The organism is Alcaligenes faecalis (assembly GCF_002443155.1).
Lineage (GTDB): Bacteria > Pseudomonadota > Gammaproteobacteria > Burkholderiales > Burkholderiaceae_B > Alcaligenes > Alcaligenes faecalis.
This window is the reverse complement of record NZ_CP023667.1, coordinates 342,407-803,779: the sequence shown is the minus strand read 5'-3', so window position 1 is coordinate 803,779 and position 461,373 is coordinate 342,407. Positions and strand designations below refer to the sequence as shown.

General features: G+C 57.3%; 410 protein-coding genes, 16 tRNA genes, 2 other RNA genes and 2 pseudogenes (1 of these 430 running past the window's edge). 189 read left to right on the top strand and 241 right to left on the bottom strand.

Annotation, left to right across the window (positions count from 1 at the left end; genetic code table 11):
• From CPY64_RS03720 to CPY64_RS03700, 5 genes are all read left to right on the top strand, one after another.
• Window positions 1-158, top strand: partial view of a DNA-3-methyladenine glycosylase gene (locus CPY64_RS03720; RefSeq protein WP_042484065.1) — the 3' portion only. The gene continues 460 nt to the left of window position 1, outside the view; the window shows 158 of its 618 coding nt (coding positions 461-618); the start codon falls outside the window, past its left edge; its stop codon occupies window positions 156-158.
• 58 nt (window positions 159-216) lie between these two features.
• Complete coding sequence (locus tag CPY64_RS03715) at window positions 217-531, top strand: I78 family peptidase inhibitor (RefSeq protein ID WP_042484061.1); 315 nt, start codon at window positions 217-219, stop codon at window positions 529-531.
• A gap of 6 nt (window positions 532-537) precedes the next feature.
• Window positions 538-945: a PaaI family thioesterase gene (locus CPY64_RS03710; protein ID WP_026484264.1), complete on the top strand. Its 408-nt coding sequence runs from the start codon at window positions 538-540 to the stop codon at window positions 943-945.
• A 179-nt stretch (window positions 946-1,124) separates the two neighbouring features.
• On the top strand, window positions 1,125-1,724 hold the full coding sequence (gene wrbA / locus CPY64_RS03705) for an NAD(P)H:quinone oxidoreductase (RefSeq protein WP_009457766.1): 600 nt from the start codon (window positions 1,125-1,127) through the stop codon (window positions 1,722-1,724).
• Between the two features lie 14 nt (window positions 1,725-1,738).
• A complete protein-coding gene (locus tag CPY64_RS03700) occupies window positions 1,739-2,752 on the top strand; it encodes a glutathione S-transferase family protein (protein WP_042484056.1) in 1,014 nt (337 codons plus the stop codon).
• Here the strand turns inward: CPY64_RS03700 and CPY64_RS03695 are convergent.
• Window positions 2,746-3,915 (bottom strand): alpha-hydroxy acid oxidase, encoded by a 1,170-nt coding sequence (locus CPY64_RS03695; protein ID WP_009457768.1) that lies wholly within the window; start codon window positions 3,913-3,915, stop codon window positions 2,746-2,748. The genes CPY64_RS03700 and CPY64_RS03695 overlap by 7 nt on opposite strands.
• 292 nt (window positions 3,916-4,207) lie before the next feature.
• Between CPY64_RS03695 and CPY64_RS03690 the strand changes: the two genes are divergently transcribed.
• Window positions 4,208-4,284 (top strand) — tRNA-Arg (locus tag CPY64_RS03690).
• Between the two features lie 186 nt (window positions 4,285-4,470).
• On the opposite strand, the gene CPY64_RS03685 is transcribed toward CPY64_RS03690, so the two are convergent.
• Entirely contained in the window at window positions 4,471-4,944 is a 474-nt protein-coding gene (locus CPY64_RS03685) for a hypothetical protein (RefSeq protein ID WP_042484052.1), read from the bottom strand.
• A 321-nt stretch (window positions 4,945-5,265) separates the two neighbouring features.
• Between CPY64_RS03685 and CPY64_RS03680 the strand changes: the two genes are divergently transcribed.
• Both CPY64_RS03680 and CPY64_RS03675 read left to right on the top strand, forming a co-directional pair.
• Window positions 5,266-5,342 (top strand) — tRNA-Arg (locus tag CPY64_RS03680).
• Between the two features lie 341 nt (window positions 5,343-5,683).
• Window positions 5,684-6,019, top strand: coding sequence for a hypothetical protein (locus tag CPY64_RS03675; protein WP_052362925.1), 336 nt, complete (start codon window positions 5,684-5,686; stop codon window positions 6,017-6,019).
• A gap of 82 nt (window positions 6,020-6,101) precedes the next feature.
• On the opposite strand, the gene CPY64_RS03670 is transcribed toward CPY64_RS03675, so the two are convergent.
• Genes CPY64_RS03670 through CPY64_RS03660 form a run of 3 tightly spaced genes read right to left on the bottom strand, consistent with a single transcriptional unit; the run spans window position 6,102 to window position 8,978 of the window.
• Window positions 6,102-7,538 (bottom strand): NAD(P)(+) transhydrogenase (Re/Si-specific) subunit beta, encoded by a 1,437-nt coding sequence (locus CPY64_RS03670; protein WP_096917373.1) that lies wholly within the window; start codon window positions 7,536-7,538, stop codon window positions 6,102-6,104.
• Window positions 7,535-7,855, bottom strand: a complete 321-nt coding sequence (locus tag CPY64_RS03665; protein WP_009457776.1) for an NAD(P) transhydrogenase subunit alpha part 2 — start codon at window positions 7,853-7,855, stop codon at window positions 7,535-7,537. The genes CPY64_RS03670 and CPY64_RS03665 overlap by 4 nt, the downstream gene beginning before the upstream one ends.
• Window positions 7,856-7,859: 4 nt before the next feature.
• Window positions 7,860-8,978 (bottom strand): NAD(P) transhydrogenase subunit alpha, encoded by a 1,119-nt coding sequence (locus CPY64_RS03660; RefSeq protein WP_042484046.1) that lies wholly within the window; start codon window positions 8,976-8,978, stop codon window positions 7,860-7,862.
• 656 nt (window positions 8,979-9,634) lie between these two features.
• Here CPY64_RS03660 and CPY64_RS03655 point away from each other — a divergent pair.
• The 3 genes from CPY64_RS03655 to CPY64_RS03645 are packed head-to-tail and all read left to right on the top strand — an operon-like array spanning window position 9,635 to window position 13,378.
• Entirely contained in the window at window positions 9,635-10,684 is a 1,050-nt protein-coding gene (locus CPY64_RS03655; RefSeq protein ID WP_042484043.1) for an ABC transporter ATP-binding protein, read from the top strand.
• 5 nt (window positions 10,685-10,689) lie between these two features.
• A complete protein-coding gene (locus CPY64_RS03650) occupies window positions 10,690-12,357 on the top strand; it encodes an ABC transporter permease (protein WP_080723738.1) in 1,668 nt (555 codons plus the stop codon).
• A gap of 16 nt (window positions 12,358-12,373) precedes the next feature.
• Entirely contained in the window at window positions 12,374-13,378 is a 1,005-nt protein-coding gene (locus tag CPY64_RS03645; protein WP_042484039.1) for an extracellular solute-binding protein, read from the top strand.
• Window positions 13,379-13,620: 242 nt separating this feature from the next.
• On the opposite strand, the gene CPY64_RS03640 is transcribed toward CPY64_RS03645, so the two are convergent.
• On the bottom strand, window positions 13,621-14,214 hold the full coding sequence (locus CPY64_RS03640) for a phenylacetic acid degradation protein PaaY (protein ID WP_035271432.1): 594 nt from the start codon (window positions 14,212-14,214) through the stop codon (window positions 13,621-13,623).
• 113 nt (window positions 14,215-14,327) lie between these two features.
• Here CPY64_RS03640 and CPY64_RS03635 point away from each other — a divergent pair, with 113 nt between their 5' ends.
• The 3 genes from CPY64_RS03635 to CPY64_RS03625 all read left to right on the top strand — a co-directional run bounded on the left by CPY64_RS03635 (window position 14,328) and on the right by CPY64_RS03625 (window position 17,072).
• Complete coding sequence (locus tag CPY64_RS03635; protein ID WP_042484033.1) at window positions 14,328-14,585, top strand: hypothetical protein; 258 nt, start codon at window positions 14,328-14,330, stop codon at window positions 14,583-14,585.
• Window positions 14,586-14,805: 220 nt separating this feature from the next.
• Window positions 14,806-15,876, top strand: coding sequence for a nitrilase (locus CPY64_RS03630; protein ID WP_042484030.1), 1,071 nt, complete (start codon window positions 14,806-14,808; stop codon window positions 15,874-15,876).
• Window positions 15,877-16,088: 212 nt separating this feature from the next.
• On the top strand, window positions 16,089-17,072 hold the full coding sequence (locus tag CPY64_RS03625; RefSeq protein ID WP_042483984.1) for an AraC-like ligand-binding domain-containing protein: 984 nt from the start codon (window positions 16,089-16,091) through the stop codon (window positions 17,070-17,072).
• On the opposite strand, the gene CPY64_RS03620 is transcribed toward CPY64_RS03625, so the two are convergent.
• From CPY64_RS03620 to cysS, 10 genes are all read right to left on the bottom strand, one after another.
• Window positions 17,073-17,432 (bottom strand): DUF4870 family protein, encoded by a 360-nt coding sequence (locus tag CPY64_RS03620; protein ID WP_042483981.1) that lies wholly within the window; start codon window positions 17,430-17,432, stop codon window positions 17,073-17,075.
• Window positions 17,433-17,521: 89 nt separating this feature from the next.
• A complete protein-coding gene (locus CPY64_RS03615; RefSeq protein ID WP_080723737.1) occupies window positions 17,522-18,445 on the bottom strand; it encodes a prohibitin family protein in 924 nt (307 codons plus the stop codon).
• Window positions 18,435-18,575: a hypothetical protein gene (locus tag CPY64_RS19090; protein ID WP_022983530.1), complete on the bottom strand. Its 141-nt coding sequence runs from the start codon at window positions 18,573-18,575 to the stop codon at window positions 18,435-18,437. The genes CPY64_RS03615 and CPY64_RS19090 overlap by 11 nt, the downstream gene beginning before the upstream one ends.
• Before the next feature lie 171 nt (window positions 18,576-18,746).
• Window positions 18,747-19,307 (bottom strand): hypothetical protein, encoded by a 561-nt coding sequence (locus CPY64_RS03610; RefSeq protein WP_226791327.1) that lies wholly within the window; start codon window positions 19,305-19,307, stop codon window positions 18,747-18,749.
• Between the two features lie 418 nt (window positions 19,308-19,725).
• A tRNA-Ser gene (locus CPY64_RS03605) sits at window positions 19,726-19,818 on the bottom strand.
• A gap of 60 nt (window positions 19,819-19,878) precedes the next feature.
• Window positions 19,879-21,132, bottom strand: coding sequence for an aspartate kinase (locus CPY64_RS03600; protein ID WP_042483973.1), 1,254 nt, complete (start codon window positions 21,130-21,132; stop codon window positions 19,879-19,881).
• 171 nt (window positions 21,133-21,303) lie between these two features.
• Complete coding sequence (tilS, locus tag CPY64_RS03595) at window positions 21,304-22,251, bottom strand: tRNA lysidine(34) synthetase TilS (RefSeq protein ID WP_042484443.1); 948 nt, start codon at window positions 22,249-22,251, stop codon at window positions 21,304-21,306.
• Window positions 22,252-22,381: 130 nt separating this feature from the next.
• Window positions 22,382-23,347 carry an acetyl-CoA carboxylase carboxyltransferase subunit alpha gene (locus tag CPY64_RS03590; protein ID WP_042483971.1) on the bottom strand — a complete coding sequence of 322 codons (966 nt, stop codon included), beginning with the start codon at window positions 23,345-23,347 and terminating at the stop codon, window positions 22,382-22,384.
• 26 nt (window positions 23,348-23,373) lie between these two features.
• Window positions 23,374-24,045, bottom strand: coding sequence for a DNA-3-methyladenine glycosylase family protein (locus tag CPY64_RS03585; protein WP_042483969.1), 672 nt, complete (start codon window positions 24,043-24,045; stop codon window positions 23,374-23,376).
• A complete protein-coding gene (gene cysS / locus CPY64_RS03580; protein WP_042483967.1) occupies window positions 24,030-25,481 on the bottom strand; it encodes a cysteine--tRNA ligase in 1,452 nt (483 codons plus the stop codon). The genes CPY64_RS03585 and cysS overlap by 16 nt, the downstream gene beginning before the upstream one ends.
• Window positions 25,482-25,745: 264 nt before the next feature.
• Here cysS and CPY64_RS03575 point away from each other — a divergent pair, with 264 nt between their 5' ends.
• The 3 genes from CPY64_RS03575 (at window position 25,746) to CPY64_RS03565 (ending at window position 27,832) form a co-directional block, all read left to right on the top strand.
• Window positions 25,746-26,357, top strand: a complete 612-nt coding sequence (locus CPY64_RS03575; protein WP_223254082.1) for a tetratricopeptide repeat protein — start codon at window positions 25,746-25,748, stop codon at window positions 26,355-26,357.
• Window positions 26,358-26,526: 169 nt separating this feature from the next.
• Window positions 26,527-27,036: a peptidylprolyl isomerase gene (locus tag CPY64_RS03570; protein WP_045931048.1), complete on the top strand. Its 510-nt coding sequence runs from the start codon at window positions 26,527-26,529 to the stop codon at window positions 27,034-27,036.
• Window positions 27,026-27,832: a UDP-2,3-diacylglucosamine diphosphatase gene (locus CPY64_RS03565; protein WP_042483965.1), complete on the top strand. Its 807-nt coding sequence runs from the start codon at window positions 27,026-27,028 to the stop codon at window positions 27,830-27,832. Before CPY64_RS03570 ends, CPY64_RS03565 begins: the two co-directional genes overlap by 11 nt.
• A gap of 925 nt (window positions 27,833-28,757) precedes the next feature.
• Here the strand turns inward: CPY64_RS03565 and CPY64_RS03560 are convergent.
• Genes CPY64_RS03560 through CPY64_RS03550 form a run of 3 tightly spaced genes read right to left on the bottom strand, consistent with a single transcriptional unit; the run spans window position 28,758 to window position 32,078 of the window.
• On the bottom strand, window positions 28,758-29,618 hold the full coding sequence (locus tag CPY64_RS03560) for an undecaprenyl-diphosphate phosphatase (RefSeq protein WP_042483962.1): 861 nt from the start codon (window positions 29,616-29,618) through the stop codon (window positions 28,758-28,760).
• 26 nt (window positions 29,619-29,644) lie between these two features.
• On the bottom strand, window positions 29,645-31,228 hold the full coding sequence (locus tag CPY64_RS03555) for a TerC family protein (protein WP_042483959.1): 1,584 nt from the start codon (window positions 31,226-31,228) through the stop codon (window positions 29,645-29,647).
• Between the two features lie 58 nt (window positions 31,229-31,286).
• Window positions 31,287-32,078 (bottom strand): inositol monophosphatase family protein, encoded by a 792-nt coding sequence (locus CPY64_RS03550; protein WP_042483955.1) that lies wholly within the window; start codon window positions 32,076-32,078, stop codon window positions 31,287-31,289.
• 108 nt (window positions 32,079-32,186) lie between these two features.
• On the opposite strand from CPY64_RS03550, the gene CPY64_RS03545 reads away from it, so the two are divergent.
• The 11 genes from CPY64_RS03545 (at window position 32,187) to CPY64_RS03495 (ending at window position 43,531) form a co-directional block, all read left to right on the top strand.
• Entirely contained in the window at window positions 32,187-33,035 is an 849-nt protein-coding gene (locus tag CPY64_RS03545; RefSeq protein WP_086060130.1) for an RNA methyltransferase, read from the top strand.
• A 145-nt stretch (window positions 33,036-33,180) separates the two neighbouring features.
• Complete coding sequence (locus CPY64_RS03540) at window positions 33,181-33,951, top strand: IclR family transcriptional regulator (protein ID WP_042483953.1); 771 nt, start codon at window positions 33,181-33,183, stop codon at window positions 33,949-33,951.
• 558 nt (window positions 33,952-34,509) lie between these two features.
• Window positions 34,510-35,919, top strand: coding sequence for a short-chain fatty acid transporter (locus tag CPY64_RS03535; protein WP_042483948.1), 1,410 nt, complete (start codon window positions 34,510-34,512; stop codon window positions 35,917-35,919).
• A 9-nt stretch (window positions 35,920-35,928) separates the two neighbouring features.
• On the top strand, window positions 35,929-37,209 hold the full coding sequence (locus CPY64_RS03530; protein WP_052362924.1) for an amidase: 1,281 nt from the start codon (window positions 35,929-35,931) through the stop codon (window positions 37,207-37,209).
• A 57-nt stretch (window positions 37,210-37,266) separates the two neighbouring features.
• Window positions 37,267-38,949, top strand: a complete 1,683-nt coding sequence (gene mdcA / locus CPY64_RS03525; RefSeq protein WP_042483944.1) for a malonate decarboxylase subunit alpha — start codon at window positions 37,267-37,269, stop codon at window positions 38,947-38,949.
• A gap of 34 nt (window positions 38,950-38,983) precedes the next feature.
• A complete protein-coding gene (gene mdcC / locus CPY64_RS03520) occupies window positions 38,984-39,334 on the top strand; it encodes a malonate decarboxylase acyl carrier protein (RefSeq protein ID WP_042483942.1) in 351 nt (116 codons plus the stop codon).
• Window positions 39,331-40,233 (top strand): biotin-independent malonate decarboxylase subunit beta, encoded by a 903-nt coding sequence (locus CPY64_RS03515; RefSeq protein ID WP_042483939.1) that lies wholly within the window; start codon window positions 39,331-39,333, stop codon window positions 40,231-40,233. The genes mdcC and CPY64_RS03515 overlap by 4 nt, the downstream gene beginning before the upstream one ends.
• A complete protein-coding gene (gene mdcE, locus CPY64_RS03510) occupies window positions 40,230-40,943 on the top strand; it encodes a biotin-independent malonate decarboxylase subunit gamma (RefSeq protein WP_042483936.1) in 714 nt (237 codons plus the stop codon). The genes CPY64_RS03515 and mdcE overlap by 4 nt, the downstream gene beginning before the upstream one ends.
• A complete protein-coding gene (gene mdcG / locus CPY64_RS03505) occupies window positions 40,943-41,647 on the top strand; it encodes a malonate decarboxylase holo-[acyl-carrier-protein] synthase (protein ID WP_042483934.1) in 705 nt (234 codons plus the stop codon). The genes mdcE and mdcG overlap by 1 nt, the downstream gene beginning before the upstream one ends.
• On the top strand, window positions 41,637-42,599 hold the full coding sequence (locus tag CPY64_RS03500; RefSeq protein WP_080723736.1) for a triphosphoribosyl-dephospho-CoA synthase: 963 nt from the start codon (window positions 41,637-41,639) through the stop codon (window positions 42,597-42,599). Before mdcG ends, CPY64_RS03500 begins: the two co-directional genes overlap by 11 nt.
• Before the next feature lie 2 nt (window positions 42,600-42,601).
• The gene (locus CPY64_RS03495; RefSeq protein ID WP_042483931.1) at window positions 42,602-43,531 is read left to right on the top strand and encodes an acyltransferase domain-containing protein; all 930 of its coding nucleotides are present in this window, start codon (window positions 42,602-42,604) and stop codon (window positions 43,529-43,531) included.
• A 25-nt stretch (window positions 43,532-43,556) separates the two neighbouring features.
• On the opposite strand, the gene CPY64_RS03490 is transcribed toward CPY64_RS03495, so the two are convergent.
• The 3 genes from CPY64_RS03490 to CPY64_RS03480 form a co-directional block, all read right to left on the bottom strand.
• The gene (locus CPY64_RS03490; RefSeq protein WP_042483929.1) at window positions 43,557-44,492 is read right to left on the bottom strand and encodes a LysR family transcriptional regulator; all 936 of its coding nucleotides are present in this window, start codon (window positions 44,490-44,492) and stop codon (window positions 43,557-43,559) included.
• 208 nt (window positions 44,493-44,700) lie between these two features.
• Entirely contained in the window at window positions 44,701-45,513 is an 813-nt protein-coding gene (locus CPY64_RS03485; RefSeq protein ID WP_035271438.1) for a mechanosensitive ion channel family protein, read from the bottom strand.
• 529 nt (window positions 45,514-46,042) lie between these two features.
• Complete coding sequence (locus CPY64_RS03480) at window positions 46,043-46,651, bottom strand: class I SAM-dependent DNA methyltransferase (RefSeq protein ID WP_042483925.1); 609 nt, start codon at window positions 46,649-46,651, stop codon at window positions 46,043-46,045.
• An 88-nt stretch (window positions 46,652-46,739) separates the two neighbouring features.
• Here CPY64_RS03480 and CPY64_RS03475 point away from each other — a divergent pair, with 88 nt between their 5' ends.
• The 6 genes from CPY64_RS03475 to CPY64_RS03450 all read left to right on the top strand — a co-directional run bounded on the left by CPY64_RS03475 (window position 46,740) and on the right by CPY64_RS03450 (window position 54,497).
• Window positions 46,740-47,738 carry an LLM class flavin-dependent oxidoreductase gene (locus CPY64_RS03475; protein WP_026484230.1) on the top strand — a complete coding sequence of 333 codons (999 nt, stop codon included), beginning with the start codon at window positions 46,740-46,742 and terminating at the stop codon, window positions 47,736-47,738.
• Window positions 47,735-48,661, top strand: coding sequence for a LysR substrate-binding domain-containing protein (locus CPY64_RS03470; RefSeq protein WP_042483917.1), 927 nt, complete (start codon window positions 47,735-47,737; stop codon window positions 48,659-48,661). Before CPY64_RS03475 ends, CPY64_RS03470 begins: the two co-directional genes overlap by 4 nt.
• Window positions 48,662-48,736: 75 nt before the next feature.
• The gene (locus tag CPY64_RS03465) at window positions 48,737-49,765 is read left to right on the top strand and encodes a Bug family tripartite tricarboxylate transporter substrate binding protein (RefSeq protein WP_042483915.1); all 1,029 of its coding nucleotides are present in this window, start codon (window positions 48,737-48,739) and stop codon (window positions 49,763-49,765) included.
• Window positions 49,762-51,369 (top strand): gamma-glutamyltransferase family protein, encoded by a 1,608-nt coding sequence (locus tag CPY64_RS03460; protein WP_042483911.1) that lies wholly within the window; start codon window positions 49,762-49,764, stop codon window positions 51,367-51,369. The genes CPY64_RS03465 and CPY64_RS03460 overlap by 4 nt, the downstream gene beginning before the upstream one ends.
• Window positions 51,370-51,755: 386 nt before the next feature.
• Complete coding sequence (locus CPY64_RS03455) at window positions 51,756-53,600, top strand: ABC transporter ATP-binding protein (RefSeq protein WP_042483908.1); 1,845 nt, start codon at window positions 51,756-51,758, stop codon at window positions 53,598-53,600.
• A gap of 132 nt (window positions 53,601-53,732) precedes the next feature.
• On the top strand, window positions 53,733-54,497 hold the full coding sequence (locus tag CPY64_RS03450; protein ID WP_042483905.1) for a glucosamine-6-phosphate deaminase: 765 nt from the start codon (window positions 53,733-53,735) through the stop codon (window positions 54,495-54,497).
• Here CPY64_RS03450 and CPY64_RS03445 read toward each other — a convergent pair.
• The 5 genes from CPY64_RS03445 to CPY64_RS03425 form a co-directional block, all read right to left on the bottom strand.
• Window positions 54,450-55,880 (bottom strand): efflux transporter outer membrane subunit, encoded by a 1,431-nt coding sequence (locus tag CPY64_RS03445; RefSeq protein ID WP_042483901.1) that lies wholly within the window; start codon window positions 55,878-55,880, stop codon window positions 54,450-54,452. The two genes, CPY64_RS03450 and CPY64_RS03445, sit on opposite strands and share 48 nt — an antisense overlap.
• Window positions 55,881-55,882: 2 nt before the next feature.
• The gene (locus CPY64_RS03440; protein WP_042483898.1) at window positions 55,883-57,841 is read right to left on the bottom strand and encodes a MacB family efflux pump subunit; all 1,959 of its coding nucleotides are present in this window, start codon (window positions 57,839-57,841) and stop codon (window positions 55,883-55,885) included.
• Entirely contained in the window at window positions 57,835-59,013 is a 1,179-nt protein-coding gene (locus CPY64_RS03435) for an efflux RND transporter periplasmic adaptor subunit (RefSeq protein WP_042483894.1), read from the bottom strand. The genes CPY64_RS03440 and CPY64_RS03435 overlap by 7 nt, the downstream gene beginning before the upstream one ends.
• Before the next feature lie 274 nt (window positions 59,014-59,287).
• Entirely contained in the window at window positions 59,288-61,483 is a 2,196-nt protein-coding gene (locus CPY64_RS03430; RefSeq protein ID WP_042483891.1) for a TonB-dependent receptor, read from the bottom strand.
• Between the two features lie 12 nt (window positions 61,484-61,495).
• Window positions 61,496-62,608: a YncE family protein gene (locus CPY64_RS03425; RefSeq protein ID WP_042483888.1), complete on the bottom strand. Its 1,113-nt coding sequence runs from the start codon at window positions 62,606-62,608 to the stop codon at window positions 61,496-61,498.
• A 217-nt stretch (window positions 62,609-62,825) separates the two neighbouring features.
• Between CPY64_RS03425 and mutS the strand changes: the two genes are divergently transcribed.
• From mutS to bioD, 8 genes are all read left to right on the top strand, one after another.
• Window positions 62,826-65,462, top strand: a complete 2,637-nt coding sequence (gene mutS / locus CPY64_RS03420) for a DNA mismatch repair protein MutS (RefSeq protein ID WP_042483887.1) — start codon at window positions 62,826-62,828, stop codon at window positions 65,460-65,462.
• 236 nt (window positions 65,463-65,698) lie between these two features.
• Window positions 65,699-66,889: a JmjC domain-containing protein gene (locus CPY64_RS03415; RefSeq protein WP_042483884.1), complete on the top strand. Its 1,191-nt coding sequence runs from the start codon at window positions 65,699-65,701 to the stop codon at window positions 66,887-66,889.
• A gap of 111 nt (window positions 66,890-67,000) precedes the next feature.
• Window positions 67,001-67,228, top strand: a complete 228-nt coding sequence (locus tag CPY64_RS18920) for a hypothetical protein (protein ID WP_109442041.1) — start codon at window positions 67,001-67,003, stop codon at window positions 67,226-67,228.
• 143 nt (window positions 67,229-67,371) lie between these two features.
• Window positions 67,372-68,616, top strand: coding sequence for a benzoate/H(+) symporter BenE family transporter (locus CPY64_RS03405; RefSeq protein WP_042483881.1), 1,245 nt, complete (start codon window positions 67,372-67,374; stop codon window positions 68,614-68,616).
• Window positions 68,617-68,883: 267 nt separating this feature from the next.
• A complete protein-coding gene (locus tag CPY64_RS03400; RefSeq protein ID WP_042483878.1) occupies window positions 68,884-70,080 on the top strand; it encodes a cytochrome P450 in 1,197 nt (398 codons plus the stop codon).
• On the top strand, window positions 70,077-71,243 hold the full coding sequence (locus CPY64_RS03395) for an aminotransferase class I/II-fold pyridoxal phosphate-dependent enzyme (RefSeq protein ID WP_042483876.1): 1,167 nt from the start codon (window positions 70,077-70,079) through the stop codon (window positions 71,241-71,243). Before CPY64_RS03400 ends, CPY64_RS03395 begins: the two co-directional genes overlap by 4 nt.
• Before the next feature lie 6 nt (window positions 71,244-71,249).
• The gene (bioA, locus tag CPY64_RS03390) at window positions 71,250-72,590 is read left to right on the top strand and encodes an adenosylmethionine--8-amino-7-oxononanoate transaminase (RefSeq protein ID WP_042483873.1); all 1,341 of its coding nucleotides are present in this window, start codon (window positions 71,250-71,252) and stop codon (window positions 72,588-72,590) included.
• Window positions 72,587-73,279, top strand: coding sequence for a dethiobiotin synthase (bioD, locus tag CPY64_RS03385; protein WP_042483871.1), 693 nt, complete (start codon window positions 72,587-72,589; stop codon window positions 73,277-73,279). Before bioA ends, bioD begins: the two co-directional genes overlap by 4 nt.
• 16 nt (window positions 73,280-73,295) lie before the next feature.
• Here the strand turns inward: bioD and CPY64_RS03380 are convergent, their stop codons facing one another.
• The 6 genes from CPY64_RS03380 to CPY64_RS03355 all read right to left on the bottom strand — a co-directional run bounded on the left by CPY64_RS03380 (window position 73,296) and on the right by CPY64_RS03355 (window position 77,986).
• On the bottom strand, window positions 73,296-73,670 hold the full coding sequence (locus tag CPY64_RS03380; protein WP_042483868.1) for a FecR/PupR family sigma factor regulator: 375 nt from the start codon (window positions 73,668-73,670) through the stop codon (window positions 73,296-73,298).
• A gap of 10 nt (window positions 73,671-73,680) precedes the next feature.
• Window positions 73,681-74,001, bottom strand: coding sequence for a sigma factor-like helix-turn-helix DNA-binding protein (locus tag CPY64_RS03375; protein WP_042483865.1), 321 nt, complete (start codon window positions 73,999-74,001; stop codon window positions 73,681-73,683).
• A 431-nt stretch (window positions 74,002-74,432) separates the two neighbouring features.
• The gene (gene bamC, locus CPY64_RS03370) at window positions 74,433-75,566 is read right to left on the bottom strand and encodes an outer membrane protein assembly factor BamC (RefSeq protein ID WP_042483861.1); all 1,134 of its coding nucleotides are present in this window, start codon (window positions 75,564-75,566) and stop codon (window positions 74,433-74,435) included.
• Window positions 75,563-76,468 (bottom strand): 4-hydroxy-tetrahydrodipicolinate synthase, encoded by a 906-nt coding sequence (dapA, locus tag CPY64_RS03365; RefSeq protein WP_009457899.1) that lies wholly within the window; start codon window positions 76,466-76,468, stop codon window positions 75,563-75,565. Before dapA (CPY64_RS03365) ends, bamC begins: the two co-directional genes overlap by 4 nt.
• 79 nt (window positions 76,469-76,547) lie before the next feature.
• Window positions 76,548-77,198, bottom strand: coding sequence for a site-2 protease family protein (locus CPY64_RS03360; RefSeq protein ID WP_042483858.1), 651 nt, complete (start codon window positions 77,196-77,198; stop codon window positions 76,548-76,550).
• A gap of 161 nt (window positions 77,199-77,359) precedes the next feature.
• Window positions 77,360-77,986, bottom strand: coding sequence for an L-threonylcarbamoyladenylate synthase (locus CPY64_RS03355; RefSeq protein ID WP_042483855.1), 627 nt, complete (start codon window positions 77,984-77,986; stop codon window positions 77,360-77,362).
• Window positions 77,987-78,182: 196 nt separating this feature from the next.
• Here CPY64_RS03355 and CPY64_RS03350 point away from each other — a divergent pair.
• The 4 genes from CPY64_RS03350 (at window position 78,183) to paaX (ending at window position 81,455) form a co-directional block, all read left to right on the top strand.
• Window positions 78,183-78,258: transfer RNA gene (locus CPY64_RS03350), tRNA-His, on the top strand.
• A gap of 367 nt (window positions 78,259-78,625) precedes the next feature.
• Entirely contained in the window at window positions 78,626-78,862 is a 237-nt protein-coding gene (locus tag CPY64_RS03345; RefSeq protein ID WP_042483850.1) for a hypothetical protein, read from the top strand.
• A gap of 4 nt (window positions 78,863-78,866) precedes the next feature.
• Window positions 78,867-80,336 (top strand): phospholipase D-like domain-containing protein, encoded by a 1,470-nt coding sequence (locus tag CPY64_RS03340; RefSeq protein WP_042483848.1) that lies wholly within the window; start codon window positions 78,867-78,869, stop codon window positions 80,334-80,336.
• A 159-nt stretch (window positions 80,337-80,495) separates the two neighbouring features.
• Window positions 80,496-81,455, top strand: a complete 960-nt coding sequence (paaX, locus tag CPY64_RS03335; RefSeq protein WP_042483845.1) for a phenylacetic acid degradation operon negative regulatory protein PaaX — start codon at window positions 80,496-80,498, stop codon at window positions 81,453-81,455.
• A gap of 202 nt (window positions 81,456-81,657) precedes the next feature.
• Here the strand turns inward: paaX and CPY64_RS03325 are convergent, their stop codons facing one another.
• The 3 genes from CPY64_RS03325 to CPY64_RS03315 all read right to left on the bottom strand — a co-directional run bounded on the left by CPY64_RS03325 (window position 81,658) and on the right by CPY64_RS03315 (window position 83,972).
• Window positions 81,658-83,376 (bottom strand): cation acetate symporter, encoded by a 1,719-nt coding sequence (locus CPY64_RS03325; RefSeq protein WP_042483842.1) that lies wholly within the window; start codon window positions 83,374-83,376, stop codon window positions 81,658-81,660.
• Window positions 83,373-83,681, bottom strand: a complete 309-nt coding sequence (locus CPY64_RS03320) for a DUF485 domain-containing protein (RefSeq protein WP_042483839.1) — start codon at window positions 83,679-83,681, stop codon at window positions 83,373-83,375. Before CPY64_RS03320 ends, CPY64_RS03325 begins: the two co-directional genes overlap by 4 nt.
• Before the next feature lie 214 nt (window positions 83,682-83,895).
• Window positions 83,896-83,972 (bottom strand) — tRNA-Arg (locus CPY64_RS03315).
• A 329-nt stretch (window positions 83,973-84,301) separates the two neighbouring features.
• Between CPY64_RS03315 and CPY64_RS03310 the strand changes: the two genes are divergently transcribed.
• Complete coding sequence (locus CPY64_RS03310; RefSeq protein ID WP_226791477.1) at window positions 84,302-85,543, top strand: phospholipase A; 1,242 nt, start codon at window positions 84,302-84,304, stop codon at window positions 85,541-85,543.
• 6 nt (window positions 85,544-85,549) lie between these two features.
• On the opposite strand, the gene CPY64_RS03305 is transcribed toward CPY64_RS03310, so the two are convergent.
• Window positions 85,550-86,503 carry a LysR family transcriptional regulator gene (locus tag CPY64_RS03305; RefSeq protein WP_042483833.1) on the bottom strand — a complete coding sequence of 318 codons (954 nt, stop codon included), beginning with the start codon at window positions 86,501-86,503 and terminating at the stop codon, window positions 85,550-85,552.
• A gap of 127 nt (window positions 86,504-86,630) precedes the next feature.
• Here CPY64_RS03305 and CPY64_RS03300 point away from each other — a divergent pair, with 127 nt between their 5' ends.
• The 3 genes from CPY64_RS03300 (at window position 86,631) to CPY64_RS03290 (ending at window position 92,456) form a co-directional block, all read left to right on the top strand.
• Window positions 86,631-90,188, top strand: coding sequence for an indolepyruvate ferredoxin oxidoreductase family protein (locus tag CPY64_RS03300; RefSeq protein ID WP_042483830.1), 3,558 nt, complete (start codon window positions 86,631-86,633; stop codon window positions 90,186-90,188).
• Window positions 90,189-90,430: 242 nt separating this feature from the next.
• On the top strand, window positions 90,431-92,320 hold the full coding sequence (locus CPY64_RS03295) for an LTA synthase family protein (RefSeq protein WP_042483827.1): 1,890 nt from the start codon (window positions 90,431-90,433) through the stop codon (window positions 92,318-92,320).
• Window positions 92,321-92,379: 59 nt separating this feature from the next.
• Window positions 92,380-92,456, top strand: a tRNA-Pro gene (locus CPY64_RS03290).
• 86 nt (window positions 92,457-92,542) lie between these two features.
• On the opposite strand, the gene CPY64_RS03285 is transcribed toward CPY64_RS03290, so the two are convergent.
• From CPY64_RS03285 to CPY64_RS03275, 3 genes are read right to left on the bottom strand one after another with little or no spacing between them, the layout of a single operon-like run.
• Window positions 92,543-93,037, bottom strand: coding sequence for a DUF421 domain-containing protein (locus CPY64_RS03285; protein ID WP_080723731.1), 495 nt, complete (start codon window positions 93,035-93,037; stop codon window positions 92,543-92,545).
• A gap of 18 nt (window positions 93,038-93,055) precedes the next feature.
• Complete coding sequence (locus CPY64_RS03280) at window positions 93,056-93,472, bottom strand: c-type cytochrome (RefSeq protein WP_026485261.1); 417 nt, start codon at window positions 93,470-93,472, stop codon at window positions 93,056-93,058.
• 2 nt (window positions 93,473-93,474) lie between these two features.
• Entirely contained in the window at window positions 93,475-95,097 is a 1,623-nt protein-coding gene (locus CPY64_RS03275) for a flavin monoamine oxidase family protein (RefSeq protein ID WP_042483824.1), read from the bottom strand.
• A 286-nt stretch (window positions 95,098-95,383) separates the two neighbouring features.
• Here CPY64_RS03275 and CPY64_RS03270 point away from each other — a divergent pair.
• Window positions 95,384-95,460 (top strand) — tRNA-Pro (locus tag CPY64_RS03270).
• A gap of 95 nt (window positions 95,461-95,555) precedes the next feature.
• Here the strand turns inward: CPY64_RS03270 and CPY64_RS03265 are convergent.
• A complete protein-coding gene (locus tag CPY64_RS03265) occupies window positions 95,556-95,993 on the bottom strand; it encodes a PACE efflux transporter (protein WP_042483821.1) in 438 nt (145 codons plus the stop codon).
• Window positions 95,994-96,091: 98 nt separating this feature from the next.
• Between CPY64_RS03265 and CPY64_RS03260 the strand changes: the two genes are divergently transcribed.
• Window positions 96,092-96,997 (top strand): LysR family transcriptional regulator, encoded by a 906-nt coding sequence (locus CPY64_RS03260; protein WP_042483818.1) that lies wholly within the window; start codon window positions 96,092-96,094, stop codon window positions 96,995-96,997.
• On the opposite strand, the gene CPY64_RS03255 is transcribed toward CPY64_RS03260, so the two are convergent.
• A complete protein-coding gene (locus CPY64_RS03255) occupies window positions 96,981-97,706 on the bottom strand; it encodes a transporter substrate-binding domain-containing protein (RefSeq protein ID WP_042483815.1) in 726 nt (241 codons plus the stop codon). The two genes, CPY64_RS03260 and CPY64_RS03255, sit on opposite strands and share 17 nt — an antisense overlap.
• 82 nt (window positions 97,707-97,788) lie before the next feature.
• Between CPY64_RS03255 and CPY64_RS03250 the strand changes: the two genes are divergently transcribed.
• On the top strand, window positions 97,789-98,190 hold the full coding sequence (locus tag CPY64_RS03250; RefSeq protein WP_009457944.1) for a DoxX family protein: 402 nt from the start codon (window positions 97,789-97,791) through the stop codon (window positions 98,188-98,190).
• A 234-nt stretch (window positions 98,191-98,424) separates the two neighbouring features.
• Here the strand turns inward: CPY64_RS03250 and CPY64_RS03245 are convergent, their stop codons facing one another.
• The 3 genes from CPY64_RS03245 to CPY64_RS03235 are packed head-to-tail and all read right to left on the bottom strand — an operon-like array spanning window position 98,425 to window position 100,998.
• Window positions 98,425-99,786: a sensor histidine kinase gene (locus CPY64_RS03245; protein WP_042483812.1), complete on the bottom strand. Its 1,362-nt coding sequence runs from the start codon at window positions 99,784-99,786 to the stop codon at window positions 98,425-98,427.
• A complete protein-coding gene (locus CPY64_RS03240) occupies window positions 99,783-100,448 on the bottom strand; it encodes a response regulator transcription factor (RefSeq protein ID WP_042483809.1) in 666 nt (221 codons plus the stop codon). The genes CPY64_RS03245 and CPY64_RS03240 overlap by 4 nt, the downstream gene beginning before the upstream one ends.
• 1 nt (window position 100,449) lies before the next feature.
• Window positions 100,450-100,998 (bottom strand): PepSY domain-containing protein, encoded by a 549-nt coding sequence (locus tag CPY64_RS03235; RefSeq protein WP_123794707.1) that lies wholly within the window; start codon window positions 100,996-100,998, stop codon window positions 100,450-100,452.
• 224 nt (window positions 100,999-101,222) lie between these two features.
• Between CPY64_RS03235 and CPY64_RS03230 the strand changes: the two genes are divergently transcribed.
• Complete coding sequence (locus tag CPY64_RS03230; RefSeq protein ID WP_042483807.1) at window positions 101,223-101,639, top strand: hypothetical protein; 417 nt, start codon at window positions 101,223-101,225, stop codon at window positions 101,637-101,639.
• 253 nt (window positions 101,640-101,892) lie between these two features.
• Entirely contained in the window at window positions 101,893-103,518 is a 1,626-nt protein-coding gene (locus CPY64_RS03225) for an acyl-CoA synthetase (RefSeq protein ID WP_042483804.1), read from the top strand.
• 217 nt (window positions 103,519-103,735) lie between these two features.
• Here CPY64_RS03225 and pstB read toward each other — a convergent pair whose 3' ends face one another.
• The 5 genes from pstB to ppk1 all read right to left on the bottom strand — a co-directional run bounded on the left by pstB (window position 103,736) and on the right by ppk1 (window position 109,796).
• The gene (pstB, locus tag CPY64_RS03220) at window positions 103,736-104,515 is read right to left on the bottom strand and encodes a phosphate ABC transporter ATP-binding protein PstB (RefSeq protein ID WP_009463840.1); all 780 of its coding nucleotides are present in this window, start codon (window positions 104,513-104,515) and stop codon (window positions 103,736-103,738) included.
• 33 nt (window positions 104,516-104,548) lie between these two features.
• Window positions 104,549-105,412 carry a phosphate ABC transporter permease PstA gene (gene pstA / locus CPY64_RS03215; protein ID WP_042483801.1) on the bottom strand — a complete coding sequence of 288 codons (864 nt, stop codon included), beginning with the start codon at window positions 105,410-105,412 and terminating at the stop codon, window positions 104,549-104,551.
• A 12-nt stretch (window positions 105,413-105,424) separates the two neighbouring features.
• Window positions 105,425-106,363 (bottom strand): phosphate ABC transporter permease subunit PstC, encoded by a 939-nt coding sequence (pstC, locus tag CPY64_RS03210; RefSeq protein WP_094195842.1) that lies wholly within the window; start codon window positions 106,361-106,363, stop codon window positions 105,425-105,427.
• Between the two features lie 220 nt (window positions 106,364-106,583).
• Window positions 106,584-107,627 (bottom strand): phosphate ABC transporter substrate-binding protein PstS, encoded by a 1,044-nt coding sequence (gene pstS, locus CPY64_RS03205; RefSeq protein WP_042483796.1) that lies wholly within the window; start codon window positions 107,625-107,627, stop codon window positions 106,584-106,586.
• A 96-nt stretch (window positions 107,628-107,723) separates the two neighbouring features.
• Window positions 107,724-109,796: a polyphosphate kinase 1 gene (ppk1, locus tag CPY64_RS03200; protein ID WP_054513277.1), complete on the bottom strand. Its 2,073-nt coding sequence runs from the start codon at window positions 109,794-109,796 to the stop codon at window positions 107,724-107,726.
• Between the two features lie 240 nt (window positions 109,797-110,036).
• On the opposite strand from ppk1, the gene CPY64_RS03195 reads away from it, so the two are divergent.
• Window positions 110,037-111,527, top strand: coding sequence for a Ppx/GppA phosphatase family protein (locus CPY64_RS03195; RefSeq protein WP_042483793.1), 1,491 nt, complete (start codon window positions 110,037-110,039; stop codon window positions 111,525-111,527).
• A gap of 283 nt (window positions 111,528-111,810) precedes the next feature.
• Here the strand turns inward: CPY64_RS03195 and CPY64_RS03190 are convergent, their stop codons facing one another.
• From CPY64_RS03190 to CPY64_RS03170, 5 genes are all read right to left on the bottom strand, one after another.
• Complete coding sequence (locus tag CPY64_RS03190) at window positions 111,811-112,593, bottom strand: GNAT family N-acetyltransferase (protein WP_042483791.1); 783 nt, start codon at window positions 112,591-112,593, stop codon at window positions 111,811-111,813.
• A gap of 68 nt (window positions 112,594-112,661) precedes the next feature.
• Window positions 112,662-114,005 carry a phosphoglucosamine mutase gene (gene glmM, locus CPY64_RS03185; protein ID WP_042483788.1) on the bottom strand — a complete coding sequence of 448 codons (1,344 nt, stop codon included), beginning with the start codon at window positions 114,003-114,005 and terminating at the stop codon, window positions 112,662-112,664.
• The gene (folP, locus tag CPY64_RS03180; protein WP_042483785.1) at window positions 114,002-114,844 is read right to left on the bottom strand and encodes a dihydropteroate synthase; all 843 of its coding nucleotides are present in this window, start codon (window positions 114,842-114,844) and stop codon (window positions 114,002-114,004) included. Before folP ends, glmM begins: the two co-directional genes overlap by 4 nt.
• A 23-nt stretch (window positions 114,845-114,867) precedes the next feature.
• Complete coding sequence (gene ftsH, locus CPY64_RS03175; RefSeq protein WP_042483782.1) at window positions 114,868-116,781, bottom strand: ATP-dependent zinc metalloprotease FtsH; 1,914 nt, start codon at window positions 116,779-116,781, stop codon at window positions 114,868-114,870.
• 107 nt (window positions 116,782-116,888) lie between these two features.
• Window positions 116,889-117,527, bottom strand: a complete 639-nt coding sequence (locus CPY64_RS03170; RefSeq protein ID WP_042483780.1) for an RlmE family RNA methyltransferase — start codon at window positions 117,525-117,527, stop codon at window positions 116,889-116,891.
• Window positions 117,528-117,544: 17 nt separating this feature from the next.
• Between CPY64_RS03170 and CPY64_RS03165 the strand changes: the two genes are divergently transcribed.
• The gene (locus tag CPY64_RS03165; RefSeq protein WP_026485246.1) at window positions 117,545-118,141 is read left to right on the top strand and encodes a YhbY family RNA-binding protein; all 597 of its coding nucleotides are present in this window, start codon (window positions 117,545-117,547) and stop codon (window positions 118,139-118,141) included.
• A gap of 97 nt (window positions 118,142-118,238) precedes the next feature.
• On the opposite strand, the gene greA is transcribed toward CPY64_RS03165, so the two are convergent.
• Window positions 118,239-118,715 (bottom strand): transcription elongation factor GreA, encoded by a 477-nt coding sequence (greA, locus tag CPY64_RS03160; RefSeq protein ID WP_042483775.1) that lies wholly within the window; start codon window positions 118,713-118,715, stop codon window positions 118,239-118,241.
• Between the two features lie 408 nt (window positions 118,716-119,123).
• Window positions 119,124-120,449 carry a solute carrier family 23 protein gene (locus CPY64_RS03155; RefSeq protein WP_042483771.1) on the bottom strand — a complete coding sequence of 442 codons (1,326 nt, stop codon included), beginning with the start codon at window positions 120,447-120,449 and terminating at the stop codon, window positions 119,124-119,126.
• Between the two features lie 322 nt (window positions 120,450-120,771).
• Between CPY64_RS03155 and CPY64_RS03150 the strand changes: the two genes are divergently transcribed.
• A complete protein-coding gene (locus CPY64_RS03150; protein WP_042483768.1) occupies window positions 120,772-121,410 on the top strand; it encodes a histidine phosphatase family protein in 639 nt (212 codons plus the stop codon).
• A 44-nt stretch (window positions 121,411-121,454) separates the two neighbouring features.
• On the opposite strand, the gene CPY64_RS03145 is transcribed toward CPY64_RS03150, so the two are convergent.
• The 4 genes from CPY64_RS03145 to carA form a co-directional block, all read right to left on the bottom strand.
• On the bottom strand, window positions 121,455-122,243 hold the full coding sequence (locus CPY64_RS03145; protein ID WP_042483764.1) for an SDR family oxidoreductase: 789 nt from the start codon (window positions 122,241-122,243) through the stop codon (window positions 121,455-121,457).
• A 13-nt stretch (window positions 122,244-122,256) separates the two neighbouring features.
• Window positions 122,257-123,153, bottom strand: coding sequence for a lipid A hydroxylase LpxO (gene lpxO, locus CPY64_RS03140; protein WP_042484415.1), 897 nt, complete (start codon window positions 123,151-123,153; stop codon window positions 122,257-122,259).
• Window positions 123,154-123,292: 139 nt separating this feature from the next.
• Window positions 123,293-126,535 carry a carbamoyl-phosphate synthase large subunit gene (gene carB, locus CPY64_RS03135; protein ID WP_042483757.1) on the bottom strand — a complete coding sequence of 1,081 codons (3,243 nt, stop codon included), beginning with the start codon at window positions 126,533-126,535 and terminating at the stop codon, window positions 123,293-123,295.
• Window positions 126,536-126,543: 8 nt separating this feature from the next.
• Window positions 126,544-127,707, bottom strand: coding sequence for a glutamine-hydrolyzing carbamoyl-phosphate synthase small subunit (gene carA, locus CPY64_RS03130; protein ID WP_042483754.1), 1,164 nt, complete (start codon window positions 127,705-127,707; stop codon window positions 126,544-126,546).
• A gap of 169 nt (window positions 127,708-127,876) precedes the next feature.
• On the opposite strand from carA, the gene tal reads away from it, so the two are divergent.
• Window positions 127,877-128,839 carry a transaldolase gene (gene tal, locus CPY64_RS03125; protein WP_042483751.1) on the top strand — a complete coding sequence of 321 codons (963 nt, stop codon included), beginning with the start codon at window positions 127,877-127,879 and terminating at the stop codon, window positions 128,837-128,839.
• Window positions 128,840-128,983: 144 nt separating this feature from the next.
• Here tal and CPY64_RS03120 read toward each other — a convergent pair whose 3' ends face one another.
• The 13 genes from CPY64_RS03120 to CPY64_RS03060 all read right to left on the bottom strand — a co-directional run bounded on the left by CPY64_RS03120 (window position 128,984) and on the right by CPY64_RS03060 (window position 146,897).
• Window positions 128,984-130,075, bottom strand: coding sequence for a YncE family protein (locus tag CPY64_RS03120; protein ID WP_052362921.1), 1,092 nt, complete (start codon window positions 130,073-130,075; stop codon window positions 128,984-128,986).
• Window positions 130,076-130,160: 85 nt separating this feature from the next.
• A complete protein-coding gene (locus CPY64_RS03115; protein WP_226791474.1) occupies window positions 130,161-132,584 on the bottom strand; it encodes a TonB-dependent receptor in 2,424 nt (807 codons plus the stop codon).
• A 194-nt stretch (window positions 132,585-132,778) separates the two neighbouring features.
• Window positions 132,779-133,765, bottom strand: a complete 987-nt coding sequence (locus CPY64_RS03110) for a FecR family protein (protein ID WP_042483748.1) — start codon at window positions 133,763-133,765, stop codon at window positions 132,779-132,781.
• Window positions 133,755-134,258, bottom strand: coding sequence for a sigma-70 family RNA polymerase sigma factor (locus CPY64_RS03105; protein WP_042483745.1), 504 nt, complete (start codon window positions 134,256-134,258; stop codon window positions 133,755-133,757). Before CPY64_RS03105 ends, CPY64_RS03110 begins: the two co-directional genes overlap by 11 nt.
• Window positions 134,259-134,528: 270 nt before the next feature.
• The gene (locus tag CPY64_RS03100) at window positions 134,529-135,323 is read right to left on the bottom strand and encodes an ABC transporter permease (RefSeq protein ID WP_042484406.1); all 795 of its coding nucleotides are present in this window, start codon (window positions 135,321-135,323) and stop codon (window positions 134,529-134,531) included.
• Window position 135,324: 1 nt separating this feature from the next.
• The gene (locus tag CPY64_RS03095) at window positions 135,325-136,131 is read right to left on the bottom strand and encodes an ABC transporter ATP-binding protein (RefSeq protein ID WP_009463065.1); all 807 of its coding nucleotides are present in this window, start codon (window positions 136,129-136,131) and stop codon (window positions 135,325-135,327) included.
• A complete protein-coding gene (locus tag CPY64_RS03090) occupies window positions 136,124-137,164 on the bottom strand; it encodes an ABC transporter substrate-binding protein (protein ID WP_042484403.1) in 1,041 nt (346 codons plus the stop codon). Before CPY64_RS03090 ends, CPY64_RS03095 begins: the two co-directional genes overlap by 8 nt.
• Before the next feature lie 105 nt (window positions 137,165-137,269).
• Window positions 137,270-137,881 (bottom strand): recombination mediator RecR, encoded by a 612-nt coding sequence (recR, locus tag CPY64_RS03085; protein ID WP_003803396.1) that lies wholly within the window; start codon window positions 137,879-137,881, stop codon window positions 137,270-137,272.
• Entirely contained in the window at window positions 137,881-138,207 is a 327-nt protein-coding gene (locus tag CPY64_RS03080; RefSeq protein ID WP_009463063.1) for a YbaB/EbfC family nucleoid-associated protein, read from the bottom strand. The genes recR and CPY64_RS03080 overlap by 1 nt, the downstream gene beginning before the upstream one ends.
• 41 nt (window positions 138,208-138,248) lie before the next feature.
• Window positions 138,249-140,717, bottom strand: coding sequence for a DNA polymerase III subunit gamma/tau (gene dnaX / locus CPY64_RS03075; protein ID WP_042483741.1), 2,469 nt, complete (start codon window positions 140,715-140,717; stop codon window positions 138,249-138,251).
• 115 nt (window positions 140,718-140,832) lie between these two features.
• Window positions 140,833-140,930, bottom strand: an RNA gene (gene ffs, locus CPY64_RS03070) — signal recognition particle sRNA small type.
• A gap of 16 nt (window positions 140,931-140,946) precedes the next feature.
• Window positions 140,947-144,249 (bottom strand): UvrD-helicase domain-containing protein, encoded by a 3,303-nt coding sequence (locus tag CPY64_RS03065; protein WP_042483738.1) that lies wholly within the window; start codon window positions 144,247-144,249, stop codon window positions 140,947-140,949.
• A complete protein-coding gene (locus CPY64_RS03060) occupies window positions 144,249-146,897 on the bottom strand; it encodes a PD-(D/E)XK nuclease family protein (RefSeq protein WP_042483737.1) in 2,649 nt (882 codons plus the stop codon). Before CPY64_RS03060 ends, CPY64_RS03065 begins: the two co-directional genes overlap by 1 nt.
• A 108-nt stretch (window positions 146,898-147,005) precedes the next feature.
• Between CPY64_RS03060 and CPY64_RS03055 the strand changes: the two genes are divergently transcribed.
• Window positions 147,006-147,818, top strand: coding sequence for a TOBE domain-containing protein (locus CPY64_RS03055; protein ID WP_042483735.1), 813 nt, complete (start codon window positions 147,006-147,008; stop codon window positions 147,816-147,818).
• Here the strand turns inward: CPY64_RS03055 and CPY64_RS03050 are convergent.
• The 3 genes from CPY64_RS03050 to modA are packed head-to-tail and all read right to left on the bottom strand — an operon-like array spanning window position 147,808 to window position 149,954.
• Window positions 147,808-148,509 carry a sulfate/molybdate ABC transporter ATP-binding protein gene (locus CPY64_RS03050; RefSeq protein ID WP_042483732.1) on the bottom strand — a complete coding sequence of 234 codons (702 nt, stop codon included), beginning with the start codon at window positions 148,507-148,509 and terminating at the stop codon, window positions 147,808-147,810. The genes CPY64_RS03055 and CPY64_RS03050 overlap by 11 nt on opposite strands.
• Window positions 148,506-149,186, bottom strand: a complete 681-nt coding sequence (gene modB, locus CPY64_RS03045) for a molybdate ABC transporter permease subunit (RefSeq protein WP_042483729.1) — start codon at window positions 149,184-149,186, stop codon at window positions 148,506-148,508. The genes CPY64_RS03050 and modB overlap by 4 nt, the downstream gene beginning before the upstream one ends.
• 18 nt (window positions 149,187-149,204) lie before the next feature.
• The gene (gene modA, locus CPY64_RS03040; protein ID WP_042483726.1) at window positions 149,205-149,954 is read right to left on the bottom strand and encodes a molybdate ABC transporter substrate-binding protein; all 750 of its coding nucleotides are present in this window, start codon (window positions 149,952-149,954) and stop codon (window positions 149,205-149,207) included.
• A gap of 187 nt (window positions 149,955-150,141) precedes the next feature.
• Here modA and xerD point away from each other — a divergent pair, with 187 nt between their 5' ends.
• From xerD to CPY64_RS03025, 3 genes are all read left to right on the top strand, one after another.
• The gene (xerD, locus tag CPY64_RS03035; protein WP_042483724.1) at window positions 150,142-151,038 is read left to right on the top strand and encodes a site-specific tyrosine recombinase XerD; all 897 of its coding nucleotides are present in this window, start codon (window positions 150,142-150,144) and stop codon (window positions 151,036-151,038) included.
• Window positions 151,039-151,053: 15 nt separating this feature from the next.
• Window positions 151,054-151,548 carry a Cys-tRNA(Pro) deacylase gene (gene ybaK / locus CPY64_RS03030; protein WP_009461319.1) on the top strand — a complete coding sequence of 165 codons (495 nt, stop codon included), beginning with the start codon at window positions 151,054-151,056 and terminating at the stop codon, window positions 151,546-151,548.
• Between the two features lie 292 nt (window positions 151,549-151,840).
• Entirely contained in the window at window positions 151,841-153,070 is a 1,230-nt protein-coding gene (locus CPY64_RS03025; protein ID WP_042483721.1) for an MFS transporter, read from the top strand.
• A 173-nt stretch (window positions 153,071-153,243) separates the two neighbouring features.
• On the opposite strand, the gene CPY64_RS03020 is transcribed toward CPY64_RS03025, so the two are convergent.
• Together CPY64_RS03020 and CPY64_RS03015 are read right to left on the bottom strand one after the other, a co-directional pair.
• Window positions 153,244-153,723 carry a nuclear transport factor 2 family protein gene (locus CPY64_RS03020; protein ID WP_042483719.1) on the bottom strand — a complete coding sequence of 160 codons (480 nt, stop codon included), beginning with the start codon at window positions 153,721-153,723 and terminating at the stop codon, window positions 153,244-153,246.
• A 16-nt stretch (window positions 153,724-153,739) separates the two neighbouring features.
• Entirely contained in the window at window positions 153,740-154,351 is a 612-nt protein-coding gene (locus CPY64_RS03015; RefSeq protein WP_042483717.1) for an NAD(P)-dependent oxidoreductase, read from the bottom strand.
• Between the two features lie 151 nt (window positions 154,352-154,502).
• Between CPY64_RS03015 and CPY64_RS03010 the strand changes: the two genes are divergently transcribed.
• On the top strand, window positions 154,503-154,892 hold the full coding sequence (locus CPY64_RS03010; protein WP_042483714.1) for a winged helix-turn-helix transcriptional regulator: 390 nt from the start codon (window positions 154,503-154,505) through the stop codon (window positions 154,890-154,892).
• 63 nt (window positions 154,893-154,955) lie between these two features.
• Here the strand turns inward: CPY64_RS03010 and CPY64_RS03005 are convergent, their stop codons facing one another.
• On the bottom strand, window positions 154,956-155,381 hold the full coding sequence (locus CPY64_RS03005) for a PACE efflux transporter (RefSeq protein ID WP_009461311.1): 426 nt from the start codon (window positions 155,379-155,381) through the stop codon (window positions 154,956-154,958).
• Window positions 155,382-155,707: 326 nt separating this feature from the next.
• On the opposite strand from CPY64_RS03005, the gene CPY64_RS03000 reads away from it, so the two are divergent.
• Window positions 155,708-156,319 (top strand): hypothetical protein, encoded by a 612-nt coding sequence (locus CPY64_RS03000; protein ID WP_042483711.1) that lies wholly within the window; start codon window positions 155,708-155,710, stop codon window positions 156,317-156,319.
• A gap of 25 nt (window positions 156,320-156,344) precedes the next feature.
• Here CPY64_RS03000 and CPY64_RS19295 read toward each other — a convergent pair whose 3' ends face one another.
• A complete protein-coding gene (locus CPY64_RS19295; RefSeq protein ID WP_372407468.1) occupies window positions 156,345-157,094 on the bottom strand; it encodes a low affinity iron permease family protein in 750 nt (249 codons plus the stop codon).
• Between the two features lie 129 nt (window positions 157,095-157,223).
• On the opposite strand from CPY64_RS19295, the gene CPY64_RS18915 reads away from it, so the two are divergent.
• Window positions 157,224-157,553, top strand: coding sequence for a hypothetical protein (locus CPY64_RS18915; protein WP_123794705.1), 330 nt, complete (start codon window positions 157,224-157,226; stop codon window positions 157,551-157,553).
• 241 nt (window positions 157,554-157,794) lie between these two features.
• Here the strand turns inward: CPY64_RS18915 and CPY64_RS02990 are convergent.
• A tRNA-Arg gene (locus CPY64_RS02990) sits at window positions 157,795-157,869 on the bottom strand.
• A 552-nt stretch (window positions 157,870-158,421) separates the two neighbouring features.
• Here CPY64_RS02990 and dctP point away from each other — a divergent pair.
• From dctP to CPY64_RS02960, 6 genes are read left to right on the top strand one after another with little or no spacing between them, the layout of a single operon-like run.
• On the top strand, window positions 158,422-159,480 hold the full coding sequence (dctP, locus tag CPY64_RS02985; protein ID WP_042483708.1) for a TRAP transporter substrate-binding protein DctP: 1,059 nt from the start codon (window positions 158,422-158,424) through the stop codon (window positions 159,478-159,480).
• A 26-nt stretch (window positions 159,481-159,506) separates the two neighbouring features.
• Window positions 159,507-160,028, top strand: a complete 522-nt coding sequence (locus tag CPY64_RS02980; protein ID WP_042483704.1) for a TRAP transporter small permease subunit — start codon at window positions 159,507-159,509, stop codon at window positions 160,026-160,028.
• Window positions 160,025-161,344 carry a TRAP transporter large permease gene (locus CPY64_RS02975; protein WP_042483702.1) on the top strand — a complete coding sequence of 440 codons (1,320 nt, stop codon included), beginning with the start codon at window positions 160,025-160,027 and terminating at the stop codon, window positions 161,342-161,344. The genes CPY64_RS02980 and CPY64_RS02975 overlap by 4 nt, the downstream gene beginning before the upstream one ends.
• 24 nt (window positions 161,345-161,368) lie before the next feature.
• Window positions 161,369-162,019, top strand: a complete 651-nt coding sequence (locus CPY64_RS02970) for a GntR family transcriptional regulator (RefSeq protein WP_042483700.1) — start codon at window positions 161,369-161,371, stop codon at window positions 162,017-162,019.
• A gap of 34 nt (window positions 162,020-162,053) precedes the next feature.
• Window positions 162,054-162,941, top strand: a complete 888-nt coding sequence (gene dapA, locus CPY64_RS02965) for a 4-hydroxy-tetrahydrodipicolinate synthase (protein WP_042483696.1) — start codon at window positions 162,054-162,056, stop codon at window positions 162,939-162,941.
• A complete protein-coding gene (locus CPY64_RS02960) occupies window positions 162,942-164,426 on the top strand; it encodes an aldehyde dehydrogenase (protein ID WP_042483693.1) in 1,485 nt (494 codons plus the stop codon).
• 215 nt (window positions 164,427-164,641) lie between these two features.
• Here CPY64_RS02960 and CPY64_RS02955 read toward each other — a convergent pair whose 3' ends face one another.
• Window positions 164,642-165,643, bottom strand: coding sequence for a LysR substrate-binding domain-containing protein (locus CPY64_RS02955; RefSeq protein ID WP_042483689.1), 1,002 nt, complete (start codon window positions 165,641-165,643; stop codon window positions 164,642-164,644).
• A gap of 142 nt (window positions 165,644-165,785) precedes the next feature.
• Between CPY64_RS02955 and CPY64_RS02950 the strand changes: the two genes are divergently transcribed.
• Complete coding sequence (locus CPY64_RS02950) at window positions 165,786-168,074, top strand: NADP-dependent malic enzyme (RefSeq protein WP_042483687.1); 2,289 nt, start codon at window positions 165,786-165,788, stop codon at window positions 168,072-168,074.
• A 75-nt stretch (window positions 168,075-168,149) separates the two neighbouring features.
• Here CPY64_RS02950 and CPY64_RS02945 read toward each other — a convergent pair whose 3' ends face one another.
• The gene (locus tag CPY64_RS02945) at window positions 168,150-169,088 is read right to left on the bottom strand and encodes a tripartite tricarboxylate transporter substrate binding protein BugE (RefSeq protein ID WP_022983479.1); all 939 of its coding nucleotides are present in this window, start codon (window positions 169,086-169,088) and stop codon (window positions 168,150-168,152) included.
• Window positions 169,089-169,296: 208 nt separating this feature from the next.
• Here CPY64_RS02945 and CPY64_RS02940 point away from each other — a divergent pair, with 208 nt between their 5' ends.
• The 3 genes from CPY64_RS02940 to CPY64_RS02930 are packed head-to-tail and all read left to right on the top strand — an operon-like array spanning window position 169,297 to window position 172,034.
• Window positions 169,297-170,193, top strand: coding sequence for an AEC family transporter (locus tag CPY64_RS02940; protein ID WP_042483685.1), 897 nt, complete (start codon window positions 169,297-169,299; stop codon window positions 170,191-170,193).
• 9 nt (window positions 170,194-170,202) lie between these two features.
• Window positions 170,203-170,703, top strand: a complete 501-nt coding sequence (tsaE, locus tag CPY64_RS02935) for a tRNA (adenosine(37)-N6)-threonylcarbamoyltransferase complex ATPase subunit type 1 TsaE (protein ID WP_042483682.1) — start codon at window positions 170,203-170,205, stop codon at window positions 170,701-170,703.
• The gene (locus CPY64_RS02930) at window positions 170,667-172,034 is read left to right on the top strand and encodes an N-acetylmuramoyl-L-alanine amidase (RefSeq protein WP_042483679.1); all 1,368 of its coding nucleotides are present in this window, start codon (window positions 170,667-170,669) and stop codon (window positions 172,032-172,034) included. Before tsaE ends, CPY64_RS02930 begins: the two co-directional genes overlap by 37 nt.
• 620 nt (window positions 172,035-172,654) lie before the next feature.
• On the opposite strand, the gene CPY64_RS02925 is transcribed toward CPY64_RS02930, so the two are convergent.
• The gene (locus tag CPY64_RS02925; RefSeq protein WP_042483676.1) at window positions 172,655-173,305 is read right to left on the bottom strand and encodes a VTT domain-containing protein; all 651 of its coding nucleotides are present in this window, start codon (window positions 173,303-173,305) and stop codon (window positions 172,655-172,657) included.
• A gap of 145 nt (window positions 173,306-173,450) precedes the next feature.
• On the opposite strand from CPY64_RS02925, the gene mutL reads away from it, so the two are divergent.
• Both mutL and miaA read left to right on the top strand, forming a co-directional pair.
• Window positions 173,451-175,322 (top strand): DNA mismatch repair endonuclease MutL, encoded by a 1,872-nt coding sequence (mutL, locus tag CPY64_RS02920; RefSeq protein ID WP_042483673.1) that lies wholly within the window; start codon window positions 173,451-173,453, stop codon window positions 175,320-175,322.
• Complete coding sequence (miaA, locus tag CPY64_RS02915) at window positions 175,319-176,257, top strand: tRNA (adenosine(37)-N6)-dimethylallyltransferase MiaA (protein ID WP_042483670.1); 939 nt, start codon at window positions 175,319-175,321, stop codon at window positions 176,255-176,257. The genes mutL and miaA overlap by 4 nt, the downstream gene beginning before the upstream one ends.
• Before the next feature lie 107 nt (window positions 176,258-176,364).
• Here miaA and CPY64_RS02910 read toward each other — a convergent pair whose 3' ends face one another.
• Together CPY64_RS02910 and purM are read right to left on the bottom strand one after the other, a co-directional pair.
• The gene (locus CPY64_RS02910; protein WP_042483668.1) at window positions 176,365-177,825 is read right to left on the bottom strand and encodes an NCS1 family nucleobase:cation symporter-1; all 1,461 of its coding nucleotides are present in this window, start codon (window positions 177,823-177,825) and stop codon (window positions 176,365-176,367) included.
• Window positions 177,826-178,110: 285 nt separating this feature from the next.
• Window positions 178,111-179,160 carry a phosphoribosylformylglycinamidine cyclo-ligase gene (purM, locus tag CPY64_RS02905; protein WP_022983476.1) on the bottom strand — a complete coding sequence of 350 codons (1,050 nt, stop codon included), beginning with the start codon at window positions 179,158-179,160 and terminating at the stop codon, window positions 178,111-178,113.
• Window positions 179,161-179,214: 54 nt separating this feature from the next.
• Between purM and hda the strand changes: the two genes are divergently transcribed.
• Genes hda through folK form a run of 4 tightly spaced genes read left to right on the top strand, consistent with a single transcriptional unit; the run spans window position 179,215 to window position 182,490 of the window.
• Window positions 179,215-179,913: a DnaA regulatory inactivator Hda gene (gene hda / locus CPY64_RS02900; protein WP_022983475.1), complete on the top strand. Its 699-nt coding sequence runs from the start codon at window positions 179,215-179,217 to the stop codon at window positions 179,911-179,913.
• Between the two features lie 3 nt (window positions 179,914-179,916).
• Complete coding sequence (locus CPY64_RS02895) at window positions 179,917-180,618, top strand: HAD family hydrolase (RefSeq protein ID WP_009461280.1); 702 nt, start codon at window positions 179,917-179,919, stop codon at window positions 180,616-180,618.
• Window positions 180,619-180,628: 10 nt separating this feature from the next.
• On the top strand, window positions 180,629-182,008 hold the full coding sequence (gene pcnB, locus CPY64_RS02890; RefSeq protein ID WP_042483664.1) for a polynucleotide adenylyltransferase PcnB: 1,380 nt from the start codon (window positions 180,629-180,631) through the stop codon (window positions 182,006-182,008).
• A 29-nt stretch (window positions 182,009-182,037) separates the two neighbouring features.
• On the top strand, window positions 182,038-182,490 hold the full coding sequence (folK, locus tag CPY64_RS02885; RefSeq protein ID WP_042484399.1) for a 2-amino-4-hydroxy-6-hydroxymethyldihydropteridine diphosphokinase: 453 nt from the start codon (window positions 182,038-182,040) through the stop codon (window positions 182,488-182,490).
• Between the two features lie 9 nt (window positions 182,491-182,499).
• Here folK and CPY64_RS02880 read toward each other — a convergent pair whose 3' ends face one another.
• The 5 genes from CPY64_RS02880 to CPY64_RS02860 form a co-directional block, all read right to left on the bottom strand.
• Window positions 182,500-183,987, bottom strand: a complete 1,488-nt coding sequence (locus CPY64_RS02880) for a UdgX family uracil-DNA binding protein (protein WP_042483661.1) — start codon at window positions 183,985-183,987, stop codon at window positions 182,500-182,502.
• 49 nt (window positions 183,988-184,036) lie between these two features.
• Window positions 184,037-185,242 carry a putative DNA modification/repair radical SAM protein gene (locus CPY64_RS02875; RefSeq protein ID WP_042483658.1) on the bottom strand — a complete coding sequence of 402 codons (1,206 nt, stop codon included), beginning with the start codon at window positions 185,240-185,242 and terminating at the stop codon, window positions 184,037-184,039.
• A gap of 139 nt (window positions 185,243-185,381) precedes the next feature.
• Complete coding sequence (locus CPY64_RS02870) at window positions 185,382-185,660, bottom strand: hypothetical protein (RefSeq protein WP_022983473.1); 279 nt, start codon at window positions 185,658-185,660, stop codon at window positions 185,382-185,384.
• Window positions 185,661-185,880: 220 nt separating this feature from the next.
• Entirely contained in the window at window positions 185,881-187,068 is a 1,188-nt protein-coding gene (locus tag CPY64_RS02865) for an MFS transporter (protein WP_042483656.1), read from the bottom strand.
• 24 nt (window positions 187,069-187,092) lie between these two features.
• On the bottom strand, window positions 187,093-188,295 hold the full coding sequence (locus CPY64_RS02860; protein WP_042483653.1) for an MFS transporter: 1,203 nt from the start codon (window positions 188,293-188,295) through the stop codon (window positions 187,093-187,095).
• Between the two features lie 133 nt (window positions 188,296-188,428).
• Between CPY64_RS02860 and CPY64_RS02855 the strand changes: the two genes are divergently transcribed.
• Entirely contained in the window at window positions 188,429-189,016 is a 588-nt protein-coding gene (locus CPY64_RS02855) for a TetR/AcrR family transcriptional regulator (protein WP_042483650.1), read from the top strand.
• Between the two features lie 170 nt (window positions 189,017-189,186).
• On the opposite strand, the gene CPY64_RS02850 is transcribed toward CPY64_RS02855, so the two are convergent.
• Genes CPY64_RS02850 through CPY64_RS19085 form a run of 3 tightly spaced genes read right to left on the bottom strand, consistent with a single transcriptional unit; the run spans window position 189,187 to window position 191,810 of the window.
• Window positions 189,187-190,707, bottom strand: a complete 1,521-nt coding sequence (locus CPY64_RS02850) for a fumarate hydratase (RefSeq protein ID WP_042483647.1) — start codon at window positions 190,705-190,707, stop codon at window positions 189,187-189,189.
• Between the two features lie 39 nt (window positions 190,708-190,746).
• Window positions 190,747-191,514: a crotonase/enoyl-CoA hydratase family protein gene (locus tag CPY64_RS02845; protein WP_042483645.1), complete on the bottom strand. Its 768-nt coding sequence runs from the start codon at window positions 191,512-191,514 to the stop codon at window positions 190,747-190,749.
• A gap of 50 nt (window positions 191,515-191,564) precedes the next feature.
• Window positions 191,565-191,810, bottom strand: coding sequence for a hypothetical protein (locus tag CPY64_RS19085; protein ID WP_162089543.1), 246 nt, complete (start codon window positions 191,808-191,810; stop codon window positions 191,565-191,567).
• Between CPY64_RS19085 and glyQ the strand changes: the two genes are divergently transcribed.
• The 7 genes from glyQ to CPY64_RS02810 all read left to right on the top strand — a co-directional run bounded on the left by glyQ (window position 191,757) and on the right by CPY64_RS02810 (window position 198,775).
• The gene (gene glyQ / locus CPY64_RS02840; protein WP_026485201.1) at window positions 191,757-192,662 is read left to right on the top strand and encodes a glycine--tRNA ligase subunit alpha; all 906 of its coding nucleotides are present in this window, start codon (window positions 191,757-191,759) and stop codon (window positions 192,660-192,662) included. The genes CPY64_RS19085 and glyQ overlap by 54 nt on opposite strands.
• On the top strand, window positions 192,662-194,794 hold the full coding sequence (gene glyS / locus CPY64_RS02835; protein ID WP_042483640.1) for a glycine--tRNA ligase subunit beta: 2,133 nt from the start codon (window positions 192,662-192,664) through the stop codon (window positions 194,792-194,794). Before glyQ ends, glyS begins: the two co-directional genes overlap by 1 nt.
• Entirely contained in the window at window positions 194,794-195,333 is a 540-nt protein-coding gene (gene gmhB, locus CPY64_RS02830) for a D-glycero-beta-D-manno-heptose 1,7-bisphosphate 7-phosphatase (RefSeq protein WP_045930968.1), read from the top strand. The genes glyS and gmhB overlap by 1 nt, the downstream gene beginning before the upstream one ends.
• A gap of 1 nt (window position 195,334) precedes the next feature.
• The gene (locus CPY64_RS02825; RefSeq protein WP_042483513.1) at window positions 195,335-196,084 is read left to right on the top strand and encodes a lysophospholipid acyltransferase family protein; all 750 of its coding nucleotides are present in this window, start codon (window positions 195,335-195,337) and stop codon (window positions 196,082-196,084) included.
• Window positions 196,050-196,931 (top strand): M48 family metallopeptidase, encoded by an 882-nt coding sequence (locus CPY64_RS02820; RefSeq protein ID WP_042483510.1) that lies wholly within the window; start codon window positions 196,050-196,052, stop codon window positions 196,929-196,931. The genes CPY64_RS02825 and CPY64_RS02820 overlap by 35 nt, the downstream gene beginning before the upstream one ends.
• Window positions 196,932-196,960: 29 nt before the next feature.
• Window positions 196,961-197,356, top strand: coding sequence for a lactoylglutathione lyase (gloA, locus tag CPY64_RS02815; RefSeq protein WP_035271035.1), 396 nt, complete (start codon window positions 196,961-196,963; stop codon window positions 197,354-197,356).
• Between the two features lie 189 nt (window positions 197,357-197,545).
• A complete protein-coding gene (locus CPY64_RS02810) occupies window positions 197,546-198,775 on the top strand; it encodes a nucleoside recognition domain-containing protein (protein ID WP_042483507.1) in 1,230 nt (409 codons plus the stop codon).
• A gap of 169 nt (window positions 198,776-198,944) precedes the next feature.
• Here the strand turns inward: CPY64_RS02810 and rsmA are convergent, their stop codons facing one another.
• From rsmA to CPY64_RS02795, 3 genes are read right to left on the bottom strand one after another with little or no spacing between them, the layout of a single operon-like run.
• The gene (rsmA, locus tag CPY64_RS02805; protein ID WP_042483504.1) at window positions 198,945-199,736 is read right to left on the bottom strand and encodes a 16S rRNA (adenine(1518)-N(6)/adenine(1519)-N(6))-dimethyltransferase RsmA; all 792 of its coding nucleotides are present in this window, start codon (window positions 199,734-199,736) and stop codon (window positions 198,945-198,947) included.
• 8 nt (window positions 199,737-199,744) lie between these two features.
• Window positions 199,745-201,196, bottom strand: coding sequence for a peptidylprolyl isomerase (locus tag CPY64_RS02800; protein ID WP_042483501.1), 1,452 nt, complete (start codon window positions 201,194-201,196; stop codon window positions 199,745-199,747).
• Window positions 201,189-203,576 carry an LPS-assembly protein LptD gene (locus tag CPY64_RS02795; RefSeq protein ID WP_226791469.1) on the bottom strand — a complete coding sequence of 796 codons (2,388 nt, stop codon included), beginning with the start codon at window positions 203,574-203,576 and terminating at the stop codon, window positions 201,189-201,191. The genes CPY64_RS02800 and CPY64_RS02795 overlap by 8 nt, the downstream gene beginning before the upstream one ends.
• Before the next feature lie 123 nt (window positions 203,577-203,699).
• Between CPY64_RS02795 and CPY64_RS02790 the strand changes: the two genes are divergently transcribed.
• From CPY64_RS02790 to CPY64_RS02780, 3 genes are all read left to right on the top strand, one after another.
• A complete protein-coding gene (locus tag CPY64_RS02790; protein WP_042483499.1) occupies window positions 203,700-204,746 on the top strand; it encodes an aminoglycoside phosphotransferase family protein in 1,047 nt (348 codons plus the stop codon).
• A complete protein-coding gene (murU, locus tag CPY64_RS02785; protein ID WP_042483497.1) occupies window positions 204,746-205,456 on the top strand; it encodes an N-acetylmuramate alpha-1-phosphate uridylyltransferase MurU in 711 nt (236 codons plus the stop codon). Before CPY64_RS02790 ends, murU begins: the two co-directional genes overlap by 1 nt.
• A 163-nt stretch (window positions 205,457-205,619) precedes the next feature.
• A complete protein-coding gene (locus CPY64_RS02780; RefSeq protein WP_042483494.1) occupies window positions 205,620-206,327 on the top strand; it encodes a membrane protein in 708 nt (235 codons plus the stop codon).
• Between the two features lie 117 nt (window positions 206,328-206,444).
• On the opposite strand, the gene glnQ is transcribed toward CPY64_RS02780, so the two are convergent.
• The 9 genes from glnQ to mnmC form a co-directional block, all read right to left on the bottom strand.
• A complete protein-coding gene (gene glnQ / locus CPY64_RS02775) occupies window positions 206,445-207,173 on the bottom strand; it encodes a glutamine ABC transporter ATP-binding protein GlnQ (protein ID WP_042483491.1) in 729 nt (242 codons plus the stop codon).
• The gene (locus tag CPY64_RS02770; RefSeq protein WP_096917372.1) at window positions 207,170-207,949 is read right to left on the bottom strand and encodes an ABC transporter permease subunit; all 780 of its coding nucleotides are present in this window, start codon (window positions 207,947-207,949) and stop codon (window positions 207,170-207,172) included. The genes glnQ and CPY64_RS02770 overlap by 4 nt, the downstream gene beginning before the upstream one ends.
• A gap of 173 nt (window positions 207,950-208,122) precedes the next feature.
• Complete coding sequence (gene glnH, locus CPY64_RS02765; protein WP_371317319.1) at window positions 208,123-208,854, bottom strand: glutamine ABC transporter substrate-binding protein GlnH; 732 nt, start codon at window positions 208,852-208,854, stop codon at window positions 208,123-208,125.
• 227 nt (window positions 208,855-209,081) lie between these two features.
• Window positions 209,082-209,873 (bottom strand): MetQ/NlpA family ABC transporter substrate-binding protein, encoded by a 792-nt coding sequence (locus CPY64_RS02760; RefSeq protein WP_009455007.1) that lies wholly within the window; start codon window positions 209,871-209,873, stop codon window positions 209,082-209,084.
• Window positions 209,874-209,923: 50 nt separating this feature from the next.
• Complete coding sequence (locus CPY64_RS02755) at window positions 209,924-210,583, bottom strand: methionine ABC transporter permease (RefSeq protein WP_042483486.1); 660 nt, start codon at window positions 210,581-210,583, stop codon at window positions 209,924-209,926.
• Entirely contained in the window at window positions 210,580-211,590 is a 1,011-nt protein-coding gene (locus CPY64_RS02750; protein ID WP_042483482.1) for a methionine ABC transporter ATP-binding protein, read from the bottom strand. Before CPY64_RS02750 ends, CPY64_RS02755 begins: the two co-directional genes overlap by 4 nt.
• A gap of 246 nt (window positions 211,591-211,836) precedes the next feature.
• Window positions 211,837-211,912: transfer RNA gene (locus CPY64_RS02745), tRNA-Lys, on the bottom strand.
• A gap of 265 nt (window positions 211,913-212,177) precedes the next feature.
• Entirely contained in the window at window positions 212,178-214,346 is a 2,169-nt protein-coding gene (locus CPY64_RS02740; RefSeq protein ID WP_042483603.1) for a glycoside hydrolase family 31 protein, read from the bottom strand.
• Between the two features lie 151 nt (window positions 214,347-214,497).
• A complete protein-coding gene (gene mnmC / locus CPY64_RS02735; protein ID WP_042483478.1) occupies window positions 214,498-216,363 on the bottom strand; it encodes a bifunctional tRNA (5-methylaminomethyl-2-thiouridine)(34)-methyltransferase MnmC2/FAD-dependent 5-carboxymethylaminomethyl-2-thiouridine(34) oxidoreductase MnmC1 in 1,866 nt (621 codons plus the stop codon).
• Between the two features lie 133 nt (window positions 216,364-216,496).
• Between mnmC and CPY64_RS02730 the strand changes: the two genes are divergently transcribed.
• On the top strand, window positions 216,497-217,360 hold the full coding sequence (locus CPY64_RS02730; protein WP_042483475.1) for an inositol monophosphatase family protein: 864 nt from the start codon (window positions 216,497-216,499) through the stop codon (window positions 217,358-217,360).
• Window positions 217,361-217,519: 159 nt separating this feature from the next.
• Here CPY64_RS02730 and CPY64_RS02725 read toward each other — a convergent pair whose 3' ends face one another.
• The gene (locus CPY64_RS02725) at window positions 217,520-219,217 is read right to left on the bottom strand and encodes an AMP-binding protein (RefSeq protein ID WP_042483474.1); all 1,698 of its coding nucleotides are present in this window, start codon (window positions 219,215-219,217) and stop codon (window positions 217,520-217,522) included.
• Between the two features lie 80 nt (window positions 219,218-219,297).
• Here CPY64_RS02725 and CPY64_RS02720 point away from each other — a divergent pair, with 80 nt between their 5' ends.
• From CPY64_RS02720 to mgtE, 3 genes are all read left to right on the top strand, one after another.
• Window positions 219,298-220,497, top strand: a complete 1,200-nt coding sequence (locus CPY64_RS02720; RefSeq protein WP_042483472.1) for a M20 aminoacylase family protein — start codon at window positions 219,298-219,300, stop codon at window positions 220,495-220,497.
• A 185-nt stretch (window positions 220,498-220,682) separates the two neighbouring features.
• Window positions 220,683-221,027 carry an acyl-CoA thioesterase gene (locus tag CPY64_RS02715; protein ID WP_003803527.1) on the top strand — a complete coding sequence of 115 codons (345 nt, stop codon included), beginning with the start codon at window positions 220,683-220,685 and terminating at the stop codon, window positions 221,025-221,027.
• A gap of 21 nt (window positions 221,028-221,048) precedes the next feature.
• Window positions 221,049-222,530 (top strand): magnesium transporter, encoded by a 1,482-nt coding sequence (gene mgtE, locus CPY64_RS02710; RefSeq protein WP_042483470.1) that lies wholly within the window; start codon window positions 221,049-221,051, stop codon window positions 222,528-222,530.
• Window positions 222,531-222,641: 111 nt separating this feature from the next.
• Here mgtE and CPY64_RS02705 read toward each other — a convergent pair whose 3' ends face one another.
• The 3 genes from CPY64_RS02705 to CPY64_RS02695 form a co-directional block, all read right to left on the bottom strand.
• A complete protein-coding gene (locus tag CPY64_RS02705) occupies window positions 222,642-223,535 on the bottom strand; it encodes an NAD(P)-binding domain-containing protein (protein ID WP_052362915.1) in 894 nt (297 codons plus the stop codon).
• A 216-nt stretch (window positions 223,536-223,751) separates the two neighbouring features.
• Window positions 223,752-226,478, bottom strand: a complete 2,727-nt coding sequence (gene secA, locus CPY64_RS02700) for a preprotein translocase subunit SecA (protein WP_042483468.1) — start codon at window positions 226,476-226,478, stop codon at window positions 223,752-223,754.
• A 119-nt stretch (window positions 226,479-226,597) separates the two neighbouring features.
• Window positions 226,598-227,530, bottom strand: a complete 933-nt coding sequence (locus CPY64_RS02695; RefSeq protein WP_042483466.1) for a M23 family metallopeptidase — start codon at window positions 227,528-227,530, stop codon at window positions 226,598-226,600.
• 18 nt (window positions 227,531-227,548) lie between these two features.
• Between CPY64_RS02695 and CPY64_RS02690 the strand changes: the two genes are divergently transcribed.
• Window positions 227,549-228,031, top strand: a complete 483-nt coding sequence (locus CPY64_RS02690) for a DciA family protein (RefSeq protein ID WP_042483463.1) — start codon at window positions 227,549-227,551, stop codon at window positions 228,029-228,031.
• Window positions 228,032-228,064: 33 nt separating this feature from the next.
• On the opposite strand, the gene lpxC is transcribed toward CPY64_RS02690, so the two are convergent.
• From lpxC to rnpB, 16 genes are all read right to left on the bottom strand, one after another.
• Window positions 228,065-228,988, bottom strand: a complete 924-nt coding sequence (lpxC, locus tag CPY64_RS02685) for a UDP-3-O-acyl-N-acetylglucosamine deacetylase (protein ID WP_026485180.1) — start codon at window positions 228,986-228,988, stop codon at window positions 228,065-228,067.
• Between the two features lie 210 nt (window positions 228,989-229,198).
• Window positions 229,199-230,365 carry a cell division protein FtsZ gene (gene ftsZ, locus CPY64_RS02680; RefSeq protein ID WP_042483457.1) on the bottom strand — a complete coding sequence of 389 codons (1,167 nt, stop codon included), beginning with the start codon at window positions 230,363-230,365 and terminating at the stop codon, window positions 229,199-229,201.
• Window positions 230,366-230,537: 172 nt separating this feature from the next.
• Window positions 230,538-231,764 (bottom strand): cell division protein FtsA, encoded by a 1,227-nt coding sequence (gene ftsA, locus CPY64_RS02675; RefSeq protein ID WP_009455039.1) that lies wholly within the window; start codon window positions 231,762-231,764, stop codon window positions 230,538-230,540.
• A 7-nt stretch (window positions 231,765-231,771) separates the two neighbouring features.
• Window positions 231,772-232,563: a cell division protein FtsQ/DivIB gene (locus CPY64_RS02670; protein ID WP_042483453.1), complete on the bottom strand. Its 792-nt coding sequence runs from the start codon at window positions 232,561-232,563 to the stop codon at window positions 231,772-231,774.
• A 17-nt stretch (window positions 232,564-232,580) separates the two neighbouring features.
• The gene (locus CPY64_RS02665; RefSeq protein ID WP_042483450.1) at window positions 232,581-233,531 is read right to left on the bottom strand and encodes a D-alanine--D-alanine ligase; all 951 of its coding nucleotides are present in this window, start codon (window positions 233,529-233,531) and stop codon (window positions 232,581-232,583) included.
• Window positions 233,528-234,934 (bottom strand): UDP-N-acetylmuramate--L-alanine ligase, encoded by a 1,407-nt coding sequence (gene murC, locus CPY64_RS02660; RefSeq protein WP_042483446.1) that lies wholly within the window; start codon window positions 234,932-234,934, stop codon window positions 233,528-233,530. Before murC ends, CPY64_RS02665 begins: the two co-directional genes overlap by 4 nt.
• Complete coding sequence (gene murG / locus CPY64_RS02655; protein ID WP_042483443.1) at window positions 234,931-236,004, bottom strand: undecaprenyldiphospho-muramoylpentapeptide beta-N-acetylglucosaminyltransferase; 1,074 nt, start codon at window positions 236,002-236,004, stop codon at window positions 234,931-234,933. The genes murC and murG overlap by 4 nt, the downstream gene beginning before the upstream one ends.
• Window positions 236,001-237,194, bottom strand: a complete 1,194-nt coding sequence (ftsW, locus tag CPY64_RS02650) for a putative lipid II flippase FtsW (protein ID WP_042483439.1) — start codon at window positions 237,192-237,194, stop codon at window positions 236,001-236,003. Before ftsW ends, murG begins: the two co-directional genes overlap by 4 nt.
• Window positions 237,191-238,720, bottom strand: a complete 1,530-nt coding sequence (gene murD / locus CPY64_RS02645; protein WP_042483434.1) for a UDP-N-acetylmuramoyl-L-alanine--D-glutamate ligase — start codon at window positions 238,718-238,720, stop codon at window positions 237,191-237,193. The genes ftsW and murD overlap by 4 nt, the downstream gene beginning before the upstream one ends.
• Window positions 238,717-239,889 (bottom strand): phospho-N-acetylmuramoyl-pentapeptide-transferase, encoded by a 1,173-nt coding sequence (gene mraY, locus CPY64_RS02640; protein ID WP_035271084.1) that lies wholly within the window; start codon window positions 239,887-239,889, stop codon window positions 238,717-238,719. The genes murD and mraY overlap by 4 nt, the downstream gene beginning before the upstream one ends.
• On the bottom strand, window positions 239,879-242,656 hold the full coding sequence (gene murF, locus CPY64_RS02635) for a bifunctional UDP-N-acetylmuramoyl-L-alanyl-D-glutamate--2,6-diaminopimelate ligase MurE/UDP-N-acetylmuramoyl-tripeptide--D-alanyl-D-alanine ligase MurF (protein WP_042483428.1): 2,778 nt from the start codon (window positions 242,654-242,656) through the stop codon (window positions 239,879-239,881). Before murF ends, mraY begins: the two co-directional genes overlap by 11 nt.
• A complete protein-coding gene (locus tag CPY64_RS02630) occupies window positions 242,653-244,392 on the bottom strand; it encodes a peptidoglycan D,D-transpeptidase FtsI family protein (protein WP_042483425.1) in 1,740 nt (579 codons plus the stop codon). Before CPY64_RS02630 ends, murF begins: the two co-directional genes overlap by 4 nt.
• On the bottom strand, window positions 244,389-244,691 hold the full coding sequence (gene ftsL, locus CPY64_RS02625) for a cell division protein FtsL (RefSeq protein WP_042483421.1): 303 nt from the start codon (window positions 244,689-244,691) through the stop codon (window positions 244,389-244,391). Before ftsL ends, CPY64_RS02630 begins: the two co-directional genes overlap by 4 nt.
• Window positions 244,688-245,758: a 16S rRNA (cytosine(1402)-N(4))-methyltransferase RsmH gene (rsmH, locus tag CPY64_RS02620; RefSeq protein ID WP_042483417.1), complete on the bottom strand. Its 1,071-nt coding sequence runs from the start codon at window positions 245,756-245,758 to the stop codon at window positions 244,688-244,690. The genes ftsL and rsmH overlap by 4 nt, the downstream gene beginning before the upstream one ends.
• 7 nt (window positions 245,759-245,765) lie before the next feature.
• Window positions 245,766-246,194: a division/cell wall cluster transcriptional repressor MraZ gene (gene mraZ / locus CPY64_RS02615; RefSeq protein WP_003803565.1), complete on the bottom strand. Its 429-nt coding sequence runs from the start codon at window positions 246,192-246,194 to the stop codon at window positions 245,766-245,768.
• 289 nt (window positions 246,195-246,483) lie between these two features.
• Window positions 246,484-246,891, bottom strand: an RNA gene (rnpB, locus tag CPY64_RS02610) — RNase P RNA component class A.
• A 65-nt stretch (window positions 246,892-246,956) separates the two neighbouring features.
• Here rnpB and CPY64_RS02605 point away from each other — a divergent pair.
• Entirely contained in the window at window positions 246,957-248,771 is a 1,815-nt protein-coding gene (locus CPY64_RS02605; protein ID WP_042483410.1) for an ATP-binding cassette domain-containing protein, read from the top strand.
• 15 nt (window positions 248,772-248,786) lie between these two features.
• On the opposite strand, the gene yfaE is transcribed toward CPY64_RS02605, so the two are convergent.
• The 8 genes from yfaE to CPY64_RS02565 all read right to left on the bottom strand — a co-directional run bounded on the left by yfaE (window position 248,787) and on the right by CPY64_RS02565 (window position 259,886).
• A complete protein-coding gene (gene yfaE / locus CPY64_RS02600; protein WP_080723726.1) occupies window positions 248,787-249,095 on the bottom strand; it encodes a class I ribonucleotide reductase maintenance protein YfaE in 309 nt (102 codons plus the stop codon).
• Window positions 249,092-250,228 carry a class Ia ribonucleoside-diphosphate reductase subunit beta gene (nrdB, locus tag CPY64_RS02595; protein WP_026485169.1) on the bottom strand — a complete coding sequence of 379 codons (1,137 nt, stop codon included), beginning with the start codon at window positions 250,226-250,228 and terminating at the stop codon, window positions 249,092-249,094. Before nrdB ends, yfaE begins: the two co-directional genes overlap by 4 nt.
• An 18-nt stretch (window positions 250,229-250,246) precedes the next feature.
• Window positions 250,247-252,526, bottom strand: coding sequence for a class 1a ribonucleoside-diphosphate reductase subunit alpha (gene nrdA / locus CPY64_RS02590; RefSeq protein WP_042483407.1), 2,280 nt, complete (start codon window positions 252,524-252,526; stop codon window positions 250,247-250,249).
• Window positions 252,527-252,724: 198 nt separating this feature from the next.
• Window positions 252,725-254,551: a DNA helicase RecQ gene (gene recQ / locus CPY64_RS02585; protein WP_042483404.1), complete on the bottom strand. Its 1,827-nt coding sequence runs from the start codon at window positions 254,549-254,551 to the stop codon at window positions 252,725-252,727.
• 9 nt (window positions 254,552-254,560) lie between these two features.
• Window positions 254,561-255,697: a fimbria/pilus outer membrane usher protein gene (locus CPY64_RS02580; protein ID WP_042483401.1), complete on the bottom strand. Its 1,137-nt coding sequence runs from the start codon at window positions 255,695-255,697 to the stop codon at window positions 254,561-254,563.
• Window positions 255,698-255,718: 21 nt separating this feature from the next.
• Entirely contained in the window at window positions 255,719-257,491 is a 1,773-nt protein-coding gene (locus CPY64_RS02575) for a ClcB-like voltage-gated chloride channel protein (protein ID WP_042483398.1), read from the bottom strand.
• Between the two features lie 8 nt (window positions 257,492-257,499).
• Window positions 257,500-258,549, bottom strand: coding sequence for a cytochrome d ubiquinol oxidase subunit II (locus CPY64_RS02570; RefSeq protein WP_042483395.1), 1,050 nt, complete (start codon window positions 258,547-258,549; stop codon window positions 257,500-257,502).
• Window positions 258,546-259,886 (bottom strand): cytochrome ubiquinol oxidase subunit I, encoded by a 1,341-nt coding sequence (locus tag CPY64_RS02565; RefSeq protein WP_042483392.1) that lies wholly within the window; start codon window positions 259,884-259,886, stop codon window positions 258,546-258,548. Before CPY64_RS02565 ends, CPY64_RS02570 begins: the two co-directional genes overlap by 4 nt.
• Before the next feature lie 161 nt (window positions 259,887-260,047).
• Between CPY64_RS02565 and CPY64_RS02560 the strand changes: the two genes are divergently transcribed.
• The 5 genes from CPY64_RS02560 (at window position 260,048) to CPY64_RS02540 (ending at window position 265,312) form a co-directional block, all read left to right on the top strand.
• A complete protein-coding gene (locus CPY64_RS02560; RefSeq protein ID WP_042483388.1) occupies window positions 260,048-261,805 on the top strand; it encodes a glutamine--tRNA ligase/YqeY domain fusion protein in 1,758 nt (585 codons plus the stop codon).
• Window positions 261,806-261,815: 10 nt separating this feature from the next.
• Window positions 261,816-262,586: a septum site-determining protein MinC gene (minC, locus tag CPY64_RS02555; protein ID WP_042483384.1), complete on the top strand. Its 771-nt coding sequence runs from the start codon at window positions 261,816-261,818 to the stop codon at window positions 262,584-262,586.
• A 223-nt stretch (window positions 262,587-262,809) separates the two neighbouring features.
• Complete coding sequence (minD, locus tag CPY64_RS02550) at window positions 262,810-263,625, top strand: septum site-determining protein MinD (protein WP_009455077.1); 816 nt, start codon at window positions 262,810-262,812, stop codon at window positions 263,623-263,625.
• A gap of 1 nt (window position 263,626) precedes the next feature.
• Window positions 263,627-263,905 (top strand): cell division topological specificity factor MinE, encoded by a 279-nt coding sequence (gene minE / locus CPY64_RS02545; protein WP_042483380.1) that lies wholly within the window; start codon window positions 263,627-263,629, stop codon window positions 263,903-263,905.
• Window positions 263,906-264,163: 258 nt separating this feature from the next.
• Window positions 264,164-265,312 carry an aromatic ring-hydroxylating oxygenase subunit alpha gene (locus CPY64_RS02540; protein WP_042483378.1) on the top strand — a complete coding sequence of 383 codons (1,149 nt, stop codon included), beginning with the start codon at window positions 264,164-264,166 and terminating at the stop codon, window positions 265,310-265,312.
• Between the two features lie 115 nt (window positions 265,313-265,427).
• Here the strand turns inward: CPY64_RS02540 and CPY64_RS02535 are convergent, their stop codons facing one another.
• The 3 genes from CPY64_RS02535 to ettA form a co-directional block, all read right to left on the bottom strand.
• A complete protein-coding gene (locus tag CPY64_RS02535) occupies window positions 265,428-265,655 on the bottom strand; it encodes a glycine zipper 2TM domain-containing protein (RefSeq protein ID WP_042483375.1) in 228 nt (75 codons plus the stop codon).
• A 125-nt stretch (window positions 265,656-265,780) separates the two neighbouring features.
• Complete coding sequence (locus CPY64_RS02530; protein WP_042483372.1) at window positions 265,781-266,317, bottom strand: isochorismatase family protein; 537 nt, start codon at window positions 266,315-266,317, stop codon at window positions 265,781-265,783.
• A 10-nt stretch (window positions 266,318-266,327) separates the two neighbouring features.
• Window positions 266,328-268,001, bottom strand: coding sequence for an energy-dependent translational throttle protein EttA (gene ettA, locus CPY64_RS02525; protein WP_009455087.1), 1,674 nt, complete (start codon window positions 267,999-268,001; stop codon window positions 266,328-266,330).
• 162 nt (window positions 268,002-268,163) lie between these two features.
• Here ettA and CPY64_RS02520 point away from each other — a divergent pair, with 162 nt between their 5' ends.
• The gene (locus CPY64_RS02520; protein ID WP_042483369.1) at window positions 268,164-268,664 is read left to right on the top strand and encodes a hypothetical protein; all 501 of its coding nucleotides are present in this window, start codon (window positions 268,164-268,166) and stop codon (window positions 268,662-268,664) included.
• Between the two features lie 6 nt (window positions 268,665-268,670).
• On the opposite strand, the gene CPY64_RS02515 is transcribed toward CPY64_RS02520, so the two are convergent.
• Together CPY64_RS02515 and CPY64_RS19240 are read right to left on the bottom strand one after the other, a co-directional pair.
• Complete coding sequence (locus CPY64_RS02515; protein ID WP_042483366.1) at window positions 268,671-269,594, bottom strand: glycosyltransferase family 2 protein; 924 nt, start codon at window positions 269,592-269,594, stop codon at window positions 268,671-268,673.
• 257 nt (window positions 269,595-269,851) lie between these two features.
• A complete protein-coding gene (locus CPY64_RS19240) occupies window positions 269,852-269,980 on the bottom strand; it encodes a hypothetical protein (protein ID WP_003803595.1) in 129 nt (42 codons plus the stop codon).
• Window positions 269,981-270,205: 225 nt separating this feature from the next.
• Between CPY64_RS19240 and uvrA the strand changes: the two genes are divergently transcribed.
• From uvrA to CPY64_RS02500, 3 genes are read left to right on the top strand one after another with little or no spacing between them, the layout of a single operon-like run.
• Window positions 270,206-275,905 carry an excinuclease ABC subunit UvrA gene (gene uvrA / locus CPY64_RS02510; protein ID WP_042483363.1) on the top strand — a complete coding sequence of 1,900 codons (5,700 nt, stop codon included), beginning with the start codon at window positions 270,206-270,208 and terminating at the stop codon, window positions 275,903-275,905.
• On the top strand, window positions 275,878-276,990 hold the full coding sequence (gene pabB / locus CPY64_RS02505) for an aminodeoxychorismate synthase component I (RefSeq protein ID WP_042483360.1): 1,113 nt from the start codon (window positions 275,878-275,880) through the stop codon (window positions 276,988-276,990). The genes uvrA and pabB overlap by 28 nt, the downstream gene beginning before the upstream one ends.
• A gap of 10 nt (window positions 276,991-277,000) precedes the next feature.
• Window positions 277,001-277,651, top strand: a complete 651-nt coding sequence (locus tag CPY64_RS02500) for an aminotransferase class IV (protein WP_042483357.1) — start codon at window positions 277,001-277,003, stop codon at window positions 277,649-277,651.
• On the opposite strand, the gene CPY64_RS02495 is transcribed toward CPY64_RS02500, so the two are convergent.
• Complete coding sequence (locus tag CPY64_RS02495) at window positions 277,628-278,428, bottom strand: tRNA threonylcarbamoyladenosine dehydratase (protein WP_042483353.1); 801 nt, start codon at window positions 278,426-278,428, stop codon at window positions 277,628-277,630. The genes CPY64_RS02500 and CPY64_RS02495 overlap by 24 nt on opposite strands.
• Before the next feature lie 252 nt (window positions 278,429-278,680).
• On the opposite strand from CPY64_RS02495, the gene CPY64_RS02490 reads away from it, so the two are divergent.
• The 5 genes from CPY64_RS02490 (at window position 278,681) to purU (ending at window position 282,630) form a co-directional block, all read left to right on the top strand.
• Entirely contained in the window at window positions 278,681-279,352 is a 672-nt protein-coding gene (locus CPY64_RS02490) for a gamma-glutamylcyclotransferase (RefSeq protein WP_042483350.1), read from the top strand.
• Between the two features lie 9 nt (window positions 279,353-279,361).
• Window positions 279,362-279,994 carry a pyridoxamine 5'-phosphate oxidase gene (pdxH, locus tag CPY64_RS02485; RefSeq protein ID WP_042483349.1) on the top strand — a complete coding sequence of 211 codons (633 nt, stop codon included), beginning with the start codon at window positions 279,362-279,364 and terminating at the stop codon, window positions 279,992-279,994.
• Window positions 279,995-280,033: 39 nt separating this feature from the next.
• Window positions 280,034-280,546: a flavin reductase family protein gene (locus tag CPY64_RS02480; RefSeq protein ID WP_042483346.1), complete on the top strand. Its 513-nt coding sequence runs from the start codon at window positions 280,034-280,036 to the stop codon at window positions 280,544-280,546.
• Window positions 280,547-280,634: 88 nt separating this feature from the next.
• Window positions 280,635-281,750 carry an NAD(P)/FAD-dependent oxidoreductase gene (locus CPY64_RS02475; RefSeq protein ID WP_042483343.1) on the top strand — a complete coding sequence of 372 codons (1,116 nt, stop codon included), beginning with the start codon at window positions 280,635-280,637 and terminating at the stop codon, window positions 281,748-281,750.
• Between the two features lie 25 nt (window positions 281,751-281,775).
• Entirely contained in the window at window positions 281,776-282,630 is an 855-nt protein-coding gene (gene purU, locus CPY64_RS02470; RefSeq protein WP_198501052.1) for a formyltetrahydrofolate deformylase, read from the top strand.
• Window positions 282,631-282,958: 328 nt separating this feature from the next.
• Here the strand turns inward: purU and ggt are convergent, their stop codons facing one another.
• Together ggt and CPY64_RS02460 are read right to left on the bottom strand one after the other, a co-directional pair.
• Window positions 282,959-284,704, bottom strand: coding sequence for a gamma-glutamyltransferase (ggt, locus tag CPY64_RS02465; RefSeq protein ID WP_042483336.1), 1,746 nt, complete (start codon window positions 284,702-284,704; stop codon window positions 282,959-282,961).
• Entirely contained in the window at window positions 284,701-285,582 is an 882-nt protein-coding gene (locus CPY64_RS02460; protein ID WP_042483334.1) for a LysR substrate-binding domain-containing protein, read from the bottom strand. The genes ggt and CPY64_RS02460 overlap by 4 nt, the downstream gene beginning before the upstream one ends.
• Window positions 285,583-285,854: 272 nt before the next feature.
• Here CPY64_RS02460 and CPY64_RS02455 point away from each other — a divergent pair, with 272 nt between their 5' ends.
• Window positions 285,855-287,048, top strand: a complete 1,194-nt coding sequence (locus CPY64_RS02455; RefSeq protein WP_042483331.1) for an acyl-CoA dehydrogenase — start codon at window positions 285,855-285,857, stop codon at window positions 287,046-287,048.
• Between the two features lie 239 nt (window positions 287,049-287,287).
• Here CPY64_RS02455 and CPY64_RS02450 read toward each other — a convergent pair whose 3' ends face one another.
• Window positions 287,288-287,734 (bottom strand): MaoC family dehydratase, encoded by a 447-nt coding sequence (locus CPY64_RS02450; protein ID WP_042483327.1) that lies wholly within the window; start codon window positions 287,732-287,734, stop codon window positions 287,288-287,290.
• A gap of 373 nt (window positions 287,735-288,107) precedes the next feature.
• On the opposite strand from CPY64_RS02450, the gene CPY64_RS02445 reads away from it, so the two are divergent.
• Window positions 288,108-288,923: an alpha/beta fold hydrolase gene (locus CPY64_RS02445; RefSeq protein ID WP_080723729.1), complete on the top strand. Its 816-nt coding sequence runs from the start codon at window positions 288,108-288,110 to the stop codon at window positions 288,921-288,923.
• Between the two features lie 64 nt (window positions 288,924-288,987).
• Here CPY64_RS02445 and CPY64_RS02440 read toward each other — a convergent pair whose 3' ends face one another.
• The 8 genes from CPY64_RS02440 to CPY64_RS02405 form a co-directional block, all read right to left on the bottom strand.
• Entirely contained in the window at window positions 288,988-290,013 is a 1,026-nt protein-coding gene (locus CPY64_RS02440) for an L-threonylcarbamoyladenylate synthase (protein ID WP_042483322.1), read from the bottom strand.
• A complete protein-coding gene (locus tag CPY64_RS02435) occupies window positions 290,006-291,187 on the bottom strand; it encodes a 5-(carboxyamino)imidazole ribonucleotide synthase (RefSeq protein WP_042483599.1) in 1,182 nt (393 codons plus the stop codon). Before CPY64_RS02435 ends, CPY64_RS02440 begins: the two co-directional genes overlap by 8 nt.
• 15 nt (window positions 291,188-291,202) lie before the next feature.
• Window positions 291,203-291,715 carry a 5-(carboxyamino)imidazole ribonucleotide mutase gene (gene purE / locus CPY64_RS02430; RefSeq protein WP_009455126.1) on the bottom strand — a complete coding sequence of 171 codons (513 nt, stop codon included), beginning with the start codon at window positions 291,713-291,715 and terminating at the stop codon, window positions 291,203-291,205.
• Between the two features lie 146 nt (window positions 291,716-291,861).
• Window positions 291,862-292,743, bottom strand: a complete 882-nt coding sequence (locus CPY64_RS02425; RefSeq protein ID WP_009455127.1) for a phosphoribosylaminoimidazolesuccinocarboxamide synthase — start codon at window positions 292,741-292,743, stop codon at window positions 291,862-291,864.
• Window positions 292,744-292,882: 139 nt separating this feature from the next.
• Window positions 292,883-293,947, bottom strand: a complete 1,065-nt coding sequence (gene fba / locus CPY64_RS02420) for a class II fructose-bisphosphate aldolase (protein ID WP_009455128.1) — start codon at window positions 293,945-293,947, stop codon at window positions 292,883-292,885.
• Window positions 293,948-294,028: 81 nt separating this feature from the next.
• A complete protein-coding gene (gene mog, locus CPY64_RS02415; protein ID WP_042483318.1) occupies window positions 294,029-294,658 on the bottom strand; it encodes a molybdopterin adenylyltransferase in 630 nt (209 codons plus the stop codon).
• Between the two features lie 80 nt (window positions 294,659-294,738).
• Window positions 294,739-295,497 carry an SDR family oxidoreductase gene (locus CPY64_RS02410; RefSeq protein WP_042483315.1) on the bottom strand — a complete coding sequence of 253 codons (759 nt, stop codon included), beginning with the start codon at window positions 295,495-295,497 and terminating at the stop codon, window positions 294,739-294,741.
• A gap of 136 nt (window positions 295,498-295,633) precedes the next feature.
• Window positions 295,634-297,076 (bottom strand): aldehyde dehydrogenase family protein, encoded by a 1,443-nt coding sequence (locus CPY64_RS02405; protein WP_042483312.1) that lies wholly within the window; start codon window positions 297,074-297,076, stop codon window positions 295,634-295,636.
• 75 nt (window positions 297,077-297,151) lie between these two features.
• Here CPY64_RS02405 and CPY64_RS02400 point away from each other — a divergent pair, with 75 nt between their 5' ends.
• Together CPY64_RS02400 and CPY64_RS02395 are read left to right on the top strand one after the other, a co-directional pair.
• A complete protein-coding gene (locus CPY64_RS02400; RefSeq protein WP_080723725.1) occupies window positions 297,152-297,994 on the top strand; it encodes an NAD-dependent epimerase/dehydratase family protein in 843 nt (280 codons plus the stop codon).
• Entirely contained in the window at window positions 297,984-298,256 is a 273-nt protein-coding gene (locus CPY64_RS02395; protein WP_307188524.1) for a type II toxin-antitoxin system HicB family antitoxin, read from the top strand. Before CPY64_RS02400 ends, CPY64_RS02395 begins: the two co-directional genes overlap by 11 nt.
• A gap of 64 nt (window positions 298,257-298,320) precedes the next feature.
• On the opposite strand, the gene CPY64_RS02390 is transcribed toward CPY64_RS02395, so the two are convergent.
• The 3 genes from CPY64_RS02390 to tkt form a co-directional block, all read right to left on the bottom strand.
• A complete protein-coding gene (locus tag CPY64_RS02390; RefSeq protein WP_042483304.1) occupies window positions 298,321-299,511 on the bottom strand; it encodes a phosphoglycerate kinase in 1,191 nt (396 codons plus the stop codon).
• A gap of 62 nt (window positions 299,512-299,573) precedes the next feature.
• A complete protein-coding gene (gene gap, locus CPY64_RS02385) occupies window positions 299,574-300,587 on the bottom strand; it encodes a type I glyceraldehyde-3-phosphate dehydrogenase (protein ID WP_009455139.1) in 1,014 nt (337 codons plus the stop codon).
• Window positions 300,588-300,599: 12 nt separating this feature from the next.
• Complete coding sequence (tkt, locus tag CPY64_RS02380) at window positions 300,600-302,645, bottom strand: transketolase (protein WP_042483300.1); 2,046 nt, start codon at window positions 302,643-302,645, stop codon at window positions 300,600-300,602.
• Between the two features lie 194 nt (window positions 302,646-302,839).
• On the opposite strand from tkt, the gene CPY64_RS02375 reads away from it, so the two are divergent.
• Window positions 302,840-303,568, top strand: coding sequence for a 16S rRNA (uracil(1498)-N(3))-methyltransferase (locus CPY64_RS02375; protein ID WP_042483299.1), 729 nt, complete (start codon window positions 302,840-302,842; stop codon window positions 303,566-303,568).
• 10 nt (window positions 303,569-303,578) lie between these two features.
• Here CPY64_RS02375 and CPY64_RS02370 read toward each other — a convergent pair whose 3' ends face one another.
• The 4 genes from CPY64_RS02370 to CPY64_RS02355 form a co-directional block, all read right to left on the bottom strand.
• The gene (locus tag CPY64_RS02370) at window positions 303,579-304,046 is read right to left on the bottom strand and encodes a barstar family protein (protein WP_042483296.1); all 468 of its coding nucleotides are present in this window, start codon (window positions 304,044-304,046) and stop codon (window positions 303,579-303,581) included.
• Window positions 304,046-305,242, bottom strand: a complete 1,197-nt coding sequence (locus CPY64_RS02365) for a patatin-like phospholipase family protein (protein WP_042483293.1) — start codon at window positions 305,240-305,242, stop codon at window positions 304,046-304,048. Before CPY64_RS02365 ends, CPY64_RS02370 begins: the two co-directional genes overlap by 1 nt.
• An 8-nt stretch (window positions 305,243-305,250) precedes the next feature.
• A complete protein-coding gene (locus CPY64_RS02360) occupies window positions 305,251-307,545 on the bottom strand; it encodes an NADP-dependent malic enzyme (protein ID WP_042483593.1) in 2,295 nt (764 codons plus the stop codon).
• Between the two features lie 216 nt (window positions 307,546-307,761).
• Entirely contained in the window at window positions 307,762-308,661 is a 900-nt protein-coding gene (locus CPY64_RS02355; protein ID WP_042483290.1) for a hypothetical protein, read from the bottom strand.
• A 142-nt stretch (window positions 308,662-308,803) separates the two neighbouring features.
• On the opposite strand from CPY64_RS02355, the gene CPY64_RS02350 reads away from it, so the two are divergent.
• Window positions 308,804-309,964 (top strand): pyridoxal phosphate-dependent aminotransferase, encoded by a 1,161-nt coding sequence (locus CPY64_RS02350; protein ID WP_042483289.1) that lies wholly within the window; start codon window positions 308,804-308,806, stop codon window positions 309,962-309,964.
• Between the two features lie 94 nt (window positions 309,965-310,058).
• On the opposite strand, the gene CPY64_RS02345 is transcribed toward CPY64_RS02350, so the two are convergent.
• On the bottom strand, window positions 310,059-310,898 hold the full coding sequence (locus CPY64_RS02345; RefSeq protein ID WP_042483286.1) for a lytic transglycosylase domain-containing protein: 840 nt from the start codon (window positions 310,896-310,898) through the stop codon (window positions 310,059-310,061).
• Window positions 310,899-310,994: 96 nt separating this feature from the next.
• Here CPY64_RS02345 and CPY64_RS02340 point away from each other — a divergent pair, with 96 nt between their 5' ends.
• The gene (locus CPY64_RS02340) at window positions 310,995-312,539 is read left to right on the top strand and encodes a UbiD family decarboxylase (RefSeq protein WP_042483590.1); all 1,545 of its coding nucleotides are present in this window, start codon (window positions 310,995-310,997) and stop codon (window positions 312,537-312,539) included.
• A gap of 124 nt (window positions 312,540-312,663) precedes the next feature.
• Here CPY64_RS02340 and gloA (CPY64_RS02335) read toward each other — a convergent pair whose 3' ends face one another.
• A complete protein-coding gene (gloA, locus tag CPY64_RS02335; protein ID WP_042483283.1) occupies window positions 312,664-313,080 on the bottom strand; it encodes a lactoylglutathione lyase in 417 nt (138 codons plus the stop codon).
• Between the two features lie 94 nt (window positions 313,081-313,174).
• Window positions 313,175-314,098 (bottom strand): LysR family transcriptional regulator, encoded by a 924-nt coding sequence (locus CPY64_RS02330; protein WP_223254088.1) that lies wholly within the window; start codon window positions 314,096-314,098, stop codon window positions 313,175-313,177.
• A 305-nt stretch (window positions 314,099-314,403) separates the two neighbouring features.
• On the opposite strand from CPY64_RS02330, the gene CPY64_RS02325 reads away from it, so the two are divergent.
• Window positions 314,404-315,783 carry an MFS transporter gene (locus tag CPY64_RS02325; protein WP_042483277.1) on the top strand — a complete coding sequence of 460 codons (1,380 nt, stop codon included), beginning with the start codon at window positions 314,404-314,406 and terminating at the stop codon, window positions 315,781-315,783.
• A gap of 247 nt (window positions 315,784-316,030) precedes the next feature.
• Window positions 316,031-316,465: a hypothetical protein gene (locus tag CPY64_RS02320; RefSeq protein ID WP_042483274.1), complete on the top strand. Its 435-nt coding sequence runs from the start codon at window positions 316,031-316,033 to the stop codon at window positions 316,463-316,465.
• Between the two features lie 57 nt (window positions 316,466-316,522).
• Here the strand turns inward: CPY64_RS02320 and CPY64_RS02315 are convergent, their stop codons facing one another.
• From CPY64_RS02315 to dacB, 13 genes are all read right to left on the bottom strand, one after another.
• Window positions 316,523-317,833, bottom strand: coding sequence for an amidase (locus tag CPY64_RS02315; RefSeq protein ID WP_052362914.1), 1,311 nt, complete (start codon window positions 317,831-317,833; stop codon window positions 316,523-316,525).
• On the bottom strand, window positions 317,814-318,980 hold the full coding sequence (locus CPY64_RS02310; RefSeq protein ID WP_042483272.1) for an oxamate carbamoyltransferase subunit AllG family protein: 1,167 nt from the start codon (window positions 318,978-318,980) through the stop codon (window positions 317,814-317,816). The genes CPY64_RS02315 and CPY64_RS02310 overlap by 20 nt, the downstream gene beginning before the upstream one ends.
• A 9-nt stretch (window positions 318,981-318,989) precedes the next feature.
• Window positions 318,990-319,604: a hypothetical protein gene (locus CPY64_RS02305; RefSeq protein ID WP_042483584.1), complete on the bottom strand. Its 615-nt coding sequence runs from the start codon at window positions 319,602-319,604 to the stop codon at window positions 318,990-318,992.
• A gap of 47 nt (window positions 319,605-319,651) precedes the next feature.
• Window positions 319,652-320,524, bottom strand: coding sequence for an NAD-dependent epimerase/dehydratase family protein (locus CPY64_RS02300; RefSeq protein ID WP_042483269.1), 873 nt, complete (start codon window positions 320,522-320,524; stop codon window positions 319,652-319,654).
• A gap of 20 nt (window positions 320,525-320,544) precedes the next feature.
• The gene (locus tag CPY64_RS02295) at window positions 320,545-321,510 is read right to left on the bottom strand and encodes a PDR/VanB family oxidoreductase (RefSeq protein ID WP_042483266.1); all 966 of its coding nucleotides are present in this window, start codon (window positions 321,508-321,510) and stop codon (window positions 320,545-320,547) included.
• 18 nt (window positions 321,511-321,528) lie between these two features.
• On the bottom strand, window positions 321,529-322,752 hold the full coding sequence (locus CPY64_RS02290) for an aromatic ring-hydroxylating oxygenase subunit alpha (protein ID WP_042483263.1): 1,224 nt from the start codon (window positions 322,750-322,752) through the stop codon (window positions 321,529-321,531).
• A 512-nt stretch (window positions 322,753-323,264) separates the two neighbouring features.
• Window positions 323,265-324,143, bottom strand: a complete 879-nt coding sequence (locus CPY64_RS02285; protein ID WP_042483259.1) for a LysR substrate-binding domain-containing protein — start codon at window positions 324,141-324,143, stop codon at window positions 323,265-323,267.
• A gap of 158 nt (window positions 324,144-324,301) precedes the next feature.
• Window positions 324,302-324,691 (bottom strand): hypothetical protein, encoded by a 390-nt coding sequence (locus CPY64_RS02280; protein ID WP_042483255.1) that lies wholly within the window; start codon window positions 324,689-324,691, stop codon window positions 324,302-324,304.
• The gene (locus CPY64_RS02275) at window positions 324,688-325,077 is read right to left on the bottom strand and encodes a phage holin family protein (protein ID WP_009455164.1); all 390 of its coding nucleotides are present in this window, start codon (window positions 325,075-325,077) and stop codon (window positions 324,688-324,690) included. Before CPY64_RS02275 ends, CPY64_RS02280 begins: the two co-directional genes overlap by 4 nt.
• Before the next feature lie 158 nt (window positions 325,078-325,235).
• On the bottom strand, window positions 325,236-325,553 hold the full coding sequence (locus tag CPY64_RS02270) for an ElaB/YgaM/YqjD family protein (protein ID WP_042483249.1): 318 nt from the start codon (window positions 325,551-325,553) through the stop codon (window positions 325,236-325,238).
• A gap of 145 nt (window positions 325,554-325,698) precedes the next feature.
• Entirely contained in the window at window positions 325,699-326,415 is a 717-nt protein-coding gene (locus CPY64_RS02265; protein WP_042483581.1) for a hypothetical protein, read from the bottom strand.
• Between the two features lie 101 nt (window positions 326,416-326,516).
• Window positions 326,517-327,167, bottom strand: coding sequence for a uracil phosphoribosyltransferase (upp, locus tag CPY64_RS02260; protein ID WP_042483245.1), 651 nt, complete (start codon window positions 327,165-327,167; stop codon window positions 326,517-326,519).
• 70 nt (window positions 327,168-327,237) lie between these two features.
• Entirely contained in the window at window positions 327,238-328,686 is a 1,449-nt protein-coding gene (gene dacB, locus CPY64_RS02255; RefSeq protein ID WP_042483242.1) for a D-alanyl-D-alanine carboxypeptidase/D-alanyl-D-alanine endopeptidase, read from the bottom strand.
• Between the two features lie 158 nt (window positions 328,687-328,844).
• Between dacB and queA the strand changes: the two genes are divergently transcribed.
• The 5 genes from queA to secF all read left to right on the top strand — a co-directional run bounded on the left by queA (window position 328,845) and on the right by secF (window position 334,396).
• Window positions 328,845-329,909: a tRNA preQ1(34) S-adenosylmethionine ribosyltransferase-isomerase QueA gene (queA, locus tag CPY64_RS02250; protein WP_042483239.1), complete on the top strand. Its 1,065-nt coding sequence runs from the start codon at window positions 328,845-328,847 to the stop codon at window positions 329,907-329,909.
• The gene (gene tgt, locus CPY64_RS02245; protein WP_042483236.1) at window positions 329,906-331,042 is read left to right on the top strand and encodes a tRNA guanosine(34) transglycosylase Tgt; all 1,137 of its coding nucleotides are present in this window, start codon (window positions 329,906-329,908) and stop codon (window positions 331,040-331,042) included. Before queA ends, tgt begins: the two co-directional genes overlap by 4 nt.
• 89 nt (window positions 331,043-331,131) lie before the next feature.
• Entirely contained in the window at window positions 331,132-331,473 is a 342-nt protein-coding gene (yajC, locus tag CPY64_RS02240; protein WP_042483233.1) for a preprotein translocase subunit YajC, read from the top strand.
• Between the two features lie 60 nt (window positions 331,474-331,533).
• Window positions 331,534-333,405, top strand: coding sequence for a protein translocase subunit SecD (gene secD, locus CPY64_RS02235; protein WP_042483230.1), 1,872 nt, complete (start codon window positions 331,534-331,536; stop codon window positions 333,403-333,405).
• A 52-nt stretch (window positions 333,406-333,457) separates the two neighbouring features.
• A complete protein-coding gene (secF, locus tag CPY64_RS02230; protein ID WP_009463846.1) occupies window positions 333,458-334,396 on the top strand; it encodes a protein translocase subunit SecF in 939 nt (312 codons plus the stop codon).
• Window positions 334,397-334,991: 595 nt separating this feature from the next.
• Here the strand turns inward: secF and map are convergent.
• Window positions 334,992-335,759, bottom strand: a complete 768-nt coding sequence (gene map, locus CPY64_RS02225) for a type I methionyl aminopeptidase (protein WP_042483224.1) — start codon at window positions 335,757-335,759, stop codon at window positions 334,992-334,994.
• A complete protein-coding gene (locus tag CPY64_RS02220) occupies window positions 335,756-335,977 on the bottom strand; it encodes a ParD-like family protein (protein WP_042483219.1) in 222 nt (73 codons plus the stop codon). The genes map and CPY64_RS02220 overlap by 4 nt, the downstream gene beginning before the upstream one ends.
• A gap of 264 nt (window positions 335,978-336,241) precedes the next feature.
• On the opposite strand from CPY64_RS02220, the gene miaB reads away from it, so the two are divergent.
• The 5 genes from miaB to lnt all read left to right on the top strand — a co-directional run bounded on the left by miaB (window position 336,242) and on the right by lnt (window position 341,745).
• Window positions 336,242-337,642: a tRNA (N6-isopentenyl adenosine(37)-C2)-methylthiotransferase MiaB gene (gene miaB / locus CPY64_RS02215; protein ID WP_042483216.1), complete on the top strand. Its 1,401-nt coding sequence runs from the start codon at window positions 336,242-336,244 to the stop codon at window positions 337,640-337,642.
• Between the two features lie 3 nt (window positions 337,643-337,645).
• On the top strand, window positions 337,646-338,641 hold the full coding sequence (locus CPY64_RS02210) for a PhoH family protein (protein ID WP_042483213.1): 996 nt from the start codon (window positions 337,646-337,648) through the stop codon (window positions 338,639-338,641).
• Complete coding sequence (gene ybeY / locus CPY64_RS02205; RefSeq protein WP_080723724.1) at window positions 338,634-339,110, top strand: rRNA maturation RNase YbeY; 477 nt, start codon at window positions 338,634-338,636, stop codon at window positions 339,108-339,110. Before CPY64_RS02210 ends, ybeY begins: the two co-directional genes overlap by 8 nt.
• A gap of 147 nt (window positions 339,111-339,257) precedes the next feature.
• Window positions 339,258-340,139 (top strand): HlyC/CorC family transporter, encoded by an 882-nt coding sequence (locus CPY64_RS02200; protein ID WP_042483210.1) that lies wholly within the window; start codon window positions 339,258-339,260, stop codon window positions 340,137-340,139.
• Window positions 340,126-341,745, top strand: coding sequence for an apolipoprotein N-acyltransferase (gene lnt, locus CPY64_RS02195; RefSeq protein ID WP_042483207.1), 1,620 nt, complete (start codon window positions 340,126-340,128; stop codon window positions 341,743-341,745). The genes CPY64_RS02200 and lnt overlap by 14 nt, the downstream gene beginning before the upstream one ends.
• Before the next feature lie 65 nt (window positions 341,746-341,810).
• On the opposite strand, the gene CPY64_RS02190 is transcribed toward lnt, so the two are convergent.
• Entirely contained in the window at window positions 341,811-344,633 is a 2,823-nt protein-coding gene (locus CPY64_RS02190) for a bifunctional diguanylate cyclase/phosphodiesterase (RefSeq protein ID WP_042483202.1), read from the bottom strand.
• Window positions 344,634-345,190: 557 nt separating this feature from the next.
• Between CPY64_RS02190 and CPY64_RS02185 the strand changes: the two genes are divergently transcribed.
• The 6 genes from CPY64_RS02185 to CPY64_RS02160 all read left to right on the top strand — a co-directional run bounded on the left by CPY64_RS02185 (window position 345,191) and on the right by CPY64_RS02160 (window position 345,868).
• Window positions 345,191-345,266: transfer RNA gene (locus CPY64_RS02185), tRNA-Ala, on the top strand.
• Between the two features lie 27 nt (window positions 345,267-345,293).
• Window positions 345,294-345,369: transfer RNA gene (locus CPY64_RS02180), tRNA-Glu, on the top strand.
• Between the two features lie 20 nt (window positions 345,370-345,389).
• Window positions 345,390-345,466 (top strand) — tRNA-Asp (locus tag CPY64_RS02175).
• Between the two features lie 125 nt (window positions 345,467-345,591).
• Window positions 345,592-345,667 (top strand) — tRNA-Ala (locus tag CPY64_RS02170).
• Between the two features lie 25 nt (window positions 345,668-345,692).
• A tRNA-Glu gene (locus tag CPY64_RS02165) sits at window positions 345,693-345,768 on the top strand.
• Window positions 345,769-345,791: 23 nt separating this feature from the next.
• Window positions 345,792-345,868, top strand: a tRNA-Asp gene (locus tag CPY64_RS02160).
• Window positions 345,869-346,047: 179 nt separating this feature from the next.
• Here CPY64_RS02160 and hxsA read toward each other — a convergent pair.
• The 3 genes from hxsA to hxsB are packed head-to-tail and all read right to left on the bottom strand — an operon-like array spanning window position 346,048 to window position 349,255.
• Window positions 346,048-346,671, bottom strand: a complete 624-nt coding sequence (gene hxsA / locus CPY64_RS02155) for a His-Xaa-Ser repeat protein HxsA (RefSeq protein WP_080723723.1) — start codon at window positions 346,669-346,671, stop codon at window positions 346,048-346,050.
• A complete protein-coding gene (gene hxsC / locus CPY64_RS02150) occupies window positions 346,668-347,798 on the bottom strand; it encodes a His-Xaa-Ser system radical SAM maturase HxsC (RefSeq protein ID WP_042483199.1) in 1,131 nt (376 codons plus the stop codon). Before hxsC ends, hxsA begins: the two co-directional genes overlap by 4 nt.
• Window positions 347,798-349,255 (bottom strand): His-Xaa-Ser system radical SAM maturase HxsB, encoded by a 1,458-nt coding sequence (gene hxsB, locus CPY64_RS02145; RefSeq protein ID WP_042483196.1) that lies wholly within the window; start codon window positions 349,253-349,255, stop codon window positions 347,798-347,800. Before hxsB ends, hxsC begins: the two co-directional genes overlap by 1 nt.
• A 211-nt stretch (window positions 349,256-349,466) precedes the next feature.
• On the opposite strand from hxsB, the gene CPY64_RS02140 reads away from it, so the two are divergent.
• The 4 genes from CPY64_RS02140 (at window position 349,467) to CPY64_RS02125 (ending at window position 354,875) form a co-directional block, all read left to right on the top strand.
• On the top strand, window positions 349,467-350,078 hold the full coding sequence (locus CPY64_RS02140) for a TetR/AcrR family transcriptional regulator (RefSeq protein WP_042483193.1): 612 nt from the start codon (window positions 349,467-349,469) through the stop codon (window positions 350,076-350,078).
• Window positions 350,079-350,132: 54 nt separating this feature from the next.
• Complete coding sequence (locus CPY64_RS02135) at window positions 350,133-351,218, top strand: efflux RND transporter periplasmic adaptor subunit (protein ID WP_042483190.1); 1,086 nt, start codon at window positions 350,133-350,135, stop codon at window positions 351,216-351,218.
• Complete coding sequence (locus tag CPY64_RS02130) at window positions 351,215-354,277, top strand: efflux RND transporter permease subunit (protein WP_042483187.1); 3,063 nt, start codon at window positions 351,215-351,217, stop codon at window positions 354,275-354,277. The genes CPY64_RS02135 and CPY64_RS02130 overlap by 4 nt, the downstream gene beginning before the upstream one ends.
• 115 nt (window positions 354,278-354,392) lie before the next feature.
• Window positions 354,393-354,875 (top strand): DUF3293 domain-containing protein, encoded by a 483-nt coding sequence (locus CPY64_RS02125; protein WP_042483185.1) that lies wholly within the window; start codon window positions 354,393-354,395, stop codon window positions 354,873-354,875.
• Here CPY64_RS02125 and CPY64_RS02120 read toward each other — a convergent pair.
• A complete protein-coding gene (locus tag CPY64_RS02120; protein ID WP_042483181.1) occupies window positions 354,852-355,274 on the bottom strand; it encodes an acyl-CoA thioesterase in 423 nt (140 codons plus the stop codon). The two genes, CPY64_RS02125 and CPY64_RS02120, sit on opposite strands and share 24 nt — an antisense overlap.
• Window positions 355,275-355,562: 288 nt before the next feature.
• Between CPY64_RS02120 and bioB the strand changes: the two genes are divergently transcribed.
• The 3 genes from bioB to CPY64_RS02105 all read left to right on the top strand — a co-directional run bounded on the left by bioB (window position 355,563) and on the right by CPY64_RS02105 (window position 358,616).
• Window positions 355,563-356,579 (top strand): biotin synthase BioB, encoded by a 1,017-nt coding sequence (gene bioB / locus CPY64_RS02115; protein ID WP_042483178.1) that lies wholly within the window; start codon window positions 355,563-355,565, stop codon window positions 356,577-356,579.
• A gap of 1 nt (window position 356,580) precedes the next feature.
• Window positions 356,581-357,432 (top strand): EamA family transporter, encoded by an 852-nt coding sequence (locus tag CPY64_RS02110; protein ID WP_042483175.1) that lies wholly within the window; start codon window positions 356,581-356,583, stop codon window positions 357,430-357,432.
• A gap of 164 nt (window positions 357,433-357,596) precedes the next feature.
• A complete protein-coding gene (locus CPY64_RS02105; protein ID WP_052362917.1) occupies window positions 357,597-358,616 on the top strand; it encodes a BMP family protein in 1,020 nt (339 codons plus the stop codon).
• A gap of 101 nt (window positions 358,617-358,717) precedes the next feature.
• Here the strand turns inward: CPY64_RS02105 and CPY64_RS02100 are convergent, their stop codons facing one another.
• From CPY64_RS02100 to CPY64_RS02080, 5 genes are all read right to left on the bottom strand, one after another.
• Entirely contained in the window at window positions 358,718-360,226 is a 1,509-nt protein-coding gene (locus CPY64_RS02100; protein ID WP_042483172.1) for an MFS transporter, read from the bottom strand.
• Between the two features lie 166 nt (window positions 360,227-360,392).
• Window positions 360,393-360,902, bottom strand: coding sequence for a peroxiredoxin (locus tag CPY64_RS02095; protein WP_009463866.1), 510 nt, complete (start codon window positions 360,900-360,902; stop codon window positions 360,393-360,395).
• Between the two features lie 368 nt (window positions 360,903-361,270).
• On the bottom strand, window positions 361,271-362,596 hold the full coding sequence (locus CPY64_RS02090) for a TRAP transporter large permease (protein WP_042483167.1): 1,326 nt from the start codon (window positions 362,594-362,596) through the stop codon (window positions 361,271-361,273).
• Window positions 362,593-363,228 carry a TRAP transporter small permease gene (locus tag CPY64_RS02085; RefSeq protein WP_042483164.1) on the bottom strand — a complete coding sequence of 212 codons (636 nt, stop codon included), beginning with the start codon at window positions 363,226-363,228 and terminating at the stop codon, window positions 362,593-362,595. The genes CPY64_RS02090 and CPY64_RS02085 overlap by 4 nt, the downstream gene beginning before the upstream one ends.
• Window positions 363,229-363,347: 119 nt before the next feature.
• The gene (locus tag CPY64_RS02080) at window positions 363,348-364,331 is read right to left on the bottom strand and encodes a TRAP transporter substrate-binding protein (RefSeq protein ID WP_042483160.1); all 984 of its coding nucleotides are present in this window, start codon (window positions 364,329-364,331) and stop codon (window positions 363,348-363,350) included.
• 115 nt (window positions 364,332-364,446) lie between these two features.
• Between CPY64_RS02080 and CPY64_RS02075 the strand changes: the two genes are divergently transcribed.
• From CPY64_RS02075 to CPY64_RS02045, 7 genes are all read left to right on the top strand, one after another.
• Window positions 364,447-366,417, top strand: coding sequence for a PAS domain S-box protein (locus CPY64_RS02075; protein WP_052362913.1), 1,971 nt, complete (start codon window positions 364,447-364,449; stop codon window positions 366,415-366,417).
• Window positions 366,410-367,048: a response regulator transcription factor gene (locus tag CPY64_RS02070; protein WP_042483157.1), complete on the top strand. Its 639-nt coding sequence runs from the start codon at window positions 366,410-366,412 to the stop codon at window positions 367,046-367,048. Before CPY64_RS02075 ends, CPY64_RS02070 begins: the two co-directional genes overlap by 8 nt.
• A gap of 80 nt (window positions 367,049-367,128) precedes the next feature.
• Window positions 367,129-367,632 carry a cyclic pyranopterin monophosphate synthase MoaC gene (gene moaC / locus CPY64_RS02065; protein ID WP_042483154.1) on the top strand — a complete coding sequence of 168 codons (504 nt, stop codon included), beginning with the start codon at window positions 367,129-367,131 and terminating at the stop codon, window positions 367,630-367,632.
• A gap of 19 nt (window positions 367,633-367,651) precedes the next feature.
• Complete coding sequence (gene moaD, locus CPY64_RS02060; protein WP_042483151.1) at window positions 367,652-367,909, top strand: molybdopterin converting factor subunit 1; 258 nt, start codon at window positions 367,652-367,654, stop codon at window positions 367,907-367,909.
• A gap of 1 nt (window position 367,910) precedes the next feature.
• Window positions 367,911-368,390 carry a molybdenum cofactor biosynthesis protein MoaE gene (locus CPY64_RS02055; RefSeq protein WP_042483149.1) on the top strand — a complete coding sequence of 160 codons (480 nt, stop codon included), beginning with the start codon at window positions 367,911-367,913 and terminating at the stop codon, window positions 368,388-368,390.
• Window positions 368,383-368,913, top strand: coding sequence for a molybdenum cofactor biosynthesis protein B (gene moaB / locus CPY64_RS02050; protein WP_042483147.1), 531 nt, complete (start codon window positions 368,383-368,385; stop codon window positions 368,911-368,913). The genes CPY64_RS02055 and moaB overlap by 8 nt, the downstream gene beginning before the upstream one ends.
• A 100-nt stretch (window positions 368,914-369,013) precedes the next feature.
• Entirely contained in the window at window positions 369,014-370,219 is a 1,206-nt protein-coding gene (locus CPY64_RS02045; RefSeq protein ID WP_042483145.1) for a molybdopterin molybdotransferase MoeA, read from the top strand.
• Window positions 370,220-370,298: 79 nt separating this feature from the next.
• Here CPY64_RS02045 and mobA read toward each other — a convergent pair whose 3' ends face one another.
• The 3 genes from mobA to CPY64_RS02030 all read right to left on the bottom strand — a co-directional run bounded on the left by mobA (window position 370,299) and on the right by CPY64_RS02030 (window position 373,332).
• Complete coding sequence (gene mobA, locus CPY64_RS02040; protein ID WP_042483141.1) at window positions 370,299-370,910, bottom strand: molybdenum cofactor guanylyltransferase MobA; 612 nt, start codon at window positions 370,908-370,910, stop codon at window positions 370,299-370,301.
• Complete coding sequence (gene moaA, locus CPY64_RS02035) at window positions 370,907-372,151, bottom strand: GTP 3',8-cyclase MoaA (protein WP_226791466.1); 1,245 nt, start codon at window positions 372,149-372,151, stop codon at window positions 370,907-370,909. The genes mobA and moaA overlap by 4 nt, the downstream gene beginning before the upstream one ends.
• A 74-nt stretch (window positions 372,152-372,225) precedes the next feature.
• Window positions 372,226-373,332, bottom strand: a complete 1,107-nt coding sequence (locus CPY64_RS02030; protein WP_042483138.1) for a substrate-binding domain-containing protein — start codon at window positions 373,330-373,332, stop codon at window positions 372,226-372,228.
• 202 nt (window positions 373,333-373,534) lie between these two features.
• Between CPY64_RS02030 and CPY64_RS02025 the strand changes: the two genes are divergently transcribed.
• The 5 genes from CPY64_RS02025 to CPY64_RS02005 are packed head-to-tail and all read left to right on the top strand — an operon-like array spanning window position 373,535 to window position 379,688.
• The gene (locus CPY64_RS02025) at window positions 373,535-374,041 is read left to right on the top strand and encodes a formate dehydrogenase subunit gamma (protein WP_042483136.1); all 507 of its coding nucleotides are present in this window, start codon (window positions 373,535-373,537) and stop codon (window positions 374,039-374,041) included.
• Entirely contained in the window at window positions 374,038-375,606 is a 1,569-nt protein-coding gene (locus tag CPY64_RS02020; RefSeq protein WP_042483132.1) for a formate dehydrogenase beta subunit, read from the top strand. Before CPY64_RS02025 ends, CPY64_RS02020 begins: the two co-directional genes overlap by 4 nt.
• 13 nt (window positions 375,607-375,619) lie before the next feature.
• The gene (fdhF, locus tag CPY64_RS02015; protein WP_042483129.1) at window positions 375,620-378,541 is read left to right on the top strand and encodes a formate dehydrogenase subunit alpha; all 2,922 of its coding nucleotides are present in this window, start codon (window positions 375,620-375,622) and stop codon (window positions 378,539-378,541) included.
• Window positions 378,542-378,573: 32 nt separating this feature from the next.
• A complete protein-coding gene (gene fdhD / locus CPY64_RS02010) occupies window positions 378,574-379,440 on the top strand; it encodes a formate dehydrogenase accessory sulfurtransferase FdhD (RefSeq protein WP_042483127.1) in 867 nt (288 codons plus the stop codon).
• Window positions 379,437-379,688 carry a formate dehydrogenase subunit delta gene (locus CPY64_RS02005; protein WP_042483124.1) on the top strand — a complete coding sequence of 84 codons (252 nt, stop codon included), beginning with the start codon at window positions 379,437-379,439 and terminating at the stop codon, window positions 379,686-379,688. Before fdhD ends, CPY64_RS02005 begins: the two co-directional genes overlap by 4 nt.
• A 61-nt stretch (window positions 379,689-379,749) precedes the next feature.
• On the opposite strand, the gene CPY64_RS02000 is transcribed toward CPY64_RS02005, so the two are convergent.
• Both CPY64_RS02000 and CPY64_RS01995 read right to left on the bottom strand, forming a co-directional pair.
• Window positions 379,750-380,211, bottom strand: coding sequence for a universal stress protein (locus tag CPY64_RS02000; protein ID WP_042483121.1), 462 nt, complete (start codon window positions 380,209-380,211; stop codon window positions 379,750-379,752).
• 87 nt (window positions 380,212-380,298) lie between these two features.
• The gene (locus tag CPY64_RS01995) at window positions 380,299-380,640 is read right to left on the bottom strand and encodes a protein tyrosine phosphatase family protein (protein WP_042483118.1); all 342 of its coding nucleotides are present in this window, start codon (window positions 380,638-380,640) and stop codon (window positions 380,299-380,301) included.
• Between the two features lie 50 nt (window positions 380,641-380,690).
• On the opposite strand from CPY64_RS01995, the gene CPY64_RS01990 reads away from it, so the two are divergent.
• Window positions 380,691-381,287, top strand: a complete 597-nt coding sequence (locus tag CPY64_RS01990) for a GNAT family N-acetyltransferase (protein WP_080723722.1) — start codon at window positions 380,691-380,693, stop codon at window positions 381,285-381,287.
• Window positions 381,288-381,296: 9 nt separating this feature from the next.
• Here the strand turns inward: CPY64_RS01990 and CPY64_RS01985 are convergent, their stop codons facing one another.
• Window positions 381,297-382,055: a ChbG/HpnK family deacetylase gene (locus CPY64_RS01985; protein ID WP_042483561.1), complete on the bottom strand. Its 759-nt coding sequence runs from the start codon at window positions 382,053-382,055 to the stop codon at window positions 381,297-381,299.
• Window positions 382,056-382,115: 60 nt separating this feature from the next.
• Between CPY64_RS01985 and CPY64_RS01980 the strand changes: the two genes are divergently transcribed.
• Window positions 382,116-382,493, top strand: a complete 378-nt coding sequence (locus CPY64_RS01980; protein ID WP_080723720.1) for a GtrA family protein — start codon at window positions 382,116-382,118, stop codon at window positions 382,491-382,493.
• Here the strand turns inward: CPY64_RS01980 and CPY64_RS01975 are convergent.
• Both CPY64_RS01975 and CPY64_RS01970 read right to left on the bottom strand, forming a co-directional pair.
• Window positions 382,432-384,102, bottom strand: a complete 1,671-nt coding sequence (locus tag CPY64_RS01975) for an ArnT family glycosyltransferase (protein ID WP_226791463.1) — start codon at window positions 384,100-384,102, stop codon at window positions 382,432-382,434. The genes CPY64_RS01980 and CPY64_RS01975 overlap by 62 nt on opposite strands.
• Before the next feature lie 124 nt (window positions 384,103-384,226).
• Entirely contained in the window at window positions 384,227-385,246 is a 1,020-nt protein-coding gene (locus CPY64_RS01970) for a glycosyltransferase family 2 protein (RefSeq protein WP_042483115.1), read from the bottom strand.
• A gap of 344 nt (window positions 385,247-385,590) precedes the next feature.
• On the opposite strand from CPY64_RS01970, the gene CPY64_RS01965 reads away from it, so the two are divergent.
• A complete protein-coding gene (locus tag CPY64_RS01965) occupies window positions 385,591-385,995 on the top strand; it encodes a group III truncated hemoglobin (protein ID WP_042483113.1) in 405 nt (134 codons plus the stop codon).
• A gap of 2 nt (window positions 385,996-385,997) precedes the next feature.
• Window positions 385,998-386,450: an RrF2 family transcriptional regulator gene (locus tag CPY64_RS01960; protein ID WP_042483112.1), complete on the top strand. Its 453-nt coding sequence runs from the start codon at window positions 385,998-386,000 to the stop codon at window positions 386,448-386,450.
• A gap of 167 nt (window positions 386,451-386,617) precedes the next feature.
• Here the strand turns inward: CPY64_RS01960 and serA are convergent, their stop codons facing one another.
• The 7 genes from serA to CPY64_RS01925 all read right to left on the bottom strand — a co-directional run bounded on the left by serA (window position 386,618) and on the right by CPY64_RS01925 (window position 393,916).
• Entirely contained in the window at window positions 386,618-387,826 is a 1,209-nt protein-coding gene (serA, locus tag CPY64_RS01955; RefSeq protein WP_042483108.1) for a phosphoglycerate dehydrogenase, read from the bottom strand.
• Between the two features lie 224 nt (window positions 387,827-388,050).
• Window positions 388,051-389,052, bottom strand: coding sequence for a cytochrome-c peroxidase (locus CPY64_RS01950; protein WP_042483105.1), 1,002 nt, complete (start codon window positions 389,050-389,052; stop codon window positions 388,051-388,053).
• 272 nt (window positions 389,053-389,324) lie between these two features.
• Window positions 389,325-390,029, bottom strand: a complete 705-nt coding sequence (locus CPY64_RS01945) for an ABC transporter ATP-binding protein (RefSeq protein WP_042483103.1) — start codon at window positions 390,027-390,029, stop codon at window positions 389,325-389,327.
• Window positions 390,022-390,843, bottom strand: a complete 822-nt coding sequence (locus tag CPY64_RS01940; protein WP_042483100.1) for an ABC transporter ATP-binding protein — start codon at window positions 390,841-390,843, stop codon at window positions 390,022-390,024. Before CPY64_RS01940 ends, CPY64_RS01945 begins: the two co-directional genes overlap by 8 nt.
• Window positions 390,840-391,802 (bottom strand): branched-chain amino acid ABC transporter permease, encoded by a 963-nt coding sequence (locus CPY64_RS01935; RefSeq protein ID WP_042483097.1) that lies wholly within the window; start codon window positions 391,800-391,802, stop codon window positions 390,840-390,842. Before CPY64_RS01935 ends, CPY64_RS01940 begins: the two co-directional genes overlap by 4 nt.
• A gap of 3 nt (window positions 391,803-391,805) precedes the next feature.
• Window positions 391,806-392,726, bottom strand: coding sequence for a branched-chain amino acid ABC transporter permease (locus tag CPY64_RS01930; protein WP_022983237.1), 921 nt, complete (start codon window positions 392,724-392,726; stop codon window positions 391,806-391,808).
• Between the two features lie 20 nt (window positions 392,727-392,746).
• Entirely contained in the window at window positions 392,747-393,916 is a 1,170-nt protein-coding gene (locus tag CPY64_RS01925; RefSeq protein WP_042483093.1) for an ABC transporter substrate-binding protein, read from the bottom strand.
• A 326-nt stretch (window positions 393,917-394,242) separates the two neighbouring features.
• On the opposite strand from CPY64_RS01925, the gene CPY64_RS01920 reads away from it, so the two are divergent.
• The 4 genes from CPY64_RS01920 (at window position 394,243) to CPY64_RS01905 (ending at window position 397,106) form a co-directional block, all read left to right on the top strand.
• Window positions 394,243-394,680, top strand: coding sequence for an Ivy family c-type lysozyme inhibitor (locus tag CPY64_RS01920; RefSeq protein WP_042483090.1), 438 nt, complete (start codon window positions 394,243-394,245; stop codon window positions 394,678-394,680).
• Window positions 394,681-394,754: 74 nt separating this feature from the next.
• Complete coding sequence (locus tag CPY64_RS01915; protein WP_022983238.1) at window positions 394,755-394,949, top strand: heavy-metal-associated domain-containing protein; 195 nt, start codon at window positions 394,755-394,757, stop codon at window positions 394,947-394,949.
• 227 nt (window positions 394,950-395,176) lie between these two features.
• Complete coding sequence (gene ada, locus CPY64_RS01910) at window positions 395,177-396,241, top strand: bifunctional DNA-binding transcriptional regulator/O6-methylguanine-DNA methyltransferase Ada (protein WP_042483087.1); 1,065 nt, start codon at window positions 395,177-395,179, stop codon at window positions 396,239-396,241.
• A 115-nt stretch (window positions 396,242-396,356) separates the two neighbouring features.
• On the top strand, window positions 396,357-397,106 hold the full coding sequence (locus CPY64_RS01905; protein WP_042483086.1) for an SDR family oxidoreductase: 750 nt from the start codon (window positions 396,357-396,359) through the stop codon (window positions 397,104-397,106).
• Window positions 397,107-397,170: 64 nt separating this feature from the next.
• Here CPY64_RS01905 and CPY64_RS01900 read toward each other — a convergent pair whose 3' ends face one another.
• Genes CPY64_RS01900 through ccmA form a run of 10 tightly spaced genes read right to left on the bottom strand, consistent with a single transcriptional unit; the run spans window position 397,171 to window position 404,389 of the window.
• The gene (locus CPY64_RS01900; protein ID WP_171902904.1) at window positions 397,171-397,908 is read right to left on the bottom strand and encodes a cytochrome c biogenesis CcdA family protein; all 738 of its coding nucleotides are present in this window, start codon (window positions 397,906-397,908) and stop codon (window positions 397,171-397,173) included.
• Between the two features lies 1 nt (window position 397,909).
• Complete coding sequence (gene ccmI, locus CPY64_RS01895; protein ID WP_042483085.1) at window positions 397,910-398,785, bottom strand: c-type cytochrome biogenesis protein CcmI; 876 nt, start codon at window positions 398,783-398,785, stop codon at window positions 397,910-397,912.
• Entirely contained in the window at window positions 398,782-399,255 is a 474-nt protein-coding gene (locus CPY64_RS01890; protein ID WP_042483082.1) for a cytochrome c-type biogenesis protein, read from the bottom strand. The genes ccmI and CPY64_RS01890 overlap by 4 nt, the downstream gene beginning before the upstream one ends.
• A complete protein-coding gene (locus tag CPY64_RS01885) occupies window positions 399,252-399,782 on the bottom strand; it encodes a DsbE family thiol:disulfide interchange protein (protein ID WP_042483080.1) in 531 nt (176 codons plus the stop codon). Before CPY64_RS01885 ends, CPY64_RS01890 begins: the two co-directional genes overlap by 4 nt.
• Window positions 399,779-401,746 (bottom strand): heme lyase CcmF/NrfE family subunit, encoded by a 1,968-nt coding sequence (locus CPY64_RS01880; RefSeq protein WP_042483077.1) that lies wholly within the window; start codon window positions 401,744-401,746, stop codon window positions 399,779-399,781. The genes CPY64_RS01885 and CPY64_RS01880 overlap by 4 nt, the downstream gene beginning before the upstream one ends.
• Window positions 401,743-402,192 carry a cytochrome c maturation protein CcmE gene (gene ccmE / locus CPY64_RS01875; RefSeq protein WP_022983242.1) on the bottom strand — a complete coding sequence of 150 codons (450 nt, stop codon included), beginning with the start codon at window positions 402,190-402,192 and terminating at the stop codon, window positions 401,743-401,745. Before ccmE ends, CPY64_RS01880 begins: the two co-directional genes overlap by 4 nt.
• Window positions 402,185-402,370, bottom strand: a complete 186-nt coding sequence (gene ccmD / locus CPY64_RS01870) for a heme exporter protein CcmD (protein ID WP_080655600.1) — start codon at window positions 402,368-402,370, stop codon at window positions 402,185-402,187. The genes ccmE and ccmD overlap by 8 nt, the downstream gene beginning before the upstream one ends.
• Entirely contained in the window at window positions 402,370-403,101 is a 732-nt protein-coding gene (gene ccmC, locus CPY64_RS01865; protein ID WP_042483075.1) for a heme ABC transporter permease CcmC, read from the bottom strand. The genes ccmD and ccmC overlap by 1 nt, the downstream gene beginning before the upstream one ends.
• Before the next feature lie 5 nt (window positions 403,102-403,106).
• Window positions 403,107-403,775, bottom strand: coding sequence for a heme exporter protein CcmB (gene ccmB / locus CPY64_RS01860; protein ID WP_042483072.1), 669 nt, complete (start codon window positions 403,773-403,775; stop codon window positions 403,107-403,109).
• Window positions 403,769-404,389 (bottom strand): cytochrome c biogenesis heme-transporting ATPase CcmA, encoded by a 621-nt coding sequence (gene ccmA, locus CPY64_RS01855; RefSeq protein WP_042483069.1) that lies wholly within the window; start codon window positions 404,387-404,389, stop codon window positions 403,769-403,771. The genes ccmB and ccmA overlap by 7 nt, the downstream gene beginning before the upstream one ends.
• A gap of 222 nt (window positions 404,390-404,611) precedes the next feature.
• Here ccmA and CPY64_RS01850 point away from each other — a divergent pair, with 222 nt between their 5' ends.
• Entirely contained in the window at window positions 404,612-405,148 is a 537-nt protein-coding gene (locus CPY64_RS01850) for an ureidoglycolate lyase (protein WP_042483068.1), read from the top strand.
• Window positions 405,149-405,193: 45 nt separating this feature from the next.
• Here the strand turns inward: CPY64_RS01850 and cynR are convergent, their stop codons facing one another.
• Window positions 405,194-406,081, bottom strand: a complete 888-nt coding sequence (gene cynR / locus CPY64_RS01845; RefSeq protein ID WP_042483066.1) for a transcriptional regulator CynR — start codon at window positions 406,079-406,081, stop codon at window positions 405,194-405,196.
• Window positions 406,082-406,189: 108 nt separating this feature from the next.
• Between cynR and CPY64_RS01840 the strand changes: the two genes are divergently transcribed.
• Window positions 406,190-406,840, top strand: a complete 651-nt coding sequence (locus CPY64_RS01840) for a carbonic anhydrase (protein ID WP_042483063.1) — start codon at window positions 406,190-406,192, stop codon at window positions 406,838-406,840.
• A 262-nt stretch (window positions 406,841-407,102) separates the two neighbouring features.
• Window positions 407,103-408,902, top strand: coding sequence for an autotransporter domain-containing protein (locus tag CPY64_RS01835; protein WP_042483061.1), 1,800 nt, complete (start codon window positions 407,103-407,105; stop codon window positions 408,900-408,902).
• Between the two features lie 85 nt (window positions 408,903-408,987).
• Here CPY64_RS01835 and CPY64_RS01830 read toward each other — a convergent pair whose 3' ends face one another.
• Entirely contained in the window at window positions 408,988-409,629 is a 642-nt protein-coding gene (locus CPY64_RS01830) for a DsbA family protein (protein ID WP_042483056.1), read from the bottom strand.
• 489 nt (window positions 409,630-410,118) lie between these two features.
• Between CPY64_RS01830 and CPY64_RS01825 the strand changes: the two genes are divergently transcribed.
• A complete protein-coding gene (locus CPY64_RS01825; protein ID WP_042483053.1) occupies window positions 410,119-411,732 on the top strand; it encodes an ABC-F family ATP-binding cassette domain-containing protein in 1,614 nt (537 codons plus the stop codon).
• Window positions 411,733-411,820: 88 nt separating this feature from the next.
• Here the strand turns inward: CPY64_RS01825 and CPY64_RS01820 are convergent, their stop codons facing one another.
• The 4 genes from CPY64_RS01820 to CPY64_RS01805 all read right to left on the bottom strand — a co-directional run bounded on the left by CPY64_RS01820 (window position 411,821) and on the right by CPY64_RS01805 (window position 416,420).
• Window positions 411,821-412,597, bottom strand: a complete 777-nt coding sequence (locus CPY64_RS01820; RefSeq protein ID WP_042483050.1) for an aminoglycoside adenylyltransferase domain-containing protein — start codon at window positions 412,595-412,597, stop codon at window positions 411,821-411,823.
• Between the two features lie 107 nt (window positions 412,598-412,704).
• A complete protein-coding gene (locus tag CPY64_RS01815) occupies window positions 412,705-413,589 on the bottom strand; it encodes an EamA family transporter (RefSeq protein ID WP_042483045.1) in 885 nt (294 codons plus the stop codon).
• 51 nt (window positions 413,590-413,640) lie between these two features.
• Entirely contained in the window at window positions 413,641-415,548 is a 1,908-nt protein-coding gene (asnB, locus tag CPY64_RS01810; RefSeq protein ID WP_042483042.1) for an asparagine synthase (glutamine-hydrolyzing), read from the bottom strand.
• 101 nt (window positions 415,549-415,649) lie between these two features.
• Window positions 415,650-416,420, bottom strand: coding sequence for a crotonase/enoyl-CoA hydratase family protein (locus tag CPY64_RS01805; protein WP_042483039.1), 771 nt, complete (start codon window positions 416,418-416,420; stop codon window positions 415,650-415,652).
• A gap of 96 nt (window positions 416,421-416,516) precedes the next feature.
• Between CPY64_RS01805 and CPY64_RS01800 the strand changes: the two genes are divergently transcribed.
• Window positions 416,517-417,314, top strand: a complete 798-nt coding sequence (locus tag CPY64_RS01800; protein ID WP_042483036.1) for an AraC family transcriptional regulator — start codon at window positions 416,517-416,519, stop codon at window positions 417,312-417,314.
• A 36-nt stretch (window positions 417,315-417,350) separates the two neighbouring features.
• Here CPY64_RS01800 and CPY64_RS01795 read toward each other — a convergent pair whose 3' ends face one another.
• From CPY64_RS01795 to CPY64_RS01745, 11 genes are all read right to left on the bottom strand, one after another.
• The gene (locus tag CPY64_RS01795) at window positions 417,351-417,668 is read right to left on the bottom strand and encodes a helix-turn-helix domain-containing protein (RefSeq protein ID WP_042483033.1); all 318 of its coding nucleotides are present in this window, start codon (window positions 417,666-417,668) and stop codon (window positions 417,351-417,353) included.
• The gene (locus tag CPY64_RS01790; protein WP_042483031.1) at window positions 417,646-418,035 is read right to left on the bottom strand and encodes a type II toxin-antitoxin system RelE/ParE family toxin; all 390 of its coding nucleotides are present in this window, start codon (window positions 418,033-418,035) and stop codon (window positions 417,646-417,648) included. The genes CPY64_RS01795 and CPY64_RS01790 overlap by 23 nt, the downstream gene beginning before the upstream one ends.
• A gap of 107 nt (window positions 418,036-418,142) precedes the next feature.
• On the bottom strand, window positions 418,143-419,234 hold the full coding sequence (gene ychF, locus CPY64_RS01785) for a redox-regulated ATPase YchF (protein WP_009461081.1): 1,092 nt from the start codon (window positions 419,232-419,234) through the stop codon (window positions 418,143-418,145).
• Between the two features lie 131 nt (window positions 419,235-419,365).
• Window positions 419,366-420,187 (bottom strand): CPBP family glutamic-type intramembrane protease, encoded by an 822-nt coding sequence (locus tag CPY64_RS01780; RefSeq protein WP_042483028.1) that lies wholly within the window; start codon window positions 420,185-420,187, stop codon window positions 419,366-419,368.
• A 3-nt stretch (window positions 420,188-420,190) separates the two neighbouring features.
• Window positions 420,191-420,787, bottom strand: coding sequence for an aminoacyl-tRNA hydrolase (pth, locus tag CPY64_RS01775; RefSeq protein WP_009461083.1), 597 nt, complete (start codon window positions 420,785-420,787; stop codon window positions 420,191-420,193).
• Window positions 420,788-420,915: 128 nt separating this feature from the next.
• Complete coding sequence (locus CPY64_RS01770; protein ID WP_042483025.1) at window positions 420,916-421,515, bottom strand: 50S ribosomal protein L25/general stress protein Ctc; 600 nt, start codon at window positions 421,513-421,515, stop codon at window positions 420,916-420,918.
• A 95-nt stretch (window positions 421,516-421,610) separates the two neighbouring features.
• Complete coding sequence (locus CPY64_RS01765; protein ID WP_042483022.1) at window positions 421,611-422,561, bottom strand: ribose-phosphate pyrophosphokinase; 951 nt, start codon at window positions 422,559-422,561, stop codon at window positions 421,611-421,613.
• 104 nt (window positions 422,562-422,665) lie between these two features.
• A tRNA-Gln gene (locus CPY64_RS01760) sits at window positions 422,666-422,742 on the bottom strand.
• 5 nt (window positions 422,743-422,747) lie between these two features.
• Window positions 422,748-423,686, bottom strand: a complete 939-nt coding sequence (ispE, locus tag CPY64_RS01755) for a 4-(cytidine 5'-diphospho)-2-C-methyl-D-erythritol kinase (protein ID WP_042483020.1) — start codon at window positions 423,684-423,686, stop codon at window positions 422,748-422,750.
• Window positions 423,687-423,706: 20 nt separating this feature from the next.
• Window positions 423,707-424,303, bottom strand: coding sequence for an outer membrane lipoprotein LolB (locus tag CPY64_RS01750; protein ID WP_042483017.1), 597 nt, complete (start codon window positions 424,301-424,303; stop codon window positions 423,707-423,709).
• Complete coding sequence (locus tag CPY64_RS01745) at window positions 424,300-426,045, bottom strand: tetratricopeptide repeat protein (protein ID WP_223254095.1); 1,746 nt, start codon at window positions 426,043-426,045, stop codon at window positions 424,300-424,302. Before CPY64_RS01745 ends, CPY64_RS01750 begins: the two co-directional genes overlap by 4 nt.
• Window positions 426,046-426,167: 122 nt before the next feature.
• Here CPY64_RS01745 and mutM point away from each other — a divergent pair, with 122 nt between their 5' ends.
• From mutM to fahA, 6 genes are all read left to right on the top strand, one after another.
• Window positions 426,168-426,995 (top strand): bifunctional DNA-formamidopyrimidine glycosylase/DNA-(apurinic or apyrimidinic site) lyase, encoded by an 828-nt coding sequence (gene mutM, locus CPY64_RS01740; protein WP_042483013.1) that lies wholly within the window; start codon window positions 426,168-426,170, stop codon window positions 426,993-426,995.
• Between the two features lie 165 nt (window positions 426,996-427,160).
• Complete coding sequence (locus tag CPY64_RS01735; protein ID WP_042483010.1) at window positions 427,161-428,117, top strand: MBL fold metallo-hydrolase; 957 nt, start codon at window positions 427,161-427,163, stop codon at window positions 428,115-428,117.
• A 24-nt stretch (window positions 428,118-428,141) separates the two neighbouring features.
• Window positions 428,142-429,815 carry an FAD-dependent oxidoreductase gene (locus CPY64_RS01730; protein ID WP_042483007.1) on the top strand — a complete coding sequence of 558 codons (1,674 nt, stop codon included), beginning with the start codon at window positions 428,142-428,144 and terminating at the stop codon, window positions 429,813-429,815.
• The gene (locus tag CPY64_RS01725) at window positions 429,803-430,012 is read left to right on the top strand and encodes a DUF2783 domain-containing protein (protein WP_009461092.1); all 210 of its coding nucleotides are present in this window, start codon (window positions 429,803-429,805) and stop codon (window positions 430,010-430,012) included. The genes CPY64_RS01730 and CPY64_RS01725 overlap by 13 nt, the downstream gene beginning before the upstream one ends.
• A gap of 15 nt (window positions 430,013-430,027) precedes the next feature.
• The gene (gene hmgA, locus CPY64_RS01720) at window positions 430,028-431,332 is read left to right on the top strand and encodes a homogentisate 1,2-dioxygenase (protein ID WP_042483003.1); all 1,305 of its coding nucleotides are present in this window, start codon (window positions 430,028-430,030) and stop codon (window positions 431,330-431,332) included.
• Window positions 431,329-432,654, top strand: a complete 1,326-nt coding sequence (gene fahA / locus CPY64_RS01715; RefSeq protein WP_042482998.1) for a fumarylacetoacetase — start codon at window positions 431,329-431,331, stop codon at window positions 432,652-432,654. The genes hmgA and fahA overlap by 4 nt, the downstream gene beginning before the upstream one ends.
• Window positions 432,655-432,825: 171 nt before the next feature.
• Here the strand turns inward: fahA and CPY64_RS01710 are convergent, their stop codons facing one another.
• Window positions 432,826-433,512 carry a phosphatase PAP2 family protein gene (locus tag CPY64_RS01710; RefSeq protein WP_042482994.1) on the bottom strand — a complete coding sequence of 229 codons (687 nt, stop codon included), beginning with the start codon at window positions 433,510-433,512 and terminating at the stop codon, window positions 432,826-432,828.
• A gap of 21 nt (window positions 433,513-433,533) precedes the next feature.
• Window positions 433,534-434,949, bottom strand: a complete 1,416-nt coding sequence (locus CPY64_RS01705; protein ID WP_042482991.1) for an FAD-binding oxidoreductase — start codon at window positions 434,947-434,949, stop codon at window positions 433,534-433,536.
• Window positions 434,950-435,078: 129 nt separating this feature from the next.
• On the opposite strand from CPY64_RS01705, the gene CPY64_RS01700 reads away from it, so the two are divergent.
• On the top strand, window positions 435,079-436,467 hold the full coding sequence (locus tag CPY64_RS01700) for a phosphomannomutase/phosphoglucomutase (RefSeq protein WP_042482988.1): 1,389 nt from the start codon (window positions 435,079-435,081) through the stop codon (window positions 436,465-436,467).
• 273 nt (window positions 436,468-436,740) lie between these two features.
• On the opposite strand, the gene CPY64_RS19275 is transcribed toward CPY64_RS01700, so the two are convergent.
• From CPY64_RS19275 to CPY64_RS01660, 9 genes and pseudogenes are all read right to left on the bottom strand, one after another.
• Window positions 436,741-437,856, bottom strand: a complete 1,116-nt coding sequence (locus tag CPY64_RS19275; protein ID WP_042483550.1) for a glycosyltransferase family 4 protein — start codon at window positions 437,854-437,856, stop codon at window positions 436,741-436,743.
• A gap of 207 nt (window positions 437,857-438,063) precedes the next feature.
• Window positions 438,064-439,134 (bottom strand): annotated as a pseudogene (locus tag CPY64_RS19270) (glycosyltransferase family 4 protein); the annotation flags it as partial.
• A pseudogene (locus CPY64_RS01690) lies at window positions 439,131-440,259 on the bottom strand (glycosyltransferase family 4 protein). The pseudogenes CPY64_RS19270 and CPY64_RS01690, both read right to left, overlap by 4 nt.
• A gap of 63 nt (window positions 440,260-440,322) precedes the next feature.
• Entirely contained in the window at window positions 440,323-441,432 is a 1,110-nt protein-coding gene (locus CPY64_RS01685; protein WP_042483547.1) for a glycosyltransferase family 4 protein, read from the bottom strand.
• Window positions 441,433-441,471: 39 nt separating this feature from the next.
• Window positions 441,472-442,833: a murein biosynthesis integral membrane protein MurJ gene (gene murJ, locus CPY64_RS01680; RefSeq protein WP_042482982.1), complete on the bottom strand. Its 1,362-nt coding sequence runs from the start codon at window positions 442,831-442,833 to the stop codon at window positions 441,472-441,474.
• Window positions 442,830-443,855 (bottom strand): SDR family oxidoreductase, encoded by a 1,026-nt coding sequence (locus CPY64_RS01675; RefSeq protein ID WP_042482979.1) that lies wholly within the window; start codon window positions 443,853-443,855, stop codon window positions 442,830-442,832. The genes murJ and CPY64_RS01675 overlap by 4 nt, the downstream gene beginning before the upstream one ends.
• Before the next feature lie 14 nt (window positions 443,856-443,869).
• Window positions 443,870-445,150: a Vi polysaccharide biosynthesis UDP-N-acetylglucosamine C-6 dehydrogenase TviB gene (gene tviB / locus CPY64_RS01670; protein ID WP_086046069.1), complete on the bottom strand. Its 1,281-nt coding sequence runs from the start codon at window positions 445,148-445,150 to the stop codon at window positions 443,870-443,872.
• A 49-nt stretch (window positions 445,151-445,199) separates the two neighbouring features.
• A complete protein-coding gene (locus tag CPY64_RS01665) occupies window positions 445,200-446,324 on the bottom strand; it encodes an MraY family glycosyltransferase (protein WP_042482977.1) in 1,125 nt (374 codons plus the stop codon).
• Window positions 446,325-446,524: 200 nt separating this feature from the next.
• The gene (locus CPY64_RS01660; RefSeq protein ID WP_042482974.1) at window positions 446,525-447,481 is read right to left on the bottom strand and encodes a LysR family transcriptional regulator; all 957 of its coding nucleotides are present in this window, start codon (window positions 447,479-447,481) and stop codon (window positions 446,525-446,527) included.
• Between the two features lie 289 nt (window positions 447,482-447,770).
• Here CPY64_RS01660 and uraD point away from each other — a divergent pair, with 289 nt between their 5' ends.
• The 6 genes from uraD (at window position 447,771) to CPY64_RS01630 (ending at window position 452,895) form a co-directional block, all read left to right on the top strand.
• The gene (gene uraD / locus CPY64_RS01655) at window positions 447,771-448,301 is read left to right on the top strand and encodes a 2-oxo-4-hydroxy-4-carboxy-5-ureidoimidazoline decarboxylase (protein WP_042482971.1); all 531 of its coding nucleotides are present in this window, start codon (window positions 447,771-447,773) and stop codon (window positions 448,299-448,301) included.
• A gap of 148 nt (window positions 448,302-448,449) precedes the next feature.
• Window positions 448,450-448,962 carry an ureidoglycolate lyase gene (locus CPY64_RS01650; RefSeq protein WP_042482968.1) on the top strand — a complete coding sequence of 171 codons (513 nt, stop codon included), beginning with the start codon at window positions 448,450-448,452 and terminating at the stop codon, window positions 448,960-448,962.
• Window positions 448,959-449,750, top strand: coding sequence for a class II aldolase/adducin family protein (locus CPY64_RS01645; protein WP_080723718.1), 792 nt, complete (start codon window positions 448,959-448,961; stop codon window positions 449,748-449,750). Before CPY64_RS01650 ends, CPY64_RS01645 begins: the two co-directional genes overlap by 4 nt.
• 27 nt (window positions 449,751-449,777) lie before the next feature.
• A complete protein-coding gene (locus CPY64_RS01640; protein ID WP_026485035.1) occupies window positions 449,778-449,963 on the top strand; it encodes a 4-oxalocrotonate tautomerase in 186 nt (61 codons plus the stop codon).
• A 373-nt stretch (window positions 449,964-450,336) separates the two neighbouring features.
• The gene (locus tag CPY64_RS01635; protein WP_042482965.1) at window positions 450,337-451,821 is read left to right on the top strand and encodes a nucleobase:cation symporter-2 family protein; all 1,485 of its coding nucleotides are present in this window, start codon (window positions 450,337-450,339) and stop codon (window positions 451,819-451,821) included.
• 198 nt (window positions 451,822-452,019) lie between these two features.
• The gene (locus CPY64_RS01630; protein WP_042482963.1) at window positions 452,020-452,895 is read left to right on the top strand and encodes an outer membrane protein OmpK; all 876 of its coding nucleotides are present in this window, start codon (window positions 452,020-452,022) and stop codon (window positions 452,893-452,895) included.
• A gap of 64 nt (window positions 452,896-452,959) precedes the next feature.
• Here the strand turns inward: CPY64_RS01630 and CPY64_RS01625 are convergent, their stop codons facing one another.
• On the bottom strand, window positions 452,960-453,877 hold the full coding sequence (locus tag CPY64_RS01625; protein ID WP_026485032.1) for a LysR family transcriptional regulator: 918 nt from the start codon (window positions 453,875-453,877) through the stop codon (window positions 452,960-452,962).
• 110 nt (window positions 453,878-453,987) lie between these two features.
• Here CPY64_RS01625 and gcl point away from each other — a divergent pair, with 110 nt between their 5' ends.
• From gcl to pyk, 6 genes are all read left to right on the top strand, one after another.
• On the top strand, window positions 453,988-455,763 hold the full coding sequence (gene gcl, locus CPY64_RS01620) for a glyoxylate carboligase (protein ID WP_042482959.1): 1,776 nt from the start codon (window positions 453,988-453,990) through the stop codon (window positions 455,761-455,763).
• Window positions 455,764-455,791: 28 nt separating this feature from the next.
• Window positions 455,792-456,580: a hydroxypyruvate isomerase gene (gene hyi, locus CPY64_RS01615; RefSeq protein WP_042482956.1), complete on the top strand. Its 789-nt coding sequence runs from the start codon at window positions 455,792-455,794 to the stop codon at window positions 456,578-456,580.
• Window positions 456,581-456,619: 39 nt separating this feature from the next.
• Entirely contained in the window at window positions 456,620-457,504 is an 885-nt protein-coding gene (locus CPY64_RS01610; RefSeq protein ID WP_042482953.1) for a 2-hydroxy-3-oxopropionate reductase, read from the top strand.
• A gap of 197 nt (window positions 457,505-457,701) precedes the next feature.
• Window positions 457,702-458,979 carry a glycerate kinase type-2 family protein gene (locus CPY64_RS01605; protein ID WP_042482951.1) on the top strand — a complete coding sequence of 426 codons (1,278 nt, stop codon included), beginning with the start codon at window positions 457,702-457,704 and terminating at the stop codon, window positions 458,977-458,979.
• Between the two features lie 22 nt (window positions 458,980-459,001).
• Window positions 459,002-459,400 carry a GlcG/HbpS family heme-binding protein gene (locus CPY64_RS01600; RefSeq protein WP_009461115.1) on the top strand — a complete coding sequence of 133 codons (399 nt, stop codon included), beginning with the start codon at window positions 459,002-459,004 and terminating at the stop codon, window positions 459,398-459,400.
• Between the two features lie 29 nt (window positions 459,401-459,429).
• A complete protein-coding gene (gene pyk / locus CPY64_RS01595; RefSeq protein WP_042482949.1) occupies window positions 459,430-460,851 on the top strand; it encodes a pyruvate kinase in 1,422 nt (473 codons plus the stop codon).
• The last annotated feature ends 522 nt before the right edge of the window (window positions 460,852-461,373 follow it).

Genomic DNA, 461,373 nt, shown 5'->3' with positions numbered 1-461,373 from the left:
AGCAAATCCTGGTCGGCCCGCGCATCGGTGTGGACTATGCCGGCCTCTGGGCCCAGGCCCCCTTGCGCTACTCGATTGCCCAGCATCCGGAGGTATCGGTCAAGCCGGGCAAAACCACCACAAAACGCAGTGCCAAAGGCCTTAAACGCCCCGCCTAGAACAGGTATTATTAATCCTTCAAGCTGAATGCTTCCCAGCTGTTTTTAAGGATTTCCCATGCGACTCTCCGTACTACTTAGCGTACTTCCCGCCGTTTTGCTCGCTGCTTGCACGGCCACGGGTAATAGCGCACAAACAGGCTCGACCTCTTCGTTCAGCGACTCCTCTGGTGGTCTGTGCAATGCGGACGCCTTGAATCCAGCCGGTCAAACCGCCAGCCAAAGCCAGGTTGAGCGTCTGGTCAAACAGGCCGGTGCAGCCAAAGCTCGCGTCCTGGCTCCGGACCGCATGTACACCACCGACTATGACCCCACCCGTTTGAACATTCGCGTGGACGAGCAGAACAAAATCACCTCCGTTTACTGCGGCTGATCCCTGATGACTCACGAACAAAGCCAACACTTGCTGGACACGCTGTTCGCCCCCTGGGTCCAAGCGTTGAAGCTGCGCGTAGAAAATCTGAACGAAGACGGCGTGGTTCTCCGCCTGCCTTTTTCGGATCAATTGACACACGTGGCCGGTGTGGTCTGCGGTCAGGTGTATATGGCGGCAGCCGATACCGCCATGGTGCTGGCCGTCAGTCAAAGCCTGGGGGAATTTCGCCCCATGACCACGGTTTCGCTGAACACCAGCTTTGTCCGCCCGGTCAGCCAGGGAGATGTGCTGGTGCACGCCCAGGTGCTGAAACGTGGCAAAAGCATGGTCTTTGGCGACATCAAGCTGCTGGACGAGCAAGGTCGACTGGCGGCCCACGCCACCACCACCTACGCGCTCCTGCCGGGCTGATTCCGCCCAAAACCCCCGCCCGCTTTGCAAGACAGACTCTGACACAAAACAATCCGTCCAAGGGTTTGGCATAGCGGGCTTGGCACGACTATCATCGTCATAGCAGGTGAGCCCCGGTATGGTCCTGGGGCCGCTGCCCCGTCCGATTCCTTGTTGATCGCTTTTCTGGAGAAGTTCAAATGGCAAAAGTCCTGGTTCTCTATTACTCCGCCTATGGCCACGTAGAAAAAATGGCCCAAGCGGTTGCCGAAGGTGCACAAAGCGCTGGCGCGACGGTGGACATCAAGCGTGTCCCCGAACTGGTCCCGGAAGCCGTGGCCCAGAAAGCGAATTTCAAGCTGGATCAGGCCGCCCCGGTCGCCACTATTGGCGACCTGGAAAACTACGACGCCATCATTGTCGGCACCGGCACCCGTTTCGGGCGCATCAGCTCGCAAATGGCCAGTTTTCTGGATCAGGCCGGTGGCCTGTGGGCGCGCGGCGCACTCAATGGCAAGGTAGGCGGTGCCTTTACCTCTACCGCCACCCAACACGGCGGGCAGGAGCTGACGCTGCTGTCCATTATTCATAACCTGATGCACTTTGGCATGATCGTGGTGGGCCTGCCCTACAGCTTTGCGGGCCAGACCCTGCTGAACGAAGTCACTGGCGGCAGCCCCTACGGCGCATCCACCATTGCCGGTGGCGACGGTTCACGTCAGCCCAGCCAGAACGAGCTGGACGGCGCCCGCTACCAGGGCCGTCACATCGCTGAAATTGCAATCAAGCTGAAAGGCTAAAACGGAGTACACAGATGGGCATGATGATAGATGGACAATGGCATAGCAAAGAGCCTGTCAGCAGCACTCAGTCCGATACATTTCAACGTGCCCAGTCTGCCTTCCGGGACTGGATTACCGCCGACGGCGGCCCCGGCCCGGACGGACAGGCGGCGCAGCCTGCCCAGGCCAATCGCTATCACCTATATGTCTCGCTGGCCTGCCCCTGGGCGCACCGCACCCTGATCATGCGCGAATTAAAGGGGCTGCAAAAGCTGATTTCAGTGTCGGTGGTGAACCCCATCATGGGCGATCAGGGCTGGACCTTTGAACCGGCGGAGGGCGTGGTGCCAGACCCGGTCATGGATGCTCAATTCCTGCATCAGCTCTATGCCAAGGCAGACCCGCAATTCACAGGGCGCATTACCGTGCCCGTACTATGGGACAAGCAGCGCGGCACGATCATCAATAACGAGTCGGCCGAGATCATGCGCATTTTCAATAGCGCCTTTGATACTTTGGGCGCGCGCAGCCTGGATATGGCACCTGCCGAGCTGCTGGGCGAAATCGACAAGATCAATGCCCATGTGTATGACACCGTCAATAACGGGGTCTACAAAGCAGGTTTTGCCCGCTCACAAGCCGCCTACGACACGGCAGTTCATGCGCTGTTCGACAGTCTGGACGGGCTGGAAGCTCGCCTGAGCCAGCAGCGCTACCTGACTGGCACGCAACTGACCGAGGCCGACTGGCGCTTGTTCACTACCCTGATTCGCTTTGATCCGGTCTATGTCGGCCATTTCAAATGCAATCTGCGCCGTCTGATTGATTATCCGAATCTGTGGAACTACATGCTGGAGCTGTACCAAATGCCTGGCGTGGCCAGCACGGTCAGCCTGGATCACATCAAGACCCATTACTACAGCAGTCACCGCCATCTGAACCCGACGGGTATTGTGCCGGCTGGCCCGGTGCTGGATCTGAACGGGCCCCACGGACGAGGTCATTTACCCGTCCAGCCAGGGCCCTTGCATATCGGTCTTCAGTAACCGGGGCGATCAAAAATATCGGGATTGAGCAAGATGGAGCGGTCTACCTGATTGATATCGGTACGACCGCAAAAGGCCATGGACACGTCCAGTTCATTCGCCATCAGTTTCAGCAAACGGGCCACACCGGCCTGACCTGCTGCACCCAAGGCATACAGGAAAGCACGGCCTATCATGGCCCCCTGGGCTCCCAGGGCTCGGGCACGCAGTACATCCTGACCGCTGCGAATACCACCGTCGACCAGTACTTCAATCTTGTCACCCACCGCCTTGCTGATCGCAGGCAGGCAGGAAATTGAGGATGGTGCGCCATCCAGCTGACGGCCACCGTGATTGGACACGATCAAGGCATCAGCCCCGCTATCCACGGCATAACGCGCATCGTCCGCATCCATAATGCCTTTAACAATCAGCTTCCCGCCCCAGGCATTCTTGATCCACTCGATGTCTTTCCAGTTCAGGCTCGGGTCGAACTGTTCGGCAGTCCAGGTCGACAAGGAGCGCAGATCCGACACTCCCTTGGCGTGGCCGACGATATTGCCAAAGCTGCGACGATGCGTGCGCAGCATATTGCGGCACCAGTACGGCTTGGTCGCCAGATTCAGCAAATTAGGAATCGTCAGGCGTGGAGGCGTGGTCAGGCCATTCTTGATGTCCTTGTGACGCTGGCCCAAGACCTGCAAGTCCAAGGTCAACACCAGGGCCGAGCAATTAGCCGCTTTGGCACGCGCAATCAGGTTTTCAATAAAGCTGCGATCACGCATCACATAAAGCTGAAACCAGAACGGGGCACGGGTAGCCTGGGCCACGTCCTCCAGCGAGCACACACTCATGGTGGACAGGGTGAAAGGAATACCAAAGTCCCGTGCGGCCAAAGCCGCCAGCATTTCACCATCGGCGTGCTGCATGCCGGTCAGACCGGTAGGGGCAATAGCCACGGGCATGGCAACATCCTGGCCCAGAAGCTTGGTCTTCAGACTGCGATGGTCAATGTCCACAGCCACGCGCTGTTTGAATTTCAGTTTGTGAAAATCCTGCTCGTTCGCATGATACGTGCCCTGCGTCCAGGAGCCGGAGTCGGCGTAGTCATAAAACATCTTGGGCACGCGGCGTTTGGCCGCCAGGCGGAAATCTTCAGTGCAGGTAATTTTCGACAGATCCATTACATTGGGCTCCAAAACAATGGCGTAATAATGCGACTTTGTGCCCTGTGGGGCAAGTCATCCGGGGCAGACTGTTCGAAGTTTCTGTCTGGCGCGCCCAAAAGACCACCAAGATGCCCCCCCAAAGACCAAAAATAAAGAGATTCACTGTTTTCCCGCTGCACGCCTTGCCGTCTCTGGCTTTACAGCCTGCCCGCCGCCCCCGAAAACCATAAAAAAAGGCGATTTCAGTAAAATTTGTTGATATTTTGGTGACAAGTAAAAATAGCCGTGCTATATTTCTACTTCTTTAGCGGCTGTAGCTCAGTTGGATAGAGTACTTGGCTACGAACCAAGGGGTCGTGGGTTCGAATCCTGCCAGCCGCGCCATATTCAGCAAAAAAGCCATTTCTTCGGAAATGGCTTTTTTGCTTTCTGCTCTCGGACAACAGGCAGGAAAAAGACCCACTACCCTGCCGGGCACCACCCACAACAGCAATACGAGCAGGCTGGAACGCAGAAATAGAACGAGCAATAGTGGCTCTTTATGTAGACAGGAACTGCTCCTGCACAGCCTTATCGCCTTTCTGACAACTCAATACCCTCACCGTCCCCAAAACCATCGTGTACCCATACCGTCACGGGAACGGCATAGCTCCATCCACCCGCTTTCCACCAGCATTCTGCAAACCAGGCTTTTGTGGCGTTAGCCGCGATGCTCAGCCCATCAAAGTCTTCGTCCAGGAAATAGTCTTCGTGGAAGGCATCCATCTTGTCCAAACCCAGAGACAGTTCCAGGGCTCTACCGGGAAAAATGGAAGGGTCGCTGCTATCTACTTTATTATTCTCGCCGCGGTAGTAAATCCATGCCGACGGGGTTTCCAGGCCATCCTCACCAAAGAAGATTTGCACCTCGGCATCCACCACGCTGTCCGGCACAGGCAAAGTAAACAAGTTGCGTAGCTCGGTGATGAAGTGCTTGGAAGCACGTTCCAGACAACGCTTATAACGTAGCTGAAACTGTGCTGGACTTAAACCGAATGGAACCATGCCTGTCACTCCCAGTGCTATTAAATTCTGACTAATTGATGAGCAGCGGCATCAGCACGTTTGAGTTTGGCGCAGCCGCCACGAAGATTAATGCTTCTATGCCCGAACCGGCAAGTCATCACTCTTGCTTCAATGCGATCGTAAACACCGTGGCTTAAAGACACTACAAAATGTCGGGTTAAATATGCCTCACGCTGCTTCACAAGCCCCTTCAAAGCCTCGTTTTCCGGGTTTTTCAGAAAAATTTCACATTAATTTCAAGAAAAATGCTTTTTAGGCTTGTCATGCGTATAAATAGTCTGCTATAGTTTCACTTCTTTAGCGGCTGTAGCTCAGTTGGATAGAGTACTTGGCTACGAACCAAGGGGTCGTGAGTTCGAATCTTGCCAGCCGCGCCATATTCAAGTTGCTTTCTTTATTGAAATCAACAACCAGAGTTAGAACTCGTGGGGTCAAACCCAATGGATGAGACTCTGAAAAGATCAGCCCTGATGACATCGTCATCAGGGCTTTTTCTTTCCCTGCTGCTTTTGTCTCGCCTACCGCGGCTTGCCCACAAGCAGATCAAACCTCCATCACCCAGAACCGGGCACAATCTCTGTTGCACTTTCCTGCCCCTGCGGCCTCAACCGCAAGGAGACAAGCAGTGTAAAGTAGCGACTTCCGCCAGACAGGCCCTGCCTGCTCCGAATAGCCCGCAAGGTCTGCGCGGACCTCTTCTTAATCGACAGGATTGACCATGTTTGAGCGCACAAAACTTCTTTTGCCTTTAGCGGCCCTCCTTCTGGCCAGTGCCAATAGCTACGCCCAGGATAGCGGCCCTGCCATTCAGCTGGCACAAATGGGCGGAGCCATGCACGCTGCCGCCGAAGTTTGCGGTGACTACAGCCAAGATCAACTGCAAGAGATGAAAAAACAGCAGAAGTCTTCCATTCAAAGCATGGGCCTGAATGACGAGGACTTTGACAAGGCCTTTGAACAAGGTCTGGACCGTGGCCGTCAGGATCTGCAAAAAGCCACTGCCGAGCAGCGCCTGCAGATGTGCGAGCAATTGCGTTCCGGCCCCAAGTTCTAAATTCGCTTTGCCCAACAAGAAAGCGCTCTGGCCCGCAAGGAACCAGAGCGCTTTTTACTGCCGGCGCAAAAACCCGAAGGTCTTACAGCGCCTTGACCATATCTTCAATGGTCTTTTTGGCATCACCAAACACCATCATGGTCTTGTCCATATAGAACAGTTCGTTATCCAGACCAGCATAACCGGCAGCCATGGAACGCTTGTTCACGATCACGGTTCTGGCTTTGTAGGCTTCCAAAATCGGCATGCCTGCAATCGGCGAAGCCGGATCATTTTTAGCGGCCGGGTTGACCACGTCGTTAGCGCCTAGAACCAGCACCACATCGGTCTGCGCAAACTCGCTATTGATGTCGTCCATTTCAAAGACTTGCTCATAAGGCATTTCTGCCTCGGCCAGCAAGACGTTCATATGGCCGGGCATACGGCCAGCGACCGGGTGAATGGCGTAGCGCACATTCACACCCTGGCTGGTCAGCTTGTCCGACAGCTCTTTCAAGGCGTGTTGAGCACGGGCCACGGCCAGACCATAACCGGGCACAATCACCACGGACTCGGCATTGCTCATCATGAAAGCGGCATCTTCTGCACTGCCGGATTTCACCGAACGACTGCCCTGGTCCGCGCCACCGGAAGCGGCTTCCGGATTGGCGCCAAAACCGCCCAGAATCACGTTGAAGAAGGCACGGTTCATGGCCTTGCACATGATGTAGGACAGAATCGCACCGGAGGAGCCCACCAGCGAACCGGCAATGATCAGCATGGAGTTGTTCAGGGAGAAACCAATCCCTGCTGCCGCCCAGCCCGAATAGCTGTTCAGCATGGACACCACCACGGGCATGTCTGCCCCGCCAATCGGGATGATCAGCATCACGCCCAGCAGGAAGGACAAGGCCAGCAGCACACCAAAGGCCCACCATGCCTGAGTCATCACAAAGATCACGCCGCAAGCCAGGGCCAGCAGACCCAGCAGCAGGTTCAGTATGTGCTGACCTTTGAAGGTGACAGGTGCGCCCTGGAACAGTCGGAACTTGTACTTGCCCGACAGCTTGCCAAACGCGATCACCGAACCAGAGAAAGTAATGGCACCGACCAGCGCGCCCAAAGCCAGCTCCACACGGTTACCCATGGGCAGCGCCACCTCGGCCGAACCAATCCCGAAGGCCACCGGCTCCAGCACCACGGCAATCGCAATGGCTACCGCAGCCAGACCAATCATGCTGTGCATGAAGGCCACCAGTTCCGGCATCTTGGTCATCTCGACACGGCGTGCCATGACGGTGCCCAGCACGCCACCAATCACCAGACCGATCAAAACCCGCAGCAGGCCAGAGAGCTCTTTGCCTTCAGGGGCCAGGCTATAGATCAGCACGGCCGTGGTGGCAATGGCCAGGGCCATCCCCACCATGCCGAACAGATTGCCACGACGCGAACTGGCCGGATGCGACAAGCCTTTCAGGGCCTGAATGAAACACACCGAGGCCAGCAAATAGCACAAGGTAACGGTATTCATGGAAATCATGACTGCCCTTCCTTGGGCGTATTTTTAGCGCCCTTCTTTTTAAACATTTCCAACATGCGGCGGGTTACCAGGAAACCACCAAACACGTTTACCGAGGCCAGCGCGGTGGCAATAATGCCCATCGCCTGGGCCCAAGGGCTTTCGGTCAGCGCCGCGGCCAGCATCCCGCCCACAATAATGATGGCCGAGATCGCATTGGTCACCGCCATCAAGGGCGTGTGCAAAGCGGGGGTTACTGTCCAGACCACGTGATAACCCACGTAAATGGCCAGCACAAAGATGATCAGGTTAATGACCAGGGGAGAAATAATATCCATGGCGTCAGGCTCCCTGCTGTGGAAAGAGTCGTTTGCCACCCTGTACAACACGGCTGGCATTCACAATGTCGTCGTCCGCAGGGATATGCAGCTCGTCAGACTGGTCCTTGAGCATCAAGCCCAGGAACTGTTGAATATTGCGTGCATACAAGGCAGACGCATCCGCCGCCACACGGGCCGGGAAGTTGGTCTCGCCCACCAGGGTCACGCCATGTTTCTCCACAATCTGGTCGGCTTCGGTCAGGGCGCAGTTACCGCCACGTGCCGCAGCCAAGTCAACAATGACCGAACCTGCCCGCATGGACTGCACCACTTCTTCGGCAATCAGACGCGGGGCGGGGCGCCCCGGAATCAAGGCCGTGGTAATGATGACGTCGGCCTGGGCGCAACGTGCCGCCACCACCGCCGCCTGCCGTTGCAACCAGGAAGCGGGCATGGGACGGGCATAGCCGCCTACCCCTTGCGCCGCTTCGCGCTCTTCGTCGGTCTCGTAGGGCACATCAATAAACTTGCCGCCCAGGGACTCGATCTGCTCACGCGCGGCAGGACGCACGTCGGAGGCTTCTACCACGGCCCCTAGACGACGTGCCGTCGCAATCGCCTGCAAACCGGCCACCCCCGCGCCCAGCACCACAACACGAGCCGCTTTGACGGTACCCGCCGCGGTCATCATCATGGGAAAGAATCGGGGATATAAGGTGGCTGCTTTCAGCACTGCGGCATAACCCGCGATATTGGCCTGCGAGGACAGAACGTCCATACTTTGCGCCCGCGTGGTACGCGGGATCAGCTCCAGGGCGAATGCCTGGCAGCCCGAAGAAGCCAGCCTGTCCAGACCCTCACTCTCGTAAGGGTCCAACATACCGACGACCACATGCTCGGCACGTAAACGCGCCGAATCCACATCAGCCGGGCCCACTACCAGCAGCACGGTGGCTTGATAGGGATCCCCTATCGTTGCCCCTGCTGCCTCGTAATCAGCATCCGAGCTGGCAATACCCTGTCCGGCACCCGCCTCGATAATCACATCATGGCCCGCCTTGCGGTAAGCCTTGATGGTATCGGGCGTGGCCGCTACCCTCTTTTCCCCGGTCCCCCGGGGGCTTAGTACACCCAGTCGCATCTTCAATCTCCAGTTAATTAACTAACTTCTACGATCTCTGACGACGTGCAGTACCCGGACGGGTGAGTCTGCCCCCAGCGGGAAACGACCCAACAACCTTTCCGGCCCGGTATGTGTTTTCCCACAACACCGGAACACCATCTATAAATTCGGATGTGCATGAACAGGCCCGTGGCAGGCCTGCCTAAACAGGATAGAAATCCGCCCTGTTGTTTCCCTCTCCCACTCCTGCCCCTCGCAGGAACCGGTCATTCTTTTTTGAACTCACTATAAGGGCCTTTATTTGACACAAGAAACCCCAAGCCGCACTAGACCGCTTTAGACGAAAAAGCAAGACACATTACTACCACCTGATTATCGCAATATGATGCTTGTTCTATGGAATTTTTTTTGCTTGCCTGTCGGGTAACACTGAGCAGATCAGCCTTGGCCAGGGACTTAGACGCCTGATAATTAAAACTACAAGCATTGGCCTGCTGCTAAGATAGCAACTTCTTATAAAACTTGTCATTAACTTGTAATTAATGTTCGTGTTCACGCCAGGGTGATGTTTGCGTCGCCAATGGCCGCTGAGCCACCTCTTTTAAAAGCCTAGGCAACCGCCCCCTTGATACGCGGTTTACCTGCACTATTCAGTCCCAGGCTGATCTATCCCCATGGCAGAAATCCACATCGATCACGTAGTGAAACGCTACGGCAGCAATACCATCATCAATGAACTGAGCCTGCAAATCCGGCATGGCGAGTTCTTCACTTTATTAGGGCCCAGTGGCTGCGGAAAAACCACGCTGCTGCGCATGATTGCCGGTTTCATCATTCCCGATGAAGGCCGCCTGTTTCTGGACAAGGAAGACATTACCTACCTGCCCGCGCACAAGCGCGAAACCGGCATGGTGTTCCAGGACTACGCCCTGTTCCCCGATAAAACCGTGTTTGACAATGTGGCTTACGGCTTGCGGGTACGCAAGGTCAGCAGTAGCGAAATCAAGAAAAAAGTCGCCTATATTCTGGACCGCGTGGAACTCGGTGGCATGGCCCAACGCTACCCGGCCGAGCTGTCCGGCGGCCAGCGCCAGCGCGTAGCCCTGGCCCGCGCCCTGGTGATCGAGCCCCGTGTCCTGCTGATGGACGAGCCCCTGTCCAACCTGGATGCCAAGCTGCGTATTCAAATGCGTCAGGTCATCCGCGAATTGCAGCAGGAGTCCAACATTACGGCTATTTTCGTGACGCATGACCAGGAAGAAGCCCTGTCCATGTCGGATCGCATTGCCTTGTTGCGCCAGGGCCGTATCGACCAGCTCGATACCCCCGAAGCCATGTATTCCGCACCACGCACGGCCTATGCCGCCGACTTTATTGGCGCAGCCAATCTGATCGACACCCTGGGCGTGCATGTAGAGGACGGTCACACCACCGTCAGCATTGCGGGTGGACACATTCTGGTGAACAATCCGCCCCCCGTCGGCCAAGTGCTGCTGGCAGTGCGCCCCGAAAACATCACCCTGCATACTGAAGCCCAGGCCGGCAGCATTCCTGCCCAGGTTGTGGCGCGCCAGTATCTGGGAACCAAAACGGCCTACAGCCTGAAGCTAAGCGACGGCAAACAAATTATTGCTGACGTTGCCGCTGCCCAGGACCCGCATCTGTCGGCAGGCGGCTCGGTAAACCTGAGCTTCAGCCCTGAATGTCGTTTGGTCGAGGCGTAAGACCCATGGCTATTGCTGCAAGACCCCTGGCCCTTCGTTCTCCCTGGTTCCTGCCCGCCTTGGTCTGTCTGGTGGTGCTGGTGTTCTGGGTTGTCTGGCCTCTCGCCTCTCTGTTCTATCAAAGCATTATCGACCCGGCAACGGGCATGCCCAGCCTGCATGGCTTTGAAACTTTCTTTAGCGAACCGCGCTATGTTGAAGCCTTTTTCAACACCATCAAGCTGGGCCTGATCTCCACTATCGGCACCTTGCTGCTGGGCGCCCCGCTGGCCTATGTGGTGGCCCGCTACGACTTTCCCGGCAAGGCCATTGTGGCGATCCTGCCTTTGACCACCATCGTGCTACCGGACATCATCGTCTCGCAGGCCTGGCTGATGCTACTGGGCAATAACGGCGTAGTGCGTCTGGCGCTGGAAAGCATCGGTATTGATCTGCCTAGTTTCTATGGCTGGTTCGGCATGTCCTACGTGCTGATCCTGAACGATTACACCTATGTGTATATCGGCATGCTGGCTGCCCTCAAGGCCATTGATGGCACGCTGGAAGAAGCGGCCGTGAACCTGGGTGCCAGCAACTTCAAGCGTGCGCTTAGTGTGACCTTCCCGGTGCTGATGCCTGCCCTGCTGGTCAATGCCATGATTGTGTTCACGCTGGCCGTGGACAACTTCTCCATCCCCATGATTCTGGGTGGTCAGGTGGATGTGCTGTCCTCCCTGACCTACACCACCTTCCTGTCCGAGATGAGCGGCAACCCCACCATGCAAGGTGTGCTGGCCGTGGTGTCCGTGATTCTGGTCGGCGCGGTGCTGTTCATTCAAAAACGGGTACTGGAGCGCAAGACCTTCCAGATGCAGCAAGGCCGCGCCCCGCGCCCGGTTCGTGCCCAAGGCTTGGCCGGTATCCTGCTGACCGTGGGTGCGGTGCTGTTTGTGACCTTCTCACTGATCCCCGCCTTTATCGTGCTGATTGGCGCCTTCACCAAAGCCAGCGGCCCGGTCATGCAATACGGCACCTTCACCCTGGACAATATGGAGCGTGCCCTGCGCTACGCCCCCGAGCCCATCTTGAACTCGCTGATGCTGGCCAGTGTGGCGACCATCGCAGGCACCTGCTTTGCGACTGTGTGCAGTTACCTGATCGTGAAAAAGCGCCTGTTCGTGGTGACAGCCCTGGACTATATGGTGATGCTGCCTTTGGCCATTTCCGGCACCGTGCTGGGTATTGCCCTGATCCAGACCTACAACAGCGGCATGCTGGTGCTGACCGGCACCTGGGTCATCATGGCCGGTGCGTACTTTGTACGTAAAGTGCCCTTCTCCATTCGCTCGGCCTCGGCCTCGCTCTACAACATTCCCGACTCTATCGAAGAGGCCTCCATCAACCTGGGTGTCAGCCCCTTCCAGAGTTTCTTCAAAGTGGTTCTGCCCTTGATGAAACCCGCCATTCTGGGCGCGGCCATCCTGATGTGGGTCACTTCGCTGGCTGAAATTTCCGCCACTATCGTGCTGTATTACGGTGGTATGGAGACCATGCCCATCCAGATGTTCCGTCAGATCGACGCCGGCTTTCTGGCCCGCGCTTCGGCTTACGGGGTGATCCTGATGGTCGTGATTCTGGTGCCGATTTATCTGGCTATCCGTTTTCTCAAGCTGGATCTGTTTTCCAGCCGCTAATCTAAAAAGGCTCACTATGCTGACTACACGTTTTCTGAAAACTGGTCTGGCACTCTCCCTCAGTGTCGGCGCCCTGTCCCTGTCCGGTGCCGCCATGGCCGCCAATGCCGTGATGTACACGCCCAACAATGTGCAAACCATTGACACGGCGCTGGAAATCGCTCGCAAGACCGCTTCTGACCTGTCCATTCAACAAGTGACCTCGGGCGCTGGTGCCTTGATGAAGCGTATCGAAGCCGAAGCACAAAACCCGCTGGGCGATGTGGTATGGGGCACTGGCTACGGCACCATGGCCGCTTTCCAGCAAAACTTCGAAGCCTACGAATCGCCCGAGAACAAGGCCATTCCTGAAGCCTTCCACGGCAAGGACAGCCTGTGGACCAGCTCCAACGCCCACGTCATGGTCATCATGGCCAATGAGCGCCAACTGAAAGGCCAGGCCGCCCCCAAGACCTGGGCTGACCTGTTCGATCCTCAGTGGAAAGGCAAGGTCATCATTGGTGATCCGGCATCCTCGGGCAGTGCGTACGACCAGGTTTACGGCATCTACCAACTGTACGGTGCTGAAGGCCTGCAAAAGCTGGCAGCCAACGTCATCGTGTCCAAGAGCTCGGGCCAGGTCTACAAGAGCGTGGCCAACGGCGAGTACCCCTTGGGCGTGACCATGGAATACGCAGCTTACGCCTACGTGGCCGGTGGTCAGAAAGGCATTGAGCTGATCTACCCTGAAGACGGTACCTTCATCGCCCCTGAGGGCGTGGCCGTGATCAAGAACCCCAAGAACGGCCAGGAAGCGGCTCGCAAACTGGTCGACGTTCTGCTGTCCAAAGAAGTCCAGGAAGCCGAACTGGTAGAGAACTTCCGCCGTCCTACCCGCAATGACATCAATGTGGCCGAGCTGACCAAACTGCCTAACCTGGATCAAATCAAGATTGCCAACATCGATCCTTTGAAGGCGGCTGCCGAGTACGAAACAGTGATCGACGCCTGGAAACAGGCTTTGGCTGCGGCTGGCAAATAAGCTGAAGTAATTCAGAGCTAAATAGCGATGCGTGGTGAGCCTGCCCCACCCGCCCGCTATTAGGCACTGAATGGAAAAACCCCTTGATGCCGGATTCTCATCCGGCCTTCAAGGGGTTTTTTATTACCTGAAATACGTGGGCAAAAACTGCTGCCTGGTGACGTATCCCAAGCACTTTCAGACCGGCTCCAAAACTGCTTTGCGCTCGGGAAGCAACAAGCCTGGAGAAAGACTGTGCTGCCTTATTTATCCACTGGATAAATCTGGTCTTCACGCAAACGCGGACGGTCTGCTTCCACTTCCGTCAACGGCTCCACGCGCTGCATCGTTGCCAGGGAACGCTGGGCCAGACGCTGGTACATGCGCGTACCGAAGAACTTGCCATCAATGGCTTTCTGATCCAGTTCCTTGACCACCGTAGCCGGGGAACCCGCCACCAGACTGCGAGGAGGCACCTGCATGCCTTTTTTCACAAAGGCCATGGCACCAATAATGCTGTCTGCACCGATGTCCGCCGCGTCCATGACGACCGCATTCATGCCCACCAGCACATTGCGGCCAATGACGCAGCCGTGCAGCACTGCGCCGTGCCCAACGTGGCCATCCTCATGCACCACCGTGTCCTGATAAGGCGTGCCGTGAATAACACAGGTGTCCTGAATATTGGAGCCGGCCTTCATGATGATGCGCCCGAAGTCCCCTCGCAAACTGGCCAGAGGGCCGATATACACGCCCTCACCAATAATGACGTCACCAATCAGTACAGCGGTAGGATGAACATAGGCCGTGGGATGAACCACGGGCACCAGCCCATCAATAGAATAAATATTTTGCATACCTGCCTCGTACAAAAAGCCTGCACCCGCAGCCGGCCCCAGGTCCGGCCAAAAATACGATCATAGCTGCTACAGACCGATATAATGCGCCGTACTCTTTCTTTTTGCATCCTATGAGCATGTTGTATTACTGGCTGGCTTTTTCCTTGGGCATGGTGTTTTACGCCGCCTACTTGTCGCAGTCCTTTTTGCTGTCGCAAGGCATCCTCTACATGAAGGAAAAAGATCAATCGCCGCCCCTGCTCTGGCTGTTCACCCGCCTGATCGGCTTTATTCTGCGCACCATTCCCGGCTTGCTGATGCGCCCCATCCCCCTGATTCTGTGGGTCGTGGGCATGGGGCTGACGGTGCAATACAGCTTCGCGCTTTAAGCCAGGCAGCCCCCAACCCTCTTGTTCACTGCACGGACGGCCAGGCCAGGATGGGGGACTCCCGCTCCCCCTGCTTGCGACTCCCAGTCAAGCATCCTGCGCCTGTCAGTCAATTCATCGCCACCTTCCCCTCCTACACTGACGCAAACCAAGACGACCGGGCTCGGTAAGCAGCGCGGTCTGGCGATCAGGATCGCGGATACCGCGACAAGGAGGATGTATGCAGACAAGAAAAATCGTCCGGGCAGCCGCCGTACAGGCCGCCTCTCCCAACTACGATCTGGCAACGGGTGTTGATAAAACCATTGAGCTGGCTCGTCAGGCCCGCGATGAGGGCTGTGACCTGATCGTGTTTGGTGAAACCTGGCTGCCCGGCTATCCCTTCCACGTCTGGCTGGGCGCACCGGCCTGGTCGCTGAAATACAGTGCCCGCTACTATGCCAACTCGCTCTCGCTGGACAGTGCAGAGTTTCAACGCATTGCCCAGGCCGCACGGACCTTGGGTATTTTCATCGCACTGGGTTATAGCGAGCGCAGCGGCGGCAGCCTTTACCTGGGCCAATGCCTGATCGACGACAAGGGCCAGATGCTGTGGTCGCGTCGCAAACTCAAACCTACACATGTTGAGCGCACCGTGTTTGGTGAAGGTTATGCCCGAGATCTGATTGTGTCCGACACCGAGCTGGGCCGCGTCGGTGCCCTGTGCTGCTGGGAGCACCTGTCCCCCTTGAGCAAGTACGCGCTGTACTCCCAGCACGAAGCCATTCACATTGCCGCCTGGCCGTCCTTTTCGCTGTACAGCGAACAGGCCCATGCGCTCAGCGCCAAGGTGAACATGGCTGCCTCGCAAATCTATTCGGTTGAAGGCCAGTGCTTTACCATCGCCGCCAGCAGTGTCGTCACCCAGGAGACACTGGACATGCTGGAAGTAGGTGAACACAACGCCTCCCTGCTGAAAGTGGGCGGCGGCAGTTCCATGATTTTTGCGCCGGACGGACGCACATTGGCTCCCTACCTGCCACACGATGCCGAAGGCCTGATCATTGCCGATCTGAACATGGAAGAAATTGCCTTCGCCAAGGCGATCAACGACCCTGTGGGCCACTACTCCAAACCCGAGGCCACCCGTCTGGTACTGGACCTGGGGCACCGTGAGCCCATGACTCGGGTGCATTCCAAAAGCGTGATCCAGGAAGAAGCTCCCGAGCCGCACGTGCAAAGTACGGCTGCGCCCGTCGCCGTCAGCCAGACTCAGGACTCGGATACGCTACTGGTGCAAGAACCGTCCTGACCCCAAAAGATGACAAGGCCCGGGCAAACTGTCCGGGTCTTGATTCCTTCTGCGTCCCCGATCCCGCATCCGCTTCGTCCTGGTCGGAAATTATCGTCGCCTGTCACCCTTTCTGGTCTGGCTCAAACCAGAGATCTTGCCTGATACTTAGTCAGTCCAGTTGATCGCAGTCCCTGCCGTCAGCCTTTGGAACCAAGACGGAGAGGTCATCAATGGAGCAATGGTCCACCACGGCAATTCCCGCTACCCGGCGCGCACCCTATTGGATGGAGGCCGTCAACAAGGCCTATGTGCAACTGGAATGCGCCGTTCCCTCCCGCTCCAGCGCCCCTTTCTTCGGAGCCATTACGCGTCGTGAGCTGGCGGCCGTCAGCCTCTCCCATATCACCTCGACCACACAGACGGTACTGCGCACGCCTTTGCAAATTTCCAGAGCATCCGAGGATATTTTTCTGCTCAGCATTCAGGTGGCCGGAGCGGGAAAACTGGTTCAGGACGAAAAAACCGCTCACCTGAAACCTGGTGACCTGGCCCTGTACGACTCCACCCGCCCCTATCAGCTCTTGTTTGACCATGACTTCGAGCAGTATGTGCTTTCTTTGCCCGGCTCCATCTTGCGCAAGCGTTTACACAATGCCGAGGACATGACGGCCTGCAAAATCACCAGCGCCCAATCCGGCACGGCACGTTTGCTCTCCCATATGGTCAGCGAACTGATGGACTGCCCACCCTCCGGTGGCCCAATTGTAGATTTGTCGCTTGCCGACAGCCTGGTCGGTATTCTGGTCGCTGCGCTGGCAGAAAATCTGGGCAGCCTGCCTTTAAGCGACGATACGGGGTCTGTCCGACGCGACCGCATCAAAGCCTATGTGCTGGAAAATCTGCGCGACCCGGAGCTGAATATAGGCAAGATTGCCAAACGTTTGAGCCTGACGGCCAGCACCGTGCATCGCGCCTGGGAGGGCGAAGCCGATTCACTGACAAACTGGATTTGGTCCATGCGCCTGAAAGGCGCTGAACAGGATTTGCGCCGGCTGGCCCACCACAACAAGACCATCACGGAAATTGCTTACCACTGGGGGTTCAGCAGCTCTGCCCATTTCAGCCGGGCATTTCGGCAGCACTTTGGTGTGCCGCCCAAAGAGGCCCGCGAAAGTATGCGGGCCCTGGTTCAATCAGACTCGATGCCTGTCTGATCAGGCAATGGCCTTGCCGTCATTCAAGGCCAGCAGGCCTTTGATCAGGCGGTACAGAATCCATACGCCCACAATTACGATGGTCACAAAACCCACCAGAATTGCCATCAGCAAGAACGAGAGCGCCACGCCCACAAAGCCCCACCAGAAGGTACGGATTTGCCAATCAAAGTGCGACTCCAGGTAGGTGCCGCGAACCTCATCACGCTTGATGTAATTGATGATGATGGCGACCAGCGCAGTAATGCCACCAAACATGGACAGGATGTACAGGGCGTAATTGATTAGCGTCAGATTACGCAGGCTGACCAGCTGGTTTGTACCCCCACCTTGTGGGACCGGGTTCATTTCATCATTCATCCGTCACTCCTTGGAAAAACAAACGGTAGCGTTACGTATGCCGTAACGCTACCGAAGAAAACCTGTTCAGGCCAGCTACTGCTACTAAATTAACGCAGTCCAATAAATGGCATGGCGGAACCGGGAACCAGACTTTCTGGCAGTTTACCGTCCCATTTCTCCACAGCATTCAAGTTGACCAGATTGGTGTTCTGAGCCAATGCCTGAGCCTTGGCAGAAATTGCCTTGGCTTCGGCTTCACCACGCAGGCGAATACCGTCAGCTTCGGCCATGTAGCGTTCGCGCTGAGCGCGGGCTTCGGCTTCAGCCTGAACCACCTGGATTTCAGCCTGAATGGAAGCGGTTTCTTTTTGCTGGCGGGTGGTTTCAATCTGAACCTGGGCCAGCATGCGGTTTTCAATCGACTGCTCGTAGGCCTTGGAGAAAGACACTTCCTCGACCTGCACGCCCATCATCTGCAAAGGAGCCGATTCCAGAGTCACGCGCATGGCTTCATTAATGTCAGCACCCAGTTTTTCACGATTCTGGATGGACTGAGCGGCGGTGTATTTACCGAACACGTTCTTGATCACGTCCAGGGCCTTGCGCTCCAGCAAACGGGCCTCCAGCGCTTCCAGCGAACCGTATTCGGAGTACAGCTGGGCCACATCGGTTTCAGGTACGCGGTACGTTACCGAGGCCACCATGGAGGCAGACTGCTGGTCAAAACTGTACGCCTCAAGCTGCATGCGAACCGTGTGATCGCGTACCGAAATCTTTCGTACCGTATCAAAGAACGGGACCTTAAAGTCCAGACCTGGGTCAGCCACGCGGACCAGTTTACCGTTACGCAGCACCACGCCACGTTCACCCTGGTCTACCTGCAGGAACGAGCCCATGGAGGCTACGATCAGGATCAGGAAAATAACCACAGCAGCCCCAAGGAAACCCAGTCCCTTGGAGTAGCTGGTAGTGCCACCTTCTGGCTTTGTTTTAGCAGCCAGTTTCGTAAATGGATTTTTATCAGTGCTCATCACGGCTTCCTTTATGTGGCTGACGCGTCTGGTCTTTTAATTGACGACGTTCCACCATCAGTTGCCGTATGCCTTTGGCAATCAGGTAGGCCAGCACAGCGGCCCCCAACAAAATCAAGATGATACGCATGACGCTTCAATCTTCCCACTAGATTTCAATCAGAGCGCAATTATCCCCGATTCCTTCTGTCACGCTCAGAAAAGAAGCGTCAAAATATGACAAATGGACAGTATTGCTGGTAACAAAACTTAAACGGACGCCATTGTGAGGTCTTGGGAAATAAAAAAGCGGCTTGCCTGACTATTCCAAGGAAGCCAGCGCAGCGTCCAGCTCCGCCAGATGAGCCTGCACGGGGGGCACATCGTTGCGAGTCGCAATCAAGCGCAGAATATGATTTTTGCTGGTCTGAAAAGTACGCATCAACTGCTCCAGCTCGGCCGTGGAGTATTGGCGAGCGTTATCACGCAAGGCGGCTTCCAGAGCATCCAGCTGCTCGTAAACCGAGTCCAGATCTTCACGCTCCTGAATATAGAGACGGGTCAGCCAAATACGGCGCCCTACAGCGTCCCATTGCCCCAGCCCAGCAAAGCCGTGCTTTTGCGCCAGATTGTTCAAGTGACGGTAAATCTCCGAACCACGCTCGACCTGGTCCACCTCCAGCATGGGAGGAAAACCATCAGGCAGACCACCATCCCATACCGGCTCGCTACGCTCTACGGTTTGCAGCACCGGCAAGATCTCGCCCAGGCTTTGCACATAACGAGTCACGACCTGGTCATCCAATGCCAGCTCAGTTGACGATGCCAAGAAAGGCAGGCCCATCAAGGCCATGCTACAGATACAGAGGACTCGTTTAATCATCGCTCGCCCTAAAAAACAAGACTACCCGTCTTGAACGACGTAAAACACATTCGTCGATTGTAAGCATGGGAGAGACTGCTTTTCTTTGCCTGTGCCAAAAACGACACAGCCTTTTCAATCCTCAACAATCTTGTATTGAAAAGCCTTGCGCTTTGAAAATACATGCCGTTTGAAACAGGCCTGCCGACAACGGTCAGAGGTTTACTTCGTCTGAACCGGCTGAGATGAAAAAGTAACAATTATTTTTTTGTTCTTGTCACTGAAAAGGCGCAAGACCTGTCTGCTTGACGCTGGCAACGCCCAAATCAGGGGCTTGCCTGAACCAGGATGGAATTGAAAACGCACCCGATCACTGTCCACGCCAAGCGTCAGACAATAAAAAAAGCCCTTGAAAACAAGGGCTTAATTTAATTCCAGCTGGCGGAGACGGAGGGATTCGAACCCTCGATACGGGTATAAGCCGTATGCTCCCTTAGCAGGGGAGTACCTTCAACCTCTCGGCCACGTCTCCAGCTCTAGGAAAGAAGCTACTATAGCATTTATAAAAAACCAATGCAAATAGCAAAAGGGATTATTTTTCCTGATCCAGCTCGAACGTCTTGTGCAGAGCACGTACCGCCAATTCCATGTACTTGTCAGCGATGATGACCGAGGTCTTGATCTCACTGGTGCTGATCATCTGGATGTTGATGCCCTCTTCGGACAAGGCGCGGAACATGGAGCTGGCGATGCCAGCGTGGTTACGCATGCCGATACCGACGATGGACACTTTGCAAACGGCTTCGTCAAACACGATTTCGCCAGCGCCCACAGCAGGACCGACCTGGTTCATCAACAATTCCTTGGTACGCAGCGCGTCGTTGCGGCTAACGGTAAAGGAGAAGTCTGTGGTGCCCTGAACCGACAGGTTCTGCAAAATCATGTCGACTTCGATGTTGGCCGCTGCGATGGGGCCCAGAATGGAATAGGCCACGCCTGGGGTGTCAGGAACGGCACGCAGGGTGAACTTGGCTTCATCACGGCTGAAGGCGATGCCAGAGACAACGGCAGCTTCCATTTTTTGGTCTTCCTCGAAAGTAATCAGCGTGCCCGAAGACATTTCTTCTTCGAGCGGAATCATGGGGTCGGTCATGGAGGACAAGACGCGCACAGGCACCTTGTACTTGCCCGCAAATTCCACGGACCGGATTTGAAGAACCTTGGAGCCCAAAGAGGCCATTTCCAGCATTTCTTCAAAGGACAGCACTTTCATGCGACGGGCTTCTGGCACCACGCGCGGGTCAGTTGTGTAGACACCATCCACATCGGTATAAATCAGGCATTCGCTGGCCTTCATGGCAGCGGCAACAGCCACCGCAGAAGTGTCCGAACCACCACGACCCAGGGTCGTGATATTGCCTTCTTCATCCACACCTTGGAAACCAGTCACAACGACCACACGGCCTGCGTCCAGATCCTGGCGAATACGGGTGTCATCAATAGAGCTAATGCGGGCACGCGTGTAGGCATTGTCGGTCTTGACTGGAACTTGCCAACCGGCATAGCTGCGGGCGGGAACGCCCTGGGCAGCCAAAGCCATGGCCAACAAAGCGCTACTGGCTTGTTCGCCCGTGGCAGCCAGCATATCCAGCTCACGCGGATCAGGCTGAATGCTCAGTTCTTTGGCCAGGCCTAGCAAACGGTTGGTTTCACCGGACATGGCCGAAGGAACCACCACCACTTGGTGCCCGGCGGCATGCCATTTGGCAACCCGACGCGCCACATTCTGGATGCGCTCGATCGAGCCCATCGACGTGCCGCCATATTTATGTACGATCAGGGACATCTTTTACTCTGCATCAAAGGGCTAAGGTCTGGGATAGACACAAAACCCAACTATTCTAACGACTTTCTGTGCCCCAAGCGCAGGCTCTACCACATGCGCACGCAAAAAAACACATACTTTGTCGACTCAACACCATAGCCCACGCTCCTGCCACAGGCCACCCCAAACTACTTACTTACTTGCTTGATCGGCCTTCAGGCCGGCTTGCTGCTCGCCTGAACCGGCAGATTCGATCTGCACCCGACCGCGCACACAGCGGATCAGGTTTGGTCCATGCTTCCACATCAAATTTCTGTCATGGCCCTGGGCATGCACGCCACGCAGCTGGCGCAGCAGCTCTGCCAGACGGGCATGCGTGGGCAAACCGGCGCCCTGCTCCTGCAACCAATAACGGATCACCATGCTTTGCCGGGCCGGTTCCAGACCGCGCCAGGCGCTCAGACTGAAGCTGCGGCCGGTTTCATCCGGCTCCAGGCCCAGCCAGTCCTGACGGGCCACACTGTCCAGGACCTCCTGCGTTTCACGGCTCAGGTGAGCCTGTCTTTGCAAACGGCTCTGCCAACCCGGCCAGCGCGCATCCAGCACAGGCGTGAGCAAGTCACGCACCGCGCCACGGGTGTAATCAGGATTGGTATTGGTGGGGTCTTGTACTGCGTGCCAGCCTGTGGCCGCCGCAAAATGTTCACTGGCTTGAAGAATAAGTGCCCTGGGCTGCTCCAGCCAGGGTCGCCAGTAACTCAGATCATCGCGCTGCATATGGGGGGCCATCGCACCCAGGCCGGTTGTGCCCGTGCCTCGCAGCAAACGCATCAAAACGGTTTCAGCCTGATCGTCCTGATGATGGGCCAGCAGCACATGCTGCAAGCCAATAAAATGCGCCAGTTCAGCCAGACCTTGATAGCGGGCATCACGTGCGGCAGATTCCATGCCATCCGCGCTGAGACGGCGGGATTGCACCTGGACCCGCAAGCTGTGACAGGGTCGCTGCAAACGCGCAGCCAAGTCATGCACGTGCGCCTGCCACTGATCGGCAATGGCTTGCAGGCCGTGATGGATATGAAAAAAATGAAGTGTGACTTTGCGGCGGCTGGCCCAAAGATGGGCATGTACCGCCAGCATTGCCGAGTCCGCACCACCACTTAAGGCGACAGCGACGCTATCGCCGCTTTTGAAACTTAGGTGATGGTTAAGCGCCTCCAGCAGCGGGGGTGAGGGGCTAAAGCCCCCCAGCTGACTGGAAGGCAATGGATCAGGCACGAACTTCCTGATAACGACCGTAGGCCAGTAGACGTTCCATACGCTGCGCCAGCAGTTGTTCGGTGCTCAGGCCCGAGACCTGACGCAAGGCGTCGGCCAGGGCACGGCCCAATTGACGCGCCATCATGGTGGGGTCGCGATGCGCGCCACCGATAGGCTCGTTAATCACGCGATCGACCAGACCCAGTTCTTTCAAACGGGGTGCGGTAATGGCCAAGGCTTCAGCCGCCACAGGAGCCTTGTCCGCGCTGCGCCACAGAATCGAGGCACAACCTTCGGGCGAGATCACGGCGTAGGTGGAGTATTGCAGCATGGAGACCACGTCACCCACGGCAATTGCCAAAGCGCCGCCCGAACCGCCTTCACCAATAATGGTGGAGATGATAGGTACACGCAGCTTGGCCATGGCAAACAGGTTATGACCGATTGCCTCGGACTGGCCACGCTCTTCCGCACCAATACCGGGGTAGGCACCGGGGGTGTCCACAAAGGTGAAAACGGGGATACCGAATTTTTCAGCCAGATGCATCAGGCGCAGGGCCTTGCGATAGCCTTCAGGGCGCGGCATGCCGAAGTTGCGACGGGCGCGCTCTTTGGTGTCACGACCTTTCTGGTGACCAATGACCATGCAAGGCGTGCCGTTGAAACGAGCCAGACCACCCACAATTGCCAGGTCGTCCGCGTACATGCGATCGCCATGCAGCTCGTGGAAGTCCGAGAAGATCTGGTTTACATAGTCCAGCGTATATGGACGTTGTGGATGGCGAGCAACCAGGGCCGTTTGCCAAGGCGTGAGCTTGGCGTAAATGTTCTTGGCCAGCGTCTGGCTTTTTTGCTGCAGACGGCTGAGTTCCTCTGAAATATCCACAGCGGAATCAGATTGCACATAGCGGAGCTCTTCGATTTTGCCTTCGAGCTCGGCCAAAGGCTGCTCAAATTCCAGGAATGTATTTCGCATGTCGGTTCTTAAGGTTTAGGCCTAATTTAATATCGTACCGCAACTGTGTTCAGACTGCGCCACAGATGCCAGGTAGCCACCGTGCACCACGGCGCCCACGCTTGGGCAACTTCACGCGCCTCGAACCGAGATACCGGCTCGCCGCTGAAATAGTGCTGAGAGATTGCCTTGAGCAGGCCCGCATCATCCAAGGGGAGAACATCGGGTCTGTGCAAGTTGAAAATCAGAAACATATCTGCCGTCCAGCGACCTACGCCACGAATGGCGCACAGGTCCGCAATAACGGCTTCGTCAGACAGGGACTGCCATGCCTGGGGGTCGATTTTACGAGCATCAAAGTGAGTCGCCAAATCAACAATGTATTCGGCCTTGCGTTTGGGCAAGCCCAAACCATGCAAGGCCTCGTAACCCAGTTCCAGAATCAGTTCAGGCGAGAGAGCCTGACCGCAACCGTCCAGCAGCTTGCGCCACAGCTGGTCCGCCGTACGCGAGGCCAGTTGCTGGCCCACGATGGAACGCACCAGAGTGGTGAAAGCCGGAGCCTGATGTTGCAGCCAGTAGTCGCCATGCTGGGGGATGAGTTTGCGCAGGATACGATCGCGCTTCATCAGCTGGGCGCACGCGTCGTCCCAGTAATCAGGTTTGCCCACCAAACGAACTTGCGGGCCGGATTGAACGCCGCTTAGGCCCTGCGCCATTGTGTTGCTCCACCTGGCCGATCTTCCAGCTCAACGCCCTGCTCTTTAAGCTGCTCACGAATGGCGTCGGCGCGCGCAAAGTCACGGTTCTGTTTGGCCTGGCTGCGCTCAGCCAGCAGCTCATCAATCTGGGTATCGCTCAAGGAGTCGGCGCCGGCCACGCTGGCCGCCTGACCAAAACGTGTGCTGGCGCGCCAGTAGACGGCCGGGTCCACTTGCAACAGACCAATCACGCCACCCAGAGCGCGCATCAAACCGGCGGCCTGCGCATCCTTGTCGCGGTTGGCCTGGCCAGCCAGTTCAAACAGAACGGCAATAGCGCCAGCCGTATTGAAATCGTCATTCATGGCTTCGGCAAAAGCCAAGGCCGGGCCTTGCGTCCAGTCGATCTGAACGTCGGCGGCAGGAACGTGTTGCAGGGTCTGGTACAGACGGTCCAGAGCCTGCTGGGCATCGCGCAGATTGTCCGGCGCGTAGTTTTGCAGGCTGCGGTAATGATTGCGCACAATAAAGAAGCGCAGCATTTCAGCTTCACGCGGGTTGGCGATGTAGCTGCTTTCCTCGTCGGCCAGACCTTCGGGCGCCACGGTATCGCGGATGCGACGGAAGTTGCCCAGGGACTTGGACATTTTCTCCGAGTCCACCATCAGGGGACCGCAGTGCATCCAGACATTGGCCAGCTGGCCGCCAAAGGCACCTTCTGTTTGGGCAATTTCGTTTTCGTGGTGAGGGAACTTCAAGTCCGGGCCACCGCCGTGAATATCCAGGGGCAGACCCAGCAGTGCCTTGCTCATGGCCGAGCACTCGATGTGCCAGCCTGGACGACCCAGGCCGTACGAGGATTCCCACTTGGATTCAGCGGGCTCGTCTTCTTTAGCCGACTTCCACAGCACAAAATCCAGAGGGTCACGCTTGGCCGAGTTCAGGGCAACACGCTCACCGGCACGCAGATCATCCAGAGAGCGACCCGACAGCTTGCCGTAGCCGGGGAACTGACGCACCGCGTAGTTCACATCACCGTCTTCGGACTGATAAGCCAGGCCGTTTTCTTCCAGCTTGGCAATAATGCCCAGCATATCGGGCACGTGCTGCGTGGCGCGCGGCTCCGAATCGGGGCTTTGCACACCCAACGCCTTTTCGTCGGCATGCATGGCTGCAATATAGAAGTCCGTCACCTGAGACATCAACTGCTTGCGCTCGACGGCACGGCGAATGATCTTGTCATCAATATCGGTAATGTTGCGCACATAGGAGACGCGGTAGCCGCTTGCTCGCAACCAGCGCTGCACGATGTCAAAGCTGACCAGCATACGAGCGTGTCCCAGGTGACAGAAGTCGTACACCGTCATGCCACAGACGTACATACGTACGTGGCCCGGTTCAACCGGAGAAAACACCTCTTTAGAGCGTGACAACGAGTTATAAATGCGCAACATGGCCTGTAATCGTCATAAAATCGGAACCTTGTGCCAGAACAATTGCCCTTGGATCAGGTTCCGTATTTCCCGCCCGGCAAGAGGCAAGGTTAGAATGATGGTCAATAAGTATAGCAAGCAGACCTCGTTAAAGGCAGCAATCTACCAACCTTCCTGGTCTTCAAGCCAGATTTTATAGGCGCCCCCTCTGTGTTCAGTACACCTAGACGGACTCGGTTTCTCGCTCCTTGCACCCTGGCCCTTTTTCTGGCCCTGGGTCAAACCGTGAGCGCCCAATCCCTGCCCGATTCGCCCCCGTCCAGCGCGCGAGTGAACGATCCCCTGCTGGATATCGCCCCCGAACCTGAACGTGGCTGGAAAGGTCTGGCCCGTGCCCTGGACGTTCTCGCCCCCAGTGTTGATACGTCTTTGCCGCTTAGCGCCGCTGAGGTCAGCCAGCGCATCAGCACCCTGATTGCCCAGGGTCGTCATGCCGACGCCTTGCAGGCTATTGAAAAACAGCTGGCGCAGCGCGAGGACCGTGGCGAACCCGGTGCCAATGTGCAACTGCTGTTTTTGAAAGCACGCGCCCTGTCGGCCAGTGGTGACCACAATGGCGCCATCAGCCTCTACCAGAACATGACCACCTATTACCCGGAGCTGCCCGAGCCCTGGAATAATCTGGCGGCTGAATACATTGCGCAGGACAAGCTGGACCTGGCCCTGGAAGCCCTGAAAATGGCCCTGACCGCCGATCCATCCTATGCGCTGGCTCGCGCCAATATGGGTGAAGTCCAACTGATGCTGGCCAATGACACTTACCGTCAGGCCGCCGCCAGTGGTGTGTCCAAAGCAGCCCAGCGTGCGCAACAAACTGGCCAAATTCTGCAACAATAAGATTTTTCCTTGACTGGGTTATCCCTATCTTATGTTTGCAAGCACATTTCAATGGTGTGATCAGGCTCGCAGCTTGCGCACCCTGCTTATTGCTGCCTGTATGGCTATGCCTATGATGAGCAGTCCGGCCATGGCAGCAGATTCTTCCACTTCTTCTGAAGGCACTTCTATGAGCACCTCTCCACGCGTCCAACTGCAGACGAACCAGGGCACCATCCTGATCGAACTGAACGCAGAAAAAGCCCCCAACACCGTAGCCAACTTTGTGGACTACGTGTCCAGCGGTTTTTACGACGGCACCGTGTTTCACCGTGTGATCAACAACTTCATGATCCAGGGCGGCGGCTTTGAGGCCGACATGAAGCAAAAAGCGACCAACGCTCCTGTCAAGAACGAAGCCGACAACGGTTTGAAGAACGACAAGTACACCCTGGCCATGGCTCGCACGTCCGACCCGCACTCGGCTACCGCTCAGTTCTTCATCAACGTGGCTGACAACGACTTCCTGAACTTCACCGCTCCTACCGCCAATGGCTGGGGCTACGCCGTATTTGGCCGCGTGATCGAAGGCATGGACGTGGTCGACAAGATCAAGACCGTGCGCACCGGCAACAAGGGCTTCCACCAAGACGTGCCCGTTGAGGACGTCGTTCTGGAAAAAGCCACGCTTGTCGAATAAGCTCACGCTTACGGGCAACATCTGGATTGCCGCGGACCTGCATCTGGGTCCGGACAATCCAGACACCGTCCAGGATTTCCTGCAGTTTCTGCATTCCGCCCAGCATCAAGTTAATGCCTTGATTCTGGGCGGTGATATTTTCAATGCCTGGATTGGTGACGATCAAATTGCCCACCCTGCCCCCTGGCTTGCTCAAGTCAGTGAGGCGCTGCGCACGTTTGCGCAGCAGCATCCGCTTTATCTGATGCGCGGCAATCGCGACTTTCTGCTGGGCAACACCTACGCCCGCCATGTCCACGCCACGCTATTGCCGGATCAAGTCATCTTGGACACCTCGGCCGGTTTGATTCTGATGTCACACGGCGATGAGTATTGTCTGGACGATCTGGCCTATCAACGCTTTCGCTATTGGGTACGCAAACCCTGGCTGCAAAAGCTGTACCTGGCCTGTCCGTTAAGTCTTCGCCAGCGCATTGCCGACTCTGCCCGTGCGGGTAGCCAGCGCGGCAAGCAATACAAATCCAAAGAGATCATGGATGTGCAGCCTGCGGCCATTGTGGCGGCCTGCGAGGCACACGCTGTGCACGCCATGGTACATGGCCACACACATAGACCCGCCGTGCATGACATTCCCGGCTTCGAACCGGTACGCCGATGGGTACTACCGGATTGGGAGTCTGACTCCTCAGAAGGAGAACGGCGTGGCGGTTATATCAGTATTGAAGGTGTACAGCTCTGTCTGCACCAGTGGGGGCAAGAGGATCAGTGTCAGACACTGGGACCTCAGCAAGTTTGACTTCGTTGATTCCGGCTGTAGGTAGTTGGTTTTAAGCTGGGGGCTTGCCGTCGGTTCATGGGATGAAAAACTGCTGATTTCTTGTGGACGACAGCTAAAGGCTGCAGGAATCAAGGTGGCTGCATAAGCATTTTTAAGGGGGCAGCTGGGCTCGACTTGGCGGGTCTCCGGCCCGTGCTGCGCACGGGTTCCCTGGTCTCTTGCAGTATCCAGGCGCCCTGACTCGCCCGTCGAGCCCAGCTGCCCCCTTAAAAACGCAAAAGAGACCGTATTTCTTGCGGCCAAAATGTCTTTTCCTGCTCCCTATCACGTAACAGTCAACAACTGGAGCCCTGCTAAAAACTACCCCATGAGCAATGCAAGGCTGCTTGTCCCCACCTCACTGTGAGCCTCTCGGTTCGTCTGCCCCGGTATCCGGAGCGGTTCAGACTGCTTGCCGCAGGCGGTGTTCGGATACGGGATGCAAGTGCCCTTCTGTTTGAGCGGGGCGCTTGTGTCTTGTCCGGGGGACAAGACACCCCGCGAGTTAAGGGCACGCCCGTATCCGAACACCGACAAGGGTACCGGTGCGCAGCACCGGCAAGTAGTCAGCCCGGATACCGGGGCAGACGAACCGAGAGGCGTCTTGCTGAGAACAAGCTCCCTTCAATGAAGCGCAGCAACGCCTCAAAGCCAAACCAAATCAAATCAAATCAAATCAAATCAAATAACAGACTACACACCCGCTATTTGCTCATAACCCCCTGAACACAACAGCCACAAAAAAATGCCAAGCAAGTTAGTACATAGCTAAACAGATAGATGGGTGGAGAGAAAGAAAAAGCATGTGTGCATGGAAGCTATTTACCAAGCCCCACCACAAAGAAAAATCCCCGCTGGCAGATAAACCAAGCGGGGATCTCGAACCAGCCAAGGCGGCGAAGATCTAAGTCATCAACCACACAAACAGTACTCCACCCAAGGCAATCCGATACCAGGCAAAAGGACGATAGGTGCGGCTGGACACAAAGCGCAGCACGGCCTTCACCAGGAACAGTGCGCTAAAAAAGGCAGCGACAAAACCCACAATAATTGCGGTACTCTGATCAGAGCTTAAGGACGCACCGTTGCGATACAGGTCATAAACCGTGGCGGCCAGCATGGTGGGCATGGCCAGAAAGAAAGAAAACTCCGTGGCCGTCTTGCGCTGAATACCGGCCAGCATGCCGCCAATAATTGTCGCCCCTGAACGTGAGGTGCCGGGCACCATGGCCACGCACTGGGCAAAACCCACGACCAATGCCTGCTTCCAGGTAATCTCCTCCAAAGCAAAGGCCGTAGCCTTTTGCGAAGTGGCGGTTTCACCCTGGTCGCTATCTGCCGTGTGCTTCGCATACTGTGGCTTGCGCTCTACCCACAACATCAACAGCCCCCCCAACACCAGCGTGAACACAAACACAATCTGGTGATGAAACAAGGCTTTCACATACTGAATCGTCAAGGCACCAATGACAGCAGCGGGCAAAAAGGCGATCAGCAAATTGCGCGTGAACATCATCTCGGTACGGTCACCGCGCAAGGTTCCCATGATCAGCTGAATCAGACGGGCACGGAAAATCCAGACCACGGCCAGAATCGAACCGAACTGAATCACGACCTCGAACACCTTGGCATCGCCCGAGGAAAAATCGATCCACGACCCAAGAATCAGCAAATGTGCCGTACTGGAGACAGGAATAAACTCCGTAATACCTTCGACAATCCCCAGGAACAGGGCCTTCAACAAATAAATGGTTTGCTCGGTCATGTTGTGTGAATCAAAGCCAATAAAAATTAAGACGCCAGGAAGGGATCGATTTGTTCATCATCATAGGGCGCACGTTCCAGACTGACCTGGGAAATACGACGCCCTTCCAGTTCTTCCACCTTGAAGCGATATACCGCATCGCTCTGCTCAAGAACACACACATCCCCCACCTTGGGCAACTGTCCGAAACGCGTCAGAAGATAGCCCGCCAACGTTGCATATTCTTCGTCCTCATCGACCAAACCATCCACACCCAGCATCTGTTCAAGATGGTGCAAGTCCGTCGAACCATCCAACAGCCAATGGTCTTGAGATTCCTGAACAATATCGGGTGTCTCGTCCTCGCTGGGAAAGTCGCCCGCAATCGCCTCGAAAATATCCAAAGGCGTCACCAGCCCTTCAATGGTGCCGAACTCGTCCGTCACCATGACCAACTGACCGCGGCTTTGCTTGATGGTTTCCATCAGATCCAAAATCCCGATGGACTCATACACAAAGACCGGCTGACGCAATTGGTCCACACGGATATGACCATGAATCAGCAGGTCTGCCAGTAACTCTTTGCTTCGACCAATGCCAATAACCTCATCGAGCGAACCGCGACAGACCGGCACCATGCTATGAGGTTCCTGCGTCATTTTTTCGCGCAGCACTTCCGCAGAGTCCTGAATATTCACCCAGGTAATGGCATTGCGCGGCGTCATCACCGAATGCACGGTACGCTCGGACAAAGTCAGCACACCGCTGACCATATTGCGCTCTTCCTGACCAAACACCATTTGCGCCGATGCGCCGGGCAGATCCGGCCCGATGGCAGCCTCTCCCGAGGCAGGACGCTTGCCCAACATGCGCAGCACGGCCTCGGCCGTACGCTCACGCATGGGCCGGCCCGCCTGCAACATGCGCAACTTGCGACGCGCCAGCTGGTTGAACATCTCGATCAGGATGGAGAAAGAAATGGCCGCATACAGGTAACCCTTGGGTACATGTACACCAAAGCCTTCGACCAGCAAGGAGAAGCCAATCATCAACAAAAAGCCCAGGCACAGGATCACTACCGTAGGCCGGCTGTTGATATAGGCAGTCAACGGCTTGGAGGCCACCAGCATGATGCCAATGGCAATGACCACCGCCGCCATCATGATGGGCAGATGCTCGACCATGCCCACCGCGGTAATGACCGCATCGATGGAGAACACGGCATCCAGGACCACAATCTGCGCCACGATCACCCAGAAGCTGGCATACATGCGCGAGCCGGAGGCATGAGCACTGCGGTTCTCAATACGTTCGTGCAGCTCCAGTGTGCCCTTGAACAGCAGGAAAAAACCACCCACGATCATGATCAGATCACGGCCTGAAAAATCCAGACTAAATATGGAGATCAAGGGATCGGTCAACTGCACCAGATGGGACATGACCGTGAGCAAGCCAAGGCGCATCAGCAAGGCCAGTGACAGGCCCAGCACACGAGCCCGGTCGCGCTGCGCCGGAGGCAGCTTGTCGACCAAAATTGCAATGAACACCAGATTATCGATGCCCAGCACAATTTCCAGAACTACCAGTGTGAGTAACCCAACCCAGGCGGTCGGGTCCATCAACCACTCCATCTTTGCTCCTTGGCGCTGTGACTAAAAGAACACCCCGGCAATGCCGGGGTCCAGGTTCTTAATCTTGCAGGTGCGACAACATCTGAATAAAGATCTTCGGGCTGGCGGCAATCACGTTGCCGGTTTCTTTCCAGGTTTGCTCGCCTTCAAAGTCGCCCACCAGACCACCGGCTTCTGTCACCAGCAAAGTGCCGGCAGCCAGATCCCAGGGTTTCAGGTTGACGGCGCAGAAACCATCCAGACGACCAGCGGCCACGTAAGCCAAATCCAAAACCGTTGCACCCACGCGACGCACGGCCGCACATTCGGCCAGCATATCGGCAAATGGGGAGGTGGATTTCACGCCTGCACCCGAATCCGGCACGTGCGCACCGATCAAGGCATCGTGGTAACGAGTCTGGCCCGACACACGAATACGGCGGTCGTTCAGGAAGGCACCACCGCCACGGCTGGCCGTGAACATTTCATTGCGGTTGGTGTCGTAAATAACGGCATGGGCAGCCTGGCCACGGTGCATCAGGGCAATCGAAATCGCGTAGCACGGAAAGCCGTGGATAAAGTTGGTGGTGCCATCCAGCGGATCAATGACCCACTGGTATTCAGGAGTGCCTTCGCCTGCGGGTTCCAGCGGTGGACGCTCGCCCGTTTCCTCTCCGATAAAGCCGTGATCGGGGTAGGCTTCGCTCAACACTTCAATGATGGCTTCCTCTGCTGCGCGATCCACTTCCGTGACATAATCTTTAGGGCCTTTACGCGCAACCGACAGGTGCTGGAGGTCTAGACTGGCGCGAGAGATAATGGTGCCGGCACGGCGAGCCGCCTTGATGGCGGTATTGAGCATCGGGTGCATGGAAATTCCGTTTTTTTAACAATAATTGAGCCTGCCTGGCGTGCCCTGTTGCAGGGCAAAATCGCGTGAGCAGACACAGGAAGCGTAGCTTCAAAGTAGCTATTTTAAATGACTCAGACGCAAGCATCGGCATTTGATGATAATTTTCACCGGGTTCGCTTCATTATGGTGCAACCCAGCCACCCTGGAAACGTGGGCGCAGCAGCGCGAGCGATCAAAACCATGGGCTTTGGCGATTTATGTCTGGTCGACCCGCTAGACCCGGACGTTGCACAAAACCCTCAGGCAATCTCGCTGGCCAGCGGTGCCGTGGACGTTTTGGAGCAAGCAACAATTGTTCCCACCCTGGCGCATGCGCTGGAACCCGTCACCCTGGCTTTTGCTCTGACGGCCCGCCCTCGCTACCTGGGACCACCGGCTGCTGATATACGCCAGACAGCCGAACTGAGCCGTGAGCATCTGCGCCAGCACGCCGGAACCGTCGCCATTGTGCTGGGTACTGAGCGCGTCGGACTGACCAACGAGCACATCAGTCAGTGCCAGTACGTCTGCCATATTCCGGCCAATCCTGAATACAGCTCCCTGAATGTCGCCCAGGCTTTGCAACTGGCCGCCTGGGAATTGCGCTACGCCCTGCTGGCTGAAAGTGGTGCCAGCCTGCTGCCCAATACGGAGGGCAAGGCAGACCCCGGCAAGGAGCTGGCGCCTCAAGCCAAGGTGCAAGCCTTGCTGCAACACTGGGAACAGGCCATTGAAAGCGTCAAATTCCTGGACCCCAAGCACCCCAAAAAACTGGTGCCCCGCATGCAGCACCTGTTCGGGCGCGCCCAGCTGAGTCTGGACGAAGTGGATATGTTGCGCGGCCTGTGTACCGCCATGATCAAGACCGCGAAAACAGCGGGCCACCCCATCCCCGAACAGCGCAAAGACGAATCGGCTGGCCCGGAACAGCGCTAAAACCCGCATTCAAACGCTCTGCCCCGCTTGCCCGCTGCAGCCAGCGGGCATTGTCTTTTATGAGCGATCACACAGTGGACACTTTCTTGGCTGGCGTATATTCTTACTGAGTTACTTTTTCGGTAAGCAATAGCTGTTTTCAAGCATGAACACTCCCGAGACCGTAGAACCGCAGGATCAGGCCGGGCCGCGTACCTTGCAACGCGGCCTGCTGGTGCTCAAGACTTTGCAGAATCATCAAGGCAAAGGGCTGAGCGTCACTGACCTGTCGCGCGCCACGCAACTGCAACGCCCCACCATCTACCGGCTGCTGGCCGCCCTGATCGATCACGGTCTGGTCCAGAACAGCAGCCATAGCCGTCGCTACAGCGCCACGCGCCAGGATCAGGGCCTGTTTGGGCTGGACCCGCGCGTCACCATCATGCAGCCCATCATGCAGGAGCTGGCCCAGCTTACCGGCGATGCGGTCTTTCTGGTGGGCCGCGATGGCGACGACTCCGTCAGCCTGTGGCGCGAAATCGGCCCCTACCCAGTACAGATTCTGGCTACTTATGTGGGCAAGCGTCAGCCTTTAGGCGTGGGTTCCGGTGGCATGGCCTATCTGGCGACCTTGGGCGATGAGGCCATCGAACAGATTATCGAGCGCAATGCCAATCAGCTGGACCAGTACGGCGGCATGACCCAACGCGAGATGCGTCAGCTGGTCACCAATACCCGCATTCGTGGCTACTCGGTTGTAGGTAATTACGCTGTGCGCGGTGCCTTGGGTGTGGGCTGCGCTCTGTGTGACCACAAAGGCCGCCCCATTCTGGCCATGAGTGTCACAGCTATTACCGAACGCATGCCTGCGCCGCGTCAAAAAGAGATTGCCGGTCTACTGCGCGAGGCCCTGGATTCAGTGGCGGACAAGTTTTAGGTCCCCGCAAGCGTCCTATCTCTTCGGTCCAGCACCGTTAAAACTCCTTGAAAGCACACAGAGCATTCTGTGTGCTTTTTTTATGTCTCAACCAGTACTCCCACTCTTTCTCCTCTTCCTTTAATCACCCACTTCTGCCGTGCAACTGGAATCAAGCTCTTAGCTCTGACGGTCAGAACCTGAGTAAAAGCCTTGCCTATCCCCCTTCGCTCTTTGCCCTCACAGTCCCCCCGTTGGAAAACGTAGTCCCATTTCAAACAGCGCCCTATCCGCCATTCAAATTGATCCTCTAATCAGTTCGTTTTAGCTAAATATCTCCACACCAGAAAAAACAGCCGGCCTTATAGCCGCAGCAGCCTGTCCACACGCTCCCCCCCTCTTTCCCTAGGGTTAACGCCTCATCGTTTCGCCCCGCGTAAATAAAACGACATTTGCTTTATTGATCCACGCACTAGCCTGTCGCTATCTTGTGGGCACAACGATAAGCCCCCTAAGGGGGAACACCATAAGCCGACCCACTAGCCAGGTCGGGGAGACAAAAACAAGGATAAGTTCATCATGAACACCACTGCTACCATCGCGGCCAAACCCAGGCCAAACTTGCTGACCCGCTTTACCAATATCTGCGTGCGTTACGTAGAAAAGTGGATGCCGGACCCGTATCTGTTCGCCGTCATCCTGAGCTTGCTGGTTGTAGGACTGATTACCCTGTTTGTTGATGGCGCCACCCCCGGAGGAATGGTGGACGCCTGGTATCGCGGGGTATGGGGACCCAAAAGCATTTTCACCTTTGCCCTGCAAATGGTGTTGATTCTGGTGACGGGCTACACCCTGGCCGAAGCACCACCCTTGAAACGCGCCATCATCTGGTTGGCTTCCCGTGCCCGCACCCAGGTTGAAGGAGCCCTGCTGTGCTTTGCCGTGGGCTCGATCTTTTGCCTGTTGAACTGGGGCCTGGGTCTAGTGGCTGGTGCCCTGGTCGCGCGCCAGGTTGCCCGCCGTCTGCCCAATGTGCACTTTGGTTATCTGATTGCCTCGGGCTATATGGGCTACCTGCTCTGGACTCAAGGTCTGTCCAGCTCGATTGCCCTGGCCAATACCGACCCCAACAGCCCCATCAACGTCATCCATCAACTGACCAGCATGACGGTGCCTTTCAGCCTGACCATTTTTCAGCCCTATAGCTGGATTCCGGTTGTGGCTCTGATCATCCTGCTGTTTCTGACGATCTGGCGCATGGAGCCGGACTACGCCTTGCCGCCCGACCCGGCCGTCTTTGCGGACATTGAGAAAGACCTGCCCAAAACCAAGCCCAGCACTCCGGCCGAAAAGCTGGAAAACCTGTGGATTCTGAACGTGCTGTTCTTTGCCGCGGGTATGTACTACTTCGTGCGCAGCGGTTTTGCGCTGAACATCTCATCCATGATCATGCTGTTTACCGTCACCGGTGCCCTGCTGCACTGGACGCCTATCCGCTTTATCAAGTCCTTTGTCGAGTCCGCCAAAACGGCAGGCCCGCTGATTCTGCAGTACCCGCTGTACGGCGGCATCATGGGCTTGCTGGCCTATATCCCCATGGAAGGCGGCCACGCGCTGGAAGAAATTCTGTCCTCCGCGCTGGTGACCGGGGCCAATGAATACACCCTGCCCTTCCTGACCTTTATTGCCTCCATCATCATCTCGCTGTTTGTGCCTTCCGGTGGCGGACACTGGGGTGTGCAAGGCCCCATCGCCGTGCAGTCGGCCCTGGCCATTGGTCAGGACAGCCCCGCCTATCTGGGCCTGATGTCCATGGCCGTGGCTTTTGGTGAAGCGGTGGCCAATATGATCCAGCCCTTCTGGCTCCTGCCTGTTCTGGCCATTGCGCGCCTGAATGTACGACAGGTCATGGGCTTTACCGTCGTGGCCTTTCTGATTGGCACCGTCATTTTGACGATTGCTATTCTTATCGCACCCTTCACGCTCTAAGGACGAGCCATGTCTGTGAATGATTTCGCTACCCGAAACACGACATCCAGCCAGGAGGCGGCTGAAGCGGCGATTGCCCGCTACGAGCAAACCGAGGAGCTGATTCAGGCCTTTGCCCATCTGGACAAGGAGCAGGTACGGCGTGTCGCCCAGGAGCAGGAGAACAACACCGGCCCCTTGAAGGGGCTAGTCATCGGCATCAAGGATTTGATCAATACGGCGGACGCTCCGACCACCTATGGTTCGCCTATTTATCGTGATAACCGCCCCACTCAGGACGCCGCCATTGTGCAGGCCCTGTGTGCGGCCGGTGCCGTGCCATTTGGCAAAACCGTTACCACGGAATTTGCCTTATTCAGCCCGCCCAAGACCTGCAACCCTTGGAATCTGGAGCACACACCAGGCGGGTCCTCGTCCGGCTCGGCCGCCGCGGTGGCCGCCAATGTGGTGCCGGTGGCCTTGGGCACCCAGACAGCGGGGTCCGTGGTACGCCCTGCCACCTTCTGCGGGATTTATGGCTTCAAACCCAGCTTCGGCGCCCTGCCCAGCAGCGGCTTGAAAACCATCAGCCCCTCTTTGGATACCGTGGGAATTCTTGGCCAACGCCTGGACGATGTGCGCCGCGTTTTCAATGCACTGCGCAGCACGCCAGAAGTATCGCAAGTCCTGCTGCAAGCCCCTTTGCGCCTGAGCTTTTTGCACACGCCCTGGTGGGAGGATATTGCCAAGGATCTGCGTGACCGGCTGGAAGCGAGCATCAGCCTCCTGGAAACGGATGACGGCCAGTTTGAAGTTCAGCTTAGTGACAAGGACAGCCTGTTTGGCGAACTGACCCACGCGCAGCAAGCCGTCATGGGGGCTGAAGTGCTAATCCATTTAAGCCATGAACGCCAACAACACCTGGAGCTGCTCTCGCCTGCTTTGCAGACCTATCTGGACAAGTGCGCGCAGACCCAGCCCGCCGAACTGATCCAGGCCCAAGGTCTGATCAATCAGGTCAAGCGCCATCCCGAGCTGATCTTCGGCGACGCGGACCTGATCCTGAGCGCCGCCGCCTTGGGCGAGGCCCCCACACGCGACACCACCGGCGATCCGGTGCTGTGTCGTGCCTGGACGGCGCTGGGCATTCCATGCATCAACCTGCCCATCGGCTTTGGCAATCACGGGCTTCCTTTGGGACTGCAAGTGGCCGCCCGCCCCGGGCAGGACGATCTGCTGCTGGAAGCGGCCGCCCGTATTGCCCATCGCCTGGGCACATTAACTATCGCGTTGCCTGAACTCCGATCCTGAAGGGTCAGGCAGCTTGTTTAACGGATCACATCGACAGAGGTATCACAGAGAAACCCAATGACGGACAGCAACTGGAATCTTAAGAATCAAGCCCGCCAGCAAAGACTGCAACGTGCCAGCCGCGCACTGGGAGACTCTTTGCAAGGCAAAATATGCAGCACGGATAAAGCCAGCACCTTGCTGGAAGCCGTATTACAAGTAGGAGATCGAGTATGTCTGGAAGGCAACAACCAGAAGCAGGCCGACTTTCTGGCCGATGCACTGGTAGGAGTCGACCCAGCGCAGATTCATGACCTGCACATGGTGCAATCCGTGCTGGCTTTGCCCCAGCATCTGGATGTATTTGAAAAAGGCATTGCCAATCGCCTGGACTTCAGCTTTTCCGGCCCGCAAGGTGCGCGCCTGGCCAGGCTGGCCTCGGCAGGACGGCTGAACATCGGTGCCATTCATACCTATCTGGAGTTGTTTGCCCGTTACTTTGTAGACTTGACCCCGAATGTCGCGCTCATCGCGGCCCAGGCCGCCGATGAGCAGGGCAATCTGTACACCGGCCCCAATACCGAGGACACCCCGGCCATTGTGGAAGCCACCGCGTTTTCGGGCGGCATTGTCATCGCCCAGGTCAACGAGCTGGTCGATAGCCAGACCACCCGCCTGCCGCGCGTGGACATTCCCGCCGACTGGGTGAACTTCGTGGTGCCCGCTCCACGCCCGCACTTTATTGAACCGCTGTTTACCCGCGACCCCGCTCAGATCAGCGAAATACAGGTCCTGATGGCCATGATGGCCATCAAGGGTATCTACGCGGAATACGGCGTGCAACGCCTGAACCACGGCATCGGTTTTGACACCGCCGCCATCGAATTGCTGCTGCCCACTTACGGGGAGTCGCTGGGCCTGAAAGGCAAGATTTGCCAACACTGGGCCCTGAATCCTCACCCTGCCCTGATCCCGGCCATTGAAGCCGGTTGGGTGCAGTCGGTGCATTCCTTCGGCTCCGAGCTGGGCATGGAAAACTATCTGCGCGCTCGCTCCGATGTGTTCTTCACCGGGCCAGATGGCAGCATGCGCAGCAACCGCGCTTTCTGCCAGGCCGCGGGCCACTATGCCTGCGATCTGTTCATTGGCTCCACCTTGCAGATCGACCTGCATGGTAATAGCTCCACCGCCACGCTGGGCCGTATTGCCGGTTTTGGGGGCGCACCGAATATGGGCGCGGATGCACGCGGTCGTCGCCATGCCAGCCCCGCTTGGTTGAAAGCCGGGCAAGAGGCTCGTCAAGGACGCCAGGGCGCAGCCGGTACGCCGCGTGGCCAGAAGCTGGTGGTACAGATTGTGGAAACCTTTCGCGAGCACATGACCCCCGCTTTTGTGGACACCCTGGATGCCTGGACCCTGCAAGAACAGACCGGCATGGATCTGCCTCCCATCATGGTGTATGGCGACGATGTCACCCACATCCTGACTGAAGAAGGCATTGCCAATCTCTTGCTATGCCGTACCGACGAAGAACGCGAGCAGGCCATACGCGGCGTTGCCGGCTACACGCAAGTGGGCCTGGGCCGAGATGCGCGCATGGTCGAGAACCTGCGCGATCGCGGCATCATCCGTCGCCCCCAGGATCTGGGCATAGACCCTCGTCAGGCCACACGCAATCTATTGGCCGCACGCAGCATGCGGGATCTGGTTCAAGCCTCCGGTGGGCTGTATCAACCCCCGGCACGCTTCCGTAACTGGTAATGGCCCGTCACGCTATTTGCATTAGGAGATCACGATGACAAACATTCCTCACGGCCTGGAAACTCTGGCCTACAGTTTCAAGGGACAAGAGCCTATTGGCACCTTCCAGCCTGTGCTGGTGGGCGTCGTGGGTTCGGGCAATCTGGAAGTGCTGGCCGAGCCCAAGGACAGCCCCGAATGCACCATCCATATTCATACCTCGGCGCGCGGTTTCTCCACGATCTGGGATGCGGTGGTGCGGGACTTTCACCAGCGCCATCCGCTGGCCGGTATCCACTTTGACATCAACGATATGGGGGCCACCCCTGCCGTGGTCAGCCTGCGTCTGGACCAGGCCGCCAGCGAAGCACTGGCGCGTAGCCAAGCACAAGGAACCCAGTTATGAGCAGTTATCTGGAATGTTCTGCCCGCCAGCGCGTCCAGGCTTTGTTTGACGCCAACAGCTTTCACGAATGGCTGCCCCCTGCCCAACGCTTGAGCAGCCCCCATCTGGCCCAATTGGGTGTGCCCTCTTCCTTTGATGATGGTGTAGCTATCGGCCATGCCTTGCTGGAAGGGCAGACGGTTTATGTGGCCGCGCAAGAAGGCGAATTCATGGGCGGTGGTGTGGGCGAAGTTCACGGCGCCAAGCTGGTGGGACTGCTGCGCCGCGCCATGATCGACCGCCCTGCTGGGGTGGTGCTGCTGCTGGAGTCCGGTGGTGTGCGCTTGCACGAAGCCAATGCCGGTTTGATTGCTGTCTCCGAAGTGATGCGCGCCTTGCTGGATACGCGCAATGCCGGTGTGCCGGTGATTGCTTTGGTCGGCGGGCAAAACGGTTGCTTTGGTGGCATGGGTATTGTGGCCCGCTGCACCAACCACCTGATCATGAGTGACGTGGGCCGTCTGGCCATGTCCGGCCCGGAAGTGATTGAAGCCTCCCACGGAGTCGAAGAATACGACTCCAAAGATCGTGCTTTGGTCTGGCAAACCAGCGGTGGGAAACACCGCTGGCTGACCGCCGATTGCGATGACCTCGTACCTGACACCGTGGCCGCTTTCCGCGCCGCAGCCGTACAAGGTTTGAAGAATCCGGCGCGTGGCCCGGCGACCCTGGAAGAGCTGGAACAGGAGCATCAGTTGCTGGCACAACGCGCGGCCCTGCTGCCTGTAGAGCAATGGGATCACACCGAGAATCAGGCCCAGACCTTGTGGCAAGCGCTGGGGCTGGAACAAAGCGATCAAGTCGGGCAGATGGACGCTGCAGCCGTCAAAGCATTACGCAGCCAGGAGGCGCTGTCATGAAATGGGAAACTCTGGTGCAATCGCTGTTCGATACGCAGCACAGCATTAGCGAACAGGATTTGTTCTTGCAGGGCGATGCCGAATTTGATGGTCAGACCCTGACCGTTATCGGCACCACCGAACACGCCCCCATCGGCGTGGCCCTGGCCTTGACTCAGGCACAGGCCGTGCTGGACACCATCAAGAACCATCCTGGCCGCAGTCTGCTGCTTTTGGTCGATACTCAAGGTCAGCAACTGCGCCGCCGCGATGAGCTGCTGGGCATCAACCGCGCCATGGCTCACTTGGGCATGTGCCTGGATCTGGCCCGACGCAAAGGCCACAAGGTTATTGGGCTGGTGTACGACCAAGCCCTGTCCGGTGGTTTCATCACCTCCGGCCTGATTGCCGATGCCTGCTATGCCGTGCCCGAAGCCGAAATTCGCGTCATGCGCATTCCTGCCATGGCCCGCGTCACCAAGCTGCCCGAAGCCATGCTGGAAGAGCTGGCGCAGTCCAATCCGGTCTTTGCGCCCGGCGTAGGCAATTATGTGGCCATGGGAGGCATTCAGTCTGTCTGGGACAGCAGCTCGCCAGAGCAACTGCGTGCTTCCTTGCGGGCAGCACTGGCTCAATCCAATGATCAGGATCGCCGCGCCAGCGATGGTGCCGAACGTGGTGGCCGCCGCCTGGCTGCCCAGATCATTGAACAGGTCTTGCAGGCATCCTGATGAACGCCCAGCTGCCCGCTCGCCGTCACCACCTGATCACGCTGGACAACACAGCCTGGGATCAGGTGGTGACTGATCTGGAGCTGACCAGCCACGTCTGCCAGAGCCTGCGTCAATGGCAGGCTCGAGGCTGGCCGCTGGTCGTCAGCCGTCAGCCAGGCGAACTGCGTAGCGGACAGTTGCAAGTGGGCATTCCTTTACCGAGCGATTGGGGGCGGCAACGTCTGTCCCTGATCGTTTCCCAAAACCAGAGCCTGTCTTGGGGCAGTTTCCCCCCCGCCCATGAAGCCCAAACCTTATTGCCAGCCTCCTTGGCGCAAGACTGGCTGAGCTTATGTCAGCGTATGCAAGCACATGGCTGCACGGCTCAGGTCTATGGCAGTTATGGCTGGGAGCTGATCACAGGACAGGGCTATGTGCGTGAAGGTTCAGACCTGGATTTGCTGCTACCCGTGCAGAGCGCCACGCAAGCAGATCGTCTGGTGGAGCTATTAAGTGCAATCAGCGAATTGTCCGGTTTGCCCCGCCTGGATGGCGAGTTACTGTTCCCCGATGACGCCGCCATTGCCTGGCGTGAATGGCAGCAATGGCGCAGCGGTGCCAGCAGCAAAGTGATGATCAAACGCACTCATGGTGTACGTATTCAGGCGCACTCGGACTGGCCCGAGCACGCTCCTGCTCCGGAGTCCTCTCATGCTGCTTGATGCAATTGAAACCAGAACATTGGCGCCTCGCCCCACTGCCGCCGACTTCATGGATCCATCCCGTTCCTGGAGTTGTGCGGCCATAGGCCGTGCGGCGGTTCTGGCGCTGTATGACGAGCTGATTCTGGCTCCCAAACCGGGGCTGGTTTCCTTGCTCGACAGCGGCAGCCATGACGATATGGATGCCAGCACTTTTTATCGCAGTCTGTTTGCCCTGCGCCATTATTTTTCTGACATGGCGGCTCTGGGCCAACAGCGTGTTCCATTCAGCCAGCTGCAAACTCGCGGGATTGCAGCGGAGGCTCGCATGCAGGCGGCAACCGGGGGCATCAATACCCACCGTGGCGCCATCTTCATGCTGGGCCTGCTGTGCGCAGCCGCAGGCGCTTGCCTACCTTTTCGCACCCTGACTCCCGCCACGATTCGGGACCAACTTCAAACATTATGGGGGGCGGCTTTACAGGCCCGCAGCCTGCAAGCTTCGTCCGCACTGCCGGGCGGACGGGCGGTACGCCGCTACGGCTTGCAAGGCGCGAACCAGGAAGCAGCCCAGGGCTTTCCCACCTTGTTTGAAACGGCCTGGCCCGCCTGGCAAGTCGCTGTCAAAACTTTGTCTCCGCACAGCACACCAGTGGCAGAACAGCAGTTGCAGACCGTGGGTTTGCATACCTTGTTTTCTGTCATGGCGGTCCTTGACGATAGTAATCTGGCCCATCGTGGCGGACTGGAGGGGCTACACTACGCGCGCCGCTGCGCCGCGCAATACTTGCAGGCAGGCAGTGCGTTTACCCCGGATGCTGTGCAGCGCGCGCAAGCCATGCATCAAGCCTTCATGAAACGCCGCCTGTCCCCCGGAGGCGCTGCCGATACCCTGTCGGCCTGCTGCTGGCTGGACCGCTTGCAAGCCTATGCACCCGGTGGTGCCAGCCAGCGTCGCCCTACTGGAGCCTGACCATGAGAATCGCCCTGCTGTTTTCCGGGCAAGGCATGCAATACGCAGACATGCTGCCTTGGATGAACCCGGCCCATCCCCTGCTGCTGCAAATGCAGGAGCAATTGCATGTTCCCGACTGGCGCGCTGCCATGCGCGATAGCAGTTGGGCCAGCACCAATGCCCATGCCCAAGTCGTGCTGACGGCATGCGCACTGGCCGCCTGGCAGCAATTGCAGGAGCAAGTCCCTGCCCTGCAGTCCTCCAGTCAATCTTTGGCCGCCGTGGCGGGCTACAGCATTGGTGAACTGGCAGCCGCTTGTGTGGCGGGTGTCTTATCCACCAGCGATACCGTCAAACTGGCAGGACAAAGAGCCGCCTTGATGGATCAGGCGGGGGCCGGACAAGACAGCAGCATGCTGGCGGTAAGCGGTGTTTCAATTCGGACGATTGAGCAATGGTGTCAGGTACAGGGCGCTGCCCTGGCCATACGCAATGGCCCCGATAGTGCCGTGTGTGCGGGCCCGCGTGACAAGCTGGCTGCCTTGGAAAAGTTTGCTCAAGAGCAAGGGGCACGTTGCACACCCTTGGCTGTGAATATTGCGTCCCATACTCATTGGATGAGCAGCGCAGCTCAAGCCTTTCAGGAGCAACTGAATCAAAGCGAACTGGCTGTCCCGAACGTGCCGTGGCCGACCAATGCCGGTGTATGGGTGCATAACGCCGCCACCGCAGCGCAGGCTTTATCGGCACAGATCATGCAAACCATGCAATGGGATTCCTGCATGGAACAAATTGAAGAACGACAGCCTAATGTGGTGCTGGAGATTGGACCGAGACGCAGTCTGGCGACCATGTGGAATCAGCGCTATTCCGAAATTCCTGCGCGTAGTGTGGATGAGTTCCAAACCTTGGATGGTTTGCAGCGCTGGTTGTCACGCTGGGCGGGATAGGGAGACATCCGCAAGCCGTCCAACATCAGGCCGATTTCAGCCCTTCTTTTTCCAGCTGAGTGCGCACGATCCGGCAGGCCCGTAACAGGCTCAACACATTCGGGCTACGCTCGCGTGACTTCATGCAGACCAGACCGATACGCTGTGAGTGTCGATACTTGTGCTCCAGGCCAAGCCATTGAATCTTGTCAGAGAAAACCTCTTTGGCACGGGCCGGCAAAAGAGAACACCCCACCCCGCCACTGACCAGGCTCATCAAGGAAAAGATATCCCCGGTGCGCATCACAATATCGGCATCGAATCCGGCTTTGGCCAGCATGCGTTGCATGTCCCGGCCTGTCGCGAAGTCATCGGTCAGCGACACAAAGCGTTCCTTGGAGCAACGCTCCAGATCCACTACGGATGAATCCGAACCTTGCCAATCCATGGGGGCCGCAAACATCAGTTCATCATCAAAAATGGGGAGCATTTCCAGGTCATCCGGCTGCTCTTGCGGCAACTCGATCAAGGCCGCGTCGATATGACCGCCCCGCAGCTTTTGCAACAGCTTCTCGTTGGAGTCCAGCACCAGATCAATCTGCATTAACGGTTTGTGGACTTTCAGCTCCACCAACAGACGCGGCACCAGACGTATCGTCAGCGAATACATGGAGCCAATGCGCAACTGATCCGAGGAATACCCCCCTGCTGCGCGAGCATTATCAATACCATGCTGCAAGGTACGGATGGTTTCCTTGGCGGCTTCAGCCAGCTCGCGTGCCGATTCTTGCGGCACCAGGTTGCGCCCTTCCTGCAGGAACAAGGGGCAGCGCAAACCTTCTTCCAGACTTTTCAATGCTCGATGCACACTGACCGCACTGGTACCCAATTGTTCAGCGGCACGGGCAATCGTGCCGGCTTCCAGAAAAGCCAGCAAAACTTCCAGGCGTCGTACCGTGATTTTTTCGTCGATCAGAAACATCGTGGAGGCAGGTAGAAAAACAGCGCGAGAGCAAAGAGTACAGTATGGGAGAAGCCGAAAGTAAGTCCAATGCAGGCTAACCCGAAAAAAATGCCCCAAGCCGCTAAAAGCAAGGCTTGGGGCATTCATACTTTCTATCGGAACCGCATGGGCTTGAAGCCTGCAGGACACGGTTCAAAGCCGGAGTCAGGCCTTGAACCCATCATGTTCACGCAGCCTTTTTCTCGCCAACCGACTGCACGATTTCACGTACTGGAACGGGCGTCTGCAAACCAGCCTGATTCAGCACTTGGACCGCACGGCGGAACAGATCAAAACGGGCATCCCAGAAGTCAGCAGCATTGATCCACGCACGCAGATTGACGGTGATTACGCTGTCCTTGTACTCCATGACCATGACCAAAGGAGCCGGGTCTTTCAGCACCTGAGGATGTTCATTGAGCAAGTCCTGCAGCAGCTTGATGGCCAGGTCCAGATCATCGCCATAGCGTACGCCCACACCAAAGTCCAAACGACGAGTGGTGTTGCGGCTGTAGTTGATGATAGGGTTGCCCCAGATCAGGCTATTGGGCAACGTGAATTGAATGCCATCCACTTGCTCAAAGCGGGTCAGGAACAAACCCACTTCCTGCACGGTCCCGTCGCCTTTACCAACGACCGATACAAACTCGCCCGCACGCAAGGGACGCAGCATCAGCAACATGATGCCAGCCGCGATATTTTGCAGTGTGTTCTGCAAGGCCAGACCAACGGCCAAGCCGGCAGCACCCAATACCGCAATAATGCTGGCGGTCTGTACGCCAAAACGCGCCAGTACAGCGATCAGCACAAATATGCGAATCGTCCAGACCGTCACGGACTGGGCCATGGGTACAATCGTCGGATCCACTCGGGGGGAACGGGCCGCCATCCGCTTGATGGCACGACCAGCGACGGCCGATAGCCACCAGCCAATAATCAGAATCAACAAAGCGATCACGACGTTGAGCGCAATCGCGACAACGGCTGGAAACTCTGTCATCCAGGCTTGCAATTTTTCCACGTTTCAATCTCCTCAATTAAAAGGCAAAGCACCGAAGGGACTGGCCGCTAAGGGTAAACATTGCTAGTGCGCATCATAGCCTTGAGAGGGGCCTGAACCCAAGTTGAGCAAGCCCTCCATCTTATCCCCGAAAACTGTGGATAGCTCATAGGAAAAACTGGGCAAATCAGAAAAACCTTCCGTAGTATCAGCGACTTAAAAACCGCGAACAGAAAACAGCCAAATCCGGAAACAGACGCCAGCTTATCCCCATAAAATGTGGACAAGTCACAGGATAAACCGTGAATCACTGCACTTATCCCCGTGCAATCAAGCACTTAAGAATGGCGAGCAGAGAATCGACAATTCTTTACCATTTTTTTCCTCGGGCAAGCCTCTGCTTGTTGAAAACCGGCTTATCCACAAAAGATGTGCATAAAAATAGGGAAAACCCCTGTATTAGCAAAAAATAGGCTTATAAAACAATCGCCTAAGTAGCCAGGTCAGGGATTCACCATTTTGCTGCTGATCAGGCCGGTACACGCCACAAGGACGCCAGCCAATGTTGCTCCTGCGGTGGCCTGTCTGTGGGGCGATAAAAGTGCTCTATATATTCAAAGCCCGCTTGCTCCAGACGCTCTGACCACTGCTCCCAACTGTAGTAACAACCATAGCGCTGACCATTCCAGCCTTCTTGCCCCTGACCACGCGGATTGGAAGAAAACAGCACGCCTCCAGGTCGCAGGCTATGACGCAAGGCCGTCAACACAGCAGGTAACTCGGCACTGGGTATATGGAATAAAACCGCATTGGCAAACACGCCATCAAACGCGGCAGCGGGTAAATTCAAATCCAGAAAGTCCTGATGCAGCACCGGCAGGCCGGTTTGCTGACGAGCCATCTCCACAAAAGCCGCACAGCCATCCAGCCCCACCGGGCGATGGCCCATAGCCTGAAACGCGACCAGATCCCGCCCCGGCCCACAGCCCAGATCCAGAATATCCACAGGCCCCGGCAAGCCGATGGCCGCCAACAAAGCATCGCGATTCTGGCTGACATCATGGTCCCACGTGCCGTCCCGATAAGCCTGCGCATGGTCCTGGTAATGGTTGACGGTGCGACGACTGGTTTCTTTCATCTGAACATCCTTGCCTATGCTATGGGTTTACTTGACGCTGCCTAACGATGGATCGACTATATCCTGAGTCCAATTTGAATCTGATGCCATGAAGCCTAGCTATCCGCTCTCCGTCCTAGACCTGTCCCCTATTGTTCAGGGCTCCACACCGGCCCAGTCCTTTCGCTGTTCGGCGGACATTGCCCGTCATGCCGAGCAGTGGGGCTATCACCGTTACTGGCTGGCCGAACACCACGGCATGCCCGGTATTGCCAGTGCTGCCACTTCAGTTCTGATCGGCCACATTGCCGGTCAAACCAGCCGCATTCGTGTGGGCGCGGGCGGCATCATGTTGCCCAACCATTCCCCTTTGGTGATTGCCGAGCAGTTTGGAACGCTGGCCTCCCTGTACCCCGGCCGTATTGACTTGGGCCTGGGTCGTGCCCCTGGCTCCGACCCCGAAACCGCCCGCGCCTTGCGCCGCAATCTGAACAGCGACCCCGACCAGTTTCCGCGCGACGTGCTGGAACTGATGGACTATATGTCCGACGAGCCGCGCAACCGCATCATGGCCGTGCCCGGTCGCGGACTGAATGTGCCGGTCTGGATTCTGGGCTCCAGCCTGTTTGGTGCTCAACTGGCCGCCGCCTTGGGCTTGCCCTACGCCTTTGCTTCGCATTTTGCACCTGCTCAATTGATGGATGCTATTGAGGTTTACCGCCGTCAGTTCCAGCCTTCCGTGCATCTGGAAAAACCGTACGTCATGCTGGGCTACAACGTCTTTGCCGCCGACACGGAAGACGAAGCCAAACTACTGGCCTCCTCCTGGCAACAGTCTTTTGTGAACCTGCGCAGTGGTCGTCCCGGCCAGTTGCCACCGCCCGTACGCGACTACTACGAGCAATGCAGCCCACCCGCCCAGCATCTGCTGGACTCCCTGCTCAGCTGTACGGCCATTGGCAATCCGGAACAAGTGCTTGAGCAGATGAAAGGCTTCATTCAACTGACCGGCGCCAACGAACTGATGCTGAACGCCAATATCTTTGACCATAACAAGCGCTTGCGCTCCTACGAGATTGCCGCCGAACTGCGCGGCAGTCTGGTATGAACCCACGCCATCTTCAGGAGACCGCACTGCGCTACTTCCAGGAAGTAGCGCGTTGTGGCTCTATCTCGCAAGCGGCAAGCAATCTGCATGTGGCCACATCGGCCATCAGCCGCCAGATCAGCGGACTGGAAGAAAACCTGGGCATGGCCTTGTTCGAGCGCCATGCCCGTGGCATGAACCTGACCGCTGCGGGTGAACTGCTGCTGGCCCATGCGCGCCGCAGTGCCATGGATGCCGAGCGTACCTTGCACGATATTGCCGCCCTGCAAGGGCTGCAAACCGGCCTGATCCGCATTGCTTCTTCTGAAGGTTTGGCCGCCCAGCTCCTGCCGCAATGCATCGCGCAGTTTCGTGAAAAGCATCAGGGCATACGCTTTCAGCTGGATGTGCTGCCGCCACACCGCATCACCATGCTGCTGTTGAGCGGCCAGATTGATATAGGCATCAAATTCACGCAAACGGCTGAAAAAGACATCAAGACCTTGTTCCGCCGCGATGCGCCCGTCATGGCTCTGGCGGTTCCCGGGCACCCAGTAACCCGTACCGAACGCATCAGCCTGAAAAGCCTTCTGGCGCACCCCCTAGCCTTGCCTGGCCCCGACACCACGGTACGACAAATGATGGATGTGGCTTGCAGTGCGCAAAACCTGAGTCTGGACCCGGTTTTCAGCAGCAACCACATGCAGTCCCTGCATCAATTTGCCTTGTCCGGTGCTGGTGTGACCGTGTCAGCCTTGCTCTCGGCTCGTCATCTGATTGAGCAAGGTTTGCTGCAAGCCAGCTTCATCCACGAACGCGGCTTGCTGAACCGCCAGATTGAAGTGCAGGCCCTGGCTGGCCGCCGCTTGCCCTCTATTGTTCGCCGCTTTCTGGACGAGTTGTTACCGCAACTTGAAATCGATCCGCAGGCCTTGCCAAAATAGCAACGCTGATCTGCTTATTTGTTGCTGGTTCGGCATCATCGCCTTTCCTATCATCTCTTGATTGAGGAGAGAGCCATGACCAGACCCAGCAACGCCCCAAGCACCGCACAGACCCTATCGACCCGTCGCCCCTGGCGACGTCTTGCCCAAACCTTATTAGGTGCTGTTCTGGCCGTCAGCAGCATGGCGACCCATGCCAGCGATTGGCCTGATCGCCCCATTCGCCTGATCGTGCCTTTCCCCACTGGCGGAGCCACCGACGTCATCAGCCGGCTGATTGCCGAAAGCGCCGCCAAAGCGATGAACGCCAACATCATTGTGGACAACCGCACGGGCGCAGGCGGCACAATTGGTTCGGGCGAAGTCGCTCGCAGCAAGTCCGATGGCTACACCCTCCTGTTCACCACCAGCAGCACCCACGCGATTGCCCCGCACCTGTACAAATCCCTGCCCTACGATGCAGAAAAAGACTTCACCCCTATCGCTCACTTGGGCGATGCCGCCAGCGTCTTGCTGGTGAACCCGTCCGTACCCGCGCAAACTCTGCCGGAACTGATTGAATACGCGCGCGCCCATCCCGATGAGTTGAACTACGCCAGCAGTGGCAATGGCACCATCGTGCACCTGGGCACCGAAGCCTTTTTGAATCAGGCCAATATCGTCATGTCCCACGTTCCATACCGCGGAACCGGTCAGGCCATTAACGATATGCTGGGCGGCTCCATCCATGTTTTACTGGATGCCATCCCCACCGGGATGCCGTATGTGAACAGCGGCCAGTTGCGTGCCCTGGCGGTGACAGGCCAACAGCGCTCGCCACTGGCTCCCGATTTGCCCACCTTTCAGGAGTCCGGCCTGCCGGGCTATGAATCGGTGACCTGGTTTGGCCTGTACGCTCCCGCAGGCTTGCCCGACGAAATTCGTGACAAGGCTTATGAGGCTTTTACCCATGCCGTTCAGGACCCCAAAGTACGCTCACGCCTGCAAACCTTGGGCGTGGACCAACCCCGCAGCACCAGCCGAGAAGAGTTTATCTCCTTGGTCCGCGAGGACAGCGCACGTTGGCAAGGCCTGATCCAACTGACTGGAATACAGATTCAATGAACAAGACTGACACCTGTATGGACTGGAACAACCCCTACCCGTCCGCCCGTTCTGCGGTGCTTGGCCAAAACATGGTCAGCACCTCCCACCCCTTGGCCGCACAAGCGGGCCTGCGCATGTTGCAGGCAGGTGGCAATGCCGTCGATGCGGCGCTGGCTGCCGCCATCGCCTTGACGGTGCTTGAACCCACGGGTTGCGGCATAGGCAGTGATGCCTTTGCCATCGTCTGGGACGGCAAAGAGCTACATGGCTTGAACGCCTCCGGGCGCTCGCCTCGTGGCTGGTCGCCGGACCGATTCAAAGGTCACGACGCCGTCCCCGACAAAGGTTGGGAAAGTGTCTCCGTTCCTGGTGCGGTCTCTGCCTGGGCCGAGCTGTCCAGCAAGCTGGGCCGCCTGAGTCTGGAACAAGTCGCCGCCCCCGCGATTCATTACGCCCGAGAAGGTTTCCCGGTCTCACCCGTGATCGCACGTTTATGGGAACTGGGTCGTCAGCGCCTGGGCGATCAGCCCGGTTTTGCCGAAGCCTTTTTACGTGATGGCAAAGCGCCCGTAGCTGGTCAGTGGTACCAGAACCCGGACCAGGCCAATACGCTGGAACGCATTGCGGCGACCCAGGGTCAGGACTTTTATACCGGCGAGCTGGCCAAACGCATTGCCGACTTCTCCCGCCAGCATGGCGGCGCCATGGACGAGCAGGATCTGGCCGAGCATCGCGCGAACTGGTGCGGCACCATCAGCCATCCTTTTGCGCAATCGGTCATTCATGAAATCCCCCCGAATGGTCAGGGTCTGGCCGCCTTGATGGCACTGGGCATCATGGAGCAGGCGGGTGTAGGCCAACAGCCGCTGGACCATATCGATACAGTGCATTTGAGCATTGAAGCGATGAAGCTGGCCTTTGCCGATCTGTACGAACACCACGCAGATCTGGAGCACATGATTCATCATCCCGAGCATCTGCTGGACCCGGCCTATCTGCGCGAGCGCGCTGCCCTGATTCAAATGAACGAGGCAGGCGACCCCAAACATGGCCTGCCCGGCCCCTCCGGCACGGTCTATGTCACAGCCGCCGATTCCAGCGGCATGATGGTGTCCCTGATCCAGTCCAACTACATGGGTTTTGGTTCCGGCGTGGTCGTTCCCGGCACCGGCATCAGCATGCAGAACCGCGGTCATGGCTTTACCCTGCGGCCTGGTCATGTGAATGAAGTGGCCGGTGGCAAGCGCCCCTCGCACACCATCATTCCCGCCTTTGCCATGAATGCCAATGGCACGCCGCAAATGTCGTTTGGTGTGATGGGTGGCCCCTTCCAGTCCCAAGGCCATATGCAAATGGCGCTGCGTGTTCTGCTGTATGGTCAGAACCCGCAAGCCGCTGCCGATGCCCCACGCTGGCGCGTGACGGGTGGCCGTGGCGTGGCGGTAGAGCCTACTTTCGATCCCGCTCTGGTTCAGGCCCTGCGCGAGCGCGGTCATGAAGTCGTCGTTGAACCTGGCAGTGGTGTGTTCGCCTTTGGCGGTGCACAACTGATTCTGCGCCAGGGCAATCATTACGTGGGTGGCTCTGACCCGCGTAAAGATGGGCAGGTGGTGGCGTACTAAGCCTGTTTACCTTTAAGAGATCACTGCCGCTCTCTGATTGGGGTCTGGATATCCTTATCCAGACCCCAAATACCTTTGGGCCTCCCTATCTCTATGTAGACAAACCGCTCAACGGAACAAAGACACGCGTACCAAGGCCCTATCCCTTCAGCCTCCTTCAATGCTCTGCCAAAGCAGACGCCAACATTAGCTTGGCTCACTAAACGTACACCGTGGTCAATATCTGACACTTTCCATACACAAAGACTGTGTTTTTATCAGGTTTTCTTCAGCCAGACAGAATGACTGCTGTACCATCAAAAATTGCCGCTTCATACCCCGGAAGCGGTTTTCTATTTGTCTAAACGGCCCTGCCATCCTCGGGGCCGTCCGCTGGAGCCCATTCGGTGCTGTCATTCTTTGAACGTCGATTAGATCCCTATCCCGAACAACACGTCGCCACTCCTCCCAAAGGATTTTTCCCCTTCATCTGGGCCTGTACGAAAAATTCACGCGGCTGGATTGGCCTGATGACCGTGACCTCGATTGGCCTGTCGGCCTACGAGGCCATGCTGTTTGCCCTGCTCAGCTATATCGTGGACTGGCTGCCCTCGATTGAACCTGCTTTATTCTGGAGCCAGCAGGGTGGCACGCTCCTGACTATTGCCGCTGTTCTGCTGGGCAGCGTGGTCCTGATCAGCCTGCATACGCTGGTCATGCACCAGGTGCTGGCCATCAACTTCCCCATGCGCCTGCGCTGGCTGTTTCACAAGCTGATGCTGAACCAGAGCATGTCCTTTTACGCGGACGAGTTTGCCGGCCGCATCACCACCAAGATCATGCAAACCGCTCTGGCGGTGCGTGAAACCCTGTTCATGGCCGTGGAAGTGGTCGTGGGCATGAGCGCCTACCTGATCGGTATTCTGATTCTGGCCGGCAGCTTTGACCGCCTGCTGATCCTGCCCTTTCTGCTCTGGCTGGTGGGCTACGCCTTGGCCTGCGTGTACTTTGTGCCTCGTCTGGGCAAAGTCGGCGCTGAACAGGCCGATGCTCGTGCGCTGATGACGGGCCGCATTACCGACGCCTACACCAATATCAATACGGTCAAGCTGTTTGCCCACACACGCCGTGAGGCAGACCATGCCAAGAACGCCATGCGCCGCTTCCAGGAAACGGGCCATGCCCAGATGCGTCTGATCAGCATGTTTGAAGTGGCCAACCATGTGCTGGCCACCCTCTTGCTGATCAGCTCGGCGGGCCTGGCCTTGTACCTGTGGTCGATTGACCAATCCACCGCCGGTGTGGTGGCAGCTGTCATTGCGATGGCACTGCGCCTGTCCGGCCATTCCCATTGGCTGATGTGGGAGTTGACCAATCTGTTCGAGAACGTGGGCACGATTCAGGACGGCATCAACACCTTGACGCAAGAACCCACCGTGATGGATGCGCCCGATGCCAAGCCCCTGCAAATCGAACAAGGTCGCCTCGAATTCCAGGACGTGAGCTTTGCCTACCGCGATAAAAGCCGTCAGGTGATCGACAAGCTCAATCTGGTGATCAAACCGGGCGAGCGTGTTGGTCTGATTGGCCGTTCTGGCGCGGGCAAGTCCACGTTGGTCAACCTGCTGCTGCGTTTCCATGATGTGGATAGCGGCACCATCCGCATTGATGGCCAGGACATTGCCCATGTCACGCAGGATAGTTTGCGTGCCGCCATTGGCATGGTGACGCAGGATACCTCCTTGCTGCACCGTTCCATGCGCGACAACATTCTGTATGGCCGCCCGGATGCCAACGACGAGCTGCTGCATATGGCCGTTGAGCGTGCCGCCGCTGCCGACTTCATCCCGCAGCTGCATGACCGCCAGGGCCGTGAGGGCCTGGAGGCGCATGTGGGCGAGCGCGGTGTGAAACTGTCTGGCGGCCAGCGTCAGCGTGTGGCAATTGCCCGCGTCATGCTGAAAGACGCCCCCATCCTGTTACTGGATGAAGCCACCAGCGCGCTGGACTCTGAAGTGGAAGCCGCCATCCAGGAAAGCCTCAACACCCTGATGCACGGCAAGACGGTAATTGCCATTGCCCACCGCCTGTCCACCATTGCGGCACTGGACCGCTTGATTGTGCTGGATCAGGGCCGCATCATCGAGCAAGGCAGCCACCAGGAATTGCTGGAAAAAGGTGGTTTGTATGCTCGTTTGTGGGCACGTCAAAGTGGTGGCTTCCTGGGAGAGACTGGCAAACAAGATAGTTAAAACGTGTCACTTGCTTGCAAAAAAAAACTGACGTTACATCTTTGTCCCATTAGAATTTCGAAAGATCAAACTTCGCCGTGCTTGCGGCGAAGTTTTTTTTCAACTTATTCAGCCCATACATAGAACAAGATTATGTTTTTAGTCTTCCCCGATTCCGCCGCCATTGCGGCGCACCTGAGCGCCCGTCTTCAGGAAATTATTCGTCAGGATCCACAAGCGACTCTGGGTCTGGCAACCGGGGGGACCATGGAACCCGTCTACGCCCGTTTCGTACAGGACGTACGTGCCAATGGGCTGGATGTCTCCAAGATCAACAGCTTCAATCTGGATGAGTATGTGGGTCTGGCGGCAGCGCACGAGCAAAGTTACGCCTACTACATGCGCCAGCACCTGTTCGGCCAACTGCCTTTTGATGCCGCTCGTTTGCATCTGCCCAATGGCCTGACCCAAGAGCTGGAGCAGCACTGCCAGGACTACTCCGCCGCGATTGCGGCCAGTGGGGGTGTCGCCTTGCAATTGCTGGGCGTAGGCACCAACGGCCACATCGGCTTTAACGAACCGGGCACCCCTTTTGACAGCCGCACCCATGTGGTGGCCCTGTCCGAGCGCACCCGTATCGACAACAGCCGCTTTTTTGATTCCATGGACGAAGTGCCTGCATCGGCCATCACCATGGGGATTGCCGATATTCTGAGCGCCCGTGAAATTGCCCTGGTGGTCACCGGCGAGCACAAGGCTCGCACCATGCTCAATTACCAGGAAGGCGGTGTCACGCCCGAGCTGCCTTTCACAGCCTTGAAGCCGCACGCCAACACCCACATCCTGCTGGACGAGGCGGCTGCCAGCCTGCTAGACCCCAGCCTCTGCCACCGTCCCCTGATCAGCCAGGCTGCCTGAGCCAGCTTGCCAGCCCCCGCCCAGTGCTCGGAAGAGCGCCGCGCGGGATTGCAAACGCGCCTGCATCAAGCTGACGCGCACATCCTGAGCGGCGTACAAGGTACGCTGCGCATCCAGTAAAGACAGCAGGGTTTCCGAGCCGGAGCGATAACGTGCTTCGGCCAGTTGAAACGCCAGCCTGGCTTGCTCCCACTCCAGTTCCATGGTCTGCGCCTGGGCATCCAGGCTATGCAGTTGTGCCAGCACGCCTTCCACATCCATATAAGCCTGCACAATGGTCTGCCGATACTGCGCCAGCCATTCCTGCAAACGAGCGTCGCTCAAATCCTTGCCCGCCTCCAAACGACCGGCATTGAAGATAGGAGCCACCAGCCCGCTGATCAGGCTGTAGACCGGATGGCGCAGGCTTTCTTCCCAATGATTGCCCGATGCCCCTGCCCGCACCCCCAAAGTCAGGCTGGGATACATGGCAGCGCGCGCCACATGCACATCGGCATGAGCCGCTGACAACTGGGCCTCGATGTGCGCAATATCAGGGCGTTGCGATAGCAGTTGTGAAGGCAGACCTGCTTCCAGCACCGGCACCTGCAGGCTGGCAATATCTTCCTGCGGCTCGGGCATGATTTCAGTGCGGCCCAACAAGGTCGCCAGCTCCACCCGCGTGCGAATGGCCTGTTCTTCAATCACCAACAATTTGCGCTGTTGCGAAGCCAGCAATTGGCGTTGCTGTGCCAGCTCCAAAGGCGAAGCCGCCCCCGCCTGCAAGCGTGCTTCCAGCAGGCTCAACAAGCGTTGCGCAACGGCCAGGTTTTGACGAGCAATGGCGACACGCTGTTTATCGCCCAGAGCCTGCAGGCTTAAATGCACCACCTGCGCCTGCACGCTGACACGCAGCACATCCAGCTCGTAATTTGCCGCTTGGGCCAGGAACACGGCACTGTCGGCCTGAGCACGATTGCGTCCCCAAAGATCCAGCTCGTAGCTCATGAACGCACCGGCCACATATTGCGAGCGAGAGTCTCCATGCGAGGAAGAAAACGGCGCATCTCTTTGCGCAGACAGATTGCCCTGCAACTCCGGCAGCAAACTGGCTCCGGCAATGCGTGCCTGAGCCTGCGCTTGCAAGATCCGGGCCTGTGCCTGACGCAGCACCGCCACATCCTTCAAGGCCTCCTGCATCAGGCTGTTCAAGGCGGGGCTGTTATAGGGACGCCACCACTCCGGCTCTACCTGGGCCAGTACAGGACTGGGTGTCGCCTTGGCTTGCTGTTGATACGCCTGGGGCAGCGTCGGCGGGGTCTTGTCCAGATCAGAGGACAAGGAGCCGCAAGCTTGCAGCACCAGCGTGCTCATGGCCCCTGCTATCCATCGGTAATGAGCCATGCTTACTCCCCTGCCAAAGCCTGAACGGGGTCCAGTGCGGCCGCCGTACGTGCTGGCATATAGCCAAAAACCATGCCCGTCACCACGGCGCAGCCAAAGGCGCCCAAGGCCGCCCGCAAGGAAAACACCACATCTACCCCACCAAAAATCAGGCCGATACCCACAACTGCACCGGCCAGCACACCCAGACAACCGCCTGTAATCGTCAACAAAACCGCCTCGGTCAGGAACTGACGCATGATGTCGCTTTGTCGCGCACCCGTTGCCATGCGTATGCCAATTTCCCGCGTGCGTTCCCGCACTGTCATCAACATCACGTTCATGACACCAATGCCGCCCACCACCAAGGACACCGCGGCAATCAGGCCCAGCATCATGCTCATGGCCTGACGCGTGGAAGCCTCTGCCTGCAAGCGAGCCGCCGCATTCCCGATTGAAAAGTCCTCGCGCCCGCCGTGACGCTGTGTCAGCAACTGGCGCATGTCCTGTTCCGCTTCCAGAACGGTGGAGCTGTCCTGCGCATCAATCACCACATAGTCAGGCTGGGTCTGGGCCTGATACACACGGGCACGCGCCGCGTGATAGGGCACAAACACCATGTCGTCGTAGTCCTGTGCGCCCGAATCGGCACCCCGTTCCTGCATCACCCCGATCACTTCAAAAGGTGAATTACCGATCAGGAGCTGCTGCCCCAACGGCACATCCATATCGGGAAAAAAATGCTTGGCAGCACGATGTCCCAGCACGACCAGGGGAGCCAGATCCCGGTCCTCGGCATCGGTGTAATAACGGCCTTGTGCCAGCTTCCAGCGGTGAATATCCGGCATGGTTTCATTGGCGGCAAACACATACACCTGCCGGTCCACACTGCCGCGCCGCACGGTAATCGGGTCCCCAATCACGGGCATCACACGCCGTATCAGAGGCAGCTCTCCAATCGCTTCCAGATCCTCATCCGTCAGTTGGCCTTTGGGCAAGCCATTGGGTGGCGAGGAACTGCTCAAGTACATGATGGTGGTGCCCATCGTACCCATCTGATCCATCACGCGCTGGCGTGCGCCCTCGCCCACCGCCAGCATGACAATGACCGAGGCCACCCCAATAATCACGCCCAGCAAGGTCAATGCCGTGCGATGCCGATTAATGAACATGCTGCGCAAGGCACTGCGTGCGGCGTCCTTGATTTCCGAGAGCCAGGGCGAGCGGCGATGTTCCGACTCCATCAAAGGCGGCTTGGCCCTTGTTTCCTGGGCCGCATCCGGGCGGCTATCAGACAGGATGCAGCCGTCACGAATCTCGATCACCCGGTCTGCCATCGCGGCCACCTGGTGATCGTGGGTAATCAGAATGATCGTATGCCCCGAGTCCGACAGCTCGCGCAGCAAGGCCATGACCTCCGCACCGCTGCGCGAATCCAGTGCACCCGTAGGCTCGTCAGCCAGAATGACCCGGCCGCCATTCATCAGGGCACGGGCAATGGACACGCGCTGCTGCTGACCGCCAGACAGTTGATTGGGTCGATTGTCCAGCTTGTCCGCCAAGCCCAGACTGCCTAATAAATGCGCGGCACGGTCAGCCCGGCTGGCCTCGTCCATGCCCGCATAAATCGCGGGCATCTGCACGTTTTCACTGGCCGTTTCGGTTGGGATCAAGTGATAGCCCTGGAACACAAAACCAAACGTTTCCCGACGCAAGGCAGCCAGCTCATCCGCGCTTAACTGTGCAACATCCCGACCCTGGAACAGATAGGTGCCGCTGCTGGGCTTGTCCAGACAACCGAGCAAGTTCATCAAGGTAGACTTGCCCGAGCCCGATGCGCCCACAATGGCCACAAACTCGCCCGGCTCAATGCTCAGGCTGACATCGAACAAGACCTGCACAGCCGGTTTCGTGCTGGGCGGGCCACCATAAATACGGCAGATATCGCGCAGCTCAATCAAGGCAGGAGCGGACCCTACCATTGCAACCACCGCCAGCCACGCTCGGCCGCCACCACGGCCAGCACCACCTGCTCACCCTTGGCCAGCCCATCCAGAACCTGCACCTGGTGTCGATTACGCACCCCCAGACTGACCGGCTTTTCCTGCAGCTTGCCGTGCTCCAGCACGGGCACCTTGAAGGCATCGGGACCGCGCTGCGGGTCAGGACGCAAGGCCACCAGGGGCACCAGCAAAGCCTGATCGGCACGATCAATTTCAAACAGCACCTGCGCGGTCATTTGCGGCATCAATTCACCGTCTTCATTGTCCACATCAAACAGCACCGTATACATGATGGCCTGCGTGGCTGTTGGCGCCGTGGCAGTGGTCTCTTCCTGCGTGCTTCCTTCAGGTGCCGGCATGATCTGCCGCACCTTGGCCTGCCATTGACGCGCCTGTGTTTCGCCCTGTTCGCCCAAGGTTGTAAACGTCACCGTCATGCCGGGTTTGATGCGACGAATATCCGCCTCGGACACACTGGTCCACACCGTCATGGTGCTCAGGTCTGCAATGCGCAAAATATTGGGGGTTTGGTACGTGGCATTCAAGGTCTGGCCTTCACGGGCCTGCACACCAATCACGGTGCCACTCATGGGCGCGTAAATGCGCGTGTAGCCCAATCGCGCCTCGTCGGCTTTCAGCGTGGCCTGGGTCTGCTCCATCTGCGCTTGCACATGGGCGACACGCGCCTGAGCCGTCGCCAGATTCGCCTGGGCAATCTGTATATCTTCCTGACGACTGGCCTGCTGGCGCTCCAATTGGCGCTGACGTGTCAACTGCTGACGGGCCAACAAAAGCTGGGCCTGTTGCTCAGCCAACTGAGCGCGAAATGCCGCCAGCGAAGCGCGGCCTGCATCGACCGTGGCCTGCTGTACGCTGGGGTCAATTTCCACCAGCAACTGGCCCTGCTCGACCTGATCGCCCGGAGCAACCGGCAAAGCCGTAATCTGCCCCGACACCTGTGCCCCCACATCCACATAGCGACTGGGCTTCAAAGTCCCCACCGCAGCAACGGTAGCGCGTATATCGCTTTGCTCCACGGCCACCGTTTCAAACTGCTCTGAAGAACGCCCGGCCTGTGCGGCCAGCGCCCCCAGTACCAGCACCGCCACCAGGGCCAACGCCCAGCGGCGCTTCACTGCTTTGGACTTCATAAATAATTCCGTTAAAACCGTAGATCTGCACCCGCCGCATCATGCCTGGCAGGTGATCAAAAAAGTAATAGTGGTCAAGAAGGCAGAGGCTTGCTTACCCATCCAACGCAATCAAGCGGACAGGGCAAGAGGTTCTTTTTCAGGCCTTCCTTATAAAGACGTTTGAGAGCCCACTTTCCGGACATTTATTTTGTAAAAGTTATAGCGATGGGCTGGAAGTAGGGGTGGAGGGGTCGAATCAGGCAGGGTTTTGATCCCCTGCCTGCTCCCTTCCTTAAAACTCCGCCGAGACACTCAACATGAACGTGCGTGGCTGCGACAAGACCAGATAGCCATTATTGGGATAACCGCCAACTGAAGCCCAGTAAGTCGTATCGGCCACGTTCTCAACGCTGGCCCTGAATGTCATGGGTACACCGGAAACCTTGCGCTGATAGCTGGCTCCCAGATCCCAACGTACCCAACCAGGCACACGGATCGCATTGGCCGAATCCGCATAACGGGCGCCGGTAGCCAGCAACTGGGTATCCAGCGACAAGCCGGTCACCTGCGGCACATCCCAGGTCAAGCCCAGACTGCCCTGCCAGCGCGGCACACCAATCACGCGCTGACCTTCGCTCAACGGATCACCCGTGTTTTTCTGCTTGGTATCCAGGGCAGTCACACCACCCAGAATACGCAGGGAGTCCGTCAGCTGACCATAGAAGCTCAGCTCCAGCCCGTTATGCCTATCCTTGCCCGACTCCACAAAACGCAGATCGTCGTTCACGACACCCCGCGGTTTGGTCGTGGTGAAGAAAGTCAAACCACCGCCCATGGAGCCATTGTCGTACTTGATGCCCAGCTCTTTTTGCTTGGCCACAAAGGCCGACAAGCGCTGCCCCGCGTTCTGAACGGGCTGGTTATTAAAACGGGACGGTGCCAGATCACCTTGCGCCAGGCTTTCCGTGTAGTTGCCGTACAAGGCCCATTCATCAGTCAGCTTGAACACCACGCCCGCCGCAGGGCTGGTGTGTTGCTGACGGTCTTTACGCTGCAGGGCCTGGGTGCCATAGTCATAGCTGCGCGTTTCCATAATTTGATGGCGTAAACCCAGCATGACTTCCAGCCTGTCATCCCAGAGGTACATCAAGTCGCCCAGGGTGTAGCTGCTCAATTTGGTGCGACCCACCAAGGCTGGCGAGCCCAGATTCCCGCCCGAAAAGGCAATGGGCGGCAAGGCATGATTCACAGGGTCATAGAGATTGCTGTCCTGCACGCTGCCCATGGCCCAGGCGTTTTTCTCCTTGTGGTCATACAGAGAAGCCGCAGCAACCAGCTCATGCAGCACAGGGCCGGTTTCAAAACTGGCTCGCAAGCCCAGCTCGCCCGTTTTCACATCATCTCGTCGGGAGTTATCGAAACGCGAAAAGGTAGATTTACCCGAAACCGCATCGGTCACTGTCAGGCCCGCCAGCTGGTTTTCTTCCTTGCCATTTTTCATGCCAAAGGCCGCCCACAGCGTGATGGAATCATTCAGATCATATTCCCCACGCACGGTGCCAAAGACAGTTTTCTCATTGGAATAAGTCCAGGGCTGAGCAAAGTTACGCTTGTGAGAGGGCAGCTCCGGCAAGGCCGACAAGCCGGCCTGCAAGGTGACATTGGGCCGGACTTCGCGCAGCTTGTGCTCCTGATAGCCCAGGTCGGCGGACAGACGTACACGCTCACCGCGCCAATCCATCCCAACGGTATACAGGTCCAGACGGGTGTGTTCATTGTCGACCGCCGTATCACCGCTGCGCTTGATGGCATTGATGCGAATACCTGCCGCATCATCCGCAAAGCGGCGCGAAATATCCGCCTTGATCTGGCTTTGCCCGCCACTGCCATAACCCACACCGACCTTGGTCAGCGGGTTCTCGCCGGCCCGTTTGGGCAGCACATTAATCGTGCCCCCAATGCCACCGCCAGAAGGTGCGGCACCGTACAGAAAGCCGCCGGCTCCATGCAGCACTTCAATACGCTCGGCCAGTTCGGCCGCGGTCGCTTGCCGGGGCAGCAAACCAAACAAGCCGTTGTAGGCAATATCATCGGAAGCCGTCAAAAAGCCCCGAATGAAAAAGCTTTCCTGAAAGTTGCCAAAGCCACGCGCCACCCGCACGGAAGGATCATGGCGCACCATATCGGCTACCGTGGATGCCTGCAACTGCTCGATATAGCGGCTGGTATAGCTATTGACGCTAAAGGGCGAGTCCATATTATCCAGAGAACCCAATATCCCCACCCGACCACCACTGGCGACCTGGCCGCCTGCATACTCCGGCAGCAAACCCTGACGCGAAGCATCCGCGCTGGCATTGACGGTAATGATGGACAACTCCTGCGCCTGGGCAACATCCGCCTGGTCTTGCGCCTGAGCCTGTACATGGAGAGCAAACAGGGACAAGACAAGAGAGCGCCCCAGGCAAGGTTTAAATAGACGTGTCATCACGATTACCTATCAACCCTTGATGTTCTTCAGGTCAATACGCACCACGCTTTCGCGCTTGCTGGCTTTGTACTGAGGGGTGAACGGTGCTTTAACAGTGACGTACAACTGACTATCCGGGCCCAGCTCCAGGCTGTTGGGGTTATCGGGCAAGTTGTATTGCGCCTTGATCGCATAGCTGGCGCCATCCAGTACAGACACCTTGCCCTGCTCGCGATGAGTCAAATACAGCTCGTCACGATCGGCGTTGTACAACACGTCCAGGGCATCGCCCACCGGCAGTTCCTGCAGCAATTTACCGTCGCGGGCATCCAGCACATACACGGTCTTCTGGTCTTTGGTTTCCGTCACATACAGACGATTGCGGGCCGAATCCAGCGCGAAATTCAGGAGCAAGGCGGGTTTGACGCCAGCCGGTTTCCAGCGCTGTTCGATCTTGTTGGTTTGGGTGTTCACCACCATCACTTCGCCATCGCCATTGGCGGCATACAAACGATGCGAGGGCGAATCCACCAGCAGGCCGGTCACCCATTTGCCTGCGTTTTCAATGGTGTCGATCAGCTCCAGATTACGATCATCCAATACCCAGATCACGGCAGGCGCGCCTACGGCGCCCACATACACACGGCCTTGCTGGGGATCGTGACGAATCGTGCGCGGCCCCATTTTGGTGTCATCAAAGCTCTTGTTGCTGAAACGGACGCGCTCTATGCCCCCGTCCTCCTTCAACTCCACTTTGGAGGCGGCCGCAGCCAGACTATTGGTGACATACAGGGTGTCGCCCGACGCGTTCCTTGCCAGGCCGAAGTTGCTCTCGTCGGTATAAATCGTCCCCTTCACATCCAGGGTGATGGGGTCCAGCTTGTAGATCACACCACCACGAACCGAGGGTGCCCGCTCTGCCGAGGCTACATACAAGGAATTGTCAAAGGGGCTGTAAACCGTTTGGTAAATCCCGTAGGCCAGATCCTTGCGCAAGGCTCCTTCTGACGTAATCGAGGTCTTTTGTGCCAGCTCCGGCGTCAGGGGCAGCGGGACCGCTTCGGACGTTTGAGCGTGGGCAAGCGATCCTGCGCTGAGCAAAGCGGCAGACAAGACAGACAAGGCAAGGCGACGTGTGAACATGACGATATCCTGTTTTCGAAATGGAAGTAATTATCATTTGTATTATTACATCAAGTACTTCCATGCTCAAAATCGGGATATCCCTTCTTTTTAAGGGGAAATACGCGGGACTAAATCAGCCCGCTCCCTATCCTCCACTTGACTGCGCTCGCTACAATATCGACTCAGCCGCCTTCTGGGCGGCCTTGTTGTTGAATTCCCTGACCTGTACTGCGCTATGACTTCTGCTGCCGATCTGTCCGCCCACACGCCCATGATGCGTCAATACCTTCAGCTCAAAGCGGAGGCTGGCTCGCACCTGTTGTTCTATCGGATGGGGGACTTCTATGAGATGTTCTACGCCGATGCCGAACGTGGCGCACGCCTGCTGAACCTGACGTTGACCAAGCGTGGTTCCTCCAACGGCGAGCCCATCCCGATGGCCGGTGTGCCTTTTCATGCCATGGAAGGTTATCTGGCGCGTCTGGTTGCCTTGGGCGAGTCCGTCGCCATCTGTGAGCAAGTCGGTGACCCGGCGGCCAGCAAAGGCCCGGTGGAGCGCAAGATCATGCGTGTGGTCACCCCCGGCACACTGACGGATGACGCCTTGTTGCCTCCCAAGGCAGACCGCCTGATCGCCGCCTGCACTCTGATCAAGGTGCAACGTCAGGAAATGGTGGGACTGGCCTGGATGAACCTGGCCAGTGGCGAATTTCTGGTCAGCCAGTGCGAGCCGGACATGCTGGATACGGAACTGAACCGTATCGGCCCTGTGGAACTGGTCTACCCCGAATCGCTGCGCCCTGCCCCGGAACTGCCACAAGCCAGTTGCCACACCTTGCCGGACTGGCACTTTGCGCAGGATGGCTCGCGCGAAACCCTGCTGGATCATTTTGATCTGGATTCCTTGGCCAGCTTTGGTCTGGACGATCTGCCTGCGGCAACGGCGGCAGCCGGAGCCTTGCTGCGCTATGTAGGCAGCACGCAATCCCAGTCCCTGGTTCACATCACCGCTATCCGCGTTCAGCACAGCTCGGACTTTCTGGTGCTGGATGCTGTCACGCGCAAGAACCTGGAAATTACCGAAACCATTAGCGGTGAAACCAGCCCAACCCTGTTCTCCACGCTGGATCATTGCCAGACCCCCATGGGCAGTCGTTTGCTGCGCCGTTGGCTGCACCACCCCTTGCGTCTGAACCATGCCGTTCAGCAGCGCCAGGATGTGGTGTCCCTGTTCTTCCAAACCCAGCAAAGCGCCAGCCTGAATGCAGGCGATCCTTTGGGTGTGCTGCGCCATGCCCTGCGCCGCTTCCCGGACCTGGAGCGTATTGCCACGCGTATTTCCCTGCGCAGCGTACGTCCTCGGGAACTGGCCAGCTTGCGCGATGCGCTGGCAACACTACCCGAACTGCGTCAGGAACTGGAACAAAACTTTGGCCAGTCCGAGCATTTGCATGGACATTTGTTGAGCCTGGCTCTGGATCCGGCACTGGCCTGCTTGCTGCAGTCTGCCATCGCCTCCGAGCCTGCCTTGCTGATACGCGATGGCGGTGTCATTGCCGACGGCTACGACGCCGATCTGGACGAGCTGCGCAGCCTGGCCAGTGACAGCGGTGATGTGCTGGTCAAGATCGAAGCCCGCGAACGCGAGCGCACCGGCATTGCCACCCTGCGCGTCGAATACAACCGGGTGCACGGTTTCTTTATTGAAGTCAGCCGCGGTCAGGCCGACAAAGTTCCCGACGACTACCGCCGACGCCAGACACTGAAAAATGCCGAGCGCTTCATCACGCCTGAACTGAAAGAGTGGGAAGACAAAGTCCTGTCCGCCAAGGACCGCAGCCTGAGCCGCGAGAAGTTCCTGTTCGATGAACTGCTGGACAAGCTGCAAAGCTATGCAGGGCCCTTGGCCTTGTGCTCCAGTGCCCTGGCTGAACTGGATACCCTGTCCTCCCTGGCGCTGCATGCGCTGGACAATAACTGGGTCGCCCCCGAGCTGACCGAACAGGCCGGCATCTGGATTGAGGCAGGCCGTCACCCGGTGGTGGAACATAGCATCGAGCGCTTCACGCCCAACCACTGCGAAATGCACGCACAGCGTCGCATGTTGCTGATTACCGGCCCGAATATGGGCGGTAAGTCCACCTATATGCGTCAGGTTGCCCTGATTGCCTTGCTGGCCCGCATTGGCAGTTTTGTACCGGCAAGCACAGCCCGTATTGGCCAGATCGACCGCATCTTTACCCGTATCGGTGCGGCTGATGACCTGGCCGGTGGCCGCTCCACCTTCATGATGGAAATGACTGAAGCAGCAGCCATTCTGGCCGGCGCCACCCCTTACAGCCTGGTGCTGATGGACGAAATTGGCCGTGGCACCTCCACCTATGATGGTCTGGCCCTGGCCTGGTCCATCGCGCATCGCCTGCTCAGCCACAATCAGGCACTGACCCTGTTTGCCACGCACTATTTCGAGATCACACGCCTGCCCAACGAGCTGCCTGCCGCAGCCAACGTGCACTTGGCCGCCGCAGAATCGGCTTCAGGCATTGTGTTCCTGCACGAAGTTCAGGAAGGCCCGGCCAGCCGCAGTTACGGGATTCAGGTTGCACAGCGTGCCGGCATTCCCTCTGCGGTTATCCGCCAGGCCAGCCGCGAGCTAAGCCGCCTGGAAGCCCAGAATGATCCTAGCGCACAACTGGACTTGTTCAATGCAGGCAGCGCTCCGGAAACCACGGTCGCCGAGCCTGATCCGACCACAGAAAAAGCACTGGACTTGCTGGATCAGTTCAAGCAACTGGATGTAGATGACCTAAGCGCACGCGATGCTCTGGATCTGCTGTATCGCTGGAAAAAAGAGATGAAGGCGACGGGTTAAACAGTCCAGAAGGGAGCCCAAGAGGCTCCCTTTTTTATGCATTTTTCCGAGGGCCGTTGGCGAGCAGATCGACAATCAATCATTTTTAGCCCCCCATCGTGAATCAATCACTCGATTTCGTGAGTATTTCTCTGGATTCTTTGCGCTGGATACGCCTGATACGCAGGCTAGCCGTACACCGGGACAAGCCGGATCAGTTAAGCTACGGGCTAATTTAATTCTTGTTCGGGCAGTCCATGAATATCGACCAGCCATTGACCCTTTTGGGCGGCATCAGCGCGCATGAGTTCATGCAAACCTACTGGCAACGCAAACCTTTATTGATACGCGGCGCCATCCCTAATTTCAAGCACTCGCTGAGCATAGACAATATCCGCGAGCTGGTAACGCGTGAAGAGGTCGAGTCGCGCCTGATCATCCATGACGGCGAAGATTGGGAAATGGAAACTGGGCCTTTTGACGAGCTGCCGCCCGCCTCGCAGCCCAACTGGACCGCCCTGGCACAAAGCGTGGATCTGCACGACGACAACACCGCAGCCCTGATGCGTCAGTTCCGCTTCATTGGCGATGCCCGTCTGGACGACGCCATGATCAGCATTGCTTCTGACGGCGGTGGCGTAGGCCCGCACTTCGACAGCTACGACGTATTCCTGCTGCAAGCCCACGGCAAGCGTCACTGGCGCATCAGCCAGCAAAAAGACCTGAGCCTGGTGCCTGACCTGCCCTTGAAGATTTTGCGCGATTTCCAGGTAGAAGAAGAGTTCATCCTGGAACCCGGCGACATGCTATATCTGCCCCCGCACGTGGCACATGACGGGATTGCGATTGGCGACTGCATGACGATTTCCATCGGCTTTCGCTCGCCCACCCAGGCAACGCTGGCCCGTGGTTTGATGGATGCCGCATCGGATCAACTGGCTGCTGCCAGTGGTGAAGGTTTTGGCTTGTACGCCGACCCACCGATGTCCATGCCCGAGGCCATGCAGCAACGCTACACCGACCCGGACGCACAGGCCAGCACCACGCCTGCCGCCTTGCCGGAAAACCTGATTCAGAAGTCGCTGGATGCCTTGAACGCCATTCGTTTTGACGAAGCGCTGGCCTCACGTTTTCTGGGCGTCTGGCTGACCGAATTGCCCAGCAATAGCTGGTTCGACATTGCCGAAGACCCAGTTGATCTACACGACCCCGAGCTGCCTGAAGGCCGCTTGGCTTTGGACCGCTGCTCACGCATGATGTACCGCGGCGATGAGCTGTATATCAACGGTGAGGTCGCCCCCTGCCCTGCCAGCCCAACGCTGAAATTGTTGGCTGACCAGCGTGAACTCCTGATTCCCGGTGACAGTTTTGAAGCCCTGGATGAAGATGAACGCGAAATGCTGAATGCCTGGCTGGATGACGGCTGGTTGCAGTTCAAGGAAAACTGAGCACGAGCCATTAGCTCTGGCGAGCTCAGAAAAAAAACGGGGCAGCTTGCAGGCTGCCTCGCTTTTTTATTTCTAGCCCCCCAGGAATCGAAAGCCCGATGTATTTGCTGATTGCTGATTGCAGTTGCAGTTGCAGTTGCAGTTGCAGTTGCAGTTGCAGTTGCAGTTGCAGTTGCAGTTGCAGTTGCAGTTGCAGCAGTATTATTCACGCCGTACAGCAAGAAAAAGTACTATCATGCAAAACGCGATTCACAAGACGAGCAACTCGTCATAAAGCCACCATTATTGGCTTTGCAGCCCAGCTTCAATCCAGCTCGGGCCACACTCAAAATCACGTAGCCACCCCACTCAATCTAGTCAGGCACCTACCAACCCAAAAGTGGTCTGCCCTACATCCAGAAAGCGTCCTATCTGGTCAGTCCATTTAATCGCTATAAATAGTGCTCGTTCGTCATCTCTCCTTTTGGAAAGCGCAGAGCACTATGTCTACCTCTCGATCGTCCTCATCCTATTTAGTCAGCGACCTGATCCCGCCTATCGTGGCCGGTTTGATCTCGGTTATCGTCAACTACGGCGGCACCTTTATTCTGGTTTTCCAGGCCGCCAAAGTCGCCGGCCTCAGCCCCGAGCTGACAGCATCCTGGGTCTGGTCGATTTCCATTGGTGTGGGTGTTACGGGTCTGCTCTTGAGCTGGGTCTCGCGCGAACCCATCATCACCGCTTGGTCCACGCCCGCCGCTGCATTTCTGGTTACGGCTCTGGCTACCACGCCATATGAAGAAGCCGTCGGCGCCTACCTGATTTCGGCAGCGGCCTTTGTGGTCCTGGGCCTGTCCTCCTACTTCGAGCGCCTGATCCGCCTGATTCCCAACGGCATCGCCGCAGGTCTGCTGGCCGGGATTCTGCTGCAATTTGGCATTGGAGCCTTTGGCAGCATGACACTGGACCCGAAGCTGGCCGGCTTGCTGATTCTGGCCTACCTGATCATCAAACGCTTTTCCGCACGTTACGCTGTAGTGGGCATTCTGATCCTGGGCCTGAGCTTCCTGCTGCTGGAGCATCGCGTGGACCTGAGTGGCCTGAAACTGGAGCTGGCCGCGCCGGTGTTCACCATGCCGGTCTTCACCCTGAATGCCTTGCTAAGCGTGGCCTTGCCCTTGTTTTTGATCACGCTGACTGGCCAATACATGCCCGGTATGCTGGTCCTGCGTAACGACGGCTTCCGTACCAGCGCCAACCCGATTGTGTGGGTGACCGGCCTGGGTTCACTGGTCATGGCCCCATTCGGCTCCCACGCCATGAACGTGGCCGCCATCACCGCCGCCATCTGCACCGGGCCGGAGGCGCACCAGGATCCGTCCAAACGCTGGGTTGCCGGGATTGCCGCCGGTGTGTTCTACATTCTGGTGGGAGTCTTTGGGGTCACGCTGGCCGCTGTATTCATGGCCTTCCCCGCAACATTTATCACCACACTGGCGGGCTTGGCGCTGCTGGGCACCATTGGCGGCAGCCTGGCGGGGGCCATGGCAGACATCAAGTCACGGGAAGCAGCCTTGATTACCTTTTTGGCTTCAGCGGCCAATATCACACTGTTCGGGATTGGCGGGGCTTTCTGGGGACTGGTGATCGGTCTGCTGGCGTACTTCATTCTGAATGGGAAGCTGCCGCAGCGTAAAACGGAAAAACTGGGTAATGACGAACTTTCAGCCGCTTCTAACGCTCAATAACTGACGGAAATAATTCAGGTTGGGACTGTGCTTCCAACCTGAATACTGAAAACTCTATCTCGATATCCGAACCAAACACCGCTTCTATTCACTAATTTTATTGTAAAAAATAGTCACACAAAAATCATCAATATCCACCATAAGAGGTAAATAGTCCTCTAATTCGGCCAAAACACCCAGAAAGAATTAATAGACACAATCTCCTGACTGCCTCTTTCCGGCTCAAATGCTAGCCTGCGCTGGCTTTGCTCTTCAGGAAACGGTGTCATGTTTGGCGAATTCAATCTTGCGTCTCCCTATGCAGCTTATGCCCGCCTTCGGCAGGGGCCGCCTTTGGTGTGGGATGCGGATTTCTGCGGTGGGGCTTGGCTGGTTCATAGACATAGCGATGTACAAGCCGCCCTGCGTAATCCTGATTTAAGTGTGCGGCGTGTAGGCGGGTGGGTGGCTCAGGCGGGCGCTGCTCCCTCCCCACGTCTGCAAGCCTTCAAGGGCTTGATGGCCAGAACACTGGTTTTTCTGGATCGCCCCCGTCACACACGCGTCAGGCGGGTGGTCAATGCGGCGTTTAGTGCGAAGGCTTTGGAATCCCTGCACGGCACGATTGAAAAGCGCGTTACGCAAATCCATCTTGGTTTGGAAGACAAGCTGCGGCATGGTCCTGCAGATCTGGTTGATGAGGTCTGTCGCCCGCTCCCCGCCTTGGTCATGATGGATGTAATTGGTTTGCAGCAACTACCTTTGTCTGTTTTTCAGGCCTGGTCAGAGCAACTGGCACGCTTTATCGGGCAGGCGACGCCGGATCTGCCCTTGTTGATGGACACACAGGACGCCTTGCTGGATATGGCTGACTTTCTGGGGAACAGCGTCAATCTGCAAGAAGGTGGGCTGGCCTGGCGGCTTTTGCATGACGAGCAACTCTCTCTTCAAGGCAGGCGCGAGCGTTTGGCGCAGTCCTGTATGTTGCTCTTTGCAGGCTATGAAACCTCCCGGCATCTGCTCAGCTCCCTGTTTCAGACTCTGCTTGGCGACTCCGTAAAGCTGCAGCACTTGCTATCGAATCCGCAGAAGATTCCTGCTGCGATCAAAGAGGTGCTGCGCCACGACAGCCCGATTCAATACACAGCCAGACGTTTGATGCAGGACCAGCACTGGCACGGTCAGCATTTGCGTAAAGGGCAGTTGCTGCTCTTGCTATTGGGCGCTGCCAACCGGGATCCAGAGGTTTTTGCCAATCCCGATGAACTGGACTTCAGCCGTGACAATCAGGCTGAGCTGTCCATGGGCCACGGGATTCACCATTGTCTGGGTGCCGGTTTGGTTCAGTTGGAGGCAAAACTGGTGCTTGAGCAGTTCCTGCCTTTGCTACCTCGCCTGCAATTGGCTCAAGGTGAGCGTATTCAGCTCCCCGCCTATCGGGGCTGGAACCGCTTGCCGGTTCAATACCGGGCTACGCAGTCATGAGTGCTTTTCTCGCTCATCTGGATCAGCAACTGGGGGCTTTGAAGGCCCGGAAGCTGTGGAGGAAAAGAGCAATCAGCCGCCCCTTGCCGGACGCGCATATCGAACGCAATGGTCAGGTCTTGCTGAACTTCGCCGGCAATGACTATCTGGGCCTTAGTCAGCATCCACAACTCAAACTACTGGCAGCACAAGATGTAGCCGGAGCCACGGCCTCCCCGCTGATTTGCGGGCATCATGCGCTGGCTCATCAACTGGAGCAGGAGCTGGCTGACTGGAGTGGCTTTGAGGCCAGCCGTCTTTTTGTCAGTGGTTACCAAGCCAGCTTGGGTGTCATTCCCGCGCTGGTCGGCACTGGCGACACGATCTTCTGTGACAGGCTGAACCACGCCAGCCTGATTGATGCCAGCCGTCTATCCGGCGCCCGTTTACGTGTGTATCCCCATAGAGACATGGCGCGCCTGGATGATTTGGTCGGCAGGCCAACGACGGGATTCAAGCTGGTAATCTCGGACAGCCTGTTCAGTATGGACGGGACAGTTGCCCCGGTCGATGAGCTGATCACCTTATGCGAACGCCACGATGCCTTGTTGTATCTGGACGATGCACATGGCCTGGGGGTTTTGGGCGAAAACGGGCGAGGAGCGCCAGAGCATTTCCTGCTCAATACCACGCAACGTCAGCGCCTGGTTTATCTGGGGACTTTTGGCAAGGCAGCCGGGCAAGGCGGGGCTTTTATTGCCTGCTCCCACAGTCTGGCAGACTGGTTCACTCAATCCGCCCGCAGCTATGTGTACAGCACTGGGCTGGCTCCAGCGCATTGCGCTTCCTTGCTGGCCTGTCTGCAGCTGATCAAACAAGCCCAACCTCAGCGAGCCTTGCTGAAAAAACACATCCAAGCGCTGCAAACCTTCAGCCAGGATCTGCCCTGGCGTCTGGCGCCGTCCGACACGCCGGTGCAAAGCCTGCTGATGGGCGAGGTGGACCCTGCCTTGCAACTGTCCGACATTCTCCTGCAAAAAGGGATTTGGGCGCCGGCCATACGCCCGCCTACTGTTCCCCGCCACCAAGCCCGATTACGCATTTCCCTGTCTGCCGCCCATCGGCATCAGGATATTGAAAAACTGGTCCAGGCACTACATGAAGCCGCCCACTCTTTACGGTGATTTGCCATGAACTCAAACTCCTTTCCCCCTTTGGCCCAACGCAGCTTGCAAGCGGTCTGGCATCCCTGCACTCAAATGCAGCATCACGATCAAGGCGTGCCGCTGTTAGCGATCAAACGCGCCCAGGGCGCCTGGCTGTATGATGCCGACGGCAACGCCTATCTGGATGCCATCAGCTCCTGGTGGGTGAATCTGTTTGGACATAGCCATCCGCATCTGGTGCAGGCAATTAGCGATCAGGTTCAGCAACTGGATCACATCATGCTCTGCGGCCTGACCCATGAGCCAGTTGTGCAGCTTTCCGAACGATTGGCGGCCTTGAGCAGCCATCGTTTAGGCCATGCTTTTTATGCCAGCGACGGCGCTTCTGCCGTGGAAATTGCGCTGAAACTGAGCGTGCACTACTGGCGCAACCAGGGCCAGGAACACAAGCACCGTTTTGTAGGCATCGCGCAGGGATACCACGGCGAAACGCTGGGTGCTCTGGCCGTAACCGATGTGCCTTTGTTCCGGGAAAGCTACGGCTCGCAACTGGGCCAGCAATACACCGCAGCCAGTCCCGATCTGCGCCAGGCCCATAGCCCAGACGAATACAGCCAGGTCACCGCAAACGCACTGCAATCGCTGGAACAGATTCTGGAGAGCCATCAGGACATTGCCGCCGTGATTCTGGAGCCGCTGGTGCAATGTGCGGCAGGCATGCACATGCACTCCCCCGATTATCTGCGCGGTGCGCGCGAGCTGTGCGACCGCCATCAGGTGCATTTGATTCTGGACGAGATTGCCGTGGGTTGCGGGCGTACCGGCACCTTCTTCGCCTGCGAGCAGGCGGGTATCTGGCCTGATCTGCTGTGCCTGTCCAAGGGAATTACCGGCGGCACGCTGCCCTTGTCCGTGGTGCTCTCCGGCCCCACGATTTATCAAGGGTTTTATGATCAGGACTTGCGCCGGGGTTTTCTGCATTCCCATTCTTATACCGGCAATCCCCTGGCCTGCCGCGCAGCGCTGGCTACTCTGGACTTGTTCCAGCAATACCCCGTCTATGAGCTGCAAAAAACGCTGGGACAAGCGCTAGACGAGGGTTTGCACAAACTGAGGCAACACTATCCCAAGATGCAGCATCTGCGCCGCTGCGGGGTGATCTGGGCCTTCGAGCTGGATACAGGCCCGGCTCGCTACGACCACCAGGGCTTTGCTCGACGCTTTTACCGCTCTGCCCTGCAACAGGGGCTGATGCTGCGCCCTATCGGCAATACGGTGTACCTGATGCCCGGCTATCTATGGGGTACGAAAGAGGTGGAGCATTTCCTGCATGGCCTGGGTCGTCTGCTGAAGGAATACGCATGAGGGCCTGCTTTGTGACGGGCACTGATACGGAAATTGGCAAAACGCTGGTCAGCTCAGCCTTGCTTCATTTGCTAAGCCAAAGCGGCGCTCGCACGCTGGGGATCAAGCCTATTGCGTCGGGAGCCGAAGAAATAGAGGGCCGTCTGCATAACGAAGATGTGGACGCGCTGGCCCGGCACTCCAGACTGAAACCTGATCCGGAAACACTGACACCGTACTTGTTTAAGCCCGCTGCGGCACCCCACATTCTGGCTGAGCAAGCAGGAATCGAATTAGACCCGGCCCTGATCCAAAAGTCAGTTCAAGCAGCGGCAGAACAAGCCGACTATGCAATCGTTGAAGGAGTGGGAGGCTTCATGCTGCCTCTGGGTCAAGGACGGACAGGCGCAGATTTAGCGCAGGCTTTGCAGTTGCCCGTGGTGCTGGTCGTCGGCTTACGTCTGGGTGCATTGAATCATGCTTTGCTGACGGTTCAAGCCATACGCGCCAGTGGTTTGCCCTTGCTGGGCTGGGTCGCCAACCACATAGCGCCGGAGATGACTTATGCCCAGGAAAATCTGCAAACGCTGCATGACTATCTGCCCGGCCCTTGCCTGGGTGTCATTCCAAGACTAAATGCCACAACATTGGATGATCGTATCCAGCAGGCTGCGCACTATCTGCGCTCACCCTGGAAAGAGAAAGACTAAACGCTTTGTACCCGGCTTAAAGAAAGTAGCTGCCTACACTACCGAGAAACGCCACGCCCAGCAGCAGACACACCGCGCCGCCCAGGGCAAAGCGCAAGGCAGGGTTGGCAGACCAGGCGTCCACGCAGCTATTTAACAAACGCTGACGCCATGTTCCCTGCCCTGTCGCGTCTGCGGCTTGCCGGGAGTTTGCACGCAAACGGCTCAGATGCTCCTCGCTGATTCCGTCCATGGCTTCCCACTCCAGCTTCCAGCGCAAGAACGCAGCCTGGTGCTCGGGATCAATGGACAGCCAGGCCCGAAATGCAGACTGGCTGCGGGCATCGTTCTGATGTTTGGGATCGTGCTGTTTGAGCAGCCAGCTCAAGGCCTGCTCATCAATGTGCTGCATGTGCTCGTCCTTAGACATACGAACCAGCCGGACGCGGCACAGCCCCGTCCACCCGATTGAGCTGTGCTGGATTATGACGGCACGCCAGCATGGCCATGCGGATATAGTGCTCGACAACTCGGGGGCTAGTGCCCATGCGAGTCGCAATTTCTTTGTAATTCAGGCCCTCAAAGCGATGCAGCACAAAGGCGTCGCGACGACGGCGGGGCAAGGCCTCGATCATGGCCAGCATACGAGCCCCCGGTTCTGAAGGAGCGTGAGCAGAGGCTTGTGTGCCACGCAGCATACGCAGGCAAAAACTTAAACCGTTACGGTAAAACGATTTCAGCATGGGCCACTCCCTAAAACACATCAAATGATAATGGTTCCTATTATCTTTACTGTTTTGGAGAAAGTCCAGCCCTGTTCGATAAAGATTAACTCTGCTCACAGAATAAAAGGTGCTCTCTCTCAAGCCCCTGCCAGAAAAAGGCCTTGCGCCACTTTCAGGGACAACAGCAATACGGACACTACCAACAAAGCCCGGCGTAGCCTGAAAAAAGTACTGCGTCCTTTCAGGAAAAAGCCGTCAAGTGCCTCTTCTTCTGTAAAGGGAAAACAAGCGCTAATCACCTTGACCTCATAGTATTCCTTGCCCCTGTTAGCTCTTCTTCGATAAGAGAAAAAGCGCAAGGTCACGCAGTACGGGGCAAAGGCATAAAAAAAAGCCCTGGCATGAAACCAGGGCTTTTTCCAGAAGGCCCGCAGGCCGACTCAAAACAATCAGTTGCCGGGGCGCAGATTGGTAGACAGCACATTGATGATGCGCTTGGCTGTCGCCGTGGTCTGTTCCTGACCCTGCTGATCCAGCACCGTGACGCGCGTGCCAGCACCTTGGGCGCTCAGCTTGATGCGGAATGGTGTGGCTTCGGCGGTGTTACGGCTGCCGAAGATGCGGCCAATGATGTTTTGCTGTTCGATCTTCTCGCCAGTATCCGAATCCAGATAGCGGATGAAGAACTCACCAGCAGAACGGTCACGATCTTCAACTGAGAAACCGGCGGAGTCGATGGCTACGCCAACACGACGCCATGCACGGTCAAAGGACTCGTTCAGCATCAACTCGGCCTGATCGCCCTTGTCCGAAGCCTGGACTTGAACGCCAGCAGGATCTTTGGTGGCATTGGCCACTTGTTCACGTGCTGTTTCAATATCCGAGCCCAGGAAGACCATCATGCGAGCCAGCATGGCTGCGTTCAGACCTGGATCTTCTTTGGCGAACACCCATTTAAAGGCGGCTCCGTCTGCCGTCGGTGTTTCTTCCATGTGCTGGTGGGACACATAGATTTCGGTCTTGTCGCCGACGCGCTCAAAGCGGGTACGGAAGCGGTCACGTTCGCCGCTGTCAAAGACCTGGTCAATGATGGAACCCAGGGCGCTGCGTATCCAGCTTTCCGGAATCTTGGCACGGTTTTCAGCCCAGTCGGTCTGGATCAAACCCGCGCGAGGATCCTGCGACTGGATGGTAAACCCGTGATCACCCCAGAACTCGATAATGCGGGGGAACAGGTCTTCCACGGGGCGGTCTACGACCAACCAGCGCAAATCGCCGTCACGCATCACTTTGATGGCATCGGACTGAGGCAAGATATCGTCCGCCCCGCCTTTGACCTGCTGCGCATTTTGACCTTGCGAGTAGACCGAGTAGGACGTGGCACCTTCTGGCGCACGGTAATGCGCGTCGCGGTTGGCCTGGGTCAGATCCGGCGGAATGCTCAAGGGATCGCCTGCAACCGTACTCTTGTAATTCACCGACTCGCCCTGGCCCATAATCTGGTCCATTGTCGAGCAGCCCGACAGCACCAACAGGCTCAAAGACAGCCCGATCAGGCTTTTATTAACTGGCTTTGCAATCATGGAAGAAGATCCGCAAGTTTCAAAGATTGACGCAGCAACTCGTGATGCTGTGCATTTAACGGCGTCAATGGTAAACGATATCCCAGCTGAGTAAGGCCCATTTCTGCAACTGCCCATTTCACGGGGATGGGGTTAGCCTCAACAAACAGGTTCTTGTTCAGACCTGCCAGATAGGCATTCAAACGACGTACGGTAGGTACGTCCATATCCAGAGCGGCCTGACACAACTGGCTCATCAGGCGTGGGGCCACGTTGGCCGTCACGGAGATATTGCCTTTGGCGCCCAGCAAGATATACGAAGCAGCGGTAGGATCATCACCACTGACCACAATGAAGTCTTCCGGTGCATCACGCAGCAGCAGGCCACCACGAGCCAAGTCGCCCGTTGCATCCTTGATACCGATGATGTTGGGGATTTGAGCCAGACGCAGCACGGTGTCGTTCTGCAGATCAGCTACCGTGCGACCAGGCACGTTGTACAGGAACTGAGGCAGATCCACCGCTTCCGCAATGGCGCGAAAATGCTGGTACATGCCTTCCTGAGTAGGACGGTTGTAGTAAGGCACCACCGACAAACCGGCGTCTGCACCCACTTCCTGGGCGTGACGCGACAGTTCGATGGCCTCGCGAGTGGAGTTGCCACCCACACCGGCAATCACGGGCACACGGCCAGCCGCGTGCTCAACGGCTACCTTGATCAGTTCAGCGTGTTCATCCACCGACACCGTGGGCGATTCGCCCGAGGTTCCAACGACCACCAGCACACGCGTTCCTTCCTGAATGTGCCAGTCGATCAGCTTTCGGTAAGCGGCAAAATCCAGACCCCCATTGGGATCCATGGGTGTAACAAGGGCAACCATGCTGCCCTGAAAATTGGAAATAGCAGAGTCCGAACTTGCCATGATGAGATGAATCTCCGGGTTTAAGGCCCTATAGCCGAAAAAAAATATGACTCACAAGTTTAACGGATAAGCCGTTAAATCATAAGAACCATTTCAATATGCCTTCGCCCAGCGCAATCAGAGGACTCATCAGGGTCCACAGCACGCCGGTGAACATCAGCAGGATCAGAATGACCATGCCATAAGGCTCGATACGAGAATAATGATAGGCCAAACGATTAGGCAATAGACTAAATACAATGCGTCCACCGTCCAAAGGCGGCAAAGGCAGCAGATTCAGCGCCATCAGAACCAGGTTGACCTGTACACCTGCCACTGCCATTCCCATCCAGAAGCGGCTATCGCCCTGCCCGATCTTGACCATCAAATGGGCATACAGAACCCACAAAATAGCCATCACCATATTGGAGGCCGGTCCTGCCAAGGCCACCCAGAGCATGTCGCGCTTGGGGTTGCGCAAGCGGCCCCAATCCACAGGGACGGGCTTGGCCCAGCCAAACAGAATGCCGCCCATGCCCATCATGGCGCTGGACAGCAACAGAACCGCCGGCACCACAATCGTGCCAATAGGGTCGATATGACGCAGTGGATTCAGGCTGATGCGACCGGCCAGCATGGCCGTCGGGTCGCCAAACATGCGGGCGACGTAGCCGTGGGCGGCTTCATGCAGCGTAATACCGAAAATGACTGGCAAAGCATAGACCGTCAAGGTCTGTATAAAAGAGTCCATGGTGATCCTTGGTCCAGGCCGGGGACCTGTCCCCCTACTCTGTCAGGACGATAAGCCGCCTGCAATCAGCCTGTCTGATTGGGACAGCGAGTGCTGCCCCAAGGTTCAGAATTGAAACACGGATAGGCACCTGGACGCGAGTTTTGTGCAAGTCCGGGGGATCAGGACAGGCCCAGCGTGGCAGGATCACCCGAGCCACGACGCTGCACTTCCGGTGTGGGACCGGTCAGATCAATCACGGTAGTGGCCTGCAAGGGGCAAGGCCCACCATCGACAACCGCCGCCAACTGGTGGGCATAACGGTCCAGAATTTCCTGGGCGTCGTTCAAAGGTTCGTCTTCGCCATCAGGAATCAGAGTGGTGGAAATCAAGGGGCTGCCGACTTGCTCCATCAGGGCCAGGGCCACTTTCTGGTCGGGCACCCGAATACCAATGGTTTTGCGCGAAGGGTGCGACACGCGGCGCGGCACTTCCTTGGTAGCTTCCAGAATAAAGGTCCACGGGCCGGGGGTAGCCATTTTCAACAAGCGATACTGCGGATTGTCCACTTTGGCAAAGTGGCTGATCTCGGCCAGATCACGACACAGCAAGGTCAGATGATGACGATCATCCAAGCCACGCAAACGACGCAGATTGTCAGCGGCGGACTTGTCGTCCAGACGAGCGACAACGGCATAACTGGAATCGGTAGGAATGGCGAGCAGCCCTCCTTTAGCCAATAGTTCGGCTGCTTGAGCCAATGCGCGGGGTTGGGGGTTTTCGGGATGAACGACGAATAATTGAGACATTTCGCGCTTCCTTGCTATTACGAGGGGAAATCATTAAACCTGAGTCACGCCGTGACCGGCAAGACCGGAGCAAGACTCAGGGTCGAAGTATTCTTGCACGAGTGTTGCACTATTTGAAAAAAGCATGCTAGAATACATTTTTTACTTCGCAGCTCACCTTGATGTAGGCCAGAAGCAAAAAAAGCAGTACACAGTGGTGACCGTAGCTCAGTTGGTAGAGTCCCGGATTGTGATTCCGGTTGTCGTGGGTTCGAGCCCCATCGGTCACCCCAGAAATTTACCGCTTCCAAGGTTTTGCAGATCTCCTTAAATGGTGACAAGACCAGGAACTGGAAAAGAACATACTTGAAAGCCCGCCACGTAGCGGGCTTTTTTGCGTTTGTTCATCGTAGCAAGTTTGGCGCCTTCGCACACCCCCGCACAAGTTCGGACAGGACAATAAACTGTGTTCGATTGTGAAACCCAGGCCAATGCTCACCTCAGCCTTCGCCCCAGCCCGCAAAATTGCCGGGCCTGCCGCTCACAAGCCTCTCCCCCATCGTCCACCCTACTTTTCAGCCCGCGCGTTCTGTAATAGAAACTGGCACAAAACCACGCTTTCTTATACTCTAATCTGTCCCATTTTCTGGAAGTTTGCTGATGACACTCGGTTTCCCCTGCTGGGATCAGGCACCCGCCAATTGGGACTGGCTTGCACAAGACGAAGACGGCCAATGGTTTTGGTATGGCGTCCAGCCCTCCCCCGGCATCGGTGGTGGCGTATGGCGCTCCCCCTCCCGCCTGCAGCAATTTGCCGCCCGCGGTGAGCCGAATCCATCCTGGATGCACAGCCTCTACCAACGTCCGGACCTGCCCGACAAGCAACGTAACACCTGAACCCATGCAAGAGCATCTGATACACCTGCGCTCCCTGCTGCACGATTACTGGCCGCATCTGGCCCTGGCACTCAGCGTGATACTGGGTGCTTCGGCGGCGATTCATGCCGCCATGACCAAAAATGATGTCCGTGCAGCCATCAGCTGGGTGGGCGTCATCATCATGTCGCCCCTGCTGGGACCGTTTCTGTATTTGATTGCGGGGATCAATCGCGTACGCAGGCAAAGCCTTCTGGAACAAAGTGCGGACGTGTTCTATGAACAGGTCACGTATCTGCACCCCCCCGTCTCGGACATTGGCGCCCTGGTAGGCGCCCCCTTTCGCTCTTTGCAAATTCTGGGTGACCGCGTCAGCCGCAGCCAGCTGCGCAATGGCAATAATGTGCGCGTTCTGGTCGGCGGCGATCAAACCTACCCAGCCATGCTGGAAGCCATTGAGCAGGCCCACAGCACCATTGCCCTGCAAAGCTATATTTTCGACAGCGACCGCCTGGGACGTGAGTTTGTCAGCGCCCTGTCTCGTGCCCATCAACGTGGCGTGCAGATTCGTGTCCTGGTCGATGCCATCGGGGCGAAGTACTCGCGCACACCCATTGTGCGATTGCTGCGCCGGGAAGGCATACGCTGCGCTTTGTTCATGACCAATCCGCTGGGTTTTTTGCGCATGCCCTACGCCAATCTTCGCAGCCACCGCAAGCTGCTGATTGTAGACGGCACGATCGGCTTTACCGGCGGCATGAATCTGCGAGAGTCCTTTATGGCGGAGTACAGCGATGGCAAACCGTCCCAGGACACGCACTTTCGCCTGGAAGGCCCGGCTGTCATGCAATTGCTGGCCTCTTTCCGCCATGACTGGCAATTCACCACCCGCGAGGACTTGTCCCCGATCTATTGGCATGCCAGCCCCTCGCCAGCACCCAGACCCCACGTTCCTGCCCGATGCATCGCCTCCGGCCCGGATCGTTTCATGGCCAGCACGCATCACATGCTGCAAGGTGCATTTGCCATTGCCCAGCGCCATATCCGTATTCAATCGCCCTACTTTCTGCCTGACCAGATCTTGCTGGGAGCCTTGAATACCGCCGCCCGTCGCGGCATTCAGGTCGATATCGTGATTCCTGGACAAAACAATCTGCGCCTGGTCAATTACGCCATGACAGCCCAGCTGGATCAGGTGCTGCGCGCGGGTTGCCGTGTCTGGCGCGCTCGCGGCCCCTTTAACCACTCCAAGCTCATGACGATTGACGGCGTCTGGTCTTATATTGGCTCGTCCAATCTGGACCCGCGCAGCTTGCGTCTGAACTTCGAGCTGGATGTGGAAATCTACAGTCGCGACACGGCCCGCCAAATTCAGAACCTGATTGATCTGGAAATTGAAGAGGCCGAAGCCGTCAGCCTGGAATCCTTAAGTTCCATTGGCTTTGGCAAGCGCTTGCGCAACCGCCTGATCTGGCTGGCCAGCCCCTATCTGTAGTGTGTGCGCCCATAAAACTGCTGCAAGCTTCAAGAAAGCCCTTGGCTTGCACAATCTTTCAATCCGCTTGCGCACCCACCCTTTATAATCAAGCGCTTAAACGGTCTACACAGACAGGCGTGCCGTTCCCATACAGCCTTGAGCGCCTTTAAAAAAACAATGTCCGAGCTTCCTTATTCCGACCTGGCCCAATGGGCCGCCCACCATCTCGAAAACCGCCCTCCCCGTGCCAAGTCCCTGGTCATGACCTTGTTTGGCGACGTGATTCGCCCGCATGGCGGCAAACTCTGGCTGGGTAGTTTGATTCAGTTGCTGGCCCCCTTCGGGATCAGCGACCGGCTGGTGCGCACCAGCGTCTACAGGCTGGCCGAGGAGGGCTGGCTAAGCGCGCAACGCGAGGGGCGACGCAGCCAGTACACCTTGCGCCCCGAAGCCAGCCAGCGCTTCGAGCACGCGTATCAACGCATCTACACGCCTACCTACCTGGCCTGGGATGGTCAATGGACGCTGATCTTCAGCATGCCCAGCCTGATGATGAACTCCAAGCAACGGGCCGACCTGCGCAAGGAACTGCTGTGGGAAGGCTTTTGCGCCTTGTCACCCACCGCCTTCCTGCACCCGAACCCGGATCACACGATTCTGGATTACATCCTGCAGGCGACACAGGCGCAGTCGCAGGTATATGTGGGCAAGCTGGAGCCGTCTCAGCTGCCTCAGACCCGCCCCCTGTCTCAACTGATTCAGGACAGCTGGGATCTGGCCCAGGTGGCCAGCGGCTACGGACAGTTCATCCAGCGCTTTGCCCCTGCCCTGGCCATGCTGGATGCAGGCCACGACTACAACGACGAGCTGGCCTTCGTGATTCGCACCCTGCTGATTCACGAGTTCCGCCGGATTCAGCTGCATGACCCGCAACTGCCCATTGAACTGCTGCCCGCAGGCTGGGCAGGAAAACAGGCCTATGAGCTGTGCCGGGATGTGTACCGTCAGGTCTGCGGCAAGGCCGAGCGCTATATCCTGTCCACCCTGCGTGCCGAAGATGAACAGGCGCCAGAAGCCGCCGCTTACTTCTACGAGCGTTTTGACGGCCTGCCCGTTCCCTCCGAGAGCCAAGCCTGAGCCTGATTCCTGAACTTGCAACCTGACGAAGGGACTGACGAAGGGACTGACGAAGGGACTGACGAAGGGACTGACGAAGGGACTGACGAAGGGACTGACGAAGGGACAAATAAAAACCCCGGTGTGATTCGAATCACACCGGGGTTTTTTGTTCGCTGTCAGGATCAGGCACGGGCGCCAAAGCCCGGCCTGTCAGAGCAGATTAGTGCGCAGAGGCAGCTTCTGCACCCACACCCGTTTCAGAACGTACCGACTGAGCCTCGAAACCAGCACGGTCGATCTCGGCACGTGGGCTTTTATCGGTGATCGAGAAGAACCAGATCGCAATAAAAGCCAAAGGCATGGAGAACAAGGCAGCCGATGCATAAGGGAACGGAGCCGAACCAGCAGGATTACCCAGCGTCGCTTCCCACACCGATGGGGAGAGCAAGGTCAGCAGCAAAGCAACGATCAGACCCAGGAAACCGCCAATCGTGGCACCACGCGTCGTGCAACCTTTCCAAAGAATGGACAGGAACAGGACCGGGAAGTTGGCCGAAGCGGCAATCGCGAAGGCCAGGGACACCATGAAAGCGATGTTCTGCTTCTCGAAGATAATGCCCAGCAACACGGCAACCACACCCAGAATCAAGGTGGTGGTGCGCGATACACGCATCACTTCTTCGTTTGTGGCCTCGCCTTTCTTGATCAGCGTGGAGTACAGGTCATGCGACACGGCCGACGTACCGGACAGTGTCAAACCGGCCACCACAGCCAGAATCGTGGCAAACGCCACTGCCGACATGAAGCCCAGGAACACGTCGCCACCCACAGCATCAGCCAGGTGCACAGCCGCCATATTGGAACCGCCAATCAGGTCGCCGCCAATTTCCAGGAAGCGGGGATTGGTGGACACCAGCACGATAGCGCCAAAACCAATGATGAAGGTCAGGATGTAGAAGTAACCAATCCAGGTGGTCGCCCAGAACACGGATTTACGTGCTTCTTTTGCATCAGGCACCGTGAAGAAGCGCATCAGGATGTGTGGCAGACCAGCCGTACCGAACATCAGAGCCATACCGAAGGAAATCGCGCTGATCGGGTCCTTGATGAAGTTGCCGGGGCCCATGATGGCCTGACCGATCGAGGAAGCCTGAACCGCATCTTTACCGGCAGCAATAGCGGCATCGGTCTTGACCTGCACGGCAGCGGCAAACAGTTTTTCAGGGGAAAAACCGTACTGTGCCAATACCATGATGGCCATGAAAGAAGCACCGAACAGCAGCAAACCAGCCTTGATGATCTGCACCCAGGTCGTGGCTGTCATACCGCCAAACAGCACGTAGACCATCATCAACACGCCCACCAGCACCACGGCAACCCAGTACTCCAGACCAAACAGCAGCTTGATCAACTGGCCGGCACCGACCATCTGTGCGATCAGGTAGAACAGAACCACAACCAGCGTACCCGAAGCCGCAAAGGCGCGAATCGGACCTTGGCGGAAGCGGTAAGCCGCCACGTCGGCAAAGGTGAACTTGCCCAGGTTACGCAGCTTTTCTGCCAGCAGGAACGTAATGATGGGCCAGCCGACCAAAAAGCCGATGGAATAGATCAGGCCATCGTAGCCGTTGATCATCACCGCAGCCGAAATACCCAAAAAGGAAGCCGCAGACATATAGTCACCGGCAATGGCCAGGCCGTTTTGAAAGCCCGTAATACCGCCACCTGCCGTGTAGAAGTCAGAGACCGACTTGGTGCGGGCAGCCGCCCATTTGGTAATCCACAAGGTCGCCAGCACAAAGACCGCGAACATGCCAATCGCAGTCCAGTTGGTCGGCTGCTTTTGCAGCTCGCCCAGGTCGCCGCCAGCCGCCAGCAAGGCGGGGCTGGCCAGCATCAGGCCCAGAGCCAGGCCGGAACGAAGATAGGAATGCTTCATTTACGCACCTCCTCAAGGACTTCCTTGGCCATCTGGTCAAACTTGGTATTGGCGCGCCAGACATAAATGCCTGTAATCACGACGGCCAACACAATGACTCCAAAACCAATAGGAATACCCAAGGTCATGACGCCATCACCCAAGCGCTCTGCAAACAATTCCTTGTCGAAAGCAATAATGCCGATGTAACTGTAGTAAGCCACCAGCATGACGATGGTGAGCATCCAGCCCAGCCGCAACCGGGTCTTGACCAGATTCTGATAGCGAGGATTGGCCGTAATCCGACCTACAAGAGGGTCTTGCATAGTTTGTCTCCGCATTGTTCTGAACGCCTTGTTTTGCTGGCGTATCTTATTGAACCGGCCCAGCCCAAAAAAGGCTGAAAACGGCGCTATGAAGACGCCTGCCGACGTCTATGCGGTGAACATTAGAGCCCGACACTTACACCATACTTACTAAATGCATCGGCTCAGGGTAATGCCTAGGAGTAGGAAAACGTGCAGGAAATGGGAGCAAGATTGGCGCGGGTGGAGGGGTTCGAACCCCCGGCCCCAGGCTTAGAAGGCCTGTGCTCTATCCAACTGAGCTACACCCGCCAGGTGATGGTGGCATCGTCAAAACTGCCAAGCAATGCAAGGTCCGAGATAACGGCCCGTACGGAATAAGGACCGATTTCAAGGCCCATTTTTTGAAAAAAAACAGACCTGAAAAGGACAATCGAATATTCTAGCCTGAAAATCTGTTTTAGATAAGCAGCACTCTGGTCAGAGTGTCAATACTGTAAGAAAAATAATTATAGGTAGTATTTTTAGTCGCAAATGGTACAGTCGTGTACGGATTAACACGCTTTCCTGGACTTTTCTCCATGCCGACCAAAAAGAAACTAAGTAAGCACTCTTTAATACTATCGGCCCCCCTTCTTATCTTGAGCGCAATCCTGAATACCGCACAGGCAGGTATCAGCTACCAGTTGCGCCAAGTACAGGCCAGTTCTGGTGAAACCGTCGATATTGACGCCATCGTCTACAACGACACAGGCAGCTTGATGAGCTGGACCGCCCCGCAAAACCTGGTTTTGCAGTGGCGCGACAATAACGGCAACGTCATCCGCAGCCTGGCCGAACTGGTCAACCCGCGGCCCCGAGCATCCATCCCTACCAACAACTTCACCGCCTACAGCTGGCGAGCCGTGGTCCCCAATGGCTTGACCGGCTTGCAAGCCGTCAATATTGAAGGCGAGCGTGTGATGTTGGCACTGGACACCAATCCGGAAGCCCAAAGCCCGATTACTTCGCAAGCAGCAAACGCCGCCGTGGTGAACGCAGGTGCTGGCCATGACCCACGTGTCATTGACCCCGCCCTGCCCTATGCCCAGGCCGTCGCAGCCGGAGCACAACGCGAAGGGCCAGCCATCAATAATGGACAAGGCCTGAAACCCGCGAACTCCAGCTTCGAGAACTTCAGCAATGCGATTTCGGCTCACGACCCAACCTACTTTATTGTCGGCAATAAAGGCGGCACAAACGCCCGCTTCCAGCTGAGCTTCAAGTACCGTCTGCATTCGCCGGATGATCCTAGCAATCCGAGATTCTACGATCACTTCTACATTGGCTATACGCAAACAGCCCTGTGGGATCTGCATGCCGACTCCAAGCCTTTTGTAGACACCACCTACCGCCCCAGCTTCTTCTGGCGTAAGGACTCCATTTGGGAGTCCGAGCAGAAACGTTTGTTCATGGGCCTGGCCACCGGCTACGAACACGCCTCCAACGGCAAGGCCGGAGACGACTCCCGCTCCATGAACGAGGTCTTCATCCAGCCCGAGTTCAATTACCGCTTTGATCACGGCGCCACACTGACGTTTGCCCCACGCATCAAGCACTATGTATTCATGGGCGAGAACGCAGACTGGGCACACTACCGTGGCCGTTACGACTGGAAGGTCCGTTACGCGCAGGACAACGGACTAGTACTGTCTGGCATGTACAACAAGGGCGCGGGCAGCCGCAATACGCATGAGTTCACGATTGCCTGGCCGCTGAACCGCACGCCTTTGAACATGAATGGCTATCTCTACGGCCAGTACTTCTCGGGCTATGCGGAAACCATGCTGGGATATCGCGATCGCTCTTCTCAGTTCCGTATCGGTCTGGCGCTGGTGCCTTAAGCACTTCTACAACAGTCCCCCACCGCGTCGGCTTCCCATGCCGGCGCGGGCCATATCATGATCACAGGCCTGGATCAGAAAACGCTGGAACAAGGCCACCAATCCTCCTGGCTCACGTCCTTTGGGCCACAACAAGCCTACCTCTACCGACTCGACCGGGTCATGAATCCCGATGGCATGGATACGCTTGCCTTCCAGAGACCAGGGCCGGTAAACCATATCTGACAAGATCGTCACTCCAAAGCCATAAGCCACCAAACCGCGCACCGCCTCCAGGGAGCGCGTCCGCATAGCGATGCGCTCCGGAAAGCCGGGGCTGCCCCAATGACGCATGGCCGCCGTATCGGCATCGTCTACCGTCAGAAAGATGTAGGGATAGTTGTTGATCTGCTCCAGGGACACGCTGGACTCATTGGCCAGAGCGTGTTGATCGGACACCCATAAACGACGGCGGGAACTGCTCAGGCGATGGTGCCCGAACAAAGCCAAATCGGTGATATTCGACAAAATAGCAACACCCAGATCGATGCGCTCGTCCTGCAAGGCCGCTTCCATTTCGGGGCGCTCCATATCCACCAGCTCGATGTCGATATTGGGATAACTGTGCTTGAAACGGCTGATCAGATCAGGCAGAAAATAGCCCAGAACCGTATAGCCCGCGGCCACCCGAATTTGTCCTTCGATATTTTGGCGACGCAAATCTGCGTGATTCAGTGCATCACTGACCGCATCAATCACGTGATGGGCGTGGTGAAAAAACGCCTGCCCCTGTGGCGTCAACTCCACGCCGTGGGGCAAGCGTTCAAATAAAGCCACATTGAGCTGACGCTCCAGACTTTGCACCGCATTGCTGATGGCCGACTGCGAGACATTCTCCGCCTGGGCCGCCGCCGAGAACTGCCCGCTAACCGCCGCAGCAATGAAATATCGGAACTGTCTCAGGGTCACTTCGTGTTTCATAGCCATCCGTTTTTCAGATATCAGGTACACGTAAATTTGATTTTACGATAACAAAAAGCTGCCCTAGACTAAAGAACAAACTACAACAACTTGCACGAAAACAATCCTTCTTGCAGGAGACAAACTCATGAATGCCCCACTCAACAAACCTTACAAGGCCATGTTGGAATCGGTGTCCCTGGATGACAAATACACTGTCACCAAGGGCCGCGCCTATATGAGCGGCACCCAGGCCCTGGTGCGCTTGCCCATGCTGCAAAAAGAACGGGACCGGCGCGCCGGTCTGAATACAGCAGGCTTTATCTCTGGCTACCGGGGCTCCCCACTAGGGAGCGTAGACCAAGCGTTATGGCAGGCCAGCAAACACTTGCAAGAACACGACATCGTGTTCAAGCCCGGTCTGAACGAAGATCTGGCCGCTACCGCCGTCTGGGGTAGCCAGCAAACCAATCTGTACCCCAGTGCCCGCTTCGATGGCACCTTTGCCATGTGGTATGGCAAAGGCCCGGGTGTGGACCGTTCCATGGACGTGTTCAAGCATGCCAACTCGGCCGGCAGCGCCCGTCACGGCGGTGTGCTGGTACTGGCAGGCGATGACCACGGCGCCAAATCCTCCACGGTGGCCCACCAGTCCGATCACGTTTTCGCCGCCGCCGGTATCCCCGTGCTGTATCCGGCCAACGTGCAGGAATACCTGGACTTTGGCCAGCACGGCTGGGCCATGAGCCGTTTCTCCGGTCTATGGGTGGCCTTGAAGTGCGTCACCGAAGTGGTGGAATCGAACGCCTCGGTGGACCTGGACCCGGACAGCCTGAACATTGTCCTGCCCGAGATCGAGGACATGCCCGCCGATGGCCTGAACATCCGCTGGCCAGACCCGCCACTGGCGCAAGAAGCCCGCATGATGAACCACAAGTGGTACGCCGCTTTGGCTTATGTGCGCGCCAACAAATTGAACCGCGTCGAGATTGATTCGCCCGAAGCCCGCTTTGGCATCATGACGGCCGGTAAAGCCTATCTGGACACCCGCCAGGCATTGGCCGATCTGGGCCTTTCCGACGAGCTCTGTGCCGAGCTAGGCATCCGACTATTTAAAGTGGGCTGTATCTGGCCCCTGGACGGGCAGGACGCCCGCCAGTTCGCAACTGGCTTGTCCGAAATTCTGGTGGTAGAGGAAAAACGCCAGATTCTGGAATACGCACTTAAAGAAGAACTGTACAACTGGCGCGACGATGTACGCCCCAAGGTTTACGGCAAGTTTGACGAGACCGAGCACGGTGGCGGCGAGTGGTCGCTGTCGCGTTCCCCCTGGTTGCTGCCGCCTCAAGGTGAACTGTCCCCCGCGATTATTGCGCGCGCCATTGCCCGCCGCCTGGGCACCATGGATCTCCCAGAGGAACTGCATGCCCGCATCCAGGCCCGTCTGGCCATTCTGGACGCCAAGGACCGCGAAGCCCGCATGCCGCGCGTCAGCGTGGAGCGCAAACCCTGGTTCTGTTCGGGCTGTCCGCACAATACCTCTACTCGCGTGCCCGAGGGTTCACGTGCCATGGCCGGAATTGGCTGTCACTATATGACAGTCTGGATGGATCGCAGCACCTCTACCTTCAGTCATATGGGTGGCGAAGGCGTCGCCTGGATTGGTCAGCAGCCCTTTACCGATGAAAAACACGTCTTCGCCAACCTGGGCGATGGCACGTATTTCCACTCGGGGATTCTGGCGATTCGAGCCTCGATCGCGGCCAACTCCAATATCACCTACAAGATTCTGTACAACGATGCCGTCGCCATGACAGGCGGCCAACCTGTAGACGGGATCCTGAAAGTCACGGACGTGATTGCCCAGGTCCATGCCGAGGGTGCACGCAAGATTGTGGTGGTTACCGACGAGCCCGAGAAATTCAAGGGCGTTACCCTGGCTGGCAACCCGCCTGTGTATCACCGCGATGAGCTGGACCGCGTACAGCGCGAGCTGCGCGAAGTGCCCGGCACCACCATCCTGGTCTATGACCAGACCTGCGCTACAGAAAAACGCCGTCGCCGCAAGAAAGGGACTTATCCGGACCCCGCCCTGCGCGCCTTTATCAATGACACAGTCTGTGAAGGCTGCGGGGACTGCTCGGTCAAGTCCAACTGCCTGTCCGTTGAGCCGCTGGACACCCCCATGGGTTCCAAGCGCCGCATCAACCAGTCCTCCTGTAATAAGGATTTCTCCTGCGTTAACGGTTTCTGCCCCAGCTTTGTCACCCTGAAAGGGGCACAAGTACGCAAGCCGGAAGCCCAAGGTCGCTCGCTGGAATCCTTCAATCTGGCCGATCTGCCTCTGCCCAAACTGCCGGATCTGGACAAGACCTACGGCATTCTGATCGCCGGTATTGGCGGCACGGGTGTCGTGACGGTAGGAGGCCTGCTGGGCATGGCTGCTCATATCGAGCAAAAAGGTGTCAGCGTTCTGGATATGGCCGGTTTGGCCCAGAAAGGCGGTGCGGTGCTGAGCCACGTGCAAATTGCACGCCAGCCCGATTTGCTGCACGCTACCCGCGTTCCGACTGGCGAGGCCTCCTTGCTGATTGGTAGTGATGCCCTGGTCAGCGCCTCCACGGACGTACTGAGCCGTGTCAGCCGCGACCGCACACACACCATTATCAATACCGCTGCCAGCCCGACCTCGGATCTGATCGGCAACGCGCACTGGAAATTCCCGCTGCAAACGGCCTGCACGGATATCGAAAGCGCCGTGGGCAAAGAGATCCGCTATCTGGATGCCAATGCCCTGGCCGTACACGTCATGGGTGACGCCCTGTACGCCAACCCCATCTTGCTGGGCTATGCCTTCCAGCGTGGCTGGATACCTCTGCACATGGACAGCTTGCTGCGCGCCATCGAACTGAACGGGGTTGCCGTCAAAGCCAACCGCGAAGCCTTTCAATGGGGGCGTCTGGCCGCTGAAAAAGGTATCGAAGCCCTGATGGAAGGTGCGACGCCCAAAGCCCGCGAAGTCACGTTCCCTGAAAGCGTGCAGTCCCTGATCAAACGCATGGAAGAGCACCTGACTGCGTATCAGAACCCGGCATGGGCCAAGCGCTATCGCGACGCCATCAACAAGGTCATGGAACGCGAATCGCGCCTGAATCAGGACAAGGCTCTGCCCCTGACTCGCATCGCCGCCACGCAACTGGCCAAGCTGATGAGCTACAAGGACGAGTACGAAGTGGCCCGCCTGTACACCGACCCGGCCTTCCTGGACAAGCTGCGTGCCCAGTTTGCGGGTGAGCCTGGCAAGGACTACCAGATTGAATACCATCTGGCTCCGCCCTTGCTCGGTCGCAAGAACAGCCAGGGTCAGCCAATCAAGAGCAAGTTTGGCCCTTCGACCCGCAGCCTGTTCAAGATTCTGGCCCGTCTACGCGGCTTGCGCGGTGGTGCGCTGGATATCTTTGGCTACACCCAGGAACGCCGTCAGGAACGTCAGAATATTGAAGACTATCTGGCTGACCTGAATGAAGTCAGCGCCCACCTGGATGCGGACAATATGGAAGTGGCCCAGCGCTGGTTGAACTACCCGGATCTGATCCGTGGCTACGGCCATGTCAAGGATGCGGGCCATGTCAAAGCCTACGCTCAGCGTGAACAGCAACGCAGCCAGTTCCGTTCCCGTACCGAGCCCAGCCAACGCGTTGCCTGAACTTATAGCCAACCCTGGACACAGGGCTGGCTCCCCCTAGCTCCTCCTTAACAGCAGGCTGTCTTTCAAAGCGGCCTGCTTTTTTTTCGTCTTTACACTCTGAACCGCTAGCCCGCCGACTTTTCCTGGGCAAGCCCACGCGTTTAACAGGATAGTTTGCTCATTAAACTGACATACAATCGTGCAATTCGATGCCAGTGCCACCGCCTGTGGTAATCAGGTCGATCCAGGACCACTTTCTTATGCGCCATCTCGTTTACGTTTTCATTCCTTCAGCCCTGATTTTGCTGACCGCATTCAGGCTGGCTTTTGCCTTATGGCAATGGCCACGCGTGCGTCAGGCCGGAGGTCTGCTGCCCATTCTGATTGGCGGCCTGCGTATCGACGCACTGATGATTGCCGCCTTGAGCGCCCCCGTGATCTTGCTGGCTCCCTGGCTGGGACACTATCCCGCCATGACGACGGTAGCCGCCATCTGGTTTACCTTCGCCTGGTTCTTGCTGACCTTGCTGGAAGTCTCCACGCCCCAGTTCATTATTGAATACGACACACGCCCAAACCGACTGTACGTGGACTACCTGAAGCACCCCCAGGAAGTGATGGGCATGCTCTGGAAAGGCTACAAGCTGATGATAGGCATCGCCCTGATTGGTCTTGGGCTGATTGTGTACTCGGGCTGGTCTATTTTTGGTCATATCGGCCCCGATCCCATCATGAGCTGGTGGCTGCGTCCCATCTGGATGCTGGCAGGCGCGGCTCTGTGCGCGCTGGCGATACGTGGCACCCTGGCACACCGCCCCATCAACCCCTCTTCGGTGGCCTGGAGCAGCGACAGCATGCTCAACACGCTGCCCTTGAACTCGCTGTACAACGTGGCCTACGCCATCTACAGCATGAAAAACGAGCGCTCTGCCGAGGACATTTACGGTGGCATGGATGCCGCCGAAATGAACCAGATCGTGCGCGATGCGGCCGCGATGCCTGCCGGGCCTGACACATTGCCCACCCTGCACCGTCAAACCCCCGCGCAGAAACGCGAGCGCAAACCCAATCTGGTCCTGATCGTGGAAGAGAGCCTGGGTGCGCAATATGTCAGCAATCTGGGCGGCGCCAAGCTGACGCCCGAGCTGGACAAGCTGGCCCAGACAGGCTGGAACTTCCGCCGCGCCTACGCAACCGGCACTCGTTCGGTACGGGGTCTGGAAGCCGTGTCCGCCGGTTTCCCCCCAACCGTGGCCGACGCCGTACTGCGCCTGCCCGGCTCACAAACCCGCTTCTTTACCCTGGCCCAATTGCTCAAGGAACAAGGCTACCGCTCGCGCTTTATCTATGGCGGCGAGGCCCACTTTGACAATATGAAGAGCTTTTTCCTGGGCAACGGTTTTGACGAGCTATATGAACAATCCAGCTTTGAGTCCCCCGAATTTGTCGGCACCTGGGGCGCCAGCGACGAGGATATGTTCAACAAGTTGCACCAGTTGCTTGGCCAGGACAAGGAGCAGCCCACCCTGACGCTGGCCTTTTCCGTCAGCAATCACTCGCCCTGGGAGTACCCGGCTGGCCGTATCCAGGTAGAAGGCGATCCCGCCACCGTAGAGAACACCGTGCGTTATGCAGACTGGGCCATTGGCGACTTCTTCAAGAAAGCGCGCGAATCCGACTACTGGGACAACACGGTATTTTTGATTGTGGCTGACCACGACTCGCGCGTGGGCGGTGCCAACCTGGTGCCTTTGCGCCACTTCCATATTCCCGCCCTGATTCTGGGTGCAGGCGTTCCCAGCCGCCAGGACGAACGCATCATGAGCCAGATCGACCTGGCTCCCACCTTGCTGTCCCTGATGGGCATTGAAAGCGAGCACCCCATGATCGGGCGCGACCTGACCCAGCAAGACAGCGACCGAGCCATGATGCAATACTTCGAGAACTACGGTTATCTGAAAGGCGACATTCTGACCGTGCTGATGCCCCACCTGCCGCCTTGCCAGTATCGCTATACCGCACCGGACAAGTACGAGCCGCTGGAACAGATAGACGAAGCACTGGCCAAGGAAGCGCTGGCCCACGTCCTGTGGCCTAGCTGGGCATACCACGAACAGGCTTACACCCTGCCCCACCTGCAAAAACGCTAGAACCGGGGGCGCAGGGCTTGACGAAGCCCTGAATTCGTTCTATTATGCTTGTCTTTAGTCGGGGCGTAGCGCAGCCTGGTAGCGCATCTGGTTTGGGACCAGAGGGTCGCGAGTTCGAATCCCGCCGCCCCGACCATTAAAGAATTAAAGGCTTAGTTCATTGCACAGTGAACTAAGCCTTTTTCTTTGCCTGCGTCCCTGCCTGTTCCCGATCGGTTCCAATCACGGCGATGTCGCCTTCAAAAAGCTGAGTTTGCCATTAGGCTCGATATAAGCTGCCGCCACTTCATCCAGCGACTGAATCCCGGCCAGGCGCATTTCACTCAAGATCTCATCCCGAGTCACAAACTCTCGACGCATATTGCGCCACTGCAACTGCCCATCCCTGACCACACACACCTTGCGTGGCGTTGCCAATGCATTGAGCGCCGGAAATCGGTACATCAGCCAATCGACGATGTACCCCCACGCAACAATGGTTGCAGCCACCAGCAAACCGTCCGTCAAGGAATTGCTGCCCCCTGACATCGCATTGCCACTGGCGTCGGCAATCAGCAAAAGAATCAGCAAATCCGCAACGCCCAGCGAGCCCAGCTCCCGTCGTCCCGCCAGCCGCAGCAGGATGAACAGAACAAAGTACACCACGGTGCCTCGCAGCACGGACTCCAGCACCGGCATTTCCAGTGCGAAGACCGTGCTCCAATCCAGTGTCAGCATAGCGCCAGCAACCTGCGATCAGTTCAGATCGAAGTACTGATGGTCCTTGGGACGCTGGCCTGCCACATCCTTAGCCGTGATCTTGTCACTGAACTCATTGCCCAGATGAGAGCGCACATAGTTGACGACTTCGGCTATTTGCTCGTCATTTAGAACGCCACCAAAACCGGGCATGCCCTTATTGCCCTGGTTCACCATGAACACCACATAGGCAGGTGCCCCCAGTTTCGGATTCTTGGACAGGGACGGATACATGCCCGCCCCTTGAGCGCCCTTGCCATCGATCATGTGACAAGACGCACAGACCTGCTCATAAATTTCCTGACCGGTTTTCTGGGTAAAGACGACCGTATCACCCCCTACCACCGCCGTGTCCGCATGGCTGATGGTCAACAGTCCCGAGGCCAGAAAAACCGCTAGAGATCGCATCATCATGACTAGGCTCCTTTGGAATCGGCTTGTTGATTACCCACAATATGGCTATGCAAACGGGAAATCGCATTCAGGGAGGACAGGATCGCCCCTTCTTGCCAGGCGTTGACATAGGAAGCATGCTCGCCCGCCAGAACCAGCCGGCCATCAATCTGACACAAGTTCTCGTAATGCGCGGCCCGAGTCTGATCGGTCCACATGCCATAGCAGCCCAATGTCCAGGGAACACGATGCCAGGCCACTGCCACCCCGCTCTCGAACTCATCCTTGTACTGCGGGTGGATCTGCGCGCCATATTCCAATGCCTTCTTGACCCGGTCTTCGGGGCTAAGCGAGGACCATTCCACCGCGCTGGGGCCAAACATATAGCCCCCCAGCAAGACGCCTTTGCCACCGGCCATCATGCCGCCGCTGGGGTAAGAGATTTGGGTGATGGGCAGGTCCGTGTAACTGATACCGCCATAAATAGCGTCATCGTCTTCCCAGAAGCGCCGCTTGAACTGCAGCCCGATCTTGACCGAGGGAGCGTAGGGCACTGCGTCAATGGCAGCGTGCATTTCCTTGCTGGCATCCAGATCGATCTGACTGAGAATCGACAAAGGAATGGTACATACGCACCAGTCTGCCGTTTCAGTGTGCTCGCTGCCTTTGCTTTGATCCTTGTAGCTGACCGTCACCTTGCCATCGTTCTGCTTGATGGCAGTAACCTTGGCATTAAACGTAAACAGCCCCTCCAGCTCTTTACCGAACGCAGCGCCAATCTGGTCCATGCCGCCGACCGGCTGAAACATGGTCTGCTGAAACTCGTACAAATCATGAATGCCCATATTGTGCCAAACGCTGGAGCGCACAATATCAGCCAGCTTCAAGGGCTCGGAAAACTCGGGCTGGGCATTGAGGCCACCTCCCGGATCACGCTCGAAACCGCGGACCTCGGAACTGGCATGACCTTTCACATAGGCCATGTTTTTATCCAGCGCTCCCCAACTACGCAAAGCCTCCAGCAGCTTTTCCTGGTCCTCTTTGGACAAGGGAGCATCGAGCGATTGAGTATTGATGGCTTTGGACAAAAGCTCGGAGACCTGTCCTTGGAAATCCGCATGGATATGGCGAAAACGCTGGGGCTTGCCATCAAAATGCTCTTTGCTATGCAAGTACGCGTTGTAGTTGTACTGAATAAAGGGTTCCAGCTTGACCTTGAGCCGCTTGCAATAGTCCAGCAAGGCCCTGTGATGAAAGGGAATACGCCAAGGCCCCGGATTGATGTACTGATCCTTGTCGAACTTCACATCCTGCTTGGCCCCGCCCAGTTCGGTGTAGCTGTCACCGCCGTGCAAAGACCAGTTCCGTCCTCCCACTTTTTCGCGATATTCCAGGATTTTGACTTTGTAGCCTGCATTGCGCAGCTCCAAAGCGGCCACCATGCCAGCCAGCCCCGCTCCCAGGATCACCACAGAGGTCCCTGGCTTGGGCTTGCCCTCCAGGCGAATGGGGCCATCGTAGCTGCCCTCCGCCGCATGGCCCAGGCGCATCATGGCCTGATACATGGCCGCGCCACCTGCGGCATACCCGACCATGGTCAGAAAATGCCGCCGTGTCAGTACTCCACCCTGTGAAACTTGGCTCATCGTCCTTTCTCCTTTTGGAAAAATGATGAGCAGCATTCGCCCCCAACTTCTTTGCCTGCCCCCGGTGCATGAATGCTACTCGTGTGGAAAAAAACAAAGAACACAATGCCTTATGATCAGCTTGTCACTTAACTATAAGCACCTAAAATGTTTAAGCCCAAGACAAGAAACACATCTTTACAGCCCTGAAAATTAGCTGACTCCAGATAAATGCGTGCAAGCCCCTTTTTCATGTAGGCATATGCTTGCCAAGTTCCCCACGACGAGATATAATTTTTTTCTTAGTCGGGGCGTAGCGCAGCCTGGTAGCGCATCTGGTTTGGGACCAGAGGGTCGCGAGTTCGAATCCCGCCGCCCCGACCAAAAAATTCAAAGGCCTTGCAGAGCAATCTGCAAGGCCTTTTAGTTTTGCCGGTTCAATTCATTACCTGCATTTACTGCCGGCACCGCTACAGCATTTAACTTTGGCTTGCACTCACCCCTACCGAGTCGGGCAAACCAAAAATAGAATCAAATGCCCAGTTGTAGATAAAGGCAAAGATCGGAAAGAAAGCCAGCAGCACCGCTTCCATCATGAACGCCTTCCACAAGCTGATATTCAGCCACCACGCGATCAGCGGAACCAGCAAAGACACCAGCACGATCTGAAAACCGGCCACATGCAGCACCCGGTGCCAGAAGGTACGCGCCTGAATCTGGCGACGGCGCTCCCAGGCTTCAAACAGCATGTTGTAGAACAGGTTCACCGACACCGCACAAGTACTGATCATGAAGGACAACACGCCGCTTTCCATCGCCCCTGCACCACTCAAATGCCCCAATACGGTTGCCGCTACCATCATGCCCAACAGCTCGAACATCCCCACGTAGACCACTCTTCTTTTCCACCCCTGCACGATAAATATCCTTGATAAAAATGCCGAAAAGCATGATTATCCGCAGTATTTCTTTTAGAAAAAGTCAGATTCCATCAGTTTTACTTATAGGTTAAGCCATGCTTACCAGCGATCATCTTGAGCTGCTACTGGCCGTAGTCGAACACGGTTCGTTTTCCTCGGCCGCTCGGGCCTTGCGACGGACGCAATCGGCCGTCAGCATGGCCGTGGCCAATCTGGAGGCCGAGCTGGATCTGACGCTATTTGATCGCAGCCGCCGGGAGCCCGTGCCCACTGCCGAGTTACTGGCCATGCTGCCCGACGCCAAACTGATCGCCAGCCGCTTGCAGGGTTTGCGGCTGCATTTGCAGGAATTATCGGGTGGGCTGGAAAGCCATGTGCGACTGGGCATAGTCTGTGATGTAGATCCCAGGCCAGCCTTGATTGCCCTGCAGGCTCTGGAACAACGCTACCCCGGCCTGGATATGGAAATACGGACCGCGCCACAAGACACCTTGGTCGACGCTCTGAAGAAACGCGAGCTGGATCTATGTATTGCCTATGGTGGGCTGGAGCTGGAAAGCGTGGGCATTGTGCAGTCCTTATGGACCGAAACCATTAGCGCCGTGGCCGCGCCTGGCCATCCTTTGCTGCAAGGTGGCCCCCGCCCCCTGGAAGATTTGAAAGCCTACCGGCAGATTGTCATTACCAGCCCCGACAACGATGTCAGCAAAGACCGCTCCATGCTCAGCCTGCGTCAATGGAAAACGGATAGCTTGCCCATGACACTGGAACTGGTGGAGCGGGGTTTGGGTTGGGCGAATCTACCCTTGTCCTGCCTGCGCCCCTCACTGGAGTCTGGCCGTTTGCAGCGCATCCAGTTCTCCACCGGCAGCAACGGGCTGGATCTGCCCATTTATCTGCTGCAATCCAAGGGCCAGGAGGTGGGCAAAGCGCAGGCCCTGTTCAGACAGGCCCTGCAGGACGAACTGAATACGCGCCTTCAGCCTATTCCGGCACGGTGACATTGGCCTGGCCGCTATCGGCCAGGAACTGCGCCACCATCCCTTCTTTCTTCTGCCGGGCGATAAAGGCCTCGACCCAGGCATGGGCCAGCGTACGTTCCGATGGCACCGCCATGGCCTGACGAATCACGGTGAAACTGTCGGGCAATACACGCAAACCGCTGCGGGAACGTGCATAGCGCTCCAGAGGCTGACGCACACCGGCAGCGGCATCCAGTTCCTCCTCCACAAACAGGTCGATAGCGTCAGCGGAGGTTGTTGCCCGAACCAGATCCGCCTGCTTTAAATGACGGCTCAGGAACAGGTCGTAGGCCGCGCCCTTGCCAACCGCAATGCACACGCCCTGCCGATCGAGCTGGTCCACGGTCTGAAAGGCAGACTCCTCGCGTACCAGATACGTGCCTTCGATATGCACATAAGCTTCACTGAAGCGGATCTTTTCCGCACGTTTGGGATCAATCGCCAAAAAGGCCAGATCCCACTCGTCCCTGTAGACCGCCTCTACGACGGCCTGGGCCGCATCGTAGCCATGAAATTGCACGCTCAAGCCCAGCTCTTGCGCCACACTGCGCGCCAGATCGGCCGACACCCCTTTGGGCGACTGCTCATTGGCACCACGTTGGGCCAGGACGGGATTGCCATAATTCATGGCAACACGCAAAACCCCGCTGGGGGCCAGTTCTGCTGCGACAGCCTGCTTTTGTGTCATGTAAATGCTCCGTCATACTTTTAAGAACCCGGTCTTCTACAATAACGCACCTTCCTGTCCCACTACATAATGGAGCGCCTGTATGTCTCGTGATGATCTTGGAAAACTCTTGCTGCGTGTCACGGTCGGTGTGTTGATCCTGCTGCACGGCATCGCCAAGATACGTTATGGCATCGGAGGAATCGAAAGAATGCTGATCGCCAACAATATGCCCGGCTTTCTGGCCTGGGGCGTGTACATAGGCGAAGTGATTGCTCCCGTCCTGATGATTCTGGGCTTTTACGCCCGTGCCGGCGGTTTGATTGTAGCCATGAACATGGTCATTGCCTTGCTGCTGGCCCACAGCAACCAGATCGGCAGTTTCAATGCCCAAGGTATTTGGGCTTTGGAGTTGCAAGGCATGTTCCTGATTGGCGCGCTCACAGTCGGCTTGATTGGCGCCGGGCGTTACAGCCTGGGTGGCGATGGCGGCCCCTGGAATTAAGTCTGGCTCGAGTCCTGTGCTGAAAGAACGCAGAACGCCCCGCTTTGCCGGGCGTTTTTCTTGGGTGATCAAACAACATTAGCACCACCAGACCCGGTTCGCACCAGCACTCAGTCCACTCGCCTCAGACGCCTCTACGTTCCGTTCGCCGACACTGCACTTACACTTGCACTAGCGTTGGCGTTGGCGTTGGCGTTGGCGTTGGCGTTGGCGTTGGCCGCCTAGCTTCCTGCCCTAACTCGCCAAGGTCAAATCCAGCCGCAAACCACCTTTCTCCGACGCACTGGCGTGCACCTTGCCCTGATAGCTGCGCGCCAGCTCACGGACGATATCCAGTCCCAAACCGAAACCGGGATGCCGTTCATCCGCACGTTGACCACGGCCAAACACACGCTCCAGCTGCTCCGGGTCCAGGCCGGGGCCATCATCTTCCACCACCAGATGCAGCACATTGTCCTGCTGCCACACCTGGCACCACACATTCTGCGTCGCCCATTTGCAGGCGTTATCCAGCAAATTCCCGGCCATCTCCTGCAGGTCCTGCTCCTCGCCTTTAAAGAGCAGCTCCTGATCGGGCAAATCCAGATGGATCTGCTTGTCGCTATGCAAACGTCCCATCACCCGACACAGGGACTGCAGGCAGGCCGACACATCCGTACGCACACCGATGGCGCGTACCGCCATGGCCCTTGCCCGAGACAAATGGTGGTCCACCTGTCGCTGGGCCAAGGCCACTTGCTCGCTGACCAACGCTGCCAGATGCGGATCTTCCGCCTGGGCCGCGTTGCCCATAATCGTCAACGGGGTTTTTACGGCATGGGCCAGGTTTCCAGCCTGAGCCCGCGCGCGGTCCACCATGCCTGCATTGGCACTGAGCACTGCATTGAAATCATCCACCAAGGGCTGAATTTCGCTAGGGAAATTGCCGCTGACTTGCGGCTCGCGTCCTTCCTGCACATCCAGCAAACGGCGTCGCAACAGATGCAAGGGATACAAGGCCAGCACCACCTGCAAGATGGCCGCCAGAATCAGGCCCACGGCCAAACCACCCAGAGACAGGAACAGAATCCGCTCAAAACGGGCCAGGGGCTCGGCCAGCAGCTCCCGGTTGCCTGCCACCATGATCTGCAGGCTTTGGCCCTTGTCGTTAACCTCGTCCAGCTCCTGGCGCAGCACCACCAAGCGCTGCTTCTCGGGGCCATTCAACGACAAGACACCGTTGGGCGTATCGGGGGCATTCACGTCCAGCGCCTCGTCCCACAACGAGGTCGAGCGCAGGGCTACCGTCCATTGATCGCTCCCCGCCTCCTGGCGCGCAATCTGCCAGTACATGCCCGAATAAGGCTGTTCAAACAAGGGGTCGCTCAAGCGTGACTGCAGTGTTACGCCATCCGCGTTGTCCAGATTCACGTCCGCCATGATCTGGTCCAGATGGGTTTGCAAACGCTGCTCGAACTGGCGATAAACGTGATCCTGAAACAGACGATTCAGGCCCAAACCGGCCAGAACGATACTGATCAGAATCCAGGCCAGCGTCCCCAGCAGCAAACGGCCGCGCAACGATCCCAGAATGGTGTGGCCACGCCAGGCAATCATGCTTCAGGGTCCATCAGACGGTAGCCCATGCCTCGCACCGTTTCGATATAACCGGCAGGCAATTTCTTGCGCAGACGGCCGATAAAAACCTCGATGGTATTGGAGTCGCGCTCGAAATCCTGGGAGTAAATATGCTCGGTCAATTGGGTGCGTGACAGCACCTGGCCGGGGTGATGCATCATGAACGCCAGCAAACGGTATTCATGGCTGGTCAGCGACAGAACCATGCCCGCACAACTGATCGAGGACGAGCGCGCATCCAGCTCCAGTTTTCCCAACTGCAAACGCGGGTTCGCCTGCCCCGCCGCACGGCGCAGCAAGGCCCGCATACGCGCCAGCAACTCTTCCATATGAAAGGGTTTGGCCACATAGTCGTCAGCACCGGCGTCCATGCCTTCAACCTTGTCGTGCCAGTCATTGCGGGCTGTCAGAATCAGCACCGGCATATTGATGTCCGAAGCCCGCCAGCGGCGCAATACCGACACCCCATCCATGCCCGGCAAACCCAGATCCAGCACCACGGCATCAAAGGCTTCAACCTCGCCCTGGTAATGGCCTTGCTCACCATCATGGGCGACTTGAACTGCATAGCCCGCCCGCTCCAGTGCCTGCTGCAATTGCGCTGCCAAGGTAGGCTCGTCTTCAACAACCAGTATCCGCATATCAATGTCCTCGGGAGTGCGGGCGTTTCACGCCACGCACAAGCAGCACTTTGCCGGTCAGGGCATCCACTTTCAAGCGCAGGAGGCGGTTGTCGTCAACCAGCATGCGTAACTCATACACCCACAGTTCAACGCGCTCATCATATTCAAACTGCACACGCAGTACCCGACCGGGATACGTTTCCCTCACCCGTTTCAAGACCTCCCGCAGCGGCAAGGCTTCCCCACGGCGCACGGCCTCACGGGCCTGATCGTGGCCACGGTAGGCCGGCCCCGGAGGCCAGTACGGACTGGGGCCGAAACGCTCGTTAGGCGGGGGTGGCTCGGGCGGAGGTGGCGGCGGGGGTAGACGACGAAAACAGTCGTCATCCCCAAAGTAATCATGTCCCGACCAGTCCGAACGCTGATCCCTGTCCCACGACGAATCGCCCCGCTGCTTTTTGCTGCCGCAGTCAGGGGAATCATGGGAATGGGCAAGTGCCAATGGCATCACCGCCGTCAGAACGGCGGCCAAACTCATCAGCAATGCGGATTGTTTAAGGGACGTCATAAGAATCGGTAGGTGCAATCAAAAAAAGAGGGATCAAAAGATCACGCCCCCTTATATAGCAAGCTGCGGATGAACATAACATGAACAGCGGCTTCAGTTTAGATTCAGAGCCCCTTGCTCATAATGGGCACCAGGCTGACAGGACAAACAAACCTTCCCCTCTCAAAAGGAAGCTCCGCAGGAATCTGACAGCACTACTTTTTGATTACATGAAGGAGCTATACATGAAACGCACTTCCCTTTTTTCTGCCCTGGTATTGAGCGCAAGTCTGTTGGGTGGCACCGCTGCCATTGCACAGGAAGCCACAAGCGCAGCCCAAACACAAACCACCCAGAAACAGACTCGTCAGGCTCGTGATCACAAACCGCTGACCGCTGATCAAGTCACCGATATCGGTCCCGCCTACCAGCGTCTGAAAGAAGCCGGCTACACCAAAGTGGGCAGCCTGCACCAGCGAGGCGACCACATCATGGCCATGGTGGTCGATAAGGACGGCAAGGTTGTGCGTGTCCGCTCCGAAGGTGCCAATGGCGAGTTTACGGTTGTAGAGCGTAAAAACGACGGTCAGCATCGCCGTGGCCACCGCTCCGGTCACGCTCAGCAAGGTGACAGCGCCACGAAAGAGGCCGCCAAGTCCTGATCACGGAAACACTTTCCCCCAAGCAGTTGATGTTCGCAAGCAGTAGTTTGAAGTGACAACACACCGTTGTATCAGCAGTCAAAGTCGGTAGTTGGACCTTGCCACCACCCTCACGGCAGTGGCAAGCAAGCAGGACGAAAAACGGCGCATCCCCTGGCGCCGTTTTTCTTTTCTACTGATTAGCCCCGATAGGGTCATCCCGCCCGAAGCGGTAGGATGAAGGTCTGTTTCACCTTTGGGAAAAGTGTCTCTCATGCTGTCTGCTGATTCTGTTTACTCACAAAGCTACTCGGAATTTCACTGGTCCATCCCCGAGCACTACAACATCGCTCACGACACCTGCGACAAATGGGCCGATGGCTCCGGACGTCTGGCCCTGATCCAGCAATTGCCCGACGGTCAGGTCAAGCGCTACACCTTCGATCAGCTCAAAGCCTGGTCCGACTCGCTGGCCGCCGCCTGGCAAGCCCGGGGCATACAAGCAGGCGATCGTATCGCCATCTTTTTGGCGCAGGGGCTGGAAACAGCGCTGGCGCATTTGGCGACCTACAAGATTGGCGCCATTGCCATGCCCTTGTTCACCCTGTTTGGCACGGATGCGCTGCGCTACAGGCTGAATGATTCCGGTGCCAGCACCTTGATTACCGATCAACAGGGCCTGGAGACACTGCTGCCACTGCGCGAGCATCTGCCACAGCTCAAACACCTTTATCAAAGTGACAGCCAGCAGGATCAGGGCGAGGCACTGTCCCTGTGGCAAGCCATTGCCGCCCACCCTGAACCGGCACCACGTACCCTGAACACCCGCGCAGATGACCCTGCCGTGCTGATCTACACCTCCGGCACCACAGGTTCGGCCAAAGGCGCCTTGCATGCCCACCGCGTATTGCTGGGGCATCTGCCAGGCGTGGAAATGTCACACAACTTCCTGCCTACGGGTGAAGGCCTGATGTGGACGCCCGCCGACTGGGCCTGGATTGGTGGCCTGCTGGATGTGCTGCTTCCCGCCTGGCATCACGGTATACCCGTACTGGCCTACCGCTTCCCAAAATTTGATGCCGAAGCCACCTGGAAACTGATGTCCGAACATGGCGTCACGCATACCTTCCTGCCCCCTACTGCGCTGAAAATGCTGCGCCGCAGCCAATGGTCGCGCGAGCAATGGCCCCTGAAGCTGCAATCCATCGCCAGCGGTGGGGAGTCTTTGGGTGCGCAGTTGCTGGATTGGGCAAAACAGGAACTGGGCATCACCATCAACGAGTTCTACGGACAAACCGAGTGCAATATGATCGTGTCCTCCTGCTCGGCCTGGTTTCCCGGTCAGGCAGGCAAGATCGGCAAGGCTGTGCCCGGCCACAAGGTCGCAATTGTGGATGATCAGGGGCTGACTCAGAAACCCGGTGTCGAAGGCCATATCGCCGTGCAAGCCCCCGACCCAGTGATGTTCCTTGGCTACTGGCAGCGTCCCGAGGCCACGCGCGAGAAATTTGTTGGCGACTGGCTGCTGACCGGCGACAAAGGCATGCAGGACGAGGATGGCTATATTCAGTTTGTAGGCCGCGATGATGATGTCATCACCAGTTCCGGCTACCGCATTGGACCCGGTCCGATTGAGGATGGCCTGATGGGGCATCCCGCCGTCGCCATGGCGGCAGTGATCGGTGTCCCTGACCCGGAGCGTACCGAAGTCGTGAAGGCCTTTATCGTGCTCAAAGACGATGTCGAGCCATCACAAGCACTGGTCAAGGAGATTCAGGAACACATCAAACGCCGGGTGGCTGCGCATGAATACCCACGGCTGATTGAGTTTGTGGATGCCCTGCCCATGACGACCACCGGCAAAGTCATACGTCATGCTTTACGCAAATTGAGCCAGTAAACGCACAAGCTGCACGACTCAAGACCGTCGTTCCCTCCATTACCGGAGCCAACTCCACATCGCCGCGCCAAGGAATAAAAAAACACCCCAATCAGTGGACATGAATCCAGCGATTGGGGTGTTTGCCACACAGGAACGACTGTCCTGATGTGGAGGTATGGCTTTCATCAAACTCCAGACAAAGCGCCGCAAGGCAGCTCTGTCTGCAACCATCTGATTAACCGAAACGACCCGTGATGTAGTCTTCGGTTTCCTTGCGAGCCGGTTTCACGAAGATCTGGTCAGTTTCACCAAATTCCATCAGCTCGCCCAGGTACATATAGGCGGTGTAATCCGAGCAACGTGCCGCTTGCTGCATGTTGTGGGTCACGATCACCACGGTGTAGTCCGCTTTCAGTTCGGCAATCAGCTCTTCGATCTTGGCGGTGGAAATCGGGTCCAGCGCCGAGCAGGGTTCGTCCAGCAGCAGAACTTCGGGCTTGATCGCCACACCACGGGCAATACACAGACGCTGCTGCTGACCACCGGACAGGCCATTACCACTTTGGTGCAGCTTGTCTTTCACTTCGTTCCACAGCGCGGCTTTGGACAAGGCCCATTCCACACGCTCGTCCATCTCACCTTTGCTCAGGCGCTCGAACAAACGCACGCCAAAGGCCACGTTGTCATAAATGCTCATGGGGAACGGTGTTGGTTTCTGGAACACCATGCCCACCTTGGCGCGGATCAGGGAAATGTCCTGCTTGGACGTCAGCAGGTTTTCATTGTCCAGCAGGATTTCACCTTCAGCACGCTGGCCAGGGTACAGCTCGTACATGCGGTTCAGCGTGCGCAGCAAGGTGGATTTACCGCAACCGGAGGGTCCGATAAAGGCCGTGACCTTCTTTTCCTTGATAGACATGTTCACATTGCGCAGGGCATGGAATTTGCCATAGAAGAAATTCAGGTTGCGGATTTCAATCTTGGTCGATTCGTCGGAGGTAATAATTTGACTCATAGCGTTGGCCGACTAGGGCGCTCCGTGAAAACGTTATTTTTGGCGGAAAAGGCTGCGAGCCAGGATATTGATACCCAAGACCAGCAAGGTAATCAGCACCGCACCTGCCCAGGCCAGACGGTTCCAGTCCTCAAAGGGGCTGGCAGCATATTGGAAAATCACCACCGGCAAGTTGGCCAGCGGCGCGTTCATGTTCAGGGACATGAACTGGTTGTTCAAGGCGGTGAACAACAAGGGAGCCGTTTCACCCGCAATACGAGCCACAGCCAGCAGAACACCCGTCACAATACCGGGCAAGGCTGCACGGTAAGAGATGGACATCACAATCTTCCACTTGGGGCAGCCCAGAGCGGCCGCAGCCTCACGCAGGCCATTGGGGACCAGCATCAGCATATTGTCGGTAGAACGCACGACCACAGGAATTACCAGAATGGCCAGGGCCAGCGAGCCGGCCCAACCCGAATAGTGCCCCACCTGGGCCACGTACACGGCGTAGATGAACAGACCAATAATGATGGACGGTGCCGATAGCAGCACGTCGTTCAAAAAGCGGGTTGCCGGAGCCAGCCAGCCGCGCTGACCGTATTCGGCCAGATAGGTGCCGGCCAGAATGCCGATAGGCGTACCGATCAGGGTGCCGACGCCAGCCATCATGACGCTACCGACGATGGCGTTCAGCAGACCACCCTCACCACCGGGAGGCGGCGTGCTTTCCAGCAGCAGGGACCAGGCCATGGCGCTGCTGCCCTTTTCGATCAGGGTCCAGATGATCCAGAACAGCCAGAACAGGCCAAAGATCAAAGCAGCAAAAGACACCCCCAGCATCAGGCGATTAAATACCTGCCTGCGCTTGTAAATCGGGTTGCTCAGACTAATTGCAGATTTTTTATCAAACATGGTAGGTGATCCTTAGCGCGACGTGCCTTCGTTCTTGGCCAGACGCAACAAGAGCAACTTGGAGATCGCCAATACAACCGTGGTGATCAGGAACAGGATCAAACCCAGCTCCAGCAAGGCAGACTTCTGCATGCCACCGGCTTCGTTAAACTCGTTGGCCAGGGCCGACGCAATCGAGTTCGATGGCGAGAACAGCGAACTTGGCAGGTTAAAGGAGTTACCAATCACGAAAGTGACGGCCATGGTTTCACCCAAGGCACGCCCCAAACCCAGCATGATCCCGCCAATGACCCCGTTCTTGGTGAAAGGCAGAACCACACGCCACATCACTTCCCAGGTCGTGCTGCCCAGACCGTAAGCGGACTCCTTGAGCATGGGCGGAACCAGCTCGAACACGTCGCGCATCACGGCGGTAATGAAGGGGATCACCATGATGGACAGAATCAGACCGGCGGTGAACACACCAATCCCGAAGGGAGGGCCCGCAAAGATCTGGCCCAGCACAGGCACTCCGTCAAAAAAGGAGATCAGGCTGGGCTGCACATAACGCTGGAACAGGGGCACGAAAACAAACAGGCCCCACATGCCGTAAATGATGGAGGGAATGGCAGCCAGCATTTCGATGGCCGTGCCCAAAGGGCGACGCAGCCAGGCTGGCGAGAGTTCCGTCAGGAACATCGCAATCCCGAAAGAGACCGGCACTGCAATACAGAGCGCGATCAGGGAAGTGAGCAAGGTACCGGCAATGGGCACCAATGCGCCATATTCGTTATTGACCGGATCCCAGTTATTCGTCCAGAGAAAAGAGAAACCGTATTCGGCAATGGATTCCCGGCTTCCATAGATCAGGGAAATAGAGATGGCAGCCAGCAATATGAACACGAGAAACGCAAACGAGCGCGTCATGTTCTTGAAAATGCCGTCCATAAAGGCGTTCTGATTTGATTTCATGTAGACAGATGAAGGGTCAGGCCGGAATGGGACAAACGCACTGCAATCGATTTACGGATTCTGTAACAGGCAGGGCAAGTTCAGGTCCGGCAAAACGATCGGGTCACGCGCGGTGCGTCCAAGACAAAACCGTAATTTTTACATAATAAAGACGGCACCACCTAGAGGTGGGCCGTCTCACAAGATCAATTTACAACTGACCTGTATTTGAACACGAATCTTACTTCCAGACCGCAGCGCCGTCTTTGGACTTGATTTCAGCAGCCCAGGCAGCTTTGATCTTGTCGGTTACGTCTTTAGGCAGAGCCACGTAGTCCAGATCAGCAGCGGCTTGAGCGCCGTTTTCAAAGGCCCAGTTAAAGAAGTTCAGCACTTCTTTACCGTTCTCAGGCTTGTCCTGCACCTTGTGCATCAAGATGAAGGTAGCCGAAGTGATAGGCCAGGATTGTGCACCAGGCTCTTCGGTCAGAATCACACCCATGCCAGGCGTACCGGCCCAGTCTGCGTTCGCAGCAGCGGCAGCAAAGCTTTCCTGACCAGGCTGGACGAACTGGCCGTCCTTGTTCTGCAACTGGGTCCAGGACAGCTTGTTCTGCTTGGCGTAAGCGTATTCAACGTAGCCGATCGAGTTCTGCAGCTGGCGCACATAAGCGGCCACGCCTTCGTTACCCTTGCCACCCTGACCGGTAGGCCACTTCACAGCCTTGCCTTCGCCAACCTGGGATTTCCAGTCTGGGGAAACTTTGGACAGGTAGTTGGTCCAGCCAAAGGTCGTGCCCGAACCGTCGGAGCGGTGAACCACCACGATGTCCTTGTTAGGCAAGGTCAGATCGGGGTTCAGTTCTTTGATTGCTGCGTCGTCCCACTTGGTGATCTTGGCCAGGTAGATGTCGCCCAGTACTTTACCAGACAGTTTCAGCTTGCCAGGCTCGATGCCTTCCACGTTGATCACAGGCACCACACCACCGATCACGGCAGGGAACTGCAACAGGTTTTCTTTTTCCAGTGTCTCGACCTTCATTGGGTCGTCAGAAGCACCGAAATCCACGGTCTTGGCAATAATCTGCTGCTGACCACCACCCGAACCAATCGACTGGTAGTTGACGCGGTTGTTCGTTTGCTTGGCGTATTCAGCCGCCCATTTGGCATAAATTGGGTAAGGGAACGACGCACCAGCACCGGTTACGTCTGCAGCTGTGGCAGTGGCCGCAAAAGCGCTGAACGCCAGAGCAATACTTACCTTGTTGAATACACGTTTTAACATCGAGAAATCCTCTTGATGATAGTCAGATCACAGGCCCACCCTGTATGTGACGTCATAATAAACAGGCTATGTGACACGTTCATGACAGTCTGTATTTCACACACCGCCCAGACGCTGCATCATGTTCTGGTGCAGGTTGAACGGAGCGCCGCGACTGCGAATACGGCTGTACGTGCCATCCGGGCTGGCTTTCCAGGACAATTGGTTGTCACGCAGGGCATAGGTAAAGGCTTCGGCAATGACCCGCTTTTTCAGGCTGCGATCCAGTACCGGCACACCCAGCTCCACGCGGCGGAAGAAATTGCGGTCCATCCAGTCAGCCGAGGAAATAAAGACCTCTTCCTGGCCGCCATTGTAGAAATAGAAAACACGCGAATGCTCCAGAAAGCGTCCGATAATCGAACGCACCTGGATGTTATCCGACAAGCCCTTGACTCCCGGCCGCAAGGCGCAGGCGCCGCGCACGATCAGGTCTACCTTGACCCCGGCCTGGCTGGCGTCATACAGAGCTTGAATGATCTTGGGTTCCAGCAAGGAATTCATCTTGGCCATGATGCGGGCTTTCTTGCCTGCCAAGGCGCGCTCGGTTTCTGCCTGAATTCGTTCCATCATGCTGTCATGCAAGGTGAACGGCGACTGCAACAGTCGCTTCAACGGCCGCCAGGCACCCAGACCAGTCAACATGGAAAATACCTTGTCCATGTCCTCGCACACTTCCTGATTGGCGGTAATCAAACCAAAGTCCGTGTACAGCCGAGCCGTGCGTGGATGATAGTTGCCCGTACCCAGATGCCCGTAACGGCGAATCAGGCCAGCCTCTCGACGCAAGACCAGAGCCATCTTGGCATGCGTCTTGTGGCCCACCACCCCGTAACTGACGTGTGCCCCCACTTCTTCCAGCTTGGCGGCCCAATTGATATTGGTCTGCTCGTCAAAACGGGCCATCAGCTCCACGACCACCGTCACCTCCTTACCTGCACGGGCAGCCGACAGCAGAATGTTCATCAACTCCGAGTCTTCACCCGTACGGTAAATGGTCTGCTTGATACCCACGACAGCGGGGTCGGCTGCAGCGGCACGCAAAAAGCTCAGGACCGGCTGAAAGGACTGATAAGGGTGATGCAGCAACTGATCCTTGCGGGCAATCGCCTCAAAGAACTGGGCGGGAGACTCAAAAGAAGAATCAAAAGGCGCTGGAATCGGTGCGCGGTAATCCGGGAACAGCAGGTCGGGACGATCCGGGACATTGCATAGCTGCATCAGGCGCGTCAGATTGACCGGGCCGCTGACACGATAAGTGTCGGGGACATCCAGCGAGAACTCGCTTTGCAGGAAACGCTCCAGACGCTCGGGCATGGAACGGTCAATTTCCAGTCGCACAGCGGCACCGAAGTTACGTTGCGACAGTTCGCCTTGCAAAGCGGCACGCAAGTTGGTGACTTCTTCTTCGTCCACAAACAGATCACTGTTGCGGGTGACGCGCCATTGATAGCAACCCTTTACGTTCATGCCGGGGAACAACTCGCCCACAAATACGCTGATCAGCGACGTCAGCAGCATATAGCCCTGAGGGATGCCGGCAATATCGTCCGGCACCCGGATCACCCGGGGCAAGGCACGCGGTGCCTGCACAATGGCAATCGTGCCTGTACGGGCAAACGCATCCTCACCGCTCAACTCAACAATGTAGTTCAGGCTCTTGTTGTACACGCGTGGAAAGGGATGCGCCGGGTCCAGACCGATAGGCGTGAGCAAAGGCATGACATCACGCAAAAAGGTTTGATAGGCCCACTCACGCTGGGCAGGTGTCCATAGCGCGGTCAGCAGCAGCCCGATGCCCTCATCCATCAGGGTAGGCAGTACATCGTCCATCAAAAGGTCGTTTTGCTTCTCGACCAGCTGGTGAGCAGCGGCTTGCACTTTATCAAAAGCCTGCTGAGGCAAAAATCCGTCATCTCCCACTTGATGAGGATTTTGCAAAATCTGTTCTTTCAGACTGGAAATACGAATTTCAAAGAATTCATCCAGGTTAGAGCTCACGATACAGATGTAGCGCAAGCGCTCCAGCAAAGGCGTGGTCGAATTTTCGGCCATGGCCAGTACTCGCTCATTGAACTTGAGCAAGGACAACTCACGGTTTAGCAAGGTTGAATCTGGAGAAGGCAGCATGGTGAGGTCGTTAAAAAGCCAAAAAAGATGGGATCGTGAGACTTTTACTACATGAATGTTACAGCTCTATGACCCCAGAGCCATTCCAGTCTAAATCACCACCCGGGAGGCGGCGCACAAATACCCCATCACCCTTCCAACGATGCTTTCGTCTAACTTTTCTCAATTTTCCGGTTCATGTAACAAAACCCATGATTAATGTCCTTATAATCGCACAGTAATCATCCCGAGCGATGCCTCATGGAACAACTTCTTGCCGCTGTGGACCTGGGCTCCAACAGCTTTCGTTTATCCATTGGACGAGTGGTTCAGCACAACGGTCATGCCCAGATCTACACCATCGACCGCCTTAATGAATCCGTCCGACTCGCCGCCGGCATGGGCCCCGACAAGTACATTAGTCCCGATGCCATTGAACGTGCGGTAGTCATCCTGAAACGCTTTAACGAACGTCTGGCCGGTTTTCACCCCAATCGCGTTCGTGCCGTGGCCACCAACACCTTTCGTGTGGCACGCAATTTAAGCGAGGTTCTGCCCGCTGCCGAGGCGGCCTTTGGCTTTCCCATCGAGGTCATCTCCGGCCACGAGGAAGCCCGTCTGATTTTTTCGGGAATCAGCAACGAGCTGCCCCCCTCCCCCAATCGCCGTCTGATGATTGATATTGGTGGTGGATCGACTGAAGTGATTATTGGCAAGGGCTTGAAGCCCCTGCTGCTGTCCTCCCTGTACATGGGCTGTGTCAGCTATACCGACAAATTCTTTGCCGATGGCGTGATCACCGAGGAGCGCATGAGCAATGCGATTCTGACCGCCCGTCGTGAACTGGAAGGCATTACACGCCAGTACCGCAAGACAGGCTGGCAGGAAGCCTATGGCTCCTCCGGCACCGCCAAGGGTCTGGTCGCTATCCTGCAAGAGAACGGCATGTCCAAAAAGGGCATCACCCTGGAAGGCATGGAGTTGCTGCGCAAACGCCTGGTGCACGATGGCAAGGTGGACATGCGCAACCTGAGCGGCATCAAGCCTCATCGCGCGCCGGTGCTGGCTGCAGGTCTGGCCATTATGATGGCCGCCTTCCAGGAGTTGAAGATTCGCCAGATGCTGCCCGGTGAAGGCGCTCTGCGAGTGGGGGTGCTCTACGACATGCTGGGTCGCGAATCCGAGCATGATCAGCGCGACCAGACCGTGCAGCAAATGATGAAACGCTATCAGGTCGATACGCGCCAGTCGCATCGTGTGCACGACGCTGCCATGCAGTTCTTTGCACAACTGAAGCTGCCCGATACGCCCGAGGTACAGGAGTTGCAGCGCCAACTGGGCTGGGCCGCTGATCTGCACGAAGTGGGCCTGAGCATTGCGCATGCGGATTACCACAAGCACACCGCTTATGTGCTGGAACACGCCGATATGCCTGGCTTTTCCAACGACGACCAGATGTTGCTCAGCTTTCTGAGCCTGGGGCATCAAGGCAAGCTGGGCAAGCTCAAGCGCTTTGAGACCAATAACGCCTGGTGGCTGACCTTGTTGAGTCTGCGTTTGGCCGTCATGCTGATGCGTCGTCGCGAAGACAGGGAAACCTTGCCGCTGAGCCTGCAGGCTCGGGGCAAAACCGTCCAGATTCATCTGGACCATGAGTGGATGGCCAGCCATCCCCTGTCTCAAGCGTCCTTGCTGGCCGAGGTCCAGGCCTGGCAAAGCGATATCAATGATCTGAGCCTGGAGCTGGTCTGACAGGACCCGCTGGGTGCCTGGAGGCTGGGTGAGCCTGTTGAAAAACAATCCACCCGGCTTGTCAGCACTCCAGCTCAGGCTGACAGACGCTTTGACTCCCGTGTAGCTCGCACTAGCGGGCCAAACTGCTCACTGGCTCAGCCACACACAGCAGAGTCAAGCCACGTAGATCATCAAAACCTAAAAAACCCCCGAAAGTTGGATGGTCATCCAACTTTCGGGGGTTCTTTGTATCTGCAGGCCCTGTTCAGGCCCAACTTGATCAGGCCTGAGCAGTACGCAATCAGACCAGGCCAAAGTGCCGTTTATAGCGCTCATCCATGGCTTCCAGATCCAGCAGGACAGGAAAGTCTGCCGTATTGAAATCCGGATCCCAGGCAGGCGCACCACAAATTGTGGCACCCAGCTTCAGATAGCCTTTGATCAGCGGTGGAATACGCGCTGGCAAATCGCTGTTCAGTCGCTCGACCGGATAGCGATTCAAGGGCTGCACATGCGGAATGTGCTTGTTGTCCTGCATGGACTTCTGGGCCACACGCCAGACTTCGGCGGCAGTGACACCATCGTCGCGCAAGCTGACGCTGGCGCAACCCAGAAGATAGCGATAACCGCCGACTCGCGTCAGAGCAGCAATACCACCCCACAGCATCATGATGGCCGAGCCATTGCGGTAGTCGGGGTGGATGCAGGAGCGCCCAACCTCGACCAGACTGGGGCGCAGCGCATCCAGGGCGCTGATATCAAATTCGGACTCTGAGTAATAGCCGCCCGCTTTGTTCGCATTTTCAGGGGTCAGCAAGCGGTAGGTTCCCACAACCCGGTTCTCCTCGGGTTCAGTAACCATGAAATGCTCGCACCAGGGGTCGAAGCGGTCTATATCCAGACCATTATGCTGGTCTGGAAAGACGGCGTTCATTTCCTGGGTGAAAACCTGAAAACGCAAACGCTGAAGGCATTCGAGTTCTGCCTGGGTACGAGCCAGACGCAAGGCCAAGCCTCCAACGGTATGACCTGCCCAAGTATTTCCCCAATCCACTTCAGTACGTTCGCGCTCAAGATTTAGCATCGTGATGACTCCAAACACTTTTGTGCATCATGCACAAACAATGTTTCAGGTATTTGATAGCCACATTACTATTTCATTAAATCCACTGCAAGCAAGGTATCGATGCCTGCTTGAGCCAGATCGGCTTGTTCTGCTTCCACCATCAAGCGCAGCTTGGGTTCTGTGCCCGATGCGCGAATCAGCACTCGACCACGGTCACCCAACATTTGCTCCACTTCACGGGTTGCCTGTTGCAAACCTGCATGGTTTTTCCAATCCTGACCCGGCTGCAACGGCACATTGACCATAATCTGCGGGTACATCTTCAAGCCTTCCATCAAATCGGGCAGGCTTTTGCCGCTATGGCACAAGGCAGTCAGAACTTGCAGGGCGGCAATAATGCCATCACCCGTGGTGTGCCATTCCAGACACAACAAATGACCCGAGCTTTCGCCACCGAAGACCCAGCCTTTTTGCTGCATCAATTCCAGCACGTAGCGATCACCCACTTTGGCACGTGCAAATTCCACGCCCAATTCCTGCATTTTCTTCTCGAAACCCAGGTTGGTCATCAGGGTGCCAACCACGCCTTTGACGGGCTGAGACTGCAGATGATCGGCAACAATTAGATACAATAGTTCGTCGCCATTGTAGATGCGACCCTGGGAATCGACCATTTGCAGACGGTCAGCATCACCATCCAGAGCGATACCCAAATCGGCACCGTGCTTGCGCACTTCTTCGGCCAGCTTCTCGGGATAAGTTGCGCCCACTTCCTGATTGATGTTGAACCCATCAGGCTGAACGCCTACGGCAATGACCTCTGCACCCAGCTCGCGGAACACGTGCGGGGCGATATTGTAGGCAGCGCCATGAGCCGCATCCACAACGATCTTGAGCCCGTTCAGGTTCAAGTCGTTCGGAAAGGCACTCTTGCAAAATTCAATGTAACGGCCGGCCGAGTCGGCCAGGCGACGCGCACGGCCCAGGGACTCGGACTTCACCCAATGCATGGGCTGGTCAATGGCCTGTTCAATTTTCAGTTCAATCTCGTCAGGCAGCTTGGTGCCCTGGGCGGAAAAGAACTTGATGCCGTTGTCGTAATACGGGTTGTGCGAGGCAGAGATCACGATACCGGCCGTCAGGCGCAAGGTACGTGTCAAATACGCTACAGCGGGCGTCGGTACAGGGCCTGCCAGCAATACATCGATCCCGGCAGCCGACAAACCGGCTTCCAGCGCCGATTCCAGCATGTAGCCGGAAATACGGGTGTCCTTGCCAATCACCACGGTGGGGCGGCCGGTACCTTCATATTGGGCAGCCAGAACCTGGCCAGCAGCATAACCCAAGCGCAAGGCGAACTCGGGGTTAATGGTTGGGCCACCTACTTCACCGCGGACACCATCGGTGCCGAAATACTTACGATCGCTCATTCAGAGACTCCACATTCAACCGCGTTCCACACATCCAGCGCTTCGCGCGTGGCGGCTACATCATGGACACGGACAATTTTTGCGCCCCGTGCCACGCAGGCAAGGGCTGCCGATAGACTGCCAATCAAACGCTCACTGGCGGGTTTCCCCGTGACATGGCCAATCATGGATTTGCGCGACAAGCCGATCAGCCAGGGATAACCAGGCACTGCCGCCTGCTGCAAATCCCGTAGCAACTGATAATTATGTGCCGCTGTTTTACCGAAGCCAAAGCCGGGATCCAGCATGATACGCTCGGATTGAATGCCTGCGCTGACTATGGCCTCACATCGTTGTTGCAAAAAATGACGTACATCAACGACCACATCATCATAGTGAACCTGCTCTTGCATGGTCCTGGGCTCACCTTGCATGTGCATGATGCACAGGCCGCAATCAGAGTCCTTGACCGCTTCTATGGCACCGGGCATGCGCAAGGCATAGATGTCATTGATCATGTCCGCGCCGGCTGCCAGGCTGGCTCGCATGACGTCGGGCTTGAAGGTATCCACCGACAAGGCCACACCACTGTCACGCAGGCCCTCGATCAGGGGGATGACGCGCTCAAGCTCTTGTTCCAGGGAAACGGGTTCGGCACCGGGGCGAGTCGATTCGCCACCAATATCCAGAATGTCTGCGCCTTCGGCGATTAACTGGCGGGCGTGGTCCAGCGCCCGAGGCAAATCATTGTGTGTATTGCCGTCATAAAAGGAGTCTGGGGTGACATTCACAATCCCCATAACCAAAGGGCGCTCCAGCCCAAACTGGAAGCGCCCACAAGACCACTCAGGGTAATTCATGAAATAGGCTTGGCCTACGTAAGTTAAGCAACTGGCGTTGTCGCCGCGGCACCCTCGTCATCGGCTGGTTTAGGACCAGCGGCTGGCGGCGTAGAACCGTCGGAGGAATTGCTGTCATTGCTGTTGGGCACATGAGGAGCCCGTGGTGGCAAACCTTTCATGATGTCGTCGATCTGGTCGGCATCAATGGTTTCCCACTCCAGCAAAGCCTTGGCCATGGCATGCATCTTGTCGCTGTTGTCCTCGATCAGCTTGCGGGCAACGGCGTACTGCTCGTCGATGATCTTGCGAATCTCGGAGTCCACTTTCTGCATGGTGGCTTCGGACACGTGCGTTGTTTTGGTAACGCTGCGGCCCAGGAAGACCTCGCCTTCGTTCTCGGCGTATACAACAGGACCCAGGGAGTCCGTCATGCCGTAGCGAGTCACGATGTCACGAGCAATTTGCGTTGCACGTTCAAAGTCGTTCGATGCGCCGGTGGTCATTTGATTCATGAACACTTCTTCAGCGATACGGCCACCGAACAGCACGGCAATCATGTTCAACAGGCGCTCTTTGTCCATGCTGTAGCGATCGCCTTCCGGCAATTGCATGGTGACACCCAAAGCACGACCACGAGGAATGATGGTGACTTTGTGAACCGGGTCCGTCTTGGGCAGCATGCAAGCCACCAGAGCGTGACCGGCTTCGTGGTAAGCAGTGTTGCGACGCTCTTCCTCGGGCATGATCATGGTGCGGCGTTCTGCACCCATGATGATCTTGTCCTTGGCGCGCTCGAAGTCCTGCATATCCACGGTGCGACCGTTACGGCGTGCAGCGAACAAAGCAGCTTCGTTAACCAGGTTGGCCAGATCAGCACCGGAGAAACCGGGCGTACCACGAGCCAGCACCACGGCGTCCACATTGGGAGCCAAAGGCACTTTGCGCATGTGTACTTTCAGAATCTGCTCGCGACCACGGATGTCAGGCAGGCCGACCACCACTTGACGGTCAAAACGGCCAGGACGCAGCAAAGCGGGGTCCAGTACGTCAGGACGGTTGGTAGCAGCAATGACCAGTACGCCTTGGCCGGTTTCAAAACCGTCCATTTCAACCAGCAACTGGTTCAGTGTCTGTTCGCGCTCGTCGTTACCACCGCCCAGACCAGCACCACGCTGACGGCCCACGGCGTCAATTTCGTCGATAAAGATGATGCAAGGCGATTGCTTCTTGGCGGTCTCGAACATGTCGCGAACGCGGGAAGCACCCACACCCACAAACATTTCCACGAAGTCAGAACCGGAAATGCTGAAGAAAGGCACTTTGGCTTCGCCAGCAATGGCACGAGCCAGCAAGGTTTTACCGGTACCGGGCGAGCCGACCATCAGGATACCGCGCGGAATGCGGCCACCCAAACGCTGGAAGCGAGTAGGGTCACGCAGGAAATCCACCAGTTCCTGTACATCTTCCTTGGCTTCGTCGCAACCAGCAACGTCGGCAAAGGTAACTGGGTTAGTGTTCTCGTCCAGCAAACGCGCACGCGATTTACCGAAACTGAATGCCCCGCCCTTGCCACCACCTTGCATCTGGCGCATGAAAAACACCCACACGCCAATCAGGAGCAGCATGGGGAACCAGGAGATGAACAGGCTGGTCAGGAAGGAAGGCTCTTCGCGGGCTTTGCCCGATACCTGCACACCGGATTTCACCAGTTCAGGCACCATCCACAGGTCACCGGGGGACGTCAGCGAATAGCTGCGGCCAGAGTCCGGCGTGACATGCAGGGTGTCACCCTGAATATCTACCTTGCTGATGCGTCCGGAACGGGCATCATTCATGAATTGCGTGTAAGTGACGCCATCAGTGGCTGGTGGCCGGCCGTCAAACTGCTTGAAAACAGTAAACAGCACCAGCGCAATAACCATCCAGATCGCGACTTTGGAAAACGAATTGTTCAAAGCCAATCTCCTGCGATTGCGATAACTTGCCAAATATGCTTACACATACCTGAACAAGCGCCATACATAGTTCATTCTACCCGATTCAAGGACCGGCAAGTCATAAATTACCTGCCCTTCAAGCCTCGGGCAACGAGAAAGGTTTCGGCGGATTTATCGCGCGAAGCCTTGGGTTTACGCTCGACGACTCTGACAAAATTCTGCTTGAAAGATTCCACGATCTGGGAAAACCCGCTGCCATGGAAGGCTTTGACGATCAGCACACCTTCATCGGTCAGATGCTGCAGGGCAAATTCCTGCGCCAGCTCGCATAAATGCTGGATACGGGCGGAATCGGCCGATGCCACACCAGACAAGTTGGGGGCCATATCCGAAATCACAAGGTCTACGGCGGCACCTTTCAGGGATTCTTGCAATTGTTCCAGTACCGAGTCCTCGCGAAAGTCGCCTTGCATGAACTCCACACCGGCAATTGGTTCCATTTCCAATATATCCAGTGCGATAATGCGACCATTGAGCACACCGCCAGGGCCGACCATGCGTTCACGTATCAACTGCGACCAGCTGCCCGGCGTAGACCCCAGGTCCACCACCACCTTGCCCTGAACCTGAATCTTCTCCAGATCCAATATTTCACTGAGCTTGAAGGCCGCACGCGCGCGATACCCCTTTTGTTGCGCCAATTTGACGTAGGGGTCATTTATATGCTGCTGAACCCACTCTTTAGAGAATTTTTTCTTGGCCATTCCCGTACAATCTCTTTATGCCAAAACTCAACCTTACACCTCATGAGCGCAGCGAACTTCGTGCTGCTGCTCACGCTCTGCGCCCAGTTGTCCTGATTGGAGACAATGGCCTGACCGACGCCGTGATCAAGGAGATCACCGTCCACCTGCAGGCCCACCAGCTCATCAAGATCCGTGTGGCCGGTGATGACCGTCAGGCTCGTCTGACCATGTTAGAACAAATCTGCGATGCGCTCGATGCTGCCCCTATTCATCATCTGGGCAAAATCCTGACCATCTACAGACCCAATATCGAACGCCCCCCTGTTTTGGGAGCGCCTGTTGAAAAACCTACCCGTGCGGTGCGCAAGCCCTCGGAGCCTTACACGCCCAAGAAACTGGCCGCTTCCGGTGTTCAGCGTACACGCAAGACGGAACGTGCTCGCCGTGCAGAAATGCAAGCTGAACGCAGCAGCACCCAGGAGAAAAAAGCCTCGGCCGCACCGCGCAGCGTTCAAAAGTTCTCGGCGGTCAAACCGGCTGCCGCACCCCGCAGCAATACCAACCGTCCTGGCAGTGCCATGTCCTTGCGGGCTGGCGCACGTCGCGGACTGGGTGGTTCGGGCAAACGCTAAACTGCCGTAAATTATAAGGCCCCCGCACAATGTACAGGGGCCTTTCTTTTGCGCGCTTGCCCCAGCAGCAGGACAAGCCTGCTGCTTGAGGGCAACATCACACGTAATTGATGCTCAGGATTTCGTATTCACGAATACCGGCAGGTGCCTTGACCTCAACCACATCACCTTCTGTCTTGCCGATCAGGGCACGAGCCACAGGGCTGGAGATGGAGATCTTGTTGGCACGGATATCGGCCTCCACGTCACCCACGATCTGGTAGGTCACGGTATTGCCGGACTCCAGATCCTCGATCTCGACGGTTGCACCAAACACGATGCGGCCATCGGCCTCCAGCGTGGCCGGTTCGATGATCTGGGCATTGGACAACGTGCCTTCCAGTTCGGCAATCCGGCCTTCAATAAAGCCCTGACGCTCACGTGCGGCATCGTACTCGGCGTTTTCGGACAAATCGCCTTGTGCTCGCGCCTCGGCAATAGCGTTAATCACATCTGGGCGTTCCACCGTCTTGAGGCGGTGTAATTCGACTTGCAAACGTTGTGCGCCCTGCGCAGTCAATGGGATCGCAGACATAGTATTCCTGCTCAACAAGTAAAAGACGCTCCGTAGCAGGAGCGCCTGGAAAATAGGGGGATAACGATGATGGGGCGAATATTCAAGCAGGCCGATTATGCTGGCTGAAAGCCCTGCAGAGCCTACAGCGTACCGATAAACACACTGCTCAAGCCAAAACCTGCCGGCCGCCCCAATATGGCTTTCCTGACACGGAGAAACTCTGCGGCAGAAAAAAACCCCGCGAAGAACCGGGGTGTGAGATCTATTGTCGGCAAACTGCCTGAAAATAGCAAGCCCCTGGAACCCCTGTGTATAAAAACAGAAGTCGGCAGGGGCCGCTGTTTACAACAAGCTATTGCAAGGCGACTGAGCGACCCGCGACCGGGCCTGTCAGGCCCGAGCCAAGATTGATCAGCCCTGCGCCGCCTACACCATATTGTGGCGACGACCTCGCAGCAGAGCATGCAGCAAGATGGCACCGAAGGTGGCACAACCAATCCCGTCCAGACGAATGACGCCAAACTGCAAGGAGAAGTTACCAGCACCCAGAATCAGGGTGACGGCAGCAACCAGCAAGTTGCGGTTATCGCTGAAATCTACCTGGTTCACCACCCAGATACGGGCACCTGCAATAGCGATCAGACCAAACACCACAATGGACATGCCACCCAGCACAGGGCCGGGAATCGACTGGATGACGGCGCCAAACTTGGGCGAGAAACCCAGGAAGATCGCAATGACCGCTGCAAAGGCAAACACCAGCGTGGAGTAGATACGGGTAGCGGCCATCACACCGATATTTTCAGCGTAAGTCGTGACACCCGTACCACCCACCGAGCCCGACAGCATGGTTGCCACGCCATCGCCCACAAAGGCACGACCCAGATAGCCGTCCAGATCCTGGCCGGTCATGGCGCTAACGGCCTTGATGTGACCCAGATTCTCGGCCACCAGAATAATGGCTACCGGCACAATCACCGTCATGGCATGAGCCTGGAATACAGGCGCAGCAAAAGTGGGTAGCCCCAACCAGGCCGCCTCAGCAACTGGCGCAAAATTGATCGGGGTGCCGTAGCCCATCACATTGGTGAATATCCAGTACAGCACACAAGCCAGAGCCAGACCCACCAGAATCAGCAGACGCTGGGCCAGCCCACGGGTATAGACCGCAATACCGCCTACGCACAGCACGGTCATCAGGGCCATCATGGAATCGAAGGTGCCGCTGCCCATGGCGCCCTTGGCGGCGATGGGGGCCAGATTCAGACCGATCACCGCCACGATAGAGCCGGTGACAACCGGGGGCATCCAGTGGTTGATCAAGCGTGCCGCACCACCCTGAGTACGCGCATTGAACACCCAGACCAGAATACCAATCAGTGTATAGACCAGGCCGCAGATAATAATGGCCCCCAAGGCCACGCCAATATTGGGATTGGGGCCACTGCCGGCATAGCCGGTCACGGCAATCACACCACCGATAAATGCAAAGCTGGAACCCAGGTAGCTGGGAACCCGGCCACCGACAAACACAAAGAAAATCAGCGTACCAATACCTGACATCAAGATGGCCAGATTGGGATCAAAGCCCATCAACAAGGGGGCCAGAATGGTGGAGCCAAACATGGCCACCACGTGCTGAGCACCCATGGCAATGTTTTGCGGCGTGGCCAGACATTCGTCGGGCTGCACAACCGCACCGGGTTCGCTGCCGGACACACGGCGCCAACGCGGAAAGTAAGACTGAGACATAGAGGGTTCCAGAAAAGGAATAAAGAAATACAGCTGAATTTGTTATACGCAGGCACGGCCCCTCCGAAAGAAGGGCTGGCTGATTCGTTGAGGCATGATTTTAAACGTGAAAGACTCAACAAGGCACCTGAAAATAAGGTGGTACGCGGTAAACCCCAACATGGGCCTGAGCAATCAGGGTTTGAAACCGCTATTTGGGCTCGATCCTCGCGCTATATGCGGTATATACCCGCCCTATCTGCTTGCGCTTGACTGGCCCATTACAATAGACAATCAGCCTGCCGTCGGCAGTCCGATTCCCTAGCAGAGTGATTACGTCAGCATGAATACGTCTATTTGTCTGATCCGCCACGGTGAAACCGCCTGGAATGCCGTACGTCGTTTACAAGGCTGGCAGGATATAGAACTGAACGAGACTGGCCGAGAACAGGCCCGTGCCCTGCAAAGCTACCTGTGCTCCCCGGCGTTTCAGATGCCGGTAGACGTCGTCATCAGCAGTGATCTGCAACGCGCCTCGGAAACCGCGAAAATTGCCTGTCAGCATTGGGACATTGAAATCCAGCAAGTCCAGGGACTGCGCGAACGCGGCTTTGGCACCCTGGAAGGCCAGGCATGGGATGCGGCAGGCCGCCACGGCCCGGATCAGCCAGACGATACGGTAGATATTGATTACGCCGTGGAAGGCGGCGAGTCGCTCCGCCAATTCCAGATGCGAATACTGAGCTGCTTTGAAGAACTGTCCCAGCGGAATGCAGGCAAGAACCTGCTGGTTTTTGCACACGGTGGCGTTATTGATATGGTCTGGCGCAAGCTGAACCAGCAGCCACTGAATGCCAAGCGCACTCACGCAATTCTGAATACCAGCCTGAACTTCTTCAGTATTGATGCGGACTTGAACTGGACCTGTACGCAGTGGGGGCAGTTGCCGCATTTGAATACGGCGCTGGACGAGCAAGCTTAAGCCATACACAGCCACAATGAGGCCAATAAACAGGGCCTCAAAAATCAGCTACAGGGACCATGATCAGCTTTTTTTGTTAGTCGTGGCTTGCGCGGCGCCTGACGAGCCAAGCGGTCATACAGCCAATTAGGCAAAAGACGCATCAGGCGCGAGACAAGCCCCATCTGCCAAGGAATAACTCGATAAGACACGCCCTGCTCGATGGTCCTGCGAGCTTTGCGAGCAAAGTCCTCGGCAGGCATCAAAAACGGCATGGAGTATGGATTCTGCGCCGTCATGGCCGTGCGGATATAGCCTGGGGTAATGGTGACAACGGATACCCCGTGCACTGACAGTTCCAGACGCAGGCTCTCGCAATAGGCAATCACCGCCGCCTTGGAACTGCTGTATGCACCTGCACCCGGCAGCCCACGTATGCCCGCCACACTGGCAATCCCCACCAATGCGCCCTTCCCCGCTGCCTTCATCGTGCCAACAAAGGGCTCGAAGGTCGCCACCATGGCCAGCAGATTCGTATCAACAATGGCTTTGAAAACGGCGAAATCCTCGGTCTCTTCCGTCAAGGTGCCAGCGCTGATCCCCGCACTGGCAATCACCACGTCAATCTTTTGCCCCGTGAACTGCAAAAAATCCTGAGCCGCCTGATGCAAGGCATCTCTGTCACGGACATCCGCCACATAGATACGGTGCTCGCCGGGCAAGCTGTCGGCCAGCGCCTGGAGTTCCTCCTGACGCCGCCCGAGCAAACCCAGGCAGGCTCCTTGAGCCGCGTATTCCTGGGCCAGCGCTTTGCCCAAACCGCTGCTGGCACCCGTGATAAAGACCGTTTGCATCTTTGCCCGCTTTTTACAGGAAAATCAGGGCGGCAATGCCCAGCACCAGCAACCACTTGAGGATGTAGTACAGGGTTTCGTTCTTTTTCTTGATGGCCTTGCCGAAACGACGCACCGCGTAAACTGTGCCGAAAATACGGTTGATACCACCCGTACGGTCACCTTCCTGGTTAGGGGCGGCAGCGGCACGCAGCAAGAAACCGCCCACGGCATGGTTGATGGCCTGAGCCCAGCGGTAACGCATGGGACGCTCTACGTCAGCAAACAAAATGATGCGGTTTTGATCAGTCTTGTTTTCGGCGTAATGAATAAAGGTTTCATCAAACACGACGGCCTCGCCGTCACGCCAGTAGTAAGTCTGGCCGTCCACATCGATATAGCAATCGGGGCTGTTGGGCGTCATCAAGCCCATATGAAAGCGCAGCGAACCCGCATAAGGGTCACGGTGACGCGGCAAACGGGCACCGGGCGGCAAGGAGGTGAACATGGCCGCCTTGATCGACGGAATATCCTTGAGCAGGCGGGTTGTCACCGGGCACAGCTCGCGCGCCGAAGGGTGATCGGCGTCATACCATTTCAGATAAAAACGCGTCCAGCCGGTTTTAAAAAAAGAGTTAAAGCCCGCATCGTTGTACTTGTCCGAAGCCTTGATGTGGCCTTCACCAAACAATTGCTCGGCCTCGGCACGGATTTCGTCGCAGTGCTCCAGCAGTTTGTTCAGCTCGGGAAAATGTTTCAGATCCAGATACGGTTCGTTCGGCACTGCCGAAAAACCATACATGAATACATTCAGAGGTGCCGTGAAGGTGGAGTGATCCAGCAGCTGACGGGAAAAACGGTGCCTGACTCGACCCCTGAAGTGCACCACAATCGTGCACACAATGAACAAGGCAAGAATGAACCATTTCACGACATGATCTCCAATGAAGAAAGCTTTCACGCTAAGCAGGCTGTAGCCTGCGGCTGCCCAATACGACGCCCCGGTCTTGTCTGATGCAAGAACAAAAAAAGGCGCACCACTGAGGTGCGCCTTTCCGGCTGGGTGAGACTTAGTGTTTCGCGAGCAGAGCGTGCAGCTCTTGTACCGCGTAAACCTTCAAGCCTTCACCTTGGCTCAGATACTGCAGGCCTTGAACAGCGGCTACGGCACCGGCAATGGTGGTGTAGTAGGCCAGGTTAGCAGCCAGCGCATGTGTACGGATTGTACGCGAATCAACGATGGCGTTGCGACGCTCTTCAACCGTATTGATGACCAAGGAAACTTCACCGTTCTTGATCATGTCCACAATGTGCGGACGACCTTCAGTTACCTTGTTCACCACTTGAACAGCCAGACCAGCCTGTTCGATGGCGCTGGCGGTACCGCGGGTAGCCACAACCTTGAAGCCCAGCGAGATCAGGCCACGAGCCACTTCAACGGCTTGTGGTTTGTCCTGAGCACGCACGCTGATGAAGGCCAGACCGCCCTTGGGCAGGTTCACGCTGGCAGCCATTTGCGACTTCACGAAGGCTTCGGCAAAGGAGGTGCCCACGCCCATGACTTCGCCGGTGGACTTCATTTCAGGTCCCAGAATGGTATCCACACCAGGGAACTTCACGAAGGGGAACACGGCTTCTTTCACGCTGTAGTAAGACGGCGTGACTTCTTCAGTAATGCCTTGCTCGGACAGAGTCTGACCGGCCATGGCACGAGCGGCGATCTTGGCCAGCTGCAGACCGGTAGCCTTGGATACGAACGGCACGGTACGCGAAGCACGCGGGTTCACTTCCAGCACGTAAACATCCCCGTCCTGAATGGCGAACTGTACGTTCATCAGACCCTTCACGTTCAGGGCCTTGGCCATGAGTGCGGTCTGGCGCTTGATTTCAGCTACGGTTTCGTCGCTGAGCGAGTAAGGAGGCAAGCTGCAAGCGGAGTCACCGGAGTGAACACCAGCCTGCTCGATGTGTTGCATCACACCGCCCACAAAGACGCGCTCGCCATCGGCCAGGCAGTCCACGTCCACTTCCGTGGCGTTGTTCAGGAAGTGATCCAGCAGCACGGGCGAGTCATTGCTGACCTTGACCGCTTCGCGCATGTAGCGCTCCAGGTCTTGCTGTTCGTGCACGATTTCCATGGCACGGCCACCCAGCACGTAGCTTGGGCGTACCACCAATGGGTAACCGATCTCGGCAGCCAGAGCAATCGCTTCGCCTTCGGTACGAGCCGTACGGTTTGGCGGCTGACGCAGACCCAGCTTGGTCAGCAGCTTCTGGAAACGCTCACGGTCTTCGGCCACGTCAATGGATTCAGGGCTGGTACCGATGATAGGTACACCGTTGGCTTCCAGAGCACGGGCCAATTTCAGCGGAGTCTGGCCACCGTACTGAACGATGGTGCCCACTGGTTTTTCGATGTGGACGATTTCCAGCACGTCTTCCAGAGTCAGAGGCTCGAAGTACAGACGGTCGGAGGTGTCGTAGTCGGTAGAAACGGTTTCGGGGTTGCAGTTGACCATGATGGTTTCGTAACCATCTTCGCGCAATGCCAGAGCAGCGTGCACGCAGCAGTAGTCAAATTCGATACCCTGACCAATACGGTTGGGACCACCACCCAGAACAATGATCTTCTTCTTGTCCGTAGGATTGGATTCGCACTCTTCCTCGTAGGTCGAGTACATGTAGGCCGTATCGGTGGAGAATTCCGCCGCGCAGGTGTCCACACGCTTGTAGACAGGACGCACGTTCAGTTGGTGACGCAGTTTGCGCACTTCCGATTCCACGGTATCCAGCAGGAAAGCCAGACGGCGGTCGGAGAAACCACGGCGCTTCAGACCAAACAAGGTGTCGCGGTCCAGATCGGCCAGCGTCTTTTGTTCCAGAGCCAGTTCGATGTCCACGATCTCTTTGATCTGGGCCAGGAACCAGGGGTCGATCTTGGTCAGGTTGTGTACTTCGTCCAGGCTCAGGCCTTGAGCGAAGGCATCGCCCACGTACCAGATACGCTCTGGACCAGGTTCGCCCAGCTCAACCTGCAGTTTTTCGCGGTCGGTGGTTTTCTGGTTCAGACCATCCACACCCACTTCCAGGCCACGCAGGGCTTTCTGGAAGGACTCCTGGAAAGTGCGGCCAATGGCCATCACTTCACCCACGGACTTCATCTGGGTGGTCAGGCGCGAGTCGGCCTGAGGGAATTTTTCGAAAGCGAAACGTGGCACCTTGGTAACCACGTAGTCGATGGTGGGCTCGAACGAAGCGGGGGTCGCACCGCCGGTGATTTCGTTCAGCAGCTCGTCCAGGGTGTAACCCACGGCCAGACGCGCAGCGATCTTGGCGATAGGGAAACCCGTGGCTTTGGAAGCCAGTGCCGAGGAACGGGACACGCGCGGGTTCATTTCAATAACGATCATGCGACCGTTATCGGGGTTCACCGCGAACTGCACGTTCGAACCGCCAGTATCCACACCGATTTCACGCAGTACGGCGATCGATGCATTACGCATGATCTGGTATTCGCGGTCGGTCAGGGTTTGGGCAGGAGCCACGGTGATGGAGTCACCCGTGTGCACACCCATGGGGTCCAGGTTTTCAATGGAGCACACAATGATGCAGTTGTCGGCGCGGTCGCGCACGACTTCCATTTCAAACTCTTTCCAGCCCAGCAGGGATTCTTCAATCAGCAGTTCGTTGGTAGGCGATGCTTCCAGACCACGACGGCAGATGGTTTCGAACTCTTCAGGGTTGTAGGCAATACCGCCGCCCGTGCCGCCCAGCGTGAAGCTGGGGCGAATCACGACGGGGAAACCGGCTGTGCCGATTTCTTCAGCAATACGCTTTTGAACAGCCCAGGCCTCGTCCATGGAGTGAGCCACGCCGGATTTGGCGGACTCCAGACCGATGGAGGTCATGGCGTCCTTGAACTTCAGGCGGTCTTCGGCTTTTTCGATCGCGGCGGCATTGGCACCGATCAGCTCGACACCAAATTTTTCCAGCACGCCATGCTTGGCCAGATCCAGGGCGCAGTTCAGCGCGGTCTGGCCACCCATGGTGGGCAAGAGCGCATCGGGACGCTCTTTTTCAATGATTTTCTCGACAGCTTGCCAGGTGATGGGCTCGATGTAGGTGACGTCGGCCGTGTCCGGGTCCGTCATGATGGTGGCCGGGTTGCTGTTGACCAGCACAGTCCGGTAACCCTCGGCCTTCAGGGCCTTGCACGCCTGGGCTCCCGAGTAGTCGAATTCACAAGCCTGACCAATGATGATCGGGCCTGCGCCAATGATAAGAATGCTTTTTAAGTCTGAACGCTTTGGCATAGTGCGATTTATTTATTGGCCTGGTGAGCAGCCATCAGGCTGATGAATTTGTCGAACAGCGAGGCAATATCGCGCGGGCCGGGAGTGGCTTCGGGGTGACCCTGGAAGCAAAACGCGGGGCGATCTGTCAACTCGAAGCCTTGCAGGCTCTGGTCGAACAAAGAAATGTGCGTGACCTTGGCATTGGCTGGCAAGGTGGTGGCATCCACCGCAAAACCGTGGTTCTGGCTGGTGATGAACACGCGGCCGCTGGCCAGTTCCTGCACAGGGTGGTTGGCACCGTGGTGGCCGTTTTTCATCTTCAAGGTCTGAGCACCGACGGCCAGACCCAGGATCTGATGACCCAGGCAAATACCGAACACGGGCAACTTGCGCTCCAGCAAGCCCTTGCAGGCTTCAATGGCGTAATCGCAAGGCTCCGGATCGCCAGGGCCGTTGGACAGGAACACGCCGTCGGGCTCATAAGCCAGCACATCGGCCAATGGAGTTTGCGCAGGCACGACGGTGACTTTACAGCCACGGTCTGCCATCAGGCGCAGGATGTTGGCCTTGACGCCAAAGTCGTAAGCCACCACGTGAAAGCGCTCGCCTTCGGGCTTGGAGAAACCTTGACCCAGTTCCCACGAACCTTCGGTCCAGTTGTAGGTCTTGTCGGTGGTAACCACCTTGGCCAGATCCTGACCTTTCAGGCCAGGGAAAGAGCGGGCCAGTTCCAGAGCACGTTCGGCATCGTCACCGACCAGGATGCAGGCACCCATGGAGCCTTTCTCGCGCAGAATGCGGGTCAGCTTGCGGGTATCGATACCGGAGATGGCCACAACGCCCTGAGCTTTCAGGTAGTCGGGCAAGGACTGGGTGGAGCGGAAGTTGGACAGGCGGGCGGGACAATCGCGAATGACAAGCCCGGCAGCGTGGGCTTTGGTGGATTCGGAGTCCTCTGGATTGACACCGGTATTACCGATGTGCGGATAGGTAAGCGTAACAATTTGCCCGCTGTAGCTTGGGTCTGTCAGGATTTCCTGATAGCCCGTCATGGCTGTATTGAAAACGATCTCAGCAACACAGTGCCCCTCGGCACCGATTGATACCCCTTTGAATAGGGTTCCATCCGCCAGGGCTAGGACGGCACTAGTGATAGTGCGGGACTCCTCAGGAAATAAAGACGGCAGCACGTTAAAAACCCCGGATTCTGAAATTAATATTAAACCTTCTAATTATATGCTCAAACGGCGTTTTTCCGGTAGTTTATCGGTAATAACACTGAAACCAGGCACGAAAACTTGGAAAATCGTCTACAGTAATCGATTGGTTTGATGGCTTTGCGATGGACTAGTAACAGACATGACTACTCAGCTTGACTCCCTGCGCCAGTGCACAACCGTAGTGGCCGACACAGGCGATTTTGAAGCGATGCGCGCGTATCGCCCTACCGATGCAACAACCAATCCTTCCCTGATTCTGAAGGCTGTCCAGCAGGCGGCCTATCGGCCTTTGCTCGACCGTGTCATCGCCGACCATCCTCATGCCAGCCTGGCTGAAACCAGCGATCTGCTGCTGGTTGCCTTTGGCCGCCAGATTCTGGATATTGTGCCGGGCCGCGTCTCCACCGAAGTGGATGCCCGCCTGTCCTTTGATACGCTGGCCAGTATCGAGCGTGCCCGCCATATCATCCAGCATTACGAAAAAGCCGGTATCACCCGTGAACGCGTGCTGATCAAGCTGGCCAGTACCTGGGAAGGCATTCAGGCCGCCCGTACGCTGCAGGCTGAAGGCATCAACTGCAACCTGACCCTCTTGTTCTGCCTGCCACAAGCCATCGCCTGCGCCCAGGCCAAAGTCACCCTGATCTCACCTTTTGTGGGCCGCATCTACGACTGGTTCAAGAAAGCCGCTGGCCAGGACTGGGACGAGAGCGCCAACCAGGGCGAAAACGACCCCGGCGTGCGCTCGGTACGCAGCATTTACGAATACTACAAAACCTATGACATCCCCACGGAGATCATGGGTGCCAGCTTCCGCAATGTTGGCCAGATCAAGGCGCTGGCCGGTTGCGATCTGCTGACCATCAGCCCGGATCTGCTGGGCCAGCTGGATGCAGCCCAAGGTGAAGTCCCTGCCATGCTGGATGTGGCCCGCGCCAAGGCCGTCGCCCCCGAATGGCGTGCCAGCAACGAAATCACCTTCCGCACCGACCTGAACCAGGACGCAATGGCCACTGAAAAGCTGGCTGAAGGCATACGCCAGTTCACCGCGGACGGCATCAAGCTGGATACCCTGATTCAACAGGCGCGTCAGCAGGCTTGATCCCTGGCGCAGCAACATACAAGGCCTTGCTCCCTGCAAAGCCCTGAAAGAAGACCCCCTGCTTGATCAACAATTTGATCAGCAAAAAAAATCAGCCCGGCATTACGCCGGGCTGATTTGCTTTGAGCGTTATCTGGACGGCAATCAGATTTTGCTCAGATCAATACGCACCACGCTTTCCCGGGCGCTGACCTTGTGGTCAGGGGTAAATGGCGCTTTCACCGTGACATACAGTTGATCGTCCGGCCCCAGCAGCAGACTGTTGGGATGAGCAGGCAAGCTGTATTCCGCCTTTTTCGCATAGCTGCCCGCATCCAGTACAGACACCTTGCCCTGCTGACGATGCGACACATACAGCTCGTCACGCTTGGGGTTATAGACAATATCCAGCGCGTCCCCTACGTCCAGTTGCTCCAGCAGTTTGCCCGTGCTGGCATCCAGCACATAAACCGTTTTCTGATGCTGATTTTCCGTGGCGTATAAACGATTGCGCTTCGGGTCCAGAGCAAAGTTGAGCAAGATCGCCGGCTTGTCCCCGGCAGGTTTCCAGCGCTGTTGGATCTGGTTCTTGTCCGTATCAATCACCAGCACTTCACCGTCGCCATTGCCTGCGTACATACGGCGATGATCCGTGTCCAACAATAAGCCCGTAACCCATTTGCCCGCATTCTCAATGGTGTTGAGCACTTCCATGCTGCTCTCGTCCAGCACCCAGATCACTGCTGGATTGCCTACACCCCCTACATAAAGACGCTTGTGAGCCTCATCCAGCTTCACCGTACGTGGCCCCACCTTGAAACCATCCGTTCCCATATTGCTGAAGGGCGTACGTTTCAGACCACCCTTTTCTCCCAGCTCCACACGCGCAACTGCCGGGTTCAGGCTGTTCGTCATGAACAGCACATTCCCCTCGGCATTGCTGCTCAAGCCAAAATTGCTTTCATCGGTGTGAATCACACCCAGTACATCCAGAGTCTGTGGGTCCAGCTTGTAGAGCGCCCCACCCCGTACACCATCAAGCATTTCTGCCGAAGCCACATACAGGGCCTTTTCAGACGCGCTGTAAGCCATCTGATAAATCCCGTAGGCCAGCTCCTTGCGCAAGGCGCCATCGGCCGTGATCGAGCTGCGCTGCGCCAACTCTGGGCTCAAGGGCTGCACAGACGGCTGAGCATGCGCGGTCACGCTCAACAGAGCCGCCGACAGAACGGACATCAGAAAACATCGTTTCAACATTTTGTTTTTCCCTTCCAAGTCCAGGCAGGGCTACACGGCACCGAAAGCCGCCGCGAACCCCTGCCTGACGTTAACAATCAGCGAATCAGAAATTCACGGAGGCCGACAACATGAACGTGCGCCCTGCCCCATTCGTGGCAAAGTTGCTGGAAGCCAGCCAGTAGCGCTTGTCGGTCAGGTTTTCGATATTGGCGCGGATCACCACATCCTTGCCCGCAATATCGGTGTAGTAGCGCGCGCCCACATCAAAGCGAGTCATGGCGGGCAGCTTCAAGGTGTTGGTGTTGTTCAGGTACTGGGACGAGGTATGAATCACACGGCCATTCAGGCTCAGGCCTTGTACCCAAGGCGTATCCCAATCCAGACCCAGGTTATAGGTGCTGGCAGGCACACCCGGTGCCCGGTTGCCTTCATTCACGCCGTTCTGGGTTTTGGTAAGCTTGCCTTGGGTAAAGCCAGCACTGGCCATCATGCGCAAACCTGGCATCAATTCACCGTAGGCACTCAGCTCCAGACCACGGTTGCGCTGTTCGCCAAAGTAGCCATACACATTGTTTCCATCCTCTTGCCCTGCAGGTCGGGCAATCTGCCACAGGGAGGCCGAGGTCATGATGCCACCCCAATCCACTTTCACACCCGCCTCATACTGACGGGACTTGAAAGGCTTGAGAATCTCGCCCCGGTTGGCGTAGGTGTCGCCCACAATCGTGCCGCGCGTCAGGCCTTCGGTGAAGTTGGCGAAGACCGAGACATTCTCCATGGGCTTGACCACAATCCCCGCCAAGGGCGAGATGGAGCTGGCCCTGTAATCGGCAGTTTTTACACCTGTAGTCGTATTGAAGCTGGTGACATCCACGGTCTGACGACGCGCCCCCACCGTCAGCAAGACACGGTCATCCGCAAAGGACAAGGTATCTGCCACGGCAAAGCTGAGCAGGCCGGTGCTGGAAGCCTTTTGTGGCGTCAGCCGCTCTGACGGACCTGCCGGAATAGGCACGGGATTGTAGATATTGGAGTCCGCCACTTCGGTGCCAGGGCTGTAGGCATTACCCAGCTCCTGATCCATATAGCTCACCCCAAAAGCCAGCTTGTGCGCCACGCTGCCCGTGTCGAAATCCACGCTCAAACCCGCATCGCTGCTTAGCGTTTTGGAATAGGAGTCATAGAACGTGGAGATCACGCTGAAATTGCCGTCAGCATCTACAGACTGGCGCACATTAGGATTGCCGGGTTTCACATTCACCGGGAAAATCTGGCGATTCTTGCCGTGGCGATAGCCCACCCCGATATGCCCGGTGACCGAGTCGCTGAAGTCATATTCCAGACGGGACATGATGGTGTTGTCGCGTTGGGTCAGGCGAGTGCCGGGGTAGAAATTGGTACGGCCATCCGGAGGTGCAGGCAGCTCGGTCAGATCGCTTTGAAAGCCAATTTGCGAACGGATATTTTCCAGCGTGTCTTCCTGGTGGATGACATCCGCAGACCAGCGCAAACGGGCGCCTCTATAGTCCACGCCCAGGGCGGCCATGCCCAGATCCTGCTTGCCATCGCGTGACGTGGCTTCGCCACCGCGCTTGACGCCATTAAAGCGCACGCCCCATTCCTTGTTTTCACCAAAACGGCGGCCCACATCCAGCTGTGCCGTCACGTTCGCCTGGCTGACATAACTGGCCGTCACACGGGTCAAGGGCTCGTCCTCGGCCCGCTTGGTCACCAGATTGATCGCCCCACCTATACTCCCTCCGGGTGGGATACCGCGCATCAAGGTGCCGGGCCCTTTCAGGACTTCCACACGCTCCAGAATCTGCACGGGCACACGGCTGGAAGACACCAGACTGTACAAGCCGTTCACGCTGACATCGCCACTGCCTACCGCAAAGCCGCGAATCACAAAGTCCTCACCAAAACCGCCGGTAGAGGTCGTCGTGCGCACCGCCGCATCATTCACCACCACATCGGCCAGAGTTCTGGCCTGCTGGTCATAGAGCAGCTCGGAGGTGTAGTTGGTGGTGCTAAAGGGGTTATCCATGACATCCACGGAACCCAGCAAACCCAGGCTGCCACCTGTTGCCACTTGCCCGCCCACATAAGCAGGCGACAAGTCGCCCAGAATCCCGCCCTTGACGGTAATGGTGGACAGCTCGGCCACCGAGGAGGCCGGGTCAGGCGTCAGGCTGATGGTATTGCCCTTGCGCTTGTACGTGATGCCTGTGCCCGCCAAGAGCTGCTGCAACGCCTGCTCAGGAGAATAGCTGCCCGACAAGGCCGGCGCCTGATGGCCATCCACCAACTCCTGAGAGAAGAAAATCTGGACCGAGGCCTGCTGCCCCAACTGCAACAAGGACTTGCTAAGGGGCTGCACAGGAAGATTGATGGAGGTGGCTTGAGCCTGCGCACGCACGTCCAGCGGCAAGGCGCTGACGGCGCAGGCCAGGCTGATTGCCAGAATCGTCAAGCGTGTATTGATCGCGGGCTTGTTGCGCCACACAGAAGAGGTCGGTGTATTCACAGTCTGACTAGGTCCAAAGAGTAGCAAGGCACGCCCAAGGCGGCCTCAAGACAAGGTGATGGGCGCTGCCGTCTGCGACATAAAACAGCTCCCCTTACTCTATCGACGAACCAGAATCAAAACACCGGAACAAAAATGAGAATTATTTTTGATAAATAAAAAACAGAGCCTGGATTGCCAAGCAAACTCGGGCTCTATTCGCTGATTCGCAGTTGTCCGCTGGACAAGGTTTGAACCTTCACCGGCACCAGGTCGGGCAAGATATGAATCAGGGCCAAAGGCTCATTCACACTGAAAACCCCGGCCACCCTGTAGGAGGCAAAACGGGGCGCATCGAAAACGGCCGCTTGCGGCAAGTAACGATTGATCTGCGCTACCGCCTGCTCCAACGGCGTGTTTTCGAACACAATCATGCCGTTACGCCATGCTAGGCTGGTATCTAGATCCGCCTTTTGTACCTGTCCCAGAGGAGCATCCTCAGCCGTGTAAACGGATTGCCCACGCTCCAGCAAGCGGGTATCCCGGTCCCACCAGGCACCCTGCTGCACCTTGACCGAACCGGACTCCACCGTCACCTGCAATTGCTGCTGCTCATGCAGAACATTGAAGCGCGTACCTGTGACCACCACCCTGCTTTGCCCGGCATGCACCACAAACGGTCGGGACCGATCAGGCTGCACATCAAAGAACACCTCGCCTGCATACAGGTCAACGACACGCTCATTCTCGTAAAAACGAATCTGCGCCCGTGTGCCGGTATTGGCCATCAAGGTAGAGCCATCAGGCAGACGCAATTCTTCGTGCAGCCCGCGTGGGGTCGTCAATGTGGTTTGATAGGAGGGCTCAGTATCCAGGCTAGCCCGTATTCCTACAGCGGCAAGCACACCCGCCGCACACAGTCCTGCCGTCATGCCCCAGGCAAAACGACGGCGTGGCTTGTTGACCCGGGCCGATGGGCGCGAAGCCCGCAAGGCAGCCCGCAGCTCGGACTCGGGAATCTGCAAGGTCGCTTGCCAGATCGCCTCCAGATGGCGGTAACAGCGATCATGCTCCTGATCAGACTGTCGCCATTGCTCGAAGGCACGCCAATCCTCGGGCGAGGCATCACCCGAGCGCAGATGAGAAAACCAGGCAGCCGCCTGATCCTGCGCGGTCGCTGCGTTCAGGACATCAGGGGGCATACTTCTGTAACCTTGTACTCAAATGTCGCAACGCTTTGTTCATATGCTTTTCCACCATGGCACGAGAGATCCCCAGTTCACTGGCAATCTCGGCATGGGAGCTTCCCTCCAGGCGCTGGTAAATATACACCTGCCTGCAAATGTCCGGCAGTTCATCCAGCACCGTTCTTAAATCATTGACCATCTGGCTGGAATACACCTGGGACTCCGGGCCAGTTGCCAAGGGATGCTCGGATTCATGCAGTTCGTGCAAGGGCACCATGGGCAGTTTTTCCTCCCGCCTGTGCCGGTCGATCAGACCGTTGGAGGTACTGCGTTGCAGATAGGCCGCCGGATTATCGGCCGAAACCGAGCCGTTTTCCAGTATGCGCAGCACAGCGTCGTGCATGGCATCTTCCACATCGTGATCAACGTGAGATCGACGACGCCACGCCCCCAGCAGCTCGCTGTAGTGAGCAAGCCAGGTTTTACGAAAGGCACGGCGGTCGGACATGAAAGCAAAGAGCCTGTAAGGAAAGGAGAAGGCTGATAATAACAACAATTCTCATTTCCAAAAACAGGAATGCTCGCTGTTTGCTCCGACAGTCTCACATTCTGGGCGTATACGTTCCATCAATGCTCGCACAACAAGCTGATTTGCGAGCACCTGACTATTGCCTTGCTCTTACCACAAGGTGCAAGCATAAAAAAAACCGGCGCCTGAAACAGGAGCCGGTTTTTCAACGCATATCCAAACTAATTAATAGCTTGCTCAAGCATACGATCAGAGCTTTTCCGTACCGCCACCTTGTGGCCGCCAGGCCAGCAGGCGATCTTCAAACACACTGACCAGACCATCCAGAATCAGCGCAAAGACGGTCAGCACCACAATACCGGCGAACACCGTATTCACATCCAGCGTGCCCTCTGCCTGCAGGATCAGATATCCCACCCCACTGGCTGAACCCAGGTACTCACCCACCACAGCGCCCACGAAGGCCAGACCGACCGAGGTGTGCAAGCTGGAAAACACCCAGCTGGTAGCCGAAGGGATATAGACGTGGCGCAGCAACTGACGACGGCTGGCACCCAGCATGCGGGCATTGTCCAGCAGTGTGGAGCTGACTTCACGCACACCTTGGTACACGTTAAAGAACACGATGAAGAACACCAGCGTCACCGCCAGAGCCACTTTGGACCAGATACCCAGACCGAACCACATGCCGAAAATAGGCGCCAGAATCACGCGTGGCATGGAGTTGGCCGCCGTCAGATACGGGTCCAGCAAGGCCGCCGCACGGGGCGAGAGCCCCAGCCACAGACCGCAAGCCAGACCAGCAATCGTACCGATGGCAAAGGCCAGCAGGGTTTCGCTCAAGGTCACGCCCAGGTGCACGTAAATATCACCGTTGGTGACGAACCAGGCCCAGATCACCTTGACCACTTCCAATGGCTGCCCAAAGAAGAAAGCCACTTTGGGGTCCAGCGTGAAGAAATGCCAGGCAGCAAGAATGACGACGAGCAGCGAGATTTGCCAGCCGCGCAGGGCCAGCTTGGATTGAGTAATAGATTTAGACATATCAGGCACGCTTTTGCTGGGCATAACCCTTCAGAACCTCATCACGCAGGACGGCCCAGATCGCCGCATGCAATTCGACAAAGCGGGGGTCGTTGCGTACTTCGGCCACGTCACGAGGACGTGGAAGATCGACATGAAATTCGCCGATGGGATGAGTGCCCGGCCCGGCTGACAGAACCACCACTCGATCGCTCATGGCAATGGCTTCGTCCAGGTCGTGCGTGATGAACAGCACGGCTTTACGCTGCGCCATCCAGATCTCCAGCACTTCGTTTTCCATCAATTGACGGGTCTGAATGTCCAGCGCCGAGAAAGGCTCATCCATCAGGATGATGTCGGGATCACGAATCAGGGTCTGGGCCAGCATGACGCGTTTGCGCATACCACCCGACATTTGATGCGGGTAACGATCCCCGAAACCACCCAGGCCGACTCGCTTGAGCCACTCCTGGGCACGGGCGCGGGCCTCGTCCTGCGGGACACCAGCAAACTCCAGACCGGCCATCACGTTGGATTCGGCACTGCGCCAGGGCATCAGTGCTTCGCCCTGGAACATGTAGCCAGCGCGCTCGTTCACCCCTTCCAGGGGTTTGCCGAACACACGCACTTCGCCCGACGAAGGGCTCAGCAAACCCGCCCCTACGTTCAGGAGCGTGGACTTGCCGCAGCCCGTTGGGCCTACAACCGACACAAATTCGCCTGGAGCAATGCTCAGGCTGGCGTCACGAACCGCTGTGTACGTACCTTTGCCATCCCGGGAGGCAAAAACACAGCTGATGTTATCTAAAGAAAGTGCTGCCTCAGACATTGGGGTACTTCTTGTTGGCATTGTCAGCAAATTCATTGGTGTAGATCTTGCTGATATCAATCTTGGATGCGTCCAGATTCGGCACAAAAGCGGCCAGTGCATTCAAGGCGGTCGTCGGGCCATCAGAATCAACCAGGCCATCCGGCGAGAGTGCTTCCTTATTGGCATCCAGACATTGCTTGTAGAGTTCTACATCACCCAGCAGGTAGGTCGCAGGCACGGTCTTGGCAATAGTTTCAGCGTCGTTGGCCTGAATCCATTTGTCGGCGCGCACAATGGCGTTGGCCAAAGCCTGAGCCGTATTGGGATTCTTGGTAATGAACTCTTCAGAGGCGTACAGGCAGGCCGAAGGCATGTTGCCGCCAAAAATGGTCTTGGTGTCCGCAACCGTACGGGTGTCAGCAATGACACGGACTTCGTTTTCTTTAAGCAAGGTGCCAATAACCGGGTCCAGGTTGGCCATGGCATCAATCTGACCGGTACGCATGGCGGTGACGGCACCGGCACCAGCGCCTACACCGATAAAGGCCACGTCCGAGGGTTTCAGACCGTTTTGTTCCAGATAGAAGTTGACCATCATATTGGTCGAGGAGCCCGGTGCGGTCACACCGATTTTCTTGCCTTTCAGATCGGCTGGCGACTTATAGTCAGCCATCGTCTTGTTGGACACAGCCAAAACAATGGCGGGTGCACGCCCCTGCTGCACAAAGGCGCGGTACATCTGCCCTTTGGCCTGCAAGTTGATGGTGTGCTCAAACGCACCCGATACCACGTCGGCGCTACCGCCCACGACGGCTTGCAGGGCTTTGGAGCCGCCGGCAAAGTCCGCCACTTTGACTTTGAGACCTTCGTCATCAAAGTAGCCATTGATCTCGGCAATGGACAAGGGCAGATAGTAGATCAGCGCCTTGCCGCCCACGGCAATGGTCAGGTTTTTTTTCTCGATTTCTTGCGCACGGCCCAGCGTTGGCAATGACAGCGCTAGACCTGATGCTCCAACCAGCTTGAGTGCATGACGACGAGTCAGTTTCATGGCAATCCCCTTCTTGTTGTTGGTCATTAATTATTTAGGTTTGATACTTATACTAAAAAACAAAGGGGGGTGTCCCCCCCTTGTCCGCCAAGCGGTCAAACCCGATTACGTGGCGCGACGCTCCATCAAAGCCCAGGCAATGGTGCTGGGGTCTACATACTCCAGCTCGCTCCCGGCTGGCACACCGCGTGCCAGTCGAGTCACTTTCAAACCTTGGCTAGTGAGCATTTCCGCCAGATGATGGGCGGTGGTTTCGCCCTCTGCGGTGAAATTGGTCGCTAGAATCACTTCCTGCACTTGGCCATCACCGGCTCGCTCTAGCAAACGGTCAAATTGCAAGGCATCCGGGCCTATGCCTTCCAGCGGCGTCAAACGCCCCATCAGCACATAGTAAAGGCCTCGATAGCCATGCGTAGCCTCGATCATGTTTTGATCGGCAGGCGTCTCCACCACACACAACAACGCCGGATCACGGCGGGGATTGGCACAGGTTTCACAGATAGGTTGAACAGTGAAACCATTGCAGCGCTGGCAGTGCTGCAGTGCCGTCGTGGCATGTTCAAGAGCACGGCTCAATTGGTCGGCGCCTACCAGATCGTGTTGCAACAAGTGGTAAGCCATGCGGCGAGCGCTACGCTCGCCCACACCGGGTAGCCGACGCAGAGCCTGGATCAGAGCCCGAAGCGGTTCGGGCTCAGCGATCTGCGGTTCGTTCATTAGAACGGGAACTTCATACCGGGTGGCAGTGGCAGGCCAGCGGTAACACCCGCCATTTTTTCCTGCGAGGTTGCCTCGGCTTTGCGCTGTGCATCGTTAAAGGCAGCAGCAATCAAGTCTTCCAGCATCTCTTTTTCGTCTTCCAGCAGGCTGGGGTCGATAGAGACACGGCGCACATCGTGGCGGCAGTTCATGATGACCTTGACCAGACCACCACCGGAAACGCCCTCGACCTCGATATCGGCCAAGGCTTCCTGAGCCTTTTTCATGTTTTCCTGCATTTGCTGCGCCTGGCGCATCAAGCCGGCAATCTGACCTTTCATCATGGTTTGGTTTTCCTGATTGATATAAATTGACAAGGGGCCATTCAGGCGGCCCGAACCAAAGGAGCAGCCTTGATCGACCCGGCTTTGACGCTGCCGTCAAAGTCCTGGATCAGGCTCAAGACAAAGGGATCCTGGGCAACCTGCTCTTCGGCCTGTCGCTGACGCTCGGCCAGCTTGGCCTGCTCCACGGCATGCGCGGTAGCATCGCCTGTATCCCCGTATTCGATCACCAACTGAATGGACTGGGCAAAGTATTCCGACAGAACAGTGCGCAAGCGCGCTTTGCCCTGACTGCCTTCAGTAGCCTTGATTTTGGCACGCAGGTGGATTTCCTGGCCTTTCACGCCCAGCCATTCGCTCTGGCGGGCCAGTTCGGCGGCCCAGCCGCTTAAGGGCAAGCTGGTTGCCACGTCAGGCCAGGTTTCCGGTTTCATGCCGCCCAGTCGCACGGTGCGCGGGTTGTCCGAACCGCTCTGCGGCACGGGCAGGCCCAGTTCGGTGTCGGGCATGAAGCGATCAGACATGGACACAGACGGTACATCGCCGTCTTCTTCGGCACGAGCTGCGTCCATATCCAAAGGCTGGTAATTCTCGAATTCTTCGTCCATGCCCTCAGACAACCAGGCGGGCTCCTCCGGGCCGTCCTGGGTGGAGGCGGCTGGCGGCGCTTCTTCTGTCACTGGGTCTACTCGGGCGGCGGCCTGGGCTTGAGACGACATCAGAGGCTGAGCACTGCTCTTGCCCTGGGCTTTGGAGGACTCTGCTACAGGGTCGGCAGAGGAGCCTGCCTGGGCTGCAGAAGTGGACTCTGCGGCTGGCTGGGCGGACGGAACGGATGGAGTCGATGCCGCTTGGACGGCTTCAACAGTGCTGCTATCAGCAACGGCAGTCGCAGCTTCTTGAGGCTGACTGGTGGCGGAACCGGTTTCAAAGCTTGCAACCGCTGGGGCAGACTCTGAAGAATCATAGCTGGCCTCCGCGCTGGCAGGCTCAGGAGCGTCTTCCCAGGCCGGGACAAAATCGTCGTCAGCAGGGATGGATTCTGCGACAGGCGCTGCTTGGGCTGCATGTGCACGGGCAACATCAACGACCGGGGCGGCTGCAGGGGCAGAAGCCTGTGCCTGCTGAGACGCGGCCTGTGGGTTAACCGCAGGCTGAGTGGTTTGCGCTGCTTGTGCAGTTTGGACGCTCGGCTCTGTTTGCGCACCCTGCGCAGCTTGCTGTACAGGCGCGCCAGAGGCGGCGGCCTCAACAGAGGCAGTAGAGGTAGCCGGTGCCGACGCAAGCTCTGAGGCAGCGGGGGCCGTCGCAGGAGCGGGAGCAGCCTGAGCCGCACCAGCACCAGCACCAGCACCAGCACCAGCACCAGCACCAGCAGTATCAGACCCCGAAGGCCCTGCTGGCGGTGGTACATACGCCGAGACGGGCTCGGGCAACAAGGCCAGCATGCGCAAGCACGCCATCACGAAACCGGCGTACTCATCCGGAGCCAAAGACAGCTCCTGACGGCTATGCACCGCTACCGAATAAAACAACTGCACATGATCGGGCGAGAGCGTGGGCGCCAATTGCCGCACTGCTTCTGCCAAAGGATCATCATCAGAAATCGTGCCGGGAATGCGCTGCTCGATGGCGATACGGGACAACAAGGTGGCCAAATCCGCCAGAGCTCCCGAATAAGACAGGCCACGCAAGGCCAGATCATCGGCTACACCCATAATGGCCTGCGCATCGTAAGCGACCAGCGCTTGCAGCAATTGCGCCAGGTGGCGTTGATCAATGGTGCCCAACATGGCTTGCACAGCCTGGGCGCTAAGATCACCCGCGCTATAGGCAATAGCCTGATCGCTAAGCGACAAGGCATCCCGCATGGAGCCATCGGCTGCCTGCGCCAGCAAACGCAAGGCGGGCAGCTCGAACTGCATTTCTTCCTGGGTCAGAATGTCCTGCAGGTGGCCCACAATCGCAGGCACTGTCATCTGCTTCAAATTGAATTGCAAACAGCGCGACAAGACCGTAACCGGAATTTTCTGCGGATCTGTGGTGGCCAGAATGAATTTGACGTGCGCTGGCGGTTCTTCCAGCGTCTTGAGCATGGCGTTGAAGGCGTGCCCGGTCAGCATGTGAACTTCGTCAATCATGTAGACCTTGTAGCGGCCCGAGCTGGGGGCGTAGACCGCCTGCTCCAGCAGCTGGGTCATCTCTTCCACGCCCCGGTTGGAGGCGGCGTCCAGCTCTACATAATCAATAAAGCGACCAGCATCAATCTCGGTACAAGCGCGACAAACGCCACAGGGCTTGGAGGTGATGCCGGTTTCGCAGTTCAGCGACTTGGCCAGAATACGTGACAAGGTGGTCTTGCCCACGCCGCGTGTGCCCGTAAACAGCCAGGCATGGTGCAGGCGCTGGGTATCCAGGGCGTGCGTCAAAGCGCGCACCACGTGGTCCTGACCAACCAGGGTGTCAAAGGAGCGAGGGCGCCACTTGCGGGCCAGAACGAGATAGGTCATGCGAATTCCGGACGGCGTGAACCATCAATACAAATAAGCGAAAGGAAAAGTGTACCGGATTCGGTGCTGAAGGGAAGCAGATAGACCGGGCGCGCATAACCCGATAAGCAAATGAAGTGGCGAGCCTGACTCCGGCACTGATTCTGCACGGCTGTGGCTGCTTCGTTCCCGACCTGACCAGATTCACCGCCGAACCATGCGGAGGGGCCCGCCGACCAATAGTGTAGCATTAATACGGCAGCCAAAGATCGGCTCTCGGGAAATAAAGCGCAGCCTGCGCGGGCCGTCCATCCAGAGCCTGCACCTGCTCACAATAACGCTGTAATTGCGGCGCATAACGCTCCAGCATCCGGGCCTTGAAATCGTCCAGACTCTCATGCTCGGCAGGCCGCCCGGTCTTGTAATCCACCACCAGCCAGTGATCTTCCTGGGAAATGGCCAGGTCAATAATCGACACCCGGCCACTGACGTCCAGCAGGGACCACTCGCGATAGGCGCGGGTGACGCCCAGCAGCCAGCGGCCACGCTCGGTTTGTACTGTGGCGGTAATCGCCTCAAACAAGGATTGGGCAGCGTCATCCAGATAGCTGGCCGGCACACCGGCCCGCTGCAACTGGCGACGCATCACGGCGCGGCTTTGCTGCAAGCGCTCTACCGGCCACTGGTCCAGACCTTCACGACCCAGCTTTTCCAGCCAGTCGTGGGCAACCGTACCAATGGCTTTTTCATGAGTCGTGTCCAGGGACCACTGCCAGCTTTGATACTGCGGGCTGGCGCTTGGCAACTGCTCGGGTGGTGCAGCGGGCAGACTCACCACTCGCTGCAACAATGCCGCAGAACTTTGCCCGGACTCCTCTTGCTGTGCGCCCTGCTCGGCTTGCCAAACCGGAGCCTGTGGCTGATCCAGGACGGGCCAGACACGGCTCAACAAGGAACGGCCATCCGGCTCACGCAGGCCCTTGTCCTGGGTGATGCTCAGTTCCGCAAACAAATGCAACTCCTGACGGGCTCGCGTCAGGGCCACATATAAAAGACGGTGGCTTTCCTGCTCGGCCCGGATACGTTCCCGCGCTGCCAGAAACTGCGACACCGGATCGCGTTGCTCGCTGCCTTTATGGCTGATCGGCCCCAGAATCAGGCGCTCGGCGCTGTGTTCCAGACGAATCAAGGGTTCGGAATCGGCTGCCGATTGCTTGTGCAAGCCAAACAAGATGACGGTTTCGAACTCCAGCCCCTTGGATTTGTGAATCGTCATCACCTCCACGGCCTTGCCCGTACCTTGCGGGGTGGCATACAAGGACTCCACGCGGGCCTGCAATTGCTGCTGATCGGGCGGTCCATAGGGACACAGCTCCTCCAGCAGCCGCAAAACTTGTTCGGCATCGGCCTGATCGGCCAGGCTTGGATAAACCTGCGGCCCGCCCAGGCGTGTCCAGCACTCCTGTACCCAGCCCGCAAACGGCATCAAACCGCTGCGATTTCTCCGGTCCAGCAAGATCTGGCAGGCAAACAAGAGACGGGTCCGCTCGTCCGAATCCCAATCCTGAAACTCCTGATTCTGCGTCAGCTCGGCCAAGGTCTGGGTGGGATGCATGGCGCACAAGCGATGCAGGCTCTCCAAACGCAAACCGATCAATGGCGAGCGCAAGACGGACAGCCAAGCCAGTCGATCTGCCGGGTGAGCCAAGGCACGGACCAATTGCACCAAATCCGCCACCACAGGGCGCTGTTGCAAGGGTTCCAGCTCTACGGCTCGGCACGGTATGCCCTGCTCACCCAGCTTGCGCACCAAACAATGCAAGTGCGAACGTGCTCGCACCAGAATTGCCACCGGATGCTCACTGTCCTGATAACGTTCCAGAGCTTGAGCTGCGCACTGAACCGCCTCTTGCACCGCACGCTCCTGGGCTGCTTGTTGCGACGGCACGGCATCCTCTCCCCGTGCCACCCGGAAATGCCAGGAGGGGTGAAAGTGCACCGCCCACTCGGGAATATCAGGCTTGAAAGCAGTCGAGTGTTCGTAGGTGACCATGCCCAGATCCGGATCAGGTCGAGCCGGAAACAGTTGCGCCCCCACCTTGTTCACCCACTCCACCAAACGCGGGTGCGAGCGGAAGTTATTGCTGAGATTCAGCGGCTCCAGCTCTACTTCGCCTAGGCGTCGCGCTTGCCAGACCTGCAGAAACAAACCCACTTCCGCCTTGCGAAAACGGTAAATGGACTGCATGGGGTCGCCCACCAGAAACAGGCTGCGCCCATCGCCCGGTTCCCAGCCACTGGTCAGGCGCTCCAGCAATTGCACCTGGGATTGGCTGGTGTCCTGGAACTCGTCCACCAGCAAATGACGTATGGATCTGTCCATGCGCAAAAGCAACTCGCCCGGCTCGTCCGCATCGCCCAGGGCTTGCAAAGCACGCTGTGCAATCTCGGTGAAATCGACCTCGGCTTTCTCGGCAAAGCGCAGTTTCAATTGCGCCGCAGCCAGCCATAAAACCTGAATCAGATTGGACAGGACTTCTTGCTGCTGGGGGGAGTATTGCTCGGGCAAAAGGCGGGCACTGGCCAGACGGGCAATCCAGGGCTCTGTCCCCAGGCAGTTGCTTAACCACTCCGTCAGAGTTTCTTTTTGTGCTGTTTTCGGGGGAAAGCCATTACGCACTGTCAGGCTCTTACGCAGATCACCTTTATCCGTCAGCAACAAGGCGGCCAGGCCACGCCAGCGCGGCAGATCGTCCATGACCGGGGCCAGGTTATCGCCTTGCCAATCCGCCAAGGCCAACACATCGCCGCTTTCCAGATTCGAGGCCGCAAAGCAGGCCAGGGGGGCCAAAGTCCGCGCCCAACCGGGTGGCAGTGAATCGCTTAGCTGCTGCAGCTGCTGCTCCACCACCTCGCGCAAGCTGTCTTGCAAAAGCGCCACATCACCGCCCTGCCCCACGGCTGGCAGCCACTGATCGCGGCTGGCCAACATACCGGCCAACAGAGCTTGCGCCTGCAGCAGGTTCACATCCATATGTTCCAGAAAGCGCGCCACGCTGGGCACGCTTTCCGCCATCTCCAGCGTGGCCCAAGCCGCCGCTTCGTAATGTTCCTGGGCCTTATCGGTAATGGCCGGCACCCCGCCCAGCCCCGTAATCCAGGGCATGGCACGCACCAGGTGCGCACACAAGGAGTCGATGGTACGGATACTCAAGCGTGCCGGATAGGCCAGCAAATCCCACTGTTGTTCCTGATTGCGCTGCATGGCCGCGCGCGCCAGCTCCCAGCTACGTACCCGGTAGGGCTCGGCAGGGCGTTCCTGATTGGCAGCGGCCAGCTTCTCCAGCACACGCGCATGCATTTCAGCCGCAGCTTTACGGGTGAAGGTAATGGCCACAATTTCCTCTGGCCGTTGCACGCGAGCCAGCAGGGCCAGAATCCGGTCAGTCAGCAACTCTGTCTTGCCGGAACCGGCTGGGGCTTGCACCAGAAAGGAGGACTCGGGGTCCAGTGCCCGTGCACGGGCGGGGCTATCGCTAGGGACTGTCAGCATTACACCTCTCCTCCATTGTCTTGGAGGTCTTCCTGGAACAAACGTAAAAAAGGCAAAACATCGCAGTACAGCAAATCATTGCGGTTCCAGATCTGGTTGGCGGCCTGCCCTTGCAGGAACTCATCTGCCAGACCTTCCACCGCCTGTTTCCACTGCGCGATTTGCGCGGTCCACTGCTGGGCGCTTTCCAATTCGGTCAGGCCATCAATATCCATGCCGGGCGCGGCCAAACCGCTTAAGCCCACCTGACGGGCATGCAAGCGTACAAAGGCCAAACCACTGACGCTACGGCCTTGATCCTGCAAGGCGGCAGCATAAAACGGCAATTGCAGATTCACGGGTCTGGGCCGCAACCAGTCTTTATCGGGCCGCAGCTCGCCTATGCCGGTTTTGTAGTCCAACAGCAATTGCTCGCCATCAGCCAGATCATCCAGTCGGTCCAAGCGCAGGTTCAGGCGCAGCAAGCCTCGACTCCAGCTCAATTCATGCTCCGTCGCCCCCAGAGCAAACGGTGGGCGTTGGGCTTCCTGATGGGCGTACTCGTTCAAGACCGCCAGACCCCGCTCCATTTCCAGGCTGCGCAGCACCGGACCGTAATCGGCCAGCTCTTCCTGAGCAGCCTGTTCGATACATGCTTGCACCACATCCAGCAGCGAATCCTCGCCAATCAGCTCATGCAGGCTGTCCTGATCCTTCACACGCAGCCAGAACAATTCGACGGCGCGGTGCAGGAACATCCCACGTGTATTCATATCGCCGACACGGGCGTAATCGGGCAAGGCCTGACCATGCAAACGGAACTTCACGAAAGCCCACAAGGGGCTGCGGGCCTGCGTATCCAGCACGCTGATCCCGCCGCGTATGCGCTCTTCCAGCATCAGGCTGGGGCCGTGCTCATCCAACAAGGCTTCCTGTGCGACGGCCTGCTCTGCCTGCACCGCCCAAGGCATTTCAAGCACAGGCCAATGAGCAATCAAGGGGCTAGGTCTCAGTTCCTGTTCACCCTGATGCAAAGGTGCACTTAGCAAAACCTGATTACCACAGCGCAGCAAGGCGCTCAGCATCCAGCGCGCCCACTCCAGCTCCCGCTCCGGCGTACTGCGAGGTGCCGAGACTCGGCGCAGCACCTGGGCAGGAATCAAGGGATTCGGTTTGACGGCGGCAGGCAAAATATCATCGGTCAGGCCCAGCACCCATACGGCATCCCAACGCCCGCCTTCCGCTTCCAGAAAACCCAGCACATCCAGACGGGAGCGCGGATCACGTTGTGGCTGGAACAGATTTTCACGGGCCATGCGAGCCAACGCGCTTTGCGCCTTCAAGGCACTGATGCGACCCAGGACAGGAGCTTGCTGTGCCAGTTGCAGCAGCAAGGCTTCCAACGCTTCCAGGGTTTGAAACTGAGCACTGTCCAGACGGTTGGTTCCCGGGAAACCCAAGGCCTCCAGGCATTGGCGCATGACCGAAGCCCAGGTATCCACCCCTTGAGCGCCGGCCGACACGGACTCGAAGCGCTCCACCGCCTTGCCCCAGGCCAGAGCCAGTTCGGGCGTGTGAAAGCTGAGCATGTCGGCAAATTCTTTGCGGCTCACTTGCGTGATGCGATTGTCGCGCCAGGCCTTGTCAATGCGAGCACGGCCGCCTGCTTCGGACTGTTCTGCCTGACACGCGCCCAAACGCAAGGCTTCGCCCAGCATGGCGGGCTCGGCCTGCCCCTTGGTCGCCAGCGTAAACAAGGCCTTCAACCAGGCCATGGCCGCTTCAACCACTGGCCACTCAGCCAAGGATCGGGCCGCTGCCACGTTATAAGGCAAAGCACCTTGATCCGTGTGCATGGCCTGACGCAAGAGGCGATGCACCAAGGGCAATTGTGTTTCCAGCTGCGCAGCCACAATGGCTACTGTGCGATCCGGGTCCTCATCCAATTGACGACGCGCCCACTGCACAGCCAGGCGCCATTCCGTATCCGCATCCTGTGCCTGCACTCGATGAACTTCTGTTGCCGGAGCCTCTTCGTGCTGCAGTTGCAGAATCTCCACCCCCATATCCTGCAAACCACTCAAGAGGCTTTGCAGACGCGGGGAGTATTCATGAAAACCATGCAGCACCATATGACGATGACGCATATGCAGGGCACCGGCCTGCACCGCTTTCAGCACACGTTCCGCAGCCAGATTCGCGTCGTCCAGATCCGCCTGTTCCAGGCTTTGCCGATAGTGAGCGCGCCACTGCATGAAGCGCTCGAAATCCACGCTGGCCTCACCGGGTTTCAGCTCGATACTCCATTCATCCAGCAAGGTATCGGCTTCACAAGCCAGGCGCGCCGCCTGGCCTACATCCAGGAAATAACCCTCTTCCTCGCACTGCTCGATACTGTGCTCCCAGCGCTGCAAGGCGGCAAAACGATCCATCTGGTGCGCGGCCGGTTGCCATTGTTCGGAAAAGCAAAGCTGATCGCTGGCCTGCGCCAGCCACGCACCCAACGGCACAATTTCCGGCACGGCCACCGTCCCGCCAGCGCCGGCCAGACGAGCCGACAAATGCCCCAGCAGGCGGCGCGCATAGCGCTTGTTCACGGTTAACACAACCGTCTCGGCACTATTGAGCTCCTGCAATTGAGCCATGGAAACAGCAGGGGTGTCGTACATAGAAAAAACCAGTTAAGGTTGCAAGAAAACAGAACGGCCAGCAGCGCTGATCCGGCCATTGTACCGGCGCTCTATCCCTAGTTTGTTCCCGCCCTTACACTTATCACCATGTCTAGTTCAAACACCCCCAATACCGAATTAACCGGCAGCCTGTCGCTGCGCACTGGCGACCATACCTGGGGCAGCGCCCGCCGTATGGCCTTGCTGGCCGCCATTGCCGAGCAGGGTTCGATCTCTGCCGCTGCCCGTCATATTGGCATCAGCTACAAGGCGGCCTGGGACGCCATCGACATCATGAACAATATGGCGGGCGAACCTCTGGTGCTGCGCAGTACGGGCGGTCATCGTGGTGGCGGTGCCACCCTGACGCCCAAAGCCATCGAACTGCTGGAGCTGTATCAAACCTACGACCGGCTGCATCAACGCTTCATGAGCCGTATTGGTCGTTTAATGCCTTCCGTGGCGACTCAAATGGAGTTACTCCAGACCATGATCATGCAAACTTCGGCTCGCAACCAACTGCCCGGCATCGTTACCACGATCAAGACCGGCGCCGTCAATGACGAAATTCATGTGGATATTGGCCAGGGCCAAACCGTTGTTGCTTCGATTACACGGGAAAGCACGGAAAACCTGGGCCTGCGTGAAGGGCAGAAGGTTCTGGCTTTTCTGAAAGCGTCCTCGATCATGATTGGCACGGGCGACACCCGCAACTCTCTATCCGCTCGCAATCAGCTACCCGGCACCATTACCGACGTCATTACCGGTGCCGTCAATGCAGAAGTACGCCTGGAACTGCCACAGGGCCTGACAGTAACCGCCAGCATCACCCTGGACAGCACACAGCGCTTGCACCTGGAAGCAGGCCAATCCGCCTATGCACTGTTCAAGGCATCCAGCGTGATGATCGCTACGCTGTAAGGACTTCCAGATCCGCGCTGGTACAGCATTCAATGATGCGCCCCTCGCGAATACGATAGACCTCTTGGGCCAGGGCCCTGGCATCCTCAGGATCGTGGGTAATCAGGATAGTGGGAATATCGATCTGGCTTTGCAACTGAGCCAGTTCAGCCCGCAAACGAGCCCGCAAATCCTGATCCAGGGCTGCCAATGGCTCATCCAGCAAGAGCAGCTGAGGTTGAATGGCCAAGGCTCGCGCCAAGGCACAACGCTGCTTTTGCCCGCCCGACAATTGGGCGGGGTAGCTGCTCAATACCGACTCCAGCTGAAACGCCTCGACCCAACGCTGGGCAGCCGCAGGCATGTCGCGCACGGAGCGGTTGAACAAGCCTGTATTCAAGCCAAAGCAAATATTCTGTGCCGCGGTCAAATGCGGGAACAGGCCGTAGTCCTGAAACAGATACGCCACCCGACGCTCGCGCGGCTTCAGGTTGATGCCTCTTTCAGAATCAAAGTAAACCTGGTCGCCAATCTGAATACGACCATGATCGGGCCGCAACAAGCCCGCCACGCTTTGCACCGTCAGGGACTTGCCCGAACCTGAAGGCCCGTACAAGGCAATATGACGGGCTTCGGTTTGAATCTGAATATTCAAGTCGAAATGACGGGTCTCGCTGACCACTGTGCGTTGAATCTGTACATTCAGGCTCATTGCATCCCTCTTTTGCGGCGTACGTGACGGGGTGACAAAGCACTGGTACTCCACAAGACCAGCACACAAGTAATCGAAATAATGGCGACCAGCACTAAAGCCTGCTGATCCTCGCCCGCCTGCACCGCCTCGTAAATGGCGATGGACATGGTCTGGGTGCGCCCCGGTATGCTGCCAGCAATCATCAGGGTCGCGCCAAACTCGCCCAGGGCGCGGGCAAAGGCCAGCAAAACACCGGCCATGATGCCACGTGCAGCCAAAGGCAGGCTGACACGAAAGAAAATGGCCAAAGGTTTCAGGCCCAGCACGCTGGCGGCATTTTCCAGACGGGGGTCCACATCCTCAAAAGCCGCACGCGCGGCCTTCAAAATCATGGGAAAAGCGACGACAGTTGCGGCAATCACTGCGCCCTGCCAGGTAAAGACCAGTTCAATCCCCATGCTGGAGAGCCATTGCCCAAAAGTACTGCGCCGACCCAGCAAGACCAGCAGGTAATAGCCAATGACGGTAGGCGGCAAGACCATGGGCAAGGTCAGGATGGAGTCAAGCAGGTCACACCAGCGCGACTGCCAGCGTGACAAGGCGTAGGCCACCCCTATACCCAGCACACAGGCGAACAAGGTCGCCCAACCGGCGACCTTGAGCGACAACCACAGGGGAATCCAAAGTGAAGTCATCCGTCTATCAAAATCCTGTCAAGGCTTGGCAAAACCGTATTTTGCCAGCACTTGCTGCCCGGATTCGGACATGACGAAATCCTGGAAGGCCTGGGCCTTGTCATTACGGCCTTCGCGCTGCACCAGGGCGATGGGGTACGTGACAGGTTCCGTGGTCTTGAGCACTTCCAGCACTTCCACCTTGTCTTTCATGATGGCCGCGTCGGTAGCGAACACGAAACCGGCTTCCACTTCACCGCGGGCAACGTAATCCAGCACCTGGCGCACGTTCTGCCCCAGAATTTCGCGTTGTTTGACTGCGTCCCACTGACCGGCTTTTTCCAGAGCAGCCTGGGTATAGCGGCCTACAGGCACAACAGCCGGGTTACCCACAGCCACGCGTTTGACTTCTGCCTTGCCCAGATCGCCAGCGTTGCTCACTTTGGCGGGGTTATCTGTCGGCACAATCAGCACAACCTGATTCTGTACAAAATTCTTGCGGGTAGCAGGATCCACAGCCTTGGCTTCTTCCGCCTTGTTCATGGCTTTCTGGTCGGCCGAGGCAAACACATCCACCGGAGCGCCATTGACGATCTGCTGCAGCAATACATCCGATGCGGCGAAGCTGGTCAGCACCTTGGTGCCGGGGTGCTCTGCCTCAAACTGGCCTGCCAGTTCCTTGAAAGCATTGGTCAGGCTGGCAGCGGCGGCTACCACCAACTCATCAGCTTGTGCTGTGCCTTGCAGAAACAGGGATAAGGCGGCTACCGATACGACGCGTTTGAACATTGTTTTCTCCTCCGGGACGGGTGTAACGAATTAGTATAATCAGGAAATATATATAGGTATATAGCGTAAATCTACCCCTCTGCTGAATGAAGCTCATCATCCCGGAGTGATAGCATGATGGCTTTCCTGCCTCATCCCGGCTCCCAAAAGCACGCCAACAGCCACGCTTTCCGAATTTTTCATCCCCATGACGCAAGCCAGTCTGATTTCCGATTTCATCACCATGCTCTGGTTGCAGGACGGCCTGTCCGCCAACACGCAGCAAGCGTATCGGCAGGATCTGGAGCGGCTGGAGGAATGGGCTCAGCAAGAGCGCGAAGGCAAACCACTGGAGCAACTGGAAGCTGGCGATCTGCGCGAATGGATGGCCAGCCAGGCCGGTCAGAGCAAGGCCAGCACGGCCAACCGCAGGCTGGCCACCTTGCGCCGCTTTTACGATTGGACGGTACAAGAAGGCATGCGGCAGGACGACCCCTGCCTGGAACTGAGCAGCGCCCGACAAGCCCCGCGTGTCCCGCATACCTTGTCTGAAGAACAGGTAGAGCGCCTGCTGGCCGCACCAGACATACATAATCCCTTGGGCCTGCGTGACCGCTGCATGCTGGAAACTTTGTATGCCAGCGGTTTGCGCGTCACGGAGCTGACTGAACTGCCCCTGCAAAACCTGAGCCTGAGCGATGGCGTACTGCGCATCGACCAGGGCAAGGGCGGCAAGGACAGGCTGGTGCCCTTGGGGCAGGAAGCGCTGCACTGGATCGAACGCTATATGCAGGAATCCCGCCCTGCCTTGCTGGGCCAGCGCCGCAGCGATTTTGTCTTTATTACCGGGCGCGGCACCTGCATGAGTCGCCAGTCCTTTTGGCTGATCGTCAAGAAATACGCGGTACAGGCCGGAATTCTGGCCCCCTTGTCCCCGCACGTTCTGCGCCATGCTTTTGCCACCCATCTGCTCAATCACGGGGCCGACCTGCGCGTAGTGCAGATGCTCCTGGGGCACGCCGACATTTCCACGACCCAGATTTATACTCATGTGGCACGTGAGCGCTTGAAAGCCTTGCACGCAGCCCATCATCCACGCGCCTGAGCGCACGACCAAGATATGGCTAAAGAAAAACACGTTAGCGAAACACCGGCCACGCAGTGGCTACGTAAAAATGGCATTTCCTTTACCGAACATAGCTACAACTATGTCGATCATGGCGGAGCCATGGAAGCAGCTGCCCAGCTGGGTCTGGACCTGCACCGGGTGGCCAAGACCCTGATCATGGAAGATGAAAGCGCCAAGCCCCTGATCATCGTGATGCACGGCGACCGTGAAGTCTCCACCAAGAATCTGGCCCGTCAGACCGGCGCGAAAAAGATCGCCCCCTGCAAGCCGGAGGTGGCCCAGCGTCATTCCGGCTATATGGTTGGCGGCACCTCGCCTTTTGCCACCCGCAAGGCCATGCCTGTATGGCTCGAAGAAGAACTGCTGGAGTTCGACACCATTTACATCAATGGTGGCCGACGCGGCTATTTGCTGGGTATCAATCCCCAGGTTCTGATCGACAAACTGGGCGCGCGCCCAGTGCAGGCCGGTCTGGAAAAAGGCTGATCTTACTTAGCGGCAGGTATAAAAAAAGACGGCGCTGTCAGCCCGTCTTTTTTTATGTCCCGCGCTTGCTTGAACCATCAAACGCCGCACTAAACGGCCTAGTTCTGCTCCCTGCACTTCCTGCCACGCAAAGCCACCACCACCACCTCCTCCTCCTCCCGCAACAAGAGCTAGCACTGGATAGCAGCGCACGACAACACTGTCCGCCCCATCGCTCTTCGCAAAAGCAGGTGATTGCACCGCTTTGGCATTTCGCCAGATAATTCAAACCTGAATAATGAGAGGGGTCCCCATGTTTCAATCCTTGCGCCAGCCCGCCGTCATGACGGTGACTTTGGCGGCTGCTGGCATCCTGATGGTTACCATGGGGATACGCCAATCCTTTGGCCTGTTCGTCGGCCCCATCGATAAAGCAACCGGCATGGGCATCATGTCCATCAGCTTTGCCATGGCCGTGGGCCAACTGGCCTGGGGTGCGATCCAGCCTATTGCCGGTGCCTGTTCTGACCGCTGGGGCCCGGACCGGGTTCTGATCGCGGGTCTTCTGATTCTGGCATTGGGCTGTGCCGTCACACCGTTTATTGGCACGGGGCTGGGCCTGACCTTGACGCTGGGCCTGCTGGCCAATATTGGCTCGGGTGCAGCCAGCTTCTCCACTCTGATTGGCGCGGCCGCCCAACGTATTCCCGATCACGCTCGCGGTCAGGCCTCGGGCCTGATCAATGCCGGCGGCTCCTTCGGCCAGTTCGTCTTTGCTCCCGTAGTGCAAAAGCTGATCGGCTGGGTGGGCTGGATGTCGACCTTTTGGGTCCTGGCCCTGACCGCCCTGCTAACCCTGCCCCTGATCCGCAAACTGAGCCCAGGCAACAAAGCTCAAAAAACAGCAGCAGCCCCCAGCCCTGCTCCGATTGCCAGCGGTCCAGGCTTGGCCGAGACTCTGAAAAGCGCCATGAAGGATCGCAGCTACTTGCTGCTGAGCCTGGGTTTTTTCACCTGCGGTTTTCACATTGCCTTTCTGGTCACCCACTTGCCGGGGGAAATTGACCTGTGCGGGCTGCCACCTTCGGTAGCAAGCTGGTCGCTGGCCCTGATCGGCCTGGCCAATATCTTTGGCAGTATTGCCGCCGGTTCCTGCATTGCCCGCTGGCGCAGCAAGTACGTGCTGGCGCTGATGTATGCCTCGCGCGCCGTGCTGATCCTGTGGTACTTGATGATGCCTAAAACCGATCTGGTGTTCTACATCTTTGCCATCGGCCTGGGCCTGACCTGGCTGGCGACCGTGCCGCCTACCGCCAATATCGTCGCCAAGCTGTTTGGCACGCGCTATCTGGCAACCCTGTTCGGTCTGGCCTTGTTCTCGCACCAGATCGGCGGCTTTCTGGGGGCGTGGCTAGGCGGTATTGCCTTGACTCGTTTTGGCGACTACAGCTGGATGTGGTGGGCCGATATTGTGCTGGCCGTACTGGCTGCCATTGTCAATCTGCCGATACGCGAAACCAAGATCAAGATGCAAGCGGCTTAGACGACTCTAAATCGAAACACCGCAAAGCAAAAACAAAAACGGTTGCCCCGGCAAGAACTCCGTTTAACTGCCCCAGCAACAAAAAGACCCGCCAGTGATGGCGGGTCTTTTATTTCTGGTACACATACATCCTCTTTGCACCGGGGCTCAACATCCACCCCAAACTAGTGTCCTTAGAACATAGTGTTGCTATTGGCAGCCTGCTCCGGCACAGCCTGAATCACATCCCAATGCTCCACAATCTTGCCGTCTTGCACCCGGAAAATATCAATCACGGCCTGTCCGCGATCGGCCTTGCCATTGGTCGAATGCACATGCAAATAGACCAGATCCCCATCCGCAGCACTACGCACAATCCGCGCACGGGACTCCGGATTCTCTTTGAAATAACCACCAAAATAGCCCACAAAAGGTGCCTTTCCATCCGGCACTTCCGGATTGTGCTGAATATAGTCCTCGGCCACGACAGCCGCCGCTTCCTGCACCTGATGCTTGTTAAAGAAGCTGTCGTAAAAATCGACCACCAGCTTGCGATTGCTCTCTTCCTGAGCCACATCACGAGTCGGCGAATTGGCAGCCAACGCTGCATTTGTGCTCAACAAGAAAGAGCCCGCTAATAACACTGGAGATACCCATCGGATTAACCCTTTCATCAGTCACGCTCCTGATTCAATAACCTACGGTGAAGCGCTGGCGCGAGTGGGCAGGACGCTCAATCTCGTCCACCAAAGCGATGGCGTAATCCTCATAAGAAATCTTGCTGCCTTGGTCCGAGACCAAAAGACTGTCTTTGCCCACACGGAACTTGCCCGTGCGCTGACCCGGACCAAACTCTGCCGAGGGCGACAGGAAAGTCCAATCCAGTTCTTTTTCCTGACGCAGCTGATCCAGAAAGGCAATGCCACCCAAGGCCTCGGTACGGTAGGCGTCCGGGAAAGCAGGCTGATCAATCAATCGCTGACCGGGAGCCACTTCCAGACTGGCCGCACCGCCCACCACCAGATAACGCCGCACACCAGCCGCACGAACTGCCGTAATCAGCTTGGAAGGATCCGACGAGGCGAAACGCACCGCGCTGATCGCCACCTCGTGCCCTTTCAACAGCGCAATCAAACCGTCCAGATCATTGACATCACCCTGAGCCGCCGTGACATTGGGCAGGCTGGCAATTTTTTCAGTATGGCGAGCAATCGCTGTCACCGTATGACCACGATCCGAGAGTTCTTTCAAAAGGCGCGAACCGACTTCGCCAGAAGCACCTATCAATGCAATACGAGACATAACAGCTCCTTGTGTGCTCAAATAAAGACCTGGTCTATAAAGTAGACTATTAAGCGTGATGCTAGACAGTTTTTTCACAGTCCACAAGAAGTCACGCAGGCCATACCAGGTCACACGGAAGTGACTATTGAACACAGGAAAGCGACTCGTCATGTCCTCAACAAGCACAGCCACACTGGCTTCCAGCGCCATACAGGAAGAATTTGAGCAACCCTGCCCCATCCGGGATGTACTGGATCGAATTGGTGACCAATGGAGCCTGCTGATCCTGGAATCCCTAGCACCGGGCACTATGCGCTTTAACGAGCTGGGTCGGGAAATCGGCGATATTTCCCGCCAAATGCTCTCGCGCACCCTCAAGCGGCTGGAAACTGATGGATTTGTACAACGGACCTTGTACGCAGAAGTGCCGCCGCGCGTGGAATACACGCTGACCGAATTGGGGCAGTCCTTTCTGGTGCCCATGCGGGAACTGGTGAAATGGGCGGACGTACACCATGGGCGCATCTGCCAGGCACGTCGGGAGGCTCAGGTGGGGTGATAGAGCCAATTCAGCAGAAACAAAAAAGCCGCATGACGCGGCTTTTTTATGGGGCGATGGGGCTCAGGCCGCACTGGCCGGCAAGCCAAACACCCGATCAAAGGTCCAGCTAAAGATAAAGGAGTAAATCAGGAAGAACACCAGAATGGCCACTTCCATACGCAGCGCTTCCAGCAATCCGACCTGATACCACCACATATACAAAGGCACGATGGCAATCACCAGGCCAGCCTCAAAGCTGATCGCATGCACACTTCGACGCAACAGGCTACGGCCTTTGACGGCCTGGCGGGACTCCCAGTGCTCGAACGCCGTGTTGAACACATAGTTCCAGACAATCGCAATCACCGAGATCGCTACTGCAATAGGCGCAGATTCCGAGGCTTCTCCACCGGCAAAATACGCCAGCAGAAACGAAGAAAAAACAATGGCAAAAAACTCGAACAAACCCACGTAAAAAACGCGGCGTTTCCAACCTTGGAGTGTCATGACTAACCTGCTGCGGTGCATCAGCCTGGCGGTGAACGCGGTTCAGCCCGACAAGACGATGCGTTCAAAAATGGAATCGCAAGCCTGACGAGAAGCCCCCCGGCCCGCATCGAAGCTGCGATAAAGCGCACAATCCTACCACAGGCACGCAGACGGTTTAGTGGGCCAGCTCCAATAACCCTTTTCAATCCCTGCCCAGGCATAGTGTTACCCTGGCCTTACGCCATTCACAGCCCGTATCACTCCTCATCAAATCGAATAATCTGTGTGTGCTCCAGCATTTATGGTGATAGCTCTACCCCTCAACCCATGGACTGGAGCGAACAATGACATTACATAAAGCGAACACCGAGCAGCTGCATGAACTCTTGTATCAAGCCCTGGAAACCGAATTGGGCGGGGAGCAAGTCTATAAAGCAGCCATTTCCTGTGCCAAGAACGCGGATCTGAAGAAAGAATGGGAAGGCTACCTGAAAGAAACGCTGACACATCAACAGGTGCTGAAAAGTATCTTTGAGGAGCTGGCACTGGACCCCGCCAAACAAACACCCGGCCGACAAGTGCTGAAACAAATCGCATCGGCACTGGTCAAGGCGATGGATCTGGCCAAGCAGGCTGGGGACCCGAAAGCCGCTGAGCTGGTGGCGTCCGAATGCGTGATTCTGGCCGAAACTAAAGATCATCTGAACTGGCAGTTGATTGGCCTGGTTGGCGAGCAGAGCAAAGACAAAAAGCTGGCGGCCCTGCTCAAGCAGGCGCACGATGCCGTCGCTCCCGATGAAGGCCATCATCTCTACCACACTCAGGGCTGGTCTCGCGAACTGTGGATTCAGTCTCTGGGCTTTCCTGCGGTACTGCCACCTCCAGAAGAGCAAAAGCAAGTCGAAACGCCAATCGGGGCCTCGCGAGCCGAGCAGCAACGCAGCAAATTGCTATAAAAAAAGGGCCGCAAGGCCCTTTTCTTTATTCCCCGCCGTCCAAACGTCGGCGAGCTTTCAAAGCAATGGAGGAATAATAGGCCTCCAGTTTTTTAAGCTGCTTTTCATCCAGCTCTTCAACATCAATCAAACGTTCATTGGCATCTGTCAGTGAAATAATTAACTCATCAAGCTTTATATGCAATGCCTTGCTATCTTTATTTTGATTTTGCTGAATTAAAAAAACCATCAAGAAAGTAATAATCGTTGTGCCAGTATTAATAATTAATTGCCAGGTTTCCGAATAATTAAAATACGGCCCGGACAAGGCCCACACCAGCACCGCTAAAACAGCAACGGAAAACATGATGGGGGAGCCGGCAAAGCGTGTCACCGCCTTGGCAAAGCGATCAAAAAAACTGTCCACCGAATCTGGCTTGCACGGCTTGACCAACGGGGGGTCCTCCTGCCAGCATGCAGAAGAAGAGAGCGGATCTTTTTCCAAGGAATGCTTGTCGTTTTTCATGGCAAATCCCTTATAAATAAAAGCAGTGTAGTCTTGGGACTCGCGCATATATTTCAAATAAAAACGAAACTGGGCAAAATTCAAACGCAGATCAAACAGCGACACAACTGCTTTGCCATCCCCGCCCTGTAAAAAACCACCGGCTGCGGCCCAGCCCAGACATTCAGACCGGCTTTCCCCTAGGCAGAACGAGCGATGGCCACGTTTTTCAGCGCTGCTTCTTACGGGTTTTTGCGAACGAAATGATTTTTTACAGCTGCCACTACCCAAGTCACGACAAGCTTTGTAAGATGCGTCTGACTATCTTGCTTTCAGTTTGATAGTTTTTGTAGAAAGCACATTGCTGTCTTTTTTAAAACACGCTATTTCCCATAGCCTTTATTTAAAAAGGAGCAAGAAGTGGGCAAGATCGACCATAAAACAATGTGTATTTTGTGCCAGACTCTGCCGCTTTCCAAAGCGCATACACCCAAGCATGCCTACATGGAACGCATCACCAAAACAGAGGACTATGGCGACCAGGGAGCACAGAGCCTGTTTCGCTGCTCCGTTTGCCAGACCCACTGGCTTTATCAACAAGTCAAATGGAAAAATTGTCTGGGATTCAAGCTCTGGACCGGTAGTGTGGATGACTATCTGGCCTCAACAAAAGGGCTTGTGAATGCTTGGGGCAGTGCACAAGCCCCCAGAACCTCACCCACAAGTCTTGGCACTCGGCCGCTCCATTAGCGCTACTGACTCTCCAGAACGCGCATGCCCATCCAGTGTCAGTCGTGACACAATCGTCTTTCGCTTCCTGCCAGCCTTGTTTTCTCACAACAAGGCTGGCTCGATTAAAAGCAAAGCGAGCAGACACACGGGGCGCTCCGCACACATCGCGAAAGATCAGTTATCAAGTGGGATTTCAACGCTCGGCCTATCAGGTGCGGAGCTAAAAGCCATGAAGGCAGACGGGCCTCATGCAGCAAAATGGCGGGCCCAGCAGGAATCGAACCTGCAATCTTCCCTTAGGAGGGGAAAGTTATATCCATTTAACTATGGGCCCGGTGGCTGGTCTGCGCAGTAGGCCCAGGCGGGCCAGACACTACATGCACCGCAGGAATCCTGGCTTTACAACACACAAGGGCAGATCCGCCGCCCTCTCCAGTCCGTAAAAAACCAGCTATTTTCCTGCCCGCTGCTACAGAAAATGCTACAGCAAAAGAACGGTCCAAAGACCTTGTCCTGCCGCCGCGTGCTTATAAAAAAGCAGTCGCAAAGTGTACCAGCTAGACCGCAGGGACGAAAGGATTGAAACAGCTAAACAAGGCTGCCCCGTGATGCTTCACACAAGCATAAAAAAGATCCGCATCACTCATCACTTCAATCCTGAAATCCGCATCAGAACCAGACCAGGAACGGTCTCCCCCTACCGTTCCAACACTAGGAACGAACACTGAAAGCCAATCAGAAAGCCACCTCCGGCACTTTCTAGGACAAACCCCAATCTAAATATGTTGTTAATATATTTAGAAAACATTAAGATCCATCCCATGCTCTGAAGCTGGCCGTCGACCTCTGACAGAGCTGAACTATAAAAAAACCACCGGAGACAAACATGAAATCCAAACTTGTTGCATCCACCTTGGCTGGCCTGTTTTTGCTGGGCAGCATGGCCTCGGCACAAGCAGCCGAAATCAGCTGGCGCGTACCCACTTCTGTACCCGAAGGCTCCCCGTTCTATCAAAACTTTCTGGAGCGTTTTGCAAAGAACGTGAAACTCATGACGGGGGATCGTGTCGAGATTCAGCCCTTTGGAGCCGGGGTTATCGTTCCCGCCCTTAAAGTCTTTGAAGCAGTAGAGACAGGCGTTGTGGAAGCGGGCCACTCCACCTCCAGCTATCTGGTCAATCAGGACCCAGCCAATGCGATTTTTGCGGGTTATCCCGGCGGCATGGGGCCCGATGCCTATCGTGTCTGGCTATATGAAGGCGGTGGCAAGGAAAAGCTGCAGGAGCTGCGTTCCAAAAATGGCCTGAAAACCATGATTGTGGGGCTGGGCTCCACCGAAGTCCTGGCGCACTCCAATACCCCGATTCGGACAGCTGAAGATCTGAAAGGGCTGAAGTACCGTACCTCCGGTGCCTGGGCCGATGTGATGAAAGACTATTTCGGTGCCGTTCCCACGGTGGTTCCTCCCGGCGATACCTACACCCTGCTGCAACGCAAAGGGGTGGATGCAGTGGAATGGGCAACCCCCTCCTCCAATACGCCAGAAGGCTTTCATCAGGCCGCCAAATACATCGTCGTACCGGGTGTGCATCAACCTACTTTCATGTGGGAAGTCGTGCTGAAGCAGGAAACCTGGGACAAGGTGCCCGCCGATCTGCAGCAGTTAATTGAGGCTGCCGCCGAGCTGACCACCCATCAATCGCTGGACTACTTCTATAACGCCGACATCAAGGCCATGGAGAAGTATCGCCAGGGACGCAACGAAGTCATCACCCTGGATCCGGCCTTCATCAAGCAGCTGGCCGAGGCTGGCAATGACTGGGTACACAAGAAAGCCGACGCCCAGGCACAGTCCGGCAACGACTACATGAAAAACCTGCTGACTGACTACGATGGTTTCCTGAATCGTTGGCGCAGCGAAAGCAATTACTTGATCCGCGACTAAGTCCTACTTTCTGAAGGAGAGCTGCCATGCTGCAGCCTATTTCAAAACTGATCGACTTTGTTGCCCTTGTCAGTGCCAGGTTGGCGGAGCTGGCTGCGGCCATCCTGGTCACGGCCATGGTGTGGGAGGTCTTTGCGCGCTACGTCCTGCATGCTCCTACGGTCTGGGCCTTCGATGTCGCCTACATGATGAACGGGGCTATTTTTCTGCTGGGCATGGCCTGGGTAATGCGCCAGAACGAACACATCAGCATTGATGTGGTTCGCAAGCACTTACCCAAGTCCCTTGCCCGCATTTCAGACGTGGTCCTGTACCTGCTGGTGCTGTTTCCCCTGTTTGCGGTGTTGAGCAAAGTCGGAGTCAACAAAGCCTGGATGGCCTGGAAGCTGAACGAAGTGGAAATGGTCAGCCCCTGGGCCCCGGTCATGTGGCCGTTCTACGCCTGCATTGCCATTGGCCTGATCGCCTTTACCTTGCAACTGCTGGCCCATGGCTTGCGCTGCGCGGTCAAAGAACAAAGCCCTGCAGACATCGAGGTGAGCCCATGAATTTATGGATTGCCGGACTGATGTTTCCCGCCCTGTTCCTGCTGATTTTTCAGGGCATACCCGTGGCTTTTGCGCTGATCCTGCCCGCCTTTCTGGCCGGTTGGTACGCCTTTGGCCCCATGGTCTTTGACCAGATGTATGGCGCTTTGTACGGCGCGGCCACCAACCATATCCTGTCAGCGATTCCCATGTTTGTTCTGATGGGAGCCCTGCTGGAGCGCTCGGGCATTGCCGCACGCCTGTTTCGCACCATGCAGTTATGGCTGGGTGGTCTGCCAGGTGGATTGGCCATTGCCACCATCGCCATGGCCGCCACCTTTGCTGCCGCGGCCGGTGTGGTGGGGGCGGTAGAAATCATGGTGGGGCTGATGGCCATCCCAGCCATGAAGCGCTTTCGCTACAACCACTCCCTGATCGCGGGCACGATCTGCGCCGGGGGCTCCCTGGGCACCATGATCCCGCCCTCAGTGGTCGCGGTCGTCTATGCCTCCCTGGCACAGGTTCCGGTGGGCGAGCTGTTCGCTGCCATGCTCTTTCCGGGCCTGTTGATGACCACGCTCTTTGTGGCTTACATCCTGATTGCCACCACGCTCAAGCCCGAATTGGGGCCTCGGGCGGATGACGAGGATATGCGTCGGCCCTTGGGCGAGAAAATCAGCATCACGATGCGTGGTCTGGTTCCCATGATGCTGCTGATCATCGCCGTTCTGGGTTCCTTGATGAAAGGGATTGCATCGCCCACCGAGGCCGCTGCCCTGGGTGCCGCTGCCGCCGCTGTCCTGTGCATTTTCTACCGTCAGTTCAACTGGGAAGTGTTCAGCGGAGCCTTGCGGATTACGGTACGCATTACAGCAATGATCATGCTGATTGTGGCTGGGGGCACCATGTTTACCGGAGCCTTTGCAGCCAATGGTGGTGCCAAGCTGGTACAAATGCTGACCAGCGATCTGGGCCTGGGCAGTACGGGTACGATCATTCTGTTTCTGGGCATCGTCTTTCTGCTGGGCTTTGTGCTGGACTGGACGGCAAACGTATTGATTTGCGTGCCGCTTTTCCTGCCCTTTATTGTGGCAACAGGACTGGATCCCTTGTGGTTTGGCGTCATGGTGATTGTTGTTATTCAAACCAGCTACCTGACACCGCCCCTGGCCTCTTCGATTTTTTACCTTTTGTCCATTGCCCCCAAAGACATGACATACGGACAAGTTTGTCGAGGTGTGGTGCCGTTTATTCTTGCTCAGTTGCTGACCTTGCTGATCGTCGCTCTGTTTCCGGCGATTGCAACCTGGCTGCCCCAGCAAGTGTCCGGCTTTTAACACCCTTTTTATATTGGAGTCTCTGTGAGTAGCGCCCCCATCCCTTCTTCTCGTGCCGCTGAAATCGCCTATCAAGCGATTGAGCAGTTAATTGCCACACTCAAACTGGAGCCTGGTCAGGCCATTGTGGAAAGTGATCTGGTGGAAATGACAGGTTTGGGACGCACCCCCTTGCGCGAAGCCCTGATGCGCATGGTGGCCCTGGGATTGATCGAGCAGCAACCCCGCCGTGGTCTGCGTGTCAGTGAGATCCGTGTGGCTGAACATTTGACCCTGATTGAAACGCGCCGGGTTCTGGAGCGCCTGATTGTGCAGGGCGCCGCCCGCTGGGCGACCCCGGCCCAGCGCAGCACCTTGCTCGGCCACGCCCAGGCCATGGTGGATGCTGCCAACGCCAAGGATATCGACGCCTACATGCTGGCCGACCAGCATCTGGACGAAGTGATCCACCAGGCCTGTCGCAACACCTTTGCGGTTCAAGCGGTCACACCCATGATCGTTCAGTGCAGACGATTCTGGTACGCCTACCAATATGAAGGCGATCTGGAAGCCGGAGCCCAGGCTCATTTGACCCTGGCCGAAGGTATCCAGGATGGAAATCCCGACCTGGCCTTGCAGGGCTCTGAAACGCTGATGGCTTACCTCAGCGCCTTCACCCGCAAGGTCATTGAATAACGTATCAATAATCTATTAATAATCTGGAGACATCATGAATCTGAACGGCATTCTCGTTCCCATCGTTACCCCGTTTGACGCCAACAACCAGCTAAATGAAGCCGCTCTGGAGCGTCTGGTTGAATGTTTTATTGAAGCCGGCGTGGGTGGCATCGTGGCTTGTGGCACCACGGGCGAATACTACGCACTGAGCGCACAAGAGCGCCGCCGCGTGCTGGAGATTGTTGCCAAAATCGGCCGTGGCCGTACAACACTGATTGCTGGCGTGAACTCCATGTCACCTGCCGAAGCCATCAGCCGGATCCGTGAAGCCGAGGAGTTGGGTTACGAAGCGCTGATGCTCTCCCCCACCCCTTACAGCCTGCCCGGCCAGAATGAAGTGGTGGCGTATTTCAAGGAGGTCGCCGCGGCCACCGAATTGCCGATTGTCATGTACAACTTCCCGGCACGCATTGGCATCCAGATCGAGCTTGAATCCGTTTACGAACTGGCCAAGGTCAAAAACATTGTGGGCATCAAGGAGAGCAGCGGTAACTTCAGCCGGGTAGTGGCTATGGTCAATGCCAATCTGCCCGACTTCCAGGTTGTTTGCGGCTGTGATGATCAGGCGGCCGATTTCCTGTTCTGGGGTGTGCGCAGCTGGATCAGTGGCGGAGCCAATGTGTTTCCGGCCGAGCAGGTTCAAATGCTCAAGGCAGCCGAACAAGGAGACTGGGACAGCGTGCGTCACATGATGGCAGCCATGCTGCCCGCCATTGCCGCCATGGAGTCCGGCAACTACAACCAGAAGGCCAAACTGGGCTGCGTGCGCCACGGCATTGATGTCGGTTCGGTGCGCTTGCCCCTGCTGCCAGTTGAAGCGCAGGAACGCGACGACTTCCTGGCCCAGATCAACGCTTACCAAGTAGAACAGGAGGCTTGAATGCCCACGCAGAAAGAGACTGTCTTTGAGTTGGCCCGCGCCGGAAAGCTGCACGCTTCCCATTTGATTCCTGGCTATCAAACCACGGCTTCGGCCCTGCTCGATAACGTCAGCCCTATCGATCTGGCCGTGATTGGCAAGATCTCCGCTGGCCAAGCCTCGGATGTAGAAGCGGCGGTCGCTGCCGCACGCGCAAGCTTTGAGTCGGGCGAGTGGTCTGAACTGTCTCCGGCAGACCGTAAAAAGATCATGCTCAAGTGGGTCGCCTTGCTGGAGCAACACGCCGAGGAACTGGCCGCACTCGATTGCGTGGATGCAGGCAAGCCCATCACCGAATGTCTGAATACTGACATGCCCGCCACCATCGATACCTTCAGCTGGTATGCGGAAACGGCTGATAAATGCTTTGGCCGAATATCCCCAACCGGCTCCGACGCGCTGGGCTTGATCACCAAGGAACCCATTGGGGTCGTGGCGGCCGTCCTTCCCTGGAACTTCCCGGCCCAGATGTACGCTTGGAAAGTAGCCCCTGCTCTGGTGTGCGGCAACTCGGTCATTGTGAAGCCGTCCGAGCTGACCAGTCTGAGCGCCTACCGCATGACACAGCTGGCTCATCAGGCAGGCGTCCCCGCAGGAGCCCTGATCCTGGTCACAGGGACAGGCGAGGAAGTCGGAGAGCCTTTGGGACGGCACGAGGACGTGGATATTGTGTCGTTTACCGGCTCCACCGAAGTGGGTCGCCTGTTCCTGAAATACTCCGCAGAAAGCAATCTGAAGGAGGTGGTACTGGAATGCGGGGGGAAAAGCCCCCAGGTCGTTTTTGAGGATGCCCTACTGGACGAGGCGGTCCCCTCCATCCTGGCGGCCGCATTCTGGAACATGAGCGAAAACTGCAGCTGCGGCTCCCGCCTGATCGTACACAGCAGCCTGAAAGACACGCTGCTGCAAAAACTCAAACAGGGGCTGAGTTCCTGGAAAGTAGGTCTGCCTACGGACCCGGATGTGTCTATCGGACCGATGGTAGAAAAAGCGCACTTTGAAAAAGTGGCCAGCTTTCTGCAGAACCCCGGAAAAAACGCCAAACTGGTTCATGGGGGGCGCATTCACAGTGACCTGGGCAGTGGCTGGTATATCGAGCCCACTATCTTCGATCACATCACCCCGGAAGACCGTCTGTTCCAGGAAGAAGTGTTCGGCCCCGTTCTGGCCATCACGACCTTCGAGACAGAAGAGCAAGCGATCGCCTTGGCAAACGACACCCAATACGGCCTGGCCGCCTCCATCTACACACTGGATGTGCGGCGCGCACAACGTGTCTCGCGCAAAATCAAGGCAGGCACCGTTTCGGTGAATGGCTTTTCCGAAGGTGATATCACCGCGCCCTTTGGTGGCTTCAAACTGTCCGGTTTTGGCGGCAAGGACAAGGGAATGGAAGCCCTGGATCAGTACCAGCAAACCAAGGCGATCTGGTATGTCAATCAGTAAGCCGCTGCTTGCCTAACCCAGACAGCAACAAGCAGGCCGCTGTACCCCCCCCTCTCAGACTCCTGGACATGAAAGCGGGGGGCGGTTCTTGTCAGTGAGCGGCTCCGGTTTCCTGGGCAGGTATGACATCCTGCCCTCAGGTCCCGCCCAGCCCGCTCGGCATAGGGCGCTCCCAATGTGACCCTAACAATCAACCCGCAGCAGACAAAACGACACTAGTAGAAAAAAGCCCCCCGTTCCAAGGGCACAGTCTTATCAGTACACACCCGTTTCAGTTCCTGCGCGAACAGCTTGTCCACGGGACGCTGCTGACCGGCCACCCGCGTGAAGAGCGCAATGGGCGACAAACCCCACTCAAAGGAATACGGCACGATGGCCACGCCGGACACGCGCACCAGCTCTTCGGCAATTTCAGTGGGGACCACGGAGACGGCCCGGGAGTGGTTCACAATCAACTCACCGATCAGCTTGGGTGAGGAAGTCTCCACGCTGGGCACCGGCTCCAGCAAGCCTGCTCGCAAAAACAGGTTCGCCACCTGCCGCCGCATGGGCGTATTGCGCGGCCCCAGAATCCAGTCCAGATCCTGCAGTTGCGCCCAGTCCAGCTTGCGTCGTCCCAATCGGCCTGCCAGTTCCCGGCTGGCAATCAGGCGCGGTTGCTGCGCGTACAAGGCCTCATGTCGCAGCCCTTTCATATTCAAATCCGGAGAACTGCGCGCCACCACGGCATCCAGGGCATGATCACGCAGTTGTTCCAGCAGGGTTTCCGTCAGCCCCTCGGTAATACTGACCGAGACCACCTGTCCTTGGGGACGGGTCGCCCGCAGCGCCGCGGAAATCAGCTTGCCGGACACCAAAGGAATCACCCCCAGACGCAAATGCGCTTGCCGCCCCAAGCTGTGCGCCTGCAAATCCAGGCTCAGCAACTCCATGTCCTGCATCATGGCCCGGGCACGTGAAATCACGATTTGCCCTTGTGGTGTTGCCTCCATGCCACGGGAAGAACGCAGAAACAGGGCAGTAGCAAACACCTGCTCAACCTCGGCCAGGGCCTGTGTCACTGCAGGCTGGCTCATCGCCATCAAATCCGCCACTTTGGTTAGCGAACCCAGGCGTTCGATCTCGATCAGCAAGGCCAAGTGACGCAGCTTGAGTCGTTGCACCAAGCGATGCGCAATATCGTTTGTTTCCAAGCCCTTACCCCATACTATAAGCATTTACTAATGGGGTAATAATAAGCCCTAATACCCTGGCCTGTTTAATTATCTACACTTGTTGAAAAGCGGCGCTGGTGCCTACTTCCCACGCCATCCCCCGATTCCACCAAACACCTGTTTGACGCCTGAGCAAGAGGAAACCATGAGTTCACCCGTAGATCGACAAGCTGCACTGGATTATCACGAGTTCCCCATTCCCGGCAAAGTGACGATTGCCGCCACCAAGCCGCTGGTCAGCCAACGCGATCTGGGTCTGGCGTACTCCCCCGGTGTGGCCGCTGCTTGTGAAGAAATTGTTGTCGACCCAAAGAATGCCTTCCGCTACACCGGCCGTGGCAATCTGGTGGGTGTGATCTCCAACGGGACTGCTGTGCTGGGTCTGGGCAATATTGGCGCCCTGGCCTCCAAGCCCGTGATGGAAGGCAAGGCCGTTCTGTTCAAGAAGTTTGCTGGCCTGGACGTGTTTGACATCGAGATCAACGAAACCGATCCCGACAAGCTGGTGGATATCATTGCCGGTCTGGAGCCTACCTTTGGTGGCATCAACCTGGAAGACATCAAGGCACCCGAGTGTTTTGAAGTTGAGCGCAAGCTGCGCGAACGCATGAACATCCCCGTCTTCCACGACGACCAGCACGGTACGGCCATTTGTGTGACAGCCGCGTTCCTGAACGGCTTGAAAGTAGTCGGCAAAGACATCAAGAAGATCAAGGTGGTGACCTCCGGTGCTGGTGCAGCCGCTTTGGCTTGCCTGGACTTGATGGTAGACATGGGTCTGCCCGAAGAAAACGTCTGGGTCACCGACATTGATGGCGTAGTCTACAAAGGCCGCCCCGGCCATCAAGTGCCTGAACTGGCCCGCTTCGCCAAAGAAACCGAGGCCCGCAAGCTGGCTGATGTGATCGACAACGCTGACGTTTTCGTGGGCCTGTCCGCCGGTGGTGTGCTGAAAGCAGAAATGCTGCAAAAAATGGCAGACCGTCCTTTTGTGATGGCATTGGCCAACCCCACCCCCGAAATTCTGCCTGAAGTGGCCAAAGCCGCTCGCGATGACGTGATCATGGCAACCGGCCGTTCGGACTTCCCGAACCAGGTCAATAACGTGCTGTGCTTCCCCTACATCTTCCGCGGTGCACTGGATGTGGGCGCCACCACGATTACCCGTGGCATGGAAAAAGCCGCTGCCCGCGCGATTGCCGCCCTGGCTGAAGAAGAGCAAGACGAAGCCGTGGCCGCTGCCTACGGTGGTTACGGCCTGAGCTTTGGCCCCGACTACCTGATTCCCAAGCCATTCGACCCACGTCTGATCGTGCGTATCGCCCCCGCTGTGGCCCAGGCCGCCATGGAAGAAGGCGTAGCAACCCGCCCTATCGCTGACCTGGAAGGCTACATCGCCAAGCTGCAACAGTTTGTCTACCATTCCGGCGCATTCATGAAGCCCGTTTTTGCTGTGGCCAAGCAACTGGTGCGCGAAGGCGGCAAGGCCCGCATCGTCTTTACCGAAGGTGAAGAAGAACGTGTGCTGCGGGCCGTGCAAGTGATTGTGGACGAGAAGCTGGCCCACCCGATTCTGGTCGGCCGCCCTGCCGTGCTGCTGTCCCGTATCAAGAAATTTGGTCTGCGCCTGCGTTTGGGCGTGGATGTGGAAGTGACCAACCCCGAGTCCGACGACCGTTTCCACCAGTACTGGACAACGTACTGGGAAAAAATGTGCCGTCACGGCATCAGCAAGGAAATGGCTCGCGTGGAAATGCGCCGTCGCCTGACTCTGATTGGCTCGACCATGGTGCACCTGGGCGATGCCGACGGCATGATTTGCGGCACCATCGGTTCCTACCACAACCACCTGCGTTACATCGACGAGATGATCGGCCGCAAGCCCGGCTCCAGCGTCTACGCCGCCATGAACATCCTGCTGCTGGGCGAGCGTACGGTTGCCCTGACCGACACGCACGTCAACGACGACCCGAACGCACAGGAAATTGCGGAATACACGATTGAAGCGGCCCGCATGTTGAGCACGCTGAGTCTGGAACCCAAGGTGGCCCTGCTGTCGCGCTCCAACTTTGGTACAGACTCGGCCACTTCCGGCCCCAAAATGCGTGAAGCCCTGCGGTTGATTCAGGAGCAAGCCCCTGACCTGGAAGTAGACGGTGAAATGCATGCCGACTGCGCTCTGGACGAAAGCTTGCGCAATCGCACCTTGCCCAACTCCTCGCTGAAAGGCTCGGCCAACCTGCTGGTCTGCCCGAACGTGGATGCTGGCAACATCAGCTACAACCTGCTGAAAACCGCCGCTGGCAGCAACGTGGCCATCGGTCCTTTCCTGATGGGTGCCAACGCTCCGGTGCACATCCTGACTTACAGCTCGACCGTACGCCGCATCATCAATATGACGGCCTTGACCGTGCTGCAAGCCAACCGTAGCTAAGCCCTCTGGGGACTGAAATAAAAAACCGGCCTGCGAAGGCCGGTTTTTTTATGACTGCAATCAGGCAGCAAAGGCTTATTCCAACTTGATATTGCCTTTCTTGACCACGTCGTGGGCCCAGTCGTATTGCTCCTTGATTTCCTTGGCGAACTCTTCAGGCGAATTACCCGAAGGCGTGGCACCCTGCTTTTCCAGAGCCGAAATAATTTCCGGCTTCTTCAAAGCCTCAGCAGCAGCGGCATGCAATTTGGCAACGATTTCAGGAGGCGTTCCTTTGGGAGCCAGCAAACCGTACCAGGCCGGGCTGTTCAGCTGCGGGTAGCCTTCCTCGGCCAAGGTAGGCACATCTTTCAGAGCAGGCAGGCGCTCAGGCCAGGCAATCGCCAGTGCCCGCAAATTGCCAGCCTGGATCTGGGCCATGGACGAAGGCAAGTTATCGAACATGGCGTTGATCTGACCACCCACCGCGTCCGTCACAGCCGGGCCGGCGCCACGGTAAGGAACGTGCACGATATCAGTGCCGGTTTCCAGCTTGAAGGCTTCACCAAACAAGTGCAGAACCGAGCAGGTGCCCGAGCTGCCGTAGGAATATTTACCAGGATTGTCTTTCAACTGCTGCACAAACTCCTTGAAGTTTTGTGCCGGAAATTTGGGATTGACCTCGATCACGTTGGGCAGGTTGGCAAAGTTGCTGACCGGCACAAAGTCTTTCAAGGGATCATAGGGCAGATCATTGGGGCGGCAAGCGGGATTCACTGCCAGAGTCGAGATGGTGGCAATTGACAAGGTATAGCCGTCAGGTTTGGCGCGAGCCGCTTCTGCCGCTCCGATAGCGCCACCGGCACCCCCCTTGTTTTCCACAACCATGGATTGGCCCAGCACTTCGCTCATGCCCTTGGTCACAATACGCGCCACAATATCGGTGGAGCCACCAGGCGCAAAAGGAACAATGACGCGAATCGCCTGATTAGGGTAATCAGCTTGAGCGTGAGCGACATTGGCCGTGCCGATCATGGACAAACTTGCACAAAGGGATAGCAGCGCAAATTTCTTGGGAAACTTCTCTATCATGGGAACATCTCCTCTTTAGTCTTTTTGTAGATCCATCCCCTGGGTAAGGGGAACTCATCAATAATAGCGCAGCTAATCCCCAACAATTGTTAATTCTGAAAGCAGATACCTACAGGGGATATACCTATATCTGCCTTTAATTACCGTCATCATGGCCACAATATTCCCGCTGATCCTGCCCGATTTTCTGTTGATAGCGCTGGGGGCTTTGCTGCTGCATCGCTTCCACTTCAGCCGGGATTTTTTCCAGGGTGCCGAAAAGCTGGTCTATTACGTCCTGTTTCCAGCCCTGCTGTTTGATTCCATTACTCGCATCCCGCTCAATCTGGGTGATACCTGGCCCTTACTGGTGGCGGCGGCTGTTTTAATTGCTGCGGGTACTGTATTGGCCTGGCTGGCCCTGCCCATTCTGAAACCCGAACATTTGCAACACGCCGCCCTGACCCAGTGCGCCTTCCGATTCAATACCTATTTAGGGATGTCCTTGGCCAGTGCCATTGCCGGCCCATCAGGCGTGGCCGTCATGGCCTTGCTGGTGGGTTTTTCTGTTCCCATGGCCAATATGGTGGCCGTGACCGTGCTGGCACGTGGGCAACAAGGCCGCATCGCCATCGAGCTGCTCAAAAATCCTCTGATCCTGTCTACTGTTGCCGCGCTGGCCTGGAATCTGGCCGGTTTGCCCGTGCCCGGCCCGGTTCAATTGGCCTTTAGCCGCCTGGGGGCTTGCGCCCTGGGGATTGGTCTGTTGTGTGTAGGCGCCACTTTGTCCCTGCAAGGCTCACGGCGTGCGGGGGCCTTGATCGGCTGGATTACCGCCATCAAGCTGCTGGCTTTACCCTTGGCGGCCCTGGCAATTGCCTGGGTGTTGGATATGAGCACACTGGAGCGCCAGATGTTACTGGTATTTGCCGCTCTGCCCACCGCCTCTTCTGCCCACGTACTGGCTGCCCGCATGGGAGCCGATAGCCGTCTGGTCGCGCTGACCATGTCGATCGGCACTATACTAGCGGGCTTGACCATTCCATTGTGGTTATCCCTCGCGACCTGATCCAAGCCTATGAATCTGCAAGCTTTAACCCTGTCCTTGCCTGACGAGGACGCCACCACGGCCCTGGCCGAGCGCCTTGCCCCGCTGCTAAGCGGTCAGGTTCCTGGTGTGCCCACGGGCGGCCGAATTCATCTTCATGGTGACCTGGGCGCCGGTAAAACCCACTTCGTTCGAGCCCTGTTGCGGGCTTGCGGCGTTACCGGTCGTATCAAAAGTCCTAGCTACGCTTTACTTGAAAGTTATAAAGTTTCTAGCTTATACTTCTATCACCTTGATTTTTATAGATTTAGCGATCCACGAGAATGGGTCGATGCAGGTTTTCGCGATATTTTGCAAGACAATGCTGTTGTGCTGATCGAATGGCCCGAAAAAGCAGGGGATTTATTGCCCGAGCCCGATCTGGATTTACACCTGGATTATTGCGGTGACGGTCGTTTGGCCACCCTGGATGCACGCAGCGCCAAAGGAACGCTATGGATTACGACACTCGCCCCCAGCCTGCAGAAGTAGCCCCAGCCGGCAAGGCCCGTCGCCGATTCGTCGCCACGGCCACTACCCTGTTCCTGCTCCCTGTCATCCCGCGACTGGCGAATGCCAGCACTATCGTGGCCGTCCGTACCTGGCCGGCAGATGAATACACCCGCGTCACCCTGGAAATGGATAGCGAGCTCAAGGCCGAGCATTTCACACTGGAAAACCCCCATCGCATGGTGGTGGACATCCAGGGCCTGACCATGAACCGCACCATCGAGGAGCTGGTTTCCAAGGTCCGCCCCAATGACCCCTACATTCGCTCCGTGCGCGTGGGCCAGAACCGCCCCGACGTCGTGCGTCTGGTGCTGGATCTGAAACAGGCCGTCGCTCCCCAGATCTTTACCCTCAAGCCCGTTGGCGAATACAAGTACCGTCTGGTGCTGGACTTGTACCCGCGCGTGGCTCAAGACCCGCTGCTGGCTTTGCAAATTCAGGACGATAACGACCCCCTGGCTTCCGTCCTGGAAAGCCTGGCTCAAAACTCGCCTGATGCTCCTGTGCCCACGGTACAAGGGCAGACCTTGCCGCCCGTCGCTCGTACGCCGCCTCCTGTTACAACTCCACCGCGCTCCCCTTCGCCCGGAGCCACTCCGGGCACTCCAAATCGTCCTTTACTGATTGCGCTGGACCCTGGCCATGGTGGTGAAGACCCCGGTGCCATTGGTCCCGGTGGTACGCGTGAAAAAGATGTGGTGCTGAACATTGCCCGCCGCCTGAAGCGTTTGATCGATGCGCAGCCCAATATGCGCACTTACTTGACGCGCGACTCGGACTTCTTCGTGCCACTGCAAGTGCGTGTGCAAAAAGCCCGTCGGGTAAAAGCTGACCTGTTCATCAGTATTCACGCTGACGCCTGGATCAAGCCTAGTGCGCGTGGCTCGTCTATCTACGCCCTGTCTCAAAACGGTGCCACCAGCTCGGCTGCTCGGTGGCTGGCCAAGAAAGAGAACGATGCTGACTTGATCGGCGGTTTGAACCTGGGTTCCCACAACCGTCAGGTTGCGCAAATTCTGCTGGACCTGTCTACGGCCGCACAGATTAACGATTCGGTGAAAGTAGGCTCGCGCCTGCTGGGCGAGATCGGCAAGATCAACCGCCTGCATAAGCGCAATGTTGAACGCGCTGGTTTTGCTGTACTGAAAGCACCGGATATCCCGTCGATTCTGATCGAAACAGCGTTTATCAGTAATCCGGAGGAAGAGCGTCTGCTGCGTAGTTCTTCGCATCAGGACAAGATTGCCCAAGCCATTCTGACCGGCATCCGGGGATATTTTGCCGAGTTTCCGGCACTGGCCAGCCGCAGCTAACTATCTGCTTGGTTCGATGAAAAAAGCGCAGCAAAAAATGCTGCGCTTTTTTTATTTCTGTAGAGTCTGAAGCTGTTCAGAAAAGAGAACATCTTTGGGCAAGGACCTGTTTGAACCTGAATCGGTGTGGCCTTTTCTTGAGGGGGAGCAGCTAGTCGGAGGGCAAGTCAGGGTTCTGGCCGCAGGCTCTTGAGCTATCCAGGATACAAGCCCCGTGCTGTTTGAGCGCGACGCTTATAGCTCGTCCGGGGGACGAGCTATCGCGCGAGTTCACGGGGCGCCTGGATAGCTCAAGAGACAAGGGTACCCGTGCGCAGCACAGGCCAGAGCCCCGCCTGCAGACTAGCTGCTCCCCCTCAAGAAAACTGAGGCATTCTTTGCTAAAGGCTGAAACAGAGGCAGCTTTTTCAAAAATACGGAGAGTGCCAATAGTTACCTTGAACACTTGAACACTTGAACACTTGAACACTTGGACGCTTGGACGCTTAAACCCAGATTTTGCGACGGCTTTTACCCCCTCGCCAACAACAGCGATATCTGACAGGTTTCCGAAATAAAAAAGGACACCTTCTGGCGTCCTTTCCGTGGCCCTTAACAGCCGAGCAACCCGGCCTCACATCCTACAAAGCCGCATCACCCTTGCTCTTGCGCTTGAAGATCTTCCACAAGGCCCCAGCCACGACAGGCACCGCGGCAGCCGCAATACCAATCAGCACGATGGTATTCAAATGCGCCTTGATGAACGGCACGTTACCAAAGAAGTAGCCCAGGGTAATCAAGCTGCAAATCCACAGCACCGCGCCGGTAATGTTGTACATCTGAAAGCGCATGGCATTCATATGGCCCACACCGGCCACAAAGGGCGCGAAGGTGCGAAACAGAGGCAGGAAGCGGGAAATGACGATGGTCTTGCCACCATGCTTTTCATAGAAAGCATGGGTTTTGACCAGCGCACGGCGATCCAGGAATCGGGATTCCTGGGTAAAGACTTTCGGACCTATATACCGCCCCACGTGATAGTTCACGGTGTTCCCCAGCACCGCTGCCACGATCAGCAGGCCACCCAGCATGACCGGGTCCAGCATGCCCGAAGCGCCAAAGGCTCCAGCAATAAACAGCAAGGAATCGCCCGGCAGGAATGGCAGAACCACAAGCCCGGTCTCGCCAAATATAATCAAGAACAGAACAAGATAAATCCAGGCTCCATACTGCTCGACCCACACACCCAGGTACTGGTCAATATGAAGGATCATGCTGAGTAAATCGGGCATAGTTCCACACCAAAATAACAATCCAGCCAGTCCGATACTGGCCAGACCGACACCATAGAGCAAGCGGTTAAAATAAGCCGCTACCGTTTGAAACCCGTTGAACGTGTATTGTTCAACCCTGAATACACACAAGGCCAGCCGCCCTATGTCATCAAGACGCCGTATTATCCCACTCCCGGACTTGCTTGTAAGCCAAATTGCAGCCGGTGAAGTTATCGAGCGCCCGGCATCTGTCCTGAAGGAATTGCTGGAAAACGCCATTGATGCCGGAGCCAGTGCCATCGAGATTCGTCTGGACGGCGGCGGCATACGCCGCATCTCTGTCAGCGACGATGGCCACGGCATCACCCAGGAAGAGTTGCCCCTGGCGCTGCTGCAACATGCCACCAGCAAGATTCGCTCGCTGGAAGAACTGGAGTCCGTGGCCTCCATGGGCTTTCGGGGTGAGGCCCTGCCCTCTATTGCCTCGGTAGCCCGTCTGACGATCAACTCGCGCACCCAGGACGACCCGCACGCCTGGGAATACTCGCTGGGCCACGCTGAACCCCAGCCCGCCTCCGGGCAGATTGGTACGCATGTGGATGTACGTCAGCTATTTGACGAGATCCCTGCCCGTCGCAAGTTCCTGCGTACGGAAGGCACGGAGTACGGCCATTGCGTGACCGCGCTGGAGCGCATTGCCCTGGCACAGCCGCAGATCGCTTTCCGGCTTTTCCACAACGACAAGCCCCAGCGCCACTGGCGCAGCGGCACGCTGGAACAGCGTCTGCTGGATATTTTGGGCAAGGAGTTCATTGAACAAAGCCTGCCCGTTGCCCAGGAACAGGGGCTGATCAGCTTGCGTGGTCTGGTGATTCACCCGGCCCACGCTCGCCCAAGCGCAGACAAGCAGTTCCTGTTTGTGAATGGCCGCTTTGTACGCGATCGCACGGTGTCACACGCCATACGCAGTGCCTATGCCGATGTGCTGCATGGGGATCGCCAGCCTGCCTATGCCCTGTTTCTGGATATTGCCCCCTCCACGCTGGATGTGAACGTACACCCCGCCAAGCATGAAGTCCGCTTCCGTGACAGCGGCGCCGTGTACCGCTTTGTGCTGCAGTCTGTCGGACAAACCTTGGCGCAAGGCAGCATGGCCGGGGAAACGCCAGTTGCCGCCATGCCTTTACCTGAAGGCGCTACCCAGCCTCCTATAACGGGCACGCCCTACCCTTCGGCCACTCCTGGCGCACCCAGCAGCTCCTATACCAGCAGCGAACCCGCCATGCCGTACAGCCATCCAGCTCGCCAAGGCTGGCAATCCAGTTTCAGCCTGCGCGAGCCATCTGGCGGCGGCAATGTGGACTGGAAAAGCATGTACCGTCCGATTGAGCCTGCTCCCAGTAACACGCCAGTCACCAGCTATCAAAGCGAGGCAGACAGCGCGACGGACGAGTTTCCCTTGGGCATGGCCCTGGGCCAGTTGCACGGCATCTATATCCTGTCCGAAACCCGTCAGGGCATGATTCTGGTGGACATGCACGCCGCGCATGAACGCGTAGTTTACGAACAATTGAAGCAAGCTCTGGATGGCCGCGAACTGCCCCGTCAGGATCTGCTGGTGCCAGTAGTGTTCAGCTGCTCGGAAAGCGATATCGCTTTGCTGGATGAGCATCAGGAAACGCTGGCCGATCTGGGCCTGAGCATGAACCCGGCCGGCCCCACCACCATGGCCGTGCGTGCCGTCCCTGCCCTCTTGGCTCAAGGCGATATAGAATCCCTGGCCCGTGCCGTACTGCGCGACCTGGCACAGGTAGGGTCGTCACGCCATCTGGATGAACAGCGCAACGAGCTGCTTTCCACCATGGCCTGCCACGGTGCGGTACGTGCCAATCGCCGCCTGAGCATCCCCGAGATGAACGCTTTGCTTCGCAAGATGGAACAAACCGACAGGGCTGATCTGTGCAATCACGGTCGCCCCACCTGGTTCCAATGGAAGCTCAGCGAGCTGGACAAACTTTTTATGCGTGGACAATGAACGATTTACCCATTCTGTGTCTGGCTGGCCCAACGGCCAGCGGCAAAAGCGCAAGCACGCATATCCTGGCCCAACACTGGCCGATTGAAGTGATTGTGATGGACTCGGCCACGATTTACCGCGACATGGACATTGGCACGGCCAAGCCCAGCGCGGAAGAACAAGCGGCCATTCTCCATCACTTACTGGATATTCGCGACCCGGCTGAAAGCTATTCAGCCGCGGAATTTGCCACTGACGCAACCCGCCTGATTCAGGAAATCCGGGCACGCGGGCATTACCCCGTGCTGTGTGGCGGCACCATGCTGTATTACAAAGCTCTGCGTGAAGGCCTGAACGACTTGCCGCAGGCCGACCCCGCCATTCGCCAGCAACTGGATGAGCGCGCCCAGGAAATCGGCTGGCCCGGCATGCACGAAGAGCTGACCCGTATCGACCCGGTAACAGCTGCCCGGCTGGCCCCCCGCGATAGCCAGCGTATTCAACGTGCCCTGGAGATTTTCCATATCAGCGGCAAGACCATGAGCGACTGGCTAAAGGACAAGGCCCAGCCGCAAGAAGGCAGCCATCAGTACGTCACCATGAGCCTGGAACCGGAAGACCGATCCTGGCTGCATAAACGTATCGCGGTTCGCTATCACGACATGATCGAACAAGGACTGCTGCAGGAAGTGGAAAAGCTTTACCAGCGCCCTGACTTGCATCCCGGCCTGCCCTCTATTCGTTGTGTGGGCTATCGGCAACTATGGTCGTATCTGGACGGCGAAGTCAGCCTGGACCTGGCCATTGAACAGGCTATTGCCGCGACTCGCCAACTGGCCAAACGCCAATTGACCTGGCTGCGATCCGAACCCGAGCGTCAGCAATTCAACTGCCAGAACCCGCAAGCCGCCGAGCAGATCGTGCAAGCGGCACGCCAGATCTGGCCAGCCTGATACTCAGCTAAGCATCTCGCTTTTTTGCGAACCGCCCCCGGCAGCTGGATGGTATCCAACGGCCAGAGGCGGTTCAAAAAGATCGTTTTTTACCCGAAATACGGTTTTTACACCGAAGCCCCGTTCAGCTTGGGCAAGACTTGAGTGCGCATGGCCACGTATTGGAACACACCACCCAGCAAGGCGCCAATCAGCCAGCCGTAACCGGCCATATTCGCCAAGGCAGGCACCCACACCGTCGCCACCGAGAACACGGCAGCCAAGAAAAAGGCGGTCATGGCGCGCTTGTTCCAGCCATTCTGGAAGTAGTAAGTACCACTTTCTTTCAGGGAGAACAGATCCGACACCACCACACGCTGCCTGCGGATCAAGTAAAAGTCCACAATCATGATGCCGTACAAGGGAGCCAGCAAGGCGCCCAAGGTGTCCACGAAACCGGTAATCCCGATGGCACTGATCAAGGGCAGCCACAAGGCACCGATAAAGAACGCAATCACGGCAGTCAGAATGCCGCCCATCTTGGCGGAGATCAGCTCGGGCTTGAGGTTAGCCAGATCGAAGGCAGGCGGAATGAAGTTCGCCACCAGGTTGATCCCCACGGTTGCGGCAAAGAAGGTCAAAGCGGCGATCACCGTCAAAGCCAGGCTATCGACGCGATCCACAATATCAGTGGGGTTGGTCAGGGTTTCACCAAACAGCACGGCTGTGCCAGCGGTAATGAACAAGGCCAGGAAAGAGAACACGGCTAGGCTGACGGGCAAGCCCATGAAGTTGCCGATGCGCATGCTGCGCTCGTCTTTCACAAAGCGCGAGAAGTCACCGTAATTGATCACGACAGCCGCAAAGTACGCCACCATGGTGCCTACAACCGCACCAAAAGCCATCAAGGGGCCGCCCTCGTAAGTGCCCTTGCCGGCAAAAATCTCGCCCACTTTATCGAGCAGGCCGCTGCCCGCCTTGTACCAGATCACGGCCAGCAAGGCGAACATCACCAGGTACACCAAAGGCCCCGCCCAGTTCAGGAAACGCGTAATCCACTTCATGCCCATAAGGAAAATGCCCAGCTGCAAGATGCAGACCACGATATAAGACAGCCAGCCCACCCAATCCAGCCCCAAAAACAAGGCACCGCCGGGGTGGCCAAGCAAGGCATTGAACAACAAGGCCAGAGCGGTAGAGGCAAAGTAGGTTTGCACGCCGTACCAGAAGATAGCCACAATCCCGCGCACCAGGGCCGGAAACTTGGCCCCCCTCACCCCCATGCTGATACGGGCAATCACGGGATAAGGAACGCCATACAGCACGCTGGGTTTACCGCTCAGGTTCACCAGGCCCATCACAATGAAACCGGCCAGCAAGATGCCAGCAAACACGGCCCAGCCATTCAGACCATAAGAAATAAACAAGGTGGCGGCCAAGGTATAGCCAAACAGACTTTGAATATCGTTGGACCAGACGTTGAAAATCTCGAACCAGCCCCACAAACGTTTTTGTCGTGGCAAAGGCGCCAGATCCTCGTTATGCAAGGACGGATGCGGGTCTTTCAAGGATAAATCGCTATGCTCCATTTTCTTCCCCCTTAGAAATTGCTTCTAACATTTCAGCTGATATTTCTACACGCTTGCCGCTACTGTAGGAGTCTTGTTGAGCGGGGAACATTATGGAATGTACGAGTAATACTTAAATTCGGATTAGCTCGAAAAACGGCATAATTAATTTCATATAAACCTTATTTGAAAATCAAATACACCAGATTCGAAGCGCTAATACAGAGGACTTCCGGATGGGGTGCGGGAATAAAAAAAGCCAGCTCAAGGAGCTGGCTTTTCTATTCACGGAAAGATCCGGGGGTTTCAGACCACTTCAGTCTGTGCCTGACCTTCCTGACGCTCAAGGATTTCGCCCAGTTGGTAGACGGTTTCGCCTTGCTCGGACAAGGTTGCACTGATGGCGTCTGCCTTGTCTGCAGGAACGATGATGATCATGCCGATACCGCAGTTGAACACGCGGTACATTTCTTCGTCGGCCACGTTACCGTTGCTTTGCAACCACTGGAACAAGGCAGGCATGGTCCAGGAGTCACGCTTCAGGCGGGCAGTCAGGTGCTTTTGCAGGATGCGGGGCACGTTTTCCAGCAAGCCGCCGCCCGTGATGTGAGCCAGGCCCTTGATGTCCGCACCGTGGGCAGCCAAGGCAGCCAGCACGGATTTCACGTAAATGCGGGTGGGTTCCATGACCACGTCAGCCAAAGGACGGCCATCCAGCTCGTCGGTAGGCTTGGCGTTGGCGTGCTTGAGAATCTTGCGAATCAGGGAGTAGCCATTGGAGTGGGCACCGCTGGAAGCCAGACCCAGAACCACGTCACCGGGAACAATGGATTTGCCGTCGATAATGCGCGATTTTTCTACCGCTCCTACTGCAAAACCGGCCAGGTCGTACTCGCCTTCGGGGTACATGCCGGGCATCTCTGCCGTTTCGCCACCGATCAGGGCACAAGCGGACAGTTCACAACCCTTGGCAATGCCGCCAACTACTTGAGCAGCCGTGTCGACCGACAGCTTGCCGCAGGCAAAGTAATCCAGAAAGTACAAGGGTTCTGCGCCCTGGACTAGAATGTCGTTGACACTCATGGCCACCAGGTCTATACCCACAGTGTCGTGGCGCTGCCAATCAAATGCCAGGCGTAGTTTGGTACCAACACCGTCGGTGCCGGACACCAGAACGGGCTCTTTAAGGTGGGTAGGCACTTCAAACAAAGCGCCAAAGCCTCCGATTCCAGCCATGACGCCTGCACGCATGGTTTTGGCAGCCAGTGGTTTAATACGATCGACCAGGGCATCGCCCGCGTCGATATCCACGCCTGCATCGCGGTAGGTCAAGGAAACAGAAGTAGTGTTTTTCATGGGAAAAGCCGTGGGATATGTGAAAATTGCGAGTTGGACGAAATTGTACGACACATGACCGAGCAACTGATTCTGGATATATCTCCAGCACCGCCTGCCTCTTTGGACAACTTTGTTGCCGGAGCGAATCAGGCTGCGTTGCAGGCTCTGCGTCAGTGCAGTCCAGGACGCGCGGTTTACCTGTGGGGACCGCCCGGCGCAGGTCGAACACATCTGCTGCGGGCGATGGCCAGTCAAGACGACAGCCGCTATTTTAGTTCAGATACTCCCTCCCAGCCCATCTTTGACATCGCCACCGATGACAAAGCCCCTCCCAGCCTCTTGGCCATCGACGATATCGAACGTTTTGACGAGCACGGTCAGGCTGCCGTATTTGCACTGTACAATCGCTGGCGCGAGTCGGCCACCCGGCCAGACGCCTTCACGCTGCTGGTCTCCGGCGACCGGGCTCCCAAAACCATGTCCGTGCGCGAGGACTTGCGCACACGCCTGGGTTGGGACCTGGTATTCAGACTGGAATACCTGTCGGACGCCCACCGGGCCGAAGCCATGCAACAGCGGGCCGCTGCCCGCGGTCTGCAACTGCAAGCGGAAGTGCTCAGCTGGATACTGACTCACTACGATCGCGATATGAACCGCTTGAGCGCACTGATCGATGCGCTGGACAACTATTCACTGGTAAAGAAACGCCCCATCACTTTACCCCTGCTCAAAGAACTTCTGGCCAACAGCCAGACCCAATCTTCTAGTTGAGTCATGACTGCTTCTTCTTTTATTGCCCTGTTTGATCTGGACCACACTCTGCTTCCTTTAGATAGCGATTACCAGTGGGCTGACTTCCTGGCCCGTACGGGCCGCGTCGGTGATCCCGCTGAAGCCATCCGTCTGAATGAAGACCTGATGGAACGCTATAACCAGGGATTGTTGACGGCCGAAGAATCGGCCGAATTCATGTTGGGCCTGCTCACCAACGCCAGCCAGGAAGAATTGCTGGCCTGGCAGGACGAGTTCATGCAGGCCGTGATCCTGCCCTCGATCAGCCCGGCTGCCCGCGAACTGCTCGCCCAGCATCAGGACCAGGGCCATCTGGTGGCGATCGTGACCGCCACCAACGAATTCGTGACGCGCCCCATTGCTGCGGCATTGGGCGTAGACCACCTGATCGCCACCACTCCTGAAATGAAAGACGGCCGCTACACCGGCAAGATCAGTGGTGTGCCTAGCTTCCAGGCTGGCAAGATCACCCGTGTGGAGCAATGGCTGCAAACCATGGGCAAAACCCTGGCCGACTTCGAGCGCAGCTGGTTTTACAGCGATTCGCCCAACGATCTGCCCCTGATGGAAGTGGTGACCGACCCCGTGGCAACCAACCCCAGCGACAAGCTGCGTGCCGTGGCTACCGAACGCAATTGGGTCGTCATCGATTTGTTCGCTGACATGATGGACAGCAAATCGTAAAATCAGACGCATGCTCAAGCGAACAATAAAAACATTTGTCGACCGGCTGCTCAAACCAGCCAAAAGCGCGCGTCCCAAAGGGCCGCGCCGCTACACACGAGAAGAACATGGCATAGACCGACGTCTGGTCTCGCGTCATGCCATCAAAGTGTGCGAGGTCCTGAACCACGAAGGCTATCAAGCCTATGTCGTGGGCGGCGCAGTGCGCGATTTGCTGGTGGGCCTGGAGCCCAAGGACTTTGACGTGGCGACCAACGCCACGCCCGAGCAAATCCGCCCCCTGTTCCGTCGTGCCCGCATCATTGGCCGCCGCTTCCGCCTGGTTCACGTGGTGTTTGGCCAGGAAATCATCGAAACCTCGACTTTCCGGGCCGATGATAGCGGCAAGCAAACCGACGAACATGGCCGTATCCTGCGCGACAACGAGTACGGCACCATCGAAGACGATGCCGCACGCCGCGACTTCACGCTAAATGCGCTGTACTACGATCCCCTGACCGAAACCGTTATCGACTACCACAACGGGGTAGCCGATCTGAAAGACCGTCAGGTACGCATTATTGGTGATGCGGAAACCCGCTATCGCGAAGACCCGGTGCGCATGCTGCGTGCCGTGCGCTTTGCCTCCAAACTGGATGCCACCATCGAACCCACGACAGACGCACCGATTCGTTCCTTGTCGCGTCTGATCGAGAACGTGCCCGAATCCCGTCTGGCTGACGAAACACTCAAGTTGCTGAACTGCGGCCATGCCATGGACTGCATCCAGCGCCTGCAGGCTCTGGGTCTGCACAGCAAGCTCTTGCCCATGGTGGAGCCAGTTCAACGTTTGCCTGGTGGCTCGGAATTTCTGGATATGGCCCTGGCCCGCACCGACACCCGCGTTCGCGCGGGCAAGTCGGTCAGCCCCAGCTTTATCTATGCGTGCCTGCTCTGGAAGCTGGTCAAGCAGGAGTGGGACCGACGCAGCGCTCAGGACATGCATCCCCAGCAAGCCTTGCTGGAAGCCGCCGACCTGATCCTGGAAAAACAAAGCCGCATCATGCCAATTCAAAAGCGCTTCCAGTCGGATATGCGTGAAATCTGGTTCATGCAGCCCCGTTTTGAACGCATCGCCAACCGCGCTATCTGGCGCATGACGGAACAACCTCGTTTCCGTGCCGCTGTGGACTTTTTACAACTACGCGCCGAAGCCAAAGAGGTGGATAGCGTGCAGGCACAGTGGTGGATGGATCTGGCTGATGCGGGCGACGAAGAACGCAGCAATATGATTGCCGTGCGTAAACCCGCTGGCACCGCCGCCACTGGCTCGCGCAGCGGCCAGCGTCGTACCCGTCGCCGTCGCTCCAATGCCAAACGCAGCAACGCGGCAGGCGGAAGCGAATCGTGATTCCAGGCAGCAACACCGTTTTTGTTGCCATGGGCGCGAATCTGGGCGAAGCACGACAAACTCTGGAAACAGCGGCGGCAGAACTGGCCGCTACTGCTGGCATCCAGGATCTGACGCTGGCCCATTTCTACAGCACGGCTCCCGTCGATTCCAGTGGTCCGGATTACGTCAATACAGTCGTCCGCTTCACCTGCACTCTGGCTCCCGAGAATTTGCTGGACCGTCTGCAACACATCGAACAAGAGCACGGCCGCACGCGCCTGTACCGTAATGCACCCCGTACCCTGGATCTAGACTTGCTGCTTTACGGGCAAGAGCAGATTAATACGGAACGGTTGATCGTGCCCCATCCCCGCATGCACGAGCGTGCCTTTGTGCTGGTTCCGCTGGCAGACCTGGCCCCTGAACTTGAGTTGACTCAAGGCAGCGTGAAGGAATTGCTGAGCACGGTGCAAGACCAGGAGATCCGGCGGCTGCCCTAGTGTCCGCTTTCAAGCGCCATCAGCCGTGGGCGCATTGGCCAGCTGCCACCCCATTTGCATGGCCTGGGCAATGCCACTGACAATTTCCTCTTGCCGGGCGGCATTCTGCACACGCAAGGCATAGGAAGGATGCCAGGTCGCAATAACCCACGTCTGGCCCCACAAAAAGGGTTTGGACAGGAAATCAGCCAATCGCGCCTTTGAGCCCAACAAGGCCGTCAGGGCAGTCGCTCCCAGAGTGACGATGACGGCAGGCTCAAGCTGCGCCAGCTCTTCCCGCAACCAATGTCCGCATGCCTGCACTTCAGCCGGGGATGGAATGACATGCAAACGCTGCCTGCCACGCCCTTCCCATTTGAAGTGTTTGACGGCGTTACTTACATACAGCTGGTCGCGGTCAAGGCCTGCACGCTGCAAGGCCTGATCCAGAACCTGCCCGGCTGGCCCGACAAAAACACGGCCAGCCAAATCCTCGTGGTCGCCCGGCTGCTCGCCCAGCAACATCATGCGGGCTGTTGTCGGGCCTTCTCCCGGCACGGCCTGCGTCGCGTTTTCCCATAGACCACATCGCCGGCAACGCTCCAGCACAGACAATTCACCCCGGATGGGCTGGGCAGAATCAGCCGTCACCGCTACCGACTTGCCCGGCATCCGGGCAACAAGACCAGACTGTCCGACTCGCCGCGCCCCGTTACGCGCTTCACTGACCATGGCGGGAATCAGGCTTGCTTCAGGCAAACCTTTCCAGAATCGCACAGGCATGCTCTGCTGCAAGGCCGTTTCATTCAGACGTGCAGGATTAAAAATGCTCCGGTAATAACGTAACCACAAGGCTTCCACCTGATCGTCCGACGGACCGCTGCGTAATTCATCCACATTCTCAGGCGCATCACGCAGCTGCAAGTTTTCACCATCCCACAGCGCCACACGTTGTGGCGTCGCGATGCACCAGGAGGTGCTCCCCATACGTTTGGAGAAATAGTCGGCAATCCACTCCAGCACCTCGTGCTCGGGCTCGAACCAGGCCCAATACTCGGGCCGCTTGCCCTGCCCGCAATGGCGAAACCGTACGTACGCCATCATGTCGTGCTTTTCCTTGCGCACGGCTTTCGCCATTTCATATAAGCGGGCCCCATCCTCATCAGCCACAGACGCCACACTGCGCTCGCCATGGTGCCAACGCCACAACACGCGGTAGAGCAAGGCCCAACGCTCCGGAGTACGACACAAGGCGGCATCCTGCAGCAAGGCGCTCAGCCCTTTCGAAATGCGAACGGCAAACTCGGCGTTCGGCTCACAGACCTGCGGCTCCCGCAAGGACATAGAGGACACAGGAGAAGACAGCTCGTAATCCAAGCCCATCTGCTGGCTGGCCGCGCCCGCCTCCCGACTTTTTTCACTCCAGCAAAGCTGCTCTGGTGACCAGCCTGCCGCCAGAGCGCGCAAGGCTTGCTCACGCCAGGCGCTATAGCCGCCGTCAACCTGCAAGCTCACCATGCTCGCCCCCCATCGTCAGGAACAAACCCGGCCGGCGAACAGAGCGTACTCATAAGAGACTCAATTGCTGCGGATTGGTCGACAGCATGCGCCGCAATTTGTCGGACGTCGCGTCGGCAAGGCCAGGACGGTAATCCTGTACCACGACAAAGGGCTGCAATGTTTTGATGGAGCAACGTAAACGGATCAGATCCTGATACCGGATAGCCCGCATCTGACGCAACTCGACCAAACGCTTGGCATTACGGACACCAATGCCGGGCACACGAGCAATCAGGCGCTCCGGCGCCCGGTTCAGATCCACCGGAAATACGGCCCGGTTGGACAAGGCCCATGACAATTTGGGATCAATATCCAAGGGCAAATCGCCCTTGTCCTGAAACAGCTCCTCGGCCCGAAAACCGTAACTACGCAGCAAGAAATCGGCCTGATACAGCCGATGCTCTCGCAGGAGCGGTGGCGGCTGTGCGGGAAGCGCCGACGAACTATCCGGAATAGGACTGAACGCAGAGTAATACACCCGCTTGAGCTTGTAGGCACCGTACAGATTTTGCGCTGTTTGCAAGATATTGCGGTCGTCCGCCGCATCCGCACCCACAATCATTTGCGTGCTTTGTCCGGCGGGTACCTTGGGAAGTTTTTCTTCCTGCGCCTGCTCCTGGGCAAGACGGATCACCCCCATCGCCCGCTTGATCGTGTGGCCACTTTTCTCGGGCGCCAGGCGATGCAGGCCCGCATCCGTAGGAAGTTCGATATTGACGCTGAGTCGGTCTGCATAATGACCAGCCAGCGTGATCAACTGCGGATCGGCATCCGGAATGGTTTTAAGGTGGATGTAGCCACGAAAATGGTGATCTTCGCGCAGGGAGCGCGCCACCTCGACCAGACTCTCCATGGTGTAGTCCGAGCTTCGTATGATGCCCGAGCTCAGGAACAGACCATCTATATAGTTGCGCCGATAAAAATCCAACGTCAGATCCACCACTTCCGCCGGCCGGAAACGCGCGCGTGGCACGTTGCTGGAGCGCCGGTTCACGCAATACAGGCAGTCATACTGGCAAAAATTGGTCAGCAGTATCTTGAGCAGCGACACGCAGCGCCCGTCCGGCGTAAAGCTATGGCAAATACCGGCACCGGTACTGGCACCCAAGCCCGTACGCCCACGGGAATCCCGTTTAGGCGCGGCACTGCTGGCGCAAGAGGCATCGTACTTTGCCGCATCGGCCAGAATTTCGAGTTTGCGCGATAGCTCCATGATCGAAATACTGTATATAAAACCAGCATTATACAGTTTTCGGCCCGGGCGTCACGGACCCGGCGCGTTTTCAAAGAGGGCAAGCGGCCGGACTTGTCCGGCAAGGGACAAGCCAGCCAAGCCAGCTCAAGCCAAGGGGTCAAGCATCCAGAAGCTTGATCAAGGCCTCTTGGTGATTGGATCGGGCTTCCAGCAATTGCCGCCCTTCTTCGGTCAACATGGCTATCAGGGGAGCGGGAAAAGGGGAAGGAGTCTGCGTCGTTTGAGGGATGGCTTGGACTAATCCCAGCGACTGTAATTGTTCGAAAACAGCTTGTTTCTTGTGCCAGGGAGTTTGGCGTAAGCGCACGAGCTCAAGAGTGTTCCAAATAGTGGGGTTGAGCTGCGGAATAGTAATGGAGCGCTGAAGTTGCGTCATACAAGGCCCTTAATTAAGACCACCCATACCGACATTGTGTGCCCATAAGAGGAGGTCAGCCAGAAAGCATCCCTATACCGTACAACATAACAATGTACAGAATATTTCAAGGAGTTCTGACAGACATCGTCGCAGCGCTCCTTCAAGACTCCAATAAGCAATAACCCGCGCTTGCGTCCTTGCAGGCCCGGGAAAATCAGTCCGGGCCCTGTTTTTTCGCTCAGGTTTTTTGTCGCAAAATTGCTCCGAAAAGCAGCAAAAACACAACAAAAGAGGCCAGGCCAGCCAGCCCCAGATTTGCATTCAAGCCATAGGCATCCACAAACTGCCCACCCAGCCAGGAGCCAAGCCCTATGCCGATATTGAAGACAGCCACGTACAACGCGGTGGCTACCTCAACCGCGTTGGCAGCAGCCTTCATCATCCAGCTCATCAGCCCTACCGACACCCCGCCATACGCCAGGCCCCAAAGCAGCAAAATCGCACCTCCACTCAGCGGTGAACCACCCACTGTCAAGAAAAGCAAAGCAGTGATGCTTAGACCCAACGCTATCGCCATCAAGCTGGCTTCAGTGCGTTGCGCCGCCGAAATCCCGATCAGGAAGTTGCCTGCAATCCCGGCCACACCATAAGCGAACAGCAAGCCCCCTATCCATTCAGAGCCTATGCCCGAAGCAGACAGCAAAAGAGGTCGCACAAAGGTAAACGCGCTGAAATGCCCCGCAACCAGGATCACGGTCAGCAGCAGGCCAAACCATAACCGCCGATTGCCCAATTGCTCGGCGAACTGGCGCCATGTGGTCGAGCGCGATACGGACAAAAAAGGAATCACGGCCAGATGGAAGATCAGCACCAAAGCGCTCAGTAACGCCATGCCACCAAACGCCCAGCGCCACCCAAGCAGATCGCCCATCAAGGCGCCCAATGGCACACCCAATACAGAAGCGGCGGCAACCCCACCAAAAATGATCGAGGTTGCCAAACCTACTGACTGAGCCGGAACAAGACGGGAAGCCAGACCACCTGCAATGGCCCAGATACCGCCCATGCAAAAGCCGACCAGTACACGGGCGGCCAGCATCCAGACGATGCTGGGAGCCAGGGCAGACGCAATATTGGCCATCACCAACAAGGCCAGCAATCCACACAGGATGCGTCGCCTGTCAACGCCGCCGGAAGCCAGCACCACCAGCGGCGCAAACAAGGCGGCCAATAAGGCAGGCAGGGAAATCAGCAAACCCGCCGTCCCTGTAGAGGTCTGCAAACTGTCTGCAATGGAGGTCAACAAACCTACGGGCAACATTTCCGTGGTGACGACTGAAAAGGTGGCCAAGCCAACAGCGCTAACCGCCAACCAGGACTGCCGTTTGCCAGGCTGCACGGCCATGGATAAAGAAGAAGTATTCATTGCTAAATATTCGAGGAAAGAAGGCTAAACAGCGCAGGAACGGGCCGTTCCAGGCGTACGCAAACGTTGATGGCTGCACAAGGCAAGCACGACGATCAGAGCGGCGGCATAAAGCGCGACCATAAAGCCGGAGCTGGCTCCGCCCTGATCCACCATCTGTCCCGAAGCGGCGGCACCCATGGCTACACCGATATTCAGACCAGCCAGCAGCCAGGTCATGCCCTCGGTTAATTGCTGCTCCGGCACCACACGCTCGACCAGCGACATGGCCACAATCATGGTGGGAGCGAAAAACAGACCAGCCAGCAAGACCGCCCCTGCCAGCTGTGCCACGCTGGCCACCAGCAATAAAGGCAAGGTCGTGGCAGCGGTAGCCAAACCACCCAACAGCAATAGCCGGTGCAAAGGGATATTCAGCTTCAAACCACCAAACACCAGACCCGCTACGCAAGAACCCAAGGCGTAAGCCGATAGCACCAGACTGGCCGCCCCCGGCTGCCCCATCTGCTCGGCAAAGGCCACGCTGACAATATCCACGGTGCCCACGATCACACCCATGGCGACCATCAGCAATGCCAGCAAACGCACGCTATTCAGACGCAGCACCGAAGGGCGACTGCCCTGCTCCTGCACCTGAATCGGCGGCTCACTGCCTTTTTGCAGCAGAAGGGCCGACACGCCGGCTACCAGCAATAGCGCAGCGGCCAGCACACCCGCTTGCGGGAACACCGCGACAGCCAAACCTACTGACAAGGGCGGCCCGGCAATAAAGGTGACTTCATCCAGCACGGTTTCCAGCGAATAAGCCGTTTGCAACCGATCCTGACCACGGTAAATCGCCGTCCAGCGGGCACGTACCATGGCCGACATGCTGGGCATGAAACCGGCCAGCATCGCGCCTGCAAACAAGATCCAATCAGGCGCTTGCCACCAGGTCGCCCCCAACAAGAGCAGCAGGCCCAGCACACTGATGGCTGTTGCCAGCGGCAGAACACGGCTTTGCCCACGCCGGTCCACCCAACGGGACACCTGCGGCGACACCAGCGCATAGGTCAGGACAAAAGAGGCGGACACCGCCCCCGCCAAGGCATAGCTGCCACGCAGTTGCGACAGCATGGTGATGATTCCTATCCCTATCATGGGCAGCGGAATCCGGGCCAGCAGCCCGGCCAGGGCAAAACCCCGTGCGCCGGGCGCGGCAAAAAGTTCTCGATAAGGCTGAGCCATTACATTCTCCGTGAACGCCCGCTTGCCACGACACGGTGATGCATCGACAATACATACAAGGCGTATGTTTAAAATAATATATACATACGCTGTGCATGTAAATATACATTCAGTCCGTATGTAAGGAGAAACTATGGCACGCCGTACCCGCGCCGAGATGGAAGAAACCCGCGCCACGCTGCTGACCACCGCTCGCACTTTCTTTGCAGACCGTGGTTATGCCGACACATCCATGGACGAATTGACGGCTCAGGCGGGCCTGACACGCGGTGCCCTCTACCACCACTTCGGTGACAAAAAAGGTTTGCTGGCGGCGGTGGTCGATCAGATCGATGCGGAAATGGACGAACGTCTGCAGGCTATTTCAAACAATGCCGACGATGCCTGGGAAGGGTTTGTACGCCGCTGCCATGCCTATCTGGAAATGGCACTGGAACCGGAAATGCAGCGCATTGTCTTGTGCGATGCCAAGGCCGTACTGGGGGGCGCCTCACCCGAATCGCATCAATATTGTGTAGGTTCCATGGAAGGCCTGATTCAGGTGCTGATGGATCAAGGCCGGATTGAACAGGCCGATCCCCACGTCCTGGCTTCCCTGATTTACGGCAGTCTGGCCGAAGCCGCATTCTGGATTGCGCAGGGAGAGGACGGCGATGCTCGCCTGGCAAAGGGGCTGGCAGCACTGGATTTGCTGCTGCGCGGATTGCTGATCAAGTCCTGAGCAGGCAACACCCGAACCTCCTGGCAGCCAAGTAAGGGCCACATAAACGCCAGACATAAAAAAACCCGCATTGAATGTTGTGCTGATACTGCTTTTACAAGCAGACCAGAAACATTCATGCGGGTTTCTTATCGACATAGCCGGGAAGCCCAAGCTCCCCGTTTCACGTCTTACACAGCGACCAAAGAGATCTCTGCAATACGCTTGCGCCACTCGGCAGGGCCGGTGTTGTGCACGGACACGCCTTGCGAATCCACGGCCACGGTTACTGGCATATCCTGAACTTCGAACTCGTAAATGGCTTCCATGCCCAGGTCTTCAAAAGCCACCACTTTCGCATTGCGAATGGCCTTGGACACCAGGTACGCAGAACCACCCACGGCCATCAGGTAAGCCGACTTGTGAGCACGAATGGCTTCAATGGCGGTTGGGCCACGCTCGGCCTTGCCGATCATGGAGATGAGGCCAGTCTTGGCCAGCATCATCTCGGTGAACTTGTCCATGCGAGTGGCAGTGGTTGGGCCTGCAGGACCAACGGCTTCGTCACGCACAGGGTCAACCGGGCCTACGTAGTAAATCACGCGGTTGGTGAAGTCCACAGGCAGGGACTCGCCCTTTTCCAGCATGTCCTGAATACGCTTGTGAGCAGCGTCACGGCCAGTCAACATCTTGCCCGACAGCAGCAAGGTCTGACCTGGCGTCCAGGAAGCCACTTCTTCAGGGGTCAGCTCATCCAGATTCACCTGGCGGGACTTGTTGTAATCCGGTGCCCAGTGAATGTCAGGCCAGGCCGACAGCGGTGGAGGTGCCAGCTCGGCTGGGCCATTGCCGTCCAGCGAGAAATGCACGTGACGGGTTGCCGCACAGTTGGGGATCATGGCCACAGGCTTGGAAGCGGCGTGAGTCGGGAAGGTGTTGATCTTCACGTCCAGCACAGTGGTCAAACCACCCAGACCCTGAGCGCCAATACCCAGAGCATTGACCTTCTCATACAGCTCGATACGCAGCTCTTCCAGCTTGCTTTGCGGGCCGCGTTGCAGCAGCTCGTACATATCGATGTCTTCCATCAGGGCTTCTTTGGCCATCAGCATGGCTTTTTCGGCTGTGCCGCCAACGCCAATACCCAGCATGCCCGGAGGACACCAGCCAGCGCCCATCGTAGGAACGGTCTTGAGTACCCAATCAACCAGAGAATCGCTGGGGTTGAGCATCACGAACTTGCTCTTGTTTTCCGAACCACCTCCCTTGGCGGCGACTTGAATGTCGACCTGATCCCCAGCGATCAGTTCGACATTCACAATACAGGGTGTGTTGTCGCGCGTGTTTTTACGGGTGAACAAGGGGTCGTTCAGGATGGAGGCCCGCAGCGGGTTATCGGGATTCAGATAACCGCGACGTACCCCCTCGTCACAGAGCTCCTGCAAGGAGCGCTTGGTATCAAAGCGCACACCCATGCCCACTTTCAGGAATACGTTCACCACCCCGGTGTCCTGACAGATGGGGCGGTGGCCCTCGGCACACATGCGCGAGTTGGTCAGAATCTGGGCGATGGCATCTTTGGCCGCCGGGTTCTGCTCGCGCTCATAAGCGCGGGCCAGATGCTCCAGATAGTCGGTGGGATGGTAGTAACTGATGAACTGCACCGCATCAGCGATGGACTGAATCAGATCGTCTTCTTTGATCGTGGTCATGGTGGCGTCTATATAAAAAACGGGATGAACAAGGGGAAACTATTTGCCCTGCCAGACAGGCTCGCGCTTTTCAGCGAAGGCCGTCGCGCCTTCCTTGGCGTCTGCAGAGGTGAAAATGCCGGCGATACGAGGGCGCTGCAGATCAAACAGATCCGACTGACGCCAGTCACGCGACTGGGAAATAATGCTCTTGGCGGTTTGCACGGCCAAAGGACCGTTGGCGGCAATCTGCTCGGCCAGTGCCAGAGCCTGCTCGGTGGCTTTGCCAGCCTCGGCCAGACGGCTGACCAGACCGAGCTCTGCCATGCGGGCTGCGGGGTACATGCCACCGGTCAACACCATTTCCATGGCCATGTGGTAAGGAATACGGCTAGGCAAACGCACCATGCCGCCCGATCCGGGGACAATGCCGCGTTTCACTTCAGGCAGGCCAAAGTTGGCGCTGTCGGCCGCAACAATCAGGTCGCAGGACAGGGCAATTTCAAAACCACCGGCCAGGCAGTAGCCTTCCACGGCGGCAATCAATGGTTTGGCAGGCGGGCGCTCGCAAATACCGGCAAAGCCACGGTCACCTACATAGGGACGCTGGCCAGTCTTGGCAAAGGCTTTCAAATCCATACCGGCGCAGAACGTATTGTTTGCACCGGTCAGCACGCCCACGGCAATACTGGGGTCGGCATCGAACTCATCCAGAGCCTGGGCCAGCGCCTGCGCGGTTTCCAGGTTGATGGCATTACGTGCCTCGGGACGGTTCAAGGTAATCAACACTACCTTGCCGATACGTTCAAGCGTGACAAGTTCACTCATGGACCTAGCCTCCTTTAGACTGCTGCCCGAGATTCTGTTTCAAGATCAGGTCAGCAAATAAGCAGTATTTGGACAAACGCATATGATACGTCTAAAAACAACCTGACCGCCCGGTACACAGCGGCCTTGCCCATGGCCCGGACGGCCAAAATAGCCCATTGCGGGCGCTTTTCTGCTGCAAGGGCGCAGTTCACGCTAAAATAGAAAAATTTTGCAGATTCTCGCTTTACTGGCCATTGCTCATGCTCACCTTTCAGCAAATCATACTTACGCTCCAGCAATACTGGGACAAGCACGGATGCGCTCTGCTTCAGCCCTACGATATGGAAGTCGGTGCCGGAACCTCTCATACGGCAACCTTTTTGCGGGCTATCGGCCCCGAACCCTGGCGCGCTGCCTATGTGCAGCCTTCGCGCCGCCCCAAAGACGGGCGTTACGGGGACAACCCCAACCGCCTGCAACACTATTACCAGTTTCAGGTCGTGCTCAAGCCCGCACCTGAAAACATTCTGGACTTGTATATCGGCTCGCTGGAAGCCTTGGGCATCAACCCCAAAGCGCACGACATCCGTTTTGTTGAAGACGACTGGGAAAACCCGACACTGGGTGCCTGGGGTCTGGGCTGGGAAGTCTGGCTCAATGGGATGGAAGTCACCCAGTTCACTTACTTCCAGCAAGTTGGCGGCCTGGATTGCACGCCAACCACGGGCGAAATCACCTATGGTCTGGAACGTCTGGCCATGTACTTGCAAGGCGTGGAAAGCGTCTACGATCTGGTGTGGACCGAAGGTCACAACGGCCAGCGCATTTACTACCGCGACGTGTTCCACCAGAACGAAGTGGAGCAATCCACCTACAACTTCGAGCACGCCAGCACCGATGTGCTGTTTGCACACTTCAACGACTACGAAGCCGAAGCCAAGCGCATCATTGACGTGCCGCTGGCCCTGCCCGCTTACGAGCAAACGCTGAAAGCTGCCCATACCTTCAATATGCTGGATGCCCGCGGCGCCATCAGTGTGACTGAGCGTGCTGCCTATATTGGCCGTATCCGCAATCTGTCCCGCGCTGTCGCACAGGCTTACTACGACTCCCGCGAACGCCTAGGTTTCCCCATGCTGAGCAACAAATCCTCGGAGGCCAAGTAATGAACGCCTCCACCACACAGCCTTTGCTGATTGAACTGTTCACTGAAGAACTGCCCCCCAAAGCGCTGCAACAGCTGGGTCAGGCCTTTAGCGAAGGTCTGCAAAAAGTATTGAGCGAACAGGCCCTGCTGGCGCCGAACTGCGAAGTGCGCGCTTACGCGACGCCACGCCGTCTGGCTGCTTGGTTCAGCGCTGCTTACCAGCAAGCCGAAGATCAGCCTTACACCGAAAAACTGATGCCCGCCCATATTGGCCTGGATGCCAACGGCGAGATCGCCCCGGCTCTGGCCAAGCGTCTGGCCGCCAAAGGTCTGGAACATCTGAAAGCCAGCGACCTGCTGCGCGAATCCGATGGCAAACAGGATTACCTGTACGCCAGCGGCATCGCCACTGGTGCTGCCCTGAAAGACGGCCTGCAGGAAGCCCTGGAATGGTCGATTACCCACCTGCCCATCCCTAAAGTGATGCGCTATCAGTTGGCCGATGGTGTCAGCAGCGTGCGCTTTGTGCGCCCTGCTCACGGTCTGGTCGCCCTGTGGGGGTCGGAGATCGTCCCCGTCAGCGCCCTGGGTCTGCAAGCCGGTCGCCAGACACACGGCCACCGCTTCATGTGCGATGCCCCCTTCGACATCCGTGATGCCGACAGCTGGGCCGCACAAGTCCAGGAGCAAGGCTGGGTGGTTCCTTCCTTTGAAGTTCGCCGCGAACAGATTCGCACCGACCTGGAAGCTGAAGCCAAACGTCTGAACTCCACCCTGGGCAACGATCCCGAAGTGGAAGCGCTGCTGAACGAAGTCACCGCTCTGGTCGAATACCCCACCGTGTACGTGGGCCAGTTCGACGAACAATTCCTGCAAGTGCCTTCCGAGTGCCTGATTCTGACCATGCGTCTGAATCAAAAGTATTTCCCGCTGTTTGACCCCGCCACACAAAAACTGACCAATCGCTTCCTGATCGTCAGCAATATGAAGGTGGACGATCCCAGCAACATCATCGAAGGTAATGAGCGCGTGGTTCGCCCTCGTCTGGCGGACGCCCAGTTCTTCTTTGAAACTGATCGCAAACAGACTCTGGCCGAGCGTGTGTCCACGCTGGCTGGCAGCGTGTACCACAACAAGCTGGGTTCGCAACTGGACCGTATCGAGCGTCTGCAATCCGTGGCTGGCTACATTGCCAAGCAACTGGGTGCCAATGAAGAGCACGCCCGTCGTGCCGCGCTTCTGGCCAAGGCGGACCTGAACTCCAATATGGTGGGCGAGTTCCCCGAACTGCAAGGCGTGATGGGTGCTTACTACGCCCAAGGCGATGGCGAGCCCGAGGACATCGTGCTGGCGATTCGCGAGCAATACCGTCACCGTCTGGACCAGCCTGTCACAGAAGCCAGCCTGACCCAGGCCATTCTGTTCCTGGCCGAACGTGCCGAAGTTCTGGTCGGTATCTGGGGCATTGGTCTGGCTCCTACAGGTGAGCGCGACCCCTACGCCCTGCGCCGTGCCGCTCTGGGCCTGATCAGCGCCTACGAACAGTTGCAAGCCGGTGCCCAGTTGAAGGCCAATAGCCTGAACCTGGATACGCTGCTGAACACCACTGCCTCTTTCTTCAAGGATGGCGTCCTGGCGGCTGACACGGTAGATGCGGTTCAAGCCTTCATTTACGAACGCTACCGTAACCAGCTCAGCAACGATTACGAGCGCAGCGTGGTGGATGCCGTGTTGGCCCTGCGCCCGCCACTGGAGCAGGTTCACGCCCGTATTCAGGCTTGCGCCTCTTTTGCCCAACGCCCTGAAGCCGAGAGCCTGGCTGCCGCCAACAAGCGCGTCAGCAATCTGCTCAAGAAAGCCGAAGGCGAACTGGCAACGCTGGACGACAAGCTGCTGGTCGAACCTGCCGAGCGCGAGCTGGCTGCCAAGATTCAGGAATTGCAGCCCGTGGCCCAGGCCCAGTTTGAAGCGGGTGAATTTGACGCTTCCCTGGCCACCTTGGCCCAGGCCCGTGGTGCCGTGGACAAGTTCTTCCTGGACGTCATGGTCATGGCCGAAGACCCTGCCATCCGTGCCAACCGTCTGGCCTTGCTGGCCAAGCTGCACACACTGATGAACCAGGTTGCGGATCTTTCCAGGCTGGCTAACTAGTGAAACTTGCCATTATTGATCGGGACGGTGTCATCAACCATGACAGCGATGCCTTTATCAAAAGCCCACAGGAGTGGGAGGCCATTCCAGGCAGTTTGGAGGCCTTGGCCCGCCTGACCGAAAACGGCTGGAAGGTGGTGATTGCCACCAACCAGTCCGGTCTGGCACGTGGTTTGTTTTCCATGACCACGCTGAACGCCATCCATGCCAAGATGCGCCGTGAACTAGCCTTGTTGGGTGGCTTTATCGACGCCATCTTTATTTGCCCGCATGGCCCGGATGAGGGCTGTACCTGTCGCAAACCGGCCCCTGGCATGTTTCGCGACATTGCACATCGCTATGAAGTGAACCTGCAAACCGTACCCTCGGTGGGCGATTCCTTGCGTGATCTGCAAGCGGCCAGCCAAGCCGGCTGTGCGCCCTGGCTGGTCCAGACGGGTAAAGGCATGCGTACCCTAGAGAAAGGCGGCTTGCCCGAGGGCACGCGCGTCGAGGCCGATCTGGCCGCTGTTGTCGACAAATGGCTCCACGGAAACTGATATGGGCATTATCCGCGCTTCACTCTATCAACTCTTTTTGTTGATTACCGTTATCCCCTACGCCTTTGCCTGCCTGATTATCGCGCCGCTGCCGCTGGACATGCGCTATCGCTTTACCACCGGCTGGCCGCGGCTGGCTGTCTGGGGAGCACGCACGATTCTGGGCATACGCTGGCAGACCAAGGGCTGGGACAACCTGCCCGACGGCAAGGCCATCATCCTGTCCAAGCACCAGTCGGCCTGGGAAACGCTGTTCTTTCCTTCCTACATGCCGCGTCAGGTGTGCTTTGTCTACAAGCGCGAGCTGCATAAAGTCCCTTTCTTTGGCTGGGGACTGGCTCTGCTGCGCATGATCCCTATTGATCGCGCCAAGGGCCGGGATGCCTTTGAACAAGTCATCAAGATCGGGCAGCAGCGCATTGACGAAGGCCGCTGGCCCCTCTTGTTCCCGGAAGGGACTCGTACCGCCCCTGGCTCTACTGGCCGCTACAAAATGGGTGGCGCCTTGCTGGCCTGCCGTACGGGCACGCCGATTATCCCCGTAGCGCACAATGCGGGCGAATGCTGGCGTCGCAATGCCTTTATCAAGACGCCGGGCTTGGTTACTATCTCCTTTGGTCCGCCCATTGATCCTGCCGGGCTGACCCCTGAAGAAGTCAACCAACGCGTACAGACATGGATTGAAACCGAAATGCGCGTCTTGAACCCGGAACGCTATGACGGTCCCCCCACAACTGGCCCTGTTTCCTGACACGGCCTTTCCCCACCCGGCGCAGCGGCCAGAAAAGCCGCCCGCCGGTTCTGCTCTGCCCCCCCAAAGTGCCCTGACTGTCCGGCCCGAAAGCTTGCCGGAAGGCGTGCAATGGCAGCAGGTGCAGCTGGATGGCCACACCATTGGCTATCAGCTCAAACGCTCCCGCCGCCGCACCCTGGGCCTGACCATCAACGACAGTGGCCTGACCGTTGCCCTGCCTTCCTGGGTCAAGATCAGTCAGGCAGAACAAGTGCTGCACAGCAAAAGCGCCTGGATCCTGCGCAAGCTGCGCGAATACCAGCAACGTCGCGAACAACTGGCCTTGCAAAGCCTGCAATGGGTTGATGGCGATACCCTGCCCTTTATGGGGGTGCCCATCCGCCTTAGCCTGAACCCGCAGATTCAACAGGTGCATTTTGAGGGCCAGCCCGGCCAGGTTCTGCGTGGTCAAGGCCTGTCACTCCCCTTGCCCATCGGTGCCGAACCCCAGCGTGTCCAGGAGCTGACCCAGGCCTGGCTGCAGAAACAGGCCAGGCAATGGTTTGAACAGCGGCTGCAACACTATCTGAACCTGTCGGGTTTGAGTGCCAGCAAATTACGGCTGGCTGCGCCTGCCAAACGCTGGGGGTCCTGCAACAGTGACGGCACGATTATGCTGAACTGGCGCCTGATACACTTTCACCCATCCATCATTGATTACGTCGTCGCTCACGAGGTCGCGCATCTGCAAGAGATGAATCACGGCCCACGTTTCTGGGCCTTGGTCGAAACGCTCTACCCTGATTTTGTCAATGCGCGCAATCAGTTACGACAATATGATCCAGGCACCCTGCCCCTGCTTTAAGGCAGGTTGAACTCTAGGAGCTCTACCTTATGCGTATCCTGCACACCATGCTGCGTGTCGGCAATCTGGACCGTTCTCTGGCCTTTTACACCGAAGTGCTGGGCATGAAATTGCTGCGCCAGTCCGACTACCCGGACGGCCGCTTCACCCTGGCTTTCGTGGGCTATCAGGACGAGTCCGAAGCCGCCGTGCTGGAACTGACCCACAACTGGGACACTCCCTCGTACGATCTGGGCGATGGCTATGGTCATATCGCTCTGGAAGTGCCTGATGCCTACAAAGCCTGTGAGGACATCAAGGCCCGCGGCGGCAAGGTCGTACGTGAAGCCGGCCCCATGAAGCACGGCACCACCGTGATTGCGTTTGTGGAAGATCCGGACGGCTACAAGATTGAACTGATCCAGGCCAAAGGACGCGTGGATTAAAGCAAACAGAACCGGCCTTAACTGGCCGGTTTTTTTTGGCCCCTTATTTTTCAACCCAGCAAAAATATGCCCAAATCGTGTTTTGCGACTATTTGTGCCGCCACCCTTACATACCGTAGCCGTTAAAATCCACCTGTATTCTGCGACAATCTAGCTTGGCTTTTCCCTGCCCTGTTTACTGCCAACACTATGCTCAATACTCTTTGGCTGTTTTTCTTCCTGATTGCCGCCGTCAGCGGGTTTTACCAGTGGCTGGTCGGGGGAAATAGCGAAATTTTTGCACAAATGGTGCGCAGCCTGTTCGATATGGCCGCCCTGTCCGTGCAACTGATGCTGCTACTTTTTGGCACGCTCACCCTGTGGTTGGGTTTTTTGAAGATTGCCGAGAAAGCCGGGCTGATTGATACCCTGGCCCGCTGGCTGGGACCGCTGTTCAGCCGCCTGATGCCAGGTGTGCCTGCCGGTCATCCTGCTTTGGGCCTGATCACCCTGAACTTCGCCGCCAATGGTCTGGGCCTGGACAATGCCGCCACGCCCATCGGTTTGCGGGCCATGAAGTCACTGCAAACACTGAACCCGCACCCGGACACCGCCACCAACGCCCAGATCCTGTTTCTGGTGCTCAATGCTTCCTCACTGACACTGATCCCCATCAGCATCTTCATGTACCGGGCTCAACAAGGTGCGCCTGATCCCACGATGGTGTTTCTGCCCATTCTGCTGGCTACCACCGCCTCCTCGCTGGCCGGACTGCTCAGTGTGGCCCTGGTGCAGCGCCTGCGTCTGTTTGATCCGGTGCTGATGCTGTGGTTTGGAATCTTTGCGCTGATCCTGGGATCCTTCATGGCCTTGCTGGCCACACTCAGTGCAGCGGCTATCCAGTCACTTTCGTCCTTGCTGGGCAACCTGACTCTGCTGTCCATTATCTGGCTGTTCCTGCTGATGGGCTGGCGTCGCAAGATTCCTCTATACGAAGCCTTTGTAGAGGGCGCCAAGGAGGGCTTTGGCGTCGCCAGGGATCTGCTACCCTACCTGGTTGCCATGCTGTGCGCTGTGGGCGTTCTGCGCAGCTCTGGTGCCCTGGATATCGTGCTGGATGTAATCCGCTGGCTGGTCAACCTGACCGGGCTGGATACGCGTTTTATTGATGCCTTGCCAACAGCCCTGGTCAAACCTTTTTCGGCCGGTGCAGCCCGAGCCCTGTTGATTGAAACCATGCAGCATCACGGTGTGGACAGCTTCCCGGCACTGCTGGGGGCTACGGTGCAAGGCAGTACCGAAACCACTTTCTATGTGCTGGCCGTGTATTTTGGCGCAGTCGGCATACAACGGGCCCGACACGCGGTTTCCTGCGCCTTGATTGCCGATCTGGCCGGGGTACTGGCCTCGATTGCGGTCTGCTATTGGTTCTTTGGCTAGAAGCCAAGGGGTCAGCGTGAGGGTAAGGCGCTTTGCCCCAGCAGACTCAGCCAGGAATCGCTGATCATTTCAGGGGCGTGTAGCCTCCACATGACCCACCATAAAAAAACACCCCAAAACGGCATCGATAGCCAATTTTGGGGTGTTGTTCTTTACGGGATTTTGTCTATCAGACGGCCTGCAAGACGCCCTTATCCATCAGGTGATCGGCCAGGGCAATGTACTTTTCCAAGGACAAATCCGCCGGACGGCTGGTAGGCGCAATTTCCAGTGCTTCCCAGTCAATATGAGCCGTCCAGTCACCCAGACCGCCACGCAACATCTTGCGTTTCTGCGCAAACGCTCTGGCCACCACCTGACTGAACACCTTTGCATCACGAGCCTGGGCTCGGTCAGCCGGCAAAGGCACCATGCGCACCACAGCAGACACCACTCGCGGCGGCGGGTTGAAGGCCTCGGGCGGCACTTCAAACAGTTTGGTCATGCGGTAACGTGCCTGCAGCATCACCGACAAACGGCTGTAATCCGAAGAGCCGGGCTTGGCGACCATGCGGTCGATCACTTCCCGTTGCAGCATGAAATGCTGGTCCACTACAGCATCTGCGTAGTCCAGCAGATGAAACAGCAAAGGGCTGGAGATGTTGTAAGGCAGGTTACCCACAATACGCAGATTCGGGCCCAGGGCACCGAAGTCCACGCTCAAGGCATCCGCCTCAATGATTTCCAGCTTGTTGGGCGAATAATGATTGCGCAAGCGAGCAGCCAGATCACGGTCAATCTCGACCACGCGCAAGCGCTCCAGCGCCTGCGTCAACGGTCGGGTCAGGGCCGAGAGGCCCGGACCAATTTCCACCATATTATCGACAGGCCGAGGGCCAATCGCACGGATGATCTGGTCGATGATGGCCTCATCTTCCAGAAAGTTCTGTCCAAAGCGCTTGCGCGCCTGATGCTGGGCCATACCTATCCTTAGCGACGGCGGGTACTGGACTCGGGGTCCAAACGGTTATCAATATAAGCACGGCCACGCAGGCTGTTCAGCCAGTCTTCAAAGGCAGGCTCGGCGCGCTGCTGGAACAGGGCCTGACGAGCCTGCATGCGCTTGTACTCGCCTTCCATATTGCGGGTGCGGCGCTCGATTACCTGAATCAGGTGCCAGCCAAACTGGGATTCCACCACGGCGGTATCGTTACCGGGTTGCAGCTTGTCCATGGCCTGCTCGAACGGAGGCACGGTCTCGCCGGGCGAGAGCCAGCCCAGATCACCGCCTTGCGGCGCGCTGCTGTCTTCCGAGTAACGCTTGGCCAGATCCTGGAAGGACTCGCCGTTGCGCAGACGTACTTGCAACTGCTCGATGCGTTGGCGAGCCTGCTCGGAGGTCATGACCTTGGAGAGCTTGACCAGAATGTGGCGGGCATGAGTCTGGGTCACCATCATGGGACCCGATTGAGCCGCTGCCGCACTGGCCACAGGCGAGGTGTTGCTTGGCGCGGCACCACCACGCTCCAGCACCTTCAGAATATGGAAACCCTGACCACTGCGGATCAGGTCAGAAACCTGGCCGGGAGCCAGGTTATGAACGGCTTGCGCGAACAGGTCAGGCCAGTCGGACAGGGAACGGGTTCCCATTACGCCGCCGCTCAGGGCTTCCTGCCCGTCCGAGCTGGAGGCAGCCAAACCGGCAAAGTCTGCACCCGAACGAACCTGGGCCAACAGGCCTTCGGCTTTGGTACGCAAACGGGCTTCTTCACTGGAGTTGGCACCTTCAGGGACACGCACCAGAATTTGCGCCAGGCTAACCGGTGCATCCTGGCGTTGTGCCGCAGACTGCCCCAGATTACCCAAACCCGAGCCACCTTGAGAGCGCAGGTAAATATCGATGTCGGCATCCGTAATATTGATGCTGCTGTCGACCGCACGCATGCGCAACTGATCCAGCAGGATTTCCTGCTTCAGATTGGCACGGTACTGCTCCCAACTGATGCCATTCTTTTCAATCTCGGCACGCAGTTGGGCTTCAGTCATATTGTTGCGCGAGGAAATCATGCGCACACCTTCATCCACTTGCTGCGGGCCAACAGAAATACCCATGGCGCGAGCTTCCTGCTGCTCCAGGCGCTCGTTGATCAGGCGCTGCAAAACCTGTTTGCGCAACACATCCTGATCCGGGGCCGGAATTTTCTGGTGCTTGAGCTGTTCCAGCACTTGAGCTGCTTCCAGATCAACCTGACGCAGGGTAATCACCTCGTCATTGACCACAGCAGCAATGCCATCCACAAATTGGGAAGCAGCAGCAGGGGCCGCCTTGTTTGCAGCGGGCTTGGACTGCGCCTGAGCCATTTGGGCCGTGCCCAGCCCCATGACGGCCATCAAAGCCAATGACAGGCTGCGGTTTTTCAAGCTGAAACGCATATTATTCATACCTCTCATGAATCATTTTTTCCTGTACGGGGTCCGAGATGGGTTCATAGCCAATCACGCGATCACGCAGCATTTTGATAGGGTCGTTGCCAATTCCGCCCAAACCGGACAGCTCCAGCTGGAAGAACATGGCTTTATTGGTTTCCCTGGCCGAAACCGCATAGCGTTGCATAACCACTCGCGCCGCCCAGCAGCAATCACCTTTGTACTCCAGGCCCAACACCGTTTGTGTACCACGGCTTTCCTGGATGGAGTAATCGTAACGTCCCACAGCATACAACTTGTTGCTCAGGGGCCATTGGCCCGTCATGGAGACGTATTCCTTGCCGCGATGATCTTCATCGGAAGGCGTAAAGGTAGGGTCGACAACCTGACGCGGGTCACGTTCATAACGATAGTTCACGCCCAGTGTCGCCAAGCGTTTGGGACGCCAGCGAATACCGGAAGCCAGACGGTTGCGGCGTTTTTCGTCAGGGTTGAATTGCGCGTCGAAGTTGACCGAGAACGTATTGGTCAAAGCGGCACTGGCACCGACCAGGTAGTCCGAACGGGTGCTGGTACGCGCCTTTTCATCGCCCAAGGTGACAGTTTGCTTGTCGAAATACAAACGTTGAGCGGCCTGTAGAACCAGGCGCTCATAGCCGGTGTCAGCATCCAGCCAACGGGAGGTCAGGCCCACAGTCACCTGGTTCGCATTGGAAATACGGTCCCAGCCACCAGAGAAGATATTTTCGCTGAAGGCCTGGGCAAAGTTGAAACTGGCCAGACTGGTGTCGTACAAGGGCAGCGAGGACTGGTCGCGATAAGGCACATACAGATAGTACACACGCGGTTCCAGGGTCTGGATGGAGTCATTGCCGAACAACGTGGTGTCACGCTCGAAGGTCATGCCGGTGTCCAGGGACAGGATAGGCAAGACACGGCTTTGCGTGCGGGCCCGGTCCGCGAAACGCGCCATATTAGGATCACCCACATACCAGTCTGTCTGGTACTGGCTCATGTGCAGACCCGCTTTGGGCGTGATGTACCAGCCTGGGCGAACGACAGGATAAGCCACCGTCGTGTAGGACGAGAAACGCGTCCCATCTGGAGCCAGACGGGTGCTACGCATATTGTCAAACTCGCTCAGGTTACCGCTGTAGAACGGCAGGCGGAAACGAGTCGCGTAGTTATCGCTGACCACATCAAAGCCACCCCAGTTATAACGGGATGCCCCCAAATACCATTCGGGCAGTTTGTCGTATTGTGGCTGGCGATACCAAGTGGAAGAGTCCTGCAGGGTCTGATAGCGCGTTGCACTGACGTGGGAGCGGAAATATTTGGACCCGCCCCAACCCAGCGTTACCGTACTGGCCAGATCCTGAATAGTCGAATCATTCAGACCAAAACTGCTGAAGTCACGGAAGTAATCATCATCCGATACGCGACGAATATCGGCATTCAGATAAAAATTGGCGGGCAGGCTCTGGCGATACTGGCCCATGAACAGCCAGCGCTTGTAACCGAGCTCCTTGTCATCAGGCAGGTAGTTGCCTGTCAGCTCTCCGGAAAAGCTGTCACCCAGATAACGGAACTCCCCCCCCAGCATGGCGCCACGCTTGCTCATGAAGCGAGGTGTCAGGGTAGCGTCGTAATTCGGAGCCAGGTTCAGGTAGTACGGCACGCTGAAATCAAGACCACCACGAGTCGTCATGCCGTAAGTAGGCAAGAGGAAACCGGACTTGCGCTCTTTGCGTAGCGGAAAGGTCAGGTAGGGAGAGTACAAAAGGGGCATGCCCTTGAAGTACAGAACACCATTACGCGCCACCCCTTCGTTTTCCTTGGAGTACAGGTCTACCTTGGGGGACTGGATATACCAGGCAGGCTCGGGGCATGGGCAACCCGAATAATTCACACCAGACAGACGCATATGATTGGAGTTGAGAATGTCAGCCTGCGTGGCCGTCCCGCTGCCACCGGTGGCCCCCAGCCAGAATTCCGGGGACGACATGCGCCCCGTATCCGCGTCCAGGTTGTAATCAAACTCCGGGCTGCGCACCAGGGCGCCGTCACGCATGATCAGGCCATTGCCACGCACTTGCACCTGGCCGGTTTTTTCCTGATAGTCGATCCGGTCGCCTTTGACGACGGAATCAATACGTCGAACCTGGGCACCGCCTTCCAGACGCAAGGTGCCGTCTTCCAGCGTTTTCATCTGGTCGCCTATCAAATAGACGGCCATGTCCTCTTCCTGGAGCTTGCGCACTTGCAAACCGGGGGACGTCTTTAAAGACGGACGCACGGACGACTGAGCCTGGGCTACCCCCATGCCTGTCATCATCAACACGATATACCACGCCGCAACTCGCACTAAGACTGCGCCTCCAGTTGTGTCCTGCATTTATGTCCTGCATTTGTTCCACCAGAGACGAAAAACCCTGGCGACCCGGTATTATAGTTAAGCCTGCCGTTTAGCGGCACTGCTAAACACTAATCCGTTACGATCTTCTGCTTCCCTTAATTTATGTCTGCTTCTATTTCTGCCGCTACCGACCCTCGCCTGCAACAAGCCATCACCTGGCTGAACACCCTGAAATCCCGCTTCGGGCTGGAGATCGACAGCCTGCAAGCGGCTTCCAGCGACGCCAGCTTTCGCCGTTACTTTCGCCTGCAAGCCCAGGACCGCAGCGTCGTCTTGATGGATGCGCCCCCGGCCACTGAAGACTGCAAGCCCTTTGTACACGTCACCGAACTGCTGGCTCCCACCGGTATTCATGTGCCCGAGATTCTGGCAGCCGATACGGAGCAAGGTTTCTTGCTGTTAAGCGACCTGGGGCAGGACAACTTTCAGAACGCCCTGAAAAACCCCATGCCGCAAAGCGAACTGGACAAACTGTACCGCAGTACGCTGCTGACCTTGGTGAAATTGCAACAGGCCGACACCACGGGCTTGCCTGCGTACAACGAACAGCGCCTGCTCGAAGAGCTGCAGGTGTTCCCCGAGTGGTACATCCAAAAGCACCGCCAGTTCGAGCTGAGCGACAAAGATCAGGACATGTTGCGCAAAACCTTTGCCGAGCTGGTTCAGGCCAATGTGCAAAGCGCTACTGTACTCGTGCACCGGGATTTCCACAGCCCTAATTTGATGATGCCCCTGCCCGGCCAGACCGAGCCTGGCGTGATCGACTACCAGGACGCCTTGGCAGGCCCCATCACCTATGACATTGCTTCTCTGGTCATGGACGCGCGCGTGACCTGGACCGAGGAGCAGCAACTGGACTGGGCGATTCGCTACTGGCAGGCCGCCATGGAAGCCGGTCTGGACGTACCCGCCGACTTTGCCGTGTTCCATCAGCAATATGAATGGATGGGCCTGCAACGCAATTTGCGTATTCTGGGTGTGTTTGCGCGCCTGTCCCTGCGTGACGACAAACATCATTATCTGGACCATATGCCCCGCCTGCTGGGCTATGTGCACCAGGTGGCCAGCCGCTACGAATGTTTCAACGGCTTGCTGCGCCTGCTGAACCGACTGGAAGGCCGCCAAACTGTCCTGGGCATGACGGTCTGATGCGCGCCATGATTCTGGCAGCCGGTCGAGGCGAGCGCATGCGCCCCTTGACCGACACCTGCCCCAAACCCCTGATTCCTGCAGGCGGCCTGCCACTCATCGTCTGGCACTTGCGTGCCCTGGCCAAAGCAGGCTTTCGTGAGGTCATCATCAACCACGCCTGGTTGGGAGAGCAGATTGAATCCACGCTGGGCGACGGCAGCCAATGGGGTTTGCGCCTGAGCTACTCGCCAGAGTCGTCGGCCCTGGAAACTGCTGGCGGTATTGCCAAGGCGCTGGATTTTTTCCAGGACCAGCCTTTCCTGTTGATGAATGGGGATATCTGGTCCGATTGGGACCCTGCCCAAGCTTTGGTCATGGCCGAACGCCTGCAAGCAGGCCCGGAGCAGGCCTGGCTGATACTGACACCCAACCCGCCCCACCATCCCGAAGGCGACTTTGGCATGCAGGAAGGGCAATTGCATCTATGCGCCAAAACCCTTGCAGGCGCCCGTAGTGCCACCTTGAGCGGCATAGGCGTCTACAAGCCCGAGCTCTTTGCGCACTTGCCTAAAGACCAGCCCGCCAAAGCAGCGCCTTTGCTCCATGCCGCCATTGAGCGCCATCAGGTACTCGGCAGCCTGCATCAAGGCTTCTGGATGGACGTTGGCACACCGGAACGATTAGCCCAGTTAAACCAACACTTGGAATCGTTAGCGCCCTCACAGTAAACTGATATTTTCCAGGCGCGCTGGCAGACGTTTCCAAGCACAACAAAGGGCAACAAAGCCAGCTATCGCGCCTCCATCGCCCCAATGACGTCTATGCTAATGGGTTTTGTAATCAGGACTTGATTTGCCTTGAGTCCCTTGTCTGACAGGAACGTCTGTTCTCATGCTTGGTTCCTCCAAACGCACCGTATTCAAACCCACCGCCTACGGCTCCAGCCGTCGAAAACGCCGTATTCCACGCTGGTTTGTCCTATTGTTGACAGGTATTGCCCTAGGTGCCGGTGGCCTGCTGTTCTTGCAAAAGAGTTATGGCCCGACACGCCTGACCGTAGAGCAGTCCGAACAACTGCACTATGACCTGAACACTGCCAATGCAGACAAGCAGCGCCTGCAAGCGCAATTGAATCAAACCAGCCGCGATCTGGAAGACGTCAGCCAGAAAGAAGACAAGCTGGGCAAGCAGACCAGCGATCTGCAGGCCATGGTCACCAAGCTGGAAAAAGACATCGCGCTGTTTGCCGATGCCATGCCACCGGATCCACGTGGTACCTCGCCCGGTATTCGCGCTGCTGAATTCACCGTCAATGAAGGCCAGCTCAATCACTTTGTGCTATTGATGCAGGACAAGGGCAAAGAGGCCGAGTTCACCGGCACCATGGAGTTTGTGGCCGCTGGTCGTTATAGCAATGGCCGCAGTGGAAATGTGGACCTGCCCAGCCAGACTGTCAGTGTAGGCCGTTATGCCTATATCAATGGCTCCGCAGAGCTGCCCGCTGGCTTTACACCGCGTCAGGTCACAATCCGCATCAAGCCTGATGGCGCAAACCGAGTGGTTGCCACTCGCACCATCTACGTCACACCCTCCAGATAACAACCACTGCCCGCCTGTCTGTCACAGGCAGGCAGTCACAAGAAAGCCCTTCAGGTCCTTGGCTCAATCGCCAAAACCCTGAAGGGCTTTTTTATGTCCAGCGACCCCGGCAGACTCTTAGGCCACGTGCTGCAAAAAGTCCTTAAGGCGCTGACTGGGGGGATCGCTCAGCAGCTCGGCAGGCGGTCCATCGTGCGCCACCCTGCCCTGATCAATAAAGATCAGACGGCTGCCCACACGACGCGCAAAATCCATCTCGTGTGTCACCACCACCATGGTCATGCCTTCTTCAGCCAGCAATTGCATGACCTTGAGCACTTCCTGACGCAGCTCCGGGTCCAGCGCAGAAGTCGGTTCATCAAACAGCATCAGCTTGGGTTTGATCGCCAGGGCGCGAGCGATGGCCACTCGCTGCTGCTGTCCACCGGACAGCTCATTGGGGTAATGATTGACGCGCTCAGCCAAGCCCACTTTAGCCAGCAGCTCCATGGCTTCCTCACGGGCCTGGGCGCGACCGGTGCCCCGGGTATGCACGGGCCCGAACATGACATTTTCCAGCGCACTCATCTGCGGAAACAGATTGAACTGCTGAAATACCATGCCGGCTTCCCGACGCAGCTCACGCACCTGCGCTGGCGTGCCATTCACACTCAAGCCGTTGACCACAATGTCGCCCGCCTGAATGTCTTCCAGCTTGTTAATGCAGCGCAGGAACGTGGATTTCCCCGATCCGGACGGGCCCACCACCACAACCACTTCGCCCTTATCAATCGTCAGACTGATATCGTCGAGCACGATATTGTCTCCAAAGCGCTTGGTTACCTTCTTGAACTCGACAATACTCATACAATCCTCATGCGGTGTTCAATCAACTTCAGAGTCAGGGCAATCAGGCCGGTCAGGATCAGATAGATCACGGCCACCGCACCCCAAATCTCCACCGAACGAAAGTTATTCGCAATAATCTCCTGGCCCTGGCGAGTCAGCTCTGCCACACCAATCACGATAAACAGCGATGAATCCTTCAAGCTGATAATGCACTGGTTACCCATGGCCGGAATCATGCGGCGAAACGCCACCGGCCCAATAATGTGGCGCAAAATCTTGTGAAATGGCAGTCCCATCGCCTCCCCGGCTTCTTTCAGACCTTTGGGCACGGACTGCAAGGCACCCCGCACGATCTCGGAAATATAGGCCCCGGAGTTGATCATCAAGGTGAAGATCGCCGCCGTCAGACCATCAATACGAATATTGGCCAGCATGGGCAGTGCAAAGTAGATGAACATCACTTGCACCACGATGGGGGTACCGCGTATCAGCAGCACGTATAGCTGGCACAGGAACGACAGCACCAGCAGCAGATAACGTCTGAAAAAACCCAGCAAGGACAGGGCGATCAGCGCCTGCACAGAGTTCCAGATCCAGGCGGGGATGAAACTGAGCCAGTTACTCATCAACCAGGACAGACCCTTGAGCACAAAGCCCAAAACCAGCAGCCCCAGCACGAACAAAGCGGCTCGGCGCCAAGTGACCGGTACCCGAATGTAGGTGGTAATCACCCCGGTCAGAAAACCTAATACAGCACCGCCCACCAAACCCGACAGGGTAATGAGCAGCGTCATTTTTGTACCTTCCAGAAGGCTGGGTAAAGCCCCCCAGATAGCGTCCCATTCAAAAGTCACAGTGCTACCTTTGTCTTTGAATAAACGCCCGAAACAGAGCGTCAAAAAATAAAAGCGGTGATCCCGTTACGACACGCGATCACCGCTTGGCATGCGCTTGGCTTCAGCCCTGTTTAATCAGGCTGCTTGCCAAACCATTTCTGGTAGATTTTGTCGTACGTGCCATCAGCACGAATGTCTTTCAGGGCCTGGTTCACGACCGGAACCAGCTCGCTGTCCTTGGGGAAGGCTATACCGTAGAAGTCACCGCTTTTCACCGCGCCAGTCACCTTCACACGATCCTTGCCGCCAGTCTGGGCGTAGTACTGCACGTTAGGTGTGTCATGCACCACGGCATCCACACGGCCCGTTGCCAGTTCCAGGAAGGCATTATCGATATTGGGAAACAGCTTGAGCTTGGCAGTAGGCACCGAGCGCTGCATGAAGTCCACCGTGGCGGTACCAATCTTCACCGCTACCGTCTTGCCTTCCAGGTCGGAGGCGGCCTTGATGTCTGAGTTATCGGTATTGACCAGAATGGCCAGACCGCTTTCGTAGTACGGATCGGAGAAATCGATCACTTGCTTGCGGTCATCACGAATGGTGATCCCGGCCAGCGCGGCATCCAGATTGCGGGTTTGCAGACCTGGAATAATGCCGTTGAAGTCCATGGGCTGGAAGCGGTAATTCAGGTTGGCCTTTTTGGCGACGGCATCCCACAGGTCGATGTCAAAGCCGGTGTATTTACCGTTTTGCTTGAACTCAAAAGGCACAAACGCCGTATCGGTTGCGACCACCAGCTCTTTGCCTTGTTGCGCCAAGGCCTGCCCAGCGGGCAAAGCCAAAGCCAAGGCCAAACCGGCCATCAGGGTTTTCATTTTCTTATTGAACATCCGTTACTCCTCTGTAGGGACTGACCAAAAACCAGCCAGTTCGATGTTTTACCCAAGTCAGCGCAGGCTCATGACCTGCCCCAGCGTTGATCTATCCTACCCGAAGCAGCACAACTGTTTGTATTTAATAGTTTTAAAAAAAGAAAAACCTCGGGAAATCCCGAGGTTTTTCATACAGCGAGTCCTGTCAAAACTCAAATTCAGAACGCAGGAACGATAGAACCCTTGTACTTGTCAGCGATGAATTTCTTCACGTCTTCGCTATGCAAAGCCTGGATCAGCTTGGCAACACGTGGGTCGTCCTTGGACTTGGCAGCCACGGCGATCAGGTTGGCGTAAGGCGAATCTGCACCTTCAATGGCCAGGGCATCCTTGGTCGGGTTCAGACCGGCTTCCAGCGCGTAGTTGGTGTTGATCAGGGCGATATCCACGTCAGCCAGCACGCGAGGCAGCGTAGCAGCTTCCAGTTCCTTAAACTTGAGCTTCTTGGGGTTCTGGTCCACATCACGCGAAGTTGCCAGGATGTTGGAAGGATCTTTCAGAGTCAGAACACCGGCTTTTTGCAGCAGCAGCAAGGCACGGGCACCGTTGGAGGGATCGTTGGGGATCGCCACCAGTGCGCCTTCTTTCAGCTCGTCCAGGCTCTTGATCTTGGTGGAATAGGCACCAAAGGGCTCAACGTGAACCACGGCCACCGACACCAGATCGGTTTTGTGTTCTTTGTTGAAGGTATCCAGGTAAGGTTTGTGCTGGAAGAAGTTGGCATCGATATGGCCGTCAGCAACTTGCTGGTTGGGCTGCACGTAATCGGTGAACACCTTGATATCCAGGTTCACGCCTTCCTTGGCCAGAGCTGGCTTCACAAACTCCAGCAGCTCGGCGTGCGGCACGGGGGTAGCAGCAACCGACAGGGTCTCGGCGGCTTGGGCCACGCTGGCCAGCAGAGCCGACACGGACAAGGCCAGAACGGGAACAAATTTCTTCAAAGACATGAGCGACTCCAGTTTCAGAAAGGCAGGACTATGACGATCGCTGCCGGGACTTATTTTCGGCTCAAACGAGCCACCATGGCGTCTCCAAACACCTGCAGGAGTTGCACCAGCACCACCAGGATCGTCACGGTAACCACCATGACATCCGTTTGATAACGTTGATAACCAAAGCGCAGGGCCAGGTCACCCAGACCACCGCCGCCGATCACACCGGACATGGCCGAATACCCCACCAGCGCAATCGCGGTCACAATCAGGGCCGCCACAATGCCGGTTGTGGCTTCGGGCAGCAAAGCCAGCAAAACGGTCTGACGGGAGTTCGCTCCCATGGCACGGCAGGCCTCATTCACACCGGGGTCCAGTTCACGCAGAACGTTCTCCACCAAACGGGCAAAAAACGGCGCGGCGCTCAAGACCAGAGGCGGAATCGCACCCTGCACCCCCAACGACGTACCGGCCAGAATGCGCGTCAAAGGAATAATGACGATCAGGAGAATCAAAAACGGCACGGACCGCAAAATATTCACGATCAGGGACAAGGTCTGGTAGATCCAGGCATTGTCCAGCATCTGCTTGCGGCTGGTCAGAAACAGCAACACGCCTAATGGCAAACCAATAATTGCGGTAAAGCCCAGCGAAATACCCGTCATCAACAAGGTATCAATCGTGGCCTCACCAATCAGCGCCCAATCCAGGTTGCTAAAGTTCATGGTCGCAATACCTCAAATTGGACATTCAATTCAGTCAGCAAGGCATCCAGCCCTGCTTTAGCCTGCGCATCGCCTTCCACGGCCACAACCAATTGTCCGTAAGGTTCGGTTTTGATGCGGCCAATGGCGCCCTGCAAAATACTGACATTCAGCCCCAGCTGGCTGGTGATACGGCTGATCAACGGCTCCGTTGTCGCCACACCGCGCACGCTCAAGCGCATGACGCTACCGGGCACACCTTCTGCCAAGGCATGCCAGTCGTCAGCGTTCACGCCACTTTCACTGAGCAAGGACTGCGTAGTGGGATGATGCGGGTGCAGGAACACATCCAGCACTTCACCACACTCCACGATCTTGCCGGCATCAATCACGGCAACCCGATCACAGACAGAGCGAATCACGTCCATGCCGTGGGTAATCAGGACAATGGTCAGCCCCAACTCCTGATTGATCTCGCGTAGCAAACGCAAGATGGACTGAGTGGTTTCCGGGTCCAGCGCCGAGGTCGCTTCGTCGCACAGCAAAAGCTGAGGTCGGTTGGCCAGGGCACGCGCAATACCGACACGCTGCTGCTGCCCACCCGATAACTGGCGGGGATACTTGTTGGCATGGTCCTTCAAGCCCACCAGCTCCAGCACTTCCAGAGCGCGAGCGTGACGTTGGGCACGATCTACTCCTGCCAGGCGCAGAGGAAAACAGACATTATCCAGAACCGTGCGGGAATGAAGCAGATTGAAATGCTGGAACACCATGCCTACACCTTGTCGGAACGCGCGCAACTGCGCACCCGAAAAGCGTGTGATGTCCTGATCCTGCACCCAGACCTGGCCCGAGCTGGGTTGCTCGAGCAAATTGAGCATGCGGATCAGCGTACTTTTCCCGGCACCCGAGCGACCAATAATACCGAAGACATCTCCTTGGCGAATCTGCAAGGAAACGTCGTTCAAAGCATGAACGGTCTTGCCTGCCAGGGAATAGGTTTTTGAGATGTGTTCAAGACGAATCAAGATGAACTCAGCCTAGTTAGTCAGTCGAGTTATAAAAGCCTGAGCTGTAAGCGAAATTTACCATAAAGCAAATTTGCCTATGGCCAGATAGATATAACCCATGGAAATATTGAAACCATACTGAGGGCTGCACTGTATAGCAAGATTTCCGACCGGCCAATGCGCGGATGTGACCTTGGCTGTGCAAGGCAAGCGCCCAAAGAAAAAGGCCGCTAAGAGCGGCCTTGTTTCTACGTTTCAGTTTAGTGGTGGGTCGTGCGCGACTCGAACGCGCGACCAACGGATTAAAAGTCCGCTGCTCTACCGACTGAGCTAACGACCCCCGACTGAAAGATGAAATTATGGCCTGATTCGAAGGAGCCGTCAAGCACTAAATGCAAAATAATCAGGAAAAAGGCGTTTTTCTTTAAAAAAGCTGAAAACAGGGCCTTGAGACGGGCCTGCCCTAGCCCTTTTCCCGGTTTCGGAAACAAAATCTGAACATCTGCCCAAAGACATTGACTGCTGAAAATAGAAAATGCCTCCCGGTACTGGGGTCAGACCCCAATGCCGAAAGGCATTCAAAGACGATCAGACTCGTCTAGCGCTTAACGTGCACGCGAAATACGAACCTCGGCACCACGGCGTTTGACCTCCAGCCCTTCGGACGGCAGGATCTTCAATCCTTCCAGACCCTTGATGTAGCTGGAGCCCTGCATCTGCATGACGCGAATCTTGTTGCGCATCACAACCGGGCTGTGCTCGGGCATGCCAAACATCCAGACCTCATCGAGCAAACGGGCCGAGTTGAACTCGGAGGTGTGCTTGACCACCGGACCCAGACACAACATATGCCCCTCACGGCCGAAGACCGGCAAACGATCCAGACCCACGGTCATTTTCAAGGTCGTGCCGCCTTCATAGCGCCAGCCTGTGCTCAGATCCCACCAGGCATCGCCCTCAGGCAGATAGACCTCAACATCCTGACCAGGCTGCAAGACAGGAGCCACCAGCAAGGCGGGCCCCAACAAGTACTGGGTATCCCACAAGCGAGCCTGGGCATCTGCCGGGAAGCTTTGAGCCATGGAGCGCTGCACCGGCAAGCCAGTACGCACGGCGTCTTCAATAATGCCCAATACATAAGGCACCAGACGGAAACGCCACTCCAGCCAATGAGCAACCTGAGCCTGGGTTTCTTCATCAAACGCATCAGGACGCAAGGCAGAAATGCCTTGCAGGCTGAAGTTCGCCGAGAAAACCGACATGGCCAACCAGCGCAGGTACAGCTCGGGTGTCATTTCGCTAGTCGATGCTGCTGCATTGCCCCAGCCATGAATCTGGATAGGCACGCCACTATTACCCGTAGCCAGGGCCGACTTCAAGGATTGCGTCAGACCTGCCCAGGTGTTTTCCACTTGTGGACCCAACTGCCAGGCAAAGCGCTGGGAAGATGGGCTCAAGTCGCGGCTGGCAACCACGCCTTCTTGCGGCGTCTTGTGACCGGCAACAGCGTCAAACAAGGCCTGACGCGCCAGCACAGGGTAAATCGCACGCAGCAAGGCGCCAGACTCGCCACCACGGCTGGTGATGGCATCAGGAATATCAAAACGGGCATTGCACAGCACGGCACCCAGACCATCGTCGACCATCTGACGCTGGCGCTCGGTCCACATGCGGAACACGTCTTTGTGGGTCAGATCCAGCAAGCCGTAGTCACGGCCACCGCTCAGCTCGTCGCCAGGGAATACATAGGCGCAGCCGTCGTCATCATTGATAAGCAGCCAACCGCGATCTTCCCACTCTTCAAACAGGCTGGTGCCAGCCTGTACGCAAGGACGAGTCCAGGCGGCCAGCTGCAACTGATCATTCTGCAAGGCGGAGAAAGCGTCGCGGGGGTCAGCCATGCGGGCGGCATCCCACTCCAGCGTAGGCTTGTCCTGCTGGAAGTCGTAAGGCTCGGGGGGCGGCAAGACGGCCACATCCAGCGCAATACCCTGCTCGCGGCACTGATTGGCCAACTCACGCAAGGACGTCACATCCTGCGCCTGAGCGCCATCCAGCCACAAGCCCATGGGCGTGACACCAGGCTGACCAGCACGGCCCGTCAAGGCGGAGTACTGATTGATGATTTCGCTGGGATCGCCCAGGAACAGGAAGAAATCCAGTTCGGCAGCGTGCACGCGAGCGCGGTACGCATCGAGGTCTTGCTGACCCAGATCGTGCTCAACCCGCTCGAAGGTATTGATGTACAGCCCCCACCCTTGGGTGCTCCAGAGCAAGGGCAGGCTGCGGTCGTCCGGGCGATCGGTATCAACCGTTTCCTCGCGGCGGTCCAGCTCGCCCAAGGTTTCTCCCAGACCATACAGGGCATCTTCCTCGGCCAGGGCCAGATCCAGTTGCCAGCAGCTGTTGGGCTCTTGCTCCAGCGTCAAAGGTTGCGCCGCGCTGCTCAAGAGCAGTTGATCGCCGCGCCGGACCTCAAAGCGCCAGGGCTTGGACTGAATATGCAAGGCGACTTCGCCCTGCTCAATCCGCCAGCCGGAATCGGCTGTTTCCAGTTGAAATTCGCTGACCGCCTCGTGGCGGGCCAGCAGCATATCGCCCAAAGCCTTGGCACGGGTACTGAGCTTTTCGTTATCGAGCCGAGCAAGCGGCATACAGCGGAAACGAAAAACACCCGGCGCATGAGCTTCGATGCGCAGCGCAAAATCGGTTTCGACAAAAGCGAAATCGGCCTGGGCCGGTTTCGTCGTCAACAAACTCAGATGATTAAACAATTGTGTCACGTCGTCAGAGTGGAGCGAACGGCACGATGCTGATCGCAGGGTCACGCTCAAGATTACTTAACAAGGCCACTATTTTGACGTATTTGCGCTACAAAGGAAAATGTTGCTTCAAATTTCGCCGAAATAATTCGAAAAACAGGCCTTAGCGGGGTATTAAGGCTTGCTCCAAACGCCGCTCCAAAGGAATGGGCTCCTCCAGACAATAAGCGGCGAACAAGCTGGCTGCCAGCAGGCTCCAACTCAAACCACGTGAGCCGTAAGCCGCAGCCATAAACAAACCGGGCTGACCCGGCACAAAACCCATCACGGGCAAATGATCACTTAAGGCACAACGCCAACCGGCCCAGCCCTGTTCGGGTGTGTCCACCTTCCCAACGGGATTGGCCAGCATGGCAGAAACTTTTTCTATATTTTGCTGATGGCCCTGGCGACTGACCTGGGCAGATTCACCAAAACGCTCGTAGGTGCTACCGATGACTTGCCCCTGCGGGTCAACAGGCAGGATATATCCCTGGCCGCTTAAAGTCACTTCGCCACGCGTCAAAGCCTGTTTGACAGGCAAGTACGTTACCTGCCCGGCCAGGCGCTGCATCGCTGCCAGCCGTGGCATGGGATGCTGAGCCAGGAGCTCGTCGGGCAGCAGGCTCAGGCTTTGCGCTGCCGCGGCTATCACCACACGATTGCTGCTTTCCAGGCGCTCTCCTCGCTGATTGCAGACATCCCACACGCCCGGCTCCTGACCGGCCGTCAAGGACACGTGCTCAGGCAGACATTCAATCAAAGGGTGATTCAGCAGACAGGCAACCAATGCGCCCGGATCCACCACCATGCCTTGCGGAAAATACAGGCCCCCACCTTGCAGCGGCACTCCAGCCAGGGCCGAGCCCTGTTCGCGATCCAGCCACTGCACCCAATCCTGGTCCAAGGCCAAACGCTCCAGCGCCTGCTGAATCTCAGCATCACTATTGCCTGCCTGACCAAACACCAGCGTCCCGACCCGACGCGGGCGGGCCGTTTCCGGCAAGGTTTTCCAGCCCCGCCAGGCATGCAGGACCGCATTGCGGCTCAAGCGGGCCAAGGGAGCATCATCCAGAGCGAATACAGGAGAGATAGCAGCCAGACGGTGACCTTGATGCGTGGCATCCAGGCCCTTGCTCAGTGCCGGGTCACAAACCAGCACAGGCACGCCTTTACGGGCCAACTCCCAGGCACAGGCCGCCCCCGCCAGACCCGCACCAATCACCACTACCCGCCCTTGCTGCGGCGGCAGGTTGCTACGGCGTCCCAGATGGGGACGCAAGCGAGCGCGAATGGTGCACCACTTACCCCCGGCACCGGGGACTTTTTCCACTTCAAACCCTACCGAGGCCAGATCACGGCGCACCTGCCCGGCACAACACCAGGAAGCCGCTGTCGCCCCCGGCGCAGCCAGACGCACCAGTTGCCCCAGGACCGAACGCGACCACATGGAAGGATTCCCACGGGGTGCAAAGCCATCCAGGTAAAACGCGTCTGCATGACATTGCAGCTCGCGCATCATGGTTTCGGCTTGCCCAAAAGCCAAGGTCAGCGTGACTCGCCCCTCGTCCAGCTCCAGTCTGTGTATGCCCGGCACCAGCATGGGCCAGGCGGCCAGCAACTCCTGGGCTTGAGGCTGCAACTCCTGGGGCAAACGGGCGTACAGAATCGCCAGATCCGCCTGACGGAAAGGATGGGCTTCTACCGAGACAAAATGCAGTTTCTGACTGCGTTCCGTATCCTGACGCCAGGCCTGCCAGGTCGCCAGAAAACTGGCTCCCAGTCCAAAGCCAGTTTCGCAAATCGTGAATTGAGATCGCCCCCGCCAACGCTCTGGCAGACCATTGCCTTGCAGAAACACCCGGCGAGCCTGCCCCAAAGGGCCATCTGCCGGGTGATAGCTATCCTGGTACACCGCACTGACAGGCACGCCGTGCTCATTGAATTCCAGAACGGCCGGGACCAGGGGCTCAAACGCAGAGGCAGCCATTAATTTTCCTGCCCATAACAACACTCACACACGGTCTAACCCCTTAAACTGGCCTTAATCAAACTGACACCAACAAACACGTACAATGAAAAGTCTCTGTTCCAGATTTTTTCTTTTTTAAAACCGGATTGCCATGCCATTGTCACGTTTACCGCTCAGCGCCTGCCTGGACGCTGCTGTTACTGCAGCCCATGCCGCCGCCGCTATTTTACAAGCCTATGCGTCGGACCGTAGCTCTCTGGTGATCAGCAACAAAATGCACAACGATCTGGTCTCGCAAGCCGATCACGAAGCCGAGCAGGCCTGCATCAGTGTGCTGATGGAACGTACCCCCGACATTGATATCGTGGCCGAGGAAAGCGGCGGCGTAAATACGGGCCGCCCCACCTGGTATATAGACCCGCTGGATGGCACTACCAATTTCCTGCACGGCATCCCGCACTATGCCGTCTCAGTCGCCCTGATTGCTCCTGCCGGCACCCAAATGGATAACGGCGTACTGCCCCAGGACACCCCGGTCATTGCCGTGGTCTACGACCCCAACCGCGAAGAGCTGTTTACAGCCATGTACGGTGTAGGCGCCTGGTTGAATGGCAGCCGTATTCAGACATCCTCATCGAAAAAACTGGCGGACTCGGTATTGGCCACAGGCTTTCCCTTCCGCGATTTCTCTTTTTCCGACCAGTACATGCCCAGCCTGAACACCGCCATTACAGGCAGCCGCGGCGTGCGCCGCATGGGTGCCGCCGCACTGGATCTGGCCTGGGTAGCTTGCGGTCGTTACGACGGTTACTGGGAAATGGGCCTGGCCCCCTGGGACGTTGCCGCTGGCACTTTGCTGGTGCGTGAAGCCAAGGGCGTATGCCAGGACTTGTATCAGGAAGAGCCCTGGCCCGTCAGTGGCCACGTCTACGCAGGTAATGCCCACATTGCCGATGAATTGCTGGGTATGGTGCGTCCCTCGCTGACACAGCGTCCGACCAAACCCAAGCCTTAACGCCTGATTCGGGGCCAGTTGCCAAACTTCCTGCTCCGATCATCATCGCCCGATAAAAAAGCGAGCCATTTAAAACGGCTCGCTTTTTTCATGCAGATCAGGTTGCAGGCAAGGTTTAGCAATTTGCTGAATAATCGCCCCTTCCTCCAAACCGCCAAATCAAGCCTGCGCTTCAGGCTTGGCTTCCTCATCCCGCAGGACGCGGCGCAAGATCTTGCCCACATTGCTCTTGGGCAGTTCATCACGGAACTCAATAATGCGGGGACGCTTGTACGCCGTCAGACGCTCCTTGCACCACTGCTTGATATCAGCTTCGGTCAAGGACGGATTACGCTTCACCACAAACAGCTTGATGCTTTCACCGCTATGCTCGCTAGGCACGCCCACCGCGGCCACTTCCAGCACATCGGGGTGAGCCGCAACCACGTCTTCAATTTCATTCGGATAGACGTTAAAGCCCGACACCAGAATCATGTCCTTCTTGCGATCCACCAGGCGAATCCGACCCTGCTGATCCATGACACCAATATCACCCGTCTTCAAGAAACCATTGGGCGTAAAGACATTGGCGGTTTCCTCTGGCTGGTTCCAGTAAGCCGACATGACTTGTGGCCCTTTGACTGCCACCTCGCCCTGTTCTCCCATAGCGACTGGCTGGCCTTGCTCATCCAGCAAGAGCACATCGGTAGAGGGCAAGGGGAAGCCAATCGTGCCGCTGTACTCGCGTGAATCCGTCGAGTTCACCGCCACCACCGGCGAGGTTTCTGACAAACCATAACCCTCGATCAAGGGGCAGCCCGTCACAGCCAGCCAACGCTCGGCCACAGCTTTTTGCAAAGCGGCGCCACCGGCCAGACACAGCTTGAGCTGCGCAAACGGCAAGGTACGGAATTTTTCGTGATTCGCCAGTGCATTGAATAAGGTATTCACTGCGGGAACGACCTCAGGCGGATTGCGTTTCCAGGCCTTGTACACCGAATTCAGATCACGCGGATTCATCACCAGCACCATATGCATGCCGGCATACATGGCGAACAGGCCGCAAACCGTCAGCGCAAAGATGTGATACAGCGGCAAGGCCACCATCATGGTGTAAGCCGGGCCTTTAAAGTCGCCCAAAGCGGGAAAGCCCACGGCCTCCACCTGCAAGACGTTTGCCATCAAATTGCGCTGACTCAGCATGGCGCCTTTAGGACGGCCCGTTGTGCCGCCCGTGTATTGCAACAGCGCCAGATCATCCGGTTTGGCGGGCTGACGGCTCAGGCTCAATTTGCTGCCCTGCTCCAGCACCGCTTCCAGACGCTGCGAACCCGGCAAGGAATAAGATGGCACCATGCGTTTCAAATAACGCACGGCAAAATTCACCACACTGCCCTTGAGGCCCATCAGATCGCCCACGGTACTCAACACCACGTGGGCAGGCTTCACATTGTCTGGAACTTGCTGCAGCACATGCGCAAAGGTTTCCAGAATCACAATAACCTGGGCCTGGCTATCGGCCAGTTGAAACTCCAGCTCACGTTCGGTGTATTGCGGATTGGTGTTGACGCCCACCATGCCCGCTCGCATCGTACCCAGCAGGCAGATCAGGAAAGGCAAACCATTGGGCAGCATCAGCATCACACGGCTGCCACGCTCCAGGCCCTGCGCTTGCAACCAGGCCGCAAAGGCATCCGCGCTGCGATCCAGATGCTCATAGGAAATGTCATGCCCCATAAAGGTCAGCGCAGTCCTGTCCTTATGCTTTTTCATGGCGGCATCCAGACAATCGATCAAGGTCTGCTCGGCGCCTAGCTGAATGTCATGGGGCACGGAGGCCGGATAATGCTCGAGCCAAGGTTTTTGCTGAGTATCCAAGGGCTTGTCACCTAATACGTGTTTATTTATGGTTAACTCTACTCTACTTTATTGTTCAAGCCCAAGGACAAGCCCGCATCATGAAGCTGTTTGATCCCATTTCCGCCTGGTCCCATGAAATTGCGGCCATCCGGCGTGATCTCCATACCTACCCCGAACTGGCTTTCGAGGAAACCCGGACAGCCGATCAGGTCGCGTCCTGGCTGGAGAAATGGGGCATTCCGGTGCATCGTGGCCTGGGCGTGACGGGTGTTGTCGGTATCCTGAAAGGTACGGGTGGCGAGGGGCCATCCGTGGGGCTGCGTGCCGATATGGACGCCCTGCCCATGCAGGAGCTGAACGAGTTCGAACACAAAAGCCGTCACGACGGCAAGATGCATGCCTGTGGACACGATGGACATACCGCCATGCTGCTGGGCGCAGCGCGCTACCTGTCCGAGCACCGTGATTTTGCGGGCACCATCTATCTGATTTTCCAGCCGGCTGAAGAAGGCTTTGGCGGCGCACGCGAAATGATCAAGGACGGCTTGTTCACGCTGTTCCCCATGCAAGCTGTTTTTGGCCTGCATAACTGGCCCGGCATGCCCACCGGCACCTTCGGCGTCTTGCCAGGCGGCATGATGGCATCCAGCAATACCTTTGAAATTCGCATTGAAGGCAAAGGTGCCCACGGTGGCATGCCCCATCTGGGCGTGGACCCCATCATGGCGGCGGTACAACTGGCGCAAAGCCTGCAAACCATTGTCAGCCGCAATGTGGACCCGCTGGAGCCCGTGGTGCTGAGCATTACCCAGATTCATGCCGGCTCGGCCGACAACGTCATCCCCAACGAAGCCGTCATGCGCGGCACGGTACGCACCTTTTCCACCGAAGCGCTGGATCTGGTCGAGACCCGCATGCGCGAACTGTGCGAGCAAAGCTGTGCCGCCCAGGGTTGCAAGGCCGAGTTCGACTTTGACCGCCGCTACCCTCCCACCATCAATAATCCCGAGCAAGCGGCCTTTTGCGCGCAAGTCATCCGGGAGCTGGTCGGCCCCGACAAGCTGCGACAGGACATCCGCCCCTCCATGGGTGCCGAAGATTTCTCCTTCATGCTGCAGGAAGTCCCCGGCTGCTATGTCTGGCTAGGCAACGGCGACGGCGACCATCGCAGCCAGGGCCACGGCATGGGTCCGTGCATGCTGCATAACGGCAGCTACGATTTCAACGACGCCCTGATCCCCATTGGAGCCAGCTACTGGGCCAAGTTGGCCCTGGACTGGCTGGCACAACACCGTTGATGCTTTAACAAATGTTTCATAGCGGGGCCAAGGCTTGCCGTTACAATGGCAGGTTCTATTGTTGACGGCGTGCGTTCCGTGCGACGGGCATCTGTCCCACCACCCTTTCTTCCAATACGGGAGTATTTGTGACTACTTCAAGCAACATCTCTTCGCTCCCGGACGGAGCCCCCACCCTGCGCGTCATGCCCATGCCCACAGACGCCAATATTCACGGTGACGTGTTTGGTGGCTGGATCATGTCCCAGGTGGACATTGCCGGAGCGATTCCTGCAACACGACGCGCCCAAGGCCGGGTTGCCACCATTTCCGTGAATGCCTTCACCTTCAAGCAGCCCGTGTTTGTGGGTGATTTGCTCAGTTTCTACACAGAAATCATTAAAACAGGCCGTACCTCCATTACGGTTTCAGTCGAGGTGTATGCCGAGCGCAAACGCCTGCAACTGGAAACGGTCAAGGTAACGGAAGCCACGCTTACCTATGTGGCCACCGATGACGAGCGCCGCAGCCGCCCGCTGCCCCCTCTCTAAGTATTCGTGACAGGCAGGCCTATGCAGGAAAACCTGGTACCCCCTACTTCGCCCAGTGACACTCCCAAGCCGCGCCGTCTGGAGCCCGAGGATGCGCAGCAGGCACTGTATCGCCTGAAAAACATCCTCAAACGCCAGGAAGTGGTGGAGTCGCTGGCCCAGCGCCAGTTCGAGGACGACGACCGCTCCAACCTGCTTGAGGGCTTGATCCATCGCCAGCATGAGAGCGAGATCAAGTCCATCCTGAACGATCTGCACCCAGCTGACATTGCCTTCATTCTGGAGTCCTTGCCCGAGCTGGAACGCCAGGCCATCTGGCAGTTGGTGGATGCCGAGCACGATGCAGATGTGCTGCTGGAAGTAGCGGACTGGGCACGTGAATCGCTGATTCGTTCCATGGACGCTGCGGACCTGATCGCCGCCGCCGGCAATATGGATGCCGACGAAATTGCCGATCTGGTGCCTGATCTGCCGCCCGATGTGGTGGCCGCCGTCCAGCGCGGCCTGACAGACGAAGAGCGTGCGCAACTGATCGAAGCCATGGGCTACCCCGAAGATACAGTGGGTGCCATCATGGACTTTGACATGGTGCGCGTGCGCGAGGACGTGACCCTCGAAGTGGTCTTGCGTTACCTGCGTCGCTTGCAGGAGCTGCCCGACCACACTGACCAGATCTTTGTGGTGGACCGGGCCGATAAACTGCAAGGCACGCTGTCCCTGACCCGCATGCTGGTCAGTGAGCCTGAAACCTTGGTGTCCTCCGTCATGTCCACCGACTATCTGACTCTGAATCCACTGGATTCGGACTCGGATGCTGCCGGGGCCTTTGAGCGTTATGACTTGGTGTCTGCTCCCGTGGTGGACGATATTGGCCGCCTGATTGGCCGAGTCACCATTGACGAAGTGGTGGACGTGCTGCAAGAGGACTCGGAAGAACAGGCCCTGTCTCGTGCCGGTCTGCAAGAGGACGACATTTTCTCGCCCATCCGTACGGCTATCCGCAACCGGGCCCCCTGGCTGCTGATCAACCTCTGTACGGCAGCAACGGCTTCCTTTATTGCCTCGCGCTTTGAGGACACCGTCAGCCACATCGTGATCCTGGCTTTCCTGATGTCGATTGTGGCCGGTATTGGCGGCAATTCCGGCAACCAGACCATGACCATGATTATTCGTGCCATTGCCACTGGCCGGGTCACGGGTTCCAACGTCATCCCGCTGATCAAGCGTGAACTGCTGGTGACCTTCCTGGTCGGAATCTGTGGCAGCGCGGTGACGGCTTTCTTTGCCTGGTTCATCTCCGGCTCGATCGCCATTGCCGCCGTGATGATGGCTGCCATGATCGGCAATATGCTGATTGGCGCGGCGCTGGGCGTCATGATCCCGATTCTGCGTGATCGCTTTGGTAATGACCCCGCTGTGGGCTCCTCGGTACTGCTGACCTTTGCGACGGACTCGCTGGGATTCCTGCTGTTCCTGGGACTGGCGACGGTGTTCCTGCTATAAATCGCCCGCGGGCATGATTAAAAAAACCGGCTCCTGGCCGGTTTTTTTATGTCTGCCTCAAACTCAGACACGAAGCATCTGATGCGAGCATCAAACTATCCTTCCAGGCGACTAAGACCGGGAGGACGACAGCCGGGCCTCTTCCAGAAACACCTCCAGACTCTCCTGCGTCCCCACAGCCTGAGCTCTTTGCAGAGACTCGGTCTGCGCTGTGTGCTCAAAGAAATCCAGCACGCCATTGGTCACTCTTGGTGCGATGCCTGCCAGCTCCAGCTGACGACGTACTTGCAAAACCTCGTCACGGCGGCGCACACCATGCACCAGATGGCTGCGCAAGCAGGACTCCATGAAGTCCTGCAAACCCCGCTGATTCAAATCCTCCAGTACTTCATACAGCTCGGCCCGTAAACCCATGCGTTCAGCCAGCATCAGGTTTTCAATCCCCAATGCCTCCAGCCCCTTGGTCATCAGGCTGCGTAGCAGCTTCAAGCGCATCGCATCCCCGGCCTTCCCTGGCAGAATCCGCACAGGAGCGCCCTGAGCCTGCCAGAAGGCCGCTGCCCTGCCTGCCCCTTGTCCTGCAGCCAATAAAGCCGTCTGCGCGCCCGTAGAGGGCACAGAGCCCATAATCGCCAGATCAGCCAGCTCGATTCCATGCTGTTGCGCCAGGGCGTCCATGCTTTCCATGTCCTGAGGCTCAGCCGTACACAAGTCCATGTACAGTGTTCCGGAGGACAAATGCGGCATGACGGCCTTGGCCACTACCTCTGCCTGTGTCCCCGTGACAGCCGACAACACCCCGTCCAGATCCTGCCAGCGCGCATCCGCCTGCGAACACAGCTGCGCCCCCAATTGCTGAGCCAGCTCACTGGCTGGGGCACTTTCCCGGCGCACCAGGATAAATGGCACCTGCACACCCGCCGACTTCAAGGCGGCACCATAAAAACGCGCGACTTCGCCCGCCCCGATCAGGGCAACTCGATGCAATAAGGGAGATGTTGTCATAGAGGAAACACACAGAGAAAACGATAAGCTGCAGCCGGTAACACCAGGCTGCGCCCTGTAGCTTACAGGGAAAAATAACCCCGCATGACTGCGATATGCCCATTCCGAAATTAGCCCGCAACAACAAAATGGGAATCCAAGAAAAAACCCCATGAGCCAGAGAGGCGCATGGGGCTTGCTGCTAACAGCCAGCAGGCTGGGCGGCTTGACTCAAAATCAGTTCAAGCGTCCGTGGCACTGCTTGTATTTCTTGCCGCTGCCGCATGGGCAAGGATCGTTACGGCCCACGCGTGGCACTTCACCCTTGGCTGCTTCATCCAGACCGGGATCTTCACCGCTCAGGGCAGCGTCGTAATCCGAATGATGGAAACGAACATTGGAGTTGGCGGGTGCTTCAACAGCCGCTTCCTCAACCTGCTCCGGTGTCTGGATGCGCACGGTCATCAGCACTTTGACCACTTCATCACGCACACGGTCCAGCATGTCGGAGAACAGCTCGAAAGCTTCGCGCTTGTATTCCTGTTTGGGGTCTTTCTGGGCGTAACCACGCAGATGAATACCCTGACGCAGGTGATCCAGAGCCTGCAAATGGCCACGCCATTGCGTATCAATGGACTGCAAGAGCACCGAACGCTCGAAGTTGCCCCAGTTAGGCTGGCCTACCATATCAATCTTGGCTTGCAGCAGACGCTGGGACTCATCGATAACGCGATCGTGCAAATCATCGTCAGTCAGATTGGATTCTTTCTCCAGCATTTCAGCCAAAGGCAGCTCAATCTGGAAGGTGCTTTGCAAAGCAGTAGTCAGGCCAGGGATATCCCATTGCTCTTCCATCGTGTCTTGCGGCACGTATTCACGGAACAGACGGCTGACAGCCGCTTCACGCAGGCTGCTGATGGTGTCGGTAATATCAGCGGACTCCAGCACTTCGTTACGCTGGGCGTAGATCACCTTGCGCTGATCGTTGGCCACGTCGTCATACTGCAGCAGCTGTTTACGAATATCGAAGTTGCGGGCCTCGACCTTGCGCTGGGCCGACTCGATGGAACGAGTCACCATACGGGCTTCGATAGGCTCGCCCTCTGGCAAACGCAGACGCTCCATGATGGCGCGCACCCGGTCACCGGCGAAGATGCGCATCAGCGAATCTTCCAGCGACAGGTAGAAGCGCGAGGAACCTGGGTCACCCTGACGACCGGCACGACCACGCAACTGGTTGTCGATACGGCGGGACTCGTGACGCTCGGTACCAATAATGCGCAAACCACCAGCCTGTTTGACCTGCTGGTTCAAAGGCTCCCACGCGGCGCGGATAGCCTGGATCTTGGCTTCTTTCTGTTCGGCGCTCAGGGACTCGTCTTCACGAACCTGAGCAATCGGACGCTCGATGCTGCCACCCAACACAATATCGGTACCACGACCGGCCATATTGGTAGCGATGGTCACATGACCCGGCATACCAGCTTCAGCCACGATATCGGCTTCACGGGCGTGTTGCTTGGCGTTCAGCACCTCGTGCTTGACACCCGCGGCGTTCAGGCGTGTGGAGATCAGCTCGGAGTTTTCAATGCTGGTGGTGCCCACCAGAACAGGCTGACCACGTTCGTGGCAGTCCTGGATGTCTTTCAGAATGGCGTTGAACTTCTCGTCATCGGTTTTAAAGACCTGGTCGTTCTGGTCCTTGCGGGCCAGCGGACGATTCGGTGGAATGATGACGGTTTCAAGGCTGTAGATTTCCTGGAACTCGTAGGCTTCCGTATCTGCTGTACCGGTCATGCCAGCCAGCTTGTCATACATACGGAAGTAGTTCTGGAAGGTAATCGACGCCAGGGTCTGGTTTTCGTTCTGGATGCGAACGCCTTCCTTGGCTTCCACGGCCTGGTGCAGGCCATCGGACCAGCGGCGACCGGCCATCAAACGGCCCGTGAACTCGTCCACGATCACCACTTCACCGTCCTGAACCACGTATTGCTGATCGCGGAAGAACAGGTTGTGGGCGCGCAGAGCGACCATCAGGTGATGCATCAGGGAAATGTGACGTGGCTCGTACAGCGACTCGCCTTCGGGCAGCAGACCGATTTCGGTCAGGATCTGCTCGGCACGTTCGTGACCGGCTTCGGAAATATGAACCTGCTGGCCCTTTTCATCGACCCAGAAGTCGCCTTCGGGCTCGGGCTCGTGGGGACGAGGCTCTTGCGTCATGCGTGTCAGCATGGGCGGGACCACGTTCATGCGCACGTACAGCTCGGTATTGTCTTCGGCCTGGCCGGAGATGATCAGCGGTGTACGGGCTTCGTCAATCAGGATGGAGTCAACTTCGTCGACAATCGCGTAGGACAAACCGCGCTGGCGGCGATCCTCGGCGCGGTATTCCATATTGTCGCGCAGGTAGTCAAAACCAAATTCGTTATTGGTCCCGTAGGTAATGTCGGCCTGGTAGGCAGCAATCTTCTCGGCATTGTCTTGCTGGGGAACTACGACGCCCACGCTCAGACCCAGGAAGTTGTACAGACGGCCCATCCAGTTCGCATCGCGTCGTGCCAGGTAATCGTTGACAGTCACCACGTGCACGCCCTTGCCGGACAGTGCATTCAGGTACACGGCCAGGGTCGCGGTCAGGGTCTTGCCCTCACCCGTACGCATTTCGGAAATCTTGCCATTGTGCAAAGCAATGGCACCGAGCATCTGCACGTCAAAGTGGCGCATGCCAAACACACGGATACCCGCTTCGCGCACGACGGCAAACGCCTCGGGCAAGAGCGAGTTAAGCGAGGCGCCATCCTGAACACGTTGGCGCAGCTCCTGCGTCTTGGCTGCCAAGGCCTCATCGCTCAGGCCCTGAATAGTAGGCTCTAGAGCATTAATCTGGGCGACCTGCTTACGGTACTGTTTGAGCAGTCGGTCGTTACGACTGCCAATAAGCTTTTTCAGCAATGAAACCATTCTTGTGTCGTCAATGTAGGCGAGGCCGCAAGGGCTTGAATCTGTGCCTCGAGCCTATCTCTGGTTAAAAGGGATGCGCAAGCAAACAATCAGTTTAACGCACATGCTGCAAGACGGAACTACTTGTCCGAATCCAATTGCGCGACTTGCTGCTCTACGTACTCACGCGCCGGCAGAAAAAGCTTGGGATCCAGGGCATGTCCGGCCATGCGCACTTCAAAGTGCAGGTGTGAGCCTGTGGACTGGCCAGTAGATCCAACGCGGGCGATCAACTGCCCTTTTTCTACTACGTCGCCTAATTTAACAACGATTGATGACGCATGGGCGTATCGCGTGCTCATGCCATTGCCGTGATTGATTTCCACCAGCTTGCCGTAGCCTGTCATATAGCGGGCTTCGGACACGACCCCGCCAGAGGCCGCATAAATAGGCGTGCCCTTGGGAGCCGGGAAATCCAGCCCCTCGTGCAGGGCGTGGCGACCCGAAATCGGGTGACGACGCCAGCCAAAGGAGGAAGCTACCTCGTCATAATCCACCGGACGGTAATTGGGCAAGCGGGCTTCGTTGCCGGTGCGCTCGGTCAGCACCGTATCCAGCATCTGGAACCAGTCCTGCTGCTCGGACATCTGTTTGGCCAGATTATCCAGCTGCTCGCCCAAACGGTCGGCGTTCCAGACCAGGTCAGCGCCATCCATGCTGTCCATGACGGCCAGATCCTGCACAGGCATGGCACCGGCCAGCTCCGGATCGGTATACTCGATCCCGGCAGCCTTGGCCACGCGCTTGCTGACACCATCCATCTCGATCAGCTTGGCCTGCAAACCGCCGACTTTCTCAGCCAGGCGGGTAACGTTGTCCTGCATGGCGGCGGCCTGGCTTTGGGCCATATCCGCATCCAGCGACACACCGCTGCGTTCACCCCAGTGCGACTGCACCAGAGCTCCCGCCGCTGCGGAAACGCCCAGCGACACCAAGGCCACCAGGGCGATCACCGTACGGCGGACCCCTTTGGCTTTGGCATCTAAGGACGTATAGTCTTTATGTTGATCCACTCTCGTATAACCTCGAACATGTCCTGGAAGCCTCCTTTTTCCTCATCCGCGCCAAAACGCAGTAGCGGGCAAAGCCACGCTTTGGGTTGGCTGGCCAGCGACCAGCAAGGTTCCCAGGTACTGGAAATGGCCCGGCAGCTGATGGCGGCTCAGACCCATGTAAGCAAAGCCTTGCCACCTGCTTTGGGCAAGGCTTGTAAAGTAGCCCGTATAGACAGACAGCAATTGACGCTGGCAGTTCCCAGCGCGGCGCATGCGGCCAAGCTGCGCCAGCTTTTGCCCACTGTCACACGGCAGATGAATGCCGCTGGCTGGAACATTAGCGAGGCGCTGGTGCACGTGCAAGCCCATTTGTTTGCAAGCGTGACAGAAAAGCCCGCACGCCAGGTACAAGTCCTGGACGAACGGGCCTTGGAATCGTTCGAAAAGCTGCATGACTCATTGCCGCAAGGTCCCTTGGCGCAAGCCATCGAACGCTTGTTGCGTCATCATCGCGGCTAAACAAAGCACCAAGATCGGAACCCTAGGCAAGGATCAAGCGAATTTCCACTCGCTGGAAAATGCATGGGGTGCACTGGCAGCAGACTCGAAAGTCACCAGTTCCCAGCTATCCTGGGCGGCGAGCAAGGCGCGCGCCAACTGGTTGTTCAAACCATGGCCGGATTTGCACGCCACATAGCGAGCAATCAGGGGGTGGCCAATCAGGTACAAGTCGCCAATGGCATCAAGAATCTTGTGCTTGACGAACTCGTCCTCGTAACGCAGACCGTCGCTGTTCAGAACGCGGTACTCGTCCATGACGATGGCATTGTCCAAACTGCCGCCACGGGCCAGACCAGCCGCACGCAAGGCTTCCACTTCGCTGGCGAACCCGAAGGTGCGCGCACGCGAAATGGTCTTCACGTACGAGTCGTGCGCAAAATCCACCTCGGCAAAATTGGCCGTTGCATCAATGGCCGGGTGGTGAAAATCGATGGAAAACTGAAGGGCAAAGCCTTCATAGGGCTCCAGACGGGCCCATTTAATGTCCTGCCCCTCGCCTTCAGAAACTTCGATGGGCTTGAGGACACGCAAAAACTTCTTGGCAGCTTCCTGCTCTTGCAGGCCTGCCGAGCGCAACAAGTACACAAACGTACCGGCACTGCCATCCATGATGGGTACTTCTTCGGCTGTCAGGTCCACGTGCAGATTATCAATGCCCAGGCCAGCGATGGCCGACATCAAATGCTCTACGGTCGACACCCGGACATTATCCTTGATCAGCACAGAAGCCATACGCGTACCACCGACCTTGTCTGCCTGCGCGGGCAAATCCACGATTTCGGGCAGATCGATACGGTGAAACACAATACCCGTGTCAGGCGCAGCAGGGCGCAGTGTCAGTTCGACACGACGACCAGAGTGCAAGCCGACTCCTTTGGTACTGATGACATTCTTGATGGTGCGCTGACGAAGCATAGCTGTTCTTGTACTTGTAAAGTGTTGTTCGCAAAGACTATTGTAACCGTAATACGGGTTATCCACTATAGGCTTTCTTCAAGCATACGTCATTGTCAAGCGTCAAACACCACGACACAACAAAGCACTTACGCCCCCTGAACGCGAACGTCCAGGGGGAGTCGTGGGAGAAATCAAATTGGCGACTCGGGTAATCGCCGAACCTGATTTTTAATCAGCCTGCTTGCGCAAGAACGCCGGAATATCGAAGTGATCCATACCGGCTGTCTCCAGAGCACGCACCTGAGCCGAAGCCTGGCTGCGTGGGTTGCGGATGACGGCAGGCACGTCGGCATTGGCGTAATCAGCGCCGATGACAGGCATGTTGTCCGTACCTGTACGTAACACTTCTTCGTTGTTTTGTACCAACTGTGGGCGCGCTTGCTTGCGACCCAGGCCGGTAGCCACAACGGTCACGCGCAGGCTGTCGCCCATGGACTCATCGTAAGCGGTACCAAAGATAACGGTGGCGTCTTCTGCAGCGTAGCCACGGATGGTGTCCATGATTTCGCGCGTTTCGCGCATCTTCAGGGACGAGGAGGACGTAATGTTCACCAGCATGCCGCGGGCACCGTGCAGGTCCACACCTTCCAGCAATGGGCAAGCGATGGCACGCTCGGCCGCTTCACGAGCGCGGTTCGAGCCAGAAGCCACAGCCGTACCCATCATGGCCTGACCTTGCTCGCCCATGATGGTTTTCACGTCTTCAAAGTCGACGTTCACGTTACCTTCAACATTGATGATCTCGGCAATACCGGCGCAGGCATTGTGCAAGACATCGTCAGCTGCCTTGAAGCAATCGGACTGCGTTGCGTCCTCATCCATCAAGTCATACAGGTTTTCATTCAATACAACGATCAGGGAGTGAACGTGCTTGCTCAGCTCCTCGATCCCTTCTTCGGCCATGCGCAAACGGCGATTGCCTTCAAAGGAGAAAGGTTTGGTGACTACGCCCACGGTCAAAATGCCCAATTCCTTGGCCACTTCGGCAACAACGGGGCTGGCACCCGTACCGGTGCCACCGCCCATACCGGCCGTGATGAACACCATATTGGCGCCGTTCAAAGCTGCACGAATTTCTTCGCGAGCCGTTTCAGCAGCCGCACGGCCTTGGTCAGGCTTGGCACCGGCGCCCAGGCCGCTGCGGCCCAGACGGATCTGGATAGGTGCATCGCTGCTGGCCAGAGCCTGCGAGTCGGTATTGGCGCAGATGAAATCAACGCCCTGAACACCAGAATTGATCATATGCATCACAGCGTTACCGCCTGCGCCGCCCACACCCACGACCTTGATGACCGTGCCGCTACCGCTGGTATCTAACATTTCAAAGTTCATCATGATTGACTCCCACTCAAACACTTAATTAGTCAAGTTTCTACGTACTTCCCCGATACAACTGAAATTTGGAATCAGCTCAAAACATCTGCCAACCAAAAGGGTTCGCACTCGGTTTGAACTGCCTCCTGGACTGCCCTTTCAGGCTGCCCGACCTGAGCGTCTTGCAACGCCCTTAATTCATGAACCATTCCTTCATGCGTGCCATCAGACCTTTGACACTGCCTTTTTGCTGGGCCACTTTGCGGCCACGAGCGCTTTGCAGGCGAGCTTCGGTCAACAGACCCATCACCGTCGAAAAACGGGGGTTGCGCATCACATCAGCCAGGCTGCCTTCGTAGCTGGGCACTGCGATACGCACCGGTTTCAGGAACACGTCCTCGGCCAGTTCCACGATGCCCGGCAACATGGCCGTCCCACCGGTCAGCACCACACCCGAGGACAACAAATCTTCGTAGCCCGATTCGCGCAGGCTTTGCTGCACGAAGGTAAACAGCTCTTCCACACGCGGCTCGATCACGGCCCCCAAAGCCTGGCGCTTTACCTGACGGTTGGGGCGATCACCCAGGCCGGGCACTTCAATCATTTCTTCCGGATGAGCCAGCGATTGCTTGGCCACACCAAAGCGCAGCTTGATCTCTTCCGCATCCGGCGTAGGGGTGCGCAACATGGCAGCGATATCGCTGGTGATCTGGTCGCCGGCAATCGGGATCACGTCGGTATGACGGATAGCACCGCCGGTGTAGATGGCGATGTCGGTCGTACCGCCGCCAATATCCACTAGCACCACGCCTAGCTCCTTCTCGTCCGCGGTCAGGCAGGACAGGCTGGAGGCCAAAGGCTGCAAAATCAGGTCCTGCACTTCCAGACCGCAACGACGCACGCATTTCACGATGTTCTGCGCTGCGCTGACCGCACCGGTCACAATGTGCACCCGCACTTCCAGGCGCAGACCGCTCATGCCAATGGGCTCGCGAATGTCTTCTTGCGAATCCACAATGAATTCCTGCGTCAGCACGTGCAGCACTTGCTGGTCGGTGGGGATGTTCACGGCCTTGGCCGTTTCGATCACGCGCGCCACATCGGTTGCCGTCACTTCCTTGTCTTTCACCGCCACCATGCCGCTGGAGTTGAAGCTGGTGATGTGGCTGCCTGCAATGCCGGTGTAGACCTCACGGATCTTGCAATCGGCCATCAGCTCCGCCTCTTCCAGAGCGCGCTGGATGGAATTGACCGTCGTCTCGATATTGACGACCACCCCTTTGCGCATGCCCTGGGATTCATGCTGGCCCAGACCAAGCACTTCAAACCGGCCTTCCGGCAGCACTTCGGCCACCACCGCAACCACTTTGCTGGTGCCGATGTCCAATGCAACGATCAGGTCTTTGATGTCACGAGTCATATGTTCTTTACTTCACAGGGGTAGATGAAACCGGAGCCAGCGTTATCGCAAAGCCATTCGGGTAACGTAAATCGGCACTTTGCAAAGCACGGTCGCCAAGCCGTTGCATCAAGGCAGGCCAGGCCTGCACAAATCGTTCAACACGTACCGCAAAGGGCAATGCACCCTTGCGACCGTGCGGATCAGCAATATCCGCAGCTGGGTCTCGGCCCAGGCTCAACTGCATTCCGTTAGACAAAACTACATCCCAGGCATAGCGCGGGCTCAAGGTCACTTCGCTGACCTGCACATCCAGAGGGCCAAACCAGCGTGCCAGCTCGGCATACCGTTGCACCACCAGACGCTCCGAATTCGGAGGGCCGCTGAGCTGGGGCAAATCCACGTCATCCGGCACCACCGCCTTGTTGGCCGAAAATGACTCACCCCAGGTGTTGATCATCTCGTCTTCATTCCAGTAGGCCAGCGGCTGCTGTTCTTCAATCCGTACCGACAGGCTGTTGGGCCAGACGCGGCGAATTTGCGCGCGTCGTACCCAGGGAGCCGTTTCAATCAAGGCGCGGGACTGGTCCAGATCCACCGTGAAGAAGTTGCCCTGCAGGCGACCGGCAATCGTGGCTTTCACCCCTTCAGGAGTCACATAGGCCAGAGGCTCGCCCTGCGAGGACTCAATCTGAATGCGCTCGATATTGAAGTACGGACGACGCACCGCCCAAACCACAACACCGATCACCAATGCCGATACCGCTAGCAAAGCCAGCGTATTGGCGATCAGGTTGGTCAGACGGGCATCGGAAAACATGAATCAGGCTCCACGTTCTATAGGCTGCGGGCAATGGCCTGCACTTTGCAGCGCGCCGTTGCCAAAATGTTCACGCACAACTGGGCATAGCTGGTGCCCTCTGCTTTGGCCGCCATGGGCACCAAAGAGTGGCTGGTCATGCCAGGAGAGGTGTTCATCTCCAGCAGCCAGGGGCGGTTCTGCTCGTCCAGCATGAAGTCGGCCCGGCCCCAGCCTTCGCAGCCCAGTGCATTAAACGCACGGACCGATAAATCCTGGATATGCGCCGTCAGTTCAAGCGACAGATCTGCAGGACAGAAGTACTGGGTTTCGTCCGAGTAATACTTGTGTTCAAAGTCGTAATTGCCTTGCGGGGCCACGATGTCGATCACGGGCAAGGCACGTGCCTGAGCGCCCACACCAATGATGGGCACCGTCAGCTCGCGGCCACGAATGAATTGTTCGGCCAGCACGGCCGTGTCGTAATGCATGGCGGTTTCAAAGGCGGCAACGGCTTCTTCGGCGCGATCCACACGCACCACACCCACGGTGGAGCCTTCATGGGGCGGCTTCATGATCAGGGGCACGCCCAGACGTTCCACGGCAGCGGCAACCTGGCTGACATGATCCAGCTGCGCAAAGCCGGGGGTCGGCAAGCCCAGGTGCTGCCAGACGTGCTTGGTCATGATCTTGTCCATGGCCAGGCCCGAGGCCATCACCCCGCTGCCGGTGTAAGGGATGCCCATCCACTCCAGGGCTCCCTGCAAGGTGCCGTCTTCGCCGTAACGACCATGCAAAGCAATAAACACGCGGTCAAAACCGGCCTGAGCCAGTTCGGTCAGTCCTTTCTCGCCCATATCGAACAAATGCGCATCCACGCCCATGCTGCACAGGGCTTCATGCACGCCTGCGCCCGACATCAAGGACACTTCACGTTCGGCGGACTTGCCGCCGTACAACACGCCGACCCGACCAAAATCCGCTGTCATGCCATTTCTCCCAATTGAGCAGGGATCCGGCTGATGGACCCTGCACCCATTACCAACACCACATCGCCGTCACGGACAAAGTCCAGAACGGCCTGTGCCATATCGCTGATTTCGGCCACGAAAATGGGTTCGACCTTGCCGAGCACACGCACTGCGCGACTCAAGGCACGGCCATCGGCGGCCACAAGGGGAGCCTCGCCGGCGGGATAGACCTCTCCAAGGAGAACCGCGTCGGCCTGGCTAAGTACCTGCACGAAATCTTCAAAGCAATCACGGGTGCGCGTGTAGCGGTGTGGCTGGAATGCCAGCACGATGCGGCGATCAGGCCAAGCACCCCGTGCGGCCGCCAAGGTAGCAGCCATTTCGACAGGATGGTGACCATAATCGTCAACAACGGTAAACGTGCCACCGCCATGCTCGGTCGAGACTGGGAAGTCTCCCACCATGGAGAAGCGGCGCCCCACGCCCGTGAACTCTTTCAGACCACGCGCGATGACCTCATCACTGACACCCAGTTCAGTCGCTACCGCAATGGCGGCCAAGGCATTGAGTACATTGTGTTTTCCGGGCAGATTCAGGCACACGGACAGCAGCGGGAGATCGCCTGTTGCCCCTTTGCGCTGCACGTCAAAACACATGGTGGTGCCACGGCTTTCAATGTTGATTGCACGAACCTGGGCATCGGTATCAATGCCGTAAGTCGTGACAGGCCGCGATACAAAAGGAATGATTTCGCGCACATTCGCATCGTCGTTGCACACGATGGCGCTGCCGTAAAACGGCAGGCGATGCGTGAAGTCGATGAAGGCGCTTTTCAGCCGGGCAACGTCATGACCATAGGTGTCCATATGGTCTACGTCGATATTAGTGATGATGGCCATCACCGGCAGCAGATTCAGGAAGGAAGCGTCGGACTCGTCAGCTTCCACCACGATGTAATCACCCTGCCCCAGGCGGGCATTGGCACCGGCCGAATTCAGGCGACCACCGATCACAAAAGTGGGGTCCAGATCAGCCGCGCCCAACAGGCTGGCGACCAGACTGGTGGTGGTGGTCTTGCCGTGCGTACCGGCCACGGCAATGCCGCGCTTCAAGCGCATCAGCTCGGCCAGCATCAGGGCACGAGGCACCACCGGAATACGGGCAGCGCGCGCGGCCAGCACTTCAGGGTTATCGCCCGCAATAGCGGTGGAAGTCACGATAGCGCCCATGCCAGCGACGTTTTCAGCTTGATGGCCGATCACGATGCGAGCACCCAGTTGCTCCAGACGACGGGTCACCGCCGTTTCCTGGATATCCGAGCCACTGATGGCAAAGCCCAGGTTCAGCATGACTTCGGCAATGCCGCTCATGCCCGAGCCGCCAATCCCTACAAAATGAATACGTTGAATGCGGTGTTTCATCCCACCCTCCTTGCCGCCTGCTGACATGCTTCGGCAATCTGCTGCGTGGCATTCAACTGTGCATGTTCTTGCGCGTGGCTGGCCACACGGCTTAACTCTTCACGGCTCAGATCTTGCAACCACTGTGCAAGCCACTGAGCCGTCAACTCCGATTGTTTCTTGAGCCACGCGCCGGAGCATTCGCTCAGGTAGCGGGCATTGGCTGTCTGGTGATCGTCAATAGCATGTGGCAAAGGCACAAACAGGGCTGCTACGCCGATCGCCGCCACCTCCGCTACCGTCATGGCACCGGCGCGGCAAATCAGCACATCGGCCTCTTTCATGGCCTGTGCCATATCGCCAATAAAGGCCTTGCAGTCAGCCTGTACCTGATTGTCTGCATAGCTTTGCTGCAAGCTTTCCAGATGCTGCTGACCGGACTGGTGCGTCACATGAGGACGCTGCTCGGCAGGGATCAGCGCCATGGCTTCAGGCACCACCTTGTTCAGTGCGGCCGCACCCAGACTGCCCCCCACCACCAGAATACGCAGTGGTCCGCTACGTTTGGCGTAACGCTCGGCAGCCGGGCCCTGGCCTACGAAGGCATCGCGCACAGGATTGCCAACCGTCACAGCGCCGGGCAAGGCCCCAGGGAAACCGGTGAGCACGCTGGTCGCCATTTTGGCCAGGTAGCGATTGGCAGTTCCAGCCACTGCATTTTGTTCGTGCACCACCAGCGGGCGGCGCGATACAAAAGACATCAGGCCACCAGGGAAGGCGACATAGCCGCCCATTCCCAGAACCACATCAGGCTTGGCCTCTTGCAGACAGCGGTGTGCCTGCCAGCAGGCACTGATCAAGGTAAAGGGTAAAGAGAGCAACGCCTTCACGCCTTTGCCTCGTAATCCGGAAAATCGCAGAGGCAGCATTTTAATCCCATGCTGAGGGACCAAGCTACCTTCCATGCGCTCGGGATGACCTAACCACAACACGCTCCAGCCGCGCTGCTGCATGGCTTCGGCCACGGCCAGCCCGGGCATGATGTGCCCGCCTGTGCCGCCTGCCATGATCAGGATGGTTGGGGTGCTCATGTGCGCTTACCTCGCATCATTTGCCGGTTCTCGAAATCAACCCGCAGCAACAAGGCAAAAGCCACCAGATTCATCACAATGCCCGAACCGCCATAACTGACCAAAGGCAAGGTCAGCCCTTTGGTTGGCAAAAGACCCAGCACCACACCGATATTGATAAAGGCCTGCACGCCGAACCACAGCGCCACACCCTGAGCGACGACACCGCTGAACAAACGATCCATGGCGCTGGCCTGACGACCGATATTGAAGCTGCGCCAGACCACAAAACCAAAAGTCAGGATCAGGGCGGCCACGCCAACAAAACCCAGTTCTTCGCCAATTACCGCAACGATGAAGTCAGTATGGGCTTCAGGCAGGTAATGCAGTTTTTCCACACTGGAGCCCAAGCCCACACCAAACCATTCACCACGACCCAAGGCAATCAGCGAGTGCGACAGCTGATAGGCACTGCCATAGGCGTTGTCAGGGTTCCAGGGGTCCAGGTACACGAACAGACGTTCACGACGCCAGGGCGATAACCAGATCAGCAAGAGGAAGCTGCTGACCATGATGCCCAGCAAGGCAGAGAACAGCTTGCCGTTAATTCCGCCAATGAACAGAATGCCCACTGCAATGGCCACAATGACCATGAAGGCGCCCAGGTCAGGCTCCATCAACAGCAGAACACCGACCAGGCCCAGAGCCACCGCCATGGGCAGGAAACCTCGTATAAACGTATGCAGGTGCTGCTGCTTGCGCACGGTGTAATCGGCGGCGTACAGCACCATGGCCACTTTCATCAGTTCCGAGGGCTGGAAGTTGATGATGCCCAATGGCAACCAGCGACGTGCGCCGTTCACTTCACGGCCGATTCCGGGAATCAGCACAACCATCAAGAGGAAAATAGCCAGTGCAAACAAGGGTACAGCCAGCTTCTGCCACACGCGCAAGGGCACGGTGGCGGTAAACATGGCCAGCACCACGCCCACCACGATGAACAAGGCGTGGCGTATCACAAAGTAGTAGCGACCGTAGCTTTCATAGCGCGGCCCGTCTGCCAAAGCGATCGAGGCCGAATACACCATCAGCAGACCGAACAGGGTCAGCATCAGGGTAGCGGCCAACAAGGGGCGATCAAACGCAGGCAATGCCGTGCGTCCAGGACGTACGGCATTGACACCCGAGGTCAGCTCAGCAAACAGACTCATGCCAGCTCTCCTCTATCCAGGGCCATCTCCGTCACGGCAGCGACAAAGCACATGCCACGGTGGTGATAGCTTTTGAACATATCCATGCTGGCGCAGGCCGGCGACAGCAAGACCACATCGCCCGAGCGTGCCTGTTCAGCAGCCGCTTGCACCGCTGCTTCCAGGCCATCGCAGAAACGGTAGCGAACATCATGCACATCCAGAACAGCAGCAATCTGCTTGGCGTCCCGACCAATCAAAAACACTTCAGCCACATTCGGTGCAGCGGCCACAGCCAGCGGCTCAAAGTCCTGACCCTTGCCCAAACCACCCGCGATCAGCCAGACGCGCTGATCGAAGCCACGCAAGGCCGCGACAGTCGCGCCAACGTTGGTGCCTTTGCTGTCATCCAGATACTGAACACCATCCAGCACACGAATCAGTTCTACACGGTGCGGCTCGCCTTGATAGGTGCGCAGGCCATTGAGCAACTCAGCCCAACCCAGCCCCAGGCAGCGAGCCAGCAGCAAAGCGGCTTGAGCATTCAAGGCGTTATGACGGCCCTTGATCTGCAAAGCCTCAACCGGCATCAGACGCTTCAAGCCGCCCTTGCCACGCACGGCAGGCTCAACCGGCGCATTACGTTTTTTCAGACCGGTGGCAGGCAGCTCAAAATCGGTAGGCTCGTTGGCCACCAGCCACTGCATGCCGCCATCCGTCAACAAGCCCATATCGCCCAGCAAAGCGGGCTTGTCCAGACCGAAGCTGCGCACCGACTCCTGACTGGCATCGGGAATCATGGCCATGACGGCCGGGTCATCGCGATTGACCAAGGTCACATCGCACATGCCATACATACGTTGTTTGGACTGGATATAGGCATCCATGCCACCGTGCCAGTCCAGATGATCCTGCGAAATATTCAGTACAACGCCAGCATCCGCCTGCAAGCTAAAGGTGCTGTCCAATTGGAAGCTGGACAGTTCCAGCACCCAGACCTGAGGCAAGGCATTGTTTTCCAGAGCATCGCACAAGGCGGTCAGGGCTGCGGGGCTGATATTGCCCACGGCCAGCGCGGAGACACCCGCTTGCTCCAGCAAATGGCGCGTCATGGCGGTGACCGTCGTCTTGCCATTGGTGCCCGTGACAGCCACTACGCGGCTTTCATGGCCTTGATCGGCCAGGTCTTTCAAAGCACGGGCGAACAGCTCGATCTCGCCAATGACTTCGATTCCACGATCGCGCGCCTGAGCCAAAAAACCGGCCAAGGCAGGTTCCACGGGGGACAGACCGGGACTGATCACTACAGTGTGCACGTCGCTCAGGCTATCGGCCTGCAAGGCGTTCTGCCCCAGACGCACGTCCAGAGGCGCGTTGCTCAGGGTCTGAAGCTTGTCCAGACCCTGCACGTTCTCGCGTGTATCCGCCAAACGAATGCTGGCCCCCTGGGCCAAAGACCAGCGAGCCGCAGCAAAGCCTGTCTCGCCTAACCCAAGGATAAGCATGAGACCGTCTTTACGGATCGAAGGAAAACTCAAAGCATTCATCGCAATTTCAATGTAGACAGACCGACCATGACCAGCATCATGGTGATGATCCAGAAGCGAACCACCACCTGTGTTTCTTTCCAGCCGCCAACTTCAAAGTGATGATGCAGCGGCGCCATACGGAACATTCGCCTGCCCTGCCCGTAGCGTTTCTTGGTGTACTTGAACCAGGTCACCTGCAGCATCACCGACAAGGTTTCCACCACAAACACGCCACCCATGATGAACAGCACGATTTCCTGGCGAACGATCACAGCAATCGTGCCCAGCGCGCCACCCAGGGCCAGCGCACCCACGTCACCCATGAATACCTGGGCGGGATAGGCGTTGAACCACAAAAAGGCCAAACCGGCACCGGCGATGGCCGCACAGATCACCATCAGCTCGCCCGCGCCGGGGATATAGGGGAACAAGAGATATTTGGAGTAGTCGACCCGGCCAACCACGTAGGCAAAAATGCCCAGGGCAGCGCCCACCAGCACGGTAGGCATGATGGCCAGACCGTCCAGGCCGTCCGTCAGGTTGACGGCGTTGCTGGAGCCAACAATCACTGCCCAGGTCAATACCACAAAGCCCAGCACACCCAGCGGGTAGCTGACGGACTTGAAGAACGGCACGATCAGGTCAGCCTGCGTAGGCAGGGGCATGGTGAAGCCGCTCAAAACCCACTCTTTGAACAAGGGCCACAGCTCAGTATTGGCAGGCACCGAAACGGCAAAGCTCAGGTACACGGCCGCAACGATACCGATCAAGGCTTGCCAGAAAAATTTCTGACGCGAGGACATGCCTTCGGGGTCACGATTGACGACTTTCTTGTAGTCGTCAGCCCAACCAATCCAGCCGAAACCGAACGTCACCAGCAGAACAACCCACACAAAGCGGTTGGTCCAGTCTGCCCACAACAAGGTACTGATACCGATGGAGATCAGGATCAGGACACCGCCCATGGTGGGGGTGCCATTCTTTTGCAGATGCGATTCAGGGCCGTAAGCGCGTACAGCCTGACCGATCTTCAGTTCGGTCAGCTTGCGAATAACCCAGGGACCTGCCAACAAGCCGATAGCCAGCGCGGTGGCGCTGGCCAAAATAGCACGCAGGGTGATGTACTCAAACACCCCAAAGGCGCGAATATGATCGTCCGATAGCCAGCGTGCCAGTTCAAGAAGCATGAGTGGCCCCTTCGTTATGGGAGAAGTGGTTCTCCAGGGCGGCAACCACACGCTCCATACGCGCGCTGCGCGAACCCTTGATCAACACATGGGAGGGCTCCAGCGCCAGCAGGTAAGCCACCATGTCCTCTAGTGTCTCGAACTGATGCGCACGCGCACCAAAAGCCTGGGCAGCATGGCTGGCGTCGCCACCCAAGGTCAGCAATTCATCCATGCCGCGCTCTTTGGCGTAGGCACCGACTTCAGCGTGCAACTCGGAACTGTTGTCACCGATCTCGGCCATATTGCCCAGCACCAGCACCTTGCGGCCTTTCAGCTGTGCAAGCACATCAATGGCAGCACGTACCGAATCCGGGTTGGCGTTGTAGGTGTCATCAATCAGTTGGTAACCGGAAGACAGCTGCTTGGGCTGCATACGGCCCGTAACAGGACGGAAGCTTTCCAGACCCTGCACAATCGCGCTCAAAGGCGCGCCAGCGGCATGGGCACAAGCGGCAGCCGCCAAGGCATTGCGCAGGTTATGGATGCCTGGGCTGTGCAAGGTCAGCGCAGAGGACTGGCCTGCCACATGCAGCACAAAGCGAGTTTGAGCGGGCTCGACAAACATATCGGCGGCAAAGACCGTTTCCTGACCACTCAGGCCAAAGCGCAATACGGAGCGCTGACCGGCTTGCTCAGCCCACATGGCGCTGAACGCGTCGTCATCTGGAATCACCAGCGCGCCGTCGTGTGGCAACGCGTCGATAACGGCACCATTTTCACGGGCCACGGCTTCCACACTGTGCATGAACTCCTGGTGCTCACGCTGGGCGTTATTGATCAGGGCAATGGTGGGGCGAGCCATGGACGCCAGCACGGCAATTTCGCCGGGGTGGTTCATGCCCATTTCCAGAACGGCGGCCTTGTGCTCGGAGCTCAAGCGCAGGATCGACAGGGGTACGCCCAGATCGTTGTTCAAATTACCGCGAGTTGCCAAGCTTTCTGCTTCGCCCAACCAGGCGCGCAAGATAGCGGCAATCATTTCCTTGGTCGTGGTCTTGCCATTGCTGCCCGTCACGCCGATGACGGGAATGTCAAAGCGCGAACGCCATTCGGTAGCCAAGGTCATCAAGGCACGGCGTGTATCGCCCAGCACAATTTGTGGCAGCTCTACCTGAGCATCACGCTGAGCCACGATGGCAGCAAGCGCACCCTGCTCTTTCGCTTTTTCCAGATAGCGGTGGCCGTCGAACTGCTCGCCGCTCAGGGCCAGGAACACATCACCTTTGCTCAGGCTGCGGGAATCGGTGCTCAAGCGCACGCCACGCAACCACAGCAAGGCAGCTTTGGCCCAGTCAGAATCGTCAAACACAGAGCGCTCGCCCTGCACTTCCTGGTAGCTTTCGTGACCTTTACCGGCCAACAACACAATATCCTCAGGGCTGGCAGCCCAGATCGAAGACAGGATGGCGCGAGCCCGATCCATTTGCACGGCAGGCGCTTCAGGCATGCCGGCCACAATCTGACGAATGATTTCGGCAGGGTCTTCAAAACGCGGGTTGTCGGTCGTGACCAGAACGCTGTCAGCCAAACGGGCGGCTACCTCACCCATGATGGGGCGCTTGGCGGTGTCACGGTTACCGCCGCAACCAAATACGCAAATCAGCTTGCCACCACGCACGCTGGCCACTTCACGCAATGCTTGCAAGGCACGCTCCAGCGCGTCAGCGGTATGCGCGTAATCGACTACGACCAACGGCAGAGGCTGACGACCAGCGGTGCTCTTGGGCGTCACAATTTGCAGGCGACCAGGAACGGATTCCAGCTTGTCCATGATGCGGGCGATCTTGGACACCGGCCAACCCACCTCTTGCAGCACACCGGCCACCAGCAGGAGGTTGGCGACGTTATGCTCGCCCAGCAGGTGAGTCAGAATTTGAGCAGTACCGTGAGCAGTAACCAGATTGAATACCTGGCCATCAGCGCCGGTATGCACGTCTTGCGCCAGCAGATCCACGCCAGGCTGGCTCATGGAGTACGAGATCACACGAGCAGCCAGACCGGCCTGCATCAACTCACGGCCAGTTTCATCGTCGGCGTTCACCACAGCGCTACGCAGACCGGGCCAGCTAAACAGGCGCAGCTTGGCCTGCTTGTATTCTTCCATGCTGTGGTGATAGTCCAGATGGTCATGCGTCAGGTTGGTGAACCCGGCAATATCAATGCGGACACCGTCCAGGCGGCCTTGCTCCAGGCCAATCGACGAGGCTTCCAGCGCCACGGCATTACCACCTTGGGCGCGAATGGCGGCCAAGCTGCGATGTACGGTCAGCACGTCCGGCGTCGTCAGCACGCCGCCCAGATTGGAGCCGTCAGGCAAGGTCACGCCCAGCGTACCAATGGTGCCGCACGGCACTTGGGAATGGTTCAGAGCCGAAGCCACCCACTGCACCGTGGAGGTCTTGCCATTGGTGCCGGTCACCGCGACAACCGTCATTTCCTCGGAAGGACGACCCCACCACTGATGAGCCACTTCACCCAACAAGGCACTGAGGTTGGCAACCTGCAAAACAGGTACGCCGGGATCTACCGCCTGATCGCCCTGCTCGCGCACAATCGCAACCGCACCTTGTTGCACAGCCTGAACTTCGTACTCACGACCATCACCCTGATGGCCGCGGCAGGCAAAAAACGCATCACCCGCCTTGATCTGGCGGGAATCCAAACACAGATTAGCCGTGGGCGCTACATGCTGCGCCAGCCACTCCAATATTGCTGCGGCGTTCATCGTACATTCTCCGCACCGGGGCCTACAGCCACCAGCGAATCTATGGGCGCATCAGGCTGGACACCTAGGCGTCGCAAGCTCCGGGCCACAATTTCTGAAAAAATCGGCGCGGCAATACGCCCGCCGTAATAATTGGAACTATGTGGTTCGTCAATCGTGACGGCCACCACAATGCGAGGATCGGAGACAGGCGCAAAGCCTACAAAAGAGCCGCGATACAGGGACTTGCTGTAACGGCCATCCACAATCTTGCGGGCCGTACCGCTCTTGCCAGCCACGCGATAGCCTTGTACCTGGGCCAGACGGGCACCGGCCGGACCAGCGGCCGCCTCCAGCATGGCGCGCACTTCGGCGGCCACTTTGGGGGTGTACACCTGAACGCTGGCAGGTTTGCCGTCCCGCTTGAGCAGTGTCATGGCAACCATGTCGCCATTACGCGCAAACGCCGTGTAGGCGTGGGCAATTTGCAGCAGAGAAACCGACAGACCATAGCCATACGACATGGTGGCGCGCTCGATGGGGCGCCAGCGCTCCCAGGGGCGCAGCCGTCCGCTGGCAATACCGGGGAAGTCGGCCTGAGGAGAACGACCAAAACCCAGCTCGGTAAATTTGTTCCACATTTCCTGAGAAGTCAGACGCTCGGAAATCATGGTCATGCCAATATTGCTGGAGCGCCGCAAAATGCCGGCCGCATCCAGCATGCCGTTGTTGCGGCTGACGTCGCTGATCACACTGCCCTGGTAGCGATACTGACCATTGCCTGTATTGAACTGGGTGGCGGTGGTGATGCGGTTGATGTCCAGTGCCAGGGCGACGGTGAACGGCTTCATGATGGAGCCGGGCTCAAAGGTGTCAGTCAGGGCACGGTTACGCAGGGCCGGACCCTTGCGGTCGTCCCTGTCGTTGGGGTTATAGGTAGGCAGGTTCACCAGGGCCAGAATTTCCCCGGTTTTTACATCCATGACCACAGCGGCAGCCGCATTGGCCTTGACGTCTTCCATCCCCTTTTTCAGTGCGGTGTAGGCATCAAACTGCAAACCGGCATCAATGGACAGGTGCAAATCCTGACCATGCGTAGGCGGGATAATGGCGCGCACGTCCTCAACCACACGACCCAGGCGGTCACGAATCACGCGGCGCGAGCCGGGCGTACCCGACAAGGCCGAATTAAAGGCCAGCTCAATGCCTTCAATGCCCTGGTCTTCAATATTGGTGAAACCCACAATGTGCGCCATCACATCCCCTTCGGGATAGAAGCGGCGCATTTCTTCCTGCTGGTGAATACCGGGAATCTTCAGTTCGGCAATCTGGGCAGCCACATCCACATCTACCTGACGCTTGATGTAGACAAAGTTGCGATCTTCAACGGACAGGCGACGGTCGATATCGGACTGCCCCATACCCAGCAACTTGGCCAGTTGAGCAATCTGCTCGGGTTTGGCATTGCGGGCGTCATCCGGAATGGCCCAGATTGCCTTGACGGGCACGCTGGAGGCCAGCACCACGGACCCGGAGCGATCAAAAACCTTGCCACGCATGGGCGGCAGAACCTGGGTGCGCTCGTAACGGCGCTCGCCTTGCTGCTGCAGGAATTCGGTAGACAGGCCCTGCAAGTACAAGGCCTTGACGATCAATGCACCAAAGCCCAGGAACAAAAGCACCAGGACCAAACGCGAACGCCAGAATGGAATCTGGACGCTTAAAACAGGATTATCGTGATAGCCGAATCGTCTCATGGCCGCCCTCCGGGCTGAGCCTGGTTCGAGCTCAACTCACCACCTTGCACATACAGCGTGCGCTCCGGAGAGCTGAGCACCAGGCCCAATTCGTTGCGGCCAATGTCGTCCACCCGGGCGTTGCGAGCCAGCTCGGCACGCTCCAGTTGCAGACGACGCCAGTCCGTGTCCAGTTCACCCGCTTTGGTGACCAGACGATCGGTTTGCACAAACAGCTCGCGCGCCTGATAGCGCGCCGTCACCAAAGAGATGGCCGAAAGCATCAACACCAAAGAGAGGGTGATGACCAGGCGCATCATCGGCGGCCTCGCTTGCCGGCGGGCTGTCGGCTATAGGCGGCCTGTTGCAGCAGACGCTCGCTGGCGCTGCGCATCCAGTCCTGGGGGATGGGGGTGTCGGTGCGTTGCACCACACGTAATACCGCCGAGCGGGCTCGGGGGTTATCGCTGGACTCCTCGTCGGTGGGCAAGATTCTGCCCAAAGACTGCACCAGAGGCTGGGGCAAGTCTTTTTCAAGAATAGGTAGACGTGACTGTTCCTGCGCGGGACGCGCAGCTGCGTTCATGAACTGTTTGACCATGCGGTCCTCCAGTGAATGAAATGCAATCACCGCAAGCCTGCCCCGAGTCGCCAATCGACTCAGAATTGACGGAAGCGCGTACGCGAGCTCTTCGAGCTCACGATTGAGGTAAATCCGTATAGCCTGGAAGGTCCTGGTTGCCGGATGTTGACCCTTTTCGCGCGTGCGGACGACACCGGCGACGAGCTCGGCGAGATCACGCGTTGTATGTAGCGGGCGGGATTGGCGGCGATCAACAATCGCCTTTGCAATCTGGAAAGCAAACCGTTCTTCGCCATATTCTGCAATGACCTCCTTTAAAACTTCTACGCTGACCTCGGCCAGCCACTGTTCAGCGGTCAAACCACCGCTGGTATCCATGCGCATGTCCAAAGGACCTTCGCGCATAAAAGAGAAACCTCGTTCTGCGTCGTCGATTTGTGGCGAGGAAATGCCCAAATCCATCATGACGCCCTGCAATGGCCCCACTTCCAGCTCGTCCAGAGCCTGGGCCAGATCACCAAAACCGCTATGTACAACCGTGACCCGGCTATCCTGTGCCGCCAGCTCCTGAGCCACGGCGATCGCCTGAGGATCCTTGTCGATCACGATCAGGCGCGCCTGGGGGCTCAAGTGCGACAACAGCAAGCGGCTGTGACCACCACGACCAAAGGTGCAATCCACGTACACACCATCGACCAAACCCTGAATGTCGGGGTTTTGCGCCCAGCGCCGGGCCTCAAAGGACGGATCCACGAGGGCCGCCACCGTAGGCTCCAGCAGCACGGATCGATGTACCAGCGTCATGACTTACTCAGAAAGAAAAAGTGTCGAATACGTCTGTGGAGTTTTCAGCCAGATCCTGGGCCTGTCGGCGTTCCAGTTCCTGCGCATTCCACAACTCAAAATGGGTGGCCATACCCAGCAGCATGGCGTCGCGCTCCAGCCCCACTGCAGCGCGCAGTTCGGGAGCGATCAATATCCGACCAGCGGAGTCCAGATCAACGTCCTGAGCACTACCCAGCAGCAGGCGTTGCAAGAAACGGGCACTCATGGGGAAGCGGGCAATTTGTTCGCGCTTTTCTTCCCACACACTGCGCGGATACACCAGCAAACAGCCGTCGGGATGGCGAGTGAGGGTCAAGCGGCCTTGTTCCTGCTGCAAAAGCGCGTCACGGTGCCGAGTCGGAATGGACATCCGACCCTTAGCATCCAGTGTGAGTGCGCTGCTGCCTTGGAACACTTTTTTCCCCCACTTTTTTACACTATTTCCTACTTTTCCCCACTCTACGGGGGAAAGCCTTTGCGGTCAAGGCAGTGGTTGCAATTTTTTCAATCACAACAAGCACTTAGCGCACTATCCTAGAAGTGGCTAAAAAAAAATACTGTGTGAAATCAAGAAATTGCGGGGCGCATTAAAAGTGAATTGTTATAAAAATGTGCGCAAGCGACTCTTGCCAAGGATTCAACATCCTTAACAATTGCTTTCAAATGTACGAAATCGGTGCAATTGGTGGCGAATGCCAGGAGAAGTGTGAGACAGGCCTATAGGCCGGATTCTGTATGCCAGCGGGAACCCGCTGACCGGCAATCATTCCTCTGGACCGACCATTGCTGGCCGGTTCTAGCTACCTACCCGCATACTGAGACGAGCCGCCTCTCGGGCTAAAAAGCCTGCGTATGCCTATTTGGTATTGCTCCGGGTAGAGGTTACCGCGTTTCACCCCACAGCACTTTGCACCGAAGTGCAAGAAAACACGGAAGTGGCCGTATCTGTGCCTGCTTGCGCAAGCCCTTGCTGTGGTCTCGTCTCTGTGGCCCTGGTCCTCGGCTCGTCTGGCGTGATGCCACACTTGCCGGACGGCTGTTAGCCGCTACCCTGCTCTATGGAGTCCGGACCTTCCTCGATACTTGCGTACCGCGACTGCCCAGCCTGCCTCACAGATGCATTGTAACCTGCGACAATAGAGAAATTCGCAGGACGCGCTGTTTTATCTGGAGTCTTATGTCCAACAATCTGATTTCCCTGACCGATGTCCAGTTGGCATTCGGCCACCATCCTTTGCTGGACCATGCCGATCTGGTCATACAAAGAAACGAACGCATCGGTCTGATCGGGCGCAATGGTGCTGGCAAATCATCGCTTTTGAAAATTCTGGATCAACGCCAGGCGCCTGATGACGGCCAGGTTCAACGACTGGGCGGGCTGAAAATTGCCACCGTCGAGCAAGAGCCCGAGCTGAATCCCGAGCTGAGCATTTACGATTTTCTGTGCGGTGACTTCACTGAAACCGAAGACTGGCAGCGCCCTGCCCGCGTCAATGCCCTGATAGACAAGCTGGGACTGGACCCCGACGCCCTGACCGGCAGCCTGTCTGGCGGGCAGCGCAAGCGTGTTGCCCTGGCCAACGCCCTGGTGGAAGAGCCCGATCTGCTCTTGCTGGACGAGCCCACCAACCACCTGGACTTTGACGGCATTCTCTGGCTGGAACAACTGCTGCTGGATTTTCGCGGCAGTGCCGTCATCATTACCCACGACCGTCGATTCCTGGATGTGGTCACGACCCGCATCATCGAGTTGGACCGCGGCAAGCTCTTCAGTTTCCCCGGAAACTTCAGCCAATGGCAGGAACGCAAAGCGGAATTCCTGGAAGCAGAAAAGCAACAAAACGCCAAGTTCGACAAGTTTCTGGCCCAGGAAGAAGTCTGGATACGCAAAGGCGTACAGGCGCGTCGCACGCGCGATGAAGGCCGTGTACGGCGCCTGGAACAATTGCGCCGTGACCGTGCCGAGCGACGCGAGCGCTCGGGCGACGTCAAATTCGCCATTTCCGAAGGTCAACGCTCCGGCAAGCTGGTCGCAGAGCTGCAGGATGTCACGCACGGCTACGACGACCGCATCCTGATCAAGAACTTCTCGACCGTGCTGATGCGTGGCGACCGCATCGGTCTGATCGGCCACAACGGTGCAGGCAAGACCACCTTGCTGCGCATCATGCTGGGTTTGCAGGAGCCCAATTCCGGCGTCGTACGCCATGGCACCAAACTGAACATTGGCTACTTTGACCAGATGCGCAGTCGCCTGGACGAAAACGCCACGCTGGCTGACACCATCAGCCCCGGCAGCGAATGGGTGGAAATTGGCAATCAGCGCAAGCACATCATGAGCTACCTGGAAGACTTCCTGTTTCCGGCTGCTCGCGCCCACTCCCCCGTACGCAGCCTGTCCGGCGGTGAACGTGCCCGACTGGCGCTGGCCCGCATGTTTGCCCAGCCCACTAATGTATTAGTACTGGACGAACCGACCAACGATCTGGACATCGAAACGCTGGAGCTGCTGGAGGACCTGATTCAGGATTACACGGGCACCGTGCTGCTGGTCAGCCACGACCGTACCTTCCTGGACAACGTAGTCACTCAGGTTATTGCCGCCGAGGGCGACGGCCATTGGGGCGAGTATGTGGGTGGTTACGACGAGTGGCTGGCACAACGCCCGCAAACCAGAACCGAGACAGCGACCAACAGTGCTCCAGCCCCAGCTGCAGCCGAAAAGCCTGCCGCTGAGCGCAACAACAAGACCGCCAAGCCTGGCCGTCTGGCGCCATGGGAAGAAAAGGAACTGGAAGCTTTGCCCGAGAAGATTGCGGCTATAGAAAGCCAGCAAGCCGAACTGGCAGAACAGCTGAGCGCACCGGATCTGTATAAAGATGGCTCTGCTCGAGCCGACGAGATCAACCAACAACTGGATCAGCTCAACACTGACCTGGAGCAGTTATTTGAGCGTTGGGAAAAGTTGGAAGAAAAGCGCCTGGCCAGCTAAAGGGAGACAGAGGAATCAGGGATTCAACCCGGTAAAGCCGAACTGATCCTCTGGCTCCTCCTGAATCCGGGCAATGCGCTGACAATCGACCATGATCGGTTCGAGTACCGTGCAACAACACGGTAGAACCTCGCCTGGACCGACATACGCTAAAGGTTGCTCTTTATAGGCAACCTTTCCATAAACAAGAGGAATACGGCAGGAGCCGCAATAGCCGCTCCTGCATTGGTACTCAACCTGATGGCCGGTTCGTTCCAAACCTTCCAGCAAGGTTTCGCCGTCCCGCAACTGAAAGTGATCATCAGTTGTCCGGACTAGACTCATAGCTCAATACCGTCGAAGTCGCCAGCCGACACGGCCGAATCGATCTGACCGACCAGGTAAGAGCTCAGTTCCACCTCTTGAGGTGCCACCTGTACGGTGTCCGAGGACAACCAGGTGTTGATCCATGGAATGGGGTTGTGTTTGACGGACTCAAACGCAGGCTTCAGACCCACTGCACCCATACGGATATTGGTGATGTACTCCACGTACTGTCCCAGAATGTCCTTGTTCAGGCCAATCATGGAACCGTCGCGGAACAGGTAATCCGCCCACTGTTTTTCCTGCTCGGCCGCATCCTTGAACATGTCAAAGCAGACCGGCTCCAGTTCGCGCGCGATCTGAGCGAACTCAGGGTCGTCGCTGCCGGAACGCAGAATATTGATGATGTGTTGCGTGCCAGTCAGGTGCAGCGCTTCATCACGCGCAATCAGGCGAATGATCTTGGCATTGCCTTCCATCAGCTTGCGCTCGGCAAAGGCGAAGGAGCAGGCAAAGCTGACGTAAAAGCGGATGGCCTCAAGAATATTGACGCTCATCATGCACAGGTAAAGCTTCTTCTTCAGCTCGTAGACGCTTAGCGTACGGGTTTCACCGTTGATTTCGTGTTCGCCTGCACCCAGCTGGGCGTACAGCATGGTGTCGCTGATCAAATCGTCGTAGTACGAGGAAATGTCGGCGGCACGCAGCTGAATGTTCTCGTTGCGCACGATGTCGTCAAAAATAACGGACGGGTCATTGGCAATATTGCGAATGATGTGCGTGTATGAGCGCGAGTGAATCGTCTCGGAGAAAGCCCAGGTTTCAATCCAGGTTTCCAGCTCCGGAATCGACACCAAAGGCAGGAAGGCCACGTTGGGGCTGCGGCCCTGGATGGAATCCAGCAAGGTCTGATACTTCAGATTGCTGATGAAAATGTGCTTTTCGTGGTCAGGCAGGTTCTGATAGTCGATCCGGTCCTGGGTAATGTCCACTTCCTCCGGACGCCAGAAGAAGGACAACTGCTTTTCAATCAGCTTTTCAAAAATCGGATATTTTTGCTGGTCGTAGCGAGCCACGTTAACCGGCTGCCCAAAGAACATGGGTTCTTTGAGCTGGTCGTTATCCGTTTTAGAAAAAGTACTATAGGTAGTCATGATGCTCTTTACCCTTGCTTAGATCTTGCACGCGCCGCCTGCGCAACCGTCGTCCTCTACTTCGCCATGCGAATCATCGGCACCGTCGCGGGTGTTGTGGTAGTACAAGGTCTTCACACCGTATTTGTAGGCCAGCAGCAGGTCCTTGAGCAGTTGCTTCATCGGTACGCGACCACCCTCGAACCGCTGTGGGTCATAGTTGGTGTTCGCAGAGATCGACTGGTCAACGAACTTCTGCATCACGCCAACCAACTTCAGGTAGTCGTCGTTGCCGGGCATTTGCCACAGCAATTCGTACTGATCCTTATATTTTTCAAATTCAGGCACCACCTGACGCAAGATACCGTCCTTGGACTGCTTGACGGATACCAGACCACGCGGAGGCTCAATACCATTGGTGGCATTGGCAATCTGGCTGGAGGTTTCCGAAGGCATCAAGGCGGTCAGGGTCGAGTTGCGCAGACCGTGCTTGACGATATCAGCACGCAAGGCTTCCCAATCCAGGTGCAGCGGCTCGTTGCAGATACCGTCCACATCTTTCTTGTAGGTGTCGGTAGGCAGCAAACCAGCGGCGTATGTCGTTTCATCGAAGGCATCGCAAGGACCGTATTCGCGCGACAACTGCACCGAAGCCTTCAACAGGTAGTACTGGATGGCTTCAAACGTGCGGTGGGTCAGACCCAAGGCAGCGGGATCGGAGTAACGGGTGCCGTTCTTGGCCAGGTAGTAAGCGTAGTTGATGACGCCAACACCCAGGGAACGACGCTTGTTGGTAGCATTCAGCGCGGCCTTGACCGGGTAGTCCTGGTAATCCAGCAGAGCATCCAGAGCACGAACAATCAATTCAGCCAGACCGTCCAGCTCGTCCAGGGACTCCAGAGCACCCAGGTTGAAAGCCGACAGGGTGCACAGTGCGATTTCACCTTCAGGATCGTTCAGATCGTTCAAAGGCTTGGTAGGCAGAGCGATTTCCATGCACAGGTTGGACTGGCGCACAGGAGCGCGGTCAGCCTGGAATGGGCTGTGCGTGTTGCAATGGTCCACGTTCTGAATGTAGATACGGCCGGTGCTGGCACGCTCTTGCATCAGCAAGGAGAACAGCTCCACGGCTGGCAGGCTGCGCTTGCGGATGGCAGGATCCTGCTCGTACATTTCGTACAGACGCTCGAACTCGTCCTGGTCGGCAAAGAAGGCTTCGTACAGACCGGGCACGTCATGTGGCGAGAACAGCGTGATATGGCTGCCCTTGATCAGGCGCTGGTACAGCAGGCGATTGATCTGAACGCCGTAGTCCAGATGACGGATACGGTTTTCTTCCACACCACGGTTGTTCTTCAGAACCAGCAGTGTTTCTACTTCCAGGTGCCACATGGGGTAGAACAAGGTTGCCGCACCACCACGCACGCCGCCTTGCGAGCAGGACTTCACCGCAGCCTGGAACATCTTGAAGAACGGCAGGCAACCCGTGTGTTGTGCTTCACCACCACGAATTTCGCTGCCTACGGCGCGAATGCGGCCACCATTGATACCGATACCGGCACGCTGTGACACGTAACGAACAATGGCGCTGGTCGTGGCATTGATGCTGTCCAGGCTGTCGTCACATTCGATCAGCACGCAAGAGCTGAACTGGCGAGTGGGTGTGCGCACGCCAGCCATGATGGGCGTGGGCAAGGAAATCTTGAATTGCGATACGGCGTCGTAAAAGCGCTTGATGAAGCTCAGACGTGTGTCGGCAGGGTAACGGGCGAACAGGCACATGGCCACCAGCATGTACAGGAACTGGGGGCTTTCGTAGATGCGCTTGGTCACGCGGTTCTGAATCAGGTACTTGCCTTCCAGCTGCTTGACGGCACCATAGGAGAAGTTCATGTCACGCCAGTGATCCAGATGAGCGTCCAGCTCATCGAACTCGGCGCGCGTGTAGTCTTGCAACAGATGCGGATCGTAGCGGCCTTCCTTGGTCTGCAAGGTCACGTGATCGAACAGGCTGGGGGGTTCAAACTGGCCAAAAGCGATTTTGCGCAGGTGGAAAATCGCCAGACGGGCAGCCAGATATTGGTAGTCAGGCGTATCTTCAGAGATCAGATCCGCAGCCGACTTGATGATGGTTTCGTGAATGTCGCTGGTGCGAATGCCGTTGTAAAACTGAATGTGAGAGCGCAGCTCTACTTGAGAGACGGACACATTACTCAGACCTTCAGCGGCCCAATCAACCACTCGGTGAATCTTGTCGAGGTTAATAGGTTCTGTACGGCCATCTCTTTTAGTGACCATTAACTGTTCGGTTGATTGCATTTCAGTCTCGGAAATCGGTGAAGATTGACGGAAGACGCGGCTTTTGCAGCCGCCAGCGTCATTTGATGCACACCATATATAGTGTGATATTGACGTCATTCTACTACATATAGCGGATTGAGCGAATAGTGGTTTCGCAATTGCAGAGCAGATTCAATATACAAAAATGCAACCAATCTTTGCTCTGCTAACAATTTCCTATTGCGTCTGGAACTCTTGAACGCAGCGCAGCAAAGCCTCGCCGTAGGCTTCTCTTTTGCGTACGCCAATGCCTGTAATCGGCTCCAGATCAGCCTCTGAGCTGGGGCAGCGGATGGCCACTTCGCGCAAAGTCGCGTCATGGAAAATGACATAGGCGGGGACGCCATGCTCGCGTGCGGTAGCCGCCCGCCAAGCACGCAAAGCCTCGAACCGTCGCTGTTGATCGGGTTCCAGAGCAGGCCCGGCAGGCGCCTGACCTTTTACTCGGTGAGCAGCCGGTCCGCATGTTACGGTTTCGCGCCGCAACATTAAGGTGCGCTCGCCTTTGAGCACTTCACGGCTGGCATCGGTCAACAACAAGGTACCGTAGCCTTCCGGATCAACGGTAACCAGACTGTGTGCCAGCAACTGGCGCAGCACCCCGCGCCAAGCCTGGTCGGTCAATTCCTTGCCCACACCAAAGACGGTGAGCTTGTCGTGCTCGTGCTCTTTGACACGATCCGTCAGCTTGCCCAGCAAGATGTCGATCAGGTGCCCGGCCCCGAAACGCTGACCACGCTCGCGCCACAATCTATAGATAGTGGACAGCATTTTTTGCGCGGCCACCGTACCGTCCCAGGCTTCCGGTGCTTCCAGGCAAGTATCGCAATTACCGCAAGGCTCGATCTGCTGATCGAAATACGCCAGCAAGCGCTGACGGCGGCAGGAAATGGTTTCGCACAGACCCAACATGGCATCCAGCGCCTGGCCTTGCTGGCGTCGGTGGGCCGCATCGCCCTGCGACTGGTTAATCATGCGGTACAACTGCACCACGTCTTGCAGGCCATAGGCCAGCCATGCCGTAGCCGCTTCACCATCGCGCCCTGCCCGTCCGGTTTCCTGGTAATACCCCTCTACCGATTTGGGCAGGTCGATGTGGGCCACAAAACGCACATCCGGTTTGTTGACGCCCATGCCAAACGCAATGGTCGCCACCATGACCACCCCTTCTTCTCGAAGAAAGCGGGCCTGGTTGATGGCGCGTTGCTGCGCATCCAGCCCCGCATGGTAGGGCAAGGCATGGATACCGTTCTTGCACAGAAACTCGGCCGTATCTTCCACGCGCGAGCGCGACAGACAATACACAATCCCCGCATCGCCCGAGTGTTCTTCCTGAATGAAGCTCAAAAGCTGCTTGCGCACCTCGTTCTTTTCGATAATGCGATAGCAAATATTGGGGCGATCAAAACTGGCGACAAAATGCCGGGCCTCTTCCAGCTTCAGGCGCTGGGCAATTTCTACCCGCGTCAACTGAGTGGCAGTTGCCGTCAAGGCGACCCGTGGCACACCCGGCCAGCGCTGAGCCAGCAAATCCAGGCCCAGATACTCCGGGCGGAAGTCATGGCCCCATTGCGATACGCAGTGGGCTTCGTCAATGGCAAACAGGGAAATCTGACCACGAGCCAGTAAATCCAGGCAGCGGTCTGTCAGCAGGCGCTCGGGCGCCACATAGAGCAGATCCAGCTGCCCCGTCAGAAATTCGCGCTCGACCTCGCGGGCGGTCTGCCAATCCTGGGTGGAGTTCAGATAGGCGGCGTTCACGCCCAATTCATTGAGCGCGTCTACCTGATCCTGCATCAGGGCGATCAAGGGGGACACGACTACGCCGGTGCCGGGGCGCACCAAAGCAGGAATCTGGTAACACAGCGACTTGCCGCCGCCGGTGGGCATCAAGACCAGGGCGTCACCGCCTTGGATCAGGGTCTCGATAATCTCGTGCTGAGAGCCACGAAAACTGTCATAACCAAAAACTTCCTGAAGAACCTCAAGTGCTGACTGGGCCATGCCGCCTGCTTAAAAAATCGGAATAGAAAAACGCAGCGCGATGTTCGACTGACGACTTTCCAGATGACGGCGAGCTTGCAAACCCACCCTAAGGTGGGGACTGTACCAGAACTGCTGCGTGACCCCAAGGTAGCGGTTCTCCCCCCCGGCAACTACCTGCTGCACCTCGTACTGAGTCTTTACTTCGCCCCAGCGGCGCAGGGGCATGGACAAACCCACCACCTGCCGGCTGCTGGCCGCGTCGACCTTCATGCCCTGATAACGGCTTAAATCCAGGAAGTTGTCCTGGTACCGCTCGCCCTGCCATTGCAGATGCAAATCGTCCAGCACATCCAGGCCATAGGCGGCCTGATAGCGCCAACCCTGCCCCACAGAATGGGAAGCTTTGGCCACACTGGCCTGCCACACGCCAAAATCCGGCGAACGATAAGTGGCGCCCACCCCGGTCAAGCCAAAATCACGCGCACTTTCCATTTGGGTATCAATGCTGGTGCGGCTGGTGATATCGGTACTGACCATCAGGCTGCTCGCCGACGATCCGTATACCAGATCACCGTTGTCCTGCTTGCCTGTCATGTCCAGTGCACCCACGGCCAAGGCATAACGCCAGGGCCCGGCCGGGCCTTGTTCAAACTGCTGGGTAATATTGATCCCGCCCAGTTCCACAGGCCGCGCCCAATCCGGGGCGGTTACCGTGTCATTGCCCAAGGTCAGTTGCAAACCATCTTCATTGACGTAGCGCCAATTGCGCTCGCCAAACTGCCAGACCTGATCGGGCGCACTGCTCAACCAGCGTGCACTCCAGATCGGCGAGGACTGCTGACTATATTGAATGGAGCGGGCCAGACTGGCGGTACTGGAACCGCTCAGGCTGAAATCAGAAAAAGAAAAATCAATGGACGTGGCTGGGTTAACCAAATCCTGGTCGCCCTGGCGATGCCATTGCGAGGCATCAAAAAACGGCTCTACCGGGGGAAGCTCCTGAGCAGGAATCGCCTGAGCCTCATCCACACCATACACACGCGTGGCGGACAGGTTTTCCAGTCCGACACGGTTTTGAGCGGTGGCCAATGGAACAGCGAACAGCATGGCAAGACCGACAATCAGCCCGCCTGCCAAGCCTCGCTGGCAAGCTTTTGTACGCATGGTTTATGTCACAAAAAGAGTTTAGCGCCGGGCATCCAGCATCACTTCGCCGCTCGCATCCAGGGAGCGTTTGATGGCGGAGTATTTTTCCAGCACAGCAGACTTATAGACTACACCAATCAGGCGACCCGAGCCGTCACCATTCAATACGGGCAGGCGCTCTCCGGCAAAGCTGACGAAGTGTTCCTGAGCCTCGTCCAGACTCATGTTCGGGTAGAGCGTCTTGACGAAATCCATACGCAAAATATCCCCCACCACACGCTCCTGGGCCGCGTTGTCGTCCAGCAACATACGCGTCAGGTCGGGCTGGGCAATCACGCCTTGATAAACCTGCTCCTCGTTTACTACGTAAAGGTAGCGCACGGGGTAATCCAGGAACATCTGCAAGGCATCGCGCATTTGGGTGGTGGTGCTGACCACCGTGTCCGCCGGACGTACCAGCTCGGCCAAGGTGGTGTGACGCAGCTTGTGACGCAGCAAGGCATCGCGCTCACGCACCAGCGTAACTTCGTACATGGCCACCTCGGCCACCCCGCGCGACACAAAATAAGCCATGACACAGGCCACGATCAGCGGCAGTACCAGCTGATAGCTCAATGTCATTTCAAACAACATCAGAATGGCCATGAAGGGCGCACTGGTTGCTGCCCCCAGAAACGCGCCCATGCCCACCAGAGTGAACAGATACAAGGGCAAATCCAGGCCCGGCAGAACCCATAGGGTCAACTGACCAAACAAGGTGCCAAAAGCCGCGCCCACAAAGATGGCAGGCGTAAACACACCACCGACGGCGCCCGAGCCAACTGTCAGCCCTGTAGCCAGGACCTTGAACGCCAGGATAAGCAGCACGCTGTACCAGGCCCAGTCGCTGTGCAGCATGGAGGACACCACACTGAACCCGTTACCCGCCACGCGCGGCATGGCGATCAGCAAAAGCCCCAGCAACAAGCCGCCCAGAGCCAGACGCAAGGGCAAACCCAGGCCGGTACGCTTGAACAGGGTACGGAACAGATTCAGCAATTTCAGGAAAGCAGGCGCAGCCAGGCCAATCAGGACGCCCAGAACCAGAAAGGGCAAGATGTCCCAGCCAGCAACGGCCTGCACATTCGTCATTTCATAAGGGGCGTGATAGCCCCCCAGCACACGCATGGTCAGGTGAGCGCTGACCGCCGCCATCAACAGGGGGCCAAAACTGCTCATGGTCATGGTGCCCAGCACAATCTCGGCCACAAACACGGCACCGGCAATGGGGGCACCATAGGCGGCTGCCACACCGGCTGCGGCGCCACAGGCAACCAGCAAGCGCAGGCGGGCTTCTCCAAACAAGGTGAAGCGACCAATCGCCGAGGCGGACAAGGAGGCCAAGTGCACCATCGCCCCTTCCCGACCAATCGAGCCGCCGGAGGCCACCGTCATCAAGGAAGACAAGGATCGCAGCAAGCCCTGACGAATGGACAAACGCCCATCACCAATGGCCACGGCTTCCATATAGTCTGAATTGCTTCCCGAAGGCAGGCGCCCGGCCAGCCACAGCAAGATACCAGCACACAAACCGCCCAAGGTGGGAAACAAGAGGCGCATATACCAGGGCAGGCTTTCCGTTACCGCAACAATGCCGCCGTGCTGCCCCGTGACTATTTGCTGCACAAAACGCATGCCCTGATGAAAGGCCAGCGTAGCCAAGGCACCCAAAATGCCGGCCAAGACTGCCCACGCCAGCATGGCGGGCATATCAGACAACCACTTGAAACCCTGCAGACGCTTGCGCATCGACAGTACAGAATGGGCAATCATAAAAAAGGTCAGCCTTTAAAGCTGGGCGGCAAAGGTGGGCGGGACAATCCAAACATGCGCCAGTACACCCACACGTTGAAAATCAGCACGATGGGCAAGGTAATCACAATCGCCGACAGGATCAGACTCAGGGCAGGCACCCCGGCAGCGGCGTCCCAGATCGTCATCTCGTCCAGAATCAGATAAGGGAAGAAGCTGAACGCCAGCCCGGCCATGACGGAAACCATCACGAATAAAGTCAGCAAAAAGGGCAAGGTTGTGGTGCGATAGCTGCTGTTGATCATGCGCTGCAGGCTCATTTCAATCGACACAAAGCAGCTAAGAATCAAGGCCCACAAGAACAGAACCAAGCCCCAGTACGGCCCGTCGCTCCATTTAAGCAGCACGCCAGCATTCACAAAGGCCAGCACCACCGAAACACCCACGGCACCAGCAGCAAACCAGCGTACCGAACGACGGCCCCAGTTGACCGCACGGGCACGCAGCTCCCCGGCTTCGCGCATGATGAGCCAACTGGCACCCAGCAAGCAATAGGCGGCAATAGCGCAAAAGCCCATGAAAACAGAGAACCAGATATAGCCTGCGTCGCTTTGGAAACCTACCACGACTTGTGCCAGCAGCACACCATGGGAGAACGCTGTCAGCCAGGAGCCCAGCGCAAAACCCATCTGCCAGCGGGACTGACGCTCTACCGGGGCACGCAGCCGGAACTCGAAGGAGACGGAACGGGCAAAGACGCCAACACCCAAGGCACATAACGGCTCATACAGACCGCCCATCACCGCTCCCCAAGCCTTGGGGAAGGCGCAGACAAACAAGCCCAGGCCCAGAAACAGCCAGAACTCGTTGGCATCACGCCAAGGGCTGAGCAATGACAACATGCGGGGACGCAAGGAGTCCGGTGCCAGCAAGGACAGGCAGCCCACACCAATATCGAAGCCGTCCAGAACCGTACCGGCCACAATAATCAAAAAGAACAGGGCCAGAAACGCCAGCGGCATCCAGAACGCGGGATCATGGGCCCCCAGGCCCAACGCGTTTGCAAAAGAATCAATCATGCCCGCCCCCGATGACGTGCGATCGGTACCACACCAAAACGAACGGCATGTCGCAACTTCTGGAAAAAACCAATCATGCACAAGACGTAGACCAGGCCATAAAACAGCAAACCCAGGCCTACGGTAAAGACGCTTTCGGTGCTTTGCACCTGCACGGCCTTGATATCGTTACCCACCAGATACGGCAAAAAACCCAACAGGACATAAGCCGCACCGCCCAGCAACAGGATCCAGCCCAGCACCGATGCCGCCACCATGAGCTGGCGCTCTCTATAAGAAAGGGAATGCGGGTCCAGTCCGTAACGGCGGGTACGCAACATCACCCAAAGCAGAAGGAACAGCATCAAGGTCCCGGCCAGCACCGCCACACGGAAGGACCAGAAGGTCAAGGTAACGGGCGGCATGGCCTCGGAAAACTGATCCAGGCCCATCAGGATGCCACTGTCATTGCGACCCAGCCAACGCCCACCGGCATGTGACCAGCGCAACACACCCAATACGCTGTCCTGCATGGCCGAAGGCGCAGCGACCAGAATCAGATCAGGCTGCGAGCCGCTTTCCCAATACGCCGCCGCTGCCGCGGCCTTGGCAGGCTGATGCTCGGCGGTCATGAAACCATTGCCGACCCCCGCAAAGACCAGGGCCAGCCAAGCGCCCGCCCCCAGAAACAAGGCGCTACGAAAAGCCAGACGCTCCTGATCGGTAACCGGCTTTTGCATGGTCTGTGCGCAAGTCACGCCCAGCATGAAAAAAGCGACCGTCAGCAAACTGCCGGCAAATAAAAGGCCGGCGTACCAGGGCAAGGCCGGTGTGCTGAGCACATCCAGCCATTCCATCACCACGTAATGGCCCTCAATGACATCGACACCCGTAGGCACCTGCATCCAGGCCACAATCGCCACCAGCCAGAAGGCCGTCACCGTCACACCCAGAGCCACCATCAATACCACCAGGGTATGAACCAGATTGGAGAGCATGCGCTGGGCAAACAGCATCACCCCCAAAAAGCAGGATTTGAAGATGAACAGCGACAACATGGAAGCCGCCAGCATGGGACCAATGACATCGCCCACCTGCTCCATCAGCCCCGGCCAGACACTGCCAAACTGAATCAGCACCGGCATGGACGCGGCAAAACTTAAAATGAACGCCAGCGCAAACAGACGCACCCAAAAACGGTAGGCCCCCATCCAGGCTGTTGCATTGCTGCCAAAGGTTCTAAGCTTGAAGTACAGCAACACCCAGGCCAGCCCCAGCTCCAGAGCCAGAAACAGCAGCATGAAGCCCAGGCTAAGGAAAAACTGGGCATGAGACAGAGAAAGGGCGGAGTGCGTCATAATGAGCGCTAGTGTAGGGTGAATTGGCTTACAAACGCCACAATACTACCTCAAGTTACTACGCCAGTTTTTGCAAGCTGTTCAAGGGACAAATACCCCTCTAAAACAAGAACGTGGCAAAATGGCCGATTAGTCTGTCGGCTTCTTTATTTCAAACGTGTATGACCTCTGACACCACTCCCGCTCCCGTATCTAATTTTCTGCGCACGATCATCGACCAGGATCTGAGCGCTGGCCGTTACGCACAAAAGACCTGGGCCGGTCAACCGGGCCCGGCAAGCACCCAGGAAGGGGCGGCTGTTGATGCCGCGCGTATTCGTACGCGCTTCCCCCCCGAACCCAATGGCTATCTGCACATTGGGCACGCCAAAAGCATCTGTTTGAACTTCGGATTGGCCAGCGACTACCAGGGCGCCTGCCACCTGCGTTTTGACGACACCAACCCTGAGAAAGAAGAACAGGAATACGTGGACGCCATTATCGACATGGTGAAATGGCTGGGCTTTGACTGGACCTTCAAGAAAGAAGAAAACCTGTACTTTGCCAGCGACTACTTTGACTACATGTACCAGTTTGCCGAAGCACTGGTAAATGCGGGTCATGCCTATGTTGACGAGCAAAGCGCTGAAGAAATGCGCACTAACCGGGGCACCCTGACCGAAAAAGGCGTGAACTCGCCCTGGCGCGACCGCCCTGCCGAGGAGTCCATCAAGCTGCTGCGCGAAATGCGCGACGGCAAGCACCCCGATGGCAGCATGGCCCTGCGTGCCAAGATTGATATGGGCTCACCCAATATCAATATGCGCGACCCGGTCATGTACCGTATCCGCCACGCCGAACACCATCGTACCGGCGACAAATGGTGCATCTACCCCATGTACAGCTGGGCGCACCCTGTGGAAGACGCGCTTGAGCGCATCACCCACAGCCTGTGCACCCTGGAATTCGAAGACCAGCGCCCCTTCTACAACTGGATTCTGGAGCGCCTGGTCGAGCTGGGTCAGTTATCCGACCCGCTGCCCAAGCAGTACGAGTTCTCGCGTCTGAACCTGTCCTATGTGGTGACCAGCAAGCGCAAGCTGCGCCAGCTGGTTCAGGAAAACCATGTGTCCGGTTGGGATGATCCGCGCATGCCCACCCTGGCCGGTTTGCGCCGCCGTGGCTACAGCGCCGGTGCCATTCGTCTGTTCACGGACCGTCTGGGTGTGTCCAAAGCCGCCCAGCACGTGGACTACAGCCTGCTGGAACAAGCCCTGCGCGATGATCTGGACCCGGTGGCCGACCGCAGCGTTGCCATTCTGGACCCGATCGAACTGATCATTACCAATTACCCGGAAGGCCAAACCGAGCTGTGTCACGCACCGCGCAATCCGCACAATCCGGAGGCTGGCCAACGCGAGTTCCCCTTCTCCGGTCGCCTGTACATTGAACGCGAGGACTTCAAGGAAGAGCCGCCTAAAAAGTACTTCCGTCTGTTCCCCGGCAATACCGTGCGTCTGAAGTACGGCTATGTGGTGCGTTGCACCGGCTGCGTCAAGGACGAGCAAGGCAATGTCACCCAGGTGCTGGCTGAATACCTGCCCGACACCAAGAGCGGCACGCCCGGTGCGGACTCGGTCAAGGTCAAGGGCAATATCACCTGGATCAGCGCTGAGCACGCCATTGCGGCCGAGATTCGTCTGTACGACCGTCTCTTTGCCCATCCTCAGCCCGATGCGGCCGACCAGGACTTCCTGGAGCACATCAACCCGAACTCGCTGCGCGTGATTCAGGGCTGGCTGGAACCCGGCACCAAGGCCACGCCCGATGCCCGCTGGCAGTTTGAACGCCTGGGCTACTTTGTGGCGGACCGTGTGGACTCCACCCCGGAAAAACCCGTTCTTAACCGCACCACGACTCTGAAAGACACCTGGGTCTAAGGCTATTAACGTGAACGATCAGACTCATGCCAAAGGGCCACAGGCCCTGGATTTCAAAAGCGCCACACTGTACGCCGTACGGGTGGTGCTGCGCTCGGCTGACACGGCCGAGCAGTTAGCCGCTCTGTCTCAACGCATGAAAGACGCTGGCTCCTTCTTTGAGGACGAGCCCGTCGTCATTGATGCCAGCGCCATTGACGCGCCAGTGGATTGGGCCACGCTGGTTGCCGCTTTGCGTGAGCACAAGCTGCACCCTGTGGGCATCATTGCCCACCCTGACCATGCGGATAACGCCATCGACAGTGGCTTGCCACACGTCGAACTGTCCAATCCACCTGCCCGCCCACAAGCTCAGGCAGCACCGGACAAGGAAGTGCCTGTGTTGTCGCAAGCGGCCCAGCAAGAAGCCCCCGCGGCGGCCGCCCCGCCACCGCCCGCCATTGCTCCGGCTGCGCTCATCATCAACCGTCAGCTGCGTTCCGGCCAGCGCATCTACGCGCGCCACACGGACCTGATCGTGATCGGTGCCGTCAGCCAAGGTGCGGAAGTGGTGGCCGATGGCAATATCCACGTCTACGGCCCACTACGCGGCAAGGCCATGGCCGGTGCCCGTGGCGATGCGAAAGCACGCATCTTCACCACTGAACTGGACCCGGAACTGATCGCCATTGCCGGTGTGTATCGCATTATTGAAACGCGACTGGATGCGCAACTGCGCAACAAGCCCGTTGTCGTCACGCTGGAAGACGACACGCTCAGATTTGATCCCCTGAGCTCCTGACAGTACAAGGCGCCGGCATTTGCCGGCGCTTTTTATAGTGGCTTGCACCTATAGCCCGCATGAGAGCAAGCAAGTGCAAGCGCAACCGTGTAAGCTGACACGGAACAAAGCAATTGATATGTTTTGTTTCTAAGCAGTAGGCTAAGTGGCAGAACGGATGTCAAAATTAGGCCCGTTATGCTTTACGATTATGTGACTTGAAAAACAAAGGAATCCGATTGTCATGGCGCGTATAGTTGTAGTGACCTCCGGCAAGGGTGGCGTGGGCAAAACCACCACCAGTGCCAGTTTTGCATCTGGTCTTGCGATGCGCGGTCACAAGACCGTGGTCATCGACTTTGACGTCGGCTTGCGCAACCTGGACTTGATCATGGGTTGCGAGCGACGCGTGGTGTATGACTTCGTCAATGTGATCCAGGGCGAAGCAACATTGAACCAGGCCCTGATCCGTGACAAACAGCTGGAAAATCTGTTCATCCTGCCCGCTTCCCAGACGCGTGACAAAGACGCCCTGACCCGCGAAGGCGTGGAGAAAGTACTGGAAGAGCTCAAGGGCATGGGCTTTGAATACATTGTGTGCGACTCGCCCGCAGGTATCGAAACCGGCGCCTTGATGGCCTCCTACTTTGCAGACGATGCACTGGTTGTGACCAACCCCGAAGTGTCTTCGGTTCGTGACTCGGACCGCATCCTGGGCATTCTGGCCGCCAAATCGCGCCGTGGTGAACAGGGCAAAGAGCCCATCAAAGAATATTTGCTGCTAACCCGCTACAGCCCCAAACGTGTGTCGGATGGCGAAATGCTGTCCCTGCAAGACGTTGAAGATATCTTGCGCATCAAACTGATTGGGGTCACCCCCGAGTCGGAAACCGTGCTGCAGGCATCCAACCAAGGAGTACCCGTTATCCATATCAAGGAAAGTGATGTGTCCCAGGCCTATCAGGACATCGTAGATCGTTACCTGGGTGGCGAAAAACCATTGCGTTTTGTGGATTACGAAAAGCCAGGTCTGTTCAAGCGCCTGTTCGGAGGAAAGTGATATGTCTTTCCTGTCCTTCCTGCTCGGTCACAAGAAAACGTCGGCAACAGTTGCCAAGGACCGTCTGCAACTGATCCTTATTAACGAACGTGGCCAAGGGGGTGTTGCCCCGGATTACTTGCCCCGCTTGCAAAAAGAGCTGGTCGAAGTGATCTCGCGCTACGTGAAGATTAATCCCGATGACATCAAGGTGAACCTTGATCGCCAGGACTCGCTGGAAGTGCTGGAAGTCAAAATAGAAATGCCGCAAATTGATGCCAGCGCGCTGGAAAACAAGTAAAGCGTCGCTGACAGGCAAACCCTTGCTGCTTGAAATGGCCATCCTTTCGGATGGCCATTTTCTTGGCTGTTCCCTATACCAAAAGCATTACGCAAAACACCCGCCAAGGCTGGTGCAATGCGGCTAGGCGGCTAATAGATAAGGTACAATTTTGCCTTGGTAATCGGCCAGTTCCGATTTTTCTTCGCGCCAGAGATGGCAAGTGGTGCCATCCAATGCCCCCAAAGGCCTGGCTTATTGACCCATGCGGAGGGAATCATGACCGAGCTCGGTCAGATGGCACGTCTTGTGCCCGCTCACCCCCAGCTTCCTGTTAGCGCCTACTTTAACCACGCTCTGTTCGAGCGCGAACAAGAGCGTATTTTTCAACAATCGGCCGTGTATGTCGGCAATGAAAAGCTCGTTCCCGAACCCGGCGACTGGCGCACCCTGATTCAGGAAAACGCTGCCCGTACACTGATACGCAGCCAACACGGCGTAGAACTGCTCTCCAACGTCTGCAGACACCGTCAGGCCCTGATGCTGGGTGGCCTGCCCGGCCAGCCCAGGCAGGCCAACCACGGCTCCCTGAGCAGCACGGGAGGCAATATTGTCTGCCCCCTGCACAACTGGACCTATAACGCCCAAGGCGATTTACTGGCGGCACCCCGCTTCAAGGACAAGCCCTGTCTGAACCTGGAGCGCTATCCCTTGCGCGATTGCCATGGCCTGCTGTTTGAAGGCCCGCGCAATCCTGCCAGGGATATGGCTGCCTTGTTCAGCCGCCCCGAGTTCGACTTTCAGGGCTATGTGCTGGATCACGTCGAAATCCACCAGTGCAACTACAACTGGAAGACCTTTATCGAGGTCTATCTGGAGGACTATCACGTCGCCCCCTTCCACCCCGGCCTGGGTCAGTTCGTAACCTGTGACGATCTGGAGTGGGAGTTCAGCGACTGGTACAGCCTGCAACGAGTCGGTGTGCACCAAGCCCTGGCCAATCCGGGCTCACCTACCTATCGCCAATGGCATGACGCTCTGCTGGCCTACCGCCAGGGCGAAGCGCCGGACTTCGGTGCCGTCTGGGTGACCTACTTCCCCACCCACATGATCGAAATCTATCCTCATGTGCTGGTGCTCTCCACGCTCTACCCCAAGGGGCCGCAGGAAACCATGAATGTGGTGGAGTTCTACTACCCGGAGGACATCGTGGCCTTCGAGCGTGACTTTGTCGAAGCGCAGCGCGCCGCCTATATGGAAACGGCAGTGGAGGACGACGAGATTGCCGAGCGCATGGATGCGGGTCGCCGTGCCCTGATGGAGCGTGGAGTCTGCGAAGTGGGGCCCTACCAGTCACCACTGGAGGACGGCATGAAACACTTTCACGAATGGTATCGCTCCATGATGGACGAGGACCGCCGACCATAAGGCACAAGTCTGTTGTTGATAGAGCCCATAAAAAAGCCTCAAAGTCGGGACTCCTGTCCCAAGCTTTGAGGCTTTTGTTCCGATGAGCGTTTCAGCTCAGCCAGAAAATTTGAATTTAGCGGTTCTTGCCGACCTGATCGCCGATTACGCCACCAATCGCAGCGCCACCAACCGTACCCAGAATGCCACCATTTGTGATGACTGCACCAGCCACACCACCCAGACCAGCGCCAGTTACGGCACCCTTTTGACGTTTGCTCATTCCATCCCAGGAAGAGCAGCCCGCCATCACGACGGCCAGAACCGTGGCCATACCCACTTTAGTGATAGTCGTCATTTTCATCCGTAAACCTCCGTGAAGTATCCGTGCTTAACACGGCGTTAAAGGCTATCTTCACCCTCTGGAGCCGATTAGTCCAGACCCTATTGTTAGGCAACGCAACAGATGTAATTCAGCTTTTGTTCAGTTTATTTGATCAGGGCCAGAACCTGCTTGAACGCAGGGTTAGCCGGAGTTTCCAGCCACTCAAACATGGCCATTTCGGCGCTAACGCGCTCCAATCCATGCATCGCCCAGCGATCCCAGGCGGCCTGCCGGGAATCGGGATGGCGCGAGCCTACGCAGTCCCCGACCAGCACGGGCTCATAACCACGCTCCATCAAACCCAGGCCAGTTTGTAACACACACACGTGAGACTCTGTACCCAGTAACAAGACTCGTGTGCGTCCTACCGGCAAAGCGGGCAAAAAATCGGCTTCGCGTGTGGCATCGAAGTGGGTTTTATGCAGCACTTTATCAATATGGGGCAGCAGGGAGGCGTCGGTCGGGCCGATTTTCTCGGCCCAATGCTCGGTTGCCAACACCGGCACCCCTAAAAGGCGAGCCGCCTGTGCCAATTTCCCGGCCCGCTCGACCAAGGCTTGGTGGTCTGCAATGGCGGGCAAAAGCCCGGTTTGCATATCAACAATCAGGACGAAAGACTGGTGGGCATTGAGCACAGGCATGGCACTTTCCTTATTTCAGGGATTTGTAGCGGATACGACGAGGTTTGGCAGCATCTTCGCCCAGACGTTTTTTCTTGTCTGCTTCGTATTCCTGATAGTTGCCATCGAAGAATACAACCTGCGAATCACCCTCAAAAGCCAGAATATGGGTGGCGATACGGTCCAGGAACCAGCGATCGTGGCTGATCACCATGACCGAGCCGGCAAACTCCAGCAAGGCATCTTCCAGGGCACGCAGGGTTTCCACGTCCAGGTCGTTGGACGGTTCGTCCAGCAGCAGGACGTTGCCACCGGCAATCAGGGTCTTGGCCAGGTGCAGACGACCACGCTCCCCGCCAGACAGATTGCCCACGATCTTGTTCTGATCCGCACCCTTGAAGTTGAAGCGACCCAGGTAAGCACGTGACGGCATCTCAAAGCGGCCCACGGTCAGCAGGTCAGCACCGTCAGCGATCGCGTCAAACACGGTTTTCTCGTTGGCCAGCGCATCGCGCGACTGATCCACATAAGCCAGCTTGACGGTCTGGCCTAGCTTGACCGTACCGGAATCCGGCTGCTCTTTACCGGCCAGCATGCGGAACAAGGTGGACTTACCGGCACCGTTGGGACCAATAATCCCGACGATGGCACCAGCTGGCACCTTGAAGCTCAGGTTATCGATCAGCAGACGATCGCCATAGCCTTTGCTGACATTTTCAAATTCAATCACTTCGTTACCCAGACGCTCGGCCACAGGAATAAAGATTTCCTGGGTTTCATTGCGCTTCTGGTACTCGTGCGAGGACAGTTCCTCGAAGCGGGCCAGACGGGCCTTGGCTTTGGCCTGACGCCCCTTGGGGTTCTGACGTACCCACTCCAGCTCTTTCTTGATGGTGCGCTGACGAGCACTTTCCGAAGCCTCTTCCTGCTTCAGACGATCGTCCTTTTGCTCCAGCCAGGAGCTGTAGTTGCCCTTCCAGGGGATGCCGTGACCACGGTCCAGCTCCAGAATCCACTCGGCGGCGTTATCCAGGAAGTAACGATCGTGAGTTACCGCCACAACGGTGCCGGGGAACTGGCGCAGGAACACTTCCAGCCAGTCCACGCTTTCCGCGTCCAGGTGGTTGGTTGGCTCATCCAGCAGCAACATGTCGGGCTTGGATAGCAGCAACTGACACAGGGCCACGCGACGCTTTTCACCACCGGACAGGTTGGCAATGGAGGCATCCCAAGGTGGCAGACGCAGCGCATCGGCCGCAATTTCCATCTGGGTTTCGATATCGTCCGCCCCGCTGGTCGCGGCGGCCGCAATAATGGATTCCAGCTCGGCCTGCTCGGCGGCCAGAGCGTCAAAGTCCGCATCGGGCTCGGCGTATTCGGCGTAGACCTGTTCCAGGCGCTGACGCGCCTCGAATACCTGGCCCAAACCAGCCTGCACCGCTTCGCGCACGCTGTGTTCCGGGTTCAGTTGAGGTTCTTGTGGCAGGTAACCGATTTTGATCCCTGCCATGGGGACGGCTTCGCCCTCGATCTCGGTATCTACCCCGGCCATGATCTTGAGCAAGGTGGATTTACCCGAGCCGTTCAGGCCCAGCACACCAATCTTGGCACCTGGAAAAAAAGACAAGGAGATATTGCGCAGAATCTGCCGCTTGGGCGGCACAATTTTGCCCACGCGGTTCATCGAATAAACGTATTGAGCCATATAAACCTAAAAAGGAAAAACAGGTCGTGTTCGGAAAACTGGGATTGTAGGCGTTTGGCGCCCAAAAAGTGCGCTTCTGTCCCGACCAGAACGAGACACCCGGCCTGAGTACAGGCCTGTCTCAGGTAATATACTCATTTTTGTCGACAATCCAAAAACGCCATGTCCACACCTAACGCCCCTGAGCTTGTATTTACCACCGAAGAGATCGAAACCCTGGGTCGCACTGCCGATGCACTAAGCGCCTACCTGGGTCGTGCCGTACTGGCCGAGATCGTGGGCGCGGAAGAAACCGGCTTTGAATGGGTCATCTTTGCCATGCCCCTGGACAAGAACGAGGACGAAAGTGAATTCACGGTTGTACAGGTAGGCGGCGAACAGGCCCGCATCGTGGGCAACCGCGGTGGTTTGGACCCCAAGGACAATGCTGTCTACGCCTGCCGCTACCTCTGGGCCATCCAGTTAAGCGATGCCGAGCCCGTGCGCTTTATCAAAGTGGACGAGGAAGGTGAGGAAGTCGCCTGGACTGAAACCCTGGAAGAGTTGCTGCCTTTCGCCTTGAGCGAAGATGCCTTCGCCCCCGAAGACGATACGGATGAAGACGACGACGAGGACGATGATGACAGCCCGGAGCCGGGCGTGCACGGTCATACCCTGCACTGATCACGTTCAGGCCCGTCGTTTGTCACGCAGATATAAAGCGAAACCCACGGGCCACATCAAACCCACCAGCAAGTAAGACGCCAGGCCTTTCAGGCCATAGCCTGCTGGTGGCTTGCGCCCACTGGCGCGCAGGTGCAGCCCAAAGCGGGTGTAACGCGCGGCAGCCATCAGGAAAGCCTTGGGTTCGTAACGAAACCAGGCCAGACAATTCACCACCGTATCCTGTGCCAGCAGCCACAAGCCCAATGCGTGCTGCTGGCTGGTCTTGCCTTGTACCGACAAAGAGTCCGGGCTGTCGTGGTAGACGCGGAACACGGTGTTTACGAAGCGGTTCTTGTAGCCCGCTCGGGCAATCGCCCGCCACACCAGGCTTTCAGGCACAAAGCCTTCGATCTGATCGGGAAAGGGAAACTTGCGCAGCACGGCAGTACTCAAGCAACCGAACTTTTCACCCCGCACATGGTAGCGAAAGCTCATGTCCAAGGAGCTGGCATCAAAGACATCCTGGGGAAACATATCCCCGACGACCTTGCCATCGGGACGCACACACAGGCCCGTAATGCCGGCATAGCCCGCTCGTTCTGATACGGGGATGTCGGCCCAGATCTGCGCCATATCGTAGAGCGCATTGACCAGCAAGGTGTCATCACTGTCCAACGCAACGACCAGCTCACCTTGAGCCAGAGCCACGCCGTGATTGAAAGCCGCCTTCTTGTGACGATTTTCCTGCCAGGCATAGTGAATCGGAAAGGAGGCCTGCTGTTGCCAGCCCTCTACCAGTTCCCGCGTACCATCCGTGGAGCCGTCATCCACCACAACCCACTCGAAGTCCTGGCAGGTTTGCTCGCACAATGAACAGTAGACGCGCTCCAGGGTATGAGCACGGTTATAACTCGGTGTCAGGACAGTGAATAAATGGCGCCATTCCATGAGCTAATGTCCCCAAACTAGGCAATCAGCCGTTTTGATTATTGTTACGGGCAACTCTTACATCTGCATAAAGATGACACCATCATAAGGCAAGCTTCTCGCTGTACAAGGCACTATCTGCAACACTTTTTCTGAACCCGCAGAAAAACCAAACGCGCACAAAAAAACCACAGGCTTGCCTGTGGTTTTTTTGCTGCTGGGTGTGATTTCAAGCTGAAAAATCAGGTTTCTGCTTGTACACCGCTCAAGCCAGGCACTTAGACGCGCTTGACCTTTTCCAGCATTTTGAAAACGCCCTTGGGTGCGCGCACAAACAGACGTTTGAATGCTTTACCCAGGCAACGACGCTCCAGCGTGTTGCGGCGAGTGCGTTTGATTTCCGCCATGGTGATCTCCGATCTTAATGTAAGCCCTGCCGGATGATCCCGACAAAAGCGCAATAGCTAACCAGAAATTCTACCGTAATCCGCGTTAAGATACAAAGGCTAGAGTGTGCATCCCTGGCAACACCTTGCTGGCGTGTACCGCTCTCACTGGCGCATGGGGCCTGTTTGACAGGCCTTTTCGCTGCCGCTTCCCTACTCTGCCCTCTCCAGAAAGCCGACCTTGCCATGAGCTCAGAAATTCGCATTTTTGGCGCCCGCCAGAACACTCTGAAAAACCTGAATGTACGTATCAAAACGGGCGAGTTACTGGTTATTACCGGCGTTTCAGGTTCAGGCAAAAGTTCGCTGGCCTTTGACACTCTGTATGCAGAAGGCCAACGACGCTATGTAGAAACCTTCTCCCCTTATGCGCGCCAGTTCCTGGACCGCATGGACAAGCCCCAGGTCGATCGCATTGAAGGCATTCTGCCCGCCATTGCCATTGACCAGGTGAACCCGGTGCGCAACTCGCGCAGTACCGTGGGCACCATGACGGAGCTGAACGATTACATCAAGCTGCTGTACGCCCGGCTGGGCGAGCTGTATTGCCGCCAGTGCGCCCAGCCTGTGCGCCGTGACAATGCCGACAGCATCGCCAAGCAGATTCGCCAGTTGGCGGTGGACCACGACGATCCACGTCTTGTCCTGACTTTTGCCGTCAAGGTTCCAGCCAACTTCACGCAACAAGAGATTGAAACCTTGCTGCATCAGCAGGGCTACACCCGCCTGCACCACGAAGAAACCCAATCCATCACGCCCAGCAGCACGAAAAAGGGCAAAAGCAGCAAAGCCGCTCCTACAGAACAAAAGCTTCTTTATGTGATTCAGGACCGCTTCCGTGCCAGCACGGTCGAGCCGGAACGTTTCATGGAAGCTATCGAAGCGGCCTTGCGCCACGGCCAGGGCAAGTTGACGGTGTATGCCTCGGCCAGTGCCGATGGCCCGGAAACCGCCTGGCGTTTCAGCCAGGGCCTGCACTGTGCCCAGTGCGATATTGAATACAGCACGCCGGTTGCCAGCACCTTCTCCTTCAACTCGCCCCTGGGTGCGTGTGAGTCCTGCCGTGGCTTTGGCCGCGTGATGGGCATTGATTACGGTCTGGTCGTTCCCGACCCCAGCAAAAGCCTGCTTGAAGGTGCGATCCGCCCTTGGCAGACAGCCAGCTACAAAGAATGTCAGGTCGAGATGGAGCGCTACGCTCCGGCGGCCGGTGTACGTCTGAGCGTGCCCTGGAAGGACTTGAGCCAGGAAGAGCGCGACTGGGTGATTAACGGCACCCCGGACTGGAAAGGCGGCAATCAGGCCTGGAAAACCCAGTGGTACGGCGCACAGCGCTTTTTCGACTGGCTGGAATCGCGCGCTTACAAGATGCACGTGCGTGTACTGCTGTCCAAATACCGCAGCTACACCACCTGCCCGGCCTGCGCAGGCTCTCGTCTGAAACCCGAAGCCAGCCTGTGGCGCGTGGGTGATCAGGCAGCCCCCGCCGACTCTCGCTATCCACGCTTCATGCCCGTGCATTCCAACTGGCTGCGCGAGCAACTGGATGCCATGCCCGGCCTGAGCGTCCCCGACCTGATGCGCCTGCCTATTGAGCATGTACGTACCTTCTTCCGTGGCCTGCACTTTGGCGACGCGCGCGATGCGGCCATTGACCTGCTCCTGAAAGAAACCCTGTCCCGCCTGGATTATCTGTGCGATGTAGGCCTGTCCTATTTGTCCCTGGACCGCCAAAGCCGCACCCTGTCTGGCGGTGAAGTGCAACGTATCAACCTGACCACAGCGCTGGGCACCTCGCTGGTGAACACCCTGTTCGTGCTGGATGAGCCCTCGATTGGCCTGCACCCGCGCGACATGCACCGCATTATTGAAGTGATGCACCGTCTGCGCGGCAACGGCAACACGCTGGTCGTGGTCGAGCACGACCCGCAAGTGATGGTGGCAGCCGACCGTATTCTGGACATGGGACCCGGCCCTGGCGAGCGTGGCGGTCAGATTCTGTTTGATGGTTCGCCCCAAGCCTTGCGCGGCGCGGAAACGCTGACAGGCCGCTACCTGAGTGGCGAGCTCAGCATCGAATCGCCCCGCCCTATGCCGGTGGCCGAAAACACGCCCCGCCTGCTGCTGGAAGACGTCAGCGCGCACAATCTGCGCCATATCTCGGTGTCCATTCCACTGGGCCGTCTGGTCTGCGTGACGGGCGTCTCCGGCTCGGGCAAATCCACGCTGATTCAGGACGTGCTCTACCCGGCCATCCTGAAACAACAAGGCAAACCAACGGAAGCCCCTGGCCCTTACGGTGCCCTGCTGGGTGCCGAGCAGATTGCCGAAGTGGTGATGGTGGACCAGACGCCTATTGGCAAGACGGCCCGCTCCAACCCGGCCAGCTATGTCGGTGCCTTTGACCCTATCCGCAAGCTCTTCGCCCAGGCCCCGCTGTCCAAAGAACGTAGCTACACGCCCGGCACCTTCAGCTTCAATAGTGGCGATGGCCGCTGTCCAACTTGCGGCGGCACAGGCTTTGAACATATCGAAATGCAGTTCCTGTCCGATGTGTACCTGCGCTGTCCGGATTGCGATGGCAAGCGCTTCCGCCCCGAAGTGCTGGAAGTGCGTATCGAACACTTTGGTCGCAGCGCCTCGATTGACGAGGTACTGGACATGACCGTACATCAGGCCATGGAGTTCTTTGAAGGCCTGCGCGATGTGCAAACCGGCCTGGCGCCACTGGCCGATGTGGGTCTGGATTACCTGAAACTGGGCCAGCCTGTGCCCACACTCTCGGGCGGTGAGGCACAGCGCTTGAAACTGGCGGCTTATCTGGCCCAGGCCTCGCGCACCCGTCTAAGCCAGGTGAAAGTTGCCAAGAAAGGCAATCTGTTCCTGTTTGACGAGCCCACTACCGGCCTGCACTTTGACGATATTGCCCGCCTGATGCGCGCCTTCCGCAAGCTGCTGGCCGCCGGTCACAGCCTGCTGATTATTGAGCACAATCTGGACCTGATCCGCGCGGCAGACTGGATTATTGATCTAGGCCCTGAAGGTGGCGAGCATGGCGGTCAATTGCTGGGCGCGGGTACGCCTGGCGACATCATGGCGCTGGAGCAATCGCACACTGGCCATGCCTTGAAAGAGTATGAGCAAGCCATTCTGGGCAAGGGCTCGGCCCTGTTCCAGGAGCCCGAGGTGGACTACCAGGTCAGCTCCGGCGGCAGCAACGATGGCCAGATCGCCATCCTGAATGCGCGCGAGCACAATCTGAAGAATATCTCGGTGCACATCCCGCACAACACCTTCACAGTCGTGACGGGCGTATCCGGTTCGGGCAAATCGACCCTGGCCTTCGACATTCTGTTTAACGAAGGTCAGCGCCGCTACCTGGAGTCCCTGAACGCCTATGCACGTGCGATTGTGCAGCCTGCCGGTCAGCCTGATGTAGACGCGATTTACGGTATTCCGCCTACCGTTGCCATTGAGCAGCGCACCAGCCGCGGGGGTCGCAAGTCCACCGTGGCCACCATGACGGAAATCCACCACTTCCTGCGCTTGCTGTATGTGAAGCTGGCCACCCAGTACTGCCCGGACTGCCACGTACCTGTGGCCCCGCAGACCGCCGAGCAAATCGCCGCACAACTGCTGCGTGATCACAAGGGTGAGCATATTGGTTTGCTGGCTCCGCTGGTCACCGCTCGCAAGGGTTACTACACCGACCTGGCCAAATGGGCGCAGGGCAAGGGCTACACCCATTTGCGTGTGGATGGCGAGTTCATCCCCGTCAACCCTTGGCCCCGTCTGGACCGTTACAGCGAACACACGCTGGAACTGCCAGTGGCCGACCTGATTATTGATCCACGCCACGAACTGCAACTGCGCCAAGCCATACGCGAAGCGCTGGAACTGGGTCACGGCTCCTTCAGTGTGCTGGCTCCCCTGACGCCATCGGGTTCCATGTCGCTGGAGCAACGCCGACAAGGTCAACCGCTGTCCAATGCCAGCCAGCAACATTTCTCCGTCAAACGGGCCTGCCCCTGCTGCGGCACCAGCTTCCCCGAGCCGGACCCACGCATGTTCTCCTACAACTCCAAGCACGGCTGGTGCAAGGACTGCTTTGGTACGGGCTTGAAGCTGACCGGCTTCGATCAGGAACAAACGGGCGAGGAAAACAGCTGGAACAACGGCTACGACGGCGAAGCCGTGGAATGCCCAAGCTGCCACGGCCAGCGCTTGAACCCGGTCTCTCTGGCATTTGAATGGCGCGACCAATCCATTGCCAAGCTGGCCGGTTTGCCTGTGGACGAAGCACAGACCTTTTTTGGCAGCCTGAACATGAGTGGTCGCGAAGCCGATATTGCGCGCGACATTCTGAACGAGATACGCAGCCGTCTGGACTTCATGCACGAAGTGGGCCTGGGGTATCTGGCGCTGGATCGTGCTGCCCCCACCTTGTCGGGTGGCGAGGCCCAGCGTATCCGTCTGGCCGCCCAGTTGGGCTCAAACCTGCAGGGTGTCTGCTACGTGCTGGACGAACCCACCATTGGCCTGCACCCGCGTGACAACCAGATTCTGCTGAACGCCATGGCGCGCCTGGAAGGCAATGGCAATACGCTAGTGGTTGTCGAACACGATGAAGACACCATACGCCGTGCCCAGCACATTATTGATATGGGCCCCGGTGCCGGTAAACGCGGCGGTGAAGTCATCGCCCAGGGCACACTGGCAGAAATCGAGGCCAACCCCAATTCCCTGACTGGCCGCTATCTGCGCGAGCCCCTCAAACACCCCATGCAGGCACGCCGTCCGGTCCAGGCCGATGCGCCCATGCTGACGGTGCACGATGCCAGCTTGCATAACCTGAACAAGGTCCAGGCCGGTATTCCGCTGGGCAAGCTCAGTCTGGTGACAGGCGTGTCGGGTTCCGGTAAATCCACCTTTGCCCGCGATGTGCTGCTGGATAATTTGCAGCGCGTTGTCGGCAGCAAAGAAAAACCGGTGTGGCAGGGTTGTTCCAGCATCAGCGGCTGGGAAAGCCTGGACCGCGTGCTGGAAGTGGACCAGACCCCGATTGGCAAAACCCCCCGCTCCTGCCCAGCCACCTATATCGGCTTCTGGGACGAGGTACGCAAACTGTTTGCCAACACCAACGATGCGCGCCTGCGCGGCTGGAGCGCCTCACGCTTCTCCTTTAACACCGGCGATGGCCGCTGCCCCTTGTGCGAAGGCCAGGGCATGCGCACCCTGGAAATGAGCTTCCTGCCGGACGTGAAAGTGCCTTGTGACGCCTGCCACGGCCAGCGCTTCAATCCCGAAACACTGGCGGTGACCTGGCGCGACGTCTCCGCCGGTCAGCTTTTGCAAATGGATGTGGATGAGGCGGTTGAATACTTTGCCGCACATCCTAAAATATTGCGCCCCCTGCAGCTGATGCAAAGCGTGGGCCTGGGTTATCTGACTTTGGGTCAGCCCTCCCCCACCCTGTCCGGTGGCGAGGCGCAGCGCGTCAAGCTGGTCAGCGAACTGGTCAAGGCTCGCCTGGACGAAGGTCTGACCCGTACCGGCCGCGCCTACAAGGCTCCACACACCCTATACGTGCTGGATGAGCCTAGCGTGGGCCTGTCCATGGCGGATGTGGAAAAGCTGATTGTGGTGCTGCACCGACTGGTTGATGCCGGTCATACCGTGCTGGTGATTGAGCATAATCTGGATTTGATTGCCGAAGCAGACTGGATTGTCGATCTGGGCCCCGAAGGCGGCTCGGGCGGCGGCAGGCTGGTGGTGCAGGGCACCCCGGATCAGGTACAAGCCAACCGTGCCTCGCATACCGGCATGGCCCTGGCGGAATTTTTAAAGGAACACGGCGCATGTATGGCCGATTTGAAGACAGACTAAAAGGCTATGCGCTGGAAATGCAGGGCTACCTGGGCCATATCCAGGCTCGTAGCCCTGAAGACTTAAGTACTGCTTTTGAAAAAATCGAACAGGCTCGACAGGCCGGTCACTGGGTGGCCCTGGCACTGGACTACGAACTGGCCGAGCTGTTCGAACCCCGTCTGCCTGCTCGAGAGGCGGCGACCCATGCTCCCCTGAACGCGCTGGTGTTTGAGCAGGCGCAGGAAGTGGCTTTATGGGATGGTCAGGCAAAGCCCGAGTTGAAAGTCAGCCTGCAAATCAGTCAGCAAGACTATCGGGATGCTCTGGCCCAGGTTCAGCAAGGCTTGCAAGCCGGGGATTTTTACCAGATCAACTACACCATGCCGCTGAGCATTCAAACCGGCATGGCACCGCGTGATCTCTATACCGCACTGGCCAGCCGTCACCCGGTAGCCTACGCTGCGTATCTGGATTTGGGTGATCGTCATATCCTGTCGCTTTCGCCTGAACTGTTTCTGGAAAAACGTGGCAGCACCGTTCGGACCCGCCCCATGAAAGGCACACGCCCGCGCGATACCGACCCTGTTCAAGATCAGAAAAACGCCCAGGAGCTGCAAAGCAGCCTGAAAGACCGGGCTGAAAACCTGATGATTGTGGATTTGCTGCGCAACGATCTGGGTCAGGTAGCCCGCACCGGCACTGTACAAACCACCAGCCTGTTCGATGTAGAGCAATATGCCTCGGTCTGGACCATGACCTCCAGCATTCAGGCAGAGGTAGATCCAGACTGCAGCCTGGAGACCCTGCTGCGCGCCCTGTTCCCCTGTGGTTCGATTACCGGCGCCCCCAAGCTGGCCGCCATGCAATGCATACGTCAGCTGGAAACGCAGCGACGCGGTATTTACTGCGGCTCGGTGGGTTATCTCAGCCCCCAGGGCGATCTGTCCCTGAATGTCAGCATCCGCAGTCTGGAACTGGACAATCACGGCCAAGGAAGGTTTGGCGTGGGCGGTGGCATTGTGCTGGACTCGGACCCGGACCAGGAATGGTTGGAGTGCTTGTGGAAAGCACGTGTCTTGCAGGCCCCTGTAACACTGACTTAAAGGCAGCATCATGAGCCAAAGCAAACCTGAATTGATAGAAACCTTGCGGGTAGACGCGGACGGCCAGATCCCCCTGCTGGAACTGCACCTGGAACGCGTGGCGCGCAGTTGCGCGGAACTGGGCTACGACTGGGACGCCCAGACCTGGCTGCAAGCCATGCATACGGCGCTGGGCCAGGCTCCCGTCAATACTCCCTTGCGGCTACGCATTCTATGGAACGCAAAAGCCAGTGCGAAGGCCGAGGCACAGGCCTTGGCCGCTCTGGAAGGGCCATTGCAACTGTGCCTGTCCAAGACCCCTCTGCCAGCTCAGGATCCGCTGCTTTCCCACAAGACCACGCATCGCCCCTGGTATCAGGACGCCGCTGCCCTGCTGGAAAAGCATCCCCAACTCTTTGATGTGATTTTTCTGGATACGCAAAGCCGGGTTTGCGAAGGCAGCCGCAGCAATATCTATATCCAGGATGAGCAGGGTCATTGGTGGACACCACCCGCACAAGGCTGGCTCCTGCCTGGCGTGCAACGACAGGCGCTTCTGAATGGCGGTCTGGCCCGTGAAACGGAGCTTTTTCTGGATGACTTGCTGCATGCACGGGCGATTCGTGTTTCGAACGCCCTGCGCGGCTGGCAGAACGCCTTACTGGTTCAGAATCCGGTTTAAGGCGTAGTCGGCGGCCTGCATCCCCATGCTGGCCGTAATCGTCACTCCGGAGCCATAGCCTGCACAGGCCAACCCTTGCAGGGCACCGTCTTCAGCCTGGGTCCAGTTTTGTGGCAGGCGGGTTTCCTGCTCGAACCACAAGCAATCCACCCCCATGCGGGACACACGCTTCAGGGCACGGCCCTGGGCATCGCTGCCACGCGCGAAGCCATGCTGCTTGCGCAGAATCTGACGCAGCTTGCCCAGTAACGCATCATGGCGTGCCACCGACAAATCTCCCCGGCGCAAGCTCAGCGGGTCGGTCTTGCCACCTGCCCCACCACAACTCAACAGCGGCACCTTGCAACGCTTGGCCTGCAAGATCAGGGCGATCTTGGCGCTGGCCTGGTCGGTACAATCCAGAAACACATCGGGACGCTGCTCCATCAGGCTGGCTGCATTGTCCTCGGTAACAAAGTCCTCAATCAATTGCAGCTGGCAGTGTGGATTGATCTGCGCAATGCGCTGGGCCATGGCTTCAATCTTGGCCATGCCCAGGGTGCTGTCCAGAGCAGGCAGTTGGCGGTTGATATTGGATTCGGCAATATTATCCAGATCAATCAAGGTAATCCGGCCCACAGCAGAACGGGCCAAAGCCTCCACCGCCCAGGTGCCTACGCCCCCGATACCCGCCACCATCACATGGGCGGCCGCCAGACGCTCACGCGCTCCGGCTCCATACAAACGATCCAAACCACCGAAGCGGCGTTCGGCATCCATGTTGTGCTGCTCTGTCATGCAATCTGTCCATCACCGGCCCATGCGGCCAAACCCGTTAATTCTACGTCTAATTTCGCCTGCCCAGCCCGCGAAGCAGGCCTTATGCCCTGGTGGCTTGACTGTGCTCTGCCAAATAGCAACACTCATATAAGCAAATTAGTATTTTTCCTTAGTTATCAGCAGCAAAGCCCGCTACAGTGGACTGTGCTTGCTCTACAATTGTCATAGGTTTCAAGCATCTGTGATTTTGGCTTACCACCCCTTTTTGCCGTGAACATCGATTCTATTTCCGCCTCACCTTCCGCCGTACCCACACCGTGCAGCTTTCGTGTCCTGACTGACGAAGAGCGCAACGCCTCTTTGCGTCAATCCCTGGAAGAGGCGCAGTGGTGTGAAAAACAGGACCTGTGGGTCTATGGCTACGGCTCCCTGATCTGGCGTCCCGATTTTGAATTTGCCGAGCAGCGCCAGGCCTTGCTGCGCGGTTACCACCGGGCGCTGTGCTTGTGGTCACGTATCAACCGCGGCACGCCCGAGCAGCCCGGTCTGGTCTTTGGGCTGGATGTAGGTGGTTCTTGCCGGGGCATGGCTTTCCGTATTCCCGCCGAAAGCGTGCCCAAGGTCTTCGATGCTCTATGGCTGCGCGAAATGCCCAGCGGTGCCTATATTCCCCGCTGGTTGCGCTGCCGCACCAGCCAGGGCGATATTCGCGCCCTGGTCTTTACCATGAACCGCAAGACCGACGCTTACGTGCCCCGCATGCCGGACGAACAGCTGCGGCAAGTGGTGTATTCGGCCCAGGGAACCAATGGCCCTTGCATTGAATACGTCATGGAAACCGCCTCGGCGCTGCAACGCTCTAAAATTCTGGATAAACGCCTGCAATCAGTGGTTCAATTACTACAGAGCCAGACTGCACTGCTTAATCCTCAACAAGCCTAAGAGCGCCTCATGTCCCTTGCTGATTTTCGTAACGAATACGAACGCTTTTCGCTGAGCGAAAACGAACTCTGTGCCGATCCTCGCCAGCAATTTCAACGCTGGCTGGATCAGGCGATTGAACTGAAGGAAGTCGAACCCACGGCGATGACGCTGGCCACCGTGAACGCGGAAGGCCGCCCTTCGGCGCGTGTGGTCCTGCTCAAGGGGTACGACGAGCAAGGTCTGGTGTTCTTTACCAATTACGCGTCTCGCAAGGGCACGGATCTGGACCAGAACCCGTGGGCCAGCCTGTCCTTTTTCTGGGCCTCCATGCAACGCCAGGTGCGTTTTGAAGGCCGCATCAGCCGCATCAGTGCGACCGAGTCCGACGAATACTTTCACAGCCGTCCTCTGGGCTCGCGCATTGGTGCCTGGGCCTCGCCACAAAGCCAGCCCATCAGCCGCGCAGAGCTGGATGCCCGTGCCAAGCAGTACACTGAAAGCTTAGGTGAACATCCCGCCCGCCCTGAACACTGGGGTGGCTTCCGACTGACTCCAGACCATGTCGAATTCTGGCAAGGCCGTGCCTCACGCCTGCACGACCGGCTGGTGTTCGACCGCAAGGACCAATCTGACTGGCAGGTGAGCCGACTGGCTCCTTAAGACGTACCCTTGGGTACGCCTGCCCGCAGACTCGATGCAATGACTGTTTTTTCTTCTACCTTCGATAGCGACTTCTTTCGTTCGGCACTGGGCCGTTTCGCCACCGGCGTGACGGTGGTGACCGGAGCCAACAAAGATCACCCGGATCAGGCCATTGGCCTGACCGTCAGCTCCTTTAACTCTGTTTCCCTGGACCCGCCTCTGGTACTGTGGTCGCTGGCCAAGCGCTCCCAGTCCCTGCCGCATTTTGTGGACGGTGCAGGCTATGTGATTCACGTGTTGGGAGCCAGTCAGCTATCGCTGGCCAAGCGTTTTGCCTGGGGCGAACAAGCCGAGCGCTTTCGCGATCACCCCACCAAACGCTCCCCGCACGGCTTGCCCATGCTGGACGACGAGCGTTGCAGTGCCTGGTTCGAGTGCAAGCCTTATGCCGTGCATGAGGCAGGCGACCACCTGATCTTTATCGGTGAAGTCACCCACTGCGAACGCAGCGCCCATCAGCCCCTGATTTACCATGCGGGCGACTTTGACCTGACCCCATCCCTGGCGTGACAGGGTGTTGCAACGCCCCCCTGACGACGGCTGCATGGCGGGAGTACACTACGCCTTTTGCTTTAACGCGCCAATAAGGTCCTGATTCATGGCAAACGATGTCGATTGCATAGTGCTGGGAGCGGGGGTCGTAGGCTTGGCCTGCGCCCGACAAATGGCCCAGCAAGGCATGGAGGTTCTGCTGATCGAGCAAACCGCCAGCATTGGCAATGGCGTCAGTTCGCGCAACTCGGAAGTCATACACGCGGGCATTTACTACACGCCGGGCAGCCTGAAGGCCCGCCTGTGCGTAGAAGGCAAAGCCCGGCTGTATGACTACTGCCAGGAACACCATGTCGACCACGCCCGTTGCGGCAAGCTGATTGTGGCAACTACGCCCGAACAGGAAGCAGACCTGCTGAAATTGCAGGCCCAGGCGCGGGCTTGTGGTGTGGACGACTTGCAGTGGCTGGATGCCGCCCAGGCCCAGGCTCTGGAGCCGGCCTTGAATTGCAGCGCCGCCCTGCTCTCTCCTTCCACCGGCATTGTGGATACCCACGCCTTGATGCTGGCCTTGCAGGGCGATGCGGAGAACCACGGTGCCCAACTGGTCTTCAATACACCCTTTGTCAGTGCGCGTGTCCTGCCCGGACAAGGTTTTGAGGTCCACGTCGGTGGAGCAGAAGCTTTCAGCCTGACGACTACCCACCTGATCAATGCCGCTGGCTTGGGCGCGGTCGCCGCCGCACGCCAGATCGAGGGGCTGGATGCCAGCCATATCCCGAATGCCTATCTGTGCAAAGGCAGCTATTTCTCTTTGGCGGGTCGCTCGCCCTTCAAGCACCTGATTTACCCCATGCCCAATAAAGCCGGGCTGGGTGTGCATCTGACGCTGGATCTGGCCGGTCAGGCCCGCTTTGGCCCGGACACGGAATGGGTGCAGGACGAGAACTACGATATGGACCCGCAGCGGGGCCAATCTTTTTACGCGGCCGTGCGCGAGTACTGGCCCGCTTTGCCTGATGACAGCCTGAACCCCGCCTATAGCGGTATCCGGCCTAAAATTGTGCCCGCAGGCCATGCGGCAGCCGACTTTGTCTTTTCGGGTCCCGCCGAGCACGGCATACCCGGACTGCTGAATCTGTTCGGCATCGAATCGCCCGGCCTGACCGCGTGTTTAGCGATTGCACAACACAGCCAAGAAACCCTGGCCCAGGCAGCTTAAAAACTTTTCTGAAATCTTTACAATACTGTCGATGAACGATTACATCTTGACCCTATCCTGCCCGGATCGTACCGGCATTGTCCACAGCGTATCGGGCTGGCTGCTTGAGCAGAACGGCAACATTCTTGAGGCACAGCAGTTTGGCGATGCCGCCACCAACCGCTTTTTCCTGCGCATCCAGTTTTCCCTGCCCGAAAAGCAGGACGTCAACGCGCTGCAAACCAGCTTCGCCCCCATTGCTGAAAAATTCAGCATGGACGCCAATATTTATGACGCCCAGCGCAAAGCCCGCCTGCTGATCCTGGTCAGCCGCCAAGGCCACTGCCTGAACGATCTGCTGTTCCGCGCCCATAGCGGCCAACTGCCGGTGGAAATTGCTGCCGTTGCCTCCAACCATACCGACCACGCTGGTCTGGCTTCTTCTTACGGCATTCCTTTCCACCACCTGCCCGTGACACCGGAAACCCGCCCCGAGCAAGAGCAGCAAATCATCGACCTGGCTCGTGATCTGAAGATTGATCTGGTTGTGCTGGCCCGCTACATGCAGATTCTGTCCACCAATCTGTGTCAGTCCCTGTCTGGCCGCGCCATCAATATTCACCACAGCTTCCTGCCCAGCTTCAAGGGTGCACGCCCCTACCACCAGGCACACGCCCGCGGCGTGAAAATTATTGGTGCCACCGCCCACTACGTGACGGCTGATCTGGACGAAGGCCCGATCATTGAACAGGGCGTGGAACACGTCACCCACTCGGTCAGCCCAGCTGAGCTGACCCAGATCGGTAGCGATGTGGAGTCTCTGGTTCTGGCCCGTGCCGTGCGCGCCCACGTGGAGCACCGCATCTTGCTGAACGATCAGCGCACGGTGGTATTCCGCTAAGCAGCGAGATCAGGCCTACCTTAAGCCGAAAAAAAGCCCTCAATGCGTGGATCTATATCCACAGCATTGAGGGCTTTTTTACTGGTCACCCATTTTTTCAAAAGCCAGACGATTTGAGCCTGCTAGCTACTTGGCAATTAGCTCTACCAGCCTCTGGCAACGATCGACTGCTGTCTCTGCCAATCTCTGACGAGTCTCTGCTTCAAATTGCCGACGGTCTTTCCCGAATCTGACTGCTTATCCAAGTCCAACATGCGTTTTCAGCTGAGCAGCATGTCTCTTAGACATAACCAATGTTTAGCTAGGATACGTGGCTACAAAATGCTGCTTATTGCCCTAGCGCCAGCCCTTCCCGCCGTGGATCTACCCCGGCTTCCAGTCCATCCTGAGTCCAGCGAATCACATGCGTACCGCTGGGAAAAGGCTGCTCGCGTACCTCGTGCCCCAACGCCCTTAAAGCCTGCGCTTGTTCTGTCACTGCGGTTCCTGCCTCCAGCTCAGTCGCCCAATTGCGGCTACCGTAATGCGGCAGGCTGACAGCTTCTTGAGCATCCAGATTCCACATCAACATGCCGGTCAGGGCCTGAGCCACGTAAGGAATGATGGCACTGCCACCGGGTGAACCCAGGGCAATCACAGGGCGACCATCCTGCAGCACCATCATCGGCGCCATGGAACTGCGCGGACGTTTGCCTGGCTCCACCCGATTCACAGACAGGCGCCCCATCTCGTCCTTGGGACTCAAGGCAAAGTCTGTCAGCTGATTGTTCAGCAAGAAACCATGCACCATGATCTTGCTGCCAAAAGCAGATTCTACCGACGTAGTCATGGACACCACTTGCCCCTTGTCATCCGCCACGGACAGATGCGTGGTGGAGGGCAACTCGGGCGTGTTGTCGCTTGCGGCTTGTGAGTCAGCCAAAGGCTTGCCTGGCTGGGCGTGTCCCATGGACCGGTCAGGCTGGATCAAGGCGGCGCGGGATTTCAGATACTCCGGAGCCAGTAAAGCCTGCTGTGGCACAGACACAAACGCCGGATCAGCCACCCAGGCATCCCGATCCGCAAAAGCCAGGCGCCCTGCTTCAGAGAAATAATGAATCGCTTCGACAGATTGCGGTTTTGCGTCAGCAATGGGCGTGTGCTGCAAGATACCCAACATCTGCATCACACTGATAGCCCCGGAACTGGGCGGCGCCATGCCACAGAGCGCCACTTGCTGCCAGTCCATACAGAGGGGTTCGCGGCGCAGCGCACGGTACTGCGTCAAATCGGACACCGCCAAATCGCCCGCAATCGGATCGGCGGCAACGGCGGCCACCATATCCTGAGCAAGCTCACCTTGATAGAAAGCCTGTGCGCCCTGGCTGGCCAACAAGCGCAGCACCTGCGCGTATTCCTTGTTCTGCAAACGATGGCTGACGGGCCAGGGCTTGCCCTGTTCGTTCAGAAAATAGGCACGTGTAGCAGCCTTGTCAGCCAGTTCGGGATTATCGGCAATCAAGGTATTCAAACGAGGGCTGACCTCGAAGCCGACCTCGGCAAGCTCAATCGCCGGGTCAAACAAATTCGCCCACGGCAGCACGCCACCATCTTTATGCATCAACTCCAGGGCACGCAGCAAACCCGGTACGCCTACCGAACGACCACTATTGACCGCCTGTTTGAAGGACATGGTTTTACCGTCCAGCTCGAAGCGATCCAGACTGCTGGCTGCAGGCACCGTTTCCCGTCCGTCATAGCTCATCAAGCCGGTCTTGGGCTGGAACATCAGCAAGAAGCCGCCACCGCCAATACCGGAGGACTGTGGCTCCACCAGCCCTAGCACCAACTGAGCCGCAATGGCCGCATCAACCGCACTGCCGCCCTGTTCCAGAATGCGCAAACCGGCCTGAGTCGCCAAAGGGTGAGCTGTCACCACCATGCTTTTCTGGGTGACCAGCTTGTCGCGCTGCATGACACTGCTGGCCGCTTCCGGATTCAAGTGCTGGCTGGCTACTTCCCGGGCATGCGTCGGTAGCGCCAGGGCCAGGGTCAAGGCAGCCGACAGCAGAGCCGGTTTCCAGTGCAATCTCATGTGTTCTCCTTTTCGTGCTCAAGCAGCCATTGTTCCAGCAAAAGCACCGCTTCGCTGGGCTCATTGGCCGTGGGATAACTAAAAAAATAGGCCTCGCTAACGGGCATGGCATGGTCCAGCGGCATGATTAGTTCGCCCTGCTCCAGCGCCTCTTGCACCAGAAAGCGCGGCATCAAGGCCACGCCCATGTCGGCATGCAGTGCTGCCATCACCAGGCTGAACAGCTCGTAACGCGGGCCGGAACTGACACGCAGGTCAGGCTCCAGACCGGCAGAGCGATACCAGTCCGACCAGCTATCGGGGCGTGTGGACATATGCAGATGAACCAGTTTTTTCCAGTCGCCACTGGCCGCCAGTTTGGCCGAGCACACCGGCACCAGTTCGCCTTCATCAAACAGCTTGATGCCCTCGGTTTGCGGCCATAACTGCCGCCCATGATAAATGGCGGCATCAAAGGGATGGTCGCCAAACTGAAACGGAGTGGTACGCACGGACAGGCTGACCGTGATATCCGGATAGCGCTGGGAGAAACGCGCCAGGCGCGGCATCAGCCACACCGTGGACAAGGTAGGCAGCACCGCCAGATGAATGCTGCGGCCCACACCAGCGCGCGCAATCAGGCTGAAAGTGTCTTTGCCAATTTGCTCCAGATGGTGGCGGATACGGGCGGCATAATCGCGCCCAGCCGGAGTCAGCACCAGACGCCGCCGCACCCGTGTCAGCAAGGTCACGCCCAGGCGTTGCTCCAGGCCGCTGACCTGCCGATACACCGCGCTATGCGTCAAAGAAAGCTCCTCGGCCGCACGGGAAAAAGTCCCCAAGCGGGCCGTGGCCTCAAAGGCCTGTAATGCGCCCAAACTGGGCACGCCTTGTCTCATAGGTCTCCCTCTTAATTCTGCCGCCTCAGCCCTGCCCATACAGCGCAGGGCCGGATCGTTACGCCAGCACACGACATTGTGCAATTTTATCAATTGCCTTGTGCGCTTTACGCACACTATGCTGGGACTTTAACCTGATATCGCCTGCCTGAAGATGCACAAATCTTCCCGCGTTCAGCGATACTTGGCCTGCTCTTTCCCTGTTTCCAGACCGATGGTGCCCTTGTTGGCCCCACCTGATTGACCGTCTTTGATCTACCCGGAGTACCTCTATGTCTGACAATCCCTCTTTCCATTGGGACGACCCCTTGCTGCTGAATCAGCAGTTAAGCGATGAAGAACGTATGGTGCGCGATGCCGCCCACGCTTACGCACAGGAAAAGCTGCTGCCGCGCGTGCTGGAGGCCTTCCGCCACGAACAGACCGACCCCGCCATCTTTGCCGAGATGGGCTCGCTGGGCCTGTTGGGTGCCACCATTCCCGAAGCCTACGGTGGTGCTGGTCTGAACTACGTCAGCTATGGCTTGATCGCCCGCGAAGTGGAACGTGTGGACTCGGGCTACCGCTCCATGATGAGCGTGCAGTCTTCCCTGGTCATGGTGCCGATTTTTGAATTTGGCAGCGAGGAGCAGAAACAGAAGTACCTGCCCAAGCTGGCCAGCGGACAGTGGATTGGCTGCTTTGGCCTGACTGAACCCAATCACGGTTCGGACCCCGGCGCCATGGAAAGCCGCGCCGTGAAAGTGGATGGCGGCTATCGCCTGAGCGGCAACAAGACCTGGATTACCAACTCTCCCATCGCCGATGTGCTGGTGGTCTGGGCCAAGGTCGTGGGCGGTGAAGACGACGGCAAGATCCGCGGCTTCATTCTGGAAAAAGGCATGAAGGGCCTGTCCACCCCGGCCATTCACGGCAAAGTGGGCTTGCGCGCTTCCCTGACCGGCGAGATTGTCATGGCCGACGTGGAAATTGCAGACAGCCAGATGCTGCCCCATGTCTCGGGCTTGCGTGGCCCCTTCACCTGCCTGAACTCGGCCCGTTTCGGGATTGCCTGGGGTGCCTTGGGCGCCGCCGAATCCTGCTGGCACACCGCCCGCCAGTACACCCTGGACCGCAAGCAGTTTGGCCGCCCCTTGGCCGCCAACCAGTTGATCCAGAAAAAGCTGGCCGATATGCAAACCGAGATTACGCTGGCGCTGCAAGGCTGCCTGCGTCTGGGACGCATGAAGGACGAAGGCACGGCGGCCGTCGAAATCACCTCCATCATGAAGCGCAATTCCTGCGGCAAGGCACTGGATATTGCCCGACTGGCACGCGACATGCTGGGTGGCAACGGTATCTCTGACGAATTCGGCATTGCTCGCCACCTGGTCAACCTGGAAGTGGTGAATACCTACGAAGGTACTCACGACGTACACGCCCTGATTCTGGGTCGTGCACAAACCGGCATTCAGGCATTCTTCTAAAGCAGACCGAACAGGGCAAAGCCAGAGGCTTTGCCCTTGTCCGTTCAGAGCCTGATCAAACTGATGGATTGCCTGCAGTAGTGGCACATCCCCCCGCCTGCATCGGCAGTTTTTACTGCCGGGAAACCCGAGGTAAAAAGCTTGGTGTGGGTGGAGATTCTTTCCAGCTGCAAGGCCACTTCAGGATCAAAGCGGCCACTGGGAAATCGATAAACCGAAGCTATGCTGTGGTGATCTTTTTATTCTTGTTCGGACTTTAACTCAAACATGCTGGTCGCTTCCATCTCCAGCACCAGCTCATCGCGCTGGTTGAACACATTCCAGTTCCAGCGAATGATGCCCAGATCTGAACGGCTACTGGACACACGCTTGGATGCCACCGTGGCCTCCAGACGAATGGAGTCACCGGCCCGCACAGGCAAGACCCAGCGCAGACGTTCCAGACCCGGCGAGCCAAAGGACTCGGAATCGTGCAAGGCAGAATCCACGGCCATACGCATGGCTTTGCCACAAGTGAGCCAGCCGCTGGCGATCAAACCGCCCCAATGGCCTTCTTCGGCCTGCTTGTCGTCGATATGAAAAGACTGCGGATCATACTTCTGGGCGAAATCCAGCATCTCTTCGCGAGTCACAGGAACAAGTGGGTGCTTGATAAGCATACCCACTTCAAATTCAGCAAATTTCATGTTGTTGTACAACGAAAAAAGCCCCCACGCTGCGCCTTCGGCTTGCTGCCCCCCGAGGGGGAGTTTTTGCCTTGGGGCGGCCCGGCGACAAAAAAGCCCCCACGCTGCGCCTTCGGCTCGCTGCCCCCAAAGGGGGAGCTTTCACCTTGGGACGGCCCGGCGGCAAAAAAAAGATCGAGAGCGCCACTCTACCATCTCTGTCAAAATTTGCAGCCCCCGGCGGAAAGCGGCTCAAAACAGCAGCAAAATGTCCACATCAAGGATCAGCTGGGGCACGCTTGTGCGTCGCGGATCAATCTATGGCATAAAGAGGGTTTCCTAATTACCAATTACCTGAACGCCCGGTTTGTTCAGGGCTATGCACACCAAGGCTATGACAACACTCGATTCATCTTTGCAATTTGCGAGCCTGACTCAGGGCACCCAAGCCATCGAGCTGGAATATCAACGTATTGCCCCCGAGCGTGAAACCGCCCCCTTGCTGGTGTTCCTGCACGAAGGTCTGGGCTCCATTGCCATGTGGAAAGACTGGCCGGCACAGTTGTGCGAGCAAACCGGCTGCAGCGGCCTGATGTACTCCCGCTATGGCTATGGCCGCAGCACCCCGCGCCCGGACAATAGCCCCAAAGAGCCAGACTACCTGCATGAGCAGTCGCTGGAGGTGCTGCCCCAATTGCTGGAGCAACTGGGTGAAGACGGCAAGAAGCGTCCGATTGTGCTGGTTGGCCACAGCGATGGTGGCTCGATTGCCCTGCTGGCGGCCAGCGGCTTTAGCGACAAGCTGCAAGGCATTGTGGTGATGGCCCCGCACCTGTTTGTAGAGGATATTTCCTTGCGCGGCATTCTGGTCGCCCGCGAAGCCTACGAGCAAGGTTTTTTACGCGAACGTCTGGGCCGCTATCACGATGATGTGGAATCCGCTTTCTGGGGCTGGAACGCCACCTGGACAGATCCCCGGTTCCGCGACTGGAATATTGAAGAGGACGTCAGCCGCATCACCTGCCCGATTCTGGCCATTCAAGGCGTGGATGATGAATACGGCACGCTGGAGCAGATCCGTCGCATCAAGGAGCTGGTGCCGCACACGGAGCTGCTGGAGCTGGAGCAATGCGGCCACCTGCCCTACCGGGATAAGGAAGCGCAGGTGAACCAGGCGATTGTGGACTTTCTGAAGCGAACAGCCCGCTAAGCAGCGAACTCACTCAGTCCCTAAGCTCAGTCCTTAAAGCACACACGCCTACTGAACAGCAGCCTTACTCAAAGGCTGCTGCGGCTCGGCCCAGGCGGTCATTGACCGCCTGCCAGTCTGGCATATCCGGGCAACGCTGCACCCAAATATGCTGGTACTGGCCTTGGTCCAGGCGACGCAACATGGCGTATAAATCCTGGGCATAAAGCTGCGCATCCGGGCTGCACACATACCAGTCGTGCACATCGGCCGAAAAAGGCGGTAAAGAGGCAAAGGCAACAATGGCCTGCTTGCCCCCTTTGGCCAAAGCAGCCTGCACCGCAGGTGCATTGCCTTCATCAAATAAAGACAAAGGGGTACGCGGCGCATAGTGCGCTTTCAAGCTGCCCGAAACCTGTGGGGCTTGTTGATCCGGACTGACGGGTTCGTAGCCGATGACCTCGGCAATCATGGCCGCACTGATATGGCCGGGCCGCAAAAGTACGGCACCCACACCCTGATGAGTACGCGACACGTCCACAATAGTGGACTCGATGCCCACTTCCGACGGGCCCGCTTCCACAATCAGCAGTTCCTCTGCACTCATGTCCGCGAATTCATCGCGTACATGGCTGGCAGCCGTAGGCGATACCTGACCAAACTTGTTGGCCGAAGGCGCCGCCACACCGGCCTGACCGCCGGGCTTGAGTTCCGCCATGCGCTTGAGCAAGGCTTGAGCCACCGGATGGGAAGGACAACGAATACCAATGCTGCTTTGCCCGCCACTGACCGTATCCGGAATAGCCGGATTGCGCGGCAGGATCAGCGTCAAAGGACCGGGCCAGAAGGCATCCATCAATTGCTGTGCCACGGGCGGAATATCTGTCACCCAGTAACGCAGGTCGGCACCGGGGGCCACATGCACAATCAAGGGATGATTCGCAGGACGGCCCTTGGCCTTGTAAATCAGCTGCACTGCAGCCGGGTTTTCTGCATCCGCGCCCAGACCATAGACCGTCTCGGTTGGAAAGGCCACCAGCCCCCCTTGTGCCAGCACACGGGCGGCTTGCTCTATCTGCTGCTCGGAAGGGCTGGAGGGAGTATCAGTCATGGTCAAAAGCGATGTGCAAAGCGGCGGCAGCTCGGGCAGTGCGTTCGCGCACTTGCTGATCCGACCCGCCCACAATATTCACGTGCCCCATCTTGCGGCCAACACGGGCCTCGGCCTTGCCATACAAGTGCAAGGACACACCAGGCACAGCCAGCAAGGCGGCCCAATCCGGCTCACGCATCTGGCCTTGTTCGTCAAACCAGATATCGCCCAGGATATTGAGCATCATGGAAGGACACAAAGCGCCGGTATCACCCAGGGGCAAGGCCGCCATCACGCGAGCCTGCTGTTCAAACTGACTGGTGACGCAAGCATTCATGGTGTAGTGACCGCTATTGTGCGGACGGGGAGCCACTTCATTGGCCAGCAAACGGCCGTCTTCCAGAATGAAGAACTCCACACACAACACCCCCACGTAATCCAGCGTACGGGCGATAGCGGCAGCCGCCTGACGAGCCTGTTCGGACAAGGCATCGTCCTGGAACTGGGCGCTGATGGTGGACACGGCCAAAATGCCATCACGGTGCTCGTTACGGGCACATGGGAAGGTTTTGACCTGATCGTCCAGGCCACGGGCCAGGACAACCGAAATTTCGGACTTCAAGGGTTGCAGGGCTTCCAGCACACAGGCCTGGGAACCGAACTCCTTGAAGGCAGCCAGCGCCTGTTCACGGTCTGCCACTCGTGCCTGACCCTTGCCGTCGTAACCAAAACGCGCAGTCTTCAGAATGCCGGGGAACAAGGCGCCGTCAGCGGCCTGCAAATCGTCCAGGCTTTCGATGGCCGCATAAGGAGCCACCGGCACACCGGCCTGCGAGATAAAGGCTTTTTCACGAATACGGTCCTGCACAATGCCGACGGCATCGCCGGACGGCGTGACTCGTGTGTGCTGCGCCAGAGTCAGCAAGGACTGCGCCGGGACGTTCTCGAACTCGGTGCTGACGGCTTGGCACAAGTCCCCCAGACGGGCAAGCGCTTGGGCGTCATCGTAGGCCGCACAGATATGCAGATCGGCCACTGCACCAGCAGGGCTATGGGTATCCGGGTCCAGCACGGCCACCTTGTAGCCCAGGCTTTGGGCGCTATGGCAGAACATGCGGCCCAGTTGGCCGCCTCCAATCATGCCCAGCCAGGAGCCAGGGACCAGAAGGGCAGCATCAGTCATGGGGGTCATCATCACAAAATAAAATCAGGCAGTAGCAGGAGGAACACGCATAGCTCGGGCGGCCTCGGTCTGGCGGGCTCGGTACGCAATCAGTTTTTCAGTCAGCACGGCGTCATTGACGGCCAGATTGGCAATCACGTGCAGAGCGGCATTGGCGGCACCGGCCTCGCCAATGGCGAAGGTGGCAACTGGCACGCCCTTGGGCATTTGCACAATCGACAGCAGGGAATCTTCACCGCGCAGGTAGCGCGAAGGCACGGGGACGCCAAACACAGGCAAGTGCGTCAGGGCAGCCAGCATGCCGGGCAAATGAGCCGCGCCGCCTGCACCCGCAATAATGGCTTTCAGGCCACGGGCCGGAGCCTGGGCACCGTAATCCACCATATCAATCGGCATGCGGTGGGCAGAGACCACACGGCACTCATAGGACACACCAAATTCGTCCAGAATGGCCACGGCCTGGCTCATCACATCCCAGTCGCTGGAGGAACCCATCACAATGCCCACTGTGGGAGCCGCAGGAGTTTGTACGCTCATCAGAGATACGCCCTAAAAGGAAGAAGGCGCCATGCTGCCAGGCGCCTTGGTAAATAGAAAAACAGCAGGGCCCATCCCAACACGACCCTGCTCAGGACGAGCAGGCAGTTCGTTTACGTCGAGTGCCTGTCCGGACTGCAAACCGTTCACGCCGTCAGGCGTTCCAGGGCTTCACGGTACTTGTCAGCGGTGCGCTCGGCCACTTCAGCAGGCAAGCGAGGAGCCGGTGGCGTCTTGTCCCAAACCTGGGTTTCCAGCCAATCGCGCACAAATTGCTTGTCGTAGGACGGTGGGCTGATGCCTTCGGCATAGCTGTCGGCTGGCCAGAAACGCGAGGAATCCGGAGTCAGCACTTCATCCATCAAATGCAACTGGCCTTGATCGTCCAAGCCAAACTCAAATTTGGTATCGGCAATCAGAATGCCACGGCTGGCCGCGTAGTCAGCAGCTTCGGTGTACAAACGCAAGGTCACATCACGGATTTGCTCGGCCAGCTCCTGACCGACTTCCTTGACCACATGGGCGAAATCCACGTTCTCGTCATGCGAGCCCATTTCTGCTTTGGCAGCCGGCGTAAACAGCACATGAGGCAGCTTGGCCGCTTGCTTCAGGCCTGCAGGCAAGGTGATGCCACATACCGCGCCGGTAGCCTGGTAGTCTTTCCAGCCCGAACCGATCAGGTAACCACGAGCCACCGCTTCCACCATGATGGGCTTCAAGCGCTTGACCACCATGGAGCGGCCTTCCACTTGGGCGCGCTCTTCAGGCGCCACCACATCAACCGGGTTCACGCCCGTCGTGTGATTAGGGATGATGTGTGCCAGCTTGTTCAGCCAGAACTCGGTCATCTGCGTCAAGACAGCGCCCTTGCCGGGAATGGGGTCGTCCAGAATCACATCGAATGCCGAAATGCGATCACTGGCCACAATCAACAACTTGTCCTCACCCACCGCATACATGTCCCGAACTTTGCCGCGCGCGAGTAGCGGCAGGGAGCTCAGGCTGGATTGATGTAAGGGCTCTTGCACGATTTCATCCTTAAAACGAAAACATCCCGCTGACTATGGATGCAGGCGGGACGACAATCCCGGCGCCTGCGGCACCGGGCAAAGACGCGGAGATCGGGGCGGGCAGTCGTGCTGCCCACTCCTGCTCCGCCTGACAAAATTACTGAACGATCTGGGACAGCTCGCCGGTGCTGTACTGGCGGGCGATTTCCTGCAAAGGAATGGCCTTGATCTTGGAGGCCTGACCGGCGGCGCCGAACTGCTGGTAGCGGGCCACGCACACTTTCTTGGCGGCTTCGCGAGCAGGTTTCAGGTATTCGCGTGGGTCGAATTTCTCGGGGTTTTCGAACAGGAAACGACGGATGGCAGCGGTCATGGCCAAACGGATATCGGTGTCGATATTGACCTTGCGCACGCCGTACTTGATGGCTTCCTGAATTTCTTCCACAGGCACGCCGTAGGTTTCTTTCATGTTGCCACCAAACTGACGGATTTCAGCCAGCAGTTCCTGAGGCACGCTGGAGCTGCCGTGCATCACCAGGTGAGTGTTGGGCAAACGACGGTGAATTTCTTTCACGCGCTCGATGGACAGAATATCGCCGGTAGGCTTGCGGGTGAACTTGTAAGCACCGTGGCTGGTACCGATGGCGATGGCCAGTGCGTCCAGTTGAGTGCGTGTCACAAATTCAGCAGCCTGCTCGGGGTCGGTCAGCAACTGGTCCAAGGTCAGAACGCCGTCAGCGCCGTGGCCGTCTTCCTTGTCGCCCTGCATGGTTTCCAGGGAACCCAGGCAGCCCAGTTCGCCTTCAACCGTCACGCCCAGCTTGTGAGCCATTTCGACCACTTTGCGGGTGACTTCCACGTTGTACTCAAAGTCGGCAATGGTCTTGCCGTCGGGCAACAGGGAGCCGTCCATCATCACGCTGGAGAAACCCAGCTCGATGGCGCCTTTGCAAATCTCGGGGGACTGGCCGTGGTCCTGGTGCATCACCACAGGGATGTTGGGGTAGGACTCGACAGCAGCTTCAATCAGGTGACGCAGAAACGCTTCGCCTGCGTATTTACGGGCACCGGCCGATGCCTGCATGATGACGGGGCTATCCGTCTCCGAGGCGGCTTCCATAATGGCCTGGACCTGCTCCAGGTTATTGACGTTGAACGCTGGAATACCATAACCGTGCTCGGCCGCGTGATCGAGCAGCTGGCGCATGGAAACTAGGGCCATGAGAAGACCTCCTGAAGACTAAAATAATTGAAAAACTTGGCCGGGCACGGTTCCGTGCACAGCCGATCGTTTGTAAGCGTGTTAACTGGCGGTCCGGCGCGCCGACTTGGGGCGGAACGCATTGACCACATGCTCGTGAGTTTGTGCGTAAGGTCCACCAATCAGGTCGATGCAATACGGGACAGCTGCAAAAATACCCGGCACCAATACTTGTCCGGTTTCCGTATCCCGTAACCCTTCCAGAGTTTCCTGAATGGCTTTGGGCTGCCCAGGCAGATTGATAATCAGAGCAGCGTGGTCCTGAATTTCTCGGATGACCGCAACTTGCCGCGACAAAATCGCTGTTGGTACGAATTTTAAACTGATTTGGCGCATCTGTTCACCGAATCCGGGCATTTCGCGCGTTCCAGCGTCCAGAGTCGCCTCCGGCGTCACATCGCGACGGGCCGGGCCGGTGCCGCCAGTGGTCAAAATCAGGTCGCAACCCGCTTCCACCAACTCGACCAGAGTGCCAGTAATCTGGGCACGCTCATCGGGAATCAGCCGCTCCAGATAGGCAGGCGCGACCGTCAAGGCCGAGTCCAGCCAACGACGCAGCGCCGGTATGCCTTGATCCTGGTACTGTCCGCTGGAGGCGCGATCCGAAACCGACACCAAGCCGATACGCAATTGATCCGGATGCTCGCGGGGAGACTGTCGATTGAATGTCATGCTTTTCCTTGGAAGCGAAATAAACTACAGGCCCTGAACGGGCCTGCCAATAGCACGATTGTAACGAATCGCAGTGGGGCTTAAATACAACGGCCGCCGTCTACCTCGATGCAGGTGCCGGTAATGAACTCGGCCTCGTCCGAGGCCAGATACAGCGCCGCTGCGGCCACGTCCTTGGGTGTGCAAAAACGTCCCAGCGGAATTCCCGCCAAAAAGCGGCTGCGGTTTTCCGGCGTATCGGGCATACCCATGAACTGTTCCAGCAACGCCGTGTCACCAATCACCGGATTAATGCAATTGACTCGAATGTTATCCGGCCCCAACTCTGCCGCCATGCCCTTGCTGATGGTCACGACCGCACCTTTGGTGCCGTTGTACCAGACCAGTCCGGGGCGCGGACGCAAGGCAGCAGTGGACGCAATATTAATGAAGGAACCCGAGCCCTGGGCGCGCAGATAGGGCACAAAGTGCTTCGCAGCCCAGTAAATGCTTTTCACGTTAACGGCATAGACCAGATCGAACTCGCTTTCGCTGACTTCCAGCAAAGGCTTGTTCCGATGCGTGGTGCCCGCATTGTTCACCACAATATGCAGCCCGCCGCATTCGCGCAGGGCAATATCCAACAGGGCATGAACTTCGTCCCCTTGCGAGACATCGCAAGCGGCAAAAATGGCCTGACCACCCTGTGCCTGAATCTGGGCTGCTGCGGCCTGCCCTTGCTCTGCATTCAGGTCGGCAATCAGTACACGCGCTCCTTCGCGTGCAAAGCGCTGTGCAATGCCCAGGCCAAAACCCGATGCACCGCCCGTCACGATAGCCACTTTGTCTTGCAATCGCATGTTTGTCTCCTTCTGCTTTTTATATAGAAATGGCGGCTGTGCGCCGCCATTGGTGAAACCTGTTTAGCGTTCAGCTGCCATGCTGCCAGAAAACCCGAACCGCCACAGCCGCGCTTACCCCTAAATACCCCTACGATCAGCTGGCCGCATGACGTAGCGCAACCGTTTTCAGGGAAGTCAGGGCGTACAAGGCTTCGAAACCCTTCTCGCGGCCTATGCCAGACTGACCCGTTCCGCCAAAAGGCAGCTCTACCCCGCCTGCTGCGCCGTAATTATTCACAAAGACCTGGCCGGCTCGCAGCTGTCTGGCCATACGCACCTGACGGGCCCCGTCGCGGGTCCAGACCCCGGCCACCAGACTGTAAGGCGTGCCATTGGCCATGGCGATGGCTTCTTCCTCTGTGCCGAAGGGCTGAGCGACCAGAACCGGACCAAAGATTTCCTCCTGCGCCAGTCGATGTTCAACAGGCACATGGCCCAATAAAACAGGTACCTGGTAGAAGCCGGCCGCCGGGGCTTTGGAGTCCAGCTTGCCCTGGGCCAGCACCACAATACCGTCCTGGTCCAGATTCTCCAGATAGGAACGGACCCGTGCCTGCTGCTGTGCACTGATCAGGGGACCGCAATCCAGATTGTCACTGGCCGCGCCGGTCAGCAGCGCCTTGAAGGCTTCGGCCAGACGCTCGGTAAAGTCGCCATAGATAGCGCGCTGAATCAGCACCCGGCTGCCCGCCGAGCACGTTTGCCCCGCGTTCTGCACGATCGCATTCACCACGACTGGCAAGGCCGCATCCAGATCCGCATCCGAGAACACGACTTGGGGAGACTTGCCGCCCAGTTCCAAGGTGACCGGCACAAAATTCTGCGCCGCCTGCAAGGCCACCTGACGGCCCGTGCCGGGAGAGCCGGTAAAGGAAATGTGATTGATATCAGGATGTGCGGACAAGGCCTGCCCGGCCTCGCTCCCCAACCCCGTGCAGATATTCAGCACACCCGCTGGCAAACCCGCTTCGTGCAACAGCTCGGCCACCCGCAGCAGGGACAGGCTGGCATCTTCTGCCGGTTTCACCACGCAGGTATTGCCCGCTGCCAGGGACGCGGCCACGCTGCGCCCAAAAATCTGCAAGGGGTAATTCCAGGGAATGATATGCGCGGTAACGCCTAAGGGTTCACGCAAGGTAAAGGCCGTCATTTCCCAGCCCAGCGGAATGGTTTGACCATGCAACTTGTCCACCGCGCCCGCATAGAACTCAAAATAGCGGACAATGGCAGCAGCATCGGACTGGGCCTGACGCAAAGGCTTGCCGGTATCGCGGGATTCCAGCCGCGCCAGCTCCTCTCGGGCATCAGACAATGTTCGGGCGCAACGCAGCAACAACTGGCTGCGCTGAGCGGCAGTCAGGCGGCTCCACGGCCCCTGGCAGGCGCGGCGGGCGGCCTGTACGGCCCAATCAATATCCACCTCGGACGATTGCGCCAGGCGGGCGAAAGTCTCGCCTGTGGAGGGGTCGATAACTGGTAGCAAACCACCGCCCTCCGCGCCAAGTTGCTGTCCGTCAATCCAATTGCGACACTCCATGACCGCCTCCAATGCTATTGTTATTTCAGCCAATCGAGCCCTGCTCGAGATCATTCTACTCAAGGACTTGCTGCTTTGGACTCTCGACAACGTACTTTGCTCTTAGCGGGCGCTGGCGATCTGGGCACCCGCACCGGGAAGCTGGCCCGCCAACACGAATGGCCGGTGATCGGCCTGCGCCGCCACATCCCCCTGGACGATCACAGCGGAATTGAATGGGTGGAAGCCGATTTGAGCGAGCCCACCTCCCTGCGCCTGAAACACCGCAAAATCACCCACGTACTTTACGCTGTCTCTCCCGACCAGCGTAGCCAGGCTGCTTATGAGCGGGTATTTCTGCACGGTCTGGAAAACCTGCTCAACGAGCTGGACCTGAAAGCCCTGAAACGCTTTGTCTTTGTATCGTCCAGCGCCGTCTACGGGCCGAGCACTGAATGGGTGGACGAGAACTCGCCCACAGAGCCTACGCAATTCAATGGCCGAGTACTGCTGGAGGCCGAGCAGCTGCTGCACCACCGCATCCCGGCTCAAGCCGTCGTCATCCGCCCAAGCGGCCTGTACGGGCCAGGACGCACCCAATTGCTGGATCGCCTGCGTGAAGGCCGTGCCACCGTGCCAGACGACCCGGAGCACTGGGCCAACCGCCTGCATATTGAAGACGCCGCGCGTGCCTGCTGGCATCTGCTGCGTACTCCAGCGCCCTTCCCTTGCTATATAGGCACGGATAGCCGCCCTTATCGGATTACCGAACTGTATGACGGACTGGCGGATCTACTGGAAGTGGCCCACCCCGAACGGCGTCAGTCCAACGAAGGTGGCAAACGCCTGAGCAACCAGCGACTGCTGGACAGCGGCTTTCAGCTGGATTGGCCGGATGCGATGCAAGGGTATGCTCAGTTGATTAAAGATGGGGCGTGAAGCGCAGTCCATGCTCTATCCACTCCACGTGCACAAGGATGAACATAGCGCCTATGGCGCGCGCTTCCCCGACTTACCTGGCTGTTTTGCAGCAGCTGATGAATTAGAGGATCTTGCTCGGGCTGCCCAAGAAGCGGTTAAGGCACACTGCTTCGGTGATAGCTCCTCCCTCCCATCACCGACTGCACCGGAAAACTGGTTAGAGCACGAGGACTATAAAGAGGGATTTTGGATGATGGTCGATATTGGCCTATCCAAGTAGGCAGAAAACAAAAAAGCCAGCCAACTTTCGTTGACTGGCTTTTTCCTACGAAGCAAAGACCAGCTTAAGCCTTGTCTTCCAACGCAGCCACGGCTGGCAAACGCTTGCCTTCCAGGAATTCCAGGAATGCACCGCCGCCGGTGGAGATGTAGTCCACATCTTCGCCGATATTGAACTGGGCAATCGCTGCCAGGGTGTCGCCACCGCCAGCGATCGAGAAGGCCTTGGAACCTGCAATCGCACGCGACAGGGTTTCGGTGCCTTGTGCGAACGCCGGGAACTCGAACACGCCCAGAGGGCCGTTCCAGACCACAGTGCCGGCTTTGGCTATGATGTCAGCGATCTGCTGGGCCGTTTGCGGGCCCACGTCCAGGATCATGTCATCGTCCTGAACCTGATCAGCAGCCTTGATTTCAGCCGCTGCATCGGCAGCAAAGGACTTGGCGCACACCACATCCACAGGGATAGGTACTTCTGCGCCGCGCTCTTTCATGATGCGGATCACTTCGCGGGCTTCTTCCAGCTGGCTGTCTTCCACCAGGGATTTGCCTACGGACAGGCCGCTAGCCATCATGAAAGTGTTGGCAATGCCGCCACCGACCACCAGTTGGTCAACCTTTTCCGCCAAAGCGCGCAGGATGGACAGTTTGGTGGACACCTTGGCACCACCCACAATCGCAACCAAAGGACGGGCTGGCTGATTCAGAGCACGGCCCAAGGCCTTCAACTCGGCTTCCAGCAAAGGACCGGCGCAAGCCACGGGGGCAAAGCGGGCGATGCCTTCGGTAGTCGCTTCAGCACGGTGAGCCGTACCAAAGGCGTCGTTTACGTAAACGTCACACAAGGCTGCCATTTTGCGAGCCAACTCGGGATCGTTCTTCTTTTCCCCCACGTTGCAGCGGCAGTTCTCCAGCAAGACCACCTGACCGGGCGACACTTGCACGCCATCCAGCCAATTGCGACGCAGCTCAACGGGCATGCCCAACAATTCGGATAAACGTTGCACCACGGGTTCCAGCGAATCCACAGGCTGGCACTCGCCTTCTTTAGGGCGACCCAGGTGAGACGTGACCATCACCGCAGCGCCGGCATCCAGCGCCATGCGAATGGCAGGTACCGAGGCACGCACGCGCGTGTCTTCGGTAATACGTCCGTCTTGCAGAGGGACATTCAGATCAGAGCGGATAAATACCCGCTTGCCTCGCAGCGCGTCCGTTTCGGCCAGCGCAGACAAGGTCTTGATGCTTGTAGACATGGTTTTTTGTTCTGGGAATTAACGTGACAGGGGCGGGAAATCCCGCCCCTGCTATTCAGATCTTACTTGGCCGACATCAGTGCGATGGTGCTGTCGAGCATACGAATGGAGAAGGCCCATTCGTTGTCGTACCAGGCAGCCACTTTGACCATATTGCCGCCGGTAACTTTGGTCAGCAGGGAATCAACCGTGCTGGAAGCGGTGGTGTGGTTAAAGTCGATGGACACCAGAGGTTCGGTGCAGTAGTCCAGAATGCCCTTCATGGCGCCTTCCGACGCTGCCTTCAGAATGCCGTTCACTTCTTCAACGCTGGTGTTGCGGCTGGCCACGAAAGTCAGGTCAACCATGGACACGTTGATGGTAGGAACGCGCACAGCGTAACCGTCCAGCTTGCCATTGAGCTCTGGCAGCACCAGACCCACAGCAGCAGCCGCGCCGGTCTTGGTTGGGATCATGCTGCTGGTGGCCGAACGGGCACGGCGCATGTCCTTGTGACGCACGTCGGTCAGGACCTGGTCGTTGGTGTAAGCGTGGATGGTGGTCATCAGACCGCTGACCACGCCCAGTTCCTTGTGCAAAGGAGCAACCAGGGGAGCCAGGCAGTTGGTGGTGCACGATGCGTTGGAAATAACGGTGTCAGTGCTCTTCAGAATGTCGTGGTTCACGCCGTACACGATGGTGGCGTCCACATCCTTGCCACCGGGGGCCGAGATGATGACTTTCTTGGCACCTGCTTGAATGTGCTCACCGGCTTTTTCCTTGGTGGTGAACGCGCCGGTACATTCCAGCACTACGTCCACGCCCAGTTCAGCCCAAGGCAGGGTCAGCGCATCGCGCTGGCTCAGCAGGCGGATACGGTCACCGTTGACCACCAGATGATCGCCATCCAGCGACACATCGGCGTTGAAACGGCCATGCACGGAGTCATAGCGAGTCAGGTGTTCATTGATCTCGGCACCGCCCGAGGCGTTGATGGCCACGATCTCGATATCGTGTTTTTTGCCGTACTCGTAGTGGGCACGCAAGATCATGCGGCCGATACGACCATAACCATTGATTGCGACGCGAATCGTCATGTCAGACTCCAATTACAAAATTTCTTGAACGGCCGCAGCAACCTTCTCTGCTGTCAGACCAAAATGCTTGAACAGGACGCCAGCCGGGGCGGATTCGCCGTAGGTATCGATACCCACTACAGCGCCTTCCAGGCCCACGTACTTGAACCACAGACCGGTGGTACCGGCTTCAACCGCCACGCGCGGGATGCCGGGGGTCAGGACCTGATCACGCCACTGTTTGTCCTGAGCGTCAAACAGGTTGGTACAAGGCATGGACACCACGCGGGTCGCAATACCTTGCTGGGCCAATTGTTCCTGAGCTTGCAGAGCCAAACCAATTTCCGAGCCGGTTGCCATGATGATGGCGCGCGCATCTTGCGCGTCACGCAGCACGTAGCCACCACGACGAATGTTCTGGATGGTTTGCGCATCGCGCTCGACGAAAGGCAGATTCTGACGCGACAAGAGCAAGGCGCTAGGACCACCGTTCTGTACGTCCATGCCAATGCTGGTAGGACGCTCGACCGAGCATGCCCAGGCCACGGCGGTTTCCGTGGTGTCGCAAGGACGCCAGACGTGCAGATTGGGGATCAGGCGCAGGCTGTTGGCGTGCTCGATGGACTGGTGTGTAGGGCCGTCTTCGCCCAGACCAATGGAGTCGTGGGTGAATACGTGCACAACACGCTGCTTCATCAGGGCAGCCATACGAATGGCGTTGCGCGAGTAGTCGGAGAAAGTCAGGAAGGTGCCGCCAAAAGGCAGGTAACCACCGTGCAGGGCCAGACCATTCATGATGGCGGCCATACCGAATTCACGCACACCGTAGTTGATGTGGCGACCAAAATGCACACCGTCGGCGTGGGCGCGAACGGCTTCGGCACCCTTCCAGTCGGTGAAGTTCGAGCCGGTCAGGTCAGCCGAGCCACCCAGCATTTCTGGCAGCACATTGACCAAGGCGCTGATGGCCAATTGCGAAGCTTTACGCGATGCAATGGTTTCGGCCTTCTGAGCGGTTTCTTCAATAAAGACCTGAACTTTGGCGCTGTAGTCAGCAGGCAGTTCGCCTTTCAGACGACGGGCCAGTTCGGCGGCCAATTCAGGGTAAGCCTGGCTATAGGCGTCAAAACGCTTTTGCCATTCCGCTTGCTGAGCACCGCCTTTTTCGCGGCAATCCCAGCCTTGGTAGACTTCCTGAGGAATTTCAAACGGACCGTGGTTCCAGTCCAGCGCCGCACGAGTAGCGGCGATTTCATCAGCACCCAGTGGAGCGCCGTGGACTTTCTCGGAACCGGCGGCGTTAGGAGCGCCTTTACCGATCACGGTACGGCAGCAAATCAGGGTAGGACCCGTGCCCTCTTTCGCGTTGCGGCGAGCCTGTTCAATCGCGCTATTGATCGAAGCGGCATCGTGGCCATCAACCGCGCGGATCACGTTCCAGCCGTAGCTCTCAAAACGGGCGGGCGTATCGTCACCAAACCAGTTCTCGACCTTGCCGTCGATGGAGATGCCGTTGTCGTCATACATCACGACCAGCTTGGACAGTTTCCAGGTACCGGCCAGGGAGCAAGCCTCGTGCGAGATACCTTCCATCAGACAGCCGTCACCCGCGAAAACCCAGGTCAGGTGGTCGACCACATCGTGGCCTTCGCGGTTGAACTCGCGCGCCAGCAAGGCTTCAGCCAGTGCAAAACCGACAGCATTACCCAGACCCTGGCCCAAAGGACCCGTGGTGGTTTCCACGCCAGCGGTAATACCCACTTCAGGGTGACCGGGAGTACGCGAATGCATCTGACGGAAGTTGCGCAGCTCGTCCATGGGCAGGTCGTAGCCGCTAAGGTGCAACAAAGCGTAGATCAGCATGGAACCGTGGCCGTTTGACAACACAAAACGGTCGCGATCAAACCAGGCAGGGTCGGCAGGGTTGTGTTTCAGGTGCCGGGACCAGAGAACCTGGGCGATATCGGCCATGCCCATGGGCGCACCGGGGTGGCCCGAATTAGCTTGTTGCACGGCATCCATAGACAAGGCACGGATGGCATTGGCTAGGGTTTTATCAGAGGCTGACGCAATATCCATTAGAAGCTCATTGGGGCGGCGGCGCGACAATTCCGACAGGCGGACGGCTCACGGCCCTGATTAGTTTATAAAACGCGCTATTTTAGCATTGCTGGCGCTAAATCGCCCCCACTAGAGCTGGGGCCTTGTGCTTTCTTCCCCAAGCCCCGGTACGGTATGCTTGTGCGGTTTTTTATGCTTGATGGTGTCTTGATATGGCAGCTCCCCGTTTCTACCTCCCCTTGGACCTGACGGCCCGGACCGAGATCGCCCTGCCCGAGGCATTGGCGCATCACGCCATCCGGGTGCTGCGTTTAAAGGACGGTCAGGACATCGTTCTGTTCGACGGACTCGGGACCCAATATCCCGCCACCTTGCGCATTGAAGGCAAAAAAGGCTTTGCCAGCCTGGGCGATGCCCAAACACCTGTCCGCGAGCTGGCCGGTCACATTACGGTACTGCAAGGCATTGCCTCCAGCGACAAGATGGACTGGATTATCGAAAAAGCCGTGGAAATGGGCGTGAGCCGCTTTGTACCGATTCGCGCACAACGCAGTGTGCTGCAACTGAATGCGGAGCGGCAGGCCAAACGCATGGGCCATTGGCAAAGAGTGATTGAGTCGGCCAGCGAGCAATGCGGTCGCAACCGCCTGATGGAACTGTCAGCACCGCTGACATTGGCCGAGTATTTTCGCGAGGCTGAAACTGGCCTGCATCTGTTCTGTGATCCCGATGCGCCTCAACAATTGGCGCAGGCCATTGGACCGCAAGATCAGGCCATGACTATCTTGATTGGCCCCGAAGGCGGTTGGTCGCCCGAAGAGCAGAAGGTGGCACTGGATGCCCAGGCTCAGGCGATTCGTTTCGGGCACCGCGTGCTGCGAACCGAAACCGCCGCCCTGGCGCTGACAGCAGCGATCAGCGCCTTGCAAGGCTGGGAATAAGGCCTAAGGCTTATTCCTCGTCCTGGCTGGAGTAGGAAGCAGGAGTCTCACCCGGTTCCGGGTCAGGGTGCTTGCCAGCGTGCAGAACGACACATACAAAACGACGCTCGTTATTCGAGGCCCAGGCATGCACATCCTCGCACACACCCAAAATAGCCTGGGCGTCTTTTTCCAATGCAGGATCACCACTGTGCAGATTGTCCAGCCACAGGGCCAGGCCTGTTTTCTGATCCAGCACGGTGTCACATAGGCAATCGTAGAGTGCATCCAGATTGCCACCAAAAAACTCAGGGTAATCGACAGCCTTGGCGACTGCTCGCAGAACAGCAGAACGATTGCGGGCACGATCGCAACTTACTTCCAGGGCGGTAAGCCCCTGGGCCTGTGCCTGCTCCAGAAAATCAGCAGCCGTCAGGCCCGTTGCGTCGAGCACACCGCCTTGTTGCAAAGCTTCTTGCAAAGTCAGGGATTGGCTCATCAGGACGCTTCCTTAAAAAACGCTAACACTTCTTCACGACGACTCATGGTATCGGTCTTTCCTAACTCGATCAGCTCTTGGGTGTAGCCGGACTCGAATAACAAATATGAAATTAATGCACCGCCTGTGGTCGGACCGGACTTTGAAGATACACCAAGTACTCGAAATAGGGTACGTGCAGCAGTTGGCATCTGATGAATATGCCGAGTGGCAATTTCATCCAGCGAGCGGCTGGGAGTGATGGCAAACGTGCTGACAGGACGCAGCGATTGGCTTTGTAATACATTTGCAGGCATATAGGCAAGCAATGTATTGATGCGTTCCATACGCTCAATATCCGTTGACACACTATCGAGGAATATGTTGGATAAAGCATAGCCACTGATCTGGGCCAAAGAGGGATAGGGCGGATCTTCGCACTCTTGCTCGTGGTAGGTGTTGTCCGCGTATCCCGTGCCCACAATCAGGACCTTGTGCGCCCCCAGATGAATCGCCGGGCTGATGGGTGCCAGCTGGCGCATGGTCCCGTCCCCGCACCACTGGGTTTGCTTGCCCACTTGCAAGGACTGGGCCGGAAACATGAAGGGAATGGCGCTGGAAGCCATCAGGTGGTCCACCCCGATCACACCGGGGATGGCGCGGCGCAGATTGCGCGTCCAGGGTCGGATACGCTCGTCACACTGATAAAAAGTCAGGTGCTCACCCGTGGTGTAGGCAGCGGCCGTAATCGCCAGCGCGCCGACATGCTGCTGGGCCAGATTGCGCTGCAAGCGATCAAAGTCCAGGCTCTTTTCCAGCAAGTCCCGCAGCGGTGAGTTGTCCAGCATGGAGTGCGGCACATGGTCACGCAGACGCGGGGCCAGCCAGCCCAAGGCCAGCGTGGCCACCCAGTGCACACTGGTCGCCAGCAACTGCAAGGGGTCGGCATGAAAAATATCGTTGGTGCGCAACGAGCCCCACAGCTGTTGTATATGGTCGACAGCCTCGTGAGGCTTGTCAGCACGGCAAGCCAATCCGGCAGCATTGATGGAGCCTGCCGAAGAGCCACAAATAATATCGAAGGGATTGCGAAACTGAGGGTTGCGATCCGGGTCCAGCAGCTCCAGCAAACCGGCCAGCACCCCGGCCTGATACGCGCCGCGCGCCCCGCCCCCATTCAGGACCAATGCCACGGGAGCGGGAGAGCGCTGGATCATGATAGCTATCAGCCTTCAGTAGCGACGTTGGCATCCACCACCGTGACCGCCGTCATATTGACGATACGGCGTACCGAGGAAGTAGACGTCATGATGTGCACCGGTGCCCGTGCCCCCAACAGGAAGGGACCGATCGCCACGTTGCCACCGGCAGCCGTCTTGAGCAGGTTGTAGGCAATATTGCCGGCTTCCACGTTCGGGCAGACCAGCAAGTTCGCCTCGCCCGTCAGGGCCGAGGTGGGCAGGATTTGATGGCGAGCCTTTTCATCCAGCGCGCAGTCGCCGTGCATTTCCCCGTCCACTTCCAGGCTGGGGTCCAGCTTGCGCACACGCTCCAGCGCACCGCGCATGGTGACGGCGGCAGGCGAGTCGTTGGTTCCAAAGTTGGAGCTGGACAGCAAGGCCACCTTGGGTTCGATATTGAACTGGCGCATCTTGCGAGCCGCTGCCAAGGTGATCTCGGCCACCTGATCCGAATCGGGATCATGGTTCACGTGCGTGTCCGTCAAGGCCACGGTACGTTCACTGAGCAGCAAGATATTCATGGCCGCATAAGTCTCCACGCCCGGAGCTTTGCCAATCACCTGATCCACCAGTTCCAGATGGTTCTCGTAGCGCCCCACGGTGCCGCAGATCATGCCATCGGCATCACCCAGATGCAGCATCATGGCGCCGATCAAGGTTGGGCGACGGCGCATTTCCACACGCGCCATCTCTTTGCTGATACCGCGACGCGACATGATTTCCCAGTAGCTGGTCCAGTAACGGTGGAAACGATCATCCTGCTCGGGGTTGGTCACTTCCACATCAATGCCCAAGCGCAGACGCAGGCCATAGCGTTCAATACGCTGCTGCAGAACAGCAGGACGCCCCACCAGAATTGGGCTGGCCAGACCTTCGTCCACAATAATTTGTACCGCACGCAGGACGCGCTCGTCCTCGCCTTCGCTGAACACCACGCGCGACTTGGCACCGTCTTGCACCAGGCCACGGGCCAGCGAGTAAATCGGCTTCATGAAGGAGCCGGACTTGTAGACGAACTGGCGCAGCTGATAGATGTAGCTGTTCAGATCCGCAATCGGACGGGTCGCCACGCCCTCTTCCATGGCCGCTTTGGCAACCGCAGGGGCGATACGCACAATCAGACGCGAATCAAAGGGGCGGGGAATAAAGAAGGACGGACCGAAAGACACTTCTTCCAGGCCATAAGCGGCGGCTACGCCTTCATCCTGCTCCTCACGCGCCAGCTGACAAATGGCCAGCACAGCGGCTTTCTCCATACCGCGCGTAATCGTGGTGGCTCCCACGTCCAGCGCGCCACGGAAGATATAAGGGAAGCACAGCACATTATTGACCTGGTTCGGGTAATCCGAACGGCCGGTCGCCATGACCACATCGTCACGCACGGCGTGGGCATCTTCAGGCAGGATCTCGGGATTTGGATTGGCCAAGGCCAGAATCAGGGGCCGGGGAGCCATGTTCTTGAGCATCTCGGGCTTGAGCACGCCACCGGCGGACAAGCCCAGAAACACATCGGCCCCATCAATCACGTCACTCAAGGTACGGGCGTCGGTCTGTTTGGCAAAACGAGCCAGTTCAGGCACAGGATTACCGGGGCGACCCTCGTACAGCACGCCATCAATATCGGTAACCCAGATATTTTCCAGCGGCAGGCCCATATCAATCATCAGGTCCAGGCAAGCCAGCGCGGCAGCACCGGCCCCGGAAGTCACCACTTTGACCTGCTTGATGTCTTTTTCCACCACGCTCAGGCCATTCAGAAAGGCGGCCGTCACACAAATCGCGGTGCCATGCTGGTCGTCGTGGAAAACAGGAATGCTCATGCGCTGGCGCAGCTTGCGCTCCACCTCGAAACACTCGGGCGCTTTGATGTCTTCCAGATTGATGCCGCCAAAGGTCGGCTCCAGACCAGCAATAATATCCACCAGCTTGTCTGGGTCGGTTTCATTGATCTCGATATCAAAGACATCCAGACCTGCAAAGCTCTTGAACAGCACGGCCTTGCCTTCCATGACCGGCTTGGAGGCCAGCGCGCCAATATTGCCCAGGCCCAGCACCGCGGTGCCGTTGGAAATTACCCCAACCAGATTGCCCCGGCCGGTATAGCGAAAGGCATTTTGCGGATCATTGACGATTTCCTCGCAAGCAGCCGCAACCCCGGGCGAATACGCCAGCGCCAGATCCCGCTGGTTGGAGAGTTGCTTGGTCGGCGTGACCGATAACTTTCCGGGCCTGCCCTGCTCGTGATATTCCAGGGCTGCTTTCCGAAAATTGGCGTCCATGCTTATACCCACCCAAAAATCCATTTAAAACGGACCGGGATCGCCAGAGCGCTTCCATTGCCTGTCAGCGTGAATTCAAACAAGCGCGTGGCTTGATACGCTGAATGCTGTTCTTGTCTCCGAAACCCCGGTCACCTTGCCTGGCCCTCAAGGCCAAAGCAAGGACCATTCTAGCCCTTGAGTTACAACATGGGTCAAGCACAGGCCAGGACAAACTTAGAGCGCCTGGCCCGGATAGGAGAATCGGTCCGCAGGATCAAACAGGGCTTTGATGCGGCTATCCACATCCTGAGCCTGCCAGGACTGCTCCTGATTCGGCCAGGACCAATCTTGCGGGTCCGAGCCGCTTAAAACGGCATCATCCAGCACCAGCCACTCCACCCAGGCCAGATCACCGCCGTGGCCCAGCATCAAATGCGCCAGATTGATACCCTCGCCTTCAACCGGCTCCAGCGCATCCAGACGATAGCGGCAGGGCCATTGCTCTTGTCGCAGGGCCTGGGTTTCCGATTCGCCCATCAACTGGAACAAGGCAGGAATCAACTGCTGCATGCGCAGGCTATCCAGCGGATTGCGGTTTTCCTGTCCAAAGGGGCCCAAGGCCGCTTGCGTGTTGTCCGCCAGAATGACCGAGCAGTGCAACACGCCCGACAAGGCGGTGCGACCGCTAGGCCAGTCATGCTGACGCCGGTCGGCCAGCCAGGCAGCGACGGTCATGCCAGCCGGAGCATTGGCCAGACCTTGAAAACCTTTGGCTTCCATCTCGCCCAGCAGACAGCCAGGCTGCACAAACCAGCGATTGGAGTTCGGTTCCAGACGATCACAGCGGGCCATCTGCCGGCCTGGGGCCAGGACAATCATGGGGCCATCGGCTTCACTGGCCTGCGGCACACCTTCCAGACACACCGTCACACCGTACTCGGCGGCCAGCGTCAACACCATATGCACGTCTGCGCTGGAAGCGGGCTCCAGACGGGCCTGCTCGTGATGCGGCTCAGCGTTAAGTTCGGACCACTCGCCCTGAACTCGGGCTTTCAAGCGCGAACAAAATGTCTGCCACGCTGTTTGGGGAGGACGACGCCCCATCAAAAATGCACGCCGCGACGAAGAAACCATAGACTTTTCCTGCAACAAACCTAAACTTGAGTCTCACTGGCCCGCCGGTTTGCACCCCTACAGGGCACACGCACATGCCACAGCCACCTGACGCCCTTTTGAGCAAGGTCCTACAATACACTTTTTACCCGAGATTTGCCGTATGTCCCGCCTCGCCAGTCGTACCGAACACGTTCTTCCTTTTCATGCTGTTGAACTCTTCAAACAGGCCAATGCCTTAAAGGCCACTGGCCGCGACATTATCAGCCTGGGCATAGGCGAGCCGGACTTTACCGCCCCTCAAGCCGTGGTCGATGCACTGCATCAGGCCAGCAATCAAGGCTTAAGCCAATACACCGCCCCTGCCGGTCTGACAGCTTTGCGTGAACGCATCGCCCTGTATTACGAGCAGCAGTTCCAGGCCCGTGTCGACCCCTCGCGTATTGTGGTCACGGCGGGTGCCTCCGGTGCCCTGTCTTTGGCTACGCTGGCCCTGATCAATCCCGGCGACGAAGTGCTGATGCCCGATCCGTCCTACCCGGCCAACCAGAACTTCATCATGGCTGCCGGTGGAACAGCCCGCCTGATCCCCGCCTCGGCAGAGGAACGCTTTCAGCTAAGCGCCCAGCACATTCGCGAGCACTGGGGTCCCAAGACCCGCGGCGTTCTGATTGCTTCGCCCAACAATCCCACTGGCGCGACAATTTCCCGCCCTGCTCTGCAAGAACTGATCAAGGAAGTGCGCGCCCGCGATGGCTTCATCATCATGGACGAGATTTATCTGGGTCTGTTTTACGAAGAAGCACCACTGAGCGCCTTGACCCTGGATCAGGACATTATTGTTATCAATAGCTTTTCCAAGTACTTCCACATGACAGGCTGGCGTCTGGGCTGGCTGATTCTGCCCACCTGGATGAGCGAGGCGTGCGAGCGCATGGCCGCCAGTCTGGCGATCTGCGCGCCCTCTTTGGCGCAACATGCCGCTCTGGCCTGCTTCGAGCCTGAAACCATGGCGATTTATGAAGAGCGCCGCCTGGCTTTCAAGCAGCGTCGTGATTATCTGCTGCCCGAGCTGGAGCGTCTGGGCTTGCGCGTACCGGTACGCCCGGATGGCGCTTTCTATATTTATACGGATATTCGCGAATACAGCCAGGACAGCGATGCCTTCTCGCAGCAACTTCTGCACGAGGCGGGTGTGGCGGCTGTGCCGGGCCGGGACTTTGGTACGGCCCATGCACCCTATACCTTGCGCCTGTCCTACGCGACCGGCATGGATCGCCTGCAAGAAGCGATCAGCCGTCTGGGGCAATTTCTGGGCCGCTAAGCCCCGCATCTTTTCAGTCTGCCGGGCCTTGCTGCCCACTTCCATTAACGTATTTCGGGCCGCAAGGCCCGATTTCTTTTGCTATTCAGACTACTTAGCGTGCCCGGATCGGGATACCCGAGGCCAAGGCAATACGGCGACGTTCAGCCAGCACCTTCGCGCCATAGCCGCCATCGCTAGGCCCAGTCGCCCCGACATAACAGGCCAAGCCACCTTCAATCGAACCACGGCGACGGATACAGTCGGACAGAATCTGCCCGCCCACGCGGATATTCGCCTCCGGACTCAACACCGCCAGCGTGCCTTCCATATAGATATCGAACTTCTCTTTATGGACTTTGGTCATCACCTGCATCAGGCCTTGCGCACCCACATGGCTTTCTGCATAGGGGTTGTAGCGTGATTCAATGGCGATCACCGCCAGAATCAGCTGCGGATCCAGGTTCTTTTCCTTGCCCACAATAAAAGCGGTGTGGATCAAGGCCCCCGCCACCGAATAGGCAATCTTGTACTTGCGCGCCAAATAGCTGCGCAAGGCCTGCTGCTGAGCCGCCGTGACGCCCGCAATGGGTTGCCCGGTTACCGAAGCACGCAGATTCTTCATGAAACCCTGGTACGTGGAAACCGCTTGCTGCTGTTCCGTCTGACTCAAGTCCTCGCCATCTTCCGACAGGGCTGGCTGGGTTTTATCCGCAGGCCAGACCGCCTGGCTGTACGCATCGTATTTCACCGCCTCGGGGCGCAGGGTTTGCACGAGACCGGTATAAAGCTGGTTAAACTGAGCGCGCATCGATGGCACAACCACACAGGCTGCGATCGTTACCAGTACGGCAATGCCCAGGTACATGGCACATACGTGCACAAACTCACCGATGCGATACGTCAGGGTGCGGGCCGAGCGACTAAGTACATAGTCCATATCTTGGAAGCCCATGGGATCATCCTTAGTATTGCTAACTGCCCGATGTTAACCTTAGAACCTGTTCAAGGTCTTAACCAAAAATATCTGCAAGCGGAGCCCCGTTCTTCTGTGAAATACCGTGACTTGAGAGACTTTATTGCCCAGCTGGAAGCCAAGGGCGATCTGAAGCGGATTACGCAGCCAGTTTCCACCTCGCTGGAAATGACTGAAATCAGTGACCGGGTACTGCGTGCCGGTGGACCGGCGCTTTTGTTTGAAAACGCCCAGCATCAAGGCGCCAAAGCCGCCATGCCTGTCCTGGCCAATTTGTTCGGCACGCCGCAACGCGTCGCCTGGGGCATGGGTGCACAGGATGTGTCGGCATTACGCGACACTGGCGAACTGCTGGCCAATCTGAAAGAGCCGCAAGCCCCCACCGGGATGCGTGACGCGCTGTCCAAAGTATCCATGCTCAAGTCCGCCCTGTGGGATATGAGCCCCAAGAATGTCCGCTCTCCCGCGTGTCAGGAAGTGGTGCTGGAAGGCAAGGATGTGGACCTGAACCAGATCCCCTTGCAATTGTGTTGGCCCGGCGACGTGGCCCCCTTGCTGACCTGGGGTTTGGTGATTACCAAAGGCCCTCATGCCAAACGTCAGAATCTGGGCATTTACCGTCAACAGCTGATTGGCCATAACAAGCTGATCATGCGCTGGCTGTCCCACCGTGGTGGTGCGCTGGATTTCCGCGATCACGCCCTGACCAACCCTGGCAAACCTTTCCCAATTGCTGTGGCTCTGGGCACCGACCCCGCAACCATTCTGGGTGCCGTCACCCCCGTGCCCGACAGCCTGTCCGAATACCAGTTTGCCGGTTTGCTGCGCGGCTCGCGCACCGAAGTGGCCAAAGCCCTGGGTAGCGACTTGTCCGTGCCCGCCTGGGCCGAGATTGTGCTGGAAGGTCATATCCTGCCCAGCAATCACCCGGATGCCCTGGCTCCCGACGTCCCCGAAGGCATGAAGCCGCCCGCCGACAGCAGCTACGAAATGGCGCTGGAAGGCCCTTATGGCGATCACACCGGCTACTACAACGAGCAGGACTGGTTCCCGGTCTTTACCGTTGAGCGCATCACCATGCGCCGCAACCCGATTTACCACAGCACCTACACTGGCAAACCGCCCGATGAACCTGCTGTTCTGGGCGTCGCACTGAACGAAGTCTTTGTGCCCCTGCTGCGCAAGCAATTGCCTGAAATTGTGGACTTCTACCTGCCACCCGAAGGCTGCAGCTATCGCCTGGCCGTCGTGTCGATTCGCAAGCAATACGCAGGCCATGCCAAGCGCGTGATGTTTGGTGTCTGGAGCATCTTGCGCCAGTTCATGTACACCAAATTCATCGTGGTGGTGGACGAGGATGTGAACACGCGCGACTGGAAGGAAGTGATCTGGGCCATGACCACCCGTATGGACCCGGTACGCGACACCGTGCTGGTCGAGAACACACCTATCGACTATCTGGACTTTGCCTCGCCGGTCTCGGGACTGGGCGGCAAGATGGGTATGGATGCCACCAACAAGTGGCCCGGAGAAACCCAGCGCGAATGGGGCACACCTATCAAGATGGATGAATCCACCAAGAAAAAAGTGGACGATATGTGGGGATCGCTGGGACTGTAAGCCAGAACGCGCCTTCATCCGCCGCAGTCAAAAACAAACAAAGACCATCACCGCAAGGGTGCATGGTCTTTGTTTTATTCAGCTCATCACAGCGGGGCACCCCACACGGCACCCGACACCCATATCAGGTTGGCAAGGCCAGCGGCTCCACCAGTTCAATCAGGTACTCATCCGGGTCAAACACAAAGGCAATCGTGCGCTTGCCGTGATTCATCTGCTTGGGAGGCGTCTTGATCCTGACGCCCTGCTCTTCCAGATAACGCACGGCCTGATGCACGTCCTGGACCATCAAGGCCAGATGACCAAAAGCCCCGCCCTTCTCATATGACTCTTTTTGGTCCCAGTTCCAGGTCAGCTCCAGACTGGACTGCGTACCCTGATCAAAACTGAGAAACACATTGGTGAAGCGGCCGGACTCATAGTCCGTGTGACGCACAACATGCATGCCCAGAATATCGCGGTAAAACGCCAGGGATCGCTCCAGATCCAGGACGCGCAACATGACATGATCAAGGCCAAACTGTATTTCGGAAGTGCTCATAACTAGGGGCGGAGGTTTGAAAATTGCAATGTAGCAAAACCGCCTCCCTGGCATCATGACCGCTCATCAAGGGTCCATGAGAAATACTCAAGCCTTACGCACTGGCCGCCATCAGCTCCGACGAGATGGTCTGGATGAATAAAGGCACACAGGGATTGGCATTGCTTTCCTGCCACATGATGTTGATGAAGGACTGCGGATGCTGACCCGACAAGTCCAGATCAATGGCCACCAGATCACGGTGCACGTACTTGCGCAAGGACTGCGACAAGACGGCAATGCCGATATTGGCCGCCACCATGCTCATGATGCCGGTAATGGTGCTGGCTTCCTGCACGGAATTAGGATGAAAACCGGCATGTCGGCACAGGGAATAAAAATAGCGCCGCCAGACCTGCCAATGCGTCTTGCTGCCCACCACAAAACGCTCATTGGCCAGATCCACCAAGGGAATGGATTTTTCCTTTGCCAAAGGGTGATCGCTCTGCAAAAGAACGATAGGGTCATCATGACAGACCGGCTTCCACTGCACGCCCAGCTCCTCGGGATCATCAGAGAAGGCAAAGCCAAAGCCCAGGTCCAGGCTGCCCTGCTGCAAGCCCTGGATTTGCTGCTGCGTGGGCATATATAACAAATCGGTTGTGATGTTCGAATACTGCTGCTTGAAGTGCTCCAGCGTTCTGGGCAGCACGTCCTGCACCGCGTAGTCGTTATAGGCAATGATCAGGTGTCCGATATCGCCAAACTTGGCTTTCTGGGCCAGCTCGATACCGCGCTCCAGATGCACAAAAACCTGCTCGATTTCCTGCAGCAGCAAAAAGCCTGCGGCGGTGAGCCTGACCTGGCGAGTGCTGCGTTCAAACAGATCCACCTGCAAGTCGTCTTCCAGCTTTTTGATGATGCGCGTCAGCCCCGGTTGCGTGATGTGCAGCAGCTCCGCCGCCTTCTTGAAGTGCAACTGTTCGGCCACCGTTTTAAAGGCGCGCAGGTGATGCAAATCCAGGCGTGCGGGAATCATGGTTACGCTCATATTTTAGATTGATAACATCGCGATCAATAATAGTGCGCGAATAGTGAATGGACAAGCAATTTGCAGAGGATTAGCTTATCTAGCACGCACTGGATGGCGCTTTGCAAGCATGCCAGGACCGGATGCCCAGCCCCACAGAAAGGAGGAACTCATCCTGTTGCAAGCGATGCTCTTACCGAGCTTTCAGCTAATACCAAGAAAAGACAGAGACGTATAAATAATAAAAAACCAGCTACCCCCACAGGGTTTGATTTCAAAAAACAGATAGTCCCAATACTTGAGGAGACATAAGTATGCAAAGGGAAAGCACCGTGGCCGAATCGGAACATACCGATACGGGTCACATCAAGAAAGTAATGATGGGTTCAGCGGCCGGTACGATCGTTGAATGGTTTGACTTTGCCTTGTTCGGCTATATGGCCGTATACATCGCACAAAACTTCTTCCCCTCGGAAGACAAGATGGCGGGCTTGCTGGCCACCTTTGCAGTATTTCTGGTGTCCTTTATTGTTCGCCCCCTGGGCGGGATCTACTTTGGCAGGCTGGGCGACCGCATTGGCCGCAAGAAGATTCTGGCCCTGACCGTCCTGCTGATGTCCGGCTCGACCGCGGCCATTGGTCTGATTCCAACCTATGACAGCATTGGCATCTGGGCTCCGGTTCTGCTGATCATCATCCGCTGTATTCAGGGGCTGTCGGCCGGTGGCGAATATACGGGCGCCACCATCTACACCGTTGAACACAGCCCCATGAACAAGCGCAACTCCTACGCCTGGGCCATGTCCGGCGCCACCTACTTTGCGTTTGCACTGGCAGCAGGGATCAGCGCCGGTCTGGCCGCAATTGTCGGTACCGAGGCCATGGGCGATTGGGGCTGGCGCACCATCTTCCTGCTGGCCGTTCCCATGGGCATCGTGGCTTTCTTCATTCGGGATCATCTGGCCGAATCGCCCGAGTTCCAGCAGATGCGTGCGGAGAAAAAAGGTCAGCTCAGCTACAGCGCGTCCCAGGTCTTCAAGGCAGAGGGTTCCAATATTGTGAAGTTAGGCGGCTTTATCGTGCTGTACGCCCTGTCCTTCTACATTTTCTCCACCTACATGAACACCTTCCTGCGCACGGTCATTGGCTTGTCCTCCGTCCAGTCCCTGACTGCGAACATGGTTGCCCTGCTATTTGTCACCGCCCTGACCCCGCTTGCCGGTGTGATCTCGGACCGGGTGGGCCGCCGTCGCATGATGCAATTTGCTGCTGTCTGGCATGCGCTGTTCACCATTCCAGCCTACATGATCGTCAGCAAGGGAGCTTCTTTGGAGGCCGCCATTTTCGGCATGCTGATTATCGGTATTGGCCAGGTGGCTGCCAGTGTGGTGGCCGTCACCCTGCTCTCGGAGATGTTCCCCACCGACATGCGCTATACCGCTTCGAGCATGTGCTACAACATCACCTTCGCGATCTTTGGTGGCACCGCACCCTACCTGGCCATCTGGCTGACGACACAAACAGGCAGCTATCTGGCTCCCGCGTTTTACGTCACGGTGGTCGCCGTTCTGTGCTTTTTCTGGGTGACGGTGCTGATGCCCGAAACCGCCAACAAGCCTTTGCGCCGCTATCACACCGAACCGGCTCATGATGCCAAACCGGCCGTCAGCATGGGCAAGGCAGGCGCCAGTTAAGCCTTCTTTACTCCCGCTGGTTTTCCGCAATCAACAGCCCTGTTTTACAGGGCTGTTTTTTTTATGGGAAAAGAGCATTGATTTACATTAAAAGCAATTCACATAAAGCTGATTCTGCCCATACAGAAACGGTATTCCCATACCGGCTTCTATAGAATAGCCTTCTGTAGCCCGCGCCAAATATAGACTCATTTTCTACCGTAAACAGACTGAAGAATGCGCCTGCTCTGCCCAAGGGATTTGCACCATGACCACCATCAGCCTCACCGACGTAACCGTAAGCAGCGACGCCGACTCGCATGCCCAAGGGTGGCTGACGGTTCAATTCAGCAATGGTTACCGCATCCAGGCCTACTGCCCCAAAAGCAATGACAACTGGGCCCAGGGAGCCCAACAGCTGTGCAAGCCGGGGCATTATGACGGTCTGGCCCCCACGCAGGTGGATAAGTTGCTGCTGCAAGCGGCCGACGATGGCAGCTATGTCGTCCTGCAAGCGACTCTGCCCAAGGCGGCCGTTCCCATGACGTATGCCCGGCCCGCTGACGAGCACATCTATATGGAACTGTCCCACAAACAGCAAAGCGTTTTCAGCGCGGATTTCCTGGCCATTGCCGCGATTATTTTCGGGGCGCTGTATGGTTTGAAATGGCTATTTGAAAAGTATCTGCTGCCCAAACTATAAAAACGCAGCCAAAAAAAGCGCCCTGTAAAAACAGGACGCCTAAAAGAAAAAAGAAAATTACGCCGTCAGAACTGAGCTGCTGTTTAAAAAGCGCTGCTGCAACTGACGCGCCTGTAAAAGCAAAACATCATCCTGATGCGGTTTACCAATCAACTGCAAACCCATGGGCAGTTTCTGGAAATAACCCAACGGCAAAGACACCACCGGCAAGCCCAGTAACTGCCAGGCACGACTCATGAATGGCGCCCCTGTTCCTTCGGTTTTATAAGGCGCAACACCGGCTGCCGCAGGTGCCAGAATGAAATCCACCCCACTATCCTCAAACCACTGCAGCATCGCCTGTTTGAGCGTGTCCGCTCCTTGCAAGGCAGCAATGTACTCCTTGTAGGGAAAAGACAGACCCGTGCTCATCAAGGACTGCATATGGGCGCTCAAGGTTTCATGCTGCTGTTGCTCGTACACCAGATTCCGGGCCACTTCATAAGCCATGATCTGGGCATGCAAGGCCGTCAATTCAACAACGGCGTCCTGCAGGGGAAAATCCACCAGCGTATGCCCCTGTTCCGACAAATCCTGCTGGCAGGCCTGCAAAGTCTCCAGCATCTTGTCCTGAACGTCGCCCAGTGCCTGCCCGGGGAAAACACCGAACACACAAGCCGCCTGCGCCCCTGGCGTGCTTAGATTCAAGGGTTTGTGCAGCAGGATATTGCGCAGCAAGAGCGTGTCGAGCACATCGTTGCTGAGTATGCCCAGGGAGTCCAGAGAATGAGCCAGCGGCTGAATATTGCGCAAGGAAAACTCGTTCTTGCTGCCTACATAGCCAATGCAGCCGCAGTAGGATGCGGGCCGTATGACCGATGCCGCTGTCTGTGTGCCGAAGGCTACCGGCACCATGAAATCAGCCACTGCAGCGGCAGAGCCGCTGGAGGAGCCGCCGGGTGTGCGTTCGGCATCATGCGGGTTATTCGTCTTGCCTGCCTGAAAGTAAGCAAACTCGGTCGTAACTGTCTTGCCCATCAAAATGCCGCCTGCCGCTTTCATCGCGGTCACGCAGGAAGCATCCATATCCGGAATCCGATCCTGGTGAATGGCCGAGCCCATTGTGGTGGGAATACCCGCCGTATCAATCACGTCCTTGACCGCAAAGGGCAGGCCCATCAAGGGCGAGGCCTTGTAGAAATCGCTGCGACTTTCGTACTCGGCCAGATAGTCGTCCTGATCAATCAGATACTGCCAGGCACCAATCCTGTCATCGCGTATGGCAATGCGCTCGTAGAAGGAAGCCACGATCTCCGGCAGACTGGCTTCGCCCGTATGCAGAGCGTGCAGCAATTGATGCAAAGGCAGCTTAAACCACTGTCGTTTCATGCTGCCACTCCTTGAGAGCTTGCAATAAAGAGGCGTCCACCGTCGCCACCCCACCACCAACACGGCCACGTTCCCCGGCACCGTCGATCATGCCCAGCAGCACCAACGGCCCGGTATTGTTGGCGATCACCTGCGCAAAATCGCTAATACCATTGCGCCCAGCCAGAAAGGGCAAGCGAGTTTTCAGGAACTGGCCTTGACGAGTCAGGTAGTCCGAGGGCAAAAAGGCGTGCAGATTCCTGGCGCTAATCCCAGCCAGATCCAGACACTGGCCACCCAGCCCTACAAAATCCACCACCGCACTATCACCCAAGGCTCCCAGCGCTTGTGCCTGCTCATTGCCCGGCTCTTTATTGCCGGCGATGACAGGGGCGTCTGTAACCAGCCAGGTCGTGGAGCTGGCCAGTTGCAAACCAAAGCGCAAGCCATTACCGCCCACTTTGACGATGGCATCCACGCCATCCGCCGGCGTCTGGTTTGCCAGAATCAAGGCACTGGCGGCCATCCAGTAATTCAAGGCCCAGGCCATTGCGCCGTACAGAAAGCTCTGGCTGGCGTCGTCATTAATGCCCCAGGAGACAATAATGTCGGCCAATTGCCTGGAACCATGCATGGTACGAGCATGGCCATCATCACCATTCAGCAAGGAAGCCTGAACGATGGGAGCCAGATCTACCGGCCCCTGAAACTGTGCAGCCAGCCGTGCACCCAAATCCTGATGCAGCCAACGCAGATGCGGCACCATTTCGTCGGCAAAAATACCCAGGCGGGTGCACCACTGCATGCCTTCATTCAGCACCGAGTATTTCTTGCTCCCGGGCCGATTGCTGTCGCTGACCTCAATCAAATACATGGACGGCGTCACCACTCCGGCCAATGGCACCACCACTCCGTAATCCTGCGCGGGAGCCAGTTGCACGCCCCCTGCGTCCAGCAAGGCTTGCGCCTCTTGTTTGTTGTCCGCCCAACCCTCATACAGAATGCCGATCAAAGCCGAATTTCGGATTGCGGCAGGCAACTCCTGTGCATCCCGAAACGGTGGCCCGGCATGCAGGACCAGACGGCCTTGCGAGGGCAAAATGGATTGCAGGGACCGGACTCCTGTCCAGGCGGGCATCACGGCCTGCGTCTCTACATGCTGAGCCATATCGTCTCCTTACGCCACGCGCACCCAGGTTTCGCTGTTCGCCAGGCTGGCGGACTGCGCACGCGAGCCGTTAAAGTCCCGCTCTATGGTGTTGCCTGGCAGGGCGGTGCCATTGATCAGCACCCTGGCTTGCTGCGCCGGGTGGAACACACACATCATTTCGTGTTTCTGGGTTTGGGTCTGGCTTTGTGGCAGGTCCACACAAATCGCTGGCTGCGTCATTTGATGCCATTGCAGCTCCACCGTCAGACCAGCACTGGCGGAGGTAACTGACTCGCTGACCAGTTCAGGGAAACGGTTTACGGTCTGGAAAACACCGTCACCCAAGACCTGCAACTTATCCAGCGCCACCGCCTTGCGAAACAGACCGAAATGACGCACGAAATCCTGCACCAGATACTCGGCCAAGGGCTTGTTATCCGTGATCAGCAAACGCGCGTCACTGTTCTGCCCGTCCTCGTAGGGCTTGTCCAGAACCAGGATGGCCTGGCCGCTGCCATACGCCGAGCTGGCAATGCGAAAGTACAGGGACAAGGACGACCAGTCCTGCTCAGGGTCGGTCTTCAAGTAAATAAAAGGGTTGTCGCCCGTCCAATCCAAGGTGCCGGTTTTAATTCCCGTCATGCTCAAGCCTCCGTGTTCAATGTATTCGTCATGGTTACCTGGGCGTTTCACGCCAGGTCTTTTTCCACCGCGTATTCCTGGCGCAGTTGCTGAAAGTCCGTGCTCGGCTGCCAGCCCAGAATTTCCTTGGCCGCATGGCTGCTGAAAATGGAGGCACGGGGATTGTTCTGATACCAGCGCGGGTTCTTGATTTCAGGCACAGGGCCGATAATCTGCTGATACCAGTCTGTGGTTGCCAGGGGGTGGGAGCTATCGTCTGCGCTGATGAAAAACACGCCGTAGCGCAAACCTTGCAGATTCACGGCGGCCTCAAAGGCACGCGCCAGATCCGCAGCCCAGATGTAATAGAACAGCCAGTTACGCTGCGGGCTGTCAACGAACTGGATGTACTCGGCAATGGTTTCCGGCAGCACAACGGCCAGCGGACGCAGACAGATCACTTCCATATCGCTGGCCTCGCTAAAGCTTTTTGCCATCTGCTCCATGACGATCTTGCTGACGCTGTAGGCCTGATAAGGCTTGTTTTCATGGGCCTCGTCCACAGGCAGATACTGAGGCTTCCAATCGGCGCGCATCTCCGACAGACCGCAGGCTGAAATACTGGAGCACAGCACCACTTTCTTGACGCCGTTTTCGCGACAGGCTTGCAGCACATGCCAGGTGCCGCGCACATTGACGTTGATGTACTGCTCCTCGGCCGCCTTCCAGTCGAAATCAATCGCCGCCAGGTGAATCACGGCATCGGCATTTTGGGTGGCCGCACGCACGGCCTCCAGATCCATCACATCCGTTTGAATAAAGGAAACCTGATGCTGGCTGGGTTTCAGATCCGCCACGACCACATCCATGGTCTGCATCAATTGCTGTACGACGTACGAGCCCACACGGCCCGAGCCGCCTGTAACCACCACTTTCTTCATGGTGTTTCTCCTGTTTATTGTTATAGATCCAAAACCAGTTCGGCCGACAAGGCGCGCGAGACGCAGATCATCATGGTTTCATTCAACTGCCGCTCTTCTGGCGACAGCACAAAATCCCGATGCTCAGGCAGGCCGGAAATCACTACGGTCTCGCAGGTGCCGCAGGTGCCGTTCTGGCATGAGCACTTGACCCGTATGCCTTCCCGTTTCAAGGCAGCCAGAATCGTTTCATCCTCTGCTACCGCAATGCTTTTGCCCGACTTCTGCAAGGTCACGGTGAAGCCCTTGCCTTGCAGCATGGCCGGGTCGGTCTCTACCGAGAAACGCTCCAGCACCAGCTGCCAGCCAATATCAGCCTGTTCCTGTTGATAGTTTTCCAAAGCGGCCAGCAAAGGCTGCGGACCGCAGGAATAGACGACGGTCTGTGCATCCAGCGCTTGCAATGCGCCTTGCAGATCAAACAGCCCGTCCTGATTGGAGGCATGCGTGGTGATACGCGCGCCATCCACTTCTTGCAGCTCTTGCAGGAAAATAAAATCCGCTGCGTTTCTTGCCAGATACAGCAAGTGCCAGTCCAGACCCGCTGCCGCCGCGGCCTGGACCATGGGCACGATAGGCGTGATGCCTATGCCGCCGGCAACAAAGAAGCACTTCGTGTTTGCAGCAAAGGGAAAGTGATTTTTCGGAATGCTGACGGCCAGCGCATCACCTTCCTGCAACACCTCATGGATATACGCAGAGCCGCCCCGCCCGGCTTCCTCTTTGAGAACGGCAATTTGCCATTCGCGGGTATTGGCCTGTTGGCCACACAGCGAATACTGACGGTAAAGCGGCTCGGTCTGCGACACCGCCAGTTCCAGTTCAATATGCGCCCCCGGCTCCCAGACGGGGAACGCGCCCCCGTTTTGCAAACCCAGGGTCAGGCCCACAACGCGCTCTGACAGCCTGGTTTTCTTCAGCACGCGTGTTTGCAAAGTTTGCTGCATGATGCTGCTCCTGCTCCCTTAGGCAATCGCTCGGATCGGCAACACCCGGCTTTGCTCGTCCACCCGGCGCTCTTCGGCGCGGTACAGATCAATCAGCCAGTTTTGCAAACGCTTGATGACCAGCTCTTCATTGGTCAGACGGCCACGGGAAGCAAAGTTGGATTGCATGCCCTGATGCGAACGACGCCAGGCAAACAGGTCCTCGATCATCACGGGGTACAGATCATCGTGTTCCTGATCGAACTTCTCTTTGTGATCCTCGCGTTCCAGCGTTTCTTGCGGGTACATCCAGGACACGCCGTAGGTGGACTGCTTGGCGCTTTTGGGCAGCCACATGAAGTACTTCACCTTATCGGGCATGGCGACCAGCAAGAGGTTGGGAGCCACGGTCACGTAAGAAAGCTGGGTCCGCTCCTGGTCGGTCAGACCATCCATGGGCGGTTGCAAGATGGAGCCGGTATGCGTAGGCGCGGCGTCCTTGTGGGTGGAGAGCAGGTTGTAGGAGACTATGCCATTGGCCACATCATTGAAGACAGCGGTTTCATCAACACGATCCGGATTGGTTTCGTACATGCCGCCCCAGGACGAAGCGTGCAGAAAGCTGCAGTGGTAGCACTCGTCATTGAAGATCTTCCAGTTCCAGTCGAAACTTTCCATCTTCAGCGGTTCCGAGGACTTCAGCTCGGACATGCGGTAGTTCGCCAGCTGCTTGCCCAGATTGCCCAGGCGAGTATGCAAGGCGGGCGCCATGGCGTCGTAGTTGATGAAGATGAAGCCTTCCCAAACCTCGGCACGGATCTTGGGCAGACATACACTCTTGGGGTCAAAGCTGGCGCCGGTATCGGTCAGACCAGGGGCGGAAACCAGCTCGCCTTCCATGTTGTAGACCCAGGCGTGCAAGGGGCAGCTAATGCGGCGCACATTGCCTGCCCCTTCCAGCAACAGCATATTGCGGTGACGACAGACGTTGGACAGCACATTAATGCCGCCTTCGCGGGTGCGAATAGCGAACAAGGCGTCATTGCCTACGTCGAAAGTGAAGAAGTCGCCGGCATTGGGGATGTCAGTTGCACGGCCCACACAGAACCACTGCTTTTTCCAGACGGCATTCAGTTCAAACTGGAAAAACTCTTCCGAGGTAAAGCACTCGGGGGGCAAGGCGAAAACCTCGTCGGTTTCCTGCTGAAAGTAGCTGCGGTCAAATTCTTCAATCGCAATGGGCGAACGTAGAGCGGTATTCATCTCAATATCTCCTCTGGTTTGCATGAGCACCATGAATGGCTTTTATTAGGTCAGGCCAATCATGCGACAGGGAGCGACGCTTGAAAATTGAGCAAATTTGACGGAACGATGAGTTTTTTTTGTTGTTGAATCGGGATGAGGAGAAAGCGGTGGATCGCAATCACCGCAAAATGAGGCCGTTCTCGGCGACGTAAAGCCCGATTGAGGGCTGCGTGTCAGCCATTTGGAACCAGGGATGAGCGGTGTGAGAACTAGGCGGAGCTTGATAAAACCTCCAGCCACGCGCGTCAGGTTGGGGTTCCACACCCTGATCGATGAGAAATGAGCAATGAACGATGTGCGATGTGCGATGTGCGATGTGCATCCAGCCTGGTTCGGGATGGCCGATACATAAAAAAAAACTGCAAATATGCAGGTTTTTTAAGACGCGGGAACAGCGAACAAGGTCAACAAAGAGCGGAGAAAGCCCTGTCACCGAGCACAGTAGATGGACGCCATCAATCAACTACCGCCTAGCGAATTGCAATCGATGCGACCCAATCCACAAACTCCTGCTCCTGTCGGCTAAGGTTCGCCTCCTTGGGGTAGGCCAGAAAATAGGCGTACTCTTCCAGGCAAACATTGAACAGCTGGACGATTTCCTTCTTGTCGATCAAAGGCTGCAACAAGGCCGGACAGCCCAGCATCACCCCTTGGCCGTTCAAGACGGCATTCATGCGCACATTGGTGTCATCAATGTGAAAGCTCTTCTTGGCCGTCAGCTCCTGCCCCGCTGCCTTGCGCAACCACTGCTCCCAGCACAGCTGATTTTCTTCGTGAATCAGCACATGCTGATTCAGATCCGCCGGGGACGTGATCTGGCCATGTGTCTGCAAATAAGACGGCGCACACACAGGCGTCAGATTGCCGGGAATGATGCGCAAGGTCTGCAACTGCGGCCAGTCGCCCTGCTTGCCCCAGACAATTGCAAAATTGATGTTGTCCCTGAAGAAATCCGGTGCCTGCAACCTGTGCAGCAAGTTGATTTCAATATCCGGATGCTTCAACCAGAAATCTCCCAACTGCCCAGTAAACCACATGCTGGACACAAAGGGCCGCAAGGACAGATTGATGCGGCTCTTGCCGTGCGGCATGCGCAATTCACTCAAGGCCTGATTGATCTCGTAAAAAGGCCGTTGCAAACGGTCAAACAGAAACTGGCCCTGATCCGTCAGCTCCAGGGAACGGTTTTTACGCAGAAACAGCTTGCAGCCCAGATACTCCTCCAGCACCTTGATCTGGTGGCTGACTGCCGAGGGAGAGACCAGCAGGTCTTCTGCCGCCTTGGTGAAGTTCAACCTTTGCGCCGACACCGTAAAGGTTCTTAAGGCATTCAGTAATGGCACCTGCATGACGGGCTATGTCTCCTGATGTGGGTAGCTTTGTTCTGGAATTATTTATTATCGGAGCATAAGCCTTGCCGCCTTCAAAAACCAGTCGGCTGAACACGGTCCCTCAAGCACGCATAAAAAAAACCGGCCTGGGCCGGTTTTCGAAAATACAAGCAGACTTACTCGTCCACATCGGTGTTGCGCCGTACCGGCACCAGGACATTGCGTGCTTTTTCACGTGCCGACTTGGAAGAATCAAACAGTTTCCAGGCTCCCAGAGCCAAGGCCCCGATACGCATCCAGCGCCCGCCAAAACTGCTCAGCACGGCCGAGGCACCGGACAGCAAGAAGGGATAACGGCGCGACAAGGACAGGGCACTGGTGACCACCCCACCCATGCTCAAACCCGAAGGCTTGACGCTGTTCCACAAATTGCCGGGGCTTAAGTCTTCCCCCAGGGAATGGATCTGGGACGACATGGTCTGCCGCTCCAGGGAAGCGCGGACTCGCAACAGTTCAATACGCACAGCCCGCTCCTGGGCGGACATGCTCTCTTGCTTCGTGCTCATTTCCCGTCTCCCTCGGAATCCCTCAAGCGCTCAATAAACGCGACATCGCGACGCAACTCGGACAAGGTGGCCGAAAAAGGAATCGGGCCAGTAGTCAGACGGCGGCGTACGGCCAGGAAAAGCCCCACTCCCAAACCGGCATACAGAACGACCAGCACACCCAAAGCCCAATAGCGATAATCCGTAGGCCAGAAGTACAAAGCCAGCAACAAACTGAACACCAGCACTGCCAGCGTGGAGAACAGCAGTGCGCCAAACACCATGCTGAAGATAGTGATCAGGCTCGCCTTTTGCTGACCCGCTTCCAGAGCAAACAGCTCCAGCCGAGTACTGACAGCCCCTATCAAGGTAGAACCAAGCTGACTGATAGTTTGCCTAAGCGCCATGATTTATCCCTGCTCTGCGACATCCTGCCATTGCATGCAACGACAAGAGCCTGATTTCTAAGAGGCTGCCGATCTGGATCGCTAAATCCAGATCGGCAGGGCTACTTTTTATGCTGCTGCAGCCCCGCAAAGGGCCCGCAGCGCAGAGCACAGACAGATTAACGACGGCTGATCAGCATGCCGAACATCAGGCCCACAATACCGGCCACGCCAATGGCTTGCCAGGGTTTGTCATGGACATAGTTGTCGGTTGCCTTGGCTGCACGCAGGCTGTGGTCAACCACCGCTTCCTGAGCATCGTGCAAGGAGTCCCGGGTCAGACGCAATGAGCGCAAGGCTTTTTCACGCAGCTCACCGGCCTTGTCGCCCGTGGCTTCGGCTGCCTCACGCATCAGTTTTTCGGCCTCATCCAGGCTCGCTTTCACTTCTTCGATAAATTTGTCTCCGCTGTTTTCCACACTTTTCTTGGTAGCCATAAATAACTCCTTGCAGTTGAAAGGGACACGCGACAAATACGTATCGCCAAGTGACTGGCGCCATAGCAGCGCCACACAAAATTCTTTAGCCCGCTGTTTTCAGGATAAAGATACTCGGTGAACCTGTGAACAATACATCACAGGCTTACTTCAGTTGGGTCACATCTACCGTAGACGGTACACCGTTCTGAATACTTTCTTGCTTCATGACCATTTGCACATCCGGACAGTACCAGTCGGTAACCTGGGAATTGATCCCCGGAATGGGCAGACTGATGCCGCTGAAACTGGCCTGGGTAGGCTCGATTTCGCGCTGATAACGAATAGGCCAGCACTGGTAACTGCCCAAGGCCGTCTGCACGGTTTGTTGAGCACCCACAGTTTTGGCACCCGTATGAACGCGCAGAACATTGGCCTGAGTACGCTTATCCAGATTGATCTGAAAATCCTGGCGGGGGAAGGTCTGTCCTTCCTGCAGCCCACCATGCTCGTAAGAAAACAGCCCCAGCAGGCGCAAGTCAAACGAACCTTGAACGGCCTCCAGGCCGCCACGACCATCATCACGCTGGAAGCGGGTGCGGCCATCGCGCACGGTCATGACATAGTCGATATTGGGCTTGCTGGCAGGCAAGCCTGCTAGAGCCACGCTGGCCTTGCCTTGTACACGAGCCTGGCACTGGTCACCGCCCTGCTTCTTCACGTCGGAAAAAGCCAGGTCAGCGCCCAAGGCCAGAAAGCCCGAGCCGGTCAGTTGTACCTGTCCACCATCACGCATGAAAGGGACGTCACACAAACCGGCCTGAGCCGAACTCAGGCCCAACATGACCAACAGCGGTGCAGACATCCAGGCATTCAGTTTCATGTACATCCTGATTCAGTGAAACTTAAGTTTGACTCTTTATTATGCCTATCGCCTCTGGGGCACTGGCAAGGGATTGTAAAAAAGCACAACAAGTTCTGGACTTAAACCTCGCCGTCCTGAACCTTCTGACGAGTACCAAAAATACGATCGCCCGCATCACCCAGTCCCGGCACGATATAACCATGCTCGTCCAGATGCTGATCAATGGACGCGGTGTAAATATGGACATCAGGGTGGTGTTTTTCAAGAGTGGCGATGCCCTCAGGGGCCGCCACCAGCACCAGTGCGCGAATGTTCTTGCAGCCAGCTTTCTTTAGCAAGTCAATGGTGGCCACCATGGAGCCGCCGGTTGCCAGCATGGGGTCGATAATCAGGGCCAGGCGCTGGTCCAATTCGCCGACCAGGCGCTCCAGATAAGTCTGGGCTTCAAAAGTCTCTTCGTTACGGGCGATACCGATTACGCTGACCTTGGCGCCAGGAATCAAGCTCAACACCCCGTCCAGCATGCCAATACCGGCGCGCAAGATGGGCACAACCGTCACTTTCTTGCCAGCCAGCTTTTCCACTTCCACATTGCCGCACCAGCCTTCAATCGTGGTGGGTTCCAGAGGCAAATCCTTGCACGCCTCGTACGTCAGCAAGGAAGCAATTTCCTGGGACATTTCGCGGAAATTCTTGGTGCTGAGATCTGCCTTGCGCATCAAGCCCAGTTTGTGGCGGATCAAAGGGTGGCGTATTTCGTGTATGGGCATGATTGCTTCATCAAATTAGGGACTAACCAAAAACAGGGCCACTGCACAGCAGCCCTCACTATCGTGATCGTTAACGTACTGCCAGCCACTTCACCACCGCATCAAAAAAGGGTCGGGCAGAGGCAGAACGTTCGTCATTGACCATCATGACGACAATATACCGCTTTCCGCTGGCTCCCAGCACGTAACCGGCCAGTGCACGGCTATCGCGCAACGTGCCGGTTTTCAGGTGGGCACGGCCTTGAACCTCGTCATCGCGCAAGCGCGAACGCACCGTACCGTCCACACCGGAGATCGCGAAGGAGGAAATGTACTCGGGCATCCAGTTCGAGCGCCAGGCAACTTTCAGCATGTCAGCCATGCCGCCCGCCGTGACGCGGGCATTACGGGACAGGCCCGAGCCATTGTCCACCGTCCAGCCCGCTGTATTTACCCCCTGACGGCCCAGCACACTCATGACAGCGCGCTCGCCAGTGGCCACGGTGGCACCGGGACCATTCATTTCCGCGCCCACGGTCAGCAGGATGGTGCGGGCCATCACATTATTGCTTTGCTTATTAACAAGACGAATCAGGTCAGACAGGGACTGGGAGTCATGCCAGGTAATCGCCTGGGCACGGGCAGGCACACGGCCTGCCTTGATGTCGCGTGCCAAGGTGCCGCCCAGATCGCGCCACAGGCTGCGGAACAGCTTGTCGAAAAATTCGGTTTGGGAATGCACCAAACGGTAGACGCTGAACTCGCCGCAGGAAGCGGCGGCCTTGCCACTGACACGGACCACCATGCCACCGGCTTCGGGCTGAATCTGGGTGCCAACGACTGGCGAACCGGGACAAGTTGCCGTCGACCACTCGACTTCACCCTGTACGCGCACGCCGGGCAAAGGCGGGTCGATAATCGCTATCCATTTGCGCGCCTGGGTGTCGGGTTGAAACACCAGCCGAGAGGCGCCCAACCCTACCATCATGGCGTCCGGGCTGGCGTTATAGGGACGGTCGCCCGCATTGTCAAAGTCGCCCGGATTGATGGTGACATTTCCGAAGATGGAACGATCCACAATAACTTCGGTCAGATTCTTCACCCCACGCAAGCGGAGCTCGCGCAACATGTCCCACAATTGCGGCACGGTCAAAAACGGATCGCCCCCGGCCTTGATATACAAAGGCCCTTTCAAGGTGCCTTGTTCGTCCACCTGCAGACCATCCTGGGCCATCAAAGTGGTGCGCCAGGTATATTCTGGCCCCAGAGCGGACAAACCTGCCCAGGTGCTGACCAGTTTCATTACCGAGGCAGGGTTACGGGGCTCCTGGGGGTTGACGCCGATCATGCGTGGGCCATCGGCCTCGTCCACCACAATGGACAGGGACGATTGCGGCAAGCGGCTGGCATTCCAGACCGAAGCCAGTTCGGGCGGCAGGGCCTGGGCCAGGGCTAGTGATGCGCCTTGCACCATGAGCAAGGCGGCCAGGGCCACATGCTTGCAACGACTCAAAACAGGCTTTGCCTTTAAAACGCCCATGCCCTCGTCTCCAACAGATCAATTCAGGAAAGACCCAAGCATACCGAAAGAAAAACACCACGGATATGGCCGTTTCAGCAATCTGGCGGCAAAGCGTTAAAATAGTCGGTTACCCCATCAGGCCCGGCCTTCTGGCCAGCGGCCCTTTACGACAAACCATGAGCATCGACCCCTCTTTAACTATCGCCCAGTTCGATTACGAGCTTCCCCCTGATCTGATCGCTCAAAGCCCTCCGGCCCAGCGCCAGGGCAGCCGTCTGCTGCATCTGGACGGTGCCAGCCAATTGCATGACCGCCAGTTCACCGACCTGCCCAGCCTGCTGCGCAAGGGTGACCTGCTGGTCTTTAACGATACGCGCGTCATCAAGGCTCGCCTGCACGGCCAAAAAAGCAGTGGCGGCAAGGTCGAAGTGCTGATCGAGCGTGTGACTGGCCCCGATACGGCCCTGGCCCATATCCGCGCCAGCAAGTCCCCCAAACCCGGCACCTTGCTGGAACTGGCCGAAGGCCGTGTCTTGGCCGACTGCACCGGACGTGAGGATGCCCTGTTTGCCCTGCGCTTTCACGAGCCTGTGCTGGACATGCTGGAGCAATACGGCGCAACGCCTTTGCCACCCTACATTACCCACGCAGCCGACGAAGAAGACGACTCGCGCTACCAGACTGTTTACGCCCGCCACCCCGGTGCCGTGGCTGCCCCGACGGCTGGCCTGCACTTTACCGACGACATGCTGGCCACCTTGCGCGAGCAAGGCGTGGACCAGGCCTTTGTGACCTTGCACGTAGGTGCAGGCACGTTCCAGCCTGTGCGCGTGGACAATATCAGCGAGCACGTCATGCACGCCGAGCGCTACCACGTCCCCGCCGCCACCCTGGCCAAGATTGACGCCACCCGCGCTGCCGGTGGCCGCGTCATTGCCGTGGGCACCACCAGCGTACGTTCACTGGAATCGGCCGCCAGCAAAGAGCCCGGCATGAACCAGCGCTGCGCCGATGGCAGTATTGAAGGCGACACGCGCCTCTTTATTACCCCCGGCTTCCAGTACCAGTGGGTGGATGCGCTGATCACCAATTTCCATTTGCCCCAGTCCACCTTGCTGATGCTGGTATCGGCTCTGGCGGGGATCGAACCCATACAACGTGCCTACCAGCACGCCGTCCAATCCCGGTATCGCTTCTTTAGTTACGGCGATGCTATGTTCATTGAGCCTCCTACCCCATGAGTGGACTGAAGTTTGACCTTTTAAGCACCGATGGCGCCGCTCGCCGTGGCCAGATCACCCTGAACCACGGTGTGGTGCAAACCCCCATCTTCATGCCGGTAGGCACGTATGGCAGCGTCAAGGCCATGATGCCGCACGAGTTGAACGAGATTGGCTCGCAGATCATTCTGGGCAATACCTTTCACCTGTGGCTGCGTCCGGGCACGGATGTCATGGACAAGTACAAGGGCCTGCACAACTTCATGCAGTGGAACAAGCCCATCCTGACGGATTCGGGCGGTTTTCAGGTGTTCAGCCTGAAAGGCATGCGCAAGATTACCGAGGAAGGGGTGAAATTTGCCTCCCCCATCACCGGCGAGCGCCTGTTTCTGACCCCTGAAGTGTCCATGCAAATCCAGTATTCCCTGAACTCCGACATTTCCATGGTGTTCGACGAATGCACGCCCTACCTGATTGATGACCGCCCGGCCACGCACACCGAAGCGGCCAGATCCATGCGCATGTCCCTGCGCTGGGCCCGCCGTTCGCGTGAGGAATTCAAGAAGCTAGCCAATCCCAACGCCCTGTTTGGTATTGTGCAAGGCGGCATGTACGAAGACCTGCGCGACGAATCCCTGGCTGGCCTGACCGAAATCGGATTTGAGGGCTACGCCATTGGCGGCCTGTCCGTAGGCGAGCCCAAAGAAGACATGATGCGCATTCTGGCGCACACCACTCCGAAACTGCCCACCCATGCCCCCCGCTATCTCATGGGTGTGGGTACACCGGAAGACCTGGTGGAAGGGGTCAGCCAGGGCGTGGATATGTTTGACTGCGTCATGCCCACCCGCAATGCGCGCAATGGCTGGTTGTTTACCCGTTACGGCGACATCAAGATACGCAATGCCCGCTACCGCGATGACACCCGCCCGCTGGACCCCGGCTGCACCTGCCATACTTGCCAGCATTTCTCGCGTGGCTACTTGCATCATTTGCAGCGTTCCAATGAAATTACCGGCTCGCGTTTGAATACCTTGCACAATCTGCATTTCTATCTGCAGATCATGCAAGAGATGCGTGATGCCATTGAGCAAAAGCGTTTTGCGGCCTGGCGGGAGCAATTCCATCAGGATCGGGCGCGCGGCATTGAATGACACGCTGTTTGTGATACCGCAATAAAGTGCCGCTACAATACACCGTTAGTTTTTGACAACCCACACAAAAAAATCCTCAGGAGCCCCACATGTCCGCTGTTGACATTCTGACTCTCATCCCCGCCCAGGCTGCTGGCGGCGAAAATGCCTTGATGGGTATGCTGCCCATCATCTTGATGTTCGTTGTGCTGTACTTCTTGATGATTCGTCCTCAAATGAAGCGTCAGAAAGAGCACCGCAACCTGGTGTCCAACCTGGCCAAAGGCGACGAAGTCATCACTTCCGGTGGTTTGCTGGGCAAAGTCAGCAAAGTTCACGACAACTACCTGACCGTTGAAGTGGCCAACCTGACCGACAAGCCTGTTGAAGTTCTGGTCCAACGCGTGGCCGTTACGACTGTTCTGCCTAAAGGCACCATCAAGTCGCTGTAATGCCTCCGACCCCGGACTTCGGTCCGGGGTTGCCATTTCTGCACCCGTCGTAGATATCCCATGAATCGTTATCCCCTCTGGAAATATGTCATCGTCTTGGTCGCGCTGGCGATCGGCCTGATCTATACCTTGCCCAATCTGTTTGGTGAGTCTCCTGCTGTGCAGGTTTCCAGCGCCAAATCCACGGTCCGGCTTGAAACCAACCTGATCAGCCACGTTGAAGAGCTGCTCAAGAAAAACAATATTCCTACGACGGGCTCGTATTTTGAGCAAAACGGACCCAGCGCCACTGCGCGTTTCCGTTTTGAGTCCACCGATATTCAGCTCAAGGCCAAAGACCTGATCGAGCGTGAATTGAACAAGGACTCCACGGCGGTCGCCCCCGACTACACCGTCGCCCTGAACCTGGTGTCTGCGTCGCCAGCCTGGCTGACCGCACTGGGCGCCCACCCCATGCACCTGGGTCTGGACTTGCGTGGTGGCGTGCACTTCCTGCTGCAAGTGGACATGCAGGGCGCACTGCAAGCCCGCTACGACTCCATGGTGGCTGATGCCCGCAGCGTGCTGCGCGAGGCCAAAGTACCCGTGGGCAACATTGAGCGTGATGGTCATTCCCTGCGCATGAGCTTTGCGTCGGCTGACGAGCGCGACCGCGCCCAGTCCGAAATGCGCCGCGCCATGCCTGACCTGGAATTCACTCCTGCCGGCGATAGCGGTTTGACCGCCCGCATGACGGAAGCCGCCACCATTCAGGTGCAATCCAACGCACTCAAGCAAAACATCACCACCCTGCACAACCGTATCAACGAGCTGGGCGTGGCCGAACCTGTGATTCAACAGCAAGGCTCCGACCGCATCGTGGTGCAACTGCCCGGTGTGCAGGATGTAGCCAAGGCCAAGGAAATTCTGGGTCGTACCGCCACGCTGGAACTGCGCATGGTGGAAGACTCCCCGGCTGCCGTTGCCGCGTTGAACTCGGGCACTGTGCCCTTTGGTCTGGAGCGCTACACCGAACGTGGTGGCGCCCCCTTGCTGCTGCGTCGTCAGGTCATCCTGACGGGTGAAAACCTGCAAGACGCCCAGCCCGGTCGAGATTCGCAAACCCAGCAGCCCACCGTCAACCTGACACTGGACAACAAGGGCTCGCGTATTTTCCGCGACATTACCCGCAACAACATCAACAAACGCATGGCCATTGTGCTGTTTGAAAACGGCGTGGGTGAAGTGGTGACGGCTCCGGTTATCCGCAGCGAAATTCCTAACGGCCAGGTACAGATCAGCGGCAGCATGAATGCTCAGGAAGCCGCCGATATTTCCCTGCTGTTGCGTGCCGGTTCGCTGGCCGCCCCCATGAGCATTATTGAAGAACGCACCATTGGCCCAAGCCTGGGCGCCGACAATATTCGCCAAGGCTTTAACGCCACGCTCTACGGCTTTATTGCGATTGCGATCTTCATCATGCTGTATTACCACCTGATTGGTCTGTTCTCTACCATTGGCCTGACTTTCAACGTGCTCTTGCTGCTGGCCGTGCTGTCCATGCTGCAGGCAACCTTGACCTTGCCGGGTATTGCGGCCATTGCGCTGACGCTGGGTATGGCCATTGACGCCAACGTGCTGATCAACGAGCGTATCCGAGAGGAATTACGCAATGGCGCCTCACCGCAACAAGCCATTCACCTGGGTTTTGATCGCGCCTGGGCCACTATTTTTGACTCTAACTTGACCAGTCTGATTGTGGGTGTTGCTTTGCTGGCCTTCGGTTCCGGTCCCATCCGTGGTTTTGCGGTGGTACACGTGATCGGTATTCTGACCTCCATGTTCTCTTCGGTGGTTGGGGTTCGTGCCTTGGTCAATCTCTGGTATGGCAACCGTCGTCGCCTGCAAGGGATTTCTATCGGCCAGGTCTGGAAGCCACAGGACAAGAAGTAAAGCGCCGGGGCCGGTGCAAACCGGCCTGGCCCAACTACAGGCATAAAGCATCATGGAATTTTTTCGTATTCACCGCACTATCCCGTTCATGCGCCATGCGTTGGTGCTGAACCTGATCAGTTTTCTGACGTTTATCGCAGCGGTTGTTTTCATTATTGTGCGCGGCTTTCACCTGTCCATCGAATTTACCGGTGGTACGGTCATGGAAGTGCACTATCAGCAAACCGTGCAGGTTGAAGATGTGCGCGGCTCGATTCAGTCGCTAGGCTATACCGACTTCCAGGTACAGAACTTCGGCACGTCGCAGGACATCATGATCCGCTTGCCCGTTCTGGACGGACAAGACTCTACCCAGCAAAGCGAGCAAGTGCTCCAGGCCTTGAAGCAGCAACACTCGGACGTGGAACTGCGCCGTGTGGAGTTCGTCGGCCCACAGGTGGGGCAGGAACTGCTGCATAACGGCTTGATGGCCCTGGCCTTTGTGGTCGCCGGTATCTTGCTGTACCTGGGCTTCCGCTTTGAATGGAAGCTGGCTTTGGCGTGTGCGATTGCCAACTTGCATGACGTGGTCATCATTCTGGGCTTTTTCGCGTTCTTCCAATGGGAGTTCTCGCTGTCGGTGCTGGCCGGTGTTCTGGCGGTGCTGGGTTACTCCGTGAACGAATCCGTTGTGGTGATGGACCGTATCCGTGAAAACTTCCGCAAGCAGCGCAAGATGTCGGTGTCGGACATTATTGACCTGTCCATCACCCAGAACATCTCGCGTACCATCATCACCCACGGCTCTACCCAGATGATGGTGCTGTCGATTTTCTTCTTCGGTGGCCCCACGCTGCACAATTTCTCGCTGGCGCTGACCATCGGTATCTGGTTTGGTATTTACTCCTCCGTGTTCGTGGCCGCCGCCATTTCCATGTGGCTGGGCGTGAAACGTGAAGATCTGGTCAAGCCGATCAAGAAAGACGAAGGCGGCGAGGTTGTAGAAGGCTAAGTTGCTTCTTTAGTCGCTGTTAAAGAAAAGCCCGACATTAAAACAATGTCGGGCTTTTTTATTTCTAGGGCTGCTGGATTCCAAGTAATAGGGTGGCAGCAGTAAGCCTCTTTTTGTTTTATTGAGGGCCGGAGCAGGTCGGCGGGCGAGTCAGGTTATTCGCCACGGGCAGAGACCAGATGCGGGGTGCAAGGGTCGTGCTGTTTGAGGAGCACGCTTGCGGTTTGTCCGGGGGACAAACCGCGCTCCGAGTTCACGACCCGCCCGCATCTGGTCTCTGACAAGGGGACCCGTGCGCAGCACGGGCGAATGACCCGCCAGGCCGACCTGCTCCGGCCCTCAATAAAACAAACGCCTGCCACCCTATATTTATCTGAAGGAATACTTCGGCACGACGGCTATACAGTAAGCGATACTGCGATGGCAATATGGCAAAACTTCACTGCTATAGCAGCTCCAGCGATGCCTACAGCGAGTCTCATTTCCATGAAGCTATAGAACTTGCCACAGTCATTTTCAGATCACAAGCAGCAAAGATCGGATAAGACATGACAAACCGACCGTGAGGGGAACGAAATGGCCGCAGACGACTTAATTAATGCGGGATGGTTTCATCCGGCCGCAGCGTCAATACACGCACACCACTTTCTGTCACGGCCACCGTGTGCTCGAACTGTGCCGACAGCAAGCCATCGCACGTACGTACGGTCCAGCCATCTTTCCCGGTTTGCACCGCATGACCGCCTTGATTCAGCATAGGTTCAATGGTGAACACCATGCCCTCCTTCAATCGCAAGCCTGTGCGCGGCGTACCCCAATGCAGAACCTCGGGTGCCTCGTGCATTTCTCGCCCAATGCCATGCCCACAATAATCGCGCACGACGGAATAGCCATTCTTGCGCGCGTACTGCGAAATGGCGAATCCTACGTCCCCTAGTGTTGCGCCGGGACGTACAGCTTGTATACCCTTCCACATCGCCATATAGCACGCATCGACCAGTTTTTGCGCAGCAGACGTAACCTGCCCCACCGTGTAGGTTTTGCTGGAATCCGCGATAAAGCCATTCTTCTCCAGGGTGATATCAAAGTTCACGATATCTCCCTCTTTCAACACATCCGTCGTGGACGGCATACCGTGACACACGACTTGATTGGGCGATGAGTTCAGAACATAGGCATAACCGTATTGCCCTTTGCTGGCGGGCCGAGCTTGCAGATCCTGAACGATGTAGCTCTCGACCAGATCATTGACCTGCATGGTGTTCATGCCAATCAGATCCAACTGATCCAGGCGCGTGAATACTTGAGCCAGCAAACGACCCGACTCGGCCATCAAGGCAATTTCATCCGCCGTCTTGATCATGCTGGCTCCGTGTGGTCCAGCGGTACAGCAGGCTCACCCAGACCCGCCGCCTTCATTTCACGAGCAACAATCTCGTTAAAGCTCAAGGTCGGATTCAGTTCGCACAGCAGTCCCATACGTATCCAGAAAGCCGCCTGCGCATTGATGGAGCGACATGAAACCGTACTCGCCTTGCGCAGCTGGTCGTGCAACTCGTCATCAATATTCACGATACCCATTTCTTGTTCCTTATATGATCCATATACGAATCATATAATCCACAAAAACAGGACGCAAGCAGAACCTGGCTGAAAACCCTGCTCCAGCTCGATGCCCTGACACGGCTGCTTTAGGCCGCCGCCACTCAAAGTGGCAGCATGTCTGCAACAAGTCCTCCCTCCGAAGTCCCCGCCTGCTTGTGGCTCATGGGAGGCTGGGCGTTATAATGCCCGATTCATCATTTTCAATGGCCCGCGGGATATACACCCGTCACGGCTCCTTCTATGACCGACACCACACTCTCTACCCCCGCCAGCGCGGACGCTGCCACCAAGCCTGCCCGCAAACTCTTCATTCGCACCTTTGGCTGCCAGATGAATGAGTACGACTCCGAAAAAATGGCCGACATCCTGAATCAGGATCGCCCCGTGGAGTTGACCACCAACCCCGAAGAAGCAGACATCATCCTGTTCAATACCTGTTCAGTGCGCGAAAAAGCGCAAGAAAAGGTGTTCTCGGATCTGGGCCGGGTTCAGCATTTGAAGGCGCTCAATCCCGATCTGGTGATTGGCGTGGGTGGCTGTGTCGCCAGTCAGGAAGGTGACACAATTATTCGTCGTGCTCCCTACGTGGACGTGGTGTTCGGACCACAGACCTTGCACCGTCTGCCCGAACTGATCGTCAAGCGCCGCAACAGCGGCCGCTCGCAAGTGGACATCAGCTTTCCGGAAATCGAAAAATTCGACGCCCTGCCCCCGGCACGAGTGGAAGGCTATTCGGCCTTTGTGTCCATCATGGAAGGTTGCAGCAAGTACTGCAGCTTCTGTGTGGTGCCCTACACCCGCGGCCCCGAAGTCTCCCGCCCCTTTGACGACGTGCTGATGGAAGTAGCTGACCTGGCCGACCAGGGTGTGCGTGAAGTGACGCTGCTGGGCCAGAACGTGAACGCCTACCGTGGCCCTACCGATGTTGCCGGCGAAATTGCCGACTTCGCCATGCTGCTGGAATACGTGCACGAGATTCCCGGTATCGAGCGTATTCGCTATACCACCTCGCACCCCAAGGAAATGACCTCGCGCCTGATCGCCGCCCACGGCAATCTGCCCAAGCTGGTCCCCTTCCTGCACCTGCCTGTGCAAGCCGGCAGCGACCGTATTCTGGCTGCAATGAAACGCGGCTACACTTCGCTGGAGTTCAAATCCATCGTCCGCCGCCTGCGCGAGGCCCGTCCCGACATCGTCCTGTCCTCGGACTTTATCGTGGGCTTTCCCGGTGAGACGGAAGAAGATTTCCAGAAGACACTGAAACTGATTCGCGATGTGAATTTCGACCAGTCTTTCTCCTTTGTGTATTCCCGTCGCCCCGGCACGCCCGCCGCCGACCTGGAAGACAACTCCACCAAAGAAGAAAAGCTGGACCGCCTGCACCGGCTGCAAGCGCAAATCAACGAACAAGCCCAGGCTATCAGTCAGGCCATGGTGGGCAGCGTGCAACGTATTCTGGTCGAAGGCACCTCGCGCAAAGACGACTCGGAACTGAAAGGCCGTACCGAAAACAACCGCATCATCAACTTCCCCGGCGATCCTCGCCTAATTGGACAAATTGTGGATGTGCACGTAACCCAAGTACTGACCAACACCCTGCGCGGAGAAATCGTGACCCATGACCGGGTTGCAGGAGCCTGATCTATGACTAGCCAACGCCGCCGCATGCCCACTGCCTTGCGCCTGGACGGGGACAATACCCATCTGGCCAATCTGTGTGGCCCTCTGGACGAGAACATCAAGCAGATTGCCATTGCCTACGACGTCACCTTGCGTCGGCGTGGCAGCCATGTTTCGATTGAAGGCGAGCGCGCGGAGGAGGCTGCCAAGGCCATTGACTGGTTCCATTCGCGCGCGGTGCACCGCGCGCTGAATATTGACGATATTCAGCTGGGTCTGGTGGAACTGGGCGCCAGCCGCAGTCACGAAAAAGAGGCAAAGCCCGAGCCCTTGCCCGAGCTGCCTCCCGTTGGCCAGGAAGAAATCTCCCTGCGTACCGCCAAGCGTGATCTGCGTCCCCGCACGCCCGGGCAGCGCGAATACCTGCGCAACATCCTGAACAACGACATCAACTTCGGCATAGGCCCGGCCGGTACCGGCAAGACCTGGTTGGCGGTGGCCTGCGCCATTGATGCGCTGGAACGTGAATCCGTGCACCGTCTGGTGCTGACACGGCCCGCTGTAGAAGCGGGGGAGCGTCTGGGCTTTTTGCCCGGCGATCTGGCGCAAAAAGTCGATCCCTATCTGCGGCCTCTGTACGACGCTCTGTATGACTTGATGGGCGTGGAGAAAGTCCAGCGTCTGTTCGAGAAGCAAATCATCGAAATTGCACCGCTGGCCTATATGCGTGGCCGCACGCTGAACCATGCTTTTGTGATTCTGGACGAAGCCCAGAACACCACGCCGGAACAAATGAAAATGTTCCTGACCCGCATCGGTTTTGGCAGCAAGGCCGTGATTACCGGCGACCCCACCCAGGTGGATCTGCCCAAAGGTCAGCGCAGTGGCTTGAATCATGCCGTCAAGGTACTGGAAAACGTGCAGGGTATTTCCTGCTCACGTTTCAGCAGCCGCGATGTGGTGCGCCACCCTCTGGTTGCGCGAATTGTGGACGCCTACGAACGAGCTGGTGATGCCTGATCTGTCCTTAAGCGTCCAGTACGCTGTTGATTGTCCCGAGCTGAGCCGCTCCCGTATCCGCCGCTGGATGCAGCGCACGATTGATATGGCGGTCGAACGTATCCACCCCGAAGATCGCTTCACCGCCCTGTCCGCCACCTTGCGCATTGTGGACGCCGAAGAAGGCCAAAGCCTGAACCTAAGCTACCGGGAACGCGATTACGCCACCAATGTACTGACCTTTGAATATGGTCAGGACGAAGATGGCGTGGTCAGCGGGGATATCGTGTTGTGCCTGCCCGTTCTGAAGCGTGAAGCCCAGGAACAGCACAAACCGTTTCTGCACCACGCAGCCCACCTGGTTGTGCACGGCTGTCTGCACTCCCTGGGTTACGACCACATTGAAGAGGACGAGGCCGAGGACATGGAGGCACTGGAAACAGCCGTGCTGGCCAGCCTTCGCATCCCCGATCCGTATCAGGAACGCTAGACTCGCCCGTCCCGGTCGCCTGCACCCGGCGATCATAAAACAGCCTTGATACTCACCGCCCTGCGCGCATTCCGAATGATGACAGGTACATACCTTGTCATCATTTTTCGGTTATGCTTGATTCTTCCTTAACTCGTCCTTCGGACAATGTCAGACTCTGCTCCCGACCCCGAGCCCCGCCCTTCCAAGGCCAGCTCAAACAATCCCATCTCTCGCTTAAGTGCTTTTTTCAATCGGCGTCACGAACCCGAAGACCGAGAAGACCTTAAGTCTGTCCTGGTTGCGGCCCACGCCCGCAAAGTTATCGACGACGAATCGCTGTCCATGATCGCCGGAACGCTGGATATGGCCAACAAGACCGTGGCCGATATCATGGTGCCCCGCTCCAAGATCGATATGCTGGACATCGCCAAGCCTTTGACCGAAATGCTGCCCATCATTATTGAGACGGGCCACAGCCGCTTTCCGATCTACGAGACGGAGCGCGACAATATCATCGGTATCCTGCTGGCCAAGGATTTGCTGCTGTCGATTGCCAATCCCACACTGGATTTGCGTCCGCTGATCCGTCCTGCCGTATTTATCCCCGAGACCAAGCGCCTTAACGTCTTACTGCACGAGTTCCGTGGCAGCCGCAATCATCTGGCCGTCGTTATTGACGAGCACGGCGGCACAGCAGGTCTGGTCACCATGGAAGACGTACTGGAACAAATCGTGGGCGACATCGAAGATGAATACGATGAAGATGCCGAGCAGACCATTTTCCAGGCCGGCCCCGACAGCTGGCGTGTCATGGCCCTGACTGAAATCCCGGATTTCAACGAAGCTTTCCAGACCAGCCTGCCTAACGATGACTTTGACACCGTGGGTGGTTGGCTAGCGTCCGAATTGGGACATATCCCTCGCCGGGGCGATGTGGCCCAGCTTGATGGCATCAGCATCACCGTTGTACGTGCCGATGCCAAGCGAGCCCTATGGTTGCACGTTCAGCGAGCCACACCCGCCGAGCCTAATCTTGAACAAGCCTGATTCCAAACCTTTACCCCAGGCGCTTGGCGTCGCTTTATTGCTGGTCCTGGGGGGCTTGCATGCCCTGTCCTTCTCCATTGGCCCACTGCCATCCTGGATTCTGCCCTTCTACCAGATCACCTTGCTGGCCATTGCCTGCTCACAGATCATGGCTGCAAAGTCCGTGCGTCAAGCCTTTGGTCGCAGCTATTTGTTCGGACTGGGTCATTTTGGCGTAGGGATTTACTGGCTTTACATCAGCATGCACCAGTATGGTGGTATGCCCTCGTGGATGGCCGCCCTGGGCGTTTTGCTGCTGGCCGCGGCCCTGGCCGTCTTCCCGGCTCTGGCTTCGGCAGTTTGGCAAAAGCTGCGCCCCAATCACGATAGTGATGCCTGGCTACCACGATTGTTGTTATCAGCAGGCTGGGCAAGCTGCTGGGCACTTAGCGAATGGCTACGTGGCAATTTGCTGACTGGCTTCCCTTGGCTGAATATCGGCTACGCCCACGCGGAAGGGATGTTTACCGGCTGGGCACCCGTTATCGGCGTCTATGGTCTGGCCTGGCTATCGGCCTTCAGCGCCGCCGTGATTGCACAGTTTGCCGCTTCCAAAGACAAGAACCAAAGCCCTTCCAGCGCGATCGGCATTGGTATTGCCATGATTTTTGGCCTGATCGGTATCAGCCTGCCGCATATTGCCTGGGTTCAGCCCCATGGCGCGCCCTTTATTGCCCGTCTGGTGCAAGGCAATATCGACCAAAGCGCCAAGTTCGGTCCCAATATGAGTGAAGGCATAGAGCGTTACTACGAGCTGGCCAATTTACCGGCCAAGTCTCCTGAAGACGCTCCACGACTGATTGTGCTGCCTGAAACGGTTATCCCTGTTTTGCAAAACCGTCTGGAAACCAGCTTCTGGCTGCGTTGGACAGAGCTGGCACAGCGCCATCAGGCCAATCTGGTACTGGGCGTGCCCATGGACCGTGGCACTGTCAACGGCAAGCTGAGCTACACCAACAGCGCCTTGTTGATCAGCCCGGAGACTCAACCCCAGGACATCATCAACAGCACGGCCAGCTATTACGACAAGCATCATCTGGTGCCTTTCGGCGAGTTCATCCCCACCGGCTTTCAGTGGTTTGTGGACATGATGAACATTCCGCTAGGAGATTTCCATCGCGGCGCCTTGCCGCAAGCGCCCTTCAAGATGGCGGAAGGCCGTGTGGCCCCCAACATCTGCTATGAAGACGTGTTTGGTGAAGAGATCATCCAGGCCGTACAAGGCAGCCCCGGCCAGGAAGGCGCTACCTTGCTGCTGAACATCAGCAATCTGGGCTGGTTTGGCGATTCCTGGGCCTTGAGCCAGCACTTGCAGATCTCGCGCATGCGGGCTCTGGAAACCGGCCGCCCCATGCTACGTGCCACCAATACCGGCATGACGGCAGCCATTGATCCTTATGGCCGTATTCGTGCGGTTCTGCCGCCCCTGACCCCGGGCGTGCTGGATGTGGAAGTCCAGGGCACTACGGGCCTGACTCCCTATGTGAAGTACGGCAATCTGCCCTTCTTGATCTGGGCAGGTCTGTTGCTGATTCTTTTTGCCTGGCGCTCTCGCCGTCAGCCTTGAACGATCAAGGATTCATCCCCCCACAGGCTTTACCAGTGACAGCTTGGCTTCGAAGGCCCCGCTGCCTACTGTAAAGTCTGTGGCGCATTTGCACTGAGCCGCCCTGCAAAGCCGCCGGCATGCTCCCGATTCCAGGTCTTGCACCAATCCACGAACTCATCGGCCGGGATAGGCGTGGAGCACAAATAGCCCTGCATGAAATCGCAACCCGCGTTGTTGAGCAAATCCAGCTGCTCGTGGCTGGTTACCCCTTCGGCCACGACGCGTAAACCCAGCTTTTGAGCCATGACGATCATGGCTTGGGTCAGCACCAGATCTTCACTGCTCAAGGCCAGATTACGGATATAACACTGGTCGATCTTGAGCACATTGATGGAAAAACGTTTCAGGTGCGACAGGGACGAATACCCCGTGCCGAAATCATCCAGCGCCACGCTCATGCCGTACTCACGCAAGGAGCGCAACTGCTGCAAGGCTTGCCCTTGGTCGTCCAGCAACAAGCGTTCGGTAATTTCCACGACCAGCGCATCCCCCGGGATGCCCTGATTCTGCAAATACTCCACCCAACCGCGCGCGCAAGAGCCATTCAACTTGAACTGCGCAGGCGACACGTTCAAGCTGACCCTGAAAGCCGGGTCCAGCTCCTGCCGTAGCACGACAGCAGCCTGGGCAGCTGTCTCGAAAACCCATTCACCAATCAGGACAATCAGCCCGGAATCTTCGGAAAAAGGAATGAACTCTGATGGCGGCACCAAGCCCAGCTGCGGGTGCTCCCAGCGAATCAGGGCCTCGGCACGCGTGACACGCCCCGTACGCAGATCCACGATAGGCTGGTAATAAAGCTGAAACTGCTGCTCGCTCAAGGCTTTCTGCAAGTCCTGGGAGAAACGCAAACGTGCTTCCACGGCTTCGCTCATGGCAGGCAAGAAACGACAATATTGATTGCGGCCACAAGCCTTGGCGGCATACATGGCCATATCCGCATTTTTCAACAGCTGACCGGCATCATCACCGTCTTCGGGGAACAGGGTAATGCCCAGGCTGGCAGAGACTGATACCGAGTTCTTGCCCAACTGGAAGGGTTCTTCAATGGTGTCCAACAGGCAGCGACAGGTGCGCTCCACAATGGAGGTATCACTGATATCCGAAATAATGACGGTAAATTCATCCCCGCCTATCCTGGCCACGGTATCCGTTACCCGTACGCAGCGCTGCAAACGCTGGGCCACTTCCTGCAACAGCACATCACCCTTCTCATGCCCCAGGGAGTCGTTCACATCCTTGAAAAAATCCAGATCCATGAAAATCAGCGCAAACGGCAAACCGGTACGGCGGGATTGTTCGCGAGCTTGCTGCAAGCGATCCTGGAACATCTGACGATTGGGCAAGCCAGTCAAATGGTCGTAATGTGCCTGCTTCCACATCTGCGCTTCACGCTTTTTATGACTGGTAATGTCGGTAAACAAGCCAATATGGCGATACACCGTGCCATCCGGATTCCAGGCCGTGCTGATCGTCAAGCGTTCGGCAAAATCTTCGCCATTCTTGCGACGATTCCAGATATCGCCCTGCCAGCGTCCCGTTTCTGAAATCTCGCGCCACATCTTGCGGTAGAACTCGTTGTCCTGACGGCCGGAGTTCAAGATAGACAGGGTGCGGCCGCGCACTTCGTCCAGCTCATAACCCGTAATACGGCTAAAAGCCGGATTGGCATCCACCACGTGACCAAAACGGTCCGTCACCACGATTGCTTCGCAAGTGTTCTCGTATACCACAGCGGCCAGACGGCCTGTCACTTCGTTGCGTACCCGCGTGGTGATGTCCTGCACCACCGCTACCATTCCCATACGGCCGTCCAGCTGAATGGGAATAGCGCAAATTTCTACATCAATGGATTTGCCATCATAGCGTAGTGCCCGCGTTTCATAGCGCAAGCTGCTGCCGCCAGATCGCGAATCGGGCACCACCTGAGTCAAGGAAGGAAATCGCGGCGCCAGAAAAACCTGATCAACCGTGAACTCCTGACGCAATTGCGCGCGGCTATATCCCAATGTCTCGGCCAGCTTTTTATTGACGAAATCAAAGCGGCCATCACGGGATAAATAAACTCCCAATAAAGGGTTGTGACTCAAACTGCGACATAGGGCGTTGAGCTGGGATAAATTGCGTTGCTGAATAGAAAGCTGAGCATCCAGCTGCTGAATCTGCAAACCGCAGGAATTCAGTATTTGTGACAGATAACGCGTTTCACTAGTGCCGGCACTGGTACTTTTGGCCCGGTAGTTGCCAGTCGTAAAGGCTCGCCCTTGCGCCATCAGCTGTCGCAAAGGCTCAGCGGCCCAGGCTCGCAACATGAAGTAAGACAGGCACAGCGCAACCAAATCCAGGCTCAGCATGAAAAACACGTTCCAGCGATGCTGGGCACGCATGCTTTCGCGCGAGGCGTCAAAGGCATCCAGCAATTGCTGGGTGTTGTGGCGAAACAGGGAGTCTTCCGCGTTCAGACTGGCGGCAGGCAAAAGCACTTGCTCCGAGCTGACCGGGAAATCCAGGCGCATCAAACGCCGTTGCCATTCATTGGTCAGCTGGGACACCAGGCCCAGCAAGGGTTTGTCCAGTGGCAGCAACATGACTCCATCAACCATGCCCCCTTCCCGAAGCAAATGCACCACCCCTTGGAACTGTTGGTCCAATTGGCGCAAACGAGCGGGAGTCGAGCTGGCGGGCGCGGCCAAGGCCACGGAATAGCTGATGTCAGAGAGCTGACGCAAGAGGCCGCTACTGACCTGCTGACGAGTTTCCGCCTGATTTTGCTTGTAAATGACAGTAACCGTTGCCGAGATCAACAACAGCCAGACCAACAGCACCCAAATCAGCAAAGCACTCAAACTGATTCGTCTTTGTGCATCCACTGGAACTGGCAGAGGTGATGATATGCACTGCTTTGCTGACATAGCGCCATTAAATAAAAAAATGCAGGCTAAGAGATCGGCCTACAAAACGTAATTATTGCAGGTGAAATGTTACTCAACGAAGCATAACATCATTAGATTACAGAGCTGCGCAAATTTCTCATAAACCCTTCATTTATGCGCCTAAGCAGGGAATTACGGCACCCTGAAAGGAACAAAAAAACGACGACAGGAATTGAAAGCATTTCCTTTTATTACGCCACAAATGAAATTTTATGACACAAATAAGATACAAAAAACCCGTATAAAACAAAAAGATACAAGCATCTCCCATACTCATTCCAAGTCGCTTTTTCACCCCTCCACCCATCAGGAAGACCCGTCGTCGTCCTGGCTCCTCCCTCCCCGTCAGGCCCCCCTGAAGATTTTTTTACTTTATTTTGGTTTTTTTCTTCAAAAGACTTGCACAAAGGCAAAAACACCTTCATAATCTCAATTCTTCGTTGGTGGTCAACAAAAAAGAACACCGAAATGGGGGTATAGCTCAGCTGGGAGAGCGCTTGCATGGCATGCAAGAGGTCAGCGGTTCGATCCCGCTTACCTCCACCAAAAAACGAAGATTAGCTGTAGAGTCCTGTCCCCTTCGTCTAGAGGCCTAGGACACCACCCTTTCACGGTGGGTACAGGGGTTCGAATCCCCTAGGGGACGCCAAAATTCTTGGCAACCGCTGCGGAGCGGTAGTTCAGTTGGTTAGAATACCGGCCTGTCACGCCGGGGGTCGCGGGTTCGAGTCCCGTCCGCTCCGCCAAAAAATTTTCAAAAATCAGTCCCAGACTGGTTTTAGCAGTTTGAAGTGGCAAGCCTCGTCAAGCCTGACACTTATTTCGATACTTTGGTTTTTTGACGCAGTTAAAAAACGAAGTAAAGAAAATTGGGGGTATAGCTCAGCTGGGAGAGCGCTTGCATGGCATGCAAGAGGTCAGCGGTTCGATCCCGCTTACCTCCACCAAAACGACGATTTAGTTGTAAGTCCTGTCCCCTTCGTCTAGAGGCCTAGGACACCACCCTTTCACGGTGGGTACAGGGGTTCGAATCCCCTAGGGGACGCCAAAGCTTTTGCTTGGCACCGCTGCGGAGCGGTAGTTCAGTTGGTTAGAATACCGGCCTGTCACGCCGGGGGTCGCGGGTTCGAGTCCCGTCCGCTCCGCCAAAAAATTCAAAAAGCCTGATAGATTTCGATCTGTCAGGCTTTTTTTATTTTCACAAATAGCCCAAGCAAGCTCTTAATTCGTCTTACCTCACCTTCAAGAGAGATATACCTCGCGGGATATGTCTGCAAATACACTGCAAAAACCCCGCAGAGATATCCCTTGAATACCCGGGCTGCCTTTAATTCACTACTGGCACGCCCAGAGCATTCATCGTTTCAGTTGTCATCTGACCACTAGCCGGTAAAGACTTTAGTAGCTGAAACTGCTTAAGTGCTTGTACCGTTTGCGCCCCCAGAACACCATCCACAGCCCCGTCATACAAACCAAGAGAGATAAGCTGAATCTGCACCCGCATCACCTGCAATTTCAATTTCTCACTACGAGTTAACTCTACATTCCCCATCGCTGCTCCGACCGCCCCGGCGGCACTTGTACCTGCTCCCGCTGCTGCGCCAGAAGAAGAGCGGCCACTTGATGGCGCAAGCGAGCGTGGAGTTGTGGCCGTTGCCCCTCCCCCATACAAAGGTGTAACAGGCACCCGCGCAGGCGCTGAATATGTACGACCGCTCGAACCTGAATAGTGTGAACGATGGCTAGAGTGAGACCGATGACTGGAGTGCGAGCGATGTGCCGCAAACAAATTATCTGTCTCAAAATTGAGAGGCCGCAAAGGCACTGCCTGAGGAAGGGAAAAAGCATCGAGCGCCAGGTCGGTAACTGTCACTCTCGCATCAGCAGACTTTACGGAAAATGGCGTAATGCTTGCCAGGAACAAACTGATATTTTTAATGAAGCGACTCATTCCACATTCTCTAGCAATAGTTTTATCGTTTTGGATGGCTTCCAACCACGCTCATGCCAGGCAAAGAAACCGGAACAACTAGGCTTTACATCACACTCATCGCACTCTGCTGAGTAAACATTTTTCCAATCAGAAATACTCTGATGTGCATATCCATAGAGCTCTCGCGGCAACGTGCATAGAGGCGTGTTCATAAAGAGGAAAGGCACAGAATGTCGCCTCAACTCCCGCGTGGCCCTCAACAAGATCTCATGCCAATCGACAAGATCAACCTCGCACATCTCTCTGTTAGCCAAAGCAAAACCAATAGGCTCACACGCCATCAAGGCGACTTCCCGCACAAAGGGTAAATTACGTCCAATGAAGACACATAGCTCCTGCAAATTTTCCAGGACGGGCCTTATCAATACAATACGCAGCTGAACGGGCTGCGAGTGTGCCTGTAAGTTCAACAGCCCCTCTATCGTTTGCTCATAAGCCCCATGCGCTTGAACGACAAAATCATGCAAAAAATCAGCATGGCCATATAAAGGCACTAACCAGGTAACACTCGGAGTTAGATCAGACAAAAGAGCTTGGCTCAAGCCTGAGTCCGCTAACAGTCGTCCATTCGTCAGAACCTCAACCTGAGTATCAGGGTGATGGATTGCTACTGCGTCCAATACCTCTCGCAAGCGCTCGCCTAATAATAAAGGCTCCCCTCCGCTTAAACCCAACACCGCAGGAGACTGCCGCATATGCCTAATCACCTCGACTGCCTCTCGCACCATCCAATCATCATTCTGCGGCGTAGGGGGCTGTGAACACATCATGCAGTAGCTATTACAACGATTGGTTAACTGCAAACCATGATGCTTATCCGATGGGCGATGGAGTATGGCCGCTCTATTCAAATGCCGCTCGGGCACAAGGACATCTCCTGCCATCACATCCTCAGACTCCACCCAAGCAACATTCTCTAAGCCTGCCGCCCTGAACTGAACGACCCGTTCGCGCTCAACAGAATTTGCTACCTGCACCATAAAGCGCAAGTCGGGGCGCCATTGCGACGCAAGCTCCTCACACCTCACAACCTGCCACACACCATGCAACTCGGTCGCCTCGAAGTTTGCTTTTACCCGACGCATTAATAAACCTCCTCAATAGAAGGACGCGCCCACGCATAAAACAAATCCAATTCATCCTCAGTAGCCGAACTCACTCGATCGAAAAAGAAGTCGAACAACCATTGATGTCGAAGACAATGCTCAGTTTCCAGTACAGGGGCATCCACAACACCAAACTGAGCTTGGGAGTCCACCGGGTTGGGCGCACAGAACGTCTGAAACGCACAGGCGGAGCAAGCGGCAATCTCCGTCACCAAACTAGCCTGCCTCAGCGCCTGCTGAGTTGGTGACGCCTGCAACACATCCAATGGCACCCCGATACGGCCTAGCCTCAAAGACACGTCCCCTGACTCAGCAAGCATACGCGCCTCATCACTGGGATATACATAACCATCGTAGTTGTAGACCATCACACTATGCCCTGCCCCAGTAGGACTTTGCAGGTCCACGTAGCCCCCATCAAATGGAGACAAAATCTTATTCAAAATGATGGATGCATAAACCTCGCGCAGCTCGACTCCTTTCCGGTTCCAGTACAGCACCCTCTCGAATGCCCGCTGATAAAACTCATGGAATCTATCCAGCTCGTACCCCAACAGACTCTGATTTCGCTTGGCAAAACCATAACTGCTAAGCGGCCGCAAAAAAATATCTCTAAAGCCTAAACGAACGTATTCATCCACAATTTCTTCAGGAAAGGACAAAGACAGCTTAGTTGTTGTCATCAATGCTGAAACCGACTCTTCCCCCAGCATACGACGTCCCAGCTCTATCCCTTGTAGGGTTCGCTCATAAGAATTTCGACCAGGTATAGGTCTATTACGATTATGTAATGCCGCTGGTCCGTCAATACTTGTCGAAAGGACAACCTGATGGTTTTGAAAAAACAGGCACATCGACTCCGTAAGTTGATGCAAAGTCGATGCAACTACAAATCGGATCTTTCTACCAAAATTCTGATTTAACTCTTCTATATAGAGAATCGCTTTTTCAAGCAGGTCGAATCTCAGCAGAGGATCACCACCCTGAAACTCGACAGTCAAGGACTGAGCGGGGCTTTGAAAAATGCTGCGACAAGCTTCTAGCAAGTTTTCCAAGGACATCGTATGCCCCGTATCAGCCAAGGAACGGCTAACTTGGCAGTACTGACAAGAGTGTGCACATTGCAATGTCAGCACAATGATATGCAATCCCACCCCTGTCTCTACAGTTTCATGGCGTGCAGCTTTGCGTGATACCAACAAACGACGAGAACCCTGCCAATCGTTCTCAGCAATAAAGAAACGAGATTTTAATTGTGCCTGGGCCTCTAAAGGAAAAAGGTGAACCTGACCACTATCCAATATCTGAACTTGTTGATCGCTCAAAAAAAGATGATCACCAGAAGAACTCACTACCAAGCAATGACCATTAAGACGCCGCTTAAAGTATGGAAGCACTTGATTAATAGGCGGCGTCGCTCCCCCAAACCCCAACATTGATTATAAAGATCGTAATTATTGAGTAATTTTGACACAGAAACCACCAATGATTTATGGGGGTTTCCCTTTGCCAGCGAAGGACTCAAATTAAGCAAACAAACAAGACGAACACCTCCCCCCCTCCCCCCATACAACTGACAATTCTCTTGTCGTATCCGATCGTTGAAGTTAATGTATTGCGTTATCGTTACTTCAACATTCAACTTCTATGCCAGCCAGTACTCTGGGCCAGCGTGGTCCGACCGAGCATCATCGCCGCGAACAGATCATTGAGCAGGCCAATACGCATTTCCGGCTCTACGGGTATCGCAAGACCTCTGTTGCCAGCCTGGCCAAATCCATAGGCGTCTCCAGCGCTTATCTATACCGTTTTTTCGACTCCAAGCAGGCTATCGGCCAAGCAATCTGCCATTCCGTGCTCAATGGCATGCATGTGCAATTGCAGCAGATTGTTGAAGGTGATTTGCCGCCGATTGAACGTCTGCGCCATTTCATTGAAACTGCCTGCAACCTAAGCCTGGAGCTGTTCTTGCAGGAAGGCCGCATGCAAGAAGTGGTGATTGAGGCACTGCAAAACAACTGGGCAACGGTGGACCGGCACAGAGAGGACTTACTGACCCAGATCACCGCCCTGGTGCGTGCGGGTCGTGAAAGCGGTGACTTTGAACGTCGCACGCCTTTGGACGAGGTGGTGCAAGGCATCCTGTTTGCCTTGACCGCCTGCCTGCACCCTGTCTTGCTGGAAATACATCCCCCTGAAAAAACCCGACAGGGTTTGCTGGTGGTGACGCAGCTTATCCTGCGCAGCCTGATGCCTTGAACATCACGCCCCAAGTTACAGTTCATCCAACTATTTACCTACCCGGAGTCCTGCATGGCTCTTCTTCGCTCTCTTAGCCCCGTCTTGAGTTTGTCCGCCGCCCTGGTCCTGATGGGGTGCAGCCAACAAACGCAGGAGGCTGACCCTCGCACCCAGGCGCCTTTGGTCGTTCAAAGCATGATCCAGCCCAAGGCCGATCAGCAGCGACGTTTTCTGGGGCTGGTCAGCGCTAGCACTGAAAGCCCACTGGCCTTTCGAGTAGGTGGCAAGATTGATACGCGCAAGGTCCAGAACGGCGAGCACGTGGAAAAAGGCCAGCTCTTGATGACACTGGACCCCAAGGATCTGCAATTGGATCACCGCGCGCGTCTGGCGGCTGTGCAAGCGGCTCAGGCACAGGCCGAGCAAGCCCAGTCGGATTACAAGCGCCTGTCCCTGCTGGTGGATCAGGGCGGTGTCTCTCGTCAGGCTCACGAGCAAAGCAGGCAGGCACTGCGTAGCGCCCAGGCCAATCTGAAATCCGCCCAGGCGCAGGCTGAGATTGCTCGTAATGCAGACCAATACAGCTCGCTGAAAGCAGAGGCCAGCGGCATTATTACCGCCCAGCTGGCGGATGTTGGCCAGGTTGTCAGCCCCGGACAAGCCGTGCTGCGCCTGGCCCAGGACGGCCAACGTGATGTGATCGTCAGCCTGCCCGAACAGTGGAATATTCCACTGGGCACCCGTGCCACGATCGAGCTGACAGACTCCCAGGAAAGCCTGCCCGCCCAATTGCGCGAGCTAGCCCAATCGTCCGACCCGGCAACGCGAAGCTATCAGGCCCGTTTCTCTTTTGAGGATCAGAGCATCAGCCCCCGACTGGGCTCCAGCGCGATCGTGCATTTGACTCCTCCGGACGCAGACGCCTTGAATCAGGTGCCGCTGACCGCCATTTACGATGCCGGCAAAGGCCCCGGCGTATGGGTCATTGATAATCAGAAAACCGTGCACTGGCAGCCTGTCACCATTGCCAAGCTGGCCCAGGAACACGCCTTCCTCTCCCAGGGCCCTGACGCTGGCACGCCCATCGTGGCCTTGGGAGCGAACCTTTTGCATGAAGGCCAGGAAGTTCGTCCAGAAACACGCGAGGCCAAGCCATGACAGGCCGCTTCAATCTTTCCGCCCTGGCGGTGCGTGAGCGGGCCATCACACTATTTTTGATCATTGCTCTGGCAGCTTCCGGCATTTACTCCTTCGTGAAGCTGGGCCGAGCTGAAGACCCGGCCTTTACCGTCAAAGTGCTAACCGTCACCGCCATGTGGCCCGGAGCCACCGCTCAGGAAATGCAGGACCTGGTCGCCGAACCCATGGAAAAGCGCATGCAGGAGCTGCGCTGGTTTGACAAGGTAGAAACGGTGACCCGCCCCGGCACGGCCTTGATGGTGGTGACCCTGAAAGACACCATGCCGCCCGCAGACGTTCAAAGCGAGTTCTATCAGCTACGCAAGAAGCTGCAGGACCAGGCCCCACGCTTGCCCAAAGGCGTGCAAGGGCCGTTTGTGAACGATGAATACTCGGACGTGTCCTTCAGCCTGTTTGCACTGCAAGCACCCGGCCTGCCGCCACGCCTGCTGACCCGCGAGGCCGAGAAAGTACGCAGCCAGCTGCTGCAAGTTCCCGGCGTCAAGAAGGTCAATATTCTGGGTGAACAAAGCGAGCGCATCTTTATCGATCTGGACGAGACCAAGCTGCACAATCTGCAGCTCAATCCGCAACAGATTCTGGAAGCCTTGTCCAAGCGCAGCGCTATGACAGCCAGTGGCGCCGTCAGCACCGATGGGCCGCGCATTCACATGCGCCTCAGCGCCGGGCTGGATGATGTAGAGGCCATCAGCAATACCTATATCTACGTGCAAGGCCACACGCTACGACTGGGTGATATCGCTACCGTCAGCCGAGGATACGAGGACCCGCCCAGCTTCGAGATTCACCACAACGCCGAATTTGCCATGCTGCTGGATGTGGTGATGCAAGAGGGCTACAACGGCCTGTATCTGGGCAAGGATCTGGAAAAGGCACGGGAAGATATAGCCGCTGCCCTGCCCCTGGGTTTCTCGCTGGATACGGTCACCAACCAGTCGGTGAACATTGCCTCCGCCGTGGGCGAGTTCATGTTCAAGTTCTTTGCCGCGCTGAGCGTGGTGCTGCTGGTGTGTCTGGTCAGCATGGGCTGGCGTGTGGGCATTGTGGTGGCAGCGGCCGTTCCCCTGACGCTGGCCATGGTGTTCGTCATCATGATGATGACGGGCAAGGTGTTTGACCGGGTGACGCTGGGCGCGCTGATTATTTCGCTGGGCCTGCTGGTGGACGACGCCATTATCGCCATCGAGATCATGATCGTGAAAATGGAAGAAGGCATGGACCGCCTGAAGGCGGCCGCCTATGCCTGGAACCATACGGCAGCCCCCATGTTGTCCGGCACACTGGTGACGATTATCGGTTTCCTGCCGGTAGGCTTTGCCCGCTCCTCTGCCGGGGAATACGCCGGCAATATTTTCTGGATTCTGGCCGCCGCCCTGCTGACGTCCTGGCTGGTTGCCGTGGCCTTCACCCCCTACATGGGCGTGAAACTGCTGCCCGCGATTCCTGCCCGTCCTGGCGGTCACCAAGCCATTTACGACACTCCAAACTACATGCGTCTGCGCCGCATGATTGCCTGGTCGGTACACCACAAATACCTGGTAGCCGGCATCGTGGTGGCTGCCTTCGTGCTGGCGGCGGTGGGCATGGGCTTCGTCAAGCAGCAGTTCTTCCCCACCTCTGACCGGCCCGAGCTGCTGGTAGAAGTGCAGTTGCCCGAAGGCAGCGGCATCCAGTCCACCCAGATGGTCACTCGCAAGGTGGAAAGCTGGTTGCGCGAACAACCCGAAACCAGGCTGGTCACCAGCTATGCCGGTCAAGGTGCACCGCGTTTCTTCCTGTCCTACAACCCTGAACTGCCTGACCCTTCCTTTGCGCGTCTGGTGGTGCTGACGGCCGATCATCACGACCGCGACGCCTTGTTGCAACGCTTCCGCCAGGTGGTGGCCGATGGTCTGACCCCTGAAGCACGAGTTCGGGCTACTCAGTTGGTGTTCGGGCCATCCACCAAATACCCGGTGGAGTTTCTGGTGCGTGGCCCCGATCTGGACAAGCTGCGTGATATTTCCGAACAAGCCATGGCTGTCATGCGTGCCGACAAGGACATGCGCCAGGTGAACGTGGACTGGGGCTCGCGTGTGCCCGTCCTGAAGCTGGATGTGGACCCGCAACGTCTGCAAGCTTTGGGCCTGAATCGCCAGAGTCTGGCCGAGCAAATCCAGTTGCAGCTGGATGGCACAACCGTTGCGGAATACCGCGAGGACTTGCGTAATGTGCTGGTTGTGGCGCGCAGCTCGGCCATCAACCGCCATGATCCAACCCGTCTTTCCGGTCTGACCGTCATGAATGACCAGGGCCGGAACCTGCCCCTGGAGCAAGTCGGCAAGCTGGAAATCATGCAGGAAGAGCCCAAGCTGGCACGTCGCAACCGCCTGCCCACCATGACGGTACGAGGTGATATTGCCCCGCACGTACAACCGGCAGAAGTGGCCAATCGGGTGATGAAGGAGTTCGCTTCCTTGCAGGCGTCCCTGCCCCCTGGCTACCTGATCGAGATGAGCGGGATTACCGCCGAGGCCAAGAAATCCAACGACGCGCTGCTGCCCGTCTTCCCGGTCATGATTGCCTTGATGCTGCTGGTTATCGTGGTTCAGGTGCGCTCGCTCTCGAACATGATCATGGTGTTCCTGACCGCCCCCTTGGGCCTGATCGGCAGCGTGCCCGCCTTGCTGATTTTCCAGCAGCCCTTTGGCTTTACCGCAATTCTGGGGCTGATTGGTCTGGCGGGGATTCTGATGCGCAATACCTTGATTCTGATTGAACAGATCAAGACCAACCGGGCCGAAGGCGCATCCCCCTACGATGCCGTGATTGAGGCCACGGTACAGCGTGCCCGCCCCGTTATTCTGACGGCACTGGCAGCGGTGCTGGCCTTCATCCCCTTGTCCTTCTCCGTGTTCTGGGGCTCCATGGCTCTGACACTGATCGGCGGCACGGCCATTGGCACCATCCTGACGCTCTTGTTCTTGCCCAGCTTGTATTCGATCTGGAATCGAATCCAGGATCCACGCGTCTCATAACTTGCTTGAAGGCTGAAACTGTGTAAATAATGGATGCGTGGTTTGAACACAAACAAACCATGCATCCCACTGCCAGTCTTGTGGGTCCGGAGAACAGAACGACGCAAGATAGCTTATGTCTACACAGAAAGACCTGCCCGCCGCCCTGTCTCACGCTTTCGAGAAGGCGATCTACCGTGTACACAGCCCACAGGGCGATATGGACGTGCGCATCGGCCAGCTCAACCGCCCGCTGAACCAATTACTGGAACAAGAAAACAGCCGTGGCGCGGCGATTTTGACGGCCTGCAATCCAGGCGCGCAAATTTGCAGCCGTGCATTCAACGATGCGGTTCAGGAGAGCCTGCTGCGCGATTTGCAGAAGCTGGATTTGCGCTGGTGGCCCGCCGTGAACCTGGACCCCAAAGGCAAATGGCCGGACGAACCCAGCCTGCTGGTGCTGGACATCAGCCTGCAACAAGCGCGTTGGCAAGCACGCCTGTTCAAGCAATTGGCTTTTGTTTATATCCCGCTCAATGGCAAGCCGCAGTTGCATCAAGTGCAGCAGCGCCTGCCCGTGTCTGATCAGGCCGATTTAAACAGCCCCGTTCCCTTCTAAACGCTGGCGGAAACCTTCAGCAATGGCTGCCCCTTTCAGCCGCCCTTCCGGCAAAACCTGTGCCCAAGCGCGCCACTCGTGGCCGGTTGCGACCAGCACACCATCCCTATTGAAGACTTGATATTCAAGCTTGAAGCGACGCTCCAGCCATTGAGCCACCTGCACGCAAACGCGGATCTCGCGGTCGTAGGTAACGGGGGCACGGAAGTTGGCACCGACGTCCACCAAAGGCGTTACCGCATCATATTCTTGTCGCAAGACTCGCTGGCTTAAACCGACTTGCCGCAACCACGCCTGATACGTGCAATCAAACCAATAAAAATAATTGGGGTAGAAAACAATCCCGGCCTCATCGCAATCACCCCATTCCACGGTGATGCGGCGCTCGAACACATGCATGCTTATCCTCTCGCAAAATCGCCTGTCAGTTTACCTCGGATGAAAAGCTCAAGCCCGAGGTAATCAGGTGCTGAACCAATCGAGGAAACATTTTGAAAACAATAGCGAAGAAACAATTTGTATCGACCACAAGAAAGCAAATTAAGCAAAGTTAGCAACAATTTCGCTTAACTATCACTGAGATAAGCCCCTTGGCAGCGAAAACCTTCACTATCAGACAGGCCCTGGAGTCGTCTTTCACAGACAGATAACCTAGCATAGCCGCGTCACTGAATAAGGTAGCCTGCCATGTCTGTAAATACCCCCGCACCCTGGACGATTCGTCGCATCATGGAGCTGTACGAGCTGCCCTTTATGGACCTCGTGTTCCAGGCGCAGACCGTACATAGACAGCATCACCCGGCCAATCAAATCCAGCTCTCCAGCCTGCTGTCCATCAAGACAGGCGCCTGTCCCGAGGATTGCTCCTACTGCCCGCAATCCTCCAAATACCAGACTGAGCTGGAACCCGAACCCTTGATGCCCCTGGAGCAGGTACTGGAAGCGGCCCGCGCGGCCCAAGCACAGGGCGCACAGCGGTTTTGCATGGGAGCTGCCTGGCGTTCTCCTACAGAAAAACAATTGGATCAGGTCATTGATATGGTCAGCGCCGTCAAAGCGATGGGGCTGGAAACCTGTGTCACCCTGGGCATGCTGAAAGACGGTCAGGCCCAGCGCCTGAAAGATGCCGGTCTGGACTACTACAACCACAACCTGGACACCTCTCCCGAGTTTTATGGCCAGATCATCAGCACGCGCACGTATCAGGACCGACTGGACACACTGGAACGCGTACGCGCAGCCGGGTTGAACAGTTGCTGCGGCGGAATCATCGGCATGGGCGAAAGCCGTCGCGAGCGTGCTGGTCTGCTGGCTCAGCTGGCCAATATGCGCCCCTATCCCGAGTCCGTGCCTATCAACCAGTTGGTAAAAGTGCCGGGCACACCGCTGGACCAGGTTGATGATCTGGACCCCTTCGAGTTCGTACGTACCATTGCCATTGCCCGTATCCTGATGCCCACCAGCGCCGTACGCCTGTCAGCGGGTCGCGAAACCATGGATGACAGCACCCAGGCTCTGTGCTTTATGGCGGGTGCCAACTCCATTTTCTATGGCGAGCAATTGCTGACGACCGGCAACCCGCAGTTTGTGGCGGACCAGGACCTGTTTGCCCGCCTGCAGCTGGAAGCGGCCAAAACCACACTGTCCGAACCTCCTTTGTCTTTGGAACAAGCCCGTCCACGCGCTATGGTCGAGGCCCTCTAATATGCTCACCCTGATTGCCAGCATTCTGTGCAGTGTGGCGGTTTCCATTCTGCTGAAAGTCGCTCGTCAGCGGCAGATCGATGTGGCCCAGGCCATCGTGGTCAACTACGGGGTGGCCGTCACGCTTAGCCTGGTACTGCTGCAACCCCACCCCAGCAGCCTGCTCAATCCCTCCACGCCCTGGTGGATTCTGATTGCCTTGGGCGTGCTTTTGCCTAGTGTCTTTCTGTTCATGGCGGCAGCAGTACGACAGGCCGGTATTGTGTTGAGCGATGCCGCCCAGCGTCTGTCCCTGTTCCTTCCCCTGCTGGCAGCTTTTCTCTTGTTTGGCGAGCATCTGGGTGGCCAGAAGCTATTAGGCATAGGCTTGGCTCTGACCGCCCTGCTGTGCTTGCTGATACGCCCCCACCAAACCAGTAAGCAGGACACGGGCGCCAGACATCCGGCCCTGATGCTGCTGGCTGTCTGGCTGGGCTACGGCGTGATCGACATCATGTTCAAACAGCTCTCCAAAGCCGGGGCTGCCTTCTCCAGCAGTCTGGTCGTGTCCTTCTCCTTGGCAGGAGTGCTGATGCTGTGCTGGCTTTTGGCCAAGCGTACGGTCTGGCACCGAGGCAGCCTGCTGGCCGGTCTGGTACTGGGCTTGCTGAATTTCGGGAATATTTTCTTCTACATCCGCGCTCACCAGATTTTCCCGGAGAATCCCACCCTGGTGTTCTCAGCCATGAACATTGGCGTCATTGCCTTGGGGGCCATTGTGGGAGCGGGCTTCTTCAAAGAAAAACTCAGCGCGCTCAATATGGTGGGGGTTGCCCTGGCAATAGGCGCGATCGTGGCCCTGATTCCGCGTTAAACAGTTCCGGGCGTGTCTCATACACGCCCGCAAAAACGCACTATAAGCGAATTCTTATATTTGACATTTAAAACTTCGGGGAGCGCTGCTTTTCATCTCCTGTAGATTAGAAAAAAACGATTTTTACCGACGCCCACGTCGGAAACTACACAGGAGACATGATCATGACCGGATTTACCCGTCGCCAATTACTGCTGGCCGCCGCTTCCGCAGGGGCAGGCGCGCTGGCTGCCCCTTGGCTAAGCCGCAGTGTACTGGCGGCCAACACACCCGTAGTCGCTGCCTTGTTTTGTGGCCACATTGATGACAACGGTTTCATGCAAGCCGGTTATCAAGGCTTCAAGAAAGCCACGGACCAACTGCCCATTACCGGCCACTACAAAGACCAGGTAGCCAACGAAACTCAGGCGCAAATTGCCGCCCTGCGCGAACTGGCGACTCAATACAAGCCCGCCTTGCTGATCGCCCACGGCGGTCAAAATACCGACGCCGCCCTGACGGTGGCCAAGGAGTTTCCGGAAACCCGCTTTGTTATCACGCAAGGAGCTGTCACCGCCAGCAATCTGAGCAGCTACGACGTTCGTCAGGAAGAGTCCGCCTGGCTGGCCGGTGCCTACGCCGCCCTGATGACCAAGACCGGCGTGGTAGCCCACCAGTCCGGCATACGGGTGCCACCTGGCTTGCGCGCCCGCGCTTCCTACGCCGCTGGCGTCAAGCACGCCAATCCAGATGTGAAGCTGCTGACGAACTTCTCCGGCAATCAGGATGATATTGAACTGGCCGCCCGCGTCACCCAGGCGCAGGCCAAAGCCGGTGCGGACATTATCTACACCATGCTGAACAAGGGCCGCAGTGGCACCACCCAGGCTTGCCGCGAGCTGGGCATCAAGGAAATTGGCAATGTGATTGACTGGGTCGCTCGCGAACCTGATGTGTTTGTGGGTTCGGCCTGGGCGGATGTGGGCATTGGCGTTTTTGAAGCCTGCAAGGATCTGAGCGAAAACAAGTTTGAGTCCGGCAAGATCTTCAAGGTTGGCCTGCAGCAACCCGACGCCGTGCGCTTGATCATGGCTCCGGACACACCGGATGCCGTGCGTCAGCGTATTGCAGCGCTGCAGCAGGATATTCTGGCTGGCAAGATTGAGGTTGAGGCCGAATTTAACGGGCCTGAATTCCAGATTTAAGATCCGGGCAAAGATAAAAAACCCAGGCCAAGCCTGGGTTTTTTTACGAGTGGATCATGGTCGTAAAGCGCCACGACAAGAGGCTCAATTCTGGCGACTGTTTAAGGGGCTGGATCTGACGGTTTCCGTTTGCTCTCTGCGTCTTCCGCACTGCCCGAGCTATCCCCATCTGCCGGTTTCCCAGAATCATCCAAGCCTACAGAACCCCCCGAGCTTCCAGCGACAGGATCAGCCCCCTTGTCGTCCTCGGCAAGTGTCGCTTCTGCGGCCTCATCCTCCGCCTTGCGCTCCGCAGCCGTGCTTTCCGTCGTCGCAGGCACCCGCTCTTCAACAGGCGGCAGATCCTCGAACACAGGGTCGTGCGACACGTCAGAGCTGATATCGACGCGCGGGTCCAGTGCCACTGCCGCGGCAGAGCTTTGCAAGCTGTCAGGCATAGGTACAAAGGTCGTAGGAGCATCCTGGCTCAAGTGATCGCCCAGTACCTTTTGCGGACGAACCAGCAGGACCAGTGCCAAGCCACAGGCAGCCACAAAGATGTAGTACAGATTGCTGCCAATATAAGACATCAGGCCGCCAGCCAGCAGCGGCCCCAGACAGGCCCCCAGGCCATACACCATGTACAGGATGGCGCTCAAGCCAACCCGCCGCTCCGGGTCCACGTTATCGTTGGCGAACGCCGCCCCCAGGGGATACAACGTAAATTGCAGAACTCCGAACAGGGCCGAAAAAATCAGCAAGAACCAGAACGGTGCCTCGAACCAGCCCCACAAAGGAATGGCCAAGGCCAGCAAACAGATCGCGTTAATGCGGATCAACTTGACACGACTCATGCGGTCCGCCAGCCACCCTACCGGCCACTGGGCCAGCACCCCGGCTGCCACCGACACCGCGACGAACAAGGCAGCCTGCTCATTGCTTAAATGCACGCGCACCGCATACACCGGCGCCAAACCGTAAAAGGCCCCGGTCAGCATACCGGCCACCAGCAACACCATCATGGACAGAGGCACGCGGTCCACGTAGTAGCGCGCATTAATGGGCGCAGGCACTTGCAAGGGCGGATGGCTGCGGCGGGTAATCGCCACCGGCACCAGGCTGAAGGCCGAACAGATCGCCACAAAAACCAGCGGCTCGAAATTCAGATGCGGGAACAGGGTCAGCGACAACTGCCCCAGCACCGTGCCCAGGCTGGAGAACACCATGTAAATGGCAAAGATGGTGCCACGCTGGCTATTGTCGCTTTGCTCGTTCAGCCAGCTTTCAATGCCCATGAACTGCACCACCATGGCCGCACCCGCCAAAAACCGCAGCAGTAACCAGACGTACATGGAATCGACCAGAATCTGAACCAGCACACAGATGGTGACGATGGCCGCACTGGCAGCGTACGCCCGAATATGGCCCACGCCCATGATCAGGCGGTGGCCCATACGAGCACCAAATACCAGGCCCAGGTAATACACCGCAATCAGCCCGCCAATCCATACCTCTGACACCGAGATGGCCGTCAGGCGCACCCCCATGAAGGTATTGAACAGGCCCGAGCTGAGCAAGAGCATCAGGGTCGCAAAGTACAGGGACGAAAACGCACCCACCGATGACAGCATCCACACATCCTAAAAAAAACGGCAGCACCGCCCTCACTGTCGCGATTGCCCAGATTCCAGCCTGGATTTTGCGGCATGAGCACGGTCAAAAAAAGCGCCAGCTTGCAGCCAGCGCTTTGTCATCCTTCTATCCCTCGCCACGCCGGACAGGCGGGGGATCAGGTACTTACGACTTTACCTGTTTCAACAAGGTGTCTGCATCCGATGTATGCAAGCCGCCGTCGTTATCAATGTTCAATTGTTTGACAACGCCGTCTTCCAGCAAGGCGGAAAAACGCTTGGAGCGCACGCCCAGGCCTTTGGACGTCAGGTCAAATTCCAGACCCAATGCTTTGGTCCAGACAGCGCTGCCGTCAGCCAGCAAACGCACTTTGCCATTGACGTTCAGGGACTTGCCCCAAGCGCCCATCACGAAAGGATCGTTCACAGCCACGCACCAGATCTCATCCACACCAGCGGCCTTGAACTCGTCTGCCTTGGCGATAAAGCCTGGCAGGTGCTGCTCGGAGCAGGTGGGGGTGAAAGCGCCGGGAACGGCAAACACGGCAATTTTCTTGCCTTTAACCAGATCAGCCACCTGAAAGTTGTTGGGGCCCATAGGGCAGCTTTCTGTGGCGGTTTCAATGTACTCGCTAAGGGTCGCGTCTGGAACGCGCGCACCGACTGAAATGGACATAAGGTCTCCGTATGAATAATTACCGCCAGTATGGCGGCCCGAACTACCTATGATACTAATAGACTGGCTGGCCTAATAGGCAAATAATACTTATCAGTACGTTTCACTTGCCTACAAAGCCAGAGAAAACCCTGCAGCACTGGAGGGCAATCAGACAAGGACACATAGGCAGTAAGTTATAGAGGACTCTGGAAACAGCCAGTTCCAGCACTCAAAAAAGCTACCAGTACCCAAACCGAGCACCCACAAAAAAGGCCGGGCTTTTTGCCCGGCCTTCAAGGTGATTCACATCTTACGCAGATTGCATAAAGCCGTACTGCCACATCAAAGGCTCACCTCGCCCTGCTCGCGGATAGCGATCAGGGCCTCTACAGCCATCCCATCATGCGGGGCAGCCAAAGCGTAATTTCTGGAATGAAGGTAATCATCAGGAGGAAGGCCAAACCGGTCAGCAGCCAAGGCATCGTGGACTTGGTAACTTCGGTCAGGCCCAACTTCGATATGCTGGACGCCACATACAGGTTCAAGCCCACCGGCGGTGTCGCCAGCCCGATCTCCATATTCACCACCAGCATGATGCCAAAGTGAACCGGGTCCATGCCCAGCTTCATGGCAACCGGGAACAGGATGGGGGCCATGATCAGGATCAGACCCGAAGGTTCCATCACCATGCCGATCACCAGCAGCAGGACGTTCACGAACAGCAGGAAGGCAATCAGGCCCATGCCTTGCGACACAATCCATTCTGCAATGGCCTGTGGAATCTGCTCGGAGGTCAGAATGAAGGCGAACATGACCGCATTGGTGATGATGTACAGCAGCATGGCACTCATGGCTGCCGATTCCAACACAATGCGTTTCACCTCACGCAGTTTCACATCCTTGTAGACCCATACCGCAATCACAAAGGCGTACACCGCGCTGATGGCTGCCGCTTCGGTAGGCGTGAACACACCGGAGTAGATACCACCCATCACGATAACGATCAGCATCAGGCCCCAAATGGAGTCCATGAAGGCACGCCAGCGCTCTTTGAACGAAGCTCGCGGCATACGGGGGTAGTCCAGCTTCCAGGCGCGGAACATGGTGGTCGCGCCCAAGAGGAAAGCCAGGATCAGGCCCGGTACCACACCCGCAATAAACAGCTGACCAATCGAGGCCGTCCCGACTTTTACGCCATCTGGACCCTCTACCATCATGCCGCTGGTGGCTACCGCATACATCACCATCACAATCGAGGGTGGCAGCAAGATACCCAGACCGCCGGAAGTCGCCACAATGCCGGTCCCGAATTGCACGGGGTAGCCTTGTTTAACCATGGCCGGAATCATGATGGAACCAATGGCCGCCACCGTGGCAGGCGAAGAACCACTGATAGACGCGAACAGGGCGCAAGCCAGCACGGCTGCCAGACCCATGCCGCCGGGCAAGTGGCCCACCATGGAAGCGGCAAAGCGAATCATGCGCTGCGCGACCCCGCCATGCGTCAGGAAACTACCGGCCAGAATGAAGAACGGAATCGCCATGATCTCGAACTTCTCGATCCCGGTGAACAGCTTGAGAGCAATACTGTCCATGGGCACTTCGGTCATGGTGAACAGGAAGCCCATCACCGTCAGACCCAGGGCAATCGACACGGGCATACCTGTCAAAAGCAGGATAGCCAGCAAAGCAAAAATAATCAGGGCGGTCATGCGCGCGCTCCTTCGGATTCAGACACACCGCGCTCTGTTTCAGCGATCAGATCAGCCGCAGGTTCGTGATGGGGCAAATGACCAGTCTGAATAAAATTCATCAAGGCTTGCAGGAAGCGGAAGCACATCAGCAAGGAACCAGCAGGAACGGCCAGATACACAATCCATACGGGCACTTCCAGGTCAGCCGATACCTGGGCCGTCTGGGCAATGCCGTAGACAAAGCTGCCGCCAATCCAGGCGACGATGGCGGTGAACAAGGCGCCTGCAAACAGGGAAATCACCACAAGCAGATGACGCCAACGCGGACCCACCGAGTTGACCAGCACGTCCACACCTACGTGAATACCCACGCGCACGCCATAAGCAGCACCAAACTTGGCCATCCAGACGAACAGGTAAATACACAGCTCCTGTGCCCAGAGCAAATTGATGCCGGCCACACTGCGATAGGTTGAACGAGCCATGGCCATGAGCGATTCGTAACCATGGGCCCGCGACCAGGACACCAAATCAGCCAGCAGGCTGACCGAGTAGCGCTGGCAGACCGCTACGAAAATAAGCACTACGGCGGCCACCATGAGGAGCGAGATGAAGGTCTCCTCAAAGCGGTCCAGAAATCGTAAAAACATGGGTAGCTCCAGACTACAACCGGCCCACCCGGATCACGGGCAGGCACAGCTCAGTAGCGGGAAGAAAGAGAGAACAGGTCTGAATCAGACCTGTACAAGACAATCAGAGAAAACCGACTTTATTCGGTCGCCTTGTAGAAGGCGTCGATCACGTCCTGACCGATACGCGAGGCCATTTCCTTGTGAACGGGACGCAACTGCTTGACCCATTCTTCACGCTCGGCATCGCTAAGCTGATAGAACTGGGTCTTGCCGGATTCTTCCATGGCTTTCATGGAATCGTTGTTCTCTTGTTCGGCAATGTCGTTGGCGTAAACCGTGGCTTCTTCCATGGCTTTTTCCATGCCCTGGCGAATATCGTCAGGCAGACCTTCCCAGAACTTCTTGTTCACGATCACGGCATAGCCCAGGTAACCGTGATTGGACACGGTGGCGTGCTTTTGCACTTCGTGCATTTTCTGGGTGTACATATTGGACGGCGGGTTCTCGGTGCCATCTACAACGCCGGTTTGCAGGGCCTGGTACACCTCGGAGAACGCCATCACCTGAGGCACAGCGTCCAGAGCCTTGAACTGGGCTTCCAGAACCTTGGAGGACTGGATGCGCATTTTCAGACCCAGGAAGTCGTCCACGCTTTTCAGGGGGCTGTTGGCGCTCATGACCTTAAAGCCGTTGTCCCAGTAGGACAGGCCCTTGATGCCTTTGGGCTCGAGCTTGTCCAGCAACATGCGGCCCACAGGACCTTCGGTAACCTTACGCAGATCGGTACGATCCCTGAAAATGAAAGGCAGGTCGAACACCTCAAATTCGCGCACGCCCAGCGGGCCAAACTTGGCCAGCGACGGAGCCAGCATGTGCACGGCGCCCAGTTGCAAGGCTTCCAGTTCTTCCTTGTCCTTGTACAGCTGCGAGTTCGGGTAGACTTCGACAACCACCTTGCCCTCGGTGTATTTTTCGGCCAGTTCCTTAAAGCGCACAGCGCCCTTGCCCTTGGGTGTATCTGGCGACACAACGTGGCTGAACTTGATGATCATGGGGTTGGCCAGAACAGGCGCGGACAGGAATACGGAAGCCAGCAAGCTGGCCACAAGGGTCTTTTTCATGTTTGCCTCCGGTCGGTGGGGAACCGACACGTGTTATTGATTGATTTGCTTGAAAGCGTGTAGCTTAAAAAAGCGGTCCCGAATTATCTATTGTGGAAATCCGAAACCTTTTGTCATGATGCGTCTTGCCCGTCCTTCCGGATTCATACGCCAAGCGGCCTCGCGCACCTTGGCAGCCCACCCCATCAGCACCTATGTGCCTATTTTGGCCATTCTGATCATCGTGCTGCTGATGGGTGTGTTTGCCTGGGCGGTCAATAAAGAACGCGATGACGAGCAGTCCAACGAGCTGATACGCAATGCCTTGTGGGTGGAACAATCCCTCTCATTTCAACTGCGCTCGCACGAGAACAATTTAAGCCGCATTGCCAGCGAAATTGAAGTCCACTCCCAACCCGTCACGACCCAGACGGCACTGACACAACTACAGCACTTCAAGACCATCCATCCGGACCTGTTGAAAGTCGCGGTACAAGATCGCTTTGGCACCACCTTGCTGGTGCGGCCACCCGGTGCCGACACCCGGATAGCAGCCCACGTCAGCACGCCGCGCACCTCCACCTGGCTGCCTGCCTACTACTCCAACGAGCATCAGGAAAGCGTGCTGGATCTCGTCGTGCCCATTTACGAAGAAAACGATATCGTCGGCACCTTGCGCGCCACCTTTTCCCTGGCCACCATCCTGATGGAAAACGTGCCCTGGTGGATTGCCGAGCAATATCACGTCTCCCTGATCGACCAAAGCGACCAGACGCTTGCCACACGCTCCAAAGGCGAGCCGGGGCAAAACGAATTGCGTTACGCCATGTCGGTAGACCCGCCACTGCATGGCGTACGTTTGCTGATGACGCCCTATCCGCAAACAAGCATCCCTACCTTCACCTTGCTGCTGACTGTGATTGCCGGTCTGGCCTTGCTGGCTGTGGTGAACCTGGCCATGCAACATCACTACGCCCGCAAGCGCCGCGACGCTGAACTGGCACTGATGCAGGAACAAGCCTTTCGCAGTGCCATCGAGAACTCCATGGTGACCGGCATGCGCGCCCGCGACCTGGATGGCAAGGTGCTGTATGTGAATCCGGCGTTTTGCGAACTGGTGGGCCGCAGCAGTGAAGAGATTATTGGTCTGGCACCGCCCATGCCCTGGTGGGTGCCGGAGATGATGGATGAAACGCTGGAGCGCCGGGATCGCCTGAAGTCCTCCCGCTCCGTGCAGGTCTTTGACACGCTGTTCCAGCGCCCGGATGGCTCGCGGGTCGATGTGCAGGTTTTCGAGTCCCCGCTGATTGACGCCCAGAAGCGGCACGTGGGCTGGATCAGTTCCATCATCGACATCAGCTCGCGCAAGCAGGCCGAAGCCCTGGCCAGCTCCCAGTCCGAGCAACTGCACCACACGGCCAAGCTCATCACCATGGGCGAGATGGCCTCCACGCTGGCCCATGAACTGAACCAGCCGCTATCAGCTATTGCCAGCTATGCAGCCGGTTCCCTGAATCTGCTGGGTAATGAGCCGCTGGACCCGAAACAGCTGCGTCGTGGCCTGGAAAGCCTGGCAGAACAAACTCGCCGCGCCGGGCAGATCATCCACCGCATTCACGACTTTGTGCGCAAGCGCGATCCACAACTCAGCCCCCTGAATTTACCTGATGCCTTGCAAGGTGCTTTGGCCATGGCCAAAGCAGGCCTGCGTCATCATCAGATTCAGCTGATCGTGCCCTCCCACCCCGAGGACCTGCCCGTCATGGGAGACAAGGTGCTGCTGGAGCAACTGATTTTCAACCTGCTGCGCAACGCCGCCGAAGCCATGTCCGGCCTGGAACCGGAGCGCCGCATACTGGAGGTCAGCATGCAGGCCAGCAATGGCGTGGTTCTGGTGATGGTGGCTGACCAGGGCCCTGGCGTGGCGGCGACCATCATGGCCGAAGTGTTCCAGGCCTTTACCACCACCAAAGCCCAGGGCCTGGGCATTGGCCTGAATATTTGCCGCTCCATTGTGGAGCTGCACCATGGCAAACTCTGGTTTGAAAACGGGGTTCCCCACGGTGCTACCTTCCTGTTTTCCTTACCCTTGATCGAACATGACTAAGCACGCTCCTTTGGTCCACATCGTGGACGACGACCCGGCCATCCGCGATGCCCTGTCCTGGCTTTTTTCCACTCGTCAGGTCAATACCGAACTCTGGGACAGTGGCGAAGCCTTTCTGGATGCCCTCAGTCCCGAAACCCAGGGCTGCATCCTGCTCGACATACGTATGGATGGGCTGTCCGGCCTGGAAGTGTTCGAGCAATTGCGCGAACGCCCGTCCCCTCTGCCCGTTATTTTCCTGACCGGCCACGGTGACCTGCCCCTGGCTGTAAACGCGCTGAAACAAGGCGCGGCGGATTTCATCGAAAAGCCTTTTAACGATAACGATCTGGTGGACCGTGTGCTGGATGTGCTGCGCAGCTACGAGGCCAGCCAGGCAGAGCGCGACAATGAACAGGCGCTGGAAGAACGGCTGGACACCCTGTCCCAGCGCGAGCGCGAAGTGCTGGCCTTGGCGCTGGAAGGACGACTGAACAAACAGATTGCCCAGGACCTGAACATCACCATGCGCACGGTAGAGGTTCATCGCGCCCGGGCACTGGAAAAAATGCAGTCCCGCACCCTGATCGAACTGGCGCGACTGCTGGACCCGGCCCGCTTGCGCGAAGACCGCAACCCACCGGGGCCTTAGTCAGGGCCCGCGCACCGGGTGTATATAATGCAACCATAAACAATTAGAACCGCGCACTAGGCCCGGTCCCCGGAGCGATCATGATCACCACTACCGAAAACACAGATTTGCACCTTTCCCATCTGGATGAAGATGGGAAAGTTCAGATGGTCGATGTCAGTCACAAATCCGCCACCTCCCGCTCGGCCACGGCCCGCGCCGTGGTGCGCTTGAGTCCCGCTGCGTACCAGTTGCTGTCGGCCCAGCACAATGCCAAGGGCGAAGTGCTCAACACCGCCCGTGTGGCCGGTGTTCTGGCCGCCAAACGCTGCGCCGAGCTGATTCCCATGTGCCACAGCCTGCCCCTGGATTTTGTCGGCATTGATTTTGAGAGCGACGCCGCCGCAGGCACCATTGCGGTGCTGGCCACCTGCCGCACCCGCTACACCACCGGCGTCGAAATGGAAGCCATGACGGCCTGCTCCATTGCCGCCCTGACGATTTACGATATGTGCAAAGCGGCCGACAAAGGCATTGTGATTGAACAGACCCGTTTGCTGGAGAAAACCGGCGGCAAAAGCGGGACCTGGACTGCCCAGCTCTAAGCCCTTTCACGGAGATAGCATGACAAGCCCTTTAACATTGCGCGTCCTGTACTTCGCCCAAGTGGCCGAACGCACAGGCCAGCGCCAGGAAAACTGGGAATGGCCCCAGGAAGGCACCGTTCAGCAATGGACGGATGCCCTGCTGCAGCGCCACCCGAATTTGAGCGATATGGCTGGCCGCCTGCATGTCGCGGTGAACCAGTTCCACGCCAAGCCCACCGACCCCGTCCGTCCCGGCGATGAAGTGGCTGTGTTCGAGCCCGTCACCGGAGGTTGAGATGATTCGCATCCAGACCGAAGATTTTGATGTTGCCGCCCTGAACGCCGAGCTGCGCGCCACGGCTGGCGGCAAGGCCGGAGCCATGGTGACCTTCACCGGCTATGTGCGTGATCAGGCCGATGGCACCGCCACCGAATCCCTGTTCCTGGAACACTATCCCGGCATGTGCGAGCGCGAGATTGAAGCGGTTTGTGACCAGGCCCGCCAACGCTGGCCCATTCTGGATACGCTGGTCGTACACCGTGTGGGCGAACTGCATCTGACCGAACAAATCGTTTATGTCGGCGTGACCAGCGCCCACCGTGGCGACGCTTTCCGTGCCTGCGAATTCATCATGGACGTGCTGAAAACTCGCGCCCCTTTCTGGAAGCGCGAAACTCTGGCTGACGGCAAGCGTTTCTGGGTACAGCAGCGCGACAGCGACGCCCAGAAAACGGACTCCTGGAATACCTCTGCGGACACCGACAAGCATGTCTAAAGCCAAGACCGATTTACCCGCTGTTCGCCTGAACGCTGCTGTGCTGACCATTTCGGACCGCCGTGGCCCGGATGATGACACCTCCGGCGATTATCTGGCGGCCAGCCTGACTGACAGCGGCCATTACTGCGTGCAGCGCGCCATCAGCAGGGACAATATCTACGCCATCCGCGCCCTGCTCAGCCAATGGATTCTGGACCCGGAAATCAATGTCATTATTTGCAATGGCGGTACCGGTTTCAGCCATAAGAAATCCACGATTGCGGCGGTCACGCCTTTGCTCGATCAGGTTATTACCGGCTTTGGCGAACAGTTCCGCTACTTGTCATACCAGGATATTGGCTCCTCTGCCCTGCAATCCGATGCGCTGGCAGGAACGGCCAACCGGACTTTGCTATTCTGCATTCCCGGCTCGGGCGGTGCCTGCAAGCTGGCCTGGGAAAAGATCCTGAAAGAGCAGTTGGACAGCCGCCATCGCCCTTGCAATTTTGCCTCTGAGTATCTGGAGCCACCCAGGCCCTGATGCCTGCAAAGGCAGAACAGTGCCAGCTCCGGAACGCCCTCTTTTCCACCGTGCTCTGACGCCCTGAGCCACGAATTGTTTTATCGAATTTATCCATCCTATGATCGAATTTGACGTAGCACAGCAAAGGCTGGCCCAGGCAGGGCAAGTTCCTACCCAAACCGAAACCTGCGATTTGTCGCAAGCCTTGGGACGCATTCTGGCCCAGGATATTCAGGCCCAGCTGGACATGCCGCCTGCCGACAATAGCGCCATGGACGGCTATGCCCTGCGTCTGGCTGATATTGCCGACGGCAAGGTACTACCCATTCAGCAGCGCTGCTATGCAGGCGATATTCCTGAAACGCTGAAAGAGAACATGGCGATTCGCATCTTTACTGGCAGCATGCTGCCGCCCGGTGCGGATACGGTGGTGATTCAGGAAAACTGTCAGGAAGACGAACACGGCGTGCGCGTTCTGGAAATGCCCGTGGCTGGCGTAAACATCCGCCGCCGGGGCGAGGACATGCGCATAGGTGAAGTGCTGATCACGACAGGCACCAAGCTGACAGCGGCCCATATTGCCCAACTGGCTGCGCAAGGCCATGCCCAATTGCAGGTCTACCCACTGCTGACCGTCGGCATTCTGACCACAGGCGACGAGCTGACCCCAGCCGGTCAGCCCCTGAAAGCCGGCCAGATCTACAACTCCAACGCCCCCATGCTGCGCGCACAGCTGCAAGCACTGGGTGTGGAATCGGTTCATGCGGTGCACGCCAAAGACACACTGGAAGCCATTCAGGACGCCCTGAAAGAACTGCTGCAACGCTGCGATCTGGTGCTGACCGTAGGCGGTGTCTCGGTCGGGGAAAAAGACTTTGTGAAGCCTGCCATCGAAGGCATAGGCGGCCAGCTGGATCTGTGGAAAGTGCGCATGAAGCCCGGCAAACCGCTGGCGCTGGCTTACATCGCCGACAAGCCTCTGGTCTGCCTGCCCGGTAATCCGGTGTCCTCTTACGCCGTGTTTTCCTTGATGGTGTCACCGCTGATTCGTCGTCTGCAAGGCCGCCAGCAGGTGCTGCCCACCACACGTTACGGCGTGCTGCAAGGTGAACGCCACTTTGAAGGTGACCGCGAAGAGTTCATCCGCGTACAAGTGGACAACGACGAGCAAGGCCGCCTGTTGGTGCGCCCCTTCGACAATCAGGGTTCAGGCGTCATCAGCTCCTTGCCTTGGGCACAAGCGCTGGCGCGTATCCCTGCTGACTCTCATATCGCCCCCGGCGATGTGGTGCGTCTGTACGAATACAGCCAGTGGCAGGCATAAGCTCGGGCCTTTATTCACGCTTTGGCTTTACCATACAAAAACCGCCCTTCCAGGGCGGTTTTTTCTATGTGCTGTCCAATCAGGGGCTAACGGACCAGCTTTGGGCCTGATCCAGATCCTGCGGCGTATTGATATTGAAAAAGGCATGTTCCGGCGCATCGCGGAAGTCCACTTCCACCGCGCCTATGCTTTCCAGCCAGCTCATGACGCGGCGCTCGCCGCTAAGCAGGTATTCTTTCAGGCCCGCAGCCTGATCCGTGCGTATCAACAGGCATAAAGGGTGACTGCGCTCTGCCTGTGCGTAAGCAGCCACGGCTCCCTGCTCCTCAACAGCCTTGATCAGACGCTTGCCCAGATCCACGGGTACAAAGGGCAAATCCACCGGACAGGACAAGGCCCATGGGGTGTTGATCTGATCCAGCACACTGGCCAAACCCGCCAGCGGGCCCAGGTAGCCCTCCAGCTCCAGCGCATCCGGTACTACACGGCCCCAATGGACATATTGTTCAGGATTGCGATTGGCACTGATCAGGATAGTCCCCACCTGCGGACGCAGGCGACGCACCAGATGCTGGACCAAGGGCTGGCCCTGCAACAGCAGCAAGCCTTTATCGATCTGGCCCGACAAATCAAAACGCCGAGCCCGTCCGCCCGCCAGCACAATACCGCTAATGTCCTGTGTGCTTATCATCCGCCGATGTAACTCATTTCTATACGGTCACGACTCGTGGTTTGCTCACCCCGAATCTCGGAATATCGGTCTTGCCGTCCCGTCCAGACACCGTGCATATAGGCGGCTAACTGTTCGTCGGAAGCACCCGAGCGCAATTGCGCCCGCACATCATAACCTTGGGAAGCAAACAGGCACAGAAACAGACGTCCTTCAGGAGAAAGACGCATGCGCGAACAGTCCCCACAGAAGGGTTGCGTCACACTGGTAATGACGCCGACTTCACCCGTGCCATCCTTGAAACGCCAGCGGCTGGCGACTTCGCCGCGATACTGAGCGGCAACCGGTTCCAGATCGAAACAGGACTGGATGCGTTCCACAATCTCCGCGCCACTGACGACTTCTTCCAGATTCCAGCCATTGCTGTTGCCCACGTCCATATATTCAATAAAGCGCAGAATCTGACCTGAGCCTTTGAAGTGCTCCACCATGGGCAGAATCTGGTCATCGTTCAGGCCTTTGCGCACCACCATATTGACCTTCACTGGACTCAAACCCACGGCCTGCGCCTTGGCAATGCCATCCAGCACAGTGGACACGGACACGCCGCTGTCGCTAAGTTGCGTAAAGCGGGCATCGTCCAAAGCATCCAGGCTGACGGTGACGCGATTCAAGCCCGCGTCTTTCAACGCCTGTGCTTTGCGGCCCAGCAAGGTGCCATTGGTGGTCAAGGTCAGCTCTACCGGATCACCTTCCGGTGTGCGCAGCTTGGCCAGCATGGCAATCAGCACTTCAATATTTCGACGCAATAGTGGCTCGCCACCCGTCAGCCGCAGCTTGCGCACGCCCAGGGAAACCGCCTGCCGTGCCACACGCTCGATCTCTTCAAAGCTAAGCAGGGAAGAGTGAGGCAGGAACTCATAGTCCGTGCCAAACACTTCCCTGGGCATACAGTAGGTACAGCGGAAATTGCACTTGTCGGTCAGGGAAATACGCAGATCGTGAAACGGACGGTGACGCTTGTCCAGCGGTTGCCCGGACACAGCAGCAATGCGCACCGTTGGACGGCGCGCAGGTTCAGCAGCACTCGTTTGAATCCCCTGTTCGATGCCTGACAGTACAAGCCCCGATCCAGCAGGCGCCGCGTCAGTCCGCCCCGCAGATGAAGCCTCGGAGCCTGGGGAAGCCACTTCTTGATATGGCCTGGCCTGAACCTCGTCTACAGACAGCGGTTCACGTTTTGGCCCATGATCATCTCTCATGGTGTTCTCTTTCTTTCAAGGACAGGGTTGTCCCCGTCTCATGGTGTATGTGTGTTTTCGTCAAGCGAAGGGGTCTAACGCCAGAGCATGTCGGCGGCCTGGCCGAATGCCTGTTCCAGCGTCATGATCTGCCCTAAACCCCGTGGGTCGTAACCCACCAGATCTTCCATGAATTGACTATACGCGGAACCGCCAATCACGTTCATCAGTTGCTGCATAGGAGCCTTATCCAGCGCTTCTTGCTCGACCGCGATGAAATAGCGCTCCTGCGCCAAGGGAATGAACTCCAGCCCGCATCGGCTGGCCGCTGTTTCCACGCCCAGGCCGGTATCGGCCATGCCACTGGCAACGTGGGCCGCCACCGCCATATGCGTCAATTCTGTTGTTTCAAAGCCCAGCACCGCATTCGTGTTTACCCCTAACTGACCCAGCAGCAAGGTGGCCAGAAAGCGGGTACTGGACCCCATCTGACGGTTCACAAAGCGCACATCGGGCCGTAGCAAATCCGCCATGCCCGTGATGTTCTTGGGGTTGCCCTTTTCCACAAACAGGCCGGTTCGGCGTGTAGACAGGAAAATCAGCCGATGACGGGCGGGAGACAACCACTGCCCATAACGGCGCATGGCAGCCACCTCGAACTCACCTACCGGAACCTGGAAACCGGCCAGGTCGCAGTCCCCACGCTCCAGCGAAGCCAGCGCTTCAATCGCCGTGCGATAGCGTAGTTCCAGCGGCAAGCCATCGTGTTCGTTGGCAAAGCGCATCAAGCCTTCAATCGCAAATCCGTGACTGGCCTGAAAGCGCAAACGATCCAGAGGCTGAGCATACAAGCGGCCCAGCTCCTCTTCCAGTTCGGAAGCCATGCTTTCCAGGGTCGGCGTCAAGCGCGCGTCCAGACGCCGGTTTGCCCACAGCAAACGCTGGGCAAACTCGGTCAGCTTGGTACCTTTGCGCCGGGACGTTTCCAGCAAGGCCGCATCAAACTGTTGTTCGGCATTGCGCAACAAGCCCCAGGCATGTCTGTAGGAAAACTGGCATTCCTTGCTGGCTCCCGCCAAGTGCCCCAGTCGCTCGATGGCACCCAACAAACGCAGCACATCCCCCATGGGGAGTTCCACGCCGTCTGCATTTTCCAGAATCCATTCAGAGCGCAGCCGGGCTTTGAATTTCTGTTTGGTCATATGTTTTTGTAGACCAGTATGTTTTCGTATTTATGTTTTGTGCTGCATGTACCAAACATTATATATGCGAAATATTGCTTATTGAAGTTATGGACTTAAGTGGTTAGATTACAAGGGAAAACACTGTCAAATAATATGCACAGCTGTGCATAAAAAAACATGGAGGCGCAGGCTCCCTATCCGGGCACCGCGCACACAGGACATGCAAACAACCCCTCATCACCAGGAACAGGACCTGTCCGGTCTGACTCCTGAAGAGGTCGCCTTGCAGGCCGTGCAGGAGCACGCCGGCCAGAAAGGTAACCTGTTGCCTATTTTGCACACGATTCAGGACCGGATTGCCTGTATTCCCGAGTCCGTGGTGCCGGTGCTGGCCGAACAACTGGCCCTGTCCCGTGCGGAAATCCATGGCGTTATCTCTTTTTACGCCCACTTCCGCACCCAGCCCCACGCGACTCATACCCTGGAAATCTGCCGGGCAGAAGCCTGTCAGGCGCGGGGCGGGCTGGAGCTGACGGCTCATGCCCGTCGCCGCCTGAACTGCGACTTCCATGAAAACAGCGACGACGGCCAGTACACGCTGGAACCTGTCTACTGTCTGGGCCTCTGTGCTCAGTCCCCCGCTGTCATGCTCGATGGCGTACCGCATGCACGCGTCACCCCCGAAAAACTGGACGCCCTGCTAAGCAGCCAGGAGGCGCAGTCATGAGCACCATTACCGTTTACGTTCCGCGCGACACCGCGGCGGTCGCCATGGGCGCCCATGAGATTGCCCAGCAACTGGCGGCCCAGGCTCAGGAGCGCGGCCTGGACATACAGATCGTGCGCAATGGCTCGCGCGGTTTGCTATGGCTGGAGCCCATGGTGGAAGTGCAAACGGCAGAAGGCCGTGTCGCTTACGGCCCTGTCCAGACTGAAGATTTACCCGGTCTGTTCGACGCTGGTTTCCTGCAAGGCGGTGCACATAAGTTGTGCCACGGTCTGACGGACGCCATCCCCTACCTGAAGAATCAGGAACGACTGACGTTTGCTCGCGTGGGCATTATTGATCCAGTCAGCGTGGCCGATTATCAGGCCTGTGGTGGCTTTGAAGGTTTGAGCAAAGCACTGGCCATGGAGCCAGCCGCCATTGTGAAAGAAGTCACAGACTCCGGCCTGCGTGGTCGTGGCGGTGCCGCTTTCCCGACCGGCATCAAATGGAACACGGTACTGAACACCCCGGCACAGCAGAAATACATTGTCTGTAATGCCGACGAAGGCGACTCGGGCACGTTTTCTGATCGCATGCTGATGGAAGGCGATCCGCTGTGCCTGGTTGAAGGCATGGCAATTGCCGGTCTGGCCGTCGGTGCGACCTATGGCTACATCTACGTGCGTTCCGAATACCCACTGGCTGTGCAAGCGTTGAACGAAGCCATTGTGGCGGCGCGCGCAGCAGGCTGGCTGGGCAAGAACATTCAGGGCAGCGGCTGCGAGTTCGATCTGGAAGTGCGCAAAGCAGCCGGTGCCTACATCTGTGGCGAAGAAACCGCCCTGCTCGACAGCCTGGAAGGCAAACGCGGCGTGGTGCGTGTGAAGCCGCCTCTGCCCGCCATCAAAGGCTTGTTTGGTCAGCCTACGGTCATCAATAACGTGGTGTCGCTGGCTTCCGTGCCGGTGATTCTGGCCAAGGGCGGTGCCTACTACCAGAACTACGGCATGGGCCGCTCGCGTGGCACGCTGGCCTTCCAGTTGACCGGCAATCTGCAAAACGGTGGCCTGGTGGAAAAAGCCTTTGGCGTCACCCTGCGTGAATTGCTGTACGACTACGGTGGCGGCAGCGCCAGCGGTCGTCCCTTGCGTGCAGTACAAGTCGGTGGCCCCCTGGGAGCCTATCTGCCCGAACACCAGTGGGATGTCCCGCTGGACTACGAAGCCTACATGAAGATCAATGCCATGGTCGGTCACGGTGGTCTGGTGGCCTTTGACGACACAGTAGACATGGCCCACATGGCGCAATACGCCATGGAGTTCTGTGCCATCGAATCCTGTGGCAAATGTACCCCCTGTCGCATTGGTTCTACGCGTGGCGTGGAGACCATCCAGAAGATCCGTCGCCGCGAAGACATGGACAACCATGTCGAGCTGCTGCGCGACCTGTGCGACACGATGTTCTCCGGGTCCTTGTGCGCCTTGGGCGGCATGACCCCTTATCCCGTCCTGTCCGCGCTGGAACACTTCCCCCAGGATTTTGGACTGGCCCCGCAAACCGAGCAGGACCTGGCCAAGGTCTAAGACGGAGATCACCATGAAAGAAACAGTCGCCGTACGCGAACGTGACCTGGGCACCCCAGCCTCGACCCAGACCGAGATGGTCAACCTGACCATTGATGGCAAATTGATTGAAGTGCCCGTTGGCACTTCCGTGATGCATGCGGCCGCCTTGGCTGGCATCAATATTCCCAAACTGTGCGCTACCGACTCGCTGGAAGCGTTTGGCTCCTGCCGTCTGTGCCTGGTGGACATTGAAGGCCGTCGCGGCCACCCTGCTTCCTGCACCACGCTGGTGGAAGAAGGCATGGTCGTCCAGACCGAAAACGACACCCTGCACAAGCTACGCCGCAACGTGATGGAGCTGTACATCTCCGATCACCCCCTGGACTGCCTGACCTGTCCCGCCAACGGCAATTGCGAACTGCAAGACATGGCCGGTGTCGTGGGCCTGCGCAGCGTGCGCTATGGCTTTGATGGCGCCAACCACCTGGACGACAGCACCGACAACTCCAACCCTTACTTTGCCTACGACTCCAGCAAGTGCATTGTCTGCAATCGCTGCGTACGTGCCTGTGAGGAAGTTCAGGGCACCTTTGCACTGACCATCGACAAGCGTGGTTTTGAATCGCGTGTTACCGCCGGTCAGAACGATGGCTTCCTGGGCAGCGATTGCGTGTCCTGTGGTGCTTGTGTCCAGGCCTGCCCGACCTCCTCCCTGATGGAAAAATCCGTCATCGATCTGGGGCAACCCGAGCACGCCGTCATCACCACTTGCGCCTACTGCGGTGTAGGTTGCGGCTTCAAGGCCGAGATGAAGGGCGACAAGGTCATTCGCATGACGCCCTGGAAAGACGGCAAGGCCAACCGTGGTCATGCCTGCGTGAAAGGCCGTTTCGCCTGGGGGTACGCCACTCACCAGGACCGTATCCTGAGCCCCATGATACGCAAGAGCATTACAGACCCTTGGCAGGAAGTGTCGTGGGACGAGGCCATCAATTACGCCGCGTCCGAATTCCGTCGCATTCAGGATCAGCACGGTCGTGATGCCGTGGGCGGTATCACCTCCTCGCGTTGCACCAACGAAGAAACCTATCTGGTGCAAAAGCTGGTTCGCGCCGCCTTTGGTACCAATAACGTGGACACCTGCGCCCGCGTCTGTCACTCCCCTACCGGCTACGGCCTGAAGATGACCCTGGGTGAGTCCGCCGGTACGCAAACCTTTGACTCGGTGATGCACACCGACGTGGTGATCGTGATGGGTGCCAACCCCAGCGCCGCCCACCCCGTATTTGCATCGCGCCTGAAACGCCGCTTGCGCCAAGGTGCCCGCCTGATCGTGATCGACCCGCGCCAGACCGAACTGGTCAGCTCGCCGCACATCCAGGCCGACTACCACCTGCCCCTGCGTCCAGGCACCAACACCGCCATGCTGACCGCCATGGCCCACGTCATCGTCACTGAAAATCTGGTGAACGAGGCCTATGTGGCCGAGCGCTGCGATACCGCTGCCTTCAATGAATGGCGCAGCTTTGTCAGCCAGCCCCAGAACTCGCCAGAAGCCATGGCCGAGATCTGCGGTGTATCTGCCGACGACATCCGTGGCGCAGCCCGTCTGTACGCCACCGGCGGCAACGGTTCGATTTACTACGGTCTGGGCGTGACTGAACACAGCCAGGGTTCCACCACCGTGATGGCCATTGCCAACCTGGCCATGGCAACCGGCAACGTGGGCCGCGAAGGCGTGGGTGTGAACCCGCTGCGTGGTCAGAACAACGTGCAAGGCTCCTGCGATATGGGCTCCTTCCCGCACGAGTTCCCTGGCTACCGTCACGTCTCCGACAACAGCGTACGTCAGCAATTTGAAGAGGCCTGGGGCGTGTCCCTGCAATCCGAACCCGGCCTGCGCATTCCCAATATGTTTGACGCCGCCTTGAGTGGCAGCTTCAAGGGGCTGTACTGCCAGGGCGAGGACATTGTTCAGTCCGACCCGAACACCCAGCACGTGGCCGCCGCCATGGCCGCCATGGAGTGTGTGGTAGTGCAGGATCTGTTCCTGAACGAAACCGCCAAGTACGCTCACGTGTTCCTGCCCGGTTCGTCCTTCCTGGAAAAAGATGGCACCTTCACCAACGCCGAGCGCCGTATTTCCCGCGTACGCAAAGTGATGGAGCCCAAGGCGGGCATGGCTGACTGGGAAGTCACCTGCGCCCTGGCCCGGGCTCTGGGCTACCCCATGAGCTACGAGCATCCCGGCCAGATCATGGACGAGATCGCCCGCCTGACACCGACCTTTACCGGCGTGTCCTACGATCGCATCCAGGAACTGGGTGGCAGCGTGCAATGGCCTTGCAACGAACAAGCCCCTGAAGGCACCCCCACCATGCACATCGACGAGTTCGTGCGTGGCAAGGGCCGCTTCATGCTGACCCAGTACGTGCCTACCGAAGAGCGCAGCAGCCGCAAGTTCCCCTTGCTACTGACGACCGGCCGCATCCTGTCGCAGTACAACGTGGGTGCACAAACCCGCCGTACCGACAACGTGGCCTGGCATGCAGAGGACTTGCTGGAAATTCACCCGGTAGATGCTGAAGATCGTGGCATTCGCAGTGGCGACAAAGTCTCGGTCAAGAGCCGTGCGGGCGAGACTGCCTTGCGGGCGACAGTGACCGAACGGGTGCAGCCAGGGGTGGTCTATACTACTTTCCACTTTCCCGAGTCGGGCGCCAACGTGGTCACCACCAATAACTCGGACTGGGCAACCAACTGCCCCGAGTACAAGGTGACGGCCGTGCAGATTCAGCGCGTGACCTCCGAGTCGGCCTGGCAAAATCGCTGGAACCGTTTCCACGATATTCAGCAGCGTCTCCTGCAAGGCGAGACCCTATCGGCCGAAGACTTGGCCCATGCGGATCACAGCCACCAGCATGAGCCTGACGAGGCCGTCGCGAAAGTATGATGCGTCTAAACAGGCCCTAAGGAGTTGCCCACGTGAGCCAGGCAGATTTTCGTGATGCCAGCGCCCCTGCCACCGTATGGCGGCAGGCGCGTACCCCAGCTGAAGCACAAGCTGACACCCTGCCCCAAGAGGATCAGGATGCGCTGGCGCGCGAACAGGCCGTTGCCCTGGAATTCAATGGCATCAGCCATAGTGCCTTGTTGTGCAGCCCCAGTGATCTGGAAGATCTGGCCTATGGATTCTCCATGACCGAGGGCATTATTCGTACAGCTGACGATATACGCGGCGTGGATGTGCTGGAAGGCGAGCGCGGCAGCCTGCTGCAAATCGAGATTGCCAGTGCCTGCCAGCATCAGCTCAAGGCGCGTCGCCGCCAGTTGGCCGGTCGTACGGGCTGTGGCCTGTGCGGTCTGGAAAGCCTGGACGAGGTACGCCGCCAGCTACCCCGTCTGGACGCCCCCGAGCACAGCCCCGATGCCGCCGCCATCTTCCAGGCGCTGGATGCCTTGCGCTCCAGCCAGCCTTTGCATCAACTGACGGGGGCTACCCACGCCGCTGCCTGGTGCAATCTGCAAGGCGATATCCTGGCCGTGCGTGAGGATGTAGGCCGCCACAACGCGCTGGACAAGCTGCTAGGCCACATGCTGCGCAACAATATTGATCCCCGCTCTGGCATGGTGCTGATCTCCAGCCGTGCCAGCTTCGAGATGGTCCAGAAGGCCGCTGCCATGGGCATCAACTTTGTGGTGGCGGTCTCCGCCCCCACCGCCTATGCCGTGCAGATTGCCGATGAACTGGGCGTCATGCTGGCCGCCTTTGCCCGTGACCGCAGCTTCACGCTGTACAGCCATCCCCACTACCTGAATTCTGCCGAGTCACGCTCGGCCACATCACCATGAACATTGTTCCTTTGATTCCCATGGCCAACCAGATCGGTCAGTTCTTTGAAATCCTGAGCAATCGGGAACAAGGACTGCGCGAGATTGCGGAACATATCCAGAAGTTCTGGGACCCGCGCATGCGTCGCTCCCTGCTGGATTTTGTGGCGCAGAACCCCAGCGGTAAAAGCAAAGATGGCGAGCTGTTGCCTATTGTTTTGCAGGCAGTCGTGACCCATAAACAGCAACTGGAACCGCGCAGCCAATAAGCCTTGCCGCAGACACAAAAAAACCCGCCTAGGCGGGTTTTTTCTTTGGGCTGAAAAACGATTAATCGTTTTCTTTGACGCGGTACACCAGCACGGTGTTCTTGGCCATATTCAGCACCTTGATGGTCACGCTACCCAGCAACAGGCGGGACAGACCACTGAGGCCATGACTACCGATAAAGATCAGGTCGCAACCTTCTTGCTCGGCAACCTGGACCACACCGTCGGCCACGTTGAAGTTCGATACGGATTTACCGGTTGCCTTGACGCCAGCAGTCTCGGCACGATCCAGAATCTGTTGCAGGTATTTCTGCGACTGTTCTTTGGCGGTCTTGTCGTAGTCCTCGTCGGTGATGGCGTACGCAGCAGCCATACCATCAAAGCCAACTGTGGCAGCAAAAGGCTGCGTCACGTGCAAAGCCAGAACCTCGGCACCAATTTGGCGGGCAAAAGTCACGCCTTTGTTGGCCGCTTGGGAGGAGAGCTCGGAACCGTCAGTTGGAATCAGAATTTTCTTGAACATGGCATAACCCCTTTGAATGGAGACAGATAGCTTACCGCTGCATACAGGCACAGGACAAGCTAGTACAGACCTGAACCTTGAGCCAGGTCAGGATTCGTTCAATGCACGGAACAATACAGCACAACGAGTACCGGTGCGACAATAGGCCAGAGTCGGGCTCGGTAAAGCTTCAAGCAATTGACCAAAACGGGCAACATCAGCAGAAGTAATAGCGCTACCCACCACTGGCTGATATTCCACCTGCAAGCCTGCGGCTTGAGCGGCCTGCATCACGTCTGCCGACAGAGGCTGGTCGGGACCACCCTCCATGTCGGGTCGATTGATGATGACGCTTTTAAAACCGGCATCGGCCACGGCTTGCATGTCCTCTCCCGATAACTGCGGCGCGACGGCCAATTGCTCGGTCAAAAACTGGTGTGGGAAGGACATAGAAACTCCTGAAATCGGGATAAACTAAATCAGTTCAAAGGAAAAATAGTATGTTCCCCCCCGAGAGTACGCAAGCCCCTTTCTCTGCGTCCCTGCCACAAGGCAATCACGCCAGCGCCTTGCTGATACGTCACGCGACCTTGGGCGATATGGCAGCGGTACAAAGCATCTATGCCTATCACGTGCTGCACAGCACGGCGACCTTTGAACAAAGCCCGCCCGACGAACAGGAAATGGGTGCCCGCTATATACAAGTGCGCGAGCAAAACTTGCCCTGGCTGGTCGCGGAACTGGACGGGCAGATCGTGGGCTATGCCTATGCAGGCACGTACCGCTCCCGCCCTGCCTATCGCTTCACGGTAGAAGATTCCATCTATCTGGCTCAAGGTCAGATTGGCAAAGGTCTGGGCAAGGCCTTGCTGGAACAATTGCTGCTGGAGTGCGAGAAAGGCCCGTGGCGGCAAATGGTGGCCGTCATCTCCGGCCATGACAGCCGTGGCTCGATTGCCCTGCACCGTTCGCTGGGCTTTGCCCATGTGGGTACTCAGCCAGCCGTGGGCTATAAATTCCAGCAGTGGATTGATGTGGTCATCATGCAGCGCAGTCTGGGCGAAGGCAGCCAAAGCCAGCCTGCCCAATCGGCTTGATCTTCTTTCTCAGGCAATACGCAGGCTGTACTGCTCCAGCCACTGCTGCATGTCAGAACCTGCCAGCACTTCATACTCCGCCAGGCGCTGTAAGCCCACAGGATCGTCCTGCACGCTGCTCAGGGAGGGATGGCACATCATGCTATCCCCGTGCTGCATCACGGCCAGCCAGGCCTTGACCAGGGCACTGTAGCGCTCCTTGCCACCCTGAAAGTCGTACACCCCGGTAAAGCTGGTATTCATGGTGACGCCCTTGGCTCTGGCCAGACGCAGCAAATCTCTGGAACCTAACCCGTCAATAATCTGCGCCTTGAATCGGTCTTTAAACGCAAAACCCGTGGCCAGACGCTGGGCGCCGGTATAGCGCAGCCAGGGCATGGAAGCGGCATAACGACGCTCCATTTCCGCCAGCAAGGCCTCGCGTACCATGGGTAGTTGATGCACATGCTGATGCCCATCTATATAGTCCGGACCCTGCCCCATCACCTCTTCAAAACGGTCCAGTTGTCGGGCCACGCTGTCCTTGACCTTCTGACTGTCCAGACGATGTAACAGGCTACGGATAATCACCTGCTTGAGCGGCATGGCATACACGCCCTTCTGGGAGGCAAACTCGGTAAAATTCAGGTGCAAACCTTTTTGCAGCGTGCTCTGGCGCAGTGCTGGTGCATTTTGCACAAAACTGTCCCCATCAACCAGGCAGGATGTTCCTGTCAGGCGTCGGGCCTGGGCCAATTTCAGTATGGCCTCGTCCACGGCAGGGGCCATCCCAAAATCATCCGCGCATATACTGATCTGCCTGTCCTTGGCCACTGCTCGCTCCGCTTTATGTCTCGTCAAATCATTCTGTTCATTCTGGTCGGCACCCTGGCCGCCTTCACACACTGGGGCATTGTAATCGCCCTGGTGCAAACGCTGAGTCTGTCGCCCTTGCTGGCCAATCTTTTTGGCTGGCTGATTGCATTTCTGGTGTCTTTTGGCGGCCACTACTGGCTGACTTTCCGTTCCCATAATGCCCGTTTTCTGCCCGCGCTGACACGTTTTTTTCTGGTGTCCGCCGCTGGCTTCGCGGTGAACGAAGCCAGCTATGCGTTTTTGCTGAATCACTCCGGTCTGCGCTACGACTTGCTGCTGGGCCTGATTCTTATCGGCCTGGCTGTGCTGACGTTTCTGGCGGGGCGACTTTGGGCGTTTCGCCGCACATAAGCTCGTACTCATCATGATCAAAGCGCCACAGCGCGATACGCTGATCCTCATACAGGCGCTGGGCATGATTGAGCACCTGGCTTTGACGGACGGCATCTGGCGAACCGATCAGCCAGACCACCGCCTTGCTGTCCCGACATAGCTGCTGACGCAAGGTTTCCCGGTCGATCAAGGTCATCGTCCCACGCTGCGGCTCAAAACGGGCCGCTTCCAGCAGCTCTTTACGCCAGCTATCGGTACGCATGATCTCCGGATCATCCCAGCGCCCCACGACGCTGATGTTCTGCAGGCCCGGAACGTAAAAGCCCAGGTCATAGCGATAGTTATTCAGAAAGACGACCCGATCGCCCTTTTGATATTCACTGGCCAGCACACGACCCAGGGCCTGGCTGTTGACCTGTGGGCGCAGCATCATCGTCACCACGGCAATCGCGCAAATCGCTACGCAAACGGCCAGACTCCAGACGGCCAAGCGCTCTACCTTGACTTCTCCATCCCGCTGGCTGCGACGAATCACCACATCGGCCAGGAAGAACGCCCAAGGACCAATCGCAGGCAAGACATAGCCCACAAGCTTGGACGCAGGAATGGAAAAGAAAATCAGCACGGTCAGCAGGGCAGACAGCATCAAGCCACGTATCGCTCCCAGACCATCGGCAGTACTGGCAGAACCACGAAGGCGCTTGAGCAAGAGTGGCGTCCAACCCAAGGTGGCAACGGGCATCAGGGCAAAGTAGAACCAGAAAGGCTGAGGGTTGTTGAAACCGGTTTCCAGAAAACGCTGGAAGTGCTGGTAGACGATGTAATAGTCAAAGAAGCCCGGATAGCGCGCCTGCATGGCCCACATCCAGGGCGTGGCAACCAGCAACAGGACACCCAGGCCGGTCAAGGAAAACAGACGCAGCAAGATACGCCACTGCCCTCGGCCCAGCAACCAGAACACCAGAATGCCGCCGGGAATCAAAATCCCGATCAAGCCTTTTGCCAGAAAGGCCAAACCGGCGGTGGCATACAGGCCCATCACGGCCCAACGATAGGAACGCCCCTGCTCCACCTGCAAGGCAGCGTGGCCACCCAGCAGCACACAACTGCTGATCAAGGCCGCCACCGTCATGTCCAGGTTAGCGTAATGGGAGGCCCCAAACAGCAAGGGGCTGCTGAGCAGAATCAAGACTGTCCAGCCCGCATGTTGCAAGCTGGCATGACGCTTCAGGAAGGCATGCATGCCGGCAATCAGCAAGGCTGCCATCAAGGCAGGCACCAAGCGAGCTGCTACAAAATTCACACCCAGCACTTTCAGGCTCAAGGCGGTGAGCCAGTAATGCAAAGGGGGTTTATGAAAAAACGGCAGGCCGTCCAGCCGCGGCACCAGATAATCACCCGACTCCAGCATGGACAAGGCCACGCCGACATAGCGCCCCTCGTCCGGAATCAACAGAGGATAGACCCCCAGGGTCAGTGCAAACCACAGCAGCGCCAGCAAGCCCACGGACAGGCTGGAAAGTGTGCCCAGGCGCTGTACGCCCAGACTCAGCCAATAGGCCGGACCCCGCGTGTGCCCGAGTGGCACGGTTACGCCAGCGGGGGAAAAAGAATTTTCGATACTCATCGTCTATAGCCAAACCAAAAGGGTTAGGCAGCCACCGACGTGGCTGTCAAAACGATTCAGAATATCGATGTAGCGTTCAATTACACTTGAGAGCAAAACGGCAATTAAACGACCGGACTGGCTCTCAGTCCTGTTGCTGCGCCTGGCTCTGGGTGCTGTCTTGGCCCTGGCTTGGTGCAGGTGTCTGCCCCGAAGCCAAACCCTGCCCCCGGCGGCGATGCACCAGATACAAGGGCCGGTGCTTGACCTCGGCAAAGATGCTGGCGACATACTCGCCCACCACCCCCAACGAGAGCATGTTCACACCCGCAAAGAACAGCACCACCGTAATCAAGGTGGCCCAACCCCGTACAGCATCTCCGTAGATCAAATGCTTGAAGATAATGAACAGGCCGTAGCTGAAGGACAGCATGGCCAGCACCGCACCTAACAGGCTCAGCAAACGCAGTGGCCAGGTGGTAAATGCCGTCAAACCATCCACCGCAAAGCGCAGCAGTTTGGTGGGACGGAACCGGCTGACACCATGCAAACGCTCGGCAGGCGAGTAGTAAATGGGTTCGGACGGAAAGCCCACCCAGGCAAACAAGCCTTTCATGAAGCGGCTGCGTTCGGGCAAAGCCATCAGGGCATCCACCACACAACGATCCATCAAGCGAAAATCACCCGCGTCACGTGGTACGCGCAGCCCATTGGACGTACGCATCAGCTTGTAGAACACGCTGGTGCCCGCACGTTTGAGCCAAGTCTCGTCGTCGCGGGTTTCCCGCACGGCATAGACCATTTCCAGGCCGGTAGACCAGCGCTCCAGCATGGCTTCGATCAAGGAGGGAGGATGCTGCAAATCCGCATCCATGCACACGACCACCTGCCCACGACTGGCTTCCAAGCCTGCCGTCAACGCCGCTTCTTTGCCGAAGTTGCGCGATAACTGCAGATACACCAATTGAGGATAGGTTTGACGCAATTGCTCAATAACCAAAGGCGTGGCATCAGTGCTGCCATCGTCAACGAAAATGATTTCAAAATCCGGGACCAATTCGCACAACTTCGCCACCAAGACCGGCATTAATGCGGGCAGGTTCTCTGCTTCATTCAAACCAGGGATGACACAAGAGAGCGTCTGGGCCTGTCTTTTTTTAATCATTATTCCTTGAGCACGAAGCTGTAACAAAAGCGAGGTCTAGCCAACAAAAAGTAATCGTAGCCTGCCAGACCGCCTAGTGCAATTTGCCTTCCGTGATACTTGTCTTCCATAAAAGAGCACAATTCAAGACTCGCGCTTCCTTTGCAAGTCGAGCACTTGAGCTGAACATCTAAAATACAACATCCATATTCTGAAACATGCGGCCAGTGTAGAAAAGCAAGCGTTGAATCTGCGTGAAATTCAGTGTGGAACCGTTCTCGATGCAGCGGTTTTCTTTCCGGCTTGACCCCGGTGAGTCATACCAATAAGATAGATAAAATATATATCTTTAAATTCAAAATATTATGGCTCTCAATGCTTTGTGTACCCGCCAGGAAATTCATGACCTGGTCTGGGACTTTTATGATCGCATCCGCATGGACGAGGTCCTTGGCCCGATTTTCTCCGAGCGCATCAAGGATTGGGATACGCACCTGGGTGTCATGGAAGAGTTCTGGTCGTCCCTGCTGCTCAAGACCGATGGCTTCAATGGCAACCCCATGGCCAAGCATTTGTCGCTCCAGCATATTCAGGCCAGCCACTTTGAACAATGGCTGCGTCTGTTCAAGGAAACCTGTCAGGAACGTGAAAACCAGGCCATGGCGGAACTGGCGCTGGAATACGCCCAGCGTATCGCCCGCAGCTTCTGGTTTGGCTATCAGTTCCAGCACAACCCCACCAAAGTGGCCAGCGAGCTGCAACTGCCCTGATCATGCGCCTGACCAACCTTACCGACTATGCCCTGCGTCAATTGATGTATCTGGGCCAGAACGAAGACAGGCTCTGTACCATCGCGGAAATTGCCCAGTACCACCAGATTTCCCAAGCCCACCTGATGAAAGTCACCCACCTGCTGTCCAAGGGTGGGTGGATTCAGACGCAGCGCGGGAAAAATGGCGGCATGCGTTTGGCGCGTGCGCCCGAAGACATCAACCTGGGCGAGCTGGTGCGCTATACCGAAACGGATCTGGCAGTGGTGGAATGTTTGGGCAGTGGCACCCACTGCATCCTGAGCGGTCGATGCAACCTGAGCAATATCCTTAAACAGGCGCTGGCCCAGTTCCTGAGTTATCTGGATAACTACACCTTGCGCGACATTATTGTTCCCGGCAGCAGCCCAGAACAGACGATTGCCTGGCCCACCAAGTCGATGCACTCGGCCTGATAGCAGACGGACGGATAGCAGACGGACGGATAGCAGACGGACGGATAGCAGACGGACGGATAGCAGACGGACGGATAGCAGACGGACGGATAGCAGACGGACGGATAGCAGACGGCCCCGGATTCTTTTGAATCCGGGGCCGTTTGTTCAGGGTCTGACTACCCGCTTTAAGCCGGGAAAATCAGATCGCTACGGACAGTACCGGGGTGGGCGCGCACAGCGTCCAGCAAGCCTTGCTCGGGCACACGATCCAGGTCCGTCATGGCGTAACCCAGCTCGCCTTGCGTTTGCAACTGCTGACGAGTGATATTGATGCCGTGCTGAGCCAGGATATTGTTCAGGCCACCCATCGCACCGGGAACGTTGCGATGAACATGCAACAGGCGCACAGCACCCTGGATATCGTAGTACGACACTTCAGGGAAGTTCACTGCGCCCTTGGTAGCACCACTACGCAAGTAGCTGACCAGTTTCTCGGCCACTTCACGACCAATATTCTCTTGCGATTCCTGGGTGCTGCCGCCAATGTGCGGCGTCAGAATCACGTTGGGCATGCCAATCAAGGGACTCTTCAAGGGCTCGTCCACGCTTTTCGGCTCAGTGGGGAACACGTCCAGCGCAGCGCCTGCCAGATGACCGCTGACCAAGGCCTGATGCAGGGCATCAATATCCACGACGGTGCCGCGCGATGCGTTGATCAGGATGGAACCTGGCTTCATCGCTGCGATCGTCTCGGCATTCATGATGTTATGTGTGCCCTGCCCGCCTGGCACGTGCAAGGTGACCACATCGGACTCGGCCAGCATTTGCTTCAGGCTGCCGTAGACTCGGGCATTGCTCAGCGGCAGTTTGGATTCCACATCATGGTAGAGCACGCGCATACCCAGCGCTTCGGCCAAGGTACCGACCTGAGAACCAATATTGCCGTAACCAATCACGCCCAACGTCTTGCCACGGATCTCGAAAGCGCCATCGGCACTCTTGTCCCAGAAACCCTGGTGTACACGCAGGTTCTTCTCGGGGATGCGACGCAGCAACAAGATGGCCTCGCCCAGCACCAGCTCGGCAACGGAGCGGGTGTTGGAGAACGGCGCATTAAAGACTGGTACGCCGTGGTTCTGGGCCTGGTCCAGATCCACCTGGTTGGTACCAATACAAAAACATCCCAGCACTTTGAGCTGGTCTGCGTGCTCCAGCACCCGGCTGTCAAACTGGGTACGGGAACGAATTCCGACAACTTCGGCGCCTTTGACAGCGTCCAGCAGCTCCTGACCCGACAAGGCTCCCTTGTAGGTCTGAATATCGGTCAAACCAGCAGCCTCAAAAACTTCACGGGCGCTAGGATGAATGTTCTCAAACAGGACAATGCGACTCATGATGGTTCCAGTCATTGAAATAGTATCTAAATGGTACTATTTTTTTAGCTCGCCTGATCGAGCATCAACAATAGCAGCAGGGGATTCAAGCCTGACTGGCATTACAGGACGATGAATCCAATGCCAAATACAAAAACCCAGGCTCAGAAAACAACATCCAAGACCTGGGTCATACAAAGGCAGTTCAAGCTCTTAAAAGCGCTTGCTGCCTGCACAGACTGTTATCAAGAACCAAATGGCACCGGACGAGGCGTGTTGTCACGCGACGGAGGCAGGATTGGCAGCATGATTTCAGGCTGTTTGCCCGTCAGCGTTTTCAGGAACGCGACGATCTGGGCATTTTCTTCTGCGGTGAAACTGCGACCCAACTGCAGACGACCCATTGTATCCACGGCTTCGGTCAAAGTATTGACCGCACCGTCGTGGAAGTAGGGGTAGGTCAGCTCGACGTTACGCAAGGTAGGTACCTTGAAGTTGAAACGGTCGGCATCCTTGCCCGTCACAGCCGCACGGCCTTCGGCAGGGTTATTGGTCTGGTAAGGCTCGATCAGGCCCATTTTCTGGAAGGACGTACCACCCAGGTTAGGGCCATTGTGGCAAGCCACGCAACCACTACCCTTGAACAGCTGGTAGCCGGCCAGTTCCTGATCGGTAATGGCTTTCTTGTCGCCCTTCAACCACAGGTCAAAGCGCGAATCGGGTGTGACCAGGGTTTCTTCAAAGGCAGCAATCGCGGAGGTGACTTCATCAATACCGAAGTCAGCCTTGCCAAAGACTTGCTTGAACTCGGCCTTGTACTCGGGGATGGAGCTCAGGAACTCCATGGCCAGTTCGTGCGTGAACGCCATTTCCTTGGGGTTGGCAATCGGGCCACCGGCCTGCTCTTTCAAATCGCTGGCGCGGCCATCCCAGAACTGGGCCAGGTTCAGGCTGGAGTTCAAGACCGTAGGCGAGTTGATGGGGCCTTCCTGCCAGCGGTCACCGATGGAGGTACGGATATTGTCGGTACCGCCCATGCTCAGGTTGTGACAGGAATTACAGGAGATAAAGCCCGAACGGGACAAGCGGGGTTCAAACCACAGCTTTTTACCCAGTTCAACACGTGCCGGGTCAGTAACAACAGCGGCGGGAATCGGCTGTACAGGCTCATTTTCCTGGGCTTGCGCGGCGCTGCCGAGCAGTAAGCCGGCGGCCAGAGCAGAGAGAGTGAACAGGCGTAATTTCATAACAACTTCCTTATGGGATGACAGAGCTTCCTGCCAGTGAGGTCCGGGTAGGACCCATAACCCTGCTGGCCTTATGGACATCGTAAGGAATGCCATTTCATTACACATTGATACATCGCAAGGAAAGAATCTTTCCTGAGACCCTTAGGGAACTTTCAAAAGAAAGTGCAACTACTCCGCAACATTCCCCTGGAGCGCCTTGACGAAAGGCATAAAAAATGCCGCCTGCGATCAAGCAGGCGGCACCTCAGGATTATTGCAAATTGTGCTTTTTACACGCCCAAATAACGTGTCCACAAGGTGCGATCAGCTCCCAATGCGTCGGAGTTCCCCTGCCAGACCAATTTGCCACGTTCCAGAATAATGTGGTGATCCGACAAGGCCATCAGGCGCTCGACATATTTGTCGATCAGCAAGATGGTCTGCCCTTCCTCACGCAAGACGGCCAGACAATTCCAGATTTCTTCACGCACCTTGGGGGCCAGACCCTCGGAGGCCTCATCCAGAATCAGCAGCTTGGGGTTGGTAACCAGTGCACGACCAATGGCCAGCATTTGCTGTTCACCGCCCGAGAGCTGGTTGCCCATATTGGACGCACGCTCGCGCAAGCGCGGGAAAAAGTCATAGACACGCTCGGGCGTCCAGGTCTTGTTGGCTTTGGGGTTGCGATTGCAGGCAAAGGCCGTCAAGTGCTCGGCCACGGTCAGGTTGGGAAAGCACTGCCGCCCTTCGGGCACAATGGCGATCCCGGCCCGGGCGATGCGGTCCGGATTCCAGCCCGCAATGGACTGGCCGTCGAACTTCACATCGCCGCCACGCACCGGCAACTGGCCCAGAATGGTTTTCAGCAAGGTCGTCTTGCCCATGCCATTACGGCCCAGCACAGTCACGACCTGTCCGCTACGAATGGACAGGTCTACCCCGAACAGCACCTGGCTGGCGCCATAGCCGCTTTGTAATTGAGTCGTTTCAAGCATGGCTTTCTACCTTGGTTGGAACTGGCGTGTCATCGTCACCCAGATAGGCTTGACGCACAGCCTCGTTATCGCGGATTTCGGCAGCCGTACCGGTCGCAATGATGTGACCTGCCACCAATACAGAAATCCGGTCAGCCAGACGGAAAAGCGCTTCCATATCGTGCTCGACCAACAACATGGTGGCTTTGCCACGCATGGTCTCAATCAATTCAGTCAGACGCAGCGTTTCATCCGGCCCCATCCCGGCCATAGGCTCATCCAGCAAGAGAACTTGCGGGCGGCTGGCCAAAGCCAGGGCGAACTCCACCTTGCGCTGCTCGCCGTGCGGCAAGACACCGGCCTGGGTGTGCAGCAAGGAGGCATCAATGGCACATTCGGCGGCCAGGGCACGGGCTTGCTCGTACAGCTCGGTTTCCGCCTGGCGAGCACGCCAGAAGCGGAAACTGCTGCCGCTGCATGCCTGCAGAGCCAGTACCAGGTTATCCAGCACGGTGTAGTTCTTGAAGATATTGGTGATCTGGAAGGAGCGCGCCAGGCCAGCGGCAACGCGTTCGTGACCCGACAAGGAAGTCACATCACGCCCACCCAGCAAGAGCTGACCCGAGTCCGGGCTCAAGGTGCCCGACAAGAGGTGAATCAAGGTGGATTTGCCCGCCCCGTTTGGGCCGATCAGGCCATGGATTTCACCAGGCACCAGATCCAGAGAAACATCATTGGTCGCCTGCAAGGCACCAAAGCGCTTCATCAGACCACGTGCTTGCAAAGCGGCCGTACCGCTGCCCGCCTTGGAGGCGGCTGCTATCGTGTTCGTCATGCTTGCTCCTTGGCGGTAGTAGCTGGATCAGCAGCCGAGCGGATACGTACCAATCCGGCCAGGCCCTTGGGTGCAAAGAACACCACCAGCAGCAACAAAATACCCAAAGGCATGTGCCAGTACTCGGTCCAGTTGCGCAGCAACTCTTCCAGCACCAACATCACAAACGCGCCCAGGGCCCCGCCATACAGCAAGCCAATACCACCGACCAGCACCATGATGATCAGGTCAGCTGACTGGGTCCAGTTCATCAGGCTGGGCGAGACGAACAAGTTATGGTTGGCCAGCAAGGCACCTGCCAGTCCCATGATGGCACCGCTCAAGGTGTAGGCCGTCAAACGAATACGGTAGACGGGGTAGCCCAAAGTTGTCATGCGGCTTTCGTTTTCACGAGTGCCCATCAGGGCCTGCCCGAAGCGGGCATTGACCAGACGGTTGAACAGGAACAGGACCGCCACCAGAATGGCCAGAACCAGGTAGTAAAAGCTCAGCTCATTGCTCAGATCAATACCGGGCAAGGATGAAGGGCTGTACATGTTCAGGCCGTCCTCGCCACCGTACTGGCGCAAGGAAATGAACAGATAAAAGATCATCTGGGCAAAGGCCAGCGTAATCATGATGAAGTACACACCACGGGTACGCAGCGACACGGCGCCGGTCAGGAAAGCCAGCAGGCCGGAGATCACCATGGCGGCAGGCCAGGCAATCAGGCCGCTTTGCACGCCTTCGGTGGCCAGGATGCCCACGGTGTAGGCCCCTGCTCCAAAAAACGCGGCATGCCCCAGAGCCACCATCCCGCCATAGCCCAGCACCAGATTCAGCGCACTGGCGGCCAGGGCGTAGATGAAGATACGACGCACAAAGGAAATGTAGAACTCAAGTCCATACATCGGTGCAATCAATGGGAAAGCCAGCAAGGCCACCAGCACCAGGACCGAAAAAATACGCGAAGTAGACATACATTAACCTCGCGCCGGGAACAGGCCCGAAGGACGGAAAACAAGAACAACAGCCATCAGGACATAGATCGAAATGGCAGCAATCGTAGGACCGACGCTGGAAGCCACATCTGCCGGGAAGACGTTACGCAGCAGCATGGGCAGGAATGCACGGCCAGCAGTATCGACCATACCCACCAGCAAGGCCCCTACAAACGCGCCACGAATCGACCCAATCCCGCCAATCACGATGCAGACCAGAACCAGGATCAGAATGTCCTCGCCCATACCGATCTGGACCGCGGTAATCGGACCCAACAAGGCACCGGCCAGCGCTGCCAAAGCGGCTCCCAGAGTGAACACACCCAGGAACAGGATGGGAACGCGTACCCCCATCAGGGTCGCCATTTGTCGGTTGGAGGCACCTGCTCGCACCAGCACCCCAGCCCGTGTTTTGGTCACGAAGGCATACAGGGCCAGCGCCATCACCAGACCGACCGCGATAATCATCAGACGGAAGGCGGGATAGAGGAAATCCGGCAAGAGTTCTACCGGCCCGGACAACAAGGCAGGCATATTCAACATTACGGGGGTTGGCCCCCAAATCATTTTGACCACGTCATTGGCGATCAAAATAACGGCATAGGTTCCCAATACCTGAGCCAGGTGATCACGAGTGACCAGCTTGCGCAGAATGAGAATTTCCAGGGCAATACCGACCAGGGCTGTCACTGCCACCGCCACCACAATGGCGGCGGTAAAAGACCCTGTACGCTGCATGGTTTCCGCGGCCACATAGGCTCCCGCCATATAGAGGGAGCCGTGGGCCAGGTTCATGATATCCATAATGCCGAAGACCAAAGTCAGGCCCGCGGCAATCAGAAACAACATCAAACCAAACTGCAAACCATTCAGCAATTGCTCGCTAATCAGAATGAGCGACATGCTTTTACCACCTGTGAATCTTAATTAAGTTTGCATTCTTTGGCGTAGACGTCCTGGTAGGAGTCAAACACCTTGCTGACCATGCGGTTCACAAGACGTCCGTCCTGATCCTTGACCACTTCACGCAGGTAGTAAGCCTGCACGGGGAAGTTGTTGTTGCCGTAGGTAAATGGGCCACGAACCGAGTTGTAGTCGGCGGCTTTCAATGCCTTGAGCACCGCTTCGCGGTCGGACACTTTGCCATCAACCTGTTTGACGGCAGCGTCGATAGCCAGAATCACGTCATAAGCCTGAGCAGCGTAAACCGATGGATAGCGGCCGTCGTAGGCTTTGCGGAACTCTTCCACAAAGGTCTTGTTGGCGGGAACATCCAGGTCAGGCGACCACTGGGCGGTGTTCAACATGCCCAGGATAGGCTCGCCCACGGCGGGGATGATGTCCTCGTCACCCGAGAAGGCCGGGCCCAGCAAGACCACATCCTTGTTCAGGCCAGCAGCCACGAACTGCTTGATGAAGTTGATGCCCATGGCGCCGGGCAGGAAGAAGAACACGGCCTGCGGCTTGGCCGCACGGATCTGTGCCAGTTCAGCCGAGTAGTCGATCTGGCCCAGCTTGGTGTAGAGCTCGTCGTTGACGGGTTTGCCGTAACCACGCTTGAAGCCGTTCAGGTGATCCTTGCCGGCTGGATAATCAGGGGCAATGATGAACATTTTTTCGTAGTTGCGATCCGCAGCCACTTTACCGGCGGCCTCGTCAAAGGCGTCGTTCTGGTAGGACACGCCAAAGAAGTACGGATTACAACCGGCACCGGCCAATTGGCTGGGACCCGGATTGCTGGTCAGGTAAGGCACTTTGGCCGAGAACAGAGCGGGAGCCACTGCCAGAGCTACGTTGGAACCCACTGGGCCAGTAAAGAAGTCGATCTTGTCGCGCTGCACGAAGCGATTGACCAATTGGCGGGCCTGGTCGGGATTACCGGCCATATCCTGTTGAATGAACTCGGCCGGGAAACCACCCAGCTTGCCGTCCAGTTGTTTGATGGCCAGATTGAAGCCATCACGAACCTCACCACCAACGGCAGCGAACGGACCGGATGTGTCCATTGCCATCCCCACTTTGATGGTCTCGGCGTGAGCCAGAGAACCGCCAAAAGCCGCAGCCAAAGCCACAGTCAATGCAATACGTTTCATGTTATCTCCTTGCGCCACCGCGCTTATAGGCTGTCTTTAATTAAGATGCACAGCAGATCGAACTACAAATTCAACTATGCCAACCATTCATTTATAAATAGTTTAGTTATGAAACAATTTTGCTGGCAAGCTGTGGTTTTTACCTACACCCCTCAAATGCCCTGGTAATTCGACCGGAAACAAAGCCCCCCTGCCAATCCCATGGACGGATAAGCACTATAACGACTGTAAGGAGAGTCGTTTATGCAGGTTTTCCTTGATTTTGTTAACAATGCCCCGCCGGACGCGCTGCTAAACTGGGGGCTCGCCTCATTATTGGAGATCCCATGCGTATTTCCCATTCTTTGTGCCGTCTGGTCCTTGGCAGCGCGTTGCTCGTTCCCTTCCTGGGCCATGCACAATCCTCGGAATCCGTTTATCTGGCTGACCTGGCCAAGTCCAACAAGCAAGTGGCCCAGCAGTATCAAAGCCTGATGCAGGACGTTGCCAAACACGCCAGCTGGGTTAAAGACTTTGGTACAGCCTCGCCAGGCGAAACAGTTTCTCTGGATGGCCGCGACTATCAGTTGTTCCAGGGCTGCAAGCCCCATGACTGCACCAGTTCCAGCTACGTTGTCCTGCTGGACACACAAAAGCAGACCATCTCCTACGGTGCCTTTGTCGAAAACAAGGAATCAGGCCCGGGTTTGGCCAGCAGCCAGATTCAATGGCTGGGCAATCCCGAGTTTGATCAGATCCGTTTGATGTCGCCAGCCCTGTTTTAAAGAAAACAGCGCTTGACCTTGCCCCCGTGGCAAGCCTTAAGCTGACTCCATTGTTTTTATCAAAGGAGTCAGCTATGTCCACCTTCTCCGTACCCGACATGACCTGCGGCCACTGCGTGCGCAGCATCACCGAAGCCATTCAGGCTGTCGCCCCTCAAGCCACTGTCAGCACGGATCTGGAAAAACACCAGGTTACCGTTCAAGGTCTGGATGGCGCGCAAGCCCTGAAAGTGATTGAAGAAGCGGGTTACACCCCCAGCGCCCTGTAAGCCTGCAACGCCTTTCATGGCGTTAATCCAGCAGAGCGTAAAAGGCCGGTTGATACCGGCCTTTTTCTATGGCGGACTTGGCGGGCACAAGCATACCGGCAATCGCTGCCCACCTCTGAGACAATACCGGTCAGACCTGCCAATATTGGCCGCAAGAATCGGAGTGCTTGCGATGAAAGACCAGCGTATTCTGGCTTCGTAATGAATGATGTCAGGACATATGCCACATGACTACAAAGCGTGCTTACGAAACCGAAGATCAGCGCTGGGCAGCCGTGCAAGCACGAAACCCCGCTGCCGACGGTCAGTTCGTCTATGCGGTACGCACCACAGGCGTGTACTGCCAGCCCAGTTCGGCAACGCGTCTTCCCAAGCGCGAGAACGTCAAGTTTTTCGATTCAGCCCAGGATGCTGAAGCAGCGGGTTATCGCTACAGCCGCCGCGTCCATGGCGACCAGTCCAGTGCGGCAGCCGAACGGGCCGCCATCGTGGCGCGCGCCTGCCGCCTGATCGAAACTTCGGAGACGCAGCCATCGCTGGAGCAGCTGGCGGCCGAGGTAGGCAAAAGCCCCTTTCATTTCCACCGTCTTTTCAAGGCGGAAACGGGCCTGACGCCCAAGGCATACAGCTCGGCCTATCGGGCTCGCAGACTGCGCGAAGAACTAAGCAGCCCGGACACGTCCATCACCAGTGCGATCTACGACAGCGGCTTCAACTCCAACAGCCGCTTTTACGAAGCCTCTGAACAGTTGTTAGGCATGCGTGCACGCGACTACCGGGCCGGTGGTGCCGGTGCGATTATCCGTTTCGCGGTGGGCCAGTGTTCACTGGGAGCGATTCTGGTCGCCCAGAGCCAGCGCGGCATCTGCGCCATCTTGCTGGGCGAGGACCCCGAACAGCTGGTCCGCGATTTGCAGGACCAGTTTCCCAAAGCCGAGATCATTGGCAGCGACGGGGATTTCGAACAATTGATCGCCCAGGTCGTAGGCTTTATCGAAACCCCTTCCATTGGCTTGCAGCTGCCGCTGGATGTGCAAGGCACGGCTTTCCAGGAACGTGTCTGGCGCGCACTGTGCGAGATCCCGCCAGGCACCACCGTCAGCTACACCGAGATTGCTGAACGCATAGGCTCTCCCAAAGCAGTGCGCGCCGTGGCCCAGGCCTGCGCCAACAACCACATAGCCGTCGCCATCCCATGCCATCGCGTCGTGCGGCGCGATGGCGACCTGGCCGGCTACCGCTGGGGCATAGATCGCAAGCGTGAACTGCTGCGCCGTGAAGTGCAAGACTGAGATCGGCTGGCGGCCCAAAGCTCAAGAACAGGTTTGAGGGCAAGAAACGGAGTTCCCTGTCAGGCCAGGATAACTACGATGTGAACTCTTAATGGGAACACAGGAGATTTCACTCATGGCTTTACTTGATGGCAAGGTTGCCCTGGTTACTGGCGCATCCTCCGGCATTGGCCGCGCCACGGCATTGATGTTTGCCGAGCACGGAGCAGCTATTGTCCTGACAGCAAGGCGCAGCGCTCTGCTTGAGGACGTCGCCAAGGAAATCCGGCAACATGGCGGCCGCGCTGAGCTTGTGGCAGGCGACATTACACGGGCTGAAACCCATGAGCAGTTGATCGACACCGCGGCCAGCAGATTTGGCGGGCTGGATATTGCAATCAATAACGCCGGTATTGTCGGTGCCCTCAAGCCGCTGGCCGAGATGAGGCTGGGAGAATGGCAAGCAACACTGGATACCAATCTTGGAGCAGCCTTTCTGGGTGCGCGTAGCCAGATTCCAGCCATGCTCAAGCGCGGTGGTGGTTCGATCGTTTTCACATCAAGCTTTGTAGGCACCAGTGTCGGCCTGCCCGGCATGAGCGCCTATGGTGCTGCTAAAGCGGCACTCATGGGACTGGTCAAAGGCATCACAGCGGACTATGCAGCCAAAGGCATACGGGCCAATGCGCTGTTACCGGGCGGAACCGATACCGATATCGCCGGGGATCAGAGCACCAAGGAATGGGCGGCAGGACTGCACGCCATGAAGCGAATCGCCCAGCCCAAAGAAATTGCGTCCGCTGCACTTTTTCTTGCCTGCCCCCTGTCCAGTTTTGTTACTGGCTCTGCCCTGTTTGCCGATGGCGGCAATGCGGCCGTGAAATGACAAGGCGGTGCTTCCTGACAGCAGATGAAGCACCGCAGCGCCTACCGAAAAATACTGACGCTTATTAGCCCAACTGCCCTAAAACCGGGAACGTCTTGAGAACCCAGATAGCAAAACGCGCCAGCTCGCCCGTTGCCATTGCCCAGCCCATCACTATCAATACCAGTCCCGCCCCCCAGCGTACATAGCGCCCGATATTCCTGATTTGCGTCATGCGTTGCAAAAACGGCGTCACAAAGCAGGCAGCCAGAATAAAAGGGACGCCCAGGCCCAAGGCGTAAACGGACAGCAGAATACTGGCTTTGCCTGCGCTGGCGGTACTGGCCCCCATCATCAGAATGCCAGCCAGAATCGGGCCGATACACGGCGTCCAGCCAAAGCCGAAGGCCAGGCCCATCACCGTTGCACCGCCAGGACCAGCCGCCTTGCCGGACTCAAAGCGATAGTAGCGTTGCAGGCTCATGGGCATGCGCAGCACACCCATCACACTCAAACCGGCCAAGGCCACCATCACGCCTGCTGCCAGATTGAGCTGATAGCGATACGCCATCAACAACTGGCCCAGGTACGACAGGCTCGCCCCCAGTGCAATGAACACCAGTGAAAAGCCAGCAACAAAACAAACACTGCGGCCTAGCAACTGGCTACGCTTGACCTGCGTATAGGCTTGCCCATCCCCGGCCAGATACGACAGATAGCCAGGCACCAAAGGCAGGACACAAGGGGACAGAAACGACGCCATCCCCGCCAGAAAAGCCGTTATCAGGGCGACCAGCCCCAAATCCAAAGACACAATTTCCATATCAGGGGGCCGCGGCAGGTTCCGGTGCCGAGTTCGCTGGCATACGCATACGCTCACGCGCCAACTGCAAGCCCTGATTCACCACTTTGGCAGTTTCCGAATCCGCCGGGAATTGCGCCAGCAAACGCTGCCAATAATCGATTGCCTCGGGATACTGCTCCTTGTGCAAGGCGGCAGCTCCTGCCAGCATCAGGCCCAAAGGCTCTTCCGGATAAAGGTCCAGGGAACGCTTGACCAAACGGCCGGGCAAGCCATCCAGAGTGTCGACTCCAGCCAGCAGCATGGACTCGGCATATTCAGCCAGGGCAGTCGGGTCTCCGTCCACCACCGGCATGGCTTTGGCATAGGCCTCTGCCGCTTCCTGATGACGACCGTAGTAACGGTGCGAGCGGGCCATCATCAGCCAGGCGCCAGGATCATCCGGGTTTTCTTTCAGACGTTGTTCCAGACGGGCCACCATGGCCTCAATATCCACGGGCTGCGCATTGGCTTGTTGCTGCACGGCGGCTGGGTCCAGCATCACCGGGTTGCCTAGATAAAAGTACAAGGCAATGGCGGCAACCGGGATGCTGACCATCAAGGTCCAGGCCAGTTTGGGTGCGCCGGCTTGTTGCACCGACTCCGTTTTCAGTCCCTCGTTCTCCTCCAGGACGCGCTGACGCAAGTCCATCTGCGCCTGCTCGAAGTCCTGAGCGGACAACACACCAGCCTGCTTGTCTCGCTCGATTTCTTTCAACTGCTCGCGCAAGATCGCCAGGTTCGCCTGCTTGTGTTCAACCACACGCTGCAAGGCGGGTTTACGTTTGACGCTCAACATCAAATACAGCGCACACACCAGGACCAGCAGCGCGGCCACAATATAAAAAACAATAGTCACGATTGTTCATCCCGAGAAGAGCCTTGCAAGAGAGCATCGGCTTGGCGGCGTTGCTCATCAGTCAGGGCCGTTTCATCACCCGCACGGCGTCGACGGCGCAGGGTAAAGGCATAGACCAGAAAGCCTGTCAGCAACAACAGGGCTGGTCCCAGCCAGAGCAGTGCAGTAGTGGACTTGAAGGGCGGGCGATACAAGATGAAGTCGCCATAGCGGTCCACCATATACGAGCGGATTTGATCCGGGCTGCGGCCCTGCCCCAACTGCTCCATGATCTGATGGCGCAAGTCCACAGCCAGCTCGGCACGCGAAGCCGCAATAGACTCGTTCTGGCACACCAGACAACGCAGCTCAGCAGCAATTTCCAGCATTACCGACTCCTGCTCCCCTTGCGCCCCCGACTGGGCCTGGGCAGAGGGTATGAAAAGCCACACGCTGGCAGCCAATGCCGCCATCCATTGACGCATCATCATGGCTGCTGCTCCAAACGACGAATTAAGGGCAACAAGGTTTCCTCCATGGATTCACGCGACACGGGGCCTATATGCTTGAAGCGCACAATGCCCTGCTTGTCGATCACAAAGGTCTCCGGCACACCGTACACACCGAAATCAATGCCCACGCGACCATCCCGGTCCATGACAGAGACCTCGTAAGAATTGCCATTGCGCAGCAACCACTCACGGCTTTCCTCGGGCACGTCCTTGTAGTTCAGACCCACCACCGGCACCTTGTGCTTGGTGGACAGTTCCTTGATAAAAGGATGTTCCGTCAAACACGGGTAGCACCAGGAGGCCCACACATTCAGCAGCCAGACACGGCCCTTCATTTGCTCGCCCGAAAAACGGGCTTCGGGATTGTGCAATTGAGGCAGGCTGAACGCCGGGGCTGGTTTATCGACCAAGGGCGAAGGCACTTCGCTGGGCTTCAAAGTCAAGCCAATGCCCAAAAACACCAGCAGCAATACAAAGCCGATCAAGGGGACGGTAAAACGGTTCATGCCTGCACCTGCGTATTCATGGCTTTGCCCTGCACAGCGGCACGGGTTTGCTTGGCACGATAGCGTCGATCACTGATGGCCAAAGCACCGCCCAAGGCCATCAGCAAACAACCCAGCCAGATAAAGTCCACCAGGGGCTTGTAGTACAGACGCACACTCCAACCGCCCTGGTCGAAGTTGTCGCCCAGCGCCACGTAAATATGACGCAAACCATTGGCATTGATAGCCGATTCCGTCATGGGCAAGGCCGAGGACAGATAGGTACGCTTTTCCGGGTACAAGGTCGACACCACTTTGCCGTCCTGCAGCAGCTCCACCGTGCCACGCTCGGCCGAGTAGTTCGGGCCGGGCACAATGCGTACGCCCTGGAAGCGCGCGTCATACGCGCCTACCTGTGCCGTCTGGCCAGGCTGCAACAAGACATCGGTTTCTGTCTCGTAGTGGCTGACCATGGTCACTCCCAGCACAAAGACAGCCACGCCGATATGGGCCAGATGCTGGCCCAGCCAGCTGCGCGGCTGAGAGAACACACCGGAACGCGTAGCGCGCACACGCTTGACCACATCAAACAAGCTGCCCAGCACAATCCACATGGCCAGACCGGCTCCCAAAGCGGCGGTACCCTGCCACTGGCCATACAGCAAGGGAATGGCTGCGCCCAGCACCACGCTGAACACAATCACCAGGGCCAACTGGCGCACTATTTCCATCAAGTTGGCCCGCTTCCAGTTAGCCAGCACACCAAACACAATCAGGACCAGGGCCGGGATCATCAAAGGCACAAATACCTTGTTGAAATAAGGTGGCCCCACGGAAATTTTGCCCAGGCCCAGCGTATCCATAATCAGGGGATACAAAGTCCCCAGCAAGACCGTGCCCGTCACCACAACCAGCAAAACGTTATTGACCAGCAGCAAGGACTCGCGCGACACCACGGCAAACTGCCCACCTGCCCCAACGCGCGGTGCACGCCAGGCAAACAGGATCAGAGAGCTGCCAACAATGACGGCAAACAGACTCAAAATGAACACACCACGTGCCGGGTCAGTGGCAAATGCATGCACTGAAGTCAACACACCGGAGCGCACCAGGAAAGCGCCCAGAATGGACAGCGAGAAGGTGCTGATTGCCAGCAGAACCGTCCAGTTCTTGAAGCTGCCGCGCTTTTCCGTGACCGCCAAAGAGTGAATCAAGGCGGTGCCCGCCAACCACGGCACAAAGGAGGAGTTCTCCACCGGGTCCCAGAACCACCAACCGCCCCAACCCAGCTCGTAATAGGCCCACCAGCTACCTACGGCGATACCCAGGGTCAGAAACAGCCAGGCCGAGGTTGTCCAGGGGCGCGACCAGCGCGCCCAGCTGGCATCCAGACGCCCAGCCAGCAAAGCGGCAATCGCAAAGGCAAAGGCCACCGAGAAACCCACATAACCCATATACAGCAAGGGTGGGTGAACAATCAGGCCAATATCCTGCAAGAGCGTGTTCAGATCCAGACCTTCGGCCGGAACCGGGAACATGCGCTCAAAGGGGTTGGAGCTGATCAACACAAACAGCAGGAAACCGGCCGTAATCAGACCCAGTACGCCCAGCACACGAGCCAGCATGGCCTCGGGCAAGGAGCGCGAGTAAACACTGACGGCAAAAGCCCAGCCCGTTTGCATGAACATCCACAGCAGCAGCGAGCCTTCATGCCCGCCCCACACCGCGGCAATGCGGTAGAACAAAGGCAGCTTGGTGCTGGAGTTCTGTGCCACATAAGCCACAGAGAAATCAAAGCTGACAAAGGACCAGGCCAGACACAGCAAGCTGAAAGCCACCAAACCGAATTGCCAACGCGCCGCTGGACGTGCGAACGCCATCCAGGCCAAATTGCCACGCCAGGCTCCATACAAGGACACAATGCCTTGGGCCAGCGCCAGTACAAAAGTCAGAATCAGGGCAAAGTGTCCAAGCTCCGGGATCATGGCTGGGCTCCTTGTTTCGCGCGCTCGGCCTGCTCCATGGCATGCATGGCCTCGGGCGGCATGTAGTTTTCATCGTGCTTGGCCAGCACTTCTTCCGCCACAAAATGGCCCTGCTCGTTCAAGCGACCTTGAGCCACCACGCCTTTCCCCTCTTGAAACAGGTCCGGCAAAATTCCCGTATAGCTGACAGGCACCTGGGCCGCGCCGTCTGTCACCACAAAGTTCACGGCCATGCCTTGGGCGCCACCACGGCGAATGCTGTCCATCTGCACAATGCCGCCCACCCGGAAGGTCCGGTTTTCAGGGCTTTGCCCCTGGCTGACTTCAGTAGGGGTAAAAAAGAACACTAGGCTGCTTTGGAAGGCATTGAGGATCAGGGCGGTTGCCGCCCCCAACACGATCAATGCGCCCAGAATCAGGACCAGACGATTTTGTCGCTTAGTCATGGCGCTGGTCCCCCAGGGCGCGCTCGTCACGTACCCGCTGCCAGGCCCGTGCCCGCCCTGCCCGGACGCTGAGCACTTCACCCAGCATCAACACGGTACAGGCCAGCACCGAGCCCCACACATACACGGCATAGCCGCCCATAGCGAAAAAATCGCCCACACTCGACCAATGCATCATCAGCCCTCCGTCAAGTTGCGAACCCAGGCGGTATGCGCCTCACGTTCAAGAATCAAATTACGCACCCGGTACAGTGCGATGGCAATGCTGTAGCACCACATGGCCAGACTCATCAGCAACATGCCCGTCAGCATGACGGTGGCCATGGACGGCGAGCTGGTCAGCGATACCGAAGCCCCCTGATGCAAGGTGTTCCACCATTGCACCGAGAAATAAATAACGGGTACATTCACCACCCCGACCAAGGCCAGGATGGAAGCGGCTTTATCGGCACGGCGCGGGTCATCGATGGCACCGCGCAAGCCCATGAAACCCATGTACAAGAACAGCAGCAACAATTCGGAAGTCAGACGGGCATCCCAGACCCACCAGGCGCCCCACATGGGTTTGCCCCACAAAGCCCCCGTGACTAAAGACAAGACCGTACAGATGGCTCCGGTCGGTGCCAGCGCGGCCGCCATCATGGCCGCCGTGCGGCTATTGAAAACCAGGCAGATCAAGGACCAGAAGCCCATGGCCAGATAGATCAGCATGGACATCCATGAGACCGGCACATGCAGAAAAATGATGCGATAGCCCTCGCCTTGCTGGAAATCAGTTGGAGCCAGGAAAAAGCCCACATACGCCCCAACTACGAACAGCAGCAGAGCCAGAGCGGATGCCCAAGGCACAATGCGTCCGGCCAGGAAGTAAAAATTCTGCGGGGCAGCGTAGCGATACAAAAAGTTCATGGAGTTTACTCAAGAGCAAGGCGCAGCGCCGCCGCCGTAGCAGGTGGCGCGAAGAACAAAGCCAACAGTAAAAAAGCGGCCAGAACGGACAGATGCGCTTGCGCACCCAATCCGGCCTGAACCGCTTGCACCGCCCCCGCCCCGAAGACCAGCACGGGAACGTAAAAGGGCAAAATCAGTAAAGCCAGCAAGACCCCGGCTGAGCGCAGCCCCAGCACCAAAGCCGCGCCAATCGCACCCAGCAAGGTCAGAACGGGCAGGCCCAGCGCCAGAGACACCATCAGCACACCCAAGCTGGACGTAGGCAGACTGAATTGCAACCCCAGAATCGGAGCCAGCAACAGCAAAGGCACCCCTGTCAAAAAGGTATGCGCCAACACCTTGCCCAAGACCCAAAGGCTGAGCGGCAAGTGCGAAAACAGCACCTGCTCCAACGCGCCGTCCTGCTCGTCCTGCTCAAACAGTCGGCTTAACGACAGCATGGTGGCCAGCAAGGCCGACACCCACAGCACACCGGGGGCCATCTTGGACAGCAAGGCCGCATCCGCCCCCACGCCCAAGGGGAACAGGCTGCACACCACCAGGAAGAAAACCAGAGGGATCAGAACGTCGCCGGGGCGACGCATCGCCAGGCGCCACTCGCGCTTCATCAAGGCTAAAAAGAGGCTCAACATGCCTGCCCCAGATCCAGATGCTGCACCTCCAAATCCCAGGGCAAAGTCTGGTGGCTGGTCAGAATGACCGCGCCCTGCTTATGCAGATGCTGCGCAATCAGCTCGCCCAGAAACTTCTGGCCGGCGCTATCCAGCGCAGTCAGTTGCTCGTCCAGAATCCACAAGGGTCGGTTGCTCAGGGACAGGCGCACCAGAAACACGCGGCGGCGTTGTCCAGCCGACAACTGCCGTACAGGCACGCGACGGTAAGCCAGCAAACCGCCTGCCAGCAACGCCTGGTCGCAAGCGTCCCGCTCCAGGGGAACGCGATCCTGCATGAGCAGGCTGTCCAGATTCTCTTGCACCGACAAGCTGCCATTAAGCCCCGGCGCATGTCCGCCGTACACCAGTTGTCGTCGGTAATCGCTATCGTTGCTTTGCACGGGGCGGTCGCGCCAGATCAACTGACCTTCATCGGCCTGGGCGATATTGGCCAGGATGCGCAGCAAGCTGGTTTTGCCGCTGCCATTGGGCCCACTGACCAAACAGCATTGGCCAGCTTCAAGCCTTAGGCTCAGCTCGGAGAACACACGACGCTGGCCCCGTCTACAGGTCAGCGAAACAGCTTGAAGCACAGCAACCCCTTGTCAAGAAAGCAAACAGAGCGAAGCCGCCCATGAAAAAAGGCGGCTTGCTTAGCTCGCTAAGTAAAGACGAGCCCTCTTCAAGACAGGGGATGTTTTACTTAGTTCCACAATACCCACGAGAAACTCAAGCTTATTGATCTAGGCCAATCCGGGTTCGAGGCTACATTCTTGATAAGATGCTGCCTTAGTACTTTCTTTGAGCAATAAACCATGAGCACCCCAATCACCCTGACTCCCCAGCCCCTGAGCCCCGAGGCTTTTGCCCCTTATGGCTGGATGTTGGGCAAAGGTTTGGCCACGGCGCCTGCGACGGCAGCCTTCAGCAATGCCGCTACCGATTTCTGGCATGAACATGCGTTTGACACAGGTCCAAGCGGTCAGACCGAAGTGTTGTGGGTGAATTACCGGATTCAGGATCGCAACATCACGACGCTGGAAAACCACCTGCTGACACAACAGGCACTGATCCCGCTGACCGGTGAAGTGATCCATATCGTGGCCGAGAGCAAGCCTGAAGGCGGCCCGGACTTGTCCACCCTGAAAGCCTTCCGCATCCCTCAAGGGCAAGGTGTATGCATGCGTCCCGGTTGCTGGCATAGCAGCCGTGTTGCCGGTGGTGAAGTGGCCTGTTTGATGTTGACGCGTATCTCTACCACGGTAGATCTGGTCGCCCACTTGAACGAGGGCAAACCCGCTGTGGAAAGCGAATTGCGTCCTCTGGAGCAAAGTGTGGTGGTGGCGCTGTAAAGTGCCCGCAGCAGAACGTGACTACCGCTCTGCCGGACACCCGTATTAAAACGTCGATGCCGCGCCGTATTTCAGCGCCAGCTCAATAAAGGCGCGCATCGCTGCAGATTGATATGCACCTTTGCGCTGCATCAGAATGGCCCGCCGTTGCGGCGGTGCCGGGTCCAGACTCACCGCTACCAAATACTCGCTATTGCTGGCAATGGCAGCAGGCAACAAGGTCGCCAGACCTGTGCGCCGCACCACCTCAATGACCGCATTGAGCGAGTTGGACTCCATCGATACCTTCAAGTCCAGATCATGCTGACGACAATGACGTTCGATCTGTCCGCGCGTGGCGAACTCGGGGGTCAGCAACACCAGAGATTCACGCGTCAAGGTATCCCTATCAATGCTGCGCCGCTCGGCCAAGGGGTGCGTACGGCTCATCACCAAGGCCAGCGTCTCCACCAATAAAGGCTGGAACTCCACTGCAGCCGAGGTAGGCTTTTCAAACGCAATACCAATATCCAGCTCGTCCTCGACCAGCTGCGTTTCCACGCGCTCCTGCAACATTTCCTGAATCACCAGACGCACATTGGGATAGCGCCGGTAGAAGGCCTCCACCAAAGGACCAATCAGGTAGGACGTAAAGGTCGGCGCCACCGCCACCCGCAAGGAGCCTCGACTCAGATCACTGACGTCGTGCAAGGCACGCCGCCCTTCCTCCAGATCCTGCAAGGCTTGCCGGGCATAACGCAGATAGACCTCACCGGCATCGGTCAAACGCACCAGACGCCCGGTGCGGTCAAACAATTGCGCGCCTAAATGTTCCTCCAGCTGACGCACCTGTTGCGACAGGGCCGGCTGAGACACGTGCAAGGCACGCGCGGCGCGGGTAAAGCTTTGATACTGGGCAACCGCCAGAAAGTAATTAAGATGGCGCAAGAGCATAAGGGGCCTTTGTATAAGCAAAGCCAATGAAAAGCATCAGAAATCGGTATTTTACCTTATGACCTTGAAGAGTTAATCTTCTATCCAAGCCGAACTACAAGGACAAGGATGAAAGACATTATCGACGGTTTCCTGAAATTTCAACGGGAAGCCTACCCCAAGCGCGCCAAGCTCTTCAAAAATCTGGCTACACAACAAAACCCCCGCGCTTTGTTTATCTCTTGCTCCGATAGCCGGCTGGTCCCAGAGCTGGTGACACAACGTGAACCCGGCGATCTGTTCGTGATTCGTAACGCTGGCAACATCGTCCCTTCCTACGGTCCAGAACCCGGTGGGGTGACCGCCTCCGTGGAATACGCCGTGTCCGCCCTGCGTGTATCCGATGTCGTGATCTGCGGCCACTCCGACTGTGGCGCCATGACCGCCATTGCCTCCTGTCAGTGCCTGGATCACATGCCTGCCGTGGAGCACTGGCTGCGTTATGCCGACTCGGCACGTCTGGTCAATGAAGCCCGCACACACGCCAGCGAGCAAGATCGCATTGCTTCCATGGTGCGAGAAAACGTGGTTGCCCAACTGGCCAATATCCAGACCCACCCTTCGGTGCGCCTGGCCATGTCCGAAGGCCGCTTGACGCTGCATGGTTGGGTCTACGACATTGAGTCTGGCACCATCGACGCCTATGACGGTGGCAGCATGAAGTTTGTGCCCCTGGCCGACAACCCCAATGTCTGTGTCGCCCCCCTGGTCCGCGGCTAAGCCCAATCAAGATTGAACCAAAACGCCATGCAACAGCATGGCGTTTTTTTATTGCCCATTGCCCGCGTTTATCCTGTCCGCACAATCCTGTGCCTGTCTGTGTAAGGAATAAACGCCTCCTGACTATGATGGTCCTGATCCGATGATCTTTTCATCCACCTGTTCCATCCGAGATGCCGGTTGACTTTGAACCCCAAGACACAAAAAGCAAAGGGCTGTTCAAAAGGTGCTGCTGGGGGAACGCCTTTTTAATGACTGAGCAATGAAAAAAACATGTCTTGCCTTGGCCTTGATGACTCTGCATGCCGGGACACAGGCCCAAGCGTTCTCCAATACCTATTTCATCGGCGACAGCCTGACTGACAGTGGACAGTTCGGCTCGCGCTTTACCACCAATCCTGGCCAGGTCTGGTCCCAGGTACTGGCGCAAAAGCTGGGAACCGACGCCTCACCTAGCAGCCAGGGCGGCAGCAACTATGCTGTCGGTGGTGCTCGCGTGGCCGTCGATGAGCTGCTGGACCCCAGCAGCCCTCCCGGCCCCACCAATCCACCTTTGCCCTCCATGACAACACAGGCCAACCAACTGCTGACCACGAGCAACGGGCGTTTGGACGGGCAGGCCCTGTACACCGTCTGGGGTGGCGCGAATGACTTGTTTGCCGCCGTAAAAGACCCGTTCAATATGTCTCGGATCGTGGCTGATTCCGTCGGCAATCAAGCTGCCCTTGTCACCGCGCTATCGCAAGCAGGCGCGCGCTATATTCTGGTCCCCAACATCCCTGATCTGGGCATGACTCCGGAGTTCTCCGGCTCACCGATCAGTGCAGGTATTGCCACCTTGCTCAGTGACAGCTACAACCAGGCTTTCGCCCAGCAACTGGCAACAAGCTCAGCCAACATCATTCCTTTGAATGTCTCGGCGCTCTTGCATGAAGTGGCCGCAGATCCCCAAGCCTATGGCTTTAGCAACGTCAATACTGCCGCCTGTGGCAGTGTTTCCTCCCGCCTGTGCACCCCCGCGGATCTGGTCGCAGCCGGAGCAGATCAACACTATCTGTTTGCCGACGGCGTACACCCCAGTTCAGGTGGCCATAGTGCGATTGCTGACTATGCCCATGCTGTCCTGAGCGCTCCCAGTCAGGTCGCCGTACTGGCCTCCTCCGCCAATACCGCCGGGCAGATGCAAATGCAGCATATTGATCGTCGCCTGCACACTGTCAGCTCGTCCGGGAACCCAGGTTTGTCCGTCTGGTTCCAGGGGGAGGCCATCAGCCGCAATGGCAGCAGCTCGAACTCGCGTCTGGACGGTACCCAGGCGGGATGGAAGCTCGGTGTGGACAAGCGCATGAACGACTGGACGGCAGGTGCTTACCTGTCCTACGAGAACCTGGATGGCAAAACCGCCAACAACGGCAGTTACAGCCAAAAACGTCAGTCAGCCGGCCTGTACGGACGTTGGCAAGCCAGCAATCTATGGTTCAACGCCCAGCTGTTCTACAGCGATCTGGACAATAAAACCCGCCGCCACCTGCGTCTTGGTGCCGCCACACGCGAGCACCAGGCCAAAGCGGGCGGCAGCCAATACGGTGGCAAGATAAGTACAGGCTACGACTGGCAGGTCGGTACTGTCACCCATGGTCCGCTGTTGAGCTTGAGTCTGCAGAAAGCCAAGATCAAATCCCTGTCCGAGGACGGGCAGGGTCTGTCCACCTCCATGGGCTTCGACGCCCAGGACCAGACCTCTGTACAAAGTGGCCTGGGCTATCAAATCAATGTGGCGCTCAGCAATCAATGGGCTGTGTATGCCTCTGCAGAGTGGCTGCACGAGTTCAAGAAACCAGCAAAGCAACTGGGCGCGCACCTGCAGGATGGCGTCTACAACAATCGCCAGTTTTATCTGCCTACAGACCAAAAGCGAGTGCGTGACACAGGTCTGCTGGAATTGGGAACCGTGGGCCAGTTAAGCAATAACTGGACGCTGGGGGCCGGTATCAGCGCCCAAGTAGGCAAAGGCACCAACGCACAAACGGCCGTGCATCTGAATACGGCTTACCGCTTCTAAGCCTGCTTGCAGTAAAAACCAATGCGGCATCCTGGCTGGGCCCGGATGCCGCAATTTCAATCTGCTTTATGTACCGAACTGCTAATCAGCCCAATAAGGAATCCAGTGTCTGATTCAGCGTTTCCAAAGGAGTACCAACCGCCGGTAGCTTTGTCACTTTTCGACCATCCACAAACAGCAAGGTCGGATAGGATTGCGCGCCCAAAGCCCGTGCCAGGGCAAAATCAGCCAAGGCTTGTTCCCGGCCTGAACCGTCAGCTAAATGGCGTCGCACAGCCTCTACGTCCAGGCCATTGGCAGCAGCAATTCCCAGGCAGACCTCCTGATCAGACAAACTGCGTCCGTTCAAGTAGAAAGCCTGCTGCAACTCGTGCACCCAATGAATGGCCTGCTCCGGATCTTGCGCTCGCAGCACCGCCAAGGCAGTCGCCGCATACAAAGAGTCCATAACCGTAGTCCCTTCCTCGGCCAAGGCTTTATAAGCAGCCCCAAACGTCACCCCCGTCATTTGCGCGATGCGCTCGTTGGATTCGGAAATATAAGGGTAGCGGGACATGGGCGCGGCCCGGTCACCCACGAACAAGCCACCCGAGACAGCGGTAAAAGGAATGCGATGCTTGTTGGCCGCCTCGAACTCGACCATGCGTTCGGCAAAACCCCAGCACCAACCGCAATACACATCCTGCACATACACAATCGAACGAGCGGGTAAATTGAATGTGTCCATGACATTCCTTCAAAATGGTGCGGCTTCCCGGATTGGGAGAGAACAGGCAGTCCTGGCTCTAGCCTCCAGACATGAAACGATACAGAGGATAAAAAGCCGAGGACTCCACTTTATTGAATAAACGTCAGGAAATAAACTTCATTTCCTACTGGGTGGCCATCTCTCGCGGCTCGGTATTTCAAGCGACCTGCAGCAGTACAGACCTCACCGCGCTGAAGCTTGTAAATCACGACCCCACAACCGTGAGACAAGCCCAGGCTTCTGAGCCCAAACCCGCTCCTGTGATGGAATCACACGACCTTCATCGCTTCCTTGAGAAGCCCAGCCGACTTTACCTTCCCGGCAAAATGCTTTTATAGTGTGGCTTCGATTCATTTCCCGTGAGGTATTCGTCCAATGCGCCACTAATGCCGCCGTCCCCTAGACGGCCAGTCTCCACCAGCCCCCACAACGCAGGGGGAGTTCTTGGCATTAATGGAAGCATCACGTATGACGAATCCTTATCTGACGCTGGAAGGCGTGTCCTATACCTTGCCGCAGGGCAAGACTCTGTTTTCCCAATTGAACGAAACCTTCGACTCGCGGCGCACCGGCCTGGTCGGACGTAATGGCGTGGGCAAAACCATTCTGGCTCAAATCCTGGCCGGGCAACTTCAGCCCAGCAGTGGCCGTTGCCTGCGCTCGGGCAAAGTCCATTATCTGGCGCAGCAAGTGGTGTCTGTCAGTGGCCTGCGCGTCGCTGATCTGGCGGGTGTAGGGCCCACGCTGGACGCACTGGCCCGGATTGAAGCCGGCAGTAGCGCCGTGGAAGACTTCAATCTGATCGAAGACCGTTGGGATATTCGGCAGCAATTGCAGGAAGCGCTGGAGCGCAATGGTTTAGGGCATCTGACTGCCGAGACACCTGCCGAAACATTAAGCGGCGGCCAGGCCATGCGGCTGTCGCTGATCAATGCCTTGCTGTCTCAGGCCGATTTCCTGATTCTGGATGAACCCAGCAACCACCTGGATCGCGACAACCGGCTTGCCCTGATTGAGCAGTTACGACACTGGCCCCACGGCCTGCTGGTCATCAGCCATGACCGCCAACTGCTGGACACGATGGAGCGCATTGTGGAGCTGTCTTCCCTGGGGCTGCGTAGCTATGGCGGTAATTACAGCCACTACGCCGAGCAGAAAGCCCTGGAGCAGCAAAACGCCCTGGACCAGCTGGAGCACCGCAAACTGGAACGTCAGCGTGCCGAAAGCACCATGCAAGAGCAACGCCAACGGCAAGAGCGTAGACAGGCACGCGGGAATCAACAGGGCAAGCAAGCCAATCAGGCCAAGATTCTGCTGGACAGGCAAAAGGGTCGCAGTGAAGCCACCACCGGCAAACTGCATCAGCAACACGTGACGGCCCAAAAGCAGTTGGCACAACGCGTACAGGAGGCAGCCGAGTTGATCGAGCAGGACACCGCTATCAATCTTCACGCCCTGCCCTTGATGCCGCTGACCCGCCAGCGCGTTGTGGAACTGGATGAGGTGAAGCTCCCCTATGTTCCGGCCAACCAAGCCCCGGTCACACTGCTGTTAAGCGGCCAGCAACGAGTAGGAGTCATAGGTCCGAACGGCTGCGGCAAATCCACGCTGCTCAAGGTCATTACAGGCCAATTGGAGCCCCTTGCTGGCCACTGCAAAGTAGTGCCACAACATGTTTATCTGGATCAGGGCTTGGCCGATCTGGATCCACAGCAAACCGTGCTGGAACAGATACAGGCCGTCAACCGCAAAAGCAGCGAGGGCGACTTGCGCATGCGTCTGGCTCAACTGGGCCTGGACGCCCAAAAAGTCACCGGCCCCAGCGGTGCCTTGAGCGGTGGCGAGCGCCTGAAAGCCGCCCTGGCCTGCGTGCTGTACGCGGATCCTCCGCCACAACTGCTGCTTCTGGATGAACCCAGCAACCACCTGGATCTGCCTTCAACCTTGGCCCTGGAAACCATGTTGAGCAGCTACCAGGGCACGCTGATGGTGGTGTCGCATGACGATGCTTTCATGAACAATCTTGGGCTGACGGAACGGCTGGAATTTAGTGAAGAAGGCTGGAGATTGCTAACTTGGTAGCGGCGCAAAACATAAGTGGCGCTCCCCCGCTATCTGAACGACAACCACTGATAGCGGTGGGTCCGAGGGCCAAATTCAGGGCGCACTTTTACAAAGCCTGCTTAATGTTCCCAAGTAGTGCCTGCGCCAAACACTCTGCTTCCTCGCCCCTTGTGTCCCAGCGATCAAACACCTCACCGACATACGCCAGACGCGCATATTCCAAAGTCTTGGCCAACTCCGCAGGCAGGCTGGGAATAGCCCACTCAGCCGCCTGTTCCTTAGTCACAAAGTCCCCATGAACACCTGTTCGCCACATGCGTGCCAAAGTCAGCAGAACATTGCGCTCGTCTCCACGCAGCCCTTCATACAAGGGCTCTACACCATCCCGCATCGCCTGGCGTATATGCTCAATCGGCGTGGCAAGAACATCTGCCAGCACATCCCTACCCCATAACAACTGCGCTTGCTGGCGGGCCTGGGCCAAGAGCAAGGTGTATTCCGGGTCCGCAGCGGCGTCGGACAAGTAGCCCTCCTTGAAGGCATCCCGCAGCCATTCGCCGTAGATAAACTCCACCTTGGCCGGATGCTCGTTGCATTGAAGATCAGCCAGACGACACACCACCAGCTCGATGCAACGCGGACCACCGGGCGTAGCCGGATGAGGGGCTGAAATAGACAATAAAGCCGCAATCAGATCCTGACGCTGTTCATCTGACAAAGGAGCATCAACGACCGCCAATATATCCAGATCACTTTGTGGCCGCAGTCCTCCTACCACAGCCGAGCCGTGCAGATAGAGAGCTTGCACATCAAGGCTCAGGATTTTTTGCACAAGCGCCAAGGCAGCTTGCAACTGGCTATTTGGATTTTCAGGATCCAGCATTCAACAAGGTCTCTTCAAAAGCAGTATTAGCGACACAAAACAAGCATAAGGACTGGCAGGGCTGCTTTCCTCAATGCAGCCCTGCCAGTCCCGAAGCCCCAAAACGCTTAACGCGTCGCTGGATAGGAAACCGGACGCACCGGCCCTTTATAAAGCCCAAAAGCCAGTCCCGCAATAATGGCACTGATAGACAGGGCCTCCACAAAGCTGACCTGCTCGCCCAATATCAGCATGGAGCTACCTAGGCCGAACACCGGAATCAACAACGACAAAGGTGCCACCGTGGAAACCGGATACAGCTTAAGCAAGGAATTCCAGCCCCAGTAAGAAAAGTGTGTCGCCAGATAGACCTGAAAAAGAATCGACATGATCGACATCAGGTTGATCGTCTCTGGCAAAGTGGTGAAAGGCTCACTCCCATGCAACCAGTACGAGACGATAAACAGAGGGATAGGCGGAAACAAGCTGGCCCACACCATGAACGAGAAAATCTCCTTCACGCCAGACAGCTTGATGATCACATTCCCGATACTCCAGGACAGGGCACTCAGCACGACCAGCACCAGCCCGAAGGTGGCATCCCCACCGCCTTGCGACAAGATGATCCCCACCAGCCCTACAAATGCGATCAAGGCTCCCAACAACTGCGTGGCTCGCAAGCGCTCCTTGAACATTAAGGCGCCCCAGCCCATGGTAAAGAAGGCGCTCAGCTGAATCAGCAGCGAGGCCACGCCCGGATGGACACCCACCTGAATGCCATAGTTGATAATCCCCCACATGCCCAGGCCAAAGATAAAGCCATAAATCACGACATAGCGGAATGGAATGTTCGGCTTGGGGATAAAGAACACAAGCGGCAAGGCCGCCAAGGTAAAACGTATCCCCGTCAGCAGAAAAGGCTCCATGGATAGCAGCCCCAGCTTGGTGATCGGGAAATTCACTCCCCAAACCAGAGTGACCAAAATCGCAAGAATCAGGTGTTTTTTTTGCATGTCCGACAGCTCCAGACAAGGCCGGGGGTTCAATTCCCCCGGCCTGCTCCACTAGTTGATTGAAAACCGCTTCTGCATCAGGCAAAGCCCCGCGATTTCCATCAACAAGTGATCAGCAGACAAGCGCTGCTCACTAGAAAGCGTGGGGATTTTCTTCAGGAAATTTCTGACTCGACCCGCATCAAAGAAAGGCACGCGATTCAGGAAATCGCTATGCAAGGTGTCGCTGACAAATTGATGTAGTCGGGACTGAGGCGCCAGGCTGGCCGGCGGTGCACGGAAGTACTGCTTTTTGCGCTCGTAGATTTCAGCAGGCAAATAAGGCCGCATTGCTTCACGCAAGGCGTACTTCTCGGTCTTGCCGCGCACCTTCATGGGCACAGACAGGCTGCACGCATATTCCACGACTCGGTGATCCAGCAGGGGCGGGCGTCCTTCCAGGCTACCTGCCATCTCCATACGGTCACCTAGCGAAGTCAGCACCACATTGGGCAGACTGGATTTGGCGACCATATACAAGGCACGATTCACGGGCGACCAAGCCGCAAAGGAGTGCGGTTGAAGGCGGTTGTAGAACTGACCGTAGGGATCGCGATAAGCATTCCTATCTATAAAGCCGGTGCTGTACAGACTGGCCAAAGGATCAAAAATCCCAGCCTGTCCGTCCAGCCAGGACACCCTGTGTCCCAACTCGCGGTTTACCCAGGCAGTACCCACCTCCTGGCTTTCCAGATAACGGCTGGAACCAGCCCCAATCTGCTGCAAGAGCTCGGAGACCACGGCCTGATCCTGCCCCTGGTTGTCGTACAAGACCATGTCCCGGCGACTGTAGGGATAACCGGCAAAGACCTCGTCAGCGCCCTCGCCCGTAATCACGGCCCGCATGCCATTGTTTTGCACGAACTTGCACAGCAAGTACTTGCCTACGCTGTGTGCATTGGTGAACGGCACTTCGGCATGCCAGAGCGCATGTTCATAATTGTCTGCAAGGTCGTTGGAGCTGACGCTAAGCACATTCATATGCGCCTGATTGTGCTGGGCGGCAATCTCGGCAAAGTGACGCTCGTCATAGCCCTCTTCACCTTCGAAGGAAAGGTGAAACGCCTGCAACCGCTGACCTTGCAATTGAGTGCACATGCCCAGCATGGCCGATGAATCCAGGCCGCCACTCAGACACACCCCGATGGGTACATCCGCATGCAGGCGCAGCTTGACGGACTCCTCGATCACCGCGCGCAAACCTTCAATCTGCTCTTGCTCGGAGCGGGCTTCCATGGCCTTGGCAGCGTCCGGGAAACTCCAATCCCAGTAGCTCTCGGTCTGGACTCCGCTTTGATCCACAATCAGCCAGGAGCCTGGTCGCACACTGCGGATTTTCTGAAACACCGTGCGATCGCGCAAAATGAAGTAGCGATTCGCATACGAGTCCTCATCCCACTGGGCAGGAACGCCGGCTGCCAACAAGGCCTTGATCTCGGACCCAAAGTACCAGCGGCCATTGTGCTCGGCGTAGTACAAGGGTTTGACACCAATCCGGTCCCGAATCGCGATCAGTTGACGACGTGCGCGGTCATACAAAAGAATCGAAAACTCGCCGCGCAGCTCTTTAAGAGCGCGCACACCATGACGCCGATACAAATGCAGCGCAATTTCGCTGTCTGAAGACGTCTTGAAGCGGCAGCCGCTATCTTCCAGCTCTTTGCGAATGCGCTTGTAGTCATAAAACTCACCGTTCACCATTAAGACCAAGTCGCCCTCGTCCGCGACGATAGGCTGGGTGCCATTGCCCAGGCCCACCAAACCCAGTCGTACATAACCAAAACCCACTTGCCCCATGGGATCAAACCAGGTGCTGGAACTATCTGGCCCGCGATGATGGATTTCACGCAAAGCCTGATCAAACATATTTCTGGGCAAGTCCGTAGGGACCGCAGAGAACACCCCGACATAACCACACATACAGATCTCCCTTACTGCTCATTTGTTTTTGACGCCAAGTCACAGCGATGGCTTAATTGGCGATTTAGTTGAGAAACTTCTACTTCTTGTCGATGCCGGGCTCAGCTCACCTTGTTCTTTTTCTTGTCCAGAAAGTCAGCCAGCCTGGCGCTGGTTGCCGGATCGGACTGAACAACGGCTGCAATCAAGGCCTCGGTCAGCAAACCGTCCTGCTGGCTTTGATCGGTGATACGCGGCAGTACATGAGTAATGGCGTAGTTCGTCATGGGCAGATTGGAGGCAATCGTCCTGGCCAGCTCCTTGGCCTTGCTCAAGGCCTCGCCAGCGGGGGTCAGGTATTGAGCAATACCTTTGGCAATGCTTTCTTCGGCATAGACGCTACGTCCCGTCAACATCATGTCCGTCATCAAGCTCAAACCTGCCAGACGCGGCAGGCGCACGGAGCCACCCACGCCGACGTAAAGACCACGCATGCCTTCAGGCAAAGAGAAAAATGCGGTTTCATCGACCACACGGATATGGCAGGCCGTGGCAATTTCCAGACCGCCACCAATGGCGGCACCCGACATCGCGGCTACCACGGGCGCCTTGCCGTACTGAATCAGCTCGAAGGTCTCGTGCCATTCGCGAAAGAAGTGCACGCAATCAATCACCGACTGATTACGCACTTCGCCCAGATCCAGCCCCGCACAAAAATGCTGGCTGGTGCTGTAGAGCACGGCGGCCCCGATATCGCTGCCTATGGTGGAGAAAACTCGGCGCAATTCATGCATCACAGCCAAGGACATGGCGTTGCGCTTTTCTGGCCGGTTCAAGCCCACTAGCAGCACCGCGCCTTCCCGCTGCACCGTTAAATACTCAAAATCTTCCATTCCCTCTTATCCCCAAGTAATGAATGTTTGCTGATCTTATGGGGACTACCAAATTCCCACCTTTAAAAGCGGGTCAGTTTTTGGCAAAATTGGGCCATGAGTATTTCTCTAAATGACTACCCTCTGGAAAACTCGAACTGGGATGTGGAAGTCAGCCTGCGCGCCTTCACATCAGGATCGATTTTTCCCAACCACGTGCACCAATGCGGGCAACTGGCTTATGCTGCGTCGGGGGTCCTGTCTATGTTCACGGAAAAAGGCAATTGGGTGGTGCCCAGCAAACGGGCGCTGTGGGTGCCACCGGGCGTGGCGCATGAAATGCACATGCGCGGCGATGTGACCATGGTGAATACCTATCTGACACCGCAAGCCATCGAGCAGGCACAATTGCCAGATGATTGCCAAGTGTTCGGTGTCTCGCCCTTACTACGGCACCTGTTCAGCGCGGCCATGGAACTGCCTGCCGAACGACCGGATTGCGGGCGTACTCATCACGTCATTGGTTTGCTGGTGGAAGAAATCCGGCTGATGCCCAGACTGGGCTTGAGTGCTCCTCTGCCCTCTGACGGCAGATTAGGAGCCGCATGCCAGCGCTTTCTGGATAATCCGACCCAGAATATCTCCACCGACGAAATGGCCGCCTGGGCCATGCTAAGCCGTCGCACCTTTACCCGCCGCTTCAAGGAGCATATGGGCATGACCTACCTGGCCTGGCGACAGCAAATGTGCCTGCTGGTGTCAATTACTCGTTTGGGGAATGGGGAGCCGATAACCCGAGTGGCCTCAGATCTAGGCTTTAGCAGCCCGAGCGCGTTTTCTACGATTTTTCGTCGTGCGTTGGGGCAGCCGCCCAGTCAGTATCTGGCAACTAGCAGGGAAACGCCGGTTTATTGAGCTGATGTGTTGCTTGAGCAAGCAGCGGGGAGATGATCAGGCGATTGCTTGAATGCCTTTCTTCTCGACCACCGTCAACAGGCGCAAAGCGGGGCCACCCGGTTTTTTGACTCCACGCTCCCAGTCGGAAACCAGGTTTTTACTGACATTCAAATAGAGTGCAAACACAGGCTGCGAAAGATGCTCACGTTCACGCAAAGCACGGATACGCTCAGGCGGCATAGGCAGGACTGGCGTTAAACAAGACTCATCAAACTCACGCATGGTCTGTTTGTCGATAGCGCCAACTTCTTGCAAGGCCTGCATCGTTTCATGGATTGCGGCGTAAGCTTCACTTCGATATTTTTTTGTCATTATCATGTACCTCCGTAAATTGCCCCATGCTGATCAGCTGGGCCAAATGGGCTTCTGACAAACCCAACACATAAGTGGCAGCCTTCTTGAACGCCGCTTCTTCATCCGCATCAATATTGGCGCGATCACTTTTAGCAAAACCATATACAAAGAAAGCACGCTCGTTTGTACGGTAGAGAATAATGGTCCGAAACCCACCCGCCTTGCCCTGACCACTACGGGCCACACGCTGCTTGACCAAGCCCCCGCCTAGATCTGCATCGACAAGCCCACGCTCGGCTCGTGTTATCGCATCCAAAAGCGCCAGATCCGCAATGCCCTGTTTGCGGGCGAACCGCTCGAACCATGCATTTTTGAAAACCCTCACCACAGCCTCAAGCGTAATTTATAACACTAAGTGTTATAGATAATAGCAGAAAAATGGCAGGTGCCTGATATCAGGCACCTGCCACATCTACAACACTTGCAAGAAGCTTAGACGTTGAACAGGAAGTTCAGCACGTCACCATCTTTCACGACATATTCCTTACCTTCAGCGCGCATCTTGCCGGCTTCCTTGGCGCCTTGCTCACCTTTGCAAGCCACAAAGTCATCAAAAGCGATGGTCTGTGCACGGATGAAGCCGCGCTCGAAGTCGGTGTGGATCACGCCAGCGGCTTGAGGGGCGGTGTCGCCCACGCGGATGGTCCAGGCACGGACTTCTTTGACGCCTGCGGTGAAGTAGGTTTGCAGGCCCAGCAGGCTGTAGGCGGCGCGAATCACACGGTTCAGACCAGGCTCTTCCATGCCCAGATCGGACAAGAACTCAATCTTGTCAGCGTCGTCCAGTTCAGCGATTTCGGCTTCTACAGCGGCACATACGGCAACAACAGGAGCGCCATCAGCGGCAGCATAGTTCTGCACGGCTTCTAGGTGTGGGTTGTTGGTGAAACCGTCTTCTTTCACGTTGGCCACGTACATAGTGGGCTTGGCGGTGATGAAGCCGTAAGACTTGATCTGGTGCAGCTCGTCCTCGTCCAGCTTCAGCGAACGCACGGACTTGCCTTCGCCCAGCGCTTTTTCGATACGCTCCAGCAAGGCCACCAGTTTGGCAGCATCTTTATCGCCCGAACGAGCCAGCTTCTGATTGCGGTGCACGGCTTTTTCAACCACGCCCAAATCAGCCAGCGCCAATTCGGTGTTGATGATTTCGATGTCAGCCAGGGGGTCCACTTTACCGGCAACGTGAATCACGTTGTCATCGGCAAAACAGCGCACCACGTGCACGGTGGCGTCGGTTTCACGGATATTGGCCAGGAACTGGTTACCCAGGCCTTCGCCTTTGGAAGCACCTGCGACCAGACCGGCGATGTCCACAAATTCCACCACGGCAGGCAAAATGCGCTCGGGGTTCACGATCTTGGCCAGATCTTGCAAACGCTGGTCAGGAACTTCGACCACACCGACGTTCGGTTCGATGGTGCAGAAGGGGTAGTTTTCAGCCGCAATGCCGGCTTTGGTCAGAGCGTTGAACAGAGTGGATTTACCAACGTTGGGCAAGCCAACGATGCCGCATTGCAGTGCCATGAGTATCCTGAAAATCAAAGAGTTATATAAACGATGCGCTATTGTAGCGCCCTTGGGCGCTACAAAGCCCGCAGACGGGTCAGAACAGTCGTGCCGGGGACACAGGCTAGCGCCTTGAAACGCGGGCTTGCCTAGACAGGAATGCCGTCAAACAGCTTGAGCAGGCCAATAATCAGCAAGACCGGGCCACCATTGAAGATGGCATGCAGCACGATCGAGGCACCCATGCCTCGACGCACTCGCAGCCAGGCCAGCACCAGCCCTGTCAGACATTGGGGCAGCACCAGCATGGGAAGCAAATACCAGCTCATGCTGTTGAGCTGAAAGTTATACAAATGCAGCGCACCAAAGGCCAGCGTTGCACCATAAAACACCCAGGGAAAGAAACGCCAATAGCGTCGCATGGATGAAAAGCGCCACGCCCTTCCCTGCAAGGCGCCCACCAGCTTGCGCCACCAGCTGCTGCCTGCAGGTAAAGCCTCGCGTGGCATGCCGGTATAACGGCTTATCCAGATAGCCAGGCACAAGACCAGCAAGCCTTGTATCAACCACCAGCCTGGTCCCTGAAACATCAGGAACACCGCCAGCGGAACAACCGTCAGCCATTGTGACGGCCGTCTCAGCACGAAACGAAAGACCAACTCTTCCACAATGGGTGCCCAAATAATGGCTTGCACCCAAGGAATACGTGTCGGGTCCAGACGATGCTGCGCACCACCCACACCCGCTACCGAGACCGCGATCGGACCCAGTACCAGCGCATTAATCAGCCAAAGCATGCCCGCCCATTGCAGCAGACGCTTCCAGGGCAAGGGAGCAAACCAGTCCAGATACCAGCCATCACCCTGGACTCTGCCAGGCAAACGCCGGGCGCTGCGAGGGTGACGCAGAAAATAAAAGAAGTCTTTAAGCTCGTCCCGGAAACGCATCTGGCTGCTTGGCGCTGGCTTCATGTATCAAGCCTTCTGGGGCGCGTAAAGCTGGCGGGTCGCCTGCTCAAAGTCGCCACGCAGCAAAGCAGGCATCATGACGCGGCAACGGTTCATGCCGTCCTCGATCTCGCGCAGCTCTTCATTGCGAGGGGTATGCAGCACAAAGTTCACCACTTGCTGGGCCAGGCCCAAGGTGCGAGGGTGACCAATGCCCAGGCGCAAGCGCCAGAAATCCGGTGTCCCAAAGGCGGACTGGATGTCGCGCAGGCCGTTATGCCCAGCGTGCCCACCCCCTTTTTTCATCTTCACCTGACCGGGCAGCAAATCCAGTTCGTCATGCAGGACCAGCACCTGTTCGGGCTTGAGCTTGTAGAAACGCATCAAGGCACCGGCGGCTTGCCCGGACTTGTTCATGAAGGTAATGGGTTTGGCGATGATGACGTTTTCACCTTCGAAACGCGCTTTGGCCACCCAGGAGAAAAAGGACTTTTCCAGGTTGAACGTTGCATGCAGATCATCGGCCAACTGGTCTGCCAACCAAAAGCCCGCATTGTGGCGGGTGGTTTCGTACTCAGGGCCAGGATTCCCCAGGCCAACAATCAAACGGATAGGCTCAGACATGAATGTTTTCGCAGAAAGCGCCTGCTCCGGTAAAGGCGCAGGCACAAATAACAAACCCCCGCCAGCATACGCTGACAGGGGTTGATTCGCCAAGCTGCGAGCCGACCGAAGCCGGCTGGCAATCTTGATTACTCGGCGCTTTCTTCTGTTGCTTCCGAAGCAGCAGCACCACCGCCAACTGGCAAAGCAGCAGCCAGCAGAGGGTTGGTGTCGTTGCCAGCGTAAGTCACGCCACGTGGCAGCTTAATGCTGTCCAGGTGCACGTTGGCGTTGGCAGTCATGCCGCTCAGGTCCACAGTGATGGACGCAGGCAGGTTGGCTGGCAAGCAGGTGATTTCCAGCTCGGTCAGGATGTGGCTGATAACTTGGCTGCTCAGCTTGACGGCTGGGGACACATCGCCACCTTCAAAGTTCAGAGGAACTTTGGTGGTGATGGCTTGCGAAGCCAGAACGCGTTGGAAGTCAACGTGCAGAACTTGCTGCTTGTAGGGGTGCCACTGAACCGAGCGCAACAGCACTTTTTCAGCTTTACCGTCCAGTTCCATCGTCAGGATGGAAGCGTGGAAGGCTTCTTTGCGCAGGTTGTGGTAAGTCTCGTTATGATCCAGAGAGATCACGACGGGCTGTTCTTCGCCACCGTAAACAATAGCAGGAACTCGGCCAGCGTGACGCAGGCGGCGGCTCGCACTCGTACCTTGTACATCACGCGACGTAGCGGTGAATTTCATGGAAAACTCCAATTTGCAGGGTCATGGACCACTGCGAAAAAACGGTAGTTGCCTACCTAGTTGACGTGCGCCGCGACCAGCGCACGCTAAAAAACTTAGTCAGTGAACAAGGAGCTGACGGACTCCGCGTTCGAGATACGCAAGATGGTCTCGCCCAACAGCGCTGCACAGGACAGCTGGCGAATCTTGCTGCACTCGCGGGCCTTGGCGGACAAAGGAATGGTGTCCGTGACAACCAGCTCGTTCAACTGGGAATGCGTAATACGTTCAATGGCCTCGCCCGAGAGCACAGGGTGGGTACAGTAGGCGTAAACCGCCTTGGCACCGCGCTCTTTCAGAGCTTCAGCCGCCTTGCACAGCGTGCCGGCCGTATCCACCATGTCGTCCATCAGGATGCAGGTGCGTCCGTTGACGTCACCAATGATGTTCATGACTTCGGATACGTTGGCACGTGGGCGACGCTTGTCGATAATGGCCAGATCCACTTCCAGTTGCTTGGCCAATGCACGTGCGCGCACCACACCGCCGATGTCAGGCGAGACAACCACCATGTCCTGGTAGTTACAGCGCCAGATATCGCCCAGCAAAATGGGGGAAGCGTAGATATTGTCGACAGGGATATCGAAGAAACCCTGGATTTGGTCAGCGTGCAGATCCATCATCATGACGCGATCAACACCGACCACTTGCAGCATATTGGCCACGACCTTGGCAGAGATCGACACGCGCGCCGAACGGGGACGTCGATCCTGACGGGCATAACCGAAATAAGGGATGGCAGCGGTGATGCGACCGGCCGAAGCGCGGCGCAAGGCATCGACCATCACCATGATTTCCATCAGATTGTCGTTGGTGGGAGCGCAGGTGGGCTGCAGAACGAAAACATCGCGACCGCGTACGTTTTCATTGATTTCAACCATGGCCTCCCCGTCGGAGAAGCGACCCACCGTCATCTTCCCCAGCGACATATCAAGGTGGTTGACGACATCGACAGCAAGGCGAGGATTAGCCGTGCCGGTGAAGATCATGAATCGGTCTTGTGCCATGATGGGAGATAGATTTTGATGCAGGAAAAGCAAAGCTGTTGATCGGGACCTCGTTAAGGTAACGACTCAACAGCTTTACATTATCGCAGGCTAGGCCTGAAAGGTGGCTGGGGAAGAAGGATTCGAACCTTCGCATGCTGGAATCAAAATCCAGTGCCTTAACCAGCTTGGCGATTCCCCAAATACTTACTTAATCCAATAGCGTAGCGGATGATCTTGCAATCCAGAACAAACCCAAGTTTGTTCGACCAGCAATTTACCACTATTTGATTCTTCGCTACCAGAAAAATCTATTTTACTGCTATTTCGGTCAATTTCAAACTGACCTGTCTTGGCACTTTGCTTGTCTCTGCACTCAACAAACAAACAAGAACCTGAGCCTGTCATTCTAGCATTTAATTTTAAACTTTGCAAACCCTGTTTCAAAACTTTTAAATCAGGATAAAGATTAAATGCTACTGATTCCAGGTTGTTTCTGCCAAAGTAAGGATTGTTGTCCTTGGCTTGCCAGAATTTTTCTTGCCAATCAATAAAGAACGTTATTGTGATGGGTTTCTCATCGCGTGTCAAGCATTCGGAGCTAAATATTTTCCCCGTGGATATAAATTGCGGCGGACGGATGATGATGTAGTCCCGGGGCGGCATCTGAATGGCTTGCAGTTGTTCCCCTACCCCTTGCGCAAATGCAGCCTGTCCGAATACAAAAACCGGCACATCGGCACCCAGGGGCAAGCCAATGTCCATCAAGGCCTGACGGCTCAGGCCCAGGTTCCACAAACGGTTCAAGGCAATCAAGGTGGTGGCCGCATCGCTGGAGCCACCGCCCATCCCCGCTCCCGAAGGAATGTTCTTGATACAAGAGATATCCACGCCTTGGCGGGTGCCCGTCGCTTGTTGCAGGGCACGAGCGGCTTTGATCACCAGATCCTGTTCAGGCTCCACATCGCTCAAGGTACTGTGTACCCGACGGATCTGTCCGTCGCTACGTGGAACGAAACTCAGGTAATCATTCAGATCCACAAAGCGGAAGGCGGTTTGCAGAAAATGGTAGCCGTCGTCACGACGACCCGTGACGTGTAAAAACAGATTGATCTTGGCCGGAGCCGGGACGTTGTAGAGCGCCATTACACAAACCTGCTCGGACTTTACTGGTCCACAACCAAGCGCACGCTGATGGAGCGGTTGGCTTCATGACGATTCAATTGCAGCAGGCGCGGACCTTGTTCGTCGTAACGCGACAGCGTCACACGCCAGCCGGACTGCTCGAAACCGCTCAGTTTTTGCTGATCGTCCCTGCGTTCACTTTGAACGGGGGCACTGCCCGTGCGGCCATGCAGCCAGTCACGCAAGCCCGCCACAGGAACAGGGCTGCCCAGGACCTTCTCAACCAGCGCATCCGGATGGGTCGCTACTTCCTGACTGCCATCCGTGCGCTCCAGCAGGGCCTGACCTGGCAGCACCCAGACGCGTGCCAAGGTATTGCCCAAAGGATTGCTCAGGTCCAGCATCAGTTTGCGACCATCATCACGCCAGGAAAAGCCCCCCTGCACCGCTTCAACCTGCGAACTGGAGTGAGTCACACTCAGCGCAAAGCGGCCGGAACGAGACAAAGAGCTCGCTGCCTGAGTCGCATCGGTGGCGCTGCCTGTTTCAGGTTTGGGAGGGGTCGCACAAGCGCTTAACAAAGCAATCAGGGCCAAGGCCCCTGCTCGGATCCAGACCCGCTGTTTCAAGATACTCACGGCAGCGGTACTCCCAGACGCTTGATGGTTTCTTTCAAAGTTCGGTTTTCAGCATCTTTGCTCAGGCCGGCCCGAAATACCAGCATGGCATCATCGCGACGGCCTTTTACCCAAAGCACCTCGCCCAAATGGGCAGCAACATCCGCTTCAGGCAGGCGCTCGTAGGAACGTTGCAAATACTCCAGCGCAGCTTGCAGATCGCCTACACGGAACAAATACCAACCTACGCTATCCAGAATATAAGGATTGTCTGGCTCCAGCTCCATGGCGCGTTCCAGCAAATCCTGAGCCTCGTCCATACGGCGATTCTGATCCGCATAGGTGTAGCCCAAGGCGTTATACGCATTGGCATGATCCGGGCGCAGCTCGATCACACGACGCATCAAGGTTTCAAACTTGTCATGCTTGGCGCGTTGCTCGTACAGCATGGCCAGGTTGTATTTGATCTCGGCACTGTCGGGCAACTCACGATCAGCGCGCTCCAGCACTTCCAGCGCCTGGTCGGTACGACCGCTATCCTGATAGATAGAGGAGTACGTCAAGGCCACGACAACCTGCTCACTCATGTCGCGTGGACGGGAGTTCTCCAGGGTATGACGTGCTTGTGGGAGATTGCCTTGGCGGGCCTGCAGCACGGCTTTATGAATCTGGGCCTGGAAACGCAGGGCAGGCTCTTCAATCAAGTCCAGCTGGCGAATAGCTTCGTTCATGTCGCCCTGCGCTTCGGCGATTTGCACCAAAGACAAGCGGGCTTCAGAAATACTGGCCAAGGCGGTGTTGACCGCATCATTCAGAGACTGACGGCGCTGCTGCTGAACCGCAATATATTGCTCCAGCAGTTTGCGGGCCTGATCAAACTCCTTGGCGCGAATATGGATTTCAGCCTGGGTATACAGCAGATCAAAATCCTCGGGATTCGCTCGCTGCAAGGCGCCGACAATAGCCTGGGCCTCATCAAACTGCTGACGTTCCACCAGGCGGTTGGCCAGCAACAGTTGCAGCTTGCGACTGTCCGGGTTGTCTCGTACAAACGCGCGGGCACTTTGCAAGGCAGCCGAAGGATCAACCTTGATGCCGTATTCCAGCACGCGTTGTGCGGCGGCTTCGGAATGCGGATCCAGTTTCAGGGCTTCGCGCGCTTCGCGCTCGGCCCGGTTAATGTCCCCGGCGCTCCAGGCCGTGTCAGCCAAAGCCAAGCGAGCAATAGGCAAGGAACGCACGGGCTGCTGCAAAGCCTTGTCCAGCACTTCCAATGCCAAACGCCGATCCACCATTTTGCTGACCATGCTCATGGCCTGCACCACGGCCTGCTCTTTATCCTGGGCGCGAGAGATACGCAGCCACAAGGCATCGGCCAAGCCTTCGGTCTGACCGCTGGAGGCTTCCAGAGCCAAAGCGGTCGCCTTGGCTTCAGGATCATTGGGGGCCAGCAAGGCCCATTCTTTGGCGGCACGCAAGGCACGACCTAAATCACGGTCGGCCATCGCATATTGAAAGGCATTTTGAGCCAGCCGAGGATCGCTGGTGTCACGCGCCAAAGACAGAAAGGTCTGACTGGCAACATCATATTCACCACGCGTTGCGGCGATTTCAGCAACCAGAATACGATACAGAATATCCGGGGTCAGGCCGACCAGAGGCAATTGCCCACTACGCAAACGGATGGTGTCTGCAGGCGGCTCCGCCTTGAGTATGGGAAGAGATGGTTGTGCTTGCACCGAAACCGCTGCAAGCAACGACATCAGGCCCAGCTTTAGTGCTAAGGTCAGAGCATTCATCCAGAAAAACCCGTGCCCTGATACGCGCGACAAAACGCCCGATGGCACAATAAAGGAATCAGATTTGTTGATGGTATCACCCCCCCATGCCTGAACTGCCAGAAGTTGAAACAACTCGTCGCGGAATTGCGACGGTTATCCAGGGAAAAAATGTCCGACAATTCCTGGTTCACGAGCCCCGTTTGCGCTGGCCCGTGCCTGCCTCCTTGCCGCAATGGATTGAAGGCCAGGCCGTCCAGAATTGCACGCGTCGAGGCAAATACTTGTTGTTGCATTTTGAACAAGGTGTCCAGATCATCCATTTAGGAATGTCCGGCTCCTTGCGTCGTGTGGATCTGGATGAAGAACGCCGCAAGCATGATCATGCGGAATGGATCTTTGATGAGGCCCGCTTCCTGCTGCACGACCCACGACGATTTGGTGCGATATTATGGCACGCCCATAAGGACGGCCCTCTGGAAAACCACCTTTTGCTACGTACTTTAGGTGTAGAGCCTTTCGATCCCTTGTTCACCCCCGAGTATCTGCACCGACACCTGCAAGGGCGGCGCGTCGCCATCAAACAGGCCCTGCTGGGCGGCAAGATTGTGGTGGGAGTCGGCAATATCTACGCTTCCGAATCCTTGTTCCTGGCCGGTATTCACCCCGAACTGCCCGCCGGTGAAGTTTCCTTGCATCGCTGCGAAAAACTGCACTCGGCCATCCTGAGCACCTTGCAATCCGCCCTGGACTCCGGGGGCAGCACCTTGCGCGATTACGTCAATGCCAGTGGTGAACCGGGCGCGTACTTCGACATTCACGCCAATGTGTATGAGCGTGCCGGCAAACCCTGCCCACGCTGTCAACAGCCTATCAAACGAATCGTCCAAGGCCAGCGCGCGACCTATTACTGCTCGCGCTGCCAGCGCCGCTAAGCCCCCGCCCCCTTCTTTTTGACAGCGTCTGATGCCGATTCCGGCAGGCAGACGCTCGTCTGCCTTTCTTCAATTGAACCCACCCTATTCAGGTATTCACCTATATCTAACTGATTCACCATAAACTAATCTGACACCATCCCTATCGACTGTGGAGTCATTTTCATGAGCAAGTCCTTCGCCTCGCATAACGACCTGGAAGACAAAATCGTTGCCTTTGAGAAACTGTCCGAGAACGCCTACGCCTACACGGCGGAGGGTGATCCCAACACGGGCATCATCATTGGTGACGAGGCCATTATGGTGATCGACACCCAGGCCACACCTGTCATGGCTGAAGACGTTATTCGTCGCATCCGCGAAGTCAGCGACAAACCCATCAAATATGTGCTGCTGTCGCACTACCACGCTGTACGCGTGCTGGGCGCCTCGGCCTACGATGCCCAGGAAATCCTGGCCAGCCGCGACACTTACGACCTGATCGTGGAGCGTGGCGAGCAAGACAAGGCCAGCGAAATCGGTCGGTTCCCCCGCCTGTTCCGCAACGCCGAGTCCATTCCTCCCGGCCTGACCTGGCCCACCATGACCTTTGAGGGTCACATGACCGTGGACCTGGGCAATCTGGAAGTGCACCTGATGCAAGTGGGTCGTGGCCACACCAAGGGCGACACCATTGCCTGGCTGCCCAAGCAGAAAATCCTGTTCGCCGGTGACCTGGTTGAATACCAATCCACCCCGTACGCAGGCGACTGCTACTTCCGCGAATGGCCCCGCACATTGGACCGTCTGGGTGACTTCAAAGCCGAACAAATGGTTCCTGGCCGTGGCCCGGCACTGAAGAACGCCACCGAAGTGCGTCAGGCGCTGGCCGGCACACGCGCGTTCTTGACAGACCTGTACTCCAGCGTGCAGCAAGGTGCAGCAGCCGGTAAAGATCTGAAGACCATTTACCGCGAAACCTACGATTTCATGAAGCCTCGCTACGCAGACTGGGTCATTTTTGATCACTGCATGCCCTTTGACGTATCCCGTGCCTACGACGAAGTCAACGGCCACGAAGACCCACGCATCTGGACCGCCGAGCGCGATCTGGAAATGTGGAAACAGCTCGAAGGTCAGTAAGACGCAAGGCCAGGGAGAAAGAAGATGGGAGACATTAATTACCAGACCCTGGAGCTGACGCAAGCGCCCCCACCGGCTACCCATGCCCGCCACCCTGTTGTGGTGGTGGGTGCCGGCCCGGTGGGGCTGACCATGGCCCTGGATCTGGCGGCCAAAGGCCACCGGGTCGTGATTCTGGATGACGACACTACGCTGTCCAAAGGATCGCGGGCCATTTGCTTTGCCAAACGCACCCTGGATATCTGGGACCGATTGGGCGTGGGCTCGCGCATGATGGACAAGGGCGTGTCCTGGAATGTGGGCAAGGTTTTTTTCCGCAACCAGGAAGTCTGGAGCTTCAATTTGCGGCCCGAAGAAGGCCACCAGCGCCCCGCCTTTATCAATTTGCAGCAGTATTACTGCGAAGGCTATCTCTACGAAGCCGTCTGCGCCCAGCCTCTGATCGAGTTGCGTTCCGGTCATAAAGTGCTGAACGTGATGAACCAGGCAGAAGGCGTGCATCTGGAGGTAGAAACCCAGCAAGGCAATTACACGCTGGAAGCGGAATGGTTGCTGGCCTGCGATGGCTCGCGCTCGGCCATTCGCCGTGCCTTGGGTGAAAGCAGCAGCGGGCGTGTGTTCAAGGACCGTTTCCTGATTGCAGACGTGCGCATGCAGGCCGACTTCCCCGCCGAGCGCTGGTTCTGGTTTGATCCGCCCTTCCATCCCAATCAATCTGTTCTGCTGCACAGCCAGCCGGACAATGTCTGGCGTATCGACTTCCAATTGGGCTGGGATGCCGACCCGGTGGAAGCCGTCAAACCCGAAAACGTGCTGCCCCGCATTCGCGCCCTCCTGGGTGCCGACGCCCCCTTTGAGCTGGAATGGGTCAGCATTTACACCTTTGCCTGCGAGCGCATGGAGCGCTTTCGCCATGGCCGTATTCTGTTTGCCGGAGACTCGGCCCACCGTGTCTCGCCCTTTGGCGCACGCGGTGCCAATAGCGGTATCCAGGACGCCGACAACCTGGCCTGGAAGCTGAATCTGGTTCTGAATGCCCAGGCTCCCGACAGCTTGCTGGACAGCTACAGCCATGAACGCGAGTTGGCCGCGGACGAGAACATCCGCCACTCCAGCCGTTCAACCGATTTCATTACACCTAAAAGCGAAGTCAGCCGTCTGTTCCGTGATGCGGCCCTGATTCTGGCGCGTCGCCACGCCTTTGCCCGTGTACTGGTTAATAGCGGCCGCCTGTCCTTGCCCAGCGCCTACCCGGACAGCCCCTTGAATACGGCTGACACACACGAGTTTTCCGCCAAGGCTACGCCACTGGGCGCCTGCGTCCCCGACGCGCCTATCGAGCAAAACGGTCAGCAAGGCTGGTGGCTGGGTCAATTGGGTAACGGCTTCACGCTGCTGGAGTTTGGCGAAGGCCAGGCCAGCCAGTCTGAAGCGCTAGAAGAACTGGTCGCCCAAGGTCTCTTGACCCGCCTGCGCGTCTGGCCCGCTGGCACCATCGCCGCCCAGGCCCAGGGTGGCATCATCGACAGCCAGGATATGCTGCGTCAGCGTTACGACGCCCAGCCCGGCTCCTGCTATCTGATTCGCCCCGACCAACACCTGTGCGCCCGCTGGCGTCATCTGGATGGGCAAGCTGTCCAGGCTGCCTTGCATAAAGCCTGTGGCCATTTCCTGGAGAGTGCTTCATGTCTACACTGAATACCGATACCCCCCTGGAACGGGCGGACGATTTCTACCAAATGTTGATCGATGCCCACCAAGGTCTGAGCACGGCACAAAGCCATGCCATGAATGCCGCTTTGGTGCTTTTGCTGTGCAATCATGTCGGCTCGCTGGATGTGATCAAGCAAGCCTTGGATGCTGCCCGCCAGACCTGCCTGGAGCAGGCTGCCTGAATCTGGAGACCCCTAATGAGCTCTTTGAATTATCAGATTGGTTTTGGTAACGCCTTTGCCACCGAGGCTCTGCCCGGTGCGCTACCGCTGGGACGCAACTCGCCACAGCGCTGCCCGTACGGACTGTATGCCGAGCAGTTGTCCGGCACGGCCTTTACCGCACCACGCGCCGATAACCGCCGCTCCTGGCTGTACCGCATTCGCCCCAGCGCCAAGCAAGGGGCATTTACGGCATTTGAAGGCGCTTCCCACTGGAATGAAAACTTCGGCCAGGGCCCGGCCAACCCCAATCGCCTGCGCTGGAGCCCACTGAATCTGCCCACCACACCCACCGATTTTCTGGCCGGTGTCCATACCTGGGCGGGCAATGGCAGCAGCGACTCGCAAAGCGGCGTTGCCATCCATCTGTACGCCATCAACCAGTCCATGGGTCGGCGCGTGTTCTACAACGCCGACGCCGAAATGATGTTCGTGCCTGAACAGGGCCGCCTGCGTCTGGTCAGCGAACTGGGCATCATGGAAATCGAGCCTTGCGAGATTGCCGTCATGCCGCGTGGCGTACGCTTCAAGGTAGAGTTGCTGGACGATGTGGCCCGCGGCTATCTGCTTGAAAACTTCGGTGCGCCTTTGCGCTTGCCCGAACTGGGCCCGATCGGCTCCAACGGCCTGGCCAATGCCCGCGACTTCAAAACGCCGGTGGCCTGGTACGAAGATGTCAGCGCGCCGCATGAGCTGGTCACCAAATTCACAGGCGGCTTCTGGGTTGCGCAACTGACGCACTCGCCGCTGGACGTGGTGGCCTGGCATGGCACGCACGCCCCCTACAAATACGATTTACGCGACTTCAACGTGATCGGCTCGATCAGCTACGATCACCCCGATCCCTGCATTTTCAGCGTATTGACCTCACCCTCCGATACCCCCGGCACGGCCAACCTGGACTTTGCGATTTTCCCACCACGCATTCTGGCCATGGAAAACACCTTCCGCCCACCGTGGTTCCACCGTAACTTCGCCAGCGAATTCATGGGCCTGATCCAGGGTGTGTACGATGCCAAGGCCGATGGCTTTGCACCCGGCGGCTCCAGCCTGCACAATTGCATGAGCCCGCATGGCCCCGACGCCAACACCTTCGACAAGGCCAGCAGTGCGGACTTGAGCAAGGCAGACTATCTGCGCGGTACCATGGCCTTTATGTTCGAGACCCGCAAAGTCATCCGCCCCTCGCCACAGGCCTTGCAAAGCGGCAGTCTGCAAGCCAATTACGACGCCGTCTGGGACGGACTGGAAAAACACTTCTCTACGGAACAAAAGGCATGACCCGACCTTATCTGAATGACACTCACGACCCCAAGCTGCAAAGCTGGGTGCCCGGCGCCAACGAGGCCGATAACGGTTTCCCCATCCAGAACCTGCCCTTTGCCGTGGCCCGTCGCCGTGACAGTCAGGAAGACTTCCGCGTCATGGTGGCCATTGGCCCTTACGCGCTGGACCTGGGCCTGCTGGCCTGCGATACCCCCTGGCACGGCAAAGCCGCCGACGCTCTGGCCGCTTGCGTCAAACCGGCACTGAATGGCCTGATGGCCTTGGGTCAGGAATATTGGAGCGCACTGCGTGCCGCCTTGTCGCACGACTTGCGTCAGGGCTCCTCGGCCGAATCACGTCTGCGCCCCATGCTGATCGAACGCAGCAAGCTGGAATACGCCCTGCCCGCCCAGATTGGCGACTACACCGACTTCTACATTTCCGTGCACCACGCAACGGCGGTGGGCAAACAGTTCCGCCCCGATGCGCCCTTGCTGCCCAACTACAAGTGGGTGCCTATCGGCTACCATGGCCGCGCCTCCAGCATTGGGGTATCCGGCCAGCAGTTCCCGCGCCCCGTCGGCCAGACCCGCCCACCCGAGGGGCAGGAGCAGCCCAACTTTGGTCCTTGCCAGCGCCTAGACTTTGAACTGGAAATGGGCATTCTGATTGGCAAAGGCAACGAAGCTGGTCACCGTATCCCTATCGGTCAGGCAGACGAACACGTTTTTGGTCTGTGCCTGTTCAATGACTGGTCGGCACGCGATCTGCAAGCCTGGGAATACCAGCCTTTGGGCCCTTTCCTGGCCAAGAACTTTGCCTCGACGATCTCCCCCTGGGTCGTGACACTGGAAGCCCTGGCTCCCTTCCGTCGCCCGTTCAGTCGTCCTGAATCCGATCCTCAGCCTCTACCTTATTTGCAGGATCAGGCCAACCAAGAAAGTGGCGTTCTGGACGTGGAATTGGAGGTGTACCTGAGCACTGAGCAGTCTCGTCAGCAAAAGAAAGACCCGGCTCTGCTCTCGCGTAGCAACTTCAAGGAAGCCTATTGGACCGTGGCCCAACTGGTCGCCCACCACAGCGTCAACGGCTGCAACCTGCAAACCGGCGACCTGCTGGGCACCGGCACCTTGTCCGGCCCGGCCAAGGGTCAGGAAGGCTCCTTGCTGGAAATGAACCAGGGCGGCAAGAACCCCATTGATCTGCCTTGGGGCGAACAGCGCAAATTCCTGGAAGATCAGGACGAGATCATCTTGAAGGGCCTGTGCCGTCAAGAAGGCTACCCAACCCTGTCTTTTGGTGAATGCGCCGGACGTGTACTGCCTGCCGTGCCTTAAGCTCAAGGCACCCAAACCTGCGAAGGTCTGATTAGCAAGAGACGCTTGCTTGTGAACAACACCCCGCAGCCGCTACCTGGCTTCGGGGTGTTGTTACGTAAGGCCTATAGAAACAGGCTCGCAAAAACAAAAAAGGGACTTGAAGTCCCCTTTTGCAGATTCATAGAGCCACTAGGCAGGCAATTGCTTATGTCTGGCCCAAGACCACAAGATATAAAACAGCACGCAGCCATACAGTCCCAGCACAGCGCCCGAAGCCAGCACCTGGCTAAGAAAATGGTAGCCCTGCATGATACGCAAAAAGCCGAACAGCAAACCGGCGCTGATACCCAGTACAAAGCCCCCGGCGGCCAATTTGCGGCAGCCTGTCATGAGGCCTACAAAGAACAGGGACAGGAGCACAAAACCGGATGCGGCATGAGCGCTGGGCAAGGCATTGCCGGCCTCAGCCCAGGAATGCGCCCAAAAGTAGGCAGGCATGGATTCTGTGCCACCGAACATGGCCAGATTAAAGGGCCTTGGCATGGCGGTCAGATGTTTCAGCACGCCGACCATTAACGGGCCACTACCCATGAAAAAAGCCGCCCCCGCCCAGGCCAATTGGCGGCGGGAGCCCCTGGGCTGCCGCCACGCCACAATCGTCCATATCACCGCGCCGCCAAAGGGGACGAACCAGACCAATCTGCGCCCGAACAAATCCACAAAAGGCTGCAAACGCCAGGAAAAATCCTGGACTTGCGTGTCATAGAAATAGGCGCTGAGAGACAGATCCGTTGCCGAACCCATCGTCACGGCCGCGACGATTCCCAAAACAGTAAACAAGACGGCACTGGCAACGATATAAGGACGAAAAAACATCTACACACCAAGTAACTTCAATCAGTCGGGCAATACCTTACCGGGGTTCATGATCCCCAACGGATCCAGTGCCATCTTGATCTGCTTCATCAAGGTCAGGGAAACGGGATCTTTATAACGTGGCAGCAGTTGGCGTTTGAGTTGACCCACACCATGCTCGGCGCTGATCGAACCATTGAAGCGGTGCACGCTGTCATGCACCAGGGCGTAAATCTCGTCCTGACGCTTGAGCAGCTCTTCTTCCGTGAAGGCGGTGCCGCGCGCCACGTTGTAGTGCAGATTGCCGTCGCCCAAATGCCCGAACGTCACGTTTTCCAGACCGGGGAAGGCTTCCTGCAAGGCCTTGTCCGTCTCATGCACGAACTGGGACATCACAGACACGGGAATGGACACATCATGCTTGATGCTTTTCCCATAGGCTTTTTCAGCCAGGGGAATACTTTCACGCAAGTGCCAGAGCGCCTTGCTTTGTGCGATGGTCTCGGCAATAACGGCGTCTTGCACCAAATCTTGCTCCAGAGCCAGACCGATCACGCTCTCAAAACGCTCGCGGGCATGCTCCAGGCTTTCGCTATCGGACAGTTCCAGCAAGGCATACCAGGCCGCTTTTTCTGCCGGCCCCTGGAAAGGCATGCGTTGATCGGGGTAGCAGTGCAGTACCGCTTGCAAGCAGTTGCCTGCAATCAGCTCAAAGCCGGTCAAGGAAGCGGCCAAGCCCTGACGGGCCAGGGCCAGCACTTGTACGGCATCTTCAATTGTGTTCAGCGCCAGCAAGGCGGTGCATGCAGCGACTGGCTGGGGATAGAGTTTGATGGTGGCAGCGGTGATGATGCCCAAGGTGCCTTCGCTACCAATGAACAGGTTGCGCAGGTCGTAGCCGGTATTGTCCTTGCGCAGGCCAAGCAGACCATGCAGGATTTCGCCCTGAGCAGTGACGACTTCCAGCCCCAATGTCAGGTCGCGGGCATTGCCGTAACGCAGAACCTGCGTGCCGCCCGCATTGGTCGCCAAATTGCCACCAATGGTGCAACTGCCTTCTGCGGCCAGGCTCAAGGGGAATAGGCGCTGATGGTCGCGGGCGGCTTGCTGCACGTTTTGCAAAATGCAGCCGGCTTCCACCACCATGGTGTCGTTATCAGTATCCACGCTGCGAATCTTGTTCAAGCGCTCCAAAGACAGTACCAGCGCCGTCGCACTATTGTCCGGAGTCGCGCCCCCGCACAAGCCGGTATTGCCGCCTTGAGGGACGATGGGCACGCGGTGCTGCGCGCATAGACGCACAACCTGGGCCACTTCTTCCGTCGTTGCAGGCCGGGCCACCGCCAACGCAGTACCGGTATAGCGTCCACGCCAATCCTCCAGGTACTGCTGCATGGATTGTCCTGTCAGCACATGCTGCTGACCAATACGCTGTTCAAGTTCGTTCAGAAAAGTCATGACCCAAGCCACTCAAGAAAAACAATCAGGCGCTCTTGCTGTCGCGCTACAGCTCTTAATGGTAACTCACGAAAGCCGATGACATTCGCGCTAAACTGGTTTCTTTATTTAACTCCACAGGATCCGACAGTGACTCCAATTTCTGCTCTTCCGACCGCTGTATTCAAAGCCTACGACATCCGAGGCACCGTTCCTGAACAACTGAATCCAGATTTTGCCTATCAATTAGGCTTGGCCCTGGCGGCCTCGGCACGTGAGCAGAAAGTCCAGACCTTGGTAGTAGGCTATGACGGCCGTCACAGCAGCCCCTCTCTGTCCTTGGCCCTGCGAAAAGGCATCCAGGCAGGTGGCGTGAATACCGTTGATCTGGGCATGGTGCCCACCCCCGTCGTCTATTTTGCGGCCAATGTGCTTGAAACCGGCTCGGGCGTAGCCATTACAGGCAGCCATAACCCATCCAATTACAACGGCTTCAAGATGATGATGGCTGGCAAGACCTTGCACGGCCAGGACATCCAGGATTTGATGAAGCGTATGCAAGCCGGGGTTCAACCAGCACCACAAGCAGGCACGGACGAAAAGAAAGACCTGCTGGACCTGTACGTCAACACCATTGCAGAACGTGTAACGCTGGCCCGCCCCATGAAAATTGCCCTGGACTGCGGCAATGGCGTCGGTGGCGTCGTAGCCGCCCGCCTGTTCAAGGCCCTGGGTTGCGAAGTGGACATGCTGTTTGAGGATGTAGATGGCAGCTTCCCCAACCACCACCCAGACCCGGCCGAGCCGCACAATCTGCAAGACCTGATCGCCCATGTTCAAAACACGGACTGCGAAGTGGGCCTGGCCTTTGACGGCGATGCCGACCGCCTGGGTGTGGTGACTCGCTCCGGTCAGATCATCTGGCCAGACCGCCAGTTGATCCTGTATGCGCGCGATATTTTGCAACGCGAGCCCGGCTCCACCATTATTTTTGACGTGAAATGCAGCCGCCACGTCGCTCTGGAAATTGCCAAGGCGGGTGGTGAGCCCTTGATGTGGCAAACCGGCCATTCACTGATCAAGGCCAAACTGGCCGAAACGGGTGCACCCCTGGCTGGCGAGATGAGCGGCCACGTGTTCTTCAAGGAAGGCTGGTACGGCTTTGACGATGGCCTGTACACCGGCGCACGTCTGCTGGCGATCCTTTCTCGCGGTGACAACCCTACGGCCGAGCTGGAAGCCTTGCCGCAAGACCTGTCTACACCGGAACTGAAACTGCCTCTGGCCGAGGGCGAGCCCCATGCCTTAATTGCCCGCCTGCAAAAAGAAGGCCGCTTCCCCAGCTCCAATCAGCTCAACACGATTGATGGTGTGCGCGCCGAGTATCCGGATGGCTTCGGTCTGGCTCGTGCCTCCAACACCACGCCTGTGATTGTGCTGCGTTTTGAGGCCCAGTCCCAAGAGGCGCTGGATCGGATTCAGGGGGAATTCCGTGCGGCATTGTTGGCTTTGAAGCCTGATGCTGCCTTGCCTTTCTAAGGCGGTGGAGGTTCGCTAATACCCAGATCCCTGCTCGCTGGTCTCTAGTCTCTAGTCTCTAGTCTCCAGCGCAGTATAAAAATGCCCCCACGCGGCAACTTTGGCTTGCTGTCCCCCAAGAGGGCACTTTTTACCGGGACGACCAGCCTTGGGGCGGCTCGGCGGTAAAAAAAGGGCTGAACTGTCTCTGAAACCTTGGATTCAGCCCCAAGTCACAGCAGACAGCTCAGCCCATTTTTTATGCTTTGGTCTTGAACCAAGGCATAAAGAGCCTTAACGGCTCAAATACTGATACAGATCCAGATGGGCCTCGCTGATGCGGCCTATATCAAAGGCCTCTTCAGCCAGACGGCGGCTTTCCGCCCCCATGGCTTGTCGCTTGGCCGTATCCTCACCCAACTCCATCACCGCCGCCGCCAAGGCCTGCGCATTACGCACTGGCACCAGCACACCCGTTACTCCAGGCTCAATGGCATCCCGGCAACCGGGTACATCCGTTGTAACCACCGCGCGCCCGCAGGCTGCGGCTTCCACCAAGGATTTAGGCAAGCCTTCACGATAAGACGGCAACACGGCAATGTGTGATTGAGCGTACAGCTGCGCAATATCACTACGCTCACCCAAGCACTCCACCACGCCCTGCTTTTGCCAATTCTGCCATTCCTGCTCGCTGATGCTGGCGGGATTGCCAGGGTCAGGACTGCCAGCCAATACCCACTTCACCGGGCTGCCTTGGGCGGCACTGATACGGGCAGCTTCCACAAACTCTCGCACGCCCTTGTCTACCAACAAACGTGACACCATCAAGGCAACGGGCGGGCCTTCCGGCTCTGGCACGGCCTGAAACTCGTTCAGGTCTACCCCAGAACCACGAATCAGGATGCACTGGTCACGTTTGACCACACGATCTTCCAGCAAGACATCACGGTCATTGCTGTTTTGAAAAATCACACGGCTATTGGGATGTCCCAAAGCTATGCGATAAAGCTGCAGTGCTATCCAGCGCACGGGATCAAAGGACTTGTCGCGCTTGGTAAATACATAACCCAAACCCGATACGGCAGCTAGAAAGCCCGGCACACCGGCCAGTCGCGCCGCAATGCCACCGTACAGAACAGGTTTGATGGTGACTGCATGCACCAGTTCAGGACGCTCCCGCCGAAACAGACGCCACAAGGCCCAGATGGTTTGCAGCTCTTGCAAGGGATTGGTCCCGCTGCGCGTCATGGGTAAAGCATGGTGATGCAGGCCGTGACGCTCGATCTCGGCCACTGCCGGGCCATCCATGGTGGCCACATGCACGTCATAACCTTCACGCTGGGCGGCTTGCGCCAAGGGCAAACGGTGCGACAGGAAAAAAGCGGGATTATTGACCACGAACATCAGCATGCGTGTTTTCTTGCTGGAATCGTCCGTCAACACATTCAAGGCTTGCCGACTACGCTTGCGCTTGGGCGGATACTGCGCTGTCAGCGTCTTCCAGGCTTGCGTGTAGTTCTTGACCATGCCTTCCAGGGAAAACAGGCGGGCAACCCGTTCACGCGCATGCTCATGGCGAGCCTGCCAGGACGGCGCACCCAACTCGTCAACCGCACTGTTGATTGCACCTGCCAAGGCCTCGGCATTGCTGGGGGGGACAACCCAACCCTCGTTGCCCACGATCAAGGCCGCATCGCCCACGTCGGTGACCACATTGGACACTCCGGCAGCCATGGCTTCACACACCACGTTCGGAAAGCCCTCTGCCGAGCTGGACAACACATGTACGTCCAGCGCATTCATCAAGCGGGGTACATCGCTGCGTCGCCCCATCAGAATGACGCTCTCACGCAGCTGATGCTGATCCAGCAAGCGCATCAGGGTTTCATTACTGCTGTCCATGCCGTCGCCAATCAAGAGGCAACGCAAGCCGGGATGACGGTGCAAGCTGCGGGCCAAGGCGGCCAGCAGATTGGGATGATCTTTCAGCGGATTCCAGCGGGCCACACTACCAATAACAGGCGTATCCAGTGACAGGCCCAATTCTTCGCGCACTTCTTCACGAGCCTGCTCATCGGGATGCCAACGGCTTAAATCGTAGCCATTGGGAATCACTTTCATGATGTCAGCACGATAGCCCCACTGTTTATGACGTCGGGCGGCATTTTCGGCACAAGACACAATCAGATTGGGAATAAAGCGCGACAGGCGAGCGCACAGCCAGGCCACCATACGAGCTTTCGGGCTGCCTTGATACAGATTGGCGCCCGAGTTACGGATACCCCAGGACACAGCCGGAATACCAACCAAGCGGGCGGCTGCGCCACCAATCAGGTCAGAGTGATACATCCAGGTTTGCACTACATCGGGCTGCACCTCGCGCAGCACACGAGTCAAGGATCGCAAGCCTTTCAAAAAGCCCAGCGGCGAGTGCATGTGCAGGCAGTACAAAGGAATGTCTGCGGCACGCAATTGCGGCCCAAAAACATCTTCCTCGCCCAGAGAAATCACAATATGTTCGGTAGCCTGGCCGGGAGCTGTCACCAGACGGAACAAGACCGTCTCTGCCCCACCCTGTCCCAGCCCCGCAATAATATGCACGACCCGCAAAGGCGGCGTTGTTTTCTCCAACTTGCCATCCACGGCGTCTGTTTCCTGATTCAACGACCTTGGCTGCAATGCACTCATGCTTTGGCTCCCTCTTCTATACCGCCACGGGCGGCCTGAAAGACCTGGTCCCAGTTAAGCAAAACCTGCTCTAGTTCATAACGCTGCCGCACCGCTGCAGCGGCACGACGGCCCAACACACCCCGAAACACGCCATCACCCATCAGCTCGGCCAGGGCGGCGGTCAAGGCGCCTTCATCTCCCACCGGAACCAGCAGGGCGTCCTTGCCATCGGAGCTGATCTCGCGCGGACCGCTGGGGCAATCCACCGTTACAGCGGGCAGACCCATGGCCATGGCTTCCAGCAACACATTCGGAAAACCTTCTACTTCCGAGGTCATGACAAAAGCATGGGAGCGCGCCATTTCCTGCCAGGGCTGGGCGGTTTTTCCGGCCAGTTCAATACGGTCAGCGGCTCCGGACATGGCAATCTGCTGCACCAATTGGGCACGCTGCGGGCCATCACCCCAGATTTTTCAACTTCCATTCCGGATATTCGGCAGCCAGACTCGCAAACACGCGGATCAGGACATCAAAGCGCTTGGAAGGCACCAGACGCCCCATGGCCATCAGGGTGCAATGCCGGTTTTCCTCTACCCGTACCTCGCGCTGCACGGCATTCAAAGCCTGCGGCAAGGGGTTGGGCACAACCATGACCTGTTTCATGCCTGGCACCATGGCTTGGAAGGCTGCCACGCTGGCCCGGGTCTGCACCGTCACTACCTGTGCCTTGGGATACAGACGGCGGCGCAGGCTTTGCAAGAGCTTGCCTGCGCTGCTGCTAAAGGCCGGGTTGGTGCGTTCACCCACCACAACAGGGACACCCATGCCACCCAGCCCCAGCAAGACATTGATATTCACATTGGTCAGAAAAGACACGATGACATCGGGCTGTTTTTCACGCACCAGCTTGCGCATGGCGCGCAGCTTGGCCAAGGGCTTGGGCAGCCAGCTGCCTCGCATGCGATGGGCCAGCCACACCAGTTCCACCTTGGGGTCGATAGGGTAAAACGCACTGCCTCCACCGCTATAGGTAGGCACCAGGGTGACCTGATCGCCCCGCAAACCCCAGGCATTGGCCAAGGTAGAGGCGACGCGCTCGGCACCGCCTGCGTTCAGGGAGCTGACGAAAAACAGAATATTCACTGGGCCTCCATGGGCTCATCGACCGGGTAGCTTGGACCCGCTGGCACGAAGCAAAGCGCCATTTTAAGTCCGACGCAAGCACTGTTCCAACACTTGCTGCCACAGCGCCAGCACGCGGGCCGAGGAAAAGCGGTCGCGCACATCCGTGGCACGGCGCGCCAATCGCTGACGCTTGTCTTCGTTGGACATCAGGTCGGACAAATGGGCCGCCAAGGCCTCCACGTCCTCAGTCGGGCGTACCAAAACACCATCGATATTGGCACGGATGATCTCGCGCGGGCCGGTATCGCAGTCAAAGGCCACTGCCGTCAAACCACTGGCCATGGCTTCCAGCAAACTGTTGGACAAGCCCTCCATACGGGAGCTGAGCACATACAGATCTGACTGTTCATACCAGTCCGCCATATTGCCGACACGCCCTGGCAGCTGAATCCGCTCTTGCAGTTCCAGTTCCGCAATCCGTGCCTCCAGGGGAGCACGTTGCTCGCCTTCGCCCAGAATCACCAGATCCCAGTCGGGGAAATAGTTGGACAGCATGGCAAATGATTCAACCAAGGTATCGAAGCCCTTGACCGGATGCAGCCGCCCCACGGCCAGCAAGCGTTTGCGTCCTTCTGGCAGTTCGGGCACCGGCACTACTGGCTCGGCGCGGTCCATGGGCCAGCGCACCGCATTGGGAATCACCTGCACCTGGCTACCGGGCACGTGCTCGCGCAGCCAGTCTGCTGTACCGGCCGTCAGCGCAATGACCGCATGGGCTTGCGGATAGGTACGCAAGCGGGCTTTTTGCCAGAAAGAGGACAAGGACTGGGACGGAGGATGCGTATGCTCGGTAGCAATCACCTTGCAGGGCAAGCCTTTGGCGGCAGAAATGGCCAGTACCGAGGAAGTGGTCATCATGCCCAGAACCACATCGGGTTTGGTCTTGCGTATCAGGGATCGCACCCGGCTCACGCGCCGCCAGTTCTTCCACAAGGCATCCAGGCGGCCACGACTGCTGCCTGCCGTTCCCAGCACGTGGCGCTCTACGCCCTCTGCTACGGTATACGCGTCTTTGTCACGGCCGGCCTGCGTCACCAGAGACACTCGATAGCCGCGCGCCACCCAGGCTGCGCTTAAATCGACGGCGACACGTTCTGCCCCACCCCCACCCAAAGAGTGGATAAGCAGCATGATATGAGGGCGAACTCCCGAATGACTGTGCACGTTTTCCTATTCCTGCGAACCAGACGCGAAGGCACTGGCTGGCCTCAAGGCCAAGATGAAATAACAAGTGAAAGAAGCCGCATACATCAGGCTGGTCGCCAGCATGATGCCCGACGGGCCCATGCGAGCCGCCAGAATCGGGTTCAGGGCCGCTTTCACCAGAAAATTGATCACGGCAATAATTGCCATGGATTTATAACGGTTCTGACTGGCCAGCAACTGCACCAGAATCAGCACCCCAAAATAAAAGGGCAGTTGCACCAGCCCCCAGCTAAACACCTGGGCGACCGTGGCCGTATCCTGCGCCGTGAACGCACCACGCTCAAACAGCAGGGCCACTCCCCAAGGCGCCAGCAGAACACCAATCGCGGCGGCAACTCCACCGGCCAGCAACATCATGACCGACCACTTCAAGGCCATGGAGCGAGCACGGGCGTTATCGCCTCGGCTTTGAATATCCGCCAGCACAGGCAAAGCGGCCCGACCGACAGAAGCAGCGCCAACACCCAGAACCAATGCCAGCAAGCGAGTGGCATAACCCAAGGTCGCATTGGCATTAGCCCCCAGATTGGCCGCCGTATATTGGTCAATAGGACCAACAAAGCTCATGGCAACCTGCCCCACCAGCATGATGGTGGCAGCCTTGAGCAGATCCGGCCATTGCTCCGCACGCAGGCTGATCGTGGGGCGAGCCCAGATCTGATCGGCCCGCGAGGCCAGAATCATCAACCACACGGCCTGGATCGTCATGCCCAGCAAGGTGCCCCACAACAAAGGACCAATACCGGCATTCCCACCCGCTGCCAGCACCCAGATCAGGATGACAAAGGCCGGGACACTTTCCAGCAAGGTATTGATATGGCGCTCATGCGCCCGCAAGCGCGCGGCGCTCAGGCCAATCATCAGCGTCAGCACTGCCGCAGGCGCAAAGGCAAACAGCAGCTCCCGGCTCATTTCATGGACGGCGGGGCTTAGCCCTTGCCCAGTCCATTGCAGCACCCAGGGCCAGCTAATCCAGATCAAGGCCCCCAGCACGCAGCCCAGCACAATGCACCAGGCCTTGAGTTCACCCAGAAAACGGCTGCGCGCAGCCGGTTCCAGGCGATGCAAGCGCACCAGAACCGGAATCAGCACAACAGACATGGAGCCGACGATCGTCACTGGCAACCAGTTGGCCATGACCATCGTGAACTGATAGGCATCGACTACATCGCTCACACCGTAGCGATACGCCACCGCCATTTCTTTGAAAGCGCCCGCTGCCTTGCCCAGCAATAGAAAAAACGCCACCCGCATCGCCCCCAGGGCGATGCGACGGTGGTCGTCATGCAGACTAGACAGACGTGCTTTCAGGCCGGCCCAGATCAACTCAGAAACGCCACGTACCAGGGCATGGCCGTATTCAGGCCCTGCAAAATCGTGTGAGTCGGCTCGTAACCCAGTTGTGTACGGGCCTTGGAGATATCCGCTTGGGAATGCAACACATCACCAGCACGGAAATCGGCGTAGATGGGCTGCTTGGTGTAGTTCACACCATTGGTGCTCAGGGTCTGCTTCAGGTGCTCGAACAGCTCGTTCAGGCTGGTGCGGGCATTGACGGCCACGTTATAAACCTCGGCCACAGCAGGCTTTTGCTGCACGGCGGCCAGGATATTCATTTGAATAACGTTGTCGATAAAGCAGAAATCGCGGCTGGTCTGCCCGTCCCCATTGATTTGCACATCCTGGTTCTGGATCATGGCCGACACCCATTTGGGAATCACCGCGGCGTATGCACCGTTAGGGTCCTGACGTTTTCCAAACACGTTGAAGTAACGCAGGCCCACGCTGGAGAAGCCGTAGGCACGGGCAAACACGTCCGCATACAGCTCGTTCACGAACTTGGTGACGGCGTAGGGAGACAGTGGGCGACCAATCGTGTCTTCCACCTTGGGCAAACCGGGGTGGTCGCCGTAGGTGGAACTGGAAGCCGCATAAACAAAGGCTTTAACCTGTTCGTCACGTGCGGCCACCATCATGTTCAAGGCACCATTCACGTTGACTTCGTTGGAGGTCAGCGGATCGTTCAAGGAACGCGGTACCGAACCCAACGCCGCCTGGTGCAGCACATAGTCCACGCCCTTGACGGCCTCGCGACAGGTATCCAGGCTACGGATGTCGCCTTCAATAAAGCGAAAACGGGCCCAGCGCTCGGCCCCAACCTGATCGCGCACTTCGTCCAGATTGTATTGATGGCCAGTTGCAAAGTTATCCAGACCGACCACCTGCTGATCCATTTTCAGCAGGGCTTCCAGCAGGTTGGACCCGATAAAGCCGGCGCAACCCGTAACCAGCCAGGTTTTTGGCTGATTACGCAGTTGCTGGCTCGCCTGTTCAAATGCAGAGCTCATAATGCTTTCCAAAATTAAAGGCGCAGATCGGACTGTTCGCGATCAAACACATACTTCAAGTCGTAGAGCACATGCTCGGGCTTGCCCCATTGGCGCACGCCGTCCACGCCCAGCTCCTTGAACTGCTTGTGAGCCACGGCCACGATGACGCCGTCGTACTCACCCGCTTTGGGAGTCTCGACAGGCGTAATGCCGTATTCGTGCTGCGCTTCTTTGGGATCAACCCAGGGGTCGTACACGTCTACATGAACATCGTATTGCTTGAGTTCATGCACGATATCGACAATACGGGTGTTACGCAGATCCGGGCAGTTTTCCTTGAAGGCCAGACCCAGCAGCAGAACGCGTGAACCTTGCACCTGAATGCGGCGCTTGGTCATGGCTTTAACCAGCTGGGACGCCACGTAACCACCCATGGAGTCGTTCAGGCGACGGCCAGCCAGAATGATTTCGGGGTGGTAACCGATAGCTTGTGCCTTGTGGGTCAGGTAGTAGGGGTCTACGCCAATGCAGTGACCACCGACCAGACCGGGACGGAAAGGCAGGAAGTTCCACTTGGTGCCCGCCGCTTCCAGCACGTCCAGGGTATCAATCCCCAGACGGTTGAAAATCAGGGCCAGTTCGTTGATCAGGGCGATATTCACGTCGCGCTGGGTGTTCTCGATCACCTTGGCAGCTTCAGCCACACGAATGGAGCTGGCCTTGAATGTGCCCACCACAATGATCTCGCGGTACAGGGCATCCACCAGCTCAGCTACTTCAGGCGTCGAGCCGGAAGTGACTTTCTTGATGGTGGAGACGCGGTGTTCCTTGTCGCCCGGATTGATACGCTCCGGGCTGTAGCCGGCGTAGAAATCTTCGTTGAAGCGCAGACCCGACACTTGCTCCAGCACGGGCACGCACACTTCTTCGGTAGCACCTGGGTAAACCGTGGACTCGTAAACCACGATGTCACCACGCTTGAGCACTTTACCGATGGTCTCGGACGCACGAACCAGCGGCGTCAGATCGGGCTGCTTGAATTCATCAATAGGCGTGGGCACGGTCACGATGAAGACATTGGCCTGTGCCAGTTCATCCGCCTCGCAGGAGTAGCTCAGGCCACTGGCCTCGGCCAGCTCTGCGCTCTCGACCTCCAACGTGCGGTCTACCCCTTCCTTGAGTTCGGCGACGCGACGCGCGTTAATGTCAAAACCAATAACGGAACGCTTTTTGCCAAACTCTACTGCCAAAGGCAAACCGACATATCCCAAGCCGATAACGGCCAGTTTCACATTCTCAAGTTGCAACTTCATTCTCCAGTTAGCGCTATGCGCAAGGAATAATCTTGAACGCCTGCCAGTCTCAATCCCGGTCTACGCGCCGCCGTACCGACGGCAGCAGCAACCAGGAGGGGCGGCGCCACGAAACCAGACGGGAATAGAGCCAGATATACACCAGTGAGAAGGCCAACATGCTGGCGCACAAAGCCCAGGTATTGTCCCACCAGATCGTGGCCGGAACCAAACCGATCAAGGCCAGAACCCACAGGTAAGGCGAGGTCATGGCATTACAAAACGCGGGCAAGGCCCCACCGCTGTCACGACTGAACGTGGAGCGCACCAGACGGCGGAACACCAGCTGGTGCAGGTGCAGCGCATCCGGTTGATCCACAGGCACACCCCGTTTGAAACGGCGGCGCCAGATCGAAAACATGGTTTCGAAAACAGGATAAAACAGCACGGCCAAGGCGTAGAACGGCGACACACTGGGATTACGCACCACCAGTTGTACAGCCAGCTCAGCCAGCATGAAGCCCAGGAAATACGCCCCGCCATCGCCCAGAAAGACCCGTCCGAAAGGAAAGTTCCACACCAGAAAACCCAGGGTGGCCGAGGCCAGCGAGGCCGCAATCAGGAAAATCGGGATGTCCTGCACCTGCAGGGCCACCAGAGCCAGGGACAGAGCCATCAAGGTGGCGATCATGCCCGCCAGGCCGTTCATCCCGTCAATAATATTCAGTGCATGAGTACAGCCGCCCACGGCAATCATGGTAAAGAGCAGCGAAATGGGCCAGAAGCCCAGAACCCAGTCGGCCCAGCTCACCCCAACGCGCGACACACCACCCAGCAGCCACCAGGCAATCGCTGCCGACAGGAAAGCGGCCAGCAAACGTTTCAGAGAACCCACATCCTTGGTGATGTCCTCGACCAGGCCCGCCACAAAAACCGGCATGGCAGCCAGAAACAAGACCGGCCACAGCCAGGTCAGTGTCATGTTGCTGGGACCCAGCACCAGCAAGCCGGCCAAACTGCCTGCCACCACCGCCAGCCCACCCACACGCGGGGTAGGACGAGAATGGGACGCTTGGGGTTTACTAAGGTCGCTGTCCCCAGTCAAACGGCCGTGCCAACGCTCGGAGGCCACAATAAGCCCGCCGACCATAAAAGCCACGACACAGATATACAACCAGGTAAAGGATTCCCCCATCTGAGGTAAAGACACCGCGAAACACCCTGCAAGGTTAGGAACTACATCATTATCAACCTGCCTTCCGGCTTGTGTCCGTGACTAGTCGCTTTAAATGCAACAATTTTCGTCAAGTTCCGTATCACTTTCGTGTAGGCAGGAGTAGCACGCTAATTTGCCCGAGCGCGAGCCCGAAAGCAAGTATTTTGCGGGATTGGGGCTCAGGAATCGGGTTGCGGCAACGGTTCTGTCGAGGCCAGCTGATTACCGCATTCGGTCAGCAGACGCCGCAACCAGCGATGGCTGGGCGAATGCCGGTTACGTTCATGCCAAAGCTGATAAAAGCGCATGGGCGGAAACTCCAGCGGAGCCTCCAGAATCGTCAGAGGCAGCAAACGGCAATAGAACTCGGCAAAATGACGCGAAGTCGTAAAAATCAGATCTGTATTCTGTAGCAAATACGGGGCTGCCGAGAAGGACTGCACCGCCACGCTTTCATCACGCTGAATACGCAAGGTCGCCAAGGTCGTATCGATGACACCGCGCTGGTTGATGGAATACGGCATGGGCACCACATGGCGCGCCCGTACGTAATCATCCATGGTCAGCCCCTTGCGGGCCAGCGGATGAGTCGCCGCCACCAGGCAGACAATCTGATCTTCCAGCAGCACGGACAGGTGCATGCGATCCGGCGGTTCGGGCCAGTTACCGATGACCATGTCCAGATCACCTTCCGCCAGCGAACGCTCGAAATCAAAGCTGGCGTCCAGGGAGTGCAGATTCAAACGCGCACCCGGTGCCTCGCGGCGCATGCGCTCGACGACCCCGCCAACAAAAACAGGCGCCAGATAGTCCGGCGCTCCGATATGAAATTCACTGCGACTGACCTGCGGGTCGAAACTGTCTGGCGCATTGACCATACAGTCGATCTCGGCCAGGGCTCCTTTGGCGTGAGCCAGCAGGCCAATGGCACGCTCGGTAGGCACCATGCCGCCTTTTTCGCGCACCAGCAAAGGATCGCCAATAATGTCACGCAAGCGTCGTAAGGCCGCACTGATGGCAGGCTGCGACTGGTTCATTTTGAACGCGGTACGCGAGACGCTGCGCTCGGTAACGAGTAAGCAAAATACCCTCAAAAGATAGGTATCAAGCGGGTTATCCCCACGTCGGGCGGCCATCTTATTCTCTCCTTCTTACGCTTTTTTCCAGCATGATAATGACATACATGCACAATACGAGATGGCATATATCATTTATACGCCTAATTCTATTTTATTTATAAACAGAAAACTTAAACTGGTCCCATATAAGAAAATCATAGCCCACAGGCGGTTGTTTATAAGGGTTTGAATAAATCAAACAGACCCTGTAAACGCCCACCCACTACCCTTGATAAAACGGCCCCCAGGCCTGGTCCTGGAGCCGCCTCGGCTCGCACTATTTACGCTTAGATAATCGGACTGACACATGACAACTCAAACCCTTACCACCACACAGGCTCTAACCGAACTCTCCAGCCTGGACCAGAGCCAATTCGTGGACAAGCTCGAAGGTATTTTTGAACACTCCCCCTGGGTCCCTGAGCGTAGCTGGCACCAGCGTCCGTTTGAAAGCGTGGATCAACTGCACGCCTGCATGGTGCAAGTGGTCAAAGAGGCATCGTACGAAGAGCAAAAGAACCTGATCTGTGCTCACCCCGAGCTGGCTGGCAAGGAAGCCGAGCAAGGCACGCTGACCACCGCATCCACGGGTGAACAGCGTGGCGCTGGCCTGGACCAGTGCTCGGCCCAAGAACTGGCCCGTCTGCGTGGCCTGAACGCCCAGTACCGTGAGCGTTTCGGTTTCCCCTTCGTGATTGCCGTCAAAGGTTTGAGCCGTTACCAAATCATGGATACAGTAGAAGCCCGTCTGAACAATAGTGTTGAAACCGAGTTTCAAGCTTGTCTGACCGAAATCGGCAAAATTGCCCGTTTCCGTCTGGATGCGCTGCTGGCCTGATTTTGCTGCCTTCTGGATCTTTCTGAAGATCCAAGCCGTTCACGGGGTAGCGCCAGCCTGCGGGCACGCTACCCTTTGTTTCCTCTGACCCTTCGTGGCGCGGCTGCTTTCAGCCCCACGCGGGTCTGCCTTATTAAGGACCTCTGCCATGACAATCACATTGAAGTTGGAAACCCTGACAGCCGAAGCCTTCGCGCCTTTTGGTGATGTCATCGAGGCCTCCGACGCGGTTCAGCACTTCACCATCAACGAGGGCAATACCGAGCGCTACCACGATCTGGCCAAGATTGAGCCCGGCGCGGACGGTCACGCGATTGTGTCCATTTTCCGTGGCCAGCCGCGCACCCTGCCCTTTACCGTAGAGATGATGGAGCGCCACCCCAAAGGGAGCCAGGCCTTCATTCCCCAGTCCGGCCAGCCTTATCTGGTGATTGTGGCCCCTGCTGGCCCGACTCCCAAGGCAAGCGATCTGCGCCTGTTCCTGGCACGTGGCGATCAGGGCGTGAACTACGCAACCGGCGTTTGGCACCACCCCTTGATGGCCCTGAACCAAGTGGCCGACTTCATTGTGATTGACCGCAAAGGGCCCGGCGACAACTGCGACGTGATTCAGCTGGAAGAAAAAGCCATCATCGCTGAACTGGAAACCACAGCAGCGTGAGCCAGTCCTGTCCTGTCACGCCGGACCTGGAGGCCATTTACGCCCATCGTCCGGCGGATATTGATCCCGAGCACTGGCGCGCCCGCGTCAATCTGGCCGCCGCTTACCGGCTGGCGGCCCGCCAGGGCTGGGACGATATCATCTACACCCATATTTCCCTGCGCCTGCCCGGCCACGACGACATTTTCCTGATCAATCCCTTTGGTTTGCGCTTTGATGAGATCTGCGCCTCCAATCTGCTGTTGATTGATACCCAGGGCCAGGTCGTGGATGGCACAGGCCGTCGTGCCAACCCCAGCGGTTTTGCCATTCATGGTGCCGTCCACCGCGCCCGTGCCGATGCACACTGTGTCATTCATTTACATACAGATGCCTCGATTGCGGTCTCGGCCCTGTCCTGTGGGTTGCTGCCCCTGTCGCAACACGCCATGCGTTTCTGGCAGGACATTGGCTATCACGACTATGCCGGTCTGGCCTTCCCCCCCCAGGAACAGGAAGCCCTGCTCAAGCAATTAGGCTCCTATCCGGCCCTGCTCTTGCGCAATCACGGTGCCCTGACCTGCGGACGCACCGTTGCCGAAGCTTATATTCTGATGGATGCGCTGGAGCGCGCCTGCCGCATTCAGCTCTCGGCCATGGCTGCCAGCCCGCAGTTGCACCTGCCCCCGAAGGATGTTCTGGATTTGACACATCGCCAGCTTTTACCGGGGGACGAGCCAGAGGGCTTGTTAGAATGGCCAGCCTTGCTGCGCAAGCTCTATCAGAGCGAGCCGGATTTTTGCCGCTAACACCCTTTCCACCCCTACGGAGCTTTTATGCCTTCTATTAACGTACAACTATTCGACGGCCGTCCCGTGGAAATCAAGCGTGAGCTCGCCCAGGCCCTGACCAAAGAAGCCTGTCGTGTGCTTGGCTGTACCCCGGACGCCGTTGATGTGGTCTTTACCGACGTCAAACGCGAAGACTGGGCCACGGCCGGCGTCCTGTGGTCAGACAAGTAAATCAGACCCTTAAAAAAGCGGCCACAGGGCCGCTTTTTTTATACCTATCAGATACTTGGCAGTCCTTCACACCTGAACAAAAAGGTAGTTTGGAGGCTGCTAACATAGATTTTCAGGATGGACTAGGTGGGCAATACCCCTAGCACTGCAAAACGCATGAAAAAAGCAGGAATCTGCTAGGCCCAGGCTTGAACACAGGCCCCATCTACAGGGCTTATATCCTTTCCCCCCTGTCAGCATCGGCCTGCCATACGCTTTTACGTATTCTACTTATCAAGCCGTACTGCCTTCCAGTGATACAGCCCATCCGATAACTTTATGCTTACGCGGCCCAGGCATCGGCTGCGCATAACGTATTAATAAGGAGACCCGGATGTCCGCCAACCCAGAAGTGTCCACACCTGCTGCTTGCGACGGTGTAGACGAACGCCTACCAACGGGGCGCCTGGCAACCCTTGGTTTGCAACACGTCATGGTGATGTACGCGGGCGCAGTTGCTGTCCCCCTGATCATTGGTGCAGCCTTGGGCCTGTCCAAGGAACAGATCGCATTCCTGATTAATGCTGACCTGCTGTGCTGTGGCGTGATTACCATTATCCAGGCCCGTGGCCTGGGTATTTTCGGCATCAAGTTGCCCGTCATGATGGGTGTGTCTTTTGCGGCGGTCAGTCCCATGATCGCCATCGGCCTGGACCCGCAACTGGGCCTGCCCGGTATCTTTGGCGCCACCATCCTGGCCGGTATCTTCAGTATTCTGATTGCTCCGGTATTTAGCCGTCTGATGGGCCTGTTCCCCCCGGTCGTGACCGGCATCATCATCACCGTTATTGGTGTGACACTGATGCGCGTGGGTCTGAACTGGATTGGTGGCGGCGCTCCCACGATTACAGATCCGGCCACCGGCATGTCCATACCCAACCCCGAATACGGTTCGCTGGAAAATCTGGGCATTGCCCTGATGGTGCTGACCGTCATCTTGCTGATCACCAAATTCGCCCGCGGTTTCCTGGCAAACGTGGCGGTGCTGATTGGCCTGCTGGTCGGTTTCTTCGTCTCTTTGGCCATGGGTCGCATCACCTTTGAAGGCCTGGATCAGACCAGCTGGTTTGCAATCGTCACCCCCTTCCACTTTGGCGTTCCCACCTTTAGCTGGGCCTTGCTGGGTGCAGCCGCTGTTCTGTCCCTGATCATGGTCGTGATCATGGTTGAATCGCTGGGCATGTTCCTGGCACTGGGCTCCATCTGTGGCCGTCCGACTGACCGTGAAGCGCTGGTGCGTGGTTTGCGCACCGACGGCCTGGGCACCCTGGTCGGCGGCATCATGAACACCTTCCCGCACAGCTCTTTCTCGCAGAACGTGGGCCTGGTCAGCGTGACCGGCGTGCGCAGCCGCTGGGTATGTGTCATGGGCGGTGCCTTCCTGATCATGCTGGGCCTGTTCCCCAAAATGGCTTTCATCGTAGCTTCCATCCCCAACTATGTTCTGGGTGGTGCCGGCATCGTGATGTTTGGCATGGTGGCCGCTACCGGCATCAAGATCCTGATGTCTGCCAATCTGAACCGCAACCCTTACAACCCCTACATCGTGGCCATCAGCCTGGGCTTTGGCATGATTCCCCTGGTTGCCGAGCACTTGCTGGACAAAATGCCACCCGCGCTGGCCCCCTTGCTGCATAGCGGAATCTTGCTGGCTGCCGTATCTGCCATCTTGCTGAACCTGTTTTTCAACGGCATGGAGAAATATGCTGACCAAGGTCACACCGTTGAATCCACCGCTGCAACCCAGGCACGCAAACAGGCAAGCGCTCAAAAAGAAACAGAAGAAAGCAGCACCCAGCTGGCCTCGCAGAACGGCTAAGCCCCCCCTTTTTGAACAGCCGCCCAGCCTGAAACGGGCGGCTGTTCAAATATCTGCAGTACCTGCTTAAAAGTATCGACTGCCCATAATTAATCTAAGCAAGGTCAGTAACACCCACTCGAAGAAAACTAAAGCCGCAGGCCATAAGGGACATCAGATCCCAGGGACCTGCTTGTGCTCAAACAAAGAGGAGACACTATGAAAAAGCTACACCCTGCTCGCTGGGCATGCGCCCTGCTGGCCGCCCCCCTGCTGTCCAGCCCCGCCTTGGCAGCCGACTGGAGCGACACCTTTTTAGGCTACCGCTTCAGCACGCAATACACCGAGCCGATGAATGATCGGACTATCCAGAAGCACATCCTGAGCCTGACCCACGTCAACGGCTACAGCCTGGGCCAGAACTTCTTTAATCTGGACATTCTGCAATCGGACCGCTACGACCCCTCCAATGGCAACGGCAGCAATGGCGCCACCGAGTTCTACGCCACCTATCGTCACCAGCTCTCCATGGGCAAGGTATTCGACAAGGATCTGAGCTTTGGCCCTGTGAAGGATGTGGCCATCACAGCCGGCTTTGACCTGAACACCAAGAACACCGCCTTTGCACCTCGCAAGCGTTTGCTGGTGCTGGGCCCGACCTTCAAATTTGATGTCCCCCGCGGCTTTGTGGACCTGAGCCTGATGGTTGGCAAGGAGTGGAACCACTGTGGCTTGGGCGCACCCGCCTGCCCGGACAGCCGCCGCTCTTTCGACACCCAGTTTCTGGCCAGCCTGAACTGGAATCTGCCCTTTGATGTGGGTTCAGTGCCTTTGAAGTTCCAGGGCTTTGCCAACTACGCCGGCCCCAAGGGTGACGACTACGCGGGCATCAGCACCAAGTCTGAAGTGCTGGTCCGCACCTCCCTGATGGCTGACGTGGGTAAAGTAGCCTTCGACAAGAAGAACACCTTGTGGGTGGGGATTGGCTACGAGTACTGGTACAACAAGTTCGGCAACCGCTACAAGGCAGACGGCAGCCTGAAACCCGGTATCAAAACCAGCGCTCCAACCGTACAGCTGGAATGGCATTTCTAAGTCGTACGCAGCAAAAAAAAACCGCTTTTCGAAGCGGTTTTTTTCATTCCAAAGCGTGAAAATCCTAAAACTGCACCTCACCGTCCCAGTAGCCCGGCGTGTTGTAGATGGCACGCAAATAATCAATAAAGCGCCGCACTTTGGCCGGCAGATAGCGCTGCTGCTGATACACCGCCTGAATGTCATAACTGGGAATCTCGAACTCGTTCAGCACCGTTACCAGCTCGCCCCGCTTGAGTTCGGGCTGAATTTCCCAGGTGGATCGCCAGCCTATGCCCCAACCTTGCTTGACCCAGTTAAACAGCAGCTCGCCGTCATTGCAATCCAGATCCCCATCGACTCGGACCGCCAATGGGCGACCATCACGCAGAAAGGTCCAGCCGCGTTGCTGACCGCCCTGCAAGTTGAAGGCCAAGCAGTTGTGACGCGCCAGATCTTCGGGCACACGCGGCACACCATGACGCTCAAAATACTCGGGCGTTCCACACACGACTCGCCGATTCGGATATAGACGTACGGCCACATAGTTGGGGTCCGTGACTTCACCAATCCGCAAGGCCATGTCATAGCCCTCGCGCACCAGATCGACCACGCTGTCGGTGAAGTTGAAAGACAGCTTCAACTCGGGATAACGCTTTTTGAAGGACAAGGCATGGGGGGCCACATGACGACGCCCAAAAGCCGCTGGAGCCGATACCACCAGGTGCCCGCGCACCACTTTACGCTGGGCGCTGATACTGGCTTCAGCCTCTTCAAAGTCCTTCAGAATTTGTTTGCACTGCTCCAGAAACTGCTCACCCAGATCGGTCAATGTCAGCCCGCGAGTGGATCGGTGCATCAAGCGCACACCCAGGCGCTGCTCCAGCGCATCCAGGCGGCGGCCCATGACCACGGGGGTGACTCCTTCGATCACGGAAGCGGCCGCAAAACTGCCTTTTTCCGCGACCAGTGCAAAACTTCGAATTTCGGTATAACGGCTCATTCAATACTCCAAGTATCGATAGAAACAATCGTACCACCATTTCTAGGCAGGTCCATCACTCCTTATTATCGAGTTGTGAATTTCGTCAAACGATGATCTAGGAGATATCAATGGCTCGAATGAGAGCAGTGGACGCCGCCGCCGCAATTTTACGTAAAGAAGGCGTGAGCACCGTATTCGGCGTGCCCGGCGCCGCCATCAACCCCTTCTACTCCGCACTGCGCAAAGAAGGTGGTTTTGATCACATTCTCGCCCGCCACGTGGAAGGCGCTTCCCACATGGCCGAAGGTTTTACCCGTGCCAATCCCGGCAATATCGGCGTGTGCATTGGTACTTCCGGCCCCGCTGGCACAGACATGATCACCGGCCTGTACTCCGCATCGGCTGACTCGATCCCAATTCTGTGCATTACCGGCCAGGCTCCTCGCTCGCGCCTGTACAAGGAAGACTTCCAGGCCGTGGATATTGAATCCATTGCCAAGCCTGTGACCAAATGGGCCGTGACAGTTCGCGAACCCGATCTGATCCCACGCGTGTTCCAGCAGGCTTTCCACATCATGCGCTCGGGCCGCCCCGGTCCTGTGCTGATCGATATGCCTATCGATGTACAAATGGCCGAGATCGAATTCGATCTGGATACCTACTCGCCGCTGGAAGCGTACAAGCCTAGCGCCACTCGCGCCCAGGCTGAAAAAGCCATCGAACTGCTGAACGCATCGGAGCGTCCGCTGATCGTCTCCGGTGGTGGCGTGATCAACGCCAACGCGTCCGAGCTGCTGCAAGAGTTTGCCGAGCTGGTCAACGTCCCTGTGATTCCAACCCTGATGGGCTGGGGCACGGTTGCCGACGATCACCCGCTGATGGCCGGCATGGTGGGTCTGCAGACCTCGCACCGCTACGGCAACCAGACTTTGCTGGCTTCGGACTTCGTATTCGGTATCGGTAACCGCTGGGCCAACCGCCACACCGGTTCCGTGGACGTCTACACCGAAGGCCGCAAGTTCGTGCACGTGGATATCGAACCCACACAGATCGGTCGCGTATTCGGCCCTGATCTGGGCATTGCCTCGGACGCTGGCGCTGCACTGAAGCTGTTCATTGAAGTGGCCAAAGAATACAAGGCTGCCGGCAAGCTGCGCGACCGTGCCGCCTGGGTTGCCGATTGCCAGAAGCGCAAAGCCACCTTGCAGCGCAAGACCAGCTTTGACAACGTGCCCTTGAAGCCTCAGCGCGTTTACGAAGAGATGAACCGCGCCTTTGGCCCGGCGACCACCTACGTCAGCACCATTGGTCTGTCGCAGATTGCAGCCGCCCAGTTCCTGCACGTGTACAAGCCACGTCACTGGATCAACTGCGGTCAGGCAGGCCCATTGGGTTGGACCATTCCCGCCGCACTGGGCGTGGTTGCCGCTGACCCAGGTCGTGAAGTCGTGGCCATTTCGGGCGACTACGACTTCCAGTTCATGATTGAAGAGCTGGCCGTAGGCGCGCAATTCAAGCTGCCTTACATCCATATTCTGGTCAACAACGCCTACCTGGGTCTGATCCGTCAGGCACAGCGTGGCTTCGAGATGGACTATTGTGTACAACTGGCCTTTGACAACATCAACGCCCCTGAAACCGAAGGTTATGGTGTGGATCACATCACCGTGGTGGAAGGTCTGGGTTGCAAGGCCATCCGTGTACACAAACCCGAAGACATCCAGCCGGCCATTGAACAGGCTCGTGCATGGATGAAAGAGTTCAGCGTGCCGGTTGTGATCGAACTGATCCTGGAGCGCGTCACCAACATTGCCATGGGCACCGAACTGCACAATGTGACGGAATTCGAGTCCCTGGCCGAAGCGGGTATTGACGCCCCCACCGCCATCTCGCTGATGGACTGATTGCTGATTTAAAAAACGGAGTAGCACTATGCCAAAATTTTCCGCCAACCTGACCATGCTGTTTAACGAGCACGACTTCCTGGATCGCTTCCAGGCAGCGGCCGAAGCCGGTTTCAAGGGAGTGGAGTACCTGTTCCCCTACGCCTACGACAAACAGCAACTGGCTGACAAACTGCAACAACACGGTCTGACCCAAGTGTTGCACAACCTGCCTGCGGGCGACTGGGACGGCGGCGAGCGCGGCATTGCAATCCTGCCCGAGCGCGTGGGTGAATTTCAGGACGGCGTAGGCCGTGCCATTGAATACGCCACCGCGCTGGGCTGCAAGCAAGTCAACTGCCTGGCGGGCAAGCTGGCCGAGGGCGCAGACCGTGAACTGGCTCACAAGACCTTGGTCAGCAATCTGCAGTTTGCTGCCGCCAAGCTGAAAGACGCCGGCCTGCGCCTGCTGGTTGAACCCATCAACACCTTCGACATTCCAGGTTTCTACCTGAACCGCACCGAACAGGCCGCGGCTCTGTTGCAGGACGTGGGCTCGGACAATCTGTTCATCCAGTACGACGTCTACCACGCCCAGCGCATGGAAGGCGAGCTGGCCGCCACCATGAAAAAGCACCTGGACAAGATTGCACACATCCAGATCGCGGATAACCCAGGTCGCAACGAACCGGGCACAGGCGAGATCAACTACGCCTGGTTGTTCAAGTACATCGACAGCATTGGCTACCAGGGCTGGATCGGCGGCGAGTACAAGCCCGCTGGCGTGACCAAGGATGGCCTGGGCTGGATGACTGAACTGACTGAAGTCACCGCCTGATCGTCGGATACCTGCAGATAATTATTAGGAGATTACACAATGGCTAAAATCGGTTTTATTGGTTTGGGCATCATGGGCGCACCCATGGCCGTCAACCTGATCAAGGGTGGTCATGAACTGTTCGCCTTCACTCACGGCGATTTTCCCAAAAGCGTAAAAGAAGCGGGTGCCACCATTTGCGAAAATGGTGCAGCAGTAGCCCGTCAAGCCGACATCATCATCACGATGGTGCCTGACACCCCACACGTGGAAGACGCCCTGTTCAGTGAAAACGGCGTGGCTGCAGGTCTGAGCGCCGGCAAGATCGTGGTGGACATGAGCTCTATCTCCCCCGTGGCCACCAAAGGCTTTGCCGAGCGCATCGTCAAGCTGGGTTGCGAATACCTGGACGCGCCTGTGTCCGGTGGCGAAGTCGGTGCCAAGGCTGGCTCGCTGACCATCATGGTCGGCGGCAAGCAAGAAGCCTTCGACAAGGTCAAGCCCCTGTTTGAACTGATGGGCAAGAACATCACCCTGGTCGGCGGCTACGGCGACGGTCAAATCACCAAAGTGGCCAACCAGATCATCGTGGCTCTGACCATTGAAGCCGTGGGCGAAGCCCTGTTGCTGGCCTCCAAGGCCGGTGCTGATGCAGGCAAGGTTCGTGAAGCGCTGATGGGCGGTTTTGCCAACTCGCGCATTCTGGAAGTCCACGGTGAGCGCATGGTCAAGCGCACGTTTGATCCAGGCTTTCGCATCGAACTGCACCAGAAGGACTTGAACCTGGCCCTGACTACCGCACGTCAGCTGGGTGTGGCTCTGCCCAACACCGCCACGGCCCAGGAACTGTTCAACACCTGCGCCGCTCACGGTGGCGCTGCACAAGACCACTCCGCCATGGTCCGTGCCCTGGAAATCATGGCCAATTACGAGATTGGTCAATAAGATCGGCTCAAGGATGCTCCCGTCCGGGCTGGTTTTTTCCAGGCATCAAGCCGGCACGGTCGGGACATCCAGCAAGCGGGCTGCGGCCCGCTTTTTTTTACCAGTTGGTACCCAAAGATGCCCTGCCCTCACGCAGTTGCATCCATATCGCGCAGTAAGATGGTTACGCTGCCATCACTCTGCCTTAGGATTGACCCATGAAGATCGAGCCACAAGACTTACTCAGCAAAATGTTTCAAGCTGCCGTCAACGCGGCTCAGCCTGAACATTGCATTCCACCTTATTTGCCCGAGGCTCCCAAGGGCCGCACCATTGTGATCGGCGCAGGCAAGGCATCGGCAGCAATGGCCCAGGCACTGGAGCGTCACTGGGACAAAGGCCCCATCAGCGGTGTGGTGGTGACCCGCTATGGCTACAGCGTGCCTTGTGATCACATCAAGATTCTGGAAGCCTCTCACCCCGTGCCCGACCAGGCCGGCGAGGACGCGGCCCGCGAGATTTTGCGCACGGTCAGCGATCTGAACGAGGACGACCTGGTGATTTGCCTGATTTCCGGCGGCGGTTCGTCTCTGCTGCCCCTGGCCGCAGAAGGCGTCACCCTGGCTGACAAACAAGCCATCAATAAAGCGCTGCTGAAATCGGGCGCGTCAATTGGCGAGATGAACACCGTACGCCGCCACCTGTCTGCCATCAAAGGTGGCCGTCTGGCCGCGGCTTGTGCCCCTGCCCGTGTCCTGAATCTGCTGATTTCCGATGTTCCTGGCGACAAGCCCATGGACATCGCTTCTGGCCCCACGGTGGCGGATCCCACCACGTGCGAGCAAGCGCTGGAGATCATCACCCGCTACGGCATCGAGATTCCTGCCGCAGCCCGTGCCCTGCTGGAGAGCGGCGATGGCGAAACCATCAAGCCCGACGATCCACGCCTGGCTCATGTCACCACCCATCTGGTCGCTACACCGCAACTGGCCCTGCTGGCTGCAGCTCGTGTCGCTGAAGCCCGTGGCGTACGTCCCGTCCTGCTGGGCGACAGCATTGAAGGCGAAGCCCGCGATGTGGGCAAAGTCATGGCTGGCATCGCCTTGAGCGTGGCCCAGCATGAGCAGCCCACCCAGGCTCCCTGCGTGCTGCTGTCAGGCGGAGAAACCACCGTGACCTTGCGCGGCCAGGGCCGTGGCGGTCGCAATGTGGAATTTCTGCTGTCCACCGCCATTGCCTTGAACGGGGCACCCGGTATCTACGGTTTGGCAGGCGATACCGACGGTGTAGATGGCCAGGAAGAAATTGCTGGAGCCTTCTGCGGTCCGGACACTTTGGAACGTGCCTGGCAACTAGGTATACGCCCAAGGGCCAGTCTGGACAATAATGATGGTCATGGCTTCTTTGAAGCCTTGGATGACGCTTTGGTTACGGGCCCTACCCTGACCAACGTCAATGATTTCCGTGCAATTCTGGTTTTAACCCCTAGCGATTAACGCTTTTCTTTAAGGACTGGACATGAGAGACACGAAAGTACTGACCCTGGCCGATGTTAAAAAAATTGCTGCCGCTGCCGAGCAAGAAGCGCTCAAGAACAACTGGGCTGTCAGCATCGCCATTTGCGATGCAGGCGGCCACGCGCTCTGGATGCAGCGTATGGACGGCGCTCCCTTGATGAGCGCCCAGGTTGCTCCCGCAAAAGCACACACATGCGTGCTTGGTGGTGGCAAGCCCAGCAAGGTATTTGAAGACATGGTCAACAATGGTCGCTTTGCCGCTCTGTCCATGCCCATCACGCCTCTGGAAGGCGGCGAACCGATTGTGGTGGACGGTCAAGTCATTGGTGCAGTCGGCGTGTCCGGCGTGAAAGCACCTGAAGACGCTCAGATCGCCCGCGCCGGTATCGCTGCTCTTTGAGCTATCGATCCCCCTAAGGACAACAACCCATGAAACGTCAACGTCATTCCCGCATTCTGGCTACCCTGGGTCCTGCCAGTTCTACGCCAGAACGCATTCGTGAACTGTTCGAGGCCGGCGCTGATGTGTTCCGCCTGAACTTCAGCCACGGCACACATGAAGACCACGCCGCGCGCTATCACACCATTCGTCAGATTGAAAAGGAAACCGGACGCAGTATCGGTATCCTGATGGACCTGCAAGGCCCCAAGCTGCGCGTTGGCAAAATGAAAGATGGCCGTGTGACATTGGAAACCGGTCAGAAATTCCGTCTGGATCTGGACCCCGCCGAGGGGACCAGCCAGCACGCCTACCTGCCCCACCCCGAAATCTTCGCTGCTCTGGAAGACGGGACAGACCTGCTGCTGGATGACGGCAAGCTGCGTCTGCGTGTGGACAGCTTTGGTCCGGACTTTGCAGAAACTACGGTCATGGTCGGCGGCCCGCTGTCCGACCGCAAGGGCGTGAACGTACCCGGCGTGGTACTGCCTATCTCGCCCTTGACCGAGAAAGACCTGATCGATCTGAAGTTTGGGCTGGAATTGGGCGTGGATTGGGTTGCGCTGTCCTTTGTGCAGCGTCCTGGCGACATCCGTGAGGCCCGCGAGCTGATCGGGGACAAGGCCTGGATCATGGCCAAGCTGGAAAAACCGCAAGCGCTGGAGCACCTGGAAGAAATCGTCCAGCTGTGTGATGGCGTGATGGTGGCACGTGGCGACCTGGGCGTGGAAGTTCCACCCCAGCGCGTGCCTGTGTTGCAGCGTCAGATCGTGCGTACTGCCCGTGCGGCAGGCCGTCCGGTGGTCGTCGCCACACAAATGCTGGAATCCATGATCACCTCGCCTGTGCCCACACGTGCTGAAGCCTCCGACGTGGCTACCGCCATCTACTCGGGTGCTGACGCTGTCATGCTGTCTGCCGAATCGGCTTCGGGCCAGTTTCCGCTGGAAGCGGTGTCCATCATGGACAGCATCATCAAGGAGATCGAAAACGATCCTAGCTGGCGCACCATTCTGGAAGCCAACCACAGCACCGCCGAGGCCAGCACCGCAGACGCGATCTGCTGCGCCCTGCGTCGCGTGGCCAGCATTCTGGAACCGGCAACGAACGTGGCCTACACCACAACCGGCTTTAGCGCCTTGCGCGCCAGCCGCGAACGGCCCATCGCCCCTATCCTGGCACTGACACCCCGTGTGGAAACCGCACGCCGTCTGGCCTTGGCCTGGGGTGTCCATGCCGTACCCTGCGAGGACGTCAGCGATCTGGGCGAGATGATCGACCACGCTACCGATATGGCAGCGCAGCATGAGTTTGCTCAGGCTGGCGACACCATCGTGATGATTGCCGGTGTTCCTTTTGGCACCAGCGGTCGTACCAACTTGCTGCATGTGGCCACTGTTCCACAAAAGTAAGTACACTCGATAGCAGCAATAAAAAAAACCTTGTCCATCATCCACGATGGGCAAGGTTTTTTGCATTCTGGCCATAAAGCCATGATCGCAACGCAGGCCCTGCATGCCCTCGCTTAACAAAAAAGAGAGCGGAAAAGGCGATAAGCCACGCAAACACTGACTTCCAAGAAAAATTGGCCATGCGCATTTGGCGCGCACAAAAAAAAACCCGAGATCAAGAGATCTCGGGCAAATCCACCAAAGGAGGAGGGTGGAGGAGACAATCGTGGCAAGTTGGGCTACCAGATAAAGTATCGAGCCAGAAAGCTAAGGGTTATTACGCTTGTGCTTTTGCTTATTTCCCGCTTTCTTTTCAACATCCAATAACTAAAGTCTACCTACAAAAATGGTGCAATGCAAGATAAATACCGTGGAAAACCCTTAGACGCGTATCTTGTGGCATTAATGCATCAATTTCCTAACGCAAATTCCCTGCCAGGTATCTAGTCGTTAACCCTAGGTCGCCAAACAGGCCCTAAGGTT

Excerpts from the sequence above, each read along its gene's own strand:
- CPY64_RS03715 (WP_042484061.1), top strand. The coding sequence starts at position 217 with ATGCGACTCTCCGTACTACTTAGCGTACTTCCCGCCGTTTTGCTCGCT.
- CPY64_RS03710 (WP_026484264.1), top strand. The coding sequence starts at position 538 with ATGACTCACGAACAAAGCCAACACTTGCTGGACACGCTGTTCGCCCCC.
- wrbA (WP_009457766.1), top strand. The coding sequence starts at position 1,125 with ATGGCAAAAGTCCTGGTTCTCTATTACTCCGCCTATGGCCACGTAGAA.
- CPY64_RS03700 (WP_042484056.1), top strand. The coding sequence starts at position 1,739 with ATGGGCATGATGATAGATGGACAATGGCATAGCAAAGAGCCTGTCAGC.
- CPY64_RS03695 (WP_009457768.1), bottom strand. The coding sequence starts at position 3,915 with ATGGATCTGTCGAAAATTACCTGCACTGAAGATTTCCGCCTGGCGGCC.
- CPY64_RS03685 (WP_042484052.1), bottom strand. The coding sequence starts at position 4,944 with ATGGTTCCATTCGGTTTAAGTCCAGCACAGTTTCAGCTACGTTATAAG.
- CPY64_RS03675 (WP_052362925.1), top strand. The coding sequence starts at position 5,684 with ATGTTTGAGCGCACAAAACTTCTTTTGCCTTTAGCGGCCCTCCTTCTG.
- CPY64_RS03670 (WP_096917373.1), bottom strand. The coding sequence starts at position 7,538 with ATGATTTCCATGAATACCGTTACCTTGTGCTATTTGCTGGCCTCGGTG.
- CPY64_RS03665 (WP_009457776.1), bottom strand. The coding sequence starts at position 7,855 with ATGGATATTATTTCTCCCCTGGTCATTAACCTGATCATCTTTGTGCTG.
- CPY64_RS03660 (WP_042484046.1), bottom strand. The coding sequence starts at position 8,978 with ATGCGACTGGGTGTACTAAGCCCCCGGGGGACCGGGGAAAAGAGGGTA.
- CPY64_RS03655 (WP_042484043.1), top strand. The coding sequence starts at position 9,635 with ATGGCAGAAATCCACATCGATCACGTAGTGAAACGCTACGGCAGCAAT.
- CPY64_RS03650 (WP_080723738.1), top strand. The coding sequence starts at position 10,690 with ATGGCTATTGCTGCAAGACCCCTGGCCCTTCGTTCTCCCTGGTTCCTG.
- CPY64_RS03645 (WP_042484039.1), top strand. The coding sequence starts at position 12,374 with ATGCTGACTACACGTTTTCTGAAAACTGGTCTGGCACTCTCCCTCAGT.
- CPY64_RS03640 (WP_035271432.1), bottom strand. The coding sequence starts at position 14,214 with ATGCAAAATATTTATTCTATTGATGGGCTGGTGCCCGTGGTTCATCCC.
- CPY64_RS03635 (WP_042484033.1), top strand. The coding sequence starts at position 14,328 with ATGAGCATGTTGTATTACTGGCTGGCTTTTTCCTTGGGCATGGTGTTT.
- CPY64_RS03630 (WP_042484030.1), top strand. The coding sequence starts at position 14,806 with ATGCAGACAAGAAAAATCGTCCGGGCAGCCGCCGTACAGGCCGCCTCT.
- CPY64_RS03625 (WP_042483984.1), top strand. The coding sequence starts at position 16,089 with ATGGAGCAATGGTCCACCACGGCAATTCCCGCTACCCGGCGCGCACCC.
- CPY64_RS03620 (WP_042483981.1), bottom strand. The coding sequence starts at position 17,432 with ATGAATGATGAAATGAACCCGGTCCCACAAGGTGGGGGTACAAACCAG.
- CPY64_RS03615 (WP_080723737.1), bottom strand. The coding sequence starts at position 18,445 with ATGAGCACTGATAAAAATCCATTTACGAAACTGGCTGCTAAAACAAAG.
- CPY64_RS19090 (WP_022983530.1), bottom strand. The coding sequence starts at position 18,575 with ATGCGTATCATCTTGATTTTGTTGGGGGCCGCTGTGCTGGCCTACCTG.
- CPY64_RS03610 (WP_226791327.1), bottom strand. The coding sequence starts at position 19,307 with ATGATTAAACGAGTCCTCTGTATCTGTAGCATGGCCTTGATGGGCCTG.
- CPY64_RS03600 (WP_042483973.1), bottom strand. The coding sequence starts at position 21,132 with ATGTCCCTGATCGTACATAAATATGGCGGCACGTCGATGGGCTCGATC.
- tilS (WP_042484443.1), bottom strand. The coding sequence starts at position 22,251 with ATGCTGGCGGTACATGCCCATCTTTGGGCCAGCCGCCGCAAAGTCACA.
- CPY64_RS03590 (WP_042483971.1), bottom strand. The coding sequence starts at position 23,347 with ATGCGAAATACATTCCTGGAATTTGAGCAGCCTTTGGCCGAGCTCGAA.
- CPY64_RS03585 (WP_042483969.1), bottom strand. The coding sequence starts at position 24,045 with ATGGCGCAGGGCCTAAGCGGCGTTCAATCCGGCCCGCAAGTTCGTTTG.
- cysS (WP_042483967.1), bottom strand. The coding sequence starts at position 25,481 with ATGTTGCGCATTTATAACTCGTTGTCACGCTCTAAAGAGGTGTTTTCT.
- CPY64_RS03570 (WP_045931048.1), top strand. The coding sequence starts at position 26,527 with ATGAGCACCTCTCCACGCGTCCAACTGCAGACGAACCAGGGCACCATC.
- CPY64_RS03560 (WP_042483962.1), bottom strand. The coding sequence starts at position 29,618 with ATGACCGAGCAAACCATTTATTTGTTGAAGGCCCTGTTCCTGGGGATT.
- CPY64_RS03555 (WP_042483959.1), bottom strand. The coding sequence starts at position 31,228 with ATGGAGTGGTTGATGGACCCGACCGCCTGGGTTGGGTTACTCACACTG.
- CPY64_RS03550 (WP_042483955.1), bottom strand. The coding sequence starts at position 32,078 with ATGCACCCGATGCTCAATACCGCCATCAAGGCGGCTCGCCGTGCCGGC.
- CPY64_RS03545 (WP_086060130.1), top strand. The coding sequence starts at position 32,187 with ATGACTCAGACGCAAGCATCGGCATTTGATGATAATTTTCACCGGGTT.
- CPY64_RS03540 (WP_042483953.1), top strand. The coding sequence starts at position 33,181 with ATGAACACTCCCGAGACCGTAGAACCGCAGGATCAGGCCGGGCCGCGT.
- CPY64_RS03535 (WP_042483948.1), top strand. The coding sequence starts at position 34,510 with ATGAACACCACTGCTACCATCGCGGCCAAACCCAGGCCAAACTTGCTG.
- CPY64_RS03530 (WP_052362924.1), top strand. The coding sequence starts at position 35,929 with ATGTCTGTGAATGATTTCGCTACCCGAAACACGACATCCAGCCAGGAG.
- mdcA (WP_042483944.1), top strand. The coding sequence starts at position 37,267 with ATGACGGACAGCAACTGGAATCTTAAGAATCAAGCCCGCCAGCAAAGA.
- mdcC (WP_042483942.1), top strand. The coding sequence starts at position 38,984 with ATGACAAACATTCCTCACGGCCTGGAAACTCTGGCCTACAGTTTCAAG.
- CPY64_RS03515 (WP_042483939.1), top strand. The coding sequence starts at position 39,331 with ATGAGCAGTTATCTGGAATGTTCTGCCCGCCAGCGCGTCCAGGCTTTG.
- mdcE (WP_042483936.1), top strand. The coding sequence starts at position 40,230 with ATGAAATGGGAAACTCTGGTGCAATCGCTGTTCGATACGCAGCACAGC.
- mdcG (WP_042483934.1), top strand. The coding sequence starts at position 40,943 with ATGAACGCCCAGCTGCCCGCTCGCCGTCACCACCTGATCACGCTGGAC.
- CPY64_RS03500 (WP_080723736.1), top strand. The coding sequence starts at position 41,637 with ATGCTGCTTGATGCAATTGAAACCAGAACATTGGCGCCTCGCCCCACT.
- CPY64_RS03495 (WP_042483931.1), top strand. The coding sequence starts at position 42,602 with ATGAGAATCGCCCTGCTGTTTTCCGGGCAAGGCATGCAATACGCAGAC.
- CPY64_RS03490 (WP_042483929.1), bottom strand. The coding sequence starts at position 44,492 with ATGTTTCTGATCGACGAAAAAATCACGGTACGACGCCTGGAAGTTTTG.
- CPY64_RS03485 (WP_035271438.1), bottom strand. The coding sequence starts at position 45,513 with ATGACAGAGTTTCCAGCCGTTGTCGCGATTGCGCTCAACGTCGTGATC.
- CPY64_RS03480 (WP_042483925.1), bottom strand. The coding sequence starts at position 46,651 with ATGAAAGAAACCAGTCGTCGCACCGTCAACCATTACCAGGACCATGCG.
- CPY64_RS03475 (WP_026484230.1), top strand. The coding sequence starts at position 46,740 with ATGAAGCCTAGCTATCCGCTCTCCGTCCTAGACCTGTCCCCTATTGTT.
- CPY64_RS03470 (WP_042483917.1), top strand. The coding sequence starts at position 47,735 with ATGAACCCACGCCATCTTCAGGAGACCGCACTGCGCTACTTCCAGGAA.
- CPY64_RS03465 (WP_042483915.1), top strand. The coding sequence starts at position 48,737 with ATGACCAGACCCAGCAACGCCCCAAGCACCGCACAGACCCTATCGACC.
- CPY64_RS03460 (WP_042483911.1), top strand. The coding sequence starts at position 49,762 with ATGAACAAGACTGACACCTGTATGGACTGGAACAACCCCTACCCGTCC.
- CPY64_RS03450 (WP_042483905.1), top strand. The coding sequence starts at position 53,733 with ATGTTTTTAGTCTTCCCCGATTCCGCCGCCATTGCGGCGCACCTGAGC.
- CPY64_RS03445 (WP_042483901.1), bottom strand. The coding sequence starts at position 55,880 with ATGGCTCATTACCGATGGATAGCAGGGGCCATGAGCACGCTGGTGCTG.
- CPY64_RS03440 (WP_042483898.1), bottom strand. The coding sequence starts at position 57,841 with ATGGTAGGGTCCGCTCCTGCCTTGATTGAGCTGCGCGATATCTGCCGT.
- CPY64_RS03435 (WP_042483894.1), bottom strand. The coding sequence starts at position 59,013 with ATGAAGTCCAAAGCAGTGAAGCGCCGCTGGGCGTTGGCCCTGGTGGCG.
- CPY64_RS03430 (WP_042483891.1), bottom strand. The coding sequence starts at position 61,483 with ATGACACGTCTATTTAAACCTTGCCTGGGGCGCTCTCTTGTCTTGTCC.
- CPY64_RS03425 (WP_042483888.1), bottom strand. The coding sequence starts at position 62,608 with ATGTTCACACGTCGCCTTGCCTTGTCTGTCTTGTCTGCCGCTTTGCTC.
- mutS (WP_042483887.1), top strand. The coding sequence starts at position 62,826 with ATGACTTCTGCTGCCGATCTGTCCGCCCACACGCCCATGATGCGTCAA.
- CPY64_RS03415 (WP_042483884.1), top strand. The coding sequence starts at position 65,699 with ATGAATATCGACCAGCCATTGACCCTTTTGGGCGGCATCAGCGCGCAT.
- CPY64_RS03405 (WP_042483881.1), top strand. The coding sequence starts at position 67,372 with ATGTCTACCTCTCGATCGTCCTCATCCTATTTAGTCAGCGACCTGATC.
- CPY64_RS03400 (WP_042483878.1), top strand. The coding sequence starts at position 68,884 with ATGTTTGGCGAATTCAATCTTGCGTCTCCCTATGCAGCTTATGCCCGC.
- CPY64_RS03395 (WP_042483876.1), top strand. The coding sequence starts at position 70,077 with ATGAGTGCTTTTCTCGCTCATCTGGATCAGCAACTGGGGGCTTTGAAG.
- bioA (WP_042483873.1), top strand. The coding sequence starts at position 71,250 with ATGAACTCAAACTCCTTTCCCCCTTTGGCCCAACGCAGCTTGCAAGCG.
- bioD (WP_042483871.1), top strand. The coding sequence starts at position 72,587 with ATGAGGGCCTGCTTTGTGACGGGCACTGATACGGAAATTGGCAAAACG.
- CPY64_RS03380 (WP_042483868.1), bottom strand. The coding sequence starts at position 73,670 with ATGCAGCACATTGATGAGCAGGCCTTGAGCTGGCTGCTCAAACAGCAC.
- CPY64_RS03375 (WP_042483865.1), bottom strand. The coding sequence starts at position 74,001 with ATGCTGAAATCGTTTTACCGTAACGGTTTAAGTTTTTGCCTGCGTATG.
- bamC (WP_042483861.1), bottom strand. The coding sequence starts at position 75,566 with ATGATTGCAAAGCCAGTTAATAAAAGCCTGATCGGGCTGTCTTTGAGC.
- dapA (WP_009457899.1), bottom strand. The coding sequence starts at position 76,468 with ATGGCAAGTTCGGACTCTGCTATTTCCAATTTTCAGGGCAGCATGGTT.
- CPY64_RS03360 (WP_042483858.1), bottom strand. The coding sequence starts at position 77,198 with ATGGACTCTTTTATACAGACCTTGACGGTCTATGCTTTGCCAGTCATT.
- CPY64_RS03355 (WP_042483855.1), bottom strand. The coding sequence starts at position 77,986 with ATGTCTCAATTATTCGTCGTTCATCCCGAAAACCCCCAACCCCGCGCA.
- CPY64_RS03345 (WP_042483850.1), top strand. The coding sequence starts at position 78,626 with ATGACACTCGGTTTCCCCTGCTGGGATCAGGCACCCGCCAATTGGGAC.
- CPY64_RS03340 (WP_042483848.1), top strand. The coding sequence starts at position 78,867 with ATGCAAGAGCATCTGATACACCTGCGCTCCCTGCTGCACGATTACTGG.
- paaX (WP_042483845.1), top strand. The coding sequence starts at position 80,496 with ATGTCCGAGCTTCCTTATTCCGACCTGGCCCAATGGGCCGCCCACCAT.
- CPY64_RS03325 (WP_042483842.1), bottom strand. The coding sequence starts at position 83,376 with ATGAAGCATTCCTATCTTCGTTCCGGCCTGGCTCTGGGCCTGATGCTG.
- CPY64_RS03320 (WP_042483839.1), bottom strand. The coding sequence starts at position 83,681 with ATGCAAGACCCTCTTGTAGGTCGGATTACGGCCAATCCTCGCTATCAG.
- CPY64_RS03305 (WP_042483833.1), bottom strand. The coding sequence starts at position 86,503 with ATGAAACACGAAGTGACCCTGAGACAGTTCCGATATTTCATTGCTGCG.
- CPY64_RS03300 (WP_042483830.1), top strand. The coding sequence starts at position 86,631 with ATGAATGCCCCACTCAACAAACCTTACAAGGCCATGTTGGAATCGGTG.
- CPY64_RS03295 (WP_042483827.1), top strand. The coding sequence starts at position 90,431 with ATGCGCCATCTCGTTTACGTTTTCATTCCTTCAGCCCTGATTTTGCTG.
- CPY64_RS03285 (WP_080723731.1), bottom strand. The coding sequence starts at position 93,037 with ATGCTGACACTGGATTGGAGCACGGTCTTCGCACTGGAAATGCCGGTG.
- CPY64_RS03280 (WP_026485261.1), bottom strand. The coding sequence starts at position 93,472 with ATGATGATGCGATCTCTAGCGGTTTTTCTGGCCTCGGGACTGTTGACC.
- CPY64_RS03275 (WP_042483824.1), bottom strand. The coding sequence starts at position 95,097 with ATGAGCCAAGTTTCACAGGGTGGAGTACTGACACGGCGGCATTTTCTG.
- CPY64_RS03260 (WP_042483818.1), top strand. The coding sequence starts at position 96,092 with ATGCTTACCAGCGATCATCTTGAGCTGCTACTGGCCGTAGTCGAACAC.
- CPY64_RS03255 (WP_042483815.1), bottom strand. The coding sequence starts at position 97,706 with ATGACACAAAAGCAGGCTGTCGCAGCAGAACTGGCCCCCAGCGGGGTT.
- CPY64_RS03250 (WP_009457944.1), top strand. The coding sequence starts at position 97,789 with ATGTCTCGTGATGATCTTGGAAAACTCTTGCTGCGTGTCACGGTCGGT.
- CPY64_RS03245 (WP_042483812.1), bottom strand. The coding sequence starts at position 99,786 with ATGATTGCCTGGCGTGGCCACACCATTCTGGGATCGTTGCGCGGCCGT.
- CPY64_RS03240 (WP_042483809.1), bottom strand. The coding sequence starts at position 100,448 with ATGCGGATACTGGTTGTTGAAGACGAGCCTACCTTGGCAGCGCAATTG.
- CPY64_RS03235 (WP_123794707.1), bottom strand. The coding sequence starts at position 100,998 with ATGACGTCCCTTAAACAATCCGCATTGCTGATGAGTTTGGCCGCCGTT.
- CPY64_RS03230 (WP_042483807.1), top strand. The coding sequence starts at position 101,223 with ATGAAACGCACTTCCCTTTTTTCTGCCCTGGTATTGAGCGCAAGTCTG.
- CPY64_RS03225 (WP_042483804.1), top strand. The coding sequence starts at position 101,893 with ATGCTGTCTGCTGATTCTGTTTACTCACAAAGCTACTCGGAATTTCAC.
- pstB (WP_009463840.1), bottom strand. The coding sequence starts at position 104,515 with ATGAGTCAAATTATTACCTCCGACGAATCGACCAAGATTGAAATCCGC.
- pstA (WP_042483801.1), bottom strand. The coding sequence starts at position 105,412 with ATGTTTGATAAAAAATCTGCAATTAGTCTGAGCAACCCGATTTACAAG.
- pstC (WP_094195842.1), bottom strand. The coding sequence starts at position 106,363 with ATGAAATCAAATCAGAACGCCTTTATGGACGGCATTTTCAAGAACATG.
- pstS (WP_042483796.1), bottom strand. The coding sequence starts at position 107,627 with ATGTTAAAACGTGTATTCAACAAGGTAAGTATTGCTCTGGCGTTCAGC.
- ppk1 (WP_054513277.1), bottom strand. The coding sequence starts at position 109,796 with ATGCTGCCTTCTCCAGATTCAACCTTGCTAAACCGTGAGTTGTCCTTG.
- CPY64_RS03195 (WP_042483793.1), top strand. The coding sequence starts at position 110,037 with ATGGAACAACTTCTTGCCGCTGTGGACCTGGGCTCCAACAGCTTTCGT.
- CPY64_RS03190 (WP_042483791.1), bottom strand. The coding sequence starts at position 112,593 with ATGCTAAATCTTGAGCGCGAACGTACTGAAGTGGATTGGGGAAATACT.
- glmM (WP_042483788.1), bottom strand. The coding sequence starts at position 114,005 with ATGAGCGATCGTAAGTATTTCGGCACCGATGGTGTCCGCGGTGAAGTA.
- folP (WP_042483785.1), bottom strand. The coding sequence starts at position 114,844 with ATGAATTACCCTGAGTGGTCTTGTGGGCGCTTCCAGTTTGGGCTGGAG.
- CPY64_RS03170 (WP_042483780.1), bottom strand. The coding sequence starts at position 117,527 with ATGGCCAAGAAAAAATTCTCTAAAGAGTGGGTTCAGCAGCATATAAAT.
- CPY64_RS03165 (WP_026485246.1), top strand. The coding sequence starts at position 117,545 with ATGCCAAAACTCAACCTTACACCTCATGAGCGCAGCGAACTTCGTGCT.
- greA (WP_042483775.1), bottom strand. The coding sequence starts at position 118,715 with ATGTCTGCGATCCCATTGACTGCGCAGGGCGCACAACGTTTGCAAGTC.
- CPY64_RS03155 (WP_042483771.1), bottom strand. The coding sequence starts at position 120,449 with ATGTCTCAGTCTTACTTTCCGCGTTGGCGCCGTGTGTCCGGCAGCGAA.
- CPY64_RS03150 (WP_042483768.1), top strand. The coding sequence starts at position 120,772 with ATGAATACGTCTATTTGTCTGATCCGCCACGGTGAAACCGCCTGGAAT.
- CPY64_RS03145 (WP_042483764.1), bottom strand. The coding sequence starts at position 122,243 with ATGCAAACGGTCTTTATCACGGGTGCCAGCAGCGGTTTGGGCAAAGCG.
- carB (WP_042483757.1), bottom strand. The coding sequence starts at position 126,535 with ATGCCAAAGCGTTCAGACTTAAAAAGCATTCTTATCATTGGCGCAGGC.
- tal (WP_042483751.1), top strand. The coding sequence starts at position 127,877 with ATGACTACTCAGCTTGACTCCCTGCGCCAGTGCACAACCGTAGTGGCC.
- CPY64_RS03120 (WP_052362921.1), bottom strand. The coding sequence starts at position 130,075 with ATGTTGAAACGATGTTTTCTGATGTCCGTTCTGTCGGCGGCTCTGTTG.
- CPY64_RS03110 (WP_042483748.1), bottom strand. The coding sequence starts at position 133,765 with ATGCCCCCTGATGTCCTGAACGCAGCGACCGCGCAGGATCAGGCGGCT.
- CPY64_RS03105 (WP_042483745.1), bottom strand. The coding sequence starts at position 134,258 with ATGTCCGACCGCCGTGCCTTTCGTAAAACCTGGCTTGCTCACTACAGC.
- CPY64_RS03100 (WP_042484406.1), bottom strand. The coding sequence starts at position 135,323 with ATGTCTAAATCTATTACTCAATCCAAGCTGGCCCTGCGCGGCTGGCAA.
- CPY64_RS03095 (WP_009463065.1), bottom strand. The coding sequence starts at position 136,131 with ATGTCTGAGGCAGCACTTTCTTTAGATAACATCAGCTGTGTTTTTGCC.
- CPY64_RS03090 (WP_042484403.1), bottom strand. The coding sequence starts at position 137,164 with ATGAAACTGACTCGTCGTCATGCACTCAAGCTGGTTGGAGCATCAGGT.
- recR (WP_003803396.1), bottom strand. The coding sequence starts at position 137,881 with ATGAACGAACCGCAGATCGCTGAGCCCGAACCGCTTCGGGCTCTGATC.
- CPY64_RS03080 (WP_009463063.1), bottom strand. The coding sequence starts at position 138,207 with ATGATGAAAGGTCAGATTGCCGGCTTGATGCGCCAGGCGCAGCAAATG.
- dnaX (WP_042483741.1), bottom strand. The coding sequence starts at position 140,717 with ATGACCTATCTCGTTCTGGCCCGCAAGTGGCGCCCTCGCTCCTTTGAC.
- CPY64_RS03065 (WP_042483738.1), bottom strand. The coding sequence starts at position 144,249 with ATGCTGACAGTCCCTAGCGATAGCCCCGCCCGTGCACGGGCACTGGAC.
- CPY64_RS03060 (WP_042483737.1), bottom strand. The coding sequence starts at position 146,897 with ATGTACGACACCCCTGCTGTTTCCATGGCTCAATTGCAGGAGCTCAAT.
- CPY64_RS03055 (WP_042483735.1), top strand. The coding sequence starts at position 147,006 with ATGTCTAGTTCAAACACCCCCAATACCGAATTAACCGGCAGCCTGTCG.
- CPY64_RS03050 (WP_042483732.1), bottom strand. The coding sequence starts at position 148,509 with ATGAGCCTGAATGTACAGATTCAACGCACAGTGGTCAGCGAGACCCGT.
- modB (WP_042483729.1), bottom strand. The coding sequence starts at position 149,186 with ATGACTTCACTTTGGATTCCCCTGTGGTTGTCGCTCAAGGTCGCCGGT.
- modA (WP_042483726.1), bottom strand. The coding sequence starts at position 149,954 with ATGTTCAAACGCGTCGTATCGGTAGCCGCCTTATCCCTGTTTCTGCAA.
- xerD (WP_042483724.1), top strand. The coding sequence starts at position 150,142 with ATGACGCAAGCCAGTCTGATTTCCGATTTCATCACCATGCTCTGGTTG.
- ybaK (WP_009461319.1), top strand. The coding sequence starts at position 151,054 with ATGGCTAAAGAAAAACACGTTAGCGAAACACCGGCCACGCAGTGGCTA.
- CPY64_RS03025 (WP_042483721.1), top strand. The coding sequence starts at position 151,841 with ATGTTTCAATCCTTGCGCCAGCCCGCCGTCATGACGGTGACTTTGGCG.
- CPY64_RS03020 (WP_042483719.1), bottom strand. The coding sequence starts at position 153,723 with ATGAAAGGGTTAATCCGATGGGTATCTCCAGTGTTATTAGCGGGCTCT.
- CPY64_RS03015 (WP_042483717.1), bottom strand. The coding sequence starts at position 154,351 with ATGTCTCGTATTGCATTGATAGGTGCTTCTGGCGAAGTCGGTTCGCGC.
- CPY64_RS03010 (WP_042483714.1), top strand. The coding sequence starts at position 154,503 with ATGTCCTCAACAAGCACAGCCACACTGGCTTCCAGCGCCATACAGGAA.
- CPY64_RS03005 (WP_009461311.1), bottom strand. The coding sequence starts at position 155,381 with ATGACACTCCAAGGTTGGAAACGCCGCGTTTTTTACGTGGGTTTGTTC.
- CPY64_RS03000 (WP_042483711.1), top strand. The coding sequence starts at position 155,708 with ATGACATTACATAAAGCGAACACCGAGCAGCTGCATGAACTCTTGTAT.
- dctP (WP_042483708.1), top strand. The coding sequence starts at position 158,422 with ATGAAATCCAAACTTGTTGCATCCACCTTGGCTGGCCTGTTTTTGCTG.
- CPY64_RS02980 (WP_042483704.1), top strand. The coding sequence starts at position 159,507 with ATGCTGCAGCCTATTTCAAAACTGATCGACTTTGTTGCCCTTGTCAGT.
- CPY64_RS02975 (WP_042483702.1), top strand. The coding sequence starts at position 160,025 with ATGAATTTATGGATTGCCGGACTGATGTTTCCCGCCCTGTTCCTGCTG.
- dapA (WP_042483696.1), top strand. The coding sequence starts at position 162,054 with ATGAATCTGAACGGCATTCTCGTTCCCATCGTTACCCCGTTTGACGCC.
- CPY64_RS02960 (WP_042483693.1), top strand. The coding sequence starts at position 162,942 with ATGCCCACGCAGAAAGAGACTGTCTTTGAGTTGGCCCGCGCCGGAAAG.
- CPY64_RS02955 (WP_042483689.1), bottom strand. The coding sequence starts at position 165,643 with ATGCTTATAGTATGGGGTAAGGGCTTGGAAACAAACGATATTGCGCAT.
- CPY64_RS02950 (WP_042483687.1), top strand. The coding sequence starts at position 165,786 with ATGAGTTCACCCGTAGATCGACAAGCTGCACTGGATTATCACGAGTTC.
- CPY64_RS02945 (WP_022983479.1), bottom strand. The coding sequence starts at position 169,088 with ATGATCGGCACGGCCAATGTCGCTCACGCTCAAGCTGATTACCCTAAT.
- CPY64_RS02940 (WP_042483685.1), top strand. The coding sequence starts at position 169,297 with ATGGCCACAATATTCCCGCTGATCCTGCCCGATTTTCTGTTGATAGCG.
- tsaE (WP_042483682.1), top strand. The coding sequence starts at position 170,203 with ATGAATCTGCAAGCTTTAACCCTGTCCTTGCCTGACGAGGACGCCACC.
- CPY64_RS02930 (WP_042483679.1), top strand. The coding sequence starts at position 170,667 with ATGGATTACGACACTCGCCCCCAGCCTGCAGAAGTAGCCCCAGCCGGC.
- CPY64_RS02925 (WP_042483676.1), bottom strand. The coding sequence starts at position 173,305 with ATGCCCGATTTACTCAGCATGATCCTTCATATTGACCAGTACCTGGGT.
- mutL (WP_042483673.1), top strand. The coding sequence starts at position 173,451 with ATGTCATCAAGACGCCGTATTATCCCACTCCCGGACTTGCTTGTAAGC.
- miaA (WP_042483670.1), top strand. The coding sequence starts at position 175,319 with ATGAACGATTTACCCATTCTGTGTCTGGCTGGCCCAACGGCCAGCGGC.
- CPY64_RS02910 (WP_042483668.1), bottom strand. The coding sequence starts at position 177,825 with ATGGAGCATAGCGATTTATCCTTGAAAGACCCGCATCCGTCCTTGCAT.
- purM (WP_022983476.1), bottom strand. The coding sequence starts at position 179,160 with ATGAAAAACACTACTTCTGTTTCCTTGACCTACCGCGATGCAGGCGTG.
- hda (WP_022983475.1), top strand. The coding sequence starts at position 179,215 with ATGACCGAGCAACTGATTCTGGATATATCTCCAGCACCGCCTGCCTCT.
- CPY64_RS02895 (WP_009461280.1), top strand. The coding sequence starts at position 179,917 with ATGACTGCTTCTTCTTTTATTGCCCTGTTTGATCTGGACCACACTCTG.
- pcnB (WP_042483664.1), top strand. The coding sequence starts at position 180,629 with ATGCTCAAGCGAACAATAAAAACATTTGTCGACCGGCTGCTCAAACCA.
- folK (WP_042484399.1), top strand. The coding sequence starts at position 182,038 with ATGGGCGCGAATCTGGGCGAAGCACGACAAACTCTGGAAACAGCGGCG.
- CPY64_RS02880 (WP_042483661.1), bottom strand. The coding sequence starts at position 183,987 with ATGGTGAGCTTGCAGGTTGACGGCGGCTATAGCGCCTGGCGTGAGCAA.
- CPY64_RS02875 (WP_042483658.1), bottom strand. The coding sequence starts at position 185,242 with ATGGAGCTATCGCGCAAACTCGAAATTCTGGCCGATGCGGCAAAGTAC.
- CPY64_RS02870 (WP_022983473.1), bottom strand. The coding sequence starts at position 185,660 with ATGACGCAACTTCAGCGCTCCATTACTATTCCGCAGCTCAACCCCACT.
- CPY64_RS02865 (WP_042483656.1), bottom strand. The coding sequence starts at position 187,068 with ATGAATACTTCTTCTTTATCCATGGCCGTGCAGCCTGGCAAACGGCAG.
- CPY64_RS02860 (WP_042483653.1), bottom strand. The coding sequence starts at position 188,295 with ATGGCTCAGCCTTATCGAGAACTTTTTGCCGCGCCCGGCGCACGGGGT.
- CPY64_RS02855 (WP_042483650.1), top strand. The coding sequence starts at position 188,429 with ATGGCACGCCGTACCCGCGCCGAGATGGAAGAAACCCGCGCCACGCTG.
- CPY64_RS02850 (WP_042483647.1), bottom strand. The coding sequence starts at position 190,707 with ATGACCACGATCAAAGAAGACGATCTGATTCAGTCCATCGCTGATGCG.
- CPY64_RS02845 (WP_042483645.1), bottom strand. The coding sequence starts at position 191,514 with ATGAGTGAACTTGTCACGCTTGAACGTATCGGCAAGGTAGTGTTGATT.
- glyQ (WP_026485201.1), top strand. The coding sequence starts at position 191,757 with ATGCTCACCTTTCAGCAAATCATACTTACGCTCCAGCAATACTGGGAC.
- glyS (WP_042483640.1), top strand. The coding sequence starts at position 192,662 with ATGAACGCCTCCACCACACAGCCTTTGCTGATTGAACTGTTCACTGAA.
- CPY64_RS02825 (WP_042483513.1), top strand. The coding sequence starts at position 195,335 with ATGGGCATTATCCGCGCTTCACTCTATCAACTCTTTTTGTTGATTACC.
- CPY64_RS02820 (WP_042483510.1), top strand. The coding sequence starts at position 196,050 with ATGACGGTCCCCCCACAACTGGCCCTGTTTCCTGACACGGCCTTTCCC.
- gloA (WP_035271035.1), top strand. The coding sequence starts at position 196,961 with ATGCGTATCCTGCACACCATGCTGCGTGTCGGCAATCTGGACCGTTCT.
- CPY64_RS02810 (WP_042483507.1), top strand. The coding sequence starts at position 197,546 with ATGCTCAATACTCTTTGGCTGTTTTTCTTCCTGATTGCCGCCGTCAGC.
- rsmA (WP_042483504.1), bottom strand. The coding sequence starts at position 199,736 with ATGGCCCAGCATCAGGCGCGCAAGCGCTTTGGACAGAACTTTCTGGAA.
- CPY64_RS02800 (WP_042483501.1), bottom strand. The coding sequence starts at position 201,196 with ATGAATAATATGCGTTTCAGCTTGAAAAACCGCAGCCTGTCATTGGCT.
- CPY64_RS02795 (WP_226791469.1), bottom strand. The coding sequence starts at position 203,576 with ATGCAGGACACAACTGGAGGCGCAGTCTTAGTGCGAGTTGCGGCGTGG.
- CPY64_RS02790 (WP_042483499.1), top strand. The coding sequence starts at position 203,700 with ATGTCTGCTTCTATTTCTGCCGCTACCGACCCTCGCCTGCAACAAGCC.
- murU (WP_042483497.1), top strand. The coding sequence starts at position 204,746 with ATGCGCGCCATGATTCTGGCAGCCGGTCGAGGCGAGCGCATGCGCCCC.
- CPY64_RS02780 (WP_042483494.1), top strand. The coding sequence starts at position 205,620 with ATGCTTGGTTCCTCCAAACGCACCGTATTCAAACCCACCGCCTACGGC.
- glnQ (WP_042483491.1), bottom strand. The coding sequence starts at position 207,173 with ATGAGTATTGTCGAGTTCAAGAAGGTAACCAAGCGCTTTGGAGACAAT.
- CPY64_RS02770 (WP_096917372.1), bottom strand. The coding sequence starts at position 207,949 with ATGACGCTGCTCATTACCCTGTCGGGTTTGGTGGGCGGTGCTGTATTA.
- glnH (WP_371317319.1), bottom strand. The coding sequence starts at position 208,854 with ATGGCCGGTTTGGCCTTGGCTTTGGCTTTGCCCGCTGGGCAGGCCTTG.
- CPY64_RS02760 (WP_009455007.1), bottom strand. The coding sequence starts at position 209,873 with ATGTCTTTGAAGAAATTTGTTCCCGTTCTGGCCTTGTCCGTGTCGGCT.
- CPY64_RS02755 (WP_042483486.1), bottom strand. The coding sequence starts at position 210,583 with ATGAACTTTAGCAACCTGGATTGGGCGCTGATTGGTGAGGCCACGATT.
- mnmC (WP_042483478.1), bottom strand. The coding sequence starts at position 216,363 with ATGGCTGCCTCTGCGTTTGAGCCCCTGGTCCCGGCCGTTCTGGAATTC.
- CPY64_RS02730 (WP_042483475.1), top strand. The coding sequence starts at position 216,497 with ATGCCATTGTCACGTTTACCGCTCAGCGCCTGCCTGGACGCTGCTGTT.
- CPY64_RS02720 (WP_042483472.1), top strand. The coding sequence starts at position 219,298 with ATGAAGCTGTTTGATCCCATTTCCGCCTGGTCCCATGAAATTGCGGCC.
- CPY64_RS02715 (WP_003803527.1), top strand. The coding sequence starts at position 220,683 with ATGCCCATGCCCACAGACGCCAATATTCACGGTGACGTGTTTGGTGGC.
- mgtE (WP_042483470.1), top strand. The coding sequence starts at position 221,049 with ATGCAGGAAAACCTGGTACCCCCTACTTCGCCCAGTGACACTCCCAAG.
- CPY64_RS02705 (WP_052362915.1), bottom strand. The coding sequence starts at position 223,535 with ATGACAACATCTCCCTTATTGCATCGAGTTGCCCTGATCGGGGCGGGC.
- secA (WP_042483468.1), bottom strand. The coding sequence starts at position 226,478 with ATGGTTTCATTGCTGAAAAAGCTTATTGGCAGTCGTAACGACCGACTG.
- CPY64_RS02690 (WP_042483463.1), top strand. The coding sequence starts at position 227,549 with ATGTCCTGGAAGCCTCCTTTTTCCTCATCCGCGCCAAAACGCAGTAGC.
- lpxC (WP_026485180.1), bottom strand. The coding sequence starts at position 228,988 with ATGCTTCGTCAGCGCACCATCAAGAATGTCATCAGTACCAAAGGAGTC.
- ftsZ (WP_042483457.1), bottom strand. The coding sequence starts at position 230,365 with ATGATGAACTTTGAAATGTTAGATACCAGCGGTAGCGGCACGGTCATC.
- ftsA (WP_009455039.1), bottom strand. The coding sequence starts at position 231,764 with ATGACTCGTGACATCAAAGACCTGATCGTTGCATTGGACATCGGCACC.
- CPY64_RS02670 (WP_042483453.1), bottom strand. The coding sequence starts at position 232,563 with ATGTTTTCCGATGCCCGTCTGACCAACCTGATCGCCAATACGCTGGCT.
- CPY64_RS02665 (WP_042483450.1), bottom strand. The coding sequence starts at position 233,531 with ATGACAGCGGATTTTGGTCGGGTCGGCGTGTTGTACGGCGGCAAGTCC.
- murC (WP_042483446.1), bottom strand. The coding sequence starts at position 234,934 with ATGAAACACCGCATTCAACGTATTCATTTTGTAGGGATTGGCGGCTCG.
- murG (WP_042483443.1), bottom strand. The coding sequence starts at position 236,004 with ATGAGCACCCCAACCATCCTGATCATGGCAGGCGGCACAGGCGGGCAC.
- ftsW (WP_042483439.1), bottom strand. The coding sequence starts at position 237,194 with ATGAGTCTGTTTGCTGAGCTGACCTCGGGTGTCAATGCCGTACGTCCT.
- murD (WP_042483434.1), bottom strand. The coding sequence starts at position 238,720 with ATGAATGCTTTGAGTTTTCCTTCGATCCGTAAAGACGGTCTCATGCTT.
- mraY (WP_035271084.1), bottom strand. The coding sequence starts at position 239,889 with ATGCTTCTTGAACTGGCACGCTGGCTATCGGACGATCATATTCGCGCC.
- murF (WP_042483428.1), bottom strand. The coding sequence starts at position 242,656 with ATGAACGCCGCAGCAATATTGGAGTGGCTGGCGCAGCATGTAGCGCCC.
- CPY64_RS02630 (WP_042483425.1), bottom strand. The coding sequence starts at position 244,392 with ATGAGACGATTCGGCTATCACGATAATCCTGTTTTAAGCGTCCAGATT.
- ftsL (WP_042483421.1), bottom strand. The coding sequence starts at position 244,691 with ATGATGCGCCTGGTCATCACCCTCTCTTTGGTGTTGATGCTTTCGGCC.
- rsmH (WP_042483417.1), bottom strand. The coding sequence starts at position 245,758 with ATGACGCTGGTACATCGATCCGTGCTGCTGGAGCCTACGGTGGCGGCC.
- CPY64_RS02605 (WP_042483410.1), top strand. The coding sequence starts at position 246,957 with ATGTCCAACAATCTGATTTCCCTGACCGATGTCCAGTTGGCATTCGGC.
- yfaE (WP_080723726.1), bottom strand. The coding sequence starts at position 249,095 with ATGAGTCTAGTCCGGACAACTGATGATCACTTTCAGTTGCGGGACGGC.
- nrdB (WP_026485169.1), bottom strand. The coding sequence starts at position 250,228 with ATGACTACCTATAGTACTTTTTCTAAAACGGATAACGACCAGCTCAAA.
- nrdA (WP_042483407.1), bottom strand. The coding sequence starts at position 252,526 with ATGCAATCAACCGAACAGTTAATGGTCACTAAAAGAGATGGCCGTACA.
- recQ (WP_042483404.1), bottom strand. The coding sequence starts at position 254,551 with ATGGCCCAGTCAGCACTTGAGGTTCTTCAGGAAGTTTTTGGTTATGAC.
- CPY64_RS02580 (WP_042483401.1), bottom strand. The coding sequence starts at position 255,697 with ATGCGTACAAAAGCTTGCCAGCGAGGCTTGGCAGGCGGGCTGATTGTC.
- CPY64_RS02575 (WP_042483398.1), bottom strand. The coding sequence starts at position 257,491 with ATGATTGCCCATTCTGTACTGTCGATGCGCAAGCGTCTGCAGGGTTTC.
- CPY64_RS02570 (WP_042483395.1), bottom strand. The coding sequence starts at position 258,549 with ATGATTGATTCTTTTGCAAACGCGTTGGGCCTGGGGGCCCATGATCCC.
- CPY64_RS02565 (WP_042483392.1), bottom strand. The coding sequence starts at position 259,886 with ATGACGCACTCCGCCCTTTCTCTGTCTCATGCCCAGTTTTTCCTTAGC.
- CPY64_RS02560 (WP_042483388.1), top strand. The coding sequence starts at position 260,048 with ATGACCTCTGACACCACTCCCGCTCCCGTATCTAATTTTCTGCGCACG.
- minD (WP_009455077.1), top strand. The coding sequence starts at position 262,810 with ATGGCGCGTATAGTTGTAGTGACCTCCGGCAAGGGTGGCGTGGGCAAA.
- minE (WP_042483380.1), top strand. The coding sequence starts at position 263,627 with ATGTCTTTCCTGTCCTTCCTGCTCGGTCACAAGAAAACGTCGGCAACA.
- CPY64_RS02540 (WP_042483378.1), top strand. The coding sequence starts at position 264,164 with ATGACCGAGCTCGGTCAGATGGCACGTCTTGTGCCCGCTCACCCCCAG.
- CPY64_RS02535 (WP_042483375.1), bottom strand. The coding sequence starts at position 265,655 with ATGAAAATGACGACTATCACTAAAGTGGGTATGGCCACGGTTCTGGCC.
- CPY64_RS02530 (WP_042483372.1), bottom strand. The coding sequence starts at position 266,317 with ATGCCTGTGCTCAATGCCCACCAGTCTTTCGTCCTGATTGTTGATATG.
- ettA (WP_009455087.1), bottom strand. The coding sequence starts at position 268,001 with ATGGCTCAATACGTTTATTCGATGAACCGCGTGGGCAAAATTGTGCCG.
- CPY64_RS02520 (WP_042483369.1), top strand. The coding sequence starts at position 268,164 with ATGTCCACACCTAACGCCCCTGAGCTTGTATTTACCACCGAAGAGATC.
- CPY64_RS02515 (WP_042483366.1), bottom strand. The coding sequence starts at position 269,594 with ATGGAATGGCGCCATTTATTCACTGTCCTGACACCGAGTTATAACCGT.
- CPY64_RS19240 (WP_003803595.1), bottom strand. The coding sequence starts at position 269,980 with ATGGCGGAAATCAAACGCACTCGCCGCAACACGCTGGAGCGTCGTTGC.
- uvrA (WP_042483363.1), top strand. The coding sequence starts at position 270,206 with ATGAGCTCAGAAATTCGCATTTTTGGCGCCCGCCAGAACACTCTGAAA.
- pabB (WP_042483360.1), top strand. The coding sequence starts at position 275,878 with ATGTATGGCCGATTTGAAGACAGACTAAAAGGCTATGCGCTGGAAATG.
- CPY64_RS02500 (WP_042483357.1), top strand. The coding sequence starts at position 277,001 with ATGAGCCAAAGCAAACCTGAATTGATAGAAACCTTGCGGGTAGACGCG.
- CPY64_RS02495 (WP_042483353.1), bottom strand. The coding sequence starts at position 278,428 with ATGACAGAGCAGCACAACATGGATGCCGAACGCCGCTTCGGTGGTTTG.
- pdxH (WP_042483349.1), top strand. The coding sequence starts at position 279,362 with ATGTCCCTTGCTGATTTTCGTAACGAATACGAACGCTTTTCGCTGAGC.
- CPY64_RS02480 (WP_042483346.1), top strand. The coding sequence starts at position 280,034 with ATGACTGTTTTTTCTTCTACCTTCGATAGCGACTTCTTTCGTTCGGCA.
- CPY64_RS02475 (WP_042483343.1), top strand. The coding sequence starts at position 280,635 with ATGGCAAACGATGTCGATTGCATAGTGCTGGGAGCGGGGGTCGTAGGC.
- ggt (WP_042483336.1), bottom strand. The coding sequence starts at position 284,704 with ATGAGATTGCACTGGAAACCGGCTCTGCTGTCGGCTGCCTTGACCCTG.
- CPY64_RS02460 (WP_042483334.1), bottom strand. The coding sequence starts at position 285,582 with ATGAGACAAGGCGTGCCCAGTTTGGGCGCATTACAGGCCTTTGAGGCC.
- CPY64_RS02455 (WP_042483331.1), top strand. The coding sequence starts at position 285,855 with ATGTCTGACAATCCCTCTTTCCATTGGGACGACCCCTTGCTGCTGAAT.
- CPY64_RS02450 (WP_042483327.1), bottom strand. The coding sequence starts at position 287,734 with ATGAAATTTGCTGAATTTGAAGTGGGTATGCTTATCAAGCACCCACTT.
- CPY64_RS02445 (WP_080723729.1), top strand. The coding sequence starts at position 288,108 with ATGACAACACTCGATTCATCTTTGCAATTTGCGAGCCTGACTCAGGGC.
- CPY64_RS02440 (WP_042483322.1), bottom strand. The coding sequence starts at position 290,013 with ATGACTGATACTCCCTCCAGCCCTTCCGAGCAGCAGATAGAGCAAGCC.
- CPY64_RS02435 (WP_042483599.1), bottom strand. The coding sequence starts at position 291,187 with ATGACCCCCATGACTGATGCTGCCCTTCTGGTCCCTGGCTCCTGGCTG.
- purE (WP_009455126.1), bottom strand. The coding sequence starts at position 291,715 with ATGAGCGTACAAACTCCTGCGGCTCCCACAGTGGGCATTGTGATGGGT.
- fba (WP_009455128.1), bottom strand. The coding sequence starts at position 293,947 with ATGGCCCTAGTTTCCATGCGCCAGCTGCTCGATCACGCGGCCGAGCAC.
- mog (WP_042483318.1), bottom strand. The coding sequence starts at position 294,658 with ATGACATTCAATCGACAGTCTCCCCGCGAGCATCCGGATCAATTGCGT.
- CPY64_RS02410 (WP_042483315.1), bottom strand. The coding sequence starts at position 295,497 with ATGCGATTGCAAGACAAAGTGGCTATCGTGACGGGCGGTGCATCGGGT.
- CPY64_RS02405 (WP_042483312.1), bottom strand. The coding sequence starts at position 297,076 with ATGGAGTGTCGCAATTGGATTGACGGACAGCAACTTGGCGCGGAGGGC.
- CPY64_RS02395 (WP_307188524.1), top strand. The coding sequence starts at position 297,984 with ATGGGGCGTGAAGCGCAGTCCATGCTCTATCCACTCCACGTGCACAAG.
- CPY64_RS02390 (WP_042483304.1), bottom strand. The coding sequence starts at position 299,511 with ATGTCTACAAGCATCAAGACCTTGTCTGCGCTGGCCGAAACGGACGCG.
- gap (WP_009455139.1), bottom strand. The coding sequence starts at position 300,587 with ATGACGATTCGCGTCGCAATCAATGGTTATGGTCGTATCGGCCGCATG.
- tkt (WP_042483300.1), bottom strand. The coding sequence starts at position 302,645 with ATGGATATTGCGTCAGCCTCTGATAAAACCCTAGCCAATGCCATCCGT.
- CPY64_RS02375 (WP_042483299.1), top strand. The coding sequence starts at position 302,840 with ATGGCAGCTCCCCGTTTCTACCTCCCCTTGGACCTGACGGCCCGGACC.
- CPY64_RS02370 (WP_042483296.1), bottom strand. The coding sequence starts at position 304,046 with ATGAGCCAATCCCTGACTTTGCAAGAAGCTTTGCAACAAGGCGGTGTG.
- CPY64_RS02365 (WP_042483293.1), bottom strand. The coding sequence starts at position 305,242 with ATGATCCAGCGCTCTCCCGCTCCCGTGGCATTGGTCCTGAATGGGGGC.
- CPY64_RS02360 (WP_042483593.1), bottom strand. The coding sequence starts at position 307,545 with ATGGACGCCAATTTTCGGAAAGCAGCCCTGGAATATCACGAGCAGGGC.
- CPY64_RS02355 (WP_042483290.1), bottom strand. The coding sequence starts at position 308,661 with ATGGTTTCTTCGTCGCGGCGTGCATTTTTGATGGGGCGTCGTCCTCCC.
- CPY64_RS02350 (WP_042483289.1), top strand. The coding sequence starts at position 308,804 with ATGTCCCGCCTCGCCAGTCGTACCGAACACGTTCTTCCTTTTCATGCT.
- CPY64_RS02345 (WP_042483286.1), bottom strand. The coding sequence starts at position 310,898 with ATGGGCTTCCAAGATATGGACTATGTACTTAGTCGCTCGGCCCGCACC.
- gloA (WP_042483283.1), bottom strand. The coding sequence starts at position 313,080 with ATGAGCACTTCCGAAATACAGTTTGGCCTTGATCATGTCATGTTGCGC.
- CPY64_RS02330 (WP_223254088.1), bottom strand. The coding sequence starts at position 314,098 with ATGATTCCCGCACGCCTGGATTTGCATCACCTGCGCGCCTTTAAAACG.
- CPY64_RS02325 (WP_042483277.1), top strand. The coding sequence starts at position 314,404 with ATGCAAAGGGAAAGCACCGTGGCCGAATCGGAACATACCGATACGGGT.
- CPY64_RS02320 (WP_042483274.1), top strand. The coding sequence starts at position 316,031 with ATGACCACCATCAGCCTCACCGACGTAACCGTAAGCAGCGACGCCGAC.
- CPY64_RS02315 (WP_052362914.1), bottom strand. The coding sequence starts at position 317,833 with ATGAAACGACAGTGGTTTAAGCTGCCTTTGCATCAATTGCTGCACGCT.
- CPY64_RS02310 (WP_042483272.1), bottom strand. The coding sequence starts at position 318,980 with ATGGCTCAGCATGTAGAGACGCAGGCCGTGATGCCCGCCTGGACAGGA.
- CPY64_RS02305 (WP_042483584.1), bottom strand. The coding sequence starts at position 319,604 with ATGACGGGAATTAAAACCGGCACCTTGGATTGGACGGGCGACAACCCT.
- CPY64_RS02300 (WP_042483269.1), bottom strand. The coding sequence starts at position 320,524 with ATGAAGAAAGTGGTGGTTACAGGCGGCTCGGGCCGTGTGGGCTCGTAC.
- CPY64_RS02295 (WP_042483266.1), bottom strand. The coding sequence starts at position 321,510 with ATGCAGCAAACTTTGCAAACACGCGTGCTGAAGAAAACCAGGCTGTCA.
- CPY64_RS02290 (WP_042483263.1), bottom strand. The coding sequence starts at position 322,752 with ATGAATACCGCTCTACGTTCGCCCATTGCGATTGAAGAATTTGACCGC.
- CPY64_RS02285 (WP_042483259.1), bottom strand. The coding sequence starts at position 324,143 with ATGCAGGTGCCATTACTGAATGCCTTAAGAACCTTTACGGTGTCGGCG.
- CPY64_RS02280 (WP_042483255.1), bottom strand. The coding sequence starts at position 324,691 with ATGAGCACGAAGCAAGAGAGCATGTCCGCCCAGGAGCGGGCTGTGCGT.
- CPY64_RS02275 (WP_009455164.1), bottom strand. The coding sequence starts at position 325,077 with ATGGCGCTTAGGCAAACTATCAGTCAGCTTGGTTCTACCTTGATAGGG.
- CPY64_RS02270 (WP_042483249.1), bottom strand. The coding sequence starts at position 325,553 with ATGGCTACCAAGAAAAGTGTGGAAAACAGCGGAGACAAATTTATCGAA.
- CPY64_RS02265 (WP_042483581.1), bottom strand. The coding sequence starts at position 326,415 with ATGAAACTGAATGCCTGGATGTCTGCACCGCTGTTGGTCATGTTGGGC.
- upp (WP_042483245.1), bottom strand. The coding sequence starts at position 327,167 with ATGCCCATACACGAAATACGCCACCCTTTGATCCGCCACAAACTGGGC.
- dacB (WP_042483242.1), bottom strand. The coding sequence starts at position 328,686 with ATGGGCGTTTTAAAGGCAAAGCCTGTTTTGAGTCGTTGCAAGCATGTG.
- queA (WP_042483239.1), top strand. The coding sequence starts at position 328,845 with ATGAGCATCGACCCCTCTTTAACTATCGCCCAGTTCGATTACGAGCTT.
- tgt (WP_042483236.1), top strand. The coding sequence starts at position 329,906 with ATGAGTGGACTGAAGTTTGACCTTTTAAGCACCGATGGCGCCGCTCGC.
- yajC (WP_042483233.1), top strand. The coding sequence starts at position 331,132 with ATGTCCGCTGTTGACATTCTGACTCTCATCCCCGCCCAGGCTGCTGGC.
- secD (WP_042483230.1), top strand. The coding sequence starts at position 331,534 with ATGAATCGTTATCCCCTCTGGAAATATGTCATCGTCTTGGTCGCGCTG.
- secF (WP_009463846.1), top strand. The coding sequence starts at position 333,458 with ATGGAATTTTTTCGTATTCACCGCACTATCCCGTTCATGCGCCATGCG.
- map (WP_042483224.1), bottom strand. The coding sequence starts at position 335,759 with ATGATCAAGACGGCGGATGAAATTGCCTTGATGGCCGAGTCGGGTCGT.
- CPY64_RS02220 (WP_042483219.1), bottom strand. The coding sequence starts at position 335,977 with ATGGGTATCGTGAATATTGATGACGAGTTGCACGACCAGCTGCGCAAG.
- miaB (WP_042483216.1), top strand. The coding sequence starts at position 336,242 with ATGACCGACACCACACTCTCTACCCCCGCCAGCGCGGACGCTGCCACC.
- CPY64_RS02210 (WP_042483213.1), top strand. The coding sequence starts at position 337,646 with ATGACTAGCCAACGCCGCCGCATGCCCACTGCCTTGCGCCTGGACGGG.
- ybeY (WP_080723724.1), top strand. The coding sequence starts at position 338,634 with ATGCCTGATCTGTCCTTAAGCGTCCAGTACGCTGTTGATTGTCCCGAG.
- CPY64_RS02200 (WP_042483210.1), top strand. The coding sequence starts at position 339,258 with ATGTCAGACTCTGCTCCCGACCCCGAGCCCCGCCCTTCCAAGGCCAGC.
- hxsA (WP_080723723.1), bottom strand. The coding sequence starts at position 346,671 with ATGAGTCGCTTCATTAAAAATATCAGTTTGTTCCTGGCAAGCATTACG.
- hxsC (WP_042483199.1), bottom strand. The coding sequence starts at position 347,798 with ATGCGTCGGGTAAAAGCAAACTTCGAGGCGACCGAGTTGCATGGTGTG.
- hxsB (WP_042483196.1), bottom strand. The coding sequence starts at position 349,255 with ATGTTGGGGTTTGGGGGAGCGACGCCGCCTATTAATCAAGTGCTTCCA.
- CPY64_RS02140 (WP_042483193.1), top strand. The coding sequence starts at position 349,467 with ATGCCAGCCAGTACTCTGGGCCAGCGTGGTCCGACCGAGCATCATCGC.
- CPY64_RS02135 (WP_042483190.1), top strand. The coding sequence starts at position 350,133 with ATGGCTCTTCTTCGCTCTCTTAGCCCCGTCTTGAGTTTGTCCGCCGCC.
- CPY64_RS02130 (WP_042483187.1), top strand. The coding sequence starts at position 351,215 with ATGACAGGCCGCTTCAATCTTTCCGCCCTGGCGGTGCGTGAGCGGGCC.
- CPY64_RS02125 (WP_042483185.1), top strand. The coding sequence starts at position 354,393 with ATGTCTACACAGAAAGACCTGCCCGCCGCCCTGTCTCACGCTTTCGAG.
- CPY64_RS02120 (WP_042483181.1), bottom strand. The coding sequence starts at position 355,274 with ATGCATGTGTTCGAGCGCCGCATCACCGTGGAATGGGGTGATTGCGAT.
- bioB (WP_042483178.1), top strand. The coding sequence starts at position 355,563 with ATGTCTGTAAATACCCCCGCACCCTGGACGATTCGTCGCATCATGGAG.
- CPY64_RS02110 (WP_042483175.1), top strand. The coding sequence starts at position 356,581 with ATGCTCACCCTGATTGCCAGCATTCTGTGCAGTGTGGCGGTTTCCATT.
- CPY64_RS02105 (WP_052362917.1), top strand. The coding sequence starts at position 357,597 with ATGACCGGATTTACCCGTCGCCAATTACTGCTGGCCGCCGCTTCCGCA.
- CPY64_RS02100 (WP_042483172.1), bottom strand. The coding sequence starts at position 360,226 with ATGCTGTCATCGGTGGGTGCGTTTTCGTCCCTGTACTTTGCGACCCTG.
- CPY64_RS02095 (WP_009463866.1), bottom strand. The coding sequence starts at position 360,902 with ATGTCCATTTCAGTCGGTGCGCGCGTTCCAGACGCGACCCTTAGCGAG.
- CPY64_RS02090 (WP_042483167.1), bottom strand. The coding sequence starts at position 362,596 with ATGACCGCCCTGATTATTTTTGCTTTGCTGGCTATCCTGCTTTTGACA.
- CPY64_RS02085 (WP_042483164.1), bottom strand. The coding sequence starts at position 363,228 with ATGTTTTTACGATTTCTGGACCGCTTTGAGGAGACCTTCATCTCGCTC.
- CPY64_RS02080 (WP_042483160.1), bottom strand. The coding sequence starts at position 364,331 with ATGAAAAAGACCCTTGTGGCCAGCTTGCTGGCTTCCGTATTCCTGTCC.
- CPY64_RS02075 (WP_052362913.1), top strand. The coding sequence starts at position 364,447 with ATGATGCGTCTTGCCCGTCCTTCCGGATTCATACGCCAAGCGGCCTCG.
- CPY64_RS02070 (WP_042483157.1), top strand. The coding sequence starts at position 366,410 with ATGACTAAGCACGCTCCTTTGGTCCACATCGTGGACGACGACCCGGCC.
- moaC (WP_042483154.1), top strand. The coding sequence starts at position 367,129 with ATGATCACCACTACCGAAAACACAGATTTGCACCTTTCCCATCTGGAT.
- moaD (WP_042483151.1), top strand. The coding sequence starts at position 367,652 with ATGACAAGCCCTTTAACATTGCGCGTCCTGTACTTCGCCCAAGTGGCC.
- CPY64_RS02055 (WP_042483149.1), top strand. The coding sequence starts at position 367,911 with ATGATTCGCATCCAGACCGAAGATTTTGATGTTGCCGCCCTGAACGCC.
- moaB (WP_042483147.1), top strand. The coding sequence starts at position 368,383 with ATGTCTAAAGCCAAGACCGATTTACCCGCTGTTCGCCTGAACGCTGCT.
- CPY64_RS02045 (WP_042483145.1), top strand. The coding sequence starts at position 369,014 with ATGATCGAATTTGACGTAGCACAGCAAAGGCTGGCCCAGGCAGGGCAA.
- mobA (WP_042483141.1), bottom strand. The coding sequence starts at position 370,910 with ATGATAAGCACACAGGACATTAGCGGTATTGTGCTGGCGGGCGGACGG.
- moaA (WP_226791466.1), bottom strand. The coding sequence starts at position 372,151 with ATGAGAGATGATCATGGGCCAAAACGTGAACCGCTGTCTGTAGACGAG.
- CPY64_RS02030 (WP_042483138.1), bottom strand. The coding sequence starts at position 373,332 with ATGACCAAACAGAAATTCAAAGCCCGGCTGCGCTCTGAATGGATTCTG.
- CPY64_RS02025 (WP_042483136.1), top strand. The coding sequence starts at position 373,535 with ATGCAAACAACCCCTCATCACCAGGAACAGGACCTGTCCGGTCTGACT.
- CPY64_RS02020 (WP_042483132.1), top strand. The coding sequence starts at position 374,038 with ATGAGCACCATTACCGTTTACGTTCCGCGCGACACCGCGGCGGTCGCC.
- fdhF (WP_042483129.1), top strand. The coding sequence starts at position 375,620 with ATGAAAGAAACAGTCGCCGTACGCGAACGTGACCTGGGCACCCCAGCC.
- CPY64_RS02005 (WP_042483124.1), top strand. The coding sequence starts at position 379,437 with ATGAACATTGTTCCTTTGATTCCCATGGCCAACCAGATCGGTCAGTTC.
- CPY64_RS02000 (WP_042483121.1), bottom strand. The coding sequence starts at position 380,211 with ATGTTCAAGAAAATTCTGATTCCAACTGACGGTTCCGAGCTCTCCTCC.
- CPY64_RS01995 (WP_042483118.1), bottom strand. The coding sequence starts at position 380,640 with ATGTCCTTCCCACACCAGTTTTTGACCGAGCAATTGGCCGTCGCGCCG.
- CPY64_RS01990 (WP_080723722.1), top strand. The coding sequence starts at position 380,691 with ATGTTCCCCCCCGAGAGTACGCAAGCCCCTTTCTCTGCGTCCCTGCCA.
- CPY64_RS01985 (WP_042483561.1), bottom strand. The coding sequence starts at position 382,055 with ATGGCCCCTGCCGTGGACGAGGCCATACTGAAATTGGCCCAGGCCCGA.
- CPY64_RS01980 (WP_080723720.1), top strand. The coding sequence starts at position 382,116 with ATGTCTCGTCAAATCATTCTGTTCATTCTGGTCGGCACCCTGGCCGCC.
- CPY64_RS01975 (WP_226791463.1), bottom strand. The coding sequence starts at position 384,102 with ATGAGTATCGAAAATTCTTTTTCCCCCGCTGGCGTAACCGTGCCACTC.
- CPY64_RS01970 (WP_042483115.1), bottom strand. The coding sequence starts at position 385,246 with ATGATTAAAAAAAGACAGGCCCAGACGCTCTCTTGTGTCATCCCTGGT.
- CPY64_RS01965 (WP_042483113.1), top strand. The coding sequence starts at position 385,591 with ATGGCTCTCAATGCTTTGTGTACCCGCCAGGAAATTCATGACCTGGTC.
- CPY64_RS01960 (WP_042483112.1), top strand. The coding sequence starts at position 385,998 with ATGCGCCTGACCAACCTTACCGACTATGCCCTGCGTCAATTGATGTAT.
- serA (WP_042483108.1), bottom strand. The coding sequence starts at position 387,826 with ATGAGTCGCATTGTCCTGTTTGAGAACATTCATCCTAGCGCCCGTGAA.
- CPY64_RS01950 (WP_042483105.1), bottom strand. The coding sequence starts at position 389,052 with ATGAAATTACGCCTGTTCACTCTCTCTGCTCTGGCCGCCGGCTTACTG.
- CPY64_RS01945 (WP_042483103.1), bottom strand. The coding sequence starts at position 390,029 with ATGCTTGAAACGACTCAATTACAAAGCGGCTATGGCGCCAGCCAGGTG.
- CPY64_RS01940 (WP_042483100.1), bottom strand. The coding sequence starts at position 390,843 with ATGACGAACACGATAGCAGCCGCCTCCAAGGCGGGCAGCGGTACGGCC.
- CPY64_RS01935 (WP_042483097.1), bottom strand. The coding sequence starts at position 391,802 with ATGTCTACTTCGCGTATTTTTTCGGTCCTGGTGCTGGTGGCCTTGCTG.
- CPY64_RS01930 (WP_022983237.1), bottom strand. The coding sequence starts at position 392,726 with ATGTCGCTCATTCTGATTAGCGAGCAATTGCTGAATGGTTTGCAGTTT.
- CPY64_RS01925 (WP_042483093.1), bottom strand. The coding sequence starts at position 393,916 with ATGAAACGTATTGCATTGACTGTGGCTTTGGCTGCGGCTTTTGGCGGT.
- CPY64_RS01920 (WP_042483090.1), top strand. The coding sequence starts at position 394,243 with ATGCGTATTTCCCATTCTTTGTGCCGTCTGGTCCTTGGCAGCGCGTTG.
- CPY64_RS01915 (WP_022983238.1), top strand. The coding sequence starts at position 394,755 with ATGTCCACCTTCTCCGTACCCGACATGACCTGCGGCCACTGCGTGCGC.
- ada (WP_042483087.1), top strand. The coding sequence starts at position 395,177 with ATGACTACAAAGCGTGCTTACGAAACCGAAGATCAGCGCTGGGCAGCC.
- CPY64_RS01905 (WP_042483086.1), top strand. The coding sequence starts at position 396,357 with ATGGCTTTACTTGATGGCAAGGTTGCCCTGGTTACTGGCGCATCCTCC.
- CPY64_RS01900 (WP_171902904.1), bottom strand. The coding sequence starts at position 397,908 with ATGGAAATTGTGTCTTTGGATTTGGGGCTGGTCGCCCTGATAACGGCT.
- CPY64_RS01890 (WP_042483082.1), bottom strand. The coding sequence starts at position 399,255 with ATGATGATGCGTCAATGGATGGCGGCATTGGCTGCCAGCGTGTGGCTT.
- CPY64_RS01885 (WP_042483080.1), bottom strand. The coding sequence starts at position 399,782 with ATGAACCGTTTTACCGTCCCCTTGATCGGCTTTGTATTGCTGCTGGTG.
- CPY64_RS01880 (WP_042483077.1), bottom strand. The coding sequence starts at position 401,746 with ATGATCCCGGAGCTTGGACACTTTGCCCTGATTCTGACTTTTGTACTG.
- ccmE (WP_022983242.1), bottom strand. The coding sequence starts at position 402,192 with ATGACTAAGCGACAAAATCGTCTGGTCCTGATTCTGGGCGCATTGATC.
- ccmD (WP_080655600.1), bottom strand. The coding sequence starts at position 402,370 with ATGATGCATTGGTCGAGTGTGGGCGATTTTTTCGCTATGGGCGGCTAT.
- ccmC (WP_042483075.1), bottom strand. The coding sequence starts at position 403,101 with ATGAACTTTTTGTATCGCTACGCTGCCCCGCAGAATTTTTACTTCCTG.
- ccmB (WP_042483072.1), bottom strand. The coding sequence starts at position 403,775 with ATGTTGAGCCTCTTTTTAGCCTTGATGAAGCGCGAGTGGCGCCTGGCG.
- CPY64_RS01850 (WP_042483068.1), top strand. The coding sequence starts at position 404,612 with ATGAGCACCCCAATCACCCTGACTCCCCAGCCCCTGAGCCCCGAGGCT.
- cynR (WP_042483066.1), bottom strand. The coding sequence starts at position 406,081 with ATGCTCTTGCGCCATCTTAATTACTTTCTGGCGGTTGCCCAGTATCAA.
- CPY64_RS01840 (WP_042483063.1), top strand. The coding sequence starts at position 406,190 with ATGAAAGACATTATCGACGGTTTCCTGAAATTTCAACGGGAAGCCTAC.
- CPY64_RS01835 (WP_042483061.1), top strand. The coding sequence starts at position 407,103 with ATGAAAAAAACATGTCTTGCCTTGGCCTTGATGACTCTGCATGCCGGG.
- CPY64_RS01830 (WP_042483056.1), bottom strand. The coding sequence starts at position 409,629 with ATGGACACATTCAATTTACCCGCTCGTTCGATTGTGTATGTGCAGGAT.
- CPY64_RS01825 (WP_042483053.1), top strand. The coding sequence starts at position 410,119 with ATGACGAATCCTTATCTGACGCTGGAAGGCGTGTCCTATACCTTGCCG.
- CPY64_RS01820 (WP_042483050.1), bottom strand. The coding sequence starts at position 412,597 with ATGCTGGATCCTGAAAATCCAAATAGCCAGTTGCAAGCTGCCTTGGCG.
- CPY64_RS01815 (WP_042483045.1), bottom strand. The coding sequence starts at position 413,589 with ATGCAAAAAAAACACCTGATTCTTGCGATTTTGGTCACTCTGGTTTGG.
- asnB (WP_042483042.1), bottom strand. The coding sequence starts at position 415,548 with ATGTGTGGTTATGTCGGGGTGTTCTCTGCGGTCCCTACGGACTTGCCC.
- CPY64_RS01805 (WP_042483039.1), bottom strand. The coding sequence starts at position 416,420 with ATGGAAGATTTTGAGTATTTAACGGTGCAGCGGGAAGGCGCGGTGCTG.
- CPY64_RS01800 (WP_042483036.1), top strand. The coding sequence starts at position 416,517 with ATGAGTATTTCTCTAAATGACTACCCTCTGGAAAACTCGAACTGGGAT.
- CPY64_RS01795 (WP_042483033.1), bottom strand. The coding sequence starts at position 417,668 with ATGACAAAAAAATATCGAAGTGAAGCTTACGCCGCAATCCATGAAACG.
- ychF (WP_009461081.1), bottom strand. The coding sequence starts at position 419,234 with ATGGCACTGCAATGCGGCATCGTTGGCTTGCCCAACGTTGGTAAATCC.
- CPY64_RS01780 (WP_042483028.1), bottom strand. The coding sequence starts at position 420,187 with ATGAAGCCAGCGCCAAGCAGCCAGATGCGTTTCCGGGACGAGCTTAAA.
- pth (WP_009461083.1), bottom strand. The coding sequence starts at position 420,787 with ATGTCTGAGCCTATCCGTTTGATTGTTGGCCTGGGGAATCCTGGCCCT.
- CPY64_RS01770 (WP_042483025.1), bottom strand. The coding sequence starts at position 421,515 with ATGAAATTCACCGCTACGTCGCGTGATGTACAAGGTACGAGTGCGAGC.
- CPY64_RS01765 (WP_042483022.1), bottom strand. The coding sequence starts at position 422,561 with ATGGCACAAGACCGATTCATGATCTTCACCGGCACGGCTAATCCTCGC.
- ispE (WP_042483020.1), bottom strand. The coding sequence starts at position 423,686 with ATGGCGCTCTACAACGTCCCGGCTCCGGCCAAGATCAATCTGTTTTTA.
- CPY64_RS01745 (WP_223254095.1), bottom strand. The coding sequence starts at position 426,045 with ATGTCGTTGCTTGCAGCGGTTTCGGTGCAAGCACAACCATCTCTTCCC.
- mutM (WP_042483013.1), top strand. The coding sequence starts at position 426,168 with ATGCCTGAACTGCCAGAAGTTGAAACAACTCGTCGCGGAATTGCGACG.
- CPY64_RS01735 (WP_042483010.1), top strand. The coding sequence starts at position 427,161 with ATGAGCAAGTCCTTCGCCTCGCATAACGACCTGGAAGACAAAATCGTT.
- CPY64_RS01730 (WP_042483007.1), top strand. The coding sequence starts at position 428,142 with ATGGGAGACATTAATTACCAGACCCTGGAGCTGACGCAAGCGCCCCCA.
- CPY64_RS01725 (WP_009461092.1), top strand. The coding sequence starts at position 429,803 with ATGTCTACACTGAATACCGATACCCCCCTGGAACGGGCGGACGATTTC.
- hmgA (WP_042483003.1), top strand. The coding sequence starts at position 430,028 with ATGAGCTCTTTGAATTATCAGATTGGTTTTGGTAACGCCTTTGCCACC.
- fahA (WP_042482998.1), top strand. The coding sequence starts at position 431,329 with ATGACCCGACCTTATCTGAATGACACTCACGACCCCAAGCTGCAAAGC.
- CPY64_RS01710 (WP_042482994.1), bottom strand. The coding sequence starts at position 433,512 with ATGTTTTTTCGTCCTTATATCGTTGCCAGTGCCGTCTTGTTTACTGTT.
- CPY64_RS01705 (WP_042482991.1), bottom strand. The coding sequence starts at position 434,949 with ATGACTTTTCTGAACGAACTTGAACAGCGTATTGGTCAGCAGCATGTG.
- CPY64_RS19275 (WP_042483550.1), bottom strand. The coding sequence starts at position 437,856 with ATGCTGATGTTCGTGGTCAATAATCCCGCTTTTTTCCTGTCGCACCGT.
- CPY64_RS01685 (WP_042483547.1), bottom strand. The coding sequence starts at position 441,432 with ATGCTGCTTATCCACTCTTTGGGTGGGGGTGGGGCAGAACGTGTCGCC.
- CPY64_RS01675 (WP_042482979.1), bottom strand. The coding sequence starts at position 443,855 with ATGAGCTCTGCATTTGAACAGGCGAGCCAGCAACTGCGTAATCAGCCA.
- tviB (WP_086046069.1), bottom strand. The coding sequence starts at position 445,150 with ATGAAGTTGCAACTTGAGAATGTGAAACTGGCCGTTATCGGCTTGGGA.
- CPY64_RS01665 (WP_042482977.1), bottom strand. The coding sequence starts at position 446,324 with ATGGGGGAATCCTTTACCTGGTTGTATATCTGTGTCGTGGCTTTTATG.
- CPY64_RS01660 (WP_042482974.1), bottom strand. The coding sequence starts at position 447,481 with ATGGCCGCCCGACGTGGGGATAACCCGCTTGATACCTATCTTTTGAGG.
- uraD (WP_042482971.1), top strand. The coding sequence starts at position 447,771 with ATGACAACTCAAACCCTTACCACCACACAGGCTCTAACCGAACTCTCC.
- CPY64_RS01650 (WP_042482968.1), top strand. The coding sequence starts at position 448,450 with ATGACAATCACATTGAAGTTGGAAACCCTGACAGCCGAAGCCTTCGCG.
- CPY64_RS01640 (WP_026485035.1), top strand. The coding sequence starts at position 449,778 with ATGCCTTCTATTAACGTACAACTATTCGACGGCCGTCCCGTGGAAATC.
- CPY64_RS01635 (WP_042482965.1), top strand. The coding sequence starts at position 450,337 with ATGTCCGCCAACCCAGAAGTGTCCACACCTGCTGCTTGCGACGGTGTA.
- CPY64_RS01630 (WP_042482963.1), top strand. The coding sequence starts at position 452,020 with ATGAAAAAGCTACACCCTGCTCGCTGGGCATGCGCCCTGCTGGCCGCC.
- CPY64_RS01625 (WP_026485032.1), bottom strand. The coding sequence starts at position 453,877 with ATGAGCCGTTATACCGAAATTCGAAGTTTTGCACTGGTCGCGGAAAAA.
- gcl (WP_042482959.1), top strand. The coding sequence starts at position 453,988 with ATGGCTCGAATGAGAGCAGTGGACGCCGCCGCCGCAATTTTACGTAAA.
- hyi (WP_042482956.1), top strand. The coding sequence starts at position 455,792 with ATGCCAAAATTTTCCGCCAACCTGACCATGCTGTTTAACGAGCACGAC.
- CPY64_RS01610 (WP_042482953.1), top strand. The coding sequence starts at position 456,620 with ATGGCTAAAATCGGTTTTATTGGTTTGGGCATCATGGGCGCACCCATG.
- CPY64_RS01605 (WP_042482951.1), top strand. The coding sequence starts at position 457,702 with ATGAAGATCGAGCCACAAGACTTACTCAGCAAAATGTTTCAAGCTGCC.
- CPY64_RS01600 (WP_009461115.1), top strand. The coding sequence starts at position 459,002 with ATGAGAGACACGAAAGTACTGACCCTGGCCGATGTTAAAAAAATTGCT.
- pyk (WP_042482949.1), top strand. The coding sequence starts at position 459,430 with ATGAAACGTCAACGTCATTCCCGCATTCTGGCTACCCTGGGTCCTGCC.